Annotated in this window: 323 protein-coding genes, 16 tRNA genes, 1 rRNA gene, 1 pseudogene, 4 riboswitches and 1 other annotated feature (1 of these 346 running past the window's edge); of the genes and pseudogenes, 84 read left to right on the forward strand and 257 right to left on the reverse strand. The window is 47.8% G+C overall.

The features are described 5' to 3' along the window. From AC1DLI_RS02885 to AC1DLI_RS02940, 12 genes are all read right to left on the reverse strand, one after another. Nucleotides 1-67: the 5' portion of a cob(I)yrinic acid a,c-diamide adenosyltransferase gene (locus AC1DLI_RS02885; RefSeq protein ID WP_477599478.1), read on the reverse strand. Its footprint begins 506 nt before the window's first position; 67 of the gene's 573 nt are visible here — the first part of the coding sequence; the start codon lies at nucleotides 65-67; its stop codon lies beyond the left edge, outside the window. A 104-nt stretch (nucleotides 68-171) separates the two neighbouring features. Next, entirely contained in the window at nucleotides 172-1392 is a 1221-nt protein-coding gene (locus AC1DLI_RS02890) for an aminotransferase class I/II-fold pyridoxal phosphate-dependent enzyme (RefSeq protein WP_477599480.1), read from the reverse strand. A 15-nt stretch (nucleotides 1393-1407) separates the two neighbouring features. Continuing rightward, nucleotides 1408-1899, reverse strand: a complete 492-nt coding sequence (locus tag AC1DLI_RS02895; protein ID WP_056640011.1) for an Lrp/AsnC family transcriptional regulator — start codon at nucleotides 1897-1899, stop codon at nucleotides 1408-1410. A gap of 268 nt (nucleotides 1900-2167) precedes the next feature. Beyond that, nucleotides 2168-2569 carry a spore coat protein gene (locus tag AC1DLI_RS02900; RefSeq protein ID WP_308997079.1) on the reverse strand — a complete coding sequence of 134 codons (402 nt, stop codon included), beginning with the start codon at nucleotides 2567-2569 and terminating at the stop codon, nucleotides 2168-2170. A gap of 34 nt (nucleotides 2570-2603) precedes the next feature. Continuing rightward, entirely contained in the window at nucleotides 2604-2828 is a 225-nt protein-coding gene (locus tag AC1DLI_RS02905) for a hypothetical protein (RefSeq protein ID WP_308997078.1), read from the reverse strand. A gap of 92 nt (nucleotides 2829-2920) precedes the next feature. Next, a complete protein-coding gene (locus AC1DLI_RS02910) occupies nucleotides 2921-4093 on the reverse strand; it encodes a Ger(x)C family spore germination protein (RefSeq protein WP_477599484.1) in 1173 nt (390 codons plus the stop codon). Further along, entirely contained in the window at nucleotides 4093-5556 is a 1464-nt protein-coding gene (locus tag AC1DLI_RS02915; RefSeq protein ID WP_477599486.1) for a spore germination protein, read from the reverse strand. Before AC1DLI_RS02915 ends, AC1DLI_RS02910 begins: the two co-directional genes overlap by 1 nt. Then, the gene (locus tag AC1DLI_RS02920) at nucleotides 5553-6680 is read right to left on the reverse strand and encodes a GerAB/ArcD/ProY family transporter (RefSeq protein WP_477599488.1); all 1128 of its coding nucleotides are present in this window, start codon (nucleotides 6678-6680) and stop codon (nucleotides 5553-5555) included. Before AC1DLI_RS02920 ends, AC1DLI_RS02915 begins: the two co-directional genes overlap by 4 nt. Nucleotides 6681-6822: 142 nt before the next feature. Further along, entirely contained in the window at nucleotides 6823-7830 is a 1008-nt protein-coding gene (locus tag AC1DLI_RS02925) for a CotS family spore coat protein (protein WP_477599490.1), read from the reverse strand. 17 nt (nucleotides 7831-7847) lie between these two features. Further along, the gene (locus AC1DLI_RS02930) at nucleotides 7848-9026 is read right to left on the reverse strand and encodes a glycosyltransferase family 4 protein (RefSeq protein WP_477599492.1); all 1179 of its coding nucleotides are present in this window, start codon (nucleotides 9024-9026) and stop codon (nucleotides 7848-7850) included. Between the two features lie 83 nt (nucleotides 9027-9109). Next, entirely contained in the window at nucleotides 9110-10054 is a 945-nt protein-coding gene (locus AC1DLI_RS02935) for an NAD-dependent epimerase/dehydratase family protein (RefSeq protein WP_477599495.1), read from the reverse strand. Further along, a complete protein-coding gene (locus AC1DLI_RS02940; protein WP_477599497.1) occupies nucleotides 10051-11334 on the reverse strand; it encodes a UDP-glucose dehydrogenase family protein in 1284 nt (427 codons plus the stop codon). The genes AC1DLI_RS02935 and AC1DLI_RS02940 overlap by 4 nt, the downstream gene beginning before the upstream one ends. 296 nt (nucleotides 11335-11630) lie before the next feature. Here AC1DLI_RS02940 and AC1DLI_RS02945 point away from each other — a divergent pair, with 296 nt between their 5' ends. Then, a complete protein-coding gene (locus AC1DLI_RS02945) occupies nucleotides 11631-12452 on the forward strand; it encodes a UTP--glucose-1-phosphate uridylyltransferase (protein ID WP_477599499.1) in 822 nt (273 codons plus the stop codon). Nucleotides 12453-12623: 171 nt separating this feature from the next. Here the strand turns inward: AC1DLI_RS02945 and AC1DLI_RS02950 are convergent, their stop codons facing one another. Then, on the reverse strand, nucleotides 12624-12947 hold the full coding sequence (locus tag AC1DLI_RS02950) for a hypothetical protein (protein ID WP_477599501.1): 324 nt from the start codon (nucleotides 12945-12947) through the stop codon (nucleotides 12624-12626). Nucleotides 12948-13270: 323 nt separating this feature from the next. Here AC1DLI_RS02950 and AC1DLI_RS02955 point away from each other — a divergent pair, with 323 nt between their 5' ends. From AC1DLI_RS02955 to AC1DLI_RS02980, 6 genes are all read left to right on the forward strand, one after another. Beyond that, a complete protein-coding gene (locus AC1DLI_RS02955) occupies nucleotides 13271-14437 on the forward strand; it encodes a glycosyltransferase family 4 protein (protein ID WP_477599503.1) in 1167 nt (388 codons plus the stop codon). 19 nt (nucleotides 14438-14456) lie between these two features. Beyond that, the gene (locus AC1DLI_RS02960; protein ID WP_477599505.1) at nucleotides 14457-15512 is read left to right on the forward strand and encodes a CotS family spore coat protein; all 1056 of its coding nucleotides are present in this window, start codon (nucleotides 14457-14459) and stop codon (nucleotides 15510-15512) included. Beyond that, complete coding sequence (locus tag AC1DLI_RS02965; protein ID WP_477599507.1) at nucleotides 15496-16512, forward strand: CotS family spore coat protein; 1017 nt, start codon at nucleotides 15496-15498, stop codon at nucleotides 16510-16512. Before AC1DLI_RS02960 ends, AC1DLI_RS02965 begins: the two co-directional genes overlap by 17 nt. A 16-nt stretch (nucleotides 16513-16528) precedes the next feature. Then, nucleotides 16529-16735 (forward strand): hypothetical protein, encoded by a 207-nt coding sequence (locus tag AC1DLI_RS02970; RefSeq protein ID WP_477599509.1) that lies wholly within the window; start codon nucleotides 16529-16531, stop codon nucleotides 16733-16735. A gap of 277 nt (nucleotides 16736-17012) precedes the next feature. Further along, the gene (locus AC1DLI_RS02975; protein WP_477599511.1) at nucleotides 17013-17339 is read left to right on the forward strand and encodes a hypothetical protein; all 327 of its coding nucleotides are present in this window, start codon (nucleotides 17013-17015) and stop codon (nucleotides 17337-17339) included. Between the two features lie 98 nt (nucleotides 17340-17437). After that, complete coding sequence (locus AC1DLI_RS02980; protein WP_477599513.1) at nucleotides 17438-18508, forward strand: CotH kinase family protein; 1071 nt, start codon at nucleotides 17438-17440, stop codon at nucleotides 18506-18508. An 18-nt stretch (nucleotides 18509-18526) separates the two neighbouring features. On the opposite strand, the gene cysK is transcribed toward AC1DLI_RS02980, so the two are convergent. The 5 genes from cysK to AC1DLI_RS03005 form a co-directional block, all read right to left on the reverse strand. Beyond that, nucleotides 18527-19444, reverse strand: coding sequence for a cysteine synthase A (cysK, locus tag AC1DLI_RS02985; RefSeq protein ID WP_477599515.1), 918 nt, complete (start codon nucleotides 19442-19444; stop codon nucleotides 18527-18529). 24 nt (nucleotides 19445-19468) lie between these two features. Then, nucleotides 19469-20668: an MFS transporter gene (locus tag AC1DLI_RS02990; RefSeq protein ID WP_477599517.1), complete on the reverse strand. Its 1200-nt coding sequence runs from the start codon at nucleotides 20666-20668 to the stop codon at nucleotides 19469-19471. A gap of 127 nt (nucleotides 20669-20795) precedes the next feature. After that, nucleotides 20796-21419 carry a hypothetical protein gene (locus tag AC1DLI_RS02995; protein ID WP_477599519.1) on the reverse strand — a complete coding sequence of 208 codons (624 nt, stop codon included), beginning with the start codon at nucleotides 21417-21419 and terminating at the stop codon, nucleotides 20796-20798. A gap of 112 nt (nucleotides 21420-21531) precedes the next feature. Beyond that, the gene (locus AC1DLI_RS03000) at nucleotides 21532-21954 is read right to left on the reverse strand and encodes a DUF350 domain-containing protein (RefSeq protein WP_308997067.1); all 423 of its coding nucleotides are present in this window, start codon (nucleotides 21952-21954) and stop codon (nucleotides 21532-21534) included. Between the two features lie 50 nt (nucleotides 21955-22004). Then, nucleotides 22005-24371, reverse strand: a complete 2367-nt coding sequence (locus tag AC1DLI_RS03005) for an endonuclease MutS2 (protein WP_477599522.1) — start codon at nucleotides 24369-24371, stop codon at nucleotides 22005-22007. A 201-nt stretch (nucleotides 24372-24572) separates the two neighbouring features. On the opposite strand from AC1DLI_RS03005, the gene AC1DLI_RS03010 reads away from it, so the two are divergent. The 3 genes from AC1DLI_RS03010 to AC1DLI_RS03020 all read left to right on the forward strand — a co-directional run bounded on the left by AC1DLI_RS03010 (nucleotide 24573) and on the right by AC1DLI_RS03020 (nucleotide 26431). Beyond that, nucleotides 24573-24932 carry a phage holin family protein gene (locus AC1DLI_RS03010; protein WP_308997065.1) on the forward strand — a complete coding sequence of 120 codons (360 nt, stop codon included), beginning with the start codon at nucleotides 24573-24575 and terminating at the stop codon, nucleotides 24930-24932. Nucleotides 24933-25149: 217 nt separating this feature from the next. Continuing rightward, the gene (locus AC1DLI_RS03015) at nucleotides 25150-25536 is read left to right on the forward strand and encodes a cupredoxin domain-containing protein (protein ID WP_477599525.1); all 387 of its coding nucleotides are present in this window, start codon (nucleotides 25150-25152) and stop codon (nucleotides 25534-25536) included. Nucleotides 25537-25750: 214 nt separating this feature from the next. Continuing rightward, the gene (locus AC1DLI_RS03020; RefSeq protein WP_477599527.1) at nucleotides 25751-26431 is read left to right on the forward strand and encodes an SDR family NAD(P)-dependent oxidoreductase; all 681 of its coding nucleotides are present in this window, start codon (nucleotides 25751-25753) and stop codon (nucleotides 26429-26431) included. A 93-nt stretch (nucleotides 26432-26524) separates the two neighbouring features. Here AC1DLI_RS03020 and AC1DLI_RS03025 read toward each other — a convergent pair whose 3' ends face one another. The 4 genes from AC1DLI_RS03025 to AC1DLI_RS03040 all read right to left on the reverse strand — a co-directional run bounded on the left by AC1DLI_RS03025 (nucleotide 26525) and on the right by AC1DLI_RS03040 (nucleotide 35718). Then, a complete protein-coding gene (locus AC1DLI_RS03025) occupies nucleotides 26525-29857 on the reverse strand; it encodes a hypothetical protein (RefSeq protein ID WP_477599530.1) in 3333 nt (1110 codons plus the stop codon). A gap of 200 nt (nucleotides 29858-30057) precedes the next feature. Then, a complete protein-coding gene (gene pheT, locus AC1DLI_RS03030) occupies nucleotides 30058-32499 on the reverse strand; it encodes a phenylalanine--tRNA ligase subunit beta (protein ID WP_477599532.1) in 2442 nt (813 codons plus the stop codon). A 24-nt stretch (nucleotides 32500-32523) separates the two neighbouring features. Beyond that, nucleotides 32524-33558 (reverse strand): phenylalanine--tRNA ligase subunit alpha, encoded by a 1035-nt coding sequence (gene pheS / locus AC1DLI_RS03035; protein WP_477599534.1) that lies wholly within the window; start codon nucleotides 33556-33558, stop codon nucleotides 32524-32526. 507 nt (nucleotides 33559-34065) lie between these two features. Next, nucleotides 34066-35718: a GMC oxidoreductase gene (locus AC1DLI_RS03040; protein WP_477599536.1), complete on the reverse strand. Its 1653-nt coding sequence runs from the start codon at nucleotides 35716-35718 to the stop codon at nucleotides 34066-34068. A gap of 160 nt (nucleotides 35719-35878) precedes the next feature. On the opposite strand from AC1DLI_RS03040, the gene AC1DLI_RS03045 reads away from it, so the two are divergent. Beyond that, entirely contained in the window at nucleotides 35879-36646 is a 768-nt protein-coding gene (locus AC1DLI_RS03045) for a ThuA domain-containing protein (protein ID WP_477599538.1), read from the forward strand. Nucleotides 36647-36714: 68 nt separating this feature from the next. On the opposite strand, the gene AC1DLI_RS03050 is transcribed toward AC1DLI_RS03045, so the two are convergent. The 3 genes from AC1DLI_RS03050 to AC1DLI_RS03060 are packed head-to-tail and all read right to left on the reverse strand — an operon-like array spanning nucleotide 36715 to nucleotide 43025. Continuing rightward, nucleotides 36715-39747 carry an Npt1/Npt2 family nucleotide transporter gene (locus AC1DLI_RS03050; protein ID WP_477599540.1) on the reverse strand — a complete coding sequence of 1011 codons (3033 nt, stop codon included), beginning with the start codon at nucleotides 39745-39747 and terminating at the stop codon, nucleotides 36715-36717. 6 nt (nucleotides 39748-39753) lie between these two features. After that, nucleotides 39754-40251, reverse strand: coding sequence for a GNAT family N-acetyltransferase (locus AC1DLI_RS03055; RefSeq protein WP_477599542.1), 498 nt, complete (start codon nucleotides 40249-40251; stop codon nucleotides 39754-39756). 26 nt (nucleotides 40252-40277) lie between these two features. Further along, nucleotides 40278-43025 (reverse strand): adenylate/guanylate cyclase domain-containing protein, encoded by a 2748-nt coding sequence (locus AC1DLI_RS03060; RefSeq protein WP_477599544.1) that lies wholly within the window; start codon nucleotides 43023-43025, stop codon nucleotides 40278-40280. Between the two features lie 209 nt (nucleotides 43026-43234). On the opposite strand from AC1DLI_RS03060, the gene AC1DLI_RS03065 reads away from it, so the two are divergent. Both AC1DLI_RS03065 and AC1DLI_RS03070 read left to right on the forward strand, forming a co-directional pair. Beyond that, the gene (locus tag AC1DLI_RS03065; protein ID WP_477599546.1) at nucleotides 43235-43621 is read left to right on the forward strand and encodes a DUF4280 domain-containing protein; all 387 of its coding nucleotides are present in this window, start codon (nucleotides 43235-43237) and stop codon (nucleotides 43619-43621) included. 1 nt (nucleotide 43622) lies between these two features. Next, the gene (locus tag AC1DLI_RS03070; protein WP_477599548.1) at nucleotides 43623-45422 is read left to right on the forward strand and encodes an MORN repeat-containing protein; all 1800 of its coding nucleotides are present in this window, start codon (nucleotides 43623-43625) and stop codon (nucleotides 45420-45422) included. 239 nt (nucleotides 45423-45661) lie between these two features. Here AC1DLI_RS03070 and AC1DLI_RS03075 read toward each other — a convergent pair whose 3' ends face one another. From AC1DLI_RS03075 to AC1DLI_RS03190, 24 genes are all read right to left on the reverse strand, one after another. Beyond that, on the reverse strand, nucleotides 45662-47311 hold the full coding sequence (locus AC1DLI_RS03075; protein ID WP_477599550.1) for an SGNH/GDSL hydrolase family protein: 1650 nt from the start codon (nucleotides 47309-47311) through the stop codon (nucleotides 45662-45664). Between the two features lie 108 nt (nucleotides 47312-47419). Beyond that, nucleotides 47420-49090, reverse strand: a complete 1671-nt coding sequence (locus AC1DLI_RS03080) for a hypothetical protein (protein WP_477599552.1) — start codon at nucleotides 49088-49090, stop codon at nucleotides 47420-47422. 26 nt (nucleotides 49091-49116) lie between these two features. Further along, nucleotides 49117-51222 carry a phage tail protein gene (locus AC1DLI_RS03085; protein WP_477599554.1) on the reverse strand — a complete coding sequence of 702 codons (2106 nt, stop codon included), beginning with the start codon at nucleotides 51220-51222 and terminating at the stop codon, nucleotides 49117-49119. Nucleotides 51223-51255: 33 nt separating this feature from the next. After that, nucleotides 51256-53520, reverse strand: coding sequence for a putative baseplate assembly protein (locus AC1DLI_RS03090; RefSeq protein ID WP_477599556.1), 2265 nt, complete (start codon nucleotides 53518-53520; stop codon nucleotides 51256-51258). 57 nt (nucleotides 53521-53577) lie between these two features. Continuing rightward, nucleotides 53578-56676 (reverse strand): baseplate J/gp47 family protein, encoded by a 3099-nt coding sequence (locus tag AC1DLI_RS03095; protein ID WP_477599558.1) that lies wholly within the window; start codon nucleotides 56674-56676, stop codon nucleotides 53578-53580. Nucleotides 56677-56690: 14 nt separating this feature from the next. Continuing rightward, nucleotides 56691-57092 carry a GPW/gp25 family protein gene (locus AC1DLI_RS03100; protein WP_477599560.1) on the reverse strand — a complete coding sequence of 134 codons (402 nt, stop codon included), beginning with the start codon at nucleotides 57090-57092 and terminating at the stop codon, nucleotides 56691-56693. A 22-nt stretch (nucleotides 57093-57114) separates the two neighbouring features. Beyond that, nucleotides 57115-57843: a phage baseplate assembly protein V gene (locus AC1DLI_RS03105; protein WP_477599562.1), complete on the reverse strand. Its 729-nt coding sequence runs from the start codon at nucleotides 57841-57843 to the stop codon at nucleotides 57115-57117. Continuing rightward, nucleotides 57840-58925 carry a phage late control D family protein gene (locus AC1DLI_RS03110; RefSeq protein WP_477599564.1) on the reverse strand — a complete coding sequence of 362 codons (1086 nt, stop codon included), beginning with the start codon at nucleotides 58923-58925 and terminating at the stop codon, nucleotides 57840-57842. The genes AC1DLI_RS03105 and AC1DLI_RS03110 overlap by 4 nt, the downstream gene beginning before the upstream one ends. A 4-nt stretch (nucleotides 58926-58929) precedes the next feature. Continuing rightward, nucleotides 58930-59556 (reverse strand): CIS tube protein, encoded by a 627-nt coding sequence (locus AC1DLI_RS03115; RefSeq protein WP_477599566.1) that lies wholly within the window; start codon nucleotides 59554-59556, stop codon nucleotides 58930-58932. 33 nt (nucleotides 59557-59589) lie between these two features. Next, nucleotides 59590-63291: a coiled-coil domain-containing protein gene (locus AC1DLI_RS03120; protein WP_477599568.1), complete on the reverse strand. Its 3702-nt coding sequence runs from the start codon at nucleotides 63289-63291 to the stop codon at nucleotides 59590-59592. Nucleotides 63292-63487: 196 nt separating this feature from the next. Further along, nucleotides 63488-63949: a phage tail protein gene (locus AC1DLI_RS03125; RefSeq protein WP_477599570.1), complete on the reverse strand. Its 462-nt coding sequence runs from the start codon at nucleotides 63947-63949 to the stop codon at nucleotides 63488-63490. A 9-nt stretch (nucleotides 63950-63958) separates the two neighbouring features. Continuing rightward, entirely contained in the window at nucleotides 63959-64225 is a 267-nt protein-coding gene (locus AC1DLI_RS03130; protein WP_477600055.1) for a DUF6760 family protein, read from the reverse strand. Further along, a complete protein-coding gene (locus AC1DLI_RS03135; RefSeq protein WP_028611985.1) occupies nucleotides 64165-64545 on the reverse strand; it encodes a hypothetical protein in 381 nt (126 codons plus the stop codon). Before AC1DLI_RS03135 ends, AC1DLI_RS03130 begins: the two co-directional genes overlap by 61 nt. Nucleotides 64546-64673: 128 nt before the next feature. Then, a complete protein-coding gene (locus AC1DLI_RS03140) occupies nucleotides 64674-65108 on the reverse strand; it encodes a phage tail protein (protein WP_477599572.1) in 435 nt (144 codons plus the stop codon). Nucleotides 65109-65146: 38 nt separating this feature from the next. After that, nucleotides 65147-66859: a phage tail sheath subtilisin-like domain-containing protein gene (locus tag AC1DLI_RS03145; protein ID WP_477599574.1), complete on the reverse strand. Its 1713-nt coding sequence runs from the start codon at nucleotides 66857-66859 to the stop codon at nucleotides 65147-65149. A gap of 110 nt (nucleotides 66860-66969) precedes the next feature. Continuing rightward, on the reverse strand, nucleotides 66970-67761 hold the full coding sequence (locus tag AC1DLI_RS03150) for a hypothetical protein (RefSeq protein ID WP_477599576.1): 792 nt from the start codon (nucleotides 67759-67761) through the stop codon (nucleotides 66970-66972). A gap of 1 nt (nucleotide 67762) precedes the next feature. Continuing rightward, the gene (locus AC1DLI_RS03155) at nucleotides 67763-68341 is read right to left on the reverse strand and encodes a Pvc16 family protein (RefSeq protein WP_477599578.1); all 579 of its coding nucleotides are present in this window, start codon (nucleotides 68339-68341) and stop codon (nucleotides 67763-67765) included. 178 nt (nucleotides 68342-68519) lie between these two features. Further along, nucleotides 68520-70730 (reverse strand): AAA family ATPase, encoded by a 2211-nt coding sequence (locus AC1DLI_RS03160; RefSeq protein WP_477599580.1) that lies wholly within the window; start codon nucleotides 70728-70730, stop codon nucleotides 68520-68522. Between the two features lie 31 nt (nucleotides 70731-70761). Continuing rightward, on the reverse strand, nucleotides 70762-71997 hold the full coding sequence (locus AC1DLI_RS03165) for a PP2C family protein-serine/threonine phosphatase (RefSeq protein WP_477599582.1): 1236 nt from the start codon (nucleotides 71995-71997) through the stop codon (nucleotides 70762-70764). Between the two features lie 37 nt (nucleotides 71998-72034). Next, nucleotides 72035-72379 carry an STAS domain-containing protein gene (locus tag AC1DLI_RS03170; protein ID WP_477599584.1) on the reverse strand — a complete coding sequence of 115 codons (345 nt, stop codon included), beginning with the start codon at nucleotides 72377-72379 and terminating at the stop codon, nucleotides 72035-72037. Nucleotides 72380-72396: 17 nt separating this feature from the next. Continuing rightward, nucleotides 72397-72864: an ATP-binding protein gene (locus tag AC1DLI_RS03175; RefSeq protein WP_477599586.1), complete on the reverse strand. Its 468-nt coding sequence runs from the start codon at nucleotides 72862-72864 to the stop codon at nucleotides 72397-72399. A gap of 136 nt (nucleotides 72865-73000) precedes the next feature. Then, a complete protein-coding gene (locus tag AC1DLI_RS03180; RefSeq protein ID WP_477599588.1) occupies nucleotides 73001-73702 on the reverse strand; it encodes a response regulator in 702 nt (233 codons plus the stop codon). Next, nucleotides 73699-74556 (reverse strand): sensor histidine kinase, encoded by an 858-nt coding sequence (locus AC1DLI_RS03185; RefSeq protein WP_477599590.1) that lies wholly within the window; start codon nucleotides 74554-74556, stop codon nucleotides 73699-73701. Before AC1DLI_RS03185 ends, AC1DLI_RS03180 begins: the two co-directional genes overlap by 4 nt. Nucleotides 74557-74578: 22 nt before the next feature. Continuing rightward, entirely contained in the window at nucleotides 74579-75988 is a 1410-nt protein-coding gene (locus AC1DLI_RS03190; protein WP_477599592.1) for a copper resistance D family protein, read from the reverse strand. A 171-nt stretch (nucleotides 75989-76159) separates the two neighbouring features. On the opposite strand from AC1DLI_RS03190, the gene AC1DLI_RS03195 reads away from it, so the two are divergent. After that, nucleotides 76160-76309, forward strand: a complete 150-nt coding sequence (locus tag AC1DLI_RS03195; protein WP_477599594.1) for a hypothetical protein — start codon at nucleotides 76160-76162, stop codon at nucleotides 76307-76309. Between the two features lie 68 nt (nucleotides 76310-76377). Here AC1DLI_RS03195 and AC1DLI_RS03200 read toward each other — a convergent pair whose 3' ends face one another. Continuing rightward, the gene (locus AC1DLI_RS03200) at nucleotides 76378-76797 is read right to left on the reverse strand and encodes a gamma-glutamylcyclotransferase family protein (RefSeq protein ID WP_477599596.1); all 420 of its coding nucleotides are present in this window, start codon (nucleotides 76795-76797) and stop codon (nucleotides 76378-76380) included. A 60-nt stretch (nucleotides 76798-76857) separates the two neighbouring features. Here AC1DLI_RS03200 and AC1DLI_RS03205 point away from each other — a divergent pair, with 60 nt between their 5' ends. Continuing rightward, the gene (locus AC1DLI_RS03205; RefSeq protein ID WP_477599598.1) at nucleotides 76858-77742 is read left to right on the forward strand and encodes an AraC family transcriptional regulator; all 885 of its coding nucleotides are present in this window, start codon (nucleotides 76858-76860) and stop codon (nucleotides 77740-77742) included. Nucleotides 77743-77851: 109 nt separating this feature from the next. After that, a complete protein-coding gene (locus AC1DLI_RS03210) occupies nucleotides 77852-79141 on the forward strand; it encodes a glycoside hydrolase family 27 protein (protein ID WP_477599600.1) in 1290 nt (429 codons plus the stop codon). A gap of 1181 nt (nucleotides 79142-80322) precedes the next feature. Here AC1DLI_RS03210 and AC1DLI_RS03215 read toward each other — a convergent pair. Beyond that, nucleotides 80323-80544: a hypothetical protein gene (locus AC1DLI_RS03215; RefSeq protein ID WP_477599602.1), complete on the reverse strand. Its 222-nt coding sequence runs from the start codon at nucleotides 80542-80544 to the stop codon at nucleotides 80323-80325. Between the two features lie 127 nt (nucleotides 80545-80671). Here AC1DLI_RS03215 and AC1DLI_RS03220 point away from each other — a divergent pair, with 127 nt between their 5' ends. Continuing rightward, nucleotides 80672-82051 (forward strand): Glu/Leu/Phe/Val family dehydrogenase, encoded by a 1380-nt coding sequence (locus AC1DLI_RS03220; protein WP_477599604.1) that lies wholly within the window; start codon nucleotides 80672-80674, stop codon nucleotides 82049-82051. Nucleotides 82052-82117: 66 nt separating this feature from the next. On the opposite strand, the gene AC1DLI_RS03225 is transcribed toward AC1DLI_RS03220, so the two are convergent. Continuing rightward, nucleotides 82118-83449 carry a VWA domain-containing protein gene (locus AC1DLI_RS03225; RefSeq protein ID WP_477599606.1) on the reverse strand — a complete coding sequence of 444 codons (1332 nt, stop codon included), beginning with the start codon at nucleotides 83447-83449 and terminating at the stop codon, nucleotides 82118-82120. A gap of 152 nt (nucleotides 83450-83601) precedes the next feature. Between AC1DLI_RS03225 and AC1DLI_RS03230 the strand changes: the two genes are divergently transcribed. Then, the gene (locus AC1DLI_RS03230) at nucleotides 83602-83904 is read left to right on the forward strand and encodes a hypothetical protein (RefSeq protein WP_477599608.1); all 303 of its coding nucleotides are present in this window, start codon (nucleotides 83602-83604) and stop codon (nucleotides 83902-83904) included. A 73-nt stretch (nucleotides 83905-83977) separates the two neighbouring features. Here the strand turns inward: AC1DLI_RS03230 and AC1DLI_RS03235 are convergent, their stop codons facing one another. The 4 genes from AC1DLI_RS03235 to AC1DLI_RS03250 form a co-directional block, all read right to left on the reverse strand. Then, nucleotides 83978-84940, reverse strand: coding sequence for an aldolase catalytic domain-containing protein (locus AC1DLI_RS03235; protein WP_308997045.1), 963 nt, complete (start codon nucleotides 84938-84940; stop codon nucleotides 83978-83980). Between the two features lie 93 nt (nucleotides 84941-85033). Then, entirely contained in the window at nucleotides 85034-86044 is a 1011-nt protein-coding gene (locus AC1DLI_RS03240) for a hypothetical protein (RefSeq protein WP_477599610.1), read from the reverse strand. 133 nt (nucleotides 86045-86177) lie between these two features. Beyond that, nucleotides 86178-86924 (reverse strand): GTP cyclohydrolase II, encoded by a 747-nt coding sequence (locus AC1DLI_RS03245; protein ID WP_477599612.1) that lies wholly within the window; start codon nucleotides 86922-86924, stop codon nucleotides 86178-86180. 31 nt (nucleotides 86925-86955) lie between these two features. Then, nucleotides 86956-87720, reverse strand: a complete 765-nt coding sequence (locus AC1DLI_RS03250) for a DODA-type extradiol aromatic ring-opening family dioxygenase (RefSeq protein WP_477599614.1) — start codon at nucleotides 87718-87720, stop codon at nucleotides 86956-86958. 147 nt (nucleotides 87721-87867) lie between these two features. On the opposite strand from AC1DLI_RS03250, the gene AC1DLI_RS03255 reads away from it, so the two are divergent. Both AC1DLI_RS03255 and AC1DLI_RS03260 read left to right on the forward strand, forming a co-directional pair. Next, nucleotides 87868-88188: a winged helix-turn-helix transcriptional regulator gene (locus tag AC1DLI_RS03255; RefSeq protein WP_477599616.1), complete on the forward strand. Its 321-nt coding sequence runs from the start codon at nucleotides 87868-87870 to the stop codon at nucleotides 88186-88188. A 173-nt stretch (nucleotides 88189-88361) separates the two neighbouring features. Further along, nucleotides 88362-88522: riboswitch (cyclic di-AMP (ydaO/yuaA leader) on the forward strand. Nucleotides 88523-88527: 5 nt separating this feature from the next. Beyond that, entirely contained in the window at nucleotides 88528-88953 is a 426-nt protein-coding gene (locus tag AC1DLI_RS03260; RefSeq protein WP_477599618.1) for a hypothetical protein, read from the forward strand. A gap of 171 nt (nucleotides 88954-89124) precedes the next feature. On the opposite strand, the gene kduD is transcribed toward AC1DLI_RS03260, so the two are convergent. The 8 genes from kduD to AC1DLI_RS03300 all read right to left on the reverse strand — a co-directional run bounded on the left by kduD (nucleotide 89125) and on the right by AC1DLI_RS03300 (nucleotide 94604). Then, complete coding sequence (gene kduD, locus AC1DLI_RS03265) at nucleotides 89125-89880, reverse strand: 2-dehydro-3-deoxy-D-gluconate 5-dehydrogenase KduD (protein WP_477599620.1); 756 nt, start codon at nucleotides 89878-89880, stop codon at nucleotides 89125-89127. 4 nt (nucleotides 89881-89884) lie between these two features. Further along, nucleotides 89885-90679 carry a DeoR/GlpR family DNA-binding transcription regulator gene (locus AC1DLI_RS03270; RefSeq protein ID WP_477599622.1) on the reverse strand — a complete coding sequence of 265 codons (795 nt, stop codon included), beginning with the start codon at nucleotides 90677-90679 and terminating at the stop codon, nucleotides 89885-89887. A gap of 25 nt (nucleotides 90680-90704) precedes the next feature. Further along, entirely contained in the window at nucleotides 90705-91535 is an 831-nt protein-coding gene (gene kduI / locus AC1DLI_RS03275) for a 5-dehydro-4-deoxy-D-glucuronate isomerase (RefSeq protein WP_477599624.1), read from the reverse strand. 283 nt (nucleotides 91536-91818) lie between these two features. Continuing rightward, the gene (locus tag AC1DLI_RS03280; protein WP_477599626.1) at nucleotides 91819-92082 is read right to left on the reverse strand and encodes a hypothetical protein; all 264 of its coding nucleotides are present in this window, start codon (nucleotides 92080-92082) and stop codon (nucleotides 91819-91821) included. A 138-nt stretch (nucleotides 92083-92220) separates the two neighbouring features. After that, the gene (locus AC1DLI_RS03285; protein ID WP_477599628.1) at nucleotides 92221-92790 is read right to left on the reverse strand and encodes a histidine phosphatase family protein; all 570 of its coding nucleotides are present in this window, start codon (nucleotides 92788-92790) and stop codon (nucleotides 92221-92223) included. A 24-nt stretch (nucleotides 92791-92814) separates the two neighbouring features. Beyond that, nucleotides 92815-93384 carry a hypothetical protein gene (locus AC1DLI_RS03290; RefSeq protein WP_477599630.1) on the reverse strand — a complete coding sequence of 190 codons (570 nt, stop codon included), beginning with the start codon at nucleotides 93382-93384 and terminating at the stop codon, nucleotides 92815-92817. A gap of 34 nt (nucleotides 93385-93418) precedes the next feature. Continuing rightward, nucleotides 93419-93895, reverse strand: a complete 477-nt coding sequence (locus AC1DLI_RS03295) for a hypothetical protein (protein WP_477599632.1) — start codon at nucleotides 93893-93895, stop codon at nucleotides 93419-93421. Between the two features lie 67 nt (nucleotides 93896-93962). After that, complete coding sequence (locus AC1DLI_RS03300) at nucleotides 93963-94604, reverse strand: TetR/AcrR family transcriptional regulator (RefSeq protein ID WP_477599634.1); 642 nt, start codon at nucleotides 94602-94604, stop codon at nucleotides 93963-93965. Between the two features lie 182 nt (nucleotides 94605-94786). Here AC1DLI_RS03300 and AC1DLI_RS03305 point away from each other — a divergent pair, with 182 nt between their 5' ends. After that, nucleotides 94787-95527 (forward strand): SDR family oxidoreductase, encoded by a 741-nt coding sequence (locus AC1DLI_RS03305; protein ID WP_477599636.1) that lies wholly within the window; start codon nucleotides 94787-94789, stop codon nucleotides 95525-95527. A gap of 134 nt (nucleotides 95528-95661) precedes the next feature. Here AC1DLI_RS03305 and AC1DLI_RS03310 read toward each other — a convergent pair whose 3' ends face one another. The 9 genes from AC1DLI_RS03310 to AC1DLI_RS03350 all read right to left on the reverse strand — a co-directional run bounded on the left by AC1DLI_RS03310 (nucleotide 95662) and on the right by AC1DLI_RS03350 (nucleotide 109094). Then, complete coding sequence (locus AC1DLI_RS03310; protein ID WP_477599638.1) at nucleotides 95662-97704, reverse strand: alpha-glucuronidase family glycosyl hydrolase; 2043 nt, start codon at nucleotides 97702-97704, stop codon at nucleotides 95662-95664. Between the two features lie 38 nt (nucleotides 97705-97742). Further along, nucleotides 97743-98753 (reverse strand): endo-1,4-beta-xylanase, encoded by a 1011-nt coding sequence (locus AC1DLI_RS03315; RefSeq protein WP_364143814.1) that lies wholly within the window; start codon nucleotides 98751-98753, stop codon nucleotides 97743-97745. A gap of 19 nt (nucleotides 98754-98772) precedes the next feature. Next, entirely contained in the window at nucleotides 98773-99717 is a 945-nt protein-coding gene (locus AC1DLI_RS03320; RefSeq protein WP_308997024.1) for a carbohydrate ABC transporter permease, read from the reverse strand. Nucleotides 99718-99731: 14 nt separating this feature from the next. Further along, entirely contained in the window at nucleotides 99732-100706 is a 975-nt protein-coding gene (locus AC1DLI_RS03325) for an ABC transporter permease (protein ID WP_477599641.1), read from the reverse strand. 96 nt (nucleotides 100707-100802) lie between these two features. Then, nucleotides 100803-102500 (reverse strand): type 2 periplasmic-binding domain-containing protein, encoded by a 1698-nt coding sequence (locus AC1DLI_RS03330; RefSeq protein WP_477599643.1) that lies wholly within the window; start codon nucleotides 102498-102500, stop codon nucleotides 100803-100805. Between the two features lie 148 nt (nucleotides 102501-102648). Continuing rightward, complete coding sequence (locus AC1DLI_RS03335; protein ID WP_477599645.1) at nucleotides 102649-104427, reverse strand: sensor histidine kinase; 1779 nt, start codon at nucleotides 104425-104427, stop codon at nucleotides 102649-102651. Between the two features lie 44 nt (nucleotides 104428-104471). After that, nucleotides 104472-106049 (reverse strand): response regulator, encoded by a 1578-nt coding sequence (locus AC1DLI_RS03340; protein WP_477600057.1) that lies wholly within the window; start codon nucleotides 106047-106049, stop codon nucleotides 104472-104474. Between the two features lie 22 nt (nucleotides 106050-106071). Next, nucleotides 106072-106866 (reverse strand): Nif3-like dinuclear metal center hexameric protein, encoded by a 795-nt coding sequence (locus AC1DLI_RS03345; RefSeq protein WP_477599647.1) that lies wholly within the window; start codon nucleotides 106864-106866, stop codon nucleotides 106072-106074. Between the two features lie 254 nt (nucleotides 106867-107120). Then, nucleotides 107121-109094: a glycoside hydrolase family 127 protein gene (locus AC1DLI_RS03350; protein WP_477599649.1), complete on the reverse strand. Its 1974-nt coding sequence runs from the start codon at nucleotides 109092-109094 to the stop codon at nucleotides 107121-107123. A 136-nt stretch (nucleotides 109095-109230) separates the two neighbouring features. On the opposite strand from AC1DLI_RS03350, the gene AC1DLI_RS03355 reads away from it, so the two are divergent. Beyond that, nucleotides 109231-110103, forward strand: coding sequence for a helix-turn-helix domain-containing protein (locus AC1DLI_RS03355; RefSeq protein ID WP_477599651.1), 873 nt, complete (start codon nucleotides 109231-109233; stop codon nucleotides 110101-110103). 666 nt (nucleotides 110104-110769) lie between these two features. On the opposite strand, the gene AC1DLI_RS03360 is transcribed toward AC1DLI_RS03355, so the two are convergent. Beyond that, nucleotides 110770-112902 (reverse strand): glycoside hydrolase family 52 protein, encoded by a 2133-nt coding sequence (locus AC1DLI_RS03360; protein WP_477599653.1) that lies wholly within the window; start codon nucleotides 112900-112902, stop codon nucleotides 110770-110772. A 161-nt stretch (nucleotides 112903-113063) separates the two neighbouring features. Here AC1DLI_RS03360 and AC1DLI_RS03365 point away from each other — a divergent pair, with 161 nt between their 5' ends. Beyond that, entirely contained in the window at nucleotides 113064-113963 is a 900-nt protein-coding gene (locus AC1DLI_RS03365; RefSeq protein ID WP_477599655.1) for a helix-turn-helix transcriptional regulator, read from the forward strand. Nucleotides 113964-114186: 223 nt separating this feature from the next. Here AC1DLI_RS03365 and AC1DLI_RS03370 read toward each other — a convergent pair whose 3' ends face one another. Further along, entirely contained in the window at nucleotides 114187-115644 is a 1458-nt protein-coding gene (locus tag AC1DLI_RS03370; RefSeq protein ID WP_477599657.1) for an alpha-L-fucosidase, read from the reverse strand. A gap of 104 nt (nucleotides 115645-115748) precedes the next feature. Next, entirely contained in the window at nucleotides 115749-116774 is a 1026-nt protein-coding gene (locus tag AC1DLI_RS03375; RefSeq protein ID WP_477599659.1) for a dienelactone hydrolase family protein, read from the reverse strand. 164 nt (nucleotides 116775-116938) lie between these two features. On the opposite strand from AC1DLI_RS03375, the gene AC1DLI_RS03380 reads away from it, so the two are divergent. After that, entirely contained in the window at nucleotides 116939-118150 is a 1212-nt protein-coding gene (locus AC1DLI_RS03380) for an aspartate aminotransferase family protein (protein WP_477599661.1), read from the forward strand. Nucleotides 118151-118232: 82 nt separating this feature from the next. Here the strand turns inward: AC1DLI_RS03380 and AC1DLI_RS03385 are convergent, their stop codons facing one another. Further along, nucleotides 118233-119246: a hypothetical protein gene (locus tag AC1DLI_RS03385; RefSeq protein ID WP_477599663.1), complete on the reverse strand. Its 1014-nt coding sequence runs from the start codon at nucleotides 119244-119246 to the stop codon at nucleotides 118233-118235. A 554-nt stretch (nucleotides 119247-119800) separates the two neighbouring features. Next, the gene (locus AC1DLI_RS03390) at nucleotides 119801-120526 is read right to left on the reverse strand and encodes an SDR family oxidoreductase (RefSeq protein ID WP_477599665.1); all 726 of its coding nucleotides are present in this window, start codon (nucleotides 120524-120526) and stop codon (nucleotides 119801-119803) included. A gap of 115 nt (nucleotides 120527-120641) precedes the next feature. Here AC1DLI_RS03390 and AC1DLI_RS03395 point away from each other — a divergent pair, with 115 nt between their 5' ends. Continuing rightward, nucleotides 120642-120884, forward strand: a complete 243-nt coding sequence (locus AC1DLI_RS03395) for a hypothetical protein (protein ID WP_477599667.1) — start codon at nucleotides 120642-120644, stop codon at nucleotides 120882-120884. A gap of 25 nt (nucleotides 120885-120909) precedes the next feature. Here the strand turns inward: AC1DLI_RS03395 and uxaC are convergent, their stop codons facing one another. Both uxaC and AC1DLI_RS03405 read right to left on the reverse strand, forming a co-directional pair. Next, nucleotides 120910-122316: a glucuronate isomerase gene (uxaC, locus tag AC1DLI_RS03400; protein ID WP_477599669.1), complete on the reverse strand. Its 1407-nt coding sequence runs from the start codon at nucleotides 122314-122316 to the stop codon at nucleotides 120910-120912. 20 nt (nucleotides 122317-122336) lie between these two features. Further along, entirely contained in the window at nucleotides 122337-123632 is a 1296-nt protein-coding gene (locus tag AC1DLI_RS03405; protein ID WP_477600059.1) for a Gfo/Idh/MocA family protein, read from the reverse strand. Nucleotides 123633-123759: 127 nt separating this feature from the next. Here AC1DLI_RS03405 and AC1DLI_RS03410 point away from each other — a divergent pair, with 127 nt between their 5' ends. From AC1DLI_RS03410 to AC1DLI_RS03425, 4 genes are all read left to right on the forward strand, one after another. Next, nucleotides 123760-124611: an AraC family transcriptional regulator gene (locus AC1DLI_RS03410; protein WP_477599671.1), complete on the forward strand. Its 852-nt coding sequence runs from the start codon at nucleotides 123760-123762 to the stop codon at nucleotides 124609-124611. Between the two features lie 150 nt (nucleotides 124612-124761). Continuing rightward, the gene (locus AC1DLI_RS03415; RefSeq protein WP_477599673.1) at nucleotides 124762-125766 is read left to right on the forward strand and encodes a Gfo/Idh/MocA family protein; all 1005 of its coding nucleotides are present in this window, start codon (nucleotides 124762-124764) and stop codon (nucleotides 125764-125766) included. A gap of 39 nt (nucleotides 125767-125805) precedes the next feature. Then, entirely contained in the window at nucleotides 125806-126753 is a 948-nt protein-coding gene (locus AC1DLI_RS03420) for an AraC family transcriptional regulator (protein WP_308997007.1), read from the forward strand. A 33-nt stretch (nucleotides 126754-126786) separates the two neighbouring features. Continuing rightward, complete coding sequence (locus tag AC1DLI_RS03425) at nucleotides 126787-127866, forward strand: Gfo/Idh/MocA family protein (RefSeq protein ID WP_477599676.1); 1080 nt, start codon at nucleotides 126787-126789, stop codon at nucleotides 127864-127866. Between the two features lie 146 nt (nucleotides 127867-128012). Here the strand turns inward: AC1DLI_RS03425 and AC1DLI_RS03430 are convergent, their stop codons facing one another. Next, a complete protein-coding gene (locus tag AC1DLI_RS03430) occupies nucleotides 128013-128501 on the reverse strand; it encodes a DUF2798 domain-containing protein (protein ID WP_477599678.1) in 489 nt (162 codons plus the stop codon). A 169-nt stretch (nucleotides 128502-128670) separates the two neighbouring features. Between AC1DLI_RS03430 and corA the strand changes: the two genes are divergently transcribed. Then, entirely contained in the window at nucleotides 128671-129621 is a 951-nt protein-coding gene (gene corA / locus AC1DLI_RS03435; protein ID WP_477599680.1) for a magnesium/cobalt transporter CorA, read from the forward strand. 54 nt (nucleotides 129622-129675) lie between these two features. Here the strand turns inward: corA and AC1DLI_RS03440 are convergent, their stop codons facing one another. From AC1DLI_RS03440 to AC1DLI_RS03470, 7 genes are all read right to left on the reverse strand, one after another. After that, nucleotides 129676-130614 (reverse strand): magnesium transporter CorA family protein, encoded by a 939-nt coding sequence (locus AC1DLI_RS03440; protein WP_477599682.1) that lies wholly within the window; start codon nucleotides 130612-130614, stop codon nucleotides 129676-129678. Nucleotides 130615-130993: 379 nt separating this feature from the next. After that, nucleotides 130994-133312 carry a universal stress protein gene (locus AC1DLI_RS03445; protein WP_477599684.1) on the reverse strand — a complete coding sequence of 773 codons (2319 nt, stop codon included), beginning with the start codon at nucleotides 133310-133312 and terminating at the stop codon, nucleotides 130994-130996. A 72-nt stretch (nucleotides 133313-133384) separates the two neighbouring features. Next, on the reverse strand, nucleotides 133385-133993 hold the full coding sequence (kdpC, locus tag AC1DLI_RS03450; protein WP_477599686.1) for a potassium-transporting ATPase subunit KdpC: 609 nt from the start codon (nucleotides 133991-133993) through the stop codon (nucleotides 133385-133387). Nucleotides 133994-134023: 30 nt separating this feature from the next. Then, nucleotides 134024-136057: a potassium-transporting ATPase subunit KdpB gene (kdpB, locus tag AC1DLI_RS03455; RefSeq protein WP_477600061.1), complete on the reverse strand. Its 2034-nt coding sequence runs from the start codon at nucleotides 136055-136057 to the stop codon at nucleotides 134024-134026. Between the two features lie 18 nt (nucleotides 136058-136075). After that, entirely contained in the window at nucleotides 136076-137755 is a 1680-nt protein-coding gene (kdpA, locus tag AC1DLI_RS03460) for a potassium-transporting ATPase subunit KdpA (protein ID WP_477599689.1), read from the reverse strand. Nucleotides 137756-137771: 16 nt separating this feature from the next. Then, entirely contained in the window at nucleotides 137772-137849 is a 78-nt protein-coding gene (kdpF, locus tag AC1DLI_RS03465; RefSeq protein ID WP_477600063.1) for a K(+)-transporting ATPase subunit F, read from the reverse strand. 123 nt (nucleotides 137850-137972) lie between these two features. Continuing rightward, nucleotides 137973-138377: a hypothetical protein gene (locus AC1DLI_RS03470; protein WP_477599691.1), complete on the reverse strand. Its 405-nt coding sequence runs from the start codon at nucleotides 138375-138377 to the stop codon at nucleotides 137973-137975. 169 nt (nucleotides 138378-138546) lie between these two features. After that, nucleotides 138547-138714, reverse strand: a riboswitch (cyclic di-AMP (ydaO/yuaA leader). Between the two features lie 90 nt (nucleotides 138715-138804). Continuing rightward, nucleotides 138805-139005, reverse strand: a riboswitch (cyclic di-AMP (ydaO/yuaA leader). A gap of 395 nt (nucleotides 139006-139400) precedes the next feature. Further along, nucleotides 139401-139562: riboswitch (cyclic di-AMP (ydaO/yuaA leader) on the forward strand. A gap of 6 nt (nucleotides 139563-139568) precedes the next feature. On the opposite strand from AC1DLI_RS03470, the gene AC1DLI_RS03475 reads away from it, so the two are divergent. From AC1DLI_RS03475 to AC1DLI_RS03495, 5 genes are all read left to right on the forward strand, one after another. Then, entirely contained in the window at nucleotides 139569-139994 is a 426-nt protein-coding gene (locus tag AC1DLI_RS03475) for a hypothetical protein (RefSeq protein WP_477599693.1), read from the forward strand. A gap of 121 nt (nucleotides 139995-140115) precedes the next feature. Continuing rightward, complete coding sequence (locus AC1DLI_RS03480; RefSeq protein WP_477599695.1) at nucleotides 140116-141000, forward strand: ABC transporter ATP-binding protein; 885 nt, start codon at nucleotides 140116-140118, stop codon at nucleotides 140998-141000. Nucleotides 141001-141006: 6 nt separating this feature from the next. Continuing rightward, on the forward strand, nucleotides 141007-141804 hold the full coding sequence (locus AC1DLI_RS03485; RefSeq protein ID WP_477599697.1) for an ABC transporter permease subunit: 798 nt from the start codon (nucleotides 141007-141009) through the stop codon (nucleotides 141802-141804). Nucleotides 141805-141822: 18 nt separating this feature from the next. Beyond that, nucleotides 141823-142620, forward strand: a complete 798-nt coding sequence (locus tag AC1DLI_RS03490) for an ABC transporter permease subunit (protein WP_477599699.1) — start codon at nucleotides 141823-141825, stop codon at nucleotides 142618-142620. Between the two features lie 624 nt (nucleotides 142621-143244). Then, nucleotides 143245-143703: a carboxymuconolactone decarboxylase family protein gene (locus AC1DLI_RS03495; RefSeq protein WP_477599701.1), complete on the forward strand. Its 459-nt coding sequence runs from the start codon at nucleotides 143245-143247 to the stop codon at nucleotides 143701-143703. A gap of 173 nt (nucleotides 143704-143876) precedes the next feature. On the opposite strand, the gene AC1DLI_RS03500 is transcribed toward AC1DLI_RS03495, so the two are convergent. The 11 genes from AC1DLI_RS03500 to AC1DLI_RS03550 form a co-directional block, all read right to left on the reverse strand. Continuing rightward, on the reverse strand, nucleotides 143877-144935 hold the full coding sequence (locus tag AC1DLI_RS03500; RefSeq protein ID WP_477599703.1) for an LLM class flavin-dependent oxidoreductase: 1059 nt from the start codon (nucleotides 144933-144935) through the stop codon (nucleotides 143877-143879). A gap of 782 nt (nucleotides 144936-145717) precedes the next feature. After that, nucleotides 145718-146203: a nitroreductase family protein gene (locus AC1DLI_RS03505; RefSeq protein ID WP_477599705.1), complete on the reverse strand. Its 486-nt coding sequence runs from the start codon at nucleotides 146201-146203 to the stop codon at nucleotides 145718-145720. Continuing rightward, entirely contained in the window at nucleotides 146190-146537 is a 348-nt protein-coding gene (locus AC1DLI_RS03510) for a hypothetical protein (RefSeq protein WP_477599707.1), read from the reverse strand. Before AC1DLI_RS03510 ends, AC1DLI_RS03505 begins: the two co-directional genes overlap by 14 nt. Before the next feature lie 447 nt (nucleotides 146538-146984). Continuing rightward, a complete protein-coding gene (locus tag AC1DLI_RS03515; protein WP_477599709.1) occupies nucleotides 146985-147938 on the reverse strand; it encodes an aldo/keto reductase family protein in 954 nt (317 codons plus the stop codon). Nucleotides 147939-148012: 74 nt separating this feature from the next. Then, nucleotides 148013-148657 carry a ThuA domain-containing protein gene (locus AC1DLI_RS03520; RefSeq protein ID WP_477599711.1) on the reverse strand — a complete coding sequence of 215 codons (645 nt, stop codon included), beginning with the start codon at nucleotides 148655-148657 and terminating at the stop codon, nucleotides 148013-148015. Nucleotides 148658-148686: 29 nt separating this feature from the next. After that, nucleotides 148687-149382 carry an SDR family oxidoreductase gene (locus AC1DLI_RS03525; RefSeq protein WP_477599713.1) on the reverse strand — a complete coding sequence of 232 codons (696 nt, stop codon included), beginning with the start codon at nucleotides 149380-149382 and terminating at the stop codon, nucleotides 148687-148689. A 63-nt stretch (nucleotides 149383-149445) separates the two neighbouring features. After that, entirely contained in the window at nucleotides 149446-149904 is a 459-nt protein-coding gene (locus AC1DLI_RS03530) for a VOC family protein (RefSeq protein ID WP_477599715.1), read from the reverse strand. Between the two features lie 448 nt (nucleotides 149905-150352). Next, nucleotides 150353-150565, reverse strand: coding sequence for a hypothetical protein (locus AC1DLI_RS03535; protein WP_477599717.1), 213 nt, complete (start codon nucleotides 150563-150565; stop codon nucleotides 150353-150355). Nucleotides 150566-150628: 63 nt separating this feature from the next. Continuing rightward, complete coding sequence (locus AC1DLI_RS03540; RefSeq protein WP_477599719.1) at nucleotides 150629-151675, reverse strand: LacI family DNA-binding transcriptional regulator; 1047 nt, start codon at nucleotides 151673-151675, stop codon at nucleotides 150629-150631. 197 nt (nucleotides 151676-151872) lie between these two features. Beyond that, nucleotides 151873-152022: a 50S ribosomal protein L33 gene (rpmG, locus tag AC1DLI_RS03545; protein ID WP_053377650.1), complete on the reverse strand. Its 150-nt coding sequence runs from the start codon at nucleotides 152020-152022 to the stop codon at nucleotides 151873-151875. Between the two features lie 32 nt (nucleotides 152023-152054). After that, nucleotides 152055-153269: a GTP-binding protein gene (locus tag AC1DLI_RS03550; RefSeq protein WP_477599722.1), complete on the reverse strand. Its 1215-nt coding sequence runs from the start codon at nucleotides 153267-153269 to the stop codon at nucleotides 152055-152057. Nucleotides 153270-153747: 478 nt separating this feature from the next. On the opposite strand from AC1DLI_RS03550, the gene AC1DLI_RS03555 reads away from it, so the two are divergent. Further along, nucleotides 153748-154143, forward strand: coding sequence for a hypothetical protein (locus AC1DLI_RS03555; protein WP_477599724.1), 396 nt, complete (start codon nucleotides 153748-153750; stop codon nucleotides 154141-154143). 85 nt (nucleotides 154144-154228) lie between these two features. On the opposite strand, the gene AC1DLI_RS03560 is transcribed toward AC1DLI_RS03555, so the two are convergent. Beyond that, complete coding sequence (locus AC1DLI_RS03560) at nucleotides 154229-155302, reverse strand: Gfo/Idh/MocA family protein (protein ID WP_477599726.1); 1074 nt, start codon at nucleotides 155300-155302, stop codon at nucleotides 154229-154231. Beyond that, the gene (locus AC1DLI_RS03565) at nucleotides 155299-156435 is read right to left on the reverse strand and encodes a Gfo/Idh/MocA family protein (RefSeq protein ID WP_477599728.1); all 1137 of its coding nucleotides are present in this window, start codon (nucleotides 156433-156435) and stop codon (nucleotides 155299-155301) included. The genes AC1DLI_RS03560 and AC1DLI_RS03565 overlap by 4 nt, the downstream gene beginning before the upstream one ends. Before the next feature lie 176 nt (nucleotides 156436-156611). Here AC1DLI_RS03565 and AC1DLI_RS03570 point away from each other — a divergent pair, with 176 nt between their 5' ends. The 3 genes from AC1DLI_RS03570 (at nucleotide 156612) to AC1DLI_RS03580 (ending at nucleotide 159290) form a co-directional block, all read left to right on the forward strand. Then, nucleotides 156612-157469: a helix-turn-helix transcriptional regulator gene (locus AC1DLI_RS03570; RefSeq protein WP_477599730.1), complete on the forward strand. Its 858-nt coding sequence runs from the start codon at nucleotides 156612-156614 to the stop codon at nucleotides 157467-157469. Nucleotides 157470-157563: 94 nt separating this feature from the next. Further along, nucleotides 157564-157989, forward strand: coding sequence for a MarR family winged helix-turn-helix transcriptional regulator (locus tag AC1DLI_RS03575; RefSeq protein WP_477599732.1), 426 nt, complete (start codon nucleotides 157564-157566; stop codon nucleotides 157987-157989). A 65-nt stretch (nucleotides 157990-158054) separates the two neighbouring features. Further along, complete coding sequence (locus AC1DLI_RS03580; RefSeq protein WP_477599734.1) at nucleotides 158055-159290, forward strand: MFS transporter; 1236 nt, start codon at nucleotides 158055-158057, stop codon at nucleotides 159288-159290. Here the strand turns inward: AC1DLI_RS03580 and AC1DLI_RS03585 are convergent. From AC1DLI_RS03585 to ilvB, 17 genes are all read right to left on the reverse strand, one after another. Then, nucleotides 159287-161122 (reverse strand): PAS domain S-box protein, encoded by a 1836-nt coding sequence (locus AC1DLI_RS03585; protein WP_477599736.1) that lies wholly within the window; start codon nucleotides 161120-161122, stop codon nucleotides 159287-159289. The two genes, AC1DLI_RS03580 and AC1DLI_RS03585, sit on opposite strands and share 4 nt — an antisense overlap. 239 nt (nucleotides 161123-161361) lie before the next feature. Beyond that, a complete protein-coding gene (locus AC1DLI_RS03590) occupies nucleotides 161362-161520 on the reverse strand; it encodes a hypothetical protein (protein ID WP_477599738.1) in 159 nt (52 codons plus the stop codon). 65 nt (nucleotides 161521-161585) lie between these two features. Continuing rightward, on the reverse strand, nucleotides 161586-162794 hold the full coding sequence (gene odhB, locus AC1DLI_RS03595) for a 2-oxoglutarate dehydrogenase complex dihydrolipoyllysine-residue succinyltransferase (RefSeq protein ID WP_477599740.1): 1209 nt from the start codon (nucleotides 162792-162794) through the stop codon (nucleotides 161586-161588). A 6-nt stretch (nucleotides 162795-162800) separates the two neighbouring features. Then, entirely contained in the window at nucleotides 162801-165710 is a 2910-nt protein-coding gene (locus AC1DLI_RS03600; protein WP_477599741.1) for a 2-oxoglutarate dehydrogenase E1 component, read from the reverse strand. 308 nt (nucleotides 165711-166018) lie between these two features. After that, the gene (locus tag AC1DLI_RS03605) at nucleotides 166019-167014 is read right to left on the reverse strand and encodes an acetylxylan esterase (protein ID WP_477599742.1); all 996 of its coding nucleotides are present in this window, start codon (nucleotides 167012-167014) and stop codon (nucleotides 166019-166021) included. Between the two features lie 210 nt (nucleotides 167015-167224). Then, entirely contained in the window at nucleotides 167225-168481 is a 1257-nt protein-coding gene (locus tag AC1DLI_RS03610) for an MFS transporter (protein ID WP_477599744.1), read from the reverse strand. Between the two features lie 20 nt (nucleotides 168482-168501). Beyond that, nucleotides 168502-170025 (reverse strand): leucyl aminopeptidase, encoded by a 1524-nt coding sequence (locus AC1DLI_RS03615; protein WP_477599746.1) that lies wholly within the window; start codon nucleotides 170023-170025, stop codon nucleotides 168502-168504. A gap of 224 nt (nucleotides 170026-170249) precedes the next feature. Beyond that, on the reverse strand, nucleotides 170250-171620 hold the full coding sequence (locus AC1DLI_RS03620) for an ATP-binding protein (protein WP_477599748.1): 1371 nt from the start codon (nucleotides 171618-171620) through the stop codon (nucleotides 170250-170252). A gap of 245 nt (nucleotides 171621-171865) precedes the next feature. Next, nucleotides 171866-173158, reverse strand: a complete 1293-nt coding sequence (locus AC1DLI_RS03625) for an anti-sigma-I factor RsgI family protein (protein ID WP_477599750.1) — start codon at nucleotides 173156-173158, stop codon at nucleotides 171866-171868. Continuing rightward, entirely contained in the window at nucleotides 173155-173970 is an 816-nt protein-coding gene (gene sigI / locus AC1DLI_RS03630) for an RNA polymerase sigma factor SigI (RefSeq protein ID WP_477599752.1), read from the reverse strand. The genes AC1DLI_RS03625 and sigI overlap by 4 nt, the downstream gene beginning before the upstream one ends. Before the next feature lie 135 nt (nucleotides 173971-174105). After that, complete coding sequence (locus AC1DLI_RS03635; protein WP_053374540.1) at nucleotides 174106-174522, reverse strand: hypothetical protein; 417 nt, start codon at nucleotides 174520-174522, stop codon at nucleotides 174106-174108. 268 nt (nucleotides 174523-174790) lie between these two features. After that, complete coding sequence (locus AC1DLI_RS03640; RefSeq protein ID WP_308997236.1) at nucleotides 174791-175339, reverse strand: peroxiredoxin; 549 nt, start codon at nucleotides 175337-175339, stop codon at nucleotides 174791-174793. Between the two features lie 145 nt (nucleotides 175340-175484). Beyond that, the gene (gene leuB / locus AC1DLI_RS03645; protein ID WP_308997235.1) at nucleotides 175485-176564 is read right to left on the reverse strand and encodes a 3-isopropylmalate dehydrogenase; all 1080 of its coding nucleotides are present in this window, start codon (nucleotides 176562-176564) and stop codon (nucleotides 175485-175487) included. Between the two features lie 288 nt (nucleotides 176565-176852). Continuing rightward, entirely contained in the window at nucleotides 176853-178397 is a 1545-nt protein-coding gene (locus AC1DLI_RS03650; protein ID WP_477599755.1) for a 2-isopropylmalate synthase, read from the reverse strand. Between the two features lie 123 nt (nucleotides 178398-178520). Then, the gene (gene ilvC, locus AC1DLI_RS03655; RefSeq protein ID WP_477599757.1) at nucleotides 178521-179513 is read right to left on the reverse strand and encodes a ketol-acid reductoisomerase; all 993 of its coding nucleotides are present in this window, start codon (nucleotides 179511-179513) and stop codon (nucleotides 178521-178523) included. A 126-nt stretch (nucleotides 179514-179639) separates the two neighbouring features. Further along, nucleotides 179640-180125 carry an acetolactate synthase small subunit gene (ilvN, locus tag AC1DLI_RS03660; protein WP_308997233.1) on the reverse strand — a complete coding sequence of 162 codons (486 nt, stop codon included), beginning with the start codon at nucleotides 180123-180125 and terminating at the stop codon, nucleotides 179640-179642. Then, nucleotides 180122-181867: a biosynthetic-type acetolactate synthase large subunit gene (gene ilvB / locus AC1DLI_RS03665; protein ID WP_308997232.1), complete on the reverse strand. Its 1746-nt coding sequence runs from the start codon at nucleotides 181865-181867 to the stop codon at nucleotides 180122-180124. The genes ilvN and ilvB overlap by 4 nt, the downstream gene beginning before the upstream one ends. A gap of 565 nt (nucleotides 181868-182432) precedes the next feature. On the opposite strand from ilvB, the gene AC1DLI_RS03670 reads away from it, so the two are divergent. Continuing rightward, nucleotides 182433-182885, forward strand: a complete 453-nt coding sequence (locus AC1DLI_RS03670; protein WP_477599760.1) for a GNAT family N-acetyltransferase — start codon at nucleotides 182433-182435, stop codon at nucleotides 182883-182885. A gap of 14 nt (nucleotides 182886-182899) precedes the next feature. Here the strand turns inward: AC1DLI_RS03670 and AC1DLI_RS03675 are convergent, their stop codons facing one another. The 5 genes from AC1DLI_RS03675 to AC1DLI_RS03695 all read right to left on the reverse strand — a co-directional run bounded on the left by AC1DLI_RS03675 (nucleotide 182900) and on the right by AC1DLI_RS03695 (nucleotide 186150). Continuing rightward, on the reverse strand, nucleotides 182900-183265 hold the full coding sequence (locus AC1DLI_RS03675; protein ID WP_477599762.1) for a hypothetical protein: 366 nt from the start codon (nucleotides 183263-183265) through the stop codon (nucleotides 182900-182902). A 195-nt stretch (nucleotides 183266-183460) separates the two neighbouring features. Next, entirely contained in the window at nucleotides 183461-183820 is a 360-nt protein-coding gene (gene rplT / locus AC1DLI_RS03680; RefSeq protein WP_054028358.1) for a 50S ribosomal protein L20, read from the reverse strand. A gap of 50 nt (nucleotides 183821-183870) precedes the next feature. Then, nucleotides 183871-184068, reverse strand: coding sequence for a 50S ribosomal protein L35 (rpmI, locus tag AC1DLI_RS03685; RefSeq protein WP_053374531.1), 198 nt, complete (start codon nucleotides 184066-184068; stop codon nucleotides 183871-183873). Nucleotides 184069-184102: 34 nt separating this feature from the next. Beyond that, complete coding sequence (gene infC, locus AC1DLI_RS03690; RefSeq protein WP_477599765.1) at nucleotides 184103-184708, reverse strand: translation initiation factor IF-3; 606 nt, start codon at nucleotides 184706-184708, stop codon at nucleotides 184103-184105. Continuing rightward, nucleotides 184658-184815, reverse strand: a sequence feature (ribosomal protein L20 leader region). It overlaps the preceding gene by 51 nt. Nucleotides 184816-184914: 99 nt before the next feature. Continuing rightward, nucleotides 184915-186150 (reverse strand): glycosyltransferase family 2 protein, encoded by a 1236-nt coding sequence (locus tag AC1DLI_RS03695; protein ID WP_477599767.1) that lies wholly within the window; start codon nucleotides 186148-186150, stop codon nucleotides 184915-184917. Nucleotides 186151-186853: 703 nt separating this feature from the next. Here AC1DLI_RS03695 and AC1DLI_RS03700 point away from each other — a divergent pair. Beyond that, nucleotides 186854-187426, forward strand: a complete 573-nt coding sequence (locus AC1DLI_RS03700) for a phosphatase PAP2 family protein (RefSeq protein ID WP_477599769.1) — start codon at nucleotides 186854-186856, stop codon at nucleotides 187424-187426. On the opposite strand, the gene trmB is transcribed toward AC1DLI_RS03700, so the two are convergent. Continuing rightward, nucleotides 187423-188190 (reverse strand): tRNA (guanosine(46)-N7)-methyltransferase TrmB, encoded by a 768-nt coding sequence (gene trmB / locus AC1DLI_RS03705; RefSeq protein WP_477599771.1) that lies wholly within the window; start codon nucleotides 188188-188190, stop codon nucleotides 187423-187425. The two genes, AC1DLI_RS03700 and trmB, sit on opposite strands and share 4 nt — an antisense overlap. Before the next feature lie 173 nt (nucleotides 188191-188363). After that, nucleotides 188364-188573 carry a hypothetical protein gene (locus AC1DLI_RS03710; protein WP_308997226.1) on the reverse strand — a complete coding sequence of 70 codons (210 nt, stop codon included), beginning with the start codon at nucleotides 188571-188573 and terminating at the stop codon, nucleotides 188364-188366. 280 nt (nucleotides 188574-188853) lie between these two features. On the opposite strand from AC1DLI_RS03710, the gene mnmL reads away from it, so the two are divergent. The 3 genes from mnmL (at nucleotide 188854) to AC1DLI_RS03725 (ending at nucleotide 191542) form a co-directional block, all read left to right on the forward strand. Continuing rightward, nucleotides 188854-189816 (forward strand): tRNA modification radical SAM protein MnmL/YtqA, encoded by a 963-nt coding sequence (gene mnmL / locus AC1DLI_RS03715; protein ID WP_477599774.1) that lies wholly within the window; start codon nucleotides 188854-188856, stop codon nucleotides 189814-189816. 58 nt (nucleotides 189817-189874) lie between these two features. After that, on the forward strand, nucleotides 189875-190471 hold the full coding sequence (gene mnmM, locus AC1DLI_RS03720; RefSeq protein WP_477599776.1) for a tRNA 5-(aminomethyl)-2-thiouridylate-methyltransferase MnmM: 597 nt from the start codon (nucleotides 189875-189877) through the stop codon (nucleotides 190469-190471). A 90-nt stretch (nucleotides 190472-190561) separates the two neighbouring features. Then, entirely contained in the window at nucleotides 190562-191542 is a 981-nt protein-coding gene (locus AC1DLI_RS03725) for a type I phosphomannose isomerase catalytic subunit (protein ID WP_477599778.1), read from the forward strand. A gap of 281 nt (nucleotides 191543-191823) precedes the next feature. Here the strand turns inward: AC1DLI_RS03725 and AC1DLI_RS03730 are convergent, their stop codons facing one another. Together AC1DLI_RS03730 and AC1DLI_RS03735 are read right to left on the reverse strand one after the other, a co-directional pair. After that, nucleotides 191824-193716 (reverse strand): B12-binding domain-containing radical SAM protein, encoded by a 1893-nt coding sequence (locus tag AC1DLI_RS03730; RefSeq protein WP_477599780.1) that lies wholly within the window; start codon nucleotides 193714-193716, stop codon nucleotides 191824-191826. A gap of 154 nt (nucleotides 193717-193870) precedes the next feature. After that, nucleotides 193871-195421: a stalk domain-containing protein gene (locus AC1DLI_RS03735; RefSeq protein ID WP_477599782.1), complete on the reverse strand. Its 1551-nt coding sequence runs from the start codon at nucleotides 195419-195421 to the stop codon at nucleotides 193871-193873. A gap of 188 nt (nucleotides 195422-195609) precedes the next feature. Between AC1DLI_RS03735 and AC1DLI_RS03740 the strand changes: the two genes are divergently transcribed. After that, nucleotides 195610-196536: an RluA family pseudouridine synthase gene (locus tag AC1DLI_RS03740; RefSeq protein WP_477599784.1), complete on the forward strand. Its 927-nt coding sequence runs from the start codon at nucleotides 195610-195612 to the stop codon at nucleotides 196534-196536. 101 nt (nucleotides 196537-196637) lie between these two features. Continuing rightward, nucleotides 196638-196973: a DUF1904 family protein gene (locus tag AC1DLI_RS03745; protein WP_477599786.1), complete on the forward strand. Its 336-nt coding sequence runs from the start codon at nucleotides 196638-196640 to the stop codon at nucleotides 196971-196973. A 26-nt stretch (nucleotides 196974-196999) separates the two neighbouring features. On the opposite strand, the gene AC1DLI_RS03750 is transcribed toward AC1DLI_RS03745, so the two are convergent. The 3 genes from AC1DLI_RS03750 to AC1DLI_RS03760 form a co-directional block, all read right to left on the reverse strand. Then, nucleotides 197000-198970 (reverse strand): glycosyltransferase family 39 protein, encoded by a 1971-nt coding sequence (locus AC1DLI_RS03750; protein WP_477599788.1) that lies wholly within the window; start codon nucleotides 198968-198970, stop codon nucleotides 197000-197002. Continuing rightward, the gene (locus AC1DLI_RS03755; RefSeq protein ID WP_477599790.1) at nucleotides 198967-200262 is read right to left on the reverse strand and encodes an MFS transporter; all 1296 of its coding nucleotides are present in this window, start codon (nucleotides 200260-200262) and stop codon (nucleotides 198967-198969) included. Before AC1DLI_RS03755 ends, AC1DLI_RS03750 begins: the two co-directional genes overlap by 4 nt. 110 nt (nucleotides 200263-200372) lie before the next feature. After that, the gene (locus tag AC1DLI_RS03760; protein ID WP_477599792.1) at nucleotides 200373-200933 is read right to left on the reverse strand and encodes a GNAT family N-acetyltransferase; all 561 of its coding nucleotides are present in this window, start codon (nucleotides 200931-200933) and stop codon (nucleotides 200373-200375) included. Nucleotides 200934-201003: 70 nt separating this feature from the next. Between AC1DLI_RS03760 and AC1DLI_RS03765 the strand changes: the two genes are divergently transcribed. Together AC1DLI_RS03765 and AC1DLI_RS03770 are read left to right on the forward strand one after the other, a co-directional pair. Beyond that, on the forward strand, nucleotides 201004-203238 hold the full coding sequence (locus tag AC1DLI_RS03765; protein ID WP_477599794.1) for a UvrD-helicase domain-containing protein: 2235 nt from the start codon (nucleotides 201004-201006) through the stop codon (nucleotides 203236-203238). Nucleotides 203239-203256: 18 nt separating this feature from the next. Further along, nucleotides 203257-204255, forward strand: a complete 999-nt coding sequence (locus AC1DLI_RS03770; RefSeq protein WP_477599796.1) for an HD-GYP domain-containing protein — start codon at nucleotides 203257-203259, stop codon at nucleotides 204253-204255. A 66-nt stretch (nucleotides 204256-204321) separates the two neighbouring features. On the opposite strand, the gene AC1DLI_RS03775 is transcribed toward AC1DLI_RS03770, so the two are convergent. Then, nucleotides 204322-205431, reverse strand: a complete 1110-nt coding sequence (locus AC1DLI_RS03775; RefSeq protein WP_477599798.1) for a hypothetical protein — start codon at nucleotides 205429-205431, stop codon at nucleotides 204322-204324. Between the two features lie 35 nt (nucleotides 205432-205466). Beyond that, nucleotides 205467-205952, reverse strand: coding sequence for a DinB family protein (locus AC1DLI_RS03780; RefSeq protein WP_477599800.1), 486 nt, complete (start codon nucleotides 205950-205952; stop codon nucleotides 205467-205469). Between the two features lie 217 nt (nucleotides 205953-206169). On the opposite strand from AC1DLI_RS03780, the gene AC1DLI_RS03785 reads away from it, so the two are divergent. Together AC1DLI_RS03785 and AC1DLI_RS03790 are read left to right on the forward strand one after the other, a co-directional pair. Beyond that, nucleotides 206170-206544 carry a winged helix-turn-helix transcriptional regulator gene (locus AC1DLI_RS03785; RefSeq protein ID WP_477599802.1) on the forward strand — a complete coding sequence of 125 codons (375 nt, stop codon included), beginning with the start codon at nucleotides 206170-206172 and terminating at the stop codon, nucleotides 206542-206544. Nucleotides 206545-206804: 260 nt separating this feature from the next. Beyond that, nucleotides 206805-207971 carry an MFS transporter gene (locus AC1DLI_RS03790; protein WP_477599804.1) on the forward strand — a complete coding sequence of 389 codons (1167 nt, stop codon included), beginning with the start codon at nucleotides 206805-206807 and terminating at the stop codon, nucleotides 207969-207971. Nucleotides 207972-208086: 115 nt separating this feature from the next. Here AC1DLI_RS03790 and AC1DLI_RS03795 read toward each other — a convergent pair whose 3' ends face one another. From AC1DLI_RS03795 to AC1DLI_RS03805, 3 genes are all read right to left on the reverse strand, one after another. Then, nucleotides 208087-208590, reverse strand: a complete 504-nt coding sequence (locus AC1DLI_RS03795) for a ferritin (protein ID WP_308997259.1) — start codon at nucleotides 208588-208590, stop codon at nucleotides 208087-208089. Between the two features lie 95 nt (nucleotides 208591-208685). Continuing rightward, nucleotides 208686-208907: a DUF1450 domain-containing protein gene (locus AC1DLI_RS03800; protein ID WP_141500541.1), complete on the reverse strand. Its 222-nt coding sequence runs from the start codon at nucleotides 208905-208907 to the stop codon at nucleotides 208686-208688. A gap of 68 nt (nucleotides 208908-208975) precedes the next feature. Further along, a complete protein-coding gene (locus tag AC1DLI_RS03805; protein ID WP_477599807.1) occupies nucleotides 208976-210400 on the reverse strand; it encodes a S41 family peptidase in 1425 nt (474 codons plus the stop codon). Between the two features lie 176 nt (nucleotides 210401-210576). Here AC1DLI_RS03805 and AC1DLI_RS03810 point away from each other — a divergent pair, with 176 nt between their 5' ends. Next, complete coding sequence (locus AC1DLI_RS03810) at nucleotides 210577-211383, forward strand: Cof-type HAD-IIB family hydrolase (RefSeq protein WP_477599809.1); 807 nt, start codon at nucleotides 210577-210579, stop codon at nucleotides 211381-211383. A 76-nt stretch (nucleotides 211384-211459) separates the two neighbouring features. Continuing rightward, nucleotides 211460-211651 carry a cysteine-rich CWC family protein gene (locus AC1DLI_RS03815; RefSeq protein ID WP_477599811.1) on the forward strand — a complete coding sequence of 64 codons (192 nt, stop codon included), beginning with the start codon at nucleotides 211460-211462 and terminating at the stop codon, nucleotides 211649-211651. Here AC1DLI_RS03815 and AC1DLI_RS03820 read toward each other — a convergent pair. From AC1DLI_RS03820 to fur, 8 genes are all read right to left on the reverse strand, one after another. Next, complete coding sequence (locus AC1DLI_RS03820; protein WP_477599813.1) at nucleotides 211641-212165, reverse strand: phage tail protein; 525 nt, start codon at nucleotides 212163-212165, stop codon at nucleotides 211641-211643. The genes AC1DLI_RS03815 and AC1DLI_RS03820 overlap by 11 nt on opposite strands. A gap of 21 nt (nucleotides 212166-212186) precedes the next feature. Further along, a complete protein-coding gene (locus tag AC1DLI_RS03825; RefSeq protein WP_477599815.1) occupies nucleotides 212187-212690 on the reverse strand; it encodes a phage tail protein in 504 nt (167 codons plus the stop codon). 12 nt (nucleotides 212691-212702) lie between these two features. Further along, the gene (locus AC1DLI_RS03830) at nucleotides 212703-213221 is read right to left on the reverse strand and encodes a phage tail protein (protein ID WP_477599817.1); all 519 of its coding nucleotides are present in this window, start codon (nucleotides 213219-213221) and stop codon (nucleotides 212703-212705) included. 52 nt (nucleotides 213222-213273) lie between these two features. Next, on the reverse strand, nucleotides 213274-213762 hold the full coding sequence (locus tag AC1DLI_RS03835) for a GNAT family N-acetyltransferase (RefSeq protein ID WP_477599819.1): 489 nt from the start codon (nucleotides 213760-213762) through the stop codon (nucleotides 213274-213276). A gap of 10 nt (nucleotides 213763-213772) precedes the next feature. After that, a complete protein-coding gene (locus AC1DLI_RS03840) occupies nucleotides 213773-217921 on the reverse strand; it encodes an S-layer homology domain-containing protein (protein WP_477599821.1) in 4149 nt (1382 codons plus the stop codon). Between the two features lie 171 nt (nucleotides 217922-218092). Then, complete coding sequence (locus tag AC1DLI_RS03845; RefSeq protein ID WP_477599823.1) at nucleotides 218093-220528, reverse strand: bifunctional diguanylate cyclase/phosphodiesterase; 2436 nt, start codon at nucleotides 220526-220528, stop codon at nucleotides 218093-218095. Nucleotides 220529-220850: 322 nt separating this feature from the next. Beyond that, the gene (locus tag AC1DLI_RS03850) at nucleotides 220851-221351 is read right to left on the reverse strand and encodes a hypothetical protein (RefSeq protein ID WP_477599826.1); all 501 of its coding nucleotides are present in this window, start codon (nucleotides 221349-221351) and stop codon (nucleotides 220851-220853) included. Between the two features lie 196 nt (nucleotides 221352-221547). After that, entirely contained in the window at nucleotides 221548-222027 is a 480-nt protein-coding gene (fur, locus tag AC1DLI_RS03855) for a ferric iron uptake transcriptional regulator (RefSeq protein WP_477599828.1), read from the reverse strand. Nucleotides 222028-222257: 230 nt separating this feature from the next. On the opposite strand from fur, the gene AC1DLI_RS03860 reads away from it, so the two are divergent. Beyond that, complete coding sequence (locus AC1DLI_RS03860; protein WP_364144111.1) at nucleotides 222258-222506, forward strand: type B 50S ribosomal protein L31; 249 nt, start codon at nucleotides 222258-222260, stop codon at nucleotides 222504-222506. A gap of 83 nt (nucleotides 222507-222589) precedes the next feature. Here the strand turns inward: AC1DLI_RS03860 and AC1DLI_RS03865 are convergent, their stop codons facing one another. From AC1DLI_RS03865 to AC1DLI_RS03875, 3 genes are read right to left on the reverse strand one after another with little or no spacing between them, the layout of a single operon-like run. Further along, nucleotides 222590-223372, reverse strand: coding sequence for an SDR family NAD(P)-dependent oxidoreductase (locus tag AC1DLI_RS03865; RefSeq protein WP_477599831.1), 783 nt, complete (start codon nucleotides 223370-223372; stop codon nucleotides 222590-222592). Between the two features lie 32 nt (nucleotides 223373-223404). Next, nucleotides 223405-223815 carry a hypothetical protein gene (locus AC1DLI_RS03870; protein ID WP_477599833.1) on the reverse strand — a complete coding sequence of 137 codons (411 nt, stop codon included), beginning with the start codon at nucleotides 223813-223815 and terminating at the stop codon, nucleotides 223405-223407. 40 nt (nucleotides 223816-223855) lie between these two features. Continuing rightward, nucleotides 223856-224152: an antibiotic biosynthesis monooxygenase family protein gene (locus tag AC1DLI_RS03875; RefSeq protein WP_477599835.1), complete on the reverse strand. Its 297-nt coding sequence runs from the start codon at nucleotides 224150-224152 to the stop codon at nucleotides 223856-223858. Nucleotides 224153-224293: 141 nt separating this feature from the next. On the opposite strand from AC1DLI_RS03875, the gene AC1DLI_RS03880 reads away from it, so the two are divergent. Continuing rightward, nucleotides 224294-224641 carry a hypothetical protein gene (locus AC1DLI_RS03880; protein ID WP_477599837.1) on the forward strand — a complete coding sequence of 116 codons (348 nt, stop codon included), beginning with the start codon at nucleotides 224294-224296 and terminating at the stop codon, nucleotides 224639-224641. An 84-nt stretch (nucleotides 224642-224725) separates the two neighbouring features. On the opposite strand, the gene AC1DLI_RS03885 is transcribed toward AC1DLI_RS03880, so the two are convergent. Further along, the gene (locus AC1DLI_RS03885; protein ID WP_477599839.1) at nucleotides 224726-226819 is read right to left on the reverse strand and encodes a transglycosylase domain-containing protein; all 2094 of its coding nucleotides are present in this window, start codon (nucleotides 226817-226819) and stop codon (nucleotides 224726-224728) included. A 244-nt stretch (nucleotides 226820-227063) separates the two neighbouring features. Further along, the gene (locus AC1DLI_RS03890; RefSeq protein ID WP_477599841.1) at nucleotides 227064-227297 is read right to left on the reverse strand and encodes a hypothetical protein; all 234 of its coding nucleotides are present in this window, start codon (nucleotides 227295-227297) and stop codon (nucleotides 227064-227066) included. A gap of 361 nt (nucleotides 227298-227658) precedes the next feature. Between AC1DLI_RS03890 and AC1DLI_RS03895 the strand changes: the two genes are divergently transcribed. Then, nucleotides 227659-227817, forward strand: coding sequence for a hypothetical protein (locus AC1DLI_RS03895; RefSeq protein ID WP_477599843.1), 159 nt, complete (start codon nucleotides 227659-227661; stop codon nucleotides 227815-227817). A 135-nt stretch (nucleotides 227818-227952) separates the two neighbouring features. Here AC1DLI_RS03895 and AC1DLI_RS03900 read toward each other — a convergent pair whose 3' ends face one another. Then, the gene (locus AC1DLI_RS03900) at nucleotides 227953-229104 is read right to left on the reverse strand and encodes an MFS transporter (RefSeq protein WP_477599845.1); all 1152 of its coding nucleotides are present in this window, start codon (nucleotides 229102-229104) and stop codon (nucleotides 227953-227955) included. Between the two features lie 109 nt (nucleotides 229105-229213). On the opposite strand from AC1DLI_RS03900, the gene AC1DLI_RS03905 reads away from it, so the two are divergent. After that, entirely contained in the window at nucleotides 229214-230374 is a 1161-nt protein-coding gene (locus AC1DLI_RS03905) for an acyl-CoA dehydrogenase family protein (RefSeq protein ID WP_477599847.1), read from the forward strand. A gap of 1 nt (nucleotide 230375) precedes the next feature. On the opposite strand, the gene AC1DLI_RS03910 is transcribed toward AC1DLI_RS03905, so the two are convergent. The 8 genes from AC1DLI_RS03910 to AC1DLI_RS03945 form a co-directional block, all read right to left on the reverse strand. Beyond that, a complete protein-coding gene (locus tag AC1DLI_RS03910) occupies nucleotides 230376-231104 on the reverse strand; it encodes a PIG-L family deacetylase (protein ID WP_477599849.1) in 729 nt (242 codons plus the stop codon). Next, on the reverse strand, nucleotides 231101-231412 hold the full coding sequence (locus AC1DLI_RS03915) for a DUF1806 family protein (RefSeq protein WP_477599851.1): 312 nt from the start codon (nucleotides 231410-231412) through the stop codon (nucleotides 231101-231103). The genes AC1DLI_RS03910 and AC1DLI_RS03915 overlap by 4 nt, the downstream gene beginning before the upstream one ends. 160 nt (nucleotides 231413-231572) lie before the next feature. Next, nucleotides 231573-232643 (reverse strand): sulfate ABC transporter substrate-binding protein, encoded by a 1071-nt coding sequence (locus AC1DLI_RS03920; RefSeq protein ID WP_477599853.1) that lies wholly within the window; start codon nucleotides 232641-232643, stop codon nucleotides 231573-231575. Nucleotides 232644-232677: 34 nt separating this feature from the next. Beyond that, nucleotides 232678-233742, reverse strand: a complete 1065-nt coding sequence (locus tag AC1DLI_RS03925) for a sulfate/molybdate ABC transporter ATP-binding protein (RefSeq protein ID WP_308997185.1) — start codon at nucleotides 233740-233742, stop codon at nucleotides 232678-232680. Between the two features lie 3 nt (nucleotides 233743-233745). Continuing rightward, nucleotides 233746-234543 carry a sulfate ABC transporter permease gene (locus AC1DLI_RS03930; protein WP_308997258.1) on the reverse strand — a complete coding sequence of 266 codons (798 nt, stop codon included), beginning with the start codon at nucleotides 234541-234543 and terminating at the stop codon, nucleotides 233746-233748. Continuing rightward, nucleotides 234543-235304: a sulfate ABC transporter permease subunit CysT gene (gene cysT / locus AC1DLI_RS03935; protein WP_374992121.1), complete on the reverse strand. Its 762-nt coding sequence runs from the start codon at nucleotides 235302-235304 to the stop codon at nucleotides 234543-234545. Before cysT ends, AC1DLI_RS03930 begins: the two co-directional genes overlap by 1 nt. Nucleotides 235305-235594: 290 nt before the next feature. Then, nucleotides 235595-236227 carry a YigZ family protein gene (locus tag AC1DLI_RS03940; RefSeq protein ID WP_308997183.1) on the reverse strand — a complete coding sequence of 211 codons (633 nt, stop codon included), beginning with the start codon at nucleotides 236225-236227 and terminating at the stop codon, nucleotides 235595-235597. Between the two features lie 36 nt (nucleotides 236228-236263). Further along, on the reverse strand, nucleotides 236264-237613 hold the full coding sequence (locus AC1DLI_RS03945) for a glucose-6-phosphate isomerase (RefSeq protein ID WP_477599856.1): 1350 nt from the start codon (nucleotides 237611-237613) through the stop codon (nucleotides 236264-236266). Nucleotides 237614-237847: 234 nt separating this feature from the next. Here AC1DLI_RS03945 and AC1DLI_RS03950 point away from each other — a divergent pair, with 234 nt between their 5' ends. Beyond that, nucleotides 237848-238738 (forward strand): NAD(P)-dependent oxidoreductase, encoded by an 891-nt coding sequence (locus AC1DLI_RS03950; RefSeq protein WP_477599858.1) that lies wholly within the window; start codon nucleotides 237848-237850, stop codon nucleotides 238736-238738. Between the two features lie 155 nt (nucleotides 238739-238893). Here AC1DLI_RS03950 and AC1DLI_RS03955 read toward each other — a convergent pair whose 3' ends face one another. From AC1DLI_RS03955 to AC1DLI_RS03965, 3 genes are read right to left on the reverse strand one after another with little or no spacing between them, the layout of a single operon-like run. After that, nucleotides 238894-239073 carry a twin-arginine translocase TatA/TatE family subunit gene (locus tag AC1DLI_RS03955; RefSeq protein ID WP_477599860.1) on the reverse strand — a complete coding sequence of 60 codons (180 nt, stop codon included), beginning with the start codon at nucleotides 239071-239073 and terminating at the stop codon, nucleotides 238894-238896. A gap of 48 nt (nucleotides 239074-239121) precedes the next feature. Beyond that, nucleotides 239122-239691 carry a RidA family protein gene (locus AC1DLI_RS03960; protein ID WP_477599862.1) on the reverse strand — a complete coding sequence of 190 codons (570 nt, stop codon included), beginning with the start codon at nucleotides 239689-239691 and terminating at the stop codon, nucleotides 239122-239124. Nucleotides 239692-239741: 50 nt separating this feature from the next. Then, nucleotides 239742-241346, reverse strand: a complete 1605-nt coding sequence (locus AC1DLI_RS03965) for a flavin monoamine oxidase family protein (RefSeq protein ID WP_477599864.1) — start codon at nucleotides 241344-241346, stop codon at nucleotides 239742-239744. A 336-nt stretch (nucleotides 241347-241682) separates the two neighbouring features. On the opposite strand from AC1DLI_RS03965, the gene AC1DLI_RS03970 reads away from it, so the two are divergent. Next, nucleotides 241683-241919, forward strand: a complete 237-nt coding sequence (locus AC1DLI_RS03970) for a MerR family transcriptional regulator (RefSeq protein WP_477599866.1) — start codon at nucleotides 241683-241685, stop codon at nucleotides 241917-241919. Nucleotides 241920-241943: 24 nt separating this feature from the next. Further along, a complete protein-coding gene (tatC, locus tag AC1DLI_RS03975) occupies nucleotides 241944-242693 on the forward strand; it encodes a twin-arginine translocase subunit TatC (protein ID WP_477599868.1) in 750 nt (249 codons plus the stop codon). A 51-nt stretch (nucleotides 242694-242744) separates the two neighbouring features. On the opposite strand, the gene AC1DLI_RS03980 is transcribed toward tatC, so the two are convergent. The 11 genes from AC1DLI_RS03980 to AC1DLI_RS04030 all read right to left on the reverse strand — a co-directional run bounded on the left by AC1DLI_RS03980 (nucleotide 242745) and on the right by AC1DLI_RS04030 (nucleotide 256921). Next, nucleotides 242745-243272, reverse strand: a complete 528-nt coding sequence (locus tag AC1DLI_RS03980; RefSeq protein ID WP_477599870.1) for a DUF420 domain-containing protein — start codon at nucleotides 243270-243272, stop codon at nucleotides 242745-242747. Between the two features lie 204 nt (nucleotides 243273-243476). After that, entirely contained in the window at nucleotides 243477-244925 is a 1449-nt protein-coding gene (locus AC1DLI_RS03985) for a family 43 glycosylhydrolase (RefSeq protein ID WP_477599872.1), read from the reverse strand. 19 nt (nucleotides 244926-244944) lie between these two features. Beyond that, nucleotides 244945-246579 (reverse strand): response regulator, encoded by a 1635-nt coding sequence (locus AC1DLI_RS03990; protein ID WP_477599874.1) that lies wholly within the window; start codon nucleotides 246577-246579, stop codon nucleotides 244945-244947. Next, nucleotides 246572-248320 carry a sensor histidine kinase gene (locus AC1DLI_RS03995; protein WP_477599876.1) on the reverse strand — a complete coding sequence of 583 codons (1749 nt, stop codon included), beginning with the start codon at nucleotides 248318-248320 and terminating at the stop codon, nucleotides 246572-246574. Before AC1DLI_RS03995 ends, AC1DLI_RS03990 begins: the two co-directional genes overlap by 8 nt. A gap of 85 nt (nucleotides 248321-248405) precedes the next feature. Then, entirely contained in the window at nucleotides 248406-250112 is a 1707-nt protein-coding gene (locus tag AC1DLI_RS04000) for an extracellular solute-binding protein (protein WP_477599878.1), read from the reverse strand. 40 nt (nucleotides 250113-250152) lie between these two features. After that, nucleotides 250153-251034: a carbohydrate ABC transporter permease gene (locus AC1DLI_RS04005; protein ID WP_477599880.1), complete on the reverse strand. Its 882-nt coding sequence runs from the start codon at nucleotides 251032-251034 to the stop codon at nucleotides 250153-250155. Between the two features lie 14 nt (nucleotides 251035-251048). Beyond that, the gene (locus AC1DLI_RS04010) at nucleotides 251049-251906 is read right to left on the reverse strand and encodes an ABC transporter permease (RefSeq protein ID WP_477600066.1); all 858 of its coding nucleotides are present in this window, start codon (nucleotides 251904-251906) and stop codon (nucleotides 251049-251051) included. 377 nt (nucleotides 251907-252283) lie between these two features. Then, entirely contained in the window at nucleotides 252284-252601 is a 318-nt protein-coding gene (gene ppnP / locus AC1DLI_RS04015; RefSeq protein ID WP_308997175.1) for a pyrimidine/purine nucleoside phosphorylase, read from the reverse strand. A 49-nt stretch (nucleotides 252602-252650) separates the two neighbouring features. Next, nucleotides 252651-254669 carry a transketolase gene (gene tkt, locus AC1DLI_RS04020; RefSeq protein WP_477599883.1) on the reverse strand — a complete coding sequence of 673 codons (2019 nt, stop codon included), beginning with the start codon at nucleotides 254667-254669 and terminating at the stop codon, nucleotides 252651-252653. A gap of 162 nt (nucleotides 254670-254831) precedes the next feature. Continuing rightward, nucleotides 254832-255734, reverse strand: coding sequence for a formyltetrahydrofolate deformylase (purU, locus tag AC1DLI_RS04025; RefSeq protein WP_308997173.1), 903 nt, complete (start codon nucleotides 255732-255734; stop codon nucleotides 254832-254834). 56 nt (nucleotides 255735-255790) lie between these two features. Then, nucleotides 255791-256921: a deoxyribonuclease IV gene (locus AC1DLI_RS04030; RefSeq protein ID WP_477599886.1), complete on the reverse strand. Its 1131-nt coding sequence runs from the start codon at nucleotides 256919-256921 to the stop codon at nucleotides 255791-255793. A 101-nt stretch (nucleotides 256922-257022) separates the two neighbouring features. Between AC1DLI_RS04030 and AC1DLI_RS04035 the strand changes: the two genes are divergently transcribed. The 3 genes from AC1DLI_RS04035 (at nucleotide 257023) to AC1DLI_RS04045 (ending at nucleotide 259062) form a co-directional block, all read left to right on the forward strand. After that, the gene (locus tag AC1DLI_RS04035) at nucleotides 257023-257460 is read left to right on the forward strand and encodes a DUF2621 domain-containing protein (protein WP_308997171.1); all 438 of its coding nucleotides are present in this window, start codon (nucleotides 257023-257025) and stop codon (nucleotides 257458-257460) included. Between the two features lie 160 nt (nucleotides 257461-257620). Continuing rightward, a complete protein-coding gene (locus AC1DLI_RS04040; RefSeq protein WP_477599888.1) occupies nucleotides 257621-258133 on the forward strand; it encodes a hypothetical protein in 513 nt (170 codons plus the stop codon). Nucleotides 258134-258159: 26 nt separating this feature from the next. Continuing rightward, on the forward strand, nucleotides 258160-259062 hold the full coding sequence (locus AC1DLI_RS04045) for a TIGR01777 family oxidoreductase (RefSeq protein ID WP_477599890.1): 903 nt from the start codon (nucleotides 258160-258162) through the stop codon (nucleotides 259060-259062). Between the two features lie 5 nt (nucleotides 259063-259067). On the opposite strand, the gene AC1DLI_RS04050 is transcribed toward AC1DLI_RS04045, so the two are convergent. The 16 genes from AC1DLI_RS04050 to AC1DLI_RS04125 all read right to left on the reverse strand — a co-directional run bounded on the left by AC1DLI_RS04050 (nucleotide 259068) and on the right by AC1DLI_RS04125 (nucleotide 275204). Next, nucleotides 259068-260651: a DUF6382 domain-containing protein gene (locus AC1DLI_RS04050; RefSeq protein ID WP_477599892.1), complete on the reverse strand. Its 1584-nt coding sequence runs from the start codon at nucleotides 260649-260651 to the stop codon at nucleotides 259068-259070. A 30-nt stretch (nucleotides 260652-260681) separates the two neighbouring features. Continuing rightward, complete coding sequence (locus AC1DLI_RS04055; protein WP_477599894.1) at nucleotides 260682-261194, reverse strand: A24 family peptidase; 513 nt, start codon at nucleotides 261192-261194, stop codon at nucleotides 260682-260684. A 33-nt stretch (nucleotides 261195-261227) separates the two neighbouring features. Then, nucleotides 261228-262196, reverse strand: a complete 969-nt coding sequence (locus AC1DLI_RS04060) for a TadE/TadG family type IV pilus assembly protein (protein WP_477599896.1) — start codon at nucleotides 262194-262196, stop codon at nucleotides 261228-261230. Further along, nucleotides 262162-264435 carry a hypothetical protein gene (locus AC1DLI_RS04065; protein ID WP_477599898.1) on the reverse strand — a complete coding sequence of 758 codons (2274 nt, stop codon included), beginning with the start codon at nucleotides 264433-264435 and terminating at the stop codon, nucleotides 262162-262164. The genes AC1DLI_RS04060 and AC1DLI_RS04065 overlap by 35 nt, the downstream gene beginning before the upstream one ends. Nucleotides 264436-264475: 40 nt before the next feature. Next, entirely contained in the window at nucleotides 264476-265114 is a 639-nt protein-coding gene (locus tag AC1DLI_RS04070; RefSeq protein WP_477599900.1) for a pilus assembly protein, read from the reverse strand. Further along, a complete protein-coding gene (locus AC1DLI_RS04075) occupies nucleotides 265023-265403 on the reverse strand; it encodes a Flp1 family type IVb pilin (protein WP_477599902.1) in 381 nt (126 codons plus the stop codon). The genes AC1DLI_RS04070 and AC1DLI_RS04075 overlap by 92 nt, the downstream gene beginning before the upstream one ends. 25 nt (nucleotides 265404-265428) lie before the next feature. After that, a complete protein-coding gene (locus tag AC1DLI_RS04080) occupies nucleotides 265429-266313 on the reverse strand; it encodes a type II secretion system F family protein (RefSeq protein WP_477599904.1) in 885 nt (294 codons plus the stop codon). A gap of 20 nt (nucleotides 266314-266333) precedes the next feature. Next, the gene (locus AC1DLI_RS04085; protein ID WP_477599906.1) at nucleotides 266334-267206 is read right to left on the reverse strand and encodes a type II secretion system F family protein; all 873 of its coding nucleotides are present in this window, start codon (nucleotides 267204-267206) and stop codon (nucleotides 266334-266336) included. Then, entirely contained in the window at nucleotides 267203-268438 is a 1236-nt protein-coding gene (locus AC1DLI_RS04090) for a CpaF family protein (RefSeq protein WP_477600068.1), read from the reverse strand. Before AC1DLI_RS04090 ends, AC1DLI_RS04085 begins: the two co-directional genes overlap by 4 nt. Then, complete coding sequence (locus AC1DLI_RS04095) at nucleotides 268431-269606, reverse strand: P-loop NTPase family protein (protein WP_477599908.1); 1176 nt, start codon at nucleotides 269604-269606, stop codon at nucleotides 268431-268433. Before AC1DLI_RS04095 ends, AC1DLI_RS04090 begins: the two co-directional genes overlap by 8 nt. A gap of 148 nt (nucleotides 269607-269754) precedes the next feature. Next, nucleotides 269755-270396, reverse strand: a complete 642-nt coding sequence (fsa, locus tag AC1DLI_RS04100) for a fructose-6-phosphate aldolase (protein ID WP_308997159.1) — start codon at nucleotides 270394-270396, stop codon at nucleotides 269755-269757. A gap of 20 nt (nucleotides 270397-270416) precedes the next feature. Next, the gene (ndk, locus tag AC1DLI_RS04105; protein WP_308997158.1) at nucleotides 270417-270815 is read right to left on the reverse strand and encodes a nucleoside-diphosphate kinase; all 399 of its coding nucleotides are present in this window, start codon (nucleotides 270813-270815) and stop codon (nucleotides 270417-270419) included. A gap of 34 nt (nucleotides 270816-270849) precedes the next feature. Next, a complete protein-coding gene (locus AC1DLI_RS04110; RefSeq protein WP_477599911.1) occupies nucleotides 270850-271650 on the reverse strand; it encodes a pyruvate, water dikinase regulatory protein in 801 nt (266 codons plus the stop codon). Beyond that, nucleotides 271647-272318, reverse strand: a complete 672-nt coding sequence (locus AC1DLI_RS04115; protein ID WP_477599913.1) for a CBS domain-containing protein — start codon at nucleotides 272316-272318, stop codon at nucleotides 271647-271649. The genes AC1DLI_RS04110 and AC1DLI_RS04115 overlap by 4 nt, the downstream gene beginning before the upstream one ends. 90 nt (nucleotides 272319-272408) lie before the next feature. Further along, the gene (locus AC1DLI_RS04120) at nucleotides 272409-273299 is read right to left on the reverse strand and encodes an NAD(P)-dependent oxidoreductase (RefSeq protein WP_477599915.1); all 891 of its coding nucleotides are present in this window, start codon (nucleotides 273297-273299) and stop codon (nucleotides 272409-272411) included. Between the two features lie 120 nt (nucleotides 273300-273419). After that, nucleotides 273420-275204: a M3 family oligoendopeptidase gene (locus AC1DLI_RS04125; protein ID WP_477599917.1), complete on the reverse strand. Its 1785-nt coding sequence runs from the start codon at nucleotides 275202-275204 to the stop codon at nucleotides 273420-273422. Between the two features lie 174 nt (nucleotides 275205-275378). Here AC1DLI_RS04125 and AC1DLI_RS04130 point away from each other — a divergent pair, with 174 nt between their 5' ends. Both AC1DLI_RS04130 and AC1DLI_RS04135 read left to right on the forward strand, forming a co-directional pair. After that, nucleotides 275379-275549 (forward strand): YycC family protein, encoded by a 171-nt coding sequence (locus AC1DLI_RS04130; protein WP_477599919.1) that lies wholly within the window; start codon nucleotides 275379-275381, stop codon nucleotides 275547-275549. Beyond that, nucleotides 275546-275788 (forward strand): hypothetical protein, encoded by a 243-nt coding sequence (locus AC1DLI_RS04135; protein WP_477599921.1) that lies wholly within the window; start codon nucleotides 275546-275548, stop codon nucleotides 275786-275788. Before AC1DLI_RS04130 ends, AC1DLI_RS04135 begins: the two co-directional genes overlap by 4 nt. Here AC1DLI_RS04135 and AC1DLI_RS04140 read toward each other — a convergent pair. After that, nucleotides 275785-276525: a DUF2225 domain-containing protein gene (locus tag AC1DLI_RS04140; protein WP_477599923.1), complete on the reverse strand. Its 741-nt coding sequence runs from the start codon at nucleotides 276523-276525 to the stop codon at nucleotides 275785-275787. The two genes, AC1DLI_RS04135 and AC1DLI_RS04140, sit on opposite strands and share 4 nt — an antisense overlap. Nucleotides 276526-276529: 4 nt before the next feature. Beyond that, complete coding sequence (locus tag AC1DLI_RS04145) at nucleotides 276530-276919, reverse strand: globin domain-containing protein (RefSeq protein ID WP_477599925.1); 390 nt, start codon at nucleotides 276917-276919, stop codon at nucleotides 276530-276532. A 430-nt stretch (nucleotides 276920-277349) separates the two neighbouring features. Here AC1DLI_RS04145 and ylbJ point away from each other — a divergent pair, with 430 nt between their 5' ends. Then, nucleotides 277350-278426: a sporulation integral membrane protein YlbJ gene (gene ylbJ, locus AC1DLI_RS04150; RefSeq protein WP_477599927.1), complete on the forward strand. Its 1077-nt coding sequence runs from the start codon at nucleotides 277350-277352 to the stop codon at nucleotides 278424-278426. 100 nt (nucleotides 278427-278526) lie between these two features. Continuing rightward, entirely contained in the window at nucleotides 278527-279324 is a 798-nt protein-coding gene (locus tag AC1DLI_RS04155) for an NAD kinase (protein WP_308997148.1), read from the forward strand. 53 nt (nucleotides 279325-279377) lie between these two features. Here AC1DLI_RS04155 and AC1DLI_RS04160 read toward each other — a convergent pair whose 3' ends face one another. Together AC1DLI_RS04160 and lipA are read right to left on the reverse strand one after the other, a co-directional pair. Then, entirely contained in the window at nucleotides 279378-280112 is a 735-nt protein-coding gene (locus AC1DLI_RS04160; protein WP_477599929.1) for a YutD family protein, read from the reverse strand. A gap of 26 nt (nucleotides 280113-280138) precedes the next feature. After that, nucleotides 280139-281083 carry a lipoyl synthase gene (gene lipA / locus AC1DLI_RS04165; protein WP_308997146.1) on the reverse strand — a complete coding sequence of 315 codons (945 nt, stop codon included), beginning with the start codon at nucleotides 281081-281083 and terminating at the stop codon, nucleotides 280139-280141. A gap of 302 nt (nucleotides 281084-281385) precedes the next feature. Between lipA and AC1DLI_RS04170 the strand changes: the two genes are divergently transcribed. After that, on the forward strand, nucleotides 281386-282390 hold the full coding sequence (locus tag AC1DLI_RS04170; RefSeq protein ID WP_477600070.1) for a M23 family metallopeptidase: 1005 nt from the start codon (nucleotides 281386-281388) through the stop codon (nucleotides 282388-282390). Nucleotides 282391-282558: 168 nt separating this feature from the next. Here AC1DLI_RS04170 and yunB read toward each other — a convergent pair whose 3' ends face one another. From yunB to AC1DLI_RS04190, 4 genes are all read right to left on the reverse strand, one after another. Further along, a complete protein-coding gene (yunB, locus tag AC1DLI_RS04175; RefSeq protein WP_477599932.1) occupies nucleotides 282559-283698 on the reverse strand; it encodes a sporulation protein YunB in 1140 nt (379 codons plus the stop codon). 166 nt (nucleotides 283699-283864) lie between these two features. Beyond that, nucleotides 283865-285385, reverse strand: a complete 1521-nt coding sequence (locus AC1DLI_RS04180; protein WP_477599934.1) for an S-layer homology domain-containing protein — start codon at nucleotides 285383-285385, stop codon at nucleotides 283865-283867. Between the two features lie 135 nt (nucleotides 285386-285520). After that, entirely contained in the window at nucleotides 285521-286213 is a 693-nt protein-coding gene (locus AC1DLI_RS04185; protein WP_308997142.1) for a response regulator transcription factor, read from the reverse strand. Beyond that, nucleotides 286206-287684: a sensor histidine kinase gene (locus tag AC1DLI_RS04190; protein WP_477599937.1), complete on the reverse strand. Its 1479-nt coding sequence runs from the start codon at nucleotides 287682-287684 to the stop codon at nucleotides 286206-286208. Before AC1DLI_RS04190 ends, AC1DLI_RS04185 begins: the two co-directional genes overlap by 8 nt. A gap of 141 nt (nucleotides 287685-287825) precedes the next feature. On the opposite strand from AC1DLI_RS04190, the gene AC1DLI_RS04195 reads away from it, so the two are divergent. From AC1DLI_RS04195 to AC1DLI_RS04205, 3 genes and pseudogenes are all read left to right on the forward strand, one after another. Further along, a complete protein-coding gene (locus AC1DLI_RS04195) occupies nucleotides 287826-288041 on the forward strand; it encodes a hypothetical protein (protein WP_477599939.1) in 216 nt (71 codons plus the stop codon). A 245-nt stretch (nucleotides 288042-288286) separates the two neighbouring features. Continuing rightward, nucleotides 288287-288424 (forward strand): annotated as a pseudogene (locus tag AC1DLI_RS04200) (YiaA/YiaB family inner membrane protein); the annotation flags it as partial. A gap of 84 nt (nucleotides 288425-288508) precedes the next feature. Next, on the forward strand, nucleotides 288509-288709 hold the full coding sequence (locus tag AC1DLI_RS04205; protein WP_308997254.1) for a YiaA/YiaB family inner membrane protein: 201 nt from the start codon (nucleotides 288509-288511) through the stop codon (nucleotides 288707-288709). 170 nt (nucleotides 288710-288879) lie between these two features. On the opposite strand, the gene AC1DLI_RS04210 is transcribed toward AC1DLI_RS04205, so the two are convergent. Continuing rightward, nucleotides 288880-289896: an HD-GYP domain-containing protein gene (locus tag AC1DLI_RS04210; RefSeq protein WP_477599941.1), complete on the reverse strand. Its 1017-nt coding sequence runs from the start codon at nucleotides 289894-289896 to the stop codon at nucleotides 288880-288882. A 275-nt stretch (nucleotides 289897-290171) separates the two neighbouring features. Here AC1DLI_RS04210 and AC1DLI_RS04215 point away from each other — a divergent pair, with 275 nt between their 5' ends. Further along, on the forward strand, nucleotides 290172-290702 hold the full coding sequence (locus tag AC1DLI_RS04215; protein ID WP_477599943.1) for a superoxide dismutase family protein: 531 nt from the start codon (nucleotides 290172-290174) through the stop codon (nucleotides 290700-290702). Nucleotides 290703-290830: 128 nt separating this feature from the next. On the opposite strand, the gene AC1DLI_RS04220 is transcribed toward AC1DLI_RS04215, so the two are convergent. The 11 genes from AC1DLI_RS04220 to AC1DLI_RS04270 all read right to left on the reverse strand — a co-directional run bounded on the left by AC1DLI_RS04220 (nucleotide 290831) and on the right by AC1DLI_RS04270 (nucleotide 310214). After that, on the reverse strand, nucleotides 290831-296182 hold the full coding sequence (locus AC1DLI_RS04220; protein ID WP_477599946.1) for a discoidin domain-containing protein: 5352 nt from the start codon (nucleotides 296180-296182) through the stop codon (nucleotides 290831-290833). Nucleotides 296183-296608: 426 nt separating this feature from the next. Further along, on the reverse strand, nucleotides 296609-297277 hold the full coding sequence (locus AC1DLI_RS04225) for a carbohydrate-binding family 9-like protein (protein ID WP_477599948.1): 669 nt from the start codon (nucleotides 297275-297277) through the stop codon (nucleotides 296609-296611). An 81-nt stretch (nucleotides 297278-297358) separates the two neighbouring features. After that, nucleotides 297359-299110 (reverse strand): beta-galactosidase, encoded by a 1752-nt coding sequence (locus AC1DLI_RS04230; RefSeq protein WP_477599950.1) that lies wholly within the window; start codon nucleotides 299108-299110, stop codon nucleotides 297359-297361. Nucleotides 299111-299141: 31 nt separating this feature from the next. Next, on the reverse strand, nucleotides 299142-300803 hold the full coding sequence (locus tag AC1DLI_RS04235) for a DUF4091 domain-containing protein (protein ID WP_477599952.1): 1662 nt from the start codon (nucleotides 300801-300803) through the stop codon (nucleotides 299142-299144). Between the two features lie 15 nt (nucleotides 300804-300818). Beyond that, nucleotides 300819-302081 (reverse strand): Gfo/Idh/MocA family protein, encoded by a 1263-nt coding sequence (locus AC1DLI_RS04240; RefSeq protein ID WP_477599954.1) that lies wholly within the window; start codon nucleotides 302079-302081, stop codon nucleotides 300819-300821. Nucleotides 302082-302112: 31 nt separating this feature from the next. After that, nucleotides 302113-303000 (reverse strand): carbohydrate ABC transporter permease, encoded by an 888-nt coding sequence (locus AC1DLI_RS04245; RefSeq protein WP_477600073.1) that lies wholly within the window; start codon nucleotides 302998-303000, stop codon nucleotides 302113-302115. 18 nt (nucleotides 303001-303018) lie between these two features. Beyond that, the gene (locus tag AC1DLI_RS04250) at nucleotides 303019-303909 is read right to left on the reverse strand and encodes an ABC transporter permease (RefSeq protein ID WP_477599956.1); all 891 of its coding nucleotides are present in this window, start codon (nucleotides 303907-303909) and stop codon (nucleotides 303019-303021) included. A gap of 186 nt (nucleotides 303910-304095) precedes the next feature. Further along, nucleotides 304096-305823 carry an extracellular solute-binding protein gene (locus AC1DLI_RS04255; protein ID WP_477599958.1) on the reverse strand — a complete coding sequence of 576 codons (1728 nt, stop codon included), beginning with the start codon at nucleotides 305821-305823 and terminating at the stop codon, nucleotides 304096-304098. A gap of 117 nt (nucleotides 305824-305940) precedes the next feature. Next, nucleotides 305941-307275, reverse strand: coding sequence for a response regulator transcription factor (locus tag AC1DLI_RS04260; RefSeq protein ID WP_477599960.1), 1335 nt, complete (start codon nucleotides 307273-307275; stop codon nucleotides 305941-305943). Continuing rightward, nucleotides 307275-309017: a sensor histidine kinase gene (locus AC1DLI_RS04265; protein ID WP_477599962.1), complete on the reverse strand. Its 1743-nt coding sequence runs from the start codon at nucleotides 309015-309017 to the stop codon at nucleotides 307275-307277. The genes AC1DLI_RS04260 and AC1DLI_RS04265 overlap by 1 nt, the downstream gene beginning before the upstream one ends. 636 nt (nucleotides 309018-309653) lie before the next feature. Further along, on the reverse strand, nucleotides 309654-310214 hold the full coding sequence (locus tag AC1DLI_RS04270) for a DUF4304 domain-containing protein (protein WP_477599964.1): 561 nt from the start codon (nucleotides 310212-310214) through the stop codon (nucleotides 309654-309656). A 579-nt stretch (nucleotides 310215-310793) separates the two neighbouring features. Between AC1DLI_RS04270 and AC1DLI_RS04275 the strand changes: the two genes are divergently transcribed. Then, on the forward strand, nucleotides 310794-311714 hold the full coding sequence (locus AC1DLI_RS04275) for an ABC transporter ATP-binding protein (RefSeq protein WP_054028676.1): 921 nt from the start codon (nucleotides 310794-310796) through the stop codon (nucleotides 311712-311714). After that, a complete protein-coding gene (locus AC1DLI_RS04280) occupies nucleotides 311707-312663 on the forward strand; it encodes an ABC transporter permease (RefSeq protein WP_477599967.1) in 957 nt (318 codons plus the stop codon). Before AC1DLI_RS04275 ends, AC1DLI_RS04280 begins: the two co-directional genes overlap by 8 nt. Before the next feature lie 87 nt (nucleotides 312664-312750). Here the strand turns inward: AC1DLI_RS04280 and AC1DLI_RS04285 are convergent, their stop codons facing one another. Both AC1DLI_RS04285 and AC1DLI_RS04290 read right to left on the reverse strand, forming a co-directional pair. Next, nucleotides 312751-312996 carry a MafI family immunity protein gene (locus AC1DLI_RS04285; protein WP_477600075.1) on the reverse strand — a complete coding sequence of 82 codons (246 nt, stop codon included), beginning with the start codon at nucleotides 312994-312996 and terminating at the stop codon, nucleotides 312751-312753. A gap of 807 nt (nucleotides 312997-313803) precedes the next feature. Continuing rightward, a complete protein-coding gene (locus AC1DLI_RS04290) occupies nucleotides 313804-314181 on the reverse strand; it encodes a hypothetical protein (RefSeq protein ID WP_477599969.1) in 378 nt (125 codons plus the stop codon). Between the two features lie 382 nt (nucleotides 314182-314563). Here AC1DLI_RS04290 and AC1DLI_RS04295 point away from each other — a divergent pair, with 382 nt between their 5' ends. From AC1DLI_RS04295 to AC1DLI_RS04305, 3 genes are read left to right on the forward strand one after another with little or no spacing between them, the layout of a single operon-like run. After that, entirely contained in the window at nucleotides 314564-315046 is a 483-nt protein-coding gene (locus AC1DLI_RS04295) for a MerR family transcriptional regulator (RefSeq protein ID WP_477599971.1), read from the forward strand. 23 nt (nucleotides 315047-315069) lie between these two features. Continuing rightward, nucleotides 315070-315510 (forward strand): SRPBCC family protein, encoded by a 441-nt coding sequence (locus AC1DLI_RS04300; RefSeq protein WP_477599973.1) that lies wholly within the window; start codon nucleotides 315070-315072, stop codon nucleotides 315508-315510. Then, the gene (locus AC1DLI_RS04305; protein WP_477599975.1) at nucleotides 315507-317099 is read left to right on the forward strand and encodes an MFS transporter; all 1593 of its coding nucleotides are present in this window, start codon (nucleotides 315507-315509) and stop codon (nucleotides 317097-317099) included. Before AC1DLI_RS04300 ends, AC1DLI_RS04305 begins: the two co-directional genes overlap by 4 nt. 239 nt (nucleotides 317100-317338) lie before the next feature. Here the strand turns inward: AC1DLI_RS04305 and AC1DLI_RS04310 are convergent, their stop codons facing one another. The 8 genes from AC1DLI_RS04310 to AC1DLI_RS04345 all read right to left on the reverse strand — a co-directional run bounded on the left by AC1DLI_RS04310 (nucleotide 317339) and on the right by AC1DLI_RS04345 (nucleotide 324462). Beyond that, nucleotides 317339-318187, reverse strand: a complete 849-nt coding sequence (locus AC1DLI_RS04310; RefSeq protein ID WP_477599977.1) for a copper amine oxidase N-terminal domain-containing protein — start codon at nucleotides 318185-318187, stop codon at nucleotides 317339-317341. Nucleotides 318188-318377: 190 nt separating this feature from the next. Continuing rightward, complete coding sequence (locus tag AC1DLI_RS04315) at nucleotides 318378-318800, reverse strand: VOC family protein (protein ID WP_477599979.1); 423 nt, start codon at nucleotides 318798-318800, stop codon at nucleotides 318378-318380. 771 nt (nucleotides 318801-319571) lie between these two features. After that, nucleotides 319572-320003 carry a hypothetical protein gene (locus AC1DLI_RS04320; RefSeq protein WP_477599981.1) on the reverse strand — a complete coding sequence of 144 codons (432 nt, stop codon included), beginning with the start codon at nucleotides 320001-320003 and terminating at the stop codon, nucleotides 319572-319574. Between the two features lie 10 nt (nucleotides 320004-320013). Further along, complete coding sequence (locus tag AC1DLI_RS04325; protein WP_477599983.1) at nucleotides 320014-320553, reverse strand: LytTR family DNA-binding domain-containing protein; 540 nt, start codon at nucleotides 320551-320553, stop codon at nucleotides 320014-320016. A 32-nt stretch (nucleotides 320554-320585) separates the two neighbouring features. Then, the gene (locus AC1DLI_RS04330) at nucleotides 320586-321767 is read right to left on the reverse strand and encodes a serine hydrolase domain-containing protein (protein ID WP_477599985.1); all 1182 of its coding nucleotides are present in this window, start codon (nucleotides 321765-321767) and stop codon (nucleotides 320586-320588) included. 406 nt (nucleotides 321768-322173) lie between these two features. Then, nucleotides 322174-322734 (reverse strand): FAD-dependent oxidoreductase, encoded by a 561-nt coding sequence (locus AC1DLI_RS04335; RefSeq protein WP_477599987.1) that lies wholly within the window; start codon nucleotides 322732-322734, stop codon nucleotides 322174-322176. Nucleotides 322735-322960: 226 nt separating this feature from the next. After that, nucleotides 322961-323788 (reverse strand): TrmH family RNA methyltransferase, encoded by an 828-nt coding sequence (locus AC1DLI_RS04340; RefSeq protein WP_477599989.1) that lies wholly within the window; start codon nucleotides 323786-323788, stop codon nucleotides 322961-322963. Nucleotides 323789-323796: 8 nt separating this feature from the next. Next, entirely contained in the window at nucleotides 323797-324462 is a 666-nt protein-coding gene (locus AC1DLI_RS04345) for a potassium channel family protein (RefSeq protein ID WP_364144317.1), read from the reverse strand. Nucleotides 324463-324598: 136 nt separating this feature from the next. Between AC1DLI_RS04345 and sspI the strand changes: the two genes are divergently transcribed. Next, nucleotides 324599-324832, forward strand: a complete 234-nt coding sequence (sspI, locus tag AC1DLI_RS04350) for a small acid-soluble spore protein SspI (RefSeq protein ID WP_477599992.1) — start codon at nucleotides 324599-324601, stop codon at nucleotides 324830-324832. Here the strand turns inward: sspI and AC1DLI_RS04355 are convergent. After that, on the reverse strand, nucleotides 324826-326031 hold the full coding sequence (locus tag AC1DLI_RS04355; protein ID WP_477599994.1) for an alpha-D-ribose 1-methylphosphonate 5-triphosphate diphosphatase: 1206 nt from the start codon (nucleotides 326029-326031) through the stop codon (nucleotides 324826-324828). The genes sspI and AC1DLI_RS04355 overlap by 7 nt on opposite strands. A gap of 239 nt (nucleotides 326032-326270) precedes the next feature. After that, the gene (locus AC1DLI_RS04360) at nucleotides 326271-326828 is read right to left on the reverse strand and encodes a GbsR/MarR family transcriptional regulator (protein ID WP_477599996.1); all 558 of its coding nucleotides are present in this window, start codon (nucleotides 326826-326828) and stop codon (nucleotides 326271-326273) included. A 241-nt stretch (nucleotides 326829-327069) separates the two neighbouring features. On the opposite strand from AC1DLI_RS04360, the gene AC1DLI_RS04365 reads away from it, so the two are divergent. The 3 genes from AC1DLI_RS04365 (at nucleotide 327070) to AC1DLI_RS04375 (ending at nucleotide 330033) form a co-directional block, all read left to right on the forward strand. Beyond that, nucleotides 327070-328278: a quaternary amine ABC transporter ATP-binding protein gene (locus AC1DLI_RS04365; RefSeq protein ID WP_477599998.1), complete on the forward strand. Its 1209-nt coding sequence runs from the start codon at nucleotides 327070-327072 to the stop codon at nucleotides 328276-328278. Continuing rightward, nucleotides 328265-329101, forward strand: coding sequence for an ABC transporter permease (locus tag AC1DLI_RS04370; protein WP_477600000.1), 837 nt, complete (start codon nucleotides 328265-328267; stop codon nucleotides 329099-329101). The genes AC1DLI_RS04365 and AC1DLI_RS04370 overlap by 14 nt, the downstream gene beginning before the upstream one ends. A 62-nt stretch (nucleotides 329102-329163) precedes the next feature. Then, on the forward strand, nucleotides 329164-330033 hold the full coding sequence (locus AC1DLI_RS04375; RefSeq protein WP_477600002.1) for a glycine betaine ABC transporter substrate-binding protein: 870 nt from the start codon (nucleotides 329164-329166) through the stop codon (nucleotides 330031-330033). A gap of 77 nt (nucleotides 330034-330110) precedes the next feature. Here the strand turns inward: AC1DLI_RS04375 and AC1DLI_RS04380 are convergent, their stop codons facing one another. From AC1DLI_RS04380 to AC1DLI_RS04415, 8 genes are all read right to left on the reverse strand, one after another. After that, complete coding sequence (locus AC1DLI_RS04380) at nucleotides 330111-331211, reverse strand: Gfo/Idh/MocA family protein (protein ID WP_477600004.1); 1101 nt, start codon at nucleotides 331209-331211, stop codon at nucleotides 330111-330113. A gap of 46 nt (nucleotides 331212-331257) precedes the next feature. After that, nucleotides 331258-331980 (reverse strand): ThuA domain-containing protein, encoded by a 723-nt coding sequence (locus tag AC1DLI_RS04385; protein WP_477600006.1) that lies wholly within the window; start codon nucleotides 331978-331980, stop codon nucleotides 331258-331260. Nucleotides 331981-332026: 46 nt separating this feature from the next. After that, nucleotides 332027-333190 (reverse strand): Gfo/Idh/MocA family protein, encoded by a 1164-nt coding sequence (locus AC1DLI_RS04390; protein WP_477600008.1) that lies wholly within the window; start codon nucleotides 333188-333190, stop codon nucleotides 332027-332029. Nucleotides 333191-333300: 110 nt separating this feature from the next. Further along, entirely contained in the window at nucleotides 333301-334329 is a 1029-nt protein-coding gene (locus tag AC1DLI_RS04395; RefSeq protein ID WP_477600010.1) for a LacI family DNA-binding transcriptional regulator, read from the reverse strand. Between the two features lie 201 nt (nucleotides 334330-334530). Further along, nucleotides 334531-335598, reverse strand: coding sequence for an undecaprenyldiphospho-muramoylpentapeptide beta-N-acetylglucosaminyltransferase (locus AC1DLI_RS04400; protein ID WP_477600012.1), 1068 nt, complete (start codon nucleotides 335596-335598; stop codon nucleotides 334531-334533). Between the two features lie 165 nt (nucleotides 335599-335763). Continuing rightward, entirely contained in the window at nucleotides 335764-337350 is a 1587-nt protein-coding gene (locus AC1DLI_RS04405) for a peptide chain release factor 3 (RefSeq protein ID WP_477600014.1), read from the reverse strand. Between the two features lie 38 nt (nucleotides 337351-337388). Further along, nucleotides 337389-338945 carry a glucose-6-phosphate dehydrogenase gene (gene zwf, locus AC1DLI_RS04410; protein WP_477600016.1) on the reverse strand — a complete coding sequence of 519 codons (1557 nt, stop codon included), beginning with the start codon at nucleotides 338943-338945 and terminating at the stop codon, nucleotides 337389-337391. Between the two features lie 139 nt (nucleotides 338946-339084). Further along, nucleotides 339085-339918 (reverse strand): YwmB family TATA-box binding protein, encoded by an 834-nt coding sequence (locus AC1DLI_RS04415; protein WP_477600018.1) that lies wholly within the window; start codon nucleotides 339916-339918, stop codon nucleotides 339085-339087. Nucleotides 339919-340021: 103 nt separating this feature from the next. Between AC1DLI_RS04415 and AC1DLI_RS04420 the strand changes: the two genes are divergently transcribed. Both AC1DLI_RS04420 and AC1DLI_RS04425 read left to right on the forward strand, forming a co-directional pair. Continuing rightward, nucleotides 340022-340390, forward strand: coding sequence for a hypothetical protein (locus AC1DLI_RS04420; protein WP_477600020.1), 369 nt, complete (start codon nucleotides 340022-340024; stop codon nucleotides 340388-340390). Nucleotides 340391-340531: 141 nt separating this feature from the next. Then, nucleotides 340532-341224 (forward strand): hypothetical protein, encoded by a 693-nt coding sequence (locus tag AC1DLI_RS04425; RefSeq protein WP_477600022.1) that lies wholly within the window; start codon nucleotides 340532-340534, stop codon nucleotides 341222-341224. A gap of 207 nt (nucleotides 341225-341431) precedes the next feature. On the opposite strand, the gene AC1DLI_RS04430 is transcribed toward AC1DLI_RS04425, so the two are convergent. Further along, on the reverse strand, nucleotides 341432-342832 hold the full coding sequence (locus AC1DLI_RS04430; protein WP_477600024.1) for a molybdopterin molybdotransferase MoeA: 1401 nt from the start codon (nucleotides 342830-342832) through the stop codon (nucleotides 341432-341434). A gap of 123 nt (nucleotides 342833-342955) precedes the next feature. Here AC1DLI_RS04430 and mobB point away from each other — a divergent pair, with 123 nt between their 5' ends. Then, nucleotides 342956-343456 carry a molybdopterin-guanine dinucleotide biosynthesis protein B gene (gene mobB / locus AC1DLI_RS04435; protein ID WP_477600026.1) on the forward strand — a complete coding sequence of 167 codons (501 nt, stop codon included), beginning with the start codon at nucleotides 342956-342958 and terminating at the stop codon, nucleotides 343454-343456. Nucleotides 343457-343464: 8 nt separating this feature from the next. Here the strand turns inward: mobB and AC1DLI_RS04440 are convergent, their stop codons facing one another. The 6 genes from AC1DLI_RS04440 to AC1DLI_RS04465 form a co-directional block, all read right to left on the reverse strand. After that, nucleotides 343465-344115, reverse strand: a complete 651-nt coding sequence (locus AC1DLI_RS04440; RefSeq protein ID WP_477600028.1) for a response regulator transcription factor — start codon at nucleotides 344113-344115, stop codon at nucleotides 343465-343467. An 82-nt stretch (nucleotides 344116-344197) separates the two neighbouring features. Further along, nucleotides 344198-345184 carry a sensor histidine kinase gene (locus tag AC1DLI_RS04445; protein WP_477600030.1) on the reverse strand — a complete coding sequence of 329 codons (987 nt, stop codon included), beginning with the start codon at nucleotides 345182-345184 and terminating at the stop codon, nucleotides 344198-344200. A 150-nt stretch (nucleotides 345185-345334) separates the two neighbouring features. Next, nucleotides 345335-346042 carry a PspA/IM30 family protein gene (locus AC1DLI_RS04450; RefSeq protein ID WP_309000352.1) on the reverse strand — a complete coding sequence of 236 codons (708 nt, stop codon included), beginning with the start codon at nucleotides 346040-346042 and terminating at the stop codon, nucleotides 345335-345337. A 1-nt stretch (nucleotide 346043) separates the two neighbouring features. Further along, on the reverse strand, nucleotides 346044-346511 hold the full coding sequence (locus AC1DLI_RS04455; RefSeq protein WP_477600033.1) for a PspC domain-containing protein: 468 nt from the start codon (nucleotides 346509-346511) through the stop codon (nucleotides 346044-346046). Then, nucleotides 346499-347185: a PspA/IM30 family protein gene (locus tag AC1DLI_RS04460; protein ID WP_309000354.1), complete on the reverse strand. Its 687-nt coding sequence runs from the start codon at nucleotides 347183-347185 to the stop codon at nucleotides 346499-346501. The genes AC1DLI_RS04455 and AC1DLI_RS04460 overlap by 13 nt, the downstream gene beginning before the upstream one ends. 74 nt (nucleotides 347186-347259) lie before the next feature. After that, nucleotides 347260-347556, reverse strand: coding sequence for a LiaF transmembrane domain-containing protein (locus AC1DLI_RS04465; protein WP_477600035.1), 297 nt, complete (start codon nucleotides 347554-347556; stop codon nucleotides 347260-347262). A 261-nt stretch (nucleotides 347557-347817) separates the two neighbouring features. Between AC1DLI_RS04465 and AC1DLI_RS04470 the strand changes: the two genes are divergently transcribed. Further along, on the forward strand, nucleotides 347818-348372 hold the full coding sequence (locus tag AC1DLI_RS04470) for a C40 family peptidase (RefSeq protein ID WP_477600037.1): 555 nt from the start codon (nucleotides 347818-347820) through the stop codon (nucleotides 348370-348372). 162 nt (nucleotides 348373-348534) lie between these two features. Here AC1DLI_RS04470 and AC1DLI_RS04475 read toward each other — a convergent pair whose 3' ends face one another. From AC1DLI_RS04475 to AC1DLI_RS04585, 23 genes are all read right to left on the reverse strand, one after another. Further along, nucleotides 348535-350115 (reverse strand): ABC transporter substrate-binding protein, encoded by a 1581-nt coding sequence (locus AC1DLI_RS04475; RefSeq protein WP_477600039.1) that lies wholly within the window; start codon nucleotides 350113-350115, stop codon nucleotides 348535-348537. Nucleotides 350116-350296: 181 nt separating this feature from the next. Continuing rightward, nucleotides 350297-351844 carry an ABC transporter substrate-binding protein gene (locus AC1DLI_RS04480; RefSeq protein ID WP_477600040.1) on the reverse strand — a complete coding sequence of 516 codons (1548 nt, stop codon included), beginning with the start codon at nucleotides 351842-351844 and terminating at the stop codon, nucleotides 350297-350299. A gap of 84 nt (nucleotides 351845-351928) precedes the next feature. Next, nucleotides 351929-352861: a carbohydrate ABC transporter permease gene (locus tag AC1DLI_RS04485; protein ID WP_477600042.1), complete on the reverse strand. Its 933-nt coding sequence runs from the start codon at nucleotides 352859-352861 to the stop codon at nucleotides 351929-351931. A 52-nt stretch (nucleotides 352862-352913) separates the two neighbouring features. Continuing rightward, nucleotides 352914-353891, reverse strand: coding sequence for an ABC transporter permease (locus AC1DLI_RS04490; protein WP_309000360.1), 978 nt, complete (start codon nucleotides 353889-353891; stop codon nucleotides 352914-352916). A 119-nt stretch (nucleotides 353892-354010) separates the two neighbouring features. After that, the gene (locus AC1DLI_RS04495) at nucleotides 354011-355624 is read right to left on the reverse strand and encodes a response regulator (RefSeq protein WP_477600045.1); all 1614 of its coding nucleotides are present in this window, start codon (nucleotides 355622-355624) and stop codon (nucleotides 354011-354013) included. Beyond that, nucleotides 355617-357368 carry a sensor histidine kinase gene (locus AC1DLI_RS04500; protein ID WP_477600047.1) on the reverse strand — a complete coding sequence of 584 codons (1752 nt, stop codon included), beginning with the start codon at nucleotides 357366-357368 and terminating at the stop codon, nucleotides 355617-355619. The genes AC1DLI_RS04495 and AC1DLI_RS04500 overlap by 8 nt, the downstream gene beginning before the upstream one ends. A 282-nt stretch (nucleotides 357369-357650) precedes the next feature. Beyond that, nucleotides 357651-357732: transfer RNA gene (locus AC1DLI_RS04505), tRNA-Leu, on the reverse strand. A gap of 13 nt (nucleotides 357733-357745) precedes the next feature. Further along, nucleotides 357746-357822, reverse strand: a tRNA-Arg gene (locus tag AC1DLI_RS04510). Nucleotides 357823-357847: 25 nt separating this feature from the next. Further along, nucleotides 357848-357921, reverse strand: a tRNA-Cys gene (locus tag AC1DLI_RS04515). A 7-nt stretch (nucleotides 357922-357928) separates the two neighbouring features. Then, nucleotides 357929-358003 (reverse strand) — tRNA-Gly (locus tag AC1DLI_RS04520). A 7-nt stretch (nucleotides 358004-358010) separates the two neighbouring features. Further along, nucleotides 358011-358085 (reverse strand) — tRNA-Gln (locus AC1DLI_RS04525). 29 nt (nucleotides 358086-358114) lie between these two features. Beyond that, nucleotides 358115-358190, reverse strand: a tRNA-His gene (locus tag AC1DLI_RS04530). 18 nt (nucleotides 358191-358208) lie between these two features. Continuing rightward, a tRNA-Trp gene (locus AC1DLI_RS04535) sits at nucleotides 358209-358282 on the reverse strand. A 9-nt stretch (nucleotides 358283-358291) separates the two neighbouring features. After that, nucleotides 358292-358376 (reverse strand) — tRNA-Tyr (locus AC1DLI_RS04540). A 3-nt stretch (nucleotides 358377-358379) separates the two neighbouring features. Then, nucleotides 358380-358455, reverse strand: a tRNA-Thr gene (locus AC1DLI_RS04545). Between the two features lie 31 nt (nucleotides 358456-358486). Then, nucleotides 358487-358562 (reverse strand) — tRNA-Phe (locus AC1DLI_RS04550). A 15-nt stretch (nucleotides 358563-358577) separates the two neighbouring features. Continuing rightward, a tRNA-Asp gene (locus AC1DLI_RS04555) sits at nucleotides 358578-358654 on the reverse strand. A gap of 41 nt (nucleotides 358655-358695) precedes the next feature. Beyond that, nucleotides 358696-358772, reverse strand: a tRNA-Met gene (locus AC1DLI_RS04560). Nucleotides 358773-358787: 15 nt separating this feature from the next. After that, nucleotides 358788-358863 (reverse strand) — tRNA-Val (locus AC1DLI_RS04565). A gap of 67 nt (nucleotides 358864-358930) precedes the next feature. Then, nucleotides 358931-359005: transfer RNA gene (locus tag AC1DLI_RS04570), tRNA-Glu, on the reverse strand. A 4-nt stretch (nucleotides 359006-359009) separates the two neighbouring features. Then, a tRNA-Ser gene (locus tag AC1DLI_RS04575) sits at nucleotides 359010-359100 on the reverse strand. A gap of 4 nt (nucleotides 359101-359104) precedes the next feature. Further along, a tRNA-Asn gene (locus tag AC1DLI_RS04580) sits at nucleotides 359105-359180 on the reverse strand. A gap of 112 nt (nucleotides 359181-359292) precedes the next feature. Further along, nucleotides 359293-359398: ribosomal RNA gene (locus tag AC1DLI_RS04585) — 23S ribosomal RNA — on the reverse strand; the annotation flags it as partial.

The following is a 359398-nucleotide window of genomic DNA, read 5'->3' on the forward strand; positions in this document are numbered from 1 at the left end:
CCTTCCGTACCCTTCCGCCAATCAAGGATGTCTGACCGCTGTCTCCCGTTTTCGTATATAATTTCAACCTTCTCAGCCTCCTCATGCATCTAATACTGGTTAATCATGCAAACAGCAGGCCGGATATTCTCCTGACCTGCTGCTCGTGAAAGTGAAGTAACGTGTACCTGGTTACCCTTGCTGCTTTAAGCGCTCTACAAAACCGCCAATTCGATCTAAAGCTTCGGTTAGATTGGTAACGGAAGTTGCATAAGAACAGCGAAGATGGCCTTCGCCTCCGAGACCAAATACATCGCCCGGCACCGCCGCTACATTCGCTTCATCCAGCAGTCGCTGTGCGAATTGCTCGCTCGTCAAGCCCGTTGATACGATCGAAGGGAAAGCGTAAAACGCCCCTTGCGGCTCATGACAATCGAGCCCGATATCACGAAAGCCCTTCACGACGAGGCGTCGGCGCTGGTTGTACGCCTCAACCATACGGTCCTTCTCTTCCAAGCCATGCTGAAGCGCTTCAAGCGCCGCATACTGTGCCATGATTGGCGCGCACATTACCGTATATTGGTGAATTTTGAGCATCGCTGCAATAAGATCGGGATGGCCGCATGCATAGCCCATCCGCCAGCCTGTCATGGCAAAAGCTTTGGAGAAGCCGCTGACGAGGATCGTTCGATCCTTCATGCCGGGCATACCGGCAAAGCTTACATGCTTCGAGCCGTAAGTAAGCTCGGCATATATCTCATCCGAGATTACGATAAGATCGTTTTCTTCCACAAGCTTCGCGATCGGCAGCCAATCCTCATAGGTCATGGTTCCGCCAGTCGGATTGCTTGGGTAACATAATATAAGTACTTTCGATTTCGGCGTAATAACCGCTTGCAGCGCTTCTGCCTTAAGCTTAAACTCATCCTTGGCAAAGGTTTCGATACCTACCGGCTTGCCGCCAGTAAGCGCGGTAATCGGCGAATACGAAATATAACAAGGCTCTGGAATCAAGATTTCATCACCGGGCGCAATGAAAGCGCGCAGCGCAAGATCGATTGCTTCACTGCCGCCAACCGTAACCAAAATTTCGTTTGCAGGATTATACTCCACGGCAAATTGATCATTTAAATACTGACCAATTGCTTCGCGCAGCTCAGGCATACCTGCATTCGATGTGTATTGGGTTTTGCCTGTTTCCAGCGCGTAAACGGCGGCTTCTCTTACATGCCATGGCGTCACAAAATCGGGCTCGCCGACCCCTAGCGTAATCACGTCCTTGCGCGTGCTGACCAAATCAAAAAACCGACGGATACCCGACGGTTTAATGTCCCGAACGAGCGGGGACAAATAATCGGCCATCGATTGACGCCGCACAGGTGTGGAGGGATGTTTTTCTTCGTCTTTAATCATTGCCATCACCCTTTTTTACGGCGAAACCATCAATCGATGATCACCTTCATGCTCCTCGAAGATAATGCCGTCTTGTTTGTATTTTTTCAATATAAAAAATGTTTTGGTCGATAATACCGCATCGATCGGCGATAATTTATTGGATACAAAAGAGGCGACCTCTTTTAAGTTTTTCCCTTCAACCTCAACTAACAAATCGTAGGCACCGGACATCAAGTAAACCGATTTTACCTCCGGATATAAATAAATGCGCTCGGCGATTCCTTCGAATCCGCGACCGCGTTCTGGTGTAATTTGTACCTCGATTAGTGCTGTTACCTTTTGGTCATCGATCTTGCTCCAGTTCACAACTGTTGCGTATTTCACGATGATATGGTCGTTCTCAAGCTCGGCGATCGCTTGCTTCACTTCCTCGGTCGGTACGGCCAGCATGGTTGCGATCAACTCTGCATCCCTTCGCGCGTCTTCCTTCAGCAGTTCAAGCACTTTCAACTGTAATTCGGTCATTGTATAACTCCTTCCAGTACGACTGCGATTATAAAGAATATTTTACACCGTTTTTGAATCCCGTGCAATCAATGCCTAAGGCTGAAGCCTATATTAAAGCTGCTTCCGGCCCCCAATCAAGGGTAAATAAACTTGCCTTATTGATCGTTAACTTGCCGTTCTTACTATGTAAAAGAACAAGCGTAAACGGCTGACGCCGTCCTTGGCGGCAAAATCTCGTTTCGCGGTGAAATATAAGATTTAAATAAAAAAGACCCCAAAGGGGTCTTTACATATAATACGGTTGACCGTTCTGCTGCTGGCCGGACTGCTGATGCATATTCGGCGTATACATGGTTTGTCTCTGCTGCTGCCCGCCAAGCGTTTGCTGCAAAAACTGATTCGTTTTTTGCTTTGTTTGCTGATATTCCTTCGCTTGCTTATCAAGCTCTTGACGGAGCGCCGGCGATGAAACATTATACATATTCGCTTGCTGCATCGCTTGGAACAACTGCCCCTGAAGCGCCAAAGTGCTGTCTGTTAGTTTCGTGAAGAGCTGGCGAATATCCGGACAGGTTGACTCCGTTGCGGCCGTGACGTATTCACGAACAACTCTTTTTAAATCAGCCAGGATCGAGCTCGCCAAATCCTCTTCCGACAAAATCGATTGCATTTGTTGCTGCTGATACATAGCGTGTTACCTCCTAAGCGTTAGTTGGATATCCTTATTGCTGCGGCTGCGTTGGAGCCATCTGCTGGTGATGCGATATCGCATGCAGCAATGAATCATAATGCTGTTGATGCGTTTGTATCATTTGCGAGCATAAATTGGTTAGAGCCGGAGTAGTGCCTGTTGCTACTAAAGCTGCACATTGCTTAATTAACAAGTCCTCGTTGGACATAGAGTCTGCAATGTACTCCAGCTCTTTCGCTGTCATTGGCTGAATCATAAGTCATCCTCCTTATTTCGGTACTGGCTTGCTATTCGCATGCTAATCCATTTTTTTCGTGCCAAACGTATTATGAGCTATATTTCCTTTATTTATGTACCTTCACCGAGTTCAAAATTTCCGGAATGGACCAAATTAAATTTCACCTGGATTTTCAGCTGATTACGTTTTGGTCTCCAATCCTTCCCCTTGCAGTTTTGCTTCCAATACGCTAGGTGATAACGGTAAAGATGATGCTCCAGCTGGAATAAATCCATGCCTTTGGCTTGTCCCTTTCGATAGGTTTCATCGATCTGCTGTTTAACCCGTTCTTCCATCGATGCGACCAGCTCGTTCTCACTCAAAGTGCCGCGCATTTCATCAACCTGGCCTTTCATACTGACCTGCAGTGAAAAATCGGCCTCTCCGTCTTTGATGCTTGCCTTCACCTGACTCTTAGATGATACGACCGCCACGGTCGCCCTGCCTTCCTTGCCAATCGCTTCAAATAAGTAATGATGGAACAAGGGATTGACCCATCGCAAGCCCGAAGCGTCTGATTCCGTCATAAAACCGAGATAATCAAGCTCTCTATACACAAAAATGCCATCATATAGTTGAATCTTGAGCGGCTGCTTCTTTCTTTTCCAATAATCCTTATTTGCAGTCAGTGCGGGTAAGGTCGTCGTCATGGCCGGTTCCTTTAAGGTCTGCACGGCGAGCTGCATCGCATAGGGACGAATAAAACTTCTTTGGCTGTTAAGCGGGTTTGGCGAATACATAATGCTGTTCAGGGGTGATTGATCAAAAAAAGTATCAGTTGTAAAAATATTCTCGATTGTTCCTCTTGTTCCGAATATCAATGAAGTATACCGCGACGCCCGCTGACGATTAAGCCCGTCCATAATGTCTCGCATTTTAAACATGGCTCTCTCCTGCACGACAACGGTTTTCAAATGCTCCAGGCTAAGTATGGCTTGTCCTGACTGGGTTAAATCATTCAGCGCAAGCAGAATGGAATCGCCTTCGCCTTTACCGATCCACACCGGATTTGGGTCAGGCTGGACAGTTTCTGTTTTTGCGATGAGTCCAAATTTGATCATTTGGGCATAAACGACGTAATGGCCTTCCGAGTAATCAATACCAAGGGATGAAATATAGCTCACATCCTCTAAATTGATTTCATCCCAGCAGCCCTCAAGCAGCAAAGAGCTGAACATCAACCCGATTAACGCCGCCCTTTTCCAAACAAAATTGCGCCGCTTAGTCAGCCATGCAGAAGCCATTACTTATTCCTCCTTCCGCTTCGAAGCTTCCAGGGCATTTGCATCAGCGCAGGTATCAATTGCTTGAAGCGCAGCGGCGCAAGCGGCTCTAGATAGGAACGTCCAAAGGATTCCAGCGTGCATAAGTAAATAAGGACCGCGAAGGTTCCTACAAAAAAACCAAAAATCCCAAGCACCGATGAACAAATAAGAATCAGGTAACGAATAATGCTCACCGATCCGCTTAAAGACTGATTGACGAGCGTAAACGTTGACACTGCGGTAACCGCGGCCATGACAAGCATGGTCGGGGAGGTCATTCCCGCACGAATCGCCGCATCCCCGACAATTAATCCGCCAACGACCGAAACCGTTTGTCCAACCGCTCTCGGCAGCCTGACTCCCGCCTCGCGGAAAAGCTCAAACATGGTGAGCATCATGAACATTTCCATCGTCGAGGACAGCGGTAAGCCGATTCTAGAAATGGTTATCGTCGCGAGCAGCGTAAACGGAATTTGATCCGTATTGAATGCCGACAGCGCAATCCAAAAGCCTGGCAGGCACATGGCCAACACGAGTCCGACAACTCTTAAGAGCCTCTCCAGCGACACATAGTAATACGGTAAATGCGCATCCTCCGGCGATTTGATGAGCAGCAATAAGGTTCCTGGCGCAATGAGGGCCGACGGCGAGCCGTCCACTAAGATGGCTACCTTGCCCTGCATCAGAGACTGAACGACATAGTCGGGGCGTCCTACATATTCGATAAGCGGAAACAAGGATAAACGGCGATCCGACAACAGCTCCTCCAGCTGGCTTCCCCCGTTTAATGAAGGGATATCGATTCGACTAAGCCTTCTTCTCGCTTCGTTTACAAGCTCAACTTCAGCAATGCCCTCCATATAGATCAGAGCGATTTCCGTTAAAGACTCGCTGCCGATTCGATTATATTCCACATGCATATCCGGCGTTCGAAGCCGCTTGCGAACTAAGGCGACGTTCGTCGCCAGCTGCTCGACAAAGCCGTCACGCGGCCCTCTTACTGATACCTCCATCGTTGATTCCTCTGGGCTTCTGCCAGGTTGATCCGCAATATCGAACTCATATAATCCATCCAGATTTTCAAACGACAAAATAACGCTGCCCGAAAAAAGCCGCGCATACAAATTGCTTCCATTCGGCCCATGTTTTATCCTGCTGAATAACATGCTCGGCCTATGGATATCAGTCTCGTCCACTTTTGGAAATGAGTTGAGCTGCTCTGCCCATTTTTCCAACTGCGGAAGCAGGCCTAATTGCATTTGTTGATTATCGATTAATCCTTCGCAATAAAACAAGATGACCTTTAAAGGCCCGTGTACGTCTAAGGTGAGCTCATATTCAATCACGTCATGGCAGCCCTTCAGATTGGATCTGAATTGCTGTAACGTCATATCGCTGCTGCCTTGTTGTTCATGACCTTCATATCGGTCTACGTGGTTCATGACTGCTCTGCCTCCTCAGAGCCGCTTATGACAATACGCTTGTTTTTGTCTGTTTCCCTCTTAAACGAGGATATAAGCCAAAGGATGCTGATTACCGCAAAAATAATTAGCCCAACGTATTGAAAATAAATGGCCAAAAGATGTTTGAATTGAAGCATATGGTTAATGCCGAAGCTCGAGACAATTAAAATGAACAAACCGATGGCGGTCGGTGAAATCCATTTTCTTTTCAAACGCCGCATAGGCCCAAACTCAGACAAGATATGAATCGAAACAGCTAATCGGACAAGCGCCCCGGACATCCATTGAAAAATCGCAAAAAAATCAACATGCTCGAAGTATTTGCCAATCGAGACCAGCCGCCATTGCGAGAAAGCCGGGTAACGCATCTTCTCGGCTTCCGCGGGACCAAATTCCGAGATAGCCCCCATTACGGGCCCAAGTGTTAACAATGCCAAAAACATGACGAGAATAATAAAATGCCACCGTTTGAACTTCCCTTTGATATGATGCTGGATGAACAGGAGTCCAAACAGCTCGCAAGAAGAGGTTAGCGTAAACAAAATACCGTATAATACGGGATTCAACCCATTCTCAAACATCGGCAATAAGTAATGGTAATCCTTATGAGGCATATTTGCAGACATGACAAAATCACCGAGCAGCACGACAAACGGCAATAAAATGCAGCTTACGTAGGCAATCGCCCGAAGCCCTGAGATGGAAGCAAATAAGCATAATCCAAGGAATACCGCGCAGACCACAATCGAGGGGGTATTCGGCAAATAAGTGGTTGCGGTCCATGAGGCCGTCATAATCAGCGTCTCAAGTGCTGTGCATAATTGAACAAATAATAGTATCCCTAATATGAGTAAGGCCAGCAAGCGAGGAAAATAGCCATAAAGCCATTTGTCGACGGGTTTCCCGTCCATTCGCTTTAAGATCCCGTATATCGGAAACACGGCCCAAGGCAGTATAATCACAAGCTCTGCTAGCACGGAAATCCAAGCGTCTCTTCTCGCGGCATCCAGCAGCAACGGAACAACGAGCACATGGTTGACGAGACCCACTGACAAAATCATCATAAACATCGTGGGTAATATACCGAATGGCTTTATTTTCATTACCAATCACTTCCTTACAAAATAATGTTTCCCGTTACGCTCATCAAAATGCATCTTATTATCTTTTTTTCTAGATAACAAAAAAAGACCTTCCATAGAAAGGTCCTTGAAAAGAAAAGCATCCGCCATTCACAAATGATGATCACGATTGTCTAATGATGGTTTGCCATGACGACAGCATTTTTTGACGATCATGATCGGAAGCAATCAAATTCTTTAACTTCTGAAGCGTCGAAGGCCGATTCCATTCGGCTCGTTTATTAAAGTATTTGCTCGTTAAACCATAAAATAAATGAGGAAATATAAGATCGGCATAAACGATTTGGCATTCTTCGTCGCTTAGAGGATGAACCTCTCGGTAGGCTCGGAGCATTAACGCGGCTCTCGAAGTGTTCCAGCCATGTTTCTTCATCACTTTGTTGAATATTTTCCGAATGTCTCTTGCCGGCAAATCATAGGTTAACGAATCCATATCAATGACGACTAAACCTTTACTCGTTTTAATTAAATTAGCTGCCGCAAAATCCTGATGACATAGATTTTTTTGCAAAGCAACTTTGCTAACCCAATTCGTGTAGTACTTGCTTTGGATCCATTTTAGCGCTTCTTTCCCTTGGTCGATGAAGCGATTCGCATGAAGGAAATATAATTTCTCGAATTCATTGTTACTGCTTTTCGCCATCTCCTTAAAGCTTTCCAATCGCTCAATATACCGCTCGTAGCTTTGCTTCCATCCACCGAGATGCTCTCTTTCATTCGTCGTGTAATTGGATTGAAACCCTCTTGAAGCCAAATGGAACCTACCGAGCTCTTTCATGATAGTAAGGAGATCTGCCGTTTCATACGTAGGAGAAGTACCTTGCACGGCTTCAGAGAGGACATAACAATTACCGCTGCTGTCCTCTGAAAATTCCGTACCCGTCCGTGTTTTAACCATAGCGGGAATCGGTGCTCCATTTTTTTGCATATGCTTCACGGCCTGGATAAGAAAGAGAAGCCTTTTTTTGGTTGCAGGTGATTTTTTTAATATTTTTATACCTTCGTTTGTGACAATCGTCCATGCCGCTTTTTTCCCTTTGTCAGCAATAAGTTTGGCGCTCACCACTCGGAGAGGATACTGAGACATAATGACATTCACATTCTCTGTCATAAACGCTTTCTACCTCCTTACAGCAGCTTTTTTCGAATGGGCAAGAGTTTCCTTTTTATACGGGAACGAAGCAGGCGCGCTGCTCCCTTTCTGGATACAGATAGACGGGATAAAGGAGTCGGCGCACTCGAAAAAGCTCCCATATAGATTTTATTTAATCGCTGTGCAACATGCTCGAATGTATAATTGCTGTCTACGAGCTGCCTGCCCTTTAGAGCCATAGCTGACGCCTCTTTTTTGTTAGTGAGCATGTAATTGATCGCATCGGCAAACGAAGATGCACTTGTATAATCACGGACTATATAACCGTTAATCTTATGGCTAATAACCTCGGAATTTCCGCCTCGATCGGTTGTAATAACCGGAATACCTGCTGCCATTGCTTCATAATGAACGCGCGCCAAAGGCTCTTGCCATTGAGAGCTGCACACAAATACGTCGGCCATCGAAAAATAATTTTGGATTTCATTTGCCGGAATAAATTTTGTGAATATAACCCGGTTTCGATAGGGCTCAGCTAATTTCAACAACCACTTCCCATAACTGTCCACGGCGTTGTCGCTAAACCATTTTCCGCCTACAATGACAAGAACGGCGTCCGGATGCTGATCCAGCACGCGGCTCATGGACTGAATGAGCAAGTGAGGACCCTTTTTTACGCTGAGTCGTCCGACAAACAATATGACTTTTTTATTACTGACTCCGTATTGGTTTCGTAATTGTTCCCGTACCTCTCTTCCACGAGGAGTCCAAATCGGGTAATAACTTTTAGGATCAAAGCCCGAATAGATCGGTTCAACTTTACTCATCGCTCCGGGAATACGGTCTGTTACGGTCTTTTTAATATATTTACTGACGGTTGTTATTTTGTGGACGTACTGTACGCATAGGTGAGCTGTGTTATCGGAAATTTTGCTCTTATCAAACATCTCGTTATGAAGGCTTACTACAAACCGACTTTTGGGAGACGCTGCTTTATAAGGAATGACGTTTACCGGTCGGTTAAAAACATGAACAACGTCATATACCTGTTCCTTAAGTGAACGTGAAACTTCTTCTACATACCGTTCTCTAGGGAACCTAATATATTGGATGCCGTTTCGAACCTCTTTGTCTGGCAAGGACTCATCCGTTATCGAATAAATCGTTAATTTATGCTTGCGGACGAGTATTGGAGATACACCATCCATCATCATTTGAATTGCTCCACCCTTTATGGCTGGGGATGGTAGTTTCTCTGTACATATGAATGCCAGTCTCATGCCGAGACAGCCTCCCATCATGTATAAAATTTCTTGAAATAGGAAAGCTCTTCTGTTAAGCCTTCCGTCAAACTTATTTTTGGATTATATTCCAAAAGGCGGGTTGCTTTCGAAATATCAGCCCATGTATGCATAGGCTCTCCACGCATGGATCCGAGGTTCTCGATAACCGCTTTTTTTCCTGTTAAATTCTCTAGCGTGCTTATGACACTGATAATAGTAGACCGTTCTTTACCTCCTATGTTGATCGTTTCTCCGATCAAAGAAGGTTTATTTACAACGGCTGCGGTCGCTTCAATACAGTCGCTTATATACGTAAAATCTCTTGACTGCGAACCGTCTCCGATTAGCGTAATAGGTTCATTCGCTATCATTTGTTTAATAAAGCGATGAAAAGCCATATCCGCTCGTTGACGAGGACCATAAACGGTGAAGAAACGTAAGATTACAATCGGAACACCATTGTTTTTCCAATATACACGGCATAATTGCTCGCCTGTTAATTTGCTTACACCATAAGGCGAAAGCGGATCTGTGCTAGTATCTTCCGACACTTTCCCTGTTTTTTCTCCATAAACGGAAGAGGTAGATGCAAACACAAATTTTTTAATACCGCTAATGCTGCACGCTTCTAGCAGTTGCTGAGTGGCGAGTATATTCGTATCTGCATATTTGCGAAAATCATGCCCCCAGCTAGACCGGACTCCAGGTATACCCGCTAAATGGTAGACAATATCAACATCTTTTAGTATTTCACTCCAATCGATATGCAGTAAATCCTTCGAAATCATAGTAAATCTTGGGTGAGAAAGGAAGGTCTCCATGTTTTTGGATCCAATTATTTTCAACTCGTCACGAACGAACGCATCGATCCCAACTACATCGTGCTTCCCTTTCTCCAATAAAAATTGACAAAGATGCGAACCAATAAAGCCTGCTGCTCCAGTTACTACGATTTTCATGGCCGTCCAACCCCTGCGAGCTCAAACCCATACGCTTCCATCGTTATTTTGTCCAGACAGTTACGCCCATCCAATATGATATTTCGCTTCATCAATAGCTTCACTCGGCCCCAATCGGCATCAATTAGTTCCGGCCAGCCCGTTGCTATGACCAGCGCATCCGCTTGTTCTACGGCTTCATATTTGTCGGAGCACCATACGACGGATTGAATCGGCGGGGAAACGAGCGGATCGTATGCATAGACTTGATACCCTTGTTTCGTTAGCTTCTTCATAAAAGCAATCGCTTGAGAATATCGGATATCATCGGTGTTTTCTTTGAAAGTCGCTCCCCATACAGCGATCCGTACATGACCCCTGTTTTTCCCTAGTTTGTGGTTTAGTTTATTCATGTAAATTTCCAGTTGTGAACGATTAATTTTCTTAACAGCCTCCAGCAGTTCCAATTCAACATCTTTGGATGATGCCGAATAGCTCAGTGCATTAACATCTTTTGGAAAACAGGAGCCTCCATAACCTAGTCCCGCTTGTAAAAATTTTGGACCGATTCGATCATCCATTCCGATGCCTTGAGCGACTTCCGTGATATCGGCGTTGAATGCATCGCAAACTCGTGATATTTCATTAATGAAAGATATTTTCGTTGCCAGAAAGGCATTGGATGCATATTTGATTAATTCTGCTTCCCTGCGACCGGTCAATAAAAACTTTGTCTCTATAGCGTTGTAAAGCTCTTTCACCTTTAGCGCCGTTTCTTTCTTTTTCGCACCAATAACAATTCGGTCAGGATGAATCGTATCTTCAATCGCGGAGCCTTCCCGCAGAAATTCGGGATTTGACGCAAGCTCGAACAAATCAAGGCTTACTCCGCACTCTTGAAGAAGGGTATCCATCCAATCCGCAGTTCCCGGGGGAACTGTGCTTTTCATAATAATCGTCTTAGGGGAACGTATGACTAGTGACAAATCCTTTATGACGCTGCGAATATACTTCATATCCGCGCTGCCATTTTTGGCGGAGGGTGTACCTACTGCTATCATGATGACCGGACAGTTCATCATATGCCGCTTCACGTTTGCAGCGAAAAATAATCTGCCTTCCTCCTGCCCCAGAGTGATCATTTCAGTTAATCCCGGCTCGTAGATGGGAACGATTCCTTTCCTAAGCTTGTTAATCTTATCCATATCACGATCCGTACAAAATACGGTATGCCCGATATTCGCTAAGACTGCCGCAGTCGTGAGACCGACATATCCCGCCCCCACAATACAAATATTCATAGAACCATCCCCTCAAAATCTAATAATCTATTATATTAGTGATCAATGAATAAGTGTGTCGGCCATTGCACTATGAAATACAAATCAACTCTACAAGCGTAAACGGCTGGCCAACTTTTAGCAGCAAAAGCAGTCGTTTCGCTGAGATATATAAGCACATTTATAAGTAATAAATTATAAATGCTTAACTATTAAAATAGGCATGTACAAATGCCTTTTTTTGGAATCGTACAAGCTTCAAACGTATATTTCTTTATATACTAGTAATGATTACAAGAAAACCAATACTTAATGAGGTGATAGATTTGGTATTAAAAGCAGTTATACCCGCTGCCGGCTTTGGGACTCGGAATTTACCTGCTACTAAAGTGGTTCCTAAGGAACTATTCCCAATTAACGGACGGCCAGCGATAGACTATGTTGTGTCTGAAGCGATGAATGCAGGCATTCAGGAGATTTTAATCATCTTATCGCGCAATAAGACGGAAATTATGAATTATTTTGATCGCTCCATTGAGCTGGAGTGTCATTTATCCAAACAACACCAGGAACAGCATATCGAAAAAATTGAGCCTCCCAAAGTAAATATACAATATATTCGTCAACCGGAGGCACTGGGGCTCGGTCATGCCATACAATTGAGTAAATCCTTTGTTGGCGACGATCCTTTCGTCGTTATGCTGCCGGATCAGGTAAGCTTGACTGAGCCCTCTCCGTTATTAGCCTTAATCAAATTGTACGAGCAGTATAAAGGCTCCATTATCGGTCTACAAACCGTAGAACCGAAGCTGCTTCAAAACTATGGCGTCGTAGCCGGTAAACGCATCGAATCGCAGATTTACAAGCTTCGAACGATAGTAGAAAAGCCAAAGACTAACCCTCCTTCCCGCCACGGTATCATGGGGAGATATGTACTAACGCCAGAAATATTTACTCTACTCGAACAATTGAAAGCAGATGAAAAGGGAGAAATTCAATTAACAGATGCCTTAAACGAAATGTGCAATTCCAGCAGTGTACACGGCTATCTATTCAAAGAGAAGTGGTATGACATTAGCATAGAACGCGAATACATCAACATCCAACGCCGTGCATTTTTGAGAAATAAGTCCATATAACAAATGGGCAAGAAAAATGGTAACGCTTAACATGTTTAGAAGAAGCAGTCCGTCGTTAATGCGACGGGCTGTATTTTTTTCCTTTAATCTGGCCGGGTTTTAAAAATAAAACAAAAAGCAGCCCCTTCCTCAAATGAGAAATAAGCTGCTTTCGTAATCAAATATATAAAACTACTCTACATCGTCATCCGAGTTTGAATCATAGTCCCTGCCTCGATCACCGCACCAGCAGTCATTATAAAAATAACCGCATGGATGATAATATCTGTAATATTGACCGCACCAGTAATAGCCGTTATCTTGTTGAACATTTCTATTTTTATTCCCTTTACTTTTATTACCTTTGCTTTTGTCACCTCTGCTTTTGTCACCTTTGCTTTTGTTACCTTTGCTTTTGTCACCTTTGCTTTTCTCGCCTTTGCTTTTGTCACCTTTGCTTTTCTCGCCTTTGCTTCTATTACCAGTACTGCTTTTTTCTTTTTCTTCCTCAGACATATACGTAACTCCTCCTCTAATAAGCTACTAACAACATATGATGAAACTCTATTCTTCGTTACTAGACATATGATGGTTTTGTAAGTGAAAAATTTCTATTAATTATCTGTATCCGTTGATCATTTCGCATGCTATGGGAATGTAGATTAATAGATTAGTAGATTCGCCGTTCCTCTTAAAAAAATGAATCATACTTTAAAGTAGCAGGAAAAAATAAGTAGACCATTTTGCAAATCTATCATATAGGGGAGGGGTTACATGGTATTTACTGTGTGATGCAATTAAGAAGTAACGGAAATACGCATAAGATTGAGGTGAGAACATTGAAGATCGCATTTATTTGTACCGAAATGCTTACCGTCCCCCCAATTCGAGGAGGGGCCATTCAAATTTTAATTGATGGTGTTACCCCTCATATTGGAGGCAAGCACGAGCTTACCATTTTTTGCATTACAGATCCGGAGCTTCCTGAAAGAGAAGTAGTCAAAGGCGTGGAATACGTTCGTTTGCCGAAAGAAGACTACGTTTTCCATGTTGCCAAAGAGTTATCCCGAAGACAGGCCGATAAGATGTTTTATGATGTTATCCATGTCTTCAACCGCCCTCGTTATCTTCTTGTGTATAAAGCTGCGATGCCGGATAGCCGGTTTGTTGTCAGCCTTCATAACGAAATGTTCCATGAAAAAAAAATTTCGGATGAAATGGGCTTATTGACGATCAAGGCCGTCGATAAAATGATGACAATAAGCGATTACATCGGACAAACCGTAACAGCGCGGTTCCCTTCCGCCAAACGCAAAGTAAAGACGGTGTATTCAGGCATTAATTTAAAAAAGTATATACCGGTGTGGGACGACGGAGCGCAGCTCCTTAGGAAGGAGCTGCGTGAAAAATACGGAGTAATAAACAAAAAAGTGGTTTTATTCGTAGGGCGTTTAAGTCAAGTTAAAGGACCGGATATTCTCATACGAGCTATGCAGCAGGTGATTCAAAAGCATAGTGATGCGGTGCTGGTCATTGTAGGAAGCAAATGGTTTCACGATGAACGGATAGATGAATACGGGTCCAAAATCCGTCAGCTGGCTGAAGAGCTGGGAGCGGAACGTGTTATCTTTACTGGCTTCGTCCCGCCAAGTGAAATTCCTTCCCACTTTTTAATCGGGGATATTTTTGTATGCAGCTCCCAATGGCAGGAGCCTTTAGCAAGAGTGCACTATGAGGCAATGGGCGCGGGGCTTCCTATCATTACTACCAACCGGGGAGGAAACGCTGAAATTATTAAGCATCTTAAAAATGGTATTGTTATCGAGGATTATACAAGCCCGCAAGCCTTTGCAGATTCAATCGTATTTCTTCTATCCAATCCGGCAGAAGCTCTAACCTTGGCTAAGGCGGGCAGAGTATGCGTTGAAGGTAACCATGGGTTCGAGCATGCCGCTAAACGGCTGATCAATCTATATCTCAGAGCAATGCTAAGAAATAAATCTTGAAAGCAGCGGAGGTGTCAGTATGGATACAACATTTTCGGAAGTCGTTAAGAAGGTACTCGCTCAATATCCACTAGAAGCTGAGCAGATTTACCTTTTATCCTATAAGGGAAAAAAAGCTGTCTGGTCGGCTCAAACGAACCTTGGTCAAGTCATCATAAAAAAAGTGCCCTTCGATGAAAGTCATATTGCATTTATGATTCATGCTATTGATTATTTGAGAGAAAACGGAATTCATACACCAGGTGTATACAAATCGAACTCAGGCGAAGGCTTCGTCAAAGTGGATAATGAATACTTCGTTATCTTTGAAGCTGTCTATGGAAGAACGCCGGAATATGAGCAAGAGGATGAGCTTGAAATGATTCTTGGAGGAATGGCATCCTTCCATAAGGCTTCAAAAGGGATAGAGTCACCGACAGGAGCGTTCCCTTCGTTTCTATTGACAGAGTGGAAATCCGACCTGCAAAGAAGATACGCGAGCCTTTTGGCATGGAAAGAGCAAAAATCCCTTTTGGCGGATAAAAGTGAGTTTGATCAGCTATTTCTGATAAATGCTGATGCTTTCTTAAAGCAATGTGAAGCATCGCTGTCCATGCTGGGCCATTCCTATTTTGATCAATGGGTAGAAGAAACCCAAGTAACCAAAACATTATGCCACCAAGATTATGCTGCAGGCAATTTAGCGGTTGGTGATGACGGCCATTTGTACGTTTATGATATGGATTCTTTGACTGTTGATCTTCCAGTTCGGGATTTGAGAAAAATTATTAACAAAGTGATGAAGAAACGTCCGGTTTGGGATCTCCAGCTCATGCTCACTATGCTGAAGGCCTATCAGGCTGTAAACCCTTTAACGAAAGAACAGCTTCTAATTCTTGCGGCCGATATTCAATTTCCTCATTTGGTTTATGGTCAGGTATCCAAATTTTACGAAAAAAGAGAAGAAAAATGGACGGTTGCTAAGCATATAGAACGGTTAAATGAGATGATCGCTACAGAATTAAGCAAAAATACAGTTCTTCAAGCTTCTCTTTTACATCTGGATGAGGTGGTGAATCATGGAAAACACGAATAATGAAGACCTTATTTTAGGAAAAAATCTTATGAATGAGAATTACCCTCATATTACGGTCACCGAAATAAAAGTTATTCAAGGCGGAGGAATAAAAACCGTTTGGAAGCTTGAAACATCTATAGGAACGGTTTGCTTAAAGCGAATCAGAAAGTCCATTCCGATTGTCAAGTTCACTACAGCAGCACAAGCATACCTATATGCGAAGGGCGCTCTGGTTTGCAGCATTATTCCAACGAAGGACGGAGAGCTCTTTTTTGTTCATGAAGGATACGCACTCGTGCTATACAGCTGGATTGATGGAAGCGATTTGGAAATGGATAAAAACCCTGAGCATCTATATACAGGCCTAAAAGGGTTAGCCCAATTCCATCAAGATTCTGTAGGATTTATTCCGCCAGATGATTGCGAAACTTATGACCGCATGGGGGTATGGCCGGATCATTACTCGAAAATGATTGAGGAGCTCAAGCAATGGAAGAGTGACGCAGAAAAGAAAACTTCGGAGTTCCATCAGATTTATGTGCAGACAGTCGATGAAATGATCGGCAGAGCTGAACAAGCTCTCCAGCTATTACAGAGCTCCTGTTATTCAGAATGGATCCATTCTATCGGAGAATACGGTTATTTGTGCCATCAGGATTACGGAAAAGGGAATGCGCTGCAAACGGACAAAGGAGTGTACGTTCTAGACCTTGATAATCTGACTTATGATATCCCATTGCGGGATGTGCGTAAGTTAATTACGAAGCGTATGGAAGAGCTGGGCTGGAATCCCGAAGAATTAGAACATTTGATTAACTGTTACGAATCTATTCTCCCGCTCACTCCAGGACAGAAACAAATTCTTTATATCGATTTGCTCTTTCCTCACAAGTATTATGGCTATGTTAAAAACCCATTCAAAAAAGGAGAGCAGGGTGAAGTGAAGAAGCTTCTAAAAGGATACCAATTTGATCTGGAAGCACTTCCGGTTCTTCAAAAGGTATTGCAAATTAATTAAGAACGGGGTGTTATTCATGAAGCTAGAAGAAGAATTCGTAGGAAGAAGCTTCCAATTTGCCCAATTGCTAAAAAGACTGGCAGATCAGATTGAAGCGGATACTCTTGTTGTCCGGGGCAAAAAAGTTGAACTTCCCGATATTGACATGGAATATAAATATAGTCTTAAATCTGACCTCGGGGGCAATAAATTCACGGTAACGATTGAATGGTTGGATAGCTAGTAGAATAAGTCATCTCTGCTGATAGACTCATTGGGAAACGACCAATAACCCCGTAAACAACAATAGCCTGATCCCCCGTCATTGTGCAGGAGGGATTAGGCTATTGTCGTATATATCAATTCAGATAAGAATTATAATTATAAAGTATCCCCTATAGTAGTGGTCCTAGATTAGTATCTATTTCTTAAAAGAATGAGCAACTACCCGTTACGAGTAGTAGGGTCTGTACATAGGTTATAGTAGCTTCAAAAGTATCCTTATAATAGGAGGCAATGAATTGGCCCAAAATAAAAAACGCAAGCAAAAGCAAAACGCAAAAGCTAGCAACAAAGTAGAAGAGCTTAAGAGCGGCAGCCGTTCGAATGGTACGGTTTCTCAAGGGAATCGCACGCAAGGGAATGTAGCCGGCGGTAATCTTTCTGCAGGTAATCTTTCTGCAGGTAATCTTACTAGCGGCAATCGCTCCGGAGGAATCCTTACTGGCGGCAATCAAACGAACGGCAGCTTATCGGAAGGCAGCACTCCTTTTAATTATTCAGAATTCTTACAGCTTGAAGGATCCGACCAACAACCCAGCTTTGTATGGGAAATCAAGCTTCCCTAAATAGCTGTGACCATCTGGGCATAAGCCGAATACGGTAATAAGATCAAAAGCCTATCGTCTAACGGTAGGCTTTATCTTTTGCCTCGGGAGATGGTTAGATGGCTGCTGAAACCTTGCCTGTGCGTACGATTCGCATAAATGATTCAGACTTTCAAGAAATTAAGGGCAACGCCTGGGGGCGTTCCTTCAAGCCCGCTGAGCTCGAGACGGACGGTGAAACCTATAAAGCGGAATTTGGTTTGCGGGGAGGTCATACGCGTAACTACTCCAAAAAATCTTACGAAGTTCGGCTTAAAAACGGCAAAACGCTGCATTGGAATGCTGAATACGATGACCCGTCAATGATGCGAAACGCGCTTTCCTTTTACTTCTTTAATGAAATAGGAGTACCTTCACCTCAAACGAATCACTTCTGGCTGATCATAAATGGTAATCCGCAAGGCGTGTATTTGGAAATTGAAGCGGTCGATAAGCTTTTTTTCGCGAAAAGAGGGATTGGATACCGATCACTTCTATACGCCGTCAATGACAGCGCCGATTTCAGCCTAATAGACCCTGTCTCCAAGGCTAAGAAGACCTCGCTATTCGATGGCTACGAACTGATGAAGGGAAAAACGGGGACCAAGAGCAGGCTTGTATCATTCGTGCGTAATTTGAATCAAATGTCTGGTAAGAAGCTGGGAGCACACACCGTCAGGCGACTTGATGTTTCTCAATATCTATTATGGCTTGCCGGTGCCGTATTAACGGGGAATTATGATGGGTTTGATCAAAACTACGCCCTGTATGAGCATAGTGCAAGCGGCAAATATCGTATTATTCCATGGGATTACGAGGGAACCTGGGGGCGAAATTGTTACGGTAAACCATGCGGCAGCGATCTCGTTAGGCTGCAAGGCTATAATACTTTGACAAAGAAGCTCTTTACTTTTCCAGCTTGCCGTCGAAAATATAGATCTATCATCAAAAGGTTACTGCAATCCGCTTTTACTGCAGAAAAGCTGAAACCTGTTATTTCCAGCATGCATGAAAGGCTGTCGCCCGCCATTCGCGGCGATTATACCCGCAAGGCAAGCTATGATACCTTTTTGTCGGAGCCGTCCTTTATTCACACGTATATTGAGGAAAGGCGAGAATTATTACAGCATTCGCTGCGGGAGTGGGTTTAACCACTCCCCGCAGCCTGTTCAAAATATATCCATGCTCATATAACGCTCACCCGTATCCGGAGCGATGCATAGTACCCGCTTACCAATTCCCAGCCGCTTTGCGATTTGCATGGCTGCCCAAACAGAAGCACCTGATGACGGACCAAGAAGTAATCCTTCCTTGGTGGCGAGCGCTCGCATCGTCGTCAAGGCATGCTCATCGGATACTTGAATAATTTCGTCATAGATGGACGTATTGAGGATGGCAGGCACAAATCCCGGGCTCGTTCCGACTAGCTTATGCGGTCCAGGTGCACCGCCTGATAATACAGGCGAGCCTTGGGGCTCTACAACCGCTACATATAATTGCGGCAATGCTTCCTTAAGCGCCTCTCCTGTACCGGTTATCGTACCGCCGGTGCCCGCGGTAGCGACAAAGGCATCAAGCTTCCTGTCTACTTGCTCCATAATTTCGATCGCAGTCGTCAATCTGTGAATTTCCGGATTTGCATGATTTTCGAATTGATTGGGAATATAGCTGCCTGGATGCTGTTTCCGAAGCTCCTCCGCCTTGCGGATGGCTCCTGGCATTCTCTCCGCTGCTGGCGTCAATACAACCTCAGCACCGTATGCCTGAAGCAGCTTTATACGCTCGGCAGTCATATTGTCAGGCATAATCAAAATCATCTTGTAACCTCTGGCTGCTGCATTCATAGCTAGTCCAATTCCGGTATTGCCGCTCGTCGGTTCAATAATCGTATCGCCGGGCTTGATTAAGCCTCGCTTCTCTGCGTCGTTTATGAGCGAGAATGCTGCTCGATCCTTTACGCTTCCGCTTGGGTTAAAGCGCTCAAGCTTGACGCATACTTCGGCGCTGCCTTCCTCCGGAAGCCGGTTCAGCCTAACGACCGGAGTATTTCCGATTAACTGCGTAATATCTGTAACGATTCTTGGCATCTCTTGTCCTCCTTCCTGTCCTTGTTAAGCCTGCTGCTCTGCCAAAAACGGCCTAATAAACCACCAGCCTGCTATCGGAACGATTCCTACTGAAAATAGCAGCCATGTAATCGCAACCGTGGAATGATTCAGCGGCAGCACAATGAGATAGGACGACAAACCAATGACTCTTCCCAGCACGAGTCCTGCCTCGCGAAGGACGATAAACTCCTCCCGCTCCCGGGCGCTTTCTTCGGATTGCCCGATTAAGTCAAATACTCTGGAGGTCATCGGTATAATGTAGAGCGGCATGAAAAGTGATGTTCCTATGCCGAACATCAGCAGCGTCGTATAGGTAACCTTCCAAAACAGCGGTAAAATAACGACCGCAATCATAATGACACCAATCAGCATCGCCAGCTTGCGATTGTTTTTTTTAAGCATTTTACCAACAATCCAGAAGCTGATTAAGGCAACGAGCGAGGTTATGAGCGAGAAGGTCCCCAGCTTGCTTTCGTTTTGAGTGGCCAAGTAAACCGTAAGGCCGACCAGAAACATAAAGACCCCTTCACGCACGCCTTGCGCCGCAATAGCGGGAAACATGCGGCGCCAAGGATTCCCTTTCTGCATGAGCTGCTGTATGCCATGCTTCCAATTGTAAATGCCTTCGGCATGCCGCTTCTTCAGCCAGAAACTCAAAACTACGCTGATCGAGAAAATAACGAGTGATATCGTGAAAATAAGCCGATAACCCTTTTCTCCCTGCATCGATGTAATGAGCAAGCCTGAAACCCAAGGCGCTACAATTCCAGCGGCCGAACCCAGCAAGCCCGCCCAGCCGTTATAGCGATCACGGTTATCCGGATCGGTTACTTCAAAATAAACAACGTTGAAAGCTATCCAAAAAAAACCAAGCGCAATCCCGTTCAAAATGCCGAGCGGCAAGTAATATACTTTTGCCTGCGTACCCAAAAGCAGAACGGTGCAATAAAAAATGCCTGATAAAATAATCCCAACCCGCAGGCTGTTCATTTTGTTATGCTCTTTCACCCATTTGCCAGCAACATAGAAGGTTAATCCGCTCATGACATAATGCCCCATCGTGAACCATCCGATCAATGTATAAGACTGGCTTGCTTTCCACAAATAGACCGGAACGAATGTCCCGGACAGCGCATTCGCAACGCCGTAAAGAGCTTGTACCAAGAGCAATAGAACAGCTTGTCGATCCAAGGTTTTTGCCAAAACGATTCCTCCTGCCTCAGGATAGAGCAAGGCTTCTAAGCCTGTCTATCCTTCACTTATCAGAATTACGTTTTGTAAGGTTCCCTTTTTGACAGCAGCCCATGCCCGTCCAATTTATCCAATGCGTCTACTCGTTTGGCGTTAAACGTTTGAGCATTTGCTCCCGGTCGCTCTGGCTTAGCAAAGAGGACGTGTGGTAGCAAGCAGGGCAAACGTAAAGCAGCAGCTTAAAGGGAGTCGTTAGTACCGGTCCGCCGAGTGATGGCGCAATTCTAGACTCAAATTGCTGCTCGCCAAACCGCTGCTCCCCTGCCTCAACCATATAGGAGCGGCATACCGGACATTCCGGCACTTCATCCTGATCATCAAGGACGCGCTGCACAGTCTCTTCTACAGCAAACCGCGAAGTATCGGCACTTCGGTAACCATCGCCCTGCTCCAGCCAGCGTTTATGGTTCGGATCATCGGAATAGTCTTCCTCCGCCTCTTCTTCCAGCTCATCCTCTGACCATTCATCCTGCTGGGATGCGGTGCCGGATTGCTTCGCTGCTCGATGTGAATCATTGATTTTTAAGGCCTGAACTGCTCTTTCATGCTCGTCAGCTTCTACTTCTTCTTCATCATAACCAAGCTCTATCGTACGATAGGCACTGAGTTCATTATCGCAATGCGGACAATGCGACTCCGGACCGATCTCTTCATCCCATACGATTTCCGTTAAACACCAAGGGCAAATCAAATGCTCTTCCATTGTTTGTCTTCTCCTCTAATGGTTCATTAAATAAACGACACCAAATGCAAAAAATAAAATAGCGACGACGACCAAAACTCTCCATAAATATTTCAAAATAACTTCCTCCGGATTAAATAATGACCGTTGCTCCGATGACATAGGACAGCGATACCGAAATAATCATCGCAATGAGCCCTACCGCGCGATTATCGCGGGCAATTTCATCGTCAATTCGGAATACAGGCGTTAGAAATTCGAATAAAAAATAAGCGGCCATCAAAATGATAAAACCGAAAGCGCCCCAAATCAGGCTTTGATAAACCGAATCATTGGATTCAATCGAGAATCTAAAAATATTACATATCCCGAAAATTTTACCGCTTGTCGCCATAGCAACGGCAACATTCCCTTTCTTGATCTCGCTCCAGCATTTATATCTCGTTACGAGCTCAAAACAGGATAAAAATACAATAAGAGACAACACGGTAACCGATACATAAACGAGTGAGGCAGCATACGGATTGCTAAGCAGCTTGTCGACTTCATTACTCATTCAACGATCCCCCCATCACCTTGTGATCTCCTTGGTGCGGCGGCTGCGTGCTATTTTAGCTCTGCAACTGTCACGCCTACGCCGCCCTCGCCATAATTTCCGAGCCTAAAGCTTTTTACGTGGCTGTGTTTACGCAAGTATTGCTGTATCCCTGTCCGGAGCACTCCCGTACCTTTTCCGTGGATAATTGCAACTTGCGCTAAGCCTGACAAAAAGGCTTCGTCCAGAAACCGATCGACTTCGAGAATCGCTTCTTCCAAATTTTCGCCGCGGAGATCAAGCTCCATTTTGAAATTCTCTTCTTTGGAGCGTTTAAGGCTTGCTGCCTGCTTCGGCTGCTGCGTTTTTGCGGATGATGCTCCTTTAATCAGCTCCAAATCATCCAGCGCTACCTTCATTTTCATAATGCCAAGCTGAACCGTAGCATCCGTGCCGTGAATTTCCACGACGGTGCCCTTTTGATTCAAGCTGTACACCGTTACTTCGTCGCCGGCTTCAATCTTTGCCGTTTTTGCCGCAGTTTTCGTGCCGCCCCGTTTGGTCTTCAACTGCTCCGGCGCTGCTTCATCCAGCTTGCGGCGCGCTTCAATAAGCTTATGCTCCTTGACCGATGCGCCCTCTTCCATGGCAAGCTTGCGTAAATCTGTAATAATTTGCTCAGCTTCGCGCTTTGCTTTCGCGACAGCCTCACGCGCCTCATCCTGTGCTTTGAGCAAGAGCTTTTCCTTTTGTTCCTCGAACCGCAATCGCTCGGCCTCATGGCGCGTTCTGAGCGTCTCCATCTCGCGGCGAAGCGTTTCCGCCGTTTGGCGTTCCGTTTCTGCGCCTAACCGGTTCTCTTCAAGCGAGGCAATCATATTCTCGACCCGTTGGTCTTCTTCGCTTACCTCGCCTCTTGCATGCTCGATAATCGATCGTGCAAGGCCTAGCCGCTCCGCAATCGCAAACGCGTTACTGCGGCCCGGCACGCCGACAAGCAAACGATAGGTTGGACTGAGTGTCGCAACATCAAATTCCATGCTCGCATTAATTACGCCTTTTCGATTATAAGCATATGCTTTAAGCTCGCTATAATGCGTAGTTGCTACGATGCGGCTTTCCATTGCATGCACATGCTCAAGTATTGCTATGGCAAGCGCTGAGCCTTCGGCTGGATCCGTTCCTGCACCGAGCTCATCCAGCAGCACTAAGCTTTTGGAGGTCATCGTGCCAAGAATGCGAATGATGTTCTTCAAATGGCTGGAGAACGTGCTTAAGCTTTGCTCAATGCTTTGCTCATCGCCGATATCCGCATAGATCGCATCAAAGACACATAGCTGGCTTCCGTCCTCAGCCGGCACAAATAAACCCGACATCGCCATTAAGCTGAGCAGCCCAATTGTTTTTAAGGATACGGTTTTACCGCCCGTATTCGGGCCCGTAACGATAATCGCAGTATATTGATTGCCCAGCTCTACGTCGATGGGAACAACCAGGTCAGCGGAAATGAGCGGATGACGGCCCCGCTTTAGCTTGAGAAAGCCTCTGTCATTCATGCGCGGCAGCGTAGCTTTCATGCCGTGGGCAAGGCGTGCCTTTGCATAAGCAAAATCAATTTGCCCGAGCAAATCCAAGTTGAAAATGAGATCCTCAACGTAATCCGATGCCAAAGCGGTAAGCTTCTGCAATATTTTCTCGATTTCCCGCAGCTCGCCTGCTTTCAGCTCCCGCAGCTTATTGTTCATTGCAACAATCGCTTCCGGCTCGATGAACAGCGTTGCGCCGGATCCCGATTGATCATGCACGATACCGCCAAAATGAGATCGGTATTCCTGCTTAACCGGAATAACATACCTGTCGTTGCGCAGCGTTACGATGGAGTCCTGCAGCATTTTTTGTACGGAAGATGAACGGATCATTTGATCCATCTTCTCGCGAATGCGCGATTCCCCGTTCCGCAGCTCGCGTCTAATCGAGGCTAAAGCGGCGCTCGCGCTGTCCATGACCTCGGCTTGATCGTCAATACATTCAAAAATCGCATCCTCCAGCTGCTTATGCTCGCTAATCTGTTCGGCAATATCATGCAGCATTGGAATAGGATTATCTTCATGCAAAACACTGATGTGCTTCTTAACACGACGCCCGCCGCGGGAAGTGGCCGCAATGTTTAGCAACTCCTCTGGATTAAGCGTCCCGCCGATACGCGCGCGGTGAAGCGGCGCGGTTATGTCAACGACGCCTCCAAACGGCGCGCTGCCTTTCAGCCGGTCAGCCGTATAGGCTTCATCGGTAGCCTGCAAAATTTTCTTAACCGCTTCCAAGTCTGTAACAGGCTGAAGCGACTCCGCTATTGCCTTACCGAGCGACGTAGCCGCATGCTGCGACAATCTATGTATGATTTTAGGAAATTCAAGTGTCGTCAAAATTTTAGTGTCCAACAAATAACACTCCTCTCGCCTTACTATTATAGCCGAACCGCGACGCTGATGCACGAATTCGAGCCACGGTTCATACATAAATGATGCACAGTTGGTCACAATATAAACGAACGAGCCGTCTTACGATGTAATTTTCGCAATACATGACGAAAAGAAACTGCCTGACAGTTTCCTTCGTAAAACTTAAGGAGGGTTTGTGCAATGACTTTTTTGGGACATGTGGTACGATTTATTGTAGCTGCGCTTGTGTTAATGCTTGTCGGGTTTATTGTTCCCGAGTTTAGCGTCGGTGGCTTCTGGAGCGCCTTTTTTCTCGCTCTTGTTATCGCCGCGCTTGGCTGGATTATTGAAGGTATATTTGGCAAAAGGGTTACGCCCTTCGGTCGCGGTATCGTTGGCTTTATCGCCAGCGCAGCCGTCATATGGATCGCTCAGTTTATTGTCGGAGGCGTAAACGTTACGCTGCTCGGCGCGATATTGGCTGCTTTAGTTATCGGGATCATCGACCTCTTCATTCCGGTCAGCACCCCGTATGAAGCAGGCAGACGCGATCGCGATTAATAAATGCTCCAGCAATGAAAGACGAAAGCCCTTGATAACCTGAAGAAGGCGATCAAGGGCTTCTTGCTGCATTACCTTGGTTTTCTTCATAGTAAATTCACAGCTTCTTCAATAGTTTGACATATGCAGTCACTGTTTTTAATGGGAAGTTAAGTTACAATATATAGGACTCGGCTAAGCAAGCAAAGCCGGATATTTGAAAGGGGAAGCACTGCACATGAAAAAATGGTTACTATTCGCAAGCGCATTATGCCTAGTATTCGTTATTGCCGCATGCGGCGCGAACACTACAAAAGAAGACAACAAGGAAGCCAGCACAACTACCGCAGACAGCGGAGCAGCATCCTCGGATCTTGTAATCACAGCATCTAACTGGAAGTTCGATCAGAAGGAATATAAAATCAAAGCTGGAGAAACAATTAATCTAAAGCTTGATTCTGTTGACGGTATGCACGGTTTGCAGATTAAGAATACGGATTACGAAGTTGCTAACGGCAAAACAGTCCCAGTCAGCATCAGCGAGCCAGGAAGCTACGAAATGGTATGTATGGTTCCTTGCGGCGCGGGACACCGCGAAATGAAAGCAACGCTTGTGGTTGAATAACGATTACGCGATAGCGCGGCAAGGCTGATCTGAAGGTCGATTTACACCTTCAGATCAGCCTTTTTTTATAGCCAAGATACATATCATTTTATTTTTAGCATATATCATTTTTATTTACCTTTTGACTAAAAAAGCCTGATGGCTGACCCTCTTCCCCTTACGATCTCCCTCTGATAAGATATTCACAAAACGAACAGCGAATGGAGGAATCGTGATGGGTATCCTACAAAATCGAGTCGCCATTATTAGCGGAGCTGGTACGGGACTTGGGCGCGCAGCATCGATCTCTTTTGCGGCCTCAGGTGCGGATGTCGTGCTGCTTGGAAGGCGAATGGAAAAATTAGAGGAAACCGCTGCGCTCGTTAAAGCAAAGTCGCAAAAGGAAGCCCTGATTCTGCAAACGGATGTTTCCGAGGAGCAGCAGGTGCTGGATGCCGTATCAGCAGTAATCGCGCATTTGGGCCGAATCGATATTATACTGAATAACGCCGCCGTGTTCGAATCCGGTACTGTGCTTGAGCTGACCTCCGACGAGTGGCAAAACCAAATTTCAACGAATTTAACAGGACCTTTTCTGCTTACGAAGGCCGTACTTCCGGTCATGCGCAAAGCAAAATACGGACGAATTATTAATATAACCTCTGGACTGTCATGGAACGGGGCAGGCGGCTACGCAGCTTATAGCGCGGCCAAGGCTGGTCTTGAATCGCTAACGCGCACGCTCGCGGGCGAGGAGCATGAGCACGGCATACTTGCTAACCTGTATAACCCGGGAACGCTTCGCACTGAAATGCATGCAACCGGCAAAGATCCGGCCATTGTCACGCCCGACCTGATTCGTTTAGCCAGCCTTCCGGCGGGCGGCCCTACGGGGACAATCGTTTCATACGGTTAATGCCATGCCAAGCAAAACGGATCAACAAAAAACCGCTGTAACAAGCCAGGCGTTTGCCTTGCTCGTTACAGCGGTTTTTTTTATAATTGCGCGCTAGCTATGCTCGATGAGCTCAATCCATTCGTTATATTCGGTTTGCAGCTTCGAATATTCATTCTTCAGCTTGTGATGCTGCTCTAGCAAGTCAGCATGATCCTCCGCCAGCCTCTCCGCGGAGCGCGTAGCCTCATCGCGCTCATAAGAGAGCGACTCTAATGCGCTGGCTGCCTGATCACGCTCATTCGCAAGCTGCTCTGCCTTGCGCGCTGCTTCTTCTCTCTCCCTTGCAAGCCTGGTCGCACGCTCGCTCAGCTCTTCCTTCAACTCGAATGCTGCGGCTGCTTCTTGCATCGCTTGCTCAAGCCGCTCACGCATTAAGCTTTCCTCTGTTTCCTGCATTTTCTTCTCTTGCTCAAGGCGGCTGGCTTCAGATGCTGTCAGCTCCGCGAATTCCTGCTGCTCCTGAAGCTGTATGCCCAGCTCCTTTTCACGGGCCGCTGCCGCTTCCAGCTGCTGCGTCGCAATACGCTCGCGAGCAGCTATCCACTCGAGCTGCTCGGTCAGCTCCTGCTCTCTAACCTTCTGATTCTCCAGCTCTGCCTTGTAGGTTTGCTCGCTATCCGCGGCGGAAGCTGCAATTTGTTCGATTTTGTCGAGCTGTGCTTGCAGCTTCTGAAGCATCGTCTCATAGTCATGCTGCTGCTGCAGAAGCAGCTCCTCGTGATTCGCAGTCAGCTGCTTCACATGCTCGTCATGCTCAGACGCCAATTGCTGCAGAAGCTCCTCGCGCTCCTCAGCCAGTTGCTTCCGTTCTTCTTCCTGCATAGCCGCCAGCGCAATGTAACGCTCCTCGTATTGGTCGACCAGCTGCTCGGAACGCGCTGCCTGCTGAACGGCAAATGCCTTTGATTGCTCTTCATACTCACCGGCGAGCTGTTTGTTCTGCTCCTCGTATTGAACAGCCTGCTCAAGAAGCTGCTCCTCATATCGATCAACAAGCTCCTTGCTGCGGACTTCGTATTCAGCCGCTTTCAGCTTCAATTGCTCCTCATACTCGCGAGCAAGCCGTTTATTCTCCTCTTCGTTCTGTACAGCCTGCTCAAGGAGCTGCTCCTCATACTGCTCAACAAGTCGTTTCGACTGTTCCTCAGCCTCAGCTGCATCCTGCTTAGCTTTTTCCTCATATTGCCGGACAAGCTGTTTGTTCTGCTCCTCGAGCTGTACGGCTTGCTCAAGCAGCTGCTCCTCATACTGCTCAACAAGTCGTTTCGACTGTTCTTCAGCCTCAGCTGCATCCAGCTTAGCTTTTTCCTCATATTGCCGGGCAAGCTGTTTGTTCTGCTCCTCGAGCTGTACGGCTTGCTCAAGCAGCTGCTCCTCATATGTATCAGCAAGCTTCCTGTCATGCTCCTCATGCTCAGCCGCTTTCTGCCTCATTTGCGTCTCATACTCATGCACGAGCTGTTTGTTTTGTTCTTCGTATTGTACGGCCTGCTCGAGCAGCTGCTCTTCATATTGGCTGACCAATTGTTTCTTTTGTTCCTCGTGCTCGGCGGCAAGCGCCATGCTGCTAGCCTCCCGCTCAGCTGCCAGCTGAGCATAACGTTCATTGCTCTCAGCAGACAGCTGTTTAAACAACTCATCATTTTCTGCTTCTACGACCCGCAGCTGTGTCTCGTGCTCCTGACGAAGCGATTTAACAAGTTCATGCTTCTCTTCTTCCAGCGCCTGTAATTGCTGCTCATGCTCCTCATGCAGCAAGTCCCGCTGCCGCTCAAGCTCAGTACGCAGACTATTTTGGAACTCATCCCTCAGCTGCTGCTCCTTAAGCTCTTTCTCTTCAAGCTCAAGCTGCAGCTGAAGCTGCTGCTCCTCTTGCTGCTTTTGCAGCTCTTCCAGCTGAATAAGCGTCAGTCCCTGCTGCTGCTCCCGTTCCTGCGCGTCTTTCAGACGCTGCTGCAGATCCGTAGCCCGTTTGTCCGCAGCGGACACGTGGCTCCGCTCATGGGCAAGCTTTTGCTCCAGCTCATGGATCTGCTCGGCAGCTTCGTTCATGCTCGCCTGCAGCTCCTGAATCTGACCAATCGTTTCGATCAGTTCGGTTTGAACGAGCTGTATTTCGCTCTCTTTCTCGCTTAAGCTGCTCTCAAGCTGAGCAAAAGAGGTTCTTGTGGCTTCCTCCTGCTCCATCGCCTGAACGAGCTGCTCATCCGCCACAGAAATCCTTTGCTCGAACGCTTGCTTATCTGCTGTCCAGGCTTGCTGGGTCTCCGCAATTTGTGCTTGCAGCCTGCTGCGCTCCTCCAGCCAGCCGTTTCTGCGGCGCTCCAGGTCAGCACGGAAAACCTGCTCCGCTTTTGCTGTTTCAGCCTTCCAGTTCTGCTCCCGCTCCTCGCTTTGGCGGGCAAGCTCCAATTGCGAGGTCTCGGCATGGGCAAGCCAGCTTAGCTCCCGCTCATCCCACTTGCTCTGCCAGCTGCCTGCCAGCTCGGTAAGCTCTGACTCTTTTTCCTCCTTGATGGTTAAAAGCGAGGCTTCATGCTCTTGAATCAATGCTTTCAGCTGCTCATCCTTATCCTGTCTAAGCGCAGCTAGTTCATTTTGCTTCACGCTTTCGAGCTCCGAAAGCTGTATCTCCTTCTCAAGCTCCAGCTCCATCTGCAGGTTATCCTTGGCTTCTTTCAGCTCCAAGAGCTCGGCTTCCCTTTGTTTTTGCAGCTCGGCAAGCTCTGAATCCTTCCGGCTTTGCAGCTCCGCTAGCTCCGATTCCTTCGAACTGCGAAGCTCGGCCAGTTGGGCTTCTAGCAAGCGCTTTAGCTCGTTCAGCTCAGAATCCTTCTTGGACTGGATCTGTGCCAGCTGTTCATCCTTCTTGGCGCCAAGCGCGGTAAGCCGCTCCGCGTTTTCTTCGGTAAGCCTTACAATCGCTTCCTCCTGCGCCTTCATGGCTTCCGCGGCGGCAGCTTGCTCCGCAGCGGACTGATCTGCGGCAAGGGCCAGCATCTCGGCCATCTCAGCTTCCGCTGCTGCTTTTGCTTTCTGCAGCTGCTCGCTCGCCATGCGCTTCGTTTCCGCCAATTCTGCCTGCAGCGTGACGGCCTGCTCGCCGATCTGCTCCAGCTCTCTAATCAACAGGTTAAGCTTAGCTTCCTCTTCAAGAAGTCTTGCGTTATCACGTCTCAGCCGAAAAACTTCCTCCGTTATTTGCACGGCGGAGAGTACGGCCAGCTTCGGCATATCAAGGCGCGGATAGCCCTTAGCTAGCTTTTTCATGCTTTCGTCGATTGCTGCCGCAACCCTTTTCATATATTCCACATTGGAATGACCTTTTAATTTATATTGAACTCCATATATATCAACCGTAACAACCGTATTTTCAGCATCCATTAAGGCGAATCCTCCTATTATACAAGTAGAGCAAGCATAGACGGCTGTCGTCGTCCATGTAAAGGAGCTGCTTTCATTTCGCGGTGAAATATAGGCATATGGATCGTTGCAAAATGATTTATGCCATATATTTAAAAGGAAAAAAGCCGCATCGATAGCTCACTAGGAACTATTTCGATGCGGCTTTGAAGGTTTCCTGCCTATTTGCGTAATTCAGCTGCAAAAGATTGTTCTAATTGTAAAACAACCTTCCCATGCAGCTCCGTTACCTCTTCATCTGTCAAAGTACGCTCGCCATGACGGTATACAAGTGACAGCGCAACGCTCTTCTTGCCTGCTCCGAGCTTCTCGCCGGTGTATACGTCGAAGACGCGAACCGACTCCAGCAGCTCTCCAGCAATAGCCCAAGCAACGCCTGTCAGCTTCGCAGCAGCAATCTCTTGATCTACTACTACAGCGATATCGCGCTGCATAGCCGGATAACGCGGAAGTACTTTATATTCGATGCTGGAATCGGCTAGATCGTAAACCAGATCCAAACCGATCTCAAGCACGTACGTATCCGCAAGATCCGCCTCCAGCTGAAGTGCCGGATGCAGTTGACCCACGTAGCCGATGACTTCATTGCCTTTTGGCGTATGAAGCAGAACGGCAGCCGTACGGCCAGGGTGGAAATGTTCGGGCTGTGCCGCTTCGTAGGATACACTCGCAGTTAAACCGAGCACGGCGAATACCGTTTCCAAAATGCCCTTCGCATCGTAGAAATCTACCTGCGCCGCTTTTGTGTTCCACTGCGCCTCTGAGCGATTACCGGTCAGAAGAGCCGCAAAACGATGCTTCTCATGCGGAAGGCGAGTCAGCTGTTCTTCATCCGTATGAAATACGCTGCCGATTTCAAATAGAGCTGCTGATTCATTTTTGCGATTGCGGTTATAGGCTGCTGTTTCAAGCAGCTGCGCGATTAGCGTCGTGCGCAATACGCTCCGGTCCTCACTCATCGGCATGGCAAGGCGAACGGGATTCGTATGCTCGGCCAGTGCAGGGAACAGCTTCGTCCGCTCCGGTCCCGTGAAGGAATAGCTGACGACTTCATGCAGACCGGCATCCGATAGGCGTTTGCGCAGCTCACGGCGGATGGCCTGCGGCTTCGTCAATGATCCTGGCACGACATCGCCATGAATGAGAGTCGTCGGAATCTCATCGTAGCCGTGTAAACGGGCGACTTCCTCTATGAGATCCACATCGCGAGTAATGTCGCCGCGGCGCGTCGGCACGTTCACGGTAAACACATTTCCTTCAGAGAGCTCATACTCAAAGTGCAAACGTCCAAAAATCGTTTGAACCTCCAGCCTTGAAAGCTCCGTTCCGAGATACCCGTTAATTTTATCCAGCGACACCGCGACTTTAGCCGGCTTCGCTTCGGCGGAAGCAACCTCTACAATGCCTTCCGCGACTAAGCCTTGCGCAAGCTCAGCGATAAGCGCAGCCGCGCGGTCGAGTGCGGGAATGACTCTTGCAGGGTCAACCTCTTTCTCGAAGCGAATGCTTGACTCCGAGCGCAGACCAAGCTGACGTGACGTCTTCCGTACGGTTCCGCCATCAAATTTCGCCGATTCGAGCAAAATATTGACCGTTTCTCCTGTCACCTCTGTACTCGCACCGCCCATTACGCCCGCAAGAGCAATCGGCTGCTGGCCATCGGTAATCACGAGCATATGCGGCTCGAGCTTACGTTCCTGGTCGTCCAGCGTAACCAGTGTTTCGCCGGCCTTCGCAAGCCTTACATCAATGCGCCCGCCTGGCAGGCGATCAACATCAAAAGCATGCAGCGGCTGACCGTACTCGAGCATGACAAAGTTCGTAACATCGACGACGTTACTGATTGGACGAATACCTGCTGCAATCAAACGGTTTTGCAGCCACAACGGAGATTCACCGATTTTCACGCCTTTAATATAACGAGCCGAATAGTGTGAGCAATGATCCGGTGCGCTGATGCTTACCGACACAAGGCTGTCGGCGCGTACGGTTGTATGGTTAATGTTGGCGCTAGGCAGACGAACCTCGCGGCCGGTTAAAGCACCAATCTCGTAAGCCACGCCCAGCATGCTAAGGCAATCCGAACGGTTTGGCGTCAAATCAAGCTCAAGCACCTCGTCGTCAATTCCGAGCACATCGCCGATTGGCGTACCGATCTTCGTGGCTGCCGGAAGAACGAGAATACCCTCCTGCTGCTCCTTTGGCAGAAGCTTCTCATTCAAGCCAAGCTCCTTCGCCGAGCAAATCATCCCTTGGGATTCCACGCCGCGAAGCTTTGCGCGCTTGATCTTGAAATCGCCGGGCAATACCGCGCCGATAACGGCAACGGGAACGAGCTGGCCCGCGTCGACATTTTTGGCTCCGCATACGATTTGCAGTTCTTCTCCAGTACCAACGTCAACTTTGCAAACGTTCAGCTTATCGGCGTCTGGATGCTTTTCTTTCGATTTCACATAACCGACAACAACGCCGGTTACGCCTTTGTTGCGGGATTCAACAACGTCGATTTCAATGCCGCCGCGCGTCATTTTCTCCGCAAGTTCTTCCCCCGTAAAGCCGGAAAGGTCGATATATTCATTTAACCATTTATAGGATACGTTCATCTCTCTTCTTCCCTTCTCTCATTGCTACATTCTTGCGAATTGTCCTAAGAACCGCAGATCGTTCGTATAGAAATGACGAATATCGTCAATGCCGTATTTCAATAAGGCGATACGCTCAACGCCCATGCCGAATGCGAAGCCGCTGACTTCCTCAGGGTCATATCCGCCCATCTCAAGCACGCGCGGATGAACCATGCCGCAGCCGAGAATTTCGAGCCAGCCGGTATGCTTGCACATACGGCAGCCTTTGCCGGCGCATTGCACGCAGGTAACGTCAACCTCCGCGCTTGGCTCCGTGAATGGGAAGAAGCTTGGACGAAGCCTGATTTGCGCTTGCGCGCCGAACATTTGCTGCACGAATTGCAGCAGCGTTCCTTTCAGATCGCTCATCCGGATGTTTTTGCCGATAACAAGACCTTCGATTTGGTTGAACTGGAAAGAATGCGTCGCATCGTCGTCATCGCGGCGGTAAACCTTGCCTGGGCAAATAACCTTAACCGGTGTTTGGCCGTTCATAGCCTTCATGGTACGTACCTGAACCGGCGATGTGTGCGTGCGCATCAGAATGTCATCCGTTACGTAGAACGAATCCTGCATATCGCGCGCCGGGTGGTTTTTGGGCAAATTCAAGGCTTCGAAGTTATAGTAATCCTCTTCGACCTCTGGTCCCTCCGCAATGGTGTAGCCCAGGCCGATAAACACATCCTCGATCTCTTGCGCTACCTTGTTTAGAGGATGCACGGAGCCTGTCGGCAGCTGTTTGCCCGGAAGCGTCACGTCTAGCGTCTCCGCTAAAAGACGGTTATTCGTTTCGGCTTGCTGGAAAGCCTCCTGTTTCTCGTCAATAACCGTCTCAATGGCTGCGCGGACATCGTTCGCAACCTGGCCGATGACCGGACGCTCTTCAGCGCTTAGACCGCCCATACCACGCAAAATTTCAGTCAAAGCCCCTTTTTTACCTAGATACTTCACACGCAAATCATTTAACTGCTGAGGAGTGCTTACTTGCTGAAGCTCCTGCAGCGCTTCGCCGCGCAGTCCTTCCAATCTTTCCTTCATTCTTCTTCGCCTCCATATCATCATCCCTAAATCATGCAAACGTAAACGGCTAAAGCCATACTTAGGAGGCTTAGCTATCGTTTCGCGGAGAAATATAAGCACTTTATAAGCTAACAAACTTATAAACTCTTATATTTACACAAAAAAAGGCCCTCTCTCCCTAAAGGGACGAAAGAACCGTGGTACCACCCTAATTCGGACTACGCTCCTGCCTTGCGTATAACCATCTATGGTCATCGCTTGCCTGCTGGCGGCGGATTACAATCCCTTAGCCCCATAACGGCGGGAACCGGACTATCCCTACTTGCGCCGCGCGGCAAGCCGCTGTGACGTTTCAGGCGTCTGCTCCGGAGTGAATCTTCGGCAGCCTATTTTCACAAAGACGCTCTCAATCTACGGCGTCTTCTCCCTGTACGAAAGTACTGCTTACTCTTCTCCATCATCGCTTTACTGCGAATATGACACAATAATCTATATTATATGCAATCTGATGCAGCGTTGCAACCGCTACATGTTTTGGACAATGTAATCTACCGTACGAATGGCCATCGCAGCAGCAGTGAGGGATGGATTAGCAGCTCCAATATGAGGCAATACGCTGTTTCCTGCGACATAAAGGCCGGATATGCCGTGAACCTGGCCATATCGATTAGTCGTTGAGGTGAGGGGGTCATTTCCCATTCGGCATGTTCCGGATTCATGGAAATCGGCACCCGGAGCGAGTAAGCAAAGGTCGGGCTGGCCGCTCAAGCCAGTTAACTGTATGCCGGCGGCTTGAGCAATCCGGGGGATATCCGCTTTTATTTGCTCGATAATGGCGTTGTCCTTAGGGCTATAGGCAAAGTTGACTCCGATATAAGGTACGCCATATTCATCACGCCGGGCAGAATCGAGATAAACTTTATTTTCGAAACGGGATTCAACGACACCAAACCCGCCAAAAAAATTCAGCCCCCATTCCTCCTGCAGCTCTTTCGCGGTATCGTGATACCAATAGTATGGGCCAGGACCTTGAATTTGAACCTGATAAGGACGTTTAGCTGTCGATGGAACCAAGATCGCAAGCGTTCCTAATACTTCTGTAATTGCGGGTGTCCGAATGAGCCCATTCGTTACGACAAAGGAATGGTTGGTGAGGTAGTGGCCGATCGCCCGGCCGGAAATACCGGAATGCAGAAGCAATCTTGGTGCTTGAAGCGCGCTAGTCGCGACGATGACGGATTTAGCCCTTATAAAAAAAGCTTGTTTGAGCGGATTGCTGACTTCAACGCCGACAACTTTTCCTACCTGTGTCACAATACGCGTAGCGTTGGCATTCACCGCTAAGTCAAAGGAAGCCATATTCAGCGCCTTGGCGAAAAATTGAATGGAGCTAAACGCCGGGGCAGAATGAATCTCTCCATATTTGGTAGGATCAACGTCTACCGCCATGGGACTTCTTGTTGCCTCGGGGAAGCCGTTTTGCCATAATCGATCCAATAACTCGCTCGTAAGGGTTGAATCTCTGCTATATGCGTTCGAAACATTCATTACGCTTTCAGCAATATTATAATACCGTGTCAATTCTTCATACGACACAGGCCAGTCCTTCATATCATGGCTTTGGAGCCGCGGACTGACCAAACCCCAGAATTGCGTTCTGCCGCCAAGTGAATACAGCTCTCTAGCACCTGAAAAAGAAGGAAGCATCCTGCCAATCGGAGTAGAAATAGCGGGGTTGGCAAAAAGTCGAGCGGCACGGTCATTATTTAAAGTCGGAACATTCCAGCTATGCGTTTGCAGCAGGAGCCCGCCCTTTTCGATAACGCCGATTCGTTTGCCAGCATGCATCCACTGCTCGCATAGACGCCATAAAGCAGCGCCGCCTCCCATGCCTGACCCGATAATAAGAACATCATATTCGGTCTCTGCCATTTCGGCGAGAGGAGTTAGAGGAATCCAGTGATCGAGAAATGGCATTGGATCCACGGGGGGACAAGAGAAAACCGTGCTCCCGACAAGAGGCGAGTCCATGCTAGGAATGCGTATTACGGAGCCTGAAAGGTCTGAAATGCGGGCTGATAGTTCCGGGTTAGCCGCATGAAGCAGCTCGATTTTCAGACCATAATGCTTGGAAATGGTTGCGAAAGTGTCATCCTTGCCAGCGACATATAGCCTCAAAGCATCCACTTCCTTTTCATCAAGTTCCCCTATAATATGTATCGGCTTCCCCGTCTTATGACAAGGCGCTATGCTCTGTTTCGTTTTCGATCGATATTCACCCTTATAGGCAGAAACCATATTATAGTAGAAACATGGATTGCAGTAAGGAGTATGGCTAATGATCAAAGCATTGATCGGCGGTAAGGCGTACCAGGAGAAAAGGGCCATTCGCGTGACAGTCTGGAATGAATATATTGCGGAAAAGGAGAATCCGGAGGTAGCCGCGGTATACCCGAAAGGCATTCACTGCGCGATTGCTGACGGGTTATCGCCTTACGGCTTTTATATTCATACGGCTGTATTAGAACAGCCGGAGCATGGCCTAACGCCAGAAGTATTAAACCATACAGACGTCTTGATTTGGTGGGGACACCACGCTCATGAGCAGGTTAGCGATGAGGTCGTCGAGCGCGTTTATCATAAGGTATTGGGCGGGATGGGACTTATCGTGCTGCATTCGGGTCATTTCTCCAAGCTGTTCGGTAAACTGATGGGAACGACCTGCCAGCTTAAATGGCGGGAGGCAAAGGAGAGAGAGCGCTTATGGGTTGTTAATCCTGCGCATCCGATCACTGCAGGGCTTGGCGAATATATCGAGCTGCAAGAAGAGGAAATGTACGGCGAATTTTTTGATATTCCGGCACCGGATGAGCTCATTTTTATCGGCTGGTTTCAAGGCGGAGAAGTATTCCGGAGCGGATGCACATTCTACCGCAGGCAAGGAAAAATCTTTTATTTCCAGCCCGGCCATGAAACGCATCCTACTTATTATAATAAAGAAATCATACACGTCGTCGCGAATGCGGTTCGATGGGCGGCATCCCCTCATGGCGCATCTCCCGTATTCGGAAATACAGCAGCCCTGGAGAAAATACACCGTACCTAAAATCAAGGTTAATATAACAAGAAAGAGCGCCCAATGGGCGCTCTTATTTTCGATTCGACTGATTTTCCTTAGGAGTCAATTCGCATCATCATTTCCTCAAGCAGCCGAATGCGGGCAAACGAAGCGCGCAGCAAGCCGATCCCGATTTCCGGATATAGGCGGATGAGCCTGGAGACGTTATCGCCTAACAGCTTCAGCACCTTTACATCGCCAAGCAAGGATTGAGCCGTAACCGTGGATGAGGTGCTGTCGAGCGCGGACGTAACGCCGCACACATCACCCGTGCCCAAGACGCCGATCGTGCCTTCCCAGCCAGCGGCTGAGATGCTTGTGAGCTCAATATTGCCTTCAACGATAACGTACATCGCCGGATTCGGCTCGCCCCGCTCCAGCAAATTCTCGCCGTCAGGGCAAATATATTCCTCGGCTATGTTAGCGATTAATCCCAGCTCCTCAAGCGATAAGTCAGCAAAGTAGGGAACCTGTCTAAGAAAGATAACCTTATTTAGCCGGCTCATGATCTGATGGTCGCTTCCCATTTGCTTCCCCTCCTCTACTAACGCTGCGGCAGCGATTTCACGCCACCAATCGTCATTTCCTTGCTGTGCTGTCTCCAAAACAGCATAGGCATGCTCATCGCTATCAACAAGCTTGCTTTCTTCGCCACGTTCCAGCACGGTAAGCAGATACTGCGATAATCGCCGCTCTCCCATACCCTCGGCGAGCACTTCCCAAGCGTTGCTGCGGATTTCTTCATCCTCATCTGCAGCGGCACGCCTAATCGCGTCAACGACCTGATCATCCGCAAGCTTCGATAAGACGGACCAGACTCCGTCCATAATAAAGGTCCGCACCTCACGCCAGCGCCGCAACGCAAGCTCCTCAAGCTCCGATTGGCCAAGCTGCCTGAGCGCTAAAGCATAGCCTGAGGCTGCTTCAAGCTCACTAAGGCGCTTCAGCGACTCATCGGTCAATACTGTACGGACCTGATCCTCCGGCATAAGAGCCGATAGCGCAGTTACCGCAGAAGTCCATCGCTTCGGCGACGAATCCGGCAAACTGCCAAGCAGCAAAGGAAGAGCAGCTTCACCCATCTGAACGAAGCTTTCTGTGGTCGTACGAAACATTTCCTGGTCCATCACCGGGAGCTTCTCAAGCAGTCTTGGAATAATTGAGATCACCCGCAGCCGGCCAAGACAAGCGATAGCCGCCACTCTGGCAGCCGGATGCGATTCATCGGCAAGCCTCTCAACCTTGGGTACGAACGCATACAGCTCCAGCTCCGCAATCACTCGGCAAATATAAACCGATGATTCTCCCCCCTCATCCAAAATGCGGTCAATGACCTCTGCACAAGCCTCGTAGCTTGGCGCATTGTTAAAGGAGTACATCGCTTTGACCGCCTCGGCAACAACACTCGGATGCCGATCAAGAAGCTTTTGCCGCAAAAAGTAGAAGGCTTGATGCTCCATATGCTTCATTCTGCCAATTTGTCTTACACCCTCGGCGCGCATCTCGTCATCCGGGTCCTCTAGAAAAGCCGCTACCTTAACCATCGCATGCAAATCCGCGCTCTCCAAATTCATGGCTCTTACCGCGGCAACGCGAATACGCGGATTCGGATCATTGATAAGCTCCAGCAAGTCAGGGACATCGCTTGGATTTTGCAGCCTTGCGATGATTTGCAAAGCAATCTCTTTGGCTGAGTCGAGCGGCAGCTTCAGCATGCTCCTGACCTCTGCGATCGCTGCTTCGTTCCGGCTGAATTCATCGAACTGCTCAGCCAAATCCTGCTCGCCGATCATCTGCACGCTGCTCACGAGTTCCCGCATATAAAACCTTCTGCCAAACCAGGCAAGCACGAACAGCAGCGCAGCTCCCGCCAATCCGACAAACGACAAGGCCGTCCAGGACAATCCAAGGCCTGAATGCAGAAACTGCAAACCCGCGCCGATTAGAATGCCGGCAGAAGCTGCAATTCCTTGCGCCGCATACCGGTAGCTGTCACGCTGCGCGAGCGGAAGCGTCTTGAAGAAGAGCTGATAGGAAGGCTCCGCGGAATAATACAGCAGCAAATACAACAGCATGTAGCCGATTGAAATGACTGGCAGCGCAGCAGATCCGCCGACAAAAAACAAAGCTCCCGCAAATGAAACGACGTACACGCCTGAGATCGCTGTAAGCATTTGGCTTGCTCCTAGCCGGGCCATCAGCCTGCCGGATATGGTTTGCAGCAAAAATGCGAAAACAAACAGCAGCATCGTGATCATCCCAAAAAATCGGCTGAAAGCCTGCTCGCTTGGGAAGGACATTTTGGTCACGTTCAGAAACTCGTATTCCATCAAGAAGTAAAGCGCAGGCATAAGTGTCATCAACAGAATAACTGTAAGTAAAAACGGAGACTTGAGCGCATGCTTAAAGACGGCTCCTGTGGAGACCTGCTCTTCTTCCTCCGCAATAGCCTCCTGCTTAATCGATAATGGAACCAAGTAGCGGGCAATCACCTTACGGTAATTCGGTAAAGCTGCCAGCAGCAGCAAGCCTCCGGCGGCATACACAACCTCTGGACCGAAAGCGAGGCTGATAAGCTGTGCAAGCAAACCTGCCGCTACACCGCCAAGCGTTGCTGAGCCAACGAACACCGGCATCAAACGTTTAGCCTGCTGTGTCGAACATAAGTCGACAGCCAAGCTCCAGAGCAAAAGGGTCTGCTGCCTTACGACGAAGCTGGATGCTATAAATAGAACCGGATAATATCCTCTCCCCTCGATGCCGAAGCTTTGCATAACCAGTAAAACGCCGGCATTGACAAGTACGATCCCGAGTAATAGCCCATATAAGACACACATCAGCTTTGGCTTGGGCATTCTTGCGGCAAGCCATGACAAAAGCCACGCCTCTAGCGGCAAAATAAACGCCTCCGCCGCGTATACATAGGGCAGATATTCGCTTCCGAACCGTTGATTAAACAACGTCATGAAGCCGTTATAATTAAGCATCTCAGCTATGCCGCAAATAAAAAAAACAGGTGCCATCATTAGCAGCTTACGCTGATCCTCTGGACGGGCACCAATTGCACGCAATAGGCTATCTATTTTCATTTCAATTTAAACCAGCTTTCGGTGATAGATTAAACGGTCTTCCCCTTCGTAGTAATAATCCGGACATCTGCCGACCAGCGTAAAACCGCTTTTTTCAAACAATTGCCGAATCCGGTTATACTCGGGCAAATCACAGGTATAGGTTACCAAGTATCTTGCCTGCGTGGCCTTTAAAAAATCATACATTTGTTCGATAAGCATCGCCGCCACGCCTGCCTTGCGGTAATCCTGATGAACGACCAGATAATCCCAGCTGTAGCCGCCCGTTTTTTGTTCGTTTTCAGCGACGCAGTTGATGCCCACGATCATACCTTGCTCGTCCATGGCATACCAGAAATAAATCTCGTTGTTTAGCGCCCGGTAAGGAAGCTCACGGAAATGCACCAGCTCGCCTGGCGTGTAACGAGTGTCATCGAATGAATGATCCGATAATAAAAATTGAACAATCTTCTCTGCTTCTTCTGTCGTGGATACGCGATCAATCCGAAACTGTCCCACCAGCATTCATCCTGCCTCCCTGCACTCCGCCTTTAAACAGCGAGCGTTCCATTCCAGCCCTCTGTTGAGCCCTTCTGGTAATATTCGTCACAGAGATAGAAATAAAGCTTTGCTGCTTTGTCAAAGCGATTGATTTTGATGACCTCAATAAAGGTTTCCCTCGCATCGAAGAATCGTCCCTCTTGGCAGAGCACGATTCCCTTCTCGAACAACGTTTTCGTGCGGTCCTTTAGGCTGCGCTCCGAATCCGAATCTCCCTCGTATACATCAATCAGCTCGATCGGCTCATCTTTGCCTTCGATCCTGACCCGTCCGAGCTGGCGGAAACGGAAGCGCTCCGGGGCGCGAAGCTGTTCATAGAAAGTTCGAGTTACGAGTATTGAAGCCCCCATCGTATCCGACATGCGTTCCAAGGTTGCGGTAATGTTCACGTCATCCGAGATGACGTTGCCCTCCATCCGCTGCTCCTCGCCTACAATGCCCAGCATCAGCGGCCCCTTATGAATAGCCATTCCAAGATCTACGGGAGCGAAGCCCGAGGCCTTTAAGCTTTCGTTATAGGAGACGAGCTCTCTACGTATGGATATAGCGGCGCGCAGCGCATCTTCGTTTCGGGTCGGGAACAGCGCCATAAAGCCGGCGCCTAAATATTTGCTGATCAGTCCTTCTTCTGTTCGGACGAATGGACTAAAACGTTTTAGGAACGCGTTCATAAAATCAAAGTTTTGCTTGGGCGACAGCTGCTTCGAAAGTTGGTGGAACGAGCGGATATTGGCAACCATAACGGTCATATTCTGCTGAACCTGGTCTCCGAGATGGATATCCGTAATTCCTTTTTTGCCAAGGTATTTGAATATTTGCTGCGGTACAAACCGATGCGAAGCCTCGCTAAAGGAAGTAATGTCTTTTATGTACGTGCGGATATGAAGCGCCATTCGGTTAAATTGCTCGCCTAAATCGCCTACCTCATCCTGCGAGCGTATGTTCACCCGCACATCCCAATTGCCGTTTGCCATCTCCATTACGCTTTTGCGAAGCTTGCGAAGCGATGACAACAGGTAGTACGTAACGGCAAGCACTAAAACAATCAATACAACGCTGATGAGTACAATATTGCGCATTACGCTTTTATATATGGTTTGATTGGATTGATATAGGACATTCAGATCGCGGCCCGTTTCATAGACGCCGACGATTTTGCCCGATGAATCGTAGATAGGTCCGATCGCATACAGCCACTTACCCGTTGCATCCTCCCAGCGGTCGGTTACGACCTCGCCATTTTCGACGACGAGCCGATTTAGCTCGTTAACGGGAAAAGGCTTATACATATTCACGCCGTCATCGTCATCCATCATAATGAAAATTTCGCCGTTCTCGTATTTGTAAAGCGTGCTGTACAAGCCCTTGCGATTTGCCGGGTCCTCGCTTTCAAATAAGAAATTCATTTTGCTGCGAATCGTTTGATAGTCTTTGCTCATATAGTCATTGGGCGACGTTAACCGGTTGAGCTGATCGCCATTAATGATATTTTGGCCATTTCGCGCAAGCAGTGACAGCTGTCTCTGCATCTCTTCTTCCATCTTGCCGGAGAAGCTGTCATAGATAAAATTGGACAATAGAATCATTGCAATGATCAAAATCGGCACAATAGCGAATACCTGTTTGAAAAACAGCGAGATTCTGCGACCCAGCACATGTACGTAAAACAGGCGGACAAGGAACAGCGTAATAACGAGCAGCGCTGCTGCCGCAAGCCAGGTTAGCCATCCTTTTACGACGGAGCTGCGATCATAGGAAAGCTTCATCCGTACACTCGCGCTGCTCTTTTCACCATCAAGCTTGACGATGCTGTCGCCTAAAACAAGCTCCATCCGACCTGTGGTATCCATCGTCAGATCCATTATATCCAGGCTTTCTGCCTTCGGCGCTGCCGCCTTCAAGGCCGGTTCGTCAATTACCGTTACCATATCGCTGGAATCTATGGCATTCATGCTCGTAACGGCATTTACGAGACGATCAATAAAATAGAGCCGGCCATTCTCGCCGAGCAGCAAACCTTCCGGGAAGTTTTTGCGCGTGCGCTCCATCCCTTCCAGCGGATAGGATAAAACACTTGCTCCATCGGCCTTTACTCTAAAAATAGCGCCGCGTTTCGTAGAATAGTAGATATGATCCGGCTCATAACCTACGATTTCCGATAAGTACCGATCGTCAGGCAGCTTAAACGCCAGTGTCTCCTCTGGCTTGCCTCCTGCCGCGGACAATCGATGCAGCTTTACGTTTGTATCTTCATTTATGTAGAAGTAGATGCTGCCGCCCGCAACCTGCAGGCCTTTAATCAGGCCAACGCGCTTATTCGTTCCACTGCCTTTGTAGGAATACAAGAGCGTTCCGCTTGGTTCGCCTTTGGGATAGCTGACGATCCGCTCCTCTAGGACATAAAGCCCATAGCCGTCCAATATCGTGTCAAGAACATAGATCGTACCGTCATCTGCAACCGCAATATCGGTAAAATCATGTCTGCTGCCTGCACCTGCATCCTGACGAATAAGCTCTTCAATCGCTCCCTCGCTGTTAATCCGTACGATTTCTTGGCGGGAGTCGCCGATCACAATGGTGCTTCCATCCGGTCCTGCTGATGCTTTCGATAAATAATTGAGTGGTTTTTCGGTAGTATAGGGGAGAGTTTGGAAGTGATTCAAATTCGGGTAAAGCCAAAAACCGAGACCGATTGCCATAAGTAACAGCAGAGCTATTCCCAACGTGGACCTTCGCATGCGCACCATCGCTTTCATCTTACAAAATTCAACTATTTCCATAGTACTACATGTTTAGCCATTTCGCATCAGAATACTTGTTGATATTCATCGAATGTTAGCTATTTTAGTAGGTTTTTGTTGATGGTACCTAGGGCTTATAGTACTATTAAAATAGTAGAAAATAGGAGGGGCGGACTTTTGCATGCCCACTCGCGGAAAGGAATTTTATGGGACAACTAATATGCGGCGGAGCCACGATGCAATGCTCTTTCGGAGCAGCTCCGGGTACGTTTAACGTGCTGCCTGCCAATCGCGTTTTGACGGCGATGCCGATCGCGAACATTATGGATAACAAGCCGATGGTTAATATTTTACCGTTTGGCGTATGCAGCTCTATGGCAAATCCAATGGTGGCAGCCGCTACGGCAGCGGCACTCGGCGTGCTTACCCCTCAGCCCTGCATTCCCGTCACAGCCGCACCATGGGTACCCGGATCGCCGACGGTTCTAATCGCGAACATGCCCGCGCTCAACAATTCATCCAAATGCATGTGTAACTGGGGAGGCGTCATTCAGTTCGTAAATCCCGGACAAATGACGATACAGGTGCCATGACATGATTGAGCAAATTCTAAACCCCATTATCAAACCCATTAAGAGAAAGATTATCGCACCGCTCAAACGGGCTAAGACACTTCCTAAGCGCATGCTTGCTGTGCTGCGAAAATGGCTGGTCACTGCCATTTTCGGACCGCTTCGCTCGCTTAACAATTATTTACGGATCGGCAGATACTATATTGCGAAGAAGCTAATCGCGCTTGTGCTCGTTATCACCCTTATCATCGTTTATTTCGGATTTATTAGTCCCCCTGCCTTTATTAACAAATGGTTCGGCCGTACACCTCAGCTTGAAGCTGCTGCCGCTGCGGACAGCGGTTTTACGGGACCTGCCACCATCCTTGATGCGGATGGCAAGCTGTTATTTGAAGGACAGCTGGAAAACGGTCAATATACAGGAAACGGCAAGCTCTATTATCCAAACGGAGAGGTGCAATATCAGGGTGATTTCGCCAAAGGCGTGAAGGAAGGCTCGGGCGAGCATTTTGATGAAAAAGGTGTCCTGTTGTATCGCGGAGCGTTTGCTGCCGATCAATACAGCGGCGCCGGAACGTTATATTATCCGGATGGAAAGCCCAAATATGAAGGTCAGTTTCTTGCTGACGCATATGAAGGCGCTGGCACGGAGTACGGTTCAGACGGCAGCATTGTCTATGCCGGCACATTTGTAAAAGGCGTATATAACGGAGACGGCAAGCTATACAGCGGCAAGGATAAGCTGAAATATGAAGGCCAGTTCAACAACGGGGCCTATGAGGGTGCAGGCAAACAATATGACGACAATGGCCTGCTTATGTATGAGGGGAATTTCCTGGCAGGCAAGCTTTCTGGTACAGGTAAGCACTATTTCCCATCCGGCTTTGTAAAATATGAGGGCAATTTCCTGCTCGGCAGCTACCACGGGGCCGGCAGCTTGTTTAACGAAACCGGAACCGTCGTTTATACAGGCTCTTTTGCGAACGGACAGCAAAACGGTACGGGACAAGTCTATAATGCCGCAGGCGGAATCATGTATGACGGCAAATTCGTAAACGGCAAATACGAGGGTGTCGGAACATTGTTTGACGCGGACGGCGCTCCGCTATATAAAGGATTTTTTCGTCAAGGCAGCTTGTATGCGGAAGGCTTCTTGAATCTCTCGCTCGTGAAGCTGCAAGAAACGTTAGGCGCTCCGGATGCTCCTGTCGTCACTCCTGAGGAAGAGCCGGTAGATGATGCTGCAGGCTCAGAGGAATTGCAGCTTGATGGAGCAACGGAATCTGAAGCATCAGCCGGCTCGCCGTCGCCCGAAGCAGCTGCAGCGGACCAAGCTGCTGTTCAGCCTACGGCTAGCCCTACCATTTCCGCTTCCCCGACACCGACGTCTCAAAATAACGAGGTTCAAACGTTGTCCGAAAGCACTGCTGACGCTCCGACTACTGACAAAAATCCTTTAAATGAAGCGGATTCGGAAGATTCTGAGGGAAGCGCGAATGATACGATTCCCTCAGAGGATTTGGCTGCCTATATCATTTTACCGCAGACATTAACATTCAGCGCCATGCAAATGACTTTTGTACTTGAGGTTGATGAAGATAATCCGGAAGCCTTTTATGTACAGCAGCTAACGACGTGGAATGCTGTCATTATGGAGCAAACCTATAGCCGCTTGTTAGCCGCCAAAACGCCATCAACGAAAGAAAAACTTGATAACGGGCGCACAACCATCATTTTCAAATCAAACCAAACGCTTCTGACCTTCTTATTGAATAAAGACAAGCCTGTACGGCTTGAAATCACGAAAATCGTTCCTGAATAATACAGGCTTAAACGGCTGATGCCGTCCTTGGCGGTAACAGCTCGTTTCGCGGAGATAAGTAACAGCTTTCATATGTGAAAACTTTTAAATGCCTATCTATTTATAAAGGCAGGCTGAGGAAATCTCCTCAGCCTGCCTTTTGTTATTGTCTCTCTCGATCAAGAGCCATAAACTTCAAAATTCCATAGTGAGTAATCAAAGCTCGTTCCTCTTTCCATGCCGTACATTCGGAAATCAGGTTATGAATATTGCCGGATAAAAGCTAGAATAGGCTCAGGATCTGCCAGGCTGTGAGGGTGATGTCCTACTCCCGGCTTCAAGATTAGCTCAATCCTTCCGCCTAGCTTGCGGAATCGTTCCGCAAAGGGGGCAGCATTCTCGGAAAGCGGCACGGGAACATCCGCATCGCCTGCTACGATTAGAACAGGGATATTCGTATTTGCAAGTTCCTCCACCCGATCAAGCGGGGAGCAATTCGCTTCCGCAGCCGTCTCCTCCGTCAATCCAAAGACTGCCAGGCACTCCTCCCATTCGAACGCCGATCCCGTTCCTATCCCTTTTCCGCCCGGCCAGCTTTGCAAATCGAGTACCGGAGCATCCAAATAAAGCAGCTTGACCTGCTCTGGATACTTCATTGCATAATTGCATGCATACAGGCCGCCGCGGCTGAAGCCGAACAGCACCGTTTTCGGCGCAAGCCCGAAGTCCGCAGTAACGTGGCTATGGAACACTCTCATTTGTTCTACAGCTCCGGGACTGCCGTACATATTGCTCACATTATAATAGGCGATTGCCCAGCCCTGCTCTAATAGAGCCATATCCGCATAGGAGAACGCATCAAAAAACTCTGCACGCCATATCCATGGCTTGCCCTCTGCACTTTTTTCAGGGAAAATAATCAGTCCTTCTCTTCCCTCCAGCATAAAGTCGAAGCGTTCATAGCCCTTCCAAAGCGAGCGGCGAACACGGGCTTGTTGCTCTGGCTGCGATGCTGTTTCGCGGATCTCCGCTGCTAAAGCCTCCCCCTTCTCTAATGCCAAAGCAAGCGGGAGAGCCTCAGCTTTACCCGGATTCGTGTGGCCTACATGCTCCTTCCATGCGGAGCTCAGCATACGATGGCGCTTCATAACGATAGTGAATAGAGCCGAGTCTGATGGTTGCCGGACATGCTGCGGCGTTTGCTCCAGCGTAATATTAAAGAGCACCCGAAGCAGCGACCTAGCGATAAGCCAGTGCCCATCTGCACCGGGATGGATGCCGTCGCCGGTGACATAACCAGGATCCTGCTTACGTTTTTGGTTCCATAGCTCCAGCATGGGCTCATGTATGGATACGACCGCATCCACCTTGTCTTCCAAGGACAGTACCCACTCGGCATAACGTTTCAGAACATCCTCATATTGGGCATACGGAGCCGCATAGCTGTACGCCGCTTGACCAACCGGAAGCATCTGGGCAGCATAGGATTCCGCATCAAATGGAGGCGGGGTCATCACGATCGCTTTCGCACCCGCTTCCTTAATCTTACTCACGGCCCTTAAGATCCCTTGCTGGTAAGCCGCAAACCGCTCACCCGAGTAGGGGTAATAAATCCCGTCATTCATCCCGTAGCATAAAACCACCCAATCCGGTTTGGTCTCCGACAGCGCCCTGTCCAAACGCTCATGCACGCATGGACGCGGAAACGGATGGTCCGGCTCGCTAAGCCCAGACGCCGTTTCGCTGCTCACGCCTAGATTAATAAGCGTTAGGCGGCGATTCGGCTTATGCTCCAGGAAATAAGCGTCCAAAAAAGCAATAAATGTTCCCTCATCCGTTATGCTGTCGCCTAAGAAAGCAATTTTCAATTCCTTTGGTACGGCTGAGTCCTTCCCGTACAACGGCTTCATATTCATATCCTCCTTATCCTGGCAGAAATTCTAAACCATTCAGTCAAAAAACAAAAAACGTCCGAAAGATCAATAGACTCATTGATCTTCCGGACAGCTTAATCTTGCTTACTCCTGCTGTGACGCAGCCGCCTCGGCAAGACCCGTATCCGATGGATCATCAGCTAGCTCGGCAGCCTGCGCGGCGCCTAAGCTCTTAAATGCCCACCAGCGCACCGCGATGACGGACGCCGACGATTCCGTTTCACCCTGCAGCTTCATTCCAATCCGGAACGTGCCCTTCTCGGGATAAACAATGGTTCCGAGCGATACATTCGGAATATCCGGCTCGAATTCGGTGCCTTTGAATACGTCGCTTTGACCGTAATATACCTTCTTCATTGTACTGGTTCTATCGGCTAATACGGAACTATCGATTTCCTCAAGACCGACTACAACCGATACCTGCCCCTCGCCTAAGCCGTGCTGGATCTCCTCTGATACATAGTTCTTCTTGCCGCGAGAGAAGAAGAAGCCGCCGGTTTTTCCAATAGACTCCAGCGCCACCTCCATTGTGCCCGTTGAAATCTCATCGTACAAATGCTGCGGACGCGGAATTCCCAGCTTAAAATCAAATTCGTTGCGATCTGGATGATACTGCACGTCAAGTGACGGCTTCGCATCGTATTCCAAATCATGCGTCTCGGCGCTGGCATAAAACTTGTTCAAAGACGAAGAGCGTGACGTTTGCGCTAACCGCTGCAGCAAGGACGTACTTTCGATATATTCATCAAATGGCACACGGTCGACCTTCTCGATCATATACGTCGGGCCCATTTGGAGTAGGCTGATTTTGGCGAGGCATATGCTTTGATCAGCCGCGCCTTCTACTGTTTCCTCTAGCGTCCGCTCATGCCAATCCTTCAATATTCGGCTCGCTGCGGGCTCGTCCAGCACTTCAATGCTATGCTTCGCATTCGTGTCCAGAGGTATAGCCGAGTCACCGATTGTCAGCTTTGCAGCTTGACACGGCACGGTTAGCTCTGCTTTTTCCCCAGCCTTCTGCGGCGCCTTAACATGGAAGCTCACCGAATATTCCGTTTCCTGCGCGTCGCCCGGCTCAACGAACATCACCTGCGTGCCGTCATGTCCGACAGGAGTGAAGCCCACTGCTTCATAATCATATTGAAAAGCAATCCGCGGTGTTTGGAGCGTCTTCTCGACGACAAGTTTTACCTCGACCACTTCGCCGACATTGACATATTTCGGCATACGCTGCGTGATGCGAACGTTTGGATCCTCATAAATCGTGACCACATTTTCGAGCAGACGGACGAACTCGAACGAGGAAGGCGCTGGCGCTTCTTCATTGATGAACAAACGGTAGGATTCCAGTACACGGTTATACTCGCTCACTTCATCGTTGCGAATAGCGGAGTTACCGACCGAGTGGACAGGCTCCTTGCCCTTCTCATCATAGGCGATGTACAAATATACATTTTTCTTATATTCGTTGTTCGTAAAACCCTCGATCATCGACAGTTTAAGCGTAACCGGCGAAGGAATGACCAGCTCGCGTCCGATATAATCGATTGCAACGCCCATTTCAACCGAAATCGTTTTATCGTCTACCGCTACAACCTGCATCCCGGACAGCACGCCGCTGCCATAGAGCAAACGGTTCAGCAGCCTTCTTTTATCATTGAAATATTTCTGCTCCGACTCGAAATCGCGCACCGTGAGCAGCTTCCCGTAAAAATAACGATTTCTCTCAAATGGATACAGCCTCGATTTTTTCACCTGTACCGCTCCTTCGCGTTTTTATATTATTCCAGCTCTGAATCCATCTCTAAACGGGTATGGACATCTAAGCGCTTCTCCATGCCGATATCTACAATCAACGTATCGTTTGGCATCGTTCGTTCAGGGCTCAGCTTAAGCAAGGACGGTTCTGTCAGTACCGTATTAATGCCCAGGTACGTATGCAAATCCAAATACATCCAAGGCTGCAGCAGCACAAGCTTCGCTTCCGTGAAGGCTGGCTTCTGCTCGTCCAGCAGCTGTTCAATAACGACCCGTTGCTTCTCGGTCGGAGCCTGCTCCGGCTTCAGCAGCACCGTGAAGGTATAAGGATCACCGCCGTACAGCTGATCCGTTAAATGACGAAGCTCGGCGTTATCGCGCATAGCCTTTGTTTGAAAATATTCCACGATCAGCGGCGATATACCGGTATAAATTTCGATCGTTTTCATCAAGCCCTGCCGCGTGCCGCGGTATCGATACAGCTCCGGCGCTGCCTGTATAAACGCTTGTACCTGATCATCAGTCCAATAATCATCTATTTCCAGACCGACCCAGGTCGCCAACCAGCGCAAATGCTCGCCTGTTGCCCGTTCCGGATCGATGTACCTCGATAAATCCTCGATTTCCTCTTCGATTCCGGAAAACAATGTGCCGAATAATGATAAATAACGTTCAAGAAAATCGCGGCTTGCCGGGTCCTCTTGATAGACTGCCGGCAAATAAGACAAGTAGGTATCTCTAGGAAAGTATATGCGCATTGATTCCAAAAGAGGCGTATACCTCTCGGAAGCAATCCATTCCATTTTCATCCATAAATAGCGGCCCTTTGCCCCAAAAAACAAGGCGTCGCTCGGATTAATGACGGGCTTTGACCAAAATCCCTCAAGCCCTTTCAGCTTTTCTCGATATGGGATCGTCGTATCCGTGAGCCAATCGTCAACTTTACGGTACCTGCCGTTAATGATGCAGCTATCTTCATTTTGGCTGAAATATGAAATATGCAGCTGCGTGCCGTCTGGAATAAACGTCTCCAGCGCCATTTTATGCCAGACGGTATCCGCTTCTGCGCTATCAAACGCCTGCGACAGCCAAATTCCCTCGGGAACGCCTGTTTCCTCCATTAGCAGCGTCTGCGGCTGCAGGTTCAAGATCGTTACGTTTCCGTCTTCGCCGTTTAATATGTACATGCGGTCCTTCTCATCGATCAACAGCTGGTCCGCTTTGCCCCGAAACCCCGTAATTCGCCCAACGGTCTCGCCGTCCGCATTCAAATGCGTGATAAAACGGTCATCCTCGCTTACCTGGTCCATTTGCCTCGTATCCCCGACATAAAGGGTTCCGCCGCTGTCGACACAAAGCCCTGCATAAGGCTGAGAGGGAAGTTCGCGCCTTACACTCATTCGTCCGTTAGGCTGAAAGCCGAACAGCCTCGCATATAAAGTATCAAATATATAAAGCTCGCCCGATGACGAAATCGCCATATAATAGGTTCGGTTCAAATGCCTCAGCTTCGCCCGCACACGCTGGGTAAAGCTCGGATCGCTCCATATTGAGGCGACTGCGCCCGCCAGCGTAAACTGAATAATGCCAAGCTTCGCGCCTTCCGCAACCGCTGGCTCATCCGCTCCCGTGTCGAGCTCAAGCGGCGTCAGTACATAGACATAACGCTTATCTGCTGCAATCGCAAGCGGGTGCAAGGGAATGCCGTCAGCCTCGTCACCCACTCGCGACCAAATGGTTTGCCCATTACCTGTATGGTAAGCCGCAACCGTTCTCTCGCTCATGCGATCGGCTGCAAATAAAAGGTCGCCTGAGGCGGCCAGCCTTGCATGGGAGCTAAACAAACCATGTCCCTGCGTGAACAATCGTTTATGGTCGGAATTACGACGGTCGTAAATCCATAGATCCGCGCGCTCATCCAGCAAATACATATGCTCATGCTGTGAGACAGCCAGCTCCTTCACAGATGCTGTGCCTGCTAGCTCATTAAGCTGAAGCGTTCCCGCGATTCCATATCTGTTATCGCGGCGGACGCCATATCCGGCTACGTGATACTCGAGATTATAAGTCATACCGCGCTGCCAGTCCTGCTCGCGGTTGATCGAGAAAAAGTGGTTTTGTCCGTTCATGCTGTACCTCCTTTGCAGCCGATTACCGCGATGCTACAGATGCGTGCGACTTATAAGTTCAATTTCATGCTGACCCGAAAAGACGAGTCCATGCGGCGGCAGGATGATATCTCCTCCCGCGCTTTTCCTGACATGCGGTCCCTCCGCATCAATCCACAGATCCTGTACATAAACGACGCCGCTTCCCATGCTTAACGCGCTGTAAATATCGCCTTTATACACGGAACGGCCGAAGGTCCAGCCTTTCGCCCCATGCTGGCCGTCAAGCGGGCGCAGCAGCCGTTTCAGCTGTTCAACCAGCCGTTCTCCTTCATCCACGAATTGCGGCTCCACAACGACGACAGCGTTGACGGTTACTTTAATATAGACCGGTGGAATGACATGTACTTCCGTCGTAACCAGCCTTCTCATATCAAGATGCCGCTTGACGGTTTGAAGAAAGCCAGCGCTTGGCGTCGGTGTGTCGGTTAACCCATAGGGGACGACGACAATCGATATTTGGCCTGCGGCTGTTTCCCTTGGATAATCAGCCAGTCCCGGCTTGAACAGCGGAATCGCATGTACGCGAGCGACAGCTGCGCCTGGTGTTGCTCTTGCAAGCGTTTCGTAATCCTCGTTGGTTACGGCGCGGAAAGTATGCTTTAGCTCTGCTTGTGCCCGCTGCAGCGTGATTGGCAAGGTTTCTGCCTCGGCTCCGCCTGATGCAAAGCCGGGGTTGTCCACTGTAATTTGGAAAGCCCTTTGCACGTCACTCACCCATTCCGAAATGAGATGCGGCTTCACATTGCCGCGGTCTCCGCCGCCAAGCTCGCAGGCAGTCAGCACGATATTCGTATCGATGCCCGCAGCAGGAATGGCTCCTCTTTCACCGTTGCCGAAATGAATAAGCCTTTTTACGGGATCGTATACGAAATGACGATCTCCCGGCTTAGAGCGGTCAAAGTCATCTACACGCATCCAGTCCTGCCATTTGTATGTACCTTGAGGCTCCAATTCCCCTACCTGCAGACGAAGCGCATCGCGTTTCTTGCAGGATAGATTGTAGAGCTCGAAGGTTTGGCTGGGCAGTCCGCTGCTGCGCCCAATTTGCCTGTAGAGATCGAATTTGGGTTCGCTTGCAAGCACGCGAACCGTCTCGCCGGGAGGCGGAATCGCTCCGGACGATCCGTCGCTAAACCTTACCGTGACTCTGTCCAGGGATTCATGTCTAACAAGCGTATAGATCGTCGGCGGTCGGTCTATTTGAGGCAATGCTTCAAAGGAAGCTGCCTCCTGCCAGTATCGCCAAGCGCCGTCTTCATCCTTTACTTGGACGCGTATTTGGCCAAAAACAGCCAGGTAGGTTTCAATATGTATTTCTTCATCCGGCTCACCGTTAACCGAGCATTCGATCATCTCGCTTAAGGTGTCTTTCTGCTCGGCTGCCACCGTGTGCAGCATGAGCTGCCGAATGCGGGGCGGCATTTCATAGCCCGCCTCCTCCACCGTAGCGCAAATCCAATACCGCGCTTGCTCGCTGGCAGGATGAACCGTTACGCTGCGCATGCGCGATTTTATGCGGAACGTTATTTTTCCGCTTAGCGTCAGGTGAAGCGTCTCGTCCTCCATCATTTCGACCGGCATCCATCCTGCTGATCCTGTCGCTTCGTCTAAACAATAAGCCTTCCACGAGAGACGTGCTGACGGAGAAATAACTGCGCGGTTCACAGCCAGCGCTTGCTCGGAATCCTTATGCATATCCATGCCGGCTTCCTGCAACTTTATGTTAATCGTTACCTGCTCCTCCGGCTCAAGCTCCCGATCGAAGGAAAGATACAGCTTCGAGGCTGCCTTTGCATCCTTGCCGAATGCATAAAAAGCGACGTTCGCATGATCATTAGTTGCCGTTACATCATTTGCTTCCCGTTCCGTTCGGGTAACAATCCGATCCAGCGCCAGCGGCGCGAGCGTTAGTGAAGCTTCCGTCTCGAACATCTGATCCTCGGCCATCAGCTTCGTTCCGCGCGGCAGTGTTACCGGTTTATTCACATTCGAAAACCGGATGACCGCTCTCGATGAACAGGCATCTGCAGGCGATATACCGAGCAGGTCAAGAAATCTGCGTTTATTATTCTCGGGCACGCGGCCGATGAAATAACGCTGCATCTCCGTCAACCACGCGAACAGCTCAATAAACGTGATCCCGGGATCATGTGCGTTCTCGTCTGTCCATTCCGGTACCCGCTTAGGGATAAGCCTTCTTGATTGCTGGACGATTTCTGCATAGGTACGGTCATCCAAGGGCAGCCTTGGCAGCATAAGATCTCTCCTTCCTTTATAGAATTAAGTTTGAAGGCTGAACGGCAAACATTTCGATCATTTCGGGGCTGGTATAGCCGTAATCGTATGCGTCCCATTAACGACGATGCCGTGAATGACTTCATCCATCCGGGCGGGATCCCATTCGGTCTTTATCCCGTTTTCTATTTTGATAATATGTAAATATAAACGCTCAATATATAAAAGTGAACGAACAGCGTGAAGAAGGGAATGCAGCACGGATACATGCAATGCTTCTCCGATATTCCAGCCATTGCCGTCAACATTGCCCGTAACCGAATTCAAGAAAGCATTAAGCTTGGCTGCGCAGGCCATTTCGAGCGGCAGCAGCTCGTCCACCGATTCAGATACAACCGTGGCATTCACCGATACCTCCAAATAGGCGGGTTCGATGACGCGTATCGCGCCGCCCAAAGAAACCATATTGGATGCGGTTCGCGACAGTTCTCTCTCCACCGCTTTACGCAGCTCAGGAAACTGGGCTGCGTTCGCTAAGCCGCCTGCCGGAAAAGCAACCACCGTCATAGAGCCCGGCGAGCGTTCGAGCAATCCGTTGCGGTTGCTAAGGCATTTAACCTTCGCAATTTGCGGATACGCCTCTCTTGCGATCCATTCCACATCCTTCGCCGTGACTGCGCGTCCCCGGTGCTTAAGTCTCTGCGGGCCTCTCTCGAGTACCTGTTCAACCCGTTCGGCATCCCCTCCGCCAACCGAAGGCGCAGGGTTGCTCACACTGCTCACGAAAGCAAATGGAAGCACCATTCCCGTTATTTGACCGGCTTCCACATGACCGCTTGCGCCGGCGGTTGTTTTAAAACGAACGCGCACCGTCTCTGCCGTATCGGAGGACGGCAGCTTCCCTCTGACGCCGTCACCGAATTGCAGCGTTCCCCCCGCATGGTCCGGCATATAATGCCGATCAATCGGGCCGGATTCCGCAAGCGAAGCAACCGCCTGCCATCTTACCCAAAACCGTTGGTCATTGTTATCGCCGTCTCTTTGCAGCATGTAATAATTAGGCTGAGAATCACTCAGCGCCGCCCGATCCATAGGCGTAACATGCTCCAATTCGTCTACCCATACTTCTTCCTCGATAAAAGCAGCCGGCGCCAGCTGTACGAACCCGTCTGAAGGAATCGTAAGTTCTTTTTCCTGGCTGATTTGCTGCCGGACGGAAACCGCATTTAGATATAAGCTTGAAGCAACTGGATTGCTCGGATACGAGTCTCCGAGTGTGCTGTCTAGGTTGACGGCCCGGATCCAATATCGCTCGCGTCCGAACAAGCGAACCATCGCCATTGTCGGCGGTCCTACCCACTGGAGCTCTCCGCTAACCGTAAACGCTTCTGTGCTGTCGACCACTTTAAGGGGCTGCCACACTAAGCGGCCGGCTTCTTGGCACAGCGCTTCCCATTCCACCCATGGCGGCTGATTGCGAACCGCAAATCTGAGTTCAAGCTCGATATGCAGTCGAATCGGCCCTTTTATTGGCGCAGCATTAAAGGAAGCGTACATCGCAGGATGGTTTGCTTGTATAGGTTCAAACAGCTTAAAGGACTGGCCTCCCTGCTGAGCGGAGGTCGTTCGATCTCGATTGTCAATATTGCTTCTCGTGTACGTATGCTCAGGCATAAATAACGTTTGCGAGCCATGAGCGTAGGAAAGGACAGGCTTTCCAAGCCAAGGCGACATGTACTCAACCACAGGCGCAATAATCGGATCCGTTTGCAGCACACGCGCCCTTATCCAATAATCGGATGCGCCGTTCACGAATGTTTGCGTCATATCCTCCGGACAATTGAAGGTAAGGGTGAAGCTGCGATCGCTTTGCTCCGGCAGCTCCGCAAACAGCGTGCCAAATTGTTCGCTTCCCGGCAGCCTGGCCCAGTTGCCTCCATCCCAATACTCCCATTGCACGCTTCTGATGCATACGCGCGGCGGATCCTTTTCGTCAAAGTCAGAGGTCCGCATGACCATCTTCCACTTTACTTCCGGGTCCTGTGCCATACGCAGCCTGCTCGGTATCGCTTTTGCCGAGAAGGTCAGCTTAATTTTGCTTTCACGCTTGCTAAACGCTTCCTCGCAGGATAAATAGAAAACGGAATAAGGAACAAAATGCTCTCCGAATGGAAAAAATCCGTCGCTCAGAAGCTCCGTGTCATTAAAATACAAGGCGCCGGGCTGAATGCCTTCGTCATCGCCTGCAGCATCATGCGCCGCGCGCAGCCTGATTTTGTCCATTTCCAGATGCTTCTTCAGAAGAGGAGATGCCTTGCCTTGCAGCTGCTTCACCGTACATCTGATCCAGCGGCCGATTATGCCTTCATGCTCGGTCAGCTCCAGCTTCCCTGCTTGTTTCTTATGTAACACAACCATATTTCCCGCAGCCGTTGCTGAATCAAATTTCACCCATTCCCCTTTGCAGGGATACGTCCATTCCACCCATTCCGATGCTAGCGACACGGCAAGCTCGGGCTCTGAATAACGTTTCTCGGTATGATGAACATTTAAATAAAAACGGCTGGGGCGATCCACGAGAAACAGATCGTCATGACGAATAAAAAGTGTATGCTCCTGCTCGTTTGCCCTAGAGCTCGTATCGAACAAGCTGACCGGTTCCGCAAGACCGCCCTTCAGGCGATCCCCGTAATCGATGGCAGCTGTAGCGATATGATCACGTTCCGGATGCACGTTAATCCATTCCATTAGCTTAGCGGGCGTTGCAAGCAGCACCTTCTCCGTTTCAAAAACGAGCGGCTCGCCGCCCTCCGGATGAGGCGCAGTCAATGCGATGCCTGCAGGCAAATAAACGGGATCGACCGTACCTTCGCTGAGCTGGAATACAACCGAAGCGCGGGCTGGGCGAGGCGGCTGCAGCTTAACCTCTATGAGATCGAGAAAGGCTAGAAAATGATTAAGCGGCGCTTGATTGAGCCGATTAACCGTATCCTCCAGCATCTCAGCGGTCAAATAGGCAAGCCCCGTCCCCGCATCAGGCTCCTCCTGCGAGAAGCGCCATTCCGGCGTATAATGCGGCGCCATCTCCTTTAGCTGAGCCATAAAGGAGGATAACGTATTATGATTTATTTTCGGCGGACGGTTGTCACCGCCCTTTCTTCCCCCGTGCTTCGTCACGTTATTCGCTCCCGTTATTTCGTTCCTTCCTCCAAATAGAAAGGAAAGACCTGATTAAATAGATTGTTTGTCGATCTTACGGCATAGGAGACGCTCATCAGCACGCGGCCGTTATTGTGCCGATCGGGCTTTACCTCTACTTCTACATCCTTCACCCTTGGCTCCCAAATCCGAATCGCTTCCTGCACATCGCTGGCGATTAGCCGAAGCGAAGTTTCATCCATCGTACCAAACACAAAATCTCTTAGGCCGCAGCCAAAGTCGGGACGCATCAGACGCTCGCCCTTCGATGTGCGAATGATAATTCGGATCGATTCTTCGATATCCTCTTCGCCTTCCGCCATGCGAATACGGCCAGTAGTCGCGTCAACTTGAACAGGAAATTTCCATCCTTTTCCCAAAAACGATGCCGACATAGGCTGCTGCCCCTCTCTAGCATTAATTAATTTTGACCATTGCGCCCTTTAGCGACAAAATGCCGCTGGCTTTGACTTCCAGCATTCCGTTTGATTGAAGCGTCAGCGAAGCGTCCGCCTCTACCTTCACCTGCGTGCCCTTCACGGTAACCGACTTTGTGCCCGTCACCTTGAGATCACCTTGTCCATTCATCTCAATCGTCGAGGTTGTCCCGCATTTGATGGTCACCTTCTTGCCGGTTTCATCCAGCTTGATCGACTGCTGCTTATCCTGTGTTTCAACCGTAACGGTCTTTTCCTTATCCGCGAAGGTGATGTTATGCCCTTTGGAAGTTTTTATCGTTACCGTGCCTGCGCTGTCCGTATCATCAAACGTAATTTCATGCCCGGTCTTCGTCTTGATTTTACGGACGTCGTTTTTATCGTTCGGCGCCGGCGGCTTTTGTTTTTTACTCCATAACGATCCGATGACAATCGGCTGATCCAGCCGCCCCATCAAGAAGGCAACCAGAACTTCGTCATTCACCTCCGGCAAAAAGAGAGAACCCATGTCATTTCCGCCCATTAAGGTAGCGACGCGAACCCAATCAGTCTGCAGCTCGCCTTCGCGCAGAGGAAACTTCACTTTTACGCGGCCGAGCTTATCGGGGTCCTTGTTATCGGTAACGATGGCATTCCACACGCCGGATAACTGTTCGGATTGCATGGAGCGCTGATGCTGGTCAAAAAATCCAGGAAACATCGTGCTCATATCGCATTCCCCTCCGTCTCAAAATAAGTCATATATCCGTTTGCTGCATCAAGCTTATGCGTAACCTTCGTCAGCCGCAGAACCTGGTCCAGCTTTTCGCTGCCAAGTCCCTCGATTTTAATTAATTCGCCCGGCTTTAGCTCGGGAAAGCCGATTGAGGTGCCATGTCCAATCACGAGCTCGCGCGATATGCGATCCAGCATTGCTTTTGCGAGCGACTGCGCCTCATCCTGTGATGCAGCCTGCGTGTATACGACCTCTATTTTTTGATTGGATAGCATGCTCGCTACGCTTGGTCCGCTTTTCGAGTTCCCGCCGATAATGGTAACAGAGCTCGCGACTGACTCTATCGCTAGCATTTTATCAACATCATAGCCGCGTACCTTGACCTGAGAAGTCTGGCTGGAGGCATCGACGTTTAACGTAAACTGCACGAGATTCTTTCCGTACTTAAGCGCAATGAGCGGATCACCTGAGGTTTTCGGCTTTTTAAAATAAAGCTTTGATGCAGTTACGTAGAAATGCCTATCATTATCCATCGCTAGCGAGCGGATAAAATGATAGTCGCTGACCCCGATTTGTTCGATTGTTTTTTTCGTAACCGTCGTATCGTCCAGATCAACGGATAGTCCGTAGTTGCCTGCAATTTGCCGTACCACATCGGTATCCTTCATTTGATTCCACACCTTAGAGTGCGAGGTCTTCATTAAGAGAAAGGAACGGTCCATCGCTGTTACGGTAATCGTCGGGCTGCCGTTCGATGGGAAATCGATCGAATAGCCCGTAATAATGCCGTCAAAAACGAGCGATTTCTTATCCGCGTAGCCAAGCTTTATTTGCAGCTTCTTGCCCACCGCAATCGTTGATCCGACCCATTGCATCCGGGACTCGCTCCAAATATAACCATTTGAGATCGAAAAACGGGCCACGTCGGCCTGGGCATCCGTCGTTTGCTCCACATCGACCCATTCGATCGCCATATCTAATAATCTGATTAACTGGCCTTCTATTAAAATATCGGTTTCCGGTGCGCTAAAATCGCCGTATTTGGATTCCAAATCCTCAAAGGAGTTTACAGGCACGTCATCACTCCAATCTCGGAATCGTTAAGCTTCTTCCGGATAGCAGCATACGCGGGTTATCGATCCCATTCGCCTCCGCAATATGCCGCCATGCACCCGGATCTTCATATTCCTCGGCGGCGATCGACCAGAGCTGATCGCCCTGCTTGACGGTTTTCTGTTTGGTCCGATCAGCCGATTGGCGCGGAATTTCTTGGTACTGCTCCTTCATCGTTTGCGAGCTGAGCATCACGACCGTTAATGAAGCACGTACGGGTATGCCCGTCTCCAGAAACATGGTGTATTTTTGCGAAATACTCGTAATTACGCCTTTAAAATCAAGGGAGCCCCAAATGAATTTACAGGTTGGCGGCGTATGAAGATCCGAATCCACATCGAGAATACCAACGATTTTGGAGGTATGGGTGCGCACATCAATGCCTGCTTCATAGGTATCAAAAAACAAATTAAGCGTCAAAGTCGTCCGGTCACCGCTCGTGAACTGGGAGAGCGGGGTTTGTAAGCCCGCGATTTCCTTCTCTGAATATTGGTTGCCGGATTCCATTTCGTATTCAGTCGGGTTAAACAGTACGTCTACCTTCTCGGTTTCCTTTGCTCGAAAAATCCAAAACTGCGCTTTGCTTAATGCCATTCGCCATTCCCTCCTCATCCGGCCATTCTAGTTCTAGTAGCCTCGTCTTCGCTGCTCCAGCTTCATCTTCCGCTCTAATGCTTTATATACTTGATCCGCAATCGCTTCTGGACGAAGCTGCGGTATTTTCATGATCATTTTTTGCAGTTTCTCAGGGTCAAGCTCCCGCGGTGCATCTACCTTCACCTGCCGCGGCGGCTCCTGTGGGGCTGCTTGCTTCGGCTTATGATGCGAAAGCGTAGGCATCCCGCCCCGATCGGCGGACGGAAACGAGCTGCTATCGCCCGATTGAAATGCGGCTGCTCCGATTCCGTTGCGGTTGCCGGCAGCCGCTGCATAGCTTAGCCTGACTTGCTCGTTGGCCGGGCCAGCTGGCAAAACCGTGCCGCTGCTCCCGTTATCGCCTGCCTGCACGACTGTCGTTAAACCTTGCAAAGCTGTCAAATTCCTTACTTGTGCAGCTGCCGCGCTGCTCGCGCTTGCCGAGCGCCGCTGAATCGTTTCAAACATCCGGCTCCCGGCTTGCATGCCTCTACTTGAGAATGCGGTTGGCTGAGCTTTCTGAACCAACTTATTCAAGCCCGCGGTGTAAGGGCTGCTGATACTGGATGGCTGTACCACGGTTCGCCGAGAAGCGCCTACATCCTGATTCGCATCCCCAGCTCCTGTGGAAACTTTCTTCTGTACACTTAAAGCCGGATAAGCCCTCAGCGACGCGGATGCCTTGACAGCTGCATCGGAAGATCCCTGCAGATCCGAGCGCCTCGATTGCCTTGTCACTGCTTCGGTTGAAGCAGTTAAGGATTGTTTTGCTGCTTTGGTAAAGGGTGCAGCACTGCCGGACGCCTTCACTTTACCGCGTGTGGAACGCTGCACTAAGCTTGCGGAAGCAATCCGATTCAAAACAGCTGCGGGTTGTCTTTGGAACTTTGAAGCTGCTGCCTTAGGAAGCTGCGATGAAACCGGCGTACCCGCTTTTGGATCTGCAGCTTGCTCGGTTCTGCCAGGACTTGGAACCGCCCTGACAATGAGCGGCTCCATTCGCGTATCTTCCCTCTGAACAAGTGCGGCTTTTACAGGCTGAATAGGCTCGCTCGCAATATCGTTTGGCATTGCCGGTGATTGTTTAGATAGATCAGCTTGTTTGCCTGCCTCGGACATGCTCCGTACAGCCGGAACGACTTTGGACGGCATCAACTCTGTATTCTGCCCATTCTTGCGACGCCCTTTATGGCTAGCTATCACAAACCCGTTACCAGCCGCCCCGTTATTCCCGGAAGTGGACAATGTCCCTGCGCGTTTTTTGTGCTGCATACTATTCCCTGTTGATGATCCCGTTTCTGGAAACGTAGTCCGCAGCTGCTTATGCGAAAGCCTAAGTGCGCCTTGCATAAGCTTTGTTCTCTTGCCAGTTTCTCTGGCGAGCAATTGCCCGCGTGCCGCAAGCTGCCGCTCCGCTTCAGAATCCGCTTTCTCTCCGTTTTGCATGTTAGCTGGCGATTTGGTCAGCAGCAAAGCTTCCGCTGGCGTATCAGTTATTGCTCTAGTCAACGAATGATTCAGTGTATTAGCTGATCCTTTAACTTCTGTTTTAGCAGGGGCAGCGACGGTATTGTCCTGCTCCTGCTCTGGTCTAGGCATCGGCTGAGCCGATGCTTTTCTGTGAATGACAGCCTTGCGGCCGCGCGCAGCCGCATTCGCATTCCTGTCCTGATGGTTGCTCGTTGACCCAGATAAGTGCTGGGATCTCGATGCTGGCGGGCGGTTTATGCTGTCTGCCGCCGCTTGCCGTTTCAACTGCGATAGACGAGGCTCAGCTGCTTGCTGCATGAACCTTTCCTCAAAGCGCCGCAAAATCAGCTGCGCTGGCTTTGCAGCTGAGCTGCTTTTGCCTATGCCTGCCGCTTTAAAATAATCGGTTGCCGCAGCGTCAGGCTTTTTATTTCTATGCTGTCCTTGATGCTTTGCTTGTGCTTTGGACTCATTGGCAGCTGCGGAAGACGCGCTGCTATTCGTGACAGCAACGGTTTCCGGCTTCCTTGCCGGGAGGCCATTAGCTGAATCTGTGGCCTTTGTTGATGGTTTATCGGAAGGCAAGACTTGATTTGTCCTGCCTGGCGTGCTTGGATTTGCTATATGTAAATGATCGTTTGCAAGGGACTGCTCCGCTTGCTCGCGCTGAGTTCGATGAATGAAGCGCTTGGCTGAAATCGCCCTGCTGTTCGCGCCCGTGCTCTGATTCGTTTCTACTGCCGAAGTCTGCGGCTTGCGCAGCAGCGTCAACAGCTGCAGCCTGATCCGGTTATGATCAGCTACCGAGCCTGTGATAACCCAATCGCCGGACTGACGAGCTATGCTCGTTTCAAACGGCTTAATCGCTGAACGGGCAGCGTTTGTTGTCAAGCGAGAGGCAGCCGCTCCCTCACGATGCTCATTTCTGTGCGTGGCAGCTCTTCCCGTTTCCTCCGTTTGCTCGCTTCCTTGCTGTTGATCCTTACGATGCTCTAAAGCTTGCCGTCTATTTTGACTTGCTCGGTTTGCACTCTTCTCCGCCTCATGCCTCACAGCTTCGGCCCGCTTCGCCGCCTCGCGCTGCTCCAAACCCGCACTCGCGGCGCTTCTCTCCGCCTCATGCCTCACAGCTTCGGCCCGCTTCGCTGCCTCCCGCTGCTCCAAACCCGCACTCGCGGCGCTTCTCTCCGCTTCCTGCCTTGCTGCCTCGGCCGGCTGCTCCTGCCGAAGGACTGCTCGCCTCGCATTCGTAAGCTGCAGCGCCGAGCTTCCAGGGCTTTTGCCGGATGAAGGCAAAAGCTGCACCCGTGCCTTTTCCAGAGGTTTTCTTAACTCCTCCAGTCTGCGAATCGATTGTATGACAATGCCTGGCTGAAGCTTCGCTTGCAGCCATTTATAATAATCCGCTTGCTGCTCCGCCGTCCATGCTTTGACCGGCATGCCGGCAGCTTGCGGTATCGTTCCCTGCGATAATTCACGTTTAACCTTTGCCGGGCCTATTTCGCCATGCATAGGTTTTTCCAAATGTTCCGTGCTGCTGTCACTTTTCTTGTCTCGCTGTATAACACTGCGCTCTACTGACTTTCCTGACGTCTGCTTATTGCTGTTTTGCCGGTTCTTATCCAGCTGGCTCTGGCTGGTAACTCTATTCTTTTCCGCTTGCTTGTTAAGGCTCTGAACCGCCTTCTCCAACTGCTTATTGCTTATATCAACAGATTTTCCCGCTTGCAGCTTGCTGCTCTGGACCGTCTTATTTATCTGTTTGACGCTGCTCTCTACTTTAGCCTCCAACAGCTTGGAGCTGCTCAAGCTTCGTTTCGCCTCGGCCGTACTTTCTCCGGCAGCAGGCTGCGTCATTGCTATTTCTCTTACTGTTCTTTGTTCCTTAATGACATGCGTCACGTCTCGGAACACAATTTTTTCACGCACTACCGTCACTCGCTCGCGTTCGATCCTTCTCTCGACCCTGCGCTCCGGGCTTGGCGCAGCTTTCTTAATGCTGCTTTGCTTCGGCGTCGGAGCCTTTGGTGCCAATACTTGGATATGCAAGGTTTGCTGCGTAATGCTAGGTTGGCTTTTAAGCACATGAGACATGGCAACCCGTTCAAACTTATTGCGTCCCGCGCTTGTTTTATATTTATTTAAGATGCCTCCGGCAAACGGCTGAACCGACGTCGATTGCTTTGTCACTGCTTTACTCGTTCGGTCCGCTATACGTTTCATCCGCTGCATCCTCCTATTCGAATTCAAATGAATCACGCGCTGCATCTATCAGAATAAAGGAAAAAAAGTCCTTTATTTGGACGCATAACCCGCTTTACCGCAAAATAGCGGTCATTCATGGTCTCTTTTAAGCTGCTTATCAACCTTTATGAAAACCAACGCTATCTCTCAATCCAAAGGCGCTGCTTAACTAAACTCACGCCTGAAAATCACCGTACAAGCCGCTATGAATAATTTCAATCGTTTCAACGGCTACATCGCTTGTGCTGGCATTAAGCTGCGGCCCTGTCCACTTAACCGGGTAAGCGTCAAAAAAACTCCAGCGTCCAAACTCCGTTCCATCAGCGGATTGCAGCACAATCGCGCCGGTTTTGCGGTCGATCGTTCCATCGATGGTGCTCTCGTACCAGCTCCAAAGCGCGGGCGATTTGGTCATCCCTTTGCGTAATACGAGATTCGGAAACCGAACGCCCTTAGGCAGCTTATGAACGTAACCGTTCACCCCGCCTTCGCGGTATTCCTCAATTTCCGTTTCCGCCTCCAGCCCCGAAACCTCGGAGAAGCCTGCTACAAAGATATCGTCGAGCTCCACCCAAAATTTAAACGTTGTCGCTACATCGTGAAAGCGACCTTGCTCTTGCCCCTTCATGACTGCCATAGCGCAGCGTCACCTCTTTCCGAATACGTCGAAAATGTTTTTCTTGCTGCTGCTGCTGCTGTCAGTGTCATCATTCATCTTGCGATTGATTTTGGAGATTTCATCACACCAGCGACGGCGCTCGGCATGCTCCATATTCATGATGTCGTCATGCGTCCAATGGAAATAATATGCGACGAAGCCTACCTCCTCGTACAGCCGGTCAACCGGGTAACCTAAGAGAGAGCTTCCGTTAAGGACAAAAAATCGACAGCCACCTCGAACTCGTGATCGCATTTCGGACAAGCAGTTAGCACCTTAGGCGCTTCTAAATCGTTAATTTGGCGATACAAATTTTGCAGATAAGCAAGATCGGCCGTGAACAGCTTCTCAATGAGCTTCGTATCGATATGTCTGACATCGCCCAGCTTCGTAACGACTCTGGCCATCAAAATAACCGTCAAATAGCTCGGATTGGACTGCACCCTAGGGTCCTTCATCGGCAAAATCTCGTCCGCTGCCGTTGCAAGCCGCATGACGCCCCGCCGATGCAGATTCCCTTGATCATCCACGTAGCCGCGCGGTAATTCAAATTCGTATTCCGTTTGAAATGCCATTGATACATCACTCCAATCATTTCCTGTGGCTTCTACTTTTAAAAATGAGGAAAACAAGAGAGGAGCGCACGATTCCTCGCCCGCTGCCATCCCTTGTTCGCCAAAAAGCTAACTCTAGTTACTTTATCTTACGCGGTGCGCGTCAAGCCCTCATGCGCGAATTCGATCAACTCGAGCGCAACCTCATTGCCGGTACCGTTAAAGGTAGGCGCGGTATATTTTACCGGCCAAGCTTCGATAACCTGCCATGTTGCCACGTCTTCGCCTTCTTCATCAAGCGCGATAATCGTAATGGTTTTACGTTCAATCGTGCCTTCTGCGCATTCCTGAAGCCATTCATAAAGCTCCATGGATTCCGTCGTGCCCCATTTTAAAGTAATGTTGCCATATTTGATCAAGCCTGGAAGCTTGCGGGGCGTAATAACTTCATTTCCCTCGCGGTATTCAACAACATCAAAGGTTGCCTCGAAACCGGAAACCTCGCTAAATCCTGCTTGCTCAAGACCTTCTACTTCTACACGAAATCTAAAATTGCGATATGGATCAATACGATCTCCTGGCATGTGGATCCCCTTCCGTTATTCGATATGGAAGCTAATTATTATTCCGAGCCTGTCTTCTGGGTGATGCGGAACACGACAAATTCAGCTGGTTTCACCGGCGCTACGCCGATTACGCAAACCAAACGTCCATTATCGATGTCGTCCTGCGTCATCGTGGAACGTCCGATTTCAATATAAAAGGCTTCTGAAGGACTGGTGCCCGACAAAGCGCCGTCACGCCATACGCGAGTCAAGAAAGCATCGATTGTACGCTGTACGCGGGCCCATAGCTGCTCGGTATTCGGTTCGAATACGACCCAGCTTGAACCGTTTTTGATGGAGCCCTCGATGAAAATAAACAAACGGCGCACGTTGATATATTTCCATAGCGAATTGGACGAGCATGTACGTGCACCCCATACGCGGATACCTTGGCCGGTAAACGCGCGGATCAGGTTGACGCCCGCAGGGTTAAGAATATCCTGCTCGCCGTTGTTGTATTGCACATCCAGGCCGACTACGCCGCGAAGCGTTTCGTTTGCCGGAGCTTTCTGAACGCCGCGCGTCGTATCCGAACGGGAGTAAACCCCTGCGATCGTACCGGACGGCGGTACAAAAATATTGCGTTTGTCGAGCGGATCGAACACTTGCAGCCACGGATTGTACAATGCGCAGTAGCTCGAATCAAATAGATCGCGATGAGCGAGTACATCCTGAACCTTCGTCGCCTCGCGTGGAAGATCGAGAATCGCGAAGCGGCTACCCAAAATTTCGCAATGCGCAACGAGCGACAGCTGGACGTTCGGGTCAGTTACCCCTGGAATCGCCATAATGCTGACAACATCGTTATCGATAAATGATTGGATACCCGTTCTTTTGCCGGGACCGAAGTCTTCGCCGATAAAATCGGCAGCCGATAGGCTTGCTGCCGTACCGTCGCTTCCGCCCGAGAGCAAAATTTCAAAAGCGGCCGTCTCGGAGCCTGCAATTTGCTCAAGCGGAGCAACGCTGGCATCCGATACCTTCAGCACCTGCACCTCAACGATATTAGAACGCGAGATCAGCTTCTCTACATAGTTCGGCGCCTCTGGGTTAAGCGATGCCTTCTCGTAGGTTTCCGACTCTGTGCCGTAAAGCACGTTCAGAGTAAACTCCGATGTGCTAAGTACTTTGGTTGGAACAAGCGCAGTATCAACAACGTCGCCTTTAAGCGCATCCGCAAGTTCGATGACTTGATCATGCACGGATACGATGCGGTTGTATTGCTTCTCCGTTCCGTTTGTGAAGACAACGACATCGCCTGCATAGAAGCCTGCTGCGTTTTTCACGCGGTAACGATTGCCCTCGCTTGCTTCAAAAATCGGTGTTTTGGCTTTGCTTGCAGGCACGATAACCGCACGAACCTGATTTCCCCAAGCGCCTGGGTTCTTAGCGGCGATAGAGAGAACAGAATCCTTTTGCGCTTCGTTAGAAGCTGTTTTTGCATCCGACGGCGCTACCCGGGTAATATAGCAGCGGGAGCCTCCGTTTGTGAAAAACTGGTTAACAGCATAAGCAAGAAAACGGTATGAGCCGAAAGCATTTTCAGATAAATAGGAACCGTATACGCGTCCAAAATCTGCTGGGCTCGTAATAAGCTGCGGCAATCCTTCGACTGGTCCGCGAGCAGCAAGACCGATAAAGCCCGCTGTGCTTGTACTAACACCCTCCAGCGGTTTGGCGCCGCTCTCGAATTCCTCCACATAGACGCCTGGCGATAAATACTCAGCCATGTGTGATCTCCTCTCTGAATCTATTTATGTATTAGGTAACGGCAGGCGCACTTCTCCTGTGTCAACCCCAAGACCAAATGGAATGCGGCAGTATTCCTAATCCTCTTAATCTACTGAAGGATTAAGGCCTGCGCGGTTATTACTTCTCCGGCTCGCGCTGTCAGCTCGGCCGCAGCGCTGCCGCGCTCGGACTTTGCGAAGGCTTTAACCGCAAAGGTGCGCGGCAGCGTGCCGCGAAACGGGAGGATGACGATGCCGTTATGCCCGCTGCGCGTTTGTACCGCAGGCAACAGCGATGCGCCCCTGCGATAGCTTTCTTTTACCGGCTGCTCAAACCTGAGCCCGCCTCCGGGCAAAACTTCGGCAACACGCACAAGCTCTTCGTTGCCTTGTCCGCGAAGGAGCAGGCTCTCGCCGGCAACCGTCTGTCCTTGCAATAGTCCGATGATGACCGTTTCTGCTCCAGCAAGGAGAGAATCCTGAGCAACTCGTCCTCTTGCCGCCGCATCCTCGCTAGCAAAAGCCCATACTATCGCGCCTGCGCAAGGAGACCCAGACGCATCGCATAATGGAAATGCAAGCGCTGTCGAGGCTGCGGGATAAGCATAGCCGGGACCTGGCAGGAGCGGAACGGTGACAACTGGATTTAATTTTGGTAAAGAAGCTGTTTCAATTGTTTGCTTAAAGGGTATAAATGCAGGTGAGGTGACTGTGAGTGTGTAGTTCCCTGGTGAAAGGTCTAAAAACAAATAAGTCCCATCAGGCTTCCGAATAGGCTTCTTATGGACGCCTTCGAGTGTGACAATCAGCGCAGAGGGCGCTGGAAGCCGCCTTGTCCATACGTCGATGGGTGATACGACTAGCGAGCAGCGTGTAATACTAACGGACCGAATCTGTGACAAATCAGCCACCGCCCTTTTCCTTGAGCACAATATGGCGCTCGACGACACGGGAAACCGGCTTGACTCGATTAGAATCGAGCATGACAGGACCGACGCGGTAGACCACAGAAAGCTTGTAAGGCAAATCGCCGAACTGCCAGAGCTTCATCAGCTCTTCACCCTCCATGCTCATTAAAGTCAGTCTTATCGCACCGCTGCTCTCAGCCAGCGTGCCCTCTAGATATGGGCCGCTCAGAACAGCGTTATCATATAGCACCTGCATCGCACGTCCTAATATGCGATGCTCATCTAACGACTTTGTTAATCGATCCGCATTGGAATGCGCTGTCATCATAAAATAAAAATCCAGCGCCTGCGGCGGGTACTGAAGTACGCCTCCACGATCCACCATGCCGGTTCGACGCGCTTCGCCATTTTCCTTAACGTTGAATAGAAACAAGGAAAGCGCAAGATCGCCTGCATCACGGGGCGAAGCCATGCCGATCAGGTCAGGGCGAGGCACAGGGTCAGGCGTAAGATGATCACGTAGCAAGCGCAGCAAGCTGGCTCCCAAATCCGCAATTACCGTATATCCTCCCATTAGCCTATCACTCCCAAAAAAACATAATGATATCTTTATTTGTATACGAATTCTATTATAGCTTCTCTACTACCAATTGACTACGCAAAATTACTCATTTTTTGTCAATTTCGCACGCATTGAGTAAGATTTTATAATTGATGCCCGCACACTATGAAAATCGGGCGATTGAAATTTGTTAATTGTAGGGCTCGAAGGACTCTTTGACGACAATTTTCCCCATTTTGTGAAGCTCCTGCCTCGTTGCCCGTACCATATGCCGCATGCCGATCGGCACTTGCTCTGCTGCTGCCATAAATGCTGCCGACAAGACGATGTTTTTGATATGCCCGCCGGAGGCGTCAACACGTGATGCCAGAAACGGCAGGTCGAGATCCGGATCCAGCGGTGCTTCTTTAGGCAGTAGCGAACGGAATATTTGCTCCCGCTGCGCCGCATCCGGAAACGGGAATTTTACGATAACCTGCATTCTGCGCAAAAAAGCTTCATCCATATTTTGGAGCAAGTTCGTCGCAAGGATAGAAACGCCGTCGAAGGTTTCGATACGCTGGAGCAAATAAGCCGCTTCCATATTCGCGAACCTGTCATTCGAATCCTTAACTTCCGTTCGTTTGCCGAACAAGGAATCTCCTTCATCAAAAAACAGGATCGCACCGCTATTTTCCGCTTCCGCAAACAGCTCGCGCAAATTTTTCTCCGTCTCGCCGATATACTTGCTCACGACACGAGAGAGATCAATGCGGTATAGCTCAAGTCCTAGTTCTCCGGCAACGACTTCGGCAGCCATCGTCTTTCCTGTGCCGGGAGGACCCGCAAACAGCATGCTTAAGCCGCGTCCATAAGGAAGCTTACGGCCAAAGCCCCAACGATTAAAAACGGTCTCGCTGTACTTATGCCTGCTGCAGGCGTCCTTGAGCAGCTCAAGCGGTTCATCTGGCAGAATAAGATTATCCCATTGCCGAACCAGCTTTTGCTTCTCCGCAAGCTCCGACAAGCGGTGCTGAACCTGAGTTCTTGAGGCAGATGCGTAATCCTCAAGCGTAGGCATCCCATGCTGTCTCCGAGCGGCAAGCCTCTCCGCTTGTCGGCTCATTCCTGCAATTTGTCCTGCCGTGAAGGCATACTTGTCAGCCAATCGCTTCAGCAGCTCCTGATCCGCATCTTCTTGACTGCAGCGCTGCCATAGCTGCAAACGAACTTCGGCATTCGGAATGTGAACCGATTCATTCATCAAAGCTGCAAACGCAGGCAGCGGAAGCAGCGAAGAACGTCTTTCCAGCCGCGTCAGCCAGAGGACGACAGGAAACCGGGATACCTCCGCATAGGAAGCCAGCGCTGCACGAATCGGTTCCTGCCGGATCGGCCAACCCTCTGCTGCGGGAGCATCGCTTGCGCCTTCATCCATACAGAGCAGCGCACCAGACAGCAGCGCCTCGCGCACGATATGCCTCAGCTGCTCTGCCATAACATCCGCGTCGCGCGCAAGCTTTTCCACTTTAACCAGCAGCAGCGGCTGTTCTAATGCTTCGGCCAGCAGCCTGGCATGAAGCTTCTTGCCAGAGCCTGAAGGTCCGCTTAGCTGAATAAACGGTAAGAAACGATTCGTAATGTGCTCATTCGGAGCTTGTATTCCGTTACGCTTACGCTCCAGCTGCACCGCCTGCCGCAGGCTTTCTTGCAGCTCTTGATCGAATGCCAGCTTAGGCGCTGGCTCATTCAGATGATAGATTGTACAAATGTCGGCTATTCTCGAATCTAGCGTCTCGGTTTCTAGCAAAAACGAAATAATACGGGGATCCATGCGCAGCGGCTGCTTGAGCGTGCTTCTTTCGGCGGCGGCTGCCCCCTTGTCTGAACGAAGCACGAATCTGCTTAAGGTCGAGTAACCCGCCAGCTGCGAACGCGCGGGATCAACATCCATCTCATAATCCCCGAGCAAACGAAGCGCAAGCTCAGCCGTAGGCACCCGAAGCGTGACGTCATCGTTTAAATAGCCGAACCAGCTCTCATAACGGGCGTCAAGCTCCGCAGCAAGACATAACAAAACACAGCGCTTTTCCCAATTGCTCAGCTGTAGGCTCCATGACAAATAAGCGAACGGGAGCTTCGTCCCTTCGCTTATGCTGATATTAACGGTTTGTGCAATTTCTTGCTCCGCTTCCAGGCGGAAACGTCTAAACGAGGCAAGAGACTCATCCTCCTCATGCTGTTCGCTTTCCAGCAGCGAGCGTTCGATATCCGCCGGACTAACCATCAGCCCGCGCATGGACATCGGTGTCTGGCCGTCAATCTCCTTGCTTTCAAAATCGGCAATAAGAATGCGTATTCCGCGCTCCAGCACGGCGAGCTCGTCACGTAAATATTCTATTCCTGTTTCATATAATCGCATGATCGTTCACCCTTATCGAAGTGCATTGCGCTTATCGGCGCATTAGGCATAATACCGCAATGTCGTCGGATTGAGGCGCGCCGTCCGTGAACATAAATACGTCCATCAGCAGTGCATCAATGATTTCAGCGCTGGAATAGCCGGAGGTTTGTGACAAAAACTGCTGCAGGCGTTTGGTAGAGTACTGCTCTTGAGACGCATTTTCCGCCTCGGTAATGCCATCCGTATAGAGCACAAACCGATCTCCGCGTTCAAGGCCGATCGTTTGATTCCTATAGGTAAATTCCGGGAAGGAACCCAGCGGTATGCCCTTAGGCAGTTTAATCGGAAGCACGGTTCCGTCTTCTTTGACAATGTAAGGCGTGCAATGTCCGCCATCGCTCAGTACAACCTCACCGGTTACAATGTTCAGCACGCCGCATACGATCGTTGCGAATAGCTGTGCATTGTCTGTACATAGCTCATCGTTCACCTTCTCCAGCAGCTCGCCCGGTGATAGATTTGAATTCATTTTCCCTTTGATAAGCGAGAGCGTCATCGCCATAAACAGCGCCGCCGGAATTCCTTTGTCGGATACGTCTCCGAGCGTAAAGAAGAGATGATCGTCGTCGATTTTGAAAAAGTTATAAAAATCGCCGCCGACCTCCTTGGCCGATTTCAAGAGCGCGCACACGTCAAACGGCTCATTCGCAGAGGGCATCGTCGTTGGTAGAAAGCTGAGCTGTATGCTGCCGGCAATTTGAAGCTCATTTTCCAAACGGTCTTTAAGCTGCGTTGCGATCTGGAGCTCGTTGACCGATTCCTCCAGCGCCTCATAAAGCCTTGCGTTATCGAGCGCAAGCGCAAGCGGCCCCGCAAATTTCGTCAGCGTTTCAAGGTCGGCTTCTTTAAACGGCGCCCTGCCGCTCTTTGCTGTAGCCTCCAGTACACCAACCTTGCGGCCTCTGGCTACCATCGGTACCGTTACCTTCCCTCCAATGAAGCTGCCTTTGCTTTCAAGCTCCTGCGGAATCAAGTCCATTTTCTCCGGCATCTCGAAATCGGAAGCAAGTCCTACGGCCGCCTCATCGGCGAATATAAGCCGCCTCGCTGCCTCGCTTACCGAGTCCAGCAGTTCCGGCTTATGGAGGGAGTCGTGGAACTTCGTGCTTAGATCGAACAGCATTTCCGCGCGCTTTAGCTTAGCGGCAAGACGACGGTTGCGAACAAGCAGATATGCCGCAGCGCACAGCCCCGCCGCACCGATAACTAAATAGAGTCCAGACAAGATCGGTACCGCCTTTCTAGCTTCCGCTCAAGAGTCATTATGCGTTTGCTCCTATTTTCTCGAGCGCCTCTTCCCGCGTTGCCGCCATTTCCAAAATCGTCGTAAAACCTGACATTTCGAATACGTCATACACCTGCTCGCCAAGACAAGCGCATACCATGCGGCCCTTTGAAGCTCTCAGCTTCTTGGCTGCAACTAGAATAACGCGCAGACCCGCGCTGCTTATGTATTGAAGGTTTGTAAAATCAAAAATAAATTGCTGCTTACCGTCTTCTAACAGCTTTAAGAAAGCCTGCTCCGCTACCGTGGCATTGTTGCCGTCCAGCCTGCCCTCAAGCGGAATAATCGTGACACCGTTCAGCTCAGTTGCTTCTATGTTCATGTTTTTTATCCTCCCGCTTACTCTTGATCGTCGTTTTTGTCCTTGAAAGCAAATTGTTTGCTCATGCGAAAGCGATTAAGTCCTTCCGCATATTCGTAATGAATGTCATCCATTAATCGTTTCACAAAAAAAATACCCAATCCCCCGATTGGACGATCCTCCAGCTCAAGCTCCAGCAATGCCAGCGGGTCCGCTTCCTGCAAAGGGTTGAAGGGTACTCCTCCATCTTCTATCTTCACTTCCACGCTGCTCGGAGAGGCTTGGATGATGACGTCGATATGATGCTCTCCCCCGGATGGGAAGCCGTAATTCACGATATTGACGACAAGCTCCTCACAGGCCAAGGATAGGTCGAGAACCGCTCGCTCCGGCCAGCCGACTTCGGCGCCGATCTCTTCAAGCCCTTCATTTAAACGTTGAAGCTCATCCATTCGATTGCACAGCTTAATTTCGCGATCGATGGGAAATTGCCAATCGTTCGACATTCACTACCCCCCAATTTGAAGCTGACCTATCCGCTCTTAAGTCTATACGACACGAGTCTAGTAGTTCTACGAAACTTGTAGGAATCCTGCTATTGCTGTCGAAATGATTTCACGCCTCCGTCGACATGATTCCGCACTATTCGACCAGGCCCTGTTCAAAGGCATATCTTGTCAGTTGGACCCGATTGTCAAGATGAAGCTTTTGCAAAATGTTTTTGAGATGGTTTTTGACGGTATGCTCTGACAAGCCCAGCTCGCCTGCGATCTCGCGGTTTGAAGCGCCGGTCGCCACTCGCTCAAGCACCTCCTTCTCCCGTTCGGTAAGCGGAGTGGTCATAATCGCAGCATCCTTATTCAACGACTGCACCTTGCTCGCTGTCCTCTTTGTTTCCTTTGGCTTACTCGCCGAAAATTCTTGAAGCAGCCGAAAAGCAAGCTCCTTCGACATTGGCGCTTCATCCAGGGAAATGGCCCGCAAGTATTCGATCCATGCGGATGGTGCCAGGTTTTTGAGAAGATAACCCTGCGCCCCGCGCTTAATCGCCTCGAACAAATTCGTGATGTCATCCGATACCGTAACCATTACTATCTTCAAAGAAGGCATAAGAAGCTTTAGCTGCTGCGTCGCCTCTAAGCCGCCCATGCCAGGCATGTTGATATCCATGAGCACCAAATCCGGCTTCATCTCTTCCATTACGGCTATCGCTTCCTCGCCGCTTGCCGCCTCTCCAATTACGGCGAAGGAGTCGTCGCCCATCACGATATCGCGCATCCCTTCCCGTCCGTGCGGATGGTCATCAACCAAAAAAACACGTACCTGAACTGCTTTTTCACTCATTGTGACCCGCTCCTGCCGCTAATTTCTACCGTCGTTCCTTCGGGCTTTCTTTCCTGCACTGTAACGCTCCAGCCCAGTGCCTCCGCTCGGTCCTGCATCATTTTCACGCCATATTTCCCTTTCTCATAAAGCTTCTCCTGAGCTGCGCCGATTCCGTCATCCGAGATAAAGCAGCGGAAAAAGCTTTGCTTTAACTCGGAATTGAGCTCGCTTCCGCACCGAATGAGGATATGCTCTGCTTTTGCATGCTTCTGAACGTTCATCAGCGCTTCGCGCATAATGGCAAGCAGCTCGACCTTCTGTTTATGCGAGAACAAGCCATCCTGCACATTCCATTCGACCTTTGTGCGAATACCGCAGGTTTGCTCCATTTCCTCCGTTAAATGATGAATGCTTTGCATCCACGACAGATCCGCGGGAAGCGGCGCATCATGTAAATTGGCAATCGACTGCCGGACATCATCATAGACATGCCTGACCGTCCTTCTAATTTGGTCTGTCGTTTGCTGTGCAACGGTCACCGTTTTTGCCCGCTCCAGCTTATCCAGCTTGACCGACAGCATAAAGAGCGACTGCGATATCCCGTCATGAAGCTCACGCGCAAGCTGCTCGCGCTCCTCAAAGGCAGCCTTCATGATCCGTTCGCGCTGCAGCGTTTCCTGCATGTTTTCAAGCTTTGCGAATAATGCCCGCAGCAGCGTGAGCGTAATGATGAAGACAAATACCGGAGCCAGGATATTTCCGAGATCCATTGAAACGAAAGGAAGAAGCAAGCTATGGCGCAAATATTCCCACAAACCTATCGCAACGGTCGGAATCCACAGAATCAGCCATTTTAGCCATTTATACGACATGCTCGTTCCCCCTTCATTTCCATTAATCATTGCGGAATTCGATCAGCTGCCAAGTTTCCGCTCCGGACTTGTCCTTTATAAACAGCTCCGCCTCCCATGCGCCCCGCGTTGGCAGATCCACCTTGCTTGATTCATAATCCGTTTCGGTAAAGCCGGGGAAGGCCATATCCCCTTCGCCGCTGTCGCTTTGAAGAGGGGCTTCGATCGGATTCTCTTTTGGATGGTCTACAGACCGAAGCAAAAGCCGTACGGAAGCCGGCGCGCCAAGCTGCTCCGGCAGCCAAATCTTCAACGTAATCCGATTAGGTCCCGGTCCGTTTGGCGTGATTTTCATCGTATAATGCAGCTTTTCGCCCATTTTATGGTAGGAGAAAGGCTCCGAGTCAGGAATAGGACTCACATAAGTGAAGATACTCACCAAGACCAGCACCGCAGCCATCATCAGCCCGTCCCATTTCAGCAGCTTGCCGCTGGGCAGTTTTTGCTGCTTGACTCGCTTCCGCAGCAGGAAGCCTGCGCATGCAATCAGCAGCACCAAGGCGGCCTTCGCCAATAGCATGGCGCCCCAGCCCGTATAAAATAAATACCGCCATGAGGGCAGCAGCAGCGCCGCCATTAAGGTACCGCTAGCCGTCAGCAGGAGAATGCTCAGCCATGCGGCTCTCATAAACCGCTCTGCAAATCTCCCTGCCTCCTTGCGGTCTGCCCGCCAGAACATCAAAAGCAGGAGCAATCCGCCTGCCCATAGAGCAGAGCACACGAGATGAATAAAGTCGAGCACGATGGCAAGCGTATTGCTCGGAAGGGCATTGACATGACCGTTGAAGCTTTCTGCCGCTGCAAGCAGCAATGCCCATATCATCTTGAAAGAATTCGGCAGACGCAGCAGAGTAAAACCCAGCAGCGACAGCACGATGAGGGCCAGCCAGGATTGTCCGGTCGCGGTTTCTGTCAAGATGCGGAGCCACTCATTCGGACTGCTGTCCTCATACCCTTTTAATAACTGGCTGATGTGGACGAATACGAAAAGTAGAACGGCAAGCAGCAGCCCTCTTAACGAGTAGACCTCCCATTTATTTATAAGCTTGCGCTGTACGTTATTCGAATCCTCCGGAATCGCAATCGACCAAAGCATCATCCCGGCAGCAAGCATAAACGTGAAATAATAAATCGCCCTAACTGTAAAAAATAATGCCTGCTGAACGGTAATGCCTTCATCGGCATGCGCATCAGTGGAATGCTGATGGCCTACCTGCTCATGCGGGTCAAAGGATGGTGCATCCATGCTAATCAGCGATTCCGCGAAAGCGTGCTGCGACGTTAGCAAAAGTGAACCAGTAACCAAAAGCAGAAGCGCGAGGATGAAAATTATCGGAGCATTTTTCCGCCTAGCGGAGGATCGTTTTTCCATGAAAGTTTGTATAGTACTCAACTGATGTCACTTCCTCTTATGTCATTCTGCTTTAGTGTACTAGACCGTTGTCAAAAGAACAATTGTCGTAATTCGAGCTGCTAAATTCGCTTCTTTCCGGATCATACGTATAGAGGAATGAATTATGGTTCATTCTACAATTAAATCTAAAAGCAAAAGGAAGTGAACCCTGTGATATACAAGGATTATCGGATTGCCGATCTTGGCGGGCAAGGTGATGCGCTGGATGCCATTCGCAAGCTGGAGCAGCAATTGACTGAAACCTACGGTACGGATGTAGCTCTCATCGCTTATGAGCCAGATCACGAAGATCGCAAGTAGACTTGCTTTTGCATCATAAATAGAGGCATGGTCCCTGCGCTTGCACAGCACAGGTCCTATGCCTTTATTTATTTGCCTTGCTCTGCTTTGCGCCCGAAATAATCCGGCCAATAATCTTCGTCTACGTTTGGACAGCCCCTGGCCGATTCCCATATGTAAGTCCAGCCGGTGACCATTCGGTCGGCGGCGTCACATACCCAAATCCGCTCATAATCATTTTGTTCTTCTACTCCGTAAAATTCTTCAAGCCTGTCCATCGCGGCAAGTCCCTCTCTATCGACGGTGATCCATTGACCGCGTATAATACTATTGCGACCGAATCCGATTTCGTCCCGCACGGCTGCCGGATAGGCGCCGCAATCCACGATCCTGCCGGATATTTGTCCCGGCCTATATGATTTTACATAGTCTGAAACGACGGGATGATTGCTTTGACCGGGTAATAGAGTACCATATATAAAAACGTTTAGCAGAAGTATCGCTATCATTCCCTTCCTTATAATAAATTCACCCTAATCCATCCTGCTTTCTTGGAGGTGCTTAATCGCATGGTAATCCAGCAGCCATATGGCGTATACGGCTACCGTTTTCAGGATTCGCCCGCGCTCCCGATCTATCAGCTGTTTGCTACGGGCTATCAAGAAGTGAGGGAGTCCGATTACTATTGGGACGGTATGAAACGAATTGACGGGCCGCTCTATTTGTTCCAATATGCCGTATCGGGTTTTGGACAATTCAGGCTTGGCGGAGAAACGCACGAGATCCATGCCGGAACCGCCTTTTTGGCAGAAATCCCCGGAGACCATCACTATTGCTTGCCCCGTTCAAGCGACCACTGGTCGTTTTATTTCGTATTATTTCGTCAGCAGCATTTGCAAAAGCTTTGGGCAGAGCTGATCCAAGCCGTTGGCGTCACGCCGAGCTTTGAGCCCTCAAGCGCGGTTGTCCACACCCTAAAGGGTTTATATACGGAAGCCAGGAGCAACCGCATACAGAACAGCTTTCAAGCATCGGCGCATATTTACCGCTTAATGATGGAACTTCTCCAATCGAGCACCCTTCAGCAGCAAGAAAAAGCGAATTGGCCGCAGCAAATCAAGCAGGCGGCCGCCTATATGGAGGCGGAATTTCATCGATTGCAAAGCCTGGATGATGTTGCATCCGCCGCCGGACTGTCTAAGTATTATTTTACGCGAATGTTCACCAAGACAACAGGCATCTCCCCAATGGATTATGTCACGAAGCTCCGAATCGAGAAGGCGGTTCAGCTGCTCCGAAGCAGCAGCCTGTCTGTCGAGGAGATCGCATACGCCGTTGGCTACGCAAGCGGCAGCTACTTTAGCAAAGTATTTCGCAGCCGAGTCGGGTTTCCACCGGCTGATTTCCGCTTAGCGAAAGAGCTTCCTTCCATCGATCGACTGCAGTTTGATTAGAGAGCAATATTTTACATGATATCGCAATAAATTGTGCTAGTCACGGACTGCTGTTTCGTTTTACGATTATTGTATAGAGCAATATTACGATATGAGAGGACGAAATCTAATGACTAATGCTTCTAAGCACCATCAATATGCCACAACGCCGCCTATGGGTTGGAACAGCTGGGATTGCTACGGCGCCAGCGTGAGAGAAGATGAAGTTCGCGGAAACGCAGCGTACATGGCTGAACATCTGAAGGCTTTTGGCTGGGACTATGTTGTTGTTGACATCCAGTGGTATGAGCCAGGAGCTAACTCCTCCCAATACCGCCCCTTCGTGCCGCTTGAAATGGACGAATATTCCCGGCTGCAGCCCGCTGTTAACCGGTTTCCTTCCGCAGCGAACGGCGGCGGCTTTAAAGCCCTTGCAGACTACGTTCATTCACTGGGACTGAAATTCGGCATTCATATTATGCGGGGTATCCCGCGCCAAGCGGTTCATGCGGATACCAAGATCCTTGGTTCGAATGCGACTGCGCGCCAGATCGCTCATCCAAACTCTATCTGCCCGTGGAATACCGACATGTACGGCGTCGATGCATCCAAGGATGGAGCTCAGCAGTATTACAATTCCCTATTTGATCTGTATGCTTCTTGGGGTGTTGATTTTGTCAAAGTGGATGATATTGCCGCTTCCAGACTCTATGGTATCCATTTGGAGGAAATTAAGCTCATTCATCATGCCATTGAGCAATGCGGCAGACCGATGGTACTTAGCCTATCGCCTGGACCTGCTCCATTGGAGCATGCAGAGGCGCTTGCGGAGCACGCGAACATGTGGCGTATGACCGATGATTATTGGGATCTATGGCATTTGCTCCACGAGATGTTTGAACGCTGCGAGAAATGGGCGCCGCATGTTGCTGAAGGCGCGTGGCCGGATTGCGATATGCTGCCGCTCGGCCATCTCGGTATCCGCTCGGTTGATGGCGGGGGCAGCGATCGCTGGACAAGATTTACGCGGGACGAGCAGGTTACGATGATGTCGCTTTGGGCGATTTTCAGATCACCCCTCATGTTCGGCGGGGAAATGCGGGATAATGACGAATGGACATTGTCTCTTCTTACAAATGAAGAGGTGCTGTCTCTGCATCGCAATGGCCTTGGTGCCCGCCAGCTGTACCGTGAACAGGAGCGCATAGCATGGGTTGCTCAAGATGAAACGGGAGTAAACTACGTCGCTTTATTTAATGCCGGCGAGCAGGAAGATACGGTTACAGTTACCTTGGAGCAGCTTGGCCTGACCGATGCGCCGCAGGTTCGCAGCCTTTGGGAGCGTAAGGATCTAGGAAGTTTGAACGAGCTTTCGTTCTCGCTGCCGCCACACAGCTCGCTGCTTCTAAAACTAACTTAACTATTTATGAATACCGCTTGCTTCTGCAAGCCCTAACGACAACCCTTTAAACACGTTAGCTGCTGCTGCGTGCTTAATCGGTTGTTTTTGTGTTTACGCTAGTACCTCGTTTAAGAGGGGCTTTTTTTTGTGGCATGTTGTATTAAGCAGCTGAGCAACACTATGGCAAACAACCGAAGGTTAGCCTGAGCTAAAATCGGTTATTGTTGTTTATACGCTAGTTCCTCTTACAAGGGAGGGCCTTTCTCCTTTTCTCTGGAGTAGAGTCACAGTATGCGATCCCCGCGGAGTTTTAACTGGAATTTCTCCTGTTAAATGGAGCTCTCTTCGCCTCACACGGCAAATACATGAAAAAACTCCAGCTAATTTCTGCCTTTCCTTCATAATCGCGCATAAATCATGAAATTAGCGGGAGAAATTCCAGTTAATTCACTAGTTAAGCAGCATCGCCACTTTTTAACGGGAGGGTTTCCTGTTAAATATTCAGCTGAGCAGCATAGCGGCTAATAAGGCGAAGGTTAGCCTGAGTTAAAACCGGTTTTTGTTGTTAATACGCTATTTTCTCATACAAGGGAGGGCCTTTCTCCTTTTCCCAGGAGTAGAGTCACAGTATGCGATCCCCCGCGGAGATTTAACTGGAATTTCTCCTGTTAAATGGAGCTCTCTTCGCCTCAAGCAGCATATACATGGAAAAACTCCTGTTAATTGCTCCATTTCCTTCATAAGCGCGCATAAATCATGAAATTAGCAGGAGAAATTCCAGTTAATTCATTAGAAAAGCAGCATCGACGCTTATTAACGGGAGGGTTTCCTGTTAAATATTCAGCTAAACAACATTGCAGCGAATCAACTGAAAGTTAGCTAGTTGGTTATGCGGTTGAGCAGCATTGCGGCTAATAAACCGAAGGTTAGCTAGTTAGTTATGCGATTGAGCAGCCTTACGGCTCATTAACGGGAGGGTTACTGTTAATTAATCAGCTAAGCAGCATAGCGGCTAATAAGGCGAAGGTTAGCTAGTTGGTAATGCGATTGAGCAGCCTTACGACTCATTAACAGGAGGGTTACTGTTAATTAATCAGCTAAGCAGCATAGCGTCTAATAAACCGAAGGTTAGCTAGTTGGTTATGCGATTGAGCAGCCTTATGGCTCATTAACGGGAGGGTTTCCCGTTAATTAATCAGCTAAGCAGCATAGCGGCTAATAAGGCGAAAGTTAGCTAGTTGGTTATGCGGTTGAGCAGCATTGCGGCTCATTAGCCGAAGGTTAGCCAGTTCCATATACGGTTGAGCAGCATCGCCGCTAAAAAACCAGAGGTTTTCCTGTTCAATAAGCGGCCAAGCCTCAGCCAATGCAGCGACGCCAAGCCGCACGCGAGTAATCGCTCCACTTAAGCCGTCTCGCATGGACGACTAAAATCCGCCGGCTTTTGGTTTACGCGTTCCAATATGTTACAGTTAGAATTCACATGCGAAACGAGTCTATTCGCATGGCAGACATCTCATTCCTGAAGATGAAGGAGGTCGTTTAGTTATGGCAAGCCAAACAGGAGCCATCGTACAGCAATCCTTAAACGCATTAATGGGAGACCCCACTTTTTTACCGAATTTACAGGAGCAAGCTCGCGAGCAGGCCTTTTTATCACTCGCCGCCATTCTTTCCACGCCCAATAAAGTACATAAAGCCTTTTTGCGTATAACCGTCGACAACGGCAATGTCGTGCGCATTCCTGCTTATCGTATTCAGCATAACGATACTCTAGGGCCATATAAGGGCGGCATTCGATTTCATGAATCCGTCAGTGAGGAGGAGGTTACAAACCTAGCCGCGCTTATGACGTTGAAAAACGCTTTGCACGAGGTTCCCTTCGGCGGCGGGAAAGGCGGAGTCGTCATCAACCCGCGTTCTTATTCTGCCAAAGAGCTTTATCTTATTTGCAAAAAATATGTACAGTACTTCAGCGACGTGCTCGGCCCTGACAAAGACATACCGGCTCCGGATATGGGGACGGGAGAGCGTGAAATGGACTGGATGATGGCGGAATACAAAAGCATTCATCCCGGGCAGCCTTACCTCGGCAGCTTTACTGGCAAAAGTGTCATTAACGGTGGATCGCTGGGCCGCAGAGAAGCGACCGGCAAAGGCGTGTATTTCACCTTCCGCTATATGCTTTATGATTTTCTTAAAGCGCAAAGCAGCTGGCTTGCAGGCAGTACGAACCCATTCGTGCAGACTGCGCTCGCCCATGCCGATAAGCCTCTTGCGATCGCCGTACAGGGCTTCGGCAACGTCGGCTCCGTGGCCGCGCTGGAGGCATACAAGTGCTCTTATCTGCAAAACAGAGTAGTCGCTGTCAGCGACCGCAACGTGACGCTATACAATCCGGACGGCCTTTCCGTTCCCGCCTTGATTGATTATGCGCTTCAGCATCAAGGGGATCTGCCTTCAACGGAAGCCACTCTGTCCGAGCTTAATCTCAAAGCACAAATTCTCGGGCGTGAGGACGTCCTCTATTTGAATGTCGACGTTCTCATCCTTGCCGCGCTGGAGGAGCAGGTCCATAAAGGCAATGTAGAGCGGGTCAAGGCCCGGATCATTGTAGAAGGGGCCAATGCGCCCGTTACGGGTGAGGCTGATGAGACCCTGACCGCTAAGGGGACGATCATCGTTCCGGATATACTGGCAAATGCAGGCGGCGTAATCGTGTCCTATTTTGAATGGCTCCAGGGCAGAGAGACTCAATTTTTCAGCGAAGAACAGGTGCATCAGATGCTTTTCGAAAAAATGCAAAAGACATTAAACGTTATTTTGCCCGCTTTCTTCGGAGATCCGTTCCCGCTTCGTCAAAACTGCTACAATCATGCCGTCTTGAAGCTTTCCACTGTGCTTTACCGTCAAGGCAAGCTTTATTGACGAATTAAAGGGCCATTCCTCCGGCAGCTCTTGCCGCTTGGGAATGGCCCTTCTCTATTTTACGATTTACTCCTGTACGTAACGGTTAATAACCTCAACAAGCAAATCATTTAACAGCTTTACCTCAAACTCCCCAACAGCCGGCTCTAAATGATCGCTACCGATACCGCTGTCGTCGGTCAAAAACAAATACGTGCCGCCCGTGGCCGCCGCCATAAAGCGCATTAAATATTCCGTCTCGATGCTTACCCCGCTCGATGCTACAGGGATAATCCGTATCCCCTGCTTTGCGGCATCGCTGGTCAACTTTTTCATTTCGTCAATGACCTGCTCCTCATCATGAGGCGGTGCGTCCAGCACTAAAAAAAGGAGCCGCGCACGTGCTTCCTCGCTCCATTCATGCTCGTACAGCGCATCGCGCAGCGCTTGATCAACAGCCTCGGGGAAGTCACCGCCGCCCTCTGCCTTTTGCTTGCTGAACTGATCCGTCACTTTATTGACATCCGTCGTGAATGGATAAGGTTTTACAATATAATCATCATAACGATCCCGGTAAAAGTTTGCGCTGATTCGAATGCCTAGCTGATTGGCATGCTGGTCAGAGACACGATTTACAACATCCTTAAGCTCTGCCTCCAAATAATTCAGTTCATCCTCCATTGATCCGGTCGTGTCTACGACAAACATGATGTCAACCTGATCAGATAGCTTTGCGCCTTTACCTAAGTCAACCTTGACGCTGCCCTGCTGAGGAATTTCAAGCTGCTGTGTCGTTTTGCTGTCCTGAGCCGACTGCACTTTCACGGTATACCTGCCTAAGTTCGCCGTATCCCGATCAAACATCGCTGCAAATACGAAGGCTTTGCCCTCTGTGTTCGTTCGCGCCTGCCAAACTGTTTGCCCGCCGGCCAACAGCTCCACACTCGCATCGGACACTGCTTTTCCATTTGCCGTTACAACAACCTCAAGCCTGTAAAAATTCCAGAACTGCCAAACTCGCTTGCTGCTGTCGCCTTCCTGCGAATTAAGCAAATTGCCGAATCTCTCCCATGCCGCTAAATCATCCCATTCGCCTGCGGTTAATTGTCCAGCTTGCACATCCCTATCCGGATTCGGATAGCCGCGCTTGCCGCCTTCTTTTTCTCTAATGGGCTCCTCGCTTATGGATTTGCTTTCATCTCCGACTGAGTTGGTTTCTGATTTGGGCGCTGAATTTTCTGTCGAATTTGCCCTACTTGACGTTTCCCGGTTTCCCGCGTTTGAGGCATCTCTTGATGCATCGTTTGAGGCGGAAGAGCACGCGCCGAGCATAAGCAGCATGACGAGCAGAACAAATGCCATCCTTACTAAACCTTTCCTCTGACCAGGCAATCTTTTGAACGAATGACCCTCTTTCATTCCTTCAACCCCTTATCTTTGTATTTCCTAATCTGACGAATATTGGCTATGTAATGTTGCATAAATAGGCAAGTAACATTACAATCGTTAACAGACATGCGGCGAGTCCTAGGGTCGACTGCATTAAGCTTTCTATACAGGAGGACTTCGACATGGAAACCTTTGATTTACTTGCATTTGAGATGACCTATCAGCAGAAGACCATACGGCTTTCCTTCACCTCAGCCGAGCTCGTTCGTGTGACCGAATACGGAGATCGTTTGTGGTACGTCGATATTAACGGCGTTGGCGACCGTGAGCTATTAGCATGGTTTGGCCGAAGCGAGGATATCGGAATCGAGCTGACTGCTGTAGCCAGCACCGGCCAAACCTTCCGCGGCAAAGGCTATTTCCATCCCAACGAGCCGCATCAAGCCGCAGCCGTACGTGGAGACGGCGAGCTGCTCGAGCAATAATCCTCGTTCCTCGTTCAACCAAAAAAAGCTCCGTCAAGTCTTATTAGAGACTTAACGGAGCTTTTTAATTGTTTTATTTGCTGTGAGCGATCTCAGGCGTCGTAAGGCGGTCGTAGAACTCTACGCCTTTGTCTTTGTCAGCCGAATCACGAAGCGCCATTGCGGAACGAGGATGCTCGTCCAAAATGCCCGTGATCATGTAAGGGATGATATAACCCCATTCTTCCTTCTCGCGAAGAGGAATCATGAACTTCTCGATCATGTCGAGTACGGGGCGAATATTGTATTTCGTGTTTTGAAGCTCAGCTACAAGCAGCTCCGTATTGCAGTTACCCGCAGCGCGGCCCATGCCGTAAACAGAAGCATCAAGCAGCTCAACGCCTTTTTCTGCAGCAAGCAGCGTATTGGCGAAAGCAAGCTGAAGATTGTTATGAGCGTGAACGCCCAGGCGTTTGTTAGGCAGGTGCTGACGGAATTTCTCAACAAGGTAGCTCATGTCATTTGGCTTCAAGCTGCCGTAAGAGTCTACCACGTACACGACGTCAACCACGCTCTCGTTGATTAGTTCGAAAGCTTCAATCAGCTGATTCTCCATTACGTTTGAAAGAGCCATGATGTTGATCGTTGTTTCGTAACCTCGGTCATGAAACACTTTAACTAGCTCAAGCGCCTTATCCACGTCTTGGATGTAACAAGCTACGCGGATCAAGTCGAGCATGCTCTCGCTGCGCGGCAAAATGTCGTTCTCATCGACACGGCCGATATCAACAAGTGCGGAAAGCTTTGTGTTTCCTTTGTTCGGGATCACTTTTTTCAAGAAATCATCGTTCAGGAAACGCCAAGGGCCTGCACTTTCAGCGCCTTTAAGCAGTTTTGGCGAGTTTTTGTAGCCGATTTCCATATAATCGACGCCGGCTTCGTTCAAGCTTTGGTACAAATGCTGAACGAACTCGACGCTAAAATCCCAGTTATTTACGAGACCGCCATCGCGGATCGTGCAGTCAACAATTTTACAATGACTCGTTTTTGATTGCATGCGTAGATACTCCTTTAATTTGAACATGAGTTCATTTTTTTTCATCATACTTGAAAAGGACCCGGAACGCAAAATAATTTTGTCGTTTTATGGCTATTTTAAAAGCTTTTCCGCTTTATTCGCCAATCCCTCGCGAAACTGTTTTATTGCCGTCAGTTCCGTCAATTCGCCATCATTCTGCTGAATGATTTGTCCGTCGGATTCCGTGAGAATCTCCAGAAATTCCTTCGTCATTCGGGCCGTTGCCGACTCCGGCGCTTTAGCGATTGTCGCTTGGTAGCTGCTCTTCACTTCATCCAGCAGCTTAAAGGTCTCCAAATCATAGATAAGGGTATTGGGCAAACCATTGATATACATCGCTAAATACCCGTTTACATATTTGGTTTGAACTTCCTCCCGTTCAGGAGAATCCGCATAATCTGCGATAAACTTCTCGGCAAGCAAGGCCCTTGAAGCCAGCTCATCCCATGTAATGACGAGTCCGCCGTCTTTAGCAGCCGCTGTATTCGATTCTTCAGCCATTAACTGGACGTAAGCATTCATCTGCTCGGACAGCGACTTGCTGTACTGCAGCTGATTACTGTAATCAACGATAGGATAGATCGTTCCTTCTACCGTTTCTAATTTATATCCGCCGGCGTAGGCTCTTTGCACAAGAGCTACCACCTTTTCATCTTTTATGGCAGCAGCGCTCTCTTTCGAAATCGGCCATGCTTCCGCTGTCAGCACCTCTTGCACATTCGAAGCAAAAAAGTCGTTTTGTGCAGCTTCCAAATGCGTCTCATAATAATCATGCAAGCCGCGCAGCATCGTGTCGGCCGTCGATTGATCAGCCTTTGCCATATTTTCGACCATATATGTGACAAGTGCAGATGCATCAGCCGCTTCCTTCGCCACAAGCTTAAACTCGGAAAGCAATGCTTGCTGGTCCTCCTGGATTCCTTGCTCGCTTCCGCCGTCATCCGTCACTTGGATGTCAGGCTTTACAGATTCAGAAGGGTTGCTTTTGCTGCATCCAGTCATTGCTAATAAACCGATAACGGCTAGAACAGAAGTTATCACACGCCATTTGTTAAACCTAGTATGACCATCCTTTTGCTGCATTCATCCATCCTCTCCTTACATTTGATTTATGACCTGCTATGTAGTAGACGTAACGGCAGCGCAAAATGTTTTCGAAAAAAAAACTGTGCCAAGGTTACCGAAAGCAACCTTAGCACAGTTCTTCTTTTTCTTCCTATTTAACGAGGGTCTGAGGCTCTTGACCAAAATGACCCGATCGATTCATTTTCGTTTGAATGTATTTCTCGTTGTAGACTGAGGAATTGCCCCATAGCGGCACTCTGCCCGCTACGTTCATACCTGATTTGCGCAGTGCGTCCACTTTACGCGGATTATTGGTAATGATCGATACCGGCAAATCGCGCAGCAGCTTAAGTACGGCAATGGCGTCGCTGTAATCACGCGCGTCATCCGCGAAGCCAAGCTCAGTATTGGCATCAACCGTATCGAGGCCATCCTCCTGCAGCAAATAGGCAATTGCTTTGCTGAACAAGCCGATTCCGCGTCCCTCATGGTTGGCCAAATAAAACAGCGCTCCTGTTCCGTGCTCGGTAATAATACGCATGGATTGCTTCAACTGATATCCGCAATCGCATCTTGCGCTTCCGAAGATATCCCCTGTATGGCAAATGCTGTGCATTCGGATAAGCGCGTCTTCATTGTTATCAAAATCGCCGTAGACGAGAACGCTCGATTGCTGGAGATCCGCATAAGAGAAGCGGTTCAAATCCTCGACCAGCTGTTCGGGAGACATTTCCTCGCCGGCTTCCTTGCGAAGCCAGCTGTACCAATGAAACGTTTTTGTCTCTCCGTCCAGCTCTACTGGCAGCTTGACCGGGCCAATGACGTAGATATCGTCATTTCCGGCTTGCGTGCGTTTAAGTTTATCTTTTATTAGTGCTGCGATATGGGGTTTGATCATATTGGTTCACCTTTTCTAAATAGATATAGGATTAAAATCGCATAGATAAGTAGCTCAAAGTGCCGAATTCATAGCTTCTATAGATAACCTGCGGGACCGCACCCGGATCTCCGCTTCCAAGTGCTATATATAAAGGAACGAAATGCTCTGCGCGAGGTACTGCCATTTTAGCATGTGGAGCCAGCTCTTCATACCGAAAAAGAGAATTTATATCATGCTTATTCATTTTCTCTATTAGCCACTCGTCAAATTCGACTGCCCAGCTCTCCGGCTCTTTCTGTCCCCATTTCACCGCCCGAAGGTTATGAACGGTCACGCCGCTTCCGATAAGCAAAATATTTTGATCGCTCAAGCCGCGCAGCGCCTCGCCGATTCGGAACTGCTCCTCCGCTGAGCGATAAGGGTTAACGGAAACCTGTACGACCGGAATATCTGCCTTTGGAAACATATGCTTCAGCATCGTCCATGAACCATGGTCGAGTCCTCTTGACGTATCATATGCTACCCGGATATGATTTTCGCTCAGCAGATGGCCAACTAACTCCGCTACCTTTGTGGATCCTTTGGCCGGATATTTAACCTGGTAAAGCTCATCAGGAAAACCGTAGAAATCATATAACGTTTCGTATTCATCATCCTTGGAAGAGATGGTAACCGTCTCTGTCTCCCAATGTGCTGTAAAAATGACGATGGCATCCGGTTTCAGGCTTGCTCCCGTTTGTTGAAGAAATTTGCTATATTCATTCTGCTCTACAGCGAGCATCGGTGATCCATGTGCTAAAAATAATGGTTTCATGGCGGTGCCTCCCCAACTTCACTTACTATTTGTAACTAATTATAGTTTTATAACTAATGATAGTCAAGTAATTAACAATATTCAGGTGTGCTTGTATAAATAAGATATTGAGGTTATACTTATTGGAAGATAAAAGAGGTGATATTCATGAATCAATCTAACCTTTGTCCCCGTTTCCAGAGGGGAATGGACATTATTAGCAGACGTTGGACCGGCCTAATCATATTCCAGCTTCTGTCCGGACCGCAGCGGTTCTGCGCTGTCCAATCCGCATTGCCAATCAGCGGAAGACTATTGTCTGAGCGTTTCAAGGATTTAGAAAACGAAGGTATTGTCGACAGGCATGTTTATCCCGAAATACCCGTTCGCATAGAATATTCATTAACGGAGAAGGGCCGCGCGCTGGAGCCGATCATCCGTGAAATACAAGTATGGTCACAGGACTGGATAGAGATAGCAGAGGCGTAACGGGAACGCTCCGGACAAAAGGAATATCACGATAGCGGATGACTACATGCCGCTTCGTGATATTCCTTTTTTTACTTTACAGGATTCTAAAGCCTGTCCAAGCTACCTTGTACGTATCCCTATTTAATTGTACAAGATTTACAGATATGCAATTGCGGGGTATAATGAAGAGTACATTATTCACGCTGAATTTTTCGAATGAAAAAGCGGGGGAACCAACGCGAACGATTCCAATCGTACGCAAGGGGTGAATCCAGGGATTTGTAACCCTGGTAGGGCATTCTCTCTAGCCCGAATCCGACAGCTAACCTCGTAAGCGAACAAAGGAGAGATTTATTTATGTTGACAAATTGTGCAAATCATCTGCATCATTTCACGGAACAGCCTCCTCATTTATCCGTCACCCGAATCGAGCTTTTCGTTATTCCTGCTCTCGCCGTCGATTCTGCAGGCCACCGCATATGTCTTCGATTAACGAGCAATCAAGGCTTTGGCTGGAGTGAGCTGTTTGCCAGCGATACAGAAGAGTCCGTTGACTTAGACAGATGGAGCGATCTGCTTCAAAGCTTTATCGGCAGCATCCCTCTTCCGCCACTCGACCAGTATCAATACGACAAATCGGATCAGGATGGCCGTGCCCTCCACTTGTTCGTTACAGCTGTCAACCATGCGCTAGCCCAATCTGCCGAATCGCCCCCGTACAGCATCGATCATGAAGAATCTGTTTTGCGTCAACGTTCTGTCTCCTATGTCTCTTTGGATTAGTTAGCTAAAAGGGTTTGTACAAATAGAAAGTCCAGAACAGTCATTCTCGTTCTGGACTTTCTAACTTTTTTCAGCAGTTTTCGAGAACCGTTCGGCACTCGCAACAAAAAGGCCCTCCTTTATTACAGCCGCAGCTGCATAGGGAGAGCCTTTTACGCAATTATAGCCTTATTACCTAACCAACCATCCGCCATCAACGGCGAGAATATGGCCGTTCATGTAATCAGAAGCCGAAGAAGCTAAAAAGACTGCCGGCCCAATCAAATCCTCCGAGGAGCCCCAGCGTCCAGCTGGAATGCGCTGCAAAATTTGGGTGCTGCGTACGGGATCCTCGCGAAGCGCTTCCGTATTATCCGTGCTCATATAGCCTGGAGCAATCGCGTTTACCTGTAAGCCTTTGCTCGCCCATTCGCTTGCAAGCGCTTTGGTAAGCCCTGCAACCGCATGCTTGCTGGAAGTGTAGCCTGGAACGTTAATGCCGCCCTGATAGGAGAGCATCGACGCGATATTAATAATTTTGCCTGAGCCCTGCTCGATCATATGCTTGCCTGCAAGCTGAGACAGCACAAATACCGAGTTCAAATTAACATCTATTACAGCCTGCCAATCCTCATAGCTGTGCTCTGCGGCCGGCGTACGTCGAATGATGCCCGCGTTATTGACCAAAATATCGATCCGTCCCAGCTCGTTCACTGTCCGATCAATGATGCCCGCGAGCTTCGCGCGATCAGAAACATCGGCTTGTATCGTAATGGCTTTGCGTCCTAATGCCCGCACGGCGTCAGCTGTCTTGTCAGCAGGCGTGCTATTGGTGACAAGCGCCACATCAGCGCCTGCCTCCGCTAACCCAAGTGCTACCGCTGCTCCAAGGCCGCGGCCGGCACCTGTTACGACAGCCGTTTTCCCTGTTAAATCGAACAATCCCATCGGTTTAAGTCCTCCCTCTCGTACGCCTCCCGCTTTCCGGAAGCTGCGCCTTCATCATTTTTATATGAAGCGCCTCATATTTGGCTGCGACCTCTGGAGCAATGCCATCATCTGTAATGATGCAATCAATCTCATCCAGACCAGCAAAAGTAATCAAAGCGCCCTTGTCGAACTTGCTATGGTCGGCCAAGCAATACACGGTTTTCGCGTTATCCATATAAAGCTTCTTCAGCTTCGATAATTCTTCCGTAAATATCGTCAGCCCATATTCCAAATGAATACCCGTCGTTGATAAAAAAAGCTTATGGACATTCAAGCGTTTAATCCATTCCTGTGACTCTGCCCCAATAAGCAGGTTATTATGGCGATAACCACCTGGAATGACAAGCCTTACCTGGTCCTTTAAGGTCAGCTCTCGAATAATGAGCAGATCATTCGTAAGCACGGTGACAGGCATATTGGGAAGCTTCTTCGCCATCTCAAGCGTAGTGCTGCCCGCATCAAGCGCGATGATATCGTTATCCTCGATGCAGGAAAGCGCAAGCGCGGCAATGGCTGCTTTTTCCTGTTGATGCTTGCTGTTAGGGAATTGCAGCGGGTAAAGGCTGTCTTCGCCTTCTTGCTCCACCACAGCCCCGCCATGTGTACGCTTCAGCAGTCCCTTCTCCTCGAGCTTCTCCAAATCCTCGCGAACCGTTTTTTCCGTGACGCCAAACTGTTCACTCAGCTCAGATACTTTAACTGCCCCAAGCTGCTCTAGTTTCTCAATAATTTTCCGATGCCGTTCAGCAGCAAGCATGGTGCACCTCCTGTAGCGATTGCTTCTATTTTAGCTCGCTTGCAGGTACCGCGTCCATGTCTGTGAAGGTATAGTTTTCTCCTGCCATCGACCAGCAGAACGTATAATTGCTCGTTCCGACGCCGGAGTGAATGGACCAAGGAGGTGAAATAATCGCTTGCTCGTTCGCCACAACCAAATGTCTGGTTTGCGAAGGCTCGCCCATCATATGAAAAACGCGTGCATCAGCATTCATATCGAAGTATAGATACGCTTCCATGCGCCGATCATGCACATGAGAAGGCATTGTGTTCCAAACGCTTCCCGTTTTTAGGCTTGTTACGCCCAGCATAAGCTGGCAGCTTTGAATGCCGTCCGCATGAATGTATTTGTAGAGAACACGTTCATTTGAAGTTTCCTGCGAGCCAAGATGTGTCGGATTCGCTTCCTCCATCGTCATTTTGCGTGTCGCGATTTCAGCATGCGCCAGCGCGGAGCAGAAATAAAGCTTCGCCGGGTTTGCTTTGTCAACGCTGGACAGCAGAACTTGGCGTTTGCCTTTTCCAACATAAAGCACTTCAAGCTTGCTAAGCTCGTAAACTTCTCCGTCAACAGAAATCGAAGCAGGTCCGCCAATGTTAAGGAAACCAATCTCGCGGCGCTCCAAGAAATATTCAGTTTTCAACGTGGCCGCGTCTTCCAGCTCAAGCGTTTCGTTCACAGGCAATGCACCGCCAACTACCATGCGGTCATAATGGGTATATGTCATCTTGATTTGATCCTGTACGAACAGGCTCTCGATCAAAAACTCGCTGCGCAGACGTTCCGTATCATATTGCTTCACATCGGTAGGGTTTGTTGTATGGCGTACTTCCATTGGATAAAAGCCTCCTAAAGTTTTTTGGCGCATAGCTTGCTCTGCAAACCACGCCTACGTTTGTTAATGTTCGTTTTTATAATATCACACATTTACGAACATAAAAAGTACTTTTATGAATCGGACTGCAAAGGTGAACACTCGTTTCTCCAGAACGATCATCCCGCTCCGCTTCTACCTTCCATTTATCGATCCACTCTTTCTTGAAGAGCTCATACCGGGTACTAAAAACGCAAGAAGGAGGAGACATTGGTCTCCTCCTTCTCCCTATCCAAGCTGCAGCTTACCAAGTAATCCGGCCGCCTGTATGTTGATAGCCATGTAATAATTCATATTTCTCGCTGCGCATTAAGCGCTTCATTTGAACTCTGTATTTACGATTGTCATCTCTTCTTGCTTCGGTACATTCTTTGTTATAATGAACGCTCTTTATGCCCTTCCGGTATTCCCGGGTCTTGCTTCTTCTTGGGTCGTAGTGCTTCTTCGCAAAAACAGGCTTAACGTTTTGCTCATTTTCCCACAACGTGATTTCTTCCTGAATAAACATCTTCATCCCCGTTATACCGGGTTAGATTATGGCATCAAGCCACTATACCGATATAACTAATAGAAGAAGACCTTTGGATCGAACATCTCTGTCACCCCCTATGATGAGCATCGCTATTTTAGCATGAAATGCATAGCGTTACCGCGGCTGGTTGATTCTGCTCCAAACCCTGCTAACCGATTTTAGATCGGCGCCTTCGAAAGCCAGCTTATAAATATCCGGCATATCGAGCTGTTTCCAGAAATCGAATCCATAGCTTTTATCAAAAGCATTCAGGATTAATGCCAGCAGATTCCCGTGCGTGCCGAATACGATATTTTTGTTAGGATGTTTTTTGAGCACCTGCATGACTGCTTCCGTTCCGCGTTTCTGAGCAATCGCATTCGACTCTCCGCCCTCCCATGCAAAGCTGCTTTCCTCCCAAACTTTCTCGATAACAGCCTGAAAATCCTCCACAGGTTGGCCCGAAAGCAGCCGCTCCTTAAAATCATCCTCAATAACGATAGCTCCGCCAATGTATGCTGCAATGCCTTCCACGGTCTGAATCGCTCGTCTATAGGGACTGGAAATAACGTAGTCGATATTCATTCCGATCAGCGTGTCTGTTATTATTTTTGCATCATTTAAACCCTGCTCCGATAAAGGCCTCGTTAATTCTTCCGGCGTATAGACGGAGTGCGCATGCCGCACCAAATAGAGATTTGTCATTAGCTTGCTTGTTTCCCCCTTTCTTTACTCCACCGTAACGGTTGTATAAACGGAGATGTCGTAATGGCTGTCCACGACCTTCTCGTCTAAGGAAAAATCGCAGTGTGCGGCAATATAATACGTTCCGCTTGGCAGCAGCAAATCCTTCTCTCCGTAAAATTCCTTCCAAAACTTTGCGCCCGGATCATCGTTCGAGTAACCGCCGCTTTTCTGGAAAGGATACTCGTGTTTTTCTCCCTTTACAAATACGGTTGGTGCCAGCTCTGATGTATTGGCGCCTTCCATTTCTAGATTTTTGCCGTCCGTTAAATAAAACACAACATTCGTTCGCGGCCCCCAGACCGTTATCGATTCGTCTTCGCCAATATAAGTCAATGCAGCGGAATAGACGATCGGTTCACCCTTTGCAAAAGTGGTCTTGTCGATGTTTAAGCTCATCTCAAAAAGCTCATCCTTATGCTCTGGCATTGGCTCAGCCATTTTTTTCAAAAGGACAGGGTCCACCGCATTTTCTGCCTTCTTTCCCCCACTAGGACCGCTGCATGATGATAGGATTATCATGAACATGATGAAGATTAGGACAACTCGATTCATAGTGCCTCCTTTCCCTTAAGGAACAGTCTGGCAATCAATCCACAAACGATAATACATGTTCCTTTACTTGAACTTTCTGTTCTGCTGTCAGCTTAACGGATTTCAAGCCCTCGTAATTTTCATCGGGTATGAGTATGGTTGATGGCTTTGTCAGCTCGGTTTTGGTTTGATCGCCATCCTCCGTCATCATAATATTGGACCTATTTGCATCGGAGAGTATGATTTCAGACTTAATAAAATTCCCTTTTAAATCATAAGAGTCCTCGATCATTTTGATATCGGATTTAATATAATTTTTGCCTTCAACGACGATCGTGATGGCATTGACCTTCTTATAGCCTGTTCGCACAAACATGCCTTCTTCATTCTGCTCGCTCGTTTCTGTGGCAAAAACTTCGATATGCTCCACCTTCTCCGATTTGCTGCAAGCACTTATCATAACAAAAACAACGCATAGCAGACTTAACTTCATTACAAAAGCATACATGCCTGTTTTGCTTCTAAATCCCAAATCACCACTCCTTAATGCTTTCGTTATTTGGGCTGTGCTTAGTCTGAATTGTATCTTCACTTCATAATTACAAACGTTTACAAATTTGTAAAGGTTGCATTTGCTTGCGGCTTGCGGATTCAGGCATTTCTCCCAATATTGGATAAATATCATTTTTCTCAAACAATCTCCATAGTTGTTCTGCCATAAACGCAGTGGAATGAGGCATTTTATGCTGAATCCACCACTCTACGATACCAACAAAAGCCGATGCCATAAATTGGGCATTCAGTTCATTGTCTATATCTGCAGGGAGATCTTGCCTATCGAGCTTCTCTTTAACGTTCTTTGACACGAACGTCAGCAGGCGCTCCCGGAACACGGAGGTTCTTTGATTGGAGAGCATGGCGGAGAAGAATAGAAAGTTTTCCTCGAAATAAACGAAAATCGGCTTTAAATCACTGACCAGCGCTGCTTTTTCCCAATCTAAATCATTTTTACTGCAAAAAGTGATCAGCCTGTTCAAATGGTCTTCTATGCATTTATCAAGCAGGTCGTATTTGTCACTGTAGTGCAAATAGACGGTTCCCCGGTTTACATTGGCCCGTTCCGAGATATCGTTGATCGTGATTTGTTCGAGTTCTTTTTCCGAAAATAACTCCAAAAACGCCTTGTTGATGGCTTCCTTTGTCTTTACGATTCGTCTGTCTATTTTGGCTGAGGTCCCCATACTTCACCAGCCTCCTTAAGTTAATGAACGTTTTCGTTCTTATTGTTGAATATGGAACAAAAGCGGTTTTATTAGCGATTGAATTCTCTTAGCATCGCTATATAATGATAATCAACGAATGCCAAATAATCAACATTTGTTGAATAACGGCTTTGTATATTTCCTCAAAGGGGCGAACAACAATGGAAAACGTGAAATCTAAGGTAGTCATCATAACGGGAGCTTCCAGCGGAATAGGAGAAGCCACAGCCAAGTTATTGGCGAATCAGGGAGCAAAGATTGTATTAGCAGCAAGAAGAGTGGATCGTCTGCAAACCATCGTGAAAGAAATTGAACAAGAAGGCGGGGAAGCTGTTTATATAAAGGCGGACGTTGTTTCTTTCGAGGATATGCAGAAGCTCGCACAGTTTGCTTTGAAGCAGTATGGCCGAATCGATGTGCTGGTAAACAATGCTGGGGTTATGCCAGTTTCTCGGCTTAATGAACTGAGAATTGCAGAATGGGATCAGATGATTGATGTGAACATTAAAGGTGTGCTATACGGCATCGCTGCGGTTCTGCCAACCATGAGGGAACAGCGATCAGGACATATTATTAACATTTCATCGATTTCGGGCCATGAGGTGCATCCGGCATCGGCTGTATACAGCGCCACCAAATTTGCCGTCAGAGCGATTTCGGAAGGTCTGCGCAAGGAAGAATCCATGGCCTCCAGTATCCGTTCCACTATCATCTCGCCAGGCATAACAGAGTCGGAACTGATGAACACAGTGAAGAGCCCCGAGGTTCTAGCAATGACAGCTCATATGAGCGGACTGGCCATTTCTCCATACCGGATCGCTGGAGCCATCGCCTACGCCATCAATGAACCCGAAGATACCGGAGTCAACGAAATTGTGATACGACCGACGTTACAGCACTAATACAACCTATGATATATCGAGGGATGGATAGGTATTGGTAAATAAAAAAGCGGCAGCCTCGGACTTTATAATCTCGTCCTGGCTGCCGCTGTTTCTATTATTGGGATCCGTATAGTCCCTTATTTCCTTGAACACTAATAAATGACTCGGCCTTCCGCGTCAGAAATACCGGATTTACGATAGAAATACGTATTAATAATATCACGCCAATTTCTGGCGTGCTCGGCCTGGACAGCCAAACGCTCAGCAATAGGGGAAAATCTGGCTTCGTCGATTTTGCCGGAGAGGCCAGCCCATTGCTGCTGCAGCCTGTCCGCTTCCTCCGCGCCCCAGAAATGTATATCATAAATATGTTGAATTACCGTTTTTCCAGATTGGAGCTTATGGGTATAGGATACATGGTGGAAAAACAGCAGAAGCTCGTCCGGACAGGTTTCCAAGCTGTCATACAGAGCTGCGTTCGGCTCAGCGTACTGCGATGTATATCCCGTGCCGCTTGCCTGCGTCCGGTTAACGCCGATACCGTCCCGATCCGCAAAATGATAGGTTCCCCACCTTGAGTACTCGTAACCGTCGACATCCGGGCCGTAGTGATGGTTAGGTGCGACCATCCAGCCGACGCCAAGCGGCGCCGTGTAACCTTCGTAAATCGGCCACGACAACATCAGCATCCGGCCGATCCCCATTACGACTTCGGGATCGTTCCCAAACGTTGCGATGGTCCACTCCACGCCAATTTCCTCGGCCGTTAAATCCGGATTCCAGATCAGGCGGCCATACCCGTACAGATTAGCCTGAGCAAGAATATGTCCCGTCCAGCTTTCCTCATCCCCGATATTCGATACGGCGGCAATGCCGCTAAACGTCATCCCGTACAGCGATCCATCCACGATCCGTTTCACCTCAGTACCCGAACCTTCCGCATGCGTATCGAAATCGAGTACCTGCTTCCATTGCGGTACCAGATAACATAGATGCCGCTGCTGGCCTGTATACTCTTGGGTTATCTGAAACTCCAGGATTTGATTGGTTTGTTTCATCGCGCCGAATAGAGGCGAGACAGGCTCCCGTACCTGAAAGTCCATCGGTCCATTCTTAATTTGCAGCAAAACATTTCTCCGAAAACGGCCGTCTAACGGCTTGAAATGATCAAATGCCGCACGAGCACGGTCGGTCTTCCGGTCACGCCAATCCTGCATGCAATCATAAACGAAGCAGCGCCAGATAACGATTCCGCCGTAGCTTGCAAGCGCATCAGCCAGCATGTTTGCCCCATCCGCATGATCGCGGCCGTAGGCAAACGGACCTGGCCGATGCTCGGAGTCTGCCTTCACGACAAAACCGCCGAAATCAGGAATGAACCTATAAATCCGGTCAGCCGTTTCCTTCCACCAGAGTTGAACGTCGCTATCCAGCGGATCTGCTGTCTGCAGGTCCCCCAGTTGCAGCGGCGCCGCAAAGTTTACGCTCAGGTATAAAGTGATACCGTATTCCCGGAACACATCCGCGAATAACGATAGGGACGTAAGCAGCTCTTCCGTTATGAATCTGGTCTCCAGCTCATGAACATTCACATTGTTAATAGAGATGGCATTAAGACCGGCAGAGGCCAGCAAACGCGCATAATCCCTAACACGCTGCAAATCAGAAGTGATGCTGCCGTTCCGATAAAAAATCGAACGCCCCGCGTACCCTCTCTCGATGGTGCCGTCTGCATTATCCCATTGGTTAATCATCCGCAAAGCGTTTCTTGGCGATTCATTCACATTCAGTTCCTCTAAAGGCTCTCCTGCGCCTACTAGCCGAAGCAAATGGAACACACCGTATAATATGCCGGCATCCGAGCCTCCGGTAACCATTATTGCGCCATAGCCGCTTTCTTGCCGGTAACGAAGCGTATATCCTTCTTTCCCCTGCTTCCATTCCCCTGGGCCTTCCTCTTCCGAGTAAACCGCTAGTTGAATGCAGCCTCCATCCTCAGGCCTCTCCTTGATGCACGCATCGATGCCAAGCAAAGCTTGGATGCCATGCTGGAGCTCCTTTACGGCGGTTTTCATAACGACGGAACGTTTATCCGCAGCAATAATTTGGCCTAAAATGTGGCTATAGGCTTTTTTCTTTTGCCTATCCTCAATCGGAAAGTAATTCAGCCAAGCCTTATATGCCGAACTGTTCATTAATCAAAATGCCTCCTTACGAACCCGCTTCGCAGTTGTTAGCTCCTCTGAATAACTCGCCAGAACGAGCCTTTTGGCTCATGCTTCTCATCGAACAGAAGCGGCCAATTTTTCCGTCCCCGCACAGGAAAGTCGCTCAGCCACGTATAATCATCCGCCGCTCCCCAGAAAGTAACGGCGTCAATATGGCTCCGGTATTCCTCCAGCAGCTTAAACAAGGCTTCGTAGCGCTGCTCCTGCAGCTCCAGCATTTCAGCCGTCGGGCTTGCTAAATCCGTGCGCCGGTCATCGTGGCGGAACATCGATACATCAAGCTCCGTCAATTGAAGCCTTAAGCCGAGCGAAGCATATTTCTCGATGGCAGACCGTATATCATCCAATTCGGGACTATACAGATTCCAATGCGCTTGAAGGCCGACGCCATGCACCGGTACGCCTTGCTCGAGCAAGGATTTGACCAAGCGGTAGATCTTATCGCGTTTTGCTGGATTCGACTCATTGTAATCATTGTAGAAAAGCTGGGCTTTCGGATCGGCTTCATGGGCGAATTCAAAGGCTTTGGCAATAAAGCCGGGCCCGGCGATCTCCAGCCATTTGGAGGGGCGAAGCAGCTCCGATCCCTCGTCTGCGATTACCTCATTCACAACATCCCACGCATAAATATCCTCTTTATAGCGCTTCATAACCGTATCGATATGCGATTTCAAGCGGTCATACAGCTTATCTCGGCTGACCGGTCGGCCATCTGCTTCTTGAAACAGCCAATCCGATGTCTGATTGTGCCAAACGAGCGTATGCCCTCTCATTTTTTTGCCATGCTCTTTTGCAAAAGCAACGATTTTGTCTGCCTCTTCGAACGAATACGTATCCTCCGCCGGATGCAAGCTAACGAACTTCATCTCATTCTCGGCGGTCAGGCTGTTATAATGCTTGGCGATAAGCTCTCCCGCCTGAATGATCGTACGCGGATTAACCGCTGCTCCAATATCGAACGAGGCCTGAAATGCCTCATGCAGCTTTGGAATGCTGCGGTTCGGAATGCTGTCCATTTCCTGTTCCCCCATTCGATTATCCTTTCACGCCGCCTACGGTCATGCCTTTCACAAAGTACTTTTGCAAAAACGGATATACCATGATGATCGGCAGGGAGGCTACAATGGTCATCGTTGCCCGAATGGCGAACGGCGTTACCGTATTGGCTCCCGTGTTGCCTGCATTGGCAAATGCATCGCCGGCCGACTTCGTCGTCAAGGAAGCATTGGAATTCTGCAAAATTTTCTGAAGCTCATATTGCAGGGTGCTTAAATCGATATTCGATGAATTGTACAAGAAGACGTCAAACCATTGGTTCCATTGATAGACGGCCGAGAATAAAGCGACGGTCGCAAGCACCGGAACGCACAAGGGCAGAACGATGCTGTAAAACATTTTAAAGTCGCCTGCTCCGTCTATTCTTGCCGACTCGAGGATGCTCTCCGGCAAACCTTCGATAAAGGAACGAATGATAATTAAGTTAAACACGCCGATCAGGCCGGGGAAGATATACACCCAAAAATTATCGAGCAAACCCAAATCGCGGATTAACAAAAAGTTTGGAATAAGGCCTCCGTTAAAGTACATCGTCAAAATAAATGCAATCGTGACGAATTTACGCAGGACATACTCTTGTCTCGTTATCGTATAGGCCACCATGGCTGAGCAAAACACGGTAGCAATCGTTCCGATCACGGTACGCAGAACCGAAATCATCGTCGCATGGAATATGGTGGATTCCTTAAGCACATACGCGTAATTGTCCAGCGTCCACATTCTCGGCAGCAAATAGATGCCGCCCTTGATCGAGTCTGTCGCGTTATTCAGCGAAACGGCGGCCGTATTCAAGAAAGGATATAGGGTAACGATCATCAGTAATGTAAGAAAGATATAATTGCATGTGTCGAAGATGATATCGCCTTTCGACGAACGTATGCGGCTTGATTTTTTGGAAACAGCTCCCGCTGCCGATTGATTCATGATGTACCCTCCTTCTAAAATAATCTGGACTCGCCCATCCGCTTCGCGAGATTGTTCGCTGCGAATAACAATATAAAGCTAATGATCGTTTTAAACATGCCCGCCGCGATCGAGAGCGAGTAGTTGCCTTGCGCAATCCCGTATTTAAGAACAAATATGTCAAGGTTTTCGGAAAAATCGACGTTCATCCCGTTCCCCAGCAAATACTGCGGCTCGAAACCCGATTCCAGCAAATACCCGATATTCATAATCAGCAATACGATAATAACCGGCTTAATGCCAGGAAGCGTAACATACCACATCCGTTTAATACGGCCTGCTCCGTCCATCTCCGCCGCTTCATACTGCGCGGGGTCGATCATTGTCATTGCCGCCAAATAGACGATCGTGTTCCAGCCTACGTCCTTCCAAACGGAGCTTGCTCCGAATATTGCCCAAAATTGCTCCGGTATGCCGAGGAACAGAATTTCCTCGCCCTTCTCGACGAAGCCGGTCCAAAGCAGCAATTGATTGATGATGCCGTCAGGCGATAACGTCGTTTGAATGATGCTTGCCGCAACGACCCATGAAATGAAATGCGGTAAATAGCTTACCGTTTGAACCACTCGTTTAAAAGCAACCTTGCGCACCTCATTCAGAAGCAAAGCAAGCGTAATGGCCGTCACAAAGCCAAGAATCAGATTAATACCGCTCATGGCAAGCGTGTTTCTTAAGACGCGAATAAAGCGTTCATCCTGGAACAAAAATTTAAAATGTTCAAACCCCACCCACTTCTGTTCGCCAAAGCTTTTGGCCGGCTTGTAGTCTTGAAAAGCGATGGTCCACCCCCATAGAGGCATGTATTTAAAAATAAACAACCAAACTAAAAACGGTACGGACATGAGAATAAGCACGCGCTGTTCGATCAGCTTTGTTAAAAAATGCTTCAGTCCTGTCGGCTTCTTAGGCAACACCAGGTTTGACGTTGACAATGCTCGCTTATGTTCCATCTTTATCTCTCCTTCCGGACTGAATCGGGCTAAATAAGGAGAAAGGCCGGACATTTGCATGCGCAAGCCGGCCTCTCACCGCTACTACGTTACCTGTTATTTTGATGCTTCGATCAGTTTCTTCACTTCATCCGTTGTCCATTTCTCGTAAGCTGCTGTATCAAGCTTGCCGAAAGCTTCCGTATACTCTGCCCATACCTTATCGAAATCCGCCGGCTTCGCAAGGACAAGCTTAGGGAAGTACTTTTTCGTGATTTCGTCTTTTTTCGTTTCCCATATTTGCTGATCGGAGCCTTGCTCCTTCGGAATGCCCCATGAAGGGTACCAAGGACGGGCGTCTGGTGCAGCGAACATTTCGGAATAGGTTTTTACGCCGTATTTTTCAAGAATCGTTTTATCCGCTTCCGTCAGGCTCATTTGGAACACTTCCGGCTGATTTCCCGGTGCAACCGCATTGCCGTCAGGCAGGGAAGAGCCGCCGCCGTAAAGCGGCCAGTTCCACGAGTAATATTTGAAGCCGAATTTTTCATTAAAGGTTTCATCGATTTTCGCGATTTGTTCAGCCGTACGGTACATCCGGCCTTTGTCGTCCACTTCGAACGTTTCGCCTTTAATGCCCCATTTTTGAAGAATTTGGTTCTCGTCCGTCAACAAATTATCCAAGTATTGAATAATGCGAACCGGGTCTTTTGCGCTTACCGTAATGCCCATACCGCGGTTTTTTACGAAGCCTGGAGGATCCAAATATTGATCCTTTTGACCATCGAAGGTTACCGGCAGCGGGAAATAAACAAAGTCATCCATCGCCGGGTCCTGCTTGGCCGCATCTTTAAGCGCGTTTTGCGCGTTCGCGAACTGCCAGCCGTAATCGAAGAAACCGACTACTTTGTGAGACGTGAGTTTCGCCAAATATTGATCATAGTTGTCAACGAAGGATGCTTTATCGAACAAGCCTTCCGCGTTGATCTCGTTTAATTTTTTCAGCCAGCGCTTTGTATTGTCATCCGCTGCATATGTTTTTGCTTCAAAAGTCGTCATATCGACGATGACATTACCATCGTTCGGATAACCAGCCAAATGGTTTGGAGGGTTAGAGGTTGCGAAGAATCTCCAGTCATGCGTCAAGGAAACGATACCGGTTAAATCCTCGTCTTTATGTTTTTCCACGAAATTTTTAACCAAGTCCATATAAGCGTCAAGCGTTGTGATTTTCGGATATCCAGCTTCCTTCAACACGCGCCGCTGTACCCAGAAAGCGCCTTGGCCGATATTAGGATCCGGGATGTATTCGCCAACTGTATTGGAGAACGGCAGGAAGTAAATTTTACCGTCCGCAGCTTTCATTTGATTGAAATAAGGGCCGTATACACGTTTAATGTTCGGACCGTATTGTTCGATTAGATCATCAAGCGCAATGAACGCGCCCGCATCTAGGATCTTGTCGATTGCGGCATCCGGAATCATTACATCGGGATAAGCGTTCGATGCAATCATCGTACCGATCTTCGTATTAAGATCGCCGACCAAGTGCTCGATTTTAAAGTTAACGCCGGTTTGATCTTCGAGCATTTTACCGATCGTCGTTTCATTCGTATTCGTATCTTTGGCTGCCGCTACGCCGTTGAAATAAGAAAAGGTTACTTTTTCAACCGGTTTCTCTCCCTCGTCGGCCGTTGCATTCGGACTGTTCGTGCTGTCTGAGGGCTTGTTTGTTCCGCCATTGTTGTTATTCGAGCATGCTACAGTAAAAATCATGAAAGCAGCCAAACAAACTAATAATAATTTCTTTGTCACTTTTTCGAGCCCCTTTCGATACTTTTTGTTTTTTTGTTTTTGTAAGCACTTTCAGTATAAAAAAATTCAGAACCTTTGTTTACCCGGCAAACTATAGTTCTTGCTTTAAAAAGCATATAACCTTCAGCCGTTTTGAGATGCGGCTAACCTATTCAACGGGTACTCTAACCCGAATAAACGTCCCTTCCCCAGGCATACTCTCGATTAAAAGCTGAAAGCGGCCACCGTAGATCAGCTTCAAGCGATAGATGACATTTTGAACGCCGATCCTTTCTCCGATCTCTTCCTCACTCTCCAAATAACCGTAAAACTGCTTCACTTTCTCTTCGTCCATTCCAATGCCATTGTCTCGGATAGAAAAGATCAGCTCATCTTCCTCCCGTTCGACCCTCACTTCGATTTTGCCTCCGTTCCTAAGCGGCTCAATGCCGTGAATGCTGGCATTTTCCACAAACGGAAGGAACATCATTTTTGGCATCATGCACTGTTTGGCCGAGGGATCAATGTGAATATGGTATTCCATCCGGTCCTCAAATCGATATTTTTGGATTTCCAAGAAGCAAACAATAAATTCCACTTCCTCGCTGACCATCACTCGGTCCTTGCCCCAAGTAAGCGAGTTTCTAAATATTTTCGCCATATTCTGAATAATTTTTGCCGTCTCTGTCTCATCCTTTATCAGACTGCGCATTCGAATCGTTTCCAGCGCATTAAATAAAAAATGAGGATTAATTTGGCTTTGCAGCGCATTAAGCTGAGCCTTTCTTCGTTCCAGCTCTAAGGATTTCGTCTGAATGTCCGCAATGTAGACATCGTCAATCAAGCTTTTCACCTGTATCGTCATCCGATTGAATTCGCTCGTCAATTGACCGATTTCATCCGTATATTCTTCTTGTTTAATCGTATCGAAATGCTGGTTTTTCACTTTTTTCATATGTTTAAGAATTTCAACCAGCCGTACATTCAATGAACGCGTAATCCATAAAATAATCAATGTCGGAATGAAAATATTCAAGCAGGCTAATACGAAGACAAATTCACGCGATTGACGCACTTCCTTCAATACCTCTTCCTCCGAAATCGAAGCAATAATGCGCCAGTTGTCCATATAGCTGACATAGTTGTATTCAGCCTGGAAAGCGATGGCATCCGATGGAAATTCCAGCGAATCATAGCGTATGGAATCTTTTCGCCAGTCCACCGCAGGGTCAGTCGTAAACTCGATTTCGCCTTTGTCATTGACTAAGTAAATACTGCCTTGTAAATTCTGATTCCGGAAAATTTGTTCTATCGTGCTTGCTTTCAAATCAATTTTCAAAAACTTCTTCCACTGTTTTTTTGATTCATAATAATTCATTTCACGTATAATGCTGAAGGTATTTCGGGAAACATTCTCTTCGCTCTTCAAATACAAGTCTTCCTGCTGCGTACGGATAAAGATCGGGTAAGTATTGTGCTTCTCCTGCAGCAGACGATACCAATCGGTTTGCTTGATTTCATCCGAAAGAAAACCGATGCCGCCGGAATGCAGCATCGTTGGGTTTTCAACATAAATTTTAATATTTTGAATGGAGGTATATACGGGGGTGTAGCTGTTCAAAATTCTTCGGAAATAGGTATCATAAGCCTCAATATAATCAGCTGGCTCTTGATAGTCGGTTTCTAATATTTGATTTAGATTATAGTCCGTATAAAATACGGACGAGATCGTCACGGCATCCTCGACCTCGGACCGGAATTCATTGTTTATCTGATCGACGGCGCGTGAAAAATCCTTCATCCGCTGGTTTTTCACATTCACTGTCGTCACATTATAGAAAATGACATTCGTCAATACGATAGGGAGGAATACCGAAAAAATATAAAGGACCAGCATCTTATTCCGCAGTCGGACATTGTTGAGATTCAGGTGCAGCTTCACGCGCATAATCCCCTTTATTTGTGTTTAGTCATATCATTTGGCGTACAAGCTTACTGCAGCTGATTGCGGTATTCGGTCGGTGTCATATGCTCAATCTTCTCAAATTGGGTAACAAAATAATCGGCGTTGCTGAACCCGACCTTCTCCGCAATCTCATATATCCGCATCGCGCAGGATTGCCGCAGCAGCTTTTTGGCTTCGTTCACCCTAAGCTGCAGCAGAAACTCATTGAAATAAACGCCGTAAGTCTTCTTGAATAATTGGCCCAAATAGACAGGATTCACATAAAATTGCGCCGCGATGCTTTTTAGGCTCATATTTTTCGAATAATTCGTCTCGATATAGCTCTTGATTTTCTGTATGCCGCCCTTCTGCTGTTCTTTTCTTAGCTCAGCGACAAGCTGCCCGCTCTCTTCAATAAATGCGGAGAACATGTTCTTCAATTCGCCCAGCGATAAGTTCATGTCCTGCCAATTTAGCAGCGGTTTAAGTGTAGATAAGGATTGCTCGTCCCCTTCCATGCTGCGAATTGTCTTCATAATTCCCATCACGCATTGCTGAATGTTCATCTTGATCGCCTCCGGGGCATAACGTTTCTCGCGAAAATCACGAAACCACAGCTCGACTGTCGCTTTCACCGCCTCTAGCTTTAGCTCTTCGAAATGCTCCATAAACTGATTAAACTGAGCCGGCTCGAATCCGATATAATTCAACTGTTCCGATTGTATTTGGTCATATATAACGATTCGGTCGTCATTTGTATATTTGTATAATAGGGCTTCTTTTGCCGCCTTATATGAATCTCGAATATCCGCTAGACCATAAACCGAAGAACCGGCATAGAGAAACACGCCTTTCCCAAAATGGATATCCAGCGCCGCTCTAAACTTGGTCAAGAAGCGGTCAAGCTCCCCGTTGAAGGGCGCAAGCAAAATGCCGGGCAGCAAAATGCCGATGCGGTTTCGATGCTCATACATGCTGACCGGCTGGTCGGATGCCGTAAGCCGCTTAAGCTCCTGCTGAACCAGCTCCATGAAACGGGCGTTCGTTATTGGCCCGGCGGAAGGCTCCCACTTATGGTTGTCATTTAGCTCAGCGAACAAATAGATTAAGCAGTCGTTCTTCTTCAGATGCATGCGATGCTCCCACCCTGTAATGGAAGCCTCGTTTGCTTCCCCAAGAATGAGTGATTTAATCATCTCGCCGCCCATCAGCCTCTCCTTCTTTTCTTGCTCCTCAAGCTCCGCATTTAGCTTTTCGTTCAGCTTCTTCAAAATGCTGGAAAACTCAATTTCATCAATCGGCTTCAATACAAAGTCGTGAACGCCGTAACGCATCGCCTGCTGGGCATAGTTAAAATCGTTATAGCCGCTTATTATAATGAAAGAAGGCTTCATGATATTTTCCGTCGTGACCCGCCTGATCAGCTCCAATCCATCAATGACAGGCATACGAATATCCGTGATAACAAGCTGAGGCTGAACGCGCTCGATCAGCTCCAGCGCATCCTCTCCATTATCCGCTTCCCCTACAATTTCAAAGCCGCAGCCTTCCCAATCGATCAGCTTCATTAGACCTTTGCGTGTAAATAATTCGTCGTCCACCAGAACTGCACGATGTAATTGCATCATTTTATCCTCCTTATTCGGGTTATACGATACGAAACACAGGATCTACAGGCATATAATGAACGGGAATACCGGGATACCATTTCCTTAGCCGGTCGGCTAGCAGCTGCATACCCGGCTGCTCACTTTCCAAGTGGCCAAGAACAATAAGCGCATTGTTTTTTCCTGCGTGCATGGCATCCCTCACATACTCCGGCGTTTCCCACTCCGGGCCCTCCCCGTAAATAATCAAATCCAGATTATATTTGCTGAACAAAGGAATTGCGTTCTGACCTGCTCCTCTATAGCCTGCAAGCAAGCCAATGCGGGTGCATTCCGTCGATCTATCGCCAACCGCTCGCATGAAGCTGATTCCCAATCTTTTTTTGATATCGTCAATGATCTGTTCAAGCTTCATCGGCGGAATCGTTACGAGCGTTGCGGCAGGTAAATTTTCCGTTATATGCTCCTGCCATCCCAAGGCATGGATAAGTCCTTCCATAATGCCATCGGGCTGAAAGCGATGCCAATAATCATGGAAGCGATAAACGGCCAAACCCGTCCCTTCGATATACCATTTTTTCGCCTCATATACAACATCGTCCGCGTAAAAGGCTTTTGTACCGTCATGGTGGCTGTAAAATGTCCCTTCATGCGTGATGACGAGGTTAGCTCCTAATTGGACGGACTGTTCGAGCACCTGCTGCGTCGCCATGAACGTAACGGCGATTCCCGTAATCTCCGTCTCGGGTGCTCCAAACGTTAGGGTATCCACAGTATTTGGAATCGGTTCAACGGAGGCTGTCAACCTATCTATTATATCCTGTATTTTTGTCATCTTTTTTTGTCCACTCCTACAGGTTTGAAATGAAAGTAAGCTTAGCTTCGATATATAAATATTATGATCAATAAATAAACCGCACAATGTAAAAAGTATAGTGTCAACCCAAAAAACTAAAGGTGTTTTTCATGTCCTTTTGACGTAAGACGTCTTGGGAACAAAAAAAGCGATCGCTCCGGAAAGATTCCGGTAAGCGATCGCCGCATAAGCTTTATTATTTTAGCTTCAAACCTAAAGGAAGTGCAAGTATTCTACAAGCGCTCTTTCACCCAGACGGCCATTTCGCCTTTGCCGCGGTTCGCCCATGCGTAATACGGAATAAAAGTAAGACTCGCCGGCTCAAGCGCAGCGCCTGCGTCCGAGCGGTAAAGCTGAGTGCCCCATTGCTCGTACTGCAGCTTCAGTCCTTCCGCTTTAATCACCTGGATGCCGTCTAGCAAATCCTCTTTGTAAGAGGCTTCAAGCTTGGCGTCCTGCGGCAGCAGCAGCTGCTGCAGCTGCTCTCCGTTGTCGGCTTCCTCTAGACAATACACGAGGGGACCGCGCTGCAAGGCAACTTTACCTGCGTTTTGCTTAACGAGAGGATGGCTTCTTACACGTAAAATAGGCATTTCAAGCGTGAGCTCGACAATATCGCCTGACAGCCACTGCCGATCGATACGCGCATAGCCATCAACGGTTTTATCCGCAATCGCATAGGCCTCTCCGTTTACGAGAACGGATGCATTCGCGGACCAATCCGGTATGCGAAGCGCCAGCGTGAAGGCTGTCGGCTGATCCACAGTAACCTCGAAGCGCGCTGATCCCTCCCACGGCATCGACGATTGCTGATTAAGCTTAACCTTTGCAGCTCCCAATGAGAGCTCCATCTCGCCGCCGATATAAAGATGAGAGTAGACAGTGTTCTCCTTTACGGAATATAAGTATTCGCCTAGCGATGCCAGTAACCGGGCAATATTCGGCGGGCAGCAAGCGCAGCCGAACCATTCTTGGCGGACAGGCTTTACATGGTTGTAGTTTTTATTTTTCCCTTCGCATACATCCGGCGATACTTCCAGCGGATTAACATAGAAGAAATGTCTGCCGTCTCGCGACATCCCCGCAAGCACCGTATTATACAAAGCGCGTTCCATTACGTCGGCATATTTGCCGCTTGGCTCCAGCTGCAGCATTCTGTGCGCGAAGAAAATGAGGCCGATTGATGCACAGGTTTCCGAATATACCGTATCATTCGGCAAATCGTAATCAAAAGAGAATGCCTCGCCCTGCGCCATCGAGCCGATGCCGCCCGTGATGTACATCTGCTTGGAAGCGATGTTGTCCCACAGCCTGCGGCAGGCATCCATCAAGGATTGATCGCCTGTTTCACGCGCAACGTCTGCCATGCCGGCAAGCATGTAAACAACTCGAACCGCGTGGCCGGTGGCCGCTTCCTGCTCGCGTACAGGCACATGCGCTTGAAAATATTCCGGGTCAATATGAATCTTATTGTTGCTCCAATGCGTCGTTCTTCCTCTGCGGTCAGCTTCTGCCTCAAAAAAGCTAGGCTGCTGTCCGCGCTTGTCGATAAAGTAGCTGCTCAGCTCCAAATATTTGCGTTCACCTGTGGTTTCGTACAGCTTTACAAGCGCAAGCTCGACCTCCTGGTGACCGTCATAACCAGCGATTTGGTCCGGACCGTCACCAAATACTACGGCGATATCATCCGCAATCCGGCATACGATATCAAGAAGATTACGTTTACCCGTCGCACGATAATAAGCAACGCCTGCTTCAATCATATGTCCCGCCGAATACAGCTCATGGCATTCCGTTAAATTCGTCCACTTTTTATCCGGTTCCTTAATCGTAAAGAATGTGTTCAAATATCCGCTTGGCTGCTGCGCCTTGCCGATAATCTCGATCATCTCGTCAGCAACCTGTTCGAGAGCAGCGTCAGGCTTTGTTTCAAGCAGGTAAGCTACTGCCTCCAACCATTTGGCTACGTCGGTATCTTGGAATACATAGCCGTAAAACTCGCCTTCCTCAAGCCCAGCCGCAATTTTAAAGTTGCTTACCGCGCCGCTTCGCTCCGCACCTTCAACCCGGTCGTTTATCGCATCCCACTGATAAGGAACAACAACATCCCTCACCAAATTAATATAATAATTCCAGAAATCATCTGTAATATGAACTTTCTTTAATGATACCGGCTTCGCATGATCCTTGCTTACTGCTTGTCCCATTCGTATCGCACCTCTCCAGCATTTATTCAATTTCATACTGCTGATTCCTATTTTATGCGTTAAAATAGAACATAAATACAAACACAAATAACCTATTTCTTATAAAATATCACACAAGCTCGGAGAGTGGATCAAGATGACAGAAGCATCGGAGCATATCTATTTCGCGGCGCCTCCGCTTCCTTACTATCTCGAAAGCGGCGTTACGGTCCATAAACGCGGAGACCAGCACCCAAGCCGCAAGCATCTTGGGGTATTCGATCTGATTATCGTGGAAAGCGGCTGCCTATTTATTGGAGAGGAAGAGCGAAAATGGGATTTGACGGCAGGTCAAACTCTGCTTTTGCTGCCTGACCGTCCCCATTATTCCGTCAAGCCCTCCGAGGAGAAAACGATTTTCTATTGGGTCCATTTTCTCGCGGTAGGCGAATGGCAGCAATCGGAGCTCGACCATGCCAGCATCAGCCATGATCAGCATTACAATCGGTTTCTAACGTCACCTTATTCCCTTCATCTTCAAAAAGTCTGGTCGCTTCCATACCCCGAGCAGGCTTACCGGCTCATGCGAACGCTGAACAAAGCGGGCGGTGAGCGTCAATCAAGCGCCTTCTGGACGCAGCAGCAGACCTTCGAAGAGCTGCTGCGCATGATGGATTTACGTCAAAATGACAGCTATACGAGCCCTTCCGTCACATTGGCCGAAAAAGCGGAGGCCTATATCAAGAACAATTACCGTACGGAAATAACAAGCCAGACGATGGCAGACGCGCTTAATTTCCATTACAACTACATCACCCGCTGCATGAAACAGGTATACGGCATGACGCCGATTGACTATCTATCCAAGTACCGTCTTGAGCAAGCGAAGCTGCTTCTGCTTAAGACCGAATGGCCCGTAGCCCAAATCGCCCTGCATGTCGGCTTCGAAAACGTCCCTTATTTCTCCAACTGCTTCACGCGGCAGATCGGAATGCCGCCGACTAAGTTTCGCAAGCAATATACGACTTGATGCTTTCGAGGCGATCGTGCAAGGTTCCGTCACGAACGGCCCTTTGGAAGACGCAGTCTATTATCCAGCAGCATGCTGTTATGGACCTCTCAGCTGCGGAACCCCAGCCCGATCGGGAGGCAAGCTAATACCGAATGCTGACGCAATCGGCCTACCGGTGGTGAGCCGGGGCAATTATGCTGCCTTTTCAACCCATTGCTTCCTCCCCTCGCTCATCTATAACATGAATCTACCTACAGTGTAGTTACTGCAACTGAACCACTCATTTTTCGGCAGCTCCACCTCTACATTGCAGTTACTACAGCAGATTATCTTATTTCCGGCCCTTTTCGCCTGATGGAGGCCGTTTCTGCTGTATTTTCTACAGCGCAGCCTGCCAAAAAAGAGCGATCCCAGCTTTCTGCTGCACAAAGTACACGATTATCGCTTCAAGGCCATTCATTTGCGGAATTGCGGAATAGCGGAATAACCTGCACAACATTGCCGACAAGCGGATCATGGTGGGTATTCTGATTGACACGATTATCGCTTTGCTTAAAAGCATCGATAGGATTAATCACCTAGGCCACGGCAGCTTTGTCGGTCCAATCGTCATGAAAACAGGGCATCTCCTCAGCTGAATAAATAAGCCGAGAGGATGCCCTGTAAAATGAATGGAACAGCCGTTTATTGATGCAGCTTCGCTTTATTAGCCCCTTCCTCGAGCCACAAAATCGAGGTTACGCCGCGCGGATAATATTTGCTGCCGGAAATGCGGCCGGAAATAATTTGGTCGCTCCAGCTCCAAATCGACAGCTCGGGATGCGTCAGCCATTTTACATGAGCCTCATCCGCTTGCTGTCCGCTCTCCTCCCATGCGATGCCGAGCAGCTCGCGCGCTACGAATTGGCACAAGTAAATCTTGCTGAGCCAGCTGTTATTGCTCGTAGAGGACAGCTTCCAGCCTCCATCCTCAAACAAGCAAATGCCTGGACGCAGAACATACTGCAAATGCGTGTTCAAAGCCTCCAAGTATGCGCCAAAACGTCCTCCCGGCTCAAGCGCGGCAAGGTTCCCCGTCACGTAAGGGAAAATAAGTCCTTCGATTGCCGGAATGATTTTAGAATCGTTATTTTCACCAATAACAGCAGGAATATAGCCTTCGCTTGTAACATGGCTGACAATCGTGGCTGCGCATTTGTCCGCTTGCTCCCCTGCGGTCTCTGCGAGCGAAGCCCGTTCGTTATCCTGGAATAAACGTTCCATCGCCACGTAGGCCGCCCAGTTTTTCCCTGCTAAGTAAATGTTGTTCCGTGATTGCCCTAGAGATACGTCCAAGCTATCGTAGGTTGTAATCTCCGCTCCGCCCATCGTCCGCGAGCTGTCGAGACCCATGATGCCGTTGCGGCTGTCCGGGTTGGAATCATCCCGATTGAGCATGCTGCTTAAGCATTTCTCGAATATGCCCAGGTTCGCGTCAAGCCACTCGCGGTCTGCCGTTTTCTCGTAATAGGCAGCGCCGCAAAGCACCCAATTCGTCAGCTGCTCATGCGTCATGTGGGAGAAGCAGCCGTCAAGGCCGTACAACTCATAGGAAGAGTAACCCGGACGGGATACCGCATTCGCAACGCCCATGTCATGCGTAAAGCTGATGCCGCCTGGGTATACCTCATCACTGCCCGGCTTGCGAATCGTATCCTCATAGCTGTACCGATCCACGAACATGTCCAGCTCGTTTTTGACCGTCCATGGATTCATTTTGAGCTCATAGAACAGCTGGTCAACGGTCAAATCGAACGTATTCATCATGCGGTATTCGCCCTCATTGACGATCCAGAACGGCTTCCCTTCGTAATCAAGAAGCTGCGTGGATCCGTAATAGCTGCGAATGGAGTGGATAAGCATAAACTTTTGGTCATCGGAGAGGTTGTCCTGCTCTGCCAACGCGCCAGCTTGAGCTGCCTCCTCCGTCAACCTGTCAAAATGGGTCAACGCATAATCAGCGACCGCCTCGACATTCGGGAAGTAACGGGTATAGAAGTAGGAAGCGTCTATCCCTGTCGTTACATACCCGGCTCTGTAGAAACAAATGGCGAATCGGTATGTCTTAATCTCACCAGGTTCCGTATCCAAGATAAGCGAGCAAACGGCCCCGAGGCCGAAGGTCCAGTTTTCTTTTAACGACGCGCCCAAAATATCCTCTAATGTAAAATGCTGCGCGGATTCAGACGTCTTATCATCCGTTACGATAGCAAGCTGACGTCCCTGCCCAATACCCGGTCGGCCGCAGGTATCATCCATACGCCGCATCGCTTGGTAGGGATCACTTCCTTGAAAACCGAAGAACGCCCTGCGTTTGCGATCCGAGCGCGAATTATCTACGGTCAGCTCCGCGAATACGGCAGGCAGGAGCGTGTCCTTAAGCTCCCCCTCCGAGGCGGTTGCCGGGTCCGGAACCGATCTTACCTGCGAATAAATGCGGAATGACAAATCGCCAGACTTCCATGTATCCGTCGTTAACTGAAAATCACGCTGAATGTCCTGCTGCTGCAGCGGGTGAAGCAGCTTCGGCTTGTTCGGATTCGGATCGGGATTCTCGATATCGTAGCGTTTGCTCTCATCCTCTTCCTGTATATCATGGAATGGCAGCGTGTCATAGCCGGTTCCGTCCATTCGTTCCAGACCAATATATATATTCTCCTTCGGCGGCTTAGCCAGTTCGATATCAAAGCCTCCCGAAGCACCGGGAAATCCTAGCGTAAAGCTTGAAAAAGCACCGATCGGGGAATGATGCGCGTTAAAAAATTGATTTCTAGCCAAAGCAGATTCATCTCCTTTATAGGTTGTATCTCTTACCATCTTACGGTCGTTTCACCCATGCTAACAGGGTCATAACAGACCTTTATTTGTACAAAACGACACCAAGCCGTTGGCTTACGATATGCTATACTGTACTCATCCTATTAAGCGAGGAATAAACGATGAGAAACCATCTTCCCTTCGGCCGGGAAAACAGCATTCATGAGCTAATGACGCCCGATTTGCAGTTTGCCTTTCAAATTGTTGCGGCGCATAAGCGTACCGTTAACGGGCAGTGGAGCTACCCCGAGCATCACCACACCATGTTTGAGCTCAACATGGTCTTGGACGGAGAGCAGACCATGTTTGCGGGGAGCTCATCCTTTTTGCAGCATGCAGGAGATATCTTGTTCATTCCGCCCAGCGTCAAGCATAGAAGTGAAGGTTCTGCCGGCAAAGAGGCGATGACTTACTTCTGTCTTCATTTCGATATCGATGATTTGACACTCCGCAGAAGCTTGATGAGCATGCAGACAACGCTGCTTCCGACCGGAAATCCCTCGTCCGCCGGCATCAGAAGCACGCTGGAACGGTTAATACAATCGTTGCAATATGCCCAAACGGGGCTGCAGAGGGACAAGCTGGCATTCCTTAGCGATACCTTCCTCATGCTGTCGGCCTTAACGAATTGGACGGTCGATGAGGGATCAGGCGAGCTGCAAGGGAAAGAAGCTTCCGAGAATGAAGTGTCACTCGCCGTAACAATAGAACGCGAGCTGCGGAGCGCCTCCGTTTCCGAGCACCTGCCTGAGGAACGAATCGGGATCGAAAAAATGGCCGCACGCCTGGGCTATAGCCCAGCTTATTGCAAACGGGTATTCCAGCGTGTCTATGGCATGTCCCCTCGTCAATATTTAACGGGACTGATTATTCGCCAAGCGAAGCTGCTGCTGATCAATTCAGAGCTTACCGTCGAGGATATCGCCTATCAGCTCGGTTATCATGATGTATCGCAATTCAGCAAGCAATTCAAACGATGGATGAATCTGTCTCCGACAGCCTTCCGTAAGCTGACGATATAACCCTGACTCACGGGGCGTAAAGGCAGATTCCTTCCACTGCGGCAAAAACAGTCGGTAGATAATCTAAACATTTAAATGCTTACAAAATAAACAAGGGACGCAAGCCGAAGCTTGCGTCCCTTGTTTCCATTAATTTTGAAGCCCGAAAAGATCCGTTTATTACTCTCTGTTTACTCAGTGCTCTCTTTACCCTTGACATACTCTTAGGCATTCTTAATTTCCATTAATTGATTTTGATGTCGAATACGACCGGTGCCGCGCTTTGAACATGCCGTGTTTGAATAATCAAAGCTTCTTCCGTTCTTTCCCATGTCGGTTTCTCGTCAAAGCCCAGCACATTAATTTCCTCGATGATGCCGTGGAAGTGGATTGATTTTTCTTTGAGAGATTTGATTGTGACTACTCCGCTTTCCGGGTAAACCAGAATGGTCGCATAAAGAGTGCTGCCCTTCACGGTGAACCTTACATCTTCACTCGTAAATACTTTCGATTTCCCATCCGTAAATTGACCTTCCTCTATCTCCGTCGGCCCTTCGCCGAAAATTCGCCAGAAGGTCGAATCATAGATGGCCTCTCCGTTCACCTTCAACCACTGGCCGATTTCAAGAAGAATCTGCTTATCCTCATCGGGAATCGTACCGTCGGCTTTTGGGCCTACATTCAGCAGCAGGCTGCCGTTCTTACTCACAATATCAACTAAATCCCGTATAATCTCAACCGATGATTTATAATCATTGTTCGGCGTATAGCACCATGAGTTTTTTGCCACGGCAGTATCGGTCTGCCAAAAATACGGCTTGAGTTCCGCGAATTGCCCTCTCTCGATATCAGGGACAGCCGTGCCGAAATGAAACGCATCATGCTTATAGTTGATGGCAACTTCTTCGCCCCACTCCATCGCACGGTTGTAATAATAAGCTGCGAATTTTTTGAGATAAGGCTTAAACGCTTCCGTATGAATCCACCAGTCAAAATAAAATACCTTCGGTTGATATTGGTCCACAAGCTCACAGCATCGGATCAGCCAATCTTCCAAATAGTCTTGGCTCGGAGGGGAACCGTACAGGTCCTGATGGTCCGGCTCCGGCATTGAAGGCCAGTAGAAGTCGCCGCGTACGAGAGGCTCCTTAATATCGGAATCAAACTCTTTGCCGTGCGATAAGAAAAACCAATGCTCTGCCCGGTGGGAAGAAACACAAAACGTCATATCCCGCTTCTCAAAAGCCTCTTTCATTTCACCAATTAAATCTCGCTTTGGCCCCATTTCATAGGCGTTGAAGGGAGAGATGCCGCTTTTGTACATTTGAAACCCGTCATGATGCTCTGCGACCGGCATAATGTACTTGGCGCCTGCTTGTCGGAAAAGCTCAGCCCATTCATCAGCATTGAAGTTCTCCGCTTTAAACATCGGAATAAAATCCTTATAGCCAAAGTTTTTGTGCTCCCCATAGACAGCGAGATGATGCTTGTATTCCTCTGAGTCCTGGATATACATATTCCTCGGGTACCATTCGTTATTGAATGCGGGGACGGAATATACGCCCCAGTGAATGAAAATACCAAATTTCGCCTTCTCATACCAATAAGGAACTTCATATCCGCTGAGTGAATCCCAATTATCCTTGAATTTCCCGTTTTTAATCGTATCTTCAATCGACTTCAAATATAAATCTGCTCCCATGAAGCTATCATCCTCTCTCACAATGAACTGCCTATGTTCATTCTAGCGACGAAGACACTTCATAGACATGCAGAAAACTATCTATCCCTTGAACAAAAGTAACTTTATCGAGAGGTTAACGTCCGCTTCAGCCAGTCGTAAGCCAGCCGCCCGCTTATTTCGTGCGCGCCCGGAAAAATATCTGTCGCGAGCTTATCCCCAGCACCCTCTGCCTCATAAATCTCCTGAATTACAGCTGCTGCCTTGCGAAAGCCTGCAACCGGAAAGATCGGATCATGCTCACCAGATTCGAGAAATAACGGGCGTGGCGCAATTAGCCCGATTAATTCAGGCAGCTCTGCATGTACAAGCAAGCCCGGCGTATAATTATCAATGCAATGTCGGACGGCAAAAATACTATCTTTAACCGTGTTCGTAAAGCCGGTCAACACCGTTGCGTTGATCCGCGCCTCCAGCACGGCAGCTGCATAACCGATTAACCCTCCGCCGGAGAAGCCCATGAGTCCCATGCGATCCGCATCGACCTCCGGCCTTGAAGCCAAATAAGTAAAGGCCTTTAGAGCCTCTGTAACCCGCAAGCCGGTAAGCGTTTTTCCGAGCATCATCAGCTGCGTAGATAGATTGTTGCAGGAGCTGGGCACATTCGGGTCAAGCGCAAGATCCGCGAGGAGTCTGCGCTCACCGAACCCAATTACGTCCGGCGCAATAACGACCATTCCCCGCTTCACGAGCTGCACAGCAAAATGCTGGTGAATGCCTGGCTCTTCCTGATCGGGAGAGCCATCTCTCAGCAAACCTACGATCTCGCGGCTGCCATAACCATGACCATGAATAGCCAGCACTGCTGGCAGCGGCTCCTTCACGTTGTCAGGAATAAGGACATAAGCAGCAAAGGTTAACTCCGGTGTAGCCGAAAGCTCCACCCGCTCGCGGACATATCCATCGCATTGAACGCGTTCCAGCAATCGTGGAGCAAAGCCCGAATTAGGCTCAAAGTGGCCAATCGCTTCACGCAGCGCCGCCTTTAACCTGGGTCTGCGCTCGTTTCGAAGCTCATGCTTAGATTTTGCTTGATGCTGATTGACCGCTTCGTTGTACAGCTTATTTAATAAAGAATCCCCATTCCACATTGTCCGCTCAACCGCCTTTATTCTAAATTTTCAACATGTAATCCTTTTAGGATCAATCGTTTTCCGTTGTTAATGTGCGCTGTGAAGATTTAAATCTGCATATTGAATATTTATTCGTTATACTGTATATTTATACAAAACAATGAATAACCGGGAGGCTCGTCATGATTCAAATGGAAAAATCATTAACGTCAGCATTGCTCGAAACAGCGGAGAAATCGGTTTTATTTACGGCACGTCGTCCCGGGATCGTGATGGAGCGCGGCGAAGGGATGCATCTTTGGGACACGGATGGAAAACGTTATTTGGATTTTGTCGGCGGATGGGCCGTCACGAGCCTTGGTCATTCTCCAGCGGCCTTGCAGGAAGCACTGTCGCGCCAAGCAGCCACTTTAGTTCACGCTAGCCCCGGCTACTATAATCGGCCGATGATTGAATTCGCCGATCTTCTTACCAGCGTCAGCGGGATGGATAAAGCCTTCTTCGCCAGCAGCGGCGCCGAAGCGAACGAGAGCGCAATTAAGCTGGCCAGAAAGCATGGTGCGGTCAACCTTAACGGAGCCTATGAGATTATTACGCTAACGAACAGCTTTCACGGACGAACGCTTGCAACGATGTCGGCTACTGGTAAAGAGCAGTGGAAGGAACTTTTTGCTCCCAAAGTAGATGGATTCAAGCATGTGCCGATCAACGACCTCGATGCCTGCTTCGCCGCGGTTACCAATCAAACCTGCGCGATCATGGTCGAGCTTGTACAAGGCGAAGGCGGGGTTCATTCGGTATCGGAATCTTATTTATACGGATTACGCAAAATATGTGACATGTATGGCATGCTGCTTATTTTCGATGAAATCCAGACGGGGATGGGCAGAACGGGCACACTCTTTGCTTATGAGCATTATGGCATTCAGCCTGATATCATGACGCTCGGCAAAGGGATCGGTGGCGGATTTCCGTTATCGGCGATGCTCACACTGAACAAATACGATCTATTCGAGCCTGGTGATCAAGGCGGAACCTATACGGGCGCTCCGCTCGCGATGGCCGCAGGGTATGCCGTGCTAAAGGAACTTCTTGAACGAAACTTAGCTGGAAATGCGAAGAAGCAGGGACATTATTTAGTAGATGGACTGCATGATCTCGCATGCGGCTTCCCTATTTCGAACATTCGCGGCAAAGGATTGCTGATTGCGTTCGACATGCCCGAGTGTGCAGCCACCGAACTTGCCGCAGCTTGCCTGCGAGAGGGTCTGCTCATTAATTCGCCTAGTCCATCTACGATTCGTCTCGTGCCACCGTTAATCGTAACGCAGCAGAACATCGATGATATGCTGGGCATTATGCGTCACGCGCTCGGCAAGCTGCAGTCATGTTGATGCTTCAAGCGTAAACAGCCGACACAGCGCTTGGCGGCGAAAGCTCGTTCACGGTGAAAAAGCAGCGGACCAAGATAAAATTTCAAATAAAAGGTCTGCGGTCCAGTACAAGCTGCAGCGGTTCATCGGTTTGAATGAGCCCGGGGATCAGCTGCTGAATCGCAGCCAAGCCGCATACCGCTCCGCATAATAAATGCAGGTCGTCGAAGGGCTCATCCGATTCGGTGCCAAGCTGGGCCAGATTCTCGATAAAGCGCTGCGAAGTGCCTTTCACGGCGGCCTTGCATTCCTCTTCGCGGTAAGAAGCCGTTTGCTTCAAGCAGCAAAGAATCGTATAAGCCCAGTCAATATGGAAATAGGAAAATACCTCTTCGGGCAGCTCCAGCTCACCGCTTTGATACAGCTCCATGCAGGTGTCTATCACACGCTCCGGATAGGGGATTTGCTCCTTTCGATGAGCGAGGTTGAACAAATAATGAAAGCTGCCTGCAATATGGTGGAACAACGGGGCGTTCACAAGACTTCCGTCAGCTTGCTTTACGCAACCTTTGCGCCATAAACCCGTCAGCGGATCAGCATTTTGAAGCAGCCAATCGAAGTATTCCCGCTCCCACGCTTCATCAACGGATTCCGACAGAACCAAGCATGCATAAATGCCGGCACCCTTTAATGACTCGCCCCAAGGTTGGTCTCGCCAATCCAGGCTCTCAAGAAACGGCGTAATTTGTTCATTGTTCATCAGTTCTTTGAATTGAACAAGCGGAAACCTAGCTTTCCCGTCAAAAAGCTCCAATGCCGATAGCGCAAACGCCGTACTATGTATCTCATTATGGCCTTGGCCTGCGAATACGCCGGTAGTTTCCGATTGGTGCTGCTGCAGGGCAGCAATCCAAAGCTTTTTCTCTGCCGGATGCTGCGGCAGTGCGCTCAGCGTATATAAAATAATGGCAGCATCTGCCGTACCGTAAACATCCTCATTCGTATTTCCCTGCTCAAGCTGCGTTAAATGCCTGGCATAGGCTCGGGTCTCCTCATGGAAACGATGAGCCTCCAGTGTATTCATCACGCGAGTAATAAATGGACGCAAATCCGTCATGCTATCCCCCACCATCCTAAGCTCGTTTTTTTGCATGGTTTCACCTTAATAGCCAGAATAACCAGCCTCTCATATGGATGTGCTGCTTACGTCAAGTATATCGATACGAGCTTTTTCCTATGAGATGAACAATCAAATCGGTACCAAGTCGCTAATCGGCTGCTGTTCTGCAAATACAATACAATCATGCTTGCTCAGCTTCCAGTCCTACAATGCAGAAAGTACAGCAGAATCCCTGTTATTCGCCTCTCATCGAAGCTGCGTTGCATAAAATACAGCAGAACATAACAATTGAACCCATTTTCCCGAAATAGGAGTCGTTTATAAAAAATCCGTTGTACAAACTGCAGTGTATGAGAAGAAGCTGCCGTTCTTGCGCCATTCTATTGTACGAACTGCAGCGCAGGCCTCCCGTAGCAGAAGATAAAAAGTTGCATCGCACCAACCTCCAACACAACTCATATGCTGCCGCCAAGCGTAAACGGCTGACGCTGTCTATGGCGGCAACTGCTCACTCCACGGTGATATATAAGCATCGTTTAAAATTAAAATATCTACCAATTAATCACATTGCCTGCGTAATCTACATACTCGCACTCAGTCCCGACCGCCGGCAGTCGCAGCCGCGCCTCGATTAGCTGCAGGATGGCACCCGCTGACTGCTCAGGCGTTAACGCGGCATCTTCATCAAGCTTGCCCTGCATAAAAGTTTGCACCCAGCCCGGATGTACGACTAATACGCGTCCGCCCTGCTGCTTGATTCCGTTATGGATCAGCTTGGACTGCATATTAAGCGCCGCCTTCGACATGCAGTATGCGTACCAGCTGTCGCGATAGCAATCGCCAATACTGCCTGCCTCCGAAGAAATATTGATAAGAAATTTGGATTCGCCCCTCAGCAGCAATGGCATAAAAGTTTGACTCATCCGAAGGCTGCCCAGCGTGTTCACGTTGAAGACGTCCATCATCTCCGCATAATTAAGCGGATCCAGAACGGTAGCTCCAATGTCGCCGAGTATAGCGCCGTTATTGATTAACAAATCAAGCTGATCCGTTTTCCCGGACGCCGCTTCAAATGCCCTTGCCACGCTCTCATCGCTCGCGATATCTAGAGGCAGCAGACAAAGCTGATCAGCATGCACTTCTTTCAGTGCTTGAAGCTCCGGCGCTTCATCCGCGTATTGTCCCGCAAATACATGATAGCCCTGCCCCAGCAAGCCCTTCACAAGGGCGAGACCTACCCCGCGATCCGCGCCCGTTACAAAAGCTGTTTTTTTCATTTCGTCCACTTCTCCGATCACTATTAATTCGCCGCTCGCTATGCATGATGGATAAGCATTTGCGCATAACTTAGATACGGTTGTAATGCGCCTAATCAGCAGGAGGGCTACCATTTTGCGTACACGAGCCGTAAAAAACAATGAATTTAAAATTTACGTCATACCCGCTTGGAAATGGAAGGAGTTTCTGGCCTTCGAGCTCATCGGCGGTACAGCGTTTTATTTGCTATGCAGAAAATTGGCCCATTCCGAGCTGTTCGGCATGGCCGCCAATATCGCCGGACCCCAAATGCTCAAATATTTAATGGCCGCTTACCGGCTCGATACAAAAAACGTTCCGCAGCCCCCGCCGAGCTAGCGGAATTGCAGAACGTTTCTTTCATTTAAAATCCGAAGTATGCTTTCGCATTGCGGTAGGAGATGTTTTGAACCATGTCCCCGAGCAGCTCCATATCGTGCGGAGCCTCGCCGTTTTCCACCCATTCGCCAAGCAAATTACAAAGTATGCGTCTAAAATATTCATGCCTTGTGTAGGATAGGAAGCTGCGTGAATCGGTCAGCATTCCGACAAACCGGCTAAGCAGACCTAAATTCGCAAGCGCATTCATCTGGTCCAGCATGCCATTTTTTGTATCGTTAAACCACCAAGCCGAGCCAAGCTGGATTTTCCCCGGAACTCCGCCGCCTTGGAAGCTGCCGATAATCGAACCGAGCACATCATTATCCTTCGCGTTTAGCGAATAAACGATGGTTTTCGGCAGCGCATCGTCCGTATCCAGCGCATCAAGCAGCTTTGCAAGCGGATAAGCCACTGCGCTGTCATTGATGGAATCGAAGCCGGTGTCGGGTCCAAGCTTGCCGAGCATGCGGGAGCTGTTGTTTCTTGCTGCGTTAATGTGGAACTGCATCGCCCAGCCGCGCTCCGCATATAAGCGGCCAAGGTAGAGCAGCGTAAACGTTTTATACTGCTTTTCTTCCTCCAAGCTTACTGTTTCCCCATTCAAGGCTTTGGCAAAAACAGCGGCAGCGTCAGCCTTTGTAGTCTCCGCATACGCCACATAATCCAGTGCATGGTCAGAAACCTTGCAGCCGACCTCGTCAAAAAATTTCACCCGTGCAGCAAGCGCGTCCAGCAGCGCATCATAGCTGTCAATCCTGGCAGAAGCCGCTTCGCCGAGCTTGCCCACCCAATCCAGGAACGTTGCGCGGTTTATTTCAAGCGCCTTGTCCGGACGGAAGGATGGCAGCACCTGCACGTTAAAATCCTCTAATTCCTTAATTGCAATATGATACTCTAGCGTATCAACCGGATCATCCGTCGTACAAATGACCTCTACGTTCGACATTTTGATCAAATCACGTGCCTTGAACTGGCCCGTCGCCAGCTTTGCATTGACCTGCTCCCAAATCGCCGGCGCATTTTTTTCATTAATAAGCTCGTTTACGCCGAAATAACGGCGAAGCTCCAAATGCGACCATTGATACAAAGGATTTCCGATGGTTTGCGGAACCGTTTTGGCCCAGGCTTCGAAACGATCGTAATCGGTTACGCCTTCTCCGCCTGTTACATAACGCTCCTCCACGCCATTCGCGCGCAGAGCCCGCCATTTGTAGTGATCGCCGTAGAGCCAAGCCGCCGTCAGGTTCTCGAAGCTCGTATTCTCCAAAATTTGCTGCGGGCTTAGATGGCAGTGATAATCAATAATAGGCATGTCCTTAGCAAAATCATGATAAAGCCTAACCGCCGTTTCATTCGATAGCAAAAAATTGTCGTCCATAAATGGCTTCATTTCAGCTTTCCCCCTGAACACTATTTGTGGAATTTCACAAGGTCGTCGATCTGAACGGCCAGCCCCGTTTGAATGGAACGGTTAGCGGCAATGCCCGTTAGAATCGACCTGGCTCCGTCAATATGATTAGCTGCTCGATTGAAAGGATCCTCCACCGGCGTTCCGAATAAGTCGTTCAGCAATACAGGATCGCCTCCGCCGTGGCCGCCTACGCCTTCCTCCACCTCAACCTCGTAAGGAGCACCAAACATCGGGAACACCTTAATCATCTTCTCCTTCAAAGCGCCTTCATCTGCTTTCTTGCCGCCTGAATTGACGTACGATTGCTCGACGATATTCATCTCAAGGCGCCCCTTCGTTCCATTAAACGCAATACGGTAGCCTTCCCAAGGCAAGTAAGCGTTTAACGAATACGTCAGAATGGCGTTGTTTTTGTAACGGACAAGCACACCCATCGTGTCTTCGATATTAATGCCGTCACCGAATACGCTCTGATCGCGGCGATAGCCGTCCTCGTGTTCCGCATCCAAATACATCGCTTTCAAATGGTCATTTTTATCCAAGTGTAGCGCAAAAGGATCGTTCTCGGCAATCGGATTTCCTGTCGCGCGCTCATAGAATTGCGTTTCCCCGCGCTGCTCCGCATTTTCACGGCCGTAGAACAGCAAATCGCCAAAAGCAAATACGGATTCCGGCTGCGACCCGATCCAGAAGTTAACGAGATCGAAGTGATGCGTCGATTTATGCACAAGCAAGCCGCCGCTGTTTTGTTTATTGCGATGCCATCTGCGGAAGTAGTCTGCGCCATGCTGCGTATTCAGCAGCCACTCGAAGTGAACGGAGGTCACTTTGCCAATCGCGCCGTTCGCGATAAGCTCTCTAGCCTTCGTATGATGCGGCGCATACCGGTAGTTGAACGTTACCCGCACATTGCGGCCAGTCCGTTCCACCGCGTCCAAAATGTCTTGGCATTTATTCTCGTCAACCGTCATCGGCTTCTCCGTCACGACATCACAACCGAGCTCCAGCGCACGAATAATGTATGTGTGATGCGTACGGTCCATGCTCGTAACGATAACCGCATCCGGCTTCTCCTGCTCGATCATCCTGTCGAACTCATTTGATTTGTACGTTCTTACTGCCTCATATTTATATTTACCCACTAAAATGCGGTTCGCATAGTCCATTCTCGTTTGGTTGATATCACAAAAAGCCAGCAGCTCGGATGTCTCTCTGAAATCGGTTGCAAGCGCACCGTAAAAAAATTCGGCTCTCCCGCCGCTGCCTACCAGCACGTATCGTTTTTTTGTCATTATCATCATTCCTCCCTAAAATTGCTTACTTTCATATTACCGCATGAGAGTGCTATAATTCTCTGCATATCATGCTTTATTTTCATATAACACCGCTTTTCTTGCGGTATGTGTAAGGAGCTCGCATAAAATGATTAACGAACTGGAATTATACAGCTTCGGCTCCACACCTGAGCTATTTGTGGAATATACGAAACGTTCTGTGCCCTTTACGATGGAAAATGACCATTACCATGACTATTATGAAATCTACTATATGCTGTCAGGACAGCGGATCTATTTTATCAAGGATCGTTCCTATTCGATTGAGCAAGGCGATCTCGTCTTCATACACAAGCATGAGCTTCACAAAACGATGCAGGCCGGCAGCGGCTCGCATGAAAGGCTTATCTTTCATTTTAATGATGCGAAACTTCTCAGCTTGGCGGGAAAGCATACAGAACTGCTGTTAACCCCATTCAAGCAGCAATTCCATATTATTCGTCTGCCAAGGCAGGAGCCGCTTGCGCTCGAGCAGCTAATGAGGCGCATGGTTTCGGAGATGAAAGAGAAGCCTGCAGGCTATGAGCTTTTTCCGGCTTACGCCTTAACTGGTCTGCTGCTAAGCGGAGCTAGATATATCGAGCAGCATGATCCGGCCCCGCTTCATCATGCAACGCCGATGCATGCCAAAATCTCCGAGGTGATCCGCTATATTAACGCTCATTTCGCAGAACCGCTTCGTCTAGGCGGGCTTGCCGAGCATTTTTTCATTAGTCCCTACTATTTAAGCCGCATGTTCAAGGACATAACCGGGTTTACTTTTTCCGACTACGTCATTCTCACGCGCATCAAAGAAGCGCAGCGTCTGCTTCGAGAATCCGATAGCAGCATTACGGAGATTGCGGCCGCGGTCGGCTTCGATAACTTTTCCCATTTCGGGAAAACATTCAAAAAAATCACTCGGGATTCACCGCGCGGCTATCGCAAGCAGTATAAATGATCGCAACATAGTCATGTCGTAATTTCACACATATGTAGTCATTAAATTACACTAAAAATGAGTGTGGAACTATGTTAAATTATATTTGTTGTCATAAATTTATACATGAAATTAGAATCAACTAATAGATGCCCAGGGAGAGATGAACCGATGATTCGAATTGGTAAAATCAGTTATTGGCACGTGCACGCATGGGATTATACAAAGCAAGCTCAGGAGCATCCAGGTACGGAAATCGTAGCGGTATGGGATGAAATTGCACAGCGCGGACAGGCTGCAGCAGAGAAGCTGGGCGTTACGTTCTATGAAGATCTGAACGAAATGCTGAGCCGCGATGATATTGACGCTGTTATCGTTGATGCTCCAACGGCAAGGCACCAAGAGGTAATCGTCGCCGCTGCTAAAGCGGGCAAGCATATTTTTACCGAGAAGGTCATTGCTGCTACCCTGAAGGAATTAAACATAATACTGGATGAAGTCACCAAAAATAATGTAAAATTAACCGTATCACTGCCGCGTTTAAACGATGGCTATACGCTTGCGATTCGTGATATTTTATCACAAGGCGTGCTTGGGAAAATAACGCTGGTACGTGCTCGTCTGTCACATAACGGAGCAACTGCCAATTGGCTGCCTGAGCATTTCTACAGCTTAGAGGAATGCCTCGGCGGCGCATTAATCGATTTGGGTTGCCATCCGATGTATTTGACCAGACTGTTTATGAACGAAATGCCTAAAGAGGTATCCGCTCATTTCGGTTATGTCACCGGCAAACAAGTGGAAGATAACGCGGTTGCGGTCTTGACCTCGGATTCCGGCGCGATCGGAATCGTAGAGGCCGGCTTCGTTAATAACCATTCACCGTTTACGCTGGAGGTACATGGCACAGAAGGATCGCTGCTGTACGGCACTCCTGAGAACCAACTGTTGCTTCGCACTACCGGTTCAGGAGCCGGCTCGTCTGAAAAGTGGACAGAACAAGTCATCCCGCCGGCAAGGGAGAGCGCTTTTCACCAATGGGTGCAGCATATTGAAAACGACACTTCAGCCGATGAGAATGTAAGCCTTGCCATCGATTTAACAAAATTGATGGAAGCTTCAAATCAATCCGCCCGCGAGCACCGCGCTGTTCGGATTGATGAGCTAATCAAGTAAGAGCAAACGGAAAATGGATGACTCCGAGGAGGAATCAGCATGCCTAACTTTCCTTACGAAATGATGCATGAGCGCCAGGATGCGCTTGAGCGCCTGGAGCTCTGCATCAGGTGGGGACAATACGACATCCATGTGCTGCGCTTCCATTTAACGCAATTTCCTCCCGGAAGAGTCATAGGCTTCCACAAGCATGCCGAGTATGAATTTCATTTCATTCCGCAGGGCAAAGGAAAGGTCATTATTGTCGACCAGGAATATGCGCTGAAGCCCGGCATGTTTTATTTAACCGGACCTGAAATTATGCATTATCAAGAAGCGGATGCCTTTGAAGCAATGGATGAGCTCTGTCTTCATGTCGATATTATCGACCGAAATGCCGAGAATAACGGCAGCGATCCTTATTCTTACGACGATTGGGAAGCTGCCGAAGCGCATGATTGCATCGAGAAGCTGCGCTCGCTTCCTCTCTATCCTACGACGGATCTGCATCAAGCGATGCCCCGTTTCCTGGAAGCTTATCAGGCATGCAGCGATAATTTTGTCGGCAGTTATACCACCATCAAGCAAACCGTTATACAGATTCTCCTGCGGGCCGTACGCGCTTACGATACGGCAAACGAACAAAAACAGTTTCCAACGCGTGATATGAAGGCATACCGTTACCGGCTTGCCTTGGAGTATATTTACGCGAACTATGACGGCAGCATCACGCTTGAGGACGTAGCAGACAAGCTTAACCTCAGCTCGCGGCATATTCAGCGGTTATTTAAGGAGCTTCATCACGGGCATACCTTCAGCCGCATACTCGAAGATATTCGATTAGCAGTCGTATGCCGGGAGCTGCTGGAAAGCGAGCAATCCGTCGAACAGATCGCGAAGCTCGCAGGCTTTGCCGGCGGTAACTATCTGCATGCAGTCTTTCGCAAAAAATTTGGTGTCACGCCCTCCGAATACCGTAGGAGCGCTCGTCAAACCCAATTGCAATAACCATATTTTATAACTATTAGGAGGCTATTTAACATGTCTAAAGTATATAAACTTGCTATTATCGGCTGCGGCGGAATTGCAAACGGCAAGCATTTGCCAAGCCTGAAGAAACTGGGTAACGTTGAAATCGTCGCATTTTGCGATATCGTCGAGCACCGCGCTATTGAAGCTGCCGGCTTGTACGGCGCTGAAGGCGCAAAAGTATACACCGATTACAAAGAGCTTTTGACTGACCCTGCCATTGAAATCGTTCATGTCTGTACGCCAAACGACTCGCATGCCGATATCTCCATTGCGGCGCTTGAAGCCGGCAAGCATGTTATGAGTGAAAAGCCGATGGCCAAAACCGCTCACGACGCGCAGCGTATGGTTGATGCGGCTCGCCGCAGCGGCAAGAAGCTTACCGTTGGTTACAACAACCGCTTCCGTCCAGACAGCCAGCATTTGAAGAAGCTTTGCGCAGCAGGCGAGCTTGGAGACATTTATTATGCGAAAGCGCATGCGATTCGTCGCCGCGCCGTACCTACTTGGGGCGTGTTCCTCGATGAGGAGAAACAAGGCGGCGGACCGCTTATCGATATCGGTACTCACGCGCTTGATTTGACGCTTTGGATGCTTGACAACTACAAGCCAAAAGTCGTTCTTGGTACTTCCTATCACAAGCTTTCGCAGCGTGAGAACGCGGCAAACGCATGGGGCCCTTGGGATCCTGCGAAATTCACGGTTGAGGATTCCGCATTCGGTATGATCGTTATGGAGAACGGCGCTACAATCGTGCTAGAATCCAGCTGGGCGCTCAATACGCTTGAGGTTGACGAAGCGAAATGTACGTTGTCTGGTACAGAAGGCGGAGCGGATATGAAGAATGGCCTTCGCATCAATGGCGAGAATCAAAGCCGTTTGTACACGACAGAGATCGATTTGAAGGCTGGCGGCGTTGCTTTCTTCGACGGTAAAACAGAGAGCGATGCTGATCTCGAAATGAGAATGTGGCTGAAAGCGATCGATGAGGACACCGATCCTGTCGTTACGCCTGAGCAAGCTTTCGTTGTATCGCAAATTTTAGAAGCGATTTATGAGTCCTCCAAAACCGGCAAAGCCGTATATCTATAAGAAATAAAAGCTTAAATAGCTTTAGATCGACAACAAAATAAAGGCAGCGACAGCTTGGACGTGATAATCATGTCCTGGACTGCCGCTGGCTTTTTTTTTCATCTATTTTACACGTTACTAATATCGGCAGCCTAGCTCAGTATCATTTAACTGAAAGATTCCGTCATGCTTTTTTCTTTAACGAATTTAACAAATAAAAACCGAACAAGCGGTCCCACAATTAGGAGTTGCAACGGAAAAGCAAAAATAAAATTTTTGAAAACGATCGAAAGGTAACTCCCAAGCAATGGTTCTCCTACCAGGCTGTTAGAAAGATAAGCAGTTCCCAATCCAAAAAGAGACAAACAGAGAACCATTCCAATCACCATAAAAAATGAGATGGCTAGAATCACAAATAACTTCTTAGACTTATCATATGGTAATGATAAAGCAATTTTCTTAGCCACTGGACCGACAATAAATGATTCCAACAAGAAAGCAGTAATAAAGCCCAGAATAAGCTGAATAAGTATTCCTTTCAAGGGTACCGTGCCAATCAAGCCATTTGTAAATAAATTATAAACTGTCATGAATACGACCATCCCGCTGCACATCATCAATCCAAAATAAAAATTTTCTTTCTTCGTTGTTGGCAATTTCCATCATCCTTTCTATTTACCCTTGTTATTATAGAGTTAATGGAAAGCTCCACATAAGTGAACAGTCTGTGAACATTTTGATGACGAGTTTCCCAACAATAATAAATCACAAATTCTAATGGAATAATATCCTTAATTAGATTTTTTACATGAGGATGGTGCAATTTTGCTTCGAACAATAGCTGTAACCAACGACTTGAAAGTGATTACAAATATTCATATAACCGACCTTACTGATTCAAACATTACGTGGTTTTGGGTTGATTTCAATTCTCCTACGGAAGAAGAAACAAAATTATTAAAAACCCATTTCCACTTTCATCACTTAGCTATTGAAGATTGTCTCCACTTTTTACAACGTCCAAAATTAGACCATTATGATGATGACCACTTTTTTGTACTCCACGCCATTAATCAAAAAACTTTGCAAGCCGAAGAAATTGATTTGTTTATCGGCAAAAACTTCGTGGTTTCATTCCATTTACTCGATAGCATTGAGGTCGATGAAGCCTGGAGCCGCTTTATTGAACATAAATGTTTATCCGAAAAAGATCATATTTATGTTGCTTACACCATTATGGACAAATTGGTTGACAACTATTTTCCGACTTTGTATCAAATAGAAGACCAATTAAATGAAATTGAAAGCAATGATATTAACGAAAGCGTTGAAAAATTAATGGATGCAATTTTCGATATCCGCTCTGATTTGCTCAAACTACGAAAAACCGTTTTACCTATGAGGGAGCTTCTTTACCGCGTAATTAATTCGGAAAAAATTGATGGAATTAAAGAGCAATTGGTTTACTTTACCGATATTTACGACCATTTGCTGAAGCTTTCCGAAATGATTGAGTCCGATCGAGAAATGACGGCAGATATGCGGGATAGCTACATTTCAATAAATTCAAACAGAATGAACAAAATTATGAAGACACTAACCGTTATGACATCCATTTTTATTCCCTTAACCTTTATTGCGAGCATTTATGGAATGAATTTTGAGTATATGCCAGAACTTACTTGGAGATGGGGCTATTATGGAGTATTAGTGGTTTTGTTAGGAGTTGGGTCTATCATGTTATTCTGGCTATGGCGAAAGGGTTGGTTTAAATAGAATAATGCTTAAAAGCCGATGTCCTGTGTAGAAAACATCGGCTTTTTCAAACTTTTAGAAGAACCTCTTCTTCCAGAATATAATTGCTGTGATACTTGATAATATAACGGAAATGATCATTGCGATAAAAAATGCGAAAGGGTAATCTTGAAATGGAATTTGGACGTTCATACCATAAAAACTCGCCACCATGGTTGGCAAAGATAAAATAATAGTAATGGATGTCAAGAACTTCATTACGATATTTAAGTTATTGGAAATGACAGATGCAAAAGCGTCCATCATACCACTCAATATCGTTGTATGGGTTTCAGACATTTCAATTGCTTGTTGGTTTTCTACGATTACATCTTCCAATAATTCTTGGTCATCCTCATACATTTTCATATATTTGCTTTTCAGCATTTTTTGCATAACAATATTATTTGATTTTAAAGAGGTTGTAAAATAGACCAAACTCTTTTCCATATTTAATAATGAAAAAAGTTCTTTATTTTTCATCGACTGATGTAATTTCATCTCAATTTCGTCTGTCATTTTAATAATTTGTTTTAAATATTTGAGATAAGAAGTCGCTATTAAATATAGAATTTGAAATGAAAACCTTGTTTTTTTATACGTGTAAAATTTTTTCACTTTATTTTGTGCAAAAACGTGGAAAATGGGATTGTCTTTTAAGCAAACCGTAATAAAGCAATCATTGGCAATAATCATTCCTAATGGAATTGTATCATAAATGGGAATCCCCTTTTCATCTTTCAAAACCAATGGAACATTTACAATAATTAGAACATTATTATCGTCATTTTCAATCCTTGACCGTTCTTCTTCATCTAAAGGGTCTTTGATAAAATCCAAAGGAATTTGTGCTTTATCAGCTACTTGATTCATTTCTTGTTCAGTTGGAGACACTAGATTTATCCAGCACCCAGAAGTAATCTCATTAATTTCTTTGAGTATTCCTTGCTCGTCAGTATGATAAATTTTCAACATTGATATAACCTCCTCAGATTAGTGAGGAAGCCAGAAATGCCCCTGCCATACAAAAGAGTTGATATTCAATTTGGCAATCAATCTTCTGAGTATTGGTTTGTTAATGACTTCCTCATGTTGCGAACTTGGCTCGGGTTCGTTGCAACTTCGACTACCCATTAAAGAACTCAACTCCTTTTTTTCAATATGGTTAAGCACGTTCATTATAATACGCCGATTTAATGAAATTGTCATGCTATATTAAAAAATTACGCGCTTGAGCCCTTCATTTCGGAAATTCAAGTGTGATGCCAGGTTTGGATTGAATCGGATACTGAAGCGTGATAAAAGTAAAAGAAGCTCTCCCATCAACAAACAATAATGGGAGAGCTTCTTTGCATTACTTATCAGAGACGCGATTCGCTACAATAAGCACATCCATATGACGGCCCGTTTGCAGCAGCTGGTGCACCACATTCCCCCACCGCAAGGACTGCCAAAACGTCCGATCAGACTGTCCGATAATAATCTGCGTCGCTTTCGAGCGATTGGCTGCCGTAAGAAGGGTAGCGGCGATGTGCGCTCTGCTTTCTGCTTTCGACATCTCGAAGACTCCCCCCAGCCGTTCTGTTAAATGCACTAGAGCATCTTTCTTGGCCGTCATCTCTTCCGTCCACGGAGAGCCGTCTTGCACGTAATGAACATGCCATTCAGCCTTTAGCCGATAGGCTAGCCGGAAGCCGCGGCGGATAAGCCGTTCAGCGTTCGAGCGTATATCAACACCTACGAAAATAACCTCCCGCCTTCGCAGCGGCCCACGTAATGAATGGTTGCGATCCCATGACTCCAGCCGTTCATCAACGTCATCGGCAATTTCCCGCAAAGCGAGCTCTCGCAGCGCTATTAAATTACCTGTCGTAAAGAAAGCGCCCAGCGCCTGGTCCACCTTTGCCATCGCGTATATTTTGCCTTCGCGCATACGCTGCTGCAGCATTTGCGGTGTTACATCAATAAGCTCGACTTGATTAGCCATGCGTATTATGGCGTCCGGCACTGTTTCTCTTACGGTAACGCCGGTTATTTGCTTAACCGCGTCGTTCAAGCTTTCGATATGCTGCACATTCATCGTTGATATAACCGAAATGCCCTTTTCGAGCAAATGGATAACATCCTCGTAACGTTTTTTCCGCAAGCTTCCCGGCACGTTAGTATGGGCAAGCTCATCAACAAGCACAACGTCCGGATTACGGCGAATGATCGCATCGACATCCATTTCCTTCAGCTTCGTCCCACGGTAATCGATCGTTTGCTGCTCGATGGTCGGCAGGTCCCCAATCTGCCTCTGCGTTTCATGCCGTCCATGCGTCTCAAGTAAACCAATCACGATATCGATGCCCTTGCGAAGCAGCGCGTTCGCTTCCGAAAGCATGGTATACGTCTTCCCTACTCCAGGAGCAGCGCCGATATAAATATGGAATGTTCCTCTTCGAATGGTTTCGATTTGCCTCTCCCGCTCCTCCGGGCTGAATCTGCGAAACAGCTCCTTCTCGGAACCTCTTCTCTGCTTGATCGGCATAATTCGTTCGCCCTCATGCTCTGCCCGATCCGCCATCAGAGACAAGTCCACTTGATTAAGCTTGCGCAGTACACCGTCGACAATTGATCCCTGCCACAGCTGCTGCCACCTGCTCTGCTTGGAGTGGCCCATTACAATTCGCGTCACGTGGTGCTCCTCCGCATACCGGACAAGTGCGGCAGGCAGGTTTCGGCGTCTAACCAGCGGAAGCTCCTCGAATTTCCCTTCCACCTTCTTGGTAAGCTTCTTTATAGATGTTCGGAAGGCTTGCTCTTCCTTAGATAGGATCTTCTTCGGATTCACGAAGGAAACGACAACGATATCCCCATTCAGCCTTCTTGCGATTTGCTGACCTCGGCGCACATATAACGATCCGTTCCAATGATATTGCGCTGTAACCAGAATTCGTTCCGATGCTCCCGAAGGCCCAGTAAGCCCCAGCTCTTCACGGTGCTTCTCAAGCGAGTCGTTCACTCCCTCGGCAACGAGCCGGAGCGACAGCTCGCGCAGCACCGCCAAATTCCCTCGCATCGATATGGCCGGATCAGGCTGATCGCCAAGAATGCCATCCTTAAACCGTTTCAGCATCGTCTCCGGAGATACATCGATAAGGCGGACCTCATCCGCCAGCTCGAGCGTATTGGCCGGCACCGTGCACCCTGCCCTTATGCCCGTCCATTTTAAAGCTGTCTCATCTGCTCCTTCGAGCTCGTATACGTTAATCGTCGTGATGACGCTTATCCCTTTCTCTAATAGAAAGAGAACATCCTCCAAGCGTGTTCCAAATTTCGCCTCCGTACGATTGCGATGAGCGAGACTGTCAACCAGTACAACCTCCGGATTACGTTCAATAAGTGCTTCCAGATTCAAATCCTTCTGCTCTTGGCCGTCCTTCCGCCAATGGATGCTCGCAATTCTCTCAAGCTGTCCGACCTGTTCAACAGTTTCCGGCCTTTGCAGCGTCGAAACGGCGCATATAACAACATCGATCCCATCCCGCTTCAGCTGCGCTCCTTCCTTCAGCATGTGATACGTTTTCCCCGAACCGCTAACGGCGCCTATTATTATTTTCAGCCTTCCCCTATGAAGCTTGGAGATGGAAAGCAACAGTTCTTCCGGTGTTTTTCTGCGAAATGGAACCACGGCGGCTTCTCCTCCTAAATGCTTAAAGCCCACCCGTCATCGCGACGGGCGGGCATGCAAGCAGCGATAAAGTTAATTGCCCAGCTTTGCGGTTAACGCAAGATTCAGCTTAAGCACATTGACCCTTTCCTCGCCGAATACTCCCAAATCGCGGCCTTCGGTATGCACCTTAACGAGCGTCTCGAGTTCATCAGGCGAAAGTCCGATCAGCTTGCTGATTCGTGGTATTTGAACCAACGCTGATTTCGGCGTAATGTGCGGATCAAGGCCGGAGCCCGAATTCGTGATTAGCGCGATTGGGACCTGATCGATCGGAACCTCCGGATTGTTCGCTTTCCACTCTTCAATCGATGCTTTCGTCCGCTCAATCAAAGCCGGGTTGGAAGGCGCAAAGTTATTAGAACCTGAACCAGCTGCATTATGATCTATACTCGACACGCGGCCTTGGAAGAAGCTTGGATTCGTGAAGCTTTGCCCGATGAGCTCGGAACCCGTCACCTCACCGCTGCTGTTCTTCAGCAAGCTTCCGTTTGCCTGATGCGGGAAGAGCAGCTGCGCTGCTCCCGTACTTGCTAACGGATATAGAATGCCGCAAATGATCATGAACACGATGCTGATGCGTATGGAAACCGAAAGGATAGATAAACCGTTACCAGAGCCTGATTTTGCTTGACTGTCCATATTTTATGCCTTCTTTCATTAATAATGAATTTATATCCAAATGTGTACGATCAAGTCAATCAGCTTGATGCCGACAAAAGGAACAATGACGCCGCCGAGCCCGTAGATAAATACGTTACGGCTGAGCAGACGAGCCCCGCTCATCGGTGTGTACTTCACGCCTCTAACCGCTAGCGGAATAAGCAGTGGAATAATAATCGCATTGAAAATAAGCGCCGACAGCACAGCTGACAATGGAGAGCCCAGATTCATAATATTAAGCGCGCCCATCTCCGGAATAGCGAGCATGAACATAGCCGGAATGATCGCAAAATATTTGGCAATATCGTTGGCGATACTGAATGTTGTCAAGGCGCCTCTCGTCATAAGCAATTGCTTACCGATGGCTACGACTTCAATGATTTTGGAAGGGTCGGAGTCCAAATCGACCATATTCGCTGCTTCCTTAGCCGCGATCGTACCGCTGTTCATGGCAAGACCGACATCCGCTTGTGCAAGGGCAGGAGCATCATTCGTACCGTCGCCGGTCATGGCGACCATCTTGCCTTCCGCCTGCTCGCGGCGAATGACTGCGATTTTGTCTTCAGGCTTACTCTCCGCTATGAAATCATCAACGCCCGCTTCCTTAGCAATCGTCGCAGCCGTTAACGGATTATCTCCCGTACACATGATCGTTTTGATACCCATTTCGCGCAGCGTATCGAACCGTTCCTTCATCCCCGGTTTAACGGTATCCTTCAAATAAATAACGCCAAACATTTTATTATCTACAGCCACGGCAAGCGGCGTTCCGCCTAATTTCGAAATCGTGTTCGATACCTGCTCTAGATCGGACGGAATTTCCCCGCCTTGTGCGGCTACCCATTTCTTAACCGCATCGACCGCTCCCTTACGTACGTGTCGGCCATCCTTCAGGTCGATGCCGCTCATCCGCGTCTCCGCCTTGAACTCTACGAACTCACCGCCGTCCGCTAACGTTGCATCAAAGCTCTTGCCTTGCTTCTTCATCCACTCGAGCACAGACCGGCCTTCGGGCGTCTCGTCCTTTATCGAGCTGATAGCTGCCCATTCCGACAGCTGATTGATGTTGTTTCCTCCAACCGGAACGAGCTCGCTTGCCATCCGGTTACCGAAGGTGATTGTACCCGTTTTATCCAAAATCATCGTATTAATGTCACCGGCCGCCTCAACCGCTTTACCCGACATTGCAAGCACATTGAACTTCGTAACCCGGTCCATGCCCGCAATGCCTATTGCCGATAACAAACCGCCGATTGTCGTTGGAATAAGGCAAACGAGCAATGCGATCAACACCGGAATCTCTAGTTCAATATCGAGATAATTAGCAATTGGAGCCAATGTCACGACTACGATTAAGAAAATAATCGTCAAACTGGTCAGGAGCGTATTAAGCGCAATTTCATTCGGCGTTTTTTGCCGCTTCGCGCCTTCTACTAATGCGATCATCCGGTCAATAAACGATTGTCCGGGCTCGCTCGTCATCCTCACTGTAATCCGGTCGCTCACGACTCTCGTTCCGCCTGTTACGGAGCTGAAATCGCCGCCGGCTTCCTTAATAACCGGGGCTGACTCGCCTGTAATGGCCGACTCATCCACGGAGGCCAAACCTTCGATTACCTCTCCGTCACCTGGAATCATTTCGCCTTGGGACACGACAACGATATCGCCCTTGCGAAGCTCCGTTGATGAAATAACGGTAATCGAGCTGCCTATAAGCTTATTAGCCGACATTTCCTGCTTCGACTTCTTAAGTGAATCAGCCTGCGCTTTGCCACGGCCTTCCGCTATCGCTTCCGCGAAGTTCGCGAACAATACCGTAAACAATAGGATAAAAAATACTGTTATATTAAAGCCAATGCGGTCTTGCGAGTCAAAATAATTCGGGAATAACGCCATCAGCAGCACGATGACCGTGCCGACCTCGACGACGAACATGACGGGATTTTTCATCATGGTAACCGGGTTTAATTTAACAAAGCTGTCCATTATCGCGCGCTTCAACGCAGCGGATGACAACGTTTTATTTTTCTCGTTTCTACTCATCATCGTTCACCTCATCCGTTAACGGAGTGTCAAATATTCTGCAACCGGTCCAAGAACGATAACCGGTAAGAAAGTTAAAGCGCCAATCAAAAGAACCGTACCAATTAGTAAGCCCGTATACAGCGCATTATCCGTACGGAACGTGCCAAGCGTCTCTGGCACCGGCTGTTTGCGTACAAGCGAACCCGCAACGGCCAGCATTGCGATCATGGAAATATATCTGCCGAACAGCATGACGAGCCCGGTGCTAATATTCCAGAATGGCGTATTATCGCCCAATCCTTCAAAGCCGGAACCATTGTTCGCTGCCGATGACGTATATTCGTAGAGCACCTGACTGATGCCGTGGAACCCTGGATTTGTTATCGCGACGGTTCCGAGATCGCTCATGAAGGCGATCGCAGTCGGCACTAATATAATGAAAGGATGAGCCAATATGGCTATCGCAATCAGCTTCATTTCACGCGGTTCGATTTTGCGCCCAAGAAACTCCGGCGTCCTGCCGACCATTAGCCCGCATATAAATACAGCCAATATCGCATACATAAGCATATTGATAAGCCCGACGCCTTTGCCGCCGAAAACAACATTGAGCATCATTTCCGCGAGCGGTACTAAACCGCCAAGCGGAGTAAGCGTATCATGCATATTGTTTACGGTGCCGGTCGTTGCGGCCGCAGTCACCGTCGTGAACAGCGCGGATTGCGCGATACCGAAGCGAACCTCCTTGCCTTCCATGCTGCCTTGCGAAGCGTCGATGCCAAGAGCGTTCATCGCCGGGCTTCCGACTTTCTCCGATGTATAGGCAACGCTCAGGAAGACGAGGAACAAGCACATCATCGCTGAGAAAATAACCCAGCCTTGCTTTTTATTCTTAGCGAATAGCCCGAACGTGTAAGGTAATGCAGCAGGCAGTGCCCACATGCATAAAATTTCAATTACGTTAGTGAGTGGATTCGGATTCTCAAACGGATGGGCCGAGTTGACGCCAAAAAATCCGCCGCCGTTCGTTCCCAAATGCTTGATCGATTCCAGTGAAGCTACAGGCCCGATCGCAATTTGCTGCATTGCGCCTTCCAGCGTCTTGACCGTTAACGTCGGATCGAGCGTTTGCGGCACCTGAAGCACTACAAGCACAAGTGTAATAATGAAGGAAATAGGAAGAAATATTCTCGTATGCGCCTTAACGAAATCCTCAAAGAAATTACCGATCGTTTTGCCTTTGCTCGTTATTCCGCGAACAAATGCGATAGCTGCCGAGAAGCCCGTCGCCGCGGAGGTGAACATCATCATCATGATGACGGCCATTTGCGAGAAATAAGATAAGGCACTTTCCCCGCTATAATGCTGCAGGTTTGTATTCGTCATAAAGCTGATAACGGTATTGAAGGCAAGCGTTGGCTCCATACTGCCCATCGCGTTCGGATTGAACGGCAGCGCGTTTTGCAACCGCAGAATCAGATAGCTGAACGCTACCAAAACGATATTTGTCGCAATAAAGCTTAGCGCGTATACCTTCCAGCTCATTCCCTCACGGTGTTTTAAGCCGATAAGCTTGTAAATGAACCGTTCCGTGCCTCCGTAAACTTTGTCCAAACGATTCTGTTCATTCGAAAATACATGGTAGACGTACGTACCTAGCGGCTTGACAAGCAGGACGAGAACTGCAATGACTACCAGCATCTGTAAAATATCCATCGTAACTCCTCCTGGGCTAAAATTTTTCCGGATTAATTAAGGCATAGATCAAATAGACGAAGACGAACAACCCCAGAATGGTCACAATAATCATCCGTTATCGCCTCCCGATTGCTCAATGACATTGCCGCACCAAGTCAAAAAACCGTAAAACAAACCAAAGCATGCTATTAAGACAATAACCATATACACATCTACCATAGGAATTCCTCCTGCATCATTTCCTGCATTTGTTTAATAAAAAACCTACCTCGCCGTTTTTTGAATAAACGATATGATCTGCTCCAAGACCTTTGTAAATGGCCCGCGGATTCCATGACTGCGTAATCACGTAAATGGACTTTGACGTCCATGCCCTACAGCACTGCACAAAACGACAGCTTAGCGTGAAACTGCTCTCAAATATGAAAACCTCACGGATATAAAAATCCGGTACATCCCAGCTTTTCCTATCATTAGTATCCACATAGAGCACATTAGCTATTCCCTGTCTCCGAAGCAGCTTCTCCTCTTGCTTGCTGTTGGTCAGCACCATGAAAGGAAGCTCGTGAAATTCCAAAATTTTTATGAACGATTTGCCAGACTCGCTTAGCCCGGCGACAATAATATGCTCATTTTCCAAAGCGGTTCTCCTCCAAATGTTGAAAAAAAGGCAACAAAAAAGAAGCCTTAGGAAAAGAGGAACTTTCCCCGCAGCTTCTTGACCCGCAGCCGAGCATAAACGGCTTATACCGCCATTTGACGGCGAAGCTCGTTTTGCATAATAAAGCCGCAGGTAGCGCGATGGTTGTTGCCTCTCTCGAGTACGCTTGCGAGGTTAGCTGTCGGATTCGGGCGTGAGAGTCGCCCTACGCTTGGCAAAGTCCAAGTGATTCACCCCATGAGACGATTCGTATTTGCACACGAACGCTCGTTGGTTCCCCCGCTCCTGCTGCTGCAGGACTCAGCGTTTTAGATCCTTTCTTACCAGCTGCTCCTGTTTTGGACAGCAAAAAACCGCAGAGGCATATGACTCTGCGGTCGAAATTAATCGATCACAAGTTTCATCATTCCTCTCTCGATCCACGCTTACGAGGTTAGCTGACGGATTCGGGCGGTGAGAGTCGCCCTACTTTGCCTGGCATCCATGGTGCCAGGTCAAAGATTCACCCCTGCAATGCTGCCATCCGACTCTCACATCGAACATGCGCACTGCCTAACATTTGGTTCCCCCGCTTTCCGCTTTCACGGAAACTCAGCGATCAGTCAATCGAAACTTATTGTAAATCCTGTATCGAATCTTACTCCTCGCTAAACCTGCTGTAAAGAGGCCTCGCAGGTCAAATCAAGTCATTATAGACAAAAAAGAGATAGTGTCAACGCTTTCATTGATCACTATCTCGGTATACCTCACTATTTCTACGTTTATCTCTCGTTTTTATAATTAATGACAGTAGCCTATATACTGAAATACTAAGCAAATAAACAGATTTCTTCAAATATGAGAATGAGTGAGCATCAGCGAGATTTTTGAAGAATAAACCTCTTTTAGCGCATGAAATGATCGTATTACTTTATAAATGACAATATGGCGCCAAATCCCCAAAAACCTATGTTTTACAAAAGATGGCTGCGGGTTTACTATAGACGGCAAGCCGACTACGGCAAACAATTATCGCTGAATTTTTCAATGAAAAAACGGGGGAACCAATCGCGAGCGGCAACATTGTACGTTTGCATGGGGTGAGTCCGGAGCTTAAGCCTCCGGTAGGGCAGCTCTCTAGTCCGAATCCGTCAGCTAACTTCGTAAGCGAACTGAGGAGAGATTTTATTTATGTTGACACAAACTGCAGTCCCTTTACCTTGTTTGGATGAACAGCTTTCTTCTATACGTATTAAAAGAATCGAGGTTTTTGTCATCCCCGCTTTCGAAGCTGACTCCTCTGGTTTTCTAGTTCGTCTTCGTATTACAAGCAATTTGGGTCACGGTTGGAGTGAATTATTTATTAGCAGATCCGAAAAACCTCTCGACTGGATCAACTGGAGCAGCCTGCTTCTTCGTTTTATCGGTATTAATCACCAAACCTATTTTACAGATCGTTATCAGGATAGAGCCTCAAAGGATGAGCGCATTTATCGTTTGTTTTTCAATGCTGCGGAGCAAGTAGGCGCACAGCCAACCTCTCTTAATTACCAAGAGTACCAAGCTGAAGAATCTGCTCTTCTAGAACGAGCTGTCTCTTACGTATCTTTATTCTAATAACACCTAGCGGATTCGATAACTTTTGCGGAGATGGAGGTATATTGGGAGATATTGAAAATAGCATTTTACAAATAGATAAAAGCATTTCTACCCACTCATAATACGAGGAGGTTTTACCATGAATGTCATAAATATCAGCGACTTGACCAAAACGTACGGGAAAGCAAGGGGAATCACGAAAGTCAGCTTTCATGTTGAAGAAGGCGAAATTTTCGGGTTCATCGGACCGAACGGAGCTGGAAAATCTACGACGATCAGAACTTTGTTGTCTCTGATTTACCCGACTAGCGGCAAAGCCGAGATCTTCGGCAAGGATTGCATCAAGTTTGCCCCCGAAATTGCCAAGCAAATCGGATATTTGCCTTCGGAGGTTTTCTATTATGACAATATGAAGGTGATCGACCTCTTAAAATACTCGGCAAGCTTTTACAAGAAGGATTGCAGCAAAAGAATCAAAGAGCTGGCTGAGATCATGGATCTTGATTTAAAAAAGAAAATCGACGACTTATCGCTCGGCAACAAAAAGAAAGTCGGGATTGTCCAAGGATTGCTTCACGAACCCAAATTAATCATACTCGATGAACCGACCAGCGGCCTTGATCCGTTAATGCAGCAAAGATTCTTCGATCTGCTGCTGGAGGAGAATAAAAAGGGAGCAACCATCTTGTTTTCATCCCATATCTTAAGCGAGGTTCAGCGTTTATGCGATCGGGTCGCCATCATAAAGGAAGGCAAAATCGTCACGGTCGAAAAGATCAGCACGTTAAAAGAAAACAATTATAAAAAATTCAAAATCGAAACAAAGGCAACAGCAGAACAGGATTTCTTCAACATAGCCGGCGTGGATAATCTTAAAGTGGCGGAACATTCGGTAAGCTTCTTATTCAGAGGCGATATTAATACCGTCATGAAAAAGATAGCCGAAGTCGAAATCGCAAACCTATGGATTGAAGAACCTGACCTCGAGGAGATCTTTATGCACTACTACGAAAAGGAGGTCTGATCAGCGATGAATATCTTTCTTCATGAATTAAACTTTTATAGAAAATCAACGTTGATTTGGTCCGTTTCATTGGTTGCCCTGCTCATCCTGTTCATGTCCATGTATCCTTCTATTGCAGGAGATATCGATTCGTTCAAAAAGCTGTTGGAAGGTTATCCGGAGGCTGTGCGGAAAGCGATCGGTCTTGAAGTGGAGAACCTTGGTTCGGTGCTAGGTTTCTATTCCTATATATTTCTCTATTTATCACTTTGCGGGGCTATTCAAGGAATGAATGTAGGTACGTCCATCATTTCCAAGGAAATACGAGACAAAACTGCGGATTTTCTTATGACAAAGCCTGTATCGCGAACCACCATATTAACGGCCAAGATTTTGGCGGCATTGACCTCGTTAGTTGCTACGAACGTGGTTTTTTTAGCTGCAGCCGGCATTATGCTGTCTCAGGTAAAGACGGAAGAGTACAGTGCAACAACCTTCTTTATGATATCCGTTACGCTGTTTTTTGTTCAGCTTATTTTTCTTGCCTTGGGCATTGTCACTTCGGTCATCGCTCGGAAAATAAAATCCGTACTGACTGTATCACTTGGAACCGTGTTCGCCTTTTTCATCATCGGCATGCTCGTATCGACAAGCGACGATGAAGCGAAAAGGTATTTATCTCCCTTTAAATATTTCGACACGGCCGATATCACAAGAAGTTCCAGCTATGAAACCTCTTTTTTGCTTGCTGGAGCAGGAATCGTCGTAGTTTCACTGGTGATTAGCTATATCGTCTACATCAAGAAGGATATCCACGCGGTTTAATTGTGGGGAGGAATTGGAATGAATATATTTTGGATCGAAATGAAAGCATACACGAAATCTCTCATTTTCTGGAGTATCGGCATCCTATTCTTAATTGCCTCCAGCATGGGCAAATATGCTGGGTTATCCTCCACCGGACAATCGATGAGCGATTTAATGGAGGGCATGCCTAAATCTTTGCAAGCCATCATGGGGATCGGAACGCTCGATCTATCGAAGGCAAGCGGATATTACGGCGTTATCTTTATCTACTTGGTGTTAATGGGAACGATTCATGCTACGATGCTTGGCGCTAATATTATCGCTAAGGAAGAACGGGATAAAACGGCAGAGTTTTTGTTCGTCAAACCCGTTTCAAGAAACAAAGTGATTTTATCAAAATTCATGGCTGCACTTGCAAATCTCGTAATCTTTAACATTGTTTCGCTGGTTACCTCCATCTCCCTGGTCACGAAATACAGCAAAGGCGAATCCGTAAGCGGCGATATTGCAATTACATTGGCAGGAATGTTTATTTTGCAGCTCTTGTTTTTGGTCATCGGATCAGCGACGGCGGCCGTCAATAAAAATCCGAAGAAGGCCGCATCCTTATCTACAGGTATACTATTGATCACCTATATATTATCCATTGCAATCGACTTAAACGATAAGTTCGAAAACCTGAAATACCTTTCTCCGTTTAAATATTTTGAAGCGAAGAATATGATGTATGGCGGAGGCTTAGAGGCTGTCTATCTTATTTTGTCAGTGTCCTTGATTGTCGTATTAACCGTAGTCACCTTTGTGTGTTTCAAAAAAAGGGATTTACGGTTGTAATTTCATGGAAATGTATACATGAGGGGATTTAGTCGCGTCTCATGTTCCAGCCAGTTAGCTTAATAAAGAAATGGAGCAGTTGTCATAGCAACCTGCTCCTTATTTATGAATATCAAAAGGAATTTAAACCCTAAGCCTTTTGCTCAAGTTCACTCTTCTGACTTAAGTGGTGGCGGAAGTGCATGCCGATCATATCGAACCACTCCCGTATTAAAAAGAATAGAAACGCCAAATATAAAAAATAAAGCAGACCATATTGGTCAGCTTTATTTTTTGATTCTCTATGAGGTTCGCTTGATTATTGAACTATAGTATCCCGATATTGAATGAGAATTCTTCCCTTTTAGTGATCCGAAATCGGCCATCATTAAACTCGAGCGGTCCACTATTTGGTAGACCTTTCAATCAGTTCTCAAACATCGGCTCGATTGTCACAAAATGAATCACAGTATCGTTATATTCCTTATGAGCAAATAGCGGATGAGAGTGATTGAAGAATTTACCGATAGCTGTACATTGATTCATTAACTTCGACAGGCTTTGATGTTAATTCAAAATTTACATTTCATTCCAGATTCACTTCTGAGAAATGAGTTGTCAAAAACAATAAAGTGAGGTACAGCAATGACACAACGTGTAAATTTCGCTCAGCAATCACCAGAACTTTTCAAAAAGTTCTTAGCTCTTCATAACGCTATGAAGGAAAGCGCAATTGAAGATAAGACCCTCGATCTCGTTTCGATCCGGACTTCGCAATTGAATGGTTGCGGATTCTGCCTGGATTTGCACCTCAAGCAGGCCAAAATCCATGGCGAGAGCGAGCTTCGCCTCTATCATATCTCGGTTTGGCGGGAATCTAATCTGTTCACCCCGCGCGAACGGGCAGCTCTTGCATGGACCGAGGTCTTGACCAAATTGCCTGAGCAAGGCGTGTCTGACGACATTTATGACCATGTTCGCGGGCAATTGTCTGAAAAAGAAATCTCGGACCTGACCTTCTCGGTCATGGCGTTCAATAGTTTAGACCAAATAAACATCGGCTTCAAGACTGTGCTCGGTCGTCTTACTCGGCGTTTGGAATAACTTCGCCTGCTGAGCAGCTTCATTTTTCTACATTCATGCAGCCCCCGATAAAGTCCATATAAATGCCTGTTTGTTTAATAAAATGAGCAGGCCACCGCAGCGCCTGCTCATTCATTATTATTCAACTACCGTGACCCGTTAGCGTTCCCTTTTAGGTCTAGAAAATATTAGCATCAGAAAGTTCTTTCCTCAGCTTCCCATCTTGCGACCTCTTCCCGAACTCGCGGCGCGACTTCCGTTCCCAATAGTTCAATGGCTTTCATAACATCCTCATGCGGCATGGTGCCGACGGGTAAATGCAGGAAAAATCGTGTAAAGCCTAAATGTTTGCGCATGTGAATAATTTTGTTGGCCACCGTTTCGGGATCGCCTACGTAGAGTGCGCCTTCTAAGCTGCGGGCGGCATCGAAGTTTGAACGGCTATAATGTCCCCAACCGCGCTCTTTACCAAAATAATTAAATGATGCCTGAGTGGGAGGGAAATACTTCTCGACCGCAAGCGAGGTACTCTCTGCAATGAACCCGAGTGAGTGCACGGCTATCTTTAATTTCGATGCATCATGTCCTGCACGGGTAGCAGCGTTCTTATAAAGCGGCACGAGCGGAGCAAACTGCAAGGGACTCCCGCCAATAATCGCCAACACAAGAGGCAGTCCAAGCACGCCTGCTCGTATTACCGATTCCGCATTTCCCCCACTGCCAAGCCATACGGGTAAAGGGTTCTGAACCGGACGCGGATACACACCAAGATTCGTAAAGGCAGGTCGATGCCCTCCTTTCCAGGATACCTTCTCCGAGTCCCTTAATTTTAATAATAGTTCCAATTTTTCCTCGAAAAGCTCTTCATAATCTTTTAAATCATAACCAAACAATGGGAACGCATCGACCATAGAGCCTCGACCCGCTATAATCTCAGCACGTCCATTTGAAATACCATCGAGCGTGGCAAATTGTTGAAACAAACGTACTGGATCAACAGCAGAGAGCACGGAAACCGAACTGGTTAAGCGTATCCTTTTGGTCATGGACGCGGCTGCCGCCAGCACAACGGCAGTAGCGGAATCCCCAAATTCCTTACGATGATGCTCGCCGACCCCAAATACATCCAACCCAACCTGATCGGCAAGGACAATTTCTTCCACAACCTCACGCAATCGCTGCGCATGACTTATCGTCTCGCCCGTTAGAACATCCGGAGTTGTTTCGACAAACGTATCTACACCTATTTCCATTTTCAAATCCCCCTAAATACAAAATTATAATAAACATCCTTCTTACAGAAAAAATCCGACCGCGTTCAGTTATTCTAAAAACCCTAATAATATATATCCTATAATTATTTATTATAATAATATACATAATATATCTAGTGAATTAATTTGTCAACATATGAAAGACGCCTGAATAAATGGATAACGGGTAGTAACATCAAAAACATTGACTTCTCAGAGATGAATTTCCTTTGTCACCCACACTTCACTAAACACCCGTTAGGTGAATAAAGGCTGCCGTTTGTGACAGATGAATTGTTCGTTCGTGTTCCTGCAACATCTATTCAATCTAATTAATTGCTTCTTTTTCCTGCGGATTTACATCGAGAATGAGGCCCAGTCCTCATGGTTCTCAAGCGGCAAATCTAGCTTTTTGCCCTGTCGTTCAATACATAGGAATGCCCATGCATCCCCTACAATATCAACTATCTAGTGTTTACTTCCTCTCATTGGCAAGCTGCTTGCGTTACTCCAACACAGGCAATCCGCCCTAACCCCAATTCTTGGTGTCGCTGCCCTTACCTCGATCTCTGTTTAATTTGTTCATCGAAATAGCCTACATGAATTTGTTTTTAATATAACCATATAAAATAGCCCGACCTAGTAGGTCGGGCTATTTTATATGGTTATTTCGATTGTTTTTTCTTCGTTGAACTTCCCATTATTTATATCGTCCAGCAAATAAGTGAGCATAATCTTCTTAGCGACCCACATCAGAATCATTCCGCTATCAAAATAGACAACTAGGAAAGGTAGGTGATCTTGGAAGTAATCGACGTTCTTGGCTTAGCAGTTGGAACCTCCGCCGGATAGCCAATGGCAAATACGCCAATAACATCGTAATCTTGCGGCACATCGAGAATTTCACGATTATGAGCCGCAGCCCCCAAAGAAGCCCAATAAACGCCGACACCCGCTTCATGAGCGGCTATTAAGAAATTCTGTACAAAACATGAGACAGCCATGACATTCTCATCACGTTCAAAGGAAGTGGCACCGGGTTTAGACAATACAGCAATGATGACAGGTGCACTGCCAAAGTCCGTTTTATGATTTAATTTGGCTCTTGTTTCTGGTCCGACAAAAAGGAGCTCCCATGGTTCGTTTAAACGATGATTAGGCGCATAACTTGCAGCTTCCAGCCAAGATATCAGATCGCTTTCGTTAATTGGCTGAGGGTTGAAAAATTTAATATTTCTGCGGGTTCTAATTACATCAGTTACTGTCATGATTCACATCATCTCCATCACTATTATTTTCGTTTTCAGGGGGTGCTTCGCGAAGCTCAAACGATTGGATAAACTCTTGGATAATCGCATCGGTTGCTTTTAATTCACCACTTATAACTTGTTTTATGGCGTCGAATTCCGGCTGATTCAGTTGTTGCAGTAAAGTGGAACGCTTCGTGTTAAGTCTCTCAAGGAACGCGATCGCTCTGCCTCGACGAAAGGTTTGGGCGCTTTGAAAACGTTCCTTTTTTCTATCACCATGTTCATGTCCCCGGTTTCCCCTATGCTCACTATGATCATGATGCCCTTTGTGTTCATGTCTTCCCTCGCGCATTCTAACTCCTCCTTAGTTTGTATGCATTTGTATACAATAAGCTTTATGTATACAAATGTATACCGCCTCATGGTGAATTGTCAAGAAATTATTGGTTAGAAGGTGTGCAGCATTAAATTGTTGATGAGCAATTGTAATCTTTATAATCTCAAAGCTCGATTGAACCTTCCAACTGAGCATAGCCGGTACGCCTGCTAGAACGAATATCGGAGCCCGCTAATAAAGATAACCATGGCAGCCGATAGCGCATCATAAAAAAGAGGATTGATGGGAGTATCCATCAATCCTCTTTTCTCTGGCAATGGTCTCATGACTTTGCCTGGCAGCTCTTTTTTCATACGCGTTATTTATTAGCAAAAAATGATGCCAGCAGGATGAGAAACATTATAATCAATCACATATTCATTGCTGGAATAAGAGTCTCTTACATCTGCCTGCGTTTAAGCATTAATCCGCTAAAATCGCGTCAATGCGCTGAATAACCTCTTGCGTCAACGTAAGCTCACTTGCTTTGCTATTCTCCACAATCTGATCAGGACGGCTAGCGCCGACCAAGGCGCTGGCGACGTTCGGCTGGCGGAGCACCCAAGCGATAGCAAGCTGCGCGGTAGAGAAACCAAGCTCCTCCGCCAACGCCTTCAGCTGATCCACACGGGTTAGATGCCAATCGCTCAAATAACCTCCGATATACATATTAGAGCTTGCGTCCAGCGCGCGGCTGCCCTGCGGCTTTCCTGCTTCCCCGCGGCTGTATTTCCCCGTAAGCACGCCTTGTGCAAGCGGCGAGAACACGACCTGGCTTATGCCGTTGCGTTCGCCAAGCGGAATGATTTCCTTCTCGATTGCGCGGTGGAACATATGGTACTGCGGCTGATTAACCACGATGCGGTCAAGCAAATACTTATCTGCTACCTGCAGCGCTTCCTGCATCTGCGCGGCCGTCCACTCGCTTACGCCGACATAAAGCACCTTGCCGGAACGAACAAGATCCTCAATGGTGCGAAGCGTCTCATCCACCGGCGTATTCGAATCAAAGCGGTGACAATAATATATATCGATATAGTCAAGCCCAAGCCGTTTCAAGCTGGCATTCGCTTGTTCCAAAATATGCTTGCGGGACAAGCCGCGATCGTTCGGCCCCGCCCCCATTTCACCAAAGACCTTCGTCGCTATGACGTAAGACTCGCGGGCATAGCTCCGCAAAGCAGCTCCTACTACCTCCTCTGCTTTACCTCGCATGTACACATTGGCTGTATCGAAAAAGTTGATGCCTAAATCATAAGCCTGCGCGATCGTTTCGGCTGCCGTTCCGTCATCGACCGAGTTTCCGTACGTCAACCAGCTTCCAAGACTGATTTCACTTACCTTTAAGCCCGTTCTACCGAGATTTCTATATTTCATGTCAACCTCCGCTGCGTTTATTTTTTAGCCGTTCATCCTAATATTGACGGTCGTTTTTTTCTACTATTGGCTGGTTATATATCTGTGATCCACGAGATTTCACGCCTAAGCAAGCTCAAAAACCCCGAATGCAGCAACCCCTCTTCGCGATGGGCCGGCGTTACGCAGCTTACTCTCCCGGCACCATAGGGATGACGCCAGCCTGCAATAGATTCCCCGTCTTCTGAGAAGGAGCGAAGAAAAACCTCCGTGTTCTCCTCATCGCAACGCACAAAATAATGCTCATCCACAAATGAAAACCGATCCTGCTGGCCGTCGTCCGCCGGGGCATAGCTCACCTGCTTGTTCTGCTCGGGATGCGATAAGAAATAACCGCGCAGCATCTGCGTATAGCTGCTGTCAGGCGGATAGGAGGCTAATCCGGAATGCCAGGCTAACCAGCCTCCGCCATTTTCTACGTATTGCACGATCTGATCCGATAGAGCGGGCGTCATCCATTTTAAATCCGGCTGTTCAATGGGAGCCACGCGGTCCTCTGCGAACAATACGACGGCAGCCGGATGGTCGTGCAGCTCTCGGATTAATTGGTCCGGATTGCTGACGAGATGCACCTCGATTGCTGACGCAGCGATATGCTCAGCTAACGCTTTATGCAGTGAATCGCTTGCGAGCTCTTTCTTATGATAGAAATCGCCAACTAATGCGACTAGCCTTTTCATTCTGCTCCTCCTCTCGTAAGCTAATGCGTTTACAATTTCATTGGAGCCCCGGTATGATCAATAAACAGAACATCCGTTTCGATTTTCCGTTCTACTAGGTCGAGAATACCTGCAGCAGAAACGGTCGCATCCCCTGGAGCCTGCTCTCCACCCATATCCGTTCTAATCCAGCCCGGATGGAGCGCATGAACGATAATTCCTGACGGCGCAAGTTCCTGGCGAATCTGAGCCGAGAACATATTCAGCGCCGACTTGGAAAGTGCGTAGGAATAGTCCCCCCCATATGCGCCGGCAAAGCTGCCTGCCTCCGAGCTAATATTAATGACGCATGGCCTCTCCCCTTTGCGGAGCAGCGGCAGGAAATGCTTGAGAACAACAATAGGACCGTATAAGTTCGTCTGCAAGGATTGCTCTACCTGCTCCATATCAAGCTGTTCGAGCTTCTGATCTCTGCCAAGCAATATTGCTGCGCTGTTAATGACAGCGTCAAGACTGTGAATGCGGCTTCCGACTTGCTCGTATGCGTAACGGACCGAATTCTCGTCCGCAACATCAAGCGGCACTATCGTTACCTGTTCTGGAAATCTCGTAACCAGCTCCTGTAAGCCCTCTGCAGCAGAGCCTGGGCTCCGAACCCCAGCCAGCACATGATGTCCTCGCTCACAAGCTTCTGCAGCAAGCGCAAGGCCTAACCCTCGATTTGCACCCGTAATCAAAATATTCATATGGTTTATTTCCTCCTATCAATCCATGCTTTTGTATTTGCTTCGTTGCCTATCAAACGGCTGCTATTTCTTGTCGTTCTCCAGCAGCTCCAGCATGATTTTCAACTGTTTAAAGGTATCCATATATGCGTAGCGCCCGCCTGTATATTCTCCTTTTTGCACCAAGGCCATACCGTTCTTTTCCATTGTGGCAACCTTTTCTTTCATCCCATCCACTACAAAAGCTATATGATGCGGGCCCTCTCCATGCTTATCAAGATGCTCTCTCCATGTGCTTGGATGCTCATCCGGTTCAATAAGCTCAAGCTGCAAGGATCCCATATCAAAAAAAGCAAGCTTTGCACGCGCCACCGACGACTCTCCGTTATATTCGGTCTGCGCTTTGTCTACCGTATCGGTCCAAAACCAGGCTGGCTTCTCCACGCCAAAAAAATCGGCATAAGCTTGCGAGGTCTCATCAATATCATTCACCAAAAGTCCAATTTGCGTAATAGCCCGTGTTCCAAGCACATTGTTGTCCATGCTCATCTCTCCCTATGTTTTATTTTGATAGATTTCGTTTTTCTATTCGTAAAAAAGCAATATCGCCTTCTGCTATACCAGTACAATACAACGATCTCTTACGAACGCTACATACCTATCACCCCTCTCGCTAATTTCAACCTCATCATATGAACGCGCGTTCATTTTGTGGAAAAGAAAACTGAATAAGCAGTCCGTTAAAACGTATTCCGCCTGTCTGGACAGTCCCAACAACTGTACAAACACTTTAACAGGAAAACCTCCAGCTATTTTGCGTGAAAAGGCGGTTTCTTCTCGTTTAACTGGAATTTCTCCCTTTAATTATAAGTAAACCGCTGCAAACAGCGACAATCAGCTAATTTAGCAGGAGAAATTCCTGTTAATCATATTTACAGTTTCCAACTCTCCCAATTAGCAGGAGTTTTTCCTTTTACTGGATACGGATCCTTCATTTCCGTTCCGCATCGTTGGCCTTTCCAGACGCTATTCTGCTAATGAGCCTAGCTCCATGAACTGTTCCCCTGTTCTGCTGTTCTGCTGTTCTGCTGTTCTGCTGTTCTGCTGTTCTGCTGTTCTGCTGTTCTGCTGTTCTGCTGTTCTGCTGTTCTGCTGTTCTGCTGTTCTGCTGTTCTGCTGTTCTGCTGTTCTGCTGTTCTGCCAATGAGCCTAGCTCCATGAACTATCAGCAATCAGTCCGCTGACGCCAAAATACAGCACACTACAATCAGACTGTCGTTACGCTCTGACAGGATTCCCTCACGATCAGCTTAGTTCCCGCGGCTGAAGTTTGGAAGGCATCCGCCCCTCGCTCGATGCTGGCTATCAAGGTTTTTGTCAACTGATCCATCATGTCAGCGAAATCAATCTTAATCGTCGTTAAAGGAGGATTGTGATGCTCGCTTCTAAAATGATCATCAAAGCCGATGACAGAAACATGCTGCGGCACGCGAATTCCAGCCTCTTTCAGGGCGCGAATCGCACCAAACGCTACACTGTCGTTTGCTGCAAATATCGCTGTCGGGAGCTCTGTCGTCGCTTTCAAAAAATCCTTAATGGCCTTGTAGCCGCTTGCTTCGTTAAAATCACCAGGAAGTATCCACTGCTGATTAAGCGGCAGATTATGCCTTTCCATCGCAGCCTGAAAACCCCGCCACTTGGACGGTCCCGAAAATCGGTTCATATCCCCGTTTATCATGCCGATCCGAGTATGCCCCAAGCTTACTAAATAATCGACAGCCAGGCCTACGCCGGTTTCATTGTCGAAGTTGAACACAATCCGGTTCGGTTCAGTCCGGCCGGGTAAATGCTGGTCAACGATAGCAACCATAAAGCCTTCCGTGATCAGCTCTTCGATAAGCGGTTCATGATTGGCTGCCCCGATAAATACGCCTCCATCAATTCTACGTTGGTAGAAGCTTTCCTTTATGGTCCGGATTTCCTCCGGCTCCTTCATGTCCCGTACGATATGCGTCAGCACATAATAGCCCTGTGAAGAAGCGCTTTCAATATTTTTCGCTAACAGCAAGCTTGAGATGCTGTCGCCAGATACGCGTCCGGAATCGATCATGAACAAACCAATCGTTCTAGTACGTTTCCCGGCAAGCACCTGCGCGGATAGATTCGGAAAATAATTGTATTGCTCAATGACCTTCATGACCTTTTGTTTCGTTTGCTCCGGCACGTTGGAATAATTGTTGATGACCCGGCTGACCGTGCTTCTCGAAACACCAGCCAGTTTGGCAATTTCCGTGCTGTTTATTTCTTTATACAACCAAAAACCCCCACCCGTAAACACGCGTTTATGCGCATATGGTACCAATGATTGCATCCGCTGTCAATCCATAATTGCAGGAGGCTCCCGTAACAGAGCCTATAACCATACAGCGAAAAGGCCGTCTTCCGGATGTTCTCCTTCTGACAGCCTCGGTCGCATGAACTGCTATACTGCCATTTCGGATTACAGCAATGTTACCTTGTTTCTCTATGGACCGTTACGCGTTTGAGCCGCGGGCTGTATTTCTTGACCTCGAGCCGCTCTGGCGTCGTTCTTTTGTTTTTTGTCGTTGTATAGTTGCGGTCACCCGTTTCTGTACAAGCAAGCGTTACGATTACTCTCACTGCATTCACCTCCCAAAAATCATAAATAAAAATCAATGAACGGTTTGCTCCATTTGCTCCTCCAATGCATTCGGGAACTCATCTGAAATATCGCTCCAATCCAGCAAAAGCTCGCTGTCGCTAAGCAGGCAGCTGTCAAGCGAATCAGTCAGCTTTGCACGGTCCATGGAAATGCCGATAAATACAACCTTATTGATGCGATCTCCATATTGATCATGCCAAAGCCCCGCAAGCTCCGGGTCTTCCAGCAGCACGGCTTCGCGCTCGGCCTCAGGCAAAGCAGCCGCCCATTGCCCAGCAGGTCCGAATTGGATGGATGGTCCCGCTTGGCTTAGGCTTTGCGCGTATTGATTTCGAGTCGCCAGCCAGACCATGCCTTTGGCACGAACGATTTCCTCCGGCCATTCCTTCATCCAATCCATAAGGCGCTCCGGATGGAAGGGCTTCACCCGTTCATAAACGAAGGAGGATATCCCATACTCTTCCGTTTCAGGCGTATGCGCAGGCGCAGCCATCTCCTTCATCCAGCCAGCCGATTGGCTGGCCTCATCGAAGTTAAATAACGAAGTGTTCAATATCGCCTTCGGATCAACTTCGCCTTTGGAGGTTCGAATGAAAGTTGCGCGCGGCTGCAAGGCACGAAGGACGCCTTCAAGCTCCGCTAGTTCCTCTTCGCCTACGAGATCGCATTTATTTAATATCAGCACATCGCAAAATTCAATTTGGTCAATCAGCAGGTCTACGACCTCGCGGGTATCATCCTCGCCTACCGCTTGGCTTCTCTCCAGCAGCGTTTCGCCGGATGAATAATCATGCCAGAAGCTGTAAGCGTCAACGACCGTTACCATGCAATCCAGCTTGCAAAATTGCGTCAAATCTACTCCTTGCTCTTCATCGATGTAGGAGAAGGTTTGAGCAACAGGAACCGGCTCGCCCACGCCAGTCGATTCAATTAAGATATAATCAAAACGGTTCTCCTTCGCCAGCTTCTCGACCTCCTTCAGCAAATCCTCCCTAAGCGTGCAGCAAATGCAGCCATTGGACATCTCGACAAGCTTCTCATCCGTACGAGATAAGCCTCCGCCATCCTTAATGAGGCTCGCATCAATATTCAGTTCGCTTAAGTCGTTGACAATGACCGCGACTTTAAGCCCGTCTCGATTGTTTAATACATGGTTTAAAATGGTCGTCTTTCCTGCACCCAAATAACCGCTCAATACGGTCACTGGTATTTTATTCGCTTTCATAGTGCACCTCTGTTCTATTCTGATCCTCTTTAGGGTTCGTTCAATACGTAATTATTACGATTAGTATTTAAATAAAAAGCCGCTCCTGACGACTAATAGTAACGATTACGCTTTACCAGTATAGCAATAGCTATTATCTTCGTCAAGATCGTAGTAATTACGTTTGATTTTCATACTCCCTCAATCTTATTTCCTTTTTTAATGAGCAAGCCGCTTCTTACTAAAGCCATACGGTATTATAAGGGCTCCTATAGTTAACGAAACGATATCCCAACATGCCAAGCGCGGCGACGTCCAATAACTTTTTGAAATCCGTATGTAACTTTATGGGTATTTTTACGTCTTATTGGTTATGCGACAAGCGTAAACGGCTGTCTCCGACTTTTAGCAGCAACAGCAGTCGTTTTGCGGGGATAGCTCAGCACATTTATGAGTGAAAACTTATACATTCCTAAATAAAGGTTGGAGGATACTCCGGATGATTAAATTTTGGAGCATTATTTTATTGATCGGAATAACGACAGCATGCGCAAATACCGGAGTTCCTTCTTACGATGCGACGGCGGGCTATAAACCATCGGCCGTAAATGAACAATTCGTTGTCCCCCTTCATGCTGAACAGCAGCCATCAACATTTAGCAATCCCAACATTCTAAAGGGCTCTACGTACCATCTCAAAGGCATAGGCGGCGAACAAGGCCTTTACCCGCCGCTGGCATATTTCGAAGAGCTGAGCAGCTTAGGCTGGAACGAGCTGGAGGATAAAAGGCTGGGGCATACCCATTTCTTCAGTAATAACCAAACCGTTATCTCTGTTGTTATCAAAGAAGATTTCATTCAAATCTATGAATTGAAAAAAGACGCAAAGTATTAAACCTGATGCCCTATAAAAAGAGAGCCCCCGCAGTTACCAACTGCGGGCAGCTCTCTTTTGCCAAAGCGAAAATTGATATTTACTCCTACTCCACTCGTACCGCATGCTTCTGAGCCAGCAGTGACAGTTCCGCCGCTTTAAAGGTATGCTCCTGAGTCATTGCAACTTCCGTGCCGTTCAAGCAATCTAGTATCAGCTGGCCAAAATACGGAAAACCTACCTTGCCGCCCAGCTGCATATGCTGCTCCCCGTCCGCGTTTACCAAATAAAGCTGATCGCCTTCTTTTTCCCTGCCGATATCGATATATTTACGCAGCTCGATATATCCATCCGTTCCGAGAATGATGGTACGGCCGTCACCCCAGGTGCCAAGGCCGTTTGGCGTGAGCCAATCGACACGGAAATAGCCGGTTGCCCCATTGTCACCCACAAGCATCATATCGCCAAAATCCTCTAACTCCGGATAATCCTTATTTGCGTAGTTTGCAACCTTGCTGTTCACGACATTAGCATTCTGATTGCCTGTAAAATACAAAAACTGCTCGATTTGATGCGATCCGATATCACAGATAATGCCACCATACTTTTCCTTCTCGAAAAACCAAGCCGGACGGGAGCCAGCATTCAAGCGATGCGGCCCAAGGCCCATGACCTGTACGACACGTCCGATTGCGCCCTGCTCGACCAATTGACCGGCAAACACTGCGCTTTCCACATGCAGCCGCTCACTGTAGTAGACGGCATATTTCTTGCCGGTTTCCGAGTAAGCCACACGCGCATCCGCAAGCTGCTCAAGCGTCGTAAACGGCGCCTTGTCGGTAAAATAATGCTTCCCGCTTCGCATGACACGTACGCCAAGCGGACCTCTCTCTGACGTAATCGCTGCAGCGGCAACCAGCTGCACCTCAGGATCAGAGAGCACCTGTTCTTCCGAATCTGCAGCCTGCACTTGAGGATATTGGCGAATAAATGCCTCCACCCGTGCTGGGTCGGAATCGTAAACCCACTTCAAGGTTGCTCCCGCTTCGACAAGTCCGTTACACATGCCGTAAATATGTCCATGATCCAGGCTGACGGCAGCGATGATGAACTGCCCCTCCTCTACAACTTTGTTGGGCTTGCCCTTAGGCGCGTATTTCATTCCGTCCGTTTTACTCATTTGCCAACTTCCTCCTTCTGAAATGACGAGTTCAAAATCCGATCCTGCAAATGCTGGTGGAACAGCTCTTCATCGATTGGAAGATCAACCCAGTTGTCAGTCCAAGTAGAGAGCAGCATAGCATTTGACAGCATAAGTCCCTTAATGCCTTCCTCACCCGGCGCGATCAACGGCTCATCGAACAAGATCGCATTCACAAAGTTTTGCGTAATGCCTTTATGGTCCGGATAGCTGCCTTGAACCGGAATTTCGCATTTCCAGCATTCCGGCTGGCCAAAGCCGCCTGTAAATTGTTTATTGAACTCAGGCTCAGGCACGCGCAAACGCCAGAAGGTCAGTTCATTATTTTCGATGACGATTTTCCCGCGATCACCGCTAATTTCAAGCCGGTTCGTTCCTGGCGCTTCGCCTGTTGTTGTAACGAATACGCCGGTGGCACCGTTTTCATACTCCACGAAAGCCGTAACGTCATCCTCAACCTCAATATTACGATGCTTGCCGAAATAACAAAATGCACGGACGCGCTTCGGCATCATGCTGATCGTCCACTGCCACAAATCAAGCTGATGCGGATCTTGATTGAGCAAGACGCCTCCGCCTTCACCAGCCCAAGTTGCCCGCCACGTACCGGAATCATAATAGCTTTGAGAGCGGTACCAGTTTGTAATAATCCAATTAGTGCGTTTGACCTCGCCCAGTTCTCCCGCATCAATCAATTCTTTCAATTTCACATATAACGGATTCGTACGCTGGTTATACATCATGCTGAATTTCACATTCGCTTTGCTGCCCGCCTCATTCATTTGGCGAACCTGCTTGGTGTAAACGCCTGCCGGCTTCTCGCACAGCACATGCAGTCCACGCTCAAAGCAAGCGATTGCAAGCTCTGGATGAGAGAAATGGGGTGTTGCAATTAGCACGCCGTCGATCAAGCCCGAATCCATCATCTCATACGGATCAGCATAGAGGCCCACTTGGTCGCCAAGCTTTTCTTTCGCCCATTGAAGATTTGCTTGTATGCTGTCGCTGACCGCGGTAACTTCGACCCCGCTTACTTCGCCTTTCAATAAGTAACCAATATGACCTTTGCCCATATTACCCAGCCCGATAATTCCCAAACGAACGATCTGCATCCGGATGCCGCCCCTTTATTAAAAAGTGTGAAATGATTATGCTTGCTAACTTGATTTGTCTGCCTCTATGGTAACATTTTGGGGTCAAGCCGACTTCATTCGCGTTATCCTGTTTACGCTTTTATTTGACTGTGGTTGGTGTATAATGAGGGTACTTATGAGAGGGAGTCGATCACATGAGCACGCAGCACCGAATCAGCGCACCTTTTACGATGGGTACCAGCTCTGACTTTAACGCTCAGGTCCAGTACCATACCCATTTCCACTATGAGATTTATTACTTCCATGGCGGCAAAGTGAACTATCTCATAAATGACCGCATTTACGTACTTGAACCCGGCGATCTTCTTCTTATGCACGGAATGACGCTTCACCGTGCGCATATCGATCCCAGCGTGGAATATCACCGCTCCACCCTTCATTTCGATCCGTTTTATTTTAAGCAATTTATCCAGCCGTCTTTTGCAACGGATTTGCTAGAGCCATTCAAGAAGCTTCATAATGTAAGACTTCAGCTGCGCGGTGCCGAGAAGGCAGAGGTCGAAGCAGCGCTTCATCGCCTTGGTCAGCTGTATTCCCAGCAGGACACTTTCTCTTATCAGCGCTTTCAAGCGCAGCTGCTTGATTTGCTGATTTTGATCAATCAGCTTTGCCAGAAGCCGCTAAAGGAAAAACCTATCTTTCCTTCATCTAAGGAGCAGCATGTCCAATCGGTCATCTCCTATTTGGAATGCCATTTTAACGAGGATATTACGCTTGAGGGCATTCAAGCCGAGCTTCATTTAAGCAAATATTATTTGGCGAAAACATTTAAAGAGGTTACGGGCTTTACTATTTTTCAATTCCTGATGCAGCGAAGAATTTACCAAGCCAAAATCGAGCTGATCGATGGCGTGCAGCCCATAACCGACGTAGGTTACGAGGTCGGATTCAAACATCCCTCGCATTTTAGCCGCGCCTTTAAACTTCATACGGACTTCACTCCCGAGCAATATCGCAAGCAGAATCAACTCCGTCAAAACAACGCAGAATAGCTTCAATCCAAATTTATGGATTGGAGCAGTTGACCCATTTAGTTGATAAGCGTATTATTGTTATATCAACTAAATGACAGGAGCAGATGAAACCATGGAATTGAAACAATCAGTCGGATATATCATTAGCAACACGGGACGCCGTTTGAACCAGCGGCTGCAGCAGCTTTTCCAAGAACATGACATTACGCCTGAGCAATGGTCGCTGCTGATGTGCTTAGACGAGCATGATGGAATTACGCATAAGGATTTGGCACAACGTACGGACAAAGATCCTGCCAACATTACGCGTTTAGTCGATCAACTCGAGCGAAAAGCACTGGTTAGGCGGGCAGCAAACCCCAATGACCGGCGCTCGCAGCTGCTCTATATTACGGATTCTGGCAGGACAAGCGCTCATGAACTTGCGCCGATTGAGGCAAATTATGTCGAGCAAATGTTAACGGATATCTCGGCGGAAGAAATTAAAGCATTTATGGACTTTATGTCCAAAATCAACAAAAATGCATCAGCCCATTAACCATTCAGAATACTAGTATCACTTTTTCATGGGGGCATGTCTATCATCTGAGAGGGGAACTAGCATTGAATACCAACAAATTATGGAGCGCTGACTTCGTAAAAATATGCTTAAGCAGCTTTTTCTTATTTTTCTCGTTTTATACGCTCGCTACGGCATTATCCGTTTATGTCACGAACGGGCTTGGCGGGTCGGATACGCAGGCCGGATTGTCTATGACCGTTTTTGTTATTGCTTCCGTACTGCTTCGGCCCTTCGCCGGCCAACTCATGACCAAGTATGGCGAGCGTAAAATAGTCATTTTGTCTTTGCTTCTTTTTCTAGTGTTTTCGGTCGCTTACCTAGGCGTTTTTGGTTACGCCATGCTGCTGCTTGTTCGTTTTTTTCATGGAGGCACCTTTGCGATTGCAACCACCTCAACGAACACCACGGCAATCGGAATTATCCCGGAACATCGCAAGGGTGAAGGCATCAGCTATTTTAGTTTGTTTATGAGCTTAGCTATGGTTATCGGCCCATTCGTCGGCTTGACGATTACGACACATGGCGGATTTACGGCGATGTTCGTTTTATGCGCGGTGTGCTCGCTTATCGCATTCATGCTCGGCGCATCAACCAGGCGTCAAACCCGTGAGCAGAAAGCGGCTGCCGCAGCGAACGAACAACCCCGTTTACAAAACAAGGGCAGGCTGCGTTGGCGGGATCTCGTGGAGCGGAAGGCCGTTCCGATTGCGCTCAGCGGCTTTGTCGTCGCGTTTGCCTATAGCGGATTAGTAACCTTTATGTCCGTCTATACGCATGAGCAAGCCATTGATCAATATGCGAGCTATTTTTTCGTCTTCTTTGGCATAATGATCGTTTTGCCTCGTCCGATAGTCGGGAAATTGCTAGACCGCGTTGGCGAGCATGTCATTGTTTACCCTAGTATTGCCGTCTTTACGATTGGTATGCTGCTGTTGAGCCAAGCCGATTCGCCCGCGATGCTGCTTGCATCCGGTGCCATCATTGGCCTTGGATACGGTGCCCTGCTGCCCTGCTTCCAAACGATTGCCGTACTCGCGGCACCCGCTCACCGCAGAGGACTCGCCACCGCTACGTTTTATTTACTGTTTGACCTCGGTTATGGAATTGGCTCTTATTCGCTAGGAGCGCTGGCTACAAGCTACGGGTATAGCGCTATGTATATGCTATGCGCCATTATTATCGCCTTTTCCTCCGTCATCTATTATATCCTTCATCATAAACGCAAACGCTTGACAGGTGCTGGCGGCGAACCTGCTTTGGGATCATCCAAGGCTTAAGATTTACTTTCTTCCTGTTCCTGTACGGGCAATATAATTTCCACGACCGTGCCCTCATTGATCACGCTGCTGATTCGAAGCGTACCCTTATGCGCTTCGATAATACGCGTGCTGATCATAATCCCCAGGCCGGTCCCTTTCTCCTTCGTCGTTACAAAAGGCTCCCCTATCTTCTTGATTAATTCCTCGGGTATGCCGATGCCGCCGTCCTTAATTCGTATATGCACGTTTCCGTCATCTGTTGTGGCTACCGTTAAGACAACCTCTCCCCCTTGGGGCATTGCCTCAAGGGCATTTTTAATTAGGTTCAGAAATACCTGCTTCAACTGATCCGCATTACAAAAAATCACTGGTCTAGTATGGTCAAAACAAACCTTAAGCTCCACATTCAATAAAATTGCTTGTGTTTCCAATATCGAGAGCACGCTTTGTAAAATAGGCTCAAGCCGTTCGTAGTTAAATTGGGTAAAATGCGGCTTGGCCAGCGTCATAAATTCATTAACAATGAGCGTAATGCGATCAATTTCATTTGCCATAATTTCAAAATATTGCGGCTGCTCGGGATATCTGGCACTCAAAAGCTGCGTAAAACCTTTGAGCGCTGTCAGCGGATTACGGATCTCATGCGCTACACCAGCTGCAAGCTGACCAATCGCAGACAGCTTCTCCGAGCGAATAAGTACCTCCTCCGAGCGCTTGCGGTCGGTCAAGTCTCGAATTACGCTGAGCATAACATCCTTGCCCATATAATTATTGATCCGGATACTTGATATCTCCACATCCATGAATTGCCCTCCAGGACGAACGATGATTCGTTCTTGAAAGGGGGTCGCATCATCCGATGACATGATATTATGGACCGTCTCAAGGGACGCGTTATGCTGGCTTGGGTGAATAAATTCAAATATGCTCCTGTTAATAACCTGACTTTCTTCATCTAAACCGACCAACTGCAGGGCAAGCTTGTTCGCATAGACGATAATCCCCTCATCGCTTATCACAATGGGTTCGGGAACGAATTTGATCATTTTCTGATAGAGCTTCGCGCTGTCTCTCAGCAGCTTCTCTTTTTCACGTTTAAAAGTAACATCTTGTACCGTTCCAAGTAAGGAAGGTAACCCATCCAGCATAATAAGGGAACTGTTCCCTTCCACATAGATAGGGGTGCCGTCTTTTTTCTTCCCTTTAAACTTGAGCGGGAATTGTATGTTACCGTTAGCCATACTCTGCATCACTTCGTTTTGGATCCGATTGACTTCATCTTCCGACATCAAATCAATCAGCGAGATCATTAGCAGCTCTTTTTCCGAATAACCGAACATATCGCCCAAATAGGGATTGACGTATACGATGTTATTTTTTTGGCCAACGAACACGCCGGCTACGACGTTCTCCATTAGGCTTTTGTATAAGAAATCCTTCTCATGCAAGGAGGCTTCCATACGAATCCGGTTCGAGATGTCACGGATAATGAGCTGAACAGCCTGCTTCCCTTCAAACATCACTTCAACAGCTCTCAGCTCCACCTCAAATGGCTCCTGGTTTAAGCGAAGCAGCTTGTAATTGATAAACTTAGACGGATTTGCATCACGAATAAGATAATTAATATTAACCGGAAATAATTCCAAAAATTCAGGGTGAACGAATTCGTTCATGGGATGCCCGATGATTTCATCCAGTCTGCTGACACCAAACATGCTCAGTGACGTACGATTCGCAAATACGATATATCCTTCACAAAAAATAATAAGCCCGTCAGGGAGCATATGGACCAAATGCTGGTACCGTTCTTCACTTTCTCTCAAACGCTCATTAATGTTATTGCTTTCCATCTGCATGACCCACCTTATTGGAGCAATTAACTTTATCTGTTTGTTACTTTCAACATCGCCAGCCGTCTTCCTGCTCCGCAAAAAGATTTATATGTAAAAAACATAACCGCCAATTCGTGCATGACCGAATACAAGCTGTTCGTCAAGCTGCTAAAGCCTTGATCTTCTCATTAGAGCGCTTCTGGAACTGAGCAGGCACTTTCCTCTTTACGGTCCGATTCGCCTATAAACTCGGACATCTAGACTTCGCTTACAGGTTTAACGCCCGTCTCTATCATCAGCAGCTCGCCTGAAGCCGTATCCAGCTGTTTAATCCGCAGCTGGATGTCCGCATTTTTCGACAACTTTTTCAGTCGTCGAACTTTGGAACTATTTTTGGAAATTGTATGGCCAATCAAAAAAGGGACCGCCCTAAAAGTAGAATCATCTACTTCAAGGACAGTCCCTCAACCTATATTAATATTTAGCCTTCAAGAAGAAGTGCTTCCGGATCTTCTAGAAGCGCTTTAACCATAACAAGGAAGCGAACCGCTTCGCTGCCGTCTACGATACGGTGATCGTATGACAATGCGATATACATCATCGGACGGTTTTCCATACGGACGTCATCGATAGCTACCGGACGGATTTGAATTTTGTGCATGCCGAGAATACCAACCTGCGGCGCGTTAAGAATCGGAGTCGACAGCAGGGAACCAAATACGCCGCCATTTGTGATCGTGAAGCTTCCGCCTTGCAGATCAGAAATCGCTAGTGTGTTTGATCTTGCTTTACCTGCAAGCTCAACGATATTTTTCTCAATTTCAGCAAAGCTTAGACGATCAGCGTCACGAACGACCGGAACGACAAGACCTTCCTTAGCGGAAACCGCGATACCGATATCAAAGAACTTTTTCGTGATAATATCTTCGCCGTCGATTTCTGCGTTAAGCAGAGGGAATGCTTTGAGCGCGCCAACTACTGCCTTTGTGAAGAACGACATAAAACCAAGATTCACATCGTTTTTCTCGAAGAAAGCTTGCTTACGGCGTTTGCGCAAATCAAGAATCGCTGTCATATCCACTTCATTGAAAGTCGTCAGCATCGCTGCCGTACGCTGCGCTTCAACAAGGCGGTTAGCGATCGTAACCCGGCGACGAGACATCCGTTTGCGTTCCGTCGGCTTGCCGTCTTTGCTTGCGCTTGCTGGCTCAGCTTGCGAGAGCGGTGCAGATTTAACCGGAGTCGCTACTGCAGGAGCAGGAGCTTGTCCTTGTGCTTGTGAGAGATCAATGCCTTGCTCACGAGCACGCTTGCGTGCTGCTGGCGATGCATTGATTGCTGCTGCACTGTCGCTTACAGATGCGGCCTGCTGCGGAGCAGGCGCTGCAGCAGGAGCTGCAGGAGCGGCAACCGCCGCCTGTTCTGCCGCTGGAGCAGCCGGTGCGGATGCTCCAGCTCCTTCACCGATCGAACCGATTGCTTCGCCTACAAGCACAACATCTCCGTCTTGCTTAGCGATGCGTGAAACAACACCGCTGTTGTCTGCGCTAATTTCAATGTTTACTTTATCGGTTTCAAGCTCTAGCAGGACATCTCCTTGACTAACAGAGTCGCCTTCCTTCACGAACCATTTGGTAATCGTGCCCTCAGATATGGACTCGCCTAATTCTGGTACTATAATTTCAGCCATTAGTCACTACCCCCTTATCAAACTTTCAACTGGTTTGCCGTTCAATGCTGTAGAAATAATCCATTTTTGTTCTGCGGCGTGCACCTCTTGGTGTCCGCTTGCCGTACTCGAGCGATCAGGTCTGCCGACGTAACGGACAGCTGCCTTTTTAGGCGCCAATGCGCGAAGTCTAGGCTCCATAAAGCTCCATGAGCCCATGTTTTGCGGCTCTTCTTGTACCCAAACGATTTCTTCCAGCTTATCGAATTGCTTCACGATGCGCTCGATTTCCGCATGAGCGAACGGATACAGCTGCTCCACTCTTGCTACGCGCAGCCAATCGAAGTCCTCTGCATTTGACGAAGCCAGCGCTTCTTCGATATCAATAGCAACCTTACCTGTGCAAAGCAGCAAACGTTTTACTTTATCCTTCTGATCCTTCGGCTCCGTCAGGCTAAACTGCGGAAGCACGGGTTTGAACGAGCCTTCGCTGAAATCAACGCCGTGTGAAGCGACGCGAGGATTACGGATCAAGCTTTTTGGTGCCATAAGAACAAGCGGACGAACCTGCTCGGTGCCTAACAGCGATGCTTGCTTACGCAGCAAGTGGAAATATTGAGCGGATGTTGTCAGATTGGCAACCGTCCAGTTGTTATCAGCCGAAAGCTGAAGGAAACGCTCAAGTCTTGCACTAGAATGCTCCGGCCCTTGGCCTTCATAGCCATGCGGAAGCAAAATCGTAATTCCTGATTTTTGCGACCATTTTGCACGGCCAGCTGAAATGAATTGGTCAAAAATAACCTGCGCAACGTTCGCGAAATCACCATACTGCGCTTCCCAAATAACAAAAGTTTCAGGCGCGAATACATTATAGCCATACTCGAAACCAAGCACTGCCGTTTCGGACAATGGGCTGTTATGAACCGCAAAGGAAGCTTTCGCTTGCGGAAGCATATGAAGCGGCGAGAATTTGGCCGCATTAGCATTATCGTTAAGCATGATGTGACGGTGCGCAAACGTACCGCGCTCCGAATCCTGTCCGCTTAGCCGAATCGGCGTGCCGTCTGCGAGAATCGTTGCGAACGCAAGCGCCTCCGCATGCGCCCAATCAATCTTTTCTCCATCGTTCAAACCAGATGCTCTGCGCTGCAAAATACGTTGAAGCTTCGTATACTCCGTAAAGCCTTCTGGACGGTTAAGCAGCTCCAAGTTAATTTCGCGAAGCGTTTCAAGAGGCACCGCTGTGCGAGCTTCTTCACCCGTTGGAATCACTGATTTCTGCTGCTCGCCGCGCAGTTGCGGCTGGCCTTCTTTTGCTTTCATCGCATCATAGGCTGCTTGAAGCTTACCGTTGGTACGCCCACGCAGCTCCTCGATTTGCGCTTCCGTGATCGCTTTCTCGCCTTTCAGCTGCTCGGCATATAGCACGCTTACTGTCGGGTGATTGCGAACTTTTGTGTACATAAGAGGCTGAGTTACTTCCGGATCGTCCATTTCATTATGACCGAAACGACGGTAACCGATCAAATCTATGACAAAACCTTTATTGTAGCGGAGACGATATTCGCAGGCGAGGCGTACAGCTGCCAAGCATGCTTCCGGCTCATCCGCATTTACGTGTACGATAGGAATATCGAAGCCCTTCGCCAGATCACTTGCGTAATGCGTCGAACGTGAATCGATGCTGTTCGTCGTGAAACCAAGTCTGTTATTAGCGATGATATGCAAAGTACCGCCGTTGTGATAGCCTTGCAGTTTGTTGAAGTTAAGCGTCTCGGCAACAATACCTTCACCGATGAAAGCCGCGTCGCCATGAACGCAGATCGTAACGGCTTTGGATGAATCCTGCTTCGGCATGCCTGGCTTGCTGCGATCCTCTTGTGCGGCCCGCGTGAAGCCTTCGACCACCGGATTAACAAACTCCAGATGACTCGGATTGTTGGCAAGGGTAAGATTCGCGCGAATTGTTTCGCCTTCTTTAATCGCCCGGTCTGCCCCTAAATGGTATTTCACGTCGCCGGTCCAGCCATAGTTAAGGCCCATGGATCCTTCTGACGGAATAAGCTCCTTGTTAGGCGCATGGTGGAACTCGGAGAAAATTTTCTCATAAGGCTTGCCGAGTACATGCGTAAGTACGTTTAGGCGTCCGCGGTGAGCCATGCCCATCAGTATATGGTTTGCTCCGTCATGTGCTACGGCACGCACGATTTCATCCAATACTGGCACAAGCATGTCTACGCCCTCGATGGAAAAGCGTTTTTGACCAACAAATGTCCGGTGCAGGAAGTTCTCGAAATATTCAACTTCCATAAGACGCTCGAGCAATGCCGAACGTTCTCTTGCTGACAACGGCGCAGGGAAGCTCCCCGATTCCGCCTGCTTATTCAGCCAATTCCGTTCATTCTCATCATGAATATGTGTAAATTCATAAGCCGCAGAGCGGGTATATATTTCTCTTAGACGGTTAATCGCTTCCCAGCCGTTCGAGATCGATGCCGGAGCATTATCCCAAATAAGCGATGCGGGAATAGAAGCCAAATCCGCTTGCGTAAGACCGAAGGTTTCTGGTTCGAGCAGCTTTGTATCTGCCGCTGGACTAAAGCCTAGCGGGTCTATATCCGCAGCTAAATGGCCGTATCTGCGTATGTTCAGCATAAGCTGATGCGCAGCGACAACCTTCTTCAACATATTTGAATCAATCGGACCAGATGCTGCTGCACTTGATGCAGCCTGTTGCTCGCTCGGCTTGCTTGTACTTTGAACAGCTCCTATCGATACTGCTGGAGGTGCGCCAAAACGTTCAAACAGCTCGCGAACCGTTGCCTCAACGGCTTCAGGATCGGTTAAGAAACGTTCGTATTGCTCCTGCACATACCCAAGGTTGGGTCCATAGTAGCTTTGCCAAGGCGAATAATTACGCTCATCATGGTTGCTCATTGCAGAAAATTCCACCCTCTCTATTCATTGCCATCCTATTATTTTCTAAGGCGAAGCCCGTCATACATGCCCGCCTGCTTACAAATGCTCTAAAGCGTTTCAACATGCTATTCATATGAATGGTTAATAAGTTATACCGTAATATTGTGTTGTAGGTTTCATATCACGGCAAATTATAGGATGCAGGTTTGCAGCTCCTTTATATTTTAGTACATTGAACGCTCTCCAACCATAATCTTATTGGCATCGATATCATCCATTTCAAGCATTGATTGTCGTTCTCGGACAAGAATTCGAGCATGAATCGGTTAGTGCTTTTTCCATCGGCTACTACGCAGTATTAAACTGCTTTTAAATGCTTCCTGCAGAAATATAATTGCTGCGCGAGCTTGATATTCACTCACCTCATGGCCTGAAAAAGGATAATCATTCAGCTGCTTGCGAGAACGAATACGATTGTATACCGCATAAACCGTTTCTGGCAGGCAAACGGTATCCTTCCAGCCTACCGACATCAAGACCGGTGCTTTTATTCGCTCTGCCAAATTCAGAAGATCAAAATGGGCAAGTGCTCCCAGCACTGAACTTAAGCGCTCCGGATAACGCTTAATATGCTGCGCAATTTCCGTTAGGGAACCCGTCGAATGCATGATGCCATAATCCATATGGCACATGTTCGGAATATCGGAGACGACCGCGCTTACCTTCGGACTGAGAGCGGCAGCCAGCAGAGCAAGTCCGCCCCCTTGGCTTCCTCCGATAACTGCGATCCGGGAAGGATCCACCTCGGTTTGAATCGCCGCAGCATCAACAGCTCTTACCGCATCTACCGTGATCGCTCTGTAATAGCTTTGCTCGATACTTGCCAGTCCCTGCGTGACCCAGCCTTTGACCGCTCCTTCATCAGTTGTCAGCTGATTTCCGGTTTCGCCGCCTTGTCCTCTCGCATCGACCGCAAAAACTGCATAGCCTAGCAGCAGCCATGCAGCATAACGTTCAGGCAGCCCCTTGTCACCCGTGTACCCCTGATAGATGACGACGCAAGGAAGCTTCTCGCCCCTTAAGCCTTGCTGCGGCACGATATACAAGCCATGAATAGGCGTATCGTCACTTCCCTTAAAGGTTAACCGTTCCGTCCTCACCGCAGCGATCGGAGTATCAAGCAATTCCCTGACAATAGCCAGCGGCTTGTCCGCGTAGCTGTCTAGTACCGCTTGCCAATAAAGATTCAGATCCGCTGGATCCATGGTTAACGGCGGATTATAGGACAGCAAATCATTTTTTCTACGTTCTATCGCATGCATATCAGTATACCCCTATTTCCCTGTGTATTTTCGTCCATTTCCGTATTCTGATAAAAGTTTCCGAGTTCCCGCTTCAGCAGCTGGCAATCAAAAAGGCTATTTCTTGAACGACTTTGCAAGCCAATCAATAAATAGCCTCATGCACAGAGCATCAGCCGTCCCCTATTTAGGTCAAATGATCCTATTAGCGAAGTGTATTCAAACCGATCTCTACTTTTTTTCTTTCAATACGATAGGTCCAATGACAAGCGCCATTACAAGCAGCAACGCGCCTGTAAACATTGAAATGCCATAGCTCTGCACCCAATAAGGACTATCCTCCAAACGCTTGTAAATCCAACCGCCTAAAAGCGGACCGATAAATCCGGTAATGCCTGTTAACGCGGAAAAGACAGCAATATACATCGGTCGCTCCGACTTAGGCGTATCCCCGATAATAAAGTTAAAGGCAAGCAGGTTGTATCCCCCAAGGCCGATCCCGAGTACGCAATGAACAATGATTAGAACAAGAACGGCTGGCAGCAGCTCCATCCCCGACCACAGCAAACAGGCAAAAGCAATAATCGGAAGCGCCCATCTAAGCAGTGTACGCGTCGCGAATCTGCTGTTCAAATTGCCCCAGTAATAATAGCTGAACATCATCACGATCATCTGAATCGTTGTTATGACTGTAACCCAGGTGTAATTGAGCTTCACGATATCCAGCATGACATAGGAAAAGAGCGGAACCACAATATTTTGAATCAAAATAAAGGTTGCCAAAAAAAGAGTAGCAAACAAATAAGTGCGGTCACCGAGCGGCTTTTTTAGCATTTTCCACTTTGACGATTCGATCGAGCGCTCCAGCGGAAGATTAGGGTAACGGAAAAGCTCAATGCCGTTCCATACCGTGGCTGCCGCGCAAATCACATATAGCACCACAAAGCCGCTGCCTTCTGGCAGGCGGTTCAATATTTGGCCGCCAATGAGCAGGCACAGGCTCGCCACCGCCCAATGGATCGTATTCCTTATGCCAAAATACCGTCCGCGAACCTGAGCAGGCACCATATCCGCTACCAGTGAAGTCCAGAGCACCCCGGCAGACTGGGCGCAAATAAACGAAATCGTAAACATCCCGATATAGGTCGCGACCCAATAGCTCTCAGGCACCCAGAAAGGAATAAGTCCTGTTGCGACCCACAAGGTGCGATGAACAAGGCTGAATATCATGACATAAAGCCGGCGATTCTCAAAACGGTGAATATAGAAAGCAATACCGAGCTGAAAAAGGTTGGCAAATGCGGGGATCGCTAGCGCTGCACCGATTGCGTCTGATTTTGCCCCCAAATAAAGGAGGTACGCCGTAAGCAGCGGACCTCCGAGTAAATTTCCGATAATCGTAGCGGGAATACCTTCCACAACAGCCGTGTGCAAGCCTTTCCGCTGTGCGGACATTCTCCGTCTAGGCAACAGGATGTCCTTTAACATAATAATCCTCTCCGCTCTGCTTACTCGTGGTGAACAATCAGTTCAATCAATGTCCTAACCATAACGCCTGTAGCTCCCTTAGGCTCCCAGCCGCGGCTCGATTCCAGCCATGCCGTTCCTGCGATATCCAGATGGACCCAAGGCAAGCCTTCTGCAAAATGCCCGATAAAAAGCCCACCGGTAATTGTTCCGCCATATCGGCCACCGCTATTTTTCAAATCTGCAGCATCGCTCATAATCTGTTTCTTGTACTCCGGATAGGATGGAAGCTGCCAGATTCTCTCGCCTGCCCGCTCCGACGCTAATTGTACCTGTTTAAAGAGGTCATCATGATTGGTAACTGCCCCTGTCGCTTGGGTGCCAAGCGCAACCGAAACCGCCCCCGTCAGCGTAGCTACATCAACCAGTTTCGTTGCGCCTCTAGTAATGGCAGTCGTGAGTCCGTCGGCTAGCACCAATCTTCCTTCGGCATCCGTATTCACAATCTCAACCGTATGACCGCTCATCATGCGCAGCACATCTCCCGGCTTAAGAGCCCGGTCAGACGGCATATTCTCAGCGGTTGGAATAACTGCTATGACGTTTATGGCAGGCTTTAGCTCTCCAATAACGCGCATCGCTCCAAGCACTGCTGCGGCTCCGCCCATATCCGAGATCATTTCCTGCATCCCTTCTGCTCGTTTCAAGGAAATACCACCCGTATCGAATGTTATCCCTTTGCCGATCAATCCCCAAGCTTCATCGGAGCTTGGATTGCCTTTGTAATGAATAACAATCATTCGCGGCGGGTTTATGCTGCCTTGACCAACGCCAAGCAAGCCGCCCATCCGCTGCTCTGCCGCGCTCCATTCGTCGATAACCTCTATTTCCAAATCGAGCTCACGAGCAAGCTCCTCCGCATGATGCGCAAGACGCTCAGGCGTAAGATCATTACCAGGAAGATTAGTCAAATCCCGGGCTAAGTTTACTCCTTCCACATAGAGCTTGCCTTTAGCTATGCCTTTCTCCCACAATGCGGCGTCTTCTGCCGTGATTGCTGCAGCCTGCGGTACAAAAGCAACCTCCTTCAGCGTAAAGCGTTCATTATGCTCGCGTTTCAAAGGCTGACGGACATGAAGCGCAAGCAGCAAGCCTTCCGTCAGCGCTTGGGCTGAACGCTCGGCGCCGAGATTAGCCTGCGGTCCTTCCAACAAGGCTTCCGACAGCAGTACTTGGACCTTCTCCGCGCGCATTTTTTTCAATGCCTTTGCGGCAGCTGCTGCAGCAAGACGCAGGCTCGTTGCTCCGCCTTCCTGCTCCAGCCCCACAAATACGATATGTGATGAAGGATAAAGACCCAAAGTCGGCATAATTTCGATTTGCTCTGCATCTGCTTTAAATAATCCTTTGGCATAAAGCGCTCGAAGCGCATCATCGATTTGCGGCTGTATGATTTGCGCAGCTGCATCCCCTTGAATGAGTTCCTTTTTGCTGACAAATCGAATAACTGCGTCTGCCGCAGCTTGCTCCGTACCCCGAACCCCGTATGTAAATTGAACGCTCATTTATATGTCCTCGCTTTCTTAATGGATTGGCATCCATTCGTTTTGAACACAAACAACATCTTTTTTCAAACTCATTATACCTAACGCCCATCGACTTTTCCATGTTTATAATTGGAGATATTCTATCGCTCGTACCCTTGTTAAAAAAGCGAAAAGCCCTCCTTCCATTTCGGAAGAAGAGCTTTTATATCAACCCATTCTTTAGTGTCATGTGCAGCTCCGTATTAGGCTAACGGCAATGTAAGGATGAATTCCGTCCCTATGTCTGGTTGGCTTTCGACTCGAATCGTTCCATTGTGGTTGCGAACAATTCGGTAGCTTACCGATAAACCAAGTCCCGTCCCTGCCTGCTTTGTCGTGAAAAAAGGATCGAATAACCGGTTCATCGTCGCTTTGTCCATGCCTTTGCCGTTATCCTTTATAATAATTTCCGCAAACTGTCCATTACTTCGCGTAATGATATCGATAAGGCCTCTTCGTTCACTCTGTACCTCTTCAATAGCATCAAGCGAATTTTTGATAATGTTTAAAATCACTTGTTTTACCTGCTTTACATCGATAGACACAAGATGCTCCGAACAATAACATTCCGCCTTGATCTCGCAATTCCGCATCAATGCTTCGCTTTCCGTCAGCAAAACAACTTCCTTTATCAAATGATCGATAGACACCAATTGTTTCATGGGTGCCGACGGCTTGGACGAATTTAGAAATTCATAAATAATATCGTTTGCCCGGTCAATTTCAGTCAAAATGATGCGCGCATATTCTTCCTTGCCAACCTCCAACAAATAAGGCCGCAGCAGTTGAATAAATCCGCGGATACTCGTTAACGGATTGCGAATTTCATGTGCAATTGCAGCTGCGATTTTACCAAGCATAGCAAGCTTGTCATTTTGCAATGCCGTCTGTTCAATTTGCTTGTATTCCGAGACATCCTTGACACTAATTAAAAAATCGCCATCTAATTGATCACCGTAAGTAACCGTTACTAAAAGATGTTTGCCGTCTTTGTGCTGGAATTCATAGTACCTACTGTGCATGAGAAACATTTCTTTATAGAGCCTTAGAACCGTTCTCTTCGTGCTGCTGGTGAGCTGCTTGTGTCTTAAAACTTCTTTAATCGTACAGCCAATCAATGTTTTGCGCGGAATATCGAGCAGCTTGGCCATTTGCACATTAATAAACGATAAGATTCCATCGCTGTCAAACAAGGCGATTCCACTGTCCATGTGCTGCAGCACATTTTCGTATTTATTTTTCACCTTTTCGAATGAACGATTCGACCTGAAAAGCATCTCTCGCATTTCAGAGAATTTCTGCTCGGTTGATCGTTCGGGCTGTAAACGAAAACGGCAAGCAACCATGATCTCCATCAAAAAAACAAATGAGCGATTGTATAATCTAACAGCTTCCTCTGAGTCGACATTAGCGGCTAAAGATTGTATACATTCCTCGTGTACGGCAATTATTTCTTCCGGGTTTATTCCGTAAAGCTCCTTGCCAAGCTCATTGGCATGGAATAATGATACTTCCTTACCACTTCTAATATACTCGGCAAGCGCCGGGAAATAGCGCTTTCGAATGGCTAACATCATGTACTCCTCCCCGGCAATATCTCTATAGATAACGGTTACAGTTACTACTAATCATAGGGCGAGTTTACAATCGCTGTCAATCGGAAATACTGTCGAAAATTGTTACGCAAATAGGCAAATAGTATCGCCCCTTGTCGATTAGGACTTTAGTCTATTTGCCTACTCCCTTACTTTTTTCATGCTTTTTACTAAAAAAAACCAGCCAATTTTGTCCTTGCCAGCCTGCCTCATTTGTTATTCTGTTAATCCTTTTCGCGCTGTTTATCATTGCTCTTTCTATCACTATCTTTGTCGTCCCACCGATCATTATTTCTGCCGCTTCGATCATCATTATTGTTGTCATCATCATTGAACCGGTCGTTATCCCGGTCGTTATCATCCTGATTCTGATTGCGATCGTCGCCTCGATCATTATTATCATCGTTATTGGAGTCATTCCAACGGTCATCATTATCTTCGTCATTATCATCCTTGTCATCCTGCTTATCTACATTCGGACGATTAGGCTTATTTATTTTCCCAGGGTTTATCGTAGGCTTATTGGCCCATGCTCCATTTTTTACAGGCTTTTTTGTTTCTCCCGGTTTAGCCGATGCGCTGCTTGTTGGCTTTTCAGGCTTATCTGCTTTTACGGGCTTATTCGATTTTGGGGTAGTCACTGGCTTAACCGCGCTGTTCTTATTATCATCCTTTTGCTTAGCCTTTTCCGCTTTCTCCTTGGCGACCAGTTCCTTCAGCTTTTCTTTACTCTTATCTTCCGCATTGTCTACAATCGTTTTAACTCCGCCGATTGGCTCCGTTAATTTATCTATGGATTGCTGCTTCAGCTGTTCTATTTCAAGCTTATAGCCTTCTTCTTTCGCCATTAGATACACGGCCATCTTACCAGAGGAGATCCCGTTTGCCGTCGCTTCCTCACGAACCTCGTTCGGTATCGATATCGTTGTAATATTCGCGCTTACCTTCTCCGAAGCCAGCTGCGTCAACATACCTCGAAGCGTCTCGTCGACTTTTCCCGTCAAAATACTCTCATAATCGAGCTTTAGTGCAGACGCATCGCCAAGCAGTACGCTAGTAATAAAAATATCCTTGTTCGGCGTGTCGAGATAATGTGAGCCTTTAGCCCTCTCCAAAATAGAAGCAGCTACCGTTTCTACGTTAACACCTTCGAACTGGAGACCTTTAATGATAAGCTCGCCGTCCTCATTTAAAGCGCGCAGCTCGCGTACTTTTTCATTCTCGTCCACGCCAAGCTCTACGCTTGGATTAATATCCATGCTGACATACGCTACCACTGGATGCGCATCGCGCTGCATGATAAAGAGAAGAGGCAGGAACAACACCATAATAAGAGCAGCAGCGCTGCCATACCAATAAACCGGTTTAATTGTACGGGGCTTCCTATACTCCTCTTCGAAAATAATCTCTTCACCAATCTGCGGCGTGCCTTGAATAGGGGCCTGCAAAAATTGCCCGTCTGCCGTCATAACGAATGCATGCTGCTTATGAATGCTCATCACAACTCCACGCTTCATTTGCTTGCCTCCTTATTCGTTTCAAAATGTTCGCCAGCAATATGTAGATAATCGTGCATGAATGGATATGTTCCTGAAATAACGAGTGCGATGGCAATAATATATTTCCGGTTTCGCTCCACTGTCTTACGGGAAACGCCGCACATTTCCGTTAACTCTTTTACCGCTAGCTTATTCGTTTGCCTTAATGTATCTAACAGCTGAGTTTCGTTTACAAGCGTTTGTGCAATACCAATCAAGAGCCTTCTCGAATCTGCGTGTTTAGGCGAATTCTCAACAAGCTCAGCAAATGAGATTCCAAACCGTTCAAGCTCATGGTCAAGCTCCAGTATTTCAAGCCGTCGCTCATCCTCCGTCCGTTTGACTTCAAATGAATTCATCGCTTGTCTGGTCTCGACAGAATTATATTGTGGCTGCTCTTCGTCTTCTGAATCAAACATGCTGTAGGGTACGACCTTTGAGTGCCTTTGTTCTTTTCGGACATAGTCAATAAGCCGACGGCGAATGACGGTTTCAGAAAATCCGATAAACGATTTCCCTGCATGACTCGCGAACTGATTGATTGCCTCGTTAAAAGCTAGCAGCGCAACGCTGAATTCATCATCACGATTCGGGTCTATATACCGTTTGCAAAATCGACTTGTTACTTTCATAATATAAGGTTTGTAGTCTGCTATGAACTGCTCGCGCAGTAGCTCGTCACCTTGACGAATGCGAGCAACACATTGTTCGGGAGTAAGCTTCTGCTCATCCTCCGCAGCTTCGGCGGAAACTGACTTCCGTAGAAAGCGTTTGAACAATACAAGTAACAACCGCTCCACCTCACTATTAGTATGATTCGTTTCTGTCTGCCCGGTTTCGGGGGGTACATTATGAGAAGATCTTCATTTATTTTTAAAAAAAGAAAAGCCCCCAAAAAGGAGGCTCACCATTCGTGTTTAAATAAACTAAACGGAAGTACGGCGTTGACGAAGCTTATTCCTTCTGTTGTTCAGCATCCCCAGACGCTTCTTCAGAACAAGCTGCCATTCCGTATCCTCAATTTGCTTAGCAAAGCTAAGTAAATCAAGTGCCATATCAATTTGACTGTGAACGACATCCATTGGATCTTCGTTCTCATTATTTACGCAATTTTCAAGAAGCGCTTTGCCTTCTTGCTCCACATACTCCTGAAAATCAACTTCAGCTGCGCCATCGCCATGCGCATATTCGGCTAATATCTCATATTCATTTTCAATTAAATAATGAATATCTACACGGTGACAAACCGGGCAAAACATAATTGGCACATTGTGTATATGCGTCCGAAAATGCTTTAGTGTTCCTTTTGTTCCAATCATGCTAGCTCCACAGCAAAAACTCATTGACGACTCCTCCTTAAAGGTTTGCGAATGCAAACCTACTACGTAAGCATCATCTTAGGTTTGCGAGCAAACCTGCATCATAAACATCAACGACCGGTTAAGTATGCTAACGTTGTTTTCTTGTATGTCCTGTGGCTTTATACCTTATTCGCTTTGCATGAGCGAAATTCCTGCTTTCTTATTATAATAACTGCCTAGTGACCCCATATACAAACAAAACCCGCGCCATATAATGGCGCGGGTTTTGTTTATTGCTATGCGGAATTTATTATTTTGCTACCAGTGTTTGTTGACCTGGTTTCCAGTTAATAGGGCAAAGACCGCCGGATTGCAATGCTTGCAATACGCGAAGCGTTTCGTCAACGCTGCGGCCCACGTTGTTGTGGTTAACAACTTGGTATTGTACTTCGCCTTCTGGGTTAATGATGAATAGGCCGCGAAGAGCGATACCTTCTTCTTCAATTAGCACGCCGTAGTCACGAGCAACGCTTTTCGTGATGTCAGCCGCAAGCGGGAATTCTAGTTGGCCAAGGCCATTATCGTTAACCGGCGTGTTGATCCATGCACGGTGACTATGTTTGCTATCAACGCTGACACCAAGAATTTCAGTGTCCAGTTTCTTGAATTCAGCAGCTGCAACGCTCAACGCTGTAATTTCTGTTGGGCATACAAATGTGAAATCTAGTGGGTAGAAGAACAATACAAGCCATTTGCCTTTGTAATCCGCAAGAGATGCTGTACCGAAATCTTTACCGTCGCCTGTTGCTGTTTCCATCGAAAAATCTGGGGCCTGGCGGCCTACCAAACGCTCTGCCATAATAGAAAACCTCCTATACCTATCCTTGAATTTTTATTGTTTACGTCACTTCATCTGTGTGACTTACCTAGTAAATAGTATCACTAGTCTAGAATGAAGTCAATATTATAATCAATATTTATTTATAATAATTATAATCTGGAGACTACTTTTTAAGAGCTGCTACGATCAAATCGCCCATTTCCGTTGTTCCGATTGCTTTGCTCTTATCTACGGCAATATCGCCCGTACGGTGACCAGCATCAAGTACCTCTTTAACCGCAGCTTCAATTGCCGCAGCAGCTTCGTGATAACCGAAAGTCAGACGGAACATCAGCGCTACCGAAAGAATCGTTGCGATCGGATTGGAAATCCCTTGTCCTGCGATATCAGGAGCAGAGCCATGTACCGGCTCGTACAAGCCGAAGCTTCCTTCACCTAGCGAAGCAGACGAGAGCATGCCAATTGAACCTGTCAGCATTGCCGCTTCATCGCTAAGAATATCGCCGAACATATTCTCGGTTACGATGACGTCGAAGCTCGAAGGACGGCGAAGCAGCTGCATCGCACAGTTATCAACAAGCACATGCTCCAGTTCAACTTCTGGATATTCAGGAGCGATCCGGTTTACTACTTCACGCCATAGGCGCGATGTTTCAAGCACGTTCGCTTTATCAACCGAAGCTAGGCGTTTGCCGCGAGTCATTGCGATATCGAAAGCTTGACGAACAATACGTTCGATTTCTTGCACGTTGTATACGCAAGTATCAACCGCTTCTTCGCCGCCAGCGCCTTCACGACGGAATTTCTCTCCGAAGTAAATACCGCCTGTCAATTCACGAACAACAATCAGATCTGTGCCTTCAAGAACTTCTGGCTTCAAAGTCGATGCTTCTTTCAAGCAATCGAACACGGTTGCAGGACGAATATTCGAGAAAAGGCCAAGCGCTTTGCGAATGCCGAGCAAGCCTGTTTCCGGACGAAGCTCTTTCGAGTTGTTATCCCATTTTGGGCCGCCTACCGCGCCAAGCAATACCGCATCTGCGCCTTTACAAAGATCAAGCGTTTCTTGCGGCAAAGGTGTTCCTTTCTCATCGATTGCAATACCGCCGAACAAGCCATGCTCCGTTTCGAATTTATAGCCATAAAGCTCTTCGGTTTTTTTAAGTACTTTAAGCGCTTCGCCAACAACCTCGGGGCCGATACCGTCGCCGGCAATAACTGCAATTTTTTTTACGTCTGACATAATAAATGTAACACTCCTCTTTTTCAGTTAAGCTTGTCCCATCAACATTTCCGAAAGTATCTGTTGAAAAGCAAGTTTTCATACTCATTCTCATTCTATTATCATTTGTACCATAAAAACGGTTTGATTACAAAGATATAAAATCTATTTACTCTATAGACTGAAGCTATAATGATGTGATTTACGAGTCGCAGACCTCAAGGGCGGACAGAAAAGACAATAGGACAGTACCGCTGGTCATAAATTGACCATGCGGGACTGTCCTATTTGGCTTCACTACGCATTTCTCTAGATCAAGCTCATCTTATCACGGCGGCCCGGTGTCTTGCGCTTCTCGATCAAACGGTTAAGCGCGTCAATATAGGCGCGCGCGCTCGCTTCAAGGATGTCCGTGCTAAGTCCGCGGCCTTGGGCAGAAACTTCGTCCTGCTTCAGAACAACATGTACCTCGCCTTGCGCATCCTTACCTTGCGATACCGATTTAATCGAGTAGTCTTCAAGCTCCACAGCTTCCTTGGTAACCTTGTCGATCGCATTATATATCGCATCGACGGAACCGTTGCCGATCGCGATCTCTTCAACGACTACGCCTTCCGCACTGCGGATCCGAACAGAAGCGCTTGGCGTTGATTGGTTGCCGTAGCTTACTTGGATTGTCTCCAAGCTGAATACTTCCGGCGTATCAATCAGCTTCTCTTCCAGCATAGCGAGAATATCTTCATCGCTAACGGTTTTCTTGCGATCAGCCAAATCCTTGAATTTAGCAAACGCTGCGTTAACCGCTTCATCTCCAAGCTCATAGCCTAGGTCGATTAGCTTCTCGCGGAACGCATGGCGTCCAGAGTGCTTGCCGAGTACTAGCTTAGATTCTTTTAAGCCGATCGTTTCTGGTGAAATGATCTCGTATGTCGTTTTTTCCTTCAGCATGCCATCCTGATGAATACCTGACTCATGCGCGAACGCATTGGCACCAACAATAGCTTTGTTTCCTGGAACAACCATTCCTGTCAGCTTGCTGACAAGGCGGCTCGTTTTGGCGATTTCCTTCAGATTCAATGTCGTTTGTGCACCAAAGTAATCCGGTCGTGTCGCAAGCGCCATGGCGATCTCTTCAATCGCTGTATTGCCTGCACGCTCCCCGATTCCGTTAATGGTACCTTCGACTTGATCCGCACCGTTCAAAATCGCTGCAAGCGCGTTAGCCGTCGCCATGCCGAGATCATCATGGCAATGTGCGCTCAGCTGGATCTTTTCGATATTCGGTACGTTTTCCTTCAGGGTTTTGAAGATGTTACCGAATTCTACCGGATTCAAATAACCAACCGTGTCCGGAATGTTCACGACTGTTGCTCCTGCTTTGATCGCGAGTTCCGTTACCTGGCATAAGAAATCCAGCTCCGTACGACCGGCATCCTCTGCCGAGAACTCTACCTTGTCAAAATATTGCTTCGCGTAACGAATTGCGCGCTCTGCTGTTTCTAGCACCTGATCCTTCTCCATCCGCAGCTTATGCTTGCGGTGAATAGGGCTGGTAGCAAGGAACACGTGAATGCACGGATCCTGCGCGCCGATAAGCGCTTCACGCACTGCATCGATATCCTGCTCGCGCGAGCGCGACAAACCGATTACCGTAGCATTCTTAACTGCGCGCGCAACCGCGTTAACCGCAGCAAGATCACCTGGCGAAGCCGCTGGGAAGCCAGCCTCAATACGGTCCACTCCAAGCTTCTCAAGCTGAAGGGCAATCTCTACCTTTTCCTTCGTGTTAAGGTTTACACCCGGAGATTGCTCTCCATCACGAAGCGTTGTATCGAAAACATAAATTTTCCGCATTTGTGCATTGCACCTCCGTGAACAGAATGATCCCGGCACGCGTATGGAGCCGCTGTACGAAACGCAATCCGCTTCGTATAGCGATCCGGCGAACCGGGATATGGTCGTTCATTCTATCTGATATTACTTCTTGATCCAGTGCATCAATTCGCGAAGCTGTGCGCCTGTTTGCTCAATAGGGTGAGCTGCTTCGTTACGGCGAGTAGCTGTAAGCATTGCACGGTTCGATTGGTTTTCCAAGATGAAATCACGAGCGAAACGGCCGGATTGGATATCTTCCAATACGCGTTTCATTTCTTTTTTCGTTTCTTCAGTAACGATACGAGGACCTGTTACATAATCGCCGTATTCTGCAGTGTTGGAGATGGAATCGCGCATCGACGAAATTCCGCCTTCATACATCATGTCAACGATAAGCTTAAGCTCGTGCAAGCACTCGAAGTAAGCCATTTCTGGAGCATATCCAGCTTCTACGAGCGTTTCGAAGCCTGCTTTAACGAGTGCGGAAGCACCGCCGCAAAGAACAGCTTGCTCACCAAACAAATCTGTTTCTGTTTCTTCTTTGAAAGAAGTTTCGATAACTCCTGCACGTGTACAGCCGATACCTTTAGCATATGCAAGACCGATTGCTTTAGCATTGCCAGTAGCATCTTGCTCGATTGCGATTAGACCAGGAACGCCAAAGCCCTCTTGGTACGTACGGCGAACCATGTGACCAGGGGATTTTGGAGCAACTAGGAATACATCTGTATCTGCGTTAGGCACGATTTGGCCGTAGTGGATGTTGAAGCCGTGAGAGAACATAAGAGCCGCGCCTTTTTTCAAGTTAGGAGCGATTTCTTCGCTGTATACTTTCGCTTGTGTTTCGTCAGGAAGCAAAATTTGAACAACGTCAGCTACTTTAGTTGCTTCAGCAACTGTAAGTACTTCGAAACCGTCTTTTTTAGCAATATCAGCAGATTTACCAGGACGAAGTCCGATAACTACTTTCAAGCCGCTGTCGCGAAGGTTTTGTGCTTGAGCGTGTCCTTGGCTGCCGTAACCGATTACTGCGATTGTTTTACCTTGTAGTACGCCTTGATCAGCGTCTTTTTCATAGTACATTGTAACTGCCATTTTAATAATTGCCTCCTTTAATTTAACCCTTTTGAGCGGGTGTTTAAGCAGAGAATGACCCATAATAAGCAGCGGTTCTCCCCTTAAACTCCCGCTCAAAGCGGGATGTCGAAATAAGTGCAGTGACTACTTTGCGTTCCCGCGGTTCAAAGCGGTTACGCCTGTGCGTGAAAGCTCGCGAATGCCGTAAGGCTTGAGCAATTCAACCATCGCATCGATTTTCTCCGTATCGCCAACAACCTGTACCATAAGCGAATGAGTGCCAATGTCAACTACCGCCGCGCGGAAAGTTTCAACTACGCCGAGAATTTCCGGACGGGCTGCAGGCTCTGCATTCACTTTGATAAGCGCAAGCTCGCGGGCCACCATCGGATTAGAGCTAAGATCGATGACTTTGATAACATCGATCAGCTTGTACAATTGCTTGGTAACCTGCTCGAGGGTATGGTCATCACCTGAGGTGACGATGACCATACGCGACAAGCCTGCTTCTTCGCTGGAACCAACCGTAATACTTTCAATATTAAAGCCGCGGCGTCCGAACAAACCGGAAACGCGCTGCAGAACGCCGGGCTGATCGTTAACGATTACTGCGATCGTGTGCTTTTTCATTCCGCATCCCCCATGATCATTTCGTCGATGGTGCTTCCTTGTGCAACCATTGGGTACACGTTCTCTTCTTTGCGAACGACGAACTCAACAACTGCCGGACCAGGATGACGGAGCGCTTCTTCCCAAACCGCACGCGCGTCTTCTTTGTTCGTAGCGCGGAAGCCTTTTACTCCGTAAGCTTCGGATAGCTTAACAAAGTCAGGGCTGCCAGAGAGATCGATATGACTGTAGCGGTTATCATAAATCAGCTCCTGCCACTGACGAACCATTCCAAGCACCTGGTTATTGATGATGACTACTTTAACCGGAATATTATTAATGGCGCAAATTGCAAGCTCCTGCGCGCACATTTGCATTCCGCCGTCACCATTGATAGAAACAACAACGCGTTCCGGGTTCGCCATTTGAGCGCCGATTGCCGAAGGGAATCCGAATCCCATCGTGCCGAGGCCCCCGGAGGTTACCCATGAACGAGGCTTGTTGAATTTGTAATACTGCGCCGCCCACATTTGGTGCTGACCTACGTCGGTCGTTACAATCGCATCGCCGTTTGTTGTCTCGTGAATCATTTCGATAACCCATTGCGGCTTCAGTTCATCCTCAGAATCCTTGTAGCTGAACGGATATTGCTCGCAAGAGGCTTTAAGCTTCGCACGCCAATCGTCCGCTTTATCCGCACGCTTAGCTTGCTTATTAACAAGCTCCAGAACGGTCTTCACGTCACCCACGATTGGAATGTCCGTCGGAACGTTTTTGCCGATTTCCGCAGGATCGATGTCGATATGAACGATTTTTGCAAGCGGAGCAAAGCCTGAAAGCTTACCGGTAACACGGTCATCGAAGCGAGCGCCGATATTGATAAGCAAATCCGCACTTTGAATCGATTTATTAGCCGTGTAGGTTCCGTGCATGCCCGGCATACCCAGGAACAGGTCATTGCCGCTTGGGAAAGCTCCCAAACCAAGCAAGGTTGTCGTAATTGGAATTTGTGTCTTCGTTACAAACTCGTACAGTTCTTCGTGGCCGCCAGAGTATACAACTCCGCCGCCTGCCAAGATAATCGGACGCTCAGCTTGTTCAATGGCCTTAATAAGTTTGTCGACTTGATTCTTGTTTGGCGATACCGTCGGGTTGTACCCGCGGATGCTCACTTCAGTTGATGGCTTAAACAATGTCTTAGCCGCCGAGATGTCTTTCGGTATGTCAATCAATACTGGGCCTTTGCGTCCAGTGTTGGCAATGTGGAATGCTTCATGAATAATACGCGGCAAATCTTCAACGTCGCGTACCAAGTAGCTGTGTTTCGTAATCGGCATTGTAATGCCCGTAATGTCCGCTTCCTGGAAAGCATCGCTTCCGATCAAGCTGGAAATGACATTGCCCGTAATAACGACTAACGGCACAGAATCCATAAACGCCGTTGCAATACCCGTAACGAGGTTCGTTGCTCCTGGACCTGACGTTGCTATACATACGCCTACTTTACCGCTTGCGCGGGCATAGCCGTCTGCTGCGTGAATAGCGCCTTGCTCGTGACGGGTAAGTAAATGATTGAAATCGGGGTTTCCGTGCATCGCGTCATAAATGTACAACACTGCTCCGCCAGGATAGCCGAATACACAATCTACACCCTCAAGCAGTAGACTTCTTAACAAAATTTCCGAACCAGATATGACCTCGGGCTTCGAGAGTCTTTCCTTCAATTCCTCTTTTGACTTCAGTGTTGCACCTTGCGTTACCATCAGTCATCCTCCTCTCAGAAAAAACAAAAAAACCTTTCGCTCCTCATGCTTCAAAAAGAAGCAACGAGGGACGAAAGGTATATCTTCCGTGGTACCACCCAAATTTGTTATACGTCTCCCGATGTATAACCTCCACAAGTAAGAACGTCGTGCACATACGTTCATACTATTGGCACTTTAACGCTTGCCTTGCGATTTCCCCTATTAGGCAACAGCATTCGTTGTTGCTTTTCAAGGAAACAGCTCCGAGGTGAGCTCGTAGAAAAGGGATTTTGGCGATGGTTGCAGCTAATCCATCCGCTCTCTGTTCAAAAGGGCCCTAAGCACTTCGTCCTCATCATTGCTGATTTTGTATTTACCACATGGTGCGTACACCGGTACGTGGTAGATAAGACTTTCTTTATTATATGCCGTGAATCCTCGTTCGTCAAGAACCCTAATGATTCTTCCTGCAAATTCTAATTGGCGCATTCACAGGCAAATGCACATATACTATTTTAGCCCCTAAACGGCAAACTCATGCAGCGTTCTTGTCGCCCGGCGCCGCAGAAATGGAATGATGGATATGATTCGACTTTATGACCCCAGGCTGGATCAGGCAGAGGTGGTCCGCCTTATACGGAACGAGCTTATTCCTTTATCCCATACGGTGCACCAGCTTGATGCCCAAACGATCCGAGAGCTCCCTAAGCGCTTCCGCCGTGGTATTACTTATGTAGCATCCTTATCAAAGAAGAGCCCACCTGTCTCCTTCATTCATTTTGAAGTAATGGGCGAGGTCCTTTATTTAGATATGATGGTCACGCATCCCGATCATCGAAATCGACAATGGGGCAGAAAATTAATGGCTCATAGCGAGGCTTACGGCAGAACGCAGAACTGCAAGGTTGCCAGACTGTTTGTGGATCAGGTAAATGATAAAGCTCATCATCTCTATAGTAAGCTTGGCTATCACACTGTCCGCTACTACCCTGATCTACGCTGCTATGAGCTGCTTAAGCCGCTCACCCCGCCATGATCATCTATCCGCCATTAATACCCGTTGTATCCTTGGTTGCCGTATCCGCCGCCATAACCGCCATAGCCGCCGCCGTACCCGCCGCCGTCGAAGCAGCATTGATTTTTAAAGTTGTTGTTGCAGCAGCCTCCGCCGAATCCACCGCCAAAGCCGCCGCCAAAGAACGGAAGCGTACCGATTGCAAGAAGATCAAACAAAACGAGAGGCAAAATAGCTTTCGTTTGTACGACTTTTCCCTTTTCATTGTCTAATGGCGCAATGATCAGTTTATTTTGGTGAACCTTAACGAGCTTGCCAGTGACGACAGTGCCGTCTGGACGTACTGCATAAATGGATTTGCCGATCAGTTTCCGTACGTCTTGTTTGGAAACGTTATGCATAGAAATCCCTCCTTTCCTGTTGTCCTTCAACATATTCAAGGAAAAGAGCATCCGTCTGTTTGTTTGTCCTCGCCCGCAACAAATGTGCGCATGCAAGCTTAAAAAGTGAAGTAGACATACCCCAAGCCAATACAAAAAAGGCTGCCCAAACTCATCGAATAGATGACTTGGACAGCCTTTATATGTGATTAACGCCTACGCGTTAATTTTTTCTTTAGCAATACCTGCAAGGGAGTTGAACGAAGTCATATCGTTAACTGCCAGGTCAGCAAGGATTTTGCGGTTAACTTCAACGCCCGCAAGCTTCAAGCCGTGCATGAATTTGTTGTACGAAAGTCCGTTGATGCGAGCTGCCGCGTTAATACGAACGATCCACAGTCTGCGGATGTCACGTTTTTTGTTGCGACGGTCACGGTATGCGTACATAAGGGACTTACCAACTTGCTCCTTCGCTGTTTTAAACAGGCGATGTTTCGAACCGAAATAACCTTTAGCTAGCTTTAGAATTCTTTTGCGACGACGAGTGCGGACAAATCCGCCTTTGACTCTTGCCATGAATGGAAACCTCCTGTAGGTTGAATTAGCTTATTTGTTGTAGCTTATTATTACAAGTTAGAAAGGCCTTGCTTCAAACGACGAACGTCGCCAGCAGCCATAAGCGGTTGACCAGCAAGTACGCGTTTTTGACGACCGGATTTGTGTGAAAGCAAGTGGTTACGGTAAGCTTTGTAACGTTTTACTTTACCAGTTCCAGTAATTTTAAAGCGGTCTTTCAGACTGCTGTGAGTTTTCATCTTAGGCATATCAGTTATCCTCCTTAAAGTTCTTCATCAGTTGTTAGCTGTTGGTTTTGGGTGCCAAAATCATAATCATGCTCCGGCCTTCCAGCTTAGGAGCGCGCTCAACGCTGCATATTTCGGCAACCTCTTTTGAAAGACGATCCAAAATCTTTTGTCCAAGAGACGCATGTGCAATCTCACGGCCGCGGAATCTTACGGATGCTTTCACTTTATCGCCTTCATTGAGGAACTTAACGACGTTCCGATACTTCGTTTGGTAGTCATTTTCATCAATGTTAGCACGGAACCAAACTTCTTTAAGATCAACAATCTTTTGGTTTTTACGAGCTTCTTTTTCTTTCTTTTGCTGCTCGTAACGGAACTTTCCATAGTCCATGATCCGGCATACCGGCGGCTTAGCCGTCGGTGCGACGTTCACCAGGTCCAAATTAAGCTCAACAGCTAGCTGCATAGCATCACGAATCGATTTAATACCGATTTGCTCGCCTTCAGCGCCTACTAGGCGTACTTCTCTGGCCCGGATCTCATCATTGATTTGATGTTCTCTGCTAATAACGTGCCACCTCCAAAAATGGTTTGTTTCATGTCTCCACGCAATAAAAAAATGCGGGTTCACTAGAACCCGCATCTCATAACCGTACATGTATGTCAGAGCATCATTTCAGTTGAAATAATGGAATGACTAATCGATTATCGCGAACCAGCCAGCCTTAGCCGAAAGGTGAGAAGCGGGTGCTTCTGCTTGTGCGTCATTAAGTTAGTTGAAAATGTTACCGTGTTACTATACCATGGCCCACTGGACCATGTCAACAGCTTCAGAAATTGTTTTCACGAACCGATTTCAAATAACTATTTGCTTTGCACTTCTTCTATCCGAACGACGCGGGTATGCTGGGTATGGCTCCATGTTTTGTTGTTCTGAGTGAAGAAAGCGTAAAACGTGATCGGCCACCAAGAAACAAGGAAAAACGGCAGCGTAAGAAGATGAGCATACATTTTCCACGATTTTACACCTTCAAGCATAAGCGCAAGCGGGAATTGGATAATCCCTGCAAACGCAGCGATTCCAACCGTCCACCATGGTAAATAGTTATAAAGCGAATCCAAGTAGTTAGTCGATGGAATCGCAATATCGATCCACATAACAAGCGTCAATATAAATCCAAACAAGGTGTTATAAACAGAAATGGTGTAGATAGCCGAATCGAATTTCACAAAGTTGCGTTCCTTGATACTTGCCCAAAGAAGCGGAAAAAAGTAATTTCGCGCTACGTTGAAATGCCCTTGCATCCAACGAAGACGCTGCCTAGCGGAAGCTTTGAACGTTACTGGTTTCTCATCGTACACCTTTGCATCGTAATTCAAAACAGGATAAATGCCGCGCTGCACGCAGCGCATTGAGAATTCCAAGTCCTCAACGAGGCTTGTCGCTCCCCAACCCATGTCTTTGAGAAGCGCCGACTCAAAACACATTCCGGTGCCTCCAAGGAAGTTACTCATCTTCAAGTTTGTTCTGGAAAGCTGCCATAGTCGGTTGCAGTACCAGTAAGTAATGCCGTATGCAGCAGTAACCCATGAATCATCTGGATTCTTCGTATCCAAATATCCTTGAATAACTTGATGTCCCTCGCACAAATCATTATTCATCAGTTGCAGGAAGTCAGGGTTTACGAGATTATCCGCATCAAACATGACAATTGCATCATATTGGCGAGGCATAGCCCATAACTCTTTAAGCATCCATTCAATCGCATATCCTTTGCCTCGTAGAAGCTGGTTCGATCTTTCGCAAGCATGAACCCCATGACTTCGGCTTATGTCTGCTGTTCCGTCCGTGCAATTATCACAAATCACAAATATATCGTATAGTTCCTTCGGGTAGTCCATCTTTTTCAAATTTTCGATTAACGCGCCGACCACTTTTTCTTCGTTATGTGCTGCCACTAGAACCGCAAACGATTTTTGAGCTGCGTGGTGCTTCCGGCTTTTGTTTTTCATCAGGCCGAATACCGAAATACCGAACTGGTAAACCGCAATTAACGCCATCACGATTTGCAACGCAATAAAAATAACACTTAGAACCATGCGATACTGCCCCCTTAAGACCCCATTTTTTTGCTTTGTTTCAGCATCCGAGCTACGGCTGCTGCAAGCTTTTTATTATATATTTTCTCTTTGTATGAGTGTTTCTCTGCAAACACTCCCGGACCTTTATTGATTCTCCACAGAAACAACTTCTTTGTCAAAAGTTGAATTAGTCTTCATTAGGCTTAATCTCGGCAGAAAAACGCTTGCATTGCGTACCAATGAACGCATTACCTCCTTTTACGACGATTCAGCCTTATTTTCAACCATTTGCTGACTTTTTAGCACTAACGTCCTTATTTACGAGGAAAGACAGGAAAATGTTTCTTTAATTGTATATCGACTTTGTGACGAACAGGTGAACACGCCTTTTCTTCTGACAGCTTTCGCAAGTTCGACGGGTTCTGCCATAACGTTCGAAAATATGTCCATTACAGTTTTACCATCAACTGCACATAATTAAACAGAAAATCGCAATCAATATTTACATCCTATATTTCATGCGGTTTCCTTAGCCTTTTATAGAAGTAATTGCTCCTGCCGCCGCAACCCACACAAAATGTATTTTAAATGTTATAATACTTACTTATCTTTAATAATGGGACAAGAAATAGTTTACGCTCCGCTTACAGAAACATGTTAAAATTAAAAATATCTAACAAAAGTAAATAAAAAGTAAGCCACCGTTAGGAGGATGACAGCGATGGAACGAATGATAGGCTGGCTGAAAACAAGTGAGCAAAAAATGCTGATTTGGGCAAATCGGAGACCTTCTGGGGGAAAAAGACATCGTTTCCTTAATAAATGGTTAAGCACGGTCACACATATGGGCGGCGCCACCTTTACGCTCGCAACCGCCCTTCTATATGCACTGCTAGCACCTGCTCCATGGAGCCTTACTGGATGGCAATGTTTGACAGCCGTCGTCATTAGCCACTTGCCAGTTGCCATCGTTAAACGAAAATTCAAGCGGCTACGGCCTTACCAGGCGCTGCCTGGTGTCAATACCGGACATAATCCGCTCGTAGATTCGTCTTTTCCTTCCGGTCATACGACAGCGATTTTCGCTTGGCTTGTTCCCATATTGTTGACAAGCGGCTTATGGCTGACTTTTCTAGTACCGATAGCACTAATCATTGGTATATCTGTCGGTTGGTCGAGGATGTACTTGGGTCTGCATTATCCATCGGATGTTGCCGCGGGCGCACTGATTGGATCGGTGACTGCCCTTGCGGTCAACTACTCATGGGTCGGATCGGCAGCAGGAATTAACTAATTGTCCTCGTCATCGGAATCATTCAGATCAGCTTTGTTTGCTTCTTCTTCTTCCTTGATCGATTTCTCTTGCTTCGCCTCGCGATGCTTCCGCAGCGCCTCGGAGCCGATAACGGCTTCCACCCGATAAATGTTTTGTCCTTTTTCCATAAACTTCATCTCATATTCCGTAAACACAAGGTCCTCTCGAGGGCCTTCTTTGTGCAAATGGAGCGAAATATTACGCATAATCAGTTCCATTTCCGCAAAGCTGTTCAAAGAAAACTCAAATAACGATTGGGAATCCGTCTTAAAATGAATCTCTCCGCGTTCATTTAGCAGCTCGATATACTTGGCTACCAGCCTTGGATGCGTAAGTCTCCGGCGTGCATGCTTGCTCTTTGGCCACGGATCGCTGAAGTTAAGATGAACGCGTTCAATCTCCCCTGGCGCAAACATTGTCTCGATGCCTTCAATATTTGCACGAAGCAGTGCGAGATTCGGCGGATGCGACTCCCCTTTTTGTTCCCAAACGATGCGAGCCTTCTCGCTTGCGCGGCGCAGAAGCTCATCGTACATATCGACGCCAATAAAGTTAATATGCGGATAGCGGGCGCTCATTTGACTAATAAAGCGGCCTTTGCCCATACCTAGCTCTACATATATAGGCTGGTCGTTTCCGAAAAACTCATTCCATTTTCCTTTGTGGGGCGCAGCATCCAGAACGACTAGCTCCGGCTGTCCCTCAAGACTTTCCCGAATTCCTTTTCTTCCTCTTAAACGCATATGCAGTGATTCCTCCAATTATCGTAGACGATGCAACGAATAGACTAGTCCTTATTGTGCCCAACAATTTAAGCAATGTAAAGAGGAATGAGCAACGATCTTATTATAGAAAAAAAAGCCGCGGCCAGTTATTGGCGACGCGGCTTTCCTCTTGGTCAGTTTCTTCTATGTTCTTACAGCAGAAGCTGATACGGGATCGGGGCATTTTCTTGCTGATCACGTTCATAAGTTTCAAACAACACTTCATTAAGCTTCTTGCGAGCGGAAATTTCTACGCCATGGTTATTGTGAAAACGGACACCCGTAAGCGCCATCAATTCTTTAACAGTTAGTTCGACAGTAACGGTGTCGTCGCCGTGTGGAATTTTGGACATGTTATTCATCTCTAATCACCTCATCGATTTATTGTAAGAGTATTTCCATTTAATCGACGTTTCATGAATGCAGGTGCAATTGGGCTATGTCAGGTTTATTTGTTGTTTTGTCGCACTTTTAATATAACACTTCATGTGAGGTTATGCAAGCCCAAAATGAACCATTTCAAAAATAATTTCCAAATAAAGCGGTTTCCGAACGTTCTATAACCCTTCCTGGATCAAACGTGGCTTTTCCACTCGTTTTTCGTTAAAATAGAGGTTGTAAGTCTTGAAAAAGGGGAAAAAGATGATTGAATTACACAGATCTCCGCAGCAGCCAATGCTCTGGGGCGATAAACGATTTCATACATGGAATTACGAGATGCGGGAGCAGTTTGGCGGTAAGGTATTCAAAGTCATGCTGGATGCGGGCTTCACCTGCCCGAATCGGGACGGCTCTATCGCTAAAGGCGGCTGCACGTTTTGCAGTGCGCGCGGATCAGGCGATTTCGCGGGAAGCCGACGGGATGATCTGGTTACTCAGTTCAATAACATACGCGACCGCCAGCATCAGAAGTGGCCGGATGCGCAATACATCGGTTACTTCCAAGCTTATACGAATACGTATGCGCCTGTTGAAGAGCTGCGCGAGTACTATGAGATTATTTTAAAGCAGCCTGGCGTTGTTGGCCTATCGATTGCAACACGCCCCGATTGCTTGCCTGATGACGTTGTCGATTATTTGGCTGAGCTGAATGAACGCACCTATCTTTGGGTAGAAATGGGTCTGCAGACCGTGCATGAATCCACTTCAGAGCTTATTAACCGGGCACATGACACTGCGTGCTATTTGGATGCGGTGCAGCGTCTTCGTGCGCGCGGGATACGGGTTTGCGCGCATATCATTTACGGCCTTCCGCAGGAAACGCATGAAATGATGCTTGATACCGGCCGCGCCGTGGCGAAGATGGATGTCCAAGGCATCAAGATTCACTTGCTTCACCTCATGCGCAAGACGCCGATGGTCCGTCAATATGAAGCCGGTCTGCTGCAATTTTTGGAGCAGGATGAATATGTGAAACTAATTGTCGATACTCTGGAGTTTCTTCCGCCCGAAATGATCGTCCACCGGCTTACTGGCGATGCGCCGCGCGATTTGCTGATTGGCCCGATGTGGAGCATGAACAAATGGGTAGTGCTTAATGCTTTCGACGATGAGCTGAAACGCCGGAATACTTGGCAGGGCAAGCTTTGGCAGCCGGAGGGTTAGGTACGATGGAGCATATAAATAAGCCTATCACTCCAATGGCGGCAAAAGGAGGTAACGAATGGGCTTTCTATCCGTTTTAAGCATGGCCCATAAGTGGATCGCCGAACGCACCTCGCCCGGCGATATCGTCATTGACGCCACTGCAGGAGGCGGCGTCGATACGCTAATGCTGGCTGAACTGGTTGGGTCCAAAGGCACCGTATACGCCTTCGATATCCAACAGGAGGCGCTCGATCGCACGCATGAGCGTCTCTCCTCTCTCGCAGAAGAAAATAAGCTTCCTGAAATGAGGCTTATGCTTGAGAGCCATGCAAGGATGGCCGAGGTCGTAGACCGATCAGCCATTGGACAAGTCTCAACCGTTATGTTTAATCTTGGTTATTTGCCTGGAAGCAGCGATCTTACGATCATCACCGAGCCGGCTTCGACACTTGCCGCGCTTGATGCAGCAATCAGTTTGCTGCGACCAGGCGGCATTGTGACTTGCGTCTTGTATCCTGGGCATCCCGGGGGCGCGAAGGAAGCCGCTTGTGTAGAGAACTGGGCAGCTCAACTGCCCCAAGTCCTAGCACAGGCAGTTATTTATCGGCAGTTGCAGCGAGCAACGGCCCCTTATTTAATAGCGATTGAAAAACGTCAGGCGGCGGTTAGGTAATTGGTTACTAGATTCCGGAACAAAAGGGCGCTATTATCTAGTGTGGTATAACAATAAAAACCATACATACAGAAATGGGAGAGATGAATAATGACAGTAAAACCTTATCCATTGCAATTTAAGCCGGAAATGAAAGAGCGTATATGGGGCGGACGCGCACTGGAAGGCTTTGGTCTTGAGCTGCCAGAGGGTTCGATAGGCGAAGGCTGGATGATCGGTGATCACCCGAATGGAACGACCAAAGTTATGAATGGCGAGCTTACAGGCGTCGGCCTAGATCAAATTCGTGAGACCTATGGACCGGTTTGGTTCGGCACTCAAGGCTTCTCCGAGAAAAACGGGCGTTTCCCGCTGCTTATCAAGCTGCTGGACTGCAATGATGACCTATCCATTCAAGTACATCCAACGGATGCATATGAAGGTCTGCCTGCCGGCGAGCTCGGCAAGACAGAAATGTGGTATATTCTCGATGCGAAGCCCGGCGCAAAAATCATCTATGGCCTAAAAGACGGCGTTGACCGCGCAGCCATGGAAGCCGCTATTGCCGAAGGCCGTATTATGGATACGCTGCAAGAAGTATCCGTTGAAGCCGGCGATGCGTTCTACATCCCAGCAGGAACTGTTCACGCACTCTGCTCCGGCGTCGTAGTTGCCGAGATTCAGCAAAACTCGGATACGACTTACCGTTTGCATGATTATGATCGCCCTGGCCTTGATGGGCAATTGCGCGAGCTGCATATCGAAGATTCCCTTAATGTTATCGCCTATGAAGGCGCTGGCGCACAGCGCATGAAAACGGATAATGCCGCGGCTGGAGAGTGGCTGACAATCGCTACCTCCCCTTACTTTATCGTAGAGAAAGGGATTGTGTCGGCCCCTACGAAGCTGTCGACTTCACTCGAAAGCTTCGTAATCCTGGTTATCGCGGAAGGTGAAGGCCAATTGAAATGGGCAGAAGGCGAGCAATCCGTCAAAGCTGGCGAATGCTTCCTCCTTCCTGCTAACCTCGGTGATTACGAGCTTACAGGCAGCATGACGGTTCTCCGCAGCATCGTGCCTGCTTCCGTCTAAATCTCTTCCCACAAGCGTAAACGGCTGACGCCGTCTATAGCGGCAGAAGCTCGTTTCGCGATGAAATATAAGCATTGTATAAGGTTAAAATTTATACTTTCTTATATTTCAAGCGTAAACGGCTGCAGCCGTCCTTTGGCGGCAATAGCTCGTTTCGCGGAGATATATACGCACGTTTATAAGTGAAAACTTATAAATTCTTATATATAGAAAAGAACCGCCACCCCTTTCAAATCGGGGCCGGCGGTTCTTTTTTTATTTTGCCAAATTAAAATTATAGACTAGCTTTGCAGCGCTTTCTGCTCAGCCTCCACGCTTAGCGTGAATGGACGCGGCTTCGGCTTGCTGCTGCTCGCCTCGAGGGCATAAAGTACGACGAGCAGCGTATGGCTCTCCCGGTTGACCTCTCCCGATGCTAGGAATTCGGCGAGATCAAATGGCAGCTTCTCGATAACGGCATGCTTATGAAGCTCTTTCTCGCCGAAACCTAAAGCGGCGAACTCAGGGGATACATCCTCTGGGCGTTCCGCTAAGCGGCGCATCCAGCCGCTCCAAACGGACTTGTCCATCGTAAACTCCCACCAGGTTTTACGCGGCTTATAATTGTGATTAAGGAAATAATCATATTTCATAAGCCCAAGCACAACATCGGAATCAAGCCGTGATCCGGCGATCGCGAGCACTTCGTCAAAGGTAAAGGAAACTTTCTCTGAATCCTCTTGCGGTGACGGCAATGATCCGACAGCCTTCTTCCCGGACAGTGGCAGCGATTCAAGGAACGCCCAAAGCCGCGAGTACAGATCCTCAAGCTGATGACCGATCTTTTGCCAGCCGCTGCGCTCCCAGAAATCGCCGAACGCTTGGAAGAAGTCGAAAGGCGATGGGAAAACACGATCGACCAAATAAAGAAGCGTATGGTCCATCCGGTGCGCATTCCAGTATTTCTCGAGTACATCCTCTACCCGTTTGATGCGAACGATATCGCCGAATGGCATGAGATCATTTCCAAGCATCTCATACGGCGATCTATCCATATAAATGTAGCCCCATTTATCCGCTTCGCGGCGCAATCCGGTACCGCGCAGCATTTTGAGAAAGCCCAGCTGAAGTTCCTCGGGACGAAGCTCGAACACGTCATTAAACGTTCCGCGGAACGTATCGTAATTTTCAAGCGGCAGTCCGGCAATCAAATCGAGATGCTGATCAATCTTTTGCGAATTTTTCACCTTCATGACGGTACGAACAAGCTTCATCCAATTTTGCCGGCGCTGAACCGCTTCGTTTGTTGGATCATTGGTCGATTGCACGCCGATCTCGAAGCGGAAAATGCCTGGAGGCGCATGTTCGGCCAAATAGTCGAGCACCTCAGGGCGCATGATGTCAGCCGTAATTTCAAATTGGAAAACGCAGCCTTGATGGTTTTTGATCAAAAACTCAAAAATTTCGAGCGCATAATCCCGTTTGATATTAAAGGTGCGGTCGACGAACTTAATGAGCTTCGCGCCTTTTTCGATTAAATACAAAATATCCGCCTTCGTCCGCTCCATATCATAATAACGAACGCCAACCTCGATACTGGATAAACAAAATTGGCAGCTGAACGGACAGCCGCGGCTTGTCTCGAAATAAACGACGCGGCTCCCCAAATGAGGAATATCCTCCTCAAAGCGATGCGGGGAAGGCAGCTCATTCAAGTTCAACTTCGGACGCGGCGGATTAATTAGCACTTCCACACGATCCTCGCGCTGCTTCCGGTAGGTAATACCGAATACCATATGGTATTTGCCGTCGCCTTCAATCTCTGTAAGCAAATGGTGGAAGGTCTCTTCGCCTTCCCCGACTACGATAAAGTCAACCTCCTGCACGCGCTCCATCCAATAGTCCATATCATAGCTGACCTCAGGACCGCCGAGAATGATCTTAATTTCCGGCATGATTTTTCGCAGCATATTAATGACCGTAATCGTTTCTTCGATATTCCAAATATAACAGGAGAACCCAACAACATCAGGCTTTCGCGAAAAAATATCCGATACGATGTTCATGACCGGATCTTTAATGGTGTACTCTGCAATATCGATATCGAATCTATCGCCGCTGAACGCCTTTAAGCAGCGCAGCGCAAGCGATGTGTGTATAAACTTAGCGTTTAAGGTGGACAGTACCACTTTCATAGCATAACCTCTCTAACTTAAGCATTTGCGTATTCTGCGTAACGCCAACACCTCATTGCGCATTTAGCAAGATGCCTTCTATTGTACCGAAAAAAGAAGAAAAAAAGAAGAGGCACCCCTTTCCGCGTCTTGCGGTTAGGATGCCTCGCTTCACTTACACTCTCACTTTAATAAAAAGCTCATTTTTCAGCTGCATATCGATTACCGGGAAACGAACCCGCCATTTGTCGCCGCTAAGGGCGGAAACCTCTCCTGCGGCAAAGCCACGCGGTTCAAATCCGTAATCACGCTGGTAGGAAATGACGACTTGGATCTTGTCGTCAGGCAGCATGGCATGGAACTCGTATCCCAGGTTAATCGCCCAAAGGCGAAGCTCCTGCGCTGTTGCTGACCCATAGTACATATAGAACAAAGGATCTATTTCCGCGGTAAGCACCAGCCAGCCGGAGGAATCACGTTTTGCCTCCCATTTCGTGAAGGCAGCCTCGCCTTCCGTCGTTGAAAGCAAACTATATTGATCCTTGAGCAGCTTCTCGATATCTGTCAGAGGTGCGCCCACTAATGTAGCCGGCAGACTGGACGGTAAAAACGCCGCATTTGCAACCAGTTTGTCTGTCACTTCGCTGTTCAGGCTAGCCGCATGAATGATGGAAACGGCGAAGTTTAGGTCGGCGTTTGTACCTGAGTAGCCCAACGTCGTAATGCCGATAAGATCACCGTATTCGTTGAACAAAGCACCGCCTGAGCTTCCATGATCGATTGGAGCGCTCGTCTGAATGTATCTTATACCGTCTTGGTATGTAATATTGCTGATCAAGCCGTCAGAAACCGTATTTTGCAGGCCAAGCGGGCTGCCAATGGCAACGACCTTGCCGCCTTTGTAAGAATTTAATCCGTAGCCTAAAGTTACAGGAGCTATATCGATGGGCTCGGCTGTTTTAACGATAGCAAGATCCGCATCCTCGTCGTAGTTGACGACACCGGTTATTTTCAGCTCTTCACCATTGATCGTCAGTGCCGTGGCTGATGCTGCATCCGCGATCACATGATGATTCGTTAGAATGAGATTTTCTCCAATGACCACGCCGCTGCCTTGCGCGCGATTCGTCATGATCAACACGACGCTTTCATCGAATTTATCTACAATCTCTTTGCTCGTAAGGGTTGGCAAATTTTTCTGCTGCTCAAGCCATTCCTCGTAATCTGCATTTTCAGCAGCTTCTTGCGAGGTAATCCGAACTGCGTTTGCAGCTTTATCCCATTTCACCGTCGCATTAAGAGATTCAGCTATGAAGCGTGCGGGTACAAACGTTACGCCCTTGCGGACGATTGCCGGGGCATCGAGCTTCACCGAACTGCCGTTAATGACTGCTGTTTTGTTGCCCACTTGAAGAGAAATCGATAAATAGCCTTTACGTCCGATAATCGTTCCTGTCTTGCCCTCCCATGTAACCGAAGCGCCAAGTGCCGTAAAAATGTCGCGCATAGGTACGAAAGTAACGCCCTTCTCTGCATAAGCGGCAGCCGAAAGGGAAAGCTTCTTGCCGTCTACGATAACCTGTAATTGCTTAACTGAGGATGCAACCGCTTTGTTCGTAACGCTAGCTGCCGCTACAGAACTGTTGCTGAGCCCTGGCAATGGAGCAAGCAATAAGCCTGCTATGAGCAAGGGACTGAGCAAGGACTGAATAAGTTTTGTTTTCACGCGATTATTCCTCCAACCTTTTCCATTTTCACCATATGGTATATCTATCAACAATCCTACCATTCTACTTCATGATTTGTCTATCAAACCGGCATTGATAGAGAGCACAAGGTCGATAAATAGAAGATTAGAACTGCAGCCTTCAATCATGGTATAGTAGGAGCATTGAATCTAGGAGGTTTTTTAGCATGCACAGAGGAAAAAAGCGGGGAGCTCCTCAAAAACAAGCAGACAAGAGCAAGTCCTATCCGGTTACTGAACCGATAGAGCTGCTTCCTTTTCTAATAAAAAATATATCCGGCGCCGGACGAAACGTCGTCAAATCGATACTGGCGCATGGACAAGTATCCGTGGGCGGTAAATCAATAACGGCATACAATTACCCGCTTCAGCCGGGCCAGACCGTTACGGTAGGCAAAGAACGGCCGCAAGAAAAGCTGCCGCTGGAAGGACTCGCCATCCTATTTGAGGATGAGCACATCATTGTCATTAAGAAAGAAGCCGGGCTGCTTTCCATTTCTTCAGACGCCGCACCCGAAAATGAAATTACGGCCTACCGTCAGCTAACGGCTCATGTACGGCTTGAAAATTCGAAAAACAGAATCTTCGTCGTGCACCGGTTGGATCGCGATACCTCCGGTGTCATGATGTTTGCGAAGAGCGAGGCCGTCCAGCAGCAGCTGCAAAACACTTGGCAGGACACCGTCCAGGAGCGTATTTATGTCGCGCTCGTAGAGGGTGCCGTCAAGAAGGAAAAAGGAACGATTTCCTCGTGGCTGAAGGAAAGCAAGACACTCAAAATGTATTCAAGCTCCTACGCGAATGACGGCCTGCACGCCGTTACCCACTACAAGGTGCTTCGCGCAAACAAAAACTTCTCCCTTCTGGAGGTGCAGCTCGAAACGGGCCGCAAAAACCAAATTCGCGTGCATATGGAGGATATCGGCCATCCAATCGTTGGTGACAAAAAGTACGGCGCACGCTCCAGAACGATCGGCCGGCTTGGCTTGCATGCGCGTGTGCTCGCTTTTACGCATCCCATCACAGAGAAGCTGGTCCGATTTGAAACCGATATCCCTAAGCTGTTCCTAAAGCCGTTCCAAGTAACGGAATAAGAGGCAAATTAAAAAGCATCGGCCGCTGAGCTAAAGCGGTCGATGCTTATTTTTGTTATACTACTATGGATATTTAATCTAGAAAACAGGAGGTAGCGGATATGCCACATTTATTATTCCGCGGCGTCGCAGCTGACAGGCTGCAAGCCGTCACCGCGCCGCTTGCCAAAGAGCTTGCCGCGATTTGCGAGTGCGGCACCGATAATTTCACGATGGCTTGCCTGCACACGACGAGCGTTTTTGGCAGCCACCCGGGTGATCCGGCTTTTGCGTTCATTGAGGTTGGCTGGTTTGAGCGAGGACAAGCAATCAGAAACCGCTTCGCGCAAGCCATCACCCGTTACGTGGGGCAGCTGGACATTCCCGAAATCGAGATCGTGTTCCACGCTTACCGTGAGGACAGCTATTATATTAACGGCGAACCGGTCGAAGAGTGAAAATGGCGCCAAGCCATTTTCATTCCTTATTCCTGCCGAATAGTCCATTCCACATCGTCGATATTCAACCAACCTGTGCCTCCGGTAAAATACACTGAAACCGTATCCTGCTCAGCTACTGACACAGCCGGTAGCTGGATTTCTTCATATTCCTCATGGATTTGGATTGGCTGCTCCTGTACGCTCACGCCATTAATAGAAACCCCGATCATCCCGCCCTCCGCGTTTGCACTGGCTTTGACAGAAAGTATATATTCGCCTGCTTCAGGGTTAACAAAGGTCTGCGAAGCGCGATTACCGCTCCCTGGGTCAATGTACATCAGTTTTGTCCCGCCAAAGGGTCGATTCGTACCTACTCCTGCACCGGCGGTAAACGTCCAATACTGCTGGTCCTCCTCAAAGCCGCCATTTCGGAAGGATTCATGCACCGCAGAAGCTGTCGGCATTCCTTTACCGCTCACAACCGTGTAATGCTTAAATTTTTTGATTTTACAACCAGAATCTTCAGATGGTATCGCAGCGCTGTTCGAAAAAATATAAACCGCATCCTCATTCGGTCTAAGCTGAGGCTGCTCAAAATAATACCTGCCGAAGGAACGGACAAATTGGAAGGCTGCTCCCGGATTTACATAATCGACCGTATCGATAAATTGCCGCGGATCGATTTTCTCATAGAACAATACAAAAATATAAGGCATCATCACATCATCCGTTACATAAATCCGGCCTTCCGTCTCATCCGAAGCATATTGCACGGCCTCACCAAAGGATTCAAAAAAAAGCGGACTTATTTGTTTGGAATACGAAGTGAAATATTGCGCACAGAAAAAAACGAAAAAGATAGAAAATGCCGCGACTACAATAACGAATGAATATTTGATCTGTTTATGCAGCCACATTAAGCCTGCCGCAGTCAAAAATACGGTTGGATAAAAAATAATGTTAATGCGATTGATATTCACATCCGTAATTAGCGTCATTAGAAGGGCCGTTCCGAACCATATGGCGATAATCGCCGTCTCCACGCGGAAATGTTTTATGATTTGATAAATCCCATATAGAATACCGATCCCGATAAGCGGTAATGCCAGCGGATACATATAACCGAATTTTGGCATCGCGTTCCAAAGCAGACCGTCGGTTTGCGTAAGATACATTTTCAAAAACGGTTTGAAATGATGCGCAATCATCGATAAAGCATTGCCTTCGAATGCTGTAGATACCTGCTCTACACGGGGCACAGTAAGCTTCGGGATTGAGAAAAGGAATTGCAGCGTCGACATATGGAATCGGTTAATAAGAAGAAACAAGCCAATAGGCGCCGCTAAAAGGATTAGGACGGCACTATTCCATAGCAGTACGCGCAGCCTAAATGTCTTTGTGACAATGAGCAGCGTCAAAACGCCAAGCCCAAATACCGGCACAAAAAAATAGGCCGTACCGTATGCGTACAGCGAGGCGGCAAGCGTAATCGTAAAACCAATCAGCCACCTCGGCTGACGGACAGCTTTAAATAAAAAAAAGACGGCAAGCAGCACAAGCGTAGGAAAAAGGTTCGACTCAAGCGCCCACCTGGACATCATAATATGCCATGGGCAAATCACGATCAAGAAAGCCGCTGCGGCTGCCGCAGACTCCCTCTTGAACATCTGCTTCGCAACTAAATAGAAGATCACCATACCGACGAGCCCAAACAAAATACTGACCATACGAACGGATAAGGGGGTTAAACCGAATAAGTAAATGAACGGCATGGATAAGTAGGCATATAATGCATTTTGTCCGCTCCCCCAGGCAATCAAATGAATCGGAAGCGTTATGCCGTTCCGGTCGATTCCATAATGAAGGATGGAATAGGCATCATAACCGATCGATGCCTCGTCCTGATTTAGGCCTCCTGGAATGGTACCCGCATATAGAACCCTTGCTGCAGTACCGATTACAAACAGCAAACAGATCAGTTTATTTTGTTTTATCCAGTCATAAAAACGAATCATTGCTTGAGGTCACCGTTTCTTGTTGTAGTGTTTGACTGACTAATCGGATAAAGAAAAAAGAAAACCAGTGCGATGAGCAAAGCAATAAACGGGATGATGCTCAGCATCGAACGGATGCCCCAGACAGCAGTCTCCGCTTGTACGGCATCCTTCACATAGCCGGTGCTCTCTAAAATAACGCCAAGTACGACTGCTTGCAGCGAAACGCCCCATTTGACGATAAACCCGTTCATGCCAAAGTACATGCCTTCCCTGCGAACCTTCGTCCGTATCTCATCCTCATCAATAATCTCCGACAAGAGCACATCCAACAGAACGAGCAGTCCGGCTAGCCCAATGCCGATCGCCGCAGCCGCCGCAGCCGCAGCCGCAACGTTTGACACGAATAAAAATGGAATCATAGCAAGCGCATATAAGCTGACCGCAGCAATAACCGTTTGGCGCGCTCCCCATTTCTGAACCAATCTGCCCCATAAGTAGACGCAGGGTATTGCTGCAATAAAGATAGCGCCTAACAAAATCGTATTGCTTTCATCTCCGGCACCGAGCACGTATTTGGTAAAGAAAGGTATCGCAGCTGGCAGCATGGCAAAGGTGAATTGGACGAAAAAGCTGCCGATAACGTATAAAACGAACGCTTTATTTGAAAACGTAAATTTCAAAGACTGGAGAAACCCGATTTGTTCTCGCTGAACCACGACCTTCTCTTTGCTGGCTGACACCATAATAATCAAGAATAGTAGCGCGATGCCTGCAAAAATAGCTCCCATCGGCCCCCAGCCCAGCTTACCATAAACGAGCGGCGGCAGCGCCACGCCAATAATCATCCCCAAGATCCCGAACATTTGCCGCCATGAGGATACGGACGCCCGCTCCTTCATCGTCGTAAACATCTCAGGAAACAAAGCCGAATAATTCAAAACGACCATCACAAACAAAATATCAAAAAGCAGCACAATCGTTAAAAAATACCAAAACAATGCTGTCCCCGTCCCCACAGGAAACCATATCGCCGTAAACAATGCCGCCAGCGGCACCATGCCAAACAGCATATAGGGAACACGTCTGCCAAAGCGGCTTCTTGTGCGATCGGAAATATGCCCAAACAACGGGTTTAACACAGCATTCACAATGCCATGAATAACCATTGCCGCACTGATCAGAGTGGGCTTTACGCCCAGCACGTCTACATAATAAAAAACGATGTATGATGCGAAGGCCTGTGCAATTAGGTTTACTGATAAATTACCTGAGCTGTACGCTAGTTTCGATTTGAAGCTTGCAATGGCCATGGAAAACAACACGCCCCCGGATTCGATGAAAGTCTATTATAAATAGCAGCTATAACTCTCTCATCTTACCGTATGAACCCTTATTATTCCATAATTAACTTTTGAATCTATTACTTCTGCTTGATCATTCGAATATAACGGCTTCCGCTCACTTGAATCGAGCCGTCCTCGATGTAATTCAATTTTTTATACAGCGCATAAGCTCTTGCATTATCCGGTTCCACAATGAGCGACAGCCTGCTGTAGCCTTGGTCCAGACCCTTTTGTTCAAAAGCGCTGATCAGCGCTTTTGCGATTCCTTGCCCTTGATACCGTTCATTAACTGCGATGGAATCCAGATAATAATCCCCTTCCTTCGCTTCTACGGCAATGGTCTCATCGGCGCGTGCGCCTGATTTCCTTCCAGCCCGGTTAATAAAAGGCAGATCGAGCGCCGCCGCTCCATCCCCTGCATAGCTGAGCAGCATGCCGGCAATCCCGTCTTCCCTCCGGTCAACGAGCACATGCTTATAGCTGATCCTATTGTCCTCGCGCATATAAAAGTCAGAAAGGACTCGCGTTGCTTCTAATGCATCATCTGTTCCCGCTAACGTGTATGCAATGTGGCCGATCGCTGCAAGGAGCAATGGCAAAACTTCTTGTACATCTTCTTTTCTGGCTGATTCTATCATGATGGCATCCCTCAATCTTTTTATGTTCTGTTATAATAAATGAATATTATTTTCTAAAGGTGATGAAGTAGTGAGCAATAACTATTATACATTCCCCATCGGCGTTAAAAACAGTGAGGTGCCCTTAGCGACAAAAGCGGAGGCAGAGACGAGCCGTCAACTTGTCGGTTCCGATGAGCGGGACTCCGGTTTTTTTCGCGCGCTGGAGCAATACGGCATCTCCCTTAACCGGCCGCAAATTGCTGCCGTTCGACATCATAATGGACCCGCTCTAACCCTAGCGGGAGCCGGCTCGGGTAAGACCTCGGTACTCGTATGCCGGACCGCGTATTTGCTTGCTATGCAAGATGTGCGGCCTCAGCATATTTTACTGATGACCTTCTCCAAAAAAGCAGCGGATGAAATGCGCAGCCGAATCAGATCACTGCCCGTCGTTAATCCGCAAGCGGCAAGCGGCGTCGAGGCACGGACCTTCCACTCCTTCTGCCTCCAGCTTCTGAGGGGACGAGGCTATCGCCAGGGTATTCTGGCAGAAACCGGCCAGAAGCATATCTTTTTCAAAAGGCTCATGCGGGAGCTCCTGCTGCAAAACGAATATGAGCCCGAAACGCTGCTCGCGCAGCTTTCGGCAATTAAACTGCAAATGATCAATGTGAGCGACCTTCCTTCTTCGACGACGGAGGAACGTGAGCTCAAGCTGCTGTTTACGCGTTACGAGCAGTGGAAGAAAGACATGGATAAGCTCGATTACGATGATCTTCTTTTAGAGGCTTATAAGCTGCTTAGGGAAGACGCGACCCTGCTTTCAACTCTTCAAACACGGTTCCAATACATCATGATCGATGAATTTCAAGATACCAATCAGGTGCAATACGTACTCGTGCAAATGCTGGCCGACAAGCATCGCAACCTGATGGTCGTAGGCGATGACGATCAGACGATTTATTCGTTTAACGGTGCAAAAAATGATTATATCTTAAATTTTGAGCATCAATATCCGGGCGCCGTCACCTATATTCTCGATATTAACTACCGCTCGACAAGCACAATCGTCGGTCTTGGCAATGCCATTATTCAATACAATAAGCTTCGCAAGGAGAAAACCTTGCTGACCGTGAAGCCCAAAGGCGTAAACCCAGCATATGCCCGCCTCAAAACAACGCAGGACGAGGCAAAGCTCATCGCGGATACGATCACAGAGCAGGTTAACCAAGGCAAACGCTCCTATGGAGACTTCGCGGTCTTGTTCCGTACAGCGAGCAGCAGCAGAGCGCTTATCGAGCTGCTGCTGACCAAAGAGCTTCCGTTCATCGACTTCGGCGACGGTCAGCTCTTTTATGACCAATGGGCCGTGAAACCTCTGCTTGCCCATTTGCGGCTTGCGCAGGATCGGCGAAATTTCGATGCCATGGAAATCTTGCTGCCTTCCCTTTACGTCAATCGCGAGCAAGCAATGGCCTTCATTTGGAACCAAGATAAACAGCGGGCAAAAAAATGGCCGCTTATCCATTTGCTTGAATTCCCGCAGCTGAAGGAGTTTCAAAAGGACAAAATCAAAGAACGCATCAAGCTGATCAAATCATTAACGGACAGCAAGCCTGCTGCAGCTATTATGCAGCTGCGCCAAGCCTTTTATGACCAATTTCTCGAAACAAGCAAGCGTCATGAAATGACGGAGCATAAAGAAGGGCTAAAGGAAGTGCTGGACGAGTTCGAAGCAGCCGCGGGCACTTACGACACAATCGAGGCTTTTTTAGCCTATATTGATGATATTACGGACAAACATGCTGCCGTGCAGCAGCTTCAGAAGCATGATCATAACCGCAGCGCGATATCGCTGATGTCGATCCACAAATCCAAGGGACTCGAATTTCCTGTCGTATTCGTGATTGGCGTCTCGGAAGGGATACTCCCGCACAGCTCCGCGCTTGCCGCCGATAAACATAGTGACCGCAGCTCTATCCAGACTGGCGATGACGCGCTTGCCGAAGCGCTGGAAGAAGAAAGACGCCTCGCATATGTTGCGGTTACTAGGGCGAAAGAGGAGCTGTATATCAGCTCTCCCGCGCTTTACCGGGGCAAACCCGCAGAATTATCGCGATTTATCCGATCAGCCTTTAGGAATGGAGAAGAGGAGGACGGCGATTCCGAATCGGTTCTGTCTTGGCTGTGTACCAGCCCTTCCTGTCAGGTCTGGCAGCGTATTATTACTTACGAGGATTCACAAACCGAGGCTCGGGCATGTCCTTTGTGTCAATCGCCTATGGAGCAAGGAACGAAGGTCTTGCCGAAGAAAAAGATATAAGGAGATGCGATCCGCAGCATGAGCGTCATACACGAACAACTAAGCCCCTACCTCAAGCTGGCAGATGCCGTCATCATAACGGATATAAAGCATCTCATTTTGGCCGTCAATCCAGCTTACGAGAAGATTACAGGTTACGCTTCAGCAGATATTATCGGAAAAAATGCAGGCATTTTACGTACATCCTATACGTCAATTGAGACGCATGAGCAAATGAAGCAAGCGCTGAGTCAAGGTTTATCATGGTCTGGGGTTTTCACCAATCGCCGTAAAGACAGCAGCATCTGGCATTCGTCGATTACGATTACGCCATTGCCCGTCGGAGGGGAGCTCTACTATATCGGGATCTTTCGCGAGCTGGAAAAGCTAAAGAGCGGCTTTTATTTGCCGGAGGAGCGGATCGGCTCCATTCAAAGCTCAATGCTGAAGGTTCTCGCCATCTCTTGTGAAATAAGGGATCCCGGTATCGAACAGCATCTTGTACGCGTACGCGACTTAACGGAGCGGCTGACCCATTTTCATAATGATCGCCTGTGGCTCGGTTGGTCCGAAGAGCTTGTCAACCGGATTTCCCATTCAAGCATCCTGCATGATATCGGCAAATCAGGAATTCCTGAAGGCATTCTGTACAAGCCCGGCCCGCTTGCATATTACGAACGGCAAATCGTCGAGATGCATACTCAGATCGGCGTCGATATCATCGATAAAATTTATGCGGAGCTGAATGATGATTTATTTAACCAGGAGCTTGAAATGAGCAAAAATATTATTTTGCACCATCATGAAAAATGGGACGGCACTGGTTATCCGCATCGACTAACCGGCGAGGACATTCCTATAGAGGCCCGTATCGTAAGTGTCGTTGATGTTTTTGATGCGTTAACGAGCATCCGTCCTTACAAAGAAAAGTGGTCCGAACAGCGTGCCCTTGAATATATCAGAGAACAGCGCGGTCACCATTTTGATCCTGAGCTGGTCGACTCGTTCCTGGCACTCATTCATAATGAATCCGTATAGCCCCAATAAAAGCGGCAGCCAATCACAGGAAAGCTTGTGTTTGACTGCCGCTTCTTTTCTTATTTGCTAAAAGCCCATATATCTCGTTTCTAAAAACTGCACCAATGAGGTGATGCCTTCAAAGCGATGAATGAGCACGCCTCGTTCCTTTAAGTGATTTTGCAGAAGAGTATCGAGCCGTTCGACCGATTCCAGAAGCGTCGTGAAATCTAAGGGATCAAGCAGCGGAATTAAATCGGGGAAACCTAACCGGTTATACAAAGCCTGGCCTTCCAAGCCCAGATTTACCGAAAAACCCTTTTCAGCGTAAAATAAGGCCCGTGCGATCTCGTCCTGCGCAGCAAGCGCTCCGAAAAAAGCCGATTCGTAGTTCTCGTTTTCACATGCGGTCCGCACCTTATCCAAAATCCCTTTGATCTCCTCATAAAAACCATGCATTCTATCGGGATATGACGCCTCGGCATAGGCTTCTTTCAATTCTAACACGATATCCAGTGTGTCCTGCGTGAGCTTTTCACATAATTCTCTGATCTCATTCGTTATTCGGGAGATCATTATTTTATGCAAGCGCTCTTCAAGTTCAGCCGGCTTTAGGGGCAGCTGCATAATTTGATCCTTATTCTTTCCCCAGCCTTTGGTGAAATAGGTACCATTTAATAAGGCGAGGCTCTGGAACAACTTTGTCAAAATATTATAGGCTTCGGTACGAAAAACGGATAAGTCTCCAGCCGCTTCTATCCGGCTCATTTTATATAAATGAACATAAACCTCCCGCAATCCTGCTTCCGCTTTCTCAGCGAGCTTCAGTCTCTGCCGGGACATTTGTAAAGTTGTTTCGCGCAGCTTAAGAAAACGAGCACGGTCTTCTTCTGAGCGTACGTACAATATTTCGCAATTTGCGATAATCGTAGTCTGCGGCTCTTCGAACGAGGCCATTCGCTCTGCTCTTTCCCAGCTGATAGGCCAGAAATCGAAGCTTATGTCCTCTAAAACAAATTGGAGGCTTGCCCTGTAACCATCGGATGTGGCTGGAATGAAAAAGAAATCCAGATCTGAACGTTTTGCAGCTGTTCCTTGCGCATACGAACCGTAATATGCAATGAGAGCTATGTCTTCCGGAAAATTAACACGAACATGGTTAACTAAAGTATGAGCGACCTCGAATATATTTTGCATATTATCCCCCATTGCTGCACAATGTGACCCAGCTATCATTTAACAGATATGTCGATTAGCCCTTTTCCGATTACGTTTGCAGATACCGGCTTCTTGCCAATCTCTCTTGCCCAAACGGACAACTGACCGACGTGATGAATGTGATGAGCGATGACATGACGCATTATCTCGCCCCATGCATCAATAGCCTCGCTGCCGTCTGGCTTGGTGTCATAGAAAGGACGAGCCTCCATGCTCGCATCCCAGGAGAGAACAAAATTCTCAACATCCTCTCTGAAAGCTTGATCCAACGCACGTACCTTCTCCAAGGTTTGATAATTCGCAAAGCTTTCTTGAAAATCGGATTTACCTTGCAGGACACGGATCCAGCTCCACTCTACGTCAATGATATGGAAGAGAGTATGCAAAATCCCTCCAACGCCGCCAGTACGGCTGCGCAGCAGTTCCTCCACAGGTACATCCTCGCACCAACGATACCATTCCTCTCTAACCAGCCAATTGTAACGAAACATCGTTTGCAATAGATGATCCCTCCCATTTCATATAATATCAGCTTACTATACTGGCATATGAAGTTCCATGTAGAAAACGGTTTAAAGGAATAAGCCGCTTAAAGATTTGCCGTCTAATCTTTATTTGACATGATGAAGAGCGTTTGCTCATAATGAAAGCATAAAATGACAGTAAGTTCGATTTACGATGCTAGTCTAGCTTTCTTTTGATTAGGAGGAGTATCCAATGGCTGAGCAAGAAAGCCAAAACAATGACTGCAAGGAAACAGCCAGCTCCAGCATCTGCGAGGTACTGCAAATATTAGGAGCCAAATGGGCTTTCCTCGTTCTAGAAGAGCTGCTTAATGGGCCTCAGCGCTTCAACCAGCTGCAGCGCAACGTTTCGATCGTCAAAACCCAATCGCTCACCGACACACTTCGCCATTTGGAGAAAAACGGTCTCGTGCTCCGCAAAGTGTTTCCGACTGTCCCCGTAACCGTAGAGTACTCACTGACTGAGAAAGGCAGCGATTTTCAAGCAGCCTTAAAGGAAATGGACAAATGGGTGCAAAAGTGGGGCAATCCGAAACAAAGCAGCGATGCTGTCGGCAAAACATCATAATCGGATTGCACGTCATCTTTGTTACCGCTAATGGATTTATTCCCTTAGCGGTTTTTTGTCATGCTAACCGCTTTTCTCACTTACTTTAAGTTAGTTAGTCAAAATAACTGGATGATGTCCAAATGCTTTGCGTTCTTACATAAATAAAGTTGCTTAACTATAATTCAATCATGAGCTTCGTCGGACGCGGCAAGCCGGCTGAAAAAGGCTAATCATTTCGCTCCGATGCTAGAATACACAAGAGAGAGGATTTGTTATCTATGAATCGATTGGTCATTTATATTTTAACGGCAGCCGTTTTCTTCACCGCAACTTCCGAGCTGGTCGTGGCTGGCATTCTGAATATTTTAGCTGATCAACTGCTTGTTTCGGTGGCTGTGGCTGGGCAGCTCATCACTGTCTATTCGCTCGCATTCGCCATCGGAACTCCGATCGTCATCTCGTTGACGGCGCGAATGGGGCGCAAGAAGCTTCTGCTCCTAGCTATGCTTTTCTTCATTATCGGTAACGCCATCTCCTTCCTAAGTACCAGCTTTACTATGCTGCTAACATCGCGGATCATCCTTGGCGCAAGCTCCGGCGTCTTGCTTGTCGCTGCCTTTAGCACCGCTGCCAAGCTCGTTCCCCCCGAGAAAATCGGCAGCGCGATCGGCACAATTATTCTTGGTTTTAGCAGTGCCATGATTCTTGGTGTACCTATCGGCATAGCTCTTACCGATCTATTCTCTTGGCAGATGATTTTCTTGTTTCTCGCCGCGGGCAGCTTTGCCATCTTGATCGCTATGGCGCTCATGCTGCCTGATATTGAAGGTGACGCTCTGGTCCCTTTTGCCAGACAATTCAGTGTGCTTTCTCATCCGGTCATTCTTTTCGCCTTGCTGCTCGTATTGTTTAGGGAGTTCGGGAACTCGGTTATGTTTACGTATTTAACGTCCTTCTTGGATATGGTCCTGCACCAGAGCACTTCCTCCATTGGCATTATGATGCTCGCATTCGGAATTGCCGGTGCCGTCGGCTCACGTATTGGCGGCTCGGCCGTCGACAAATGGGGAAGCGTTCGGATGATGATCATCAGCATGGTCATACATGTTGCCGCACTCTCCCTACTGCCCCTCGCAATCCACTCGTTCCCGCTTGCCATTGCCCTTATATCGCTATGGGTCATGTCCATGTTTATTATGGGTCCGGCTACACAGACTTACTTTATCGAGAAGGTGCCTCAGTCAGCTAACCTTATCATCAGCCTGAACACCTCCGTAACGCAGATCGGTCTAGCGGCAGGCGCTGGCGCGGGAGGCATCGCCATCACATTAAACGGGACCGTTCTGTATAATCCTTGGGTAGCCAGCATAGCCCTGTTTGTTGCTTTCATAGCAGCGATAACCTCATTCCAGAAGAGCAAAAGAACGCGAACAATTAACGCCTAAATAAAAAACTACACCAGAAGGTTCAAGCATAATAAAAAAGAAGCCGATCCTCTAGTAGAAAGATCTACTGAGCAAACGGCTTCTTTATTATTAAGTATGGTCGTACTGGTCGGTTCTACAGCGCCGGCGGCGTGAAGGAGCGTCCTGCAAATTCTGCGTCCAACATATAGAACGCGTTGCTGTCCTTATCGATGCGCTTCAACTTATGAATAATGTTATCGAAGAGTGCTTCCTCTTCGACCTGTTCGTCGATAAACCATTTGAGGAAGTTGATCGTTGCATGCTCGCGATCATTGATTGCAAGATCAGACAAATTGTAGAAACGTTTGGTATTTTGCTGCTCGTGCCCATAGCCTTGCTCAAACGTGTCAAGGATAGACGCGTATTCGTTATTCGGCTCTCCAAGAGCAGAAAGCGTAGCGCGACGGCCGCGGTCGTTCAAAAATTTGTATATCTTCATTGCATGAAACCGTTCTTCTTCTGCTTGTACAATGAAGAAGTTAGCGAAACCATCAAGACTTTCTCCGGAACAATACGCTGCCATCGCAAGATACACATGCGCTGAATAAAATTCAAAGTTCATCTGCTCATTTAATGCTTCTGCTAGTCCATCATTCATGCTCATGCACCTCAACCTTCCTAGATTGTACTTATTCTAACATAAAAATAAAGAACGGCAAATGCCGTTCTTGTAAATGTATCCATATATGATGATTAACCAATCATTTTCTTTAACCGCTTATAGAGTTTTTCTGCTGACGGCGCGCTAACCGTCTTCGACTTAATGACGACGAAGCACTCTAGCTTACAGGTCTTGCAATCACCAAGGCAATCGCTTTTCTTCTGCTTGATGTCCGGATAGCGATTTTTCATAGCCTTATAAATCGGTTCCGATCCGTTCTTTAAATTCCTTTTGCAATACTTAATCTTCTTCATCCGATTCACCCCGCAGCGCAACGAAGGATTTGCTTTCTATTTGATGATAATGATTATCATCCCCGTTGTCAACTGCGATTTTTAAGTACCTCAAGTCCTTTTATGAGCTGACTGTCCTCTTTGGCAAGCTTCTCCCGAAGCCGCTCAAGCAGCTGATAGCCTGTTTTGTCATTAAAGCTGCCTGTAGCCTCAAGCTTCTCGGCTGTTTGGAATTTCCGCAACGCCTCCGAGGTCTGCTCGTCGAACATCCCTTCCTGTCCTGCCGGCGTATAGCCAAGTTCCTTGAGCATCAGCTGCAGCGTCTTCACGTCCTCGCCGTAGCTCCCAACCTTCATGTCCGTACCGATCGCAAGCGGTCTTAGCTCCGTGTAGGCGGGAAGCGCCACGTCAAAATCCGGTGATACGCCTGTTTTATTGATCCAAGTTCCGCCTGGCGTCTTCCACTGCGCTTCGGTCAGGCTTAGGACGGAGCCATCCTTAAATTGATTAAAGGCTTGTACGACACCCTTGCCATACGTCTTCTCCCCGATAACCACGGCTCCCGCAGACTCCTTCAAAGCTGCGGTTAGCACCTCGCTCGCGCTGGCGGACTGCCCGTTTACAAGCACAGCAACCGGAATGGTCCATTTCTTCTCCTGCTTCGATTTGTAGGAAATGGTTTGACGTTCGTTTTTGTATACGACATTCAAAATGATTTTGTCCTTCGGAATAAGCGTGTCTGCGATCTTGATGGTAGGCTGCAGCAACCCTCCCGGGTTAGAGCGCATATCGAGCAGCAGCCCCTTAAGCGGCTGCTTCTCCTGCAGCTCTTTAATCGCGGCTTCAAATTCATCCGCGGTTTTCTCGGCAAACCGGCTGATCGTCACATGACCAATGCCGCCCTCCAGAAGCTCCGATGTCACGGTATGCACAGGTATCGCTTCCCGCTTCAATGTCAGGGCAATGAGTTCTTCCTGATTCGGTCTTTGCACCTGAAGCGACACGGATGTACCTTCCTTGCCTCTAATAATACCGAGCAGCTCATCGAACGTTTTACCGCTCAGCTTTTGATTATCCACGGAAATAATGATGTCTCCCGGCAGCAACCCTCCGCGTTCTGCAGGAGCCCCTTTCGTGAGTCCGGTAATAATAAACTCGCCCTCTTCTTCCCGGAGCTCCGCACCGATTCCGTATATTTCTCCTTCATAGGACTGTGTGTACGCATCGCCTTTCTCCTCAACCAAATAGCGGGAATAAGGATCCTCAAGCGAGCTGACCATGCCTACCGCCGCTCCGTTGATCAGCTTTTTCGGCTCTGCTCCGTTTAAATAATCATTTATAATTTTGTTGTACGTAACCGTAAATTGCTGAAAGGCTGGTTCTTTCAGCATCGGATAGCGGTTTCCCATCCAAAGAAGCCCGATTGCAAAGCCAATGGCCGTAAATGCTACCGCCCCAAGCACGCAGAATGAAAGAAATCGTTGTTTCGCAGCCGCTGATGTAAAATAGTTCATCTGTTCATCTCCTCAAAAGTTTTACGAAGTAAAACTTACTTCGAAAGCATACGCTTAGTTTTGTGAAACAAAACTTACTTCGAAAGCATACGCGCAGTCTTGTATGTGTGGGACATTTTAGCTACAATCAACCTAATCTTAACTATTAAGAGCTGGAGAGGAGCTTCACCGCTAGTATGTATAAACTTATCGCAATTGATGTTGACGACACGTTATTAACGGATGAACTAATCGTAACGGAAGGCACGAAGCATGCCCTGGAGGCCGCTATCGCACAAGGTGTGACGGTAACGCTGGCAACCGGCCGCATGTTTGCTTCCGCTCAAAAGATCGCTAAGCAAATTGAACTCAATGTTCCTATTATTACTTATCAAGGGGCCCTCGTCAAAACTCTGCTTGACGGACAAGTACTGTACGAGAGAAACGTCCCTATTGACGCGGCCAAGGAGATTCATAAATTTGCTGAGGAAAACGGCCTTCATCTGCAGCTTTATGTCGATGACGAGCTTTATGGCACAGAGGATAACGATAAAATAAAAGCTTATTCCAAGCTCTCTAACATCCCTTACAAAATCGAGCCTGACTTCAACAAGTTGCTGGATTTTCCCATGAACAAAATGCTGATGATCGACGATCCCGCCCGGCTCGATGAAGTCGCTGAGCAGCTTAAGCTTCTTATTGGCGATCGCGTCCATATTACAAAGTCGAAGGCGCATTATCTGGAGTTTATGCATAAGGAAGGTACGAAAGGGCATGCCCTTAAATTTATGGCCGAGCATCTGGGCTGTACCATGGATCAAACCATTGCCCTCGGCGATGCTTGGAATGACAATGAAATGATTCTCGCTGCCGGCCTAGGCGTAGCTATGGGGAACGCTATTCAATCCCTTAAGGATATCGCTGACTATGTCACGCTGTCTAATAACGAGGAAGGCGTTCGCCACGTCATTGAGAAGTTCGTGCTCCAAGCAGCGTCTGAATAATTCCCGATATAATATGCGAAACAGCCCTTTCGCTTAAGCGAAAGGGCTGTTTCATTAAGATGAGGAGCGCGAGCTAATGAATTGTCCGTTATGCGGCGGGTCCAATGAATGCGGAATCAAAGCTTTTGAAGAAAATCAAGAAGTATGCTGGTGCTTCCATGAAAAATTCCCGGAAGAGCTGCTGCGGAAGATTCCCGAACAGCAGCGCGGCAAAGCATGCGTATGTAAATCATGCGCCGCTGCCTTTCGAGATGATGCTACGACCTAGGAGGAAAAATGCCATTAAGAGCGATGATGAAATTCACGCCTAAATAAGGCTGCATATTATTATGCGGCATGCTTTGTCCGGTTGCGCCAATAGCCTGTTGGTTCATCGCCTGCGCCGTTGAAGTGCCGTAAACAGGCGGTACACCGCGCCCTTGCGCTAGGCCTGCCCATACCGCATTTGCCGGCGAGCTTACGTTGCTGACAGCTACAGCAGCAGGAGCATGCAGATGTGCCGGAATTTCATTCGTTGACAAATTAATGGTTGGGCTGCCGCCAGACTCCCCTTGATAACGTTCCGTCAAGCCAGGACCTTGCCCCTGCTGCATCGGCGCCGCCCCTCTTAGATCAGGAAGAGCAAAGTTCGTTTTCCCGTCCCCCCCGTACATTGTGCCTAATAATGAAAATAACGCGGTATTTTGAGCTAACGGCAGCAATTGCCCTTCACACAACGCCCAGCCCTTAGGAGCGAAGTTGCCTGCAAAAATACGAATTTCACCTACATATGCGTCAGCCATTAATACTCCTCCTTACATTTTCTAATTGCGAGACGGGAAAATGCCACTGATACAAATACAATAATTCAATGATAAATAAGGCTGCATATTAGCATGCGCCTGACTTCCGCCAGCTGTTGAAAGAGCATTCGGGCTCATTGTCGTATTCGGTGTTTGAGAATAAGAGCCGCTGTTAACACCCGGAATCGCCCAAGTATGAGCGATTGGCGAATACTCAGTCGCCGCCTGTTCAACGGCTTGGGCAAAATGAGCGTGAGCGGGCAGCTCATTAACGGATAACGTATGAGTCGCTTCTCCCCCAGTTTGACCTAAGTGGATACCGATGCCGACATGAACCGGTGCTTTGCCCCGTAAGTCAGGTAAAGCAAAGTTTGTTGAACCGTTTCCCCCATAGGTCGTTCCTAAGATTGAAAATAAAGCCTGATTCGAATTGATAGCCAAAAGCTGTCCCTGACAAAACGCCCAATTTCTTGGAGCATAACCAAAACCGAATAATCGAATATCGCCGATAAATGATTCTGACATTTGAACCCCTCCTTAGCTTTGTGGCGGAAACACGCCGGCAAGCGCAATAATAAAATTAATTGGCAAGTAAGGCATCATGTTAACATGCGGCTGATTGCCGCCAGCAGGCGTAATTGACTGCGGATTCATTTGCCCTTCAGCTGCTGCGTTTGAATAAATATTTTTCGAGGTTTGCGTTGCCCATACGGCACCGTTCGGTGAATTTAACGTTCCCGGCGCATCCGAAGCATAAACAGGGTGCGTATGAGCAGGAAGCTCATTCACAGTAAGGGTAACGTTCTCTGTACCTCCTTGTTCACCTAGCGTGTATGTCGTTCCATTTTGCGGGTTAGTCCCTTGACCGATCGGGATACGGCTCGCTAAATTCGGCAGACCGAAGTTCGTTTGCCCGTCGCCTCCGTATGTTGTGCCTAGCAGCATAAACAAGACCTCGTTTTCTGCAATCGGAATGATATTCCCGTTACAAAGAGCCCACCCCTCTGGAGCAAAATTACCGGCAAACATTCGAATTTCTCCAACATATGGTTCCATTGCGCTAACCCCTTTCTTAAATTAAATTAGTAATTTCTATAAGCAATCGGCATTATGAAGTACCGATAACCTCGTGGTCAGTGCTTCTCCATATCATTTGTTCATGCAGCTCGTCCCTTAGGAAGAGCGCAAAACCCATCCTTGCATACAATCGTTTAGCCGGATTATCGAGCCTTACGTTTAGCCGTAAGGAGAGGCCCGCTATCCGGGCCTCCTCCTGAAGCATCGCTATTAGCATTGTTCCTATCCCCTTATTTCGACTCGCAAGGGCTAGAATAATATCAACCAGCACCTTCTCATTTCCGGTCATGGCGGTATGAAGCTTACCAATAGGCTGACCATTCATAGTGATAAGGCGGATTTGACTATCAGGGTACACCATCCGGTAGGATTGCTGCTGAAACCGGAACTGCATGGCTAGAAATGATTCCTGCTCATCTTTTCCCCAGCCCCAGCCTGCTATTTCCTCCCTGCGCGTCTCGGCGTAAAGCTCGAAAAACATACGCTCATCCGCCAAGCCTTCCTCTAATTTAAGGTTCATAGCGATCTCCTTAGATGAATTGGCCGGTCTTCAACAGCTTTACGGTTACGGCTGCCAGCTGCTCTCTCGTCATCGGTTCCGATGGATGAAGCTGATTGTTGCTTCCGTTCACAATTCCGAGAAGAACCGTCAACTGAATGGAGGCTCGCGACCAGCTGTTCAGCTCATCATTATCCTCGAAGGATGCAAGGCTCGCATTCAGCTCCTCTTGCGAGAAGGTCGGCTTCAGCTCCATGAGTTCAAATGAGCGGGCTAAAATAACCATGGCTTCCTCACGAGATATTTCTTCATTAGGCCGGAATGTACCGTCCTCATATCCGTTAATCAGCCCATACTCAGAAGCTGCTGCCAAGGACGCTGCATACCAGCTGTCTTCGCTTACATCTGAGAATTTCTCCGTTCCGTTCTCCATGTATAAACCAAGTGCGCCGGTGATAATAGCCGAGAACTCGGCGCGGGTAACGCCGCGGTCCGGCTCAAACGTCTCGTCACCTGTTCCCTGGACTACAAGACGTGACGCCAATTCCTCGACGTATACCTTAGACCAGCCTTCGACATCCTCGAATGTTTTCTTGTAATCGATTAAGGTAAAGATGCCATTGGCAAAGCTGTGTACTTTAATTTCGAACTGGCCTTCGAGATTGCTGATCTTGGTCGGAACATGCACCAGCTTCCCGTTAGGCAGCAGAAGTACAGCCGTTTTCGGTTGTTTTCCTTTCATCTCATCCTGTCCGTAAGAAATCGTGATATAGCCTTTAATCGATGATAAATTAATTCTGGTTTCCCCAATTTGGAAGTAGAGCTGATAGCTCATAGGCGTTACCAGCAAGGAATAACCTTTATCCTTCGCGAGCTGCTCCAGCTTAGCGGAAGTTGCCGCATCCGCTTGTTTAATTGCTATTTTCAACTGCGCAGTCGTGTTATTCCAATCTTTCAATACATCCCGGATAGCCGATGCTGACAACCCGTATCCGGTGCCGCCTTGAACCAGCTTTATCGTGCTGCCGCTCGAATTAAGCTGCTTGATCAACGCCAAATCCATTGCCAATTCCACATTGTGGTGCGCATCGCCGACATCAATCGTTAATTCATTATCCTTTAGGTTTTTGATGATCTCGGTCAGCTTCTCGCCGTTCAGCGAAACAACGAGAACGGGTTTCCCATCCTTCAGTACAACCTCTGCTTTAACGCCGGGTTGGTTGCTAATGCCTTCTATTTCAACCAGTGGTGCAGATGGCGACCCGTTACCGCTGTTTGCAGGCTGATGATTCACTATCGTAACCGAAGCCGTGTTCGAATCGGCTTGACCGTCATTCGCTTTATACGTAAAGGTTACAACCTCATAGTAGCCTGCCTCGGGCTCGTAGCTGAATTTACCGTTAGCAGCATCTAAAGTAAGCTTCCCTTTAGCAGGCTGTACAACGACCGCGAAAGTAATCGAATCATTATCCACATCTCTCACAGTAAGCTGACCTTCAACTTTGGCGCTGCCCGTGGTGGAGAATGAAGCATTTTGAACGCTAGGCGCATCATTTACTGGAGCAACATGAATCAGCATTTGGACTGAATCTACGGCCGGAACGGAAAAAGCCGACCCCTTCCATTCAAAGCTTGCAAGTCCAGACCTATCTTGGTCCGGTACAAAGCTTAGATGAGCTAGGTCTGCTAAAGCAATCTTTACGTTTACTGCGGCTACAGCTCCGTTAAGCATCAGCTTGCCGTTTGCCGGGAGCGACACAATCGTGATTTCATCAAGCGTTTTACTGTCCGCATTGGTATATAAGAAGTCATTGATCCCAAAATGAAGCTCCGTGTCCTCTAACCCATTCACGCTGCTATCATTCAAAACCGGGATGGATCGATAGAGAATCGTATCCGAAACCACCTTCTTATTACCAGCCGCATCCGTTAGCTCCAAGTAAACCGTCTTTTCCCCAAAGCCGTTTGAAAGCTCCCAAGCTGCCAGGGGAACCGCCGTCCAAGCCGTTCCATCGTTAGATAATTGCTTCATGACCGCACTGGCATCCGTACCTTCTAACGAAAGCTTGACAAATGAGCCGGTGGTTTCCAAATCGCCATCATTAATGACAATGCTTCCGCTCGGCGCCGTTTTGTCGATCGTAAACAAAACATTCACGCTGTTGCTGTATGCATCCGTTACGACGAGCGAATAATCGCCCTCCGCCGTAATGCTGGTGCCGCTCGCATAACTGCTGCCGTTCAGCTTCGCTGCAGCCCCGGCATTGTTATCGGCAAAGGTTAGCTGGCGATCCGTATTGTAAAACGCTCCATCCGCTGCTCCGCTCACCGTCGGCCGCGTTTTGTCGATACTGAAGCTGACGGATGCCATATTGCCCGCTTCATCTGTTACAACAAGCGTATGGTTCCCTTCCGCGCTTACGCTGCTTCCGCTGCTGAAGTCATTGCCATTCAGCTGCGCTGTGCCTTTATTAAAGGTAATCACCGCATCATGGTTTAACTTATCTCCGTCGCTTACTCCCGTAATAAGCGGCAATACGGAATCCACAATAATGGTGTCAATGTATTCATTCGTATTTCCAGCCGCATCCCTGAGCTGCAGATAGACCGTTTTCTCGCCGCCCCCATCCATCAGAGACCAGCTTTTTGTTACCTCAGCTGCTGCCCAATCTCCGTCATCCCAATCTGATCCGTTATTGGAAAAACGCATTTGAACAGCGTGAATGTCTTCAAAGGCAATCTTTAAAGCTACGGCTTTATCCTTAACATAGCTTTTGCCGTTTTCAATAGATAAACTGCCAGTCGGTGCGGTTTTATCGATGGTAAAAGAGATCGTTGCCATGTTTCCATAGCCGTCATTCACTACCAAGGTGTGTGTCCCTTCAGCCGTAATAATGCTTCCGCTGGTGTATGCGGCTCCGTTTAAGGCGGCTGTCAAAACCGCATCCGGATTAGAGTCGGTAAACGTAGGCGACAAATTTATTTTATAGAATGAGCCGTCCGTTACTCCGCTTATAGTAGGCAGCGTTTTGTCGATACTGAAGCTCAATGCCGTTATGTTACCTGCTTTATCCGTAACAGCAAGCGAGTAGCTTCCCTCTACGGTCACTTGATGTCCGCTGGTGATGGATGAGCCGTTCAAAAGGGAAGATAACAAATTAGGCTCCGCAATCGTAATCGTAACCGTCTCTTTCGATTTCTGCAGATTAGAAACTCCGCCAATGATCGGGGCAACGGTATCTAATGTAATCGAATCGCTTAAGACGGCCGTATTCCCAGCCTCATCGGTCAGCTTCATGTATACGGTTTTCGGTCCGTCCCCTGAAGCTAAATTCCACGCTTTTGTGCTGGTAATAGACTCTTTCGTGCTCCAATCAACGTTGTTATTCGAAAACTGTACCTCAACTTCGTCACCTTCCGGGTCAGTGTAGGTAAGGTTAAGGGTTACGCTTGTATTGTTCGCATACAAATTGCCGTTTTGGATTGCTATCGTACCCGTTGGCGGTTGATTAGGGGCATACTCATATACCAAATACGGCAAACCGGTTGTTCCGTCAGCTTCTTGTTGATTAAACATAATCATATTTTGCACAATGCCTGCTGCGCCGGGGTTCGTATCGCTTGCTGTTGGTCCTGATAAAATAAATGAGGCCTGCTGATCCGAAGAATCTAGTTGGGTTAAAATAAAGGGGGTAACATCGTACTCTAATAAAAGTCCGCTGCTTGAGGTCAAAAAATCAAAGGATTTTTTTTCAATAAAGTCATTTACAGGATGGTAAATCGGTAATTCGCTTGTTTCCTTAACAGCTTCGATCCAATCATCTGTAATAGATTTATACACACTAATGTAAGGATCCGCTGTCGATTGTGAGCGTGAGACATAGCCGTTAAGAATAGGAATGACAAGCTTGACCGATTGCAGCGTCTTACTCGCATTTATTCCAGCAAGCGGAAACTGCAAATAAGTTTTATGCTCCCCTGTTCCGTAGGCTTTGTCATACCCCACATAGTTTTTTCCTGACTCACCGTTTAAAACTTCAACCCCGTCGTAAAACTTATCCTTTGTCGGGAAAATAAAAGGCTCAGGCGCGGCGGCGCTTACGGCCGACGAACTGCCCAATTGCTGCAGAAGCATCACAATCAGCGAAAAAACCAAAATCTTTGCTATCCTCTTTGTCATTATTACCTCCTCTAACTAATTGGTAATATTAACCGAATGCTTACACTAAGTACATTAACATAAAATGTATATTTCAACAGCAATTTTTCAATCTTCTCTTTTTTTTCAGTACTACCATTCGGAAATAAAGAAGAGGCTGTCCAGGCAATTTGCTCTGAACAGCCTCTTCTTTTATTTTTCTTGTCGTCCGGGTATGAAAAAACGCTGCTCTACTGCGCTTGCCGATAACGGCTTGCTGAAATAATAGCCCTGAATCTTTCTGCATGCGTTGTCCGTTAAAATATCAAGCTGATCCTTCGTTTCGATGCCTTCCGCAATGACCTCCATGTTCAAATGCTGCGCCATAGCGATAATCGTAGATACGATCGCCCTATCATTGTTGTTCTCCGTAATATCGCGAATAAAGGACCGGTCGATCTTCACCTTTTGAATAGGAAACATTTTTAAATAGCTGAGCGAGCTATAGCCAGTACCGAAATCATCCAAGCTGATTCGAATCCCGTTTTCGTTTAATTGATTCAATATACTGCTTGAAAGCGAGGCGTCCATCATCATGCTTTCTGTAATTTCCAGCTCCAAAAATTCCGGTTCCAGGCCTGTCTCCTCTAAAATGGCCATGATATACTCTGCCAATTGGGGCTGATGGAACTGCTGCGAAGACAAGTTGACGGAGATCGGAATTTGAGGTCCGCCTTCATCATGCCACTTCCGCATTTGCCGGCAGGCTTCGCGCAGCACCCAAGTCCCCATTTCATAAATAAGTCCTGTCTCCTCTGCAATCGGGATAAAGAGGCCGGGACTTAACAATCCCTTGGACGGATGCTCCCAACGTACGAGTGCCTCAATTCCGATCATCGCATGATCCTCGGTTCGGATTTGCGGCTGATAATGAAGCAGCAATTCTCCGCGTCCGATGGCTTTCCTAAGATCGCCCTCTAATTCAATTTTCTCAAGCAGCTTTTGATCGAGCTCGTTCGAGTAAAATTGATAGTCGTTTTTGCCTTTTTTCTTCACCTCATACATAGCCGTGTCTGCATTTTTCAGCAGCTTAATAGCATCATGCCCATGACTGGGAAACAAAGAGATGCCGATGCTGGCGGAAACGTAGAAGTCGTTGTCCATTAGACGGTACGGTGCTTGTATCGTTTTTATGATCTCCTTGGCCAACAGCTCGATGGTCTCCAGCGATTCATAATTTCGGCAAAGCAGCGTGAATTCATCGCCGCCCATTCGCGCAAGCATGGCGTCATGTCCCTTTAGCGCCTGCTGTATCCGCATACTTACCTCTTGCAGAAACTGATCGCCAACCGTATGGCCAAGCGAGTCGTTGATCATTTTAAATCGGTCAATATCCAGTACCATGACGGCAAATGGCAGCTTAGCGCTGCTGTTCTCCTCTATGGCCTCCGCAATGGTTTGATTAAACATACGGCGGTTAGGCAAGCTCGTCAGCTCATCATGAAAAGCTAGATGCTTGATTCGATTCTTCGCCTGCTTCTCTTCGGTAATATCTTTAAAAATAATATAGCTTCCGACCACTTTGCCATCTATCACGACAGGTACATTCGTAACGCTTAGTTCGAGTCTCTTCCCGTCTGCACGGACGATTGAGGTTTCATGATTTAGCGTCTCGCCCTCAAATGATCTATGAAACATCTGCTTTACGCGTTCCTGGTCTTCTGGAACAATGATTTCATTCAAAGAAGAAATCGGTTGATTTACGACCTCTTTGCTGCTGTAGCCTGTAATTTGCAGGGCAATAGAATTATGGCTTATAACCCGGCGCTGTAAATCTACGGATACAATGCCATCTTGGTTATTTTCGTACAGCGACTTATACCATTTCTCGTTTTGCTCGAGTTCTGAATCCTTGATTGCAAGCCGCTTCGAAATATAGATGCCTAATAATGACAGGCCCAATGTAAAAAAAGTGCCTCCCGTAATAAAATACGCCAACCATTTTTGATCCAAAATAATGCCGTAAAAAAGCGCAGACTTGCTGCTGTTGTGAAAATTAGCGGCCATCATTCCCGTAAAATGCATCCCTACGATAGCAGCCCCCATAATTCCGCCGCTTGCGAGCTTCTTCCACCATTCCCCTTGTTTGTCCCCTTTGCGGAAATAAAAAGACAGCCATAAAGCCGCAATTGATGCGCCAAACGCGATGAGAATAGAGAAAATAAAGGTAATTGGATCATATGTAATAGGTACCAGCATCGCAGCCATCCCGACGTAGTGCATCACCGATATCCCGGTAGCGAGCATAAGAGCGCCTATTAGTAATTGCGACCCTGTCAGCTCGCTTCGCCCTACAACGAACAGCGCAATAAACGCTGCGCCGATAGCGGCAAAAACCGACAACAGCACGATGACTAGATCATATTCAATCGAAATAGGGAGCGTTAATGCGAGCATGCCGATAAAATGCATGGACCATATCCCCATCCCCATTGAAGCAGCGCCAAACATCAGCCACCTAAGCCGCGTGCTTCCTTTGGAGGTGCTTACCCTGCCTGCTAAATCAAGTGCCGTATACGAAGCCATTACCGCTATTATGTATGAGAAAATAACTAACAAACTATCATACGACCCGTGAACATGCTCCATTATATCCCCTCAGTCCTGTGTAAAATAATAATCTGTAAGAGCACTCTTCTATTATACAATAGGTTATCTCAAATTTTTAATAAATTATTGAATAATAATGGGAATTATATAAAATGCAGCTGGCTACGCGGATTTTAGGGACAGCGTGTACCAAATTTCCTTGCTGCTGTTGAATATACACATCTTCCGCCGCTCGTAAAAAAGCTGCCCGGCAGGTCGATGACCACGGACAGCTTCTTCTTTCATGCCGGTATTAAGGAATTCGCATCCTTAGCAATTGCTAACTGCAACATAAGTCCCAAGGATTCCGACAAATTGTTGCTTAATCGACAGCGGCGCTTTCGTCAAAATTCAGCAGCGTTATCCTCTCATATGCCTCGGCACACCGCTGCATCAGGAGACAAAAGGAGCGGTTATGCCCGATAAAAAACGAGGAAAGATCATAGCGGCTGAAAGCCGGTTCATAAGTAACTAGAAGACGTTGCTTCATGAAAGCTGAAGCAAACCGAACGAACGCCTCCGTCCTATCCGAAGCTTGAATGGTTATATAGGCGTACAAAGAATGTTCGAAGGGATCATCCAGCAGGCTAACGCCTGCGCAGGAAAACTCCGTCGGGATTCGGAGCTGCCTGAGCAAGAAAAGCGCAGGAAACAATTCCGCATCGACCTCAAAAGCTTCCAGCATCCTTGTAAGCTTATCCTTCCTTTTCTGTTTGCTTCGTGTCACCCACGCGTTCAGCTCCAGCTCCCTGCGATCCCATTGCGCGTCCGTCTGCCGGCTGAGTATCTGCTCTGCTTCTTCATTTAAGGATCGGCTTGGCATCGGCTCCACTCCTTTATTTTTTAGGAAGCTTTTGTATGACCATCTTGGGTTAGCAACTCTTTGCTATATCCTCATAATTAAACGTAATAATTACGATTATAGCAAATTATAATCATTACGATGTGAAAACGGAAGCTTAGTGAAAAATAGAGCCTCTCCCTTTTACTGCGGAAAGGCTCCCTCTATAGTTTCCTAATTAAGATACAGCTTTACGGCCCCGCTTGCAATCGCCCTTGGCGCATGACTTATAGGTTCCAGTGAAATCAAGCCGGTGATCAATCACCTTAAAACCAAATTCCCGTTCAATTCGCTGCTCGATCTCGCTTAACCAATCCTCTTTGATTTCAGTGAGCGAGCCGCATTCATCGCAAATCAGGTGATGATGCATATGCTCATGTCCTTCTTCGCGAAGATCATAACGAGCTACGCCGTCTCCAAAATTCATTTTTTCTACGACATGAAGCTCTGCCAGCAGCTCGAGTGTACGATATACGGTCGCAAGACCAATCTCTGAATATTTTTGCTTAACGAGCATGAAGACGCCTTCTGCGCTCAAATGATCCATTTCGTTCTCGAGCAGCACTCGCAATATAATTTCACGTTGAGTCGTCAGTTTATATCCGTTCGCCATCAAATGCCGATTTATTCGGTCCATTTCTGCCGTGATATTTAACATGCAGAGATACCTCCTCTTATTATATAGCCTATACATAACAGCAAACCCACCTATGTAAAGGCTTACTTTTAGAATGATTATAATTTAATGGTAGTATACTTTGGCGAAATTAGCAAATACCATATTTTAATAACTGCTCAAGCCGTCTCCTTGACATTGATAACAATTATCGATTATGATACAGCTACAGTTATTTCGTAAGTATTACTAATAAAGGACGGGTGAATATAATGAAGCAAGGAATACATCCCACTTACCACCAAGTGTTGTTTTTTGATGTGAGCAGCGGCTACAAATTTTTGACGGGCTCTACGAAATCATCGAATGAAAAAATGGAATGGGAAGACGGAAACAGCTATCCCGTTATCCGCGTAGACACAAGCTCCGCTTCGCATCCTTTCTATACCGGTAAACAACGCAATACTGATAAAGGCGGACGCGTCGATCGCTTTAACCAACGTATTCAACAAAAGAAATAAGCCATAAATCGACAGAGAAGCTCTTAACAGCCGCCTTGAGAAAGGCATGCTGCTGGAGCTTCTCTTCTATTTATCAGAATCGTCTAGAGCACCGCCGATATGCCTCCGTCGATATTGACCGAGGTACCCGTCACAAAGGATGCCGCTTCTGAAACGAGGAAGCCGATCACATTGGCCGCTTCCCGCGCATTCCCTATTCGTCCCAGCGGTATGCCGTGACGCGGATCGGCTGCGAACTCATCCCAGCTTAGCTCAGGTGCCTTCGCTTGCCACATCCGCTCGATTTGAGCGCTGCGAATGAGACCGATGCATACCGCATTCACGCGTATGCGGTCCGCAGCCAAGTCCTTGCTCATCGCCTTCGTAAGCGCCAGCCCTGCCGCGCGGCTGACCGAGGTTGGCAGCGACGAGGCGCCAGGCGTTTTCCCGCCTATTGCGGTAACGTTGACGATTGCACCGCCGCCCGCTTCACGCATATGGGGCAGAACGGCGCGGGAAAATTGAACGGCTCCGAGCAGCTTTAAGTCCAAATCCGCTGCCCACGCTTCATTTTCTACCTGCTCGAACGGGCGAGCTGCCGATGTTCCTGCATTATTAACGAGGATATGAACGCCGCCAAACCTTGCGACAGTTTCTGCAACCGCCCGAGCCGCCTCATCCGTCTTCGAAACATCTGCGCTGATTGTCAACACTGCTTTGCCTGTCTGTTCCTTGATTTGCTCCGCCGCGCTTTGAAGCGACTTCTCATCCCGCGCGACGATGGCGATCTCCGCACCTTCAGAAGCGAGCAGCAATGCCGTTGCCAGGCCAATCCCCTTGCTTCCACCCGTAATAATCGCGATTTTTCCTGTTAATCCAAGCTCCATGTCCATTTCCTCCTTTGCATCTGACCGACGATTTACTTTTGAACCATTCTTATCACCTTTTGAACCTCGTCATTGATATCAATTTCAGTATGGGCAGGCAAATTCACGATAAAGATACCCCCAAAGACCTGTTGTGACTTCCCCTGCCAATCACGAATTTTATTTTTTAACATTTTTAGCTCCAAGGAATAAATAACCTCTTTGCTCAGCAGCCAATTATGCCGCGTAAACGTAGACTTTTCAATGGTTTCTATGTAGATGGAAACATCCTCGAGCGTTTTTACCCGAATAACATCCCCGAAAGCTACGTTTTCGGTAAATACAGGATTTTCCTCAATGCGATATAAGTCTTCGTCCAATTGTATGACATCTAATACTTCTACTTCTCGGCCTGAGCCGTCGAAGCAAAGATGCAACGGTATAAAATCTTGAATGCTGCTCACCCTCTATTTCTATTTTCAGTGAAGCTTCTTTTAAGCCATTCTAGCTTATATCCACATTTGTAAAATGCTCTACGGTCGGGAACGGATCGTAGTAGTGATGCAGCAGTCTTTTCCACTCCAAATACTCCGCTGAACCGCGAAAGCCCTCCGTATGATCCTCCAGCGTTTCCCATCTTACGAGCAATATATATTTTTGGTTTTCTTCTATGCACTTTTGAAGCTCATGGCTTCGATAGCCCTTCATGCTGGAAATAATGGTTGACGCACGCTTGAAATCTCGTTCGAACTCATCTGACATGCCTTCTTTAACATGTAAAACAGCTACCTCCAGGATCATATGATCAGCTCCTTTATCTCTCAATCTAGCATATACGAATTCTAAAAAAAACACCACATCCCAGAACTGATCAACGATTCATAAAAATGTTGGATGATGGAAACATTATTTGTAGAGAACAAAAAATATCAGGAGGTCGTTTTGAATTATATCTATAGCTCTTCGCTGCTGCTAACGGGTCTGCTCATCGTTAACCTTATTTACTCTTATCAAAGCAAACACATTGACCCTCATTTTTGGACTACCGTTAAGTTTCAGCTGCTTGCATTGCCGCTATTTTTAATAGCTAATTTATGCATCGGATACGGCATAAAGCTGGGGTACAAAGTACTTGGAAATCTAGGTTATGTGCTGCTGGCTTCAAAAGGCCTTGAGATGTTTATCTCCCTGCTTATGGGATTTATCTTTATGCGGGAAGCTCCTACATGGCGAACATGGATTGGCTTAACTATAGTCTTTATTGGCTTCATGGTCGCAAAAGGAAAATAAGGGAAGACCGCCGCATGCTCAGTGCATGCGGCGGCTTTCCCTTATCTGTCCCCGGAATTATATTTATTCTATTACGAATGGCTATTAGTCGTTATCGTCATCGCTGTTTTTATCTCGATTCTTATTACGTCCATTGCCTTTTTCTTTATCCTTTTCTCGTTCTTTTTTATTTTGTTTTTCCTCCTTTTCTCGCTCGCGATCGCGTTTCTTATCTGATTTCTGTTCATTTTTTTCATCCGATTTATTATCGTTTTTAGAATCATCTTCATCTTTCTTCTTTTTCACAAAAAGCTCTGGTGCCTTTGGAAACGATAGAATCGGCTCATCCTTTAAAGCTCCTGTGAATAATGCTTGAAATACGGCCGCAGCCGCCTTGGAGCTCGTTGAAAGATAGTGGCTGCTATCCGTTTGGTCATATCCAAGCCATACCGCGCCTACAAGTTGAGGTGTATAGCCCACAAACCAGTTATCCTTTGCGCTGTAGCCTGTCGTTCCTGTCATTTGCGTTGTTCCAGACTTTCCGGCAAGCGGGCGGCCCTCCAGCTCGGCAGCTTCACCCGTGCCTTCCTTGATAACACCCTCCAGCATAGCTGTCATCGTGCGCGCAATTGCAGGCTCCGTTACCTTCTCGCTGCTTGTGCTTTGCTCAAATTCTGCGAGCACGGAACCATCCGCGGATTCTATTCGTGTAATGGCATGCGCATGCATGCGTACGCCGTCATTGGCGAACACGCCGAAAGCTTCAGCCATATGAATCGGTGCTACTCCTTCATGCAGACCGCCCAGGGCAAGACCGAGCGTCCGGTCCTCATCTGTCAATGGAATACCGAATCGTTCGGCTGCATCGATACCTTTTTGAATACCCATCTCGTTTAATAGCTTCACAGCCGGAATATTATAAGAGTTAATAAGCGCTTCGTATAGAGATACTCGGCCGTGAAAGGAGCCGTCTGCGTTCTGAGGCTCATAGCCGTTCATATTAATCGGTTCATCCACCAGCTCATCATTCGGCTTATAGCCCATTTCTAGTGCAGGCGTGTAAACGGCTACCGGCTTGATCGTTGAGCCCGGCTGGCGCTTTAGCTGTACGGCCCGGTTAAATCCGCGAAAGGGCTGCTCTCCTCTTCCTCCCACAAGCGCACGAATGCCGCCATTTCGCGGATCAATCAAGATAGCGCTGCTTTGAATAAGCTGATCGGCGGAACTATCCGGAAATAGTGATTCCTTCGCGTAAACCTGCTCGGCCGCTTGCTGCATTTTTGTATCCAATTCCGTATATATTCTCAGCCCGCCCTGAAGAACTTCGTTCTCCGATAGTCCGTACGCTGTCATCGCCTCGCGGATAATCTGATCCACATAATAAGGATAACTAATATCATCTATCCTGTTAGGCTTGGAGCTTAATAAACGAATGGGCTCATTAACAGCCTTGCTGTATGTCTCATCGCTGATTAAAGCTTGATCCTTCATTAGCTGAAGAACAACATTCCTTCTCTCAAGCGCTTTATCCTTATGCTTATAGGGAGTAAGTGCCGAAGGCGCCTTTACCATGCCGGCCAGCAATGCGGCTTCCGCTATAGTGAGCTGCTTGGGTTCTTTTCCAAAATATGTACTCGCTGCGCGATTAATCCCCCAAGCCCCTTCGCCAAAATAAATTTGATTCAGATACATCCCCATAATTTCCTGCTTGTTGTAATTTTCCTCGATTTTTTTGGCAAGCAGCACTTCGTTCCATTTCCTCGACCAGGTCCGTTCCTGCGACAAAAAAACATTTTTAGCCAGCTGCTGCGTAATCGTGCTGCCGCCTTGGACCGTTCCTCCTGAGGTGAAATTCGTAACAAATGCTCGGCCAATCGCCCGCATATCCATGCCGTCATGTTCGAAATACCGTTTATCCTCTACCGCTACGACAGCATCCACCATATGTTTGGGAATGTCGTCATATCCGATCTCCTCGATTTTATTAAATGAAATACGGGTAGCTTCTGCTCCGCTTTGATCGTACAGGATCGTTGCTGCAGGCAGCGGCACATCAAGCCTGGCAATATCCTGTGCGTTGATCAGAATCCGAAAGGTTGTCCATCCGCCAAGCAATACGATGACCAATAAGGCGGTAAAAAGAACGAGTATCGTCTTTAAAATTTTTCTTTTCTTTTGTAAAGCCGGATTGATTCTCATTATGTTTCCCCCAAGCTGATGCTTATCTCTTTTTTAAACCATTCGCAGACTAATAAGTTTTTTAGTACGTTAGACTCTTTTCCAGAAGATTTGCACAAAAAAATGCCAGAGAACAGCTTCCTGTTCACTAGCATCTTTTAGACTCATTCCTATTTACTTAAACATCATCATTCAGCATTGCTTAAAATTGAATCAAGGCCTTAATCATGCATGTCCATCTTTATGGCATTCTTGCTCTATTTGATTACATCTGCATTTCCGATAGAGAAAGCTGTGCATAAGCCTCTGCCCATAAAAGCGTAAAGCCCTTTCGTTTATCCAAAAATTGTTGGTACTGCACCATTGCGATTTCATCCTCTGGGTTTGTTTTCAAATAAATTTCAAGCTCTGTTATTGTTTGCTCAAGCTCATATAATACATCCCTGCTGCTATGGCTTCTCTCCGCGCTTTTCTGCAACTGATTCCAACCTTCATTCAACGTTTTTCCTCCTGCTGCCCTATTCTATTGTTTTGCAAAGTGATTTGGCAGACCTGCAGCAATAGGGCTTCGTTATCTACTATATTCAGAACCTCTCCATTTAGAACCGGCATTTGGAAAATAACTAAAGAGGATATCACCTGCCGCAATCAAACAAGCCCCGCTGCTGCGGAATGCGCCTTGCATACGACTATTTCCCGAGAAATGATCGAAAATTATCGATAGGTGCAACAACGTTTATTGTAGGCTGCAAATAAGTGAACGGATTGATATGCAGCAGCATCGCATGTATACCCCTTGTTTCAGCACGCACTCACGAGGGTAATGGAGAATAACAAAATCACTAAAGGGAGTGGTTCAAATGGCAACGCAACGTAATCTCGATATTGAAGAACGTCATGTGGAGAAGAAGTCTGATTCCAGCCTGGTCGCATCTACCTTCATCAAATATGCTGCCTATGTCCTCATCTTTTTCGGAGCCTTGTATTTCCTAGTACGTTATGTATTCCCTATGTTCTAAAAGTGACTAGCGTAAAAGGCTGTCGCAGTCCTCTGCGGCAAAAACAGTCGTATCGCAGTCTTATATCAAAAATGAGGCAGCCACAGAGTCGGTTAGACGACTTCGCGGCTGCCTCATTTTCACGCGGGCAGCGAATTACAAGCCGGACATAGGGAGGCGGTTCGGCGATCGTTTTTGTAAAAAGATATACATGCCCGAAGCTGCCGCGCACAAAATGCCCAAGATCAAATATAACGCCTGTACACCCCAATGATCGACAATTAAGCCGCCTACGGCATTGCCAACAATGCCGCCCAGCCCCCAGGTAACCGCTGCGAAAATCGTTTGCATCGTCGCTTTCGTACGGACACTGGAATAGCTCTCGACCACCTCGACTGCCGTACCCGCGGCAAAAGCAAAAGCGATCCCGTCCAATAGCTGCATGGCTAACGTCAAATAAACATCAGCGAAAGTAAATAAAAACAAATATTTAACGGAGTAAATGGCGGAAGCTATAAAAAGCACACGGAACCGACCGATTCTACGGCTTAGCTTAGCCGATATCCAAAACATTGGCACTTCAATAATAGCCGCCACTGCAAACGCGCTGCCAAGCAGACTTTTATCAAATCCAAGCTCTTTGAAATAGATAGGCAAGAACGAAAAGTTGATCGCAACCGACATAAATGTCAGCATGCTGACTCCGACAAAAAGGATAAACGGCCTATTGCCCACAACCTCGCTCATCTGCTCGAAAATCGTTGTTTTCTTTTGCGCAGGTTCTGTTTTTGGGAGCATAAATAGAATGAACGTTAAGACCAAATTGACGGCCAAATAATAAAAGAATATGTAGTCATAGCCGTATTTTTCATATAAAAAACCCGTTATAAAGGCACCGATTGCATAGCTAAGCGCCCCCCAAAGCCTTATGCTTCCGAAGGAGAATCCATCCCTCTTCCCTATCTCTACGGCAATGGAATCGCTGAGCGGTCCCATAGAGGACTGGAACCATGAGAAGAAAAGGGAAAGCGTAATAATCGCGTACAGATTGTCAAAGTAATAAAACAAGGTCCCGATGACAGGTGCTGCAATCGCCGATACTAGCAGTATTATACGGGGATTGCTTGAACGGTCATTCAGCATGCCCATGATAGGCTGAGCAATGACGCTTACCAATGCCCACAAAGATAAAATGAGCCCGACTGTTGTATTGCTGAATCCTTTATCGCTGAAATATAGGCTCATATACGGCATATAGACCGATAACGCTAAGTAAAACAAAAAATAATATGCGGCTAATCTTCTCATGATGGTTCCCCTTTATTTCGCTTTTCATTATGCAATGGTCAGAATGGCCTCCGGTTATGGTAAAATGCGAGAAAGGAACTGACGTATTGATGATAGGAGTGCATCTTAAATGGGACGATTAATCAATCAATATATCCGCAGTGCAGCGGAGAGGGAATATGCCGAGAAAGTAGATGCGTTAGCCATCCGTTTTGCTGAAAGAGCGAATAACCATGACCGGGAAGGCTCATTCCCGCATGACAATTTTGCCGACTTACAGGATGCTGGCTACTTAAAGCTTACGGTACCGAAAATATTTGGAGGCGACGAGGCATCGCTTCACGAACTCGTATCGCTGCAGGAGCGCTTAGCATACGGAGACGGTTCGACTGCGCTGGCAGTCGGCTGGCATCTCGGACAAATGCTCCACCTGCGAACGACTCGGAAATGGCCGGATACACTGTTTGACGAGCTCTGCCGTGCAGTCGTAACGAATGGAGCTATGATCAATACTTTTGCAAGCGAAGCCGCATCAGGAAGCCCCAGCCGCGGCGGCAGGCCCGAAACAACCGCGGTCCGATCAGAAAACGGCTGGCTCATTACAGGCCGCAAAACGTTCAGCACCCTGTCGCCTATACTTGACCGGTTTGTCGTAACCGCTTATATGTCCGAGGAAGAAGCGACAGCTGATTTTCTGATCTTTAAGAACGACCGGGTCAGTATTATCGAAACATGGGATACAATCGGCATGCGCGGAACAGGAAGCCATGATGTCGTTATGCGCGAGGTCTACGTTCCCGATGAACACCGGCTCACCGGAAAAGGCACGGATGATGGCGGAGGCTGGCTTCTTCATATCCCTGCTTGCTACCTAGGCATTGCAATCGCCGCGCGTGATTATGCGATCTCCTTCGCACAAGCCTATCGTCCGAATCATCTTCCAGGCCCAATCGCCGAACTAGCAACGGTTCAACAGGCAATTGGACAGATGGAAATCGAGCTCAGGACGGCCCGCTCGCTCGTTTATGAAGCCGCTGACCGCTGGGATCGCGACAAGGAAAGCCGACTGTCATTGCGGCCTGAGCTGGGACTAGCAAAGTATGTCGCTACGAATAACGCGATTAAAGTGGTCGACATGGCCATGCGAATCGTGGGCGGCGCCAGCTTATCCAAAAACCTGCCCTTAGAACGCTATTATCGCGATGTTCGAGCGGGTCTCCACAACCCGCCGATGGACAATATGGTGCTGCAAACACTCGCGTCAAGTGCCCTAAACGAAAAAGGACAATAACTCATTCCGCAGAGTAGGGTTGAAATAAATCATCGGCGACAAGAGGCTTGGAGGCTTGCTTCCCAGCGATAAAATACTCATATCGACCAAGCCTAGCAAGCGCCTCCCGATCCGGCTGCCATACCCACTCGTCAATTTCGGTTTGGCACCGATGTGCACGGAATGCTGCGAGCTTGGCCGCCAAATGCTCCCGAACATCGATTTTCACAATGTCCTGCTTCGTGTAACCGAATGGCTCGGGGGCTTCCATTGCATTTCCAAAGCTGATGAAATAGAGGGAGCCCTGCTGCCGGGTTCGGTGAAAAGCCGCGGTGGCTGCTTTCCCAATGGCACAGTGATCGGGGTGTCCGCCTAACGTTTCATGAAAGGTCAGTACTACATCAGGACGGATCTCATCCATCAACGCTCCTATTCTTTCGATCAATCGGTTGAAATCATAAAACTCGACCATTTTATCACGGATATCGAAAAATTCCAGACGCTGGATGCCCAGCGCTTCGCAAGCTTCCCGCAGCTCCTTTTCCCGAATCTCAGGCATGGACTCTCTATTTACATAAGGCGGATTTCCCATCCGGCGCCCCATTTCTCCCCGAGTGGCACTTACAAGCGTGATCTGAGCCCCCATGCTCGCATACTTAGCCAACGTTCCACCGCATATAAAGGACTCATCGTCAGGATGAGCAAACACGGCCAGCAGCTTTTGCTTTCGATTATTAGCATTTATTATCAATCCGGAAACGGCTCCTTTCCTAGGTGAAGAGCGACATTCATCCTTCCATACTCGTCAAAGCCGGCAAGCAGCAGCTTACCGTCCGTCCTTATTTCATGATGAGTGAGACCTTCCGAGCGCAGCCAGCCTATTTCATCAAAGCGCAATGCAAGCCGATACGGCCCATCGCCTGCGATAAAAGCTTCTTCGAGCCGCACTTTGAAATTTCGAACAAATACGAAGGAGGTCGCTTCACTATGGAGATAGACCTCTTGCGCTAGGAAGCCTTGGAACGCAGCTTCCAGCTTAGGCTTGTTTATGTAGTTCATCGCCTTTTCATTCCCCTTCGATAAAATTAATAGGAGCTATTACATTTTAGCATGAGCCTCTGTTTGATCACCAACATTTCCTTATCCTTTATTCCGCAATCAAACCAAAAAAGCGCTTCAGACGAATGCCTGAAGCGCTCTTTTGGTTTGCTCTCATGAATTACAAATCGGCAAGCACTTGGTACCAGATGCCTTTTTTCGAATAAAGGTTTTTTCTGACCTCGGGCCAACCGCCTAAATAGGAGATATCGAACAGCTCATCCGGCACCGTATAACGCTCTTTCGTATCCGCGGCAACCTTCTCATCCACTGCACGGAAGCCATGCTCAACGAACAAACGCTGTGCCTCATCGCTATGCAGGTAAGCGATAAAAGCTTCAGCTACCTTCCGGGAGCCATGCTTATCTGCATTCTTATCCACGATGGCTGCCGGATTCTCGATCAAAATCGTGCTCTTCGGCACGACGATGTCGTAATCGACACCCTTCTTAATGCGTGCGAGCAGCTCATTCTCATAAGTGACGATAACATCGCCAACCCCGTATTCAAAGGCGGCCATTGATGCGCGTCCGCTTTTGTCGAGCGATTCCACGTTAGCGTGAACAGCTTTCAGGAAGCTTTTTGCGTAAGCCTCATCCTTCGCGCCGCTTTTCTTTTCCGATTGCTTCAGGCCCGCGCCATAAATGGCATTAATGTCCCACTGCGCCCCGCCTGAGGTCTTCGGATTGGGATAAAGCACCTTAACGCCCTTCCGCGTCAAATCCTCCCAATCCTTAATACCGAGCGGATTCCCGGTACGGGTACCTAATACAACGATGGAGTTCGTAATGTTCCCGCCGTTACTCTGAGCCTTCCAATCATGCGTAATGAAGCCGGCATCCGCGATTTTATCCAGATCGCCTTCCATTGCAAGAATAGCGACATCCGCTTCAAATCCTCCGGCAATCGCACGCGCCTGTGTCCCTGAAGCCTCATACGATTCCTGAAAGGTTACCTTCTGTCCCGTCTCCTGCAGCCAAAAATCTTGGAATGCAGGGAGTACGTCAGCGAAAGCGTCCTTCACCACCGAATATGCACCGATTACAAGTGTTACATCGCCGTCCTGTACGGTAGACCCAGCCGCATTGCCGTTCGTCTGCTCTTCTTTGCCGCAGCCCGCTGCCGCAAGCAGCAGAACTGCAGCTAGCAGCAGGATGAACATGCGCTGACTTGTTGCTCGATTGATTTTCATGTTCGCATACAACTCTTTCTACGTAGCTTATTGGTTAGATATGAATAGGCATTGGATCAACCTTCAATTTGTTTTCCTCAATCCAGCTTTCGTTGTCATTGAACAAGTAAGCACGGTGCACAAGCACGCTGACCTGATCCCCTGGATGCAGCACTTCCTTCTCAAGCGAGCGGTACGTAATCAGCTTTGTATCGCCAACGAGCAGTTCAACCATCCACTCGCTGCCGCGGAAATGCAAATGCTTTACTTTACCTGGGAGCGTAGCCGAGGCCAGCTTAATTTCTCCCGGCTTGCCGATCTCAATATATTCCGGACGAATAAGCGCTTTGGTTCCCGGACGGTTTGCCGCGTCCTCAAAGCCTTTGAGCTGCGAGATATTGTCCACGATCGTGGATTCACCGATAAAGCTGGCGACGAACGGCGTCTCGGGATTTTTATAAATATCCCATGGGCTGCCTTTCTGTTCAAGCTTGCCCTTGCTGATGATCATAATCTCATCGGCTACTTCAATCGCTTCCTCTTGGTCATGCGTAACGAAAATGGAAGTGATGCCGACACGCTCGATCATTTCCTTCAGCCAAGTGCGAAGCTCCGTCCGGATCTTGGCGTCGATAGCCGCGAACGGCTCATCGAGGAGGAGGAGCTGCGGCTCTGGCGCAAGCGCCCTGGCGAAAGCAACGCGTTGGCGCTGTCCGCCGGATAGCTGATGCGCATACCGATGCTCGAAGCCCTTCAGGCCCGTAAGCTCAACCAGATACATGACACGCTCGCGAATTTGCTCCTTGGATTGCTTCTTCACCTTTAAACCGAAAGCTATATTGTCATACACGGTCATATGCTTGAACAGCGCATAGTTTTGAAAGACAAAGCCGATCCCGCGCTCCTGCGGAGGGAGATCATTTACGCGCTTGCCATGGAAAATAATATCGCCCGAGGAAGGGGACTCAAGCCCCGCCAGCATACGAAGTATGGACGTTTTACCGCCGCCGCTCGGTCCGAGCAAGCCGATCAGATGACCTTTTTCGATTTCAAAGCTAACATCCTTCACTGCATGAAAATCGCCAAAGTTTTTGTTTAGGTTCCGTACTTCAATATGCATGGCTTAATGCACTTCCTTTCGTTTTTTCGCCCATTCCATTAGCAGCAGCAGTCCGACGGAAAATGCCGCTAGAACAAGAGCTACGCCATTGGCGGCAACAACGTTAAAATTTTCTACGTCCTGATAAACGAGTGTTGTGGCCGTTTGTGTTTTATTCATAATATTTCCGGAAACGACGAGCACGGCGCCGAATTCGCCAAGTGAACGCGCTACCGTCAGAACAACGCCATAGATAACTCCCCAACGAATCGAGGGCCACGTCACCTTCCAAAACGTATACCATGAGTATGCACCGAGGGTAGATGCCGCTTCCTCCTGCTGCGCTCCGATCTCCTGAAGCACCGGCATAACCTCGCGTACCATAAGCGGGAACGTCACGAACAAGGTGGCTAGAATCATGCCCGGCAGCGCATATACGATCTTGAAGCCCGCATCCTCAAACAGGGTGCCAATAATCGTATTCGGTCCCAAAATAAGAACGATCATCAGACCGCCAATAACCGGCGATACTGCGAACGGCAAATCTACCATGCTGTTGAGCAGACGCTTCATCCGCCGTCCGATCCACTCGGCACGGACAAGATACATCGCCAGCATAATGCCAAACACCGTGTTCAAGCCCGTAACGACTACGACGATGATGCCAGTCATCATAAGCGCGTGCAGCGACTGAGGCCTTGTAATCCCCTCTATAAATCCGCTCCAGCCGTCAGCCCATGAGCCGGTAAAAATTTTGATCAACGGGGCGATAAGCAACAAACCAAAAACGATATACGTTAATGTAATCCACAATCTTCTCATCATTGGTCGCTCCTCCTGCCTTGAATGAGGTTAACCGTCCAGAGGATGAGGAAGGATAGCGTCAGCAGCAGCACCGATACGGCGGCCGCTCCTTGCGGATTACTGCTTTCAATTTCTCCAAAAATATAAACCGATGCGATAAGCGTCTTACCCGGAATATTGCCGGCTACTAGCACGACTGCGCCAAACTCCGCTAGTCCGCGGGAGAAGGCAAGCATAGCGCCGCTTAAAATGCCTGGCAGCATCGTTGGGAATATAACGCTGAAAAAAGTTTTCGCACGTGTAGCGCCTAAGGTATAAGCCGCTTCTTCCTCCGATTTGTCCATTTCCTCCAGCAGCGGTTGAATCGCCCGAATAACGAACGGAAACGTAACAAACAGCATCGCTACGATAATCGCAGGCTCATGAAACACAATCTCGATGCCGATCTTCTCCGCCAAGCCTCCAACGAAGCTATTCGGGCCGAGCAGCAGCAAAATCATCAGTCCGCCGACCGCTGTAGGCAAAGCAAACGGCAAATCGACTAAACTATTGAGCAGGCGCCTTCCCGGAAAACGGTATCGGATAAGTACCCAGCCGATCATCGTGCCGAGAAATACGTTCAGAATCGTTGCGATAACGGCCAGCTTCACCGTAAGCAGCACGGCTTTCCAAGCTAATGGATCAGAGACGCTTTCCCAGAAAGGGGTCCATCCAAGCGAAAATGATTGCGTGTAAATTCCGACGATGGGTAATACGATTAGGATGACAAAATAAAGCATTATGGTGCTTCGAAAACCGAAGCTCCACCCTTTTCCGCGAAACAAAGCATTCACTGTGACTTTACCTCCAGACCATCGGCTCGTGCCGCAGGTGTAGCAAAACAAGTAAAAACATAATTCCTATTAAGTTACTAGGTATTAATAATGTAGCATCCAAACTGGGATTAAGTCAATAATAAATTTAGAAAAACTAATCGCTTTTATAGCCTTTTCTTATGTACCCTTCAGATAAAAGCAGCCCTATGTACAAAAAGAGAGGAGACCAGCTTCCGCTGATACTCCTCATCTTCTTATTCACCCTCAATATAATAGGCATTCTCGCCTTCTGTAACGACCGCCTGCCCTTGCGTCAAATCGGTTATCCAAGCGATAAACGCTTCTGCGTCAGGCGCTTCAGGCAGGCAGCGCACGATGACACGGTCCGTAAAATCCGTTCCGCCCACGCGCGTCCCCTTGCCGTGCAGCTCGTTCTCCAGCTTGCCGTACCATGTATAATCCACATCCACGAACACTTCGCGATGAAGCACGTTTACGATTTCATCAGCCGCCTCGATGCCGGCAACCGCGCCGTCCGTGTATGCTCGGACGAGCCCGCCTGCTCCAAGCATAATGCCCCCGAAATACCGCGTCACGACGACGGCGATATTTTTCAGCCCTTTATGCTTAATGACCTCTAGAATCGGCTTGCCCGCCGTTCCGCTCGGCTCCCCGTCATCGGACGCCTTCTGAAACTGATCTCGCTCGCCCACCATATAAGCAGAACAGTTATGCGTCGCCTGTTTATGCAGCTGCTTGATCTCGTTTATAAACGCGACAGCTTCCTCTTCCGATTCCACTGGCTTCGCGTATCCGATGAAACGGGATTTCTTGATCACGATCTCAGCGCTAGCCTGCTGCCTGACCGTTCTGTATTTCTCCAGCATAGGCTATGGCTCCCGTATACCGATCAAGCCGGCCTGTTACAGCCTTGCTTCCAGCTCGGCTTTTTCTTTCTCAAAGCCCGGCTTGCCGAGCAATGCGAACATATTCTTCTTATAAGCTTCAACGCCCGGTTGGTCGAACGGATTTACGCCAAGCAGGTAGCCGCTGATTCCGCATGCTTTTTCGAAGAAATAAACAAGGTAACCAAATGTATAAGGCGTCATGTCGGCAATGTTTACGATAAAGTTCGGAACTTGTCCGTCCGTATGCGCAAGAAGCGTTCCTTCGAATGCTTTCTTGTTAACGAAGTCCATCGTTTTGCCTGTCAGGAAGTTCAGACCGTCAAGATCCGCATCGTCATGCTCGATGGAGATGTGCTCTGCCACTTCTCTTACTTGAATGACAGTCTCAAAAATGTTCCGGTTACCCTCTTGGATAAACTGGCCCATCGAGTGCAAATCTGTCGAGAAATCTACCGCTGCCGGGAAAATACCTTTAAAATCCTTACCTTCGCTTTCGCCGAAGAGCTGTTTCCACCACTCCGATACGAAGTGCAGCGACGGCTCGTAGTTAACGAGAATTTCAGTTGCTTTGCCTTTGCGGTACAGCGCGTTGCGGGCTGCGGCGTATTGGTAAGCCTCATTCTCAGCAAGGTTAGGGTTGCTGTATTCTTTGGATGCGTCAGCCGCGCCCTGCATGATGGATTCGATATTGATTCCGGCAGCAGCGATTGGCAGCAAGCCTACAGCCGTAAGAACGGAGTAACGGCCGCCAACATCGTCTGGAATGATAAACGATTCGTAGCCTTCCTCGGAGGAAAGCTTTTTAAGCGCGCCCTTCTCGCTATCGGTTGTTGCATAGATGCGTTTGCGTGCTTCTTCTTTGCCGTATTGCTTCTCAAGCGCTGCGCGGAATACGCGGAATGCGATTGCCGGCTCTGTCGTTGTGCCTGATTTGGAAATTACATTGATCGACCAGTCGCGGCCTTCAACGAGCTGCAATAGGTGAGTAACGTAAGTGGAGCTGATGTTGTTTCCTGCGAACAATACCTGCGGCGTTTTGCGCTGCTCTTTAGGCAAAATATTATAGAAAGAATGCGACAACGCTTCGATAGCTGCGCGAGCACCAAGGTAAGAACCGCCGATACCGATTACGATCAGTACCTCCGAATCCGATTTGATCTTTTCTGCAGCTTTTTGGATGCGAGCGAACTCTTCTTTATCGTAGTTAGTCGGAAGGTCGATCCAGCCCAGGTAATCCGAGCCTGTGCCTGTCCCGTTATGTAATTGCTCATGCGCAAGGCGAACAGATTCCGCCATATAATCGATTTCATGCTGACCAATGAAAGTCAGCGCTTTGCTGTAGTCAAACTGTACTGTTTTGCTCATGTAAATTTAAACCTCCTAAAATTTTGTGAAACAAAACCTCGTAAGCATCAGCCTAACGCTTGCGAAGCAAAAATGCTTCTTATAGGGAACGCTTAAAATAAATCCTTGATAATGCTTTTCAACTTAGCATCTACAATATCGGATTTACCTTATAAAAACAAGCAAGTAACCATGAAAAATTGATGAAGAATCTGTATAATAAATAAAAAACGTTAATGGGCGGAGGAAATCTATATGAAAAAGGTCGGATTTATCGGATTGGGCGTAATGGGTATCGGGATGGCTTCGAATTTATTGCGCAAGGGCTTCGAGGTAGCCGTATATAACCGAACGGCAGGCAAGGCTGATTCCTTGCTGGCGCTTGGGGCAAAGGTGCTGGAATCGCCTGCAGCCGTTGCTGGATCGTCGGATGTTGTCATTACGATGATTAGCAATGACGCAGCTATTCGAGAGGTATATTTTGGCGAGAACGGCATATTCAAAGGCACTCGCAGCGGAATCACTCTCATTGACAGCAGCACGATATCCCCTGCGCTGGCAAAGGAGCTTGCCGCTGAAGCAGAGGCGCGCAGCGCAGCTTTCCTCGACGCACCCGTGACCGGCAGCAAACCGGCAGCGGAGGACGGAACGCTCGTCTTTATGGTCGGCGGGAATGCGGACAGGCTGGGCGAGGTGGAGGTAGTATTGCTCGCTATGGGCCGTAAGGTTATCCCTATGGGACCAAACGGCAGCGGATCAATCGCCAAGCTCGCTCATAATACGATCGTCGGCATCAACGTTGCCGCCCTTGCGGAAGGCATGGCAATCGCTGCAAGCGGCGGTATTGACGGCTATTCGTTTCTCGAGCTCGTTCAGTCCGGCGGCGCTGCAAGCAGGGCAGCTGAGATGAAAGGGCCTAAGCTGCTCGAAGGCAACTATGATGTACAATTCTCGCTCGAGCTGATGCTGAAGGATCTCCGGCTATCATCCGTATTATCTGACAGCCTGAGTGTGCCTACACCGCTGCTAGAGGCGTCCAAAAGCCTATTCCAAGTGGGAGATGCGATGGGACTTGGCAAGCTCGATATGTCCAGCGTTGGCCAAGCCTATGAGCAATGGATCGGACGCAGGTTAGGTAATAAATGATAAAAGAAGCTTGTGGCGTCTAATAAATAATGGGCTGCCCCGAATGTAAATGAATCTGCATTCAGGGCAACCCATCGTTTTGTTAGGTCATCCAGGCCATGCTGGACGGCCTATTCACCTACCATGCTTGAGCTTTGTTTCCGCTGCTCGGCTGCTTATTGCTTCTCAATAACATCATCCTTTGTGTCAGCGACAAGCTCTTTGGCGGACGACTTGAACTCGTGCAGCGTACGTCCTACTGCTCTGCCAAGCTCAGGCAGTTTGGAAGGTCCGAAAATGATCAATACCACTACAAGAATCATAATAAGTCCAGGCAAACCAATACTTTGCAGCATCAACCATCATCTCCGTTTCTTCATTATATGGCCAGCAAGCTTCAACGCTTAATCTTGATTGTGACGGATCGGATAAGCGGCCACCGCTTCAATCTCGATCAGCCAATCCTTATTGACCAGACTTGCTACGCCTACCGTGGAACGCGCCGGCTTGGCAGGATTATCCTTCGTATTAAAAAACTTCGCATAGGCGTTGAACCAGCCTTGATAATCAAACTCGTTCTTCTTAGCAGCGTCAGGTGTAATATATACTCTGAGATAAATCACATCCTTTAAGCTAAGCCCTTGCTCTTTAAGCTGTTTCTCGATATTCAGAAGAATGCCTTCACCTTGCTTCTCCGTGTCTCCGTATCGCTCATATACCGTTTTACCATCCTTGTTCAGTAAAGGAGGGACAGTGCCGCTCGTCGAAAACGTTGCTGCTGCAGCCGGCAAAGCCACTGCGCTTGCAATAGACGAGCTCGGGCTTCCGTAGAATTCAGGCTCGTTTACCGGCGTTAACGGCAATTTATTAGGTGTTACGGCGCTGGCATAGACAGACGCACCCAAGAAGCACGACAATAGGGTCGCTGCGATTGCGATTTTTGTATTCCGCTTCAGCTTAATCTTGATTTCCATATCCAGCATTCCTCCTATAGGTTCACAAGCCGATTTTGCTTGCTTGCTTGCTACTCTTTCATAACGCGCTGATGAATATCAGTTACGACTGCACGAGCCGACTCTATTCCGCCTGCCATCCATGCCGTAATATAGCTGATATGCTCACCCGCAAGATACACTCTGCGGTCCGGCTTGCAGAGCGTCGGATATACGGTCGTACGTTGGTCACCCGAGTAAGATACCCAGCCTCCTAAGTTATACTTGATACGTTTCCAATCTATGGAGAATGAAGCTTCGAACTCTTTATGATATTGCGGATGAATCTTCGCGCCTTGCTGCAGCGCATGCGCTTCTCTCTGAAGATATGGCATTTCGCCAAGCTTATCCGCACTTCCGCCAAACGCATAGTATCCAAGCAAGAGCCCTTTCTTCTGCATATAGCCTGTCGGCGGGTAATAGATTGATGATATATCCATGTTGGTCAGCGTATTGCCGCCATAGATTTGTTCGTCCTCTTCCCAAAATCGGCGCTTGAATTGTAATCCAATTTTGCCTGCGGACGCGTAGCCTATACTGTCAATCGCCTTTTTCATCTCCGGCGAGAAATCGGCTTTGACCGATTTCAAAACAGACAACGGAATCGTGCAAATACAATATTCGCCTTCGATCTTTCGCTCCTCGCCCGAAGCTAGATCTTTGTAAAGCACGGTAACCCCATTACCGCTTTGCTTGATCTCGATGACCTCCGAGTTAAATTTTATTTTGCCCTTCAGCCTTTTCTCGAACGCATTAGAGATCGCATCCATGCCACCTACCGGATGGAACATCATCATTTGTTGGTCATAGCTGTATTCGCTGCTAAAATAATTGCCGAAGCCTGAATTCAGAATTGCCTTCATGCTGAATGGATCCCGAACGACACCCGCATCAAGCCTTGCTCCCGGCTCGTCCTTGTAACCGCCCCTCGAGGAAGCCTTGTAGAATAAATCGGCATCCAAACCGCCCTCCGAGCGAAGGTAGGCCACCAGTTTTTCCTTCTCCTCGGCAGTAATCGGCAGATCCAGCGCATTCTGATTAACCGCCTTGGCCATCAATTCGCTAACGTAGCCGCGGACATCCGCTTTTGCTTCGCGCTTTCTGATTTTCTTGCCGGACAGCTCGCCAACTTCCTCGTTGTAGTAATAAGCGTGGTCATTCACATTGTTGAATGGTTCGATTGGAATGCCGAACTTTCGAATATAGTCCATCGTGACATGGAATTGCGGAATACGCATGGGGCCTCCATTCAAATACAAACCGTCGGCGAAGCGCGCGACTTGTTTCGAAGCTCCTATCTCGGCAACCGTTGTCCCGCGGCGTACAGACCAGATGCGGCCCCCTGAACGGGCGCGAGCCTCCAGAATCGTACAATCATAACCGGCTTGCCCCAGCTCGTAAGCTGCGGTCATCCCCGCGATGCCGGCGCCTAATATAATAATTTTTTTGCCGCCCTTCTTGCTCATCGACAGCTCGTTACCGTCTGGGGGTTCGAAATCTGCTGCCTTCAACGTTTCCGGTGACAGCAGCCCTAAAGTACCCATCACGCTGAATACCGCTGCCCCTCCACCTAGCTTTCCTACTGTGCTTAGAAACTGCCGCCTGGAAATCTCGCTAGGCGTTTTCGTAGACTCCATTCCGCTCACTCCATTCGTCGGCTTTGTCATACATCACAACGAAAAGATAGCACGGCTAGCGGAAACGGTTCTATGTTTATGTTAGAAAAACTAACATAAATTATATTTATCTCTTTTTTATTTTTCATAAAAAAAATCATTTATGGTCAAATTATCCTGCATTTGCTTAAGATTTCTTTCAGCAATGAAATTCTTAGTACCTTAAGACCATTGTAAACATCCGTCTGCCCTGCTAAAATCTCCATCAAGATCAGTTTTGTGTTAGATTACATGACACCGACCTGTCAATTCAATTGAAGCACTCAACTATTTTCAATTGTTCTAGGAGGCGAAGCAATGAGTACTAAAGTAATCAGAATTGGAACCGTTTGCGAACTAACCGGCTTAACGGAAAGGCAAATTCGATATTACGAGGAGAAGCAGCTCATCTTCCCTGATAGAACGCGGGGCGGAGCCAGAAAGTTTTCATTCGAGGATGTGGACATTCTTAAAGAGATTCATACGAAGCTTCAAGACGGTTTCCATACTTTCGAGCTTCGCAAGACATTCGCTCGCCAACGAGTGCATTCCTAATGCTAAGGAAGGAAGTGCTTCTTCATGAGCAAAAAAACGATCATGCCCTTATTGGAGCATATCGTCGAGCTTCGCAAACTGTTGATTTGGATTTTTTCCGTATTCGCTGTTTTCACTGCCGCCGGACTCGGAGTATCACCGATCATACTCGATTATATTAAAAGCACGCCGCCGGCTTCGACGCTCGAATGGAATGTTTTCTCACCCTTCGACGGAATCCGCATGTATATGAGTGTTGCTCTCGTATTCGCATTTGCCACTTCTTTTCCTGTTATGCTTTATCTGATTTGGGGCTTCGTCAAGAAAGGGCTTCACCAGCATGAACGCAGCGCGGCACTTAGATATATCCCTTACAGCGTAGTCTGTCTTCTACTTGGACTAGGCTTTGGTTACTATGTCGTACTGCCAATGAGTTTCACCTTCATTACCGATGTATCTGAGAAGCTGAATCTTGTCGAAACCTATGGAATTAACGAGTACTTCCGTTTCATGATTAACATTGTCTTACCAATCGCCATCGCATTTGAGCTTCCAATTTTCGTTATGTTTCTTACTAAAATCGGAATATTATCGCCTGATCGCCTAAAGAAATCGCGGCGTTATGCCTATCTTATCCTTGTTATCGTCGCTAACGTAATCTCACCTCCGGACTTTGTCTCCGCCTTTATCATCTTGATACCGCTTGTAGTGCTCTTTGAGATTAGCGTCTTCCTATCTCGGGGCGTGTACCGCAAGAGGCAGGAACTTATTGAAGGGGCAAACGCGGCTGCTTAAGGGTTATATAAAATCAAAGGCCGCTGGGACGATCCCGGCGGCCTTGATTGTTCAATAATAGGGTGAAATCATTAGATATACGATAACGCCCGTAAGGCTGACATAAAGCCAAATCGGCATCGTCCATCTGGCAATTTTGCGATGCTTGTCCACCTTCATTTGCAAACCGCGGACAGCGGACAGCAAAGCTAGAGGCACGACCACAATCGCGAGCAAGATGTGCGTGAGTAGAATGAAAAAGTAGATGGAACGCAGCGCACCCTCTCCTCCGTATTTCGTTGATTCAGTCAGGTAATGATACGTAACGTAGGATACGAGAAAAAGGGTTGTCGACGTAAATGCAGCCCCGATAAACGCGCGGTGAAGACGAACGTTCTTTTTCATTATCGCTGCCAACGCAACAACGAGCGCGATAAAAGTGAAGCAATTGAATATCGCATTAAGCAGCGGCAATATCGTAACATCGAATCCAATTTCGCCATCGTAAGCAGGCAGGAAGAACAGAACCGTGATAATTGTTACCAGGACCAGCGACAAAATCGCAACCAGCGGCCCAACGTTTTTTTCCTTCAAGCACATAACCTCCTAATAAAGGCGCCAAAGCTTAAATCATGGGCGCTTCCTTCTCCATTAACCATATCCGATTTGTACAGCCCAATCAATTTGATTTGAGGCATAGATGTCACGAAAAATCGAATTTTGGTTCCTCCCAACATACAAATACCGCCGCAGGTAAGGCCTTGAACGGCTCTCCTGCGGCGGTATATTATTTCAGTCCACTGCTTAATAAACGTTTAAAATCTCGAATCGCTGCGGATCGCGTCCTTTGCGCGGGTCATGTTTGAACGCCTCGGTTACATGAACATGCGCATGTTTACGATCCTGTCCTTCGCCAAAACCGGCGCTCAGCACCTTTCCTGTCGTTCGATTCCGAATCAAAACACCGCTCTCGCGATCGGAAGCATCTTCAAGCGACCATTCGCTGCAGCAGGGGACATCACTTCGCGCAAGTACCGCTTGCTCATCACGCAGCTGCTCACCGTCTGAACATATATTTACCGCAAGGCAGCGTCCGTCAGCCTTGCTTCTTATTCGAACATATCCCTTTTCCCCCGCAGGCTCCACGATCCATTTCTGCTCTTCCGAAGCGTATGACAGGACATTGCCGGTCACTTCAGCAGCCCCGCCTTTTTCTAGAACGAAAGCCAGATACCGCTCCGCTCCGCAGCTTTTAATCCGGTGCAAACCGCTCGGCTCCGACTGCGGTTCTATTATGCCGTTAGAGAGATCAATAGTTATCTGATCCGCCCATTCCAGTTTCAATTCATTATCCGAAGGAAAGCTTAAAGGCAGAAATACATAGGTAGAATGATGATAATTGGAAGGATCCCATCGATCTCCCACATATAAATAAGTCGTTTCGCCCTGCGATTGCAGCGGTACAATGAAAGCTGGCTGCGTATCGTAGGTGGTAGCATCACCGAATGGCATTAGCTGCGACCATCTGCCTGTCAAGCTGTCCGAATACGCATAGGCACCCTGATTCGGCAGCCAGCCTGTACAAGCCGAAGTAATGAGGAAATAGATCCCGTTTCGCTTGATTACGGCCGGTGCTTCCCGGTATTGCCCGGGCCATAATGTTTTGACATGCTCTTCAATGCTTAAATAATCATCCGATAGCCGGTAAACGAGAAGGTCGGCATTATCCCTTGCGGCTGAAATAAAATAAGCGCTGCCTTCGGTATCTTGAAATACCGTACAGTCCCTCGACATATGGCCAATCGGGTTAAAGCTACCGTGATAGACGTATTCGCCGTCAATCGTATCGCAGGTCGCAACAGCGCAGCGGGCATCGTTATAATTGCGGCCATTTTCCCAATGCATCCACATAACATACTTGCCCGTTCGCGCGTTGTGAAGCACCTTAGGACGCTCAATTACAGAGCCTTGACCGAAGCCTTTGTCTTCCTTGTCAGACGGAAAAAGCTCCAGCGATGTCCTGTAATATACCGAGCTAACCTTGGATGCAAGCGTAAGCACCGCGCCCCTGCTCTCCCAATGGCATAAGTCGCTTGAACGGTAGCAGGACACCTTCCTGCCGTCTGTCCGATCCTCGCCGAACCAATAATAATAGCCTTCCTGCTGCAGCATCCAGCCGCCATGTGCTCTTATCGGCTCACCGCCATTGTCCATCCATGCCGCTGCGTTGCGTATCGTTTCCCCGTTTTCCATTTCATTCATCCTCCCCCGGTCAGACCGAATGCTGATCCCTGTATTCCTGCGGCGTCATCCCGTACACCTTTTTAAACTGCTTAATGAAATAGGTAGCGTTCTGATAGCTGAATTTATTTCCGATTTCATAGATTTTAAGATTCGAAGTTTTCAATAAATATGCTGATTTCTCCATTCGTATGCGAAGCATATAATCGGTTAAGCTTTCCCCCGTTACCGTTTTATACATTTGGGATACATAAACGGGATGCAAATGCACGCGCTCTGCGATCATCTGCAGCGAGATCGGCCTGTCCAGATGCTCTTCGATAAACCGTTGTACCTTGTAGATCAGCTTGGTATGACCGTCGGCTGCTTCTCTTTCAAGCGATGAACGCATAAGTGCTGCCAGACGGAACAGACCGTCCCGAAGCTGCCCGAACGTCTCGAACGATTCGAAGTTCAGCGATGCCCGCTCTCCCGGCTCAAGAAATTCGAATAATCCGTATCCGCTCTTGTGGGCAATAAAGGACAATGCACCCGTCACCGCGCAGAACGATTCGAAGGCATGCTCTGCGGAGTCTCCGAATTCCGTCTCGAGCTCCTCGAAAATGAGCGCAAGCTTTTCTTCAAATGCGTCCCAGCGTCCCGCTTCCAGCAAATCCGGAAGCGTCGGGGGCTCATAGAGCCGCCTAAGCGTTTGTATCGCCGCTTTCTCTTGATGCTCTCCGAGCGACAGCAGGTAGCCCTTGCCTCTCCCGATATGTTTACGGAACGCGGCCAGCGCGCTGTTATAAGAGACAGCCAAGTGCTCCGGAAAGGCTCCTTCTTCGCCGACTACGACCGAGACTGCGCCCTTTAAATAGGTTTCTACTTGCCGCTGAATCAGCTCGCCAAGGCGCATAAGCTGCTCTCTCGCAGCGGATTTTGTCCCTTCACGCGACTTCACCCGATTTGTTCTTTTTACCGCAAAAGCCAAATAACCGTGTGCTTCCTTGCAGCCCCATACTTGACAGCTCTCGCGCAGCACTTCCTCCGCTACGTTGCTGACGGCGTATTCAAGGAGGATGCGGTCCTTATAGCAATAATGAACGAAGGGCTCCTCCAGCCGAATGAGCAGCAAAGCAACCTCATCATGCCGAGAAATAGGAATTAAGAGCTGTGACAGCTTATCAGCTAATGCCTCCGCCGGAATCGTGTGCCCTTGCAGCAGCTCAATCAATAAATCCCTTCGCAGCAGCGGTAAGTTGTCTCGCATCGTCTTCATTGTATTATCGCGGGATACGAGCGCCTCCCACTCTCTCCGGACCGTGCCGAGCGCCTTATCGACAGCTTGGATCAAGTCTTCGTCATTTACCGGCTTCAGCAGATAGTCGGATGCCCCGCCAGTGATCGCCCGCTTGGCGTATTCGAATTCAGCATGGCCCGTCAATAAAATACACTGCGTAGACGGGGAAACCTCTTGTACTTTATCCATCAGCTCCAGTCCAGATATACCAGGCATGCGGATATCCGTAATCACAAGATCAATAGAATGCTGCCTAATAATCGCAAATGCATCCGTTACAGAAAATGCCTTATGCACCATGCCGATTTTAAGATCATCGCATGGCAACGTTGCGGCAACTCCTTCGACTACCGATCTCTCGTCGTCGACGATTAATATCTCATGCACTGCCATCACCCTCCTTCCACCTGACGATTACTCTTAAGCCGCCGGCTGGAGAATGATCAAGCTCTAGCCCCGATCGGCTTCCGTACTTATGAACAAGCCGTTGATGTACGTTTCGCATGCCGCAGCTTCCGCTCGCTTCACCCGGCAGGCTAATCGTTTCCCTCAGCTTTTGGAGCGATTCCTCGTCCATGCCGATCCCGTCATCATCGATGACTATGACAAATTCATCTGGCGCCGTCATGCCCTTAATGCTTATCGCCCCGGCCTCCTCCTTCTGTTCAATGCCATGAATGATTGCATTCTCAACGATAGGCTGAAGGAGCAGGCGCGGAAGCGCAAGCTCCTCCATCGTCTCCGGAATATCAATATGGAATTGGATTCGATTCATGCGCATGTTTTGAATGGATAAATAATTGCGGATCAGCTTGATCTCATCTCCGACCGTCGTGTCCTGTTGGTCTACATGGGTGGTATAACGATAATATTCACCCAGCTTAACCGCCATGGCCATTACGGCCTCTTGCTCGCCAAGCCGCGTCATATTTTTCATAAAGAACAAGCAATTGTACAAAAAATGTGGATTTATTTGAGATTGAAGCTGCTTTAACGTTGCTTCCCTGGAGCGCAGCTTCTCCTCGTATACACGACCGATAAGGTCTTCAATCTGTTCACTCATCAGGTTGAACTGGTCGAATAAATAGCCAAATTCATCTCGTTTCCCGCTATCTACACGAACTGTATAATCGCCCTTTCTCAGCCGCTTGACGGCTAGGAAAAGCTCGCGAATAGGCACCTGCACATGTTTATAAAGCAGAAAAGCGGCCAGTACGCTAACGATGGCAATCACGCTCATCGATAACCAGAACCAATTCCTGCTCGATGTGATCGGGTACAGGATGCTCTCAAGCGGCACATATTCGATTAAATACCAGCCGATTGTATCCGATTTAATGAAATTGACCATATAACGCGCGTCTTGCAGCGACGTGAGATACGTGCCTTGCTCCTCTTTCAAATGGCTTCTTTCGGCGATTGAAGGGATAAGCTCATGAATTCGGTCCATGTTCGCCGTACGAGTCACAATCGGAGCATAATCCGGATGATATAGAAACGGATCGCCTGAGCTGTCCGACTTGAATGAGGTGAGCATATCCCCGATATTTTTGGCATCCACCCTTATTTCCCCGACAAGGTCCGCTTCCTCCGTATGATCGTAAGCCGATAAAGGCTCTATCGTCCGAAATACAAACGAGTCAGGTACGCGGGTATTATCCATGAGCTCGAATTTCCAAATAAAAGGATCAACAGGCTTGCTGACGATTTCATCCCGAAACAGTTTTTTGAATGTGATCGAGCCGTGGGTGCTCACAACCTGATCCGACATGGGGGCATAAAGCGTATACGAATGGGACCAACCTCCTGTTTTGCCGCGTCTTTCGAGCTCCTCCTGCAGCTCCAGCTTCAATTGAAAGGAAGCATAACTGCTGGACTGCGGGTCCATCGCTATAAAAGCTTTGACTCTCGGCTCTATGCCGAGGTTGTTGACAGAAGTCATGAATTGATCAAACTCGTCATCGATCTGCTGGACTAGGAAAGAGAGCTTGTTTCGGTTATTTTGCTGGATCTCCTCCTGCACGACCTGAACGCTGACTTGATTCGAGTAGGTGTAAAGCGCCACGAACGGAATAAGCAGCAAGCCCAGAATGGCCAATATTTTTTTAAAAATATTCGATTTTTCCATTAGGTATGCCGCCTCTCCGACAAGGAAAAGCACCGATTCCCCCTGTAAGAGGAACGGGTGCCGACCTTGAGCCCGGTGTCACTTTTTAATTGGTTTTTACCGAATCGTACCATTCATTGATTTCATCCGTAATCGTATCCCCGCCAGATGATTTCCACTGCGACACGAACGTATCGAAGGCATCGATCGGGCTTTCGCCGTAGATGATCTTATTAAAGGTTTCCTTCTCGCTCTTGTTCAGGAAATCCCAGCGCTTCTTATATGTCTTCGTAGGGGAGCCGTTATATAGGTTCGGCATCGCGTATTGAATCTGGCTAAAGTTTACGGCGCCGCCATGAATGTTTTTGTCCATATCCATCGATGATCTTTTCTCGAAGGCAGTAGCCGGCTCCTTGCCGCTGTCCAAATCATTCATCGTCTTCATAACGAGCGACGGGATACGTGCTCCGTCAAACAACAGCGTGTATTTACCAATGTTCATGATGGGCTTGTCTTCTGGGAATTGTGCAGGATCCCAAGTTGGCTGACCATCTTTAATCAAGTAATCATAACCCTCTTCAAACCCGTATTCAAGCGGGCTTCCAGCCTGCGGATCGCCTTGATTGTCATACAGATAGTTCGCATAAAGGAAAAATGCTTCCGGATGCTCGAAGTTTTTATTGATCAAAATAACCCCGTTGCTCACGCCAGATTGGCTGCGGCCAATCTGACCGTCTGGTCCCGCCGGCAGCGGATATGCGCTGTAGTCCGCATTTTTATCAACTTCCTTAACGGCCGGCAGCGGCCAGCCTCCTGCCCAATATGGCGCAGCTACAATGCCTGCTTTGCCTGATGAGAACAGCTCGGCAGCTTTACCTTCATCGTGCAGCCCTGCTTCCTTATGGATGTAGCCCTTCTCCATCCAATCCTTCAGCTTGCCCAGCACCGTCTTCACCGCCGGTTGAATGGAGCCATATGCGAGTTTTCCGTCGCTATCGGCATTCCACTGCGCCGGCATCACGCCATATGCGCCAAAGAGGAAGTCGGCATCCGCAAGGCCCCATGTGTTCATCCCATTTTTCAAACCGACCGCGAGCCCTACCGTATCTTTCTTGCCGTTGCCGTCAGGATCCTCGTTCGCGAATATCTCCATCATTTTTTCCATGTCTTCAATCGTAGCAGGCGCCTGCAAATTATATTTCTTCATCCAGTCGTCTCTGATCCAGAGGACTGTATCGTTATTATTGGAGTAGTCCAACACCGGAATCGCATATTTTTTGCCGTCGCGAACGTACGGATTCCAGACGCTCGCATCCTCCGCCATCGCTGACTTATACGCCTCGCTGGCATACTGTTCAAACAAGTCGCCAACCTCGACAAATTTTCCCGAATCGATCAACGCATCGACTACATCCTGCGAGCCGCGGTATTGGACGATATCCGGAAGGTCTTCATTGGCAGACAGCAGAAGTCTAATTTTTGTATCAATAGAGCTGCTGTCAGCCGTCCACACGTAATTCAAATCGATATTAAACGCTTCTTTTGCCCAGGCTACATGCGGGTTATTGTTGATATCCTCTCCGCTTCTGAACTTAACGTCGCTGGTCATTTGTCGTACGATATCCATTTTGACCGGTTCGCTGAATTTCCCCGACTCGAGCACGTTTTTCACCTCAGCCTGCTTCTCGGGATTGGCCGAAGCTTCACCTGCGCTGCCGTTGTTTCCGTTTGAACTTGCGCATGCGCCCAGCAGGCCCATGCAAATGACGAGCGACGTCATTAGAGCGACAAGCTTCATCCATCGTTTATTCAAAATGAGTTCCCCCTTAGAATTCTTCTATTCATAGCAAGCCTTATTCCTTTACCGAGCCGAGCACGATCCCTTTGACAAAAAACTTTTGCAAAAAAGGATAAACCGCGATAATCGGCAGCGTTGCGATAAAAATTTGTGCCGTCTTGACCGTCCGGTTGGAAAGCTCCTTCATCTCTTCGGCATTTACGTTCATGCTGCTCAAATCGCGCTGCACGACCAGCGTCTGCAGCAGAGTCGACATCGGGTACTTTTCCGTTTGGGTCATGTAAATAAGGCCGTCAAACCAAGCGTTCCAGTGCCCCACCATCGTGAATAGCGAGATCGTGGCAAGGGAAGGCAGCGAGATCGGCAGGTAGATGCTCCACAGTGCCCGGAAATGGCCCGCTCCGTCAATAAAAGCGGCTTCCTCTAACGCTTTCGGCACCGACGTCCGAAAAAAGTTCATCAACAAGATGGTATTATACACGCTTACCGCACCCGGGAGCACGAGCGCCCAGATCGAATTCAGCAAGCCTAGCTTCTGAACGACCATATACCCGGGAATGAGACCGCCGCTGAACAGCATCGTGAAGACAAAAAACCAAGCATACATATTGCGGCCCTTGAACTCATTCGTTTCCTTGGACAAAGAATAACCGATCAGCACGGACAAGCCAACAGCAACGGCTGTACCAATTACCGTCCGCAATACCGAGTTCGCAAACGAGCCTACGAAATGCTCATTCGAGAGTGTCACCTTATAGGCCTCCAGCGAGAACCCGATCGGCCACAGCTTCACAATATTCGCATCCGCGGCCGCCGACGAGCTGAACGATACCGCAAGCACGTGAAGTAGAGGAGCAATACACAAGAATGACAAGAGTGCTAAAAACACTCCATTTCCCACGGAGAAAATACGATAAGTTAAAGAACGATGATGCATGAGGCTCCCCCCTTTCAGAAAATGCGGTAATTGGCCAGCTTATAGGCGAGCCGGTATGAAATAACGATCAGGACGAAGCTGACGAGAGACTTGAACACGCCTACTGCGGTACCGAAACCAAAGTCTCCGCCGATTAGGCCCACGCGATACACATAAGTATCAATAATATCGCCTTTTTCATACACCAAGGGATTGTACAGATTGAAGATTTGATCAAACCCTGCGTTTAAAATATTTCCGAGAGACAGTGTCGCGACGACGATTGTTATCGGAATCAGCGAAGGAAGCGTGATCTTCAGCACCTGCTGCCAGCGATTGGCCCCGTCAATGAGCGCAGCCTCGTAAAAATCAGGATTAATACCAGAAAGAGCGGCAAGAAAAATGATTGTCGAAAATCCGAAATCCTTCCAAACATCGCTGACGATAACTGTAAACCGGAACCAATCACCGTTGCCGAGGAAAAAGATCGGATTGATGCCAAGCCAGCCGAGCGCTTGATTCACCAGACCGCCGTCGGTAGACAGCATATCCAGCAAAATCCCTCCGAGAATGACCCAAGATAGAAAATGCGGCAGGTAAACGAACGTCTGAACGAACCGCTTAAACACCATTTTCCGCACCTCGTTAAGCAGAAGCGCGAACACGAGCGGAACGATGAGATGAGCAATGATTTTGATAACTGCGATAAGCAAGGTGTTCCATATTACTTGCCTGGCATCCGGATATTCAAACATCAGCTTAAAATTTTCAAACCCGATCCAGTCCGACCGGAAGAAACCAAGCTGCGGCTGGAAGTCCTGAAAGGCCATGACAAGTCCCAGCATCGGCAAATACGAGAAGATAAGGACAAGCGCTATACCAGGCACCAGCATGACATGAAGCGGCCAGGTAAGCTTTAAATTCCACCTCCGTGCAATCCGTTGTTTCAATAGGTTCTCCCCCTTTCACCCTTTTCGATCTGTCTATGTTAGCGATTACAGGACTAATTGTAGCCCTCCGGCACTCTTGCCTTATATAACAATGTTTTAAGATTGGTAGCACGATATTAGGGGATTATGAAAATTCTGGCTTACAAGCGTAAACGGCTGTCGCCGTCCTCTGTGGCAAAAGCAGTCGTTTCGCGGAGATATATAAGCACATTTATATGTGAAAACATATAAATTCTTATATATTCAAAAAAAAGAGGCCTTCCCGCAGGCGAATGATCGCCAATACAGGAAAACCTCTTCTTCACTTGATCAGAAACGTTTTACTCGTAGATATACGAGCAGCAATAATCTGTAAGTTCAGCAACCTGAAGCTTGAACTTCGTGTTCGCAGGCACTTGGAATTCGCCTTCGCCTTGAATATGCAGCCATTCTGTTTCGCCAGGAAGGAGCACTTTCAAATCGCCGGCCAAAATCTCCATGATTTCAACGCAGTCTGTTCCAAACTCATAATCGCCCGGCAGCATGATGCCGAGTGTTTTTTTGGTGCCGTCCGCGAACAATACAGCGCGGCTTGTTACTTTTCCGTCGAAGTAGACATTAGCCTTCTTGACGATGGATACATTATCGAATTGAGACATGGTAGCCGTAATCTCCCTTATCTATCGGATGTTAAGCGGTGAGGCGTTATTACAGCATTGCTTTCACTTTACTAACAACGTTCTCAACCGTGAAGCCATACTCTTTGATTACGCGATCGCCAGGTGCAGATGCGCCGAAACGGTCGATAGCAAGAATGTCGCCTTGGTCTCCTGTGTAACGCTCCCAGCCGAATGGATGAGCCATTTCGATCGCAAGGCGAGCTTTAACCTCAGGAAGGATAACGGAATTTTTGTATTCCTTTGATTGTTTTTCAAAGAGATCCCAGCTCGGCATGCTGATGACACGAACTTGAATGCCTTCCTCTGCCAAAGCTTTTTGAGCTGCAACCGCTAGTTGAACCTCAGAGCCTGTTGCAAGAATTTGAGCTTGCGGCTTGCCGCCCGCTGCATCAGATACAACATAAGCGCCGCGGCGAAGATTTTGGTGAACGCCGTCAACTGTGCCTTCAAGGATAGGCAGGTTTTGACGAGTAAGCACAAGCGCAACCGGGTTGCCTGTGTTCTCAACTGCATATGCCCAAGCAGCGGAAGTTTCGTTAGCGTCAGCCGGACGAATAACCGTAAGATCAGGAATGATACGGATCGAAGCAAGCTGCTCGATTGGCTCATGCGTAGGACCGTCTTCGCCGACTGCGATACTGTCATGCGTAAGTACATATACGACTGGCAGCTTCATCAATGCAGCAAGACGAACGGCAGGACGAAGGTAATCCGTAAATACGAAGAACGTACCGCCGAATACTTTCAAACCACTGTGAAGGGCAATACCGTTCATTGCAGCAGCCATACCGAATTCACGAACGCCGTAATAAAGGTTGCGGCCGTCATAGCTGCCTGGCTTGAACTGTGTCAAACCTTTCAAATGCGTCATCGTTGAGCTCTCAAGGTCAGCAGAGCCGCCGAAGATTGTCGGAACGTTTTTCGCAAGTCCGTTTAGCGCGTTGCCGGAAGCTACGCGAGTCGATACTGCGCTGTCTCCTACTTTGTATGCAGGAAGGTCAGCATCCCAGCCCTCTGGCAATGCGCCGGAGATCGCTAGTTCGAACTGAGCCGCCAGCTCAGGGAAAGCTGCTTTATAAGCTGCGAAAGCTGTATCCCACTGTGCGTTTGCTTGCTCGCCGCTGCTTTTTACATCAGCAAAATGTGCGCGAACTTCGTCAGGAACGTGGAACTGGAGCTCTTCAGACCAGCCGTATGCTTGCTTCGTCAATTTTGTCTCGTCAGCGCCGAGTGGTGATCCGTGAGGACCAGCATGTCCGCCTTTGCCGCCTTTGTTAGGGCTGCCGTAACCGATAACCGTTTTAACTTCGATCAAAGTCGGTTTGGACAAGTCCGCCTGCGCCTCAGCTACTGCTTTGGATAGCGCTTCAAGGTCGTTGCCGTCCTCTACGCGAAGAACCTGCCAGCCGTAACCCTCAAAGCGTTTTTGTACGCTCTCGGAGTACGATAGGCTAAGCTCGCCGTCAAGCGAGATATCGTTTGAATCATATAGAACAACCAATTTGCCAAGCTGCAAGTGGCCTGCGAAAGAAGCTGCCTCGTGGGAAACGCCTTCCATCAAATCGCCGTCGCCGCAAATGGAGTATGTGAAGTGGTTGATTAGATCATGGCCTTCTTTGTTATAAGTAGCACCAAGCTGAGCTTCTGCGATCGCCATACCAACTGCCATTGCAATACCTTGTCCAAGCGGACCTGTTGTAGCATCTACGCCTGCAGTGTGGCCGAACTCAGGATGTCCTGGCGTCAAGGAGCCCCATTGACGGAAGTTTTGCAGCTCTTCAAGCGGCAAATCATAGCCGGACAGGTGAAGCAAGCTGTATAGCAGCATCGAGCCGTGACCTGCAGACAATACGAAACGGTCGCGGTTTACCCAAGTAGGGTTCGAAGGGTTGTGCTTCATGTTTTTTGCAAATAGTTGGTAACCCATTGGAGCAGCGCCCATAGGCATACCAGGGTGCCCCGATTTTGCTTTCTCGATGGAATCGATCGCTAGAGTACGGATCGTATCGATCGAAAGCTGTTCGATTGATTTTTGTGTAACCGTCATTCCAATTTCCTCCTATAATCTCATCTAGTCTCAATTCGTTTCGTTATATGGTTTCTCATTAACGATACAGCGTCATACCAGTACGCAATAACTTTGAATATTGTATCACTCTGCATGCGTGTTTTCCATCATAAAAAATAGAATTCTCGCATAAAAATACAGCTAATTGAATACGACCGTCTTATTATTATGCACAATTACTCGATCCTCGATATGCCATTTCACTGCACGAGCCAGTACAACGCGTTCGATCGTCCGTCCGATTCGTTTCAAATCATCGACGTTATCACGGTGGCTTACACGCTGAACGTCTTGCTCGATAATCGGTCCACCGTCTAGTTCCTCGGTCACGTAATGCGCTGTTGCCCCGATGATTTTCACCCCGCGCGTATAGGCCTGTGCATAGGGCTTGCCCCCAACGAATGCCGGAAGGAAGGAATGGTGAATATTGATAATACGGTTAGGGAATTGTTCGATGAACTTCGGCGAAATGATCTGCATGTACCTTGCCAAAACAACGATATCCGCTTTGTCCGCGACGACCTCAAGCTGTTTGCGCTCCGCTTCAGCCTTCGTGGCAGCCGTTACAGGAATGTGATGATAGGCAATGCCAAAGGATTCCACTAGCTCGCGCATGTCAGGATGATTACTGATTACCATTGAAATATCGGCATCCAGATCTCCCGCCTTCCACTGCCAGAGCAGCTCGAGAAGGCAATGATCCTCCTTGGAAACAAAGACAGCAAGTCTTTTCTTACGGCTGGCGCGGAAGGTATGCCACTTCATGTCGAAGCGGTCAGCCACTCGGGCGAAATCCTCCACCAATACTGGAAGTTCCTTCTCCAGATCATTCAAATCGAATTCAAAGCGGATGAAAAACATACCGCCTTCGGGATCCATCGTATATTGATCCGATTGCACGATATTTGCTCCGTGCTCATACAAGAAATGGGAGACCGCCGCAACGATGCCCGAACGGTCCGGACATGAAATAAGCATTCGTGCGCGGCCGCTTTTTCCGCCCGATTGATATTTAACCTCGGACGGGTTGGATTGTGATGACATGGACTCTTAACTTCCTTTCACAACGATATAAATAAAATTGAAGCGATAATTGGATATTAAATTCTAGCTAGCAGCTCTTTGCCGCCAAACCAAGCCGTAATACGCTGGTTGACTTGTTCCTCCGTCAGTTCGGAAGACAATGCGCCGCCGGCCATAACCAAATCGTACAGCCGCTCCATCGGCTCGCGCGGATCTGCTTTTTTCGCTTTCGCGTCGGTTTTCAATAGATCCCACATAGACAGCACGAAAGTTCTTGGATCGATTTCTTGCTTGCCGAAGAAATGGTGGAGACGCTCTACGTCCTCGAAGAACGGTTCTCCCAAGCGGCTTCTGCCATTGTCGCTCAGCAATGCGATTTCTGTTTCATACATAGGACGTTCCGTTTTATCTTCTTTGCCGATCCATGGCGTTTCAAGAATAAACGGCCGGCCTTTAAGAGCCTCATGGTGCACGATCCGCCGGATTGCATCATGTCCCAGCCAGCCTGCTCCAATTGGAGCATGTCTGTCCTTGCTTGCTCCGCGTGAGTTTTTGCTGTCATTAACGTGGACTACAGCTACACGGTCAAGTCCAACCAAACGGTCAAACTGCTCAAGAACGCCATCCAGATCGTCGATAAGATCGTAACCGGCATCATGCATATGGCATGTATCCATACATACTGTAAGGCGGTTATTATCTTGTACCTTGTCAATGATTGCAGCAAGCTCTTCGAAGCTGCGTCCGATTTCCGTCCCTTTGCCTGCCATCGTCTCAAGAGCGATGTTAACATTCGTTTCTTTCGTTCCGGCAAGCACCTCGTTAAGACCCTCAGCTATGCGTGCAATGCCATACTCGGCATCCTTGTCCGTATAAGCGCCTGGATGCAGGACAATATTACGAACACCAATATAATCCGTTCTGCGAATTTCTTCCTGCAAAAAGGAAACAGCGAGCTCAAACGTCGAATCCTTGTAAGAGCCCAGGTTTACAATATAAGGCGCATGAACGACAATCTCATTGATGCCCGATTGTTCCATAAGCGCTTTGCCTTCTTCAATATATAACGAATCGATCGGCTTCCTCCTCGTATTTTGAGGTGCGCCGGTATAAATCATAAATGTGCCTGAGCCATATGATACGGCTTCCTGCGCTGCAGTAAGCAGCCCCTTGTCCGAAAATGATACATGGGAACCTATTTTCAACATGAATCTTTCGCCCCTTTCGGTTGATCAAACCTTATTTTACAAGGAATGTCGAAATAAATCTAGGAATACGGTATAATTCATTATTGAGGTGAAAGACACTTATGAAAGTTGCGCCCGATTGGTTTATGTACTTTATCGTTTTTTGGGCGATCGTCATGGTTGCAGCTATGTCGATTGGCGGGTTTTTCATGTTTCGAAAATTTCTCAAGGTGCTTCCAATGCGAGACGGCAAGTCTAAGCTCGATTGGCAAAACTACTGGGTAGATCGCAGCCGCAGCATGTGGAACGATGATTCCAAGGAATTGCTCGATGAGCTCGTATCCCCAGTGCCTAGCGCTTTTCGCGATATCGCAAAACATTCGATCGCAGCTAAAATTGGCCAAGTCGCGATTGAACACGGCGCATCGTCCGTTACGCGCGAGCACTGCATTGAAGGCTACATAAGAGCCACCCCAAAACGTGATTACCGCAGCTTAGTATCATTCCTTGATCGTCAAGGAATCGACTATGCTCCCTATAAGCATCTACTTAATAAATGAGTTTAAGCCGCACCCGTGCGGCTTAAACTCATTTATATTTTTCTTCATATGCAAGAATCAGCAAACGTAATGAAAGCTTCACATTCTTATTTTATGGTTAAATATAAAAATGTAACCTATCCCTAGTCAATTTCGTTAATACATGCAGGAGGTGGTTCTCATGATGAACTCATCAAAGCGAAGAAAAAACAAAACAACGAAAGCAGCAGCAGGAGCCGTTCTTTTAGCTGTGATGCTTGCAACTGCAGCTTGCGGTGGAACCAATGCCAATCAAGAAACAAACGCAAACAATCTACAAGGTACCGTGGATGAATCCCCGGTTGTCAGCGACTTGCCTGAAGAAAGCGGTGTTCTTGAGCCTGATGTATCATCACCGGAGCCGACTGCGACTGCGGAACCAAGCGATACCCCTGACAACAGCAGCGCAACGGAAGAACCGGCAGATCCTATTAAAGTTAACGAAGGAACCTACAGCGGTCTAAGCGACTCGCACTCTATAGAAATTGAAACAGCTTCAGGAGTAATTCCCTTGCAAATTAACGATGAGTTGAAGACCGTTTTAGAAACCATGCCCGATGATGCAAAAGTGAAATTTGAGTATACGGAGAAAGAAATCGAGGGTGATCCTACAATTAAACAGAATTGGCTCGTAAAAATTGAGCAAGTGAAGTAAAGAGTGAATTTAAGGAGCGATTAGGAATGCGGGTTGCTATAGCCGGAGGAACAGGCTTTATCGGAAGCGCGCTGACAAAGGCGCTGCTGGAGAGAAAAGATGAAGTATGGATTATTTCTAGAAAGAGCTCAGAGAATGAGCCTAAGCGTCCCGGTCTAAACCGATTGACCTGGAGCGAGCTTGAAGATTCTCCCTCTTTACTGGAAGGCATTGATGCCATAGTTAATCTCACAGGTGAATCCATCAACCAGCGCTGGACAGCAGCTGCAAAGCAGCGCGTTATGGATTCAAGAATTACGGCAGCAGCCCGCATAACTAATCTGATTACAGCGCTCGAGCTTAAGCCGCCGCTAGTCCTTAACGCATCGGGCATCTCAGCGTATGGCATTTCAACAGACGGTATTTTTGATGAAGAGAGCCCGACGAAGGTAACTGATTTTTTATCCGAAGTGGTACAAAAATGGGAGCAAGCCGCTGACCTTATCCCTGCAACACGGCTTGTAAAGCTCCGTGTAGGCGTCGTTTTGGATAAGAAAGATGGTGCATTGCCTTTAATGGCAATGCCTTATCGTTTGTTTGGCGGAGGAAAAATTGGCAGCGGGAAGCAATGGCTATCATGGATCCATCTAACGGATATGGTTAACCTTATCTTGTTTATTTTGGACAATGATAACATTCATGGAGCGGTTAACGGCTGCTCGCCCGATCCTGTAACCAACGACAATTTCGGGCGCGCCATCGGCAAAGCAATGGGAAGGCCGCATTGGTTTCCCGTTCCTGCTTTTCTCATGCGGACTTTATTTGGCGAAATGTCTACGCTGCTCCTGGATGGGCAAATGGCCCTGCCGCGCAAAGCGCTTGAGAACGGCTTCACCTTCCGATATCCGACTGTTGACAGCGCCATGAATGAATTAGTCGGACGCGGATAACCTTTTCAACTCGATTTCAACTCATAAGAAGGTCCTTGCTCGCCTGCTAAATGGATAATATCACCTATCGATAACCTATAGCTTTTATAGGGTATCATCGTTTGTCCATTGAGCAGGCTTCCATTTCTTGACCCCAGATCCTTAGCCCTGTGTTCCCCCTCCTTGCTCTCAATCTCCAAGTGAAGACGCGATACTCCGTTTGCGCAATCCTCATAGCTTACCTTCTCGCCGATCCGGCCGATTTTAAAACAACTCACGGTTAATTCCAGCTTTGTTTGCTCACCCTCCCAGCTTCGTTGCAGCCAGATCACCGGTTCATTACTATGCTCCGGTTGTTGTTCAGAACTAAGCAGAACGGTCGGTTCACCGATACGTGGAATAGGATTAGCGGCAACCACATGCAGATTCGATACAGAAGGATCGTTGTCCATTTCAAAATGATCAGTTGACGAGTTCAAAGACGATGATTGATCATCCCCGTGCTCCGCATATAAATGGGCCATTCCTTGATATAACCCTGCGCTTTGCTCTAACTGATCCGGCTCATATGCCAATTCCCCCGTGGATTCACTGTGATTCGTTCCTTTTAACCATACCATTAGGATAATAGCAATCATCAGCAAGGATATGCCTGAGCTAAGCAGCAGGCTTTGCCTCGTTACGGCTTCAAGATAGATAAAACGCCAAGTACAAGCAATAACGATAAACAGCGCTGCCGTTGCGATCCACTTTTTCTTCGTATCAGACTTTGCCTCCCCTAAATATGCAGGCATTTCGGTATATTCTAACGAAGCCGCTTGTTGATGACGAGACTCATCCAATAGCCCAGAAATAAATGGAGACACTTCCAGTTCGCTTATCTGCTGCTTAGGCGCTTGTGGTATTGGCCTTATTGGCTCGACCGGATATTCAATCCGAGACTGATGTCCAGACCACGAATTTTTATCCGTTGCAACCGCTTTTTGTTTCTGCTGCATTTGCTCCGAATTTTCTGCTGCGCTATTCAGTTTTTGCGGTGCTTCTCCAATTAAATCCAACAGTGTAGAACGCAGCTCCTCCAGCGGCCATTTATTGCCCGTTAAATGATGCAGCACCCGCTTTAAACCTTCTCCGTCGATCTGTTCGATATAGGACGTGAATCTTACAATTAAAGAGAGAAGGTCACCTGCACCCATCGCATGTTTTCCGGCATCGCCTACAATCGGCAAATAAGCAAGACGTATATCATGCAGCTTCTCACCGATAAAAATGAACTGCTCGTCCATCAGGCACCCCTCAGGCCGCAGCATATAGTGCTTGCACTCATAGAGCGCATCCGCCACGCCCAAAATGAGCATATAATATTGCTCCATCGTAAGCGGCTGCTGCTGCAGCCTGTGAAGAAGCATTTTCATACCAGACAGTTTGTAGCGGAACGTCACCTTAGTATCCAGCTCAAACCAATCCATAGGGATCAGGTAAGGAATACGTTCGTTTTGAAGCATATGAAGCTCTATTTCATCAAGTTCGCTCCTGTATATTCCGCTTTCACGGTCAATCATCATTTCATGTCCCTGATTCATAGCAAAATCAATTCGAAAGCGTTCCATTCCTGAGGCCCACCTTTCCAGTCTATCGGCTTAATTAAACACAGACCATACCGTAACAGCCGCTGGAGCAACCGCCAGCATAAACGGAAATTTCTTGCCCGACTCAGCCCACTGCAGCCACTGATGCCTTCTCTGGCCTGCATCGGGAGTTAGAAACGAGGCAACGCCATTTGTCACTCTCTTCCCGAAAGGACGGTTCACAAGGATTAGAATTAAACCAATGACTCCCGCGTACAAAATGGCATACAACAGCAATTGCAGTACGGGCAAAACCCCTGCCCAAGCGCCTAATGCACCGAATAGCTTAACATCGCCGGCGCCAATTCCTTTTGCTAAATGCAGCAGCAGCAAAGGAACAAAGCCTGCGGCTGCCCCTAAAGCTGCGGCCGCTGCTCCTTCCAGTCCGTTCGTTGCGATTTGATAAATAAACGCGGCAATAAAAAAGCTTATCGTGAGCTGGTTCGGAATAATCTGTACTTTTATATCCGTAATAAACGCCAATAACAAAAGGACAATGATTGCAGCTGTCTGAATGAATTCCATTCGTGCTCCTCCTGCCGCAGCTTCATTAGCTTGCTAATTTCCGCTGCTTTTCTCTACGACAAAATGCATCGACACTTGATTTTCTTGTTTGCTCGCCTCAGAGGCTGCAAGCTCCCACACGCCAGGCGTAGTGTTGCCGGATACATGCCAGGTCCACTTAATGTACCCGTCGGCATCTGCAACCGCCTCCCCCAGATGCTTGGCTTTGCTTGATCCGCTTTTATACATAACTCCAAGGGATATAACGGCCCCCGGCGATGTTTTCACCGTTACGGAAGCCTTTCTGCCCGGACGAATCGGCGATGGCTCAATCGACACGATTTGAATCGGCAGGTTTTCCTGTTCACCGCTACCCGCGCCATACCTTGCCGCGGCGGCATCGCTTAGCCAAACTCGCTCAGCAGCTTGCTCTTTTAGAACAATCGGCTTGCGGTAAAAAGGCAGCTTTAACGGAAAATCGTATTCCACCGCAATGGCCAAATACGGTTCGTTCGCCTTTTCAAAATCGGGTAGGGCCAGCCAGCTTAGCCTTATCCGTGCGGGATCAATAATCGCAGCATTCGCAAAGTCTCTTATTAGCGGTTCAACAACGGCGCGTCCGATTTCCGTTGCTGCCATATTTTGAAGCGGTCGAAAATCCCCCCGCAATGTTGATGATATAAACGGACCGGCAGGCGATGGCAGCCATTCCGTGGCTTCCGCCGCAATTTCGCTCCATGATGAAAGGGGCAAAAGCGTTTGCGAAGGGGCTGGAATACTTGCTGCCGCCTGCTGCCAAGCCAGCTCTACCGGATGAATGTGAGCCGCAATTTGCCTAACCGACTGGGAGGCTGCCGAATGAAGGGCCATTTGCACCGCACAGAGACGAATAAGCATGACAAACACAAGCAAGACCACGATGACCATGGGCATGACCAATGCTGCTTCTACGACGATCGAGCCTTGCTCATCCGCAGATTTACGGCGTTTAATAGGACCAGCCAATGGTTTGTGTCGTCTCATAACGGTTGCCTTCAACCTTTCCATCCAAAAGTCCAATCCTGCCAAGCACCCTCATCAAGCCTGGTACAAACCACAGCTCCGCAGAAACGTCAGCCTCGCCACTTACTCCGCTTGGTACGGCCGACAGCACCGTCCCGCTGTTTTGTTCAATGACCGCAATCATGCGGGCAAGGCTTGCGCTGTCGCCCGCACCGTGCATCAAGGCAAAAAGCCGCAAATAATCCGGGTACGAAAGCTCAATGTTTACGTACTTGGATAACGGTGCCGACCCTCGCTCCGTAAAGGCAAGCATATCCTCCATGCTTTTCTCCAAACCGTAAATAAGCGCCGCCGACAAAATAAGCAAGGGATGACCAAGTGTTCTGTTTGCCAGCAGCCCTTCCATCGTCCTCACGGCAAGCCTCGCAGCAAACAGTTCCCCGTAAGCGGCAGCAATATTTCCCACAGCATTGTGAAAGCCGTAAATAATATATTCCGCTTCCTGGTTATTGAAAGAAACCGCATGCGACAGCTCCGATACGTCCCCGTCCATTATCATGGACCGCAGATGCTGCGGCGCGAACGAGGGATACTTACTGATCACATATTCACCGAAGTAAAGCGTGTCTCGCGTTTGCTCCAGCATTCCGGCCATTCCTGAAAATATACCGTCCATCACGGATGCAGAGCGCTCCGCAGCCTCATGGGCCTCGCTTGTTTGCTCCAAGTCTGATAGAGTGTCAGCCGTCTCATCTGACTTTTCATTAAACAAAAGATTGTCACTGTAACGCTGCTTCACCTGTTCAAATACATGTTGATGCTCTTCGGTTTGCGGTATAGCCGTAAGGCCATGGAGCAGGCCGCGCGCCTGTTTCCAAAGTGATTCAGCCTGCTCTCCCTGCTGCTTCAGCTTAGCTTTAACTTCTCCCTGTTCGAGCGTACTTTTCCGGCTGGTAATAATGGCGGCAGGACGAATATAATTCTCTTCATAGCTTCCATAAGCAAGCCGCAGGCTTGCAACGCCTTCAAGAAGAGTATCCGCCGTTTGATTCGTAATTGGCTTAGCCAATGAAGCCAAACTGCTCGTTTGATAGCTGCCCGCTTCCATATCAAGAGCCGCCGCAAATGTACCTTGCGTCTCCAGCTCTTGCCGGTAAGCGGAAAACCACGCATCCTCTTTTACAAGCTCGTCTGCTTGCTTCCTTATTTGTTCAATATCGGAAGCCGAGTCAGCGGGTACAGCATGCTGTACCGCTCCTGCAGATTTTTGCTTCGCTACAGCATCATAACCTCCACGGTCAGCTTGCTGATTCGCTTGTAGAACAAGTCGCTGCATGTCCTCATTTAATGCTCTTGCAGCTTCCAGTTCCTTGACCGCATCACTTTGGAGCTTCACATGACGTTGAAGCATTTCACCGCTTATTCGGCGAAGCTCTATTGCAAATACTCTGGCCTTGTCCTCATAGGCTTCTATTGCTTTAGAATTTTCCGGTCCCCCAGCGTTATCAGGCGATTGCTCCTGCATGACTCGGGCTGCATAATCATGATATTCCCCAGCAATGCCTAAGGCGGTATCTCCCGCTGCTGCGCCAGTATTCATCTGGACCGGAATCATCAAATCTATTCCGCTGTCTTTCATTACTGCCGCCGCCAGCTCCTGCAATTGAAGCACCTGGCTTAAATGAGCTTCGCGCCTTTCATAAAGCTTGCGCATACTCTCAAGCAGGCCGATCGTCACGGAGGCCTCTTTCAAAGCGCCTGCCATTGGTGCGAATCTAGCGGCAAGTTCCAACGTGAAATCAATAGGTGCCTTATATTTCATTTCCTCCAGCACCTGCCGCCCAAATACATCGTGACTTCCCAGAAACGATGCATTATGCAGCGTTGAGCTTTCTGCCTTCATGCGTATCAGCTTCATCCCTTGATTGGATAAGCCTTTTATGCCTTCAATATTCGCTTTCATCGTTTCTGAGAAGATGGTCTGTCCCTCCGTTCCGCCGCGGCCAAACAATCCATATCGCTCATATAGGACAGCGTCATAGGCAGAGAGGACAGAGCGAACACTAGACCGTACTGCATCCTCCGTCAGCTTGTGTAAAGCAGCAATACGCGCATAATCGATAAGCAAAGAAAAAAACAATAATAAAGAGGATAAAACAAGGACAGAAAACACGGTTACAGCTCCATCCTCTCCAAACAATAAGCGGCTTTTGAATCCTATTGATCCGAACATTGATTTTTTCTTTACGTTCATAGTCACCCTGCACCTCCATTGTTGCCACACCGCAAGTACGGATGAATTACTTTGGATTTTGCGCCTCGGCAGCTTCCTTATACGCAGCAAGCACCTGTCCGGCTTGCTGCTTCGCTTGCCCTGTTCCGCCCGTCCGATTCACGAATTTCGCAGCGTAATAACGCACTAGATCGATGCTTCTAATAAATTCAGCAGGATCAACGATGGAAGCTGTCGCTGCCGTTTTGGGCGCTCGCCTCAGCCAGCTTTGCTCCGCAAGCTCATTCGATAAGGGAGACTTCAGCTTAACCTGGATCTCTCTCTTTACGACACTCCTCGAATAGCCGATTTGTCCTTTATAGGCTAAAGCAGCTTGTCCGATCCACTCTACGGATTGCGCCATTTTCCGCTCGGATAAATCGTCCTTGGCTGTCTCACCAGTCTTTACGGGCGGAATCGCAACTTCAGCAGAAGCATGATCTTCACTTGTTCCAAATAAGCCGCTTAGCAGCCTATCCTCACCCATTCGCCAATACAAACCGTCATATACGGAAGCATTCAGCATACCGGTCTTGGCCTCACGAAAGCTGTTATCCCAGCTAAAAGCAGCACGTTCAGCTGTTGCCGACGCAGCATAATAGAGCACAACCTTCTGATACATATACATGCCGAACAAAATAAATAGTAAAATGAGACCAAAAAGCATTGGAAATACGATCGTTGATTCCAGCGTAAAGCTGCCCTGCTCCCCTCTTAGCCATCGCAGCAGCCTCGCTCCCATCCTCTGCCTGCCCATACATGCCACCTGCTAAACTGAAAATTTTGTCCGCCTCATCATCCGCCTTACCCATTAGGCGTTCGATCAATTCAATAATCCAATCCTTAAACAGCAGCGCAATAATAATGACAACCGCAATAATCAAAATGATCTCCAGCGTTCCCAAACCGTCTTCTTCTTCCCAAAATGACCGAATTGCTTGTCCTAGCTTCTTCATATTTCCTCTTCCTCTCTATTGTTGGTTAAGACATGAGCAGCACTGCAGGCGCAGCTACCAAAACCATAAGCACTAATAATATGCCGACTAACGGAAATACGAGCTTGGAGGATGCTTCCTCCCCTCGGGATCTAGCAATTGCCTTACGTTTTTCCCACAGCGTATAAGAAAGCTCTCGCAAAGCAAGTACAAAATGCTCCCCGCCTCTGCGGTAATTGAGCAGCAGCACCGTAGTGAATACGGAAACCTCCTGTACCGCGCAGCGCCGGTTGAAGCGCTCCATGGCCGTGCTAAAGGATTGCCCGTTGCGGAGCATCGATACCGCATCTCCCCACTCCTTATAAAGCGGGTGCAGCTCTGCTGCTTTCCCTTCCAAGCATCTTGCCAACGCTTGCTGCACAGTTTCACCCGCGCCTACGAGCAGCATCAGCTTGCTGAGCATATCAGGGAGCTCGATAATCATTTGCTGCTTGCGCTGCTCAACCTTTCTGCCCGCTTCCGCAAAGGGTCGTATCGTCAGCACGATGCCAAACACGGCTCCCATTGCAAGCAGAATGGGCTCCTGCCCCAGCAGGCTCAGCCAAGCACATCCCGTTAACGCGGCATATCCAGTCCCTAAGGAGGCAGCAGCCTGTGCTTTTGTTTTCTCAATCGTCCAAGCGTTATCCATTAGCAGGAGCAGCCTCATATGATAGCTGCCCATAGGCAGATGCAGCGTATCGAACAATTTATACCGTTCCAGCACACGCAGGAAGGGGGCGATTAAGCTAAGCTGCTTAAGCTGAAGGCTCGATAATTCGCTACCTTGTTTCTTGCTTCTTAGTTGGGTCCAAATGGCATACAGCGCCTCTTTGCCGGTCAGATAAAGCCAAATTGCCGTTAACGTAATGGCGGCTATCGCTGCGGTCATTCTCCTTTCTCCCTTCGCTGTTACATTTGAATACGCATCATTTTCGCCATTGCCCAGAAGCAAAAGAGCAGCAGCAGCAAAGCAGCCGTCAGCAATAAATAACCGATCCCCCCGTATAAAGGAGCCATATAGTCAGGAGCAGCCAAGCTTAGAAACGCAAGGAAAACAAAAGGCACCGCCATCATAATTCGTCCTTCGAATCTTTTCTGTGCGATCATGACGGCAATCTCTTGCTCAATCTCCAGCTTTTCTCCGATGATGACCGAGGTTCTTTTCATCACCTCCAGCAAATCGCCGCCCGAGCGCTTGCAGGCTGCCAGTGCATCGACAAATTGATTAATTTCATCGACTCCAGCCCGGTCAGCGAAGTTCCGCAATGCATATTCAAGCGGCTCTGCGTTTTCTAAGCGGAAGCGAACGATTTGGAACTCCAGCAGCAGCTCCGTACGCGGATCCGGATACAGCAGCTTTAAATCATCAAGGGTCGCTAGAAAAGCATTTTCAAGCGACCGCCCTGCCGCGAGAGAGGAGGTCAGTGAGAATAACGCCTCCTTGAATTGCAGCTTCAGCCGTTCTTTACGCTGCTGCAAAAGCGATCTGCGTCTGAAACGGGGAGCGATTATGCCAAAACCTGAGACAGCAAAAGATACCAGCGCCGAATGATAGAACAGATAGGCTGCCATGTAAATAATCAAAGCGGCAGCTATCGCTGCGAATATAAACTGTTTTCTGCTAAGGTGATAATGCCCGTAATCCGTGAGCATTCGCCCTGCCCGAATATTGGCCATTACCTGTTCATTCTCCCATCCACACCAGGTCAACGCTCGCTGCAACCTCCCACCATGCGAACGGTGCAGCTGCGCAGTTTTTCCTAAGCCGCTGACGCTGCTCATACCACAGCACCTCCACTCTTGTTACTTCCCGCCATTATCAGCTTGTCCAGTCTTACCAGCGGATTCCCCGTACGCTTGAGGCCGCCGACAACCTTGCCGTCCAATTCGCCTTCCTCCTCAAAAAGGAATAGGGGGTTCAACATGATTTCACCGTCAGCCATGCCAACGATCTCGCATATTTCAGTCACTCTCCGAGAACGATCCCGAAACCTCGATAAATGGATGATGAGATCAATCGCAGACGCAATCTGCTGCCGAATGACCTGAACAGGTAACTCGGCTGCGCTGAGCGTCATCGTTTCAAGTCGGGCAAGCATATCCTTTGCTCCGTTGCTATGGCCCGTCGACATGCTTCCCGAATGTCCGGAATTGAGTGCTTGCAGCATATCGAGCGCTTCCCCGCCGCGTACCTCGCCTACGATAATTCGATTCGGACGCATTCTTAACGAGGCGCGGATAAGATCTCGGATCGTAATCTCTCCTTTCCCCTCCGTATTTGCATTTCTCGTCTCCATGGCCACCAAATTCGGAATCGATCGAATTTGCAGCTCCGCTGAATCCTCGATCGTTACGATTCGCTCATCCATTGGAATAAACTGCGATAATGCGTTGAGGAAGGTCGTCTTGCCTGTTCCCGTTCCGCCGCTTATAAACATGTTGTATTGTGCTCCGACCATCTCCTGCAAGAATGACGCCGCTTCGACCGACAATGATCCGATCGAAACTAGCTCCTCCATCGCGAGCGGCTGCTCAGGAAACTTTCGTATGGTCATGCAGGGTCCCTTCAATGCCACCGGCGGCAGCACAACATGAACCCTAGAGCCATCCTTCAGCCTCGCATCAACGATCGGGGATGATTCATTAACGACACGATTTACGCTCGCAACCACCGTCTGAATCAAATCCTCCAGCCGTTCCCTGCTTTCAAAGGACACCGGCAGCAGCGACATTTCCCCTCTCCGTTCAACGAAAATTTCCGCATGATGATTAATCATGATTTCGCTGATCGAGGCATCCTCCATGAGCGGCTGCAGAATATCCAAACCCCGAAAGGAATGAAACAGCCTGCGAACCAGCTGTACTTTACCGGTTGCCGTGAGCGGATTACGCTCGCACCATTCGAATACGATCTCTTCAACGATTCGCATTAGGCTGTCATCCGATAAAGCGCCGCTAAAATCTATCTTCGACCGAATTTTATTGCGCAGCTCCAATACCGTTTCATCATTCAGCAACCACGCTCTCTCCTTCCGGGATAAGCTGTCTGAACAATTTGTCTGCCGCAGCCCTGTATATTGGCGACGACAGCAGCTTTACGCTGCCCGCTCCACGCCATTCCGGAATTTCCGGCAGCTGGAATATGGCATCGTTCATAGTGTCCTTCTCGCCACGCTGTGCCGTCTGCGCGATTCGAGCGGCCTGATTGTTTACAACTATGAATTTCTGAGATAATCGTTTAAATCGACCGTTCCATTTTTGCTCACCGTAGCGCTGTGCCATCTTTTGCTTATTTCTAACCGATTCATTGTCATTCAACACCCACAGCACCTGATCCGACTTCTCAAAAACAGCCAAATGCATGCCTTCCAGGTCGCTATCCAAATCAACAATAATGACATCGTATTGTCCGCTTCGAGAAATTGCGTCTACCAAGCCAAGCGCATCATCTTCGCATAATGTCAATCGATCCTCCAAATTCGTGCAAACTGCCAAGTAATCTCCCTTTAGCTGCGTATCCTGCTTCCGATGCTCCATAAGCCACTTTACTGCTTGCTCTGGCTGTGCCTTAAGACTATACAGCAGCTCGGACAAGCCTTCCTCTTTTGTTGTTGCTCCCGTAGGATCCCCATTGCCATTTTGCAGCGTGCCAAGCCAAGCCGCCGAAGAGTTCCATCGCTCGAGGTTCAAATAAAAAGTTCGGCGGCGATGCGTGCCCGCAGCATGCGCGAGATGCAGCGCCAACGCCGTTTTTCCTGTTCCGCCGGATGCCGAGTAAACGGAAATTACCCTTACACCGGCTGCCATTTCCTCATCGACTGCCAATTTTCGTGCACCTGCATGAACCGCAGCCCGGGCATGAATCTCGGATAAGCGCTGCAGCAGTTGAGGCAGCGGCTGATACTGATGCAGCTCATGCTCCTCTTGGCTTTCACCGAGCTTCAATACGAGCGCAATAACCGGGAGCTTCGGGAGCTCTGCCTTCATCTCGGCAAGCAGCTCGGGCTGTGCTGCCAATATATCCATTTTGTAACCTTGCTGCACATAGCGCTTGCATGCCTCCGCTTGCGTAAACGCGACGACCTGCCATTGCTCGCCGAGCTTGCTGTCACGGATATAATCGGCTAGCCGTTTCAAATATTCCGGATCCTTTACTGCTACTCCCAGCTGATATTTGTTCACGCCGAATCTCCTCCCTTCAGCTACGTAAACACAAAAAAAGCACCGTAGAAGGCGCAGTTACCTGCGTCCTTTTACGGTGCTTCCGTGTTTGATCGTTAACTTTGTATAAAATTTACCATAACCAGATTCCATTCGTCAACCAAGGAATTTACTTCTGTTTTCCCCAATCGCTTAAAAACTTCTCGATCCCGATGTCTGTAAGCGGATGCTTCCAGAGCGACGGTAAAAGCGAACCCGGGATTGTCGCGATATGCGCACCCGCAATAGCCGCCTGCTCAAGATGACCGATATGACGGATACTTGCAACAATAATTTCGGTTGAATATCCATAGTTACGAATAATGGCATTCAAATCACGTACCAGCTTCAAGCCTTCTACGCCGATATCATCCAGCCTGCCAACGAATGGACTAATAAAGGTTGCTCCTGCTTTGGCCGCCATGAGCCCTTGCGCTGCCGAGAAAACGAGCGTTACATTCGTTTGGATTCCCTTCTCGGCAAGCGCATGGGTTGCATACAAGCCGTCCTCCGTAAGAGGCAGCTTGATGACTACGTTCGGAGCCCATTCTGCAATTTCGAAGGCTTCCTTAAGCATATCATCGGCCTTCGTACCTATAACCTCAGCGCTGACCGGACCGGACACTATACTGCAAATTTCCTGGATGACTTGTTTAAAATCCCGTCCTTCCTTCGCAATTAGCGAAGGGTTGGTCGTTACCCCGTCAACGAGCCCAAGCTTGGCAATCCGTCTAATTTCCTCTACGTTCGCTGTATCCAAGAAAAATTTCATATCCGGTCATCTCCCTTTGTCTATTGGAAAAAAAGTTTGATTTCCCGTTCTGCGCTTTCTATAGAGTCTGAGCCATGGATGATATTACTTGCTACATCGATCGCAAAATCGCCGCGAATCGTTCCAGCAAGCGCGTCAGACGGATTCGTTGCGCCTATAAGCCCGCGGGCATTTTTGATTGCATCCTTGCCTTCCCATATCATCGCGAATATAGGTCCAGAAACAATAAAATCGACCAACTCGTCAAAAAACACCTTGGAGCGCAAATGCTCATAGTGATGCTCTGCATGCTCTCTTGATAATTGCATCACTTTCGCATCGATCAGCTTAAAGCCTTTCTCTTCAAAGCGCGCGACAATTCGACCTACCAAACCTCGAGCATAACCATCTGGCTTAACCATTACAAACGTTCTATCCATTTAGAATCCCCCTTGTCTCTATCGGTATAGCCATTTATTTGTTAAGCCATTCAGTAATTATGCCAGCAGTCTCTTCAATTGCCCGATTTGTGACATCGATAACCGGGCAATTCAAGGATTTCATAACCGCTTCGGCATAATCCAACTCCTCTTGAATCCGCTCAGTCGTTGCATACTGCGCAGTTGCCGGCAGCCCAAGCGTCTTCAGCCGCTCGGAACGAATTTCCAGCAGATGCTCTGCTTGCATTGTCAATCCGATTATAAGCCGTCCGGGAGCAGGCTTTAACTCCTCTGGCGGATTAACCTCCGGCATCAAGGGCAAATTAGCCGTCTTAATCCCCTTATGGGACAAAAAGATGCTTAGCGGCGTTTTCGATGTCCGCGAAACGCCGATCAGCACGACCTGCGCCTGCATAAAGCCCCGCGCGTCCTTGCCGTCGTCGTATTTCACCGCAAATTCGATCGCATCCATCCGGCGATGGTAGGCATCATCGATCGAATGCAGCAGTCCAGGCTCCCGCTTCGGGAAGCTGCCGAACGTATCGACGTAAGCCTGCATCATCGGGCCCATGACATCGACGGCTCGTACACCCGCCCTAAGCGCCTCTTCCTTCATCAGCTCCCGCAGCTCCGGCTGAACAAGCGTGTAGCTGATAAAACCTCCCGTGCTGAGAGCTTCAGCGACAATGCGCAATATTTCATCCTCGGACTTGATATGTCCATATCGCTTGATTTTTACATGCTCCGATGAAAATTGACGCAGAGTAGCCTTAGCCACCGCTTCTGCCGTTTCACCGACAGCATCGGAGCATACATAAATGATTTGCTGTGTCATAACTCTGGCTCCCCCAATTCCCCATCCATCGCGATGTCCGCCATCAGACGTATAATGTTCGACTTCGATACCCAACCGGTTACTTCCGGATCAGCAGCTTGCTCCTCGCGAGGAACAATGACTGGCAGACAATCCACCTGATGGAGCGACATTTTTCGGATCGCATCCATTACGGAATCATCGGGCATTAGCGTCACTATATTCGGATAACGGGTCATTACCATACTGACTGGGATAGCCGAAGCGCCTGCGTTACCTAATGTTATTTTGAGCAAATCCTTAGGAGTGACGATTCCAACAAACCTCTTCTGTTCATTGACGACTAAGAGGGTATCCGCATTCTCGGTAAACAAAGTGATAACGGCATCATGCACCGATAAGGAGTCAGGCACGTTGACGGGAACCCCCTGTACCTCTCTCACTTTCATATTGTTGAATTGCTGCAAAGGCTCGCCGCTTGATCGATAGGTGTTGCCTAAAAAATAACCGACCTTTGGCTTCGCATCGAGTAAACCAAGCATGACGAGAAGCGATAAATCCGAGCGCAGCGTCGGTCTGCTGACACCCAAATATTCTGCTAATTGTTCACCGGTAATCGGTGCACGCCTCTTCACAAGTTCAAGAAGCTCCAATTGCCGAGTGGATAATTGAATCGTACTCTCCTCCATTCTTTATATGAGTCATATTAAAACGAAATAGCACCATTATTCGAGAAATAATATATCATATTAACGCAATGTGTACAATAAATAGTAGACTTACGGCTTAAAGATTACTTTGTACAGCGCCTGCGTACCGCTGTCCTCTTCCCCAAGCGCAATGACCTGCTCGTATAAGGTACGTGCCAACGCGAGTCCTGGCAGCGGAAGTCCCATCTCATCAGCAGACTCAAGAGCAATTTTGATATCTTTCATAAAATGCTTTACATAAAAGCCCGGTGCAAAATCCCCGTTAATGATGCGTGGACCGAGATTGGATAGAGACCAGCTGCCTGCTGCGCCCGCCTCAATGCTTTTCAGAACCCTGCTTGGTTCCAGCCCGGCACTCTTCGCATAGGCAAGAGCTTCGCTGATACCAATCATATTGGAGGCGATCGCAATTTGATTGCACATTTTGGTAAATTGCCCGGAGCCCGCCTCGCCTTGGTATACGATATTTTTGCCCATCAATTCAAATAAAGGCAGTACCGCATCAAAGGTTTCCTCCTGGCCTCCTGCCATGATAGATAATCTAGCTTCTCTAGCTCCCACATCTCCTCCGGAGACAGGAGCATCGAGCGCCGCCAATCCTTTGTTTCTAGCTTCCAGCTCAATGCGTTTTGCGAGTGACGGGCTTGAGGTCGTCATATCGATAAATATCGCATTTGGCCGTGCATGCTGCAGCAGACCTGAGGCCCCAAAGTAAACCTCCTCCACATCCGCGGGATAACCGAGCATCGTAATTATGACATCCGATTGCTCCGCTGCCGATTTAGGCGACTCCTGCCAAACAGCCCCTTTTGCAAGCAAACCCTCTGCTCTCGATTTCGTTCGGTTATACACATTCACCTTATATCCGTTATCAAGCAAATGCCCCGCCATGCTCGCGCCCATGATCCCTGTTCCGATAAATCCAATGCTGTTCTGTTGATTGATTGCCTGCTTAGCCAATTTAATTCCGCCTTTCCATTACGTTTTGGGTTAGATTCATTTTAGCAAAAAAACAGCCGGAGACAAGAATGCTCCCCTTGTCTCCGGCTGTCCGGTCGATGTTGAATTATCAATGAAGGCCTATTCGTTTGTCATTTGAATAAACTGCTCTACATCAACTGCAGTCAGCGCCACAGCCTCCTGCCAGAAATCCTTTTCCTCTACGTTGACGCCAAGATGCGCTTCTGCAAGCTGCTCGACGGTCATTCTTCCGGTATCGCGCAGCAAAGCAACATATTGGTTTTTAAAATCCGGCCCTTCCTTCAAGGCTTTGGCATAAATGCCCGCGCTGAACAAATAACCAAACGTATAAGGGAAGTTATAGAACGGCACATCCGTTAAGTAGAAATGCAGCTTCGAAGCCCAAAAATGCGGATGAACCTCGCCCAGCATATTGCAATACGCTTCTCGCTGCGCTTCTTCCATCAGAGCATTGAGCTCTTCAACCGGCACTAAGCCTTCGCGACGGCGCGCATAGAAACGGGTTTCGAATAAGAACCGGGCATGAATGTTCATAAAAAAGGCCACCGACCGCTGAATTTTGTCTTCAAGCAATCCCAGCTTTTCTTCCGGCTCTACTGCTGCCTTGAACGCACGGTCAGATACAATCAGCTCCGCGAATGTTGAAGCCGTTTCTGCTACATTCATTGCGTATTCCTGCGAAAGCGCCGGCAAATCATTCATCACATGCTGATGGTAAGCATGGCCGAGCTCATGCGCAAGCGTGGAAATATTCGATGCGCTGCCGGAATAGGTCATGAAAATACGAGTTTGGCCGCTCTTTGGAAAAGACGTGCAGAAGCCGCCTGGGCGCTTGCCGGGACGATCCTCGGCTTCTATCCAGCCTTCCCGAAAGGCCATCTCTGAGAAATCCGCCAGCTCCGGGCTAAACGAGCGGAACTGCTCAATGATAAAGACAGCCGCTTCGTCATAAGGAATTATTTTTGTCGCGGAGCCGATCGGCGCTTCCACGTCATGCCAATATAGCTTCTCGACACCGAGCAGCTTCGCTTTGCGCTCTAAATAACGGACAAGCACCTGTTTACTTTCCTGTATGGCATCCCACATCGCTTGCAGCGTCGCTTCGCTCATACGGTTCATTTGCAGCGGCTCCTGGAGCACCGATTCCCAGCCGCGCTTGTCATAAAGCTTAAGGCGGAAGCCGGAAATCCGATTCAGTGTCTCGGCGCACAGGTCCGCTTGCTCTGACCATTCACGCTCCCATTCTGCAAATGCAGTCTTCCGCACCTCGCGATCGCCGTCAGACAGGCGGTTATGCATTTGACCAGCGGATAAAATATTTTTCTTCCCATCCTTGTCGATTTCCGTAAACTTAGCTCGAGACACGATAACGTTATAATAATCGCCCCAGCCGTGATAGCCGTCCACCGCCAGATCTCCTGCTAGAGCTTCCAGCTCCGGAGCCATCTTTTGCTTAGCAAGCTCGCGGCGTTCAGCCAGGCTAAAAGCTACCTCAGCCAGCTTTTCGTTTTCGAACAGCTTCGACCATTCAAGGTCATTCAATCCGCGCAGCATATTATCAAAACGCGTAAGTACGCCGAGCAGCTTAGCACCAAGCGTCTTCACCCGGTCACCGCGCGCATTGGCTGCCGAATCTTTGATGTCTTGAGCCAATAAGCAGGAAACAAACGATTCCGATTGCCGCAGCCTTATGATGACGCTTTGCAGCAGCTCCGTCATCGCGGCGATTTCTGAGCCGCCGGCGCTTGTCTCCTCGGACATTGCGGCTGCCAGCTTCGCAATGTCTTCGTCCATGCCTTTAAGCTCTTCCTGGAAGGCTGCCGAACTTGAGCCCCCCTCGTAAAAAACATCCAAATCCCAGCTTTGCGGAAATCCCTGCTTCATCTGCTTCCATCCTCTCCTTCACTAGCGTAACGGCTGTCGCATCCATCTAAGGTATAAGCAGCTGTTCCACGGTGATATGTAATAAAAAAAGCCAAGATGAGGCCGCGTTTTTATTTGCGCAAACCTTCTCGGCAGTGTATAACTTAATTATATCCAGATTGGAGGAATTTCACCATGTCTAAACCGTTGCAAATTTCGGCTGATACTGCCATTAAGCTATCCGAGCAGCTTGGCGTACCCATAGAGCATCTCATGCATATGCCGCGCCATATCTTATTGCAAAAGCTTGCAGAGCTAGCTAAAACCGATTCATCGGCAGCGCCAGAAAGCGATAAGAAGGAATGATTCCGTTTGAAAAAGCATGGCCTTATGACGTCATTATGGGCGACCTTTATGTAACTAGCTGTCCGTTTTGCGATGCAGACAATGTGCTGCTCCCAGTAAGGCCCGCTGAGCTTCAGGACATACAGGATGGTATGAAACGGCTGCTCGTTTTTCCATGCTGTCGGAACAAAGTAACAATCGTGGACGCAGACCGCGACTATTTGTTAACAGACCGCGTCCTCCGGAAAGCACTCCGCTAAGCGGATGTAGAAATCGTTTGCTCCGTCATGCTCATGTTCTCGTTTTGAGAGATGTCGCCGGATCCGTTTTTTGGTCTGGCTTCCATCTCTTCACGAATAAGCTGCCACTGTTCACGGCTAGCGCGAATCATTGCACCATCGACGATTTTCTTATCATTCACGACGCGGGAAAACCACCGTACAGCATCGTTCAATTCCCCGATTCTGCGATTCAGCTCCCCAATCAGAAACATCAGCTTTGCGTTATTAAGTGCCACGCCCTCTGCTTCATATACCCTTATGTAGGATTGAAGGGCAAAACGCAAAAACCGTTTCTCGTCGTTTTGATTTGCTTCATAACGGTAGAGCCACGCAATATGATGCAAAATGCCCGCAATCACGCGATCCTTCTCACCTACTGCTTGTCCAGAGAGAAGAGCCAGCTTATAACTCGCCATAGCCTGTTTCGCGTTACGCTCACCGCAATAATCCTGGTTTTGCCAGCGAATGCCGATTTTTTCGTGGTATTGCTTCTTTTGTTGTTCGTTCAACCGCTCTACACCATTTTCAGTCGAGGCAAAGCCGCAATTTGGGCAAACCCGGACCACGTAAAAGTCAGGGTTCACTTCTGTTTTATAATATCCGCAAAAGTCAGTATCTACCTTAGCTGCTCTTTTAAAGCTAGGTCTAACGCGAGATGTCATAAACGTAAATTCACAGCAGATGCATACGATTTTTGATTGGTAGAGCGGTTCCATACGATCACGTCTCCTCTTCAGATGTGTTTACAAAGTGGTGTGCAGGTCCGGATAGTCTTTCTATTACAATGTGCTGAAGCTCTTCATCTATGCCTACCTCCTGCAAAGCTCTTCGCATGCAGTCCAGCCATGCCATGGCCCGCTCTGGGGTAATCGGAAACGGTAAATGCCTTGCTCTCATCATGGGATGTCCATATGCATCTGAATATAAAGAAGGACCTCCAAAAAATTGAGTTAAAAATAAATATTGTTTCTCTATGACAGGATCAATATCTTCCGGGAACAAAGGCCCAATTAGAGGATGAGCTTGTACCTTCGGATAAAACGATTCAACAATTAGCCTTAAAGTCTCAGGCCCACCAAGTGCTTCGTAAAGGCTTATATTCCTATTCATCGTCAGAACCATCTCCAATTTGTAGGTATTTAGTATTATACCATAATTTTTTTTTTACCGAAAACAAAAAAAAGCCCGCAATGTAGATATGCGGGACTCGTCATATAGTGCGTATTACCTATCAACCTTCATAGTCCTCTTCCCCAGGTGCTGTAAGAGATTCTCGAATGACATAGACGAAAGCACATACCAAGATGCCAGCGATTATACTCATACTCATCACTCCAACCGTTCTAAGGTAATTCTATTGTACCATAAAAAATGCAGGAATCCAGTGTTTTGCAAGCGTTTTCTTTTTAGCTTGTTTTTAATTTTAACTTACCGGAAGTGATGGATGTCCACGTTTGAACATATATGTGTAGGAAGGGTTGTACGGCCTCATTGTTCACATGCAGGCATTCCCTTTCCCCATTAATAGGAGGCGGTCTTTTTGCTGCGAACATTTATCCATCCGTTATCCATAACGGCCCTTTGCGCCCTCTTTATCGCGCTTCTAATGACCGTCTTTCCAACGGAGACGCTGGGTGCCTCGCTGCGCGGCTTATCCATCTGGTGGCAGGTGCTTTTTCCAGCGCTTTTCCCTTTCTTCGTGATCTCAGAACTTCTGCTTGGCTTCGGCATCGTGCATTTTTTCGGAAAGCTGCTGGATCCCTTAATGAAGCCCTTATTTCGCCTTCCGGGCATCGGCGGGTTTATTGTGACGATGGGTTATATATCCGGCTACCCTGTGGGAGCCAGACTTACCGCACAGCTCTGGGAGCAGCGGCTCGTTAACCGGGCGGAGGGCGAGCGGCTTGTAGCTTTTACGACAACATCTGATCCTATATTCCTAATCGGAGCCGTATCTGTCGGCTTCTTCCACAATGTCGCGCTTGCGCCTGTACTGGCTGCCGCCCACTATGGGGGCGGACTTGTGATCGGCTTCCTCATGCGCTTTCATGATCGGCATGCGGAGCCGTCTTCAGCGAAGAAAAACGTCGATGTTACGAGCGGTCCGAAAAAACGCAGGCCTTCAAGAATTGCAGTCGCGCTTAAATCTATGCATGAAGCGCGTTTGCTGGATGGCCGAGGGCTAGGAAGATTGTTGCAGGACTCGATTCAATCTGCGCTTCGGCTAATGATCGTAGTCGGCGGACTTGTCGTCTTCTTCTCTGTTGTCATGGAGATGCTAACCCATGCCGGAATCGTAGCAGCCATGGCGCATGCGCTGCGTTATTTATTTGTGCTTATCGGTTTGCCAGCCCCCCTTGCAGACGCCGGCATATTCGGTTTGTTTGAAGTAACGCTTGGCTCTCGTGCTGCCGGGGCAGCCGGTACGGGACTTATGCATCAGGCCGCGATTGCTGCTTGGATTCTTTCTTGGGGCGGACTTTCGGTGCATGCTCAAATTGCGAGCCTGCTCAGCAGGACCGATTTACGCTATCGTCCCTTTTTCTTTGCCAGACTCCTGCATGGTTTTATTGCGATGGCTTTGGTTTACTTGCTTTGGGGCTGGCTCGGTCCTTGATTCGCCCATTTTGATCTGCTAGAGCACCGCGGCGCATTGAATTTAAAGGCATTTTCCTTTATCATCTTAAGTACTATGGAGATCGGAAGGAGATTTACCTTTGAAGTATGCGGTTATTGATCGAGGCGATGCTTTATCCAAATCGTTAGCGGAGAAATTTCACATATTGGCGGCGGAGCGCGGCTTCAATCGGAATGAAGAAGCACCGGAGATTGTCATTTCCATCGGAGGAGACGGAACGCTTCTGCTAGCCTTTCATAAATATGTGGATCAAATTACTGATGTCGCATTTGTCGGGATACACACCGGCCATCTTGGTTTCTATGCCGACTGGCAGGCAGACGAGCTCGAGGAGCTTGTGAAAATGATGGCTGAGGAAACGCCGCGCATTGTCAGATATCCGCTCGCTGAGATTGAGCTTGAGACGCCGACCGAATCCCGGCATTATTTGTCATTGAATGAATTTACGCTCAAGGGCGTGGATGGAACACTCGTGGCACAAATCAATATCAATGACGAAATGTTCGAGATGTTCCGGGGTGACGGCATCGTAATTTCGACCCCTTCCGGAAGCACTGCATATAACAAAAGCTTGGGCGGCGCCATTGTCCATCCATCGATAGAATCACTGCAAATTGCCGAGATCGCTTCAATTAACAATCGCGTTTACCGTACGCTTGGCTCCTCCGTGCTGCTGCCGCAGCATCATCATTGCGATATTATCTCAAAAAAAGAACAGCGCCTTCAGCTCACCATTGATCATGTCAGCATTAGACGCAGCGATATTCTTTCGATTCGCTGCAGCGTATCCAGCCGCAAGGTCAGCTTTGCAAGATACCGTCCTTTCCCTTTCTGGAATCGGGTCCGGGAAGCTTTTCTAGGTTATGACGTGCGTTAAGAGATTCAAGTTTACGATCCCTTTGCCGCAAAAAAAAGACACTGCAGCGCCAGCTAATGGCGCTCCGTGTCTTTTTTGTTTGATCGATTCGTTTCAGCGGGAGCGGATGCCGCTGCCGTCTCGCTAGCTGCAAGCCGGAACGGCTTTTTGCCGCGATGGTCATTGCCTTTGTATCCGCCTTTGCGCTGCTGCTGTTCACGCTTGCCGCTGCCCTGCTGCTCGCCGTTGTTCCGGCCTTCGCCGGCATTAGCGCCATCATTTCCGCCTTTGTTTTCATTATTGCTGCGGTTAGAGCTTCTGTGGCGATTTTCACGGTTATGATTTCGGCTATGGCGTTCATGCGATGGAAAAGCGGGTTCTTCCTTCGCGCTAGCCACCTCTTCATTCTCAGCAACCGAGCTGTCAGAAGCTTCTACCAGTCCGGCAGCTGCCGCGAGCAAATCAGCCGCTTCAATGCGAGGACGCTGGTCGTCAGCATCCAAATCATAGTCATCCGGCTCCCGCTGCGTACTCTGCGTCTTCTCCAGAATGAAATACGCACAGCCAAAATTACAATATTCATTGATATAATCCGGCATGCCGGATAAGTTGCTTTCCTTTGTAGCCTTCTGATGATTATCGCGGAAAAAGCCCTTCAGCCGAAGCTGGCTGTAACCCCAATCACCAACAATGAAATCGTAACGCTCCAGTACCTCGCTGTAACGATCGCGAAATGCCTCAGGATTCCAACCATTCCTGTTTTCTTGTACAATTTCGTATGATTTTCCTCCGATATGAATCAAAGCCATGGTCTCCACCTCATCTTGAGCGTCAGTTACATGCTGCTCGAGCAAGCACCGGAGGATATCTCACGGTCGAATCCCGCTTCTACGGTATCTGCAGCAATCGCTGCGTGTGCCGAATCGGTCTGCTCATGCGCATGGTAAGAGCTGCGTACTAACGGTGCGGATTCAACATGCCTGAAACCGCGCTTCAGCCCTTCTTCTTTTAATTTTGCGAATTCGTCTGGGTGGACATAACGTACAATCGGCAAATGACTCGGCGAAGGCTGCAAATATTGTCCTAAAGTCAATATATTCACATCGTTAGCCCGCAGGTCATCCATCGTTTGCAAAATTTCATCCCACTCCTCGCCCACGCCAAGCATAATGCTTGATTTGGTTGGAATTTTGGGCTTCATTTCCTTAGCGCGTCTCAGAAGCTCCATCGTACGGCTGTATTTTGCTTTAGCGCGAACACGGTCCGAGAGCCTTTCCACGGTCTCAACATTATGGTTCAGAATGTCAGGATTCGCATCCATTACGATCTGAAGCGCATCCTTGTTGCCGAGGAAGTCCGGGATAAGCACCTCGACGCGGCAAAACGGCATACGTTTACGGATAGCGTGTACCGTTGCTGCGAATATAGAAGCGCCGCCGTCCTTCAAATCATCGCGAGCGACTGAGGTTACCACGCAGTGCTGCAAATTCATTTGCTCTGCTGCTTCTGCTACGCGTTCTGGTTCGTCCAAATCCAGCTCGGTCGGCATGCCCGTTTTAACGGCGCAGAAACGGCATGCACGCGTGCAAATATCGCCCAAAATCATAAATGTAGCCGTGCGATTCGACCAGCATTCATAGATATTGGGGCAACGCGCTTCCTCACATACGGTATGTAACGTTTTGGTGCGCATCATATTTTTAATTTCGGCATAGTTGCCGTCTGTCGCTAATTTTATACGAAGCCAGTCAGGCTTTTTAAGTGTTTCCTTTTGTTTCATAAGGGATTACCTGCTTTCAAGTTCATTTATAAATCCTAAACTCATGGGGTTATTATAACATGTTTCCAATAAAAATAGCACTTTCTACGGATTTCGTTTCCAAGCGGAAACAGTTTCCTATTGACGGCTTTCTTGCTCGATCTGTATCTCCGCGGTCAGCTGTTCAATAATGGTTGATCGATTTCGTATAAAAACCAATGATTTGCAAACCATAAAGTTATAACCGTCATGCTTTTGGAAGGGTGAGACGTTTGAAACTGGCTATACCTGTTGTCGCAGCATTAACCGCAGCATCGCTGCTCATGGTCTTCCCAGTCAGCCATGCAAAAGCCTCTCCTGCTATCAAAAGGCAGACCGAAGCGGCAAATGAGCAAATGGCAGCAGCGGAGCCCGATCCTTTGCCCGCAAGAAGAGGTTTATACGAGAAATTGAGCTTGTTTACCGATGTGCCGTGGTACTGGATTGCTGCGATCGATCAATATGAGCGATCCATGTCCAAGGTACGGCCGAAGGCACGACCCATGCTAGGCAGCACGGTTGGCGTATTTATTGATCAAGAGCGCTGGGCCGGCCCGCTTAATCCGAACACGGAGGACAGCACTCCCGCCTCGATACGTTTCTTCAACGGCATCGGTCAGGATGGAGACGGTAACGGTCAGGCGGAGCGGACAAGCGACGTTGACCTTCTGTATTCACTCATTAGCCGCGTTGCTGCCTACGGCATCTCCGATGACGATTTTTCAATCGGACTGTGGGAGTATTACCAAAATAACCGTTCCGTACAGCGTATTCAGCAATTTGCCCGTATTTATGCAACTTTCGGCAAGCTTGATTTGTTTGATCATGCTTTTCCGGTTCCGATCGGCACCCACTATTCGTATAACAGCACATGGGGAACAGGCCGGAGCTGGGGCGGCAGACGGACGCATGAGGGTACGGATATTTTCGCGGACCACGGACTGCCCGTTCGAAGCACCTGCTACGGCATTGTCGAAGTAAAGGGCTGGAATCCCTATGGCGGCTGGCGGATCGGCATTCGCGATCTCAACAACTTTTACCATTATTACGCGCATCTGTCCGGCTTCGACAAAACCGTCAACATCGGCGATGTCGTCAAACCGGGTCAGGTCGTTGGCTGGGTTGGCAGCTCGGGATACGGCAAGCCCGGCACTTCGGGGAAATTCCCCCCTCATTTGCATTACGGCGTATATAGCGACCGCGGACTGATCGAATGGTCGTTTGACCCCTATCCGATGCTTCGCCGCTGGGAGCAGGCCGAGCGCAAACGAATCCGTTCGGGGAAATAAGCCCAGCCTAAACGGCTGACGCCATCCTTGGCGGCAAAGGCTCATTTCGCGGAGAATATAGGCATCGTATATGGTTAAAATCTATACTTTCTTATATTTGCAAATAAAAACGACTTTATCGTATTCTCTATTCAGAGGACAATAAAGTCGTTTTTCTAATTTTTCCGGCTATTCCCCGCCTCCGGCTGAATCTCCCGTATTCGTCTCGGCATTATTAGCAGCATTTGTATGGCCGGAATCCTCGGAGGAAGCTTCTGTTGACGTTTCTGAGTTCGTGGATTCAGCGTTCGATGATTCCTCATTTTCGCTATTTTGAGGATTCGTTGTGACGCCGCTGCCGGACCCTTGGCCGAGCGGCACGGAAATGTTCGGTGCTTGCGCAGCCGATTCGCCTACCGGCTTGCCGGTATTGTCATAGTAGTACATCGGTACATCTCCCACTACGAGCAAATACGAAATCGGTATATCCGTTTCGACGATCTCCGGCTCGGTATCGAACGGAATGATGATGGTTACTTCTGCAATAATCCGAATATAAACCTCGACCAAAATCATATTGATGCCCGCATCCTTCTGGCGCGTGCTTAGATCAACCTTTACCGCGCCCACAGGTTCAAACTTAACCGGTACCCTTGGACCGTAAGATGAAATAATGGCACTGTTTAGAGCGTGGCCTATCGGAATATGCTCCGGTATGTCCTTCATGTCGTTTAATGTTTCTTGCACCGTATTGATGGTCTGTGAGGTGATGCTCATATGCTCCGCATAATTAAGCATGAAGCCTGAGATTTTGCCGTTGCTGTTCATTTTCCAATCAATGAGCTTATCGGTATCCGAGCGGCTGGCAACCTGCTCCGTTATTGCTTTGTTAATCGCTTGCGTAGCGACCTGCTTTACTCTTATTTTAGCAATATTCATAAGCGGCGGACGCAAGTTGCGTTCGATATAGACGAAGGATTGAATCGAGAAAATCATCATTACGATAAGCGTAATCAAAAATATCGTCCGGCGCCGGATACGCGGCCTTGCCGGCCTGGCTCCCCAAGTTCCGCCTGTGCCGCCGCTGCTGCTGCTGCTCCGGCTTCGGTTGCCGCCGAATTTGATCGATGGCCGCCGTATGCTCCATTTTCCGCTGCTTGCGCTTGTCCTTGTGCCCCATTTTTTCGGAGCTGGACGAGATGATGCTGCGCTGCTGCGGCTCCCCCAGCTTACCGTTCTGACCTTAGAGAACGGGCGGCCTGACCAAAGCTGCATCCGGCTTCCGCCAAACGGCCTGAACCGCCAGCCTCTCCTTCCCCATTTCGCCAATCCGATCCCCTCCCGCATTCCTGCTCGCTGCCTCGCTGCCAATACCCATACTTATGCAGAACTCGGCCAAAAAAGAAGACGACCTGCGCGGCACCAGTGAATCGGTAGGCGTTACGGAAAGAGAAAAAGGGGCGGGCCGTCATCGGCCTGCCCCTTTTCAGCGAAATTACTTCGCAAGTGTTACGGTAATGTCATTCCCCTCTGCCCAGCGGGTTGTGGCATTCACTTTATACGTCATGCCCGCAACCAATTTCGCGCCATTCGTAAGCTCGAAAATTCCCGCAGCCCCTTTGCGCGAAGTCAGCTTGTAAGTTGCCGTAAGCTTGCTTCCGTCCGTGCCTGTCAGTTCAATGCTGCGAACCGCAAACAGCTCATCCTTCGGATCGGCCTTTAACGTCAGCTCAAGCGAGCTGTCGTTCAGCGCTTTAGCAGATTCGATTTCAAGAGGCGCGATTTCTTTCGCCACAAACGTGGCGCTAGCGATATTTGCCCATTCCGAGGAAACCGTATATTTAACGCCCGGCTTGAGTACCTCACCTTCCGGCAAACGGAATTTCGGCGCTTGGCGACCATCCGTTGCTTGCGTAAATAATACATATGTCGCAATCATCGGTGATCCGCCTTCGGGCGTAATCGTTACTTGCTTTGCACGCATGGAGGATATAATTTCATACGTTTTTCCATTGTACTGGTTATTCTCATCTAATACGAAAGCCGTAGCTGCGCGTCCGACCGAATAAGCTGAAATAACATTGCCGTAATCCGTAACGCCTTTGGACAGCTCCGATACCACCTCGAACGTATCATACGAAACCTGATCTGTGCTGCTCATTTCGATTTTTTCACCGCTTCCGGCAAAATTTCCCGCAGCTTTCCCTTTGTAGGTCAACTCATAGTTCGTTCCTGCCTTCTGAGGCGTGGTAGGGACGATGTAGGTCGAAATGGAGCCCGTCTTTAGCTGAGGCACGTTCAGCATCGAAAGTCCGTTATTAAAGCTGAAGTTTTTCAAAGCTTGCTCCAGAGCTGCGTCCTCCGTCGTTATAGGCGCTGAGAAGGTAACCTCTAATGTGATTGTGTTCAAAACTTTAACTTGGACAATCTCGGCATCAGCCGAAGGCTTTGCTTTTTGCGAGGTTACAACCAGCTGTGCCAGCTCGCCGCGCGTTACGGATTGAGGCTTAACGCCTACGCTCTTTGCCCAATATTTAACGGAAGCAGCATCCCGCTTCAGTGATTTTGCGATAATGTCAGTCAACTCCGCAGCGGTAACCGACGCATTGGGCTTCAGCTTTCCGCCATCGGCTTGCATCACGCCAAGGTTGGCTAATGTCGCCACATATTGGAAGTACCATTTATCTGCGGAGAGATCCGTTACGCCAGCGGGCTGAGCCGCATTGACCGGAAGTCCGAGGCCGGTTACGACGAGCTTCGCAAGCTCCGCACGGGATACGGCAGCATTCGGCTTAACCAATCCGTTTCCGTACCCGTTCATTACCCCTTGCTTCACCAGCTCCTGAATAGCTGCAATTGATTTCCCGCCATTTTTTATATCTTGAAAGCCAGCTGCCGGTGCCTTCGTTTGCACACCGCTGCTTGCCAATACATTCACAGGACCAGCCGCTGCGGCTGAAACCCCGATTGCTGCTGCCAATACGATTGCTGCCATTTTATTCGAAACGAAATTCATCCTTGTTTCCTCCTCATGAGTGCTGTTGATTAGCTTGACCTCATGATAAAGCACAAAGATAAACCACTGGCAAACAAAAGATTAACAAAAGATAAACAGCTTCGAAACTTTTCTGAAACGATCGCTTGACTCGCTTTAGACGGTCAGACGGTAGCCTGCTCCCCAGATGGTTTCGATGTATTGGGGGTTCGATGGATCCGCTTCGATCTTCTCCCTTAACCTTCGGATATGCACCGTTACAGTAGCAATTTCGCCTAGAGAGTCCATCCCCCAAAGCTGCTCGAAAAGCTCCTGCTTACTGAATACATGATTCGGGTTAAGCGCCAAAAACGAGAGCAGATCAAATTCCTTCGTCGTAAACTGTACCTCTTGATCATTAACATACACACGCCTGGAGGAGGCATCAATCTGCAGGCCGCGGATTCGAATCTTTTCGGACGCCTTGGTCTCCCTTTTGCCGATCAAGCGCTGATAGCGCTGCAGATGCGCCTTCGCGCGGGCCACAAGCTCGCTTGGGCTGAACGGCTTGGTGATATAATCATCGGCTCCGAGGCTTAGCCCGCGTATTTTATCTATTTCTTCTTTTTTGGCAGAAACAATAAGGATCGGCACTTCCTTCTCCGCCCTGATCTGACGGCATAGCTCGTATCCATCCATCCCCGGCAGCTGCAAATCAAGGACGATTAAATCATAATGGCCGCCCATTGCGGCCCGAAGGCCATCGGTGCCCGTCAAGCAAATATCCGCCGAGAAGCCGTGCAGCTCAAAATAATCCTTCTCCACCTCAGCGATGGTCACTTCATCTTCAATGATGAGAATTTTAGTCATCGGTATCCTCCTGTTGCTTGGCGCGCGGCAGTTGAATAATAATCGCGGTCCCTGCCCCAAGCATGCTTTGGGCATGAATCGTCCCGTTATGTCCCTCAATAATTTGCTTCGTGATCGCGAGTCCGAGGCCGCTTCCGCCCGTTTGCCTGCTGCGCGACAAATCCTCGCGGAAAAACCGTTCAAAGATAAACGGGACGGCCTCTTCTGAAATACCTGGTCCATTATCGCGAATTGCTAAGCTAATGAAATCTGTCTCCGGTTTGAGCGTAATCTCTATCCGCTTCGGTTCGGACGTCATGTATTTCACGCAATTATCCATAATGTTTACTAATACCCGTTTCAACTTATCCCGATCGGCAAGCACGCGCGAGGCTGATGAAGTATCGATGCTCCATTCCAGCTCGATACCTTGATCCTGCAAATCAAATTGCAAATCCTCTGCATAATCCTGTGTGAAATGGCCGAGGTTGATCGTTTCGAACGTAAACGGAAGCTGCTTCAAATCCAGTTTGGAGTACAGAAACAGCTCATCGATCAGCTGATCCATATCATCAGCCTTCGTCAAAATCGTATTCACATACCGATCCATCTTCTGCTTCGTATCCGGAACGCCGTCCCGGATACCTTCAATACTCGCTTTAATCGACGTAATCGGCGTTTTCAGATCATGCGTAATATTGGCGATCAGCTCCTTGCGGTTTTGCTCGTATTGAAGCTGCTTCTCGACGGACTGCTTCAACTTCCCGCGCATATCCTCAAAGGCCTCACTCAAACGGGAAATCTCGTCATTGCCTTCCGCATGCAGCTCAAATTCCAAATTGCCTTCCTTTATCCGCTCCGTCGATTTCCGGAGCAAATCAAGCGGCCTCACTATGCTCCGGGTCAAAAAGTAGTAAAGGAGCATGTTCATAAGCAGCAGCACAATGAACAGCACACCGAGAAAAATAGGCAGCAGCGTCCGTACGACCTCTGCAAACGGACTTCGCTCTCGGATAACGAGCACGCTTCCTTTTGATTTATCGGGAAAATAAAAATCAAATTTGGCATACGAGTAAAAATGATCACCGATTTGCAGCGTATCGCGAATCGCATTGTTTTCCATTTCGTAATCAGGGAGATATTTTATTAATTCAGGCTGCTTAACTGATAACGAGGAATACAGCTGCTCATTCTCTTTGCGTATGAAAAGTTCCGCCTGTTCCGCGCGAAGCTTATAATTATATTGATCCAGAAGCGTCTTATCGAGCAGCGAGTCGGGTTCATTTTTGGCTAGGTACTTAAGATCAAGAAAAATCGTCTCTTCTTGCTTAGACAGCGGGTTCACGGAATAATGAATCTTATAAAAGTCCTTCACGCTTCGCACATCGCCTGTGACCGCAACCACAAACAGCAGTGCGGCAGCGAGAAACAATACGATCGTGACAATAAGAATGCAGGTATAGGATAGCAGCAGCCGGACGCGTATAGACATGCTTGTAGCTCCTTCTCGATGTTCTTCTTTCGTGACTACAATGTAACATAGGATTGGCCGAGGCGACAAAGAGGACTTTGCAACGCCTGCTTGCATGCGATAGACTAGAAGAAATGATTTCCCTGTTGAAGGAGCTTACCTATGGCCATAAATCGAAGGCTTAGCAGCGACCTTGATTTTGAAGAGGTCCTCGAGCAGCAGCAGCGCATTCGGGTATTTAAAGACAATCAGCTTATCGATTCAAGCTCGCTGGTCATACGGTTTGACGATAGCGTAGTCGTAACCCAATCGGGGGTAAGCGATATTGCATACCACAACCGAAAGGAATGCGAATTTTTCGAGCTGAGGAAGCGCTAATAGAATCACAGTATAAACGGTGTCATCCTGATCGCTAACGCGTGACAGGCTGGCACCGTTTTTCTATTGCTAGCACCTGGTACCATAATAAGTTGGTACTTTTGGGAATAGGAATATGCTGTAAACTAAAGACATCAACAACAACTCGATTCGGGAGGATTTCACAAATGGAAAAAATGGAAACGATGCATGTACGCAAACCGGCTAACTTTTATCGCCGCCGCAACACCCCTACTTATACTTTCATGGCTTGGGCAGCCTTTCTTATCGCCTGCGGATTTGAATTTATTGGCATCTATACGCTGAAGCAGCCGATGTCCGTGCAAGGCTATTACGCCGTAACCGGCGTGCTCTTAATCATTACTTCCTTCCTGCTGCAAAAGGTAGCACGCGACAACGATGAGGACAAATTTTTGAAAGACTACAATCCCGGGTACAGAAGCCGCAACACCTCCGCCTTCACGTTTATGGCTTGGGCAGGCTTTATCCTTGCCGTTCTCGCGCAATATATCGGGATTTATGTACTTGAAGAGCCGTTGTACGTAAAAGGCTACTACGCCATTGCCGGCGCCTTTCTCATCGTTGCTTGCCTAGTCCTTCAGAAAACAATCAGGGACAACGAGGAAGACAGTCTGCATGCGAATGCAGCCGAGGATTTCGAAAGCTAAACCACCCGTAAACGGCTGACGCTGTCCTTGGCGGTAAGCTCGTTCGGGGTGAAATATAAGCATCGTATGTGGTTAAACTTTCTTATATTTGGACAAAAAAAGCCTCTCTTTTCGTTCGAAATGAGAGGCTTTTCTGTGTGCTATTCTATTTTAAACTGCGCTCGTTTATTTTAAGCAATAACAGATTGGATATGGACATCGCGCTCTTGGCTTAGATCCAAGAAGTAATCTGCCAGTTTAATTAACGGCGTCTCGATATTATGCGGGTTGATATAAACAACCTCACCGGCTCGTCCATCTGTAAGCAGCACTTGCCTCCCTACCAATCGTTTCATCATGTTTTCAATAAACACCGAAATGATTTGCGGGTTTAGCGCGCCAAACTTCCCTTCGCTCATTTGCTCGACAATCTCATGGAAGGACAAAGGATCATGGTAAGGGCGTTTCGAGGACATCGCATGAAAAATATCCGCAACCGATACGATGGAGCTGAATAAATCTATGTTTTCTTTCTTAAGTCCCAGCGGATAACCATTGCCATCCTCGCGCTCATGATGCTGCAGCGCAACCCTGGCAATTCTCAAGCTCAAGCCCGTCGTTCCCTTGAGCATTTCATAGCCAAATATCGTATGCTTCTTCACAAGCTGGAACTCTGCCTCGTTCAACTTGCCTGGTTTATTTAATACCTCGAGCGGAAGCTTCACTTTTCCCACATCATGCAAAGTCGCAGCTAATGAAAGGATCGACAGCTCCGAATCGTCTAGATTCAGCCATCTGCCAATGAGCGTCGATATGACGCCAACACCAATATTATGCTGGTAAACATAGTCATCCTTCGCTTTTACCGCTTCGAACAATTCGAAAATATCCGGATTTTTGGAAAGCTGCAAAATAGCGGGCAGTACCTCGTTGCGGATTTCCATTAAAGGTACTTTGCGGGACACTAAGATCGATTCAAAAAGTTCCTTCGAGACGGTAACCGTTTGCTGAACCAGTTCCCCGATTTGAATACTATTTTCTTGGACGGGCTTCTTATCCGAAGCTAACACAAGAGAGTTCATATCTATCCGATGGTTTATGATGATTTGTAAGGATTCCGGTGTTAGGACAGAGTCGGCCGGTACTATTGTAACGCCATACGCATTCAAAATATCATGCTTAATCTTTTTCCCGATCAGCTGCTCCATTGTTACACTCCCTCGGACTTGGCGCTTCCAACATTTAGTTTACCATATCTTTATCAGGAAGTGATCGATTATATAAGAAATTGATATAAACTCTAGCGCTGCATCCAGTCCCTTTCATCTGGTCGAACTGCGAATAAGGCCCGGTCAATGTTTGATTCAAAACTATGTTTCATCGTAATTTCCTTTTTATGCATAAAAGTAACTGGAATGTGCATCCTATTTCCATTGCCGTTTTTTAAACGGTCAACCTAGACAGTGTAAACTTGGAGGGCTATATGAAGAAAATCGTTACCTTAATCTGTTTGTTATTTCTAGCGCAATCGGTTGGAGCCGCCATGGCCATGGCCAGCCCAGAGCCCATGGCCCTGTTAATCCCCATCAACAACAGTGAGGGTAAACAAATCGGCAATGCCCAGCTGGTGCAAAAAGCAGACAAAGTGTTTGTCCACATCGAAGCGGAAAAGCTCGCTCCAGGCAAGCACGGCGTCCACTTCCACAATGTCGGCAAATGCGAAACGCCTGACTTTAAATCGGCTGGCGATCATTTTAATCCAATGAGTAAACAGCATGGCTTTAACAATCCGAAAGGTTATCACAGCGGCGATCTGCCCAATATTGAAGTCGGAGCTGACGGAAAAGTGACCGCGGATATCGCTAGCGCTGACGTAACTCTTCAACAAGGCAAAGCGAACTCCTTATTGAAGGAAGGCGGCACGGCTCTAGTCATTCACGAGAAAGCTGACGACTACGTAACCGATCCCTCCGGAAACTCCGGTAATCGCATCGCTTGCGGAGTTATCAATTAACTTGGTGCTTGAAAATTTGGAGGCAATCTCATAAAAGCTATAACAAATTCGAACAAAAAAGTGGCTGAACAGAAAATGTTTCTGTTCAGCCACTTTTTTTACTGCCTCTTTTTAACTATCGTTACCCGTTAGGCTCCAATCATTCCAATCAGTTTCGAATTTTTCAACATTCGCCATATGATAACAGCCGTTTCGGCTCTCGTAATATCCGCAGACGGATTAAGGCTCGTATCGGAGCCGATTACCAATTGGCTCTTCACGACTGCAGCGACCGCTTGCTCGGCCCACTCGTCAACCGCCACTCCGTCCGTAAATCCGGACAATATGGAGGTGGGATCCGAGTTGTTAACGCTGCTATTTAAACCGACCCGTTTCATGGCTCGTGCAATCATTACCATTGCTTCTTGTCGGGTGATCGTATTTGACGGGCGGAATGTTCCATCCTCATACCCTTCGACGATCTCATACTCATGCGCTTTTGCAACTGCCCCTGCGTACCAGTCGCCGGATTCCACATCGCTGAACGCTGCCACACTCCCGCTTTCAGCGAGACCCAATGCCCGCACGATGATAGCAGCAAACTCTGCACGCGTAATGGCGGTATTCGGTTGAAAACGATTGTCCGCGACTCCGTTTATCACCAATCGGGATGCCATGTCGTTCACCGCCGCATTGGCCCAATGACCTCCCATATCCGTAAACGCGACCTGGTGCCGAATCAAAGCGTATGTGCTGTTGGTCAAACTGTTCACTAGCGCGTAATACTTCCCGTCCCGAGCCATAATAGAAGTCGGCACATGGTGGAAAGAGCCGTCTGCATGAAGTACGATAGCCGTTGTGATTTCACCTGGATCAACGTCGTCCGGAATCGGAATAACGCGTTCAACATACGAGCTGAATTGCTCCACTTCTACTGCTTTGCCGTTGAATGTCGCAGTCACCGTAAAATCAACGGGTAGAGCCACAATGGAAAAATCCCCCTGTTCTGCCGCATTATTTGCGAGTTCGGCTTTATCTGACGGACTTTTTGCAATTTCCACATGCACGGCAATATCCGCCAGTTGCACTTGCTCTCCCAGCTTCTTGGCTATGCTGCCGATCAAGATTTCTGCCGCAGGCAGCCTGTAGCTCCCATTCGGGGTCTGGATTTCCAATACGGCCCTCTTATCTCCTAACGCTTTCACGGTATCCCCGTTCAATTCGGCAGCAACCTTGTCGGCATCTGATGTCACAGTAATGGTAATGACCGGCGCTTCTCCGACTTTCGCAAGCTGCGCCTTCATTTCAGATGCATCGATCGTCAGAGCCACTATGGTCTGCCCTTCTTGCTGGAGAGTAGACGCTCGTGCGATTCCCTCCTGCATTTCTCCGTTAACAATAACCTTCAAGCCGATTTGCGCAGCCTGATCGCTACCGGAGGTTGATGAATCCTGTGGTATTGTTGCAGGCTTTCTCGTAACCGTTACCGTATAAGCCTTGACCGTGATGTCATCTTGCGCCGTTACCGTGAGCACGATACGGTTATTGCCCACGTTAAGCGGAATCACCTCCGATTCCGCGCCGTTTGCAAGGTTTACCGGGCCGAACACCTGCATGCCGGAGCTGTCGTACACTACTGCTTTCACGCTTTTATATGTCGCATCGGACACTGTCGGTGTCAATGCAAGACTGCTTACGTCATTGCTGACACTCGCCGTATAGGCGGTTCGATTCGCTTCGAAACTCGTGTTCAAAGTACCGCTTGATAACGTTAACCCGCTTAAATCTGCATTACTGGAATATACCGTCTGGCTCAGCGCCGCATCATGATAACCGGCTGCCATTATGGTGATCGAATGGCTGCCAGCGGATAGCTTACCGGCACCGATCGTAATTTTTCCGGCACTGACGGTATAATCCGCTCCAGTAAGTGTACTCGCTCCGTCCTTAACCGCTATAATCGCTGCGCGCCATGCCGGATCGTCCGTGAATGTTACCTCGACGGGAAACGCCGTCCCACTATCCGCCATATCCGCCGTCAAACTCGGCGGAGTAAGAAGTTTCTCAGAAACGGACAATTCACTCACTGCAAAATTTCCCCAGTACGTGTTAGCGGCATTAATCTTCAAACGTATCTTACTAGCCGTAATCGTATTGAAGCCGATATCGCGATGCTCGACCGTATTGTCGTTAAAAGACCACGCAATATTTTGATCCTCGGCGGCAGTTACCCATTCGCCCCCATCCTCGTACTCCACATCAACATTCGTAACTCCTTGACTGATCGAGAACCAGGATGAAATCGTTAATGTATTAAACGTTTTGGCAGTTCCGTAATCAATCGTGATATCTCCTGGGAAGCTTGGATATAACCCGCTTGCCCACGACGTACTCATATCGCCGTCTACGAGATTGACCAGTGCACCCTGCCCCGTTGGAAATGTGGAGGTAACTTGGTCGGTCTCACCTACCGGCGCCGGAGTCGCGCTTGCTTCGTTAGAGTTTTCACTCTCGCCTTCGCTGTTCGCTGCAGTTACTACATAGTAATAGGTTGTTCCATTTGCTAAGCCCGTATCCGAATAAGTTACTCCTGTTACATTGGCGGCAATCGTTGTATCCGAGCCGCCGCTGCTCGTACTGCGTTTCACATTATAGTACGTCGCTCCGGTGACCGTACCCCATGTCAAGCTTACTTGAGCATCACCCGCTATTGCTGTCAGATTGGTTGGTGCTGTCGGTGCTGTCGGTGCTTGTACTGGAGTTACGTTTACTTCTTTAGAGTTCGAACTCTCGCCTCCGCTGTTCACTGCAGTTACTACATAATAATAGGTTGTTCCGTTCGCTAGGTCCGTATCCGAATAAGTTGCTCCTGTTAGGTCGGCGGCAATCGTCGTATACGGCCCGCCGCTGCTCGTACTGCGCTTCACAATATAGGATGTCGCATCCGTTACAGTCGACCACATCAGGTTCACTTGTGAATTCATCGGAGAAGCTGTCAGATTGGTCGGTTGAGCCGGAACTGGCACCGCGTTATCCGGGGAATACAGATTAAGTTCTACAACCGCAGGCCTATTGCCTCCTGTTGCAGTCATTTCGAATTTAAACGCTGTCGCGTCTACCGGATCAAAGACAGCTACCTTCTTGGTTGAATCAGCTGCCCATGTGCCCGGGTTGCCGGTACCGGTTGGCATTGCCGTGAAGCTGACACCGTCCGTACTGACATACAATTTATAGGCTGTAACCGCGTATGCCCCTGAATAAGGTTTATAATCAAATTTAGAAATGGCGGCGCTTTGATTCAATGTTAAGATTATATACTGAGGGCTCGCAGCTGTTGGAAGACTGGATGGATACCAATAAGTCGAAGTACTTCCGTCAATCGCCAAGGCTGCGGCATACGAACTACTATAAGCACTTGAAGCTGTAGCCGTCATAGATGATTGCGATATTGTCGTATAAAGCCCCGATCCATCTGTTCCTGTACCGATTCCGACCTGTACTTCCGCTGCGGAAGTATGTCCCGATGAATGCAAGGCTATAATTTTGATATAGGAAGCTGACACGGACGGAAACACCGCTCTTTTCCGATACGTATTGTTTGCCCACGTGCCGGTTGCAACTTTTGTAAACACTTCGCCATCGGTACTTGTATACACCTGGTAATTTGTAATGATTCCGGCCGCATCATCTGCTGAAGGAACGTAGATGACACGATCGATGTTGTATGTTCCTCCCAAAGCTATCGTCAAGGATGGATTCGATCCGCCTTCCGATTGCCAATAGGTTTGATCCTGACCGTCTACTGCCATCATAGGGCTATTGCCTGTCGTGCTGCTTGTCGCAACGACGCTCATATGCTGCTGCGGTACATAGCGCATTGTCGAATTCGCTGCGGGAGTTCCCGTCAATTCCTGAACCCCAATATCGGGTTTGGAGGCATTGATCGTAGTTCCAAAAAAGTCCTTGATTCCTTCAGCTTCCGGACTTGCGATACCGGCGTCGATAGCAGGAGAGTCCGCTTGCAACTTGTACCCTTGCAACGTATCAAGACCGATACCTCCCGAACCGGGATTCACAAACTTCGGATTATCCGTCATCCCGTAAGGATCGAAAGGCTCCTGCTGGGTATGTAATCCGCTGGCTTCGTAAATAATGTTATGGCTGAACGTCAACTGATCCCAGTTGCCGCCTCCCCACTTCGTCGGTGTTGTCGTGCTCGTGTTATAAAAAATATTGTTATAGAAATGATAGCCTAATTTTGTTGCATCACTGCTGTCTCCGTTAATCCTATGATTAGCGCCGTCATAATAAAAGATATTATTGTAGATATACGCCGGTGTTAACTCATTATAAGCAAAATGGCGGAAAGCCATGCCATCGTTCTCGCTGATGTTGTAACGGAATATATCATTTTCATTCGCTCCCATAAGCAAAATAGTGCCCATCGGATTGTCATGGCTATAGTTGTACTGGTATACATTATCGATGCCGTAATAATCGAAGTCGAATGCCGTGCCGTCTTGGTTCGAAGCAGGTCCTCCGGATACTTCATTATACTGGAATACGGTATGATTGGCATTCCATAACCATATTCCGGCAATTGCCACGGTCGGCAAAACTCTTGTTCCAAAACCGCTCAACACGTTATGTTCTACGATCGCATCCTTCGTTTCCCGCATCAGAATCCCGTCTCCGCCTATATCGTTCATGGTGTTATAAGCAATATAGACGCCTGTGCTCCATTGATTATTGTTGCGGACTCCGTCGCGAAAACAAGTATCCGTGCCAGGACAAGTAAAGATGTTCAATTTCACGGGCTGGATTGCCGTTCTGTCTACCTTGTTAAAGGTGTTGTTCTCAATCCGTATGTCATTGAATCTTGCGGATGTGGATGTGCTTGGCCCGACAATCTCTCCTGAGATCCCTGCCGCGGCGGCAGACCCGTTCTCGTTCCCATCCACGTCGTGGATATAACAATTTCGGATGTAAATGTGATTAAAAACACGATTATTTCCAGCTATATTGGTATCGATCTTGTAATAAATGCCCATTCTTACGTTCGTCGTATTATTGGTACTCAAATCATCGTCATTCGTAATTTCCAGATTGTTAATCTCCCAATACTCCTGATTCACAAGATAGACAGTACCGGTGTCGTTCAACCCGCCGCCGTTGATGATCGGCTTGCTGCCGGTGCCGTACATATCGATGACGATAGGATTGCCGCTTGTCCCGGAGCCCTGGGGCGATAGTTGGCCGTTCCATACCCCGCCTGTTTTGAACAAGATGGTGTCGCCGGGATTAAAGACTGTGGCGTTCACTTTACTTAACGTTTTCCACGCAGCCAATGTGCTGGTTCCGGTATTTGCATCATTGCCATTCACGGAATCCACGTAATAGGTCGTTCCCGCCGCACTGACAGATGACGGTAAACCAATGCTTGCGATCATGCATAACGTTACAATAAAAATAAAGCATTTCTTCACGAACATACTGTTCATCCCAATCCTCCTGAAATAATTTAATTGTTAGCGCTTACTAAAATCCGTTTCCGGTGCTTGCTTTGAACATACCGTTAATACCGAGAATGTCATCGTTGCAATCAAAATCGCCTTCTCCCCTTTTTACTATTTTTTAGTATTTCTATTTTCATTATGAAACCAAGGGAACATTCCATCAATTTTGAGTTTTTTACTTTCCTTTCACTTTCTTTACTCATTTCTAATTCCGGTATTCCTGACCGGAGGGGGTTTTTATGCCGACAAAGAAGGGACAATCCTTTAAACGCTATGATGAGCATACGAAAGAGAAGCTGTACGTTTGCGTGTGAAACTCAGATTTTAACTTGGGTGAGAAAGTACGAGAACGGGGAAATCTTCGAGGATTATCGCGGTCGGTGTGCGAAGAAGCTAGCGCTTTATCCCTCCTTATATGAACTGTATTGTTCCGAATTCGTCGGACACATGAAAATTAACGGCACCCGTCGGCTGCCATGCTTGATATTCGCGCAATCCTTCCGGATTCTCGTCAATCCGGTAAAAGTTCGCCCTCCACTGCATCCCCGCACGAAACGGACGGTCAAAATTATTAGCCGGAATTTGAATTTCGTAGACTAGCCTGTCCGGTGCGTCAAAGTAGACATTCGTCTGTAAGCCGACAAAATCCCACTCTTTATCGATCCGCACCGTATTGCCGAAGCCGTCATTCTCAATGCGGGCGTCGAACACGACGTTGTGAGGACTGACCTCTAGCTCTAAATAATGAGTGCCATTACCATGCTCATCAAAAAACAGCTCGACAACATCCTGTTCGTATAAGGGATCATCCCGGTTCAAAAAATCCGAGGCAATATGCCGATCCTCGCAAATAAACTGGATGAACAAACAATTCGGACTCCAACAGGCACGGACGACCGTTTTCTCCAAGGCTTGCATACCAGTGACCGTATCAACGAGCTCGAATGGCTCGAAAAGATGCCATGGCACAGCATCTTGTACTCCAGTGTTCCATTCCTTCGGAATCTCTTGACAGAGGTAGGTCATCTTCCCCGGAGAAGATTCTTCAGCCACTTGCATCATCTCCTTTTGTTGACTCATGCGATCTCCCGTTTAGAGCTTGTGTTCAAAGCTCTAAACGGGTAACACATAACGCTATTGTTATTGATACCAAACGAACTTTTAAGAGCCTAAATCAGGTTGATCCAAAAAGGTCACAGTTCTGTCAGAGGTTCCATGCAATTCAAAAATGACAATTTCATTATCGCCTTGCTGCAATAAAGGTCCCGGCACATACAATCTTTTTTGCGGCCCTGTATTCCAATAACGTCCCAAATTAAAGCCATTAATAAACACGACCCCTTTGGTCCATCCTTCCAAGCTGATGAAAGTATCACATGGCTCATCGACAACTAACGTTCCTCGGAAGAAGCTTGGTTCCATTTGTTCCGAGATGACTCCGAATTGCAGACCAGATAAGTCAGTCAGCGGTAACGTATACGTCTTCCAATCCGACAAGAACTGTCGTCCATAACGCGCGCCTTCCGTAATTCCTTTACGATCCTTCATATAAGGTCCATAGTTGACACGACCCAAGTTCTCTACAAGCACAGTCACTTGCAAACCTTCAGCGGGTACATCAAACTCTAGTTTAGCATTCGCATCCGTACGATCCAGAATGCCAGCCAGTTTGCCATTAAGAAACACTTGAGCACGGTCATGCAGGTCCTGTATGAAGAACTCTTCCTTCGGACGAGGTCCACTAATGAATGTCTCATAATGAATAAACCCGTAATCCTGCCCCAATTTTTCCATCGTCTCAGGAAATGCTGTGTAAATAGGTGTAGAGATGTTGTCTAGGTTAGCCGTTAATGAAGCCTGCTCGGTCATTTCCATCCGTCCATACGCTTTCTTCGCGATCGGAGCTGGCAATTCACATTCGCCTAGATCCATATATTTAGAGATGACATCGCGCACAGCATAATATTTAGCTGTCGGTTCACCAGATTCATTCAGCAGAGCATCATAATCATAGCTTGTAACCGTCGGCTCATAGCTATCCGCTGTATGACCGTTCGCCCCGTTAAAGAAGCCAAAGTTCGTTCCGCCATGGAACATGTAGAAATTAACGGATGCATTTAGACTAAGCATTTCATCCAACACACTTGCGACATCCTCAGCGGGACGGGTATGATGCTCCTCATGCCAATGGTCAAACCAACCGTTCCAATATTCCATACACATAAATGGCGCATCCGGTTGATACTCTTTAAGCTTCTCGAAAGCTTCTGCTGCACGGGAACCAAAATTCACCGTTGCCAGAACACCATCGATCATACCGCCTTGCAGCATCGCATCTTCAGGTCCGTCAGAAGTGAATAACAGCACGTCCATTCCACGAGCAATCATGCTTTCTTTTTGATGAATCAAATACCGTTTGTCGTTGCTGTAGCTTCCATATTCATTCTCGACCTGCATCGCGATTATCGGTCCGCCATTGGTGCATAGGAGTGGTTTTAATTTCGGAAGCAGTACATCATAGTAAGCATCTACATGATCTAGAAACGGCTGATGGTAGCAACGGAGACGCATATCCGAGTCTGCCAGCAACCAAGAAGGCAGTCCGCCAAATTCCCATTCTGCACAAATATAAGGCGCAGGCCGAACAATGACATGCAGCCCGATCTCTCCAGCCAGCTCAATAAAACGAACGATATCTGCCATGCCTTCAAAATGAAATTGGCCCTTCTTCGGCTCGTGAAGATTCCATGGGACATACGTTTCAACGGTATTGAGCCCGCAAGCTTTTAATTTTGCAAGTCGATCTTGCCAATGCTCGGGTACGGTTCGAAAATAATGAATGGCTCCTGAGAGGAGGCGTATGGGCTGATCATTAAAATAAAATGAAGATCCTGAATATTTAAATGTAGTCATCTATTCTCCACCCCATTAAATAGTTAAATTATTAAGCATAATGACTGGCTAACGCCTGGTTGATTCTCTCTCTTGCAGCTAGTAACCATTCTCCACTGCCTTTTGGATAGACGGAGAATGTCAATGGCTCTGTTAGACCTTCTTCCATCAGCTTTATCGTCTGTTCTTTGCCAATCTTCTGCTCAAGCAGCTCTAATGCGCGTAAGTCTTGCAAGGCCTCATAGAGAACTTCCAAGCGGATCGATTCGATTGGACCCTCTTCGCCCGGATAAACCAAGTAGGAATCTCCCGAAGGAAATCCAAGCTTTGCATCCGTTGACCGATAAGGATCGAGCTTCTGATCAATGGAATACTGCGAATACCAGAAATTAAAGCCCCAGTGCAGAAAACCCTGCAATCCAAACTTATACAACTGAAGTCCAATAATCCGGTTTCTAGAAGACGGCATGTTAAAAAAGCGATTGGATACTTCTTGATGCTGCACACAGCAATAATAGGTCCATAAATCTGGCACGCCATGCTCCAGGAACGGTTCGATGTGATTGTTCCCCGGAATCGGTCTCTGCACCAGACCCCGCACATACATATCCAAATCGGATAGCGCATCCATAATAGGGTAATCGGAAAGATGCCGGCGCACGATCTCGCTTGCAGCTTGATAAGATTCCAAATGACTGAGTTCCGGTTCATCGGAAACATGGAACCAGCTTTGCTTATCCAGTCCATTCTCTTTCAAGTATCGATCAAGACTAGGCAGGAATTGATCCAAGAAGCTATGATAAGCTTCTGAGGATGCATCCGTCTCCCAGCCAAATAGCTTTTTCTCTTCTCCATGTACCGTTCCTATAATCTTTGGAGCGAACTTTGCTCCCCATTGCGTAAATAAGTGTGAAAACTCAAAGTACTTCACGTCTAGCTTCTTGCACATAGTTACCCACCGCGTAAGCTGATCAAAACCAAACTTATAAGTATCTCCCTCAATATCAACTTGCACCAGTTGAACAGTTGGACGTTCTCCTCCAATGAGAGTATCGAGCGGCGGCGTAAATAGTGGTGTCAATATCATGTTCATGCCATGCTTGACCATCGAGTCCACATAACGTTCAAGAAGTGTCCAATGCGCTTCACTAAAGACTTCGACACCGTACTGCGTCGCAATACAATCTACATGAAACCATTCTGTGTGAATCAATTTTTGCGGAGGTAATGCAGCAGGGATGACAGTCAACTGAAATACATCGGATACAGCTAAGGTCTCCCATTCATCTGATAGGAAGGAGATTTGAATGGAATGAAGACCCGCAGAGACAGATTGGTCAAGCTCAACGCTCACCCAAATGGAACGCCATTGCTGGGGAACCGCACTAATAGATTGCTGATTCAGCTCATATAACGGATCTGGATATAGTCCCGGTGTCGTCCGTAGGACGTTATCATCAGGGTTTTTGAAACAAGGCATCTCCGAAGGAACCAGTCCGACAGTTCTAATCAAAATACGGTCTGCAAGGGATGAGTTAAGGTTTACATTTATATTTTTCAAGAGAGTATCTGAAGTGTATGCGACCTGGAATGAATAGGTCTCGCCGAAAAGCGCAGATGCGCTGTTAAAGGCTTGTTCGGTTGGCGTCTCATCTGCGAATACTTTTGTCAAAGAGCTTAGTAACTTCGTCTCAAATTGGATAGGATTATTCATTACTCTTTCACCTCATTAAATTAGGATGCTTTTTGCAAAATCTTTGAGATTGACACTGTTTCCATCCATTCTTGATTGCTCCGCCGCGAAAGCCATTAAATGACTTTGAATCGATTGACTTGCCGAGGTAAGCCCTTGACTCTTGCCGTCTTCTCTTACCAGCTTTAAGAAATCCTTGAGTAAACCCATATCGCCACCGCCGTGACCAACGTGACCTCCCATATCTTCAAAAGAGATTCGCTCAACCTTGCCGCTGCCAAAATGAATCACTTCAATTTCATTCTTCTCCATGGCACCGCGGATTTCCCCCTTGGTTCCCATAAGCTTGATTGTACGGCTGACATCTTTAGTAAATGCGCTCATCGTAAATGCTGCCGTGACAGAATTAGCAAACTCCATATTCACAACCTGATGGTCAACGACATCATTGTCACAATGATAGACGCATCTGCCGTATGGGCCTTCCTCTAGCGCCTTATAACGCGCACTATAGCTCAAATCATTACTAATTGCCGCTGTAGGCCAATTTGTATCCTCTGTTAAATAGTGCTTAGGCGCATAGTAGAGACAATCATCTGCCACAGGACAACCGTCCAAGCAGCGTAACGGCGCCCCAGCCGGCGCTTGATCGGATGTAAAATGAGAGAGTGATCCAAAGGAGGATACACGAACACATTCCGAACCTGCTAACCAGAGTAAAATGTCCAGATCATGACAGGACTTCGCTAGAATCATCGGACTGGAATCTTCTTTCCGGCTCCAATTTCCTCTCACGAAGCTATGTGCTTGATGCCAAAATCCTACATTTTCATTATGCGTGATAGACATCAAATTACCAATTGTTTCATTATCTAGTAGTCCCTTAATAGTAGAAAAGAAATGAGTATACCGAAGCACATGACAAATCGAAAACACTCGGTTTAACTGAGACGCCTTTTCTCCCATCAGCAAGCATTCTTTGGCATCCGGAGACATCGGCTTCTCAAGCAGCACATGATAGCCAGCCTCAAGTGCTTTCATTGTCGGATCAAAATGCTGTTTATCTTGGGTGCAGATGAGTACAGCATCCGCGAGCTTCGGCATAGCGAAAAAATCATCCCAGTTCTCAAAGCACATATGATCTGGAATACGATGCCTAGCTTTGAAGCTCTCCCTGCGCTCAGCAACCGGTTCAGCAACAGCTACAACTTGCAGCTCATTAGGATGCTGAAGTGCATACTCCAAATAGTTAACTCCCCGTAATCCCGCTCCAATTATTGCAACAGTAACTTTTTTCATGAATGATCTCTCCTCGTTGTTGTAAGTCTATCTATTCCTTGACGCTACCTACTGTCATGCCTTTAACAAAATACTTTTGCAAGAACGGATACACGAGCATAATAGGCAAAGCACCCATAAAAATTTGCGCATTTCGAAGTGTCTTCTCACTTAAGCTATCCATCACTTTAAGCTGCTCGATGGACATGGAAGACATTTGGGCATTTATCGACATGATCAATGTAGAAAGATAGGTTTGCAGTGGATACTTTTCCGGTGAATTCAAATAAAGAATACCGTCAAACCAAGAGTTCCAATGCCCGACAATCGTGAATAATCCAATGGTTGCGATCGAAGGAAGCGATACAGGCAAATAAATTTGCCAAAGCACTCGCCAGTGTCCCGCACCGTCAATTGTAGCTGCCTCATCCAGTTCTCTCGGAATGGATCTGAAGAAATTCAGCATGAGCACCATATTCCATACATTCAAAGCGCCTGGCAAAACGAGTGCCCAAATCGAATCAATGATGCCTGTATTTTTTACAATGATATAAGTAGGAATTAATCCGCCGCCGAAAAACATCGTAACTGCAAAGAACCATACATAAGGGGTTCTAAATTTAAACTGATTATTCGCTTTCGCGAGTGGAAAAGCCGTAATAAATACAAGAAGCATATTGACAGCCGTCCCAAGCACGACCCGCTGAACGGAAATCCATAAGGAACGGAAGAACTCTACCTTCTCGCCCAAGTATTGATAAGCATCCAAGGAGAAACCGACAGGCCAAAGCTTTACTTCTCCTGCCATCGCTGCCGTATTCGAGCTAAGTGAAATAGAGAGTAAATGAATAAACGGGATAATACCGAGCAACGTGATTGAAGTTAACAACAACGTATTGAACACGACAAAAAGCTTTCTACTGATTGATTGTTTGTGTATCACCGTATTACCTCCGCCCTAGAATATTCTGTAATTATTAATTTTGTAAGCCGCATAGTAGGTAATGGATACTAACCCTAATGATATGACCGATTTAAAGAGGCCGATTGCCGCTGCTGGTCCGAATTGTTGACTAAACATCCCTAGTCGATAAACGAATGTATCAATGATATCTGCACCTTCATAAACAGTCGGGTTATACATAATTAGAATTTGTTCGAAACCCGCATTGAGAATGCCGCCTAAGCTTAATACGCCAAGCAAAATAAGAATTGGGGCAATACCTGGAAGCGTAATGTGCATGACTTGCTTCCATTTCCCAGCTCCATCTACCTCTGCCGCTTCATAAAGCGTTGCATTGATGCCTACAATGGCTGCGAGCATAACAATCATATTGTAGCCCATGCCTTTCCAGACATCTGAGCCAATGACAATACCTCTGAACCAGTCATTGTCGAGCATAAACATAATAGGCTGAAATCCAATTTCGGTTAACAAGCCATTAATAGGTCCGCTCAGCGAGAACAATTCAATAACGACGCCTCCAAGCACGGTCCATGATAGAAAGAACGGAAGGAAGATGGCAGACTGAATGATGCCTAAAAACCATTTTCTTGTAACCTCATTTAGCAACAGAGCAAGAAGGAGTGGAACAAGCAGAAACAGGACCATTTTGTAGATGGCGATAATGATCGTATTCCAAAGCACCTGACTGAAATCCGGTAAAGCAAATACATAACGGAAATTTTCAAGGCCAACGAATTCTGATTTAAAAAAACCGGATAATGGTTCAAACTGTTGAAAAGCCATGACAAGACCAGCCATAGGACCATATGCATAGATCAAAGTAGCGATAACACCAGGCAATAGCATCAAATGTAGCGGATATTCTTTTTTCAGCGTTCTCATAGATGACCCTCCTAACTAGCTACTAATTTTAAAGCGGGAGGAGTTGTCGACTCCTCGACTCGTCTCTCCCGCTTTTTTAAAAATATAAGAAAGTATAAAATTCAACCTTTTACGTTGCTTATATTTCACCGCGAAACGAGCTTTTGCCGCCAAGGACGGCGTCAGCCGTTTGCGCTTGTTTAAGATTTAATTTTTGGCTTGCTCGCTATACCATGCATTGACTTCTTCTGTAATATCATCGCCGCCTAGCGACTTCCAGCTTGCAACGAAGTTATCAAATTCATCAATCGAGGCGCCCATAATGATTTTTGTAAAGGATTCTTGCATAAGTTTATCAAGCTGGGCCCCCTTCTCTACTTGTGTTTTTGTAGGAAGGCCATAGAATTCATTGTATACAAACGCTCCGCTTTCTTTAATCTTACGAGTCGTTCCCCAGCCGCCATCTTTTGCTGCACGGCTATAATATTGACCCCAATTTACGCCTTTGGAAGCATCTTTTGTATTTCCTGCAAGGAAATCCGTACTTGCTTTGAAGACATCCGCTACATTCTTGAAATTCTCATCATCAAGCGTAATTTCAGTCTGTTTAGCGTCAAGTGCCTTGTTCACTTCTGTATAGATCGTTTCAATTTGAGCAGGGTTGTAGATACGTGGATTAAACCAGTTATATACATAACCATTCTCTGCTTTGTTTTTTTCTAAATATTGTTTGTTACCCATTTCAATATAGAAATTGATCATTTTAATGGCTGCTTCTGGATTTTTCGATTTTTTGGTTACAGCGAAAACCTTAGTAGCACGAATTTTTGGAACAAGTGATTTTGCTGGACCGTCTAGCCCAGGAATTTGAACCGCAATCCACTCAGCCTTCGGATCATTGTCAATAGTTAAATTAAGCGGCCAGTTCGGGTACCACCATTCTCCATAAGAAATACCAACCTTGCCCGAAGTAAGATCTTCTACTGCCTTGTTCTCATCCTTCAGCGCAAATTCTTTATCCAGAATGCCATTTTGGTACCAAGACTGCAGCTTATTAAGAGCAGTCTTCACCTCAGGTTGAATAAGACCCGGTATTAGTTTATCTTCACCGTTTTTGAGCCAAGCTGTCTGAGCATCACCAATGGATGGGTAGGCCCCGAATCCGTTAAAAAGTCCTCTTACATCAAATCCCCAGAAAAACAGCGATTTCTGCAATGAAATACCATAAGTATCATTCTTGCTATTTTTATCGGGATCATTTTTCACAAACGCTTCTGCAACCTTGTCCAGCTCATCAATCGTTGTTGGCGCTTGTAAGTTCAAATTATCAAGCCAATCCTTCCGAATCCAAAGCAATTGAGTAGATAGGAATGGATCTTCAAAAGCTGGAATCGCTAGCTGTTTGCCGTCTGAGTTATAAGTCTTCATTGCAAATCCGCCATCAGATTCCATGTATTTCTTAAGTGTTGGCGATGCGTATTGCTCATAAGCATCTGAAAGATCAGCGAGCATATCCTGCTTTTTCAGCTTCTCGAAGTTTTTCGGGTCCAGCTCTAAAATATCAGGCAGGTCTCCCGATGCCATCGCGAGTGAAAATTTTTGTTCAAACTGGCTGGAAGGCACAGTCCACTTATATTTCACATCGATGTTCATCATCTCTTTGAGATCCTTGAAGTAAGCATTTTGCTCGGGTGTAATGCCTTTTGGTGTTCTCGGATCTTCAGGTGGATTAAATCCAAGCACTTGTGTAACCGTAACCGTTTCAGGGTATTTACCGAATGGATCTGGCGGAGTGGCTTCAGTCTGATTGTTCTCTGATGACGGTTTAGAGTTTGGTGTATTTGCCTTGTTATTACCTTGAGTTGAGCAGGCTGAAATGGTTGAAAGAGACAGCGATAACAATAAGATCATTTTCATCGTTCTATAATTTTTCATATGGAACACTTTCCCCCTTTTGATAATTTTAGTAGCCCTGATCCCTGTGTTTATTATATTTCGAGAGGGAAAGCGGTTTCAATTTCACTTTTTTTACATCGCTTTTGATTTTTTTACTTATTGTGAATTTCGATACTCTTGAGGTGAAAGTCCTGTCATTTTTCTAAAAAAAGTCGTAAAGTACGAAGCCGAATCAAAACCCGCCTTACTTGCAATTTCATTTAATTTCAAGGATGTATTCATCATTAGATCAATGGCAACAGTCATTTTCGCGGATTGAATATACTCTAATAAATTATGTCCCGTGATCTGCTTGTAATAGCGGGACAAATAGGATGGATTAAAATGCACTTCATCTGCAATAGCCGTTAGGGACACATCATTGGACAGATTGTTATGAACATATTGATGAATTTGTTCAATTAGCAATTGTTTAAATTCTTCTTGCTTCATCTCTCCGCTCATATCAGATTCACAACCGGTCGATTTTTCGTAATCAACAATAACCATTTTTTGACCAAATGCCGCTCTTTTCTGAATCATTGCACGAACGGCTTCCACTTGGAGATGAAGCGTATCCCACTTTCCTAACAAATTCCCTGAAATGCCGAATGAAGCCGAAGCGGCGAGCACCTCAACACATTCATTCTGCACAAGCTCAAGAATGCCTTTCATATAGGATGCTATACCATGCTCATTCGCATCCGCATCTGATTGAGTCCCTCTAAAGCGTCCCAATAATTCCTCATCCGCTTGAAGAAGCCACACAAGTGAGCTGCCATTGTAGACCGTTTTCTCCCCTACTATGGAAGCCGGCAGATGATTGTCAAAAATCCGTTGTACCGCTTCCAGCATCTTTAAATTATGAATATCCAGCCGATCCACTTGCCCTAAAAGGAAGAAAGAGGGACGCTCAACAGCAATGCCAAAGTCCACTTCTGCATAAATGGGTTGAGTCAATAGAGTAGGAAGCGGCTTACCGCTCAGCATGGCTTCCATCAGTTCTTTTTTTAGATAAGGCTCCGCGATTTGAATATGTCTTTGCGCCTTTTCCTGCTGAAGCCTAAGACGCTTCTCTTCTTCCAGTTTACCTATTACCTCTTTAACTGCTTGGAAAATCGGCTCAATTCCTTCTGTTTTCAAGATATAGTTCTCTACGTTTTTCTTTAACGCTTCGTATACATAATCAAATTCACTATACCCTGTAAGAAAGATAACCCGGCATGAGGGCCAATAGTATACCATTTCATCCACTAATTGCAGACCATTCTTCTGAGGCATACGAATATCACTGATCAAGATATCCAGTTTCGTTTTCTTTGCTATTTCAAGCGCTTCACCGGAGGAATAGGCTTTACATATATCCAGCTCAAAGTCTTTGTTTCCCTGAAAAAGCTGTACTAGACCATTCACAATGACAGGCTCGTCATCTACAATTAACAATCGGTACATTATTTTGTCCCCTTATTTTCAAGATGTATGATAAGCTCCACTTTCAAACCGCCGTATTGGCTTCGGGAGACGAATAAGCCGCTGCCCTCTCCATAAATTAATTTTAGCCGATTGCTAACGTTAATTAATCCCGTTTTCTCAACTTGCTTCGTTCTGTCTGCAAGCTGCTCCTGCAATTGCTCAATTTTATCATCTGTTAATAAACCGCCATTGTCTTCTACGGTAATGCGTACTGTATCAGCCTGATAGCCAGCTCCAATATAGACAACTCCGTTCATCGTACCATCTTCAAAGGCATGATCAAATACGTTCTCGACGATCGGCTGAATGATGAGTCTTGGTACGTAAACGGTATGCAATTGATCCGAAATCTCGGTGTATTCATACGAAATTCGATTGGAAAAGCGAATGCATTGGATTTCGCAATAATCCAGCGCATGTTGAAACTCCTTGTTAAGAAGCACTTCATCAGCACCGCTTCTTGTAATGTATTGATAATAGCTTCCAAGCTTTTGGGAGAGCTCCGCGGCACTATCAGCATCCCCTACTTTGCACATCATATAAATATTAAAAAAGCTGTTGTATAAAAAATGGGGGTTGATTTGAGATTGCAGCTGCTTTAATTCCGAATGCTGCAGCGCTATTTTTTGTTCATAGTTTTCCTTTATGGAAACGTTCAACCGATGTGCCATACGATTAAAGCTTTGAAATAAATAATGAAATTCATCATTTGTCTTGGATTCGATGAATAAGTTCAGATTATCCGTTTCTATCATTCGAAATGCCTTGCCTAGATTGGACAATGGACGATGTATCATGACATTAACCGAGAACGAATATAGCAAAAGAATGATAATAGTAATGCTGAACAAGAGGTAATACAGCGTATAAAACTGACTCAATGATCTGGTGATTTCGTTCTGATTCACATACATAATTAATGACAAATTTAAAGAGCTGACAAAATTGTGTATAACAAAATAACGGATGCCGTTGACTTTCTCCATTTTAGACATATGGTCAGCTTGATCATTAGGATCTTTAACCAGTTGTTGCTGTACCGTAATGGCTTGATCCTCTTGCGTCGTGGAAAATACACTTCCCAAACTTTCACTCCCAAGCAATACCTCTGACTCCTGGTATAGGGTCCTAATTTGATGCAGCTCTTCAAGCAGCTTCACTTTGGAAAGTTCAATATACGACCATATGCCGTCATTATTCGCTGTCTCGATAAAGAATATCCGATCTTCAACTCTATAAAAGGAAGGCTTGATTGAAACTCCTAATAGTGTAGAAATGAGCTTATATTCATCGTTTGGCGTATTGGTAACACCATTCGAAATAGAGATGGTTTTACCTACTGATGCAATATAAACCCCCGCATTAAGCACGTATTCGCTAGAATTCATGAGAAAGCTCAATCGATCTCTCACTTGATCAATCAGTTTAACCTCATCATATTTCCCGAGGCTTCCTCCCCTAAAGCTAAGCTTCTGCAAATCTTCACCGTTAATAAACCCCAATTGCTGACTGCGAATAAAATACATTTCCTTATCCAGTTGCTTCGCGTAAAAGGAAGCTCCCGCTTCGGCTGAATCCAGCATCGTATTTTTTGAAAAAGACATGCCCTTGTAATTGACCCAGATGTTCATCGAAATGAGAGGAACAAGAAACACGATAAATACGATAACAATTTTCTGATAGACGAACCATTTCGCTTTGCCGGCAGCCTGCAATTTCATAGGATATCCCCTTCTTCTTCATCTTGGTACACTTGTGTGAGGCATCACCTGCTGCCTGTCTGGATGAAACTGATATTTTACCGACGTTCCTTCGCGTAGAAATACATCGTCTATTTTAAGTTTTTATTTCTATGTGTCTATTATTCAATCTAACATCACGATGCTGATTAATATAATTAGCATAACAAAGACTTGGCTCAGAGTGTTCAACTTTCACCTTAGCAGACTTCATGTAGGTTAAGCGTTTACACGAAAAACGGATACCACCTGTAACCTTAAGCTCAGACTGCATCCTCCCCCTCTGGCCAGATCCTGTACATACTCCCAAGACAGCCATGTCCAGTGGATGCCCAATCATAAAGAAACCCTCCGATCAACGATTTAAGTCCATCTTAACAGATGGCCTTTTGTCGTTATCATCCATGGGGGTATCATACCAAGAAGTCTTTTTATTTTTCAAACCTCATATTTCTTCATAATAGGAATGCTGCCCGTTATCTTAATAAAATAAGCAGGCCACCTTGCGCCTGCTCGTCCATTTGTTATTTAATTATCGTTTTCCGTTAGTTCAAGTAGGAACTAAGCAGTAACCTCCCGCAAGGAAGGAATAACCAACCAAGATTGATGCAATATTATTTATTGTATATCCGACTTTTCATCTATAAATAGCCGTCCAAGCTCACTTAAAAAGTCATAGAACTGGTTAGCCTCAACAAATTTCACAACTTTAGCTTCTGTGTCGGTAGACTCAAAAAATGGAATGATACACAGGTTAATGTCCTGATTTATTATATAAGCCAACTTATTCGGGTCTTTCCATATTCGGTCATATCTCGTAAATGGATCTTCCAGATCAAATGTATCTTCTGACAATTCACCATAAGGTGCATACCCAGGGATATCACCCATACGATACCAATTGAGGTAGGTTTTTTTTTGTAATGCTTTTTCAACAAGATTAGCCATTGGTATGCTAATCAACAAGGGATCGAATTTTAACATCGTTCCTTGTGATTTTGCAAAGTCGGGATGGTTGACACCAACTCCAATAGTGAACGATACAAACATGCTGCTGTTACTTCGGCTTTTCTGTATTTGGCACACCTGTCGGATACCGTTTACATTTCTAGAGAAGGTGTTTTTTGAACGCTTAAAGCCAAGTTCTAGGAATTTAGGCTCGAATAAATTTGAAATCATCTATTCAGTAGATCACTATAATTAATACTCATTTACATCCCCCTTTCACAAACAATTTATACGAAACAATGGTTGCTTTGTTCCGCTATCCTGCCCGTTAGCTTAATAAAATGAGCAGGCCACCGCAGCGCCTGCTCATCCATTATTCTTTAGCTACCGTTACCCGTTAGTTCAACTCCTCAACTATCCTGCCCGTTAGATTAATAAAACCAAGGAGCAGCTGCCGTGGCTGAACTGCAACCCGAAAGATAGACACTTTAGAAAAAGTGATCATCTTTCGGGTTTTGTCTAGTCAGGGTAATGATCAGAACTTCAATTTATGATTCTGTTCACCGCATAGAGCTATCGACACCAGTGCACCTATACCCTCATGTTCAAATTCGAGAGATACCTCATTATGTTGTAAATAATCCTTAGTTGTATTATCAAGCATATTTTTAAGTATTTGTTTAAAAAATGCTTTGAAAAACGTTCATACTCGACCTAAGCAGGGGGGAAATCCTGATCAAAGGTCTATTTTATGACAAAGCAACTTCCAGTATAGTTCGTATGTACGATAATACTAGGAGGTTTTAACGCATGACAGAAGCCGTTTTGCAGCTTCGCAACGTGACCAAATCGATTGGCGGACGAAAGATCGTCGACAATCTTAGTTTCGATATACCCGCAGGCGAAGTATTCGGATTTCTCGGACCGAACGGTGCCGGCAAGACGACAACAATACGGATGATTGTTGGCTTGATATCGATGTCAAAGGGCGAGGCCCTAATTAAAGGTGTATCCGTCCGCGAGCACTTCGAGCTTGCCATGACGCATGTAGGAGCGATCGTCGAAAATCCGGAAATGTATAAATTTTTGACCGGTTATCAAAACCTTGTTCATTTTGCCCGTCGGCATAAAGGCATTACGAAGGAACGGATCAATGAGGTCGTTAAGCTTCTCGGACTTCAGAACCGTATTCACGAGAAGGTTAAGCGTTACTCTCTCGGCATGAGGCAGCGGCTTGGAGTTGCCCAAGCGATTCTGCATCGTCCATCGTTGCTCATCCTTGATGAGCCGACAAACGGGCTCGACCCTGCGGGCATTCGAGAACTGCGCGATTATTTGCGCAAGCTGACGAGAGAAGAAGGCATCTCCGTCATCGTCTCTTCCCATCTTCTGTCCGAAATGGAGCTTATGTGCGACCGGGTTGCGATAATACAAGCCGGCAAGCTCATCGATATTCGCTCGCTGCAGGAAACTCGCGATTCGATACAGTCGAAGATCGTTATCGAAGTCGGCGATTTACTTGCCGCTCAGCAGCTGCTATCCGCCATCTTCGATGCAACCCGCATTACGGTGAAAGGCAATCAGCTCGAAATTGCGGCTGACAAAGCTGCCATCCCCGATATTACAAGGCTGCTTGTAAGCTCGGAGATTGACGTGCTCGGCATTCAAGCGGCGCAGAAGTCGCTTGAAGAACAGTTCTTGGAAATTACCGGAGGTGAGATGGTTGTCTAGTCTGTCTAATCTAATTCGAAACGAAAATATGAAAATATATCGTCGTCCTCGTACATGGCTTATGATTGCCTTCCTCGTTTTAACAATCGCATTGATGAGCGGCATCATGAAGTGGGAATCAAGCCAAAATAATACGATCGACTGGCAAAACAACCTGACCGAACGGAATAGCAACATGCAGCAGGAGCTTCAAGAAAACATAGAACTCTCGGAAGAGGACAAAACATACTTCGCTAACGAAATCAAGCTCAATGAATATTATTTGGAACAAAATATAAATCCTAACGAATTGTCATTGTGGAATTATGTAGATACATCATCATACTTAATTATTTTAGCGACGATTCTAACCGTCATTATCGCTGCCGATATGATTGCGGCCGAATTCACATGGGGCACGATCAAGCTGCTGCTTGTCGGTCCGGCTTCGCGCACTAAGATTATGATCAGCAAATACATCGCCACGCTTGGGTTCGCGCTTCTGCTGCTCATATTGACATTTGCGTCTGCTTACGCGGCCGGAGGTATTCTCGAAGGCTTCGAAGGAACAAGCCAAGCGAAAATATCGATTACCGATGGCGGCGTTATCCAAGAAAGTTCCTATTTCTTGAATTCGTTGGAGAAATACGGTTTCTCGATCGTATCAATGCTCATGTACGTAACGATGGCTTTCATGATTTCGTCCGCGTTCCGCAGCTCTTCGATGGCCATAGCCTTCTCGCTTCTGTTCATGCTGGTCGGCAATACGTTATCGGCGCTTCTCAGTGGCTATAGCTGGGTCAAGTATTTGCTCTTCTCCAACATCGACCTGACGCAATATATGCAAGGCGCATCGCCGTTAAGACCGGAAATGACGTTGACGTTCTCGATTATGATACTTGTCGCCTACTACATCGTATTCCAATTCTTAGCTTGGCTACTGTTTACGAGACGCGACGTCGCCGCTTAAGGGCAATTCCAATACTAAGAACCTCGGGCACTGCTTGCAAGAAGCTGTGTCGAGGTTCTTCTGTTTTAATTCAACTAACGTACCCCGTTAGCTTAGTGAACAGTCCTTGAGCTCTTCTCTAATATCATCCCATATGTCCATTTCCTTAGATACTACTTCAATTCGTTTATAAAGTTCCTTTGTTAATTGAATTCTTTCTTCTACTACAGATGCACAAAAATGTTCCAGTGCTACTCCCCATTCATTGTGTTCTAGAAGTTCTAACATAAAGACTTTATCTCCTTCAGGCAATTCAATGGCTTGATGTATAATTCGCTTGATTTCTTCTTCCATATTCAACAATCATTCACCTCGTTGTACGGATTAACTTCACAGCTATTCTACCTCTAAGGTCTATTTCCACACTATATCACGGATTTGTTGAATCAGCGGAATACATTATTCGTATTTCGTTAAACTGCCCGTTAGCTTAACAAAGAAAGGGAGCAGCTGCCGCAGCAAACTACTCCATGTTTGTTCAACTATCGTTACCCGTTAGCAGAATGGCGGAATTACATAATTACCTTTTTCGTAAATGGCGGTCTGAAAAATTAGGGCATTGGAGTAAAAAGATTGCTTGCTATGTTATTTACCCATTCGTAAGTGAAAACACCCGTAAGTATCAAGGCTAAAATACTTGCAATAATCTTATTGATTTTTGGAATTATTCCAATAAGCTTATACATAACGAAAAAACATAAAGTCGTTCCTGTCAGAAATAAGAGGACCGGCACCCACATAAAAGTATTCCTACTTTTCTAGTCTAACGCTACTTCAACAACCGTCTCCGTTAGCGTCACGTCTTTTGTTTAAGATGATGCTCGTAAATAGGAATATTAAAAACGTAATGGGATCTAGGAAAGTATTGAATGATGTTAGACAGAGGATTCGTTTCGATATCCAAGGCTATTTTTTTGGTCTCATTGTGGTTATATAGTACATCAACGAGTAATTAAAGAACGCAGGCAACAACGAAAGCAATAATGCACGAGAAACTATTGTCTTTATGACTATCATCCTCCACTTGAAAACCCTTTAACCTTTAGACGCAACATCCGATGAAGAGTTACGCTAAACTGCCCGTTAGCGTAATCCATCTGCTTATTCATTCACATCATAACCAATTACTTGTTTCGTAATAGGATTAAAATAAACTGTAATGGGACCTTGTAAACCTTCATAATCCGTATGAAACAGCACACGAACAGCTTTATTTCCGTTAAACCATAATAAACTACGATTAATTTTTGCTATCCTAGTACGCTTTGGAATAAACAATTGCTTAATATGTTTTTCTTGTATAGATGTAATAGATACTTCGCCTTCCTGCCAATTAATAATGTGTTTATTATGATTGGTTTCGTCCCAAGCCTGTTTCAAATAGGCTTGATCATTAATGAGAATTGTTGATATCCCAATATAAATACCTATTAGAATCACCAAAATTAATGAAAACCAAATTGATTTCTTAAATCTCAAAATAGCCACCTCCATGGTTCACGCTGTTTAAATAACGAAACTATTCGAAATAATTTTGCCAATATTTCGAAAAATAAATTTACGCTAACCTGCCCGTTAGCTTAATAAAGAAATGGAGCAGCTGCCATAGCAAGCTGCCCCTTGTGTTCAACTATCGTGTCCCGTTAGCGTAATCGTTAATCGAATATGTATTCACAATTTTTCTACAATTGCTCAGCAATGTGAGAGTATTCATATGGACGGAACAGGTTCCTATCATTTTTACAAATGATCGATACAAAATAATGCAATTTTTCAAAAAGAGACTTGAAGCTTACGTAACGTAATGTTTTATACTGTAAGTACCGGTAAATTTATTGCGCGCATAAAAAAGGAGATGGTCATGAAACGAAAGTGGAAAGTCGGAGAACTTGCGAAATTAGCAGGTTTAACGGTTCGAACATTACGATATTACGATCAAATCGGTTTGTTTTCACCATCCGGTCATACCGACTCTGGACACAGGATCTATACGGAATCCGATATTGCACAACTGCAGCAAATTCTGTCATTGAAGGATCTCGGCTTATCGCTGGATCAGATTAAGTCAGTTGTGGTCGGTGATCAATTCAGTCTATTAGACATTGTTTCCCTTCAGATCGCCCGTCTAAAAGAAAATATAAGCGTCCAACAAAAGCTTTTACTGGAATTAGAGCATATAACAATCCTCATGCAAAATAAATCGCCGTTGTCTGTTCACGATTTTACCAAAATATTGGGAACGATGAGGATGAGTCATGAGAAATTTTTCGCCGAACGGAAGGCGGGCTGGGAAGCCCACCTCGACCGTCTGGGCGATTATCTCGATGAGCATCCAGATGAGTAGACCCATAGGAGGAGTAATAAACCATGAATAAACGATCCATAAAGCACGTCACCTTTGCTATCGAGCGTAATTATAACGCATCGCCCGAGCGAGTATTCGCAGCTTGGGCGGATCCAGCGGTCAAATTCCAGTGGTTCCCGAAAGCCGAAGAGTTCGACTTCCGAGTCGGCGGACGGGAGATCAGCCGCGGAGGCCCATCGGGAGGGCCGATCCACACATTTGACGCCTGCTACCAAGAGATTGTGCAGAACAATCGCATTGTTTATACCTACACCTTGGACACTGGAGAGAATCGGACGTCGGTCTCTGTGACGACAGTGGAAATCAAACCTGGGGACAGCGGTACACAGCTAATCTACACCGAGCAGGGCGCATTTTTTGATGGTCATGATACGCCCGAACAGCGCGAGCACGGGACAAAATATATGTTGGATAAGCTGGGCGATTTTTTGAAGAACGAATGACGGATGATATGAATGTGAAGGCCAGCATACGTGAGTGGATTGGACTCGCGGTGCTGGCGCTGCCGGCTCTTCTTGTCTCGATTGACCTCTCTGTTATGATTCTCGCATTGCCGCATATTGGCGCTGATCTCGGCGCAGACAGCGCCCAGCAGTTGTGGATCATCGATATCTATGGATTCATGCTTGCAGGATTTTTGATTACCATGGGTACGCTGGGTGATCGGATCGGCCGCCGCAAGCTGCTGTTGTTCGGCGCGGCCGCCTTCGTAGTAGCCTCAATATTGGCCGCTTTCTCTCGAAGCGCTGAGATGCTTATTGTGGCACGAGCATTACTCGGTATCGCCGGGGCGACTGTATCGCCCTCTACGCTTGCTTTGATAAGCAACATGTTCCGCGACCAGAAGCAGCGTTCCCTCGCCATCGGAATATGGTTTATGTGTTCCATGGGTGGCATGGCCCTTGGACCGGTGGTTGGAGGTGTCATGTTGGATCACTTCTGGTGGGGCTCTGTATTCCTGCTGGGCGTGCCAGTCATGTTGATTTTGCTAATAACCGGACCCCTACTGCTGCCCGAGTACAGTCACCGTGAATCCGGCCGGCTGGATTTGACCAGCGTCTTCTTATCGTTGGGCGCCGTCCTACCAGTCATTTACGGCCTTAAAGAAATCGCCAAGCATGGTCTACAATTAGTGACTATGCTGCTCTTATTGACGGGTGCTGTCCTCGGCGCGATGTTTGTGTCACGGCAGCGCAGGCTGACAAGCCCACTGATGGATCTGCGCTTGTTAGCTAGCCCCGGCTTCAGTGCAGCACTAGGGGGCATGTTCGGTATTACGCTAACAGGTGCGACAATGCTCTTTGTCGCGCAGTACCTCCAATTCGTGCAAGGGTTGTCGCCACTTGAGGCAGGGCTGTATATGCTACCCGGAGTATTTGCCTCGATGGCCGGGATGGTCCTCTCGCCTCTCATTGCACGCCGGATCCGCCCGGCCCGCCTTATCGGAACGGGTCTCTTGATCTCGGCGGCCGGCTGTCTGCTGCTGACCCAGGTCGAGGTTGAGTCCGGGCTCACGATTCTGGTAATTGGCTATATCTTCTTACAAATTGGTGCAGCTCCATTACCGAGCCTGTCCAGCGAAATAGTCATCGGCTCATCCCCTCCCGAGAAGGCGGGATCGGCTGCCTCGATGCTGCAGACCAGCGGCGAATTTGCCTTCGCTCTGGGCATCGCGGTCCTGGGCAGCATCGGAACGGTCGTTTACCGCGACCATGTTGCGGACTCAATTCCTGCCGCCCTGCCTGAATCCACGGCTGAAGCTTCCCGCGACAGTTTGGCCGGTGCCTTGGCCGTAGCGGAAGGTCTCCCCGAGCAGATTGGTACGACACTACTTACCGGTGCTCGCGAAGCTTTTACCGAGGGGGTGCACGCCGTTGCGGCAGCCAGCGGAGCAATCATATTGGTTATCATTATCCTTGTCGTGACTCGGCTCCGACACTTACGACCAATCGGTGAGATCCAGCCTAACCAGACGGACAGCCATCCAGCAGCTGGTCCCAAAGCCCCTCACGAACTTGCTAAAAATCAATAGACGGATGCATACAGGGTTAATCTCGGTCGCGCTTTTAGCGTGAACCTGGCTTAACCCATTCTTCAACTTCTGGAATGCGATACTCAATCCCGTGTTTTTAGTCATCGAAATAACCTTAGGTAAATTTTGGAGCTATCCTGCCCGTTAGCTTAATAAAAAGAGCAGGCCACCGTATAGCACCTGCTCATCCATGTGTTTTTCAACTATCGTTCTCCGTTAGTGCAATAATAAAAATCACTTTATACAACTGTATTACTTATAATCGTCAGAAAGCTATTCTTTGCAGCGGTAGCAATTAACTTATAAATGGATTGTCTTGCGGTTTCGCTAAACAAAAACCACTCATCTTTAGATACATCATGAATCAAAGTCTCTGGGTATCCTGTTAAAAGTTCAGATGGAAAAGATCGAATTAAAGAATATACGTCAAAACGAACTAAGCTGTTCCCTTTTTGGTCTAGAAAATCATATTGTTCATTTTTATAATAAGACCCAAGTGTGTCAATCGTGTTGCTCCATGAGTAGTTTGCAGGTGCTTCGACCTTTTTACCTTTGTTTTCTACAAAAATATTATAAATGGTTTCGTTATATGCATTACCATTTATTTGCTGAACTACGCCGCCCATAGTCATATGGTATTCTTGTTGCAATGCTTTTACTTGCACACCGTCTATGAATAACGGTTCAGTATCGACAGTCACTGCAAAGTTGTTGTAGTTGACATTGCATCCAAACGTCTCTGCAATAAAACGAAGAGGAACAAATATGCGATTATTTTTCATGTATGGTTTTACATCAAGCAGCATCTTTTCACCGTTCTTCAACGCTGTACTACTGTTCAGTGTTAATATTACTTTCATATCGCTTTTAGCGATAATAACCTTGGAATTGGACCATACGACTCTTGCCCCCAAATTTTCACTAATAACACGTAGAGGTACCATTGTACGTTTGTTCTTAGTTTCGGGCTTCACCTCGGAAGCAATAGCAACACCATCAATTTTAATTTGATGTTCTGCTGCATAAGTAGTTGAAGATGAAATAAATATTGAGATTGCAAAAAAGACCACAAAGATTACTTTCTTCATAAATGATTGCTCCTTATTAGATAATTTTGGTTTACATCATTTCTTCCCCATATTAAGACGTATCTGGATAAAATTAGTTGCACTTTTATGCCCTTTAGCTAAATGAAAAAAAGGAGTAGCTGCCGTGGCAAACTACTCCTTGTTTCGCTCAACTATCGTACCCGTTAGCGTAATCAAAGACGCCCCTCCATTACGTCCTCTTCGTGAAAATTTGGAAGGTGACGCCGAATTTGTCGGTCACCATCCCGTACGCGGGGCTGAAGTGGATCTCCTGCAGGGGGAGATCTACCTGCCCGCCCTCCTTCAGCGCCTCATAATACTTCAGGGCTTGCTCCTTATCGGCGACGGTTATGCAGATGTTCACCTGATTGCCCTGCGCGAACCGGGCCCCTGGATCCGTATCGGCGACGAACAGATCCGTTCCTCCGACCTTCAGGACGGAATGGGCCAATCGGTCCCTCGCCTGCTCCGGCACCGCTTGTCCGGCTTCTCCGGGCGCTTCGCCGAAGGTCTGCTTGAATACTACCTTCGCGTCCAACGCTTGCTCGTAAAAGGCGATCGCCTCCAGGGCGCCGCCGTCTAGCATAATAAACGGGGTCAATTGCACTTCCATGGTTATACAGCTCCTTCAACCTTTAGGATTGATCTCTCCCTGATAGTGTAAACTTTAATAGTGACAACTCCTGTCATAATCAATAGTTTTTTTTCGGCAAATTGATCAGACTCGGCCGCTACATTAAAACATAACCGGAAGCCCGTTGTAATATCCCACTATCCTGCCCGTTAGCTTAATGACGCATCGTCAGTCTAATACTTTATTTTCTATAACACGACTTACTCATGAATATTACGGCAGCACGTTTGTTTTTTTAGAATGAACGACATGGTGCATCGTTTCCCCGTCGGGAATGGGACTATGTTCTTGTCACTAGTCGGGAATGGGACAATGTTCTTGACTTCCGCTACAATCAATTTGGGCCATTTCGTTCATACTGTGCTACATGTACTTTTGCCATATCGATCCCTACAACGAAATGTGTTTTGTAATTCTCTCAATCCGTTGATTTTGTCCGTCTGTGAACGGGTACCCTGCCTCTGCGGCGGTATATACCAAGCAGCAGGCCCATAGCCGCGAGGTGGATGATTTGATCAGTACCTCCATAGCTTAAAAACGGCAGTGTGAAAGCGGAGCGTATCCGAATATCATTGCAATCGCCCAGATAAATTTTAAGACAAACAGTGCCCCTATGCTTGCAAACACAAGTTTGCCATATTCGTCCTTTATCTTTGTGGAAGCGACGATTCCCTTTCCAATAAACCCCATAATTAACAAAAGAAAGGTAACCCCTCCCTAAGTTTTTCCAGTCATATTTGAACCTATAGCTTATTTATCATTAATCCACGCTTTAAATATTTTCAATTTATTTTGAGCCCGTCGATACATCATATAATCAAATAGATTGGCTATACATATAATGCCAAGCACAATCAATAATATTGGCGTGAATTCCTCTTTGTTCGCCGTTTTACTGATTGAGATCACGATTAAGGTTGCCATAATGATTGTAGTAATTACTAATGCAATTAGGTTGTTAATAAAGAAGTATGTTCGAGCGTTTGCCATACGAATCGGGAGGATCGATGTTAGCCATTCTGTAATAAAACCAATAATGAAGCCGACACTTCCGCTGGCTAATACACTCAAAACTTTATACTCGAATAGCGCATCTGAATGGTCATAAAACTGAAGAATAACGCCTATAAAGAGACCAAGAAAAAATGACTTTATAATATTTTCTAAATGAATATTCTCCATTTTTGTTCTCCTACATTTTGAGTGTGTTCCTAAGCTTTTTCGAGAACATTTTTGATACTTCCAGTTCCGCGTTATTATCCATTCTAAGTACGTATCTGGAATTAAACCAAGGGATAATTTCTTTTACGTGCAGCAAATTAACGATTTGTGATTTATTGATTCGTATAAACCCTTTTGCTGCCCACATGTTCTCATAATATTGCAAGGTTTCTTTGACACTATAATGCTTAGACATTGTAAAGGCCATAATACCTTCAGAACCTGCTTCCAGGTATAAAACATCCCTTGGTTCAAAAACCGCAAATTTATTTTCGCTCAGGCCTGTAAGAGTATTTAAAAAATGGATGTCTTCTCGAACGCCGGAGACCAAAAGCTTAATTACATCCATGTAGTCGATGGCATCGAATACAACACAAAGTTTTTCACCGGGTATGTCATATCCTTTCTCGACGAGTACCCAATCACTGTCTTGCTTAATTTCAATATGGTACTTGGATAATTCTTGTTTCATCTTTTCATAAACTTTATTTGAACACAACAATTGAACCATCATGTGTCTCCTAATGACAACTTATGGATTAGTTACTCTACTATCATCCTATCATAAATCATTCTTATTTTTACTAATTCTTCTATACCTTTTTCCGCAAAATCTATGGATCCAAAATTTGCAATAAAATAGGTATCCTTTTCTTTATCATATAAGACATAAGTTCCTGTCGCTCCGACGCCCCCATAAACATCCGTCATTGAACTTAACAGAAATGACAACTCGCTGAAGTCGAAATACATCATACCCATGCCATAATAAATACCTTTTTCATAGCGGTGATTAAAGTCAGTCATCTGTCCATAAACTTCATCAGAAAGCAAAGCCCCATTTTCTAAAGCCCTCATGAACGCCAACAGATCATTCATCGTGGTAACAACGCCACCGCCTGACCAGTCAACCGATAATGCGTTTCTATCGCTAAAGTCAATGCCATTTAAATAAACCCCAAGAATATTAGACGGTTCATTATTATAAAACATTAAATAACTATCCATCATGCCCAAGGGCTCAAATATCCGTTCTTCTAAGATCTCGGAATAAGTTTTCTCCTCGATAGCTTCCAGAATAAGTCCAAGCAAAACATATCCCGTATCCGAATAATAAAATTGTTGCCCTGGTTTTCCAATAGGAACCTGATTTTCTCTAGTAAATGCAATCAACTCTGCTGGGGTAAATGAAAGATCCGGGTTGGATGAAATCAGTTCCAACATTGGTTTCCCTCTTTTTACCTGACCTTCAAAATAGTCACCTGCTCCTGAAGTATGACTCAGTAAGTGTTTTAATGTGACCTGATCACTATAATCTGTGCCGTCTATCACAAATAGCCCCTTTAGGGTGTCAGCATCCAGCCAAGAATTGATTTTATCGTCATAACTGATTTTACCTTCGTCTACTAACATGCCATAGACAGTGGCACACATGGTTTTACCGATGCTGGCTGAATGATATTGACTATTGGTTTGAACAGGTTGATCTGAGAATTGATTTTGAGTACCGACTGCAAATTGTTCAAAGTAGCCTGTTTGGTTAGAGTAAATCGTCAATAATGCGCTGGATAACGAAACATTTTTTTCCAGTACTTTTGTTAAGTGTTTTTCAATTTTTTCAGTAACGACCTCTTTAGCTATCGGCCTATTCATAACGGCTACTACACCAAAGCTAATGACAACTAAGATGATTACGCCAACCAATATTCTAATTCCTATTTTCATATTGACCACCTTTCGCTTCATGTACTGTTTATACATTAATCTAATCGGTGGTTTAAGATTTAGATACGCTTCTAAGCTAAGCGGTCAAAATTCAAGGTTAAGTCGACATTTTTATGGTCTATCCATGTGGAGGGAAACTTCGATAATTGCGGGATAGCATCTTTTGGAGTTTTTTTCATCGCAACTCGGTCAATTGGTCCCGCACTCGCAATCGAGCCAACGGAATGCTCTAGAGGTTGCGAATTTTGAGGCTCTTGCGTTCCGAGAGGGAGGACATTCGCAAAACCATAACCTACATCCTGGTTTTACTTCACCGATAGTAGAACCCTCTGCTAGTATTGTCGTTATAAGGTCCCTTTTCATAAGAGTCTCGTAATGCATTTATGATTAAGTCAATGTTTGTTTTTTAGAATGGACGACATGGTGCATCATTTCCCCGTCCAGCACATTCGCGTAGAATAGTATCTTCCATTGTCTCGCCTGATTCTTGCCCCCCACCTGGTAATGTGTAATAAATACCTATATTATCAATCTTTTTCTTAATAAAGAGTACCTTACGGATACTGATCCGATCAAATTGACGAGTATCCGCTTTTTTAACTTTCATAAGACAGGAAGCAAACTCCATCTTTCCTTTCCAAGACAACAGCGGGGTCGTAAACAAGGATTTCATATCCGAAGGCAAGGTGTTCAATTTCCCTTTCCAAACGCCATAAGCGAACGATGAAGGCCGCTTTCCTTGCAAGGTCAGCCCCAATTCCCGGAAAGTTGCGTACGCATCTCCCTTATACAAGGAATGCGCGTCCAAATTGAAGTAAGCTCCTTTTTTCTTATTGGAAATGGCTCGGCCGCCTAAGCGATTCTGTTTTTCAATAACCACCGTTTGTTTCCCGGCTATGGCTGCGTAAATTGCTGCGGTTAAACCCGCAATCCCTCCACCAACCACGACCACATCAACCTTTTGCATCGCTCATCATCCCTTTCAAATTTTACCTGTATGACGGGCAAACCGGAATTAATAATCAACTATCCTGCCCGTTAGCTTAATAAAGAAAGGGAGCAGCTGCCGCAGTAAACTACTCCTAAATTGTTTCGCTAAAACAAAAAAAAGCCCTGATAAATCAAGGTTTCCTTGATTACCAGGACTGTTTTTGATTTGCCAAAATGAATTACAACCCACAAACACATTATTCTTATTTCCCCGAATAATCCCTCTGCCTCAAACTCTCATAAAGGAGCACCGTTGCTGCCATCGCGACGTTTAACGATTCCGCTTGACCCGCCATCGGGATAATAACCGATTCATCCATGAGTTCGCGAACAGTTGGCGAGAGCCCCTCTGATTCACTCCCCATAAGCAGCCAAGTCGCTTGCGTCCAATTATAGCTGTAGCAGGTATGCTTAGCCTGCAGACTCGTACCGACCAGCTTCATGCCTTTTGCTTTCGCTTGCGGGAGAAGCTCCTGCAGATCGGCTTCGATAATGGGCAAATGGAACAATGAGCCCATGGTCGATCTTACAGTCTTCGGATTGTAAAGATCCACGCAGCCCTTGCCAAGAATCACAGCATCCGCTCCAACGGCGTCGGCACTCCGGATAATGGTGCCTGCATTACCGGGATCGCGTACTGCGTCAAGCACTACCACTAGACCGTTTTTGCGAAATATAGCCGAATGATCTACCGGGAGCTTTGTCAATACGGCAAACACCGGAGGCGGGGTATCCGTCCCTGTGCATTTTGACATGACGGGGCGCGATGCCTGTATCCATTCTAATCCGAGAGTTGCCGCCGAATCATTGGATTCCCGCTCAAGCATAAGCTCAGCGGGAATGCCCCGCTCGGTATCGTATACGATTGTCTTTACATCCGCGTTTCCCCTAAGCGCTTCCAGTACGAGATGGACGCCTTCAATTAGAAACTGGCCGTTTCGATCTCGGTTTTTTTTATCCAACAGCGATGCCCACTGCTTAACCTTGTCATTTTGAACTGATGAGAGCAATGGATCAAAATTTTCATTCATAATTAGCATTAACCTTCCGAATATGCGATTTCTAAATTGGTTAGATCTGAGTTTTTGCCAACGATAACAAGGATATCATCCTTTTCGATTAAGTCATCCGCATAAGGAGCAATGTTCATCGCAGTGCCTTTTTTGATAGCCATAACGTTACATTTATATTTCGCCCTGATATCGAGCTGCTTCAAGCTTTGTCCAATCATCGGACCGGGAGCTTTTATCTCAATGATGCTGTAATCGTCGGAAATCTCGATGTAATCAAGAATATTGGGTGATACGAGATGATGCGCAACCCGCAGTCCCATATCCCGCTCCGGGAAAACAACCTTATCTGCTCCGATTTTGCTGACAACCTTGCCGTGGAGCTCATTTTGCGCTTTGACAATGAGTGTTTTTACGCCTAGATCCTTCAGAATAAGCGTCGTCAAAATACTAGATTGGATATCTTGCCCAATCGCAACAACGACAACATCAAAATTTCGAATACCTAATGCCCGAAGTGCATCTTCATCCGTTGAATCTGCGGATACCGCATGGGTTACCGTGTTCACGACTTCTTGAATGCGATGCTCGTTCGAATCGATCGCAAGCACCTCAAAGCCCATATCCGTCAAAGCCTTCGCTATGCTTGAGCCAAAACGTCCCATTCCAATTACAGCGTACTGCTTCTTAGCCATCTTACAAAATCCTCCTTGCCGGATGATTACTGCAGTTATCTAAACAGTATACCATAGCATGCTCATTCGGATGAAAGCAGCAGGCGATGGACATAGTAATTAAGTAAATTCGAATGCGTCTGGAGGTTTATTTAGTATGGAAGTTATTGATTTGCGTCAAGCGATCGTTAGGCGTGTGCAAGAGAATTCGGCTAAAGAGCTATCCGAAGTCATTGAAGACTCCATCGGCGCCGACGAACGCGCTTTGCCTGGGCTCGGAGTACTGTTCGAGATGATCTGGCAGCAATCCTCGGAGCAGGAGCAAGGGCGTATGGTCGACTCCCTCTACAAGCATCTTCATCATAGCGAACATGCCAACCCGTCTCAATAACGCACTGCAGATGTATAAACAACTTGGCCACCGACGATCGTATTCGTTACCCAAGGCAGGCCTTCATAACGATCCACGATGATTAGATCAGCTGCTTTGCCCGGCTCGATGGAGCCAAGCTCGCCACTTGCGCCTAATGCTTGTGCAGGATGAAGCGATGCCATTCTTACCGCAGCCGGCAAAGCGGCAATCCCCTGATCGGCAAGCTTGAATACCGCGGCGAGCATCGAGGAGGGATGGTAATCGGAGCATAAAATATCCGCAGCGCCAGCTGCAATCGCATCGGTTGCGCTTAGGTTTTTATCATGTGAAGCGCCTCGAACAACATTCGGTGCACCAACACAGACGCGCAGTCCTCGATCAGCAGCATGTTTTGCGGTATCTAGATTAATTGGAAACTCACAAACGGAAACGCCATAACCGATTGACTCTTCAACCTTCTGGGCCGAATCATCATCATGCGACGCAATTGCTATGCCTTGCTTAGCAGCCAGCGCGCTCAATTCTTGCAGCTGCTCGGTACTTACTTGCTCTCTCCTTTGAACCAAATCCATGACAATGACGCGAACTTCATCCATGCTCACACCCTGATTTTTCATAACGTATCGCTCAAATGAACCTGGCTCGCGGTATTGCCCTTGCCCTGGCGAGTGATCCATAAATGACAAATAATCGATTGCCTTCTCATTCAAAAAGCGCTTTACAATGGACATTCCAGCCAGATGAGAAATCTCATAGCGCAGATGAATACGGTTCCGAATAGCAGATCGCTTGCTGCGGTAGCTGTTAATATGTTCAACCATTCCCGTCAATAAATGATCGCCACGGAGGCTTAAACCTACGCCAAGCGATAAGGAATGATACATCGTTGTGATACCGTGAACGGGCAGCTTCCTTTCAAACTCCATTAAAGCCATATCCAGCGGAAATAACGTACCCGGTCGAGGTTGTACTTCCTTCTCAATCGCATCGCAATGAATATCGATAAGGCCTGGCAGTACGTACTGCCCTCCGGCATCAATAACAACAGCGCTCGAATGCTGATTAAGCCAGCTGTCGATATCCTCTTTGCCATGCAAAACAGCAGCGATTCGCCCTTCCGCAACAGCTACGGCAGCCTCCGCGATTTGATTCGGCAATACAACCTTCCCATTCGTAACAAGCATTGGCTTCCCGTGCGAACGCAAGCGATCATTCATTGGATTGGTCGTCCCCTTACCCTATTGTTATAACAATAAGCTTACCATAATCCGCTAATCAAAATCATCCTGCAATGCTCGCTTCAAATGCGGCTCCCAGAGCATCGATCAAAATCGAAAAAGAGCCGCAGGGATAAACGCTCCCGCGGCTCTGAAGCATGGCAAACGAAAGGTCTAAAAGCATAATGTCTAGACCTCATCCCAGCCTGCTGTCATCGAATTTGCGACTTCACTTAAACTTAATCCTCTTGCGGTATAAATTTATAAATATCGCCCGTTTCAAAAGAATCGATCAATCGATCCAGCCATCGATAATACTTTAATGCTTCTTCAATCTTCTGGGTGTCGTTCTCAAGCACGTCTAGGAACGCTTGATCGCTATCATATTGCTGCTTCAAGCCGTCAATTTCCTTTATCGACCGATTTAGGGCGCTCATGTTTTGCTCGACAGCCTTTCTCCATTTTATAGAGAAGAAATCGGCAAAATTCTGATGCCAATCCGGCTCGACCTCATACAAATCTTTTCTGGAGCCTTTGCCCCACACTTTATTTATCATCTTCAAGTCATGCAGCGTTCGCATGCCTGTACTCATCGACGTCTTGCTCATGCCCATTGTCTGGCTCATCTCATCTAATGTAACCGGCTCCCGATTGAAATACATATTTCCGTATAAATGTCCTATGGATAATGTAATTCCGTACAGGTCCATGTTTTTCCCGATTGATTCGATGACGCGGCGGCGCGTATTATGCAGCTTCGCAAGCTGCTCTTCTGTTAATGCTGCAAGTTCATTCATGTCGTTCCTCCTGAGGAGTGTCGTGCCCCCTATCTTACCTACATCGTTTATTGTAATCAATTGATTGTCCATAAGTAAAGAAAGCCTTTAGGATGAAAAAGGGAGTTATCAAGAGTATACAGTATGTAAAGTACGTAAAGTTATAACTGTACAAAGTATACAGAGGCTCACGCCTTTTGACCATTACAAAGATAACCAACTAAACTTATGGGAGTCGAAATATTCCACAAGGGGGCACAACATGGCGATTATAGAAGCCAAGAGGCTAACCAAAATTTTCGGAGCCGATCCGAAAAAGGCGATCCCGCTGCTGGATAAAGGATGGTCTAAAGAGAAAATTTTTGCAGAAACGAAGCTTACCGTTGGGGTTAATCAGGCGAGCTTCTCCATTGAGGCAGGACAAATATTTGTCATCATGGGCTTGTCCGGCAGCGGCAAGTCGACACTCGTTCGTCTGCTCAATCGTTTGATCGAGCCTACTATAGGCCAAGTGCTGTTTAACGGAACGGATGTGCTTCGCATGTCTCCCGAGCAGCTGCGGCAGTTCAGAAGAAAAAATGTAGGCATGGTATTCCAGAAATTCGCGCTCTTTCCTCACCGTACGGTTATTCAAAATATTGAATACGGTCTTGAGGTACAGGGCATCGACAAAAAGAAACGAAAAGAGATGGCGATGGATTCGCTTGAGCTTGTCGGATTAAAAGGGTGGGAAAACAGCTACCCCGATCAGCTAAGCGGCGGCATGCAGCAGCGTGTCGGATTAGCGAGAGGGCTTGCTAACGATCCCGATGTTCTTCTGATGGACGAAGCGTTCAGCGCGCTTGATCCGCTTATCCGCAAGGATATGCAGGATGAGCTGCTGGAGCTCCAGTCCAAAATGAAAAAAACCATCGTTTTCATCACACATGATTTAAATGAGGCGCTTCGAATAGGCGATCAAATTGCCCTGATGAAGGACGGCAGTATCGTACAAATCGGTTCGCCTGAAGAAATATTAATGCAGCCCGCCAACAAATATGTGGAGCGCTTTGTCGAAGATGTCGATCTCTCTAAGGTGCTCACCGCATCGCATGTTATGATTAAACCCGAGACGATTACGATTGAAAAGGGCCCGCGCGTAGCATTGCAATTTATGCGGGACCGCGGTGTATCAAGTCTTTATGTTGTTGATAAGGGCATGCGGCTGCTGGGCGTTATAACGGCAGAAGATGCGGTTAATGCGATAAAGAATGGCCTGAAGCTTGAAGAGGCAATGGAGCGTGAGGCACCTTCCGCTGCACCGGATACTTTGCTCAATGAGTTGTTTGAATTAATGAGTCAATCTAAATTCCCCGTATCCATTATAGATAATAACGGCCGCCTAAAAGGCATTGTCATTAAAGGCGCAGTACTAGCCGCATTATCCGGAAACTCTGTATTAGAGGCAGGTGAGCGTCATGAATCTGCCTAAAATCCCTTTAGCAGACTGGATTGAATGGGCAGAGGCATGGCTGGAAGCCCATCTGGATCCCTTCTTTCAATTCATTCGCATCGTCGTTGGCGAAACCGTAAACGGCCTGGATACTTTGCTTAACTGGTTCCCAGCGCTCGTTCTTATATTAATATTTACGGTTATCGCTTGGTATATCGGCAAGTGGAAAATGGCTTTATTTACGCTCATCGGACTGCTTATTATCGAAAATCTCGGCTTATGGAGCCAGACGATGCAAACACTCGCACTCGTCTTGACTGCAGCCTTCATATCGGTGCTGATTGGCGTTCCAGCAGGTATCTTATGTGCTCGCCATTCAAGCGTTCAAAAAATAATTACGCCGGTGCTTGATTTCATGCAGACGATGCCGGCTTTCGTTTATCTGCTGCCTGCTGTAACCTTCTTCTCTCTCGGCGTAGTACCGGGCGTTATCTCTTCGATTATATTCGCGATCCCGCCAACGATTAGATTGACGAATCTCGGCATTCGCCAAGTTCCTGAAGAGTTAGTTGAAGCGGCTGATGCTTTTGGATCAACGCCGTCTCAGAAGCTGTTCAAGCTTCAGCTTCCAATTGCCATGCCAACCATTATGGCTGGTATCAATCAGACGATTATGCTGTCGCTTTCGATGGTCGTAATCGCATCGATGATCGGTGCACAGGGTGTAGGCGCCTATGTTTATCGTGCCGTAACACAAGGCAATACCGGCGTCGGCTTCGAAGCCGGTCTCGCAATCGTAATATTAGCCATTATATTGGACCGTCTAACCCAGCAGGTCATCCGTAAGAGCAAAACAACCTAAAACATTAAATGAACTAAACCATTAACCTATATTTATCTTGTGAAATTTTAAGGAGTGATTATTTGAAGTTCAATCGAATAAGTGTAATTGTTGCAGCTGTGATGGTCATGGCACTGGTGGCGGGATGCTCCGCTTCCAGCGGAAACAGTAAGAAAAAAGTGACGCTTGCCTACGTGGCCTGGGATTCGGAGATCGCGAGCACCTATGTTGTAAAAGAAGTGCTCGAGCAAAAGCTAAACTACGAGGTCGAGCTCATGCAAGTAGACGCTGGCCCGATGTGGGCTGGCATTTCCGATGGCAGCGCGGATGCGATGGTGGCCGCGTGGCTGCCAACGACGCATGCTTCCTACGTGACTAAATATAACGGTCAATACGAAGACCTCGGACCAAACCTAGAAGGTACAAAAATCGGCCTGGTCGTGCCTCAGTATATGGACATTAACAGCATAGATGAACTAACGGATGTCGTTGGCGATACGGTGGATCATACCATTATCGGCATTGAACCCGGTGCTGGCATAATGATGTCGACCGAGAAAGTACTCGATGAATATAAGCTTCGTGATAAATGGACGCTGCTCGAAAGCTCCTCTGCCGCGATGACGCAGCAGCTAGAGAAGGCCTATGCCAATAAAGAGCCAATTGTCGTCACGGGCTGGACGCCCCACTGGATGTTTGCCAAGATGGATCTGAAATATTTGGAGGATCCAAAAAACGTTTATGGCGGAGACGAGCAAATTCACACCATTGCCCGTAAAGGCCTAAAAGAGGATCAACCGGAGGCTTTCACCTTCCTGGATCAGTTTAACTGGACAGCGGATGAAATGGCTGCTGTGATGATTCAAATTCAAGAAGGCGAAACGCCTGAGGCGGCTGCCAAAGCATGGGTAGAGAAAAATGCCGAAAAGGTTGACGCTTGGATAAAGAAATAACAAGAATTGCAAAAAAGCAGAGCGGCATCCGCTCTGCTTTTTTTCTGTTTTATTAGGTTTTCAAAAACTTCTGGTTATTAATCTAAGCAAAATGGCTGCAAACCAAGCGGCAGCGGCGCCGGGCGCTCGCAGGTGCTCTTCATAACATAATGCACGCCTTGCTCGGATGCGTCATGGAAGCCATGCATTGCCTCAAGCACATGATAGGCAAGCTCGCCATTTGCGCGGTGCTTGCGGCCGGTCTGAATCGCCTTCGCCATATCGGCAGCGCCCACTCCGCGCGCGTTTTCCGTGTAGCCGTAAGCGAGCGGAATGTCCGACCATTCATTTGAGCCTGCGCGGGTAAGCTTGATTTGGCCGTTGAAATTGTTCGGATCCGGTACGAGCAGCGTGCCCGTGCTTCCGTAAACCTCGATGCGAGGAAGCGTAGAGCCTCCTTTTACATCAAAGCTTGTAAGCAGCGTGCCAATAGGGCCTGATGCAAAATCAATAACTCCCGCAATGTGAGTCGGTACCTCAACCTTAACCTGCTGTCCGAATTTCGGCTTGCTCGTAATGGTTCTCTCCGGATAGGAGATCCGTGCAGAACCGGTAACCCGAGTAATAGGCCCAAGCATCGCAACAAGTGCCGTTAAATAATAAGGTCCCATGTCAAACATCGGGCCGCCGCCCTTTTGATAATAAAATTCAGGGGCAGGGTGCCAGGATTCATGACCGCCTCCCACCATGAACGCGGTAGCGCCGATTGGTGTGCCGATCCAGCCATCTTCAATCAGCTTGATACTCGTCTGAATGCCGCCGCCTAGGAACGTATCCGGCGCGCTGCCCACATAAAGCCCTTTTCTCTCAGCAAGCTGTAGCACTTCCTGCGCTTCCTCGCGTGTTACGGCAAACGGTTTCTCAACGTATACATGCTTGCCTGCTTCAAGCGCCCGCAAACAAACGGAAGCATGGGCTTGAGGTATGGTCAAATTGATAATCATTTGAATTTCCGGATCAGCGAGCAGCTCGTCTACGGAGCAGCCGCGAACGCCAAACTCCTCGCCCCGCGCTTTTGCACGCTCCACATCTAAATCTGCGCAAGCCACAACCTGAAGCGCATCGAAGCGATTCCCATTTTCAAAATAAATACCGCTGATATTGCCTGTTCCAATAATCCCTGCTTTAATTTTCTCCATTATCGTCCGTCCCTCGTCCCATATCCTAGTTTATGATGACCATTGATTACAGCTGATTATCTGCCATACCGCTGTACGCCGCCGCCGTCGTACCCGCTTCCAGCGCTTTTGCCTTGCCTTCTGCACACCAGAGGAAGCCGCGGCGCATAAGCTCCTTCACCGTAGGAATATCAATGATATTCGCCTGATGGCCCAGTGAGTTGTAATAAACACGGCCTACGCCCCAGCGCTTCGTCCATGCGACCGGCATATCGACTGCCTTGTTAAGCGAGTGCGGTCCGGAAGTAAGCGGGAACCGTGTCGTTGCCAACACTTCAACCGCAGGGTCCACATGCAAATAATACTGCTCGGAGCTTACAACAAAATCATCGATGCCTTCCGTAAGCGGGCTTGATGAATTATTAATATTTACCGTATATTCCACGCCGTCATTGCCCGGATGCGCCACCCATTGGCCGCCGGTCATAAATTGCCAATCTACGTTTTCACGGAACGCATCGCACATGCCGCCATGGCAGCCTGCCAAGCCTACGCCGCTTTGTACAGCTGCAGAAACGTTATCCACCAGCTTCTGTTCAATGCGAGCCATTGTCCAGACCGGTACAATCAGGTCGAGCCCCAGCAGCTTCTCTGCATCTGCGAAAGCTTCCAGCGTATCCGATACTTCTACCTCGAAGTCTTCGGCTGCGAGCACCTCGCGAAAAATTTCAGCGACCTCCTTCGGTTGATGACCATCCCAGCCGCCCCAAACGATTAATGCTTTTTTCATTGAGCTCTCCCTGCCTCTCCTATGCTACAAACCTTAAGATATATTCTTACGATAATTCGCTAATGGCAACCCAGCGGCGCTCCGCAATCGAACGGTCTACCGCCTCCAGCACCTCTTGGCATTTCACGCCGTCTACAAAGTTCGGCACCGGCTGGCGATTCTCGGCAAAGGCCTGCATTAGCTCATGAACTTCATGCGTAAACGTATGCTCGTAGCCAATCGTATGGCCTGCAGGCCACCAAGCATCCATGTATGCATGCGAAGGATCAGTCGCCAGCACGCGGCGGAAGCCCTGAACATCCTCGGCGTCGTCCGTAAAATAAACCTGAAGCTCATTCATTCGCTCAAAATCAAACTTGATGCTTCCTTTGCTGCCGTTTATTTCAAAGGCGTTCGTACAGCGGTGGCCTGCCGCAAAGCGAGTTGCCTCAAAGCTGCCTAGCGCGCCATTTGCGAAGCGAGTCATGAAAATAGTCGCGTCATCAACGGTAACCTCGCCTTTTGGTCCGCCTTCGCTGCCTTTGGCGCTGAGGCCCGTCATAGCGGAAGCAATCGGCCGCTCTTTAATAAACGTTTCACTCATCCCAATAACCTCTTCAAACTCGCCTACAAGGAAGCGAGCCATATCGATGAGATGCGCGCCTAAGTCTCCATGGGAGCCTGAGCCCGCGATCTCTTTCTGAAGCCGCCAAACGAGCGGGAAGCTTGGATCGATAATCCAATCCTGCAGAAACACGGCGCGGAAATGATAAATTTCGCCAATCCGGCCATCGGCAACAAGCTTTTTGGCAAGCTGGACAGCAGGCGCAAACCGGTAGTTAAAGCCGACCATGTGCTTTACGCCAGCCTTCTCGGCTGCTTCCAGCATTTCACGGGAATCCTCCAGCGTCAGTGCCAGCGGCTTCTCGCAAAAGATATGCTTGCCAGCTTCTGCCGCAGCAAGCGCTATCGCCTTATGCGCATCACTCGGCGCGTTGATATCTATCAGATCGATGTCATCGCGTTTAACCAGCGCCTTCCAATCCGTCTCCGAGCTCTGCCAACCGAACTGTGCTCTTGCTTGCTCGAGCCCCTCCGGGTCACGTCCGCAAATGGCCGTCATTTCCGGTTTAACCGAATCCGGGAAAAACATCGGAAGCGCGCGGTAAGCATTACTGTGTGCTTTACCCATAAACTTGTAGCCAACCATGCCAACTCTTACTTTATCCATAATAAAACCGCCTCTCTTAAGCGTAAACGGCCACCGCATCTATAAGCGCCACTGTCCGTTTCGCGATGGAAATAGGATGGAGCATAGGGACTTCTATTTTCATGCTGCTCTTAAATGCCTGAAGTTTCTCTAATGACTAAGCTTACCGGCAGCAAATCCCGCAAAGATTCCTCAGTTTCTTTAGGCTGCTCCTGATCGAGCAGTCTCGCGGCGGCCAGCCTGCCCATCTCGTAAAATGGAACAGCTACAGTAGACAGCTGCGGGCTAATGATACGCGAGCCGTCTGAATCATCGTAGCCAACCAGCGAATAATGCTGCTTTGCCTCAAGCCCCCGCTCCCGCAGCCCTTGCATCAGGCCGATCGCCATACGGTCATTTGCTGCGAATACCGCATCCACCACGCCTGCGTTAATTTGTACCGCCAGCCGTTCAGCAAGCTCATACCCGCTCTTACGGCTGTAGTTGCCTACATAAACCAGCTGCGGATCAAACGTTATTCCAGCATCCTTAAGTGCAGTCCTATAACCCTCAAGCCTGTCTGTACTATTTGAATATTGCATCGGACCATTGATGAATGCGATTCTGCGGCGGTCCTGCTCAAGCAAATGCCGGACGGCATCCTTGCTGCCGGATACATGATCTGCGTCAACGGTCGTGTAAGCCGCCTCATCATACCGCTGATTCACAAGACAGAAAGGAAAGCCGCCCTCTTTAAGCTCCGCCAAAGCGGTCCGCTCTTCCGGTACATCTTGCGATCCGAGGACAATGCAGGCGTCAATCTTCTGTGTTCGAAAAAGCTTCGCGTAATCCCGCGCACCGTCCGGCTCTCTGAAAATAAGCAGCAGATCGTATCCGCAGCGCTTCGCCGTTTCACCGATTCCGCTTAAGATTTCGGAGAAATAGTAGGTGGAGAATAAGTGAACTTTGGGCACGAATGGCAAAATGACACCGATATTGCCGCTTCTTCGCCTAGCGAATTGCTGCGCAAGCGCATTCGGTACATAGCCCAGCTCTGCAGCAGCCTGCAATACTCGCTCACGCGTTTCCTCTTTCATTGGACCAACGTTGTTCAACACCCTTGACACGGTTGCCTCTGAGACACCAGCCAGCTTCGCTACTTCTTTCCTGCTAATGATCAATTGCCTCCTGAATAAAGCTTTTGTGCTGCATAAATAATTTCAATGTACACGCGTACATTATGGCATGAAAACGTTTCATCGTCAATCATCTTATCGATTCAATTTTTTCATGTCGAATGATGACAACAAAAAAAACGATTTAACCTGCTGAGCTCCGCAGGCCAAATCGTTTTTATAATCAAGCTTTACCTCGCTGATTCCCTACTTCTTGGCGATTTCATTGATCCAATCAAACACAGCTGCTAATGCATTTGCTTCCTGGCTCATGTTCATACTTTCGATATACGACGCTCGGTTATTGTGCAAGCGCTCTACGCTTTCCGCCAGTGTACTCGCTGTCAGGTTCTCTTCATAAAGAATATCGGCGTAGCCAGATTTCTCGAAGGACTGCGCGTTTAAGATTTGATCTCCGCGGCTCTGCTCCTTCGTAAGCGGAATAAGCAGCATCGGCTTCTTCAACGACAAAAACTCGAAGATCGAATTGGATCCTGCACGCGAAATGACAAGATCGGTCATCGCCAGCACATCTGGCAATTGCTCGTTTACGTACTCGAACTGCTTATAACCAGGCATCACAATTGAAGGATCTACTTGATTTTTGCCGCATAAATGTACGATTTGGAATTGCTTCGTTAGTCTCGTCAGAGTCTGCCTTACTGTCTGGTTGATTTTTCGCGCGCCGAGGCTCCCGCCCATAATCAGAATAACCGGCTTGCTTCTCGTAAACCCGGTGAACGCTCTGCCGCGGTCCGCATTACCCTGCTTCACTTCCTCGCGAATGACTGCCCCTACATGCCGGCTTTTATCAGCCTTCAGCATGCCTCCCGTTTCGGGAAAGGTCGTGCATACGCCGGTTGAAAACGGAATCGAAATCCGGTTAGCGAGCCCTGGCGTTAAATCCGATTCGTGGATGAGTAGAGGCACTTTGTTCAACCATGCTCCAAGGACAACGGGCACGGATACGAAGCCGCCTTTGGAGAAAACCACGTTAGGTTTATTACGCTTAATAAGACGATAAGCCTGAAAAAGCCCCTTCACTACCTTGAATGGATCCTTAATGTTTTGAATATCGATGTACCTTCTCAGCTTCCCTGTCGAAATCGGAAAATATTTGACCTGCGGAATCGTTGCAATAAGCTGCCTTTCAATTCCGCTCTCCGAACCGATATATTGGACAGACCAGCCCTCTTCCAAAAACCGTGGGATCAAGGCCAAATTTACGGTAACGTGTCCGGCTGAGCCTCCTCCGGTGAACATGATTGTTTTCATGAATGACTAGCCACCTATCGTTTTTTATCCATTTATTATACGGGTAAACCTGTTTTTTAGCACTGAAAATCATGCCGCCCGAACGCAAAAGCAAAAGCATCCCCAGCCGCCTGCGCTGCTGCGAGGGTGGCCGGGGATGCTATCAGCTTGCTTATATCCGTGCGCTTAAGGCGCGGTTTCCAGAAACTTGGACGTTGGATTTTTGTCTATTGCCGTACGCATCGCATATTCATTCTCAAACAAGACGACATAGTTGCCTTTCTTGTCCTTCACAAGCGTCGTATTAATACGGAATTTACCTGGATCGATATTGTCATCGACGATCCAGCGCGCAAATTGGAACTGCATCCGATGCAGCTGGATATCCACGCCGTACTCCGCTTTCATCCGGTGCTCGAATACCTCGAACTGCAAATGACCGACTACGCCGAGAATCGTTTCGTCGAAGTTGCCCGTGGAATGAAACACCTGAATGGTGCCCTCCTCCGTCAGTTGGTCGATGCCCTTCTGGTACTGCTTATGCTTAAGCGCGTTTTTAACCGTTACTTTCGCGAAAATTTCCGGTGAGAACGTCGGAAGCTCATCGAACACGACTTCGCCGCCCTGCGATAAGGAATCACCGATTCGGAAAATGCCCGGATCAAACAATCCAATAATGTCGCCAGGATAAGCCGTATCGACAATATCGCGGTCCTGCGCTAGAAATTGCTGCGGCTGAGCCAGCTTAATATCTTTTCCGTTGCGCACATGACGAACGCTCATGCCTCTTTCGAATTTGCCGGAACAAATCCGAAGGAAAGCGATACGGTCGCGATGCGCTGGGTTCATATTCGCTTGAATCTTGAACACATAACCGGTGAACTTCTCATTTGTCGGTTCAACCTGCCCTGTCGTACTGTTACGCGGTGTTGGCTTAGGCGCCAACTGCAGGAAGTTCTCCAGAAACGTTTGAACACCGAAATTGTTAACAGCGCTTCCGAAGAATAGAGGTGTCAGCTCGCCGGCTTGCACTTTCTCGAAATCAAATTGATCGCCCGCAACATCAAGCAGCTCTAGATCACCGATCAGTTGATCGGTCAAATAATCGCCTGCCATCTCGCGGATAATCGGATCGTTATAGTCGCTTACAGGACGAACTTCAATCGTGGAGTGGTCATTTCCTTGGAACAGCTCAACCTGTGTTTTCATACGGTCATAAACGCCGCATAGCTCGCGTCCCATACCGATTGGCCAGTTCATAGGCACTGCGCGTATTCCAAGAACCCGCTCCAGCTCCTCCATGAGTTCAAACGGACTTTGACCTTCACGGTCCAGCTTATTGATAAAAGTAAAAATCGGAATGCCGCGTTTGCGGCAAACCTGGAACAGCTTGATCGTCTGTGCTTCCACACCTTTGGCAACGTCAATAAGCATGACGGCGCTATCGGCTGCAGTTAGCGTACGATAAGTGTCTTCACTGAAATCTTGGTGACCAGGTGTATCGAGAATGTTGACGCGGTGTCCCAAATAATCGAACTGCATGACGCTGGACGTTACCGAAATCCCCCGCTGCTTCTCGATTTCCATCCAGTCGGATGTGGCGTGACGGCTCGCTTTGCGCGCCTTAACTGACCCTGCAAGCCGAATGGCTCCTCCGAATAGGAGGAGCTTCTCAGTCAGGGTTGTTTTCCCTGCATCAGGGTGAGAAATAATCGCGAACGTACGGCGCTTTTCTACTTCCTGTTTAATTTCTTGGCTTAACGTTTGGCTCATGCTTGCCTTCCCTTCATTACGTAAGGTGATCTCAGCGATTATTTACCGCTGTTCGATACCCAAATGACGTTATCTTCCTCTTGGCCGTTAACCGGCCACCAATGGAAGCCATCTTCTCCAAGCAGCTGATTAGCTGCTTCCGGACCCCAGGATCCAGCAGGATAAAGCTTCAAATCACTTTTCTCTTCACGCCAAGCTTGTGCAATGCGGTCAACGAACGCCCATGCCTGGGAAACCTCGTCCCAACGCGTGAAGTAAGTAGAATCGCCGCGTGCTGCATCATGAATAAGGCGCTCGTAAGCTTCAGGCGTATTCAAGCCAATCTGACAGCTTTGGCAGAACTCCATTGCTACCGGCTGAACGGAATTGTTCTCGCCCGGCGTTTTTGCATTTACTTTAATATATATGCCCTCAAGCGGATTTACGCGAATGACGAGCAGGTTAGGAGCCAGATCGTGACGCTGCGCGAACAAGACGTTCTGCGGCATCGATTTAAATTCAATTACGACCTCAGTCGTTTTTACCGGTAGACGTTTGCCTGTTCGAATATAGAAAGGTACGCCCGCCCAGCGGAAGTTATCGACGAAAACTTTTGCGGCAAAGTAGGTTTCCGTCGTAGAATCTTCACCAACCGAATCCTCTTGGCGGTAGCCGGGAAGCACCTTGCCGTGATGGCTGCCTTCACTGTATTGCGCGCGAACCACATTCGAGCGAACCTCGTCGCTAGAGGAGTAGTTGCGAAGCGAACGAAGCACCTTAACCTTCTCGTCACGAATGTCCTCGCCGTGCAAACGGCTTGGCGGCTCCATTGCAATCATCGTCAGCATTTGCAGCATATGGTTTTGACCCATATCGCGCAAAGCGCCCGATTTATCATAATAGCCTCCGCGATCCTCTACGCCAACCGTTTCGGACAGCGTAATTTGAACATTCGCAATATGGTTATTATTCCACAATGGCTCAAAAAATGCGTTGGCAAAACGAATAACTTGAATGTTTTGTACCATTTCTTTACCAAGATAATGATCGATCCGGTAAATTTCTTCTTCTTTGAACACTTGGTTGATTTGCTCGTTCAGCTTCTGGGCTGACGGCAGATCGTAGCCGAATGGCTTCTCGATTACGACGCGATGCCAGCCGTTTGACTCCAACAAGCCGCCGTCGCGAAGATTGAAGGATACCGGTCCGAACAGGGACGGTGCAAGAGCCAAATAAAATAAACGGTTGCCTGGGATATCGAACTTGGCATCCAATTGCTCCGATAACTTGCTAAGCTCGCGGAAGCCTTCCACATCGTTAATATCAAGCGACATGTATACGAAATGCTCTGCAAAACGATTCCAAAGCTCGGCATCGTCCGCTTTGTAACGACAAAATTCAACGATCGATTCATACAGGTCAGCACGGAATTGCTCATTCGTCCGCGGACGTCTAGCTAGACCAACAACGGCAAAGTTTTCCGAAAGCTTGCCTTCTTTATATAAACTGAAAAGGGCTGGAAATAGCTTACGCCGAGCCAAATCGCCCGTTGCTCCGAACAGGTAATACACTGCGCCCTCAGCGGAGACGGATTCAAGGTTATTAGTATATGTCATTTGCCTCATTCTTTCCCTATGTATTTTTATACGGTTCACATGATATGTAGTTTAGCATATCCAACTACAATTCGCTATTCAACTGTTCATAAAAAATACTGATAAGATACGTTACTTATTCTAATCAGAACAGGTATTTTCAGGGGTTTTCTCCATTGAAAACGCTGTATTCTCCTGTAATGACAGGTATTCCGATCGTCAATGCGGTATTTTCACTATTTGTCTCTTTGTGTAATGCTACTTGTAAATTTGCAGATCTACCGTTTTCGACAGCAATCGCCATGTGCAGCATGCGTGTATAAAACGTTTCGCTAATCGTTCCTGCATCCTCATATCGATCCACAGATTTCGCGTCCGTTAGCCGTTTCAAATGCTGCAGGGTCTGATTTTGCTTGGTATACCCTTGAACCTTCATGCTGCTGGTAAAGGCCGGGGAGATTTGAGCAAGATTAGCGGAAATATCCGCTGTCGCATCCATAAGTGTGTTTTTTTCAATCAGCGGCGAAAGCGTAGTATCCAACAAAATCATGAGCTGTTCGCTTTGGTCGTCACCCTGTACAAGATTTATAGATAGGCTTCCTCCGTACTTGGTAATCATGCCTGATACGGTTTTCCCTTCATTTTGTACAACCTTGCCGATTGCCTTGCCCTCCGCCTCTGTGAAGAACTGCTGTACCAGCCCATTCATTGTACCCGCCTTGCCCGTTACGTTCCATCTGATTGCCCAGTCCCCCACCTCTGATCCTCCTTTAAGCTCATCATCGCTCCATGTCCACAGCGCTTGTAAATCATGCTGCAGCTGCTGCTCTGCAGTGGTAGTCTCACGCGGCGCCCGATCAGCCTGCCACATCGCCCATACTGCGCATACCGAAATCACTAACAGAGCAAGAAGAATTCCCGCCTTCGTTCGTTTCGCGCGCTGCTTTGCCGACATACGGTGGCGGACTGGCATTGTCTTATTCGGAATGTACATGATTTTCGCTCCTGTCCTTACGGAATGGGTAAACATCCATACACGTTTGCCTGTAGGTGAATACACTGGTTGCAGGAATGATAAATGGAGGTGTCATCAGCGAATGGAACCTATTTTTCCATTACATGAGGAAGTCGTTAGCCGTTATTGCGGGTATCCTGTGTGTGTCGTTATGAATGACGGTTCACGCCATATAGGCATACTTAGCTCCTGCGGCGGGGGTAAAGTGCTGCTGAACGCAGATGCGGGCGGTATAGAAGCAAATGTGACGCAAGTGCAGACGACGGTTTCAAAAAAGAAAAAAGGCGTTAAAGGTAAAACAGAGCTGCAGCATAAATCTGCTGCGCCGCAAGCGCAAACGCAGGCCTACCCTTATGATCCTTATTATTACGGACCGCAGCCGTACTATCCTTGGGGTGCGGCGCTGGCACTTGATTTTGCGCTTATCGCTTTTCTGTTCTTATTACTGTAAACGGCAAAGCGGCGGACTCTGCGGAGCGGAGCAGCGCCGCTTTTCCTAAAAATAGGTTGTGCCAATGACAGGTTTCGCCAGCCTTCTCGGGCATGGCATCGTATGCTATCGCTGTATTCCTCATTCAAATTAGAAAGGAGAATGCTTATCAGCTCTTATATCCGTTCCATTCGGAGCATCGAACGAACAAATGCTTATGTCCCTGTACAAGCTGTTTCTCCTTATGCCTATTATCCTTATCGTGATGGAGAGCCTCAGCAGGCTCCTGACCATGAACATGATTGGAACCGTATCTATCATCAAGCAGCTAGCAGTGCAGCGTCCTGGCTGCAAATGACGCGCGATGGCCAAAATCGTTTGGATCAGCTAATAAGCAAGCTCGGCATTGAATTGAACAATGATCTGCCTATAACTGAGAGCCTGCATAGTCTAACGAACCTGCTCAATCAGCTGGAAACCCATTATAAGCAGCGGGCCGACAATCTAATCCCCGAGCTCTGGTCGAGCATTGAGCTTGCCCTGCGCCATCCTGCCGCCATAGAGCTGGGCTTGTCCCGCAGCGCCAGCAGCGGGCAATGGACCCTGAATGATGCCGTATCCGAAGAAACAGCTTCCGCTGCGCCAAGCCCGGAACGGATGAAACGGCATTTGCTAGGCACCAGCGGTTTGCTGAATGACCTGAAAGTGGCTTTAGCCTTCACTGAGCAGCAAAAACCAGTCCAGCTGCTTCAGTCCCGCTTTACGTCGACTCTTCCTTACGGAGCTTATTTCAACGCCATTCAAACCTACTCGCCGATACCCTATGCCGGCTTAATCATTAATCAGTACATATAACCTTTAGCAATCCACATAAAAAAACGCCCTCTATCCTGTATGACTTGCAGGACAGAGGGCTCTATCCTTCTAACGATAGATGATTCTAAGACTCTGAGAGTTATTCAATTATGTTTGAAGCAGGTGTTATGAGTTATATTCGCTTTCCGCGCCGCTATATCCTGCCATTAAAGTTTATTTTTTCCTAATTAAAAATCAATTCCGTAATTAAGGAATTACGATAACTTCGATTACAGCGCCAGCTTCGGCGCCTTTGGGACCGGACGGAATAACAGCCAACCCTTCAGCCTCCGCAATAGAGGCCATCATGCTTGATTTGGAGAAGGCAAGCGGGTCAGCATGCAAACTTCCATCTGAATCGCTGATCAAGCGAGAACGAACGAAACGATCATGCGGGCTTGGCTTGTCTACGGCTGTTAGCAGCTTTGCCGTTACCTTTCGCGGCAGTGCCTCCATAACGCCTTGAATACGAAGCAGAGCTGGCCGAACGAATAATTCAAAACCGACAAAGCACGCTCCCGGATTGCCTGACAAAGCAAACAGAAGCTTCCCGCCAATCACCGCTGCGGACGTCGGGCTTCCCGGCCTCATCGCGACGCGGTCAAAGAGGACCTCCGTAGCCGCCCGATTATAAGAGGCCGTTGAGTCCCCACCGTCCCCACCTTCCGTCAAGACGTCCGTTGTATTACTATTCCGTTCCATCGTCTGGAAGCTGCTGCCGTTCTTTATCGCACGAAAGAGGTCAGCCATCACATCATAATCCCCCACCGACACACCGCCGGTTGTCACAATCAAGTCGGCAGTATTCCATGCGCTCGCAAGCGCCGCTTCAACCGCTTCAGGCTCGTCCGGAAGCGAGCCGAGCACAATCGGCTCCGCGCCGCTCTGCTCGATCATTGCCGCGACCATACAGCTGTTGCTGTCGCGGATCCGGCCCGGCGCGAGCGCCGCCGCAACCGGCAGCAATTCGCTGCCGGTTGCGAACACCGCTACGCGCGGGCGCTTCTGCACGGCTACCTCGGCATAGCCGAAGGTGCCTAGCAGCGCCACATGGCCCGGCCGCACAAGCGTGCCGGGCACAGCCAAAGCGCCCCCAAGGCGAAACTCCTCGCCTTGGGGCGCTATATGCTGGCCTGCGGCGCCGGCATGCTTGATCAGCACCGCCGGAGCGCCTCCATCCAGCAGAGCTTCCGCGGTCTGCTCTAGCATCACGACCGCGTCAGCCCCTTCAGGCACAGCCGCGCCGGTCATAATGCGCACGGCAGTGCCCTTCTGCACGGCCGCGAGGGCGAGTCCGCCCGCCGCAACCGCGTCAACAACGCGCAGCATCGCCGGGTGCTCCGGCGTCGCTGCCGCGATATCAGCCGCGCGCACGGCGTAGCCGTCGAGGCCCGAGCGCGCGAAGGGCGGCCAATCGCAGGTCGCAACTATCGTTTGCGCCAGCCTCCGGCCGCCTGCGGCCCGCAGCGGCACGAACTCGCTGCCGAGGTCCAGCCCATCGGCCGCAGCCAGCGTGCGCCGCTGCGCCTCTTCTACCTTCACAGCGCGCCGATTAAATCGGCTCTCCTTCTCCCTCTCACCCGCTCCGTTGCCTCCAACCTTTTTCATCACCATCACCCGCTCCTATAGCCGCTGACTGAACATAACCAGCAGCTTATTCAGCATTCATTTTACAATGTATGTTAAACTATTGGCAATTACGGTCATTATGCCCTCATGAAGGAGAACGCCATGCCAATCATAGTTCAGATCGTCGGATACAAAAACACCGGCAAAACCACATTGGTTTGCCGGCTGACAGAGCGTTATAAACAAGCAGGATATAAGGTCGGGACAATTAAGCGCGATGCGCATGATTTTCAAATTGATACGTCCGGAACCGATACTTGGAAGCATCAAGAGGCCGGAGCAGATATAACGGCTATCACTTCCTCCGAACGCACTGCGGTTATGATGCGCCATAACGTTCCGCTAGATCAGTTGATTGCTCAAATGTCTGAAGTGGATGTTATCCTTATCGAAGGCTTCAAAGAAGCCGCTTATCCCAAAATCATTATGGTTCGGTCAGCGCAGGATTTGGAGCTGCTGCACACACTGCAAAACCCGCTTGCGGCCGCCGTCTGGCCTGAGGCCATGCTTACATCGTCAGCCGGCATAGCTCTAACTGCAATTGATGTCAATCAAATCGATCAGCTTTTCCAAAAGTTGCAATCGTTATCGCTCGCTACTTAAGGCTTTTATTATTCCGCAATTCCTTGTTTAAGCGCATAAATAGCTGCCTGCGTACGGTCATCCACATCAAGTTTATTAAAAATATTCGTAATATGGAATTTCACGGTTTTTACGCCGATGAACAGCTCGTCGGCGATTTCCTGATTCGATCTTCCCTGTGCTACCCGCTTCAGTACATCCATTTCGCGGTCCGTTAGTTCATCATGCAGCGGAGCTTGCTCCAGCTGCTTCGGCTGCCGGAAGCGGTTCATCATCTTCGCGGCCACTTGGGATTCCAACACGGACTGTCCGCGTGCTGCGGCACGTATCGCATCCGCAATTTCCGTCGCCCGCGATGTTTTCAGTAAATAGCTGAACGCTCCTGCTTCTATGACAGGATACAGCTTGCTGTCATCCAAGTAACTCGTCAATACGATGACTTTGCAATCTGGGTAAAGCTCAAGCAGCTTTGCTGTGGTCTCCACGCCATCCATACCGTCCATCACCAAATCCATTAGAACAACATCTGGTCTGTACGCCTGTGCTAATCGAATGCCGTCCATCCCGTTGCTCGCTTCACCCACAACCTCGATGCCGTCCTCTGTGTCCAGCACCGCCGCAAGTCCGATCCGCACCATTTCGTGATCATCGACGAGCAGAACCTTTATTGGTTGACTCAATTGCTCCATTGCCTCCACACCTCACACCGCCTCTTATTAAAAAGTTAAGCTCTGGTATCCGTTACTCTTATTCCTAAATCTCTCACTGCACGTCAGCAGGAATCCAAATTTGAATGACCGTCCCCTCGCCAGGCTTCGATAGCATTTTCAACGAGCCTCCGAGCTCAAGAACCCGCTCTTCCATCGTGAGCAGTCCGTAGGAGGTTTGCTTCTTCGCCTCTAGATCAAAACCCACACCGCTGTCCTGCAGGCTCATATGCACTTGATTGCCAGAACGGATAAGCTTGATAGTCATACTATCCGCTTTGGAATGCCTGAGCGTATTAGACAAAGCCTCCTGAGCGATGCGGAACAGATGATCCTCTGCATTTGGTAAGAGTACGATCGTATCGTCTACCTCGAGCGTTATCGTCATTGGTACTTTTTGCTTCAGCTCATCCACCAGCACGGTAAGCGCCTGTCCCAGATTTTTTCCGTCCAAGTGGACAGGCCGAAGATGAAGCAGCAGCGCGCGCATCTCTGATTGCGCAACGGCAGCCATTTCTTCAATAAGCTGTACCTGACGCTTCGCCCGCTCCCAGTCCCGATCAATCGTGCGGCTGACAGCAGTCGCCGTCATGGAAATGGCAAATAACTGCTGGCTAACCGCATCATGAAGCTCGCGTGCGAGCCGCTGACGCTCCTCGATCACAGCCGTAAATTTAACTTTCTCCGTCCAATTGGGATCGACCTGCTCTTGCTCAGAAATTTCGTTGTCTGTCTTCTCGCCGTTGCTGAGCGTGACACTAAATCGACGCTTCACTTGCTGCTCGGTCAGCCGCTTCAGCGATTCCTTCAGTCTAGAGTTTTGCAAATAGCCGTTCAAAGCAGCCGCTGCAAGTCCCGCCCCGACAATAGTCAAACCGATGACCGCCCATTTTCCCTGAAGCGTGAACATCTCAACGTAACCGATCCCCTGCAGTACGATAACCACCAAGCTGATGATAATCAGCAGCCAAAGAACCGTTTCCGTTGCATTGCGTCTGCGGGCCGCATGATTCGGCTGGTCCCTTTTATTGCCTTGCTCCATACGGCTCACTTCCTTCTAAGTACTATTTTAACCTTTATCTTATTCTTATGTAATATAAATTCATACGAAATGCCTATATTTTTGTGAGCTGCGCCAGACGCATGAAAGAGCAGACCGTTACACGGTCCGCTTCTTCCAACGCTTGAAGTTCTATTCTTCAGTCGGGGCTTTCGTTAATGAAGTTGTAGGATTAAGCTTGTTTTTCAGTGCTTGCAGCTGCTCATCAACCTTGATTTGCTTCTCTGCATCGGCTGCATTAAAGTTGTTCGTCGTGCCGCTGTAAGAGTAAGGAGTACGAAGAACATCCGCTTCGGCTTCCAGCTGCATAATTTTCTCTTCCATACGGTAGAAGCCGCGTGATGCTGAGCCGCTGTCGATCGTATGGTTGGCTGTAAGCTGAGCCATTTGTTTTTGCGCTTTTGCTACTTGTGCACGGGAAGCCAGTTCATTACGCTTGTTGCGCAGCTGGTAAAACTCTTCCTTCATCGTGTGCAATTGCTGCATCAATTCCTCTGCCTGCGACTTCGACTGCGCATGCAGCTCTACATATTCCGTTACCTTCTGGTCAAAATACAGCTTCTCTTCCAGCAGCTTGCGTGCAAGCTCCTCTTGACCGGCTCTCAAAGCAGCTTCTGCTTTCGATTCGCGGTCAGCCGTGCTGCGCACCGTCTCTTCAAGGCGCTGCTTCATACGGCGTTCATTCGCCATTTGCTTCGCTACCGTAACCTCTGCTTGATGGATTTCAGACTCCATGTCACGCAGGTATTGGTTCAACATAATAATCGGGTCTTCAATTTTGTCCAACGCCTCATTTACCGATGCCTTTGTCATATCCTTCATGCGTTTGAAAATTCCCATATTAAAAATCTCCCTTCTCGTATTTAGCAATTTTGGCTTTCAATTCTTCAATTTCGCGACGCAGTGCTTTCTTCTCCAAATCATCCATCATGCTGTCAAACTGCGTTGATGTTGGCTGCTGAGCCGTTGGGCCTTGCGTATTCCAAGAGCCTGGCGCTTGTGGCGGGTTTTTGTAAGGACCGCCAAAAGGCGTATTAGGTTGATGTCCGTATCCAGGATTATAGCCTCCGCCATAACCGTTACCGTAACCATTTGGGCCGAAATTAGAATAGATCGGCGGTTCCTTCGGTACAACTAAACCAGCAATAATATAAATCAGAATAACGGCGCCGCTTGTGAAAATCGTAACGACTATTAGTAAAATCCGCAGCAGCGTCGCATCAACGTTTAACATTTCCGCTAATCCGCCGCATAGACCGAATAGCTTCTTGTCGCGTGAGGATCGATACAGTTTTCTCAAGACGACCATCCTTCTTTCTCAAGCTTGCGCTTCAGCTGCTCAAGCTCTCTTTCTATAACGGATTGTACGGTGTTGCCCGCTTCCGTTACGAATTCTTGCCCCATTCTGCGGATATCGCGCAAGCTCTTCGCTTCGTGCTCCATGCCGCTAATCCGATCCTCAAGCCTTCTGAACACGGCGCCTGATTGTATGCCCTGCTCACCAAAGCCATTCGCGTAACGGCTGTTCATGCGCTGCTGCAATCTCAGCGATTCCATGCGAGCCGCGTAATATTCACGCTTGTCGTAAACGGATTGATATTCGCTGCGCATTTCGCGAAGCTGCTCTTCTAGATCCAGCGTATTTTGGCGGCTTTGCTCGAACAGCTCACGATATTGGATCGATCGCTCCTCACAGCTCGCCTTCTCATGCAATGCGATTCTTGCCAGCTGCTCTTCGCCTGCTTTCAGAGCCGTCAACGCTTGATTCTCACGGCGTTCCTTCTGCTCCTCTGCTTGCAGCCACTGTGCTTTCAGATGGTTGCTGTGTCCGGCATATTGCTGGTACAGCTTCTCCGCTTGTATAATATCTTCTCTCGTAGACCAGAGGAATTGATCGATCATCCGAACCGGATCCTCTGACTTCTCGAGCCGTTCATTTAATGTGGCAACCGTAATATCCCGTACTCGCTTCATAATGCTCATTCCATGTCCTCCTTAACGTTTTGCGGTGCAAAACCAATTTCAACTTTCCAGATCTCTATATTCATTCGCAGCGATTAGTAGGCTCTGCGTTTGTCTTTCTTGATAAGGCTCACGCCGGCTACGATCAATCCGATTGCCAGCAGCAGAAGGATGACGCCGCCAAGCTTGCTTAGAACCATCATGCCGCCGATTACGATAAGTATGCCGCCTATCCATTTCTTGCTGTTCATCCATCCGACAACACCGAGTCCGATTAATATGAAGGGCAGCAAGAATCCGAATATAGCACCAAAATGAACACCTACAAAATTAAGTACCGCGATACTGCCGACGATGACAAGCAGTACACCCAAAGCGCTTTTTCCATTCATCTCCACTTTCAACTCCTTTCGACAATTAAATTTATTCATTTTTGTTTTTTTGCCTTGCGTGTGTTGCTCTTGCTTATGTACTTAGTTTAGATCAATTATCCCTTTTATAAAACGGACTTTCGGCGGTTTTCGCACTGGACTTAGGTCGAGTCACCTGCCCGCCTTCAGGGGCAAAAGCGGTCTTTATCCATAAATTACAGCTTAAACTGCTTAAACCTGTGTGTTACGTTATTACAATCACAGGAGGTGTAAACGCTACCAATGAAAAACTTATCCATTAAGAAACTCATTGCAGCAGGCTTTTTATCTATCGCTCTATTAAGTACAGGAGTCGTACCGTTACCCACAAATCCAAATCAGCACGCGTATGCGGCTTCAACATCAGTTGAAAAAGTGATCTCTATGGGAATGAAATACTTAGGAACACCTTATGAGTTCGGCTCCAATCGGAGCACGATTAGAACATTTGATTGCTCTGATTTTACAAAGCACATATTTAAGGCAGCAAAGGGGATCACTCTGCCATCTACTTCGGCCTCACAGGCTGCTTATGTAAAGAAGAAATCTCCCATAAAAAGAAACTGGAAAAACCTAAAGCGCGGCGATCTCATGTTCTTCATGTCCTATCGCGGCAGCAGCGCTTCCAATTACTCGGGCATTACGAAATCGAGGCAATCTGTTACCCATGTGGGCGTTTACTTAGGCAACGGCAAAATGCTTCACACCTATTCGAAAGCTAGCGGCGGCGTTCGGATCGACAGCATTGACAACAAGCATTGGGAGTATCGTTTCATTTTCGGTGGAAGCGCTCTCTAGCTAGGTTAGTCGTAACCAAAAAGCCGGCAGAGCGATTATCGCTTTGCCGGCACTGCTTTCGTACAACACCTATTTATTAGACAAGCGTAAACGGTTGCAGCCGTCCTTTGGCGGCAATAGCTCGTTTCGCGGAGATATATAAGCACGTTTATAAGTGAAAACTTATAAATTCTTATATATTAAAAAATGATTAAATTGCGTTTGCTTCTCGGCGATGATCTTCTCGATGCCCGCCGCTTTCAAGCTATCCCTGTACTCGGGCAATACTTTATCCACGTCGACAGACCCGGTTTCCAGCGCGGTTTGATACTGCCTATTGACATTAACGACGGCTGCTATTTCCGCTTTGACCTTATCACCGTCGAATACGAAGCCAAGACCAGGAGAGATCTTTGCGTCTTGATTAAATTCTCTAAATACATTCCACTTCTCGGGATTTTCGCTATCCCATACATAGTTTAAAAACTGATTTCCGAACATCCAATTGGAGCCTGGGTTATAATCCTTTGTGAACTCGGTCGGTTTGATCACAAGTGCATTCACCTTAACATAATGCTTGCCTTCAATGCCGTAATTAAGCAAATTGTTCAGGTAAGGGTCCGTATGGAGCATATTAATAAACATCATCGCGCGCGCTGGATCCTGCGAGGTTGAGGAAATAGCCAGCATGGAGCCTGCCGTTTCTGATGTCGCGATCGTTTTTACATTTAACGGCAGCTGCGCCAGCTTGCCGATAAGCCCCGTTTGAATCGCCAGCTCCTCGTCCTTGCCAGGCTTCAATGCGGACGTAATGGAAAACACATCCCCAGATCTCAGCGCATCGTTATTCATCGTCTGATTTGTAGCGGCATCCTTGTTAATGTACCCTTTTTGAAAAAATTGCCGCGTTATCCGCAGCGTATCTACATACCGATCAACCTCATACGCCGGCAAGATTTCCGTACTTTCTCCATCCTTAAGTATGATTCCCGGAATCGAGGTATCGCCAAGTGCATCAAAATTGCCGATATAATGGGCATTAAACGTTTCTCCCAGCTTCATATATAGAGGTGTCATACCTGGTTTTTTGGTCAGGATAGTCTGGTACACCTCGTCCAAGTCTTCAATCGACTTTACCTTTGTCATGTCAATGCCGAGCTCTTCCGCAATATCTGAACGGTAGACGATGCCGCCTTGCGCAGCCAATTCCTTGTTCGTCGGAACCGCATAATTTTCCCCGTCTATCTTAGCTCCTGCAAGAAAAATGGGGTCAAGCGATTGCAGAATGCCTTGACCGTACTGCTCAAGCAGATCATCCAGCTCTAAGAAGGCGCCCTTCGACACATTTACCGCATGCTTGTTCCACTGTGCTGTAAAAAGAATATCGATCTTCTCGCGCGAAGCGACCATCAGGTTTATTTTGTCATCCCAAGGTCCCCAATCAATGGGCATGAGATCGATTTTCGCATTTATTTTGGTCAATAAGTATTCATTCATTGCCGCTTCGATCTCTTCCTCATCCTTCTGCGGAAATCCCGTGTATACGAATCTTAACGTATAGTTTTTCAATTGATGATCATTACTTTCTCCGGCTCCACCCGCATTTGGTGAAGCGCTTTCATTCTTAGTTCCAGATGTCGGGCTATTGTCGCTGTTCTTTACCGGGCTATTCGTGCCGTTATGATTAGAGCAAGCGCTTATCAGAAATAAGCAAGCTAGCAAGAGCATCCTTGCACGAATCAACCGGCGCGTCGTTCGGGTCATTATCGAATTGCCCCCTCGTGCGATGATGAATTGCATTTGTTATGCTTAATTGTAAGGAATACACAAAAAATTGCAAGCACAAGTGTAAACGGCAGTCGACATCCTCTGTAACAACTTACATATAGAAAAACCCGCACCTTTTAAAGGCGCGGGTTTTTAAATTTTTAAGATAGCTATTTACTTATTTGCTTGCCAGAAATGCATCGAATTGTTTTTGCTTCTCTGCAACAACCTTGTCTACACCTGCATCCTTCAGCTTCTTCTCGTATTCAGCCAACGTTTTATCTACGTCTACTGAACCCGTTTCGAGCGCTCTTTGGTATTGCCTTATTACGTTAGCTAGTGCGCCAACCTCTGCTTTTACCGGCTCGCTGTCGAATACGAAGCCAAGTCCCGGTGATACCTTAGCGTTTTGGTTGAATTCTTTGAACTTTGCCCATTTGTCCGGATCCTCTGTATCCCAAACGTAGTTAAGGAACTGGTTGCCGAACATCCATGAGGAACCTGGATTGTAATTAGCTGTGTTGCCGGTTGCCGTAATGATTTCGCCATTTTTCGTGTAATGGTCGCCTTCAATGCCGAAATTCAGAAGGTTGTTAATTTCTTTATCCGTATGCAGGAGGTTGATCAGCATCATAGCACGCGCTGGATCCTTTGAGGTGAAGGAAATACCAAGCATGGATCCTGCTGTTTCTGATGTAGCAACCGTTTTTTCATTCATCATGATTTGAGCAAGCTTGCCTGGGAGGCCGGATGCACTTGCTACCTCTGCGTCCTTACCTGGCTTCAATGCTTCCAGCGTCGAGAATACGGTTCCTGCTTTCCATGCATCGGCAGAGGATACCTGGGTCGTAGCTGCATCCGCATTAATGTACCCTTTTTTGAAGAAATCGCGAGTAATGTTCAGCAATTCCTTGTACCGGTCGATTTGCTCGATCGGCATAGCCTTCGTATCATCTTTATCCTTTAGAATGGCGCCTGGAATCGTCGAATCTCCCAAGAAATCATAGTTCGCGAAGAAATGGGAGTTAAATGCACCTGCTGTCGTATAAAGCGGTGTCAGATCCGGTCTTTTTGCTTTTACTGCAGCGTAGACGGCATCTAGATCCTGTGGAGTCTTCACATTTGTCATATCAATGCCAAGTTCATCTGTTACATCTTTACGGTATACGATTCCTCCAGCAGCCGCGAGCTCTTTATTCGTTGGTATGCCGTAGTTTTTACCGTTGATTTTCGAGCCTTCAATAAAGGCTGGGTCAAGTGAGTCCGTAATGCCTTTTCCATACTCACCGAGAAGATCTCCCAGCTCAAGGAACGCTCCTTTTGCTACGTATTTCGCATGTCCGTTCCATTGCGCGGTGAAAACAATATCAACTTCTTCTTGGGAAGCAACCATTAGGTTAATTTTGTCATCCCAAGCGCCCCAATCAATCGGTCTCAGATCGATTGTTGCATTGATTTTTTCAGTAAGCAGCTTATTCAATGCCTCTTCTATTTTTTTCTCATCTGTCTGCGGTGTACCTGGATACACTAGTGATATTTGATACGGCTTTAATTCCGTTGCGGGCGCTTCTTCCTCCGTTGTTGCCGGTTTGTCTGTTTCGGCTGCGGGTTCCTTCGTTGGCTCGGCATTGTTTTTAACATTGTTGCCTGAGCATCCTGACACAATTAGTACGATGGTCATCATCAATAGAAGAAGCATAGATGTTTTTTGTTTAACTTGCTTCATAGCGGGTGGACCTCCCTCAAAAATTAGGTTATATGCTAAACCGGAATGACCGGCTACAGCCAAACGTTAGCGGCAAAATTGTGATTAACCTTTTACGGCGCCCACAGTCAGCCCTTTTACAAAATACTTTTGAAAGAAGGGGTAAGCGAATATGATCGGTCCGATTCCAACGACGACCATTGCCATGCGTACCGTCTCGCTCGGAAATTTGAATGTGCCGCCTGCCGCTGTGATTGCCGCTGCAGCCGTGCTGTTGTTCGCAAGAAACTGGATGTTCAGCATCGTTTTATACATCAAATACTGGACGGTAATATTGCCATCCTTCGTAATGAACACGAGACTAAGAAACCAATCATTCCAATACGTCAATGTCTGGAAAAGCGCGACTGTCGCTAGTACCGGAAGCGACAATGGCAGCACGATTTTCGCAAATATCGTAAGCTCCCCCGCCCCATCAATCTTCGCAGACTCCAGTACTGCAGCAGGGATCGTCGTCTGGAAGAACGTCCGAATAATCAAGACGAAGAAAGCAGCGACGAGAAGCGGCATAATAAGCGCCATTAGCGTATCCTTCAGTTCGAGCGTCTGAACATAAACCAAATACCAAGGCACAAGGCCGCCAGAGAACAGCATGGTGAAGAAAACAAAGAAGGTAAAAAATTTCGCGTGGGGAAAATCGGTTCTCGATATCGGGTAGGCGTATAAGGCCATGATGACTAAGCTCAGCGTCGTACCTACAATGGTTACAAAGATCGAAATGGTATATGAGCGGATAATTTGGGTCGCATCCTTGAACAAAAATTGATATGCGCCCAAATCAATCTTCGAAGGAATGAACTGATAGCCGTCACGCACGACAGCCGCCTCGTCGGTAATCGATACCATGACGATCAGTACGAGCGGGATGATGCATAATAAAGAATAAATAATGAAGAAAACATTGATGCCTAGAGAAGCCGGGATGGACAATTGGTTTTTGGGATTCGACCCGGATGCTATAACCTCGGTTGCTTCCATAGGTTCACCTCCATAAGATTTTCATAGAAAAGCAAGATTTGGACGCCGCTTCTTAAAATAAAGCATTATCCTTATTGATGCGGCGCACCACCCAATTGGATAGAAAGACCAGTGTGAAGCCGACAACCGATTGAAGCAAACCCGCTGCGGATGAAAGCCCGATGTCGCCAACGGTGAGGAACGTCCGATATACGTAGGTGTCGATAACATTCGTCACAGGGAACAATACGCCTGACTCTCTCGGCACTTGAAAGAACAAGCCGAAATCCGCATTAAAGATTTTACCGATCTGCAGCAGCGTCATAATGGTTATGACCGGCATAATTAGCGGTATGGTGATGCTCGTCATCTGCTTCCACTTGCTGGCGCCGTCAATGGTAGCGGCCTCGTAATATTCATCATCGATGCCGATGATAGCTGCCATATAAATGACGGTGAAATAACCCATGCTCTTCCACGTATTCACGATAGGCAGAACGTACGGCCATACCTCCTTCGTGAAATACCACTGGACACTCTCAAGTCCCAATGCCGGAAGTAGAGAGCTGTTTAAGTAGCCGTGCTCATCGCTCATGAATCCGAACACGAGGTAACTGATGACAACCATAGAGAGGAAATAAGGCAGGAACATAACGGTTTGATGCAGCTTAGCAACGAATCTGTTCTTTATTTCATTGAGCATAATGGCAAAGGCTAATGGGAAAATAAGATTCAAGACGATGAATCCCGAGTTGTACAATAAGGTGTTTCGCGTAATAATCCATGCATCCGAGGTTTTGAACAAATACTCGAAATTTCGCAGGCCGCTCCATGGGCTTCCAAAGATGCCGTCTGCATAATTGATGTTTTTGAAAGCAATGATGATTCCAAACATCGGAATATAATTGTTTAGTACCAGCAATGCGATAGCAGGCAGCATCATGATGTAGAACATCCAATATTTTCTGAAAATACGGATTTGAGTTAATTTTTTAACTGAGCTCTTTGGAATATAGGCAGCTGTGACCGCTTCTGTCGTAGGCTTCGCCATCGCCTTCCCCCTCCTCTTTCTAAAACACTTTGTGGTTTTTACTTGTTTTCATTGTATAAAAAAAAGACGCCGACATCTGTCGGCGTCGTGACCTCATTAACGGTCAAGTGACTTTTCAATCATACATTTTGAAATTTTTTGCGGTATTCCTGTGGAGTAAGTCCCGTCGTTTTTTTAAACAACTTTGAGAAATGCGAAAAGTTGCCATAACCGACGTTTATGGCTACGTCACTGACCCGATTATTCGTTTTCTCCAGTTCGACACGCGCTTTCGTGATTCTTAATCGAACCAAATAATCCGTTAAGGAATAGCCGGTCTCCCTGCGGAATAAACGAGACAGATACGCAGGATTCAGATACACGGCCTCGGCTGCCTGCTCCCTGCTGAATTCCTCCCCAAGATGCTCTTCCATGTAACGCTGCACCTTCTCCACCACTTGGGATACGTCCTTTCCGTTTCGATTGGCGTATTCCGTTATCTGCAAGCTCAATTGCTGCGTCCATGTCCGCATGCGAGGCAAAGATTTAAGAATTTGCTCGCTAGCCTCCCACTCCCTATGCTGGAACACATCGGTCATCTGCACCGATTTTTTATTCAGCCATTGAAATAACATGTTCATATACCCGTAATAAAACGAAGCCATATACGTATAATCCACTTTTAATTCCTGCATGTGGTCGAAGCATTCATCAATACGCTGCGATAGTTCCGTCTGCTTGCCCGACTCGAGCAGCAGCGACCAATCTGAGAAGGCCGCTGCTTGGGGTACACTCAGCCCTTGCTCCTGCATGTGGTCCCGTTCCGCAAGAATCGCGCAGGTATTACTGACATTGCACCGCTCCATCGACAGCAGCGCCTGCACGGCTGTACGGAGCTGCTTAACAGGCGTGGACTCTCCAATATAACAAGATAAAGAGCAATTCAGCATTCGTTTGCACTGGTCAATAAATGATTTGCATCGCTCTGCAATAGCTTCGATCGATATCTCTTCACTATCCGCAGAGCCGTAAAATAACGCATAAAGAATCCCGCTGCCATCCTGTACAATATGGCCAGGCGCATCTTGAAGGACAAGCTCCTCGGCTGCATTCTTAATGCCGTAGGTCATAATCTCCTCATCTCTTGCAGACCATTCCTCACGCCATTGTTCAATACTGATGAGTACGACCCGAAGGGGACTGTCCGCCTGAAGCGGCAAAGCATAGGTTTGCAGGGCACCATCCAGCTGCTGTGGTGCCGCTGATATCCGATAATGCAGAACATCCTGCCAGAAACGTTCGATTAAAATGGGACGCTGTTTGTTCCACTGCTCATAGAACAAGCTATAGGTCCCACGGATTTTGTTCAGTTGCTCCAAATCCCGAACCTTGGTTAACGCTTCGTTGACACATGCTTTCAACGCATTATGATCGATTGGCTTAAGTAAATAATCGAAGCAATCCAGCTGCACTGCCTGCTGCGCATATTTGAAATCCGCATGTCCGGTTAGAAAAATCGTTACACTGGAGGGAGAATGCTCATTTACCCATTCCAATAGATCGATCCCGCTTAGGTTTGGCATATCAATATCTGAGAGCATGATGTGAATCGTATGCTCACTGAGTAGGGACTGCGCCTCTTCTGCATCAATCGCCGTATAAATATTCGCGATCGGCAGCGTTGACCAATCGATGCCCTCCACGATTCCGCGAATCGCGATTTCCTCATCATCAACGACTAATAAATTATACAACGGCTCTCGCCCCTTCCATGAGCTTAGGAAATACGATAACGACGACTGCGCCGCTTCCCTCTGTTTGATTGGAGAATGTGATTGAGGTTCTTTCTCCGTACAGCAGTTGAAGCCTGTGAATTACATTCATAATACCTAAACTGCTTGATTCGCCTTCCTGAAGCGGCTCTTTCTTCTGCAGCTTCTCAAGCACCAAAGGATTAAAGCCGGTGCCATTATCGCTGATAGACAACGCAAAGCCGAAGTCAGCATCCATTTGCGCCGAAATCTTGATCTGAAAAAGCTGACGCCTGTTTTTGAAGCCGTGAATAATCGAATTTTCTACAAATGGCTGGATCGTCAAAGCTGCAATCGGATAATGTAAAAGTTCATCCATGCCCTCAAACGTACACTGCAGCTTTTCTGGAAAACGAATTTTCTGTATCGTAATGTAGTTTTCAATATGCTGCAGCTCTTCCTTCAGCGTGATCGTATCCCGATTGGCCTTCATGATGAACCTGAAATAATCAGCTAGATGCAGAGACATTTTTTTAACCGATTCCGTGTCGCCTAGCGCTGCTAAATTATAAATAATGTTTAAACTGTTCATATAGAAGTGAGGATTGATTTGGGCTTGCAGCTGCTTCAGCTCTCCCTGCTTCACGCGAAGCTGCTCCTCGTATACATCGATTTTCAAGGTTTTGATTTGCTCCGCCATAATGTTGAACGTATTTCCAAGAAACTCAAATTCAAGTGATTTGTTTTTCTTTAGCCTGACATCCAGCATGCCTAGTGAGATTTTCTTCATCCCCAAGATTAGCTCATGCAGAGGCTTAAAGAGCATATTCCGCATAAAAAATAAGTAGATAAGCAGAATCGCCAAAAAGCCGATCGGGGCAAACAACGTGGCATTTCTAAAAAACAACAGATTACGCAACAGCGTTTCTTCTGGAATAACGACACGGTAAGCAATGTTAACCATGTCGCTCATCCGGTTCATTACTAGGTAGGTATCGCCTGTCTTGCGATCCGTTAACGACTCGTACGGCTCCTCTGATATTTTATAACTGAGCTCAAACGGTGCTAGATTTTCCGTCAACGACTGGACAAGCTGATCTCCCTCTCGCAAATAAATGCCGTTATGCCCGATATCCCCATCGCTCCATTGAATCGAAAGCATCGCATTGATATCCTGAACCTTAATCATTGCCCCTACATATAAGCCCTCGGAAACCTTTATAAAATTGATCAGAAAATATTTCCCCGGCATGCGCTCGTCCGCCCTAACCTCCCAGGTATGCTGGTCATTCAGCAGCAGATTTTCTTCCGTTGTCATCTCATCCATATGCGTCTTAATTATTTTCTTCGTATCGTTATATACACTGTCCGTTCCGAAAATAATATCGTCTTTATGATACAAAAAGACAGCATCAATCAAATTATAAACGCCAACGTCACGGTTGAGCTTGGCATCAATGCGTATTTTGGTTAGCGTGTAGCCGTCACTGTCCATAGGGAAAGACATCAGCAGTCCGACATCGGAATCAAGCACTGACATTTTATAAAGATAATCGTTAATTTGCGATAAATTGTGGTCCGTTTGACCGACGTAAATATCGAGCGTGTTTCGATAGGTTTCTGAAACCTTCTCTCGAACGATATCCCGCGAGTAGCTGTTATTAATTAGCATGTATACGACAACCGGCAGCATAACTGCCATAAATCCAATAATAAGACGAGTCCTGATCGATTTACCAAACCTCACGCAGCCCTTTCCCCCTAACCTGTCTCGAACCATTTCTAATTCTACCATTTAAAGCGCTTTCTTAACATCATCTAAAAATATGATATTAGCTCGTCGCGATCATTCTGATTAATCCGCTTATTTAAAGTCCATCCAACCAATACGGAGCATAAAGTAAAAGCTGCTCCTAGCTTTGTTGACCGTATGAATCTTAAGCGGTTTGCCGTATAAAAACCTGATAAAATAAACACAAAAAAACCCTTGAGATAATTCTAGTCTCAAGAGTTTGTAATTTAAAAAATATGGTGCCGATGAGAGGACTCGAACCTCCACGGTTTCCCTCACGATTTTGAGTCGCGCGCGTCTGCCATTCCGCCACATCGGCAATTAGGTAAATATGGCGTGCCCTAAGAGATTCGAACTCCTGGCCTTTTGATTCGTAGTCAAACGCTCTATCCAGCTGAGCTAAGGGCACGTATTGTAATTCTGCAAAAAAGTTGTGGAGGCGCCACCCAGACTCGAACTGGGGGTAGAGCTTTTGCAGAGCTCTGCCTTACCACTTGGCTATGGCGCCAAATTAATGGAGCGGAAGACGGGAATCGAACCCGCGACCCTCGCCTTGGCAAGGCGATGCTCTACCGCTGAGCCACTTCCGCATATAAATGGCTGGGGATTCAGGGATCGAACCTGAGAATGACGGAGTCAAAGTCCGTTGCCTTACCGCTTGGCTAATCCCCAACAAAATACAAAACCAAATTTTAAATTAATGGGGCGATCGAGGGGAATTGAACCCCCGAATGTCGGATCCACAAACCGATGCGTTAACCACTTCGCCACGACCGCCATATTCAGATATTTAATTGGCAGGGGCAGCAGGAATTGAACCCACACCAAAGGTTTTGGAGACCTTTGTTCTACCTTTAAACTATGCCCCTAAGGTAAACTGGTGGAGGATGATGGATTCGAACCACCGAACTCAGAGAGAGCAGATTTACAGTCTGCCGTGTTTAGCCACTTCACTAATCCTCCATGTGGTGCCGTCGAGAGGACTTGAACCCCCAACCTACTGATTACAAGTCAGTTGCTCTACCAGTTGAGCTACAACGGCATATTCACTTGTGTTGCTTGTACAAACTAAATGGTGGCTCGGGACGGAATCGAACCGCCGACACGAGGATTTTCAGTCCTCTGCTCTACCGACTGAGCTACCGAGCCTGATGTTGTTTTGAATGGCGGAGCTGACGGGATTCGAACCCGCGGTCTCCTGCGTGACAGGCAGGCATGTTGGGCCACTACACCACAGCTCCACATCAAATTCTCGGAAACTTCCGAATGGTAAAGATTTTTTTGGTTGCGGGGGCAGGATTTGAACCTGCGGCCTTCGGGTTATGAGCCCGACGAGCTACCGGGCTGCTCCACCCCGCGTCGTTATTATTTAAATGGTGGAGGCTGACGGGATCGAACCGCCGACCCTCTGCTTGTAAGGCAGATGCTCTCCCAGCTGAGCTAAGCCTCCGTGTTGAGCGACCTTTATATAATATCATAGGCGTTTCGCTCTTGTCAATAACTTTTTAAGAAGTTTTTGGTGACCCGTAGGGGACTCGAACCCCTGTTACCTCCGTGAAAGGGAGGTGTCTTAACCACTTGACCAACGGGCCTTACTGGCAGAGAGGAAGGGATTCGAACCCTCGAGACCCGGTTAGAGCCTACACGATTTCCAATCGTGCTCCTTCGACCACTCGGACACCTCTCTATAATGGCTCCCCGAACAGGACTCGAACCTGTGACAACTCGATTAACAGTCGAGTGCTCTACCAACTGAGCTATCAGGGAATAAAATCACTTTCAAAGCAAGTTGCGCCCTGAAAACTGGATACGAAAGTTAGGTTTGCTGAAACCTTATTAGCTGCTGTCTGCCGGATGTATGGGTCCATGCAAACGTGTTTAGGATAAGCCCTCGACCGATTAGTATTCGTCAGCTACACACATTGCTGTGCTTCCACCCCGAACCTATCAACCTCGTCGTCTTCAAGGGGTCTTACATACTGGGA

The organism is Paenibacillus sp. 01T443, from assembly GCF_056398325.1.

What these genes read in the sequence shown, in the direction of transcription:
- AC1DLI_RS03605 (WP_477599742.1), bottom strand. Translation starts at nt 167,014, where the DNA reads ATGCATGCGATAGAACGTAGAAAAAATGATTTGCTGTCCTATAATCCG.
- AC1DLI_RS03200 (WP_477599596.1), bottom strand. Translation starts at nt 76,797, where the DNA reads ATGATAGCGATACTTCTGCTAAACGTTTTTATATATGGTACTCTATTA.
- AC1DLI_RS03000 (WP_308997067.1), bottom strand. Translation starts at nt 21,954, where the DNA reads ATGAGTAATGAAGTCGACAAGCTGCTTAGCAATCCGTATGCTGCCTCA.
- AC1DLI_RS04490 (WP_309000360.1), bottom strand. Translation starts at nt 353,891, where the DNA reads ATGGCGAAGCCTACGACAGAAGCGGTCACAGCTGCCTATATTCCAAAG.
- AC1DLI_RS03670 (WP_477599760.1), top strand. Translation starts at nt 182,433, where the DNA reads ATGATTCGACTTTATGACCCCAGGCTGGATCAGGCAGAGGTGGTCCGC.
- AC1DLI_RS03995 (WP_477599876.1), bottom strand. Translation starts at nt 248,320, where the DNA reads ATGGAAAAATCGAATATTTTTAAAAAAATATTGGCCATTCTGGGCTTG.
- AC1DLI_RS03875 (WP_477599835.1), bottom strand. Translation starts at nt 224,152, where the DNA reads ATGATCCTGGAGGTAGCTGTTTTACATGTTAAAGAAGGCATGTCAGAT.
- AC1DLI_RS03415 (WP_477599673.1), top strand. Translation starts at nt 124,762, where the DNA reads ATGATTCGAATTGGTAAAATCAGTTATTGGCACGTGCACGCATGGGAT.
- AC1DLI_RS03610 (WP_477599744.1), bottom strand. Translation starts at nt 168,481, where the DNA reads ATGTTAAAGGACATCCTGTTGCCTAGACGGAGAATGTCCGCACAGCGG.
- AC1DLI_RS03245 (WP_477599612.1), bottom strand. Translation starts at nt 86,924, where the DNA reads ATGATCAAACCCCATATCGCAGCACTAATAAAAGATAAACTTAAACGC.
- AC1DLI_RS03620 (WP_477599748.1), bottom strand. Translation starts at nt 171,620, where the DNA reads ATGTTAGCCATTCGAAAGCGCTATTTCCCGGCGCTTGCCGAGTATATT.
- AC1DLI_RS03250 (WP_477599614.1), bottom strand. Translation starts at nt 87,720, where the DNA reads ATGAAACCATTATTTTTAGCACATGGATCACCGATGCTCGCTGTAGAG.
- AC1DLI_RS03475 (WP_477599693.1), top strand. Translation starts at nt 139,569, where the DNA reads ATGTTGACACAAACTGCAGTCCCTTTACCTTGTTTGGATGAACAGCTT.
- AC1DLI_RS04255 (WP_477599958.1), bottom strand. Translation starts at nt 305,823, where the DNA reads ATGAAAAATTATAGAACGATGAAAATGATCTTATTGTTATCGCTGTCT.
- AC1DLI_RS04260 (WP_477599960.1), bottom strand. Translation starts at nt 307,275, where the DNA reads ATGTACCGATTGTTAATTGTAGATGACGAGCCTGTCATTGTGAATGGT.
- odhB (WP_477599740.1), bottom strand. Translation starts at nt 162,794, where the DNA reads ATGGCTGAAATTATAGTACCAGAATTAGGCGAGTCCATATCTGAGGGC.
- AC1DLI_RS04070 (WP_477599900.1), bottom strand. Translation starts at nt 265,114, where the DNA reads ATGCTTTTTGGTCTCATTTTACTATTTATTTTGTTCGGCATGTATATG.
- AC1DLI_RS03835 (WP_477599819.1), bottom strand. Translation starts at nt 213,762, where the DNA reads ATGAACCTTAAATTAGAGGAAGGCTTGGCGGATGAGCGTATGTTTTTC.
- sspI (WP_477599992.1), top strand. Translation starts at nt 324,599, where the DNA reads ATGGAAGTTATTGATTTGCGTCAAGCGATCGTTAGGCGTGTGCAAGAG.
- AC1DLI_RS04370 (WP_477600000.1), top strand. Translation starts at nt 328,265, where the DNA reads ATGAATCTGCCTAAAATCCCTTTAGCAGACTGGATTGAATGGGCAGAG.
- AC1DLI_RS03970 (WP_477599866.1), top strand. Translation starts at nt 241,683, where the DNA reads ATGAGTACTAAAGTAATCAGAATTGGAACCGTTTGCGAACTAACCGGC.
- AC1DLI_RS04365 (WP_477599998.1), top strand. Translation starts at nt 327,070, where the DNA reads ATGGCGATTATAGAAGCCAAGAGGCTAACCAAAATTTTCGGAGCCGAT.
- AC1DLI_RS03945 (WP_477599856.1), bottom strand. Translation starts at nt 237,613, where the DNA reads ATGAGCAAAACAGTACAGTTTGACTACAGCAAAGCGCTGACTTTCATT.
- AC1DLI_RS02930 (WP_477599492.1), bottom strand. Translation starts at nt 9,026, where the DNA reads ATGATGATGGATGGTGTATCTCCAATACTCGTCCGCAAGCATAAATTA.
- AC1DLI_RS03255 (WP_477599616.1), top strand. Translation starts at nt 87,868, where the DNA reads ATGAATCAATCTAACCTTTGTCCCCGTTTCCAGAGGGGAATGGACATT.
- AC1DLI_RS03760 (WP_477599792.1), bottom strand. Translation starts at nt 200,933, where the DNA reads ATGATAGAATCAGCCAGAAAAGAAGATGTACAAGAAGTTTTGCCATTG.
- AC1DLI_RS03270 (WP_477599622.1), bottom strand. Translation starts at nt 90,679, where the DNA reads ATGCTTGCTGCTGAACGGCATCGGAAAATTATTGAGAAACTAGAGCAG.
- mobB (WP_477600026.1), top strand. Translation starts at nt 342,956, where the DNA reads ATGCCAATCATAGTTCAGATCGTCGGATACAAAAACACCGGCAAAACC.
- rpmI (WP_053374531.1), bottom strand. Translation starts at nt 184,068, where the DNA reads ATGCCTAAGATGAAAACTCACAGCAGTCTGAAAGACCGCTTTAAAATT.
- AC1DLI_RS03635 (WP_053374540.1), bottom strand. Translation starts at nt 174,522, where the DNA reads ATGAGTTTTTGCTGTGGAGCTAGCATGATTGGAACAAAAGGAACACTA.
- AC1DLI_RS04325 (WP_477599983.1), bottom strand. Translation starts at nt 320,553, where the DNA reads ATGGTTCAATTGTTGTGTTCAAATAAAGTTTATGAAAAGATGAAACAA.
- AC1DLI_RS03785 (WP_477599802.1), top strand. Translation starts at nt 206,170, where the DNA reads ATGGCTGAGCAAGAAAGCCAAAACAATGACTGCAAGGAAACAGCCAGC.
- AC1DLI_RS03940 (WP_308997183.1), bottom strand. Translation starts at nt 236,227, where the DNA reads ATGCTGGAGAAATACAGAACGGTCAGGCAGCAGGCTAGCGCTGAGATC.
- ndk (WP_308997158.1), bottom strand. Translation starts at nt 270,815, where the DNA reads ATGGATAGAACGTTTGTAATGGTTAAGCCAGATGGTTATGCTCGAGGT.
- AC1DLI_RS04005 (WP_477599880.1), bottom strand. Translation starts at nt 251,034, where the DNA reads ATGCATCATCGTTCTTTAACTTATCGTATTTTCTCCGTGGGAAATGGA.
- AC1DLI_RS04315 (WP_477599979.1), bottom strand. Translation starts at nt 318,800, where the DNA reads ATGGAAGTGCAATTGACCCCGTTTATTATGCTAGACGGCGGCGCCCTG.
- AC1DLI_RS04305 (WP_477599975.1), top strand. Translation starts at nt 315,507, where the DNA reads ATGACGGATGATATGAATGTGAAGGCCAGCATACGTGAGTGGATTGGA.
- AC1DLI_RS03825 (WP_477599815.1), bottom strand. Translation starts at nt 212,690, where the DNA reads ATGTCAGAATCATTTATCGGCGATATTCGATTATTCGGTTTTGGTTAT.
- AC1DLI_RS03060 (WP_477599544.1), bottom strand. Translation starts at nt 43,025, where the DNA reads ATGCGAAGGTCCACGTTGGGAATAGCTCTGCTGTTACTTATGGCAATC.
- AC1DLI_RS03745 (WP_477599786.1), top strand. Translation starts at nt 196,638, where the DNA reads ATGCCACATTTATTATTCCGCGGCGTCGCAGCTGACAGGCTGCAAGCC.
- AC1DLI_RS03840 (WP_477599821.1), bottom strand. Translation starts at nt 217,921, where the DNA reads ATGACAAAGAGGATAGCAAAGATTTTGGTTTTTTCGCTGATTGTGATG.
- AC1DLI_RS03510 (WP_477599707.1), bottom strand. Translation starts at nt 146,537, where the DNA reads ATGCGCGAGGGAAGACATGAACACAAAGGGCATCATGATCATAGTGAG.
- AC1DLI_RS03425 (WP_477599676.1), top strand. Translation starts at nt 126,787, where the DNA reads ATGTCTAAAGTATATAAACTTGCTATTATCGGCTGCGGCGGAATTGCA.
- AC1DLI_RS03215 (WP_477599602.1), bottom strand. Translation starts at nt 80,544, where the DNA reads ATGCGAGACGGCTTAAGTGGAGCGATTACTCGCGTGCGGCTTGGCGTC.
- AC1DLI_RS03230 (WP_477599608.1), top strand. Translation starts at nt 83,602, where the DNA reads ATGGAAACCTTTGATTTACTTGCATTTGAGATGACCTATCAGCAGAAG.
- AC1DLI_RS03500 (WP_477599703.1), bottom strand. Translation starts at nt 144,935, where the DNA reads ATGGAAATAGGTGTAGATACGTTTGTCGAAACAACTCCGGATGTTCTA.
- AC1DLI_RS03485 (WP_477599697.1), top strand. Translation starts at nt 141,007, where the DNA reads ATGAATATCTTTCTTCATGAATTAAACTTTTATAGAAAATCAACGTTG.
- AC1DLI_RS04085 (WP_477599906.1), bottom strand. Translation starts at nt 267,206, where the DNA reads ATGAGCAGCGTCAGCGGCTTAGGAAAAACTGCGCAGCTGCACCGTTCG.
- AC1DLI_RS02980 (WP_477599513.1), top strand. Translation starts at nt 17,438, where the DNA reads ATGGCTGCTGAAACCTTGCCTGTGCGTACGATTCGCATAAATGATTCA.
- AC1DLI_RS03790 (WP_477599804.1), top strand. Translation starts at nt 206,805, where the DNA reads ATGAATCGATTGGTCATTTATATTTTAACGGCAGCCGTTTTCTTCACC.
- AC1DLI_RS04480 (WP_477600040.1), bottom strand. Translation starts at nt 351,844, where the DNA reads ATGAAGCAAGTTAAACAAAAAACATCTATGCTTCTTCTATTGATGATG.
- AC1DLI_RS02960 (WP_477599505.1), top strand. Translation starts at nt 14,457, where the DNA reads ATGGATACAACATTTTCGGAAGTCGTTAAGAAGGTACTCGCTCAATAT.
- AC1DLI_RS03180 (WP_477599588.1), bottom strand. Translation starts at nt 73,702, where the DNA reads ATGAGTGAAAAAGCAGTTCAGGTACGTGTTTTTTTGGTTGATGACCAT.
- AC1DLI_RS03750 (WP_477599788.1), bottom strand. Translation starts at nt 198,970, where the DNA reads ATGATTCGTTTTTATGACTGGATAAAACAAAATAAACTGATCTGTTTG.
- AC1DLI_RS03260 (WP_477599618.1), top strand. Translation starts at nt 88,528, where the DNA reads ATGTTGACAAATTGTGCAAATCATCTGCATCATTTCACGGAACAGCCT.
- AC1DLI_RS04180 (WP_477599934.1), bottom strand. Translation starts at nt 285,385, where the DNA reads ATGAATTTCGTTTCGAATAAAATGGCAGCAATCGTATTGGCAGCAGCA.
- AC1DLI_RS03175 (WP_477599586.1), bottom strand. Translation starts at nt 72,864, where the DNA reads ATGTCGAACGATTGGCAATTTCCCATCGATCGCGAAATTAAGCTGTGC.
- AC1DLI_RS04160 (WP_477599929.1), bottom strand. Translation starts at nt 280,112, where the DNA reads ATGGCTTTGATTCATATCGGAGGAAAATCATACGAAATTGTACAAGAA.
- AC1DLI_RS03280 (WP_477599626.1), bottom strand. Translation starts at nt 92,082, where the DNA reads ATGTTTATTCAGGAAGAAATCACGTTGTGGGAAAATGAGCAAAACGTT.
- kdpA (WP_477599689.1), bottom strand. Translation starts at nt 137,755, where the DNA reads ATGGATATTTTACAGATGCTGGTAGTCATTGCAGTTCTCGTCCTGCTT.
- AC1DLI_RS03285 (WP_477599628.1), bottom strand. Translation starts at nt 92,790, where the DNA reads ATGACAAATCTCTATTTGGTGCGGCATGCGCACTCCGTCTATACGCCG.
- AC1DLI_RS04190 (WP_477599937.1), bottom strand. Translation starts at nt 287,684, where the DNA reads ATGTCTATACGCGTCCGGCTGCTGCTATCCTATACCTGCATTCTTATT.
- AC1DLI_RS02935 (WP_477599495.1), bottom strand. Translation starts at nt 10,054, where the DNA reads ATGAAAATCGTAGTAACTGGAGCAGCAGGCTTTATTGGTTCGCATCTT.
- AC1DLI_RS03320 (WP_308997024.1), bottom strand. Translation starts at nt 99,717, where the DNA reads ATGAATCAATCGGCAGCGGGAGCTGTTTCCAAAAAATCAAGCCGCATA.
- AC1DLI_RS03550 (WP_477599722.1), bottom strand. Translation starts at nt 153,269, where the DNA reads ATGAAAGCGAATAAAATACCAGTGACCGTATTGAGCGGTTATTTGGGT.
- AC1DLI_RS03885 (WP_477599839.1), bottom strand. Translation starts at nt 226,819, where the DNA reads ATGAGAATCAATCCGGCTTTACAAAAGAAAAGAAAAATTTTAAAGACG.
- AC1DLI_RS03015 (WP_477599525.1), top strand. Translation starts at nt 25,150, where the DNA reads ATGAAAAAATGGTTACTATTCGCAAGCGCATTATGCCTAGTATTCGTT.
- AC1DLI_RS04140 (WP_477599923.1), bottom strand. Translation starts at nt 276,525, where the DNA reads ATGGAACCGCTCTACCAATCAAAAATCGTATGCATCTGCTGTGAATTT.
- AC1DLI_RS04400 (WP_477600012.1), bottom strand. Translation starts at nt 335,598, where the DNA reads ATGAAAACAATCATGTTCACCGGAGGAGGCTCAGCCGGACACGTTACC.
- AC1DLI_RS03305 (WP_477599636.1), top strand. Translation starts at nt 94,787, where the DNA reads ATGGAAAACGTGAAATCTAAGGTAGTCATCATAACGGGAGCTTCCAGC.
- AC1DLI_RS04275 (WP_054028676.1), top strand. Translation starts at nt 310,794, where the DNA reads ATGACAGAAGCCGTTTTGCAGCTTCGCAACGTGACCAAATCGATTGGC.
- AC1DLI_RS03980 (WP_477599870.1), bottom strand. Translation starts at nt 243,272, where the DNA reads ATGTGCTTGAAGGAAAAAAACGTTGGGCCGCTGGTTGCGATTTTGTCG.
- AC1DLI_RS02920 (WP_477599488.1), bottom strand. Translation starts at nt 6,680, where the DNA reads ATGAAAATAAAGCCATTCGGTATATTACCCACGATGTTTATGATGATT.
- AC1DLI_RS03335 (WP_477599645.1), bottom strand. Translation starts at nt 104,427, where the DNA reads ATGCGCGTGAAGCTGCACCTGAATCTCAACAATGTCCGACTGCGGAAT.
- AC1DLI_RS03950 (WP_477599858.1), top strand. Translation starts at nt 237,848, where the DNA reads ATGAAAAAGGTCGGATTTATCGGATTGGGCGTAATGGGTATCGGGATG.
- AC1DLI_RS04330 (WP_477599985.1), bottom strand. Translation starts at nt 321,767, where the DNA reads ATGAAAATAGGAATTAGAATATTGGTTGGCGTAATCATCTTAGTTGTC.
- AC1DLI_RS03010 (WP_308997065.1), top strand. Translation starts at nt 24,573, where the DNA reads ATGACTTTTTTGGGACATGTGGTACGATTTATTGTAGCTGCGCTTGTG.
- AC1DLI_RS03235 (WP_308997045.1), bottom strand. Translation starts at nt 84,940, where the DNA reads ATGCAATCAAAAACGAGTCATTGTAAAATTGTTGACTGCACGATCCGC.
- AC1DLI_RS03495 (WP_477599701.1), top strand. Translation starts at nt 143,245, where the DNA reads ATGACACAACGTGTAAATTTCGCTCAGCAATCACCAGAACTTTTCAAA.
- AC1DLI_RS04055 (WP_477599894.1), bottom strand. Translation starts at nt 261,194, where the DNA reads ATGGAATTCATTCAGACAGCTGCAATCATTGTCCTTTTGTTATTGGCG.
- AC1DLI_RS02925 (WP_477599490.1), bottom strand. Translation starts at nt 7,830, where the DNA reads ATGACAGAGAATGTGAATGTCATTATGTCTCAGTATCCTCTCCGAGTG.
- AC1DLI_RS03390 (WP_477599665.1), bottom strand. Translation starts at nt 120,526, where the DNA reads ATGAAAAAAACAGCTTTTGTAACGGGCGCGGATCGCGGGGTAGGTCTC.
- ilvC (WP_477599757.1), bottom strand. Translation starts at nt 179,513, where the DNA reads ATGGCAGTTACAATGTACTATGAAAAAGACGCTGATCAAGGCGTACTA.
- fsa (WP_308997159.1), bottom strand. Translation starts at nt 270,396, where the DNA reads ATGAAATTTTTCTTGGATACAGCGAACGTAGAGGAAATTAGACGGATT.
- AC1DLI_RS03440 (WP_477599682.1), bottom strand. Translation starts at nt 130,614, where the DNA reads ATGTTGAAAATTTATCATACTGACGAGCAAGGAATACTCAAAGAAATT.
- AC1DLI_RS03860 (WP_364144111.1), top strand. Translation starts at nt 222,258, where the DNA reads ATGAAGCAAGGAATACATCCCACTTACCACCAAGTGTTGTTTTTTGAT.
- AC1DLI_RS03325 (WP_477599641.1), bottom strand. Translation starts at nt 100,706, where the DNA reads ATGGAACATAAGCGAGCATTGTCAACGTCAAACCTGGTGTTGCCTAAG.
- AC1DLI_RS04445 (WP_477600030.1), bottom strand. Translation starts at nt 345,184, where the DNA reads ATGGAGCAAGGCAATAAAAGGGACCAGCCGAATCATGCGGCCCGCAGA.
- AC1DLI_RS03145 (WP_477599574.1), bottom strand. Translation starts at nt 66,859, where the DNA reads ATGGCTGAGTATTTATCGCCAGGCGTCTATGTGGAGGAATTCGAGAGC.
- AC1DLI_RS04465 (WP_477600035.1), bottom strand. Translation starts at nt 347,556, where the DNA reads ATGAATGGAAAAAGCGCTTTGGGTGTACTGCTTGTCATCGTCGGCAGT.
- uxaC (WP_477599669.1), bottom strand. Translation starts at nt 122,316, where the DNA reads ATGAAGCCATTTATGGACGACAATTTTTTGCTATCGAATGAAACGGCG.
- AC1DLI_RS03370 (WP_477599657.1), bottom strand. Translation starts at nt 115,644, where the DNA reads ATGGGAGCAGATTTATATTTGAAGTCGATTGAAGATACGATTAAAAAC.
- AC1DLI_RS03820 (WP_477599813.1), bottom strand. Translation starts at nt 212,165, where the DNA reads ATGGCTGACGCATATGTAGGTGAAATTCGTATTTTTGCAGGCAACTTC.
- AC1DLI_RS04195 (WP_477599939.1), top strand. Translation starts at nt 287,826, where the DNA reads ATGGCCATAAATCGAAGGCTTAGCAGCGACCTTGATTTTGAAGAGGTC.
- AC1DLI_RS04405 (WP_477600014.1), bottom strand. Translation starts at nt 337,350, where the DNA reads ATGAGCCAAACGTTAAGCCAAGAAATTAAACAGGAAGTAGAAAAGCGC.
- AC1DLI_RS04455 (WP_477600033.1), bottom strand. Translation starts at nt 346,511, where the DNA reads ATGGTCGTCTTGAGAAAACTGTATCGATCCTCACGCGACAAGAAGCTA.
- AC1DLI_RS02895 (WP_056640011.1), bottom strand. Translation starts at nt 1,899, where the DNA reads ATGACCGAATTACAGTTGAAAGTGCTTGAACTGCTGAAGGAAGACGCG.
- AC1DLI_RS03695 (WP_477599767.1), bottom strand. Translation starts at nt 186,150, where the DNA reads ATGGTTCTAAGTGTTATTTTTATTGCGTTGCAAATCGTGATGGCGTTA.
- cysT (WP_374992121.1), bottom strand. Translation starts at nt 235,304, where the DNA reads ATGCTTTATTTTGTCATCCTAATCGTATTACCCATCGTCGGAATTTAC.
- AC1DLI_RS03530 (WP_477599715.1), bottom strand. Translation starts at nt 149,904, where the DNA reads ATGGACAACAATGTGCTTGGAACACGGGCTATTACGCAAATTGGACTT.
- AC1DLI_RS03020 (WP_477599527.1), top strand. Translation starts at nt 25,751, where the DNA reads ATGGGTATCCTACAAAATCGAGTCGCCATTATTAGCGGAGCTGGTACG.
- AC1DLI_RS04380 (WP_477600004.1), bottom strand. Translation starts at nt 331,211, where the DNA reads ATGGAGAAAATTAAAGCAGGGATTATTGGAACAGGCAATATCAGCGGT.
- AC1DLI_RS03650 (WP_477599755.1), bottom strand. Translation starts at nt 178,397, where the DNA reads ATGCGGAAAATTTATGTTTTCGATACAACGCTTCGTGATGGAGAGCAA.
- AC1DLI_RS03480 (WP_477599695.1), top strand. Translation starts at nt 140,116, where the DNA reads ATGAATGTCATAAATATCAGCGACTTGACCAAAACGTACGGGAAAGCA.
- AC1DLI_RS03380 (WP_477599661.1), top strand. Translation starts at nt 116,939, where the DNA reads ATGATTCAAATGGAAAAATCATTAACGTCAGCATTGCTCGAAACAGCG.
- AC1DLI_RS03350 (WP_477599649.1), bottom strand. Translation starts at nt 109,094, where the DNA reads ATGGGACAAGCAGTAAGCAAGGATCATGCGAAGCCGGTATCATTAAAG.
- AC1DLI_RS03340 (WP_477600057.1), bottom strand. Translation starts at nt 106,049, where the DNA reads ATGCAATTACATCGTGCAGTTCTGGTGGACGACGAATTATTTACACGC.
- AC1DLI_RS03725 (WP_477599778.1), top strand. Translation starts at nt 190,562, where the DNA reads ATGACAGTAAAACCTTATCCATTGCAATTTAAGCCGGAAATGAAAGAG.
- AC1DLI_RS02970 (WP_477599509.1), top strand. Translation starts at nt 16,529, where the DNA reads ATGAAGCTAGAAGAAGAATTCGTAGGAAGAAGCTTCCAATTTGCCCAA.
- AC1DLI_RS04265 (WP_477599962.1), bottom strand. Translation starts at nt 309,017, where the DNA reads ATGAAATTGCAGGCTGCCGGCAAAGCGAAATGGTTCGTCTATCAGAAA.
- AC1DLI_RS03120 (WP_477599568.1), bottom strand. Translation starts at nt 63,291, where the DNA reads ATGAAACGTATAGCGGACCGAACGAGTAAAGCAGTGACAAAGCAATCG.
- AC1DLI_RS03900 (WP_477599845.1), bottom strand. Translation starts at nt 229,104, where the DNA reads ATGAGAAGATTAGCCGCATATTATTTTTTGTTTTACTTAGCGTTATCG.
- AC1DLI_RS03585 (WP_477599736.1), bottom strand. Translation starts at nt 161,122, where the DNA reads ATGGAAAGCAATAACATTAATGAGCGTTTGAGAGAAAGTGAAGAACGG.
- AC1DLI_RS03560 (WP_477599726.1), bottom strand. Translation starts at nt 155,302, where the DNA reads ATGAGTAAAACGGACGGAATGAAATACGCGCCTAAGGGCAAGCCCAAC.
- AC1DLI_RS04450 (WP_309000352.1), bottom strand. Translation starts at nt 346,042, where the DNA reads ATGGGAATTTTCAAACGCATGAAGGATATGACAAAGGCATCGGTAAAT.
- AC1DLI_RS03070 (WP_477599548.1), top strand. Translation starts at nt 43,623, where the DNA reads ATGATTGAGCAAATTCTAAACCCCATTATCAAACCCATTAAGAGAAAG.
- AC1DLI_RS04035 (WP_308997171.1), top strand. Translation starts at nt 257,023, where the DNA reads ATGAAAGTTGCGCCCGATTGGTTTATGTACTTTATCGTTTTTTGGGCG.
- lipA (WP_308997146.1), bottom strand. Translation starts at nt 281,083, where the DNA reads ATGAAACAAAAGGAAACACTTAAAAAGCCTGACTGGCTTCGTATAAAA.
- AC1DLI_RS03345 (WP_477599647.1), bottom strand. Translation starts at nt 106,866, where the DNA reads ATGACAAAAATACAGGATATAATAGATAGGTTGACAGCCTCCGTTGAA.
- AC1DLI_RS04075 (WP_477599902.1), bottom strand. Translation starts at nt 265,403, where the DNA reads ATGAAGAAGCTAGGACAAGCAATTCGGTCATTTTGGGAAGAAGAAGAC.
- AC1DLI_RS04270 (WP_477599964.1), bottom strand. Translation starts at nt 310,214, where the DNA reads ATGATTTCAAATTTATTCGAGCCTAAATTCCTAGAACTTGGCTTTAAG.
- fur (WP_477599828.1), bottom strand. Translation starts at nt 222,027, where the DNA reads ATGTTAAATATCACGGCAGAAATGGACCGAATAAATCGGCATTTGATG.
- AC1DLI_RS04145 (WP_477599925.1), bottom strand. Translation starts at nt 276,919, where the DNA reads ATGAATAGGAATATAAGCCTTTACGAAGCACTTGGTGGGCCTGAGACT.
- AC1DLI_RS03355 (WP_477599651.1), top strand. Translation starts at nt 109,231, where the DNA reads ATGACAGAAGCATCGGAGCATATCTATTTCGCGGCGCCTCCGCTTCCT.
- AC1DLI_RS04475 (WP_477600039.1), bottom strand. Translation starts at nt 350,115, where the DNA reads ATGACCCGAACGACGCGCCGGTTGATTCGTGCAAGGATGCTCTTGCTA.
- AC1DLI_RS04430 (WP_477600024.1), bottom strand. Translation starts at nt 342,832, where the DNA reads ATGAAAAAGGTTGGAGGCAACGGAGCGGGTGAGAGGGAGAAGGAGAGC.
- AC1DLI_RS03185 (WP_477599590.1), bottom strand. Translation starts at nt 74,556, where the DNA reads ATGTCGTATAAATGGCTAAAATGGCTGATTCTGTGGATTCCGACCGTT.
- AC1DLI_RS02940 (WP_477599497.1), bottom strand. Translation starts at nt 11,334, where the DNA reads ATGAATATTTGTATTGTGGGGGCGGGATATGTCGGTCTCACGACTGCG.
- AC1DLI_RS04060 (WP_477599896.1), bottom strand. Translation starts at nt 262,196, where the DNA reads ATGAGACGACACAAACCATTGGCTGGTCCTATTAAACGCCGTAAATCT.
- AC1DLI_RS03115 (WP_477599566.1), bottom strand. Translation starts at nt 59,556, where the DNA reads ATGGCATTAAGCAAAGCGCAGTTTTGGATTTTTCGAGCAAAGGAAACC.
- kdpF (WP_477600063.1), bottom strand. Translation starts at nt 137,849, where the DNA reads ATGATTATTGTGACCATTCTGGGGTTGTTCGTCTTCGTCTATTTGATC.
- AC1DLI_RS03960 (WP_477599862.1), bottom strand. Translation starts at nt 239,691, where the DNA reads ATGGAAATCAAGATTAAGCTGAAGCGGAATACAAAAATCGCAATCGCA.
- AC1DLI_RS04170 (WP_477600070.1), top strand. Translation starts at nt 281,386, where the DNA reads ATGGTCTTCCCAGTCAGCCATGCAAAAGCCTCTCCTGCTATCAAAAGG.
- pheT (WP_477599532.1), bottom strand. Translation starts at nt 32,499, where the DNA reads ATGAACGTATCCTATAAATGGTTAAATGAATATATCGACCTTTCCGGC.
- zwf (WP_477600016.1), bottom strand. Translation starts at nt 338,945, where the DNA reads ATGACATATACTAATAACCTTGAATCCGTCTCCGCTGAGGGCGCAGTG.
- AC1DLI_RS03755 (WP_477599790.1), bottom strand. Translation starts at nt 200,262, where the DNA reads ATGGCCATTGCAAGCTTCAAATCGAAACTAGCGTACAGCTCAGGTAAT.
- AC1DLI_RS03410 (WP_477599671.1), top strand. Translation starts at nt 123,760, where the DNA reads ATGATTAACGAACTGGAATTATACAGCTTCGGCTCCACACCTGAGCTA.
- infC (WP_477599765.1), bottom strand. Translation starts at nt 184,708, where the DNA reads ATGTACGGTTATGAGATGCGGGTTCTAGTGAACCCGCATTTTTTTATT.
- AC1DLI_RS03315 (WP_364143814.1), bottom strand. Translation starts at nt 98,753, where the DNA reads ATGGACAGCATTCCGAACCGCAGCATTCCAAAGCTGCATGAGGCATTT.
- AC1DLI_RS03420 (WP_308997007.1), top strand. Translation starts at nt 125,806, where the DNA reads ATGCCTAACTTTCCTTACGAAATGATGCATGAGCGCCAGGATGCGCTT.
- AC1DLI_RS04050 (WP_477599892.1), bottom strand. Translation starts at nt 260,651, where the DNA reads ATGGAACGCTTTCGAATTGATTTTGCTATGAATCAGGGACATGAAATG.
- AC1DLI_RS03515 (WP_477599709.1), bottom strand. Translation starts at nt 147,938, where the DNA reads ATGAAATATAGAAATCTCGGTAGAACGGGCTTAAAGGTAAGTGAAATC.
- AC1DLI_RS04310 (WP_477599977.1), bottom strand. Translation starts at nt 318,187, where the DNA reads ATGAAGAAAGTAATCTTTGTGGTCTTTTTTGCAATCTCAATATTTATT.
- AC1DLI_RS03100 (WP_477599560.1), bottom strand. Translation starts at nt 57,092, where the DNA reads ATGTCGGCATCGTTTTTGGGAAAAGGATGGAAATTTCCTGTTCAAGTT.
- AC1DLI_RS03810 (WP_477599809.1), top strand. Translation starts at nt 210,577, where the DNA reads ATGTATAAACTTATCGCAATTGATGTTGACGACACGTTATTAACGGAT.
- AC1DLI_RS03220 (WP_477599604.1), top strand. Translation starts at nt 80,672, where the DNA reads ATGGCAAGCCAAACAGGAGCCATCGTACAGCAATCCTTAAACGCATTA.
- AC1DLI_RS03930 (WP_308997258.1), bottom strand. Translation starts at nt 234,543, where the DNA reads ATGAGAAGATTGTGGATTACATTAACGTATATCGTTTTTGGTTTGTTG.
- AC1DLI_RS02965 (WP_477599507.1), top strand. Translation starts at nt 15,496, where the DNA reads ATGGAAAACACGAATAATGAAGACCTTATTTTAGGAAAAAATCTTATG.
- AC1DLI_RS03310 (WP_477599638.1), bottom strand. Translation starts at nt 97,704, where the DNA reads ATGAACAGTTCGGCATATAAGGCTTGGCTGAATTACTTTCCGATTGAG.
- AC1DLI_RS03565 (WP_477599728.1), bottom strand. Translation starts at nt 156,435, where the DNA reads ATGCAGATCGTTCGTTTGGGAATTATCGGGCTGGGTAATATGGGCAAA.
- tkt (WP_477599883.1), bottom strand. Translation starts at nt 254,669, where the DNA reads ATGACGGTTACACAAAAATCAATCGAACAGCTTTCGATCGATACGATC.
- AC1DLI_RS03800 (WP_141500541.1), bottom strand. Translation starts at nt 208,907, where the DNA reads ATGAAGAAGATTAAGTATTGCAAAAGGAATTTAAAGAACGGATCGGAA.
- AC1DLI_RS03805 (WP_477599807.1), bottom strand. Translation starts at nt 210,400, where the DNA reads ATGAACTATTTTACATCAGCGGCTGCGAAACAACGATTTCTTTCATTC.
- AC1DLI_RS02950 (WP_477599501.1), bottom strand. Translation starts at nt 12,947, where the DNA reads ATGTCTGAGGAAGAAAAAGAAAAAAGCAGTACTGGTAATAGAAGCAAA.
- AC1DLI_RS03985 (WP_477599872.1), bottom strand. Translation starts at nt 244,925, where the DNA reads ATGGAAAACGGGGAAACGATACGCAACGCAGCGGCATGGATGGACAAT.
- AC1DLI_RS04385 (WP_477600006.1), bottom strand. Translation starts at nt 331,980, where the DNA reads ATGAAAAAAGCATTAATCGTTTGGGGCGGCTGGGATGGTCATCAACCG.
- ilvB (WP_308997232.1), bottom strand. Translation starts at nt 181,867, where the DNA reads ATGGTAACGCAAGGTGCAACACTGAAGTCAAAAGAGGAATTGAAGGAA.
- AC1DLI_RS04320 (WP_477599981.1), bottom strand. Translation starts at nt 320,003, where the DNA reads ATGGAGAATATTCATTTAGAAAATATTATAAAGTCATTTTTTCTTGGT.
- AC1DLI_RS04230 (WP_477599950.1), bottom strand. Translation starts at nt 299,110, where the DNA reads ATGACTACATTTAAATATTCAGGATCTTCATTTTATTTTAATGATCAG.
- AC1DLI_RS04080 (WP_477599904.1), bottom strand. Translation starts at nt 266,313, where the DNA reads ATGACCGCAGCGATAGCCGCCATTACGTTAACGGCAATTTGGCTTTAT.
- AC1DLI_RS03795 (WP_308997259.1), bottom strand. Translation starts at nt 208,590, where the DNA reads ATGAATGATGGACTAGCAGAAGCATTAAATGAGCAGATGAACTTTGAA.
- ilvN (WP_308997233.1), bottom strand. Translation starts at nt 180,125, where the DNA reads ATGAAAAAGCACACGATCGCAGTAATCGTTAACGATCAGCCCGGCGTT.
- AC1DLI_RS03025 (WP_477599530.1), bottom strand. Translation starts at nt 29,857, where the DNA reads ATGGATGCTGAAAATACGGTTGTTACGGTTGATATATATGGAGTTCAA.
- AC1DLI_RS03205 (WP_477599598.1), top strand. Translation starts at nt 76,858, where the DNA reads ATGGTAATCCAGCAGCCATATGGCGTATACGGCTACCGTTTTCAGGAT.
- AC1DLI_RS04220 (WP_477599946.1), bottom strand. Translation starts at nt 296,182, where the DNA reads ATGAACAGTATGTTCGTGAAGAAATGCTTTATTTTTATTGTAACGTTA.
- rplT (WP_054028358.1), bottom strand. Translation starts at nt 183,820, where the DNA reads ATGGCAAGAGTCAAAGGCGGATTTGTCCGCACTCGTCGTCGCAAAAGA.
- AC1DLI_RS04420 (WP_477600020.1), top strand. Translation starts at nt 340,022, where the DNA reads ATGGAACCTATTTTTCCATTACATGAGGAAGTCGTTAGCCGTTATTGC.
- AC1DLI_RS03555 (WP_477599724.1), top strand. Translation starts at nt 153,748, where the DNA reads ATGATTAAATTTTGGAGCATTATTTTATTGATCGGAATAACGACAGCA.
- AC1DLI_RS03575 (WP_477599732.1), top strand. Translation starts at nt 157,564, where the DNA reads ATGGAATTGAAACAATCAGTCGGATATATCATTAGCAACACGGGACGC.
- AC1DLI_RS02915 (WP_477599486.1), bottom strand. Translation starts at nt 5,556, where the DNA reads ATGAACCACGTAGACCGATATGAAGGTCATGAACAACAAGGCAGCAGC.
- AC1DLI_RS04225 (WP_477599948.1), bottom strand. Translation starts at nt 297,277, where the DNA reads ATGAGTCAACAAAAGGAGATGATGCAAGTGGCTGAAGAATCTTCTCCG.
- AC1DLI_RS04250 (WP_477599956.1), bottom strand. Translation starts at nt 303,909, where the DNA reads ATGAGAACGCTGAAAAAAGAATATCCGCTACATTTGATGCTATTGCCT.
- AC1DLI_RS03135 (WP_028611985.1), bottom strand. Translation starts at nt 64,545, where the DNA reads ATGGCATTTCAAACGGAATACGAATTTGAATTACCGCGCGGCTACGTG.
- AC1DLI_RS04425 (WP_477600022.1), top strand. Translation starts at nt 340,532, where the DNA reads ATGCTTATCAGCTCTTATATCCGTTCCATTCGGAGCATCGAACGAACA.
- trmB (WP_477599771.1), bottom strand. Translation starts at nt 188,190, where the DNA reads ATGCGTTTAAGAGGAAGAAAAGGAATTCGGGAAAGTCTTGAGGGACAG.
- AC1DLI_RS04485 (WP_477600042.1), bottom strand. Translation starts at nt 352,861, where the DNA reads ATGGAAGCAACCGAGGTTATAGCATCCGGGTCGAATCCCAAAAACCAA.
- AC1DLI_RS03055 (WP_477599542.1), bottom strand. Translation starts at nt 40,251, where the DNA reads ATGCTGGTGGGACAGTTTCGGATTGATCGCGTATCCACGACAGAAGAA.
- AC1DLI_RS03125 (WP_477599570.1), bottom strand. Translation starts at nt 63,949, where the DNA reads ATGGCAGTCATGAAGGGGCAAGAGCAAGGTCGCTTTCACGATGTAGCG.
- AC1DLI_RS04460 (WP_309000354.1), bottom strand. Translation starts at nt 347,185, where the DNA reads ATGAGCATTATGAAGCGAGTACGGGATATTACGGTTGCCACATTAAAT.
- AC1DLI_RS03050 (WP_477599540.1), bottom strand. Translation starts at nt 39,747, where the DNA reads ATGAAAATAGATAGCCTATTGCGTGCAATTGGTGCCCGTCCAGAGGAT.
- AC1DLI_RS04010 (WP_477600066.1), bottom strand. Translation starts at nt 251,906, where the DNA reads ATGCTGGTGCCTGGTATAGCGCTTGTCCTTATCTTCTCGTATTTGCCG.
- AC1DLI_RS03140 (WP_477599572.1), bottom strand. Translation starts at nt 65,108, where the DNA reads ATGCCAGGAGATCGTATTGATCCATATCGCAATTTTAGATTTCGTGTA.
- AC1DLI_RS03075 (WP_477599550.1), bottom strand. Translation starts at nt 47,311, where the DNA reads ATGAAGCCGTTGTACGGGAAGGACTCAGCCGTACCAAAGGAATTGAAA.
- AC1DLI_RS03240 (WP_477599610.1), bottom strand. Translation starts at nt 86,044, where the DNA reads ATGCAGCAAAAGGATGGTCATACTAGGTTTAACAAATGGCGTGTGATA.
- AC1DLI_RS04130 (WP_477599919.1), top strand. Translation starts at nt 275,379, where the DNA reads ATGTCTAAACCGTTGCAAATTTCGGCTGATACTGCCATTAAGCTATCC.
- AC1DLI_RS03170 (WP_477599584.1), bottom strand. Translation starts at nt 72,379, where the DNA reads ATGAACATAGAAGCAACTGAGCTGAACGGTGTCACGATTATTCCGCTT.
- AC1DLI_RS03385 (WP_477599663.1), bottom strand. Translation starts at nt 119,246, where the DNA reads ATGACGGATTTGCGTCCATTTATTACTCGCGTGATGAATACACTGGAG.
- AC1DLI_RS03640 (WP_308997236.1), bottom strand. Translation starts at nt 175,339, where the DNA reads ATGGCAGAGCGTTTGGTAGGCCGCCAGGCCCCAGATTTTTCGATGGAA.
- ppnP (WP_308997175.1), bottom strand. Translation starts at nt 252,601, where the DNA reads ATGTCTCAATTCGATAATGTATCCATCGTCAAGAAGGCTAATGTCTAC.
- kduI (WP_477599624.1), bottom strand. Translation starts at nt 91,535, where the DNA reads ATGGAAGTACGCCATACAACAAACCCTACCGATGTGAAGCAATATGAT.
- AC1DLI_RS03105 (WP_477599562.1), bottom strand. Translation starts at nt 57,843, where the DNA reads ATGAGCACGATGTTTCCTGGATTTTTTGACCAGCATCAGCGCTCCATG.
- AC1DLI_RS03740 (WP_477599784.1), top strand. Translation starts at nt 195,610, where the DNA reads ATGCACAGAGGAAAAAAGCGGGGAGCTCCTCAAAAACAAGCAGACAAG.
- AC1DLI_RS04040 (WP_477599888.1), top strand. Translation starts at nt 257,621, where the DNA reads ATGATGAACTCATCAAAGCGAAGAAAAAACAAAACAACGAAAGCAGCA.
- AC1DLI_RS03955 (WP_477599860.1), bottom strand. Translation starts at nt 239,073, where the DNA reads ATGCTGCAAAGTATTGGTTTGCCTGGACTTATTATGATTCTTGTAGTG.
- AC1DLI_RS03925 (WP_308997185.1), bottom strand. Translation starts at nt 233,742, where the DNA reads ATGCATATTGAAGTACGGAACCTAAACAAAAACTTTGGCGATTTTCAT.
- AC1DLI_RS03520 (WP_477599711.1), bottom strand. Translation starts at nt 148,657, where the DNA reads ATGAAAAGGCTAGTCGCATTAGTTGGCGATTTCTATCATAAGAAAGAG.
- AC1DLI_RS04045 (WP_477599890.1), top strand. Translation starts at nt 258,160, where the DNA reads ATGCGGGTTGCTATAGCCGGAGGAACAGGCTTTATCGGAAGCGCGCTG.
- AC1DLI_RS04135 (WP_477599921.1), top strand. Translation starts at nt 275,546, where the DNA reads ATGATTCCGTTTGAAAAAGCATGGCCTTATGACGTCATTATGGGCGAC.
- AC1DLI_RS03045 (WP_477599538.1), top strand. Translation starts at nt 35,879, where the DNA reads ATGATCAAAGCATTGATCGGCGGTAAGGCGTACCAGGAGAAAAGGGCC.
- AC1DLI_RS02890 (WP_477599480.1), bottom strand. Translation starts at nt 1,392, where the DNA reads ATGATTAAAGACGAAGAAAAACATCCCTCCACACCTGTGCGGCGTCAA.
- AC1DLI_RS03965 (WP_477599864.1), bottom strand. Translation starts at nt 241,346, where the DNA reads ATGGAGTCTACGAAAACGCCTAGCGAGATTTCCAGGCGGCAGTTTCTA.
- cysK (WP_477599515.1), bottom strand. Translation starts at nt 19,444, where the DNA reads ATGCCAAGAATCGTTACAGATATTACGCAGTTAATCGGAAATACTCCG.
- AC1DLI_RS03905 (WP_477599847.1), top strand. Translation starts at nt 229,214, where the DNA reads ATGGGACGATTAATCAATCAATATATCCGCAGTGCAGCGGAGAGGGAA.
- AC1DLI_RS03865 (WP_477599831.1), bottom strand. Translation starts at nt 223,372, where the DNA reads ATGGAGCTTGGATTAACAGGAAAAATCGCGATTATTACGGGTGGAAGC.
- AC1DLI_RS04360 (WP_477599996.1), bottom strand. Translation starts at nt 326,828, where the DNA reads ATGAATGAACTTGCAGCATTAACAGAAGAGCAGCTTGCGAAGCTGCAT.
- AC1DLI_RS03210 (WP_477599600.1), top strand. Translation starts at nt 77,852, where the DNA reads ATGACTAATGCTTCTAAGCACCATCAATATGCCACAACGCCGCCTATG.
- AC1DLI_RS04240 (WP_477599954.1), bottom strand. Translation starts at nt 302,081, where the DNA reads ATGAAAAAAGTTACTGTTGCAATAATTGGAGCGGGATTACGGGGAGTT.
- AC1DLI_RS03845 (WP_477599823.1), bottom strand. Translation starts at nt 220,528, where the DNA reads ATGGAGCATGTTCACGGGTCGTATGATAGTTTGTTAGTTATTTTCTCA.
- AC1DLI_RS04210 (WP_477599941.1), bottom strand. Translation starts at nt 289,896, where the DNA reads ATGGAGCAGCTGATCGGGAAAAAGATTAAGCATGATATTTTGAATGCG.
- AC1DLI_RS03850 (WP_477599826.1), bottom strand. Translation starts at nt 221,351, where the DNA reads ATGCCAAGCCGATCCTTAAATGAAGAAGCAGAGCAGATACTCAGCCGG.
- mnmL (WP_477599774.1), top strand. Translation starts at nt 188,854, where the DNA reads ATGATTGAATTACACAGATCTCCGCAGCAGCCAATGCTCTGGGGCGAT.
- pheS (WP_477599534.1), bottom strand. Translation starts at nt 33,558, where the DNA reads ATGAAGGAAAGATTGGAAGGACTGCGCGGCGAAGCGCTGCAGGAGCTT.
- AC1DLI_RS03600 (WP_477599741.1), bottom strand. Translation starts at nt 165,710, where the DNA reads ATGAGCAACCATGATGAGCGTAATTATTCGCCTTGGCAAAGCTACTAT.
- AC1DLI_RS03770 (WP_477599796.1), top strand. Translation starts at nt 203,257, where the DNA reads ATGAGCGTCATACACGAACAACTAAGCCCCTACCTCAAGCTGGCAGAT.
- AC1DLI_RS03365 (WP_477599655.1), top strand. Translation starts at nt 113,064, where the DNA reads ATGAGAAACCATCTTCCCTTCGGCCGGGAAAACAGCATTCATGAGCTA.
- AC1DLI_RS04110 (WP_477599911.1), bottom strand. Translation starts at nt 271,650, where the DNA reads ATGACACAGCAAATCATTTATGTATGCTCCGATGCTGTCGGTGAAACG.
- AC1DLI_RS04185 (WP_308997142.1), bottom strand. Translation starts at nt 286,213, where the DNA reads ATGACTAAAATTCTCATCATTGAAGATGAAGTGACCATCGCTGAGGTG.
- AC1DLI_RS04115 (WP_477599913.1), bottom strand. Translation starts at nt 272,318, where the DNA reads ATGGAGGAGAGTACGATTCAATTATCCACTCGGCAATTGGAGCTTCTT.
- mnmM (WP_477599776.1), top strand. Translation starts at nt 189,875, where the DNA reads ATGGGCTTTCTATCCGTTTTAAGCATGGCCCATAAGTGGATCGCCGAA.
- AC1DLI_RS04030 (WP_477599886.1), bottom strand. Translation starts at nt 256,921, where the DNA reads ATGTTGAAAATAGGTTCCCATGTATCATTTTCGGACAAGGGGCTGCTT.
- purU (WP_308997173.1), bottom strand. Translation starts at nt 255,734, where the DNA reads ATGTCATCACAATCCAACCCGTCCGAGGTTAAATATCAATCGGGCGGA.
- AC1DLI_RS04215 (WP_477599943.1), top strand. Translation starts at nt 290,172, where the DNA reads ATGAAGAAAATCGTTACCTTAATCTGTTTGTTATTTCTAGCGCAATCG.
- AC1DLI_RS02995 (WP_477599519.1), bottom strand. Translation starts at nt 21,419, where the DNA reads ATGGAAGAGCATTTGATTTGCCCTTGGTGTTTAACGGAAATCGTATGG.
- AC1DLI_RS04205 (WP_308997254.1), top strand. Translation starts at nt 288,509, where the DNA reads ATGGCTTGGGCAGGCTTTATCCTTGCCGTTCTCGCGCAATATATCGGG.
- AC1DLI_RS03700 (WP_477599769.1), top strand. Translation starts at nt 186,854, where the DNA reads ATGGAACGAATGATAGGCTGGCTGAAAACAAGTGAGCAAAAAATGCTG.
- AC1DLI_RS02910 (WP_477599484.1), bottom strand. Translation starts at nt 4,093, where the DNA reads ATGGCTTCTGCATGGCTGACTAAGCGGCGCAATTTTGTTTGGAAAAGG.
- AC1DLI_RS03155 (WP_477599578.1), bottom strand. Translation starts at nt 68,341, where the DNA reads ATGGGAGGATATACGGTAATTGCGGATTTGGGAGCCAGCTTGCTGCGC.
- AC1DLI_RS04355 (WP_477599994.1), bottom strand. Translation starts at nt 326,031, where the DNA reads ATGAATGATCGCTTGCGTTCGCACGGGAAGCCAATGCTTGTTACGAAT.
- AC1DLI_RS04335 (WP_477599987.1), bottom strand. Translation starts at nt 322,734, where the DNA reads ATGCAAAAGGTTGATGTGGTCGTGGTTGGTGGAGGGATTGCGGGTTTA.
- AC1DLI_RS04125 (WP_477599917.1), bottom strand. Translation starts at nt 275,204, where the DNA reads ATGAAGCAGGGATTTCCGCAAAGCTGGGATTTGGATGTTTTTTACGAG.
- AC1DLI_RS03090 (WP_477599556.1), bottom strand. Translation starts at nt 53,520, where the DNA reads ATGCTGCCAAGGCTGCCCTTGGATGACCGTACCTATGCAGAAATCGTC.
- AC1DLI_RS03490 (WP_477599699.1), top strand. Translation starts at nt 141,823, where the DNA reads ATGAATATATTTTGGATCGAAATGAAAGCATACACGAAATCTCTCATT.
- AC1DLI_RS03730 (WP_477599780.1), bottom strand. Translation starts at nt 193,716, where the DNA reads ATGAAAGTGGTACTGTCCACCTTAAACGCTAAGTTTATACACACATCG.
- AC1DLI_RS03085 (WP_477599554.1), bottom strand. Translation starts at nt 51,222, where the DNA reads ATGAACGGACAAAACCACTTTTTCTCGATCAACCGCGAGCAGGACTGG.
- AC1DLI_RS03920 (WP_477599853.1), bottom strand. Translation starts at nt 232,643, where the DNA reads ATGAAAATCAATCGAGCAACAAGTCAGCGCATGTTCATCCTGCTGCTA.
- AC1DLI_RS03160 (WP_477599580.1), bottom strand. Translation starts at nt 70,730, where the DNA reads ATGCGATTATATGAAACAGGAATAGAATATTTACGTGACGAGCTCGCC.
- AC1DLI_RS03505 (WP_477599705.1), bottom strand. Translation starts at nt 146,203, where the DNA reads ATGACAGTAACTGATGTAATTAGAACCCGCAGAAATATTAAATTTTTC.
- AC1DLI_RS03915 (WP_477599851.1), bottom strand. Translation starts at nt 231,412, where the DNA reads ATGAACTACATAAACAAGCCTAAGCTGGAAGCTGCGTTCCAAGGCTTC.
- kdpB (WP_477600061.1), bottom strand. Translation starts at nt 136,057, where the DNA reads ATGAGTAGAAACGAGAAAAATAAAACGTTGTCATCCGCTGCGTTGAAG.
- AC1DLI_RS03775 (WP_477599798.1), bottom strand. Translation starts at nt 205,431, where the DNA reads ATGCAAAATATATTCGAGGTCGCTCATACTTTAGTTAACCATGTTCGT.
- AC1DLI_RS03225 (WP_477599606.1), bottom strand. Translation starts at nt 83,449, where the DNA reads ATGAAAGAGGGTCATTCGTTCAAAAGATTGCCTGGTCAGAGGAAAGGT.
- AC1DLI_RS03525 (WP_477599713.1), bottom strand. Translation starts at nt 149,382, where the DNA reads ATGAATATTTTGATTACGGGTGCAAATCGAGGGTTAGGCCTTGCGCTT.
- AC1DLI_RS03895 (WP_477599843.1), top strand. Translation starts at nt 227,659, where the DNA reads ATGGCAACGCAACGTAATCTCGATATTGAAGAACGTCATGTGGAGAAG.
- AC1DLI_RS04415 (WP_477600018.1), bottom strand. Translation starts at nt 339,918, where the DNA reads ATGTACATTCCGAATAAGACAATGCCAGTCCGCCACCGTATGTCGGCA.
- AC1DLI_RS04390 (WP_477600008.1), bottom strand. Translation starts at nt 333,190, where the DNA reads ATGGATAAAGTAAGAGTTGGCATGGTTGGCTACAAGTTTATGGGTAAA.
- leuB (WP_308997235.1), bottom strand. Translation starts at nt 176,564, where the DNA reads ATGTCAGACGTAAAAAAAATTGCAGTTATTGCCGGCGACGGTATCGGC.
- AC1DLI_RS03675 (WP_477599762.1), bottom strand. Translation starts at nt 183,265, where the DNA reads ATGCATAACGTTTCCAAACAAGACGTACGGAAACTGATCGGCAAATCC.
- AC1DLI_RS04295 (WP_477599971.1), top strand. Translation starts at nt 314,564, where the DNA reads ATGAAACGAAAGTGGAAAGTCGGAGAACTTGCGAAATTAGCAGGTTTA.
- AC1DLI_RS04470 (WP_477600037.1), top strand. Translation starts at nt 347,818, where the DNA reads ATGAAAAACTTATCCATTAAGAAACTCATTGCAGCAGGCTTTTTATCT.
- AC1DLI_RS03375 (WP_477599659.1), bottom strand. Translation starts at nt 116,774, where the DNA reads ATGTGGAATGGGGATTCTTTATTAAATAAGCTGTACAACGAAGCGGTC.
- kdpC (WP_477599686.1), bottom strand. Translation starts at nt 133,993, where the DNA reads ATGGACAGTCAAGCAAAATCAGGCTCTGGTAACGGTTTATCTATCCTT.
- AC1DLI_RS03570 (WP_477599730.1), top strand. Translation starts at nt 156,612, where the DNA reads ATGAGCACGCAGCACCGAATCAGCGCACCTTTTACGATGGGTACCAGC.
- AC1DLI_RS04235 (WP_477599952.1), bottom strand. Translation starts at nt 300,803, where the DNA reads ATGAATAATCCTATCCAATTTGAGACGAAGTTACTAAGCTCTTTGACA.
- AC1DLI_RS03830 (WP_477599817.1), bottom strand. Translation starts at nt 213,221, where the DNA reads ATGGAACCATATGTTGGAGAAATTCGAATGTTTGCCGGTAATTTTGCT.
- AC1DLI_RS03065 (WP_477599546.1), top strand. Translation starts at nt 43,235, where the DNA reads ATGGGACAACTAATATGCGGCGGAGCCACGATGCAATGCTCTTTCGGA.
- AC1DLI_RS03625 (WP_477599750.1), bottom strand. Translation starts at nt 173,158, where the DNA reads ATGAAGCGTGGAGTTGTGATGAGCATTCATAAGCAGCATGCATTCGTT.
- tatC (WP_477599868.1), top strand. Translation starts at nt 241,944, where the DNA reads ATGAGCAAAAAAACGATCATGCCCTTATTGGAGCATATCGTCGAGCTT.
- AC1DLI_RS03290 (WP_477599630.1), bottom strand. Translation starts at nt 93,384, where the DNA reads ATGAATCGAGTTGTCCTAATCTTCATCATGTTCATGATAATCCTATCA.
- AC1DLI_RS04340 (WP_477599989.1), bottom strand. Translation starts at nt 323,788, where the DNA reads ATGAATGAAAATTTTGATCCATTGCTCTCATCAGTTCAAAATGACAAG.
- AC1DLI_RS04345 (WP_364144317.1), bottom strand. Translation starts at nt 324,462, where the DNA reads ATGGCTAAGAAGCAGTACGCTGTAATTGGAATGGGACGTTTTGGCTCA.
- AC1DLI_RS03815 (WP_477599811.1), top strand. Translation starts at nt 211,460, where the DNA reads ATGAATTGTCCGTTATGCGGCGGGTCCAATGAATGCGGAATCAAAGCT.
- AC1DLI_RS02900 (WP_308997079.1), bottom strand. Translation starts at nt 2,569, where the DNA reads ATGTATCAGCAGCAACAAATGCAATCGATTTTGTCGGAAGAGGATTTG.
- AC1DLI_RS02905 (WP_308997078.1), bottom strand. Translation starts at nt 2,828, where the DNA reads ATGATTCAGCCAATGACAGCGAAAGAGCTGGAGTACATTGCAGACTCT.
- AC1DLI_RS03300 (WP_477599634.1), bottom strand. Translation starts at nt 94,604, where the DNA reads ATGGGGACCTCAGCCAAAATAGACAGACGAATCGTAAAGACAAAGGAA.
- AC1DLI_RS03130 (WP_477600055.1), bottom strand. Translation starts at nt 64,225, where the DNA reads ATGCGATCACGAGTTCGAGGTGGCTGTCGATTTTTTGTCCTTAACGGA.
- AC1DLI_RS04285 (WP_477600075.1), bottom strand. Translation starts at nt 312,996, where the DNA reads ATGGAAGAAGAAATCAAGCGAATTATACATCAAGCCATTGAATTGCCT.
- AC1DLI_RS04300 (WP_477599973.1), top strand. Translation starts at nt 315,070, where the DNA reads ATGAATAAACGATCCATAAAGCACGTCACCTTTGCTATCGAGCGTAAT.
- kduD (WP_477599620.1), bottom strand. Translation starts at nt 89,880, where the DNA reads ATGGGATTGTTCGATTTAACAGGGAAAACGGCTGTCGTAACAGGTGCC.
- AC1DLI_RS03615 (WP_477599746.1), bottom strand. Translation starts at nt 170,025, where the DNA reads ATGAGCGTTCAATTTACATACGGGGTTCGGGGTACGGAGCAAGCTGCG.
- AC1DLI_RS03710 (WP_308997226.1), bottom strand. Translation starts at nt 188,573, where the DNA reads ATGAATAACATGTCCAAAATTCCACACGGCGACGACACCGTTACTGTC.